Source organism: Alteromonas sp. ABM1_013 (assembly GCF_056160505.1).
The window spans coordinates 1-461,373 of sequence record NZ_JBSWXH010000003.1; the positions used below are offsets into that span (position 1 = coordinate 1).

General features: G+C 44.0%; 373 protein-coding genes, 17 tRNA genes and 2 pseudogenes (1 of these 392 only partly in view). 213 read left to right on the forward strand and 179 right to left on the reverse strand.

Annotated features, from left to right (window positions below; all coding sequences use genetic code 11):
- The first annotated feature begins 1 nt into the window (after position 1).
- The 6 genes from ACXAGK_RS08405 (at position 2) to dusC (ending at position 3,266) form a co-directional block, all read left to right on the forward strand.
- A tRNA-Glu gene (locus ACXAGK_RS08405) sits at positions 2-77 on the forward strand.
- Between the two features lie 151 nt (positions 78-228).
- A tRNA-Glu gene (locus ACXAGK_RS08410) sits at positions 229-304 on the forward strand.
- A 361-nt stretch (positions 305-665) separates the two neighbouring features.
- Complete coding sequence (locus tag ACXAGK_RS08415) at positions 666-1,571, forward strand: M14 family metallopeptidase (RefSeq protein WP_474855614.1); 906 nt, start codon at positions 666-668, stop codon at positions 1,569-1,571.
- 59 nt (positions 1,572-1,630) lie between these two features.
- Positions 1,631-1,852 carry a hypothetical protein gene (locus ACXAGK_RS08420; protein ID WP_025254684.1) on the forward strand — a complete coding sequence of 74 codons (222 nt, stop codon included), beginning with the start codon at positions 1,631-1,633 and terminating at the stop codon, positions 1,850-1,852.
- A complete protein-coding gene (locus ACXAGK_RS08425) occupies positions 1,849-2,022 on the forward strand; it encodes a DUF1289 domain-containing protein (protein WP_474855616.1) in 174 nt (57 codons plus the stop codon). The genes ACXAGK_RS08420 and ACXAGK_RS08425 overlap by 4 nt, the downstream gene beginning before the upstream one ends.
- A 305-nt stretch (positions 2,023-2,327) precedes the next feature.
- Positions 2,328-3,266: a tRNA dihydrouridine(16) synthase DusC gene (dusC, locus tag ACXAGK_RS08430; RefSeq protein ID WP_474855618.1), complete on the forward strand. Its 939-nt coding sequence runs from the start codon at positions 2,328-2,330 to the stop codon at positions 3,264-3,266.
- A 26-nt stretch (positions 3,267-3,292) separates the two neighbouring features.
- On the opposite strand, the gene ACXAGK_RS08435 is transcribed toward dusC, so the two are convergent.
- The 3 genes from ACXAGK_RS08435 to ACXAGK_RS08445 form a co-directional block, all read right to left on the reverse strand.
- Positions 3,293-4,267: a transposase gene (locus tag ACXAGK_RS08435; protein ID WP_474807763.1), complete on the reverse strand. Its 975-nt coding sequence runs from the start codon at positions 4,265-4,267 to the stop codon at positions 3,293-3,295.
- A 257-nt stretch (positions 4,268-4,524) separates the two neighbouring features.
- Positions 4,525-4,707 (reverse strand): hypothetical protein, encoded by a 183-nt coding sequence (locus ACXAGK_RS08440; protein WP_474855620.1) that lies wholly within the window; start codon positions 4,705-4,707, stop codon positions 4,525-4,527.
- Positions 4,708-4,753: 46 nt separating this feature from the next.
- On the reverse strand, positions 4,754-5,410 hold the full coding sequence (locus ACXAGK_RS08445) for an arylesterase (protein ID WP_474855622.1): 657 nt from the start codon (positions 5,408-5,410) through the stop codon (positions 4,754-4,756).
- 16 nt (positions 5,411-5,426) lie between these two features.
- On the opposite strand from ACXAGK_RS08445, the gene ACXAGK_RS08450 reads away from it, so the two are divergent.
- Together ACXAGK_RS08450 and ACXAGK_RS08455 are read left to right on the forward strand one after the other, a co-directional pair.
- Positions 5,427-6,125: an ABC transporter ATP-binding protein gene (locus ACXAGK_RS08450; protein WP_474807758.1), complete on the forward strand. Its 699-nt coding sequence runs from the start codon at positions 5,427-5,429 to the stop codon at positions 6,123-6,125.
- Positions 6,126-8,648, forward strand: coding sequence for an ABC transporter permease (locus ACXAGK_RS08455; RefSeq protein WP_474855624.1), 2,523 nt, complete (start codon positions 6,126-6,128; stop codon positions 8,646-8,648).
- A gap of 318 nt (positions 8,649-8,966) precedes the next feature.
- Here the strand turns inward: ACXAGK_RS08455 and ACXAGK_RS08460 are convergent, their stop codons facing one another.
- Both ACXAGK_RS08460 and folX read right to left on the reverse strand, forming a co-directional pair.
- Entirely contained in the window at positions 8,967-9,863 is an 897-nt protein-coding gene (locus ACXAGK_RS08460) for a TIGR01777 family oxidoreductase (protein ID WP_474855626.1), read from the reverse strand.
- 22 nt (positions 9,864-9,885) lie between these two features.
- Complete coding sequence (gene folX / locus ACXAGK_RS08465) at positions 9,886-10,254, reverse strand: dihydroneopterin triphosphate 2'-epimerase (protein ID WP_118489729.1); 369 nt, start codon at positions 10,252-10,254, stop codon at positions 9,886-9,888.
- Positions 10,255-10,327: 73 nt separating this feature from the next.
- Here folX and ACXAGK_RS08470 point away from each other — a divergent pair, with 73 nt between their 5' ends.
- Positions 10,328-11,368, forward strand: coding sequence for an AI-2E family transporter (locus ACXAGK_RS08470; protein WP_474855628.1), 1,041 nt, complete (start codon positions 10,328-10,330; stop codon positions 11,366-11,368).
- Positions 11,369-11,645: 277 nt separating this feature from the next.
- Here the strand turns inward: ACXAGK_RS08470 and ACXAGK_RS08475 are convergent, their stop codons facing one another.
- The 3 genes from ACXAGK_RS08475 to ACXAGK_RS08485 are packed head-to-tail and all read right to left on the reverse strand — an operon-like array spanning position 11,646 to position 13,919.
- The gene (locus ACXAGK_RS08475) at positions 11,646-12,977 is read right to left on the reverse strand and encodes an ATP-binding protein (RefSeq protein WP_474855630.1); all 1,332 of its coding nucleotides are present in this window, start codon (positions 12,975-12,977) and stop codon (positions 11,646-11,648) included.
- A complete protein-coding gene (locus ACXAGK_RS08480) occupies positions 12,974-13,648 on the reverse strand; it encodes a response regulator transcription factor (RefSeq protein WP_474855632.1) in 675 nt (224 codons plus the stop codon). The genes ACXAGK_RS08475 and ACXAGK_RS08480 overlap by 4 nt, the downstream gene beginning before the upstream one ends.
- 1 nt (position 13,649) lies before the next feature.
- Positions 13,650-13,919: a PepSY domain-containing protein gene (locus tag ACXAGK_RS08485; protein WP_474807744.1), complete on the reverse strand. Its 270-nt coding sequence runs from the start codon at positions 13,917-13,919 to the stop codon at positions 13,650-13,652.
- 726 nt (positions 13,920-14,645) lie between these two features.
- Between ACXAGK_RS08485 and ACXAGK_RS08490 the strand changes: the two genes are divergently transcribed.
- Positions 14,646-15,110 carry a pyridoxamine 5'-phosphate oxidase family protein gene (locus tag ACXAGK_RS08490; RefSeq protein ID WP_474855634.1) on the forward strand — a complete coding sequence of 155 codons (465 nt, stop codon included), beginning with the start codon at positions 14,646-14,648 and terminating at the stop codon, positions 15,108-15,110.
- A gap of 315 nt (positions 15,111-15,425) precedes the next feature.
- On the opposite strand, the gene ACXAGK_RS08495 is transcribed toward ACXAGK_RS08490, so the two are convergent.
- From ACXAGK_RS08495 to ACXAGK_RS08525, 7 genes are read right to left on the reverse strand one after another with little or no spacing between them, the layout of a single operon-like run.
- On the reverse strand, positions 15,426-15,725 hold the full coding sequence (locus ACXAGK_RS08495) for a YciI family protein (RefSeq protein WP_474855636.1): 300 nt from the start codon (positions 15,723-15,725) through the stop codon (positions 15,426-15,428).
- A gap of 4 nt (positions 15,726-15,729) precedes the next feature.
- Positions 15,730-16,539 carry a tryptophan synthase subunit alpha gene (gene trpA / locus ACXAGK_RS08500; protein WP_474855638.1) on the reverse strand — a complete coding sequence of 270 codons (810 nt, stop codon included), beginning with the start codon at positions 16,537-16,539 and terminating at the stop codon, positions 15,730-15,732.
- Positions 16,539-17,720 (reverse strand): tryptophan synthase subunit beta, encoded by a 1,182-nt coding sequence (gene trpB / locus ACXAGK_RS08505; protein WP_014978831.1) that lies wholly within the window; start codon positions 17,718-17,720, stop codon positions 16,539-16,541. The genes trpA and trpB overlap by 1 nt, the downstream gene beginning before the upstream one ends.
- Positions 17,721-17,740: 20 nt before the next feature.
- Complete coding sequence (trpCF, locus tag ACXAGK_RS08510; RefSeq protein WP_474855640.1) at positions 17,741-19,150, reverse strand: bifunctional indole-3-glycerol-phosphate synthase TrpC/phosphoribosylanthranilate isomerase TrpF; 1,410 nt, start codon at positions 19,148-19,150, stop codon at positions 17,741-17,743.
- Entirely contained in the window at positions 19,143-20,174 is a 1,032-nt protein-coding gene (trpD, locus tag ACXAGK_RS08515; RefSeq protein ID WP_474807733.1) for an anthranilate phosphoribosyltransferase, read from the reverse strand. Before trpD ends, trpCF begins: the two co-directional genes overlap by 8 nt.
- The gene (locus tag ACXAGK_RS08520; protein WP_474855642.1) at positions 20,167-20,799 is read right to left on the reverse strand and encodes an aminodeoxychorismate/anthranilate synthase component II; all 633 of its coding nucleotides are present in this window, start codon (positions 20,797-20,799) and stop codon (positions 20,167-20,169) included. Before ACXAGK_RS08520 ends, trpD begins: the two co-directional genes overlap by 8 nt.
- Positions 20,796-22,535 carry an anthranilate synthase component 1 gene (locus ACXAGK_RS08525; protein ID WP_474855644.1) on the reverse strand — a complete coding sequence of 580 codons (1,740 nt, stop codon included), beginning with the start codon at positions 22,533-22,535 and terminating at the stop codon, positions 20,796-20,798. The genes ACXAGK_RS08520 and ACXAGK_RS08525 overlap by 4 nt, the downstream gene beginning before the upstream one ends.
- A 278-nt stretch (positions 22,536-22,813) precedes the next feature.
- On the opposite strand from ACXAGK_RS08525, the gene ACXAGK_RS08530 reads away from it, so the two are divergent.
- The 6 genes from ACXAGK_RS08530 (at position 22,814) to dkgB (ending at position 28,132) form a co-directional block, all read left to right on the forward strand.
- On the forward strand, positions 22,814-23,671 hold the full coding sequence (locus tag ACXAGK_RS08530; protein ID WP_474855646.1) for a PHP domain-containing protein: 858 nt from the start codon (positions 22,814-22,816) through the stop codon (positions 23,669-23,671).
- Positions 23,672-23,887: 216 nt separating this feature from the next.
- Positions 23,888-24,508, forward strand: a complete 621-nt coding sequence (locus tag ACXAGK_RS08535; RefSeq protein ID WP_474855647.1) for an L-threonylcarbamoyladenylate synthase — start codon at positions 23,888-23,890, stop codon at positions 24,506-24,508.
- A gap of 224 nt (positions 24,509-24,732) precedes the next feature.
- Positions 24,733-25,596 (forward strand): segregation and condensation protein A, encoded by an 864-nt coding sequence (locus ACXAGK_RS08540; RefSeq protein WP_474855649.1) that lies wholly within the window; start codon positions 24,733-24,735, stop codon positions 25,594-25,596.
- Positions 25,583-26,176 (forward strand): SMC-Scp complex subunit ScpB, encoded by a 594-nt coding sequence (scpB, locus tag ACXAGK_RS08545; RefSeq protein ID WP_014948948.1) that lies wholly within the window; start codon positions 25,583-25,585, stop codon positions 26,174-26,176. Before ACXAGK_RS08540 ends, scpB begins: the two co-directional genes overlap by 14 nt.
- A gap of 40 nt (positions 26,177-26,216) precedes the next feature.
- Positions 26,217-27,113 (forward strand): 23S rRNA pseudouridine(2605) synthase RluB, encoded by an 897-nt coding sequence (gene rluB, locus ACXAGK_RS08550; RefSeq protein WP_474855651.1) that lies wholly within the window; start codon positions 26,217-26,219, stop codon positions 27,111-27,113.
- A gap of 215 nt (positions 27,114-27,328) precedes the next feature.
- Positions 27,329-28,132, forward strand: a complete 804-nt coding sequence (gene dkgB, locus ACXAGK_RS08555) for a 2,5-didehydrogluconate reductase DkgB (protein ID WP_474855653.1) — start codon at positions 27,329-27,331, stop codon at positions 28,130-28,132.
- A 297-nt stretch (positions 28,133-28,429) separates the two neighbouring features.
- On the opposite strand, the gene ACXAGK_RS08560 is transcribed toward dkgB, so the two are convergent.
- Together ACXAGK_RS08560 and ACXAGK_RS08565 are read right to left on the reverse strand one after the other, a co-directional pair.
- The gene (locus ACXAGK_RS08560; protein ID WP_474855655.1) at positions 28,430-29,002 is read right to left on the reverse strand and encodes a sugar O-acetyltransferase; all 573 of its coding nucleotides are present in this window, start codon (positions 29,000-29,002) and stop codon (positions 28,430-28,432) included.
- A 41-nt stretch (positions 29,003-29,043) separates the two neighbouring features.
- Complete coding sequence (locus ACXAGK_RS08565) at positions 29,044-29,715, reverse strand: DUF4097 family beta strand repeat-containing protein (protein ID WP_474855657.1); 672 nt, start codon at positions 29,713-29,715, stop codon at positions 29,044-29,046.
- 668 nt (positions 29,716-30,383) lie between these two features.
- Between ACXAGK_RS08565 and ACXAGK_RS08570 the strand changes: the two genes are divergently transcribed.
- Positions 30,384-30,878, forward strand: coding sequence for an arsenate reductase family protein (locus ACXAGK_RS08570; protein ID WP_474855659.1), 495 nt, complete (start codon positions 30,384-30,386; stop codon positions 30,876-30,878).
- A gap of 12 nt (positions 30,879-30,890) precedes the next feature.
- Positions 30,891-32,177: a DUF445 domain-containing protein gene (locus ACXAGK_RS08575; RefSeq protein ID WP_474855661.1), complete on the forward strand. Its 1,287-nt coding sequence runs from the start codon at positions 30,891-30,893 to the stop codon at positions 32,175-32,177.
- A gap of 125 nt (positions 32,178-32,302) precedes the next feature.
- Here ACXAGK_RS08575 and tmpT read toward each other — a convergent pair whose 3' ends face one another.
- The 6 genes and pseudogenes from tmpT to ACXAGK_RS08605 all read right to left on the reverse strand — a co-directional run.
- Entirely contained in the window at positions 32,303-32,956 is a 654-nt protein-coding gene (gene tmpT / locus ACXAGK_RS08580; RefSeq protein WP_474855663.1) for a thiopurine S-methyltransferase, read from the reverse strand.
- Between the two features lie 105 nt (positions 32,957-33,061).
- On the reverse strand, positions 33,062-33,418 hold the full coding sequence (locus ACXAGK_RS08585) for an outer membrane protein assembly factor BamE (protein ID WP_474855664.1): 357 nt from the start codon (positions 33,416-33,418) through the stop codon (positions 33,062-33,064).
- A gap of 124 nt (positions 33,419-33,542) precedes the next feature.
- The gene (gene recN, locus ACXAGK_RS08590; RefSeq protein ID WP_474855665.1) at positions 33,543-35,228 is read right to left on the reverse strand and encodes a DNA repair protein RecN; all 1,686 of its coding nucleotides are present in this window, start codon (positions 35,226-35,228) and stop codon (positions 33,543-33,545) included.
- A 416-nt stretch (positions 35,229-35,644) separates the two neighbouring features.
- Entirely contained in the window at positions 35,645-36,154 is a 510-nt protein-coding gene (gene dps, locus ACXAGK_RS08595) for a DNA starvation/stationary phase protection protein Dps (RefSeq protein WP_014976104.1), read from the reverse strand.
- A 259-nt stretch (positions 36,155-36,413) separates the two neighbouring features.
- A complete protein-coding gene (gene nadK / locus ACXAGK_RS08600; protein WP_014948959.1) occupies positions 36,414-37,289 on the reverse strand; it encodes an NAD(+) kinase in 876 nt (291 codons plus the stop codon).
- A 90-nt stretch (positions 37,290-37,379) separates the two neighbouring features.
- Positions 37,380-37,514 (reverse strand): annotated as a pseudogene (locus tag ACXAGK_RS08605) (fatty acid cis/trans isomerase); the annotation flags it as partial.
- A 98-nt stretch (positions 37,515-37,612) separates the two neighbouring features.
- On the opposite strand from ACXAGK_RS08605, the gene ACXAGK_RS08610 reads away from it, so the two are divergent.
- On the forward strand, positions 37,613-38,773 hold the full coding sequence (locus tag ACXAGK_RS08610; RefSeq protein ID WP_474855667.1) for an iron-containing alcohol dehydrogenase: 1,161 nt from the start codon (positions 37,613-37,615) through the stop codon (positions 38,771-38,773).
- 107 nt (positions 38,774-38,880) lie between these two features.
- Here the strand turns inward: ACXAGK_RS08610 and ACXAGK_RS08615 are convergent, their stop codons facing one another.
- The 4 genes from ACXAGK_RS08615 to ACXAGK_RS08630 all read right to left on the reverse strand — a co-directional run bounded on the left by ACXAGK_RS08615 (position 38,881) and on the right by ACXAGK_RS08630 (position 43,532).
- Entirely contained in the window at positions 38,881-39,648 is a 768-nt protein-coding gene (locus ACXAGK_RS08615; protein ID WP_474855668.1) for a 3-hydroxybutyrate dehydrogenase, read from the reverse strand.
- Entirely contained in the window at positions 39,641-40,717 is a 1,077-nt protein-coding gene (locus ACXAGK_RS08620; protein WP_474855670.1) for an extracellular catalytic domain type 2 short-chain-length polyhydroxyalkanoate depolymerase, read from the reverse strand. Before ACXAGK_RS08620 ends, ACXAGK_RS08615 begins: the two co-directional genes overlap by 8 nt.
- Positions 40,717-42,132 carry an E22 family MetX-like putative esterase gene (locus ACXAGK_RS08625; RefSeq protein WP_474855672.1) on the reverse strand — a complete coding sequence of 472 codons (1,416 nt, stop codon included), beginning with the start codon at positions 42,130-42,132 and terminating at the stop codon, positions 40,717-40,719. Before ACXAGK_RS08625 ends, ACXAGK_RS08620 begins: the two co-directional genes overlap by 1 nt.
- Before the next feature lie 104 nt (positions 42,133-42,236).
- Positions 42,237-43,532, reverse strand: coding sequence for a GntP family permease (locus tag ACXAGK_RS08630; RefSeq protein WP_474855674.1), 1,296 nt, complete (start codon positions 43,530-43,532; stop codon positions 42,237-42,239).
- Positions 43,533-43,853: 321 nt separating this feature from the next.
- Between ACXAGK_RS08630 and ACXAGK_RS08635 the strand changes: the two genes are divergently transcribed.
- The 3 genes from ACXAGK_RS08635 (at position 43,854) to ACXAGK_RS08645 (ending at position 48,241) form a co-directional block, all read left to right on the forward strand.
- Positions 43,854-46,232: a TonB-dependent receptor gene (locus ACXAGK_RS08635; protein ID WP_474855676.1), complete on the forward strand. Its 2,379-nt coding sequence runs from the start codon at positions 43,854-43,856 to the stop codon at positions 46,230-46,232.
- A 229-nt stretch (positions 46,233-46,461) separates the two neighbouring features.
- Entirely contained in the window at positions 46,462-47,130 is a 669-nt protein-coding gene (locus ACXAGK_RS08640) for a response regulator (protein WP_474855678.1), read from the forward strand.
- 220 nt (positions 47,131-47,350) lie between these two features.
- The gene (locus ACXAGK_RS08645) at positions 47,351-48,241 is read left to right on the forward strand and encodes an aspartyl protease family protein (RefSeq protein ID WP_474855680.1); all 891 of its coding nucleotides are present in this window, start codon (positions 47,351-47,353) and stop codon (positions 48,239-48,241) included.
- 81 nt (positions 48,242-48,322) lie between these two features.
- Here the strand turns inward: ACXAGK_RS08645 and ACXAGK_RS08650 are convergent, their stop codons facing one another.
- Complete coding sequence (locus ACXAGK_RS08650; RefSeq protein WP_474855682.1) at positions 48,323-51,838, reverse strand: PAS domain-containing hybrid sensor histidine kinase/response regulator; 3,516 nt, start codon at positions 51,836-51,838, stop codon at positions 48,323-48,325.
- A gap of 243 nt (positions 51,839-52,081) precedes the next feature.
- Positions 52,082-53,185 carry an L-dopachrome tautomerase-related protein gene (locus ACXAGK_RS08655; protein ID WP_474855684.1) on the reverse strand — a complete coding sequence of 368 codons (1,104 nt, stop codon included), beginning with the start codon at positions 53,183-53,185 and terminating at the stop codon, positions 52,082-52,084.
- A gap of 372 nt (positions 53,186-53,557) precedes the next feature.
- On the opposite strand from ACXAGK_RS08655, the gene grpE reads away from it, so the two are divergent.
- The 6 genes from grpE to ACXAGK_RS08685 all read left to right on the forward strand — a co-directional run bounded on the left by grpE (position 53,558) and on the right by ACXAGK_RS08685 (position 63,726).
- A complete protein-coding gene (gene grpE, locus ACXAGK_RS08660; RefSeq protein WP_474807685.1) occupies positions 53,558-54,181 on the forward strand; it encodes a nucleotide exchange factor GrpE in 624 nt (207 codons plus the stop codon).
- Between the two features lie 116 nt (positions 54,182-54,297).
- Positions 54,298-56,226, forward strand: a complete 1,929-nt coding sequence (gene dnaK, locus ACXAGK_RS08665) for a molecular chaperone DnaK (protein WP_334059203.1) — start codon at positions 54,298-54,300, stop codon at positions 56,224-56,226.
- Between the two features lie 219 nt (positions 56,227-56,445).
- Positions 56,446-57,579: a molecular chaperone DnaJ gene (gene dnaJ / locus ACXAGK_RS08670; protein ID WP_015066791.1), complete on the forward strand. Its 1,134-nt coding sequence runs from the start codon at positions 56,446-56,448 to the stop codon at positions 57,577-57,579.
- A gap of 503 nt (positions 57,580-58,082) precedes the next feature.
- Positions 58,083-58,565, forward strand: coding sequence for a c-type cytochrome (locus ACXAGK_RS08675; protein WP_474855686.1), 483 nt, complete (start codon positions 58,083-58,085; stop codon positions 58,563-58,565).
- A gap of 478 nt (positions 58,566-59,043) precedes the next feature.
- Positions 59,044-61,620 carry an EAL domain-containing protein gene (locus tag ACXAGK_RS08680; protein WP_474807679.1) on the forward strand — a complete coding sequence of 859 codons (2,577 nt, stop codon included), beginning with the start codon at positions 59,044-59,046 and terminating at the stop codon, positions 61,618-61,620.
- 201 nt (positions 61,621-61,821) lie between these two features.
- Positions 61,822-63,726 (forward strand): propionyl-CoA synthetase, encoded by a 1,905-nt coding sequence (locus ACXAGK_RS08685; protein WP_474855688.1) that lies wholly within the window; start codon positions 61,822-61,824, stop codon positions 63,724-63,726.
- 204 nt (positions 63,727-63,930) lie between these two features.
- On the opposite strand, the gene ACXAGK_RS08690 is transcribed toward ACXAGK_RS08685, so the two are convergent.
- Positions 63,931-64,626 carry a cytochrome b/b6 domain-containing protein gene (locus ACXAGK_RS08690; protein ID WP_474856393.1) on the reverse strand — a complete coding sequence of 232 codons (696 nt, stop codon included), beginning with the start codon at positions 64,624-64,626 and terminating at the stop codon, positions 63,931-63,933.
- Between the two features lie 392 nt (positions 64,627-65,018).
- Between ACXAGK_RS08690 and dapB the strand changes: the two genes are divergently transcribed.
- From dapB to ACXAGK_RS08725, 7 genes are all read left to right on the forward strand, one after another.
- A complete protein-coding gene (gene dapB, locus ACXAGK_RS08695; protein WP_474807675.1) occupies positions 65,019-65,822 on the forward strand; it encodes a 4-hydroxy-tetrahydrodipicolinate reductase in 804 nt (267 codons plus the stop codon).
- Positions 65,823-66,194: 372 nt separating this feature from the next.
- Entirely contained in the window at positions 66,195-67,325 is a 1,131-nt protein-coding gene (carA, locus tag ACXAGK_RS08700; protein WP_474855690.1) for a glutamine-hydrolyzing carbamoyl-phosphate synthase small subunit, read from the forward strand.
- Positions 67,326-67,338: 13 nt separating this feature from the next.
- The gene (gene carB / locus ACXAGK_RS08705; RefSeq protein WP_474855692.1) at positions 67,339-70,560 is read left to right on the forward strand and encodes a carbamoyl-phosphate synthase large subunit; all 3,222 of its coding nucleotides are present in this window, start codon (positions 67,339-67,341) and stop codon (positions 70,558-70,560) included.
- A 117-nt stretch (positions 70,561-70,677) separates the two neighbouring features.
- Positions 70,678-71,154 carry a transcription elongation factor GreA gene (gene greA / locus ACXAGK_RS08710; protein ID WP_025254739.1) on the forward strand — a complete coding sequence of 159 codons (477 nt, stop codon included), beginning with the start codon at positions 70,678-70,680 and terminating at the stop codon, positions 71,152-71,154.
- A gap of 163 nt (positions 71,155-71,317) precedes the next feature.
- Positions 71,318-73,168, forward strand: a complete 1,851-nt coding sequence (locus ACXAGK_RS08715) for a hypothetical protein (RefSeq protein WP_474855694.1) — start codon at positions 71,318-71,320, stop codon at positions 73,166-73,168.
- Positions 73,169-73,178: 10 nt separating this feature from the next.
- On the forward strand, positions 73,179-73,718 hold the full coding sequence (locus ACXAGK_RS08720) for an NUDIX domain-containing protein (protein WP_474855696.1): 540 nt from the start codon (positions 73,179-73,181) through the stop codon (positions 73,716-73,718).
- A 91-nt stretch (positions 73,719-73,809) separates the two neighbouring features.
- The gene (locus ACXAGK_RS08725; protein WP_474855697.1) at positions 73,810-74,217 is read left to right on the forward strand and encodes a DUF3224 domain-containing protein; all 408 of its coding nucleotides are present in this window, start codon (positions 73,810-73,812) and stop codon (positions 74,215-74,217) included.
- Positions 74,218-74,328: 111 nt separating this feature from the next.
- Here the strand turns inward: ACXAGK_RS08725 and ACXAGK_RS08730 are convergent, their stop codons facing one another.
- Positions 74,329-74,778 carry an Hsp20 family protein gene (locus tag ACXAGK_RS08730; protein WP_474855699.1) on the reverse strand — a complete coding sequence of 150 codons (450 nt, stop codon included), beginning with the start codon at positions 74,776-74,778 and terminating at the stop codon, positions 74,329-74,331.
- A 389-nt stretch (positions 74,779-75,167) separates the two neighbouring features.
- On the opposite strand from ACXAGK_RS08730, the gene ACXAGK_RS08735 reads away from it, so the two are divergent.
- On the forward strand, positions 75,168-76,349 hold the full coding sequence (locus ACXAGK_RS08735) for an acetate kinase (protein ID WP_474855701.1): 1,182 nt from the start codon (positions 75,168-75,170) through the stop codon (positions 76,347-76,349).
- A gap of 51 nt (positions 76,350-76,400) precedes the next feature.
- A complete protein-coding gene (gene pta / locus ACXAGK_RS08740) occupies positions 76,401-78,542 on the forward strand; it encodes a phosphate acetyltransferase (protein ID WP_474855702.1) in 2,142 nt (713 codons plus the stop codon).
- 61 nt (positions 78,543-78,603) lie between these two features.
- Here the strand turns inward: pta and ACXAGK_RS08745 are convergent, their stop codons facing one another.
- From ACXAGK_RS08745 to miaB, 6 genes are all read right to left on the reverse strand, one after another.
- Positions 78,604-79,329, reverse strand: coding sequence for an NYN domain-containing protein (locus tag ACXAGK_RS08745; RefSeq protein WP_474855704.1), 726 nt, complete (start codon positions 79,327-79,329; stop codon positions 78,604-78,606).
- 140 nt (positions 79,330-79,469) lie between these two features.
- The gene (gene lnt, locus ACXAGK_RS08750; RefSeq protein WP_474855706.1) at positions 79,470-80,975 is read right to left on the reverse strand and encodes an apolipoprotein N-acyltransferase; all 1,506 of its coding nucleotides are present in this window, start codon (positions 80,973-80,975) and stop codon (positions 79,470-79,472) included.
- Between the two features lie 103 nt (positions 80,976-81,078).
- Positions 81,079-81,936, reverse strand: coding sequence for a CNNM family magnesium/cobalt transport protein CorC (gene corC, locus ACXAGK_RS08755; protein ID WP_269916243.1), 858 nt, complete (start codon positions 81,934-81,936; stop codon positions 81,079-81,081).
- A gap of 116 nt (positions 81,937-82,052) precedes the next feature.
- On the reverse strand, positions 82,053-82,529 hold the full coding sequence (gene ybeY, locus ACXAGK_RS08760) for an rRNA maturation RNase YbeY (RefSeq protein WP_474855708.1): 477 nt from the start codon (positions 82,527-82,529) through the stop codon (positions 82,053-82,055).
- On the reverse strand, positions 82,526-83,737 hold the full coding sequence (locus tag ACXAGK_RS08765) for a PhoH family protein (protein ID WP_474855709.1): 1,212 nt from the start codon (positions 83,735-83,737) through the stop codon (positions 82,526-82,528). The genes ybeY and ACXAGK_RS08765 overlap by 4 nt, the downstream gene beginning before the upstream one ends.
- Positions 83,738-83,767: 30 nt before the next feature.
- Complete coding sequence (gene miaB / locus ACXAGK_RS08770; RefSeq protein WP_474807655.1) at positions 83,768-85,201, reverse strand: tRNA (N6-isopentenyl adenosine(37)-C2)-methylthiotransferase MiaB; 1,434 nt, start codon at positions 85,199-85,201, stop codon at positions 83,768-83,770.
- A 306-nt stretch (positions 85,202-85,507) separates the two neighbouring features.
- Here miaB and ACXAGK_RS08775 point away from each other — a divergent pair, with 306 nt between their 5' ends.
- The 3 genes from ACXAGK_RS08775 to ACXAGK_RS08785 all read left to right on the forward strand — a co-directional run bounded on the left by ACXAGK_RS08775 (position 85,508) and on the right by ACXAGK_RS08785 (position 87,450).
- Positions 85,508-86,707, forward strand: a complete 1,200-nt coding sequence (locus tag ACXAGK_RS08775; protein WP_474855712.1) for an FAD-dependent monooxygenase — start codon at positions 85,508-85,510, stop codon at positions 86,705-86,707.
- Positions 86,707-86,883, forward strand: a complete 177-nt coding sequence (locus ACXAGK_RS08780) for a hypothetical protein (protein WP_162889809.1) — start codon at positions 86,707-86,709, stop codon at positions 86,881-86,883. The genes ACXAGK_RS08775 and ACXAGK_RS08780 overlap by 1 nt, the downstream gene beginning before the upstream one ends.
- An 84-nt stretch (positions 86,884-86,967) precedes the next feature.
- Positions 86,968-87,450 (forward strand): hypothetical protein, encoded by a 483-nt coding sequence (locus tag ACXAGK_RS08785; RefSeq protein WP_474855713.1) that lies wholly within the window; start codon positions 86,968-86,970, stop codon positions 87,448-87,450.
- An 88-nt stretch (positions 87,451-87,538) separates the two neighbouring features.
- On the opposite strand, the gene ACXAGK_RS08790 is transcribed toward ACXAGK_RS08785, so the two are convergent.
- Positions 87,539-88,129 carry a TetR/AcrR family transcriptional regulator gene (locus ACXAGK_RS08790; RefSeq protein ID WP_474855715.1) on the reverse strand — a complete coding sequence of 197 codons (591 nt, stop codon included), beginning with the start codon at positions 88,127-88,129 and terminating at the stop codon, positions 87,539-87,541.
- A gap of 152 nt (positions 88,130-88,281) precedes the next feature.
- Between ACXAGK_RS08790 and ACXAGK_RS08795 the strand changes: the two genes are divergently transcribed.
- Positions 88,282-88,833 carry a carboxymuconolactone decarboxylase family protein gene (locus tag ACXAGK_RS08795; protein WP_474855717.1) on the forward strand — a complete coding sequence of 184 codons (552 nt, stop codon included), beginning with the start codon at positions 88,282-88,284 and terminating at the stop codon, positions 88,831-88,833.
- A gap of 109 nt (positions 88,834-88,942) precedes the next feature.
- Here the strand turns inward: ACXAGK_RS08795 and ACXAGK_RS08800 are convergent, their stop codons facing one another.
- Entirely contained in the window at positions 88,943-89,416 is a 474-nt protein-coding gene (locus ACXAGK_RS08800; protein WP_474855719.1) for a hypothetical protein, read from the reverse strand.
- A 14-nt stretch (positions 89,417-89,430) separates the two neighbouring features.
- Positions 89,431-89,613, reverse strand: coding sequence for a hypothetical protein (locus ACXAGK_RS08805; RefSeq protein WP_474835261.1), 183 nt, complete (start codon positions 89,611-89,613; stop codon positions 89,431-89,433).
- Between the two features lie 184 nt (positions 89,614-89,797).
- Here ACXAGK_RS08805 and ACXAGK_RS08810 point away from each other — a divergent pair, with 184 nt between their 5' ends.
- Together ACXAGK_RS08810 and ACXAGK_RS08815 are read left to right on the forward strand one after the other, a co-directional pair.
- The gene (locus ACXAGK_RS08810) at positions 89,798-89,968 is read left to right on the forward strand and encodes a hypothetical protein (protein ID WP_474835263.1); all 171 of its coding nucleotides are present in this window, start codon (positions 89,798-89,800) and stop codon (positions 89,966-89,968) included.
- Positions 89,969-90,470: 502 nt separating this feature from the next.
- Positions 90,471-93,032, forward strand: coding sequence for a TonB-dependent receptor plug domain-containing protein (locus ACXAGK_RS08815; protein ID WP_474855721.1), 2,562 nt, complete (start codon positions 90,471-90,473; stop codon positions 93,030-93,032).
- Between the two features lie 200 nt (positions 93,033-93,232).
- On the opposite strand, the gene ACXAGK_RS08820 is transcribed toward ACXAGK_RS08815, so the two are convergent.
- Positions 93,233-93,817, reverse strand: coding sequence for an acyl-CoA thioesterase (locus ACXAGK_RS08820; protein WP_474855723.1), 585 nt, complete (start codon positions 93,815-93,817; stop codon positions 93,233-93,235).
- 92 nt (positions 93,818-93,909) lie between these two features.
- Between ACXAGK_RS08820 and ACXAGK_RS08825 the strand changes: the two genes are divergently transcribed.
- A complete protein-coding gene (locus tag ACXAGK_RS08825) occupies positions 93,910-94,530 on the forward strand; it encodes a flavin reductase family protein (RefSeq protein ID WP_474855725.1) in 621 nt (206 codons plus the stop codon).
- Positions 94,531-94,580: 50 nt separating this feature from the next.
- Positions 94,581-95,237 carry a cupin domain-containing protein gene (locus ACXAGK_RS08830; protein WP_474855727.1) on the forward strand — a complete coding sequence of 219 codons (657 nt, stop codon included), beginning with the start codon at positions 94,581-94,583 and terminating at the stop codon, positions 95,235-95,237.
- Between the two features lie 182 nt (positions 95,238-95,419).
- Here the strand turns inward: ACXAGK_RS08830 and ACXAGK_RS08835 are convergent, their stop codons facing one another.
- The 12 genes from ACXAGK_RS08835 to ACXAGK_RS08890 form a co-directional block, all read right to left on the reverse strand.
- Positions 95,420-96,826 carry an alanine/glycine:cation symporter family protein gene (locus ACXAGK_RS08835; RefSeq protein ID WP_474855729.1) on the reverse strand — a complete coding sequence of 469 codons (1,407 nt, stop codon included), beginning with the start codon at positions 96,824-96,826 and terminating at the stop codon, positions 95,420-95,422.
- A gap of 342 nt (positions 96,827-97,168) precedes the next feature.
- Positions 97,169-97,244, reverse strand: a tRNA-Gln gene (locus ACXAGK_RS08840).
- A 4-nt stretch (positions 97,245-97,248) separates the two neighbouring features.
- Positions 97,249-97,333: transfer RNA gene (locus tag ACXAGK_RS08845), tRNA-Leu, on the reverse strand.
- Between the two features lie 33 nt (positions 97,334-97,366).
- A tRNA-Met gene (locus ACXAGK_RS08850) sits at positions 97,367-97,443 on the reverse strand.
- A gap of 52 nt (positions 97,444-97,495) precedes the next feature.
- Positions 97,496-97,571, reverse strand: a tRNA-Gln gene (locus ACXAGK_RS08855).
- Positions 97,572-97,575: 4 nt separating this feature from the next.
- Positions 97,576-97,660: transfer RNA gene (locus ACXAGK_RS08860), tRNA-Leu, on the reverse strand.
- 35 nt (positions 97,661-97,695) lie between these two features.
- Positions 97,696-97,772: transfer RNA gene (locus ACXAGK_RS08865), tRNA-Met, on the reverse strand.
- Between the two features lie 171 nt (positions 97,773-97,943).
- Positions 97,944-98,915, reverse strand: a complete 972-nt coding sequence (locus ACXAGK_RS08870; protein ID WP_474855731.1) for a peptidylprolyl isomerase — start codon at positions 98,913-98,915, stop codon at positions 97,944-97,946.
- Positions 98,916-99,081: 166 nt separating this feature from the next.
- On the reverse strand, positions 99,082-100,173 hold the full coding sequence (gene ychF, locus ACXAGK_RS08875; RefSeq protein ID WP_474855733.1) for a redox-regulated ATPase YchF: 1,092 nt from the start codon (positions 100,171-100,173) through the stop codon (positions 99,082-99,084).
- A 41-nt stretch (positions 100,174-100,214) separates the two neighbouring features.
- Positions 100,215-100,796 carry an aminoacyl-tRNA hydrolase gene (gene pth, locus ACXAGK_RS08880; protein WP_025254772.1) on the reverse strand — a complete coding sequence of 194 codons (582 nt, stop codon included), beginning with the start codon at positions 100,794-100,796 and terminating at the stop codon, positions 100,215-100,217.
- A 5-nt stretch (positions 100,797-100,801) separates the two neighbouring features.
- Positions 100,802-101,434, reverse strand: coding sequence for a 50S ribosomal protein L25/general stress protein Ctc (locus tag ACXAGK_RS08885; protein WP_474807632.1), 633 nt, complete (start codon positions 101,432-101,434; stop codon positions 100,802-100,804).
- Positions 101,435-101,756: 322 nt separating this feature from the next.
- Positions 101,757-102,212 carry a ribose-phosphate pyrophosphokinase gene (locus ACXAGK_RS08890; protein ID WP_474855735.1) on the reverse strand — a complete coding sequence of 152 codons (456 nt, stop codon included), beginning with the start codon at positions 102,210-102,212 and terminating at the stop codon, positions 101,757-101,759.
- Positions 102,213-102,831: 619 nt separating this feature from the next.
- Here ACXAGK_RS08890 and ACXAGK_RS08895 point away from each other — a divergent pair.
- Positions 102,832-103,140 (forward strand): hypothetical protein, encoded by a 309-nt coding sequence (locus ACXAGK_RS08895; protein ID WP_474855737.1) that lies wholly within the window; start codon positions 102,832-102,834, stop codon positions 103,138-103,140.
- Positions 103,141-103,215: 75 nt separating this feature from the next.
- Here the strand turns inward: ACXAGK_RS08895 and ACXAGK_RS08900 are convergent, their stop codons facing one another.
- The 4 genes from ACXAGK_RS08900 to lolB form a co-directional block, all read right to left on the reverse strand.
- Entirely contained in the window at positions 103,216-104,163 is a 948-nt protein-coding gene (locus ACXAGK_RS08900) for a ribose-phosphate pyrophosphokinase (protein WP_012517998.1), read from the reverse strand.
- 33 nt (positions 104,164-104,196) lie between these two features.
- Positions 104,197-104,272, reverse strand: a tRNA-Gln gene (locus tag ACXAGK_RS08905).
- Between the two features lie 33 nt (positions 104,273-104,305).
- Entirely contained in the window at positions 104,306-105,172 is an 867-nt protein-coding gene (gene ispE, locus ACXAGK_RS08910) for a 4-(cytidine 5'-diphospho)-2-C-methyl-D-erythritol kinase (protein ID WP_474855739.1), read from the reverse strand.
- Positions 105,172-105,798, reverse strand: a complete 627-nt coding sequence (gene lolB, locus ACXAGK_RS08915; RefSeq protein ID WP_474855741.1) for a lipoprotein insertase outer membrane protein LolB — start codon at positions 105,796-105,798, stop codon at positions 105,172-105,174. The genes ispE and lolB overlap by 1 nt, the downstream gene beginning before the upstream one ends.
- 131 nt (positions 105,799-105,929) lie before the next feature.
- On the opposite strand from lolB, the gene hemA reads away from it, so the two are divergent.
- From hemA to kdsA, 6 genes are all read left to right on the forward strand, one after another.
- Positions 105,930-107,204 carry a glutamyl-tRNA reductase gene (hemA, locus tag ACXAGK_RS08920; RefSeq protein WP_474855742.1) on the forward strand — a complete coding sequence of 425 codons (1,275 nt, stop codon included), beginning with the start codon at positions 105,930-105,932 and terminating at the stop codon, positions 107,202-107,204.
- Positions 107,205-107,219: 15 nt separating this feature from the next.
- The gene (gene prfA / locus ACXAGK_RS08925; RefSeq protein WP_474830967.1) at positions 107,220-108,305 is read left to right on the forward strand and encodes a peptide chain release factor 1; all 1,086 of its coding nucleotides are present in this window, start codon (positions 107,220-107,222) and stop codon (positions 108,303-108,305) included.
- 36 nt (positions 108,306-108,341) lie between these two features.
- Complete coding sequence (prmC, locus tag ACXAGK_RS08930) at positions 108,342-109,181, forward strand: peptide chain release factor N(5)-glutamine methyltransferase (protein ID WP_474855744.1); 840 nt, start codon at positions 108,342-108,344, stop codon at positions 109,179-109,181.
- Between the two features lie 157 nt (positions 109,182-109,338).
- Positions 109,339-110,904, forward strand: coding sequence for a DUF3369 domain-containing protein (locus ACXAGK_RS08935; RefSeq protein WP_474855746.1), 1,566 nt, complete (start codon positions 109,339-109,341; stop codon positions 110,902-110,904).
- 326 nt (positions 110,905-111,230) lie between these two features.
- The gene (locus tag ACXAGK_RS08940; protein ID WP_474855748.1) at positions 111,231-111,602 is read left to right on the forward strand and encodes a SirB2 family protein; all 372 of its coding nucleotides are present in this window, start codon (positions 111,231-111,233) and stop codon (positions 111,600-111,602) included.
- Positions 111,603-111,622: 20 nt separating this feature from the next.
- Positions 111,623-112,477, forward strand: coding sequence for a 3-deoxy-8-phosphooctulonate synthase (kdsA, locus tag ACXAGK_RS08945; protein ID WP_474855750.1), 855 nt, complete (start codon positions 111,623-111,625; stop codon positions 112,475-112,477).
- Positions 112,478-112,538: 61 nt separating this feature from the next.
- Here the strand turns inward: kdsA and ACXAGK_RS08950 are convergent, their stop codons facing one another.
- Complete coding sequence (locus ACXAGK_RS08950; protein WP_474855752.1) at positions 112,539-112,817, reverse strand: hypothetical protein; 279 nt, start codon at positions 112,815-112,817, stop codon at positions 112,539-112,541.
- 216 nt (positions 112,818-113,033) lie between these two features.
- Between ACXAGK_RS08950 and ACXAGK_RS08955 the strand changes: the two genes are divergently transcribed.
- From ACXAGK_RS08955 to fusA, 5 genes are all read left to right on the forward strand, one after another.
- Positions 113,034-113,936: a transcriptional regulator GcvA gene (locus ACXAGK_RS08955; protein ID WP_474807609.1), complete on the forward strand. Its 903-nt coding sequence runs from the start codon at positions 113,034-113,036 to the stop codon at positions 113,934-113,936.
- A gap of 1 nt (position 113,937) precedes the next feature.
- Complete coding sequence (locus ACXAGK_RS08960) at positions 113,938-114,657, forward strand: alpha/beta family hydrolase (RefSeq protein WP_474855754.1); 720 nt, start codon at positions 113,938-113,940, stop codon at positions 114,655-114,657.
- 42 nt (positions 114,658-114,699) lie between these two features.
- The gene (locus ACXAGK_RS08965; RefSeq protein WP_474855756.1) at positions 114,700-115,212 is read left to right on the forward strand and encodes a DUF423 domain-containing protein; all 513 of its coding nucleotides are present in this window, start codon (positions 114,700-114,702) and stop codon (positions 115,210-115,212) included.
- Positions 115,205-116,302, forward strand: coding sequence for a 23S rRNA (cytidine(2498)-2'-O)-methyltransferase RlmM (gene rlmM, locus ACXAGK_RS08970; RefSeq protein ID WP_474855757.1), 1,098 nt, complete (start codon positions 115,205-115,207; stop codon positions 116,300-116,302). Before ACXAGK_RS08965 ends, rlmM begins: the two co-directional genes overlap by 8 nt.
- Before the next feature lie 183 nt (positions 116,303-116,485).
- Positions 116,486-118,573, forward strand: coding sequence for an elongation factor G (gene fusA, locus ACXAGK_RS08975; RefSeq protein ID WP_474807604.1), 2,088 nt, complete (start codon positions 116,486-116,488; stop codon positions 118,571-118,573).
- A 103-nt stretch (positions 118,574-118,676) separates the two neighbouring features.
- Here the strand turns inward: fusA and cynS are convergent, their stop codons facing one another.
- From cynS to ACXAGK_RS09005, 6 genes are all read right to left on the reverse strand, one after another.
- Positions 118,677-119,126, reverse strand: coding sequence for a cyanase (gene cynS, locus ACXAGK_RS08980; RefSeq protein ID WP_474807602.1), 450 nt, complete (start codon positions 119,124-119,126; stop codon positions 118,677-118,679).
- A gap of 17 nt (positions 119,127-119,143) precedes the next feature.
- The gene (locus tag ACXAGK_RS08985; protein ID WP_474855760.1) at positions 119,144-121,021 is read right to left on the reverse strand and encodes a bifunctional protein-serine/threonine kinase/phosphatase; all 1,878 of its coding nucleotides are present in this window, start codon (positions 121,019-121,021) and stop codon (positions 119,144-119,146) included.
- A 129-nt stretch (positions 121,022-121,150) separates the two neighbouring features.
- Entirely contained in the window at positions 121,151-121,999 is an 849-nt protein-coding gene (locus tag ACXAGK_RS08990) for a formate/nitrite transporter family protein (RefSeq protein ID WP_179982984.1), read from the reverse strand.
- 494 nt (positions 122,000-122,493) lie between these two features.
- Positions 122,494-124,560, reverse strand: coding sequence for a transglutaminase TgpA family protein (locus ACXAGK_RS08995; RefSeq protein WP_474855762.1), 2,067 nt, complete (start codon positions 124,558-124,560; stop codon positions 122,494-122,496).
- A complete protein-coding gene (locus ACXAGK_RS09000) occupies positions 124,557-125,741 on the reverse strand; it encodes a DUF58 domain-containing protein (protein WP_474855764.1) in 1,185 nt (394 codons plus the stop codon). The genes ACXAGK_RS08995 and ACXAGK_RS09000 overlap by 4 nt, the downstream gene beginning before the upstream one ends.
- Before the next feature lie 27 nt (positions 125,742-125,768).
- Positions 125,769-126,716: an AAA family ATPase gene (locus ACXAGK_RS09005; RefSeq protein ID WP_474855766.1), complete on the reverse strand. Its 948-nt coding sequence runs from the start codon at positions 126,714-126,716 to the stop codon at positions 125,769-125,771.
- Positions 126,717-126,949: 233 nt separating this feature from the next.
- On the opposite strand from ACXAGK_RS09005, the gene seqA reads away from it, so the two are divergent.
- The 8 genes from seqA to ACXAGK_RS09045 all read left to right on the forward strand — a co-directional run bounded on the left by seqA (position 126,950) and on the right by ACXAGK_RS09045 (position 138,424).
- Positions 126,950-127,759, forward strand: coding sequence for a replication initiation negative regulator SeqA (gene seqA / locus ACXAGK_RS09010; RefSeq protein ID WP_474855768.1), 810 nt, complete (start codon positions 126,950-126,952; stop codon positions 127,757-127,759).
- Positions 127,760-127,805: 46 nt separating this feature from the next.
- Positions 127,806-129,458 (forward strand): phosphoglucomutase (alpha-D-glucose-1,6-bisphosphate-dependent), encoded by a 1,653-nt coding sequence (gene pgm / locus ACXAGK_RS09015; protein WP_474855770.1) that lies wholly within the window; start codon positions 127,806-127,808, stop codon positions 129,456-129,458.
- A gap of 218 nt (positions 129,459-129,676) precedes the next feature.
- Positions 129,677-132,154 carry a glycogen/starch/alpha-glucan phosphorylase gene (locus ACXAGK_RS09020; RefSeq protein ID WP_474807587.1) on the forward strand — a complete coding sequence of 826 codons (2,478 nt, stop codon included), beginning with the start codon at positions 129,677-129,679 and terminating at the stop codon, positions 132,152-132,154.
- 316 nt (positions 132,155-132,470) lie between these two features.
- Positions 132,471-133,775 carry a putative bifunctional diguanylate cyclase/phosphodiesterase gene (locus tag ACXAGK_RS09025; protein WP_474807585.1) on the forward strand — a complete coding sequence of 435 codons (1,305 nt, stop codon included), beginning with the start codon at positions 132,471-132,473 and terminating at the stop codon, positions 133,773-133,775.
- Positions 133,776-134,061: 286 nt separating this feature from the next.
- Complete coding sequence (gene astE, locus ACXAGK_RS09030; protein ID WP_474855772.1) at positions 134,062-135,093, forward strand: succinylglutamate desuccinylase; 1,032 nt, start codon at positions 134,062-134,064, stop codon at positions 135,091-135,093.
- On the forward strand, positions 135,086-135,496 hold the full coding sequence (locus tag ACXAGK_RS09035) for an HIT domain-containing protein (RefSeq protein WP_474807581.1): 411 nt from the start codon (positions 135,086-135,088) through the stop codon (positions 135,494-135,496). The genes astE and ACXAGK_RS09035 overlap by 8 nt, the downstream gene beginning before the upstream one ends.
- Before the next feature lie 54 nt (positions 135,497-135,550).
- A complete protein-coding gene (locus ACXAGK_RS09040) occupies positions 135,551-135,877 on the forward strand; it encodes a heavy metal-binding domain-containing protein (protein ID WP_025254804.1) in 327 nt (108 codons plus the stop codon).
- Between the two features lie 138 nt (positions 135,878-136,015).
- Complete coding sequence (locus tag ACXAGK_RS09045; RefSeq protein WP_474855775.1) at positions 136,016-138,424, forward strand: alpha/beta hydrolase family protein; 2,409 nt, start codon at positions 136,016-136,018, stop codon at positions 138,422-138,424.
- Between the two features lie 133 nt (positions 138,425-138,557).
- Here the strand turns inward: ACXAGK_RS09045 and ACXAGK_RS09050 are convergent, their stop codons facing one another.
- The 5 genes from ACXAGK_RS09050 to ACXAGK_RS09070 form a co-directional block, all read right to left on the reverse strand.
- Positions 138,558-139,871, reverse strand: coding sequence for a dicarboxylate/amino acid:cation symporter (locus ACXAGK_RS09050; protein ID WP_474855777.1), 1,314 nt, complete (start codon positions 139,869-139,871; stop codon positions 138,558-138,560).
- A gap of 176 nt (positions 139,872-140,047) precedes the next feature.
- The gene (locus ACXAGK_RS09055; RefSeq protein ID WP_474855779.1) at positions 140,048-140,317 is read right to left on the reverse strand and encodes a DUF2897 family protein; all 270 of its coding nucleotides are present in this window, start codon (positions 140,315-140,317) and stop codon (positions 140,048-140,050) included.
- 14 nt (positions 140,318-140,331) lie between these two features.
- A complete protein-coding gene (locus tag ACXAGK_RS09060) occupies positions 140,332-141,012 on the reverse strand; it encodes a M15 family metallopeptidase (RefSeq protein WP_474855781.1) in 681 nt (226 codons plus the stop codon).
- Positions 141,013-141,026: 14 nt separating this feature from the next.
- Complete coding sequence (gene dapE / locus ACXAGK_RS09065; protein WP_474855783.1) at positions 141,027-142,163, reverse strand: succinyl-diaminopimelate desuccinylase; 1,137 nt, start codon at positions 142,161-142,163, stop codon at positions 141,027-141,029.
- Complete coding sequence (locus tag ACXAGK_RS09070) at positions 142,157-142,504, reverse strand: ArsC family reductase (RefSeq protein ID WP_474855785.1); 348 nt, start codon at positions 142,502-142,504, stop codon at positions 142,157-142,159. Before ACXAGK_RS09070 ends, dapE begins: the two co-directional genes overlap by 7 nt.
- Between ACXAGK_RS09070 and ACXAGK_RS09075 the strand changes: the two genes are divergently transcribed.
- Positions 142,503-142,679 carry a hypothetical protein gene (locus ACXAGK_RS09075; protein WP_474855787.1) on the forward strand — a complete coding sequence of 59 codons (177 nt, stop codon included), beginning with the start codon at positions 142,503-142,505 and terminating at the stop codon, positions 142,677-142,679. The genes ACXAGK_RS09070 and ACXAGK_RS09075 overlap by 2 nt on opposite strands.
- 66 nt (positions 142,680-142,745) lie before the next feature.
- Here the strand turns inward: ACXAGK_RS09075 and ACXAGK_RS09080 are convergent, their stop codons facing one another.
- A complete protein-coding gene (locus tag ACXAGK_RS09080) occupies positions 142,746-143,246 on the reverse strand; it encodes a PTS sugar transporter subunit IIA (protein ID WP_474855789.1) in 501 nt (166 codons plus the stop codon).
- Positions 143,247-143,250: 4 nt separating this feature from the next.
- Positions 143,251-143,640, reverse strand: coding sequence for an ACT domain-containing protein (locus ACXAGK_RS09085; RefSeq protein WP_474807565.1), 390 nt, complete (start codon positions 143,638-143,640; stop codon positions 143,251-143,253).
- A gap of 622 nt (positions 143,641-144,262) precedes the next feature.
- Here ACXAGK_RS09085 and ACXAGK_RS09090 point away from each other — a divergent pair.
- Positions 144,263-144,628 (forward strand): VOC family protein, encoded by a 366-nt coding sequence (locus tag ACXAGK_RS09090; RefSeq protein ID WP_474807563.1) that lies wholly within the window; start codon positions 144,263-144,265, stop codon positions 144,626-144,628.
- A gap of 195 nt (positions 144,629-144,823) precedes the next feature.
- On the opposite strand, the gene hppD is transcribed toward ACXAGK_RS09090, so the two are convergent.
- Positions 144,824-145,897 (reverse strand): 4-hydroxyphenylpyruvate dioxygenase, encoded by a 1,074-nt coding sequence (hppD, locus tag ACXAGK_RS09095; RefSeq protein WP_474807561.1) that lies wholly within the window; start codon positions 145,895-145,897, stop codon positions 144,824-144,826.
- A gap of 299 nt (positions 145,898-146,196) precedes the next feature.
- The gene (gene hmgA, locus ACXAGK_RS09100; protein ID WP_474855792.1) at positions 146,197-147,492 is read right to left on the reverse strand and encodes a homogentisate 1,2-dioxygenase; all 1,296 of its coding nucleotides are present in this window, start codon (positions 147,490-147,492) and stop codon (positions 146,197-146,199) included.
- A 220-nt stretch (positions 147,493-147,712) separates the two neighbouring features.
- Between hmgA and ACXAGK_RS09105 the strand changes: the two genes are divergently transcribed.
- The 4 genes from ACXAGK_RS09105 to ACXAGK_RS09120 all read left to right on the forward strand — a co-directional run bounded on the left by ACXAGK_RS09105 (position 147,713) and on the right by ACXAGK_RS09120 (position 151,620).
- On the forward strand, positions 147,713-148,141 hold the full coding sequence (locus ACXAGK_RS09105; RefSeq protein ID WP_474855794.1) for a MarR family winged helix-turn-helix transcriptional regulator: 429 nt from the start codon (positions 147,713-147,715) through the stop codon (positions 148,139-148,141).
- Positions 148,142-148,374: 233 nt separating this feature from the next.
- A complete protein-coding gene (locus ACXAGK_RS09110; protein ID WP_474855797.1) occupies positions 148,375-149,448 on the forward strand; it encodes a patatin-like phospholipase family protein in 1,074 nt (357 codons plus the stop codon).
- A gap of 158 nt (positions 149,449-149,606) precedes the next feature.
- Positions 149,607-149,683, forward strand: a tRNA-Val gene (locus tag ACXAGK_RS09115).
- 209 nt (positions 149,684-149,892) lie between these two features.
- Positions 149,893-151,620, forward strand: a complete 1,728-nt coding sequence (locus ACXAGK_RS09120; RefSeq protein WP_474855799.1) for a sensor domain-containing protein — start codon at positions 149,893-149,895, stop codon at positions 151,618-151,620.
- A gap of 124 nt (positions 151,621-151,744) precedes the next feature.
- On the opposite strand, the gene ACXAGK_RS09125 is transcribed toward ACXAGK_RS09120, so the two are convergent.
- The 4 genes from ACXAGK_RS09125 to ACXAGK_RS09140 form a co-directional block, all read right to left on the reverse strand.
- Positions 151,745-153,679, reverse strand: coding sequence for an EAL domain-containing protein (locus ACXAGK_RS09125; RefSeq protein WP_474855801.1), 1,935 nt, complete (start codon positions 153,677-153,679; stop codon positions 151,745-151,747).
- Between the two features lie 300 nt (positions 153,680-153,979).
- Positions 153,980-155,002 (reverse strand): MBL fold metallo-hydrolase, encoded by a 1,023-nt coding sequence (locus ACXAGK_RS09130; RefSeq protein ID WP_474855803.1) that lies wholly within the window; start codon positions 155,000-155,002, stop codon positions 153,980-153,982.
- Between the two features lie 209 nt (positions 155,003-155,211).
- A complete protein-coding gene (locus ACXAGK_RS09135; RefSeq protein WP_474855805.1) occupies positions 155,212-156,735 on the reverse strand; it encodes an FAD-dependent oxidoreductase in 1,524 nt (507 codons plus the stop codon).
- 66 nt (positions 156,736-156,801) lie between these two features.
- On the reverse strand, positions 156,802-157,956 hold the full coding sequence (locus ACXAGK_RS09140; RefSeq protein ID WP_474855807.1) for an aromatic ring-hydroxylating oxygenase subunit alpha: 1,155 nt from the start codon (positions 157,954-157,956) through the stop codon (positions 156,802-156,804).
- A gap of 153 nt (positions 157,957-158,109) precedes the next feature.
- On the opposite strand from ACXAGK_RS09140, the gene ACXAGK_RS09145 reads away from it, so the two are divergent.
- Together ACXAGK_RS09145 and ACXAGK_RS09150 are read left to right on the forward strand one after the other, a co-directional pair.
- Entirely contained in the window at positions 158,110-158,691 is a 582-nt protein-coding gene (locus ACXAGK_RS09145) for a TetR/AcrR family transcriptional regulator (protein ID WP_474808687.1), read from the forward strand.
- Between the two features lie 335 nt (positions 158,692-159,026).
- A complete protein-coding gene (locus tag ACXAGK_RS09150) occupies positions 159,027-160,676 on the forward strand; it encodes an AMP-binding protein (protein ID WP_474855809.1) in 1,650 nt (549 codons plus the stop codon).
- 167 nt (positions 160,677-160,843) lie between these two features.
- Here ACXAGK_RS09150 and ACXAGK_RS09155 read toward each other — a convergent pair whose 3' ends face one another.
- The 4 genes from ACXAGK_RS09155 to ACXAGK_RS09170 all read right to left on the reverse strand — a co-directional run bounded on the left by ACXAGK_RS09155 (position 160,844) and on the right by ACXAGK_RS09170 (position 167,885).
- Positions 160,844-163,891, reverse strand: a complete 3,048-nt coding sequence (locus ACXAGK_RS09155; RefSeq protein WP_474855811.1) for an efflux RND transporter permease subunit — start codon at positions 163,889-163,891, stop codon at positions 160,844-160,846.
- Positions 163,892-163,894: 3 nt separating this feature from the next.
- The gene (locus ACXAGK_RS09160) at positions 163,895-165,028 is read right to left on the reverse strand and encodes an efflux RND transporter periplasmic adaptor subunit (RefSeq protein WP_474807538.1); all 1,134 of its coding nucleotides are present in this window, start codon (positions 165,026-165,028) and stop codon (positions 163,895-163,897) included.
- A 267-nt stretch (positions 165,029-165,295) separates the two neighbouring features.
- A complete protein-coding gene (locus ACXAGK_RS09165) occupies positions 165,296-167,233 on the reverse strand; it encodes a monovalent cation:proton antiporter-2 (CPA2) family protein (RefSeq protein WP_474855813.1) in 1,938 nt (645 codons plus the stop codon).
- 1 nt (position 167,234) lies between these two features.
- Positions 167,235-167,885 (reverse strand): NAD(P)H-dependent oxidoreductase, encoded by a 651-nt coding sequence (locus ACXAGK_RS09170; RefSeq protein WP_474855815.1) that lies wholly within the window; start codon positions 167,883-167,885, stop codon positions 167,235-167,237.
- Between the two features lie 304 nt (positions 167,886-168,189).
- Between ACXAGK_RS09170 and ACXAGK_RS09175 the strand changes: the two genes are divergently transcribed.
- Positions 168,190-168,684, forward strand: coding sequence for an acyloxyacyl hydrolase (locus ACXAGK_RS09175; protein WP_474855817.1), 495 nt, complete (start codon positions 168,190-168,192; stop codon positions 168,682-168,684).
- A 143-nt stretch (positions 168,685-168,827) separates the two neighbouring features.
- On the opposite strand, the gene ACXAGK_RS09180 is transcribed toward ACXAGK_RS09175, so the two are convergent.
- Positions 168,828-171,125 (reverse strand): xanthine dehydrogenase family protein molybdopterin-binding subunit, encoded by a 2,298-nt coding sequence (locus ACXAGK_RS09180; protein WP_474855819.1) that lies wholly within the window; start codon positions 171,123-171,125, stop codon positions 168,828-168,830.
- Complete coding sequence (locus ACXAGK_RS09185; RefSeq protein WP_474855821.1) at positions 171,122-171,613, reverse strand: (2Fe-2S)-binding protein; 492 nt, start codon at positions 171,611-171,613, stop codon at positions 171,122-171,124. Before ACXAGK_RS09185 ends, ACXAGK_RS09180 begins: the two co-directional genes overlap by 4 nt.
- A 285-nt stretch (positions 171,614-171,898) precedes the next feature.
- On the opposite strand from ACXAGK_RS09185, the gene ACXAGK_RS09190 reads away from it, so the two are divergent.
- Entirely contained in the window at positions 171,899-172,258 is a 360-nt protein-coding gene (locus ACXAGK_RS09190; RefSeq protein WP_474855823.1) for a winged helix-turn-helix transcriptional regulator, read from the forward strand.
- Between the two features lie 83 nt (positions 172,259-172,341).
- Here ACXAGK_RS09190 and ACXAGK_RS09195 read toward each other — a convergent pair whose 3' ends face one another.
- On the reverse strand, positions 172,342-172,617 hold the full coding sequence (locus tag ACXAGK_RS09195; protein WP_474855825.1) for a putative quinol monooxygenase: 276 nt from the start codon (positions 172,615-172,617) through the stop codon (positions 172,342-172,344).
- 360 nt (positions 172,618-172,977) lie between these two features.
- Between ACXAGK_RS09195 and ACXAGK_RS09200 the strand changes: the two genes are divergently transcribed.
- Positions 172,978-174,267, forward strand: coding sequence for a diguanylate cyclase (locus tag ACXAGK_RS09200; RefSeq protein ID WP_474855827.1), 1,290 nt, complete (start codon positions 172,978-172,980; stop codon positions 174,265-174,267).
- A gap of 28 nt (positions 174,268-174,295) precedes the next feature.
- On the opposite strand, the gene ACXAGK_RS09205 is transcribed toward ACXAGK_RS09200, so the two are convergent.
- From ACXAGK_RS09205 to xdhA, 7 genes are all read right to left on the reverse strand, one after another.
- Complete coding sequence (locus ACXAGK_RS09205; protein ID WP_474855829.1) at positions 174,296-175,576, reverse strand: urate hydroxylase PuuD; 1,281 nt, start codon at positions 175,574-175,576, stop codon at positions 174,296-174,298.
- Positions 175,577-175,620: 44 nt separating this feature from the next.
- Entirely contained in the window at positions 175,621-176,916 is a 1,296-nt protein-coding gene (gene guaD, locus ACXAGK_RS09210; RefSeq protein ID WP_474855831.1) for a guanine deaminase, read from the reverse strand.
- 5 nt (positions 176,917-176,921) lie between these two features.
- Positions 176,922-177,248, reverse strand: a complete 327-nt coding sequence (gene uraH / locus ACXAGK_RS09215) for a hydroxyisourate hydrolase (RefSeq protein ID WP_474855833.1) — start codon at positions 177,246-177,248, stop codon at positions 176,922-176,924.
- 79 nt (positions 177,249-177,327) lie between these two features.
- On the reverse strand, positions 177,328-177,831 hold the full coding sequence (gene uraD, locus ACXAGK_RS09220) for a 2-oxo-4-hydroxy-4-carboxy-5-ureidoimidazoline decarboxylase (protein WP_474855834.1): 504 nt from the start codon (positions 177,829-177,831) through the stop codon (positions 177,328-177,330).
- 30 nt (positions 177,832-177,861) lie between these two features.
- Entirely contained in the window at positions 177,862-178,761 is a 900-nt protein-coding gene (gene xdhC, locus ACXAGK_RS09225; RefSeq protein WP_474855836.1) for a xanthine dehydrogenase accessory protein XdhC, read from the reverse strand.
- Complete coding sequence (xdhB, locus tag ACXAGK_RS09230) at positions 178,758-181,136, reverse strand: xanthine dehydrogenase molybdopterin binding subunit (RefSeq protein ID WP_474855838.1); 2,379 nt, start codon at positions 181,134-181,136, stop codon at positions 178,758-178,760. The genes xdhC and xdhB overlap by 4 nt, the downstream gene beginning before the upstream one ends.
- Positions 181,129-182,574 carry a xanthine dehydrogenase small subunit gene (gene xdhA, locus ACXAGK_RS09235; protein WP_474855840.1) on the reverse strand — a complete coding sequence of 482 codons (1,446 nt, stop codon included), beginning with the start codon at positions 182,572-182,574 and terminating at the stop codon, positions 181,129-181,131. The genes xdhB and xdhA overlap by 8 nt, the downstream gene beginning before the upstream one ends.
- Positions 182,575-182,991: 417 nt before the next feature.
- Between xdhA and ACXAGK_RS09240 the strand changes: the two genes are divergently transcribed.
- The 3 genes from ACXAGK_RS09240 to ACXAGK_RS09250 all read left to right on the forward strand — a co-directional run bounded on the left by ACXAGK_RS09240 (position 182,992) and on the right by ACXAGK_RS09250 (position 184,925).
- The gene (locus ACXAGK_RS09240; RefSeq protein ID WP_474855842.1) at positions 182,992-183,636 is read left to right on the forward strand and encodes a TetR family transcriptional regulator C-terminal domain-containing protein; all 645 of its coding nucleotides are present in this window, start codon (positions 182,992-182,994) and stop codon (positions 183,634-183,636) included.
- Position 183,637: 1 nt separating this feature from the next.
- Complete coding sequence (gene puuE / locus ACXAGK_RS09245) at positions 183,638-184,567, forward strand: allantoinase PuuE (RefSeq protein WP_474855843.1); 930 nt, start codon at positions 183,638-183,640, stop codon at positions 184,565-184,567.
- 100 nt (positions 184,568-184,667) lie between these two features.
- Complete coding sequence (locus ACXAGK_RS09250) at positions 184,668-184,925, forward strand: DUF3862 domain-containing protein (protein WP_118489607.1); 258 nt, start codon at positions 184,668-184,670, stop codon at positions 184,923-184,925.
- Positions 184,926-185,026: 101 nt separating this feature from the next.
- Here ACXAGK_RS09250 and ACXAGK_RS09255 read toward each other — a convergent pair whose 3' ends face one another.
- Complete coding sequence (locus ACXAGK_RS09255; RefSeq protein WP_474855845.1) at positions 185,027-186,358, reverse strand: NCS2 family permease; 1,332 nt, start codon at positions 186,356-186,358, stop codon at positions 185,027-185,029.
- A gap of 324 nt (positions 186,359-186,682) precedes the next feature.
- On the opposite strand from ACXAGK_RS09255, the gene ACXAGK_RS09260 reads away from it, so the two are divergent.
- On the forward strand, positions 186,683-187,684 hold the full coding sequence (locus ACXAGK_RS09260) for an adenosine deaminase (RefSeq protein WP_474855847.1): 1,002 nt from the start codon (positions 186,683-186,685) through the stop codon (positions 187,682-187,684).
- A gap of 59 nt (positions 187,685-187,743) precedes the next feature.
- Here the strand turns inward: ACXAGK_RS09260 and ACXAGK_RS09265 are convergent, their stop codons facing one another.
- Entirely contained in the window at positions 187,744-188,106 is a 363-nt protein-coding gene (locus ACXAGK_RS09265; RefSeq protein WP_474855849.1) for an Hpt domain-containing protein, read from the reverse strand.
- 187 nt (positions 188,107-188,293) lie between these two features.
- Between ACXAGK_RS09265 and ACXAGK_RS09270 the strand changes: the two genes are divergently transcribed.
- From ACXAGK_RS09270 to ACXAGK_RS09280, 3 genes are all read left to right on the forward strand, one after another.
- Positions 188,294-190,399: a two-component system response regulator gene (locus ACXAGK_RS09270; protein ID WP_474855850.1), complete on the forward strand. Its 2,106-nt coding sequence runs from the start codon at positions 188,294-188,296 to the stop codon at positions 190,397-190,399.
- A 203-nt stretch (positions 190,400-190,602) separates the two neighbouring features.
- Positions 190,603-191,523, forward strand: coding sequence for a diguanylate cyclase (locus tag ACXAGK_RS09275; RefSeq protein WP_474855852.1), 921 nt, complete (start codon positions 190,603-190,605; stop codon positions 191,521-191,523).
- A 154-nt stretch (positions 191,524-191,677) separates the two neighbouring features.
- Complete coding sequence (locus ACXAGK_RS09280; RefSeq protein WP_474855854.1) at positions 191,678-193,681, forward strand: hybrid sensor histidine kinase/response regulator; 2,004 nt, start codon at positions 191,678-191,680, stop codon at positions 193,679-193,681.
- 134 nt (positions 193,682-193,815) lie between these two features.
- Here ACXAGK_RS09280 and ACXAGK_RS09285 read toward each other — a convergent pair whose 3' ends face one another.
- The 11 genes from ACXAGK_RS09285 to ACXAGK_RS09335 all read right to left on the reverse strand — a co-directional run bounded on the left by ACXAGK_RS09285 (position 193,816) and on the right by ACXAGK_RS09335 (position 208,442).
- Positions 193,816-194,982 carry a purine nucleoside permease gene (locus ACXAGK_RS09285; protein ID WP_474855856.1) on the reverse strand — a complete coding sequence of 389 codons (1,167 nt, stop codon included), beginning with the start codon at positions 194,980-194,982 and terminating at the stop codon, positions 193,816-193,818.
- A 128-nt stretch (positions 194,983-195,110) separates the two neighbouring features.
- A complete protein-coding gene (locus ACXAGK_RS09290; protein WP_474855858.1) occupies positions 195,111-197,528 on the reverse strand; it encodes a TonB-dependent siderophore receptor in 2,418 nt (805 codons plus the stop codon).
- A gap of 243 nt (positions 197,529-197,771) precedes the next feature.
- Positions 197,772-199,325: a uracil-xanthine permease family protein gene (locus ACXAGK_RS09295; RefSeq protein ID WP_474855860.1), complete on the reverse strand. Its 1,554-nt coding sequence runs from the start codon at positions 199,323-199,325 to the stop codon at positions 197,772-197,774.
- Between the two features lie 218 nt (positions 199,326-199,543).
- Positions 199,544-199,909 carry an AraC family ligand binding domain-containing protein gene (locus ACXAGK_RS09300; RefSeq protein ID WP_179983035.1) on the reverse strand — a complete coding sequence of 122 codons (366 nt, stop codon included), beginning with the start codon at positions 199,907-199,909 and terminating at the stop codon, positions 199,544-199,546.
- Between the two features lie 36 nt (positions 199,910-199,945).
- Complete coding sequence (locus ACXAGK_RS09305) at positions 199,946-201,190, reverse strand: allantoate amidohydrolase (protein WP_474855862.1); 1,245 nt, start codon at positions 201,188-201,190, stop codon at positions 199,946-199,948.
- Entirely contained in the window at positions 201,183-202,463 is a 1,281-nt protein-coding gene (locus ACXAGK_RS09310; RefSeq protein WP_474855864.1) for a pyridoxal-phosphate-dependent aminotransferase family protein, read from the reverse strand. The genes ACXAGK_RS09305 and ACXAGK_RS09310 overlap by 8 nt, the downstream gene beginning before the upstream one ends.
- A gap of 10 nt (positions 202,464-202,473) precedes the next feature.
- The gene (locus ACXAGK_RS09315) at positions 202,474-203,292 is read right to left on the reverse strand and encodes a sulfite exporter TauE/SafE family protein (RefSeq protein ID WP_474855866.1); all 819 of its coding nucleotides are present in this window, start codon (positions 203,290-203,292) and stop codon (positions 202,474-202,476) included.
- A 195-nt stretch (positions 203,293-203,487) separates the two neighbouring features.
- Positions 203,488-205,065, reverse strand: coding sequence for a gamma-glutamyltransferase family protein (locus ACXAGK_RS09320; RefSeq protein WP_474855868.1), 1,578 nt, complete (start codon positions 205,063-205,065; stop codon positions 203,488-203,490).
- Positions 205,066-205,269: 204 nt separating this feature from the next.
- Complete coding sequence (locus ACXAGK_RS09325; RefSeq protein WP_474855869.1) at positions 205,270-206,553, reverse strand: amidase; 1,284 nt, start codon at positions 206,551-206,553, stop codon at positions 205,270-205,272.
- A gap of 336 nt (positions 206,554-206,889) precedes the next feature.
- The gene (locus ACXAGK_RS09330) at positions 206,890-207,453 is read right to left on the reverse strand and encodes a DUF924 family protein (RefSeq protein WP_474855871.1); all 564 of its coding nucleotides are present in this window, start codon (positions 207,451-207,453) and stop codon (positions 206,890-206,892) included.
- Positions 207,454-207,608: 155 nt separating this feature from the next.
- Entirely contained in the window at positions 207,609-208,442 is an 834-nt protein-coding gene (locus tag ACXAGK_RS09335) for a MurR/RpiR family transcriptional regulator (RefSeq protein ID WP_474855873.1), read from the reverse strand.
- A gap of 427 nt (positions 208,443-208,869) precedes the next feature.
- Here ACXAGK_RS09335 and ACXAGK_RS09340 point away from each other — a divergent pair, with 427 nt between their 5' ends.
- Positions 208,870-209,496, forward strand: coding sequence for a CPBP family intramembrane glutamic endopeptidase (locus tag ACXAGK_RS09340; protein WP_474855875.1), 627 nt, complete (start codon positions 208,870-208,872; stop codon positions 209,494-209,496).
- 47 nt (positions 209,497-209,543) lie between these two features.
- Positions 209,544-210,438 (forward strand): annotated as a pseudogene (locus ACXAGK_RS09345) (mechanosensitive ion channel family protein); the annotation flags it as partial.
- 549 nt (positions 210,439-210,987) lie between these two features.
- Here ACXAGK_RS09345 and ACXAGK_RS09350 read toward each other — a convergent pair.
- From ACXAGK_RS09350 to ACXAGK_RS09360, 3 genes are all read right to left on the reverse strand, one after another.
- Positions 210,988-212,349 carry a DUF3080 family protein gene (locus ACXAGK_RS09350; RefSeq protein ID WP_474855877.1) on the reverse strand — a complete coding sequence of 454 codons (1,362 nt, stop codon included), beginning with the start codon at positions 212,347-212,349 and terminating at the stop codon, positions 210,988-210,990.
- Positions 212,346-213,107, reverse strand: coding sequence for a pteridine reductase (locus ACXAGK_RS09355; RefSeq protein WP_474855879.1), 762 nt, complete (start codon positions 213,105-213,107; stop codon positions 212,346-212,348). Before ACXAGK_RS09355 ends, ACXAGK_RS09350 begins: the two co-directional genes overlap by 4 nt.
- 62 nt (positions 213,108-213,169) lie before the next feature.
- Complete coding sequence (locus ACXAGK_RS09360) at positions 213,170-214,054, reverse strand: fructosamine kinase family protein (RefSeq protein ID WP_474855881.1); 885 nt, start codon at positions 214,052-214,054, stop codon at positions 213,170-213,172.
- Between the two features lie 473 nt (positions 214,055-214,527).
- Between ACXAGK_RS09360 and thrS the strand changes: the two genes are divergently transcribed.
- The 10 genes from thrS to ACXAGK_RS09410 all read left to right on the forward strand — a co-directional run bounded on the left by thrS (position 214,528) and on the right by ACXAGK_RS09410 (position 225,169).
- Positions 214,528-216,444 (forward strand): threonine--tRNA ligase, encoded by a 1,917-nt coding sequence (gene thrS, locus ACXAGK_RS09365; protein ID WP_474807456.1) that lies wholly within the window; start codon positions 214,528-214,530, stop codon positions 216,442-216,444.
- Between the two features lie 112 nt (positions 216,445-216,556).
- On the forward strand, positions 216,557-217,096 hold the full coding sequence (gene infC / locus ACXAGK_RS09370) for a translation initiation factor IF-3 (protein ID WP_179985174.1): 540 nt from the start codon (positions 216,557-216,559) through the stop codon (positions 217,094-217,096).
- Between the two features lie 118 nt (positions 217,097-217,214).
- Positions 217,215-217,412, forward strand: a complete 198-nt coding sequence (rpmI, locus tag ACXAGK_RS09375; RefSeq protein WP_012518091.1) for a 50S ribosomal protein L35 — start codon at positions 217,215-217,217, stop codon at positions 217,410-217,412.
- A gap of 18 nt (positions 217,413-217,430) precedes the next feature.
- A complete protein-coding gene (rplT, locus tag ACXAGK_RS09380; protein ID WP_012518092.1) occupies positions 217,431-217,787 on the forward strand; it encodes a 50S ribosomal protein L20 in 357 nt (118 codons plus the stop codon).
- Positions 217,788-218,120: 333 nt separating this feature from the next.
- Positions 218,121-219,575, forward strand: coding sequence for an undecaprenyl-phosphate glucose phosphotransferase (locus tag ACXAGK_RS09385; protein WP_474855883.1), 1,455 nt, complete (start codon positions 218,121-218,123; stop codon positions 219,573-219,575).
- A 190-nt stretch (positions 219,576-219,765) separates the two neighbouring features.
- Positions 219,766-220,974, forward strand: a complete 1,209-nt coding sequence (locus ACXAGK_RS09390) for an outer membrane beta-barrel protein (protein ID WP_474855885.1) — start codon at positions 219,766-219,768, stop codon at positions 220,972-220,974.
- A 5-nt stretch (positions 220,975-220,979) separates the two neighbouring features.
- On the forward strand, positions 220,980-221,516 hold the full coding sequence (locus tag ACXAGK_RS09395) for a polysaccharide biosynthesis/export family protein (RefSeq protein ID WP_474856394.1): 537 nt from the start codon (positions 220,980-220,982) through the stop codon (positions 221,514-221,516).
- Between the two features lie 16 nt (positions 221,517-221,532).
- On the forward strand, positions 221,533-223,749 hold the full coding sequence (locus tag ACXAGK_RS09400; protein ID WP_474855887.1) for a GumC family protein: 2,217 nt from the start codon (positions 221,533-221,535) through the stop codon (positions 223,747-223,749).
- Positions 223,750-223,760: 11 nt separating this feature from the next.
- The gene (locus ACXAGK_RS09405) at positions 223,761-224,486 is read left to right on the forward strand and encodes a tyrosine-protein phosphatase (protein WP_474855889.1); all 726 of its coding nucleotides are present in this window, start codon (positions 223,761-223,763) and stop codon (positions 224,484-224,486) included.
- A 2-nt stretch (positions 224,487-224,488) separates the two neighbouring features.
- On the forward strand, positions 224,489-225,169 hold the full coding sequence (locus tag ACXAGK_RS09410) for a VpsP family polysaccharide biosynthesis protein (protein WP_474855891.1): 681 nt from the start codon (positions 224,489-224,491) through the stop codon (positions 225,167-225,169).
- A gap of 7 nt (positions 225,170-225,176) precedes the next feature.
- Here ACXAGK_RS09410 and ACXAGK_RS09415 read toward each other — a convergent pair whose 3' ends face one another.
- The 4 genes from ACXAGK_RS09415 to ACXAGK_RS09430 form a co-directional block, all read right to left on the reverse strand.
- Positions 225,177-226,253, reverse strand: a complete 1,077-nt coding sequence (locus ACXAGK_RS09415; RefSeq protein WP_474855892.1) for an O-antigen ligase family protein — start codon at positions 226,251-226,253, stop codon at positions 225,177-225,179.
- A 333-nt stretch (positions 226,254-226,586) separates the two neighbouring features.
- A complete protein-coding gene (locus ACXAGK_RS09420) occupies positions 226,587-227,153 on the reverse strand; it encodes a hypothetical protein (protein ID WP_474855894.1) in 567 nt (188 codons plus the stop codon).
- 136 nt (positions 227,154-227,289) lie between these two features.
- Positions 227,290-229,227 carry a bifunctional diguanylate cyclase/phosphodiesterase gene (locus ACXAGK_RS09425; RefSeq protein WP_474855896.1) on the reverse strand — a complete coding sequence of 646 codons (1,938 nt, stop codon included), beginning with the start codon at positions 229,225-229,227 and terminating at the stop codon, positions 227,290-227,292.
- 2 nt (positions 229,228-229,229) lie between these two features.
- On the reverse strand, positions 229,230-229,970 hold the full coding sequence (locus tag ACXAGK_RS09430; protein ID WP_474855898.1) for a transglutaminase-like cysteine peptidase: 741 nt from the start codon (positions 229,968-229,970) through the stop codon (positions 229,230-229,232).
- A 300-nt stretch (positions 229,971-230,270) separates the two neighbouring features.
- Between ACXAGK_RS09430 and ACXAGK_RS09435 the strand changes: the two genes are divergently transcribed.
- The 8 genes from ACXAGK_RS09435 to ACXAGK_RS09470 all read left to right on the forward strand — a co-directional run bounded on the left by ACXAGK_RS09435 (position 230,271) and on the right by ACXAGK_RS09470 (position 240,294).
- A complete protein-coding gene (locus ACXAGK_RS09435) occupies positions 230,271-231,338 on the forward strand; it encodes a glycosyltransferase (protein ID WP_474855900.1) in 1,068 nt (355 codons plus the stop codon).
- Entirely contained in the window at positions 231,331-232,299 is a 969-nt protein-coding gene (locus ACXAGK_RS09440; protein ID WP_474855902.1) for a glycosyltransferase family 2 protein, read from the forward strand. The genes ACXAGK_RS09435 and ACXAGK_RS09440 overlap by 8 nt, the downstream gene beginning before the upstream one ends.
- Positions 232,296-233,525: a hypothetical protein gene (locus tag ACXAGK_RS09445; RefSeq protein ID WP_474855903.1), complete on the forward strand. Its 1,230-nt coding sequence runs from the start codon at positions 232,296-232,298 to the stop codon at positions 233,523-233,525. Before ACXAGK_RS09440 ends, ACXAGK_RS09445 begins: the two co-directional genes overlap by 4 nt.
- A 463-nt stretch (positions 233,526-233,988) precedes the next feature.
- The gene (locus tag ACXAGK_RS09450; RefSeq protein ID WP_474855905.1) at positions 233,989-235,068 is read left to right on the forward strand and encodes a glycosyltransferase family 4 protein; all 1,080 of its coding nucleotides are present in this window, start codon (positions 233,989-233,991) and stop codon (positions 235,066-235,068) included.
- 69 nt (positions 235,069-235,137) lie between these two features.
- Positions 235,138-236,958 carry a hypothetical protein gene (locus ACXAGK_RS09455; protein WP_474855907.1) on the forward strand — a complete coding sequence of 607 codons (1,821 nt, stop codon included), beginning with the start codon at positions 235,138-235,140 and terminating at the stop codon, positions 236,956-236,958.
- Between the two features lie 139 nt (positions 236,959-237,097).
- Positions 237,098-238,066 (forward strand): polysaccharide pyruvyl transferase family protein, encoded by a 969-nt coding sequence (locus ACXAGK_RS09460; protein WP_474855908.1) that lies wholly within the window; start codon positions 237,098-237,100, stop codon positions 238,064-238,066.
- Positions 238,053-239,345, forward strand: a complete 1,293-nt coding sequence (locus ACXAGK_RS09465; protein ID WP_474855910.1) for a hypothetical protein — start codon at positions 238,053-238,055, stop codon at positions 239,343-239,345. Before ACXAGK_RS09460 ends, ACXAGK_RS09465 begins: the two co-directional genes overlap by 14 nt.
- Positions 239,338-240,294 carry a glycosyltransferase family 2 protein gene (locus tag ACXAGK_RS09470; RefSeq protein WP_474855912.1) on the forward strand — a complete coding sequence of 319 codons (957 nt, stop codon included), beginning with the start codon at positions 239,338-239,340 and terminating at the stop codon, positions 240,292-240,294. The genes ACXAGK_RS09465 and ACXAGK_RS09470 overlap by 8 nt, the downstream gene beginning before the upstream one ends.
- A 227-nt stretch (positions 240,295-240,521) precedes the next feature.
- On the opposite strand, the gene ACXAGK_RS09475 is transcribed toward ACXAGK_RS09470, so the two are convergent.
- Entirely contained in the window at positions 240,522-240,932 is a 411-nt protein-coding gene (locus ACXAGK_RS09475) for a 3-phosphoshikimate 1-carboxyvinyltransferase (protein ID WP_474855914.1), read from the reverse strand.
- Between the two features lie 370 nt (positions 240,933-241,302).
- Here ACXAGK_RS09475 and ACXAGK_RS09480 point away from each other — a divergent pair, with 370 nt between their 5' ends.
- From ACXAGK_RS09480 to ACXAGK_RS09505, 6 genes are all read left to right on the forward strand, one after another.
- Entirely contained in the window at positions 241,303-241,890 is a 588-nt protein-coding gene (locus ACXAGK_RS09480) for a PEP-CTERM sorting domain-containing protein (protein ID WP_474855916.1), read from the forward strand.
- Between the two features lie 297 nt (positions 241,891-242,187).
- Entirely contained in the window at positions 242,188-243,168 is a 981-nt protein-coding gene (gene pheS, locus ACXAGK_RS09485; RefSeq protein ID WP_015066912.1) for a phenylalanine--tRNA ligase subunit alpha, read from the forward strand.
- A gap of 14 nt (positions 243,169-243,182) precedes the next feature.
- Positions 243,183-245,570: a phenylalanine--tRNA ligase subunit beta gene (gene pheT / locus ACXAGK_RS09490; RefSeq protein ID WP_474855918.1), complete on the forward strand. Its 2,388-nt coding sequence runs from the start codon at positions 243,183-243,185 to the stop codon at positions 245,568-245,570.
- A gap of 3 nt (positions 245,571-245,573) precedes the next feature.
- The gene (ihfA, locus tag ACXAGK_RS09495) at positions 245,574-245,873 is read left to right on the forward strand and encodes an integration host factor subunit alpha (protein ID WP_012518129.1); all 300 of its coding nucleotides are present in this window, start codon (positions 245,574-245,576) and stop codon (positions 245,871-245,873) included.
- Positions 245,874-245,987: 114 nt separating this feature from the next.
- Positions 245,988-246,533, forward strand: a complete 546-nt coding sequence (locus ACXAGK_RS09500; RefSeq protein ID WP_474855919.1) for a hypothetical protein — start codon at positions 245,988-245,990, stop codon at positions 246,531-246,533.
- 462 nt (positions 246,534-246,995) lie between these two features.
- Positions 246,996-247,589, forward strand: a complete 594-nt coding sequence (locus ACXAGK_RS09505) for a hypothetical protein (protein WP_474855921.1) — start codon at positions 246,996-246,998, stop codon at positions 247,587-247,589.
- Between the two features lie 60 nt (positions 247,590-247,649).
- Here ACXAGK_RS09505 and ybaK read toward each other — a convergent pair whose 3' ends face one another.
- Both ybaK and ACXAGK_RS09515 read right to left on the reverse strand, forming a co-directional pair.
- The gene (gene ybaK / locus ACXAGK_RS09510; RefSeq protein ID WP_474855923.1) at positions 247,650-248,120 is read right to left on the reverse strand and encodes a Cys-tRNA(Pro) deacylase; all 471 of its coding nucleotides are present in this window, start codon (positions 248,118-248,120) and stop codon (positions 247,650-247,652) included.
- Positions 248,117-250,594: a penicillin acylase family protein gene (locus tag ACXAGK_RS09515; RefSeq protein ID WP_474855925.1), complete on the reverse strand. Its 2,478-nt coding sequence runs from the start codon at positions 250,592-250,594 to the stop codon at positions 248,117-248,119. The genes ybaK and ACXAGK_RS09515 overlap by 4 nt, the downstream gene beginning before the upstream one ends.
- 98 nt (positions 250,595-250,692) lie before the next feature.
- Between ACXAGK_RS09515 and nagZ the strand changes: the two genes are divergently transcribed.
- Entirely contained in the window at positions 250,693-251,703 is a 1,011-nt protein-coding gene (gene nagZ, locus ACXAGK_RS09520; protein WP_474856395.1) for a beta-N-acetylhexosaminidase, read from the forward strand.
- Between the two features lie 134 nt (positions 251,704-251,837).
- On the opposite strand, the gene ACXAGK_RS09525 is transcribed toward nagZ, so the two are convergent.
- The 4 genes from ACXAGK_RS09525 to ACXAGK_RS09540 all read right to left on the reverse strand — a co-directional run bounded on the left by ACXAGK_RS09525 (position 251,838) and on the right by ACXAGK_RS09540 (position 258,425).
- Positions 251,838-252,353 (reverse strand): cob(I)yrinic acid a,c-diamide adenosyltransferase, encoded by a 516-nt coding sequence (locus ACXAGK_RS09525; RefSeq protein WP_474855927.1) that lies wholly within the window; start codon positions 252,351-252,353, stop codon positions 251,838-251,840.
- Between the two features lie 202 nt (positions 252,354-252,555).
- Entirely contained in the window at positions 252,556-254,265 is a 1,710-nt protein-coding gene (locus tag ACXAGK_RS09530; protein WP_474855929.1) for a CsiV family protein, read from the reverse strand.
- A 1-nt stretch (position 254,266) separates the two neighbouring features.
- Positions 254,267-257,764 carry a transcription-repair coupling factor gene (gene mfd / locus ACXAGK_RS09535; RefSeq protein ID WP_474855931.1) on the reverse strand — a complete coding sequence of 1,166 codons (3,498 nt, stop codon included), beginning with the start codon at positions 257,762-257,764 and terminating at the stop codon, positions 254,267-254,269.
- Positions 257,765-257,822: 58 nt separating this feature from the next.
- Positions 257,823-258,425: a PilZ domain-containing protein gene (locus ACXAGK_RS09540; protein WP_474855933.1), complete on the reverse strand. Its 603-nt coding sequence runs from the start codon at positions 258,423-258,425 to the stop codon at positions 257,823-257,825.
- Between the two features lie 190 nt (positions 258,426-258,615).
- Here ACXAGK_RS09540 and ACXAGK_RS09545 point away from each other — a divergent pair, with 190 nt between their 5' ends.
- Both ACXAGK_RS09545 and ACXAGK_RS09550 read left to right on the forward strand, forming a co-directional pair.
- Positions 258,616-260,007 carry an FtsX-like permease family protein gene (locus ACXAGK_RS09545; RefSeq protein ID WP_474855935.1) on the forward strand — a complete coding sequence of 464 codons (1,392 nt, stop codon included), beginning with the start codon at positions 258,616-258,618 and terminating at the stop codon, positions 260,005-260,007.
- Positions 260,008-260,084: 77 nt separating this feature from the next.
- Entirely contained in the window at positions 260,085-260,648 is a 564-nt protein-coding gene (locus ACXAGK_RS09550; protein ID WP_118489551.1) for a phosphoribosyltransferase, read from the forward strand.
- Positions 260,649-260,671: 23 nt separating this feature from the next.
- On the opposite strand, the gene ACXAGK_RS09555 is transcribed toward ACXAGK_RS09550, so the two are convergent.
- The 5 genes from ACXAGK_RS09555 to ACXAGK_RS09575 all read right to left on the reverse strand — a co-directional run bounded on the left by ACXAGK_RS09555 (position 260,672) and on the right by ACXAGK_RS09575 (position 265,826).
- Positions 260,672-262,114: a sensor histidine kinase gene (locus ACXAGK_RS09555; RefSeq protein WP_474855937.1), complete on the reverse strand. Its 1,443-nt coding sequence runs from the start codon at positions 262,112-262,114 to the stop codon at positions 260,672-260,674.
- A complete protein-coding gene (locus tag ACXAGK_RS09560) occupies positions 262,111-263,286 on the reverse strand; it encodes an FIST signal transduction protein (RefSeq protein WP_474855939.1) in 1,176 nt (391 codons plus the stop codon). The genes ACXAGK_RS09555 and ACXAGK_RS09560 overlap by 4 nt, the downstream gene beginning before the upstream one ends.
- Before the next feature lie 103 nt (positions 263,287-263,389).
- Positions 263,390-264,031, reverse strand: coding sequence for an energy-coupling factor ABC transporter permease (locus ACXAGK_RS09565; RefSeq protein WP_474855941.1), 642 nt, complete (start codon positions 264,029-264,031; stop codon positions 263,390-263,392).
- A 31-nt stretch (positions 264,032-264,062) separates the two neighbouring features.
- Positions 264,063-264,872, reverse strand: coding sequence for an exodeoxyribonuclease III (gene xthA / locus ACXAGK_RS09570; RefSeq protein ID WP_474855943.1), 810 nt, complete (start codon positions 264,870-264,872; stop codon positions 264,063-264,065).
- Positions 264,873-265,103: 231 nt separating this feature from the next.
- The gene (locus tag ACXAGK_RS09575) at positions 265,104-265,826 is read right to left on the reverse strand and encodes a biliverdin-producing heme oxygenase (protein WP_474855945.1); all 723 of its coding nucleotides are present in this window, start codon (positions 265,824-265,826) and stop codon (positions 265,104-265,106) included.
- A 309-nt stretch (positions 265,827-266,135) separates the two neighbouring features.
- On the opposite strand from ACXAGK_RS09575, the gene ACXAGK_RS09580 reads away from it, so the two are divergent.
- Both ACXAGK_RS09580 and ACXAGK_RS09585 read left to right on the forward strand, forming a co-directional pair.
- A complete protein-coding gene (locus ACXAGK_RS09580; protein ID WP_474855947.1) occupies positions 266,136-266,531 on the forward strand; it encodes a DUF2750 domain-containing protein in 396 nt (131 codons plus the stop codon).
- Positions 266,532-266,547: 16 nt separating this feature from the next.
- Positions 266,548-266,940: a SufE family protein gene (locus tag ACXAGK_RS09585; protein ID WP_474855948.1), complete on the forward strand. Its 393-nt coding sequence runs from the start codon at positions 266,548-266,550 to the stop codon at positions 266,938-266,940.
- A 19-nt stretch (positions 266,941-266,959) separates the two neighbouring features.
- On the opposite strand, the gene ACXAGK_RS09590 is transcribed toward ACXAGK_RS09585, so the two are convergent.
- Positions 266,960-268,258, reverse strand: coding sequence for a glycosyltransferase (locus ACXAGK_RS09590; protein WP_474855950.1), 1,299 nt, complete (start codon positions 268,256-268,258; stop codon positions 266,960-266,962).
- 492 nt (positions 268,259-268,750) lie between these two features.
- On the opposite strand from ACXAGK_RS09590, the gene ACXAGK_RS09595 reads away from it, so the two are divergent.
- Complete coding sequence (locus tag ACXAGK_RS09595; RefSeq protein WP_474855952.1) at positions 268,751-269,596, forward strand: HDOD domain-containing protein; 846 nt, start codon at positions 268,751-268,753, stop codon at positions 269,594-269,596.
- 37 nt (positions 269,597-269,633) lie between these two features.
- Here the strand turns inward: ACXAGK_RS09595 and ACXAGK_RS09600 are convergent, their stop codons facing one another.
- Positions 269,634-270,449, reverse strand: a complete 816-nt coding sequence (locus ACXAGK_RS09600) for an acyl-CoA thioesterase (protein ID WP_474855954.1) — start codon at positions 270,447-270,449, stop codon at positions 269,634-269,636.
- A gap of 169 nt (positions 270,450-270,618) precedes the next feature.
- Here ACXAGK_RS09600 and ACXAGK_RS09605 point away from each other — a divergent pair, with 169 nt between their 5' ends.
- Positions 270,619-271,941, forward strand: a complete 1,323-nt coding sequence (locus tag ACXAGK_RS09605) for a spinster family MFS transporter (RefSeq protein ID WP_474855956.1) — start codon at positions 270,619-270,621, stop codon at positions 271,939-271,941.
- A 71-nt stretch (positions 271,942-272,012) separates the two neighbouring features.
- Entirely contained in the window at positions 272,013-272,825 is an 813-nt protein-coding gene (locus ACXAGK_RS09610; protein WP_474855958.1) for an alpha/beta fold hydrolase, read from the forward strand.
- A 123-nt stretch (positions 272,826-272,948) separates the two neighbouring features.
- Here the strand turns inward: ACXAGK_RS09610 and glgC are convergent, their stop codons facing one another.
- Entirely contained in the window at positions 272,949-274,235 is a 1,287-nt protein-coding gene (glgC, locus tag ACXAGK_RS09615; protein WP_474855960.1) for a glucose-1-phosphate adenylyltransferase, read from the reverse strand.
- 712 nt (positions 274,236-274,947) lie between these two features.
- Here glgC and ACXAGK_RS09620 point away from each other — a divergent pair.
- Entirely contained in the window at positions 274,948-275,481 is a 534-nt protein-coding gene (locus ACXAGK_RS09620; protein WP_474807357.1) for an SRPBCC family protein, read from the forward strand.
- Between the two features lie 75 nt (positions 275,482-275,556).
- Positions 275,557-276,711, forward strand: a complete 1,155-nt coding sequence (locus ACXAGK_RS09625; RefSeq protein ID WP_474855962.1) for an MFS transporter — start codon at positions 275,557-275,559, stop codon at positions 276,709-276,711.
- Here the strand turns inward: ACXAGK_RS09625 and ACXAGK_RS09630 are convergent.
- The 7 genes from ACXAGK_RS09630 to ACXAGK_RS09660 all read right to left on the reverse strand — a co-directional run bounded on the left by ACXAGK_RS09630 (position 276,680) and on the right by ACXAGK_RS09660 (position 285,116).
- Positions 276,680-277,693, reverse strand: coding sequence for a transposase (locus tag ACXAGK_RS09630; RefSeq protein WP_474855964.1), 1,014 nt, complete (start codon positions 277,691-277,693; stop codon positions 276,680-276,682). The genes ACXAGK_RS09625 and ACXAGK_RS09630 overlap by 32 nt on opposite strands.
- 279 nt (positions 277,694-277,972) lie before the next feature.
- Positions 277,973-278,926 carry a hydroxymethylglutaryl-CoA lyase gene (locus tag ACXAGK_RS09635; RefSeq protein ID WP_474855966.1) on the reverse strand — a complete coding sequence of 318 codons (954 nt, stop codon included), beginning with the start codon at positions 278,924-278,926 and terminating at the stop codon, positions 277,973-277,975.
- The gene (locus ACXAGK_RS09640; RefSeq protein WP_474855968.1) at positions 278,874-280,880 is read right to left on the reverse strand and encodes an acetyl/propionyl/methylcrotonyl-CoA carboxylase subunit alpha; all 2,007 of its coding nucleotides are present in this window, start codon (positions 280,878-280,880) and stop codon (positions 278,874-278,876) included. Before ACXAGK_RS09640 ends, ACXAGK_RS09635 begins: the two co-directional genes overlap by 53 nt.
- Positions 280,870-281,670, reverse strand: a complete 801-nt coding sequence (locus ACXAGK_RS09645; RefSeq protein WP_474855970.1) for an enoyl-CoA hydratase/isomerase family protein — start codon at positions 281,668-281,670, stop codon at positions 280,870-280,872. Before ACXAGK_RS09645 ends, ACXAGK_RS09640 begins: the two co-directional genes overlap by 11 nt.
- Before the next feature lie 11 nt (positions 281,671-281,681).
- A complete protein-coding gene (locus ACXAGK_RS09650; protein ID WP_474855972.1) occupies positions 281,682-283,289 on the reverse strand; it encodes a carboxyl transferase domain-containing protein in 1,608 nt (535 codons plus the stop codon).
- 253 nt (positions 283,290-283,542) lie between these two features.
- Positions 283,543-284,712, reverse strand: coding sequence for an isovaleryl-CoA dehydrogenase (locus ACXAGK_RS09655; protein ID WP_474855974.1), 1,170 nt, complete (start codon positions 284,710-284,712; stop codon positions 283,543-283,545).
- Positions 284,709-285,116, reverse strand: coding sequence for a MerR family transcriptional regulator (locus ACXAGK_RS09660; protein ID WP_474855976.1), 408 nt, complete (start codon positions 285,114-285,116; stop codon positions 284,709-284,711). Before ACXAGK_RS09660 ends, ACXAGK_RS09655 begins: the two co-directional genes overlap by 4 nt.
- A gap of 352 nt (positions 285,117-285,468) precedes the next feature.
- Between ACXAGK_RS09660 and ACXAGK_RS09665 the strand changes: the two genes are divergently transcribed.
- The 4 genes from ACXAGK_RS09665 to ACXAGK_RS09680 all read left to right on the forward strand — a co-directional run bounded on the left by ACXAGK_RS09665 (position 285,469) and on the right by ACXAGK_RS09680 (position 290,660).
- Positions 285,469-286,644, forward strand: a complete 1,176-nt coding sequence (locus tag ACXAGK_RS09665; RefSeq protein WP_474855978.1) for a thiolase family protein — start codon at positions 285,469-285,471, stop codon at positions 286,642-286,644.
- 93 nt (positions 286,645-286,737) lie between these two features.
- Positions 286,738-287,898, forward strand: a complete 1,161-nt coding sequence (locus ACXAGK_RS09670; RefSeq protein WP_474855980.1) for an alpha/beta hydrolase family protein — start codon at positions 286,738-286,740, stop codon at positions 287,896-287,898.
- Positions 287,888-289,123 carry a kynureninase gene (gene kynU / locus ACXAGK_RS09675; RefSeq protein WP_474855982.1) on the forward strand — a complete coding sequence of 412 codons (1,236 nt, stop codon included), beginning with the start codon at positions 287,888-287,890 and terminating at the stop codon, positions 289,121-289,123. Before ACXAGK_RS09670 ends, kynU begins: the two co-directional genes overlap by 11 nt.
- 103 nt (positions 289,124-289,226) lie before the next feature.
- Positions 289,227-290,660 (forward strand): diguanylate cyclase, encoded by a 1,434-nt coding sequence (locus ACXAGK_RS09680; RefSeq protein ID WP_474855984.1) that lies wholly within the window; start codon positions 289,227-289,229, stop codon positions 290,658-290,660.
- A 78-nt stretch (positions 290,661-290,738) separates the two neighbouring features.
- Here ACXAGK_RS09680 and ACXAGK_RS09685 read toward each other — a convergent pair whose 3' ends face one another.
- Positions 290,739-292,394 (reverse strand): FapA family protein, encoded by a 1,656-nt coding sequence (locus ACXAGK_RS09685; protein WP_474855986.1) that lies wholly within the window; start codon positions 292,392-292,394, stop codon positions 290,739-290,741.
- Between the two features lie 125 nt (positions 292,395-292,519).
- The gene (gene sbcB / locus ACXAGK_RS09690; RefSeq protein WP_474855988.1) at positions 292,520-293,950 is read right to left on the reverse strand and encodes an exodeoxyribonuclease I; all 1,431 of its coding nucleotides are present in this window, start codon (positions 293,948-293,950) and stop codon (positions 292,520-292,522) included.
- Positions 293,951-294,182: 232 nt separating this feature from the next.
- Between sbcB and ACXAGK_RS09695 the strand changes: the two genes are divergently transcribed.
- From ACXAGK_RS09695 to ACXAGK_RS09705, 3 genes are all read left to right on the forward strand, one after another.
- Positions 294,183-297,950, forward strand: a complete 3,768-nt coding sequence (locus ACXAGK_RS09695) for an ATP-binding protein (protein ID WP_474855990.1) — start codon at positions 294,183-294,185, stop codon at positions 297,948-297,950.
- A 124-nt stretch (positions 297,951-298,074) separates the two neighbouring features.
- A complete protein-coding gene (locus ACXAGK_RS09700) occupies positions 298,075-299,139 on the forward strand; it encodes an isoaspartyl peptidase/L-asparaginase family protein (protein ID WP_474855992.1) in 1,065 nt (354 codons plus the stop codon).
- 180 nt (positions 299,140-299,319) lie between these two features.
- The gene (locus ACXAGK_RS09705) at positions 299,320-299,739 is read left to right on the forward strand and encodes a CBS domain-containing protein (protein ID WP_474807327.1); all 420 of its coding nucleotides are present in this window, start codon (positions 299,320-299,322) and stop codon (positions 299,737-299,739) included.
- Between the two features lie 265 nt (positions 299,740-300,004).
- On the opposite strand, the gene ACXAGK_RS09710 is transcribed toward ACXAGK_RS09705, so the two are convergent.
- From ACXAGK_RS09710 to ACXAGK_RS09720, 3 genes are all read right to left on the reverse strand, one after another.
- Complete coding sequence (locus tag ACXAGK_RS09710) at positions 300,005-302,260, reverse strand: phytase (protein WP_474855994.1); 2,256 nt, start codon at positions 302,258-302,260, stop codon at positions 300,005-300,007.
- Positions 302,260-303,378 (reverse strand): metallophosphoesterase, encoded by a 1,119-nt coding sequence (locus tag ACXAGK_RS09715; RefSeq protein WP_474855996.1) that lies wholly within the window; start codon positions 303,376-303,378, stop codon positions 302,260-302,262. The genes ACXAGK_RS09710 and ACXAGK_RS09715 overlap by 1 nt, the downstream gene beginning before the upstream one ends.
- Before the next feature lie 81 nt (positions 303,379-303,459).
- Positions 303,460-306,165 carry a TonB-dependent receptor gene (locus tag ACXAGK_RS09720; RefSeq protein ID WP_474855998.1) on the reverse strand — a complete coding sequence of 902 codons (2,706 nt, stop codon included), beginning with the start codon at positions 306,163-306,165 and terminating at the stop codon, positions 303,460-303,462.
- 374 nt (positions 306,166-306,539) lie between these two features.
- On the opposite strand from ACXAGK_RS09720, the gene ACXAGK_RS09725 reads away from it, so the two are divergent.
- The 6 genes from ACXAGK_RS09725 (at position 306,540) to ACXAGK_RS09750 (ending at position 315,861) form a co-directional block, all read left to right on the forward strand.
- Positions 306,540-307,451: a diguanylate cyclase domain-containing protein gene (locus tag ACXAGK_RS09725; RefSeq protein WP_474807319.1), complete on the forward strand. Its 912-nt coding sequence runs from the start codon at positions 306,540-306,542 to the stop codon at positions 307,449-307,451.
- A gap of 62 nt (positions 307,452-307,513) precedes the next feature.
- Positions 307,514-308,908, forward strand: coding sequence for a helix-turn-helix domain-containing protein (locus ACXAGK_RS09730; protein ID WP_474856000.1), 1,395 nt, complete (start codon positions 307,514-307,516; stop codon positions 308,906-308,908).
- 461 nt (positions 308,909-309,369) lie between these two features.
- Complete coding sequence (locus tag ACXAGK_RS09735) at positions 309,370-310,716, forward strand: Na+/H+ antiporter NhaC family protein (RefSeq protein ID WP_474856002.1); 1,347 nt, start codon at positions 309,370-309,372, stop codon at positions 310,714-310,716.
- A 100-nt stretch (positions 310,717-310,816) separates the two neighbouring features.
- Complete coding sequence (hrpA, locus tag ACXAGK_RS09740) at positions 310,817-314,788, forward strand: ATP-dependent RNA helicase HrpA (protein WP_474856004.1); 3,972 nt, start codon at positions 310,817-310,819, stop codon at positions 314,786-314,788.
- A 314-nt stretch (positions 314,789-315,102) separates the two neighbouring features.
- On the forward strand, positions 315,103-315,405 hold the full coding sequence (locus ACXAGK_RS09745; protein ID WP_474856005.1) for a PilZ domain-containing protein: 303 nt from the start codon (positions 315,103-315,105) through the stop codon (positions 315,403-315,405).
- Between the two features lie 201 nt (positions 315,406-315,606).
- Positions 315,607-315,861 (forward strand): DUF2061 domain-containing protein, encoded by a 255-nt coding sequence (locus tag ACXAGK_RS09750; protein WP_474856007.1) that lies wholly within the window; start codon positions 315,607-315,609, stop codon positions 315,859-315,861.
- Positions 315,862-315,970: 109 nt separating this feature from the next.
- Here the strand turns inward: ACXAGK_RS09750 and ACXAGK_RS09755 are convergent, their stop codons facing one another.
- On the reverse strand, positions 315,971-317,164 hold the full coding sequence (locus ACXAGK_RS09755) for a class I SAM-dependent rRNA methyltransferase (RefSeq protein WP_474856009.1): 1,194 nt from the start codon (positions 317,162-317,164) through the stop codon (positions 315,971-315,973).
- A 214-nt stretch (positions 317,165-317,378) separates the two neighbouring features.
- Between ACXAGK_RS09755 and ACXAGK_RS09760 the strand changes: the two genes are divergently transcribed.
- Entirely contained in the window at positions 317,379-318,359 is a 981-nt protein-coding gene (locus ACXAGK_RS09760) for an NAD(P)H-quinone oxidoreductase (RefSeq protein WP_474856396.1), read from the forward strand.
- Between the two features lie 162 nt (positions 318,360-318,521).
- Here ACXAGK_RS09760 and rnhA read toward each other — a convergent pair whose 3' ends face one another.
- A complete protein-coding gene (gene rnhA / locus ACXAGK_RS09765; RefSeq protein WP_474835520.1) occupies positions 318,522-318,992 on the reverse strand; it encodes a ribonuclease HI in 471 nt (156 codons plus the stop codon).
- A 111-nt stretch (positions 318,993-319,103) separates the two neighbouring features.
- On the opposite strand from rnhA, the gene dnaQ reads away from it, so the two are divergent.
- From dnaQ to ACXAGK_RS09810, 9 genes are all read left to right on the forward strand, one after another.
- Complete coding sequence (gene dnaQ, locus ACXAGK_RS09770; protein WP_474856011.1) at positions 319,104-319,823, forward strand: DNA polymerase III subunit epsilon; 720 nt, start codon at positions 319,104-319,106, stop codon at positions 319,821-319,823.
- A gap of 54 nt (positions 319,824-319,877) precedes the next feature.
- Positions 319,878-321,374 carry a TIGR03503 family protein gene (locus ACXAGK_RS09775; protein WP_474856013.1) on the forward strand — a complete coding sequence of 499 codons (1,497 nt, stop codon included), beginning with the start codon at positions 319,878-319,880 and terminating at the stop codon, positions 321,372-321,374.
- 216 nt (positions 321,375-321,590) lie between these two features.
- Positions 321,591-321,667: transfer RNA gene (locus tag ACXAGK_RS09780), tRNA-Asp, on the forward strand.
- 30 nt (positions 321,668-321,697) lie between these two features.
- Positions 321,698-321,774: transfer RNA gene (locus tag ACXAGK_RS09785), tRNA-Asp, on the forward strand.
- Between the two features lie 30 nt (positions 321,775-321,804).
- A tRNA-Asp gene (locus tag ACXAGK_RS09790) sits at positions 321,805-321,881 on the forward strand.
- Positions 321,882-321,913: 32 nt separating this feature from the next.
- Positions 321,914-321,990 (forward strand) — tRNA-Asp (locus tag ACXAGK_RS09795).
- A 336-nt stretch (positions 321,991-322,326) separates the two neighbouring features.
- The gene (locus ACXAGK_RS09800; protein WP_474856015.1) at positions 322,327-323,880 is read left to right on the forward strand and encodes an EAL domain-containing protein; all 1,554 of its coding nucleotides are present in this window, start codon (positions 322,327-322,329) and stop codon (positions 323,878-323,880) included.
- A gap of 87 nt (positions 323,881-323,967) precedes the next feature.
- On the forward strand, positions 323,968-324,678 hold the full coding sequence (gene lolD / locus ACXAGK_RS09805) for a lipoprotein-releasing ABC transporter ATP-binding protein LolD (RefSeq protein WP_474856017.1): 711 nt from the start codon (positions 323,968-323,970) through the stop codon (positions 324,676-324,678).
- Positions 324,665-325,891: a lipoprotein-releasing ABC transporter permease subunit gene (locus ACXAGK_RS09810; RefSeq protein WP_474856019.1), complete on the forward strand. Its 1,227-nt coding sequence runs from the start codon at positions 324,665-324,667 to the stop codon at positions 325,889-325,891. The genes lolD and ACXAGK_RS09810 overlap by 14 nt, the downstream gene beginning before the upstream one ends.
- A 317-nt stretch (positions 325,892-326,208) precedes the next feature.
- On the opposite strand, the gene ACXAGK_RS09815 is transcribed toward ACXAGK_RS09810, so the two are convergent.
- The gene (locus ACXAGK_RS09815) at positions 326,209-327,555 is read right to left on the reverse strand and encodes a dicarboxylate/amino acid:cation symporter (RefSeq protein WP_474856021.1); all 1,347 of its coding nucleotides are present in this window, start codon (positions 327,553-327,555) and stop codon (positions 326,209-326,211) included.
- Positions 327,556-327,669: 114 nt separating this feature from the next.
- Between ACXAGK_RS09815 and ACXAGK_RS09820 the strand changes: the two genes are divergently transcribed.
- Entirely contained in the window at positions 327,670-330,219 is a 2,550-nt protein-coding gene (locus tag ACXAGK_RS09820; RefSeq protein WP_474856022.1) for a beta strand repeat-containing protein, read from the forward strand.
- A 93-nt stretch (positions 330,220-330,312) separates the two neighbouring features.
- Here the strand turns inward: ACXAGK_RS09820 and astB are convergent, their stop codons facing one another.
- Positions 330,313-331,653, reverse strand: coding sequence for an N-succinylarginine dihydrolase (astB, locus tag ACXAGK_RS09825; protein WP_474856024.1), 1,341 nt, complete (start codon positions 331,651-331,653; stop codon positions 330,313-330,315).
- Positions 331,654-332,048: 395 nt separating this feature from the next.
- Between astB and topA the strand changes: the two genes are divergently transcribed.
- The 4 genes from topA to fdhD all read left to right on the forward strand — a co-directional run bounded on the left by topA (position 332,049) and on the right by fdhD (position 336,833).
- Positions 332,049-334,709 (forward strand): type I DNA topoisomerase, encoded by a 2,661-nt coding sequence (gene topA / locus ACXAGK_RS09830; RefSeq protein WP_474856026.1) that lies wholly within the window; start codon positions 332,049-332,051, stop codon positions 334,707-334,709.
- A gap of 137 nt (positions 334,710-334,846) precedes the next feature.
- On the forward strand, positions 334,847-335,398 hold the full coding sequence (locus ACXAGK_RS09835; protein ID WP_025254953.1) for a DUF2058 domain-containing protein: 552 nt from the start codon (positions 334,847-334,849) through the stop codon (positions 335,396-335,398).
- 39 nt (positions 335,399-335,437) lie between these two features.
- Positions 335,438-336,064 carry a molybdenum cofactor guanylyltransferase gene (gene mobA / locus ACXAGK_RS09840; RefSeq protein ID WP_474856028.1) on the forward strand — a complete coding sequence of 209 codons (627 nt, stop codon included), beginning with the start codon at positions 335,438-335,440 and terminating at the stop codon, positions 336,062-336,064.
- Positions 336,054-336,833 (forward strand): formate dehydrogenase accessory sulfurtransferase FdhD, encoded by a 780-nt coding sequence (gene fdhD, locus ACXAGK_RS09845; RefSeq protein WP_474856030.1) that lies wholly within the window; start codon positions 336,054-336,056, stop codon positions 336,831-336,833. Before mobA ends, fdhD begins: the two co-directional genes overlap by 11 nt.
- 67 nt (positions 336,834-336,900) lie before the next feature.
- Here the strand turns inward: fdhD and ACXAGK_RS09850 are convergent, their stop codons facing one another.
- The 4 genes from ACXAGK_RS09850 to ACXAGK_RS09865 all read right to left on the reverse strand — a co-directional run bounded on the left by ACXAGK_RS09850 (position 336,901) and on the right by ACXAGK_RS09865 (position 341,580).
- Entirely contained in the window at positions 336,901-339,225 is a 2,325-nt protein-coding gene (locus ACXAGK_RS09850) for an FdhF/YdeP family oxidoreductase (RefSeq protein ID WP_474856032.1), read from the reverse strand.
- A gap of 130 nt (positions 339,226-339,355) precedes the next feature.
- A complete protein-coding gene (locus ACXAGK_RS09855; protein WP_474856034.1) occupies positions 339,356-340,393 on the reverse strand; it encodes a pyridoxamine 5'-phosphate oxidase family protein in 1,038 nt (345 codons plus the stop codon).
- A gap of 9 nt (positions 340,394-340,402) precedes the next feature.
- Positions 340,403-341,065 carry a glutathione binding-like protein gene (locus ACXAGK_RS09860; protein ID WP_474856036.1) on the reverse strand — a complete coding sequence of 221 codons (663 nt, stop codon included), beginning with the start codon at positions 341,063-341,065 and terminating at the stop codon, positions 340,403-340,405.
- Positions 341,066-341,118: 53 nt separating this feature from the next.
- Positions 341,119-341,580, reverse strand: coding sequence for a nuclear transport factor 2 family protein (locus ACXAGK_RS09865; protein WP_474856038.1), 462 nt, complete (start codon positions 341,578-341,580; stop codon positions 341,119-341,121).
- 144 nt (positions 341,581-341,724) lie between these two features.
- Between ACXAGK_RS09865 and ACXAGK_RS09870 the strand changes: the two genes are divergently transcribed.
- Positions 341,725-342,627 carry a LysR family transcriptional regulator gene (locus ACXAGK_RS09870; RefSeq protein ID WP_474856040.1) on the forward strand — a complete coding sequence of 301 codons (903 nt, stop codon included), beginning with the start codon at positions 341,725-341,727 and terminating at the stop codon, positions 342,625-342,627.
- 238 nt (positions 342,628-342,865) lie between these two features.
- The gene (locus ACXAGK_RS09875; protein ID WP_474856042.1) at positions 342,866-343,339 is read left to right on the forward strand and encodes a GNAT family N-acetyltransferase; all 474 of its coding nucleotides are present in this window, start codon (positions 342,866-342,868) and stop codon (positions 343,337-343,339) included.
- 143 nt (positions 343,340-343,482) lie between these two features.
- Here the strand turns inward: ACXAGK_RS09875 and ACXAGK_RS09880 are convergent, their stop codons facing one another.
- The 5 genes from ACXAGK_RS09880 to rne all read right to left on the reverse strand — a co-directional run bounded on the left by ACXAGK_RS09880 (position 343,483) and on the right by rne (position 351,445).
- Positions 343,483-344,292 carry a haloacid dehalogenase type II gene (locus ACXAGK_RS09880; RefSeq protein WP_474856044.1) on the reverse strand — a complete coding sequence of 270 codons (810 nt, stop codon included), beginning with the start codon at positions 344,290-344,292 and terminating at the stop codon, positions 343,483-343,485.
- An 82-nt stretch (positions 344,293-344,374) separates the two neighbouring features.
- The gene (locus ACXAGK_RS09885) at positions 344,375-345,052 is read right to left on the reverse strand and encodes a response regulator transcription factor (protein ID WP_474856046.1); all 678 of its coding nucleotides are present in this window, start codon (positions 345,050-345,052) and stop codon (positions 344,375-344,377) included.
- A 27-nt stretch (positions 345,053-345,079) separates the two neighbouring features.
- Complete coding sequence (locus ACXAGK_RS09890) at positions 345,080-346,666, reverse strand: sensor histidine kinase (protein WP_474856397.1); 1,587 nt, start codon at positions 346,664-346,666, stop codon at positions 345,080-345,082.
- A gap of 79 nt (positions 346,667-346,745) precedes the next feature.
- On the reverse strand, positions 346,746-347,894 hold the full coding sequence (locus ACXAGK_RS09895) for a phosphotransferase (protein WP_474856048.1): 1,149 nt from the start codon (positions 347,892-347,894) through the stop codon (positions 346,746-346,748).
- 104 nt (positions 347,895-347,998) lie between these two features.
- Entirely contained in the window at positions 347,999-351,445 is a 3,447-nt protein-coding gene (gene rne, locus ACXAGK_RS09900; protein ID WP_474856049.1) for a ribonuclease E, read from the reverse strand.
- Positions 351,446-352,258: 813 nt separating this feature from the next.
- Here rne and rluC point away from each other — a divergent pair.
- Both rluC and ACXAGK_RS09910 read left to right on the forward strand, forming a co-directional pair.
- On the forward strand, positions 352,259-353,200 hold the full coding sequence (gene rluC, locus ACXAGK_RS09905; RefSeq protein WP_474807273.1) for a 23S rRNA pseudouridine(955/2504/2580) synthase RluC: 942 nt from the start codon (positions 352,259-352,261) through the stop codon (positions 353,198-353,200).
- A gap of 3 nt (positions 353,201-353,203) precedes the next feature.
- Entirely contained in the window at positions 353,204-353,911 is a 708-nt protein-coding gene (locus ACXAGK_RS09910) for an HAD-IA family hydrolase (RefSeq protein WP_474856051.1), read from the forward strand.
- 51 nt (positions 353,912-353,962) lie between these two features.
- Here ACXAGK_RS09910 and ACXAGK_RS09915 read toward each other — a convergent pair whose 3' ends face one another.
- Positions 353,963-354,583, reverse strand: a complete 621-nt coding sequence (locus ACXAGK_RS09915) for a Maf family protein (RefSeq protein ID WP_474807269.1) — start codon at positions 354,581-354,583, stop codon at positions 353,963-353,965.
- 153 nt (positions 354,584-354,736) lie between these two features.
- Between ACXAGK_RS09915 and yceD the strand changes: the two genes are divergently transcribed.
- From yceD to ACXAGK_RS09985, 14 genes are all read left to right on the forward strand, one after another.
- Positions 354,737-355,270: a 23S rRNA accumulation protein YceD gene (yceD, locus tag ACXAGK_RS09920; protein WP_474856053.1), complete on the forward strand. Its 534-nt coding sequence runs from the start codon at positions 354,737-354,739 to the stop codon at positions 355,268-355,270.
- Positions 355,271-355,273: 3 nt separating this feature from the next.
- Positions 355,274-355,444: a 50S ribosomal protein L32 gene (gene rpmF, locus ACXAGK_RS09925; RefSeq protein ID WP_012518206.1), complete on the forward strand. Its 171-nt coding sequence runs from the start codon at positions 355,274-355,276 to the stop codon at positions 355,442-355,444.
- 15 nt (positions 355,445-355,459) lie between these two features.
- On the forward strand, positions 355,460-356,485 hold the full coding sequence (plsX, locus tag ACXAGK_RS09930; protein WP_474807267.1) for a phosphate acyltransferase PlsX: 1,026 nt from the start codon (positions 355,460-355,462) through the stop codon (positions 356,483-356,485).
- A complete protein-coding gene (locus ACXAGK_RS09935) occupies positions 356,482-357,447 on the forward strand; it encodes a beta-ketoacyl-ACP synthase III (RefSeq protein WP_071814538.1) in 966 nt (321 codons plus the stop codon). Before plsX ends, ACXAGK_RS09935 begins: the two co-directional genes overlap by 4 nt.
- 85 nt (positions 357,448-357,532) lie before the next feature.
- Complete coding sequence (fabD, locus tag ACXAGK_RS09940; protein ID WP_474807266.1) at positions 357,533-358,462, forward strand: ACP S-malonyltransferase; 930 nt, start codon at positions 357,533-357,535, stop codon at positions 358,460-358,462.
- 9 nt (positions 358,463-358,471) lie between these two features.
- Positions 358,472-359,212, forward strand: coding sequence for a 3-oxoacyl-ACP reductase FabG (gene fabG, locus ACXAGK_RS09945; protein WP_179983189.1), 741 nt, complete (start codon positions 358,472-358,474; stop codon positions 359,210-359,212).
- 199 nt (positions 359,213-359,411) lie between these two features.
- Positions 359,412-359,651, forward strand: a complete 240-nt coding sequence (gene acpP / locus ACXAGK_RS09950; RefSeq protein ID WP_012518211.1) for an acyl carrier protein — start codon at positions 359,412-359,414, stop codon at positions 359,649-359,651.
- An 80-nt stretch (positions 359,652-359,731) separates the two neighbouring features.
- On the forward strand, positions 359,732-360,970 hold the full coding sequence (fabF, locus tag ACXAGK_RS09955; RefSeq protein ID WP_269916419.1) for a beta-ketoacyl-ACP synthase II: 1,239 nt from the start codon (positions 359,732-359,734) through the stop codon (positions 360,968-360,970).
- A 219-nt stretch (positions 360,971-361,189) separates the two neighbouring features.
- On the forward strand, positions 361,190-362,047 hold the full coding sequence (gene pabC / locus ACXAGK_RS09960; protein ID WP_474856056.1) for an aminodeoxychorismate lyase: 858 nt from the start codon (positions 361,190-361,192) through the stop codon (positions 362,045-362,047).
- 225 nt (positions 362,048-362,272) lie between these two features.
- Complete coding sequence (mltG, locus tag ACXAGK_RS09965; protein WP_474856058.1) at positions 362,273-363,292, forward strand: endolytic transglycosylase MltG; 1,020 nt, start codon at positions 362,273-362,275, stop codon at positions 363,290-363,292.
- Between the two features lie 81 nt (positions 363,293-363,373).
- Positions 363,374-364,063: a dTMP kinase gene (tmk, locus tag ACXAGK_RS09970; protein ID WP_474856060.1), complete on the forward strand. Its 690-nt coding sequence runs from the start codon at positions 363,374-363,376 to the stop codon at positions 364,061-364,063.
- Positions 364,063-364,950, forward strand: a complete 888-nt coding sequence (gene holB, locus ACXAGK_RS09975) for a DNA polymerase III subunit delta' (protein ID WP_474856062.1) — start codon at positions 364,063-364,065, stop codon at positions 364,948-364,950. The genes tmk and holB overlap by 1 nt, the downstream gene beginning before the upstream one ends.
- Before the next feature lie 60 nt (positions 364,951-365,010).
- The gene (locus ACXAGK_RS09980) at positions 365,011-365,790 is read left to right on the forward strand and encodes a TatD family hydrolase (protein WP_474856064.1); all 780 of its coding nucleotides are present in this window, start codon (positions 365,011-365,013) and stop codon (positions 365,788-365,790) included.
- A 34-nt stretch (positions 365,791-365,824) separates the two neighbouring features.
- Positions 365,825-366,382: a pyridoxamine 5'-phosphate oxidase family protein gene (locus ACXAGK_RS09985; protein ID WP_474856066.1), complete on the forward strand. Its 558-nt coding sequence runs from the start codon at positions 365,825-365,827 to the stop codon at positions 366,380-366,382.
- A gap of 70 nt (positions 366,383-366,452) precedes the next feature.
- On the opposite strand, the gene ACXAGK_RS09990 is transcribed toward ACXAGK_RS09985, so the two are convergent.
- The 3 genes from ACXAGK_RS09990 to ACXAGK_RS10000 form a co-directional block, all read right to left on the reverse strand.
- A complete protein-coding gene (locus ACXAGK_RS09990; protein ID WP_474856068.1) occupies positions 366,453-367,085 on the reverse strand; it encodes an SDR family oxidoreductase in 633 nt (210 codons plus the stop codon).
- Between the two features lie 192 nt (positions 367,086-367,277).
- Positions 367,278-370,232, reverse strand: a complete 2,955-nt coding sequence (locus tag ACXAGK_RS09995) for a ligand-binding sensor domain-containing diguanylate cyclase (protein ID WP_474856070.1) — start codon at positions 370,230-370,232, stop codon at positions 367,278-367,280.
- Between the two features lie 162 nt (positions 370,233-370,394).
- Positions 370,395-372,215: a M2 family metallopeptidase gene (locus ACXAGK_RS10000; protein ID WP_474856072.1), complete on the reverse strand. Its 1,821-nt coding sequence runs from the start codon at positions 372,213-372,215 to the stop codon at positions 370,395-370,397.
- A 183-nt stretch (positions 372,216-372,398) separates the two neighbouring features.
- On the opposite strand from ACXAGK_RS10000, the gene ACXAGK_RS10005 reads away from it, so the two are divergent.
- Positions 372,399-372,764: a DUF4870 domain-containing protein gene (locus tag ACXAGK_RS10005; RefSeq protein WP_474856073.1), complete on the forward strand. Its 366-nt coding sequence runs from the start codon at positions 372,399-372,401 to the stop codon at positions 372,762-372,764.
- A 77-nt stretch (positions 372,765-372,841) separates the two neighbouring features.
- Positions 372,842-373,183, forward strand: a complete 342-nt coding sequence (locus ACXAGK_RS10010) for a CCC motif membrane protein (RefSeq protein WP_474856075.1) — start codon at positions 372,842-372,844, stop codon at positions 373,181-373,183.
- 17 nt (positions 373,184-373,200) lie between these two features.
- On the opposite strand, the gene ACXAGK_RS10015 is transcribed toward ACXAGK_RS10010, so the two are convergent.
- The 3 genes from ACXAGK_RS10015 to ACXAGK_RS10025 all read right to left on the reverse strand — a co-directional run bounded on the left by ACXAGK_RS10015 (position 373,201) and on the right by ACXAGK_RS10025 (position 375,400).
- Complete coding sequence (locus ACXAGK_RS10015; RefSeq protein ID WP_474856077.1) at positions 373,201-373,479, reverse strand: hypothetical protein; 279 nt, start codon at positions 373,477-373,479, stop codon at positions 373,201-373,203.
- 180 nt (positions 373,480-373,659) lie between these two features.
- A complete protein-coding gene (locus tag ACXAGK_RS10020; RefSeq protein WP_474856079.1) occupies positions 373,660-374,424 on the reverse strand; it encodes an SDR family NAD(P)-dependent oxidoreductase in 765 nt (254 codons plus the stop codon).
- Between the two features lie 61 nt (positions 374,425-374,485).
- The gene (locus ACXAGK_RS10025) at positions 374,486-375,400 is read right to left on the reverse strand and encodes a haloalkane dehalogenase (RefSeq protein ID WP_474856081.1); all 915 of its coding nucleotides are present in this window, start codon (positions 375,398-375,400) and stop codon (positions 374,486-374,488) included.
- A 243-nt stretch (positions 375,401-375,643) separates the two neighbouring features.
- Here ACXAGK_RS10025 and ACXAGK_RS10030 point away from each other — a divergent pair, with 243 nt between their 5' ends.
- The 3 genes from ACXAGK_RS10030 to ACXAGK_RS10040 all read left to right on the forward strand — a co-directional run bounded on the left by ACXAGK_RS10030 (position 375,644) and on the right by ACXAGK_RS10040 (position 380,954).
- Positions 375,644-377,767, forward strand: a complete 2,124-nt coding sequence (locus ACXAGK_RS10030; RefSeq protein ID WP_474856083.1) for a 3-hydroxyacyl-CoA dehydrogenase NAD-binding domain-containing protein — start codon at positions 375,644-375,646, stop codon at positions 377,765-377,767.
- Between the two features lie 196 nt (positions 377,768-377,963).
- On the forward strand, positions 377,964-379,145 hold the full coding sequence (locus ACXAGK_RS10035; RefSeq protein ID WP_474856084.1) for an acetyl-CoA C-acyltransferase: 1,182 nt from the start codon (positions 377,964-377,966) through the stop codon (positions 379,143-379,145).
- Positions 379,146-379,154: 9 nt separating this feature from the next.
- On the forward strand, positions 379,155-380,954 hold the full coding sequence (locus ACXAGK_RS10040; RefSeq protein ID WP_179983206.1) for an acyl-CoA dehydrogenase C-terminal domain-containing protein: 1,800 nt from the start codon (positions 379,155-379,157) through the stop codon (positions 380,952-380,954).
- A gap of 457 nt (positions 380,955-381,411) precedes the next feature.
- Here ACXAGK_RS10040 and ACXAGK_RS10045 read toward each other — a convergent pair whose 3' ends face one another.
- The 4 genes from ACXAGK_RS10045 to ACXAGK_RS10060 all read right to left on the reverse strand — a co-directional run bounded on the left by ACXAGK_RS10045 (position 381,412) and on the right by ACXAGK_RS10060 (position 384,520).
- Positions 381,412-381,810 carry a DUF3718 domain-containing protein gene (locus ACXAGK_RS10045; RefSeq protein ID WP_118495189.1) on the reverse strand — a complete coding sequence of 133 codons (399 nt, stop codon included), beginning with the start codon at positions 381,808-381,810 and terminating at the stop codon, positions 381,412-381,414.
- Positions 381,811-382,120: 310 nt separating this feature from the next.
- The gene (locus tag ACXAGK_RS10050; protein ID WP_474807234.1) at positions 382,121-382,519 is read right to left on the reverse strand and encodes a DUF3718 domain-containing protein; all 399 of its coding nucleotides are present in this window, start codon (positions 382,517-382,519) and stop codon (positions 382,121-382,123) included.
- 356 nt (positions 382,520-382,875) lie between these two features.
- A complete protein-coding gene (locus ACXAGK_RS10055) occupies positions 382,876-383,832 on the reverse strand; it encodes a sugar-binding transcriptional regulator (RefSeq protein ID WP_474856087.1) in 957 nt (318 codons plus the stop codon).
- Positions 383,825-384,520: an HAD family hydrolase gene (locus ACXAGK_RS10060; protein ID WP_474856089.1), complete on the reverse strand. Its 696-nt coding sequence runs from the start codon at positions 384,518-384,520 to the stop codon at positions 383,825-383,827. The genes ACXAGK_RS10055 and ACXAGK_RS10060 overlap by 8 nt, the downstream gene beginning before the upstream one ends.
- Before the next feature lie 457 nt (positions 384,521-384,977).
- On the opposite strand from ACXAGK_RS10060, the gene ACXAGK_RS10065 reads away from it, so the two are divergent.
- Both ACXAGK_RS10065 and ACXAGK_RS10070 read left to right on the forward strand, forming a co-directional pair.
- Positions 384,978-386,693 carry a purine-cytosine permease family protein gene (locus tag ACXAGK_RS10065; RefSeq protein ID WP_474856090.1) on the forward strand — a complete coding sequence of 572 codons (1,716 nt, stop codon included), beginning with the start codon at positions 384,978-384,980 and terminating at the stop codon, positions 386,691-386,693.
- 10 nt (positions 386,694-386,703) lie between these two features.
- Complete coding sequence (locus ACXAGK_RS10070) at positions 386,704-388,221, forward strand: mannitol dehydrogenase family protein (protein WP_474856092.1); 1,518 nt, start codon at positions 386,704-386,706, stop codon at positions 388,219-388,221.
- 151 nt (positions 388,222-388,372) lie between these two features.
- Here the strand turns inward: ACXAGK_RS10070 and ACXAGK_RS10075 are convergent, their stop codons facing one another.
- From ACXAGK_RS10075 to ACXAGK_RS10085, 3 genes are all read right to left on the reverse strand, one after another.
- The gene (locus ACXAGK_RS10075; RefSeq protein ID WP_474856094.1) at positions 388,373-388,765 is read right to left on the reverse strand and encodes a DUF3718 domain-containing protein; all 393 of its coding nucleotides are present in this window, start codon (positions 388,763-388,765) and stop codon (positions 388,373-388,375) included.
- A gap of 277 nt (positions 388,766-389,042) precedes the next feature.
- Complete coding sequence (locus tag ACXAGK_RS10080; RefSeq protein WP_474856095.1) at positions 389,043-390,062, reverse strand: CobW family GTP-binding protein; 1,020 nt, start codon at positions 390,060-390,062, stop codon at positions 389,043-389,045.
- A gap of 189 nt (positions 390,063-390,251) precedes the next feature.
- Positions 390,252-391,154 (reverse strand): LysR family transcriptional regulator, encoded by a 903-nt coding sequence (locus ACXAGK_RS10085; RefSeq protein WP_474807214.1) that lies wholly within the window; start codon positions 391,152-391,154, stop codon positions 390,252-390,254.
- A 229-nt stretch (positions 391,155-391,383) separates the two neighbouring features.
- On the opposite strand from ACXAGK_RS10085, the gene ACXAGK_RS10090 reads away from it, so the two are divergent.
- Entirely contained in the window at positions 391,384-391,839 is a 456-nt protein-coding gene (locus tag ACXAGK_RS10090) for a MaoC family dehydratase (protein ID WP_474856098.1), read from the forward strand.
- Positions 391,840-391,994: 155 nt separating this feature from the next.
- Here the strand turns inward: ACXAGK_RS10090 and ACXAGK_RS10095 are convergent, their stop codons facing one another.
- Positions 391,995-392,159, reverse strand: a complete 165-nt coding sequence (locus ACXAGK_RS10095) for an entericidin A/B family lipoprotein (protein WP_081765829.1) — start codon at positions 392,157-392,159, stop codon at positions 391,995-391,997.
- 18 nt (positions 392,160-392,177) lie between these two features.
- Positions 392,178-393,161, reverse strand: coding sequence for a mechanosensitive ion channel family protein (locus tag ACXAGK_RS10100; RefSeq protein ID WP_474856398.1), 984 nt, complete (start codon positions 393,159-393,161; stop codon positions 392,178-392,180).
- Between the two features lie 420 nt (positions 393,162-393,581).
- Here ACXAGK_RS10100 and ACXAGK_RS10105 point away from each other — a divergent pair, with 420 nt between their 5' ends.
- The 13 genes from ACXAGK_RS10105 to rpsO all read left to right on the forward strand — a co-directional run bounded on the left by ACXAGK_RS10105 (position 393,582) and on the right by rpsO (position 408,668).
- Entirely contained in the window at positions 393,582-396,287 is a 2,706-nt protein-coding gene (locus ACXAGK_RS10105; protein WP_474807209.1) for a TonB-dependent receptor, read from the forward strand.
- Between the two features lie 193 nt (positions 396,288-396,480).
- On the forward strand, positions 396,481-396,783 hold the full coding sequence (locus ACXAGK_RS10110; protein WP_474856100.1) for a 4a-hydroxytetrahydrobiopterin dehydratase: 303 nt from the start codon (positions 396,481-396,483) through the stop codon (positions 396,781-396,783).
- 203 nt (positions 396,784-396,986) lie between these two features.
- Positions 396,987-397,063, forward strand: a tRNA-Met gene (locus ACXAGK_RS10115).
- 53 nt (positions 397,064-397,116) lie between these two features.
- A tRNA-Met gene (locus ACXAGK_RS10120) sits at positions 397,117-397,193 on the forward strand.
- A gap of 53 nt (positions 397,194-397,246) precedes the next feature.
- A tRNA-Met gene (locus ACXAGK_RS10125) sits at positions 397,247-397,323 on the forward strand.
- A gap of 189 nt (positions 397,324-397,512) precedes the next feature.
- Complete coding sequence (locus ACXAGK_RS10130; RefSeq protein ID WP_474856102.1) at positions 397,513-400,839, forward strand: MHYT domain-containing protein; 3,327 nt, start codon at positions 397,513-397,515, stop codon at positions 400,837-400,839.
- Positions 400,840-400,853: 14 nt separating this feature from the next.
- Positions 400,854-401,855, forward strand: a complete 1,002-nt coding sequence (locus ACXAGK_RS10135; protein ID WP_474856104.1) for a response regulator — start codon at positions 400,854-400,856, stop codon at positions 401,853-401,855.
- A gap of 301 nt (positions 401,856-402,156) precedes the next feature.
- Positions 402,157-402,615 carry a ribosome maturation factor RimP gene (gene rimP, locus ACXAGK_RS10140; protein WP_474856106.1) on the forward strand — a complete coding sequence of 153 codons (459 nt, stop codon included), beginning with the start codon at positions 402,157-402,159 and terminating at the stop codon, positions 402,613-402,615.
- A gap of 45 nt (positions 402,616-402,660) precedes the next feature.
- Positions 402,661-404,157, forward strand: a complete 1,497-nt coding sequence (gene nusA, locus ACXAGK_RS10145) for a transcription termination factor NusA (protein ID WP_474807202.1) — start codon at positions 402,661-402,663, stop codon at positions 404,155-404,157.
- A 24-nt stretch (positions 404,158-404,181) separates the two neighbouring features.
- Positions 404,182-406,788, forward strand: a complete 2,607-nt coding sequence (gene infB / locus ACXAGK_RS10150) for a translation initiation factor IF-2 (protein WP_474856108.1) — start codon at positions 404,182-404,184, stop codon at positions 406,786-406,788.
- A gap of 113 nt (positions 406,789-406,901) precedes the next feature.
- Entirely contained in the window at positions 406,902-407,303 is a 402-nt protein-coding gene (rbfA, locus tag ACXAGK_RS10155; RefSeq protein ID WP_118495169.1) for a 30S ribosome-binding factor RbfA, read from the forward strand.
- Positions 407,304-408,275 carry a tRNA pseudouridine(55) synthase TruB gene (truB, locus tag ACXAGK_RS10160; RefSeq protein WP_474856110.1) on the forward strand — a complete coding sequence of 324 codons (972 nt, stop codon included), beginning with the start codon at positions 407,304-407,306 and terminating at the stop codon, positions 408,273-408,275.
- Positions 408,276-408,398: 123 nt separating this feature from the next.
- Positions 408,399-408,668 carry a 30S ribosomal protein S15 gene (rpsO, locus tag ACXAGK_RS10165; protein ID WP_012518257.1) on the forward strand — a complete coding sequence of 90 codons (270 nt, stop codon included), beginning with the start codon at positions 408,399-408,401 and terminating at the stop codon, positions 408,666-408,668.
- A 95-nt stretch (positions 408,669-408,763) separates the two neighbouring features.
- Here rpsO and ACXAGK_RS10170 read toward each other — a convergent pair whose 3' ends face one another.
- The 4 genes from ACXAGK_RS10170 to ACXAGK_RS10185 all read right to left on the reverse strand — a co-directional run bounded on the left by ACXAGK_RS10170 (position 408,764) and on the right by ACXAGK_RS10185 (position 414,662).
- The gene (locus tag ACXAGK_RS10170) at positions 408,764-411,127 is read right to left on the reverse strand and encodes a diguanylate cyclase domain-containing protein (protein ID WP_474856112.1); all 2,364 of its coding nucleotides are present in this window, start codon (positions 411,125-411,127) and stop codon (positions 408,764-408,766) included.
- A 49-nt stretch (positions 411,128-411,176) separates the two neighbouring features.
- The gene (gene rluF, locus ACXAGK_RS10175; protein ID WP_474856114.1) at positions 411,177-411,935 is read right to left on the reverse strand and encodes a 23S rRNA pseudouridine(2604) synthase RluF; all 759 of its coding nucleotides are present in this window, start codon (positions 411,933-411,935) and stop codon (positions 411,177-411,179) included.
- A 157-nt stretch (positions 411,936-412,092) separates the two neighbouring features.
- Positions 412,093-412,899 (reverse strand): hypothetical protein, encoded by an 807-nt coding sequence (locus tag ACXAGK_RS10180; RefSeq protein WP_474856116.1) that lies wholly within the window; start codon positions 412,897-412,899, stop codon positions 412,093-412,095.
- 206 nt (positions 412,900-413,105) lie between these two features.
- Positions 413,106-414,662 carry a carbon-nitrogen hydrolase family protein gene (locus ACXAGK_RS10185; RefSeq protein ID WP_118495164.1) on the reverse strand — a complete coding sequence of 519 codons (1,557 nt, stop codon included), beginning with the start codon at positions 414,660-414,662 and terminating at the stop codon, positions 413,106-413,108.
- Between the two features lie 407 nt (positions 414,663-415,069).
- On the opposite strand from ACXAGK_RS10185, the gene ACXAGK_RS10190 reads away from it, so the two are divergent.
- Together ACXAGK_RS10190 and ACXAGK_RS10195 are read left to right on the forward strand one after the other, a co-directional pair.
- Entirely contained in the window at positions 415,070-415,741 is a 672-nt protein-coding gene (locus ACXAGK_RS10190) for a 2OG-Fe(II) oxygenase (RefSeq protein ID WP_474856118.1), read from the forward strand.
- 225 nt (positions 415,742-415,966) lie between these two features.
- On the forward strand, positions 415,967-417,652 hold the full coding sequence (locus ACXAGK_RS10195; RefSeq protein ID WP_474856120.1) for a response regulator: 1,686 nt from the start codon (positions 415,967-415,969) through the stop codon (positions 417,650-417,652).
- Between the two features lie 169 nt (positions 417,653-417,821).
- Here the strand turns inward: ACXAGK_RS10195 and ACXAGK_RS10200 are convergent, their stop codons facing one another.
- Positions 417,822-420,404 carry an ExeM/NucH family extracellular endonuclease gene (locus ACXAGK_RS10200; protein WP_474856122.1) on the reverse strand — a complete coding sequence of 861 codons (2,583 nt, stop codon included), beginning with the start codon at positions 420,402-420,404 and terminating at the stop codon, positions 417,822-417,824.
- Between the two features lie 319 nt (positions 420,405-420,723).
- Complete coding sequence (locus ACXAGK_RS10205; RefSeq protein WP_474856124.1) at positions 420,724-422,052, reverse strand: DUF2252 family protein; 1,329 nt, start codon at positions 422,050-422,052, stop codon at positions 420,724-420,726.
- A 300-nt stretch (positions 422,053-422,352) separates the two neighbouring features.
- On the opposite strand from ACXAGK_RS10205, the gene ahpC reads away from it, so the two are divergent.
- From ahpC to ACXAGK_RS10225, 4 genes are all read left to right on the forward strand, one after another.
- A complete protein-coding gene (gene ahpC / locus ACXAGK_RS10210; RefSeq protein ID WP_461851522.1) occupies positions 422,353-422,910 on the forward strand; it encodes an alkyl hydroperoxide reductase subunit C in 558 nt (185 codons plus the stop codon).
- A gap of 175 nt (positions 422,911-423,085) precedes the next feature.
- On the forward strand, positions 423,086-424,675 hold the full coding sequence (ahpF, locus tag ACXAGK_RS10215; RefSeq protein ID WP_474856126.1) for an alkyl hydroperoxide reductase subunit F: 1,590 nt from the start codon (positions 423,086-423,088) through the stop codon (positions 424,673-424,675).
- Between the two features lie 315 nt (positions 424,676-424,990).
- The gene (locus ACXAGK_RS10220; RefSeq protein ID WP_474856128.1) at positions 424,991-425,527 is read left to right on the forward strand and encodes a hypothetical protein; all 537 of its coding nucleotides are present in this window, start codon (positions 424,991-424,993) and stop codon (positions 425,525-425,527) included.
- Positions 425,528-425,537: 10 nt separating this feature from the next.
- Positions 425,538-427,028, forward strand: coding sequence for a PepSY-associated TM helix domain-containing protein (locus ACXAGK_RS10225; RefSeq protein WP_474856130.1), 1,491 nt, complete (start codon positions 425,538-425,540; stop codon positions 427,026-427,028).
- A 60-nt stretch (positions 427,029-427,088) separates the two neighbouring features.
- On the opposite strand, the gene ACXAGK_RS10230 is transcribed toward ACXAGK_RS10225, so the two are convergent.
- Positions 427,089-427,667, reverse strand: a complete 579-nt coding sequence (locus ACXAGK_RS10230; RefSeq protein ID WP_474856132.1) for a demethoxyubiquinone hydroxylase family protein — start codon at positions 427,665-427,667, stop codon at positions 427,089-427,091.
- A gap of 226 nt (positions 427,668-427,893) precedes the next feature.
- On the opposite strand from ACXAGK_RS10230, the gene ACXAGK_RS10235 reads away from it, so the two are divergent.
- Positions 427,894-428,970 carry an SMP-30/gluconolactonase/LRE family protein gene (locus ACXAGK_RS10235; protein ID WP_474856134.1) on the forward strand — a complete coding sequence of 359 codons (1,077 nt, stop codon included), beginning with the start codon at positions 427,894-427,896 and terminating at the stop codon, positions 428,968-428,970.
- Positions 428,971-429,014: 44 nt separating this feature from the next.
- On the opposite strand, the gene ACXAGK_RS10240 is transcribed toward ACXAGK_RS10235, so the two are convergent.
- Positions 429,015-429,965: a LysR family transcriptional regulator gene (locus ACXAGK_RS10240; protein ID WP_474856136.1), complete on the reverse strand. Its 951-nt coding sequence runs from the start codon at positions 429,963-429,965 to the stop codon at positions 429,015-429,017.
- Positions 429,966-430,138: 173 nt separating this feature from the next.
- Between ACXAGK_RS10240 and ACXAGK_RS10245 the strand changes: the two genes are divergently transcribed.
- The 4 genes from ACXAGK_RS10245 to ACXAGK_RS10260 all read left to right on the forward strand — a co-directional run bounded on the left by ACXAGK_RS10245 (position 430,139) and on the right by ACXAGK_RS10260 (position 436,702).
- Positions 430,139-431,317 carry an efflux RND transporter periplasmic adaptor subunit gene (locus ACXAGK_RS10245; protein ID WP_474856138.1) on the forward strand — a complete coding sequence of 393 codons (1,179 nt, stop codon included), beginning with the start codon at positions 430,139-430,141 and terminating at the stop codon, positions 431,315-431,317.
- Between the two features lie 8 nt (positions 431,318-431,325).
- Positions 431,326-434,451, forward strand: a complete 3,126-nt coding sequence (locus ACXAGK_RS10250; RefSeq protein WP_474856140.1) for an efflux RND transporter permease subunit — start codon at positions 431,326-431,328, stop codon at positions 434,449-434,451.
- Between the two features lie 188 nt (positions 434,452-434,639).
- Entirely contained in the window at positions 434,640-436,295 is a 1,656-nt protein-coding gene (locus tag ACXAGK_RS10255) for a S41 family peptidase (protein WP_474856142.1), read from the forward strand.
- The gene (locus tag ACXAGK_RS10260; protein WP_474856144.1) at positions 436,292-436,702 is read left to right on the forward strand and encodes a hypothetical protein; all 411 of its coding nucleotides are present in this window, start codon (positions 436,292-436,294) and stop codon (positions 436,700-436,702) included. Before ACXAGK_RS10255 ends, ACXAGK_RS10260 begins: the two co-directional genes overlap by 4 nt.
- 140 nt (positions 436,703-436,842) lie before the next feature.
- On the opposite strand, the gene ACXAGK_RS10265 is transcribed toward ACXAGK_RS10260, so the two are convergent.
- A complete protein-coding gene (locus ACXAGK_RS10265) occupies positions 436,843-439,197 on the reverse strand; it encodes a YgiQ family radical SAM protein (RefSeq protein WP_474856145.1) in 2,355 nt (784 codons plus the stop codon).
- A 228-nt stretch (positions 439,198-439,425) separates the two neighbouring features.
- On the opposite strand from ACXAGK_RS10265, the gene ACXAGK_RS10270 reads away from it, so the two are divergent.
- Positions 439,426-439,890 carry an EVE domain-containing protein gene (locus ACXAGK_RS10270; RefSeq protein ID WP_474856147.1) on the forward strand — a complete coding sequence of 155 codons (465 nt, stop codon included), beginning with the start codon at positions 439,426-439,428 and terminating at the stop codon, positions 439,888-439,890.
- Positions 439,891-440,044: 154 nt separating this feature from the next.
- Here ACXAGK_RS10270 and ACXAGK_RS10275 read toward each other — a convergent pair whose 3' ends face one another.
- On the reverse strand, positions 440,045-440,455 hold the full coding sequence (locus ACXAGK_RS10275; protein ID WP_474856149.1) for a hypothetical protein: 411 nt from the start codon (positions 440,453-440,455) through the stop codon (positions 440,045-440,047).
- Positions 440,456-440,621: 166 nt separating this feature from the next.
- On the opposite strand from ACXAGK_RS10275, the gene ACXAGK_RS10280 reads away from it, so the two are divergent.
- From ACXAGK_RS10280 to ACXAGK_RS10315, 8 genes are all read left to right on the forward strand, one after another.
- Complete coding sequence (locus tag ACXAGK_RS10280) at positions 440,622-442,961, forward strand: TonB-dependent receptor (protein ID WP_474856152.1); 2,340 nt, start codon at positions 440,622-440,624, stop codon at positions 442,959-442,961.
- A 15-nt stretch (positions 442,962-442,976) separates the two neighbouring features.
- Positions 442,977-445,130 (forward strand): FAD-dependent oxidoreductase, encoded by a 2,154-nt coding sequence (locus tag ACXAGK_RS10285; protein ID WP_474856154.1) that lies wholly within the window; start codon positions 442,977-442,979, stop codon positions 445,128-445,130.
- A 29-nt stretch (positions 445,131-445,159) separates the two neighbouring features.
- Entirely contained in the window at positions 445,160-446,023 is an 864-nt protein-coding gene (locus ACXAGK_RS10290) for a DUF547 domain-containing protein (protein ID WP_474856399.1), read from the forward strand.
- The gene (locus ACXAGK_RS10295; RefSeq protein WP_474856156.1) at positions 446,010-447,344 is read left to right on the forward strand and encodes an ABC transporter substrate-binding protein; all 1,335 of its coding nucleotides are present in this window, start codon (positions 446,010-446,012) and stop codon (positions 447,342-447,344) included. The genes ACXAGK_RS10290 and ACXAGK_RS10295 overlap by 14 nt, the downstream gene beginning before the upstream one ends.
- A complete protein-coding gene (locus tag ACXAGK_RS10300) occupies positions 447,344-449,107 on the forward strand; it encodes an ABC transporter permease (RefSeq protein ID WP_474856158.1) in 1,764 nt (587 codons plus the stop codon). The genes ACXAGK_RS10295 and ACXAGK_RS10300 overlap by 1 nt, the downstream gene beginning before the upstream one ends.
- Positions 449,097-449,735: an ATP-binding cassette domain-containing protein gene (locus ACXAGK_RS10305; RefSeq protein WP_474856160.1), complete on the forward strand. Its 639-nt coding sequence runs from the start codon at positions 449,097-449,099 to the stop codon at positions 449,733-449,735. The genes ACXAGK_RS10300 and ACXAGK_RS10305 overlap by 11 nt, the downstream gene beginning before the upstream one ends.
- Positions 449,729-450,382: a CDP-alcohol phosphatidyltransferase family protein gene (locus ACXAGK_RS10310; protein WP_474856162.1), complete on the forward strand. Its 654-nt coding sequence runs from the start codon at positions 449,729-449,731 to the stop codon at positions 450,380-450,382. Before ACXAGK_RS10305 ends, ACXAGK_RS10310 begins: the two co-directional genes overlap by 7 nt.
- A gap of 109 nt (positions 450,383-450,491) precedes the next feature.
- Positions 450,492-451,343 carry a sterol desaturase family protein gene (locus ACXAGK_RS10315; protein WP_474856164.1) on the forward strand — a complete coding sequence of 284 codons (852 nt, stop codon included), beginning with the start codon at positions 450,492-450,494 and terminating at the stop codon, positions 451,341-451,343.
- 57 nt (positions 451,344-451,400) lie between these two features.
- Here ACXAGK_RS10315 and ACXAGK_RS10320 read toward each other — a convergent pair whose 3' ends face one another.
- Positions 451,401-452,162 carry a DNA/RNA non-specific endonuclease gene (locus tag ACXAGK_RS10320; protein WP_474856166.1) on the reverse strand — a complete coding sequence of 254 codons (762 nt, stop codon included), beginning with the start codon at positions 452,160-452,162 and terminating at the stop codon, positions 451,401-451,403.
- A 259-nt stretch (positions 452,163-452,421) separates the two neighbouring features.
- Entirely contained in the window at positions 452,422-452,997 is a 576-nt protein-coding gene (locus tag ACXAGK_RS10325) for an exopolysaccharide biosynthesis protein (RefSeq protein ID WP_474856168.1), read from the reverse strand.
- Positions 452,998-453,168: 171 nt separating this feature from the next.
- Between ACXAGK_RS10325 and ACXAGK_RS10330 the strand changes: the two genes are divergently transcribed.
- From ACXAGK_RS10330 to ACXAGK_RS10360, 7 genes are all read left to right on the forward strand, one after another.
- Positions 453,169-454,659 (forward strand): sensor domain-containing diguanylate cyclase, encoded by a 1,491-nt coding sequence (locus ACXAGK_RS10330; protein ID WP_474856170.1) that lies wholly within the window; start codon positions 453,169-453,171, stop codon positions 454,657-454,659.
- A 230-nt stretch (positions 454,660-454,889) separates the two neighbouring features.
- Positions 454,890-455,552: a hypothetical protein gene (locus ACXAGK_RS10335; RefSeq protein WP_474856172.1), complete on the forward strand. Its 663-nt coding sequence runs from the start codon at positions 454,890-454,892 to the stop codon at positions 455,550-455,552.
- Between the two features lie 172 nt (positions 455,553-455,724).
- Positions 455,725-456,576: a DUF3307 domain-containing protein gene (locus ACXAGK_RS10340; RefSeq protein ID WP_474856174.1), complete on the forward strand. Its 852-nt coding sequence runs from the start codon at positions 455,725-455,727 to the stop codon at positions 456,574-456,576.
- A 269-nt stretch (positions 456,577-456,845) separates the two neighbouring features.
- Positions 456,846-459,293: a TonB-dependent receptor gene (locus tag ACXAGK_RS10345; RefSeq protein WP_474856176.1), complete on the forward strand. Its 2,448-nt coding sequence runs from the start codon at positions 456,846-456,848 to the stop codon at positions 459,291-459,293.
- 15 nt (positions 459,294-459,308) lie between these two features.
- Entirely contained in the window at positions 459,309-459,602 is a 294-nt protein-coding gene (locus tag ACXAGK_RS10350) for a hypothetical protein (RefSeq protein ID WP_474856177.1), read from the forward strand.
- Positions 459,599-461,194 (forward strand): PepSY-associated TM helix domain-containing protein, encoded by a 1,596-nt coding sequence (locus ACXAGK_RS10355; protein WP_474856179.1) that lies wholly within the window; start codon positions 459,599-459,601, stop codon positions 461,192-461,194. The genes ACXAGK_RS10350 and ACXAGK_RS10355 overlap by 4 nt, the downstream gene beginning before the upstream one ends.
- A protein-coding gene (locus tag ACXAGK_RS10360; RefSeq protein ID WP_474856181.1) for a DUF3325 family protein crosses the window boundary here: on the forward strand, positions 461,194-461,373 show its 5' portion. The gene runs 111 nt beyond the window's last position; 180 of the gene's 291 nt are visible here — the first part of the coding sequence; the start codon lies at positions 461,194-461,196; the stop codon falls past the right edge of the window. The genes ACXAGK_RS10355 and ACXAGK_RS10360 overlap by 1 nt, the downstream gene beginning before the upstream one ends.

Sequence of the window (461,373 nt, forward strand, 5' to 3'; positions counted from 1 at the left end):
AGTCCCCTTCGTCTAGAGGCCTAGGACACCGCCCTTTCACGGCGGTAACAGGGGTTCGAATCCCCTAGGGGACGCCATTTTATCGCGTCACGGTTGATTAAAACTGTGAAATAGGCTGGAGTTGATAATTCAACTTCTGACTGAAAGTTTCGGTAAGAGTAAGATTGTTTATTGCATTCTTGAGCTTACAGAAATTTAGTGAAGTGTGTCTTCACTAGCAAAGTTTCAGTCCCCTTCGTCTAGAGGCCTAGGACACCGCCCTTTCACGGCGGTAACAGGGGTTCGAATCCCCTAGGGGACGCCATATCGAAAAAACCAGCCATCCGGCTGGTTTTTTTGTTTTTGTCTCCAGAAACTTTGTGGACAGACACTTCTATACTCCCTAAACCACCAGCCGTTTTTAACTGCCAGTGCTGCCAGCGGACAGTCACTTACATTTTCGTCCTTAACAAATAACTATCCAAGTATTACTAACTCAACCTTTCATGCTTACTCTAGGGTGAACTAATCCTTTGCAAAGCAAAGCCAACATATCCTTGAGCAACTAGTTTTTTAGGATACGAAGCGTAAAGATCTTATGTCACAGTTGTCGATTAATCTCTTGTAGAGTAGATACGTAAGCTTGCTGAGCTGTTATGATCTCTTAAATACAAAAGAGGTGTTATATGCAGAATTATCCAATTGGGACTCCGGGTGAGCCATGGAGCGAGAAAGAGAAATCGCAGTGGAAATCTCAACAGACTGTGAAAAGAAGTTACCAAGAAGAAGTACTCGATAAACTTTTCAATATTATTCCTGAAGGCTTTGAACTAAAGCAGTATGGTTCTCTCCCATACGATTCTGAACGCTATCCGTTATATGCAGTAGTGCCAAATAACTTTGATACTAAAAAGCCTACAGCGCTTGTTACGGGTGGAGTTCACGGTTATGAAACGAGTGGCGTGCAGGGCGCACTTCAGTTTATTAACACAAAGCTGTCTCAGTACGCAGAGCAAATAAACATTGTAGTTGTTCCATGTGTAAGCCCTTGGGGTTACGAGACGATAAATCGATGGAATCCAATGGCGCTAGATCCAAATCGCTCGTTTTACAGCGACTCTCCGGCACCAGAATCCGCTCAGCTTATGCAGTTAGTGTCTGATCTAGCGTTGTCGCTAACGCTTCATATCGATTTACACGAAACTACCGATACAGATAACACTGAATTCAGACCGGCGCTGGCCGCACGGGATGGCGTAACCCACGATAATTGGAATATACCTGACGGTTTCTATACGGTCGCAAACACGCCAAATCCACAAATAGAGTTTCAAAAAGCTGTAATCGATGCGGTGAAGAGAGTGACGCATATCGCTCCTGCAGACGATAGCGGCAAGATTATTGGAGCAGATGTAGTGAGTGAAGGTGTTATCTGCTATGACAAAAAGGCTTTGTTTCTATGTGGCGGTATGACAGATGCCAAATACGTTACAACAACGGAAGTATATCCCGATAGTGATAACGCGACACCTGAAAACTGTAACGACGCTCAGGTAGCTGCCATCTGCGCAGCACTCGATTACTCGAAATAGACGCTTGAACGTTTAGACGTCTAGATGTATATTTAAGCCTCTTTCAAAGGAGGCTTTTTGTGTTTACTTATTCTGCGGTTATTTACGACGGTAAAAAACAAAATTTAGTGCGATATGAATGTGGGACAGACACTGAGTTTGCTTCATATCTTGAATCGCGTTTTGGTTGCCATGTTTGTTTATGGTCAAATAAAGAGTTGTCGGAAAACACAATGGCGGCTATAGCTGCTTCGCATGCTCAGAGTAAAAATGAAGGTTTAGATAAAACAGAAGCTTTATGAACTCAACATCTCCGTGTATCGCCTTGTGTAAATTGAATGAAGATGAAATTTGCGTTGGATGCAAACGTACTATTGATGAAATCGTAGAATGGAGGACATACACCGATAACCAAAAGCTGGCCGTTATAGCTCGTCTAGAGAGCATAAGGAAGGATACTACTTCCCAATAGTATGATAATGAAAAACTATAAGTTGACGTTGTAATCAAACAAGAAACCGCTCTATAACAGCCCCTTTTTAGTGGACAGACACTCAAGCTTTAACTCAGCACTTTAGCCGAAAATCCCCACGACTTAGATAGTTTCGTAGATAGACACTTACTCATCAATAGCACAATCCATTCAACAGTGCTCTTAGTCCAATAAAACGGACAGTCACAAAGTTGATAAACTGAGCCCCAAATCCTGGCTGAAATTAACGCTTTTTGCTACACTCCCGCGCCAATTTTATGTTCTAGTAACACGAGACGTTTATAATGAAAGTAATGCTTGCCCCTATGGAGGGCGTTGTCGATCACTTAATGAGAGATATGCTCACTCGTGTTGGTGGCTTCGACCAGTGTGTTACTGAGTTCGTAAGGGTTGTTGATCAAAAACTGCCGAAGAAAACGTTTTATAGACTTTGCCCGGAGCTACACAACGGTGGCAAAACGCCCTCAGGCGTACCAGTAAGAGTGCAATTGCTAGGGCAACATCCACAATGGCTCGCAGAGAATGCACAAACTGCAATTGAACTGGGCTCTCCAGGTGTTGATCTGAATTTTGGTTGCCCTGCTAAGACGGTCAACAAAAGTAAGGGCGGGGCTGTGTTGTTGAAAGAGACGCAAACCCTTTACGATATTGTGAAAGCAGTTAGGGAGGCCGTTCCTGTTGATATCCCGGTTTCAGCCAAAATCAGGCTGGGCTTTGAGGACAAGTCTTTAGCTATCGAAAACGCTATCGCGATTACTGACGCAGGAGCCTCTGAGCTCGTTGTTCATGCAAGAACAAAAACAGAAGGCTATAAGCCACCGGCTTACTGGGAGTGGATAGCGAAGATTAAGCAGCACACTGATATCCCCATTGTAGCAAATGGCGAAATTTGGAACGCTGACGACGCTAAGCGCTGTCAGAATCAGTCGGAATGCACTAATTTGATGATTGGGAGAGGGGCCTTAGCAATGCCCAATTTGGCGTTGAGTATCAAAGAAGGCAAAGCGCCTATGCCCTGGTCTGAACTTGCAGCGTTACTAATACAATATTCTGGCTACGAAATATTCGGTGATAAGGGAAAATATTACCCTAATCGCATAAAACAGTGGTGCGGCTATCTGAAAAGACAATACCCTGAAGCTGAAGCTCTATTTAATGACATAAGACGTCTCACGAACTCTCAAGACATCGTCGACGTCCTTGCTCGTCAAGCGGATATTTAGTCAAATAATGTCGTTACTTTACCGACTCAAGATAAATATTTCTGAGCATTAGAAACATTGGGGCGACATGCTCTTTGACAACACTTAGCAAAATTCTCCATCATTTCTGGGCAGCCAACAGGGCCGGTAAAGAGGGCTTCGAAGTTACTGGTCACTAATTGCCAGTTTTCTTTTGTCATCCCAAGTTTATTGAGCAATTTATTTGGAAGCTTAGGAACTCTGCAGGCGTTGCTATTCCGCTCTACGTTCAACGTATCAGTAATAAGCTGCAAGTAATCTGTAAAAGCAAAAGGCAAACTCTCAGCTAGCTTTTTCTCACTGTCATTAAAGGGCATCAAAAACTTAGGTATTTTGTTCGAGCGCTTAGCATTTAAGCGGTATTGAATACTGGTGTAATGGGAGTTGCTGAGTGTCTTCGCTATTTTCGCCCTAATGGGGTTCAAATCAACATACGCCATTACACTTGCTAGCGCTTTTTCATCTAATATTGCTTGAGATCTAAACCTTCTTTCCCAGAAATAGCCTTTACATTCATCTTCTTTATTAGCTTTGCGCGCTATGTATTCATTTAACATGCGCATAAACCAGCTTATGCTTTGAAGTCGCTCTCGATATATGACAGATAGCGACTTCAATTCTTCTCGCTCTTCTGTTGTAACTGAATCAAAATTTTCTAGGTATCGCTGTACTAGGGGAGGGCATTTGTAAAACATTCTCCACCTAAGCAATACTTCATCCATAGTCCAGCCATCAGCTCTACCCTTAGCGATATGGAGTACAACATGAATATGGTTGTGCATTACAGCGTAAGCGCATAAATCAATGGCAAAAGCTTGTGATAGCTTGTGAAGCCTATCTTGAATCCATTTTCTTCTATGTTCGTAGTTTATGCCCGTACGTGAATCACGACCACACAAATAAGACTGCCTTACGCAGCGAGAAATACAATGGTAGTAAGGCGTGACATCGGTGTTAATTTGTTTGTAACGAGGTAAAGGCATATCCGTATCCCATAGTTATTTGTAAGTATTATGAGATTTATAGCGTTAAATTTAAGTGGTCTTTGGAACAGTTTTGTTGGTGTTAGCGATTAGCTGACTCCAAAAAGGACTTCCTGGATTATTTTTTCGAACGGAAGTTATGCATTAGTTGAGGAGGGTGGTCATGGACAGACACTTAAATTTAATAGTGTGTGAGAAAAAGGACAGTCACTGTTTGGCTAGCAAGTGTCTGTCCTTTTTAAACCTTTTCAGGAGAGCTATACAAATACATCTACTCTAGAACCCACTCGCCCATCATTAATGCTAGATGTCTGTTGTGTACTCTGGGGTTGAGTCTCGCGACTTTCTTGCACACTACGTGACTCCGCTTGCTGAGCAGGTCGCTGAGGCGATTCTAAGATAGTAGAAACGGGCGTCGAATTAACAGATGAAACATCCATAAACAAACCTCATGTTGGAGCAAATTATCGTTTAAAGATAGCACATTTATTGAGCATTAAGAATTAAACTTCTTAAGTGTCTGTCCATAAAATTAGCGATCAACGGTTGTGCCTCGGCATTTGGGTGAATGCCATCGGTTTGCATTAAGTTTTTATTTAGCGCTATGTCTGCAAGAAAAAAGGGAATCTTTTGAACATCCTGGGCTTCCGCTACTTTATTGAAGTTCTGAGTAAACATTTGCGTGTAGCGTTTGCCGTAATTAGAAGGAATTTGCATTTCTTGTAGAAATACTACGGCATTACTATCCTTTGCAACACTTACCAGCGAATCTAAATTATCTCTAATTTTACCGATATTGTGGCCCTGAAGGCCGTCGTTGCCTCCCAGTTCAATCAATACATGTGTCGGGTTGTGTTGCTCTAATAAACGGGGAAATCGCGCTAAACCGCCATCAGTGGTTTCTCCGCTTACCGCAGCATTTACAATATCAATCGGAATATTGTCGTTTTGCCACATCTTTTGTAACAAACTGACCCATCCCTGATGTTGCTGTAATCCATAAGCCGCGGATAGACTATCTCCTAAGATTAGTAAAACCGCATTTTCGCTAGTGTCGCTCTGCTCAGCTTGATCTGATAGCGCTTGAAACGGTATTAAAAGAATAAGTAAAAAAGCGAACAAATAACGAAATTTAACAAACACGAATTGATGACCTCTTATGATAAAAGCTAATGCTGTAACCAAAGTAGTGGATACGAGTGAAGGTTCACTGCAGATCCTTCGTCCTATTTCTTTTGAAGTCAAGTCTGGTGAGTCCGTTGCCATTATTGGCGCGTCCGGTTCAGGTAAGTCAACCCTTTTGGGGTTATTGGCTGGGCTTGACCAAGTTACAGAAGGAGAAATTCTTCTAGATAACGAAGCACTTCATAGCATGAACGAAGAAGAGCGCGCTATTTTAAGAGGAAATAAAGTGGGCTTTATCTTTCAAAGCTTTATGTTAGTTCAAAGCTTAACAGCGCTTGAAAACGTTATGTTGCCCGCAGAAATTGCAGGCCTTGATAACCCAAAAACGCTTGCTCTTGATATTCTTGAACAGGTTGGTTTAAAGCATCGAGCGCATCACTTCCCTAACCAGTTATCGGGAGGCGAGCAGCAGCGTGTTGCCATAGCGCGTGCCTTTATCACTTCACCTAAAATACTTTTCGCCGATGAGCCTACCGGTAACCTAGACGCTAAAAATAGTGAAAAAATAGAAGCACTTCTTTTTAAAATGAACAGAGAAAAAGGCACGACTCTCGTCCTTGTTACCCACGATAATGAGCTTGCAGAACATTGTGATAGGCAACTCACCATGAATGCGGGAGAGCTTGTTGAAACAACCGGCGCGAACACAGTAGACAATAGAGAGGCAGTGTAGATGTCGACGTCTCTCAATTTAGGTTGGCGGCTTTTCAAGCATGAGGCTAGGCGCGGCGAACTTACCATTATATTGCTGGCTATTGTGTTATCTGTAGCAGCCGTGTTGTCGTTGTCGCTTTTTAGTGAGCGCTTGCAAGGTGCACTTAAGTCTCGCTCTGCTGCGTTTATTGCAGCAGATGCACAGCTTCGCTCAGACGATCCTATAAACGAAGATTGGTTAACTCGAGCACGAGAAGAAGGGCTCGCGACTGCAAAGCAAGTGGCAACACGCTCTATGGTATTTAAAGGCGATGCGATGTCGCTTGTCGATTTGCGAGCAGTGAACAACGCTTATCCCCTTAAAGGGACAGTCAATATCACCAATCAGCCTTTCGGAGAAAAACGCGCAACCGCAGAATTACCAGAGCCGGGTGAAGCCTGGGTACAGTCTCGGCTTTTTCAGAGTTTAGGGCTTTCCATTGGCGATAATATCGACATTGGCGATGGCACTTTTACCGTAACGCATGTGTTGGTAGACATTCCAGATGCAGGTTTCAGTGTGTTTAATACCGACCCTATCGCTCTGATTAACTTAAGCGATTTAGAAAAAACTGCGATAACCGGGCCAGGGAGCCGCGCTCGTTATGTGGGCTTTTTTGCCGGTGATTCTGGTGATATAGAAAGTTTCAACACCTGGTTATTGCCCCAATTAAATGACGACTTACACTCGTGGCGGACAGTCGAAGATGATGAGTCTGCGATAGGGCGCTCTGTCGCAAGTGCTGAGCGTTATTTTTTACTGGCAAGCTTATTAGCAATAGTATTGGCGGCGGTTTCCATTGCCGTTGCTGCTCAGCGTTATGCTCAGCGCCATTTTGACCCCGTGGCAATAATGAAGACCTTGGGGGCAACAAGCAGCACCATTCGAAAAGTGTACTTGTTTCAAATTTTATTTATTACCGCACTTGGTATTTTAATTGGTCTCATTATTGGTTTTATCGGTCAGCAAATAGTGGTTTCTCTGGTAGCTGATAGAGTGGATGTGTCTCTTAACGTTTGGCACTGGCACCCGCTTTTAATTGCCGTTGCTACGGGTGCTACCTGCGCTTTGCTCTTTTCTTTGTATCCTCTATTACAGTTGTTTTCAGTGCCCCCGCTTCGCGTATTGAGAAAAGATATCTCGGCGAATCTACGTTCCAGAAGCATTCAGTTTGTCGCTTCTGGCGGCGCGATATTCTTATTGATGTGGATGTACAGTCGCGACCTCAAAATTAGCGCAATTTTATTCGTGTCTGGTGCCGCGCTTGTTCTTGGGCTACTTGGAGCAACGTATATCTTGATAGCTATTGGCCGCAAGCTGGGCAGTGGCAGAATGGGGGCGTGGCAGTTGGCATGGGCTCGTATCAAGCGCCGTGCGATGGACAACAGTGTGCAGCTTATTAGCTTCTCAGTCACTATAATGCTGCTTCTAGTAGTGCTAGTAATGCGAAATGACATGGTTTCGCAATGGCGTTCGCAACTACCCGAAGGTACACCAAACTACTTCTTAATAAATATTACACCGGACATACAGCCAGAGTTGGACAGACACTTCGCCGACAATGACGTAAACATCGAAGAGTTTTACCCTGTTATCCGAGGGCGATTCGTTTCGGTGAATGGGGAAGGGGTAAATACTGAAGTTTCTAAAGAAGACGAGCCAAATCGAGAAGGCCGTAGAGGCCTAGGTAGAGAGGCGAACCTGACGTGGAGTAATTCGCTACAAAAAGAAAACGAGATTATTGAAGGGAATTGGCATGGAAATGTGGAGACACAATACAGCGAAGGATGGTTCCCCGTTTCTGTTGAAGAAGGTGTTGCTGAAAGATTAAATATTGAAATGGGCGATAGGCTTACTTTTAATGTGGGAAGCGAAATTGTTGAAACGAAAGTAACAAGTATTCGTACGGTTAACTGGCAGACCATGCAGCCTAATTTCTTTTTCGTTATTCATCCAGATGCGATGGCTGCGTTTAGCCCAACGTATATCACTAGTTTTTATCTGCCCACTGATAGGAAGGCTGAATTAACGAAGCTCTTAAAGCCGTTTGCTTCAATCACAATGTTTGATGTAGACGCTCGAATAAACCAGCTTCGAGAGATTGTGGACCAGGTTTCTGTCGCCGTTGAATTTATTTTGGTACTGGTTTTAATGGCGGGAAGTCTAGTATTGATTGCTCAGGTACAGGCGAGTATGGATGAACGTAAACAGGAAATAGCCATACTTCGCACACTTGGTGCTAAGGGTGGTTTAATAAGGAAAAGCGTGATTTTCGAGTTTGTTATTATTGGTGTAGTCGCAGGCTTCATGGCTGCTATGGCAAACGAATTAAGTCTGTACTTACTGCAAACCACAGTTTTTCAAATGGAAGCGAGTTTGCATCCTGGGTACTGGGCTATAGCACCAAGCGTCGGGGCTATTGTCGTGGGCATATTAGGTGCGTTTGGTTGCTATCGACTGCTTACACTTAATACTGGTCAGATGCTAAGGAATATGGTTTGAGTCTACATTTATAGTTTGGACAGGCACTTTATTAAATAAAGTGAAAAGTAAGGCGAGTGGACAAAAGCGGTTGGACAGACACTCAAGAAGGTAGTGCGAAAGTAGTGGACAGTCACTCAACTACATAGAGTGACTGTCCACATTTTCACCTTTGCTAACGCAAGCACCAAAATTCTTAATACAGTCACACGGTTGTGGAATTGTAGGGCATGTGGAAGCTGGATGAGGGAGTCAGCTTAGCCTTGAAATAATCAACTGTGGACAGACACTCTACTTTTTAAAGTGGGTGTCTGTCCACAATCCTTGAGAACTATAAAATCAGTCGCTGTAGATCTCGTTCAACGCCTCGTCAATAGAAGGGAATTCAAAACTGAATCCGGCGGTAGTAAGCTTTTTAGGAATGACCCGTTGTCCTTCTAATATCATCTTTGATGACTCGCCCATTGCTATTTTCATAACGAAGCTAGGTACGTTAAAGAGACAAGGGCGAGCCAGAATTTTCGCAAGAGTTTTAGAAAACACCTTGTTCGTAACAGGCTCTGGAGCGGTTAAATTAAACGCACCGGTACAAGCACTATCTTCTAACAAAAAAGAGATAGCACGAACCATGTCCTGTAAGTGGATCCAAGCCAAGTACTGAGTTCCGCTACCTAGTGTTCCTCCGGCCCCTAATTTAAACGGTAGTGCCATTTTTCCAAGCGCTCCGCCTTTCGCAGTAAGCACCACGCCAGTACGAAGCGTAACCACACGAGTTTTCGTTTGATCTACGCCTTGAGCAATAGCTTCCCATCTTGCGCATAAATCATGGGTGAACTCATGGTGAGGAGAGGTATCTTCAGTAACAAGCCTGTCACCTTGGCTGCCGTAGTAACCAATTGCAGAACCAGATAGGAAAACTGATGGTGGTGTTTCACAGCTGTTTATTCTAGATACTAATTCAGCAGTAATATCCCAACGGCTGTCGCAAATCCTTTTCTTTTGAGTGTCTGTCCAGCGTTTGTCGGCGATAGGTTCACCGGCTAAATTAATAACAGCATCGAAGTTCTCGAAGTTTTTTATCGAAGCGATGCTTTCTACAATATCAACTCGATTACCTAATTTATCCTTTGCCTTTGTAATATCGCGAGAAATCACAGTGAATGAGTGCTTATCTGAATATTGGCGAATAAATTCACCGCCAATCAGCCCCGTACCACCAGTCAAAAGAATATTCACAGTTGGCTCCTTGAAGTATTACCTATCCTGACTTATTACAAGACAGCGTCAACGACACGGAATCAGAAAATCTAAGAGCGTGTGGTTTATCAACTTCAACCTCGGCGTAACGTACCGAAGAATGTTCCGACGCAATACTTAGCACATCTGCGGTAAGCTTTTCTAAAAGCGAGAAACGGTTGTCCTCGACGAGCTTGATAATTGCCTTTGTAATCGTTTTATAGTTTAGCGCGTCACTCATATCGTCAGTGTTTGTCGCCTTTTCAGCGTCATAATCAATTTTCACGTTAACAACAACGTCCTGCTTGTTTTTTATCTCATCTTCATTGATGCCAATGTATGTGCGTAGTCTTAAGTTTTTAATTTTAATAGTGGCAAGATTAAAGTTCATTGAAGTCTCTTGTTTGTAGTTGTCTATAAGTCGTTGTAAAGTATTGTCGTTTCAGTTAGGAATGTAGCACACAATGTCAATGGAACTACGCTCGCCAACAGCAAAGATTCTTATCGTTTTAGCGTGTTTAGTGGTAGTGATGGCCGGAGTTAAAGCCGCCAGCACAATCATGGTACCGTTTTTTCTCTCTATTTTTATAGCAATCGCGTGTAGTCCAATAATACGCTGGACCTCGAAATTCGGTGTGCCTAAATGGCTCTCTATAACATTTGTTATACTGCTTATCGTTGTTTTTGGTTTTCTTTTAGCTGGCTTAGTAGGCCAGTCTATGACCGAGTTTAGAGAAAACTTGCCAGAATACAGAAGTAAGCTTGATACAGAATTTGCCTGGGTTGTATCTAAATTAGCTGAGTTCAACATTCACATTAATAGAGAACTGATCGCTTCTCACCTTGACCCAGCAACGGCTATGTCTGTGGCTACAAATTTTATAAGCGGAATGGGCGGAGTGCTTTCTAACTTATTCCTAATACTTTTGACCGTCATTTTTATGCTTTTCGAAGCAGATAGTATCCCTCGCCGTTTCCATATTGCACTTGCAGATCCTGGCATGAAGCTTAAGCACATCGATAAATTTATACGTTCTGTAAATAGCTATTTAGCGATAAAAACTGTGGTTAGTTTGGGTACAGGCTTGATAATCGGCGTTTGGCTTTACGTGCTCGGGGTAGACCATTTCATGTTATGGGCCGTCTTGGCCTTCATGCTCAATTTTATACCAAACATAGGTTCTATTATTGCGGCAGTGCCAGCAGTATTAATCGCATTTGTTCAACTTGGCCCCGCCTCAGCAGGCTTCGCTGCCCTCGGTTTTGTGCTTGTAAATACCATCATGGGTAATATGGTCGAGCCTAGATTGATGGGTAAGGGCATGGGACTCTCTACTCTTGTGGTATTCCTATCATTGATATTTTGGGGTTGGTTACTGGGAACTGTTGGAATGCTTCTATCGGTACCGTTAACCATGGTAGTAAAAATAGCGCTTGAATCTCGCGAAGAAAGTAAGTGGCTTGCGGTGTTGTTATCAAGTGAAGGTGAAAAATCTACTTCGTAAAACAGGGGTGATATAGCGCATCAATAGATAGTGGACAGACACTTTTTGAAAGAAAGTGACTGTCCGTTACAAGCTACTGGTCCATAAAGCTATAAAAGGGACAGACGCTCAAATGTTTTTAGCAACCTTAATGCGGAATAGCTAAACGATAAATTTAAAAAGTGTCTGCCCGATATCAGGCTCTTTGAGAAAAATAAAGTGTGTGTCCACTTTTAGGCTCGCTTTTAATCATTAAAGGCTCACTGATTTATGGGTTAGCCTGGGGGCTTTTACACCACTAATCGTGATTTGGAAATTGAATAACGATACGAGCGCCGCCAAGCGCGCTGTCCTTGATAAGCATTCTACCTTCGTAGATTGAAACTAGGTCTGTGGCTAAGGCCATTCCAATTCCGTGGCCTTCAGTGTAAGTATCAAGACGAGTTCCGCGCTCTAGTAAAAGTACTTTTTTGTCGTCAGGAATACCTGGCCCGTCGTCTTCAACATTGATTGTGAGCCAACCTTCACTTGTTTCTGCAGATATAACTATTCTATCTTGAGCCGCTTTGCATGCGTTATCTAACAGATTACCGCAAAGCTCCATAAAATCTGTTTCGTCTCCTTTGAACTGGATATTGTCATCCATATCGAATTCAATGGTTAGGGCCTTGTCCTGATAAACTTTGTCCATAGCATCGGCAAGTTTGTGCAATACTGGCAAAACATCAATAGCTTGTTGCCAACCAGACTTTCCTGCACTCGCTCTTTTCAGCTGGCGTTTAATAATTCTGTCAATTTGCTGAAGCGACTCCTTTACTTCGGTTGGCAAATTACTGTTCCCCGAAGCTACTGCAAGTGGTGTTTTCAAGCTATGTGCTAGGTCGCCTAAGCTGTTTTTGTATCTTGCTCTTTGCGCTGCTTCATTTTGAAGTAATCCGTTAATAGACCCTTTTAAAGAATCGAATTCGACGGGGTATCGGGATTCTAACTCGCGCTTGTTACCGCTAGACGTTTGTGAAATTTCGTCAATTAGCTTTCTAACAGGTAGAAGAACTAAGCTTATACCTATGATAATAAAAACTAAAAGAGCAATACAGAGGGTGACTATCCATTGCCACGTTGTGCTTAAGAAAGTATTCCGCTCAGCTTCGAACAGTGCTTTGTTATTGAATATATAAAACCTTACCGGCTCGAAATCTCTGCTTGATGCAAACTCAGCAGTAAAGGCATATACAAAAAATTGGGACTCTTCCTCAAATGCGGGTGTATAGGACTCCAAGAACAATTCGTTGCCTACGGCAACGTCTATTGCGGGAGGAGAAAAGGTATACTCAAGGGCAGAAGCTGATTGCCAAATCACTTCATCTCGAAATACGATAACGCCAAGATAGCCAGAGCGGGGCAGGTTAAGCTGTTCTTCGTATAAAATTTCAGGCATATAAGGCATGTCGCCGTCTAACTCAAAAGCAGATAACAGCCCTAAGTTCATCAACCTAAGTTCGCTCATCTTAGCTTGTGTAAGGCTATCAGTATAAGCCTCGTCCAAAATGACAACAGTGAAAGGTGCAAAAAGTGCAAGTAGAACTATCGCTAGAAAAATACTTCGCAAACGAAGCGACAACTGCCTCATAGACTTCTATTTATCCTGTAACCTCTACCCCGAAGTGTTTCGATTGGCTTCAATTCACCTGATGGGTCTAATTTTTTGCGCAGTCTTCCTACAAAAACTTCAATGACATTGCTGTCTAAATCGAAATCTTGATCGTAAATATGTTCGGTTAACTCCGTTTTAGAGATGACCTTTTGCGGATTAAGCATAAGGTATTCCATCACTTTGTATTCATACGCGGTTAAATCTAGGGCCTCACCGTTTAGCGATAGCTCTTCGCTTACAGTATCTAGCGAAATAGGACCGAACTGAATGGTAGGGTTTGCTTGACCTGAAGCTCGTCGAATGAGGGCTTTTGTCCGAGCAAGTAGTTCTTCGTTGTGAAAGGGCTTAGTGAGATAGTCATCAGCACCTGCATCAAGCCCTTCTACCTTTTCTTGCCAACGATCTCTCGCTGTTAGAATGAGTATGGGACATGCAATGTCAGCTTGGCGAGCTTTTCTTATAACCTCAAAGCCGTCAAGCTTTGGCATACCAATGTCGATGATAGCCAAGTCATAGCTATATTCTTTAATAAGAAAAAGCGCGTGCTCGCCGTTATCAGCTAAATCTACGCTGTAACCATTTTGTTGAAGCAGTGCATCAAGTTGAGTTAATAATCTGCTGTCGTCTTCCGCTACCAAAATGCGCATGCTAGTCCTTATCTTTGCTGGTTTTTACCTTGCCGGAACGTTTATCTACATCTACCGACACTACTCGTCCCGACTTCTTGAGGACTTTAACACGGTAGTTTTTTGAGGTTTTTTCAACTTTTAAAACGCGTCCATTTGCGGCAGTGCGAGCTCGCTCTGCAGCTTCACTTTTTGATATATCGCTTCCAGAGCCTTGCAGCGCCAAAGCAGGCGCTATGCTAGACGTGGCTAACACTAAACAAACAACTGCTACACGAAGCGATAATGTCATACAACCTCTCAATTATTATCCCACTAAGGCCAAACTAAAGATAAGTATAAACTTGGTTAACTGAATCCATTCTGAACTAAGTTTAGTCTACATCGCGGATTGAAAACTGTATATAAGCTTTAAGTAAATTGCATTTACAAAACAGGCTGAAGAGTAGGGCATGATGTGGACAGACACAAAGAAAGTTAATTAGCAGAGTGAACAGCAGTCCAAAATAAGGAAGGTAAGTACAGGTATGGACAGACACTTTAATTACGAATGTGCATAAGTGGCAGGTTTGTAATTAGAGTTACTGTCCATAGTTGGTTAAAAAACTTCTTGTAGGGAATACCATTGCCAAAGGTTAGGAGGTTATTTGCGTTTAAGGGTGTTGAGTAATCTTTACTTTGGCTTTGAAAAAGTGTCTGTCCACTGTATTTGTTTTTTTGATAGAGCAGAGGCGGTCATTGGACTTTTGGGGTGACTGTCCATCATTTTCATTCAAACATTTTAGAAATGAAGTTGATAAGTGAGTGTCTGTCCGAACCCGTACTTGCTTGGCGTCAGATATAAGCGACAAAATCTCGTAGTAATTTTTAGTAAAAAATAGGTTAGTTTCTATTTCGTTGGCATGCCATGTGCGTGATATGGACTTCAGGTAAACCAAAAGCTTGAAATAATGTGTTAGTTCACCTGCTCAAATAGTAGGGCACTGGACATACACTTTATGTTCAACAAGGAGGAACAATGTCTAGCGATATTAAGAAAACGATGTGGAAAGCGATGTCAGATAGCCCAAAGGTAATGGTAAGTCTGGTCGGTGAGGATATGCATGCTGAGCCAATGTATGCTCAACTTGATAAAGAAGCTGATGGAGAGTTTTGGTTCTACACGAGTCGCGACAACCGCATCGCGAAAGGTGGTAAAGCAATGGTTCACTTTGCATCGAAGGGGCACGATGTGTTTGCGTGCATTCGAGGCAATCTCACCGTTGAATCACGTAAAGAGGTGATTGATAAATATTGGTCTAAACCTGTAGAAGCATGGTTTGAAAAAGGTAAAGAGGATCCTTCACTATTAATGCTTCGCTTTGAGCTTATAGATGCGGAAGTGTGGGATGCAGACCCTTCACTCAAAGGCATGTTCAAAATGATGACGGGAAAAACGGTGAAGCCAGAAGAGATGGGAGAACATGAAAAAGTCGAGCTTTAACACAGCATTATGGACCAATTGTATGACTAAGCTTTGAGGCGTGGGACACTTACTGAGAGGAGCGAGTGTCTGTCCACAAGGGATTGTTTATTGCGATTGTTGGCTGATAATTAAGTGACTGTCCATTATCAACAATGTAAAGCTTGTTAAGCAATTACGAGTGTGTGTCCACTTTCGTTTAGAAAATAAGTGTCTGTCCAAAGTTAGCTTCATTACTATTAAATCAAACAAAAAAAACCCTTAAAACCGGAGCTATTCGGTCTTAAGGGGCTTTCGTTATTTATCGCAGTTTGCTGCTTAGCGTTTAGCTAAAAGTTAAGGCAAAACCTTTTTGTAAGGTTTAACTACAACACTTTTGTAAACACCAGCTTCGATGTACGGATCAGCGTCTGCCCATGCTTGAGCAGCTTCAAGTGAATCAAACTCTGCTACTACTAGCGAACCAGTGAATCCGGCTGGGCCAGGATCTGGGCTATCTACCGCAGGGAAAGGGCCAGCCATTATTAAACGGCCCGCATCTTTCAATGCATTCAGACGTTCAAGGTGAGCAGGTCGCGCCGCTAGGCGTTTTTCTAGACTGTCCACTACATCGGTTGCGCAAATCATATATAGCATACGTTTATCCTTTTGCCGTAGCGGCTTTCATGCTTTCAACAAAGCTACCAAGTTCGCTTAGCATTTTGTGACTGTCCGATAAATTAGCAGCAATAATATTTACTGTTGCCGAACCAGAGATTGCGCCAGCAGCTCCAGCGTCAATAGCAGATTTAACCTGTTCCGGTGTAGAAATACCAAAGCCTAACAATGCTGGTGCTGCATTATGTTTATTCAAGCGCTCAATAAGCTCTGAAGCAGGAACATTTGCCGCAGTTTCTGCGCCAGTAACGCCCGCACGGCCTAACAGGTATGTATAGCCTTTTGAGTATTCCCCGATTTTTTCCATGGTTTCATCGGTAGCATTCGGCGGTGCAATCAGAATTTGTGAAATGCCCGTTGCTTCCGCTGCCTTCTGGAAAGGTGCCGCCTCGCGAATTGGCACGTCGGCAACCAAAATTGAGTCAACGCCTGCATCCTGCGCCTTGTTGTAAAAGTTCTCGATACCCTGGGCCATTACCAAGTTGCTATAAAGTAGCAAGCCGATAGGCACCTCTGGGTATTTTGCGCGAACTCGTGAAATTACGCCCAAGCAATCCGCTACCGTTACTTTACTCTCTAAAGCGCGAATTGCCGACGCTTGGATAGTCGGGCCATCAGCGATGGGATCTGAGTAAGGTATACCTAACTCAAGTGCGTCAGCACCGCTTTCTACTAGCTGGCAAATAATGGCTTCAGATTGCGCTAAATCGGGGTCACCTACCATTACGAAAGGTACGAAAGCGCCTTGTTTCTTTTCATCAAGGCCGGCAAACATTTGTGCATATCTATCCATTATAAATCGTCCCCTAAAATGTTGATAACGTGCGCTAAATCTTTGTCGCCACGACCTGATAAGTTAACTACGATGATGGTTTCTTCTTCCGCTTCATCTGCCATATTAAGTGCGTGCGCTAGAGCATGGGACGATTCAAGGGCAGGAATAATACCTTCTTTTCTTGCAAGCAATTGGAATGCATTCAGCGCTTCTTCGTCGGTTGCGGCCACGTATTCCGCTCGGCCAATGTCGTGAAGATAAGCATGCTGAGGGCCAACAGCAGGGTAGTCCAGACCAGCAGATACTGAGTAGCTCTCTTCAATCTGGCCTTCTTTGTCTTGCATGATGAAGGTGTAAGCGCCGTGAAGAATACCTTTTGTACCCGTCACTATAGTTGCGCCATGCTCTTTGGTGTGCACACCTTTACCCGCAGGCTCAACGCCCACTAAGCGTACAGATGGCTCATCAATAAAGTCTGCAAACATACCGATAGCATTTGAGCCTCCGCCCACACATGCCACTACGGCATCAGGCAAGCGGCCTTCTTTTTCCATAATTTGTGCACGAGTTTCTTCGCCAATCATGCGGTGATATTCACGAACAATAGTCGGGAACGGGTGTGGGCCCGCGGCTGTACCTAACAAATAGTGCGCTTTATCATAGTTTGCTGACCAGTCGCGCATAGCTTCGTTTACGGCATCTTTAAGGGTACCAGAGCCCGCGTTTACAGGAATTACCTCTGCGCCCATAAGCTTCATACGGAACACGTTTGGTGCTTGACGTTCAACGTCTTTTGCACCCATATAAATACGTGCTTTTAGGCCAAGCAACGCACATGCTAACGCAGTTGCTACACCGTGCTGACCTGCACCAGTTTCGGCGATAACTTCTTTTTTACCCATGCGCTTAGTCAGCAGCGCTTGACCTAATACCTGGTTAGTTTTGTGAGCGCCACCGTGAAGTAGGTCTTCACGCTTTAGGTATAATTTTACCTTTGGGTTACTCACAAGGTTGCGAGTCAACGTCATTGACGTTGGGCGACCAGCATAGTCTTTTAATAAAGATAAAAACTCTTCGTTGAAAGCTGGGTCGTCTTTAGCATCCAAAAATGCTTTTTCCAATTGGTCTAGCGCTGGAATAAGTAGCTCGGGCACGTACATGCCACCAAATTCGCCAAATTTTGTATCTAACTGGTTCATTACGTTGTCCTGTATTTAAATTAGTAACGGCGGCAAATGGCAAAAAGCGCGTCGAGTTTTTCTTCGCTTTTCACGCCGGGTGCGGTTTCTACACCTGAATTAACATCAATAGCACCACTGCCGGTTGCAATAGCATCTGCAACGTTCTGGGCGTTAATACCGCCAGCAAGCACTAACTTATGCTTCGCTTCGATATCGTTTAATAACTGCCAGTTGAAGGCTTCGCCTGTACCGCCTTTTGCATCGCCTACTTGGCAATCCAGAAGAACGCGGCTGATAAGGCTGTTATTTAAGTGTCTGTCCACTGTTTCTGGTAGGACGCCAGAAGAAGTTGCTTTAACGCCTTCGACTTTCCAAATCTCACAACCTTCTGGTAGTTTGTCTGCAAGCGTGGAAATATAGCTTTCGTCTTCACTACCGTGTAGCTGAACGGCAAACAAATTGAGTGAAGCAGCAAGAGACGCAACGTCATCAATGTCGTGATTAACGAACACGCCAACAAAAGCGCCATTAACGCTTTGAGCTATATTCAAAGCCTGTGCTTCACTCGCGCAGCGTGGCGATTTTTCAGCAAAGATAAGCCCGCCAAAGCTAGCGCCTTTATCAAACGCCATTTGCGCTTGTTCGGGGGTGGTAAGTCCGCACACTTTAACTGCACCATTCACTAACGTTTTCACTGCGCGCGGTAGGTCAGCTTCGGCCATTAACGCACTGCCCACCAAAAAGCCTTGGGATACAGGCGCTAAACGAAGCACGTCTTGGTGTGTGTATATGCCCGACTCTGAAATAACCACGTAGTCGTGCGTGGCTGTTTCAAGCATGGGCACAAGGCGTTCTGTGGTGGCTAAATCGGTAGAAAGGTCGCGTAAGTTGCGATTATTGATACCAATGATGTTGGCTTCAAGGGCAATTGCGCGCTCCATTTCTTCTTCATTACTTACTTCGGTAAGAATGTCTAATGACAGAGCATTGGCAACGCTTGCCAACTCGCGATATTCGTCATCATTTAGCACACTAAGCATTAATAGCACTGCGTCGGCATTATAGTGACGGGCTAGATACACTTGATAGGTATCAACAAAAAAGTCTTTGTTAAGCACGGGCTGAGCAACGCGCTCTGTAACATAAGCTAAGTACTCAAATTTACCTTGGAAGTACTTCTCGTCTGTTAACACAGAAATACCTGCCGCATAGGGTGTGTATGCCGCTAAGATCTCGTCTAAATCAAAATGCTCTCGAATAAGGCCTTTTGACGGTGATGCTTTTTTGCATTCGAAAATAAAGCCTGCGTTTGGCTCACTTAGCGCTGCAAATAAACTCTTTTGGGAAGGAACTAGATTCGCTTTAAAGCTTTCTAGCGGCAGCGCCTCTTTGCGTGCAGCCACCTCTTCGCGTTTGTCTGCAACAATTTTCTCAAGCACATTAGCCATTCGTGCTTACCTCCTGAGTAATTTTGGCAACTTTCGTTAACAACTGCATCGGCAACCCTTCGGCCATCGCATTCATCGCCATTTCAGCCCCTTCTTTAAAGGTTGAGGCTTTACCGGTTACTTTCAACAGTGCTCCGCAGTTCATTGCGATAGCAGCGCGATGTGCCTCTTTACCTTCACCGTTTAGCGCTGCCTCAACAAACTGTCTGTTTTCTTCAGGCTCGCCACCTTCAATCGCAGAAAGTGGGTAATGCGGTAAACCGAAGTCTTCAGCGGTAACGGTAAGCTTGCGAATATCGCCATGCTCAAGATCGTAAATTATTGATTCGCCGTGAAGTGCTAGTTCATCTAAGCCGTCGCCGTGCACAATCATTGCGCGATGTTGGCCAAGCAGCATAAGGGTTTTTGCATAAGGTTCAAGCAGTTCGGGAGAGTATACGCCGAAAACGCCATGAGTTGGACCCGCCGGGTTTGCCAGTGGCCCAAGTATATTGAATAGGGTTCTGGTCTTCATCGCAGCGCGGACGGGGGCTGCGTGGCGCATGCCGGCGTGATAAACCGGCGCAAAAAGAAATGTGAAATTTGCTTCATCTAAGCATTTTCGCGATGTTTCTGGGCTTATTTCTAAATTAAGTCCAAACTGGCGAAACAAATCAGCTGATCCAGATTTGCTCGATACGCTTCGGTTACCATGTTTTGCCACTTTTACGCCACACGAAGCGGCAACGACGCCGGCAGCGCTGGAAATATTAATGGTGTTGTGGCCGTCTCCTCCTGTACCCACAATGTCGGCAAACTCATAAGAGGGTGAGGGAAAGGGCAGTGCATTTGCAACCATGGCACTCGCTGCACCCGCAATTTCGCTGGGTGATTCTTTTTTCATTTTCAGCGCAGTCAGCACTGAAGCAATCATCACCTCGCTTTGCTCACCGTGCATGATGCTGTTAAACAAGCTGTATGCCTCGGTTTGCGACAGTGATTCTCGCAACATAATTTGTTCTAGTAGAGGGCCTGCGTTAAGCATGGTTCGCTCCCTGTAACGTTAAATAGTCAATACTTTGCTTTAACAGCAAACTGCCGTGGGCTGTTAAAATAGATTCTGGGTGGAATTGGAAACCCAACATGCGATCTGCGCTATTGTAAACTGCCATTACGGCTTCGCTTCCGTCGTCGTTTATCGTAGATGCGCACACAGTAAGGTTTTCAGGCAATGAATGTGCCACTAAAGAGTGGTATCGTGCTACGTGTAAAGGCTGCTGTAAGTCTTTAAACATAGCGTCTTCAGAATGGGTGATTGCTGATGACTTACCGTGCATAACCTGAGTTGCACGGCCTACATTACCGCCGTAATGCTCAACAATGGCTTGATGACCTAAGCAAATACCAATTACGGGGAACACGCCGTGTACTTTTTTAAGAAGCTCAGGCATACAGCCCGCTTCACTGGGTGCCCCTGGACCTGGCGACAACATAAGAAGCACAGGGCCTTTCGTTGCTTGTTCCTGCATTCTTTCAAACAACGCATCTGCTGAAACCGTGTTGCGATAGACCTTAATGTCTAGGTTTAAGGTACGCAGTTCGTCCACAAGGTTGTAGGTAAATGAGTCTACATTGTCGAGCAAAAATAGGGTGGTCACTTGCTGATTCATGCGTTGCCTCCTTCATTTAATGCAACGTTGATACTTTCAGCTTCTTCTTGTAGCGCTGCTTTTACTGCACCAATTACCGCTTGTGCCTTAGCGCGGGTTTCATCAGCTTCAGCTTGTGGAACCGAGTCATATACTACGCCTGCACCCGCTTGAATATAAGCCGTGCCGTTTTTCACAAACGCTGAGCGAATGACTATACAGGTGTCCATATCGCCTTGACCATTTAAGTAGCCAACCGCGCCGCCATAACTGCCGCGGCGTTTTTTCTCAACTTCGCGAATTAACGTCGCTGCGCTTACTTTTGGTGCGCCAACTAGAGTGCCCATGTTCATGCAGGCTTGATAAGCGTGCAGTGGGTCTAAGTCGTCACGTAGCTGGCCAACCACGCGCGACACCAAGTGCATCACGTGAGAGTAACGGTCAACTTTTAGCAAGTCTTTCACATAGCGCGTGCCTGGACGACTCACCTTTGCAACATCATTACGAGCAAGGTCAACCAGCATGATGTGCTCAGACTTCTCTTTGTTATCTTCGCGAAGGTTTAGTTCAATGCGACTGTCCAAGTCCATATCAATACTACCATCAGGGCGCTTGCCACGTGGACGGGTACCGGCAATAGGGTAGATCTCTACCTGATTGCTTTCTCTTTCGTATTTAAGCGCTGATTCAGGAGAGGCACCAAATATGCTGAAAGCGGCATCTTGCATGTAAAACATGTAAGGACTTGGGTTTGATTCTTTAAGTTTAGCGTAAGCAAGTAGCGGCGACGGGCAGGGGAGAGAGAATGTACGCGATGGCACAACCTGAAAAATGTCACCAGCTAAAATATGCTGTTTTAAGTCCAGCACATGGCTGCAAAACTGTTCATCACTTAAATCAACACTCACTTCGACGCTTGGGTCAAAAGAAGAAAGTGACTGTCCGTTTTCGGTTTTGTTTGGGTTTTCTGAGTTGGAAACGAGTGACTGTCCACTTTCTACTTCTTCATCTTCTACTTCACTGGGCTTCGCCGCATTTGAATTTACAAGCACTGGCTTTGCAGGCATATCGTGTAGCTGCTGATGAATTGCTTCTAATCGTTGGGCTATAGAAAAGTATTGCTGAGCAACGTCTTGTCCGCTAAAAACACTGCCAATTAAATGCGTCTCGCGGGTTTGGTGGTCAACGGTGATTAAGGTTTCCGCCAGGTAAAACACAAAGTCAGGACAGTCATTTTCACCTTCTGCAACATCAGGCAATTTTTCAAAGCCTGCTAGCATGTCGTAGGCAAACACGCCGCCTAAGAATATAGCGTGTGGATGTTGGCGAATAGGCGTTATTTTATTGATAACAATGCGAAGTGCGTCCATTACGCTTGCGGCCTTTAAGCGACTGTCTTCGTCAAGCTCGCCGTCGGCTTCATCACATACCAGCGTAATTGAAGTGTCTGTCCTTTCTTTGATGTGTAGGCCGTCAGGGGCGTGGTCAACAAATAAAGGTAACACTGAAGCACCGTTGCCTGTCAGTGCTTTCACTTCAACGCGGTTGCCCCGGCATTCCATGCGCAATGCTGCGTCAACCATTAACAAGCTTTGTAAATCGTCTTTAGAATCAATTTCTGCCGACTCTAAAAGCAGTGCGTTATTTTTATTGCCACACAAATGGGCAAACGCGGCAAGTGGATCATCGACATAGTGTCCCACCTGCTCAATTGTCTCAACCTTACCTGGGGACATCCCCAGTTCCGCTAAACTCATTTTTGCTACTCTCCAATTGCAAAAAGATAAAAAAAAGGCCCGTATAAACGGGCCTTTATGTGTTTTCATTCACGCACTACTGTGCACACCGCCCGTTAAGTTAGGGAGTGCCACCACCAAGCTGCAACTGTCGTTGCTGTCGAAATGTCGTATGAATGCATGAATTACTCGTTGTTTTTTCAAACTTCAATAGGATTTGAAGCTGTTAGTACGTATACTTTATGTGTATAGAAGAAAACAAATTGCCCTTTGTGTCAACCTAAAATTTGCATAAGACATTGAAAATAGATCTACATAGCCACACAAAATTCTCTGATGGCCACTTAACGCCAGAAGAGCTAATCCTTCGCGCGCACACTATGCAGGTGGATGCGCTTGCCGTTACCGACCACGATACTGTTGCCGGTTTGGAAGAAGCACACGCTACTCAAGCCAAGCAAAAACGTGCATTAACCATCATTGATGGTGTTGAAATTTCCACCACTTGGCATAGTTTCGATATCCATATTGTTGGATTGAATGTGGACAGACACTGCGCAACATTTCTTGAAAGGCTACAAGGTCAAGCACAAACTCGTGAAGCTCGGGCTGAAAAAATTGCCAGTAAGCTGGAAAAGTGTGGGTTTGAAGGTGTTCTAACGCGAGCAAAAGCGCTAGCGGGCGTTGGCCAGGTGACACGGGCACACTTTGCGCGCGTATTAGTAAACAACTACGGCGTGCCAAGTATGGACGCCGCGTTCAAAAAGTATTTGGGCAAAGGCAAACGAGCTGCAGTTAAAGCAGAGTGGCCAAGCATCGAAACGGCTATTGAGTGGATCCACGATGCAGGCGGCCAAGCTGTATTGGCCCATCCCGCCCATTACGACATGACAGCAAAATGGCTGAGGCGCTTAGTTGCCCTTTTTGAACAAGCGGGTGGTGATGCTATTGAAACCGCGTTTCCTGGCATTAATAAAACAAAGCAAGAGCTTATTAATGAGCTTGCACAAACCCATCAATTGTTAGCATCAGCGGGCTCTGATTTTCATTTCCCTTCTCGCTGGACTGAATTAGGTAAAAACTTGGGCATTAGCAGTAAGCTCACGCCGGTGTGGCATAATTGGCAGCAGTTTGAAGGGCAGATGGTTGAAAGCTAGGAAAATCTAATTTGCTACGCTCACGGTATAAATGGATGACGTAAGGCAAATGGTTTACGTGCAGTTGATGCGCGCTATTGCTAATTAAAATGCTGAGAGTCGGTTAGTAAAAAGCCCAAAAGCGAATTTAACCAACAAGCTTAATAAGTGGACAGTCACTTACCCCGTTGGCAAAGTGGTAGTATCAATCTGCGCGTTTAAGAAAAGGAAGTAATTATGAGTCAATTTTTCTATGTGCACCCCGACAACCCGCAAAAACGCCTAATCAGTCAGGCTTGTGAGTTAATTCGAGAGGGGGCAGTGGTGGTGTATCCGACAGACTCAGGCTACGCCATAGGTTGCCAAATGGAAGACAAAAAGGCGCTTGAGCAATTGTGTCGTATTCGTCAAATCGATAAAGACCACAACTTTACGTTAATGTGTCGAGACATGTCTGAGCTATCAATTTACGCAAAAGTTGACAACGCGGCGTTCAGACAAATTAAGAACAACACACCTGGGCGTTACACCTTTGTGTTGAAAGCGACCCGCGAGGTCCCAAAGCGTTTGCAAAACCCTAAACGTAAAACCATAGGTATTCGCGTGCCCGATAACGCCATTGCACTAGCATTATTGGAAGAGCTGGGAGAGCCGTTGATGTCTACGTCTTTGATTTTGCCAGGTAACACCATGGCCGAATCAGACCCGGATGTCATTCGCGACAACTTGGAAAAGCAAGTTGGGCTTATCATTCACGGTGGTTACATCGGAGAGCAGCCCACTACCGTGGTTGATTTGTCGGAAGACACGCCAGTAATTGTGCGACATGGCACGGGCGAACCGTCTCCCTTTGAGTAACTTTCGTTTTACTGTTTTTTCGAACAGATTGCTGTAAATAGCTTATTTTAACTAGTTTCTTTTGCTTGTTGCAGGTGAAAGTTATAGTAGGGAACCGTAAGCTAAGTTTCTAAGGCCTGTCGTGCGTTGATGTATAACAATGTTCGATGGGTCCTAGCATGAACGCGTAAATAATAATATCAATAATCGCCGCTTTGTTAGCGCGTAAAAACGGTTGTGGAACTGTGTCAGAGCTTGTTGAAGAAAATAATAACGATAACGAGGCCTCCGGTAAAAAGGGGCTTGCAACACCTGTTCAGCAACCGTTGCCACTTGCGTTTATTAATGGCGAAGCGCTAATTGAAAAACCTGAAGATCTTTTCATTCCCCCTGATGCCCTAGAAGTCATATTAGAAACCTTCGAAGGGCCACTCGACTTACTGCTTTATCTAATTAGAAAACAAAAGTTTGATATCACCACATTGCCCATCGCTGATGTTACCAAGCAGTATATGGAATATGTGGATGCCATGATGTCGCTAAAATTAGAGCTAGCGGCAGAGTACTTGCTGATGGCAGCCATATTGGCAGAAATTAAGTCCAGGCTTCTATTGCCTAAACGCAGTGATGATTCTGACGAAGAAGAAGACCCTCGCGCAGAGCTTATTCGCCGATTAAAAGAATACGAGCTAGTAAAGCAAGTGGCAGAAGATTTAGATATTCAGCCTAGGCTTGAGAGGGATATTTTCACCACTCACGTTGAACTAAGTGAGAATGTGGCGCCAATTCGCATTGAGCCCGACGTGTCTTTAGCCGAAATTGTATTGGCGTTCAGTGCGGCCATGAAACGCGCCGAAGCGTTTGAACACCATACCATTGCAAGGGAAGCACTGAGTACGCGAGAGCGTATGTCGCTCATCTTATCGTTACTCACAACAACAGAATATACGCCGCTTGAACGCCTATTTACGGTTGAAGAAGGTAAAGCTGGCGTGGTGGTTTGCTTCTTAGCAATTTTAGAATTAGTAAAAGAACAGCTAATTTTATGCATTCAGGCAGGTCCTTATGCAAAAATTCATGTAAAATTAGGTGCCCATGAAGAAAATTAACACGGCGCAGCTTAAACAATTGGTAGAGGCAGCAATATTTGTTGCTGATAAACCTATTTCAAAGCAGCATTTAAAAGAAACGGTACTCAATGAGTTTACCGTCGCTGATAGAACCTTGAGTAAGGTGATTAACGAGCTAAAGTTAGACTATCAGCCAAGAGGCATTCAATTGGTGGAAGTAGCAAGTGGCTATCGCTTTCAATCGTTAGATGCGTTAAGCCCGTGGTTAAGCAAATTGTGGCAGGAAAATGCGCCAAAGTATTCTAGAGCAATGCTCGAAACCTTGGCACTCATTGCCTATCGTCAACCTATAACCCGCGGAGAAATAGAGCAGGTAAGGGGCGTGGCGGTAAGCAGTAATATTATAAAGACACTCACAGAACGAGACTGGGTAAAGGTAGTGGGCCACAAAGAAGTGCCTGGGCGACCAGCACTTTATGCAACTACCAAAGGCTTCTTAGACTATTTTTCGATGACGTCGTTGAGCGATTTGCCCAATGCTGATGCTTTCGAAAACATGGCTGAAAGCGTTGCGTCAGACTCGCCGCTTAAGGTGTTAAATGAGGCACCGTCTGAATAGACCGTGCGACCGTAAACAAGCAATTAAAGAGTGAAAACCCATGACTGAAAAGTTGCAAAAAGTACTGGCAAACCAAGGGCTAGGCTCGCGACGAGAAATGGAACGTTGGATTGAAGAAGGCCGAGTATCGGTTAATGGCACTAAAGCGACATTAGGAGATAGAGTCGATCATACTGCGCAAATTCGCGTGGATGGTCATTTGTTATCTCGCCAGACAGAACAGCCTGTCTGCCGTGTGTTGATGTACAATAAGCCTGAAGGTGAATTGTGCAGCCGTCACGACCCAGAAGGGCGCGATACGGTATTTGACCGTCTTCCCGCTATTCGGTTAGGGCGCTGGATCACCGTTGGTCGTCTAGACATGAATACCAGTGGCCTACTGTTATTCACCAACGATGGTGAACTGGCCAACCGCTTAATGCACCCTAAGTGCGAAGTAGAACGCGAATACGCTGTACGTGTATTTGGTGAAGTAACAGGCAAAACGCTACATACCCTTCAAAAAGGTGTAGAGCTGGAAGACGGTGAAGCTAAGTTTTTGACAATTTCAGGTGCGCCTACGCCGCAGCATGCTGAAGATGAAAGCATGAACCGTTGGTATAACGTGACGTTGAAAGAAGGGCGTAACCGCGAAGTGCGTCGTCTTTGGGAGTCGCAAGGCGTGCAGGTTAGCCGCCTGATCCGTGTTAAGTATGGCCCAATTGAACTGCAAAAGCGTCTACCGCAAGGGGCGTGGGTAGAACTAGGATTAGAAGACGTGAACGCGCTTCGTAGCCATGTTCAACTGCCGGATGAAACGCAGACGATGGTCAATGTGCGCCAAGGTAAACTGGATCACGCCCGCTTAAGCCGTATGCGTCGCTCGGTTAAAAAGCATAAGGTGCGTAAGCAACAAGGCTTGAATAAGCGAGCTGGGCGTCCAGGCAAACGTAAATAGTATCCAACGATATCTATGTCAATACTTAAGGCCGCGAGCAAATGCAAGCGGCTTTTTTTATACCAGTGTTAAACGCAAGTCCAATAACAACCAGAGTTGTTGAAATAACCCTATTAATCATTAAGCGCGTTTCGATCTTCTTTTCAAACCGTGGCGTAGGAAATTACGAATCAGCTACGTCAAGTAGTTAAAGGCACACGGAATAGGAGATTGTTATGAAAGACATGCCTCAACTAGGAATGGGAACGTTTCGTTTAAAAGTTGACGAGGCCCGTGAATCAGTAAGTAAAGCCCTAAAAGTAGGGTTTAGGCATATTGATACCGCACAGATCTATGATAACGAAGCTGAAGTTGGCGATGCTATAAAAACCAGCGGGCTAGATAGGAGCGAGCTATTTGTTACCACCAAAGTGTGGCATGAATCCTTGGGCGACGATCACTTTATCCCAAGTGTTCACGAAAGCTTAGAAAAGCTGAAGCTAGAGTATGTAGATTTACTTCTCATTCATTGGCCGTATCCAGGAAATGATATTTCACTAGAGAGTTACTTAGGCAATCTTGCCAAGGCGAAAGAGCTAGGACTTACGCGTCATATAGGGGTATCTAATTTCACTATCGATTTGCTAAACAAGGCTGAAGAAATTTTAGGTGAAGGCGAAATTTACACCAATCAAATTGAAATACATCCTTTCATGCAAAACAAAAAAGTTGTGGAAGCTGGCAAGGAAAAAGGCATTAGAGCTACCGCGTATATGCCGTTTGCTGTGGGAAAAGTAATGAAAGACGAAACGCTGTTACACATTGCTCAAAACCATAATGCTACGCCGGCGCAAGTGGTATTGGCGTGGATGGAAAAACGTCACATTTACGCGATTCCTTCATCAACCAGTGAATTACACCTAGCGGAAAATTTAGCTTATGGTGGTGTTAAACTTAGTGAAGAAGAGCTTATTCTTATTGACGACCTGGATAATGGCGAACGTATTGTTAACCCCGATTTTGCCCCCAGCTGGGATTAGGGCTTAGCAGAGTTGATATTTTGTTAGGGTGTATATAATAAGGTGAATAAGGCTAGCGTTAATTTTACTAGCCTTGTCTTGTTTCGTTGTATTCGACATCAATTTAAGGCCGCTTTATTGGTTACATCCGCGGCCTTTTAATACTTCTTATTTCAGCAGATACAATCGATTCAGTGATTAGAGGGAATGATGAGTTCGTTGAAAAAGGCCTTTTTCAGAAAAGCTTTGTTCAAAAAAATGCCGTCTACATAAGCTTAATTTATAAAGCTTCCATTCATAAAGCCATCGGCTAAATCGTTAAACACTTTGAGCGACGGGTTCAATCTCTTTGATTACTTTGGCTGGGTTACCGCCTATGACTAGGTTATCTCCAAAAGATTTGGTTACCACGGCGCCAGAAGCCACAACCACATTATCACCCAATGTCACACCAGGGTTTATTACCGCCATCCCGCCAACCCAACAGTTATTGCCGAGAGTAATAGGCTTGGCGAACTCTATACCTGTTGCTCTTTGCGCGGGGTCTATAGGGTGGGTAGCTGTATAAAGGCCTACTTGAGGCGCAATCATACAGTTGTCACCAATGGTCACCTTTGCCGCATCCAAGATGACACAATTAAAATTGGCATAAAAGTTTTCACCAACGTGGATATTTTCGCCGTAATCGCATTTAAACGAAGACTCGATGTATAGTCTTTTTCCTGTGCTGCCAAACAATTGTTTTAGCAATCTAGTACGCTTTTTGTGGTCACTTTGACAAGTTGCATTAAGCTCGTCTAATTGAATACGGCATTGCTTACGCAACGCCGTTAAAGTTTTGTCTGACGGGTAATATAAATCGCCAGCGAGCATTTTTTCATGTTCAGTCATGTATTTCCGAAACATTAAGCTTTGTTGTTAAAGCAGCTACGTTACTTTGCACCGCCGTAGCTTACAACGACTTTTTGCTTTAGTTCATCGCTCTCAATATCTAAATTTACAGGGCGATGTAAAATGATGTTGCCATCTACAGTAACAGAGGCACTAATTGATAGCGTGGGTTTGTTATCCGACTTTTTACCCCAAGAGCTTTCACTTTCTCTATACACAATGTCACCCGCAACATGGGATGAACCCGTCAATGTGATATCACCATTTAATGTTTTGATGTGTTTCTCAATGGTTGTATCAACAGCGGTGATATCACCGTTTACAGTTTCAACGCTAGCGCCAATCATGCTTTGTGTAGGAAGCGTAACATTTCCATTTACCGTTTCTATCCCCTTAACCACACTCAGATTCGTATCTGCGCTTACATCACCATTTACAATATCAATATTTCGGACAGTCACATGGCTACCCATTTCAAGATTACCGTTAACAATGCTGACTTCATCTGCGCCGCCGTGATCACTAATTTCTACGTTGCCATTAACCGAAGATATATCCCCAGCATGCTTTCCTTCGGCAATGTCGATATTACCCAGAATTGAACTGAAATCACTGCCTTCCAAAGCGTTTGCATTGCCGACATGGATGACGCAGCCACTTAGTAGAGAAACGGAGAGCAACGTAGCAGCACTGGCAATTATCGACTTTTTCATATTCTTATATCCTTAATGGTTTTTATATACTTTAGATAGCACGTTTTAATGATGTTGGTACTAAAAACAAATTTTGATATGACGTGTTATGTGTTTATCACCTTTATTTTCTAAATCAGCTTTATCACGTATCGTGCCATTCTTTAAAAGTTAATTAAATCATAAGGTTAATGCGTTTTTGTGAAAAGGGAGAGCGAGCGTAGTGGCGTAATGCCAAGTTTTATAACTTTTACCGCCAATAGATAGCGAATTTGACCATCCGAATTAACATGCACTTAAGCATAGAAGTGGACAGACACTTATTTAGCGTTAATAAACGAACTGCACGCTTCAATTTAGTGGTAAAGCTCCGACAAGGCTGTTTATCTAAATATTCTTCAACAAAGTATCAAGTTAAAAACATTGTGAGTGTGTGTCCACGAAGTACAGGCGTGAAGTGTTTAGTTTGCAGAAGAGCGAGTGTGTGTCCGCGCAGTACAGGTGCGACATGATTAGTTTGCAGAAGAGCAAGTGTGTGTCCACCAAGTACGGGTGCGATGTGAATAGTTTGCAGGAAAGCGAGTGTGTGTCCACGAAGTACAGGTGTTTAGCCTCATTAGGTGACTGTCTTCGAACTTAAATAGTATGTTGGTATTTATAGTTTTTATTTTTTGTTGAGGTGAGAAACGATGGTGAGGATTTATCATAATCCAGAATGTGGAACGTCTAGAAATGTACTTGCGGTGATTAGAGCGGCGGGATATGACGTGGAGGTTATTGAGTATTTGAGTGTAGGGTGGGAACGCGAGCAGCTGAGCTATTTATTGCATGCAGCAGGCTTGACCCCTCGACAAGCGCTTCGGACAACAAAGTCGCCAGCAGCTGAATTAGGGTTGCTTGATGAGTCGGTCAGTAACGAAGCTATCTTCGAACTTATGTTGAAGCATCCTATCCTGGTAAATAGGCCTATTGTTTGCATTCCTAAACATGAATATGAAAAAACAGCTTCATTATCTTCCGACCCAAATGAAGATAATGCTGTTGCTGATAACGCGAAAGAAACAGTAAAACTATGTCGGCCTAGTGAAGCTGTATTGGATATTTTACCGGTATGGCCACAAGGCCCTCTTGCTAAAGAAGACGGTACACCACTAATTGACCAAGACGGTAAACAAGTAATTTAAACGGAGTAGTTTATGACGGACAAATATGCACAGCTGAACAAAGCCAAAAGGCTCGCATTGGCCTGTTTGGTTTTTGCCGCAGGCGTATTTGTCTTTACAGTATTACTACCCAAGTTTTACCCAAGTTTACAGGGTGCATGGTGGTTAGGGCTTATAAAAATGGCGAGTGAGGCGGCGCTTATCGGTGGTCTTGCTGACTGGTTTGCTGTAACCGCGTTGTTTAAACCAATACCAGCCCAGTATCCCATTCCCCATACCAATATCGTGGCAAGTAATAAGTCAGTTATTGCTAATAATTTGTCGGTATTCGTTAAAGAGAAATTCTTTCACCCCGAGGCGATAGAAAAACTGATTCGAGACAGCGACCCTGCGAAGGGCGCTGGAAGATGGTTGTCACAAGACAGAAACGCTACTCGTTTAAGTCGCTTTCTATGCGATGCTTTTGCAGGCGTTCTGCGCGTGCTTGATGATAAACCCGTAAAAGCGTTTATTGCTAAAACAGCGCAGAAGGGCATTAAACAACTTGATCTTAGGCAATTGATGGCAACCTCGTTGAGCGCTGTTACGAAGGAGCGCCAGCACCAAGTTGTGCTTGATAGGGTGTTAGGGAAGTTAGCCACGCTGCTTGCAGAGCCAGAAACCCAAATATATATAGCAGACACGTTAGTGGTATGGCTAAAAACCGAATACAGTCGTATTGAAAAGCTATTGCCGTCTAGCTGGCTAAGCGAGCAGGGGGCTCTCATCGCTGTTAAAGCGGTTTCGAGTATCTTAGAAGATATATACGAAGATGAGCACCATCCTATTCGCCATGCGTTTGACGAGCAAGTAAATGAATTCCTCTACGAATTGCAACACAGCCCGTTAATGGAGAAAAAGGTAAACAGCTATCGCGAAAAAATCATCAATGACCCAGCATTAAATACCTATGTTCAGCAATCATGGGCCAAATTCCATCAATGGCTTTTAACGTCGCTTGAAGAACAAAATGGCAAAGCAGAAACTAAAGTTTCGGGTCTTCTAAAAGATTTGGGCTCAACGTTAACGCAAGACAGTGAGTTGGCAAAAGCGTTTAATAAGCATATTGGTGAAGCTGCTAAATATATGGCGCCAGAGTTGGCTGAGTTTCTGACGCGCCACATTCGCGACACCATCAATAGTTGGAATGAACGTGAGATGGCGGAGCAGGTAGAACTAAATATTGGTCGCGACCTACAAAAAGTGCGTATTAACGGCACTATTGTCGGTGGTCTAATAGGTGCAGTATTGTTTGGAGTCGAGGCGTTGTTAGGGCTATGAACGCAGCCCTTTGTAACACTACTGGCACTGTATGGAGGAGGGCGCTACTGTAATAGCCATTCAAATTCGAGGTAATGGTATTGGCTTAAACACTATATGCATGCATGAAAAGACTGCGATAAAACCTACTTAGCTGTTAGGTGAAATACCAAATTATCAGCGTCTACTTTGCCTTTCAAACCACCTTCAAGCACAGAGCGCTCTAACCTTTGGATGTTGTATTCCGCTGAATAAAGAGCGTCAACGGTTTTTTCGTTTACGCTAAATGGAGGGCCGGCCATTTCATTCTGGTCATACTCGAATGAAATAATTAGCTGAGGGGCGCTTTGAGTAATAGCAATTAGGTGTGCAGCGTATTGCTCGCGAAGGGGGCTAGGCAGTGCAACCAAGGCTGCTCTATCGTAAACGCCCGAAACATTACCTATGTCACTTGATGTGAGTTTAAAAATATCGCCCACGTATACGGTTAAGCCGCCTTTGGTGTAAACCTTGCCCTTTGAAGTGGTAGTAACGTTAGGCTCGGCACCAAGCTCTTCAAATAGCTGTATAATAGCCACTTCACTCAGTTCAGCACCTACCACCTCACAACCTTGGGAAAGTAGCCAGCCGATGTCACGGGTCTTTCCGCATAGTGGAACAAATATGCGTTTGAAAGCAATGTTCGAGTTTTCGTCGCCAAGCAGACAAGACGCATACTTAACGAGAAGTGCATTCCCTTCAGGTTCGTGAAATCCGATTTCGTTTTTTTGCCATTTACTGTGCCAAAAACTGTGTTCCATGAAGACCTCAATTAACTAAGTGATGTAACTCGAAAAACAGGCGTTGTTACTTAGGGTACTAGAAACTAAAAAGGTAGCGTGAAAACGCTACCTTTTTAAATATAATTAGTTATCAAGTGGTGTGTTGAAGTCTTCAGATAACTCGAAGTCGCCTTCAACCGTGGTGACTTTGTCATCTACAAAATTTATTATCATTTGCTTCTGAAAATCTTTTCCGCGCTTTTCCATACCGCGTTTCATATCGTAAACGTAGTACCAAGTGTCATCATCGAACGAGTCTTGAACAACAGGGTTGCCTAATACATAAATAACTTGTTCTTTTGTCATTCCAACGCGCAGCTTTTCAACGTCTCTTTGATCAAGGAAGTTTCCCTGAGGAACGTCGATACGATATATCCAGTTCGAACAAGCGGTTGATGTAAATGTGATACCAAGAATTACTAATAGGTGTTGCAACTTCATGCGTTAATTTGTCCAGTATTGCCTTTGTTAGTGCCAACGAATTTCGCAGAAGCAAATTCCGAGGCTGTTTTATTGCAAGCGCGAAGGCATGCTACATTGACAACTATGACCAATCAACTGCATTTTAGTTCGATGCTGCGCTTTTTAGCAGTTCTTTTGCGTTTGCTAAGGCCGATTTGGTTACTTTGTCACCGGCTAGCAATCTCGCTAACTCATCAATACGGTCTTGCTTAGTAAGCGGTAGCATTTGAGTTTCTGTGCTTTCCCCATCAGTGAGCTTAGTTACGAACAGCTGGTTATGCGCCTGCGCAGCCACTTGTGGTAAATGCGTTACACACATTACTTGAGACTGCTTGCCCAGTTTGCGCAACAGACCGCCAACGATAGATGCAGTTGGCCCGCTAATACCTGTATCGACCTCATCGAAAATCATGGTAGGCGTTGCGTGATTGTCACTTGCAATTACCTGAATAGCCAGCCCTATACGTGATAACTCACCACCTGACACCACTTTTTCTAACTTGTCTGCATCCTGGCCCGGGTTGGTAGACACTTTGAAATCGACAGTATCAAGACCTGTGCTAACAGGTTTCTTAAGTTCATCGTACTGAATTTGAATATCGACTTTTGCATGAGGCATATTCATTTGTCGAATTTGAGCCTCAATGTCTTTACTTAACTTACCGGCAGCACGTTGTCTGCTTTCAGACAACCCTTTGGTCGCAGTTAGGTATGTTGCTCGCGCTTCTTCTACTTCGCCTTCAAGTGTTCCCAGTAGCGTTTCTTGTTCAGATAGTGAATTGAATTCGGCAGCCAATTCTTGATGGAATTGAAAAAGCCCCTCTGGCATAACACTGTGTTTGCGCGCAAGCTCCATCGCTTTTGCATAGCGCGCTTCAACTTGCTGTAGACGAAGCGGGTCAATTTCTAACTGATCACAGTAGCTACGCAGCTCTCCCGCAGCTTCTTCTACTTGAATTGCCGCGTCGTTTAGTAATGCTATCATAGGCGTTAGGCTTGCATCATGGGCTTCTAATTCGCCTAAGCGCTCAATGCTGCTTTGAATCACTGATAAAGCGTTACCTTCATCATTTTCATATAAGTTGTACACGCTAGTCTGCGCTTGTTCTAAAAGGCTTTGACCATTGCTTAAGCGTTTGTGCTCTATTTCCAACTCTTCGAACTCGCCCTCTTCAATAGCAAATTCATCGAGCTCCTGCACCTGATAGGTTAACAGCTGAATTCTATCTTCTCGTTGCTTTGCCTGCTCTTGAAGTGCTTTTAGTGTTCGTTGCTTATCACGCCAGATTGAGTGAGTTTCTGTAACTTGCGCTAACAATTCACCATGCTTAGCGTAACCGTCAACTAGGTCTCTTTGATGATCTTCTTTCAACAGCTGCAGATGTGTGTTTTGACCGTGAATGGCTAACAAATACTGGCCTAAGCCTTTTAACTGCTGAAGCGAAGCGGGAATACCATTGATAAACGCTTTAGAACGACCTTCTTTAGAAATAACTCTGCGAATAAAGCAGCTGTTTTCATCCTCGTCTGAGGTAAGCTCATGTTCATCGAGAAAAGCTTTAGCTAACGCGTTATTGCTCAAAGAAAAGTGTGCGATGATTTCAGCTTTCGTACTTCCTTTACGCACAGCGTTTGCGTCGGCACGTTCGCCTAAGCACAAGCTTAACGCATCAATAGCAATTGATTTACCTGCGCCGGTTTCACCGGTTATTGCAGTAAGCCCGTTTTCCAGTTGAACCGATAATTGTTTTACAACAGCAAAATTAGAAATAGAAAGATGCGCTAACATAACCACACTCGAATAAGTTGAACATGATGATATATACAGTAACTGATAATATATACAGTATTTTGGCTGTGTAAAGTTAAGTCGTGAAAAAATTACGCTAAAATTAAGAAGGAAGCTAATAAAGGTAGAGAAATCAATGTTATAAGTTCTGATGGTTATGTGAGGTTATGAGTAACCTGCAGAAACGAAATTAATGAGAGTGCGTTTTTTTACAGAAATCTATACAGTACTAATCTAAGTGAAATTCGACAGCAAAAAGCCTATCTATGAAGAAAGCTAGCGAGCCAATACGTTGACTGCTGTAACGGTTTTTTAAAACTAAACAACAAAAAGGAGAGCCTAAGCTCTCCTTTAGAATTCCAACTTTAATTGAACTATAAATAGCCAGATAACTATATAATATTCAATAAAAAAGCTTACTGCTGCAACTCACCGCTTCCAGATTCAATGTGTGCGCGTACGAACCACTGAAACTGTTCTAGGTCTGCCAGCTGACCAGTGATCATATCTTCTGATACTGGGTCAATTTCACCAAGAAGCTCTAGCGCCTTTCTATGGTCGCCATTTACACCATCATATACAGCATCTAGTGCTTTAAGGTGGTCAAGTACTAGACCTTTTCCTAGTTCGTAATCGTTCCAGCTGCGACCTTCAACAATGGCTTTTGGTGTGCCTTTTGGTACGCCGCCTAACGTTGCAATACGTTCGGCAATGGTGTCTGTCATTTCGCGTACTGCATCTACCTGAGGGTCTAGCATTTCATGTACGCCAATAAAATTTGGTCCTACCACATTCCAGTGAATGTGCTTTAAGGTTAACTGTAAATCTAATAGTGCAACCAATCGCTGATCCAATACCTTAATTGTTTTGGCAGCAGCATCGTTATCCATTCCAGGGGCTGTAAATTTGATATTGGTGTTACTCATGATATCTCCTATTGAATGTAAATAAATCAGCACGATGTAAAACATCATAAGGGGCAAAATCTCACTTGCCCTGTGCCAACAACTTACCTAGACAGTTGCAACGGGTATGCCGAAATCTGAGAGTTTTATAAGTACACGTTTTTAATAGAGAAATAGGGGAAGATTAAAAAATCTTTATTTTTCAAGCCTGTAGCAATTAAGAAAATGCTACAGGCTAATGTAATAAATGCACATTAGAAAAGATAAATAGGGAATGAGGCTAGTAAAGCTTGCTGCCCCAACCTAACTTCTTGCGAAGTACGTTGAAATAGCTGTAACCCTTGGGGTGAACAAGATGAAGCTTGTCTACGCTCTTGTTAATGCGAATTTCATCGCCGGGCAGTACGGGTAGAACAATGTGGCTATCGCAACTTACTTGCAACGAGTCACTGTTTACCTTTGATACTTTCATTGATACCTGACTGTCTGCATCAACAACAATAGGGCGACTGCTCAGAGTGTGAGGAAACATAGGCACCAGCGTTAGTGCATCAAGCTTTGGCATAATGATAGGACCGCCGGCGGATAGGGAGTATGCAGTCGAGCCTGTAGGTGTGGCGACAATCAAACCGTCGCTACGCTGACTGAATACGAATTGCTCATCGATATAAATTTCAAATTCCATCATATGAGCAACTTTACCGTGATGCAGCACCACTTCGTTTACGGCAGAATTGTTACTTTTAAGCTTTTCGTGCCGATAAACTTCGACTTCAAGTAAGAAACGCTCTTCAACCACGCACTCACCATTAAAGATAAGGTCAAGCTGTTGAACGATATCATCAGGGTGAATATCTGTTAAAAAGCCAAGATTGCCGCGGTTTACGCCTACAACATGGATGTCAAAACGCGCCAGTACACGGGCGGCACCAAGCATGCTGCCGTCACCACCTACTACAACGGCAAGGTCAGCCTCTTTACCAATAGTAACAAGGTTACAGCTTTTGAAGTTTTCAGTTTCAAGCTCTTCAGCAATACTTTCCTCAACTAATAGTTTGCAGCCTTTGGCTAATAAATATTCGGCAAGAATATTTAAGCTGTCATGGGTTGCAGCGTGCTGAGGTTTTCCAATTAAAGCAACGGTTTGATAGGGCATGGAATGCTAATGTCCTTTCATTTCCAATGGTCGGACATTAGCACAGGTATTTTGCAAAAGAAAAGCGTAAAACGTTGCAGAGTGCAAGGTTTAGCGATCTTCTAATCGATTATAGTCGAGCAGGCCGCCTTCAATAGGGTAGTGCTCGCTAGACCACTGAATCAATTTGTCGCTAAAGGCCCAAAAATTAGGGTTTGTTCGGCGCATAGCGACATTGTCGAGCAGGCAGTCGGATTAAAGTGGTGATAACATTATTTTTACATTGTCATTGCTTTAAGCATGTCGGCAGGTATGCTTGAGAAAAGCAACCATAGGAGGGAAGCATGTCTCATCAAATTATTTTGCCAAGAGTGATGCATATAGGGAAGGGCGCGAGTCAGCGGGTGGCTGAAACCCTCAAAGGCCTTAACTGTCGCAAACCATTATTGGTTACCGATAAGGTGATGGTCGAATTGGGATATAGTGCTGCCATCGTGCAAGTGCTAAATGAGGCTGGAATCAGCGCAGATGTGTTTTCAAATACGGTGCCAGAGCCAACGGTAAAATCGATCAACCAGGGTGTGGATGCATTTAAAGGCAACGATTATGACTGCATTATCGCCTTAGGTGGGGGAAGCCCCATCGATAGCGCTAAAGCCATCGCTATTTTGGGCAAATACGGCGGCGAAATGCGAGACTACAAATTTCCAAGGGTTGTCGATGACGCGGGGTTACCGATTATCGCTATTCCCACAACGGCGGGCACAGGCTCTGAAGCAACGCGATTCACTATTATTACTGACGAAAACACAACAGAGAAAATGTTGTGTGTTGGTCTAGGGTTTATGCCAACGGCAGCTCTGGTCGATTATTCGTTAACCCAAAGCTTGCCAGCACGCGTTACCGCCGATACTGGCATTGATGCGCTCACTCACGCTATTGAGGCGTTCGTAAGCCGCAAAGCTAATCTTTATAGCGATGCACAGGCGTTATCAGCCATGGCATTAATTGCGCCTAATTTACGTACTGTATTTGCAGACCCAACAAATGAAACGGCAAGAGAATCAATGATGTTGGGCTCAACGCTCGCGGGTATTGCTTTTTCAAATGCGTCAGTGGCCCTTGTTCACGGAATGAGCCGGCCCATCGGTGCAGCCTTTCATGTGCCTCACGGCTTGTCTAACGCCATGTTGTTGCCCGCGGTTACCGCCTTTTCTATTCCAAGTTCACCAGTGCGCTATGCCCAATGTGCCCGCGCGATGGGTGTCGCTACACAAAGTGACTCAGATGAAATGGCGAACGAAAAGCTTATCAATGAACTCAAAGCACTTAATGCCGATTTACAAGTGCCCACGCCAGCAGAGTTTGGAATTGATAAAGAGACGTTTTTTGCTTCGACCTCAACAATGGCTGAGCAAGCTTTGGCATCGGGGTCACCGGGCAATAACCCCCGCGTACCCACCATTGAAGAGATGGTCGCCATCTATGTTTCGCTATGGGAATAATCTTTTTGCGAGATGCTAAAACGAAAAAAGACTGCGCCTTGCAGTCTTTTCAACAAGGAGGGAAACACCTACAACCACCAATCATAAAGCGTAAAATTCACTAACAGCTATCGCGCCGTCCAACCCCCGTCGAGCACCATGGTTTGTCCGGTAATATTGCGGGCACTAGCCGACATTAAGAAGCTCGCGGTATCTGCAAGTTCTTCAACGCTAACAAATTGCTTTTTAGGCATGGGTTCTAACATGATTTTTGTTATTACCTCTTCCTCGGTAAGGTTATTTTCTTTTGCCTGTGCTGTAATTTGTTGTTCTACCAAGGGGGTTTTAACATACGCAGGGCAGAGAGTGTTAATGGTTACATTACAGTCACCTGTTTCAAGAGCGATGGTTTTTGCAAAACCTAACAGCCCATGCTTCGCCGCTACATAAGCAGACTTATAGGGCGAGGCTACCAACGAGTGAATAGAGCCTACATTAATAATGCGCCCGTAGTTTTGCTGTCGCATTGTGGGCAAAAAAGCTTGGGTTAACAGAGCAGGGCCAACCAGCATTATGTTTATAAGCTGTTGCCACTTATCAGAAGGGAAGTCTTCTATACGAGAAACGTGCTGTATTCCTGCGTTGTTTATAAGCACATCTACGGTATGTTTTCCCAGTACCTCAGGTAGCGCTGCAACTTGCTCTGCATTGCACACGTCTACCGCCACTGCGCTGGCCGAACCGTCCAAGTACGCAAGCTTGGTCACGGCGTCTTTCGCCGCCTGTTCGTTGATGTCGGCGATGATCACATGATGACCTTGTTTCATCATTGACTCAGCGATACCAAAGCCAATGCCGCTTGCGCCGCCTGTAATAAATATTGTGCGCTTAGTCATTGTTACTTCCGTTTGATTTATTTAATGAAGGGGCACTATTTAATGAAAACAGCAGTTGTTTTACTGCCCTTATTTGCGCACCGTCTCTGTTCGCATAATCGCTAGATGCATAGCCCCACCAATCCCAACAGCCTTGTGGATTTAACGGCATAAATAACGACTTCTTAGTTTGCGGATAAAGCACAACAATATTGTTGTCGTCAGCCCATTCATTCAGACCGGTCTGGGTGGTGTAGGCATCGCCAACGGCATCGGCATACTGGTTACAGCCGTGGAAACTAATATGGGCTCTGCAGGGCTCGCCTTGTGCACAGCTTTCAGGTACATACACAAAACCTTCACTTGCTAATGTTTTAGCATCGCTACCGGCTACATTTTGCTGGTCTATCGAATGCACTTTTCCCGACAAATTATCATCAGGAGCTGAAATATCTTCAATAAGATGGGAAAGCAAAGCGCCTGCGGCATCATAGTCGCAGTTCCCAATGAAGGGGCTCTCTGATTTCATGCAGTTGACGCCATTGTTTTTGGTAGGAAACAAATGTGCCATGGGTTTATCGTTGATATAGGCAATATTTTGAGTGTCTGTCCACAATTTGTATTGCTCAAACAATAAGTCGCTGACTTGTGCAATCACTCTGGTGTCTTGTGTGCCGTGGAAGAGCCAGACTTTTGCGTCTTTCATATTAGAAAGCGACGCAATTTTTCCCTCAGTTTCATACTGTTTGGCTTTTTCGTTTAGCGTATCAAGGTTAATTTCTCCCTCTACCTTATTCACGCATTGTGCGAGGGCGGTGGTTATATCACCTTTTGCACAAAAGTAGGGGCCGCCAGCAATGACACCAACGCCTTTCACCCAGTCGCTATGTGCTAGTTGAAATTGTGTTGCCATGTAACCGCCTGAGGACAAGCCAGACACGGTGACATTCTTTAAATCGAGGGTAAGCAAAGGAACATCACCTTGTGCTGATGACTCTGCGCTGAAACTTGGCGAACTAAAGCTAAGCGCGCCAACGCTTAATAAAGAAAGCCACATTGCGCGGCGTAAAAAGGGTTTAGGTTTCATCATTACATTGCTGCCTTATCATTTTCTAAAAATTGGCGAATGGCCTGTGCTTGAGCGGATATGTTAGTCACTCCTTCTAAATGCCCTAATTTGCCATCTAGCGTAACTAATGTGCTGTCGATATCAGTTGAAATAAGCTCTTGGTGTGCACTTTGAGATAAGTAGGGCATAAGAAGCAAATCAGTTTGGGCTGGAATAAACAGTGTTTTTGCTTCGATAGACGCCAACCCTTGCTTTAGGCTGCCTTTATGCCCGGCAACAAAAAGCTGGCAAGCGCGTACTAAGTATAAAAGGTGGTTGGCATCCATTTGTTGAGCGCGAGCTTTTGCTCGTTCGCGAAGCCAGCTTACAATACTGTGTGACTGGCGTATGTCATTAAGCGGCGCCGACTCAACATTTTTAAAATCCAATGTGTTGCCTTGTTCATTGAAAAACGAAGGGGTAAGAGCATTTTGCGTAATTAACATAAGCGAGGCCGCTAAACCATCAAGGGGAGCTTCTTCTTTGTTGTAATCACCGTTGTTCCAGTTTTTATCAAGCGTTATTGGCGTAGCCCAGTGCTCTAATGCCGCAGTAGTCCAAGCATCGCTTTGACCTGCGCCGATAACAGAAATCATACGTTCAACCCAGTCTGGGTAAGCGCTCGCCCAATCGATAGCCTGCATAGAGCCCATAGAAGGCCCAATAACCGCGTACAATTTGCCAATACCTAAGCTTTCAAGCAGTGCTTTTTGAACGTTTACAAAGTCACGTATGGTGACAACGGGAAAGTCCAGGCCATAAGGTTTTCCTGTATCTGGATTAATTGATGCTGGGCCTGTGGTGATTACGTTCGGGTCGTAAGCGTTTAAGTTGACTAGTGTGTTTACGCTTATTACATAAAAGCGGTCTGTATCAATGGCCTTGCCGGGGCCGATAATACTATCCCAGTAGCCTGGCGCTGAATCGTTTTCGTCATACTTTCCCGCTGCATGAGAAGAGCCTGAAAAATAGTGGGTAATAAGTATAACATTACTCTTTGCGTCGTTTAGAGTTCCGTATGCCTCCCAACCTACTTTCACATTTTTGATTTCTTTACCGCCAAAGGTTGTAAAGTGAGGCATTTCAAAAACGCGTTTTTTTACGATCAGCGAAGCGCTTGGCAAGGAAGAAACGGGCTCAGAAGTAGGTGCTTTTGAAGAACTGAGCAATGGCGATTTATCTTCGGATTCGCCAGCAATACCCTGACAATGTACCGTCAACATGAGCGTGGCAAATAATCCCACTAATGCGCGTTGCTTTTTAACAAAATACATCTCAACCAAATTTGCTAGTGCTAACTGTTTAACTTGTCTTGAGTCGGGCTTTTTCAATAGCGTGTTGATGCCTTTGCTCTTATTCCACACTAACGTGGAAGTAAGTGTCTTTTTCCAATTCATACTCTCTTATCCTTTTCTCAGGCCGCATTTTTACATGGCAATGTTTTGTAAGAGTGACCTTTAAATCGTGGGGCCTTCGGCCATATCGTTGGCTTTGACTAATGCTACATAAAGCTAAACAAGCCAATTGCCATTGCCAAACCAATAACAGGCACCACTACAGTGAGCGCACCCACCGCCCAGTAGGCAGCCTGATGGGTTTCGTTACAAATAGCGCGTATGGTAGTGACCACGTAACCATTGTGAGGTAATGAATCTAGTGCGCCTGAAGATATAGATACAATTCTATGCAGCTGCTCTGGTTCTACGCCTTGGTCAAGATAATGCGGAGCTACCAAGGGTAAGGCAATGGCTTGTCCGCCGGATGCGCTGCCGGTTAACCCTGCAATAACGCTTACTGCAATGGCGGCACCAATGAGCTCGTTACCAGGAATTTGGGTCATAAGCGCTACCGTTGTTTGAAACGCTTCAGTGTTTTTTGCAATGGACCCAAACCCTACAACAGCGGCGGTGTTACCTATGGCAATCAATGCCCCGGTCGTACCCGCATTTATGGCAACCGGTAAACTGTGAAAATGTTTGTAGTTAATAGCCAGCAAACACAATACGCCGCCGCCTAACGCCAGAATAAGCGCAAGCTGAGCGAGTTCTTCATGGAATAGAAACGAAATGACTAACACCACGACTAACGGCACAATTCCGGTAAGCGGGTGGGGGAGCGCTCTGTCTCGCACTTCAGGGTCGCTTGCTCTGGCCTCGAACTCCTCGCCGTTATTTACCGCTTTTCTAATCATTTTAGCCAGCCACCAGTAGCCGAAGCATGCCATGAAAATGGCGACGACAAGGCTAACTTCCCACGCGGCAAAAGGGGAGGTGCCCAAATACTTTATAGGTATCCAGTTTTGGATTTCCGGCGAGCCCGCCGAGGTCATGGTAAAGGTTACCGACCCAAATGCCATAGCTGCAGGTATGAAGCGACGGGGTAGGTTGGCATCTTTAAACAAACTCACCGCCATTGGGTAGACGGAAAACGCCACAACGAACACGCTGACACCGCCGTAGGTCAAAATAGCGCAAGCTAGCACAACCGCTAATACTGCGCGTTTGTAACCAATTTTGGTGATGATCCAGCGAGAAACAGCATCTGCCGCCCCTGTGTCTTCCATGAATTTACCGAATAACGCACCAAGTAAAAACATAAAAAACCAAGAGGCGATAAAGCCAGAGAAGCCACTCATATAGGTTTGAACGAAATTCACGTCGCCAGTGAACACGCCAATATTGTTGGTGATGGCAACCACAAGCGCACACAAAGGTGCAGCAATAAAGAGGTTCATTCCGCGTATTGTCAAAACAATAAGCAACAACAGACCGCCTACTAAGCCAATCATACTTAACATAGTTATCATTCCTTAAAAAATCTGTGACCGCAGATGATCCGAAACAGTTAAGTCGATTAAAGATTTGCCTACACCCAAAACCACAAAGTGTATGCGAATCAAGTAAAAAGCATTCATAACAGACATAAAGTTTGACGTTACTTTAATCAAAATCCCATAGTACGATGGTACTACATACTATTAACATTTAATTAACTAAAGTGGTTTTGACCGTAGGCAGTACATCCGACAGTGACGTGAGCCTGCTGACCTTTGAGGTACAGCATTTGCGATACAGCAAAGATCAATAGGCCCTAGAACTTAGAACAACAAGGACTCACTATGTCTAAATCAACACACACAAATGGCTTGGTTTCACCTTACCAATTATATCCAGCTGCTGTTAGCACAGCAGAACGCAAAAGAACTTCAGTTAAACACCCTATGCGCAGCCTATGTGCCCTAGCGGTGGCTAGCGTTTTAAGTACAGCGCCCGTATTTGCTCAGGATAGTCAAGCTAATGCCGATGCCGAAGAGCAAAAAGGAAAATTAGAACGCATTGAGGTGACAGCGCGAAAAACCGTAGAATCGCTACAGGAAACGCCGGTTGCAATCACATCTATTGGTGCGGTTGAACTTGGCGAAAAAGGGATTAGCGTGCTGACTGAAGTGCAGCAGTTTTCGCCTAACACTACGCTACAAACCAGTCGTGGTACTAACTCAACTCTAACAGCATTTATTCGCGGATTGGGTCAGCAAGACCCTCTATGGGGCTATGAACCAGGCGTAGGTATTTATGTTGATGATGTTTATATTGCTCGCCCTCAAGGGGCCGTGCTTGATTTACTAGACGTGCAGCGTATTGAGGTGTTACGCGGTCCACAGGGGACACTTTACGGAAAGAATACGATTGGTGGCGCGGTTAAATACGTTACGAAGGAAATGACCGGCGATACGCAGATGAACGTTGAAGCTACGGTAGGCAGCTACAGCCAGCGGGATATCAAAGTGACAGGTCAAATACCATTGATTGAAGACACGGTGTATCTAGGCGTGGGTTATGCGAACTTAAACCGCGACGGCTTCGGCGAGTATCTGGTAAGCGCGTTGCCCAATCAAGATAAAGAGAACTATAACAAAGATCTCTGGGCAGCCCGTGTAACGTTAGAAGTTCATCCGAGTGAAGATTTGTTTTTCCGTATTGGCTGGGATAAGACCGAAGATACGTCAAATGCGAAAGGTGGCTACCGTCTAATTCCAAGTATTTTAACCGATGCACCCGTGCCTGATTCGGTTTTCGATTCTTATACCAGCTTACCTACATGGAACAAAGTCGAGTTAGAAGGCTATAACTGGCTGGCACGATACAGAGTGAATGATGATTTAGAGCTAAAATATATTGGTTCACACAGAGAAAGTTATTCACCTACCAACATTGATTTCGACAACACGCCTCTGCCTATTTTTGATGTGCCGGCAGAATATGATGACAGTAATGATACTCACGAGATTCAAGCGAACTATACCGGGAACGCGTTCAGCTTAGTGTCAGGGCTTTATTTTTACGATGGTGAGAGCTGCGGTAATTTTGATGCAATTTTAGGTGTGTTAGGGCAGGCGCTCGGTGCACCGGGTTTGACGCGAGAAGTGACAGGCTGCAATAACTCAGAAAGCTGGGCTGCTTACGCACAAATGAATTACGACGTTACCGACAAGCTATCGCTTTCACTTGGTGCCCGATACACCGATGAAGAGAAGACGGCTTTTGTAAATAACGGTTTGGTATTCGCCAACGTTTATCCTTATACCGACTGGATTGATGGGTACGTGCGTCCCGACGGTCAATTAGTGCCTCAAGTACTTGGGACAGACACTGATGGCGATGATGTGTTTGATGCGCCTGCGGTAGAGAGTTGGTCGCGCTTTACCCCGCGAGTGGGCGTTGAGTATCAAATGGACCGTAACACCATGTTCTTCGCAAGCTATTCACAAGGCTTTAAATCGGGCACGTTTAACCCTCGTGCTCAGACTAACGAGCCTGGTGTTGAACCAGAAGTCGTTGACAGCTTCGAGGTGGGTGTGAAGAGCGACTTAACCGACGCACTTCGTATGAATATCACATTGTTCTCATACGACCACAAAGATCGTCAGTATATTGGTGTAGAAGGGGATTTATCTGATCCAACAGCCCTAGATCAGCGACTGCGCAATGCTGCAGAAACGGCCGCAAAAGGTGCCGAGTTGGAGATGACGTGGGTGGCCACCGATAACCTTCAGTTTGACGCTGCTTACGGCTATATTGATTTTGAAATTAAGAAAAACAATGCCATTCCTCCGTTGATTGGCCTAGCGAGTACGCCTGAGAATACCTTTAATTTTAATGCCAACTACTTGCTAGAGACGAGTTTTGGGGATATTACCTTCAACGCCAACTACTATTATCGTGATGATTACCTTATCTTTGAAACCAGCGATCTTATCCAACAAGATGCCTATGGTATGGTGAACTTAAGCGCGCGTTGGGAAAGTGTGGAAGGCGACTGGTATGCTGGACTACACGTCAAAAACCTGACCGATGAAGAATATCTGGTTGGCGGTTATGACTTTGTCACACAAGACGGTGAGGGTAACTTCGGGCCAGGTCTTGGTGGCGATACCACACTTATCGGTTATTACGGTGACCCGCGTACAGTTCACCTTACGGTAGGTTATCGATTCTAAATGGTATGTTCTGAAGAAAAGTGGCAACACGTTTCACGCCTAGGCCATTACGCTTAGGCGTGCTCACTTTTGCTCGACCTCTGTCGTTTGTGTTGGCCGGCGGATATATCGAGCAGTGAAGGGCGTGGTGCGGAGCCTTACTCAATAACAGATGCGCCAATAAGATTAACCTTTTTTTACCGGCGTGGTAGTATGTTGATTAACAAGGTAGTTACAAGTTGATAGCATTATGTCTGTGAAAATCTTGATTGCTGACGATCATCCTCTGTTCAGAGCTGCGATGTGCCATGCGTTAGCTAGTGTGGAGCATATCGAACTTGTAGAAACCTCCACGTTCCCCGATACGCTCACTAGTCTTGAAGAAAATGACGACATCGATCTGCTTTTCTTAGATCTCACTATGCCAGGCAATGAAGGGTTAAATGGCCTTGCTGAGGTACATGCGCTCTATCCTGATGTACTTGTTGTTGTTATTACCGCACAAGAAGAGCCTGATGTTATGGCAAAATCGTTTGCGTTAGGCGCAAGTGGTTTCATACCCAAATCAGCTTCGGTCGATTGCATTATCGACGCGGTTAGTACAGTGTTAGACGGTGAAACTTGGATACCGCCCACTGTTCCCATAGCATCGGCGACGATGCCAAACGCCTCTGCATCGAACGTGAATGGCCACTCTGGCCAAGATGATTTCACAAACCGATTAAAGCAACTTACCCCTCACCAACTTAAAGTTTTGCGAATGGTATCAGACGGCTTGCTCAACAAGCAGATTGCTTACGAACTGGCCATTTCTGAGTCTACCGTTAAACAGCATGTATCTGCAGTATTGAGAAAGCTTGGCGTTATTAACAGGACCAAGGCTGGCATCGCATTTAAAAATGCTATGCACTTAAATTAAGCACACTAGAACATGAGAAGTTAACAAAGACGCCTGAGAACTTTTTTCAATAAAAAGCGCCTCGTTTGCAATTAAAAGCCTGGCGTTTTTCTTCGGTAATCGTAAATTTCTTGCTTTAAATAGCTACTTTATAATGCAATTCATCGTGTTAAATCGACCTGAATTCATTCTTGTGATAGCGTAAAAAAAAGGATTAAATTACTAACATAAAAGGATATTTATGATTCGCTTAATTTTACTTTCCCTCCTTTTTAGTTCTTACAGCGCATTAAGTGCAGTAACGGCATGGACAGATTTCACGCTAGATAATGGTCACGTGTTTCTGCCTGTCACCATTGAAGGTATCGAGTCTCGGGTTATGCTGGACTCTGGCGCTCAGATAAACAGTATTAATCGCGCGTTCATCGGCAAGCACGAGTTGGACCTTGATAAAGGGCGCCCAGTGAATGTTAAAGGTGTCTATGATGTAGAGAGGCGTAACGCTTATAACAATGTAAGCGTTGAGATGTTTGGCACTGGTTTCGAGTTAGATTCACTCGTCGAGACCAGCCTGGGTCATCATTCCAATGGCATGTTGCTGGGTGCAGGCTTCTTTAACAATTTTATCGTCCAGCTAGATTATCCGCACAGAAAAATTCGTTTGGTCACCCGTGATTCACTGGATATGAGAGAGGTTGAAAACGTTAATGCCGACTCCCAACAGGGAAGCGGTATGCCTATCGCACAAGTAGAGATAAACGGTGTAGCTTTGTGGTTGCTTGTCGATACTGGAAACTCAGGCACAATTCTAATTGACCGACGCGCAGCATCAAAGGCTGGGTTGCTAGACAAAGTGGAAGGCGCAAGCACTTCGTTTGGAGCAAACAGCTCTGGCGTAAATGAGTTTGCTACGTCTGATGTGGTGAAGTTTGGTCCCTATGAGATTGGTGACGTAAAGATCAGTTTTCCTGCTAAAGGGCAAAAAACAAACTTAGAGAGTCAATACGAAAGAACGGGTAGCCGGATAGGTGGAAAGCGGGTAGTAGGCTTAATTGGCTATGATTTGTTGAAGGATTTTGTTGTAACGCTAGATTATCGATACGGTAGACTTCATATCGCGTTGCCGCAGTAGCATTGACGTACCTTGTTCTACTAACTAGTAAGAAATTTTATTTATCTGTGATTTGAAATGAACAGATAGAATCGTCCTCGGTTAAACGAGGGATTGTTTGAGCAGCCGCTTAAATGCTGCTGGCTTTAAAGGTTTTGGCAGATAGCTAAATTGCTGCTCTGCCGCTTCTTCTCTTATGTCATTACTTCTGTTGGCTGTGACCAAAATCTTCAAGGTAAAACTCACTTTGTTTTCAGAAAGTATTGCTGAAACGTCAAAACCGGTTTCACCATAATTTAGGTGATAATCGGCAATGAGCACATCAAAGTGTTGGTGCGAAAAGCTCGATGCCTCTGTTCCGCTCGCTATCAATGTCGTACTTCCTCCCCAGTCTTGCAGCAGAGTACACATTGCATTTGCTACTTGCTCGTCATTTTCTACAAGCAGAAAACGCGTGTTCTTCAAAAATGCGTTATTATTTTTACTCGTTGAATTTAGCGGTGATGTTTGCTGGGAGCGCGAGTTGATAGGAGGCGATTTGCTACCTAAGGCACGTTCTACAACGTTTGCCGGATTATTTGGTCCATTTGCTGAGTTAACTGGTAACACCGAGTTTTTTGATAAAGTATCAGCATAAATAGTGCTGCTTGGACGCACAGTGGATAACAAGCATTCGCTTTGATTTACTCTGGAAATAGCCACACTAAAACAGCTTCCTTGATTCGGCGATGAAGCCAGTCCGACTTTATGACCTAGTAGTCGGCATATCTTATCCACAATAGTCAGGCCTAAACCAATCCCTTCGCCTTTACTATTGCTTTCAAGTTGGTGAAATTCGCTAAAAATCTCATGTTGTTGATTAGGTGCAATACCAGAACCTGTATCATATACGCAAAGCTTTATGGTTGGTTCTGCGTCTGAACAGTGAGCGCGTCTAACGCCAACTAGTACGCTGCCCTTTGATGTGTAGCGCACTGCGTTGGACAGCAAGTTTTGAATCACCCGGCGCAATAGAACTTTGTCTGAATAGATGATGACTGCGCTCGGTATATACCTCAGCTCAATACCTTTCTGCTTGGCAATGACACCGAACTCTTGTACCAGCGATGACAGCATTTCATCGATGGGAAACGCGGTCTTTTGAGGTGTAAGCACGCCAGCGTCTAATTTTGTCATATCAAGCAGCATAGAAAGTAAGCTTTGTGCGTTATCTAGTGAATTCACGACGCCTTCAGATAAGGTGGCCAATTCACTGCCTTGCGTCTTTTTACTGAGCATGCTGGCAAATAATGTAGCGGCGTTAAAGGGCTGCATGAGGTCGTGTCCCGCTGCGGCAAGAAATTTAGTTTTACTCTCATTGGCCTTATCAGCTTGAAGCTTTGCTTCTTCTAATTCAGCGGTGCGAAGGGCAACTCTTGCCTCCAAATCCTCTTTTGCGCTTTCTAGTTCCCTTTGTATTGCCATGTATTCGGTAATATCGCTGTAAGTGGTTACGTAACCCCCGCCAGGAAGGGGGGCACCATTCAGCTCTATGACTTTACCATCAGGCTGCCTTCTAATATGTTTATGGCGGGTGCCCTCTAGCATGTAGCTCACTCGCTTATCAATTGATGAGGGGCTAAATAAGCCTCGTTTGGCGTTGTAACTCAGTATGTCGGTAATTGGCATGCCTGCTTTTAAAAAGCCTTTGGGGTAGGCGAAAAGTTCCACATAGCGCTCGTTCCATGCCAATAGCTGCAGTTTGTCATCAAGTACACTAATACCCTGTTCGATATTTTGTACCGATGACTGAAGTACTTCGTGGTTGAATTGAAATGATTGGGACGCTTCTTCTACCCAATCAACCAATTCGGGCAAGCTATCACTGCCGGTATCTGCAATGGCGCCGAGTAATATTCGCGCGCTGGGCGCACCCACTTGGGCGGCAAGCAGCTTGTTCACTCTGTCAATAAGAGCCTGACTGGCGTATCCGTTGCTCGAGGCGCGGTTAACATCCACAGAAAGCTGCTGCACAAGTTGACTGTGAGTACTGGTATCAAGGACACGTTCGGTAAGCGCTATTAAATCACGAACTTTTACGAGTAGATGAGGAGCACCGTCATGCGTTGTCTCAACATTATTCTGTTTAGCGCCTCGGTTTGATGTGATCAGCGCTACTGCAATAAAGGTTATGCAGTTTGCCATTAATGCATAAGCAAAACCCAGACCTAAAGCTTGGTCAGTAGGTACTGGGTCAAAATAGTAGCTAGACATTAAACTGGGGTAGAGCAGAAACACAGCCCAACACATAAAGCCTACTAGCAATGCGCAAATAGCTGCAGTTTTAGTACTCCTTTGCCAGTAAATACCAAACATAAGTGCAGGCATGCATTGCCCCAATAAAGCAATAGCGATAACACCACTTTTCACCAAAGGCGCAGCTTGGCTAATATTTAAGTGATACCACAGTGCTATGCTAAGTACGATTAAAACGGTAAGCCGCCGAATAGAAAGAATTTTGCTTGGCTCCATTGAGCGACTTGGAGAGGTTTTCAGTCGCGCCTTCAGCCAGAGAGGCGTGACCACATTGTTTGAAATCATTATTCCTAGGGCTAGGGTAGCTACAATTACCATACTAGTGGTAGCCGATAACCCCCCAATAAAAGCAAAACCTGATAGGGCGATGTTTTCGGTAAATAAGGGCAGGGCGAGTACGTAGGCATCTGAACTTGTTGTTGCCGGAAGCAGCATTTTGCCTGCAAGGGCGATGGGGATAATGAACAACGTCATACCGAACAAGTAAAGTGGAAACAGCCACCTTGCAGTACGAAGCTCGCTCTCACCGTTTTGTTCAACAAAGTTCATGTGAAATTGTCGTGGCAGTACAAACATAGAGCAGACGCCAAGAACTACGTGTGATGCATAAACCCAAGGAGCACTATCTGCGTAGATGACGTCCCTGGCACTGTCATTTAACGAGGCGTTAGATATTAAATCTAATGCGCCATCGAATAAAAAGAAGCAAACAAAAACGCCTACTGCCAAAAGCGCCACAAGCTTTACCACCGACTCGAAAGCAATGGTTAGAAGTAATCCAGGATGCTTTTCCGTCAAGTTTAGCGTACGCGTACCAAAAGTTATGGCAAATATGGCGAGCAAACCGGCCACGTAAATGCTTAACCAAGGCGTTGTGGTTTGGGGTTCGCCTGTAAGTAGGTTAATAGACTTTGTTATAGCGTCTAATTGAAGGGCTATATAGGGCACAACACCAAAAAAACACAGTAAAGTAATAAGTGCAGCAATTAAATGAGAGTGCTGGTATTTGAGCGAGATGAGGTCGGCTAAAGAGCTGATATTATGCTGCTGGCATAGCCTGCTTATACGAAGCACCACAGGAAAGGCAAATGCCATGGTGAGCATAATGCCTAAATAAGTGGGGATAACCGCCCAGCCATATTGGGTGGCTTGCGATGTGGTGCCGAAAAAAGCCCAAGATGTGCAGTGCACACCTAAACCAAGGCTATAAAGTACGGGGTGCTGTCGATTATCACGTAAATATCTGTCACCCCAAAATGCTAAAGCAAAAAGCGCGAGAAGGTAGAAACCGACGATAGCGCCAACCGTCCATATACTTAGCATAGGTAGTCCGTGTAGTAGATAGTTTATGCAGTTGGACGCACAAATTAGTGCTCTCAAAAACTTATTTTCTTCTTACATTTACATTAACACGGTTTTCACATCTGGCACATCTTCCAGTTTTCTCACATAAATTCAGTTATTAGTAAAAGTGAGGGGCTGATTGCCCCCCCCCCGAGATAATTAGGTGTGATTAGGTGTAATTAGGTGTGGTTAGGGATAATAAGCTTTATTCTCTCACTGTATTTATTGCTCAAAGCGGAAGCGATAAAGCACATAGGGTGGCTTAGCGTTACCTAGCCCTTGGCTGAAAGCTGGGTGCTGATGCAGCTGGTCTTGAGTGACGTAAACATAACCGTTACTTGTTGCAAGGCTATCGGGCCAAGACAGGCGCTTATCTTGAATAAGGGTTTGATACTTTCCTTTAGTCGTTAACCCAACCGCGTTATTTTCTAAATCGGTGGCTAACACGCCGCCTCCTGGCGCTAGTGCAATACCGTCGCTCGGGTTTTTTGGGCCAAATACCTGAATAGATTTCTCTAGTTCATTGTCTGATAGCGACGTGTCGCCGATAGCGGATGTTGATATTTGATAAATTTTGGTGCCAGTGAACGCGCCAAAGTAAAGCGTGTCAGAGGCTGGGTCTAACGCTATTGGATTTAAACCAAATTTAAGCGGACTTGGCTTACCATCATCGGTTTTAGAGGCAAGTAGCGATGCTTCAATAACAAGTTCTCTATCTTCAGGCATAAGATAAGAAGCGCTTTCTAATACGCGCTTAGATTCGCCCGTCTCGGTGTCTACGACAATAATTGCCGGCTTTGTTGCACCAGCAAAGTTGCCAAATGTCATATCTGCGATATAAATTTTGTTGTGCTTTTCATCAATAACAAAGTCTTGAACAAACGAATTTGCTTTAAGTGCTTTGCTATCAAGTTCAATGGTTTTCACCAAAGCATTTTCATTGCTATCCCACGCAACGAGTTTGGCTGGTGAGGTTTCACTTCCCATGTCTAGCATCCAGACAATGCCTTGACTATCGCTGTGTATACCAATAACGGCACTAAAGCCCACATCACCACTTTCTGGGCCATCTGCCCAATCTAAATTAGGGAAGGGTTGTTTAGTACCATTGGCCATTACCTCAACAACCTTTAGCTTTGGGTTATCAAGCGGGTGCATACTAATGAGTAATCGGCCAGATGGAGTAATGGTAATACCTGCGCCTCTTGCGTCTTCAAATGTGGTGACAGGCTCTAATGGGCCTACTTCAGTAGCAGCGGAGGCCACGCCGTTTAACATGCTTAGCCCAACAGTGGTAGCGATAACAAGTTGCTTTAATTTGATCATCTCTCTTCTCCAATTTTTGGTACGGGGTAAAAAAGTCGGTACAGCTCAATTGCGACTGGCAGGAGAAGTGTAGAGATATAATTTGCAAACAGTAACAGGCTTGTTTTTGAATCTTTATCAAAAACTATTTGATAATGAAAGTGGGAAGCGAGAATTCAGGACGCTTCGTTTTAAACACATCACTCAGAGTCCTGAGTAGTTTTTATATTAAAACTAAAATTTCTCAGTATTTTTTAAAATCGTCCACAAAATTATTGTGGATACCCTTGATCACCTTAAAACTAGCCCCATAACTAAGCGCAACGAAGTTATTCCCAGTAATTTTAATGTTATTGGGCATCGCCTAATTAAGAAAAACGTTTGGAGGTAGGCATGAGCGATAATCGCGACGTGCAGGCAGAACAAGAAAATACAGTAGATGAGACTGTAATTAATGCTGATGAAGCGCAGGTAGAAGCATCAGAAGCAGAAGGTGTAGAGCTAGACGAAAATGCGCAGCGCATTTACGAACTAGAAACCGCACTTTCTGAGGCGCAAGCAACCATTAAAGAACAGCAGGATGGTGTACTTCGCGCGCGCGCAGATGCTGATAACGCACGTCGTCGCGCTGAAGGCGAAGTAGAAAAAGCGCGTAAATTCGCGCTTGAACGTTTTGCTGGCGAATTGCTTCCGGTTATCGACAACCTAGAGCGCGCTATCGAAATGACCGATGGTGACAATGAAGCTGTGAAGCCGCTTTTAGAAGGTGTGGAAATGACCCACAAAACTTTCTTAAGCACTATTGAGAAATTTGGATTAAGCCTTATTGATCCGCAGGGTGAAACCTTTAACCCTGATTTGCATCAAGCTATGTCGATGCAAGAAAGTGCAGACCACGAGCCAAATACAGTAATGGCTGTGATGCAGAAAGGTTATCAAATTAATGGTCGCTTGCTTCGTCCTGCCATGGTTATGGTATCGCGTGCACCAAGCGACGGTGTGGATACGCAGGCCTAAGACGCTTTTTGCGACGAACACACAAAAATGTCAGTTTTTTTACTGGCATCTATTGAAAAGACGGGGAATAACCCCACTAAAAGTACAGTATTAAGAAAATCATTCGGAGACACGAAATGGGTAGAATCATTGGTATCGACTTAGGTACAACGAATTCATGTGTCGCAGTTCTAGACGGCGACAAACCTCGCGTAATTGAAAACGCGGAAGGCGATCGTACAACACCTTCAATCATCGCATACACAAACGATGGTGAAACACTTGTAGGTCAATCAGCGAAGCGTCAGGCGGTAACTAACCCTGAAAACACCCTATTCGCTATCAAGCGTCTTATTGGTCGCCGTTTTCAAGATAAAGAAGTACAGCGCGACATCGACATCATGCCTTTCAAAATCGTAGGTGCTGATAACGGTGATGCGTGGGTAGAAGCTAAAGGCGAAAAAATGGCGCCTCCTCAGGTTTCTGCTGAAGTACTTAAAAAAATGAAGAAGACCGCTGAAGACTACCTTGGCGAAGAAGTAACTGGCGCAGTAATTACTGTTCCTGCTTACTTTAACGATTCTCAGCGTCAAGCAACTAAAGATGCGGGCCGCATCGCAGGTCTTGAAGTTAAGCGTATCATTAACGAGCCGACAGCTGCTGCTCTTGCTTACGGCATGGATAAGAAGCAAGGCGATAATGTTGTTGCGGTATACGACTTAGGTGGTGGTACCTTCGATATCTCTATCATTGAAATTGACGAAGTAGATGGCGAGCACACGTTTGAAGTACTAGCGACTAACGGTGACACGCACCTTGGTGGTGAAGACTTCGATAACCGTGTTATCAACTACCTAGTTGAAGAGTTTAAGAAAGATCAAGGCATCGACCTACGTAAAGACCCGCTTGCAATGCAGCGTCTTAAAGAAGCCGGTGAAAAAGCGAAAATCGAACTTTCTTCTTCACAACAGACAGAAGTTAACCTGCCTTACATCACGGCTGATGCAACAGGTCCTAAGCACTTAGCGATTAAGCTTACTCGTGCGAAACTTGAGTCTTTGGTTGAAGACCTAGTGAAAAACTCGCTTAACCCACTTAAGCAAGCACTAGCTGATTCAGACCTATCTGTAGGCGATATCAACGACATCATCCTTGTTGGTGGTCAAACGCGTATGCCGCTAGTACAGAAGTATGTAACTGAGTTCTTCGGTAAAGAGCCACGTAAAGACGTTAACCCTGATGAAGCAGTAGCGGTAGGTGCGGCAATTCAAGGTGGTGTACTTTCTGGTGACGTTAAAGACGTACTACTTCTAGACGTTACTCCTTTGTCTCTAGGTATCGAGACAATGGGTGGCGTAATGACTGCGCTTATCGAGAAGAACACGACGATTCCAACGAAGAAGTCACAAACGTTCTCGACAGCTGAAGACAACCAGTCTGCGGTAACAGTACACGTACTACAAGGTGAGCGTAAGCAATCAAGCGGCAACAAGTCTCTTGGTCAGTTCAACCTTGAAGGCATTCGTCCAGCAGCGCGCGGTGTGCCGCAAATCGAAGTTACTTTCGACCTAGATGCTGACGGTATCCTACACGTGTCTGCGAAAGATAAAGACACAGGTAAAGAGCAGAAGATCACCATTAAAGCTTCTTCAGGCCTAAGCGATGAAGAAGTGGAAAAAATGGTAGCTGACGCGGAAGCGAACAAAGAAGCGGATGCGAAGTTTGAAGAGCTAATTCAAGCGCGCAACCAAGCTGATGGCATGGTCCACGCTACACGTAAGCAGCTTGAAGAAGTTGGCGATGCACTAAGTGCAGAAGACAAAGCGCCAATTGAAGAAGCCCTTACTGCGCTAGAAACAGCGTCTAAAGGCGAAGACAAAGCGGAAATCGAAGCGAAAACGCAAGAACTTATTCAGGCGTCTAGCAAGCTGATGGAAGCGGCGCAAGCTCAACAAGCAGCAGCTGGTGGCGCGGAAGGCGCTGAGCAGCAAGCTTCTTCTGGTCAAGCAAACGATGACGTTGTTGACGCAGAATTTGAAGAAGTGAAAGACGACGACAAAAAGTAAACTGTTGTGATTAGCCCGGCGCGCCGGGCTGTGTAAGCAGTTCAGGCGCAACAGGATATTCTTGTTGCGCCTTTGTTGTGTAAATAACTTGGTGTAAAAAGCTTAGTTTAAATGACCTTGCGTTATTAAAAACCTAATCAGGTTATTTTCACAACAGTCAGATGTAGATTCGACAAGCATTACAAGCTTGTCGACAAAAAAGTAGGATATGTAAACGATATGTCGAAACGAGACTACTACGAAGTACTCGGGGTAGATAAAAGCGCGGGCGAACGTGAAATTAAAAAAGCGTATAAAAAGCTTGCGATGAAATATCACCCTGACCGTACGCAAGGCGATAAAGGCCTGGAAGATAAGTTTAAAGAAATCCAGGAAGCCTACGAAATTCTGTCAGATTCGCAGAAGCGTGCAGCATACGACCAATACGGCCACGCAGGTGTTGATCCAAACCGCGGTGGCGGCGGCTTCGGTGGTGGTGCCGACTTCGGCGATATCTTTGGCGATGTTTTTGGTGATATCTTTGGCGGCGGTGGTCGCGGTGGACGTCAGTCGCGTGCTCGTCAAGGTTCAGACTTACGTTACAACCTAGAGCTAAGTTTAGAAGAAGCAGTTCGCGGTAAGAGCGTTGATATTCGCGTACCTACGCTGGTCGAATGTGACGTGTGCGACGGTTCAGGCGCGAAAAAAGGTTCTTCACCTAAAACCTGTCCTACTTGCCACGGCAACGGTCAGGTTCAAATGCGCCAGGGTTTCTTTGCTGTACAGCAAACTTGTCCGACATGTTCAGGTAAAGGCAAGATTATTGAAGATCCTTGTAACAGCTGCCATGGCCATGGTCGTAAAGAAAAGACCAAGACCCTTAACGTTAAGATTCCGGCAGGCGTAGACACAGGGGATCGTATCCGTCTTTCTGGTGAAGGCGAAGCGGGTGAGAACGGTGCACCAGCAGGTGACCTGTACGTTCAAGTGCATGTTCGTGAACACGACATCTTCCAACGCGACGGCAACAACCTGTATTGCGAAGTACCGTTAAGCTTTACTACAGCAGCCCTTGGTGGCGAGTTAGAAGTTCCTACTTTGGACGGTAAAGTTAAGCTGAAAATTAGCGCTGAAACGCAGACTGGTCGTATGTTCCGATTACGCGGCAAAGGCGTTAAGTCTGTTCGAAGCGGCGCTATGGGCGACTTGATGTGTAAGGTTGTGGTTGAAACACCAGTTAACTTATCATCGCGTCAAAAAGAGCTACTTCAAGAGCTAGAAGAGTCTATGGGTAAAGCTTCGAGCAAGCACAGCCCCAAAGCGCAAGGCTTCTTCGATGGCGTGAAGAAATTCTTTGACGACTTAACTAACTAGTTTTTTGTACCTATTAAGTTTCAAAAGCCCTCGTTTAGAGGGCTTTTTTGTATCCGAGTATATGTTTTCTACCTCTGCAACTTGTTAGGACGATTTCGCCTTATAAACGAAATAATTTCGAGTGTCTGTCCGAAACTATACTTTGTGAGAGTAGGGCGAGTGTCTGTCCGAAACTGTACTTTGTGAGAGTAGGGCGAGTGTCTGTCCGAAACTGTACTTTGTGAGAGTAGGGCGAGTGTCTGTCCGAAACTGTACTTTATGAGGGTAGGGTGAGTGTCTGTCCAAACCTGTACTTTGTGAAGACGAAGTAAGTGGGTGTCCCTTTGTCATTCGAATATTTATTAAAACCAAGGTTACCCGCGGCTAATCCCTTGAAAGCGTTTGTTCACCGTTAAATTTCTTGCGCTAAAACCAACTATTCGTCACGATAGGTGTATAAGTAAAAGGTAAAATATCTGCAAACGAAAAAGTAGATAACCAGTAATTAAAAAAAGGGAACAGGCATGAGACTTTTCAATAAAACGATGATCGTAGCAGCTACCGTTGGCGCAGTGATGTCAGGTTCAGCGTTAGCTGAAGTAACTGAAGCTTCTTCTGAAAAACACGCTAAAGCAGCAACTCAGTACCGCCAGGCGGTTTTTCAATTAGTTCGTAGTAACATGGGCCCGTTGGGCGGTATGGCAAAAGGCGCGCTTCCATTCGATGAAAGCGTAATGCAAACCAACGCTGTACGCCTTGAACAACTTGCTGACATGATGGGCGACTATTTAGCTGTCGATACACGTAAATTTGACGTAGAGACGGGTGCGAAAGATGAGATTTGGGAAAACTTCTCAGATGTAGAAAAGAAAGTGATGGCACTTAAAACGGCCGCACAAGGTCTACAGGCTGCAGTGGATGCAGGCGACGAGAGCGCGTATCGCGGTGCTATAGGTCAAATCGGTGCAAGCTGTAAGTCTTGCCACGATGACTACAAAAAAGACTAAATTTTAGGTGCTGTTGACGTCAGTGTTCTATCACTGCTCAACAGCACTTGTTCTCTTAGCATCTATTCTGTTAACACCTACTTTTTGAACATCTCACCTTTCGATAAGCGTGCTGAGGCTTGATAATATTCTAATAATTGTTTTATAAATCTTCGACAAGTAGCAGACGTTAACTTTCTCACTCTTTATTTCGCCTCTTCGGCTTAATCTTTTTTACCTCCCCACGGCTACAAAATGCTGGAAATTTGTACAATTTTTGTCTATGTTGGTGAATGAAAAGCCAACATATTAATAACTCATATTCACGATAAATGTCTTACCTACAAATGTATTAAAACAGCATTTACTAATAAGGTAACGTGTCACTGTTGGAAAATAACGAAGCGCAAAAGCGCAAACAACACTCTACCCATCTGGTTAAATAAATGGGGGAGGTGCTTTTGTATGCGAGTAATATTGTTTTCGAGGACCTAATTAGATGGATTTACGCAGTGAGCGCATGCTTTCCACAATGCGCACAACGCAGAATAGTATTTCTGCGTTATTAACTGAAAATAGGGATAAAATAGAGTCACCGTGTATATTATTGGTTTCGATAAACCCAAACAGTGGCCGCGCCACCGTTATTGCAAGCGATAGTGAGCACTCAGAAATTGAGTCACATCACATCGTTTTCCCGCCCCATACATTACTCATGCTGCCTTTAACACCGATGAGCGCACCATTACCGGCAAGAGAATTCACCTTGCCCCAATCACTTGAGCATTTTCGTGAACAATATGTCGTTGTGGCGTCGGTAAGAGATATGCAAAATGACGTGTTGGGGGTTGTGCTTACATTTGTGAGAAACAGCAACCTAATTGGACATCAACATACCTACATAGATATTCTGCGCCAGAAGGTCGAATTAAACTACCTCTATGAACTTGCTAGGCATCCTTATTCAGATAAGTTGTCAGAGCAGTTGTCACTCCTTGAAGAGGTAAGCGCTATTTCAAAAGTAGGGGCGTGGCAAATAGACAGGTTCACTGGCGCGTTTTCTTCAACTCAAATAATGAAAAGCCTGCTGGGACTGCTGCATTCAAAAAGCGTTAACCTACAAGATGTGCTCGAAGTTATTTCATTTGAAGACAGAGATAACCTTAAACAACGAATTCTCAAAGCGATTAAGAAACAAAGGCACTTTGCAAAGCATCTCACTATTTCCGATAAACAAGGGCGAACTAGAAATATAAAGCTAACCGTATTTTTACAGATTGAGCGTCAGACTAATTTTGGCTTAAAACTTACTCGCTTATATGGTGTCGTGCAGGATGAAACAGAAACGCAGAGACTTTCTGATTCACAACATAATTATACAGACTATCTAACAAGTATCTTAAATGGTGTTGATAGCGTGGTTCTCAGCATTGATAAGAATGGCACCATACTGTCGGCAAACGAACAGGTTATCTATGTATTGGGGTTTCAGCCGGAAGAGTTAATAGGGCAAGATATCAAGCTTCTAGCGACGAAGGTTCAAAATAGTGACGGGCCTTCCTCCTTGTTAAATTTAGACGAAGGCGTTGCACGTTGCTGTAAGGTTGAGACCATAAACGAGTGCATACGTCACAAAAACGGTAAGAGAATAGCGTGCGATGTAAGCTTAAAAGCATGCACGGTACATAACCAAGACTTAGTCATAATAAGCATACGAAGCGTTTCAAACTTGCATTTTGAAGTAGACCGCTTTAAACAGTTAGCGTTAACAGACCCTTTGACTGGACTGGCTAACCTTTATCATTTAGAGCAATACCTTTTAGATAAAGCTGCATTAGCATCGTCTGAGAAGGCGCTATCTGTGTTTATTCGGGTTAGCATTGTCAATGTTAAAGAGTATGAAGACGCATTTGGAGAACCCACAGTTGACTACATCTTGCGTATATTAGCTAGCCGCTTTGTGCGTGCTTTTGACGTCAATAGGCAGCTTGAAGTGAGAGTATTTAAATACGATCGCGGCAACTTTGTTCTTCACTTAGAAAATTATTTTAAGGACGACCATACGGCGAAAAATGCGGCTCAGCAGTGCGCTCATTATCTCAGAGATAACGTGTTGGCCCCTATCACTCTACACAACAGTTCACTGGCTATCGAGACCAAAACAGTGAGTTGTGCTATCCCCCCAAAGTACTTTTCCTTCAAAAAAGTAAAAGAGCTATTGTCTAGAAAGGCCTGCAATGAAGATATTGTTTATTTAGACGATGAGAGAGAGCACACTTATTTACATATCGATGGTAGCGACATAGACCGCTACAACTATATAAAGCATTCCTTAAATAGAGCTATTGCCAACAATGAGTTATTCGTTGAGCTTCAGCCTCAATATTGTAGTAGTGGAAACTTAGTAAGCTCTGAAGTGTTGCTTAGATGGAACCATCCTCACCTTGGCTTTGTTACGCCGGCGGAGTTTATCCCTATTGCTGAACAGAACGATTTTATTGCCGACATTGGATTATGGGTTTGTAATGAAGCTTGTAAATTATTAAGCGAATGCCACGAGAAGAGTGTAAACACTAAGCTATCAATCAATATAAGTGCGAAGCATTTAGCGCGGGCTGACTTTGTCAGCAAATTTGTAGCAATAGTAAATAGGTGGAGGGTGCCACACAAGTGTCTAAAACTTGAATTGACAGAAGGCGCTCTGATAAAAGGCGTTAACATAATACAGCGCCGAGTAAGAGATTTAGCCCAACAGGGGTTTAGTTTATCTATTGATGATTTTGGTATTGGTGATTCAAACCTTAACTCACTGCAAGCGCTTCCAATTAATGAGCTCAAAGTTGACAAAGTTTTTATTGAAGCAATAGAAGATTCGAAAGAAAAAAACGTGTTTGTTACAAATATTTGCAACATGGCAAGGGCGTTGAAGCTTGATACCGTGGCAGAAGGTATAGAAACCACAGGGCAATTAAACGAAGCAAAGGCTTGTGGATGTAGCGCTTTTCAGGGTTATTACTTAGATAAGCCGATGAGCATAGGTGATTGGCGCGATAAATTCGTCGATGCTCAGAACTAGTTGCCCGTGGGGAAAACGTCTAACACGTTTAGATCGATACTTGCTTGATTACTCAATCAAAGTTTTATACGACATTATAAATGTTTCTTTAAGTTTAAATTAATGTAAATCAAATTGTTAGCTGGCCTACGCCATAAGTCTTATAAGTAGGTTTGATTGAACTGAAGTAGGGTAAGCATAAACCCTAATCAGGACATGGATATGACTTATAAGAATGAATACATTGCCTCTACTCAACATCCAGATAATTTTTGGTTGAAACAAGCTCGCAAAATAGCGTGGTTTCAACCGCCAGAGAAGGGATGCCAAAAAACAGATAGTGGTTACTATGACTGGTTTAGAGGAGGGCAGCTCAACACCAGTTACCTAGCGCTGGACCATCACGTTAACAATGGCCGTGGTGATAAAACCGCACTTATCTACGACTCACCTGTTACTCAAACTACCCAGCACTTTACCTACAACGAACTACTTGCTGACGTTGCACAGTTTGCTGGGGGCTTGTCTCGCCTAGGTGTTAAGAAAGGCGATCGCGTTATTATCTATATGCCAATGATCCCTCAGGCGGCAGTCGCAATGCTTGCATGTGCTCGATTAGGGGCGGTGCATTCTGTGGTATTTGGCGGTTTTGCAGCGAATGAGCTTGCTGTACGAATAGATGATGCGAAGCCAGTGGCTATTGTTACAGCGTCCTGCGGCATAGAAGGCAGTAAAGTTCTACCCTATAAGCCTCTTGTAGATGAAGCGATAAATATATCAGAGCACAAGCCTACGGCATGCATATTGTTTCAGCGAGAACAGTTAACTGCAGAGCTTAACAAAGAAACTGATTACGACTGGCATACTCTGGTTGAAAATAGCGAGCCTGCCTCTCCCGTCGCCGTTGACGCAACTGACCCTCTTTACATTCTTTATACTTCAGGCACAACTGGTAAGCCTAAAGGTGTGGTTCGAGATAACGGTGGTCATGCGGTCGCATTACACTACTCAATGGGCGCCGTATACGATACCAGTGAAGACGACGTATTCTGGGCTGCATCGGATGTCGGTTGGGTCGTCGGCCACTCTTATATCGTCTATGCACCGCTTATAAAGGGTGCAACCACTGTATTGTACGAAGGTAAGCCCGTTGGTACGCCAGATGCCGGTGCGTTTTGGCGCATGATAGAAACTCATAAGGTGAATGTACTTTTTGCTGCACCCACTGCGTTTCGAGCAATTAGAAAAGCCGACCCAGAAGGCACGTTTTTATCCAAATACGACACATCGAGTTTACGTACCTTATTTATGGCGGGTGAACGGCTCGACCCGCCCACGTACTATTGGACAAGTGAAAAGGTGGGTGTACCCGTTATCGATCATTGGTGGCAAACCGAGACTGGCTGGCCTATTTGCTCGAATCCTATGGGGCTTGAACCAATGAAAACAAAACCGGGTTCGTCCAGTGTGCCAACACCAGGCTTCAACGTTAAGGTGTTAAAAGGGCCTGATGCACCTCAAGCAACAGGCGATAAGGGCGCTATTGCCATTCAATTACCACTTCCCCCAGGCTGCTTAACTACGATATGGCAAGACCACCAACGGTTTGTAGATGGCTACTTACGCGAATTTGAGGGGTACTATAGTACTGGAGACAACGGATATGTGGATGAAGAAGGGTACGTATTTATTATGGGGCGTACCGATGATGTTATTAATGTCGCCGGTCACCGCTTGTCTACCGGTGAAATGGAAGAAGTGCTTGCGGCACACCCAGATATTGCTGAGTGCAGTGTGATAGGGATTAATGATGCACTGAAAGGACAGCTACCGGTAGGGCTTGTTCTTCTAAAAGATGGTGTGAATGTGGATGAGAAAACGCTAGAGCAGGACTTGATTCAGCGAGTTCGCGATAAAATTGGCCCAGTAGCCTGTTTTAAACGAGCGATAGTCGTGAATCGTTTACCGAAAACCCGGTCTGGTAAAATACTTCGAAAACTACTGCGTCAGATTGCCGCCAACGAAACTGTCGCCGTCCCCTCAACTATTGATGATCCGTCAAGCGTAGAAGAAATAGAGTCGATAATGCGAGATAAAGGATTAGTCCGTGAACCGGCTGCCATATGATGTCACAGCAAGCGTCAAAAAGGCGTGAGGGCTATAAGCGAGAATGCTAAAGAAGACAAAGCGGAGAACGTTAAACGCAGTTTCCAATGGTATTTTCTTTCATAAATAAAGGGGCTTTTGCCCCTTTATGGTTTTAAATGGCGCGCTCGTTTTAGACTACCATTCGTTAAGCTATTAATGCGTGACCTAAGGTTGTCGTGCAGCTCAATAGTAATATTCGTTTACTTGTGGCTCTGGTGGATAGACTTCAATTGCCACATAAACGAAGGCCGCAGCAATAATCGCCACAACAAGTGCGCGTAACAGACGAGAGTCCGCGATACCTGCAGTTTTTGATTCATTTATCGAGTCTTTACTACCGTGCACCATGGCGGGAACCAATTTTTGCTTTTTATATAGGCTGTAAAAAATAACTGCGCCTATATGCAATGCAATGACATAAAGTAATGCATCAAACGCAAGGTGGTGCAGAGTGTTCATCAAACTCAATGTTTCTTCACTGGCGAGCTGCCGATAGGGGCCATCTAAAAAAATATCATCTGTCATAAATAGCCCAGATACGGCTTGTATAGCCAACAGCACCAGCATAACAATAACAAACCAGCCGCCTAGCGGGTTGTGCCCAATAGCAGGCTCTGACTGTCTGTTAAAAAGCGTTTTTACATAGCTAAAAACCTTTTTAGGGCCAGTAACGAAGTTACTGAACCTAGCGTGTCTGGTACCAACTACTCCCCATACTAGGCGGAAAACGATAAGAAATAAGGTGAAGTACCCTATATAAAAGTGCCACTGAACTTTGTTTTCTAGCCATTCAACCGTGGCATATTGGGCCAATAGGCTCGCGACAATCAGCCAATGAAAAAGGCGGGTGGGTAGGTCCCAAACAAGGGTTTTCTGCATCGTCATTTTATTTCACGCTTTGTGGAGGTCTGTTTAGCTTAAGTACACATCAAAAAGTGTTTAGAAAGTTGAATAGACCTAGGTCATTAAATCTAAGCCATAGCGTCGCCCAATTTGCCGGTTAACACAAGAAAGCCCAACTACATAATATTAGGTTTTATCTTAAAAGCTATCGAGCAATGTCTTGCAGATAATTAGCCTATTGCTGACCAGATGAAGTTTGAACCAATATTTTCGTACATTGTATTTCGAGTAAATTAGTTAAGCGAAAGGGGAGTGGGCGCGATTGGTTTCTAATTATGCGTATTTAATATGAATCTCACATTGCAATAGTACCTGCATTTGGCAAAATGCCTGATAGTTGAAGGTTAATAAAAGTGTAAAGCTATAAAATGAAAGTAGGATTATTTGGCGCCAACGGGCGTATGGGGCGCGTATTAGTCGAAGCGTTGGATTTAAGTGAAAATGCTGAGCTTAGCGTTGCTACAGTACGCGATGATTCGCCTTGGGTTGGCCTAAACGTAGGTGAGCTGGCTGGTATTGGTAAAAAAGACGTCGATTGCACTGCGCTTTCGAATTTGAGCGGCAACGACGCCGATGTGATGATTGACTTTACTTTGCCATCAGTGATTGAAAGTAATTTGGCGTGGTGCGTAAAAAACAAAATGCCTGTTGTAATCGGTACTACCGGTTTGAACGATGCACAATTAGCAGCTTTAGATGAAGCGGCAAAGCACATTCCTATTGTTTTCGCTGCTAATTATAGTGTGGGCGTAAACTTAATGCTTTCGTTAGTTCGTCAAGCGGCCAGCGTATTAGGTGAAACGGCAGATATCGAAATTACCGAAGCTCACCACAGATTTAAACAAGATGCGCCTTCAGGCACAGCTATGGCTATTGGTGAAGCTATTGCCGATGAACTAGGTCGTGACCTCAAAACGTGTGCTGTATACGGCAGAGAAGGAAAAGAGCCTGAACGCGATCAAGGTACAATAGGCTTTGCAACAGTGCGGGCCGGAGATATCGTTGGCGAGCATACGGCATTATTCGCGGATATTGGTGAACGTTTAGAAATTACGCATAAAGCATCAAGCCGACTTACTTTTGCAAAAGGTGCTGTGCATGCTGCAAAGTGGTTGTATGGAAAACAACCTGGTCTATACTCCATGGTTGACGTTCTGGATTTAAAGCTATAAGCGTTAATTAAGGCTGTTGTGAAACCCTTTGGGTTTACGCAAACTTTAAGACGTGATTAAAGTGTTAAACTAAGGTTGCACTTTTAATGAGCAATAAGCCGCACTTTCGGTGGTTCTGCGCAAAAAAGGTGGTAAAAGCGTTATTTTAATAAATTATTACAAATAAATTTGCCATTTTCGGTCAGTGATGTATACTCGCCGGAATTTGCCAGAATTTCGTATTCTGAAGCCGCCAAAACGGCTGAAGAGTGCGGTTTTATTAGCTGCAAAGATCGTAAAACGGGATGTATTGTTATCAATAACTCCCGTTTTTTGTGGGGTTTGTGCAAAAAACTGCACAAACACATAGTTATCCTTAATCTGGAGGTTGACTTGGCTAATTCTGCCCTTTTGGTGTTAGAGGATGGTTCTGTTTTTAAAGGTACGGCGATAGGCGCTACAGGCTCCGCCGTTGGGGAAGTTGTTTTTAATACTTCCATGACCGGCTATCAAGAAATTCTCACCGACCCATCCTACGCTGAACAACTCATCACCCTTACTTATCCACACATTGGCAACACCGGCACTAACGAAGAAGACGTCGAAGCAGATACAATCTGGTCGAAAGGTCTAATCATCCGTGACCTACCTCTTGTTGCTAGTAACTTTCGTCAACAGCAAACTTTGTCTGAATACCTTAAAGCGAAAGGCGTTGTGGGTATTGCCGACATTGATACACGTCGCTTAACGCGTATCTTGCGAGACAAAGGTGCACAAAATGGCTGCATTATTTGCTCTGATGAATTAGACGAGTCTAGCGCACTAGCGCAAGCAAAAGATTTCCCTGGCCTTAAAGGCATGGATTTGGCAAAAGTAGTGAGCATCACTGAGCCAAAAACATGGACGGAAGGCAGCTGGGTACTTGGCAAAGGCTACGTAACACCAAATGAGTTCAAATATCATGTTGTAGCTTACGACTACGGTGTTAAAAACAACATTCTTCGCATGCTAGCTGACCGTGGTTGTAAAGTAACCCTGGTTCCGGCGCAAACGCCTGCAGAAGATGTGCTTGCTATGAATCCTGACGGTGTATTTTTGTCAAATGGCCCGGGCGACCCAGAGCCATGCGATTATGCAGTAACTGCAATTAAAACTATCGTCGATACCGGTACGCCAGTATTTGGTATTTGTCTTGGTCATCAGCTGCTTGCTATCGCAAGTGGTGCAAAGACAGTGAAGATGAAATTCGGTCACCACGGGGCAAACCACCCGGTTAAAGACCTTAAGCGCAATGTAGTTATGATCACTAGCCAAAACCACGGTTTTGCTGTTGATGAGTCTAGCTTGCCAGATAACCTAGAAGTAACTCACATTTCGTTGTTCGACAAGTCGTTGCAGGGCATTCATCGCACCGACAAGCCTGCGTTTAGCTTCCAGGGGCACCCTGAAGCCAGTCCAGGTCCTCATGAAGCGGCGCCGTTATTCGACCACTTCATCGAACTTATTGAACAACACAAGCAGTAGGAATTAGCCAACTATGCCAAAACGTACCGACATAAAAAGTATTCTTATCATTGGTGCTGGCCCTATTGTTATTGGCCAGGCTTGTGAATTCGACTATTCAGGCGCGCAAGCGTGTAAAGCCCTTCGCGAAGAAGGCTACCGTGTTATTTTGGTTAACTCTAACCCAGCAACCATCATGACCGACCCAGAAATGGCAGATGCAACTTACATCGAGCCTATCCACTGGGAAGTGGTTCGCAAGATCATCGAAAAAGAGCGTCCAGATGCTGTACTGCCAACTATGGGTGGTCAAACCGCACTTAACTGTGCGCTAGAGCTTGATAAGCACGGCGTGCTTGAAGAGTTCGGCTGCGAGCTTATTGGTGCCACGGCAGACGCTATTGATAAAGCAGAAAACCGCGAGCGCTTTGACAAAGCAATGAAAAACATCGGCCTTGAATGTCCACGTGCGGAAATCGCGCACAGCATGGATGAAGCGCACGATGTACTAAGCCGAATCGGCTTTCCTTGTATTATTCGTCCGTCTTTCACCATGGGCGGAACAGGTGGTGGTATCGCGTACAACATTGACGAGTTCAATGAAATTTGTCATCGCGGCTTAGACCTTTCTCCTACTAACGAGCTTCTTATCGATGAATCCTTGTTAGGCTGGAAAGAGTACGAAATGGAAGTAGTACGCGACAAAGCGGACAACTGCATCATCGTATGTACTATCGAAAACTTCGACCCTATGGGCGTGCACACCGGCGACTCAATCACAGTTGCTCCAGCGCAAACCCTAACCGATAAAGAATTCCAGCTAATGCGTAATGCCGCTATGGCTGTACTGCGTGAGATTGGCGTTGAAACTGGTGGTTCAAACGTACAGTTCGGTGTAGACCCGAAAACAGGTCGTGTAGTTATCATCGAAATGAATCCTCGCGTATCGCGTTCATCTGCGCTTGCTTCTAAAGCAACGGGCTTCCCGATTGCGAAAGTAGCGGCAAAACTTGCGGTAGGTTATACGTTAGACGAACTGGCTAACGACATCACCGGCGGCCTAACGCCAGCGTCGTTCGAGCCATCTATTGACTACGTAGTAACTAAGATCCCACGCTTCAATTTTGAAAAGTTTGCCGGTGCTAACGACCGTCTAACTACCCAGATGAAGTCGGTAGGTGAGGTAATGGCTATTGGTCGTAACCAGCAGGAATCGCTTCAAAAAGCCCTTCGTGGTCTTGAGGTAGGCGCTTCAGGTTTGAACCCTATGGTTGACCTTGAAGACCCTGAATCACGAAATAAAGTGGTTTACGAACTTCGTCAACCTGGCGCAGAGCGTATTTGGTACATCGGTGATGCATTCCGCATGGGCATGACGGTTGAAGAGGTGTTTAACCTTACTAATATCGACCGCTGGTACCTTGTGCAGCTTGAAGATCTGATTCTTCTTGAAGCAAAAGTAGCCGAGCTTGGTTTGCCAGGTATTGACGCTGACTTTATGCGTGCACTTAAGCGTAAAGGTTTCTCAGATGCGCGTCTTGCTGAACTAACCAAGGTGGCCGAAAGCGACATTCGTGAAACCCGTCGCGGTTTTGGTATTTCTCCTGTCTACAAGCGTGTAGATACTTGTGCAGCAGAATTCTCTACCAGCACGGCTTACATGTACTCAACGTATGACGAAGAGTGTGAAGCAGCGCCAACGGACAAAGAAAAGATCATGGTATTGGGCGGCGGTCCAAACCGTATTGGTCAAGGTATCGAGTTCGATTACTGCTGTGTTCACGCGGCGCTTTCAATGCGCGAAGACGGTTACGAGACCATTATGGTTAACTGTAACCCTGAAACGGTTTCAACCGACTACGACACGTCTGATCGCTTGTATTTCGAGCCAGTAACTTTGGAAGATGTACTTGAAATCGTTGCTAAAGAGCAGCCAAAAGGCGTTATCGTGCAGTATGGCGGTCAAACGCCACTTAAACTTGCTCGTGCTTTAGAGGCGGCTGGCGTACCGGTAATCGGCACCTCACCAGAAGCCATTGACCGTGCTGAAGACCGTGAGCGTTTCCAGCAAATGGTGAACAAGCTTAATCTTAAGCAGCCGGCGAATGCTACAGTAACTAACGTCGAGCAAGCGCTAACTATGGCCGAAGAGATTGGCTTCCCGCTGGTTGTTCGTCCAAGCTACGTGCTGGGTGGTCGAGCGATGGAAATCGTTTACGACATCAAAGACCTTAAGCGTTACCTAAACGAAGCGGTTAAAGTGTCTAACGACGCACCAGTATTGTTAGACCGTTTCCTAGACGACGCTATTGAAGTTGATATCGACGCTATCTGCGATGGCAAAGAGGTTGTAATTGGCGGCATCATGGAACACATCGAGCAGGCCGGGGTCCACTCAGGTGACTCAGCATGTTCACTGCCTCCGCACTCGCTACCAAAAGACATTCAGGACGTTATGCGCGAGCAAGTAAAAGCGATGGCGCTTGAGCTTGGCGTAGTCGGTCTAATGAATACACAGTTTGCGATTAAAGACGGTGAAGTGTACCTAATCGAGGTTAACCCTCGTGCAGCACGTACCGTGCCGTTTGTATCGAAAGCGACGGGTGTACCTCTTGCAAAAGTTGCAGCACGTGCCATGGCTGGCGTTAGCCTAGCCGAGCAGGGCGTAACAGAAGAAGTGATTCCACCTTTCTACTCTGTGAAAGAAGTGGTGCTTCCTTTTGCTAAGTTCCAAGGCGTTGACCCACTGTTAGGCCCAGAAATGCGTTCTACAGGTGAAGTAATGGGTGTTGGTGATACCTTCGAAGAGGCATATGCAAAAGCTAACTTGGGTGCAGGTGCACCATTGCCTAAGCAAGGTAAAGCGCTTATTTCAGTACGTGATACCGACAAGCCTCGTATGATTGCACTGGCAAAAGCGTTGGTAGAAGCTGGCTTTAGCATTGAAGCTACCCGCGGTACCGCTACTGAGCTTTATGATGCAGGCATCATGAGTACTGTAGTGAACAAAATGTCCGAAGGTCGTCCTAACATTGTTGATGCTATCAAGAACGGCGAATACGCTTACTTGATTAACACAACAGAAGGTCGTCAAGCCATCACAGATTCAGTATACATTCGTCGTGAAGCCTTGGTGAATAAGGTGACTTACACCACGACAATGAACGCTGCGTTTGCAACTATCCGTGCTAAGTCTGCAGATGACCGCAATAAAGTGGCATCAGTTCAAGAACTACACGCTAGACTCAAACACTAATGACATACGCTAGGATACGAGGTATCCTAGCAATATTACATTTGTGTGAACCAATTAAAAGTGCGCCTTTGCGGCGCACTTTTCTGTTTAAATTACTAGCTAAGTGAGACGGTATTCATGAGTCAGTATCCAATGACAGCGCGCGGCGCTCAAATGCTGCGTGACGAATTAAATGAGCTTAAAACAAAAACACGCCCACGTATTATCGAGTCTATTGCCGAAGCACGTGAGCACGGTGATTTGAAAGAAAACGCTGAATATCACGCTGCCCGTGAACAGCAAAGCTTCTGTGAAGGTCGTATTCAAGATATCGAAGGCAAGCTTTCAAATGCTCAGATTATTGACGTAACTAAAATGGAAAATACCGGTAAAGTTATTTTCGGCACTACGGTTACCATTTTAAACGTTGATACCGATGAAGAAACAACGTACCGCATTGTTGGCGATGATGAAGCTGATATTAAGAACAACTTAATTTCAGTTAATTCGCCTATCGCTCGCGGTCTTATCGGTAAAGAGCTTGATGATACGGTAACTATTCAAACGCCAGCTGGTGCTGTTGAAGTTGAAATCATCGAAGTTGAGTATATTTAATTGCTATCGGTCAGTGGCGCAATGCCACTGACCTCCCGTTACAATTTCGTTTTAAACATTCAACATCCTTTCCTTTCTCTTTTTGTTTGTAAATTTTTAACAGAATCATTGCTCTACGTACTTTCTCTCAAGTATTATTTTTCCTTTTTCGAAAGGATGCATCATGGCTTATGATTTTGGTTCTCAAACGCTAGGGATAAAGAACCCGTTTAAGACAGAAGGAACGCTTAGAACACTTGGTGGTGTGTTGACGCTATTGCTAGCGGTTTACGTTGTGTTCTCAGTGCCTGCAATATTTGAAGCTAATAAGGTAAAAGGATATACCCTGTTAGCGGTAGGCTTCATTTTAGTGGTATCGGGAATACGACACACGGCAGTTGGTATCCTTCAACTGATGCGTTTTTTCGTGGGAAGAACGGTTCCCACATCTTTGGCGTATAACTTTTCAAAATCTGAACAAGATGCTGCCCAAGCAGAAAAAAAATCACTACTTTACTCAAAAGAGTCACTGCACTCTATGCTTATGGGTAGAAGGAATACGACATTTGAAGAGCCAAAAGGCTGGCTCGCTCGGTTAGTTCACAGTATTTTCCCTAAGCTAGTTTTCTTACCTTACCCATTACGCCATCTTGCCCAAGAAATTCTCGCTATGGGAGCAACGCTTATCGTGGGCTTGGTCACCTACGCTATCGTTTATTTTCTTGTAAGTAATGGATTTGCTGGCGAAGTAGCAAAAATTGTCGTTATGCCCATTCTTTCTTTGATACTGCTTATCTATTTTGTTGCCAATTGGACATCCACTGCAAAAGGGATCCATAACGAAGGAAACTCTCAACTTGTTAAAGCCGGTGGGCTTTCCATTGGTGTTATCATCGGCTTGGCGTTAGTTGTTCCCCTTGGAGCAGGTGTGTTTCTTGACGGTATTGTTGGCAACAATATTAACGAGCTTCAACGCTGGTCAGAAGAACACTCCTTTTTTAGCGCATGGCTAAATTTTGTTTATCTATTTATTAGTATTGGTGTGGTAATAGGTTTGGTTTTTCCATTACTTAAAAAGCGCATGGATTTAGTCACCCCTCAAACCGAAGTCAGTGAATTCAGAGCAAATATGCAGGAATCTGTTCACCCCAACGAGATCTTCATTAATATTGAAAATATTGTTCTGGCTAATCGCCGATACAAAGAAGTGCCAAACAGAATATATGCCGACTTTGTGCCTAAACTTAAAGAGCAAGCAGAAGGAAAAGGCAGTTTCGAAGGAGAGTTGTTGATTGAAACTCAGCCAACCCTAAGTGAAGGTTTGGCCTTACCTAAAAGTGCGAAAGTCGCGTTAAGTGCTATGGCGCAAGTCGCAGTTGTTGTTGCCGCGGTGTTGTTTTACGCATCGGGTGTGCAACTTGCCGAGTTGCTCCATCTGATTATCAATATTGGTGTAGACGACAGCGCATTACTTAATAATGCATTTTCGATGGTAAACAATTTGCTCATGCTTGTTTTTGCATGGCTTACTTTTAGAGCAGCAGGTAGTATTTTAAATAACGCCTCTCACATGTTTTGGGGTGAGTTAAATTTTAATTCTTTGCTCATGTACATGAAAACGGAAGGGACTTATACCGAATCGAGAGTATCGACAGGCATGGCCATTCACGATTCTACGCGTTCTGAAAATGTAGTAGTAAGAAGCAGTATTACCCCTTGGATCATTACTAGCCGAATTAACACATCGATATTTGCCACTAGTGGTATGAATAACTTGGAAGCACCGCGTTTTGTCATGGGAATGAATAAAAATGATGGCGAATTAACCGAAATCGTTGACGAAATAAAAGCGTTCTTGCGCGGCAGAGAAACCATTGCTTCTATTACGAACGAATCGGATTTAGCCAATGCGAGTACCATTCACCAAGTTAATCAGCAGACTCGGGCATTCAATCAAAACTCAGATGAACGTTTAACACTTAAGGAAAACGAAGAAAGCGCTGGTTTCCTTAGGAACGAGAAAGACAGTGAATAAGGGGGGGAGCATGTCAGAGATTAAAACGCTAGATACAAAAGTTGTCTACGAAAACAAATGGCTTCGCGTAAGAGAGGATAAGATACGTCGAAGTAGCGGAAATGAAGGTATATATGGTGTGGTGGAAAAGCCGGACTTTGCCATTATTTTACCGATTGAAGGCGATACGGTTTATATGGTTGAGCAATACCGCTATACCATTAAAGAACGGCAGCTTGAACTTCCCCAAGGCGCTTGGGAGAGCAACCCTGACGCCGACCCTGTCGAGCTTGCAAAAGGTGAGCTTAGGGAAGAGACAGGCTTAAGTGCTGAGTCAATGGAGTATGTTGGCTTCCAATATCTTGCATACGGCTTTTGCAATCAGGGGTACCATATTTACGTGGCTAAAGGGTTGACCCAAGGCGAACAAAAACTAGATATTGAAGAAGAAGATTTACAGGTTGTTCCGCTTTCCTTAACTGCCTTAAAGGAAAAAATCATCAATGGAGAGATAAAGGACGCAAGTACCTGTAACGCTGTGGGCTTAGCCATGCTCAAAGGGTTTATTTAAACGCGCTGTTACAATTCTTAGGTTGTCTTTTTTCTGCATAAGAGGTTAGGGTAGGTGAATCTACTATAACGTTAATATAAAAGAGATATTCATGACAATTGAAGGAAGCTTCTCCATTACGCGATGGGACGAAGACACGCTGAGTGAAAGAGCAGAGGGAATTAAGGTATCTCAGGCCAGCATCAAACAGGTCTATTCAGGTGATATGAGTGGCGAGTCTAACGTTGAGTTTTTGATGTCTTATCAATCGCAGATGTCCGCCAAATTTACTGGGTTCGAAACCTTTGTCGGTGTTATCAACGGGTTGCGTGGCACCGTTACTTTTCAGCACAACGGTAAGTTTGAACACGGTGTTGCTAGTAGCGATTTCGAATCTATTAAAGATTCTGCAACCGGAGAACTCACGGGCAAGGCCTTACAAGGCAGCTTTAAGTCTGGCGAGTCAGGTAAAGCTGATTACACGCTTGAAGTAAACGATGCCGAAACTGTTAATGGTTGAAGCTAAAACAAAATAAGCTAGCAATAGTCTTATCTGCAGCTTATAAAAGCAAAAAAAAACGGCGCCGTAAGGCGCCGCTAAAAGTTGGGAAACAAACCAAGAAACTATTTATTAACTTTCAAGTAAACGAGAACCAATTTCTATTTGGCGAGGCTTCTTGGCTTCAGGTATGACTCGCTCCATATCGATGTGTAATAGACCATTTTCCATATCTGCAGCCAACACTTTCACATGATCGCCGAGCTGGAATTTACGCTCAAAGTTACGCTCTGAGATGCCTTTATGTAAGAACTTACGTTCGTTACTTTCTTTATTTTCCGCTTCCGTTTTCTTGGTTCCAGTAATGGTCAATGTATTCTCTTCAACCTGAATTGATACATCGTCTTTGCTAAAACCAGCAATCGCCATGGTTACTCTATACTTGTCATCACCAAGCAGTTCGATGTTGTACGGCGGATAGGTGCTTTGCTTCTCTGCACGAGATGCCGCATCAATAAGAGATGCTAGGTGATCAGAACCAATGAATGAACGGTAAAGTGGAGATAGATCGATAGTACGCATAGTCATATCCTCAATATTAAGCAATATGTTTAAAATTTAAATGCCCCGACTCTGCGGCGGCGGTTTCGTCGACCTGACTCTTCAGCGCCGACAAATCATATATAGGAATCGCCCAAACACTTTTCAAGAAAAAAAGTTGATTTTTTTAGAAAATAATCGAAATTAATTTATAAGTCGCTGAAATTTGATGACTTTTATAAGGGTGAAATTATTCTGAATAAGAGTGGGACGCCGTAAGTTAGCAAAAGTTTGCCTTAAAACCCTATATAAAATAGGTGTATGCGATAATTTTTATAAAACATTTAGCATTTGTTTAACCCCTCTAATTGTTTAGAAATGCTACAATTGGTTAAACAGAATGTCTTACCACTTTAATTGAAATTACGAAAATGAAAAAAGAAGTTATTGTTTTGAACTGTGGCAGCTCTTCAGTAAAGTTTGCCATTATCGACGCTGATACTGGCGAAGCGGGTCTCTCTGGTATTGCTGAAGCGTTGGGCAATAGTGATGCAAGTTTATCTTTTAAGCTAAAGGGTAAAAAAGAGAAGCAGGCATTGTCAGCAAAAGCAGGGCATACCGAGGCGCTTAACGCTATCTCTGAAATTATTGCAAGCACAGGCGTGCAGCCTATTGCCATTGGTCACCGTGTCGTACACGGGGGCGAAAAGTTTAAAGGTGCAGCCCTTGTAGATGATAGCGTGCTCGAAGCAATCGAAGATTATGCGAGCATGGCACCGCTTCACAATATGGCTAATCTAAAAGGCATTGTGACCGCTCAAGCTGCGTATCCAGATTTGCCTCACGTCGTGGTATTCGATACTTCATTTTTTCAAACACTTCCTAAAAAAGCCTTTATCTATGCTTTACCGATGTCGCTTTATCGTGATCATGGTATTAGACGTTATGGCTTTCACGGAACCAGCCATAAATTCATTCTTGATAGCATGGCGAAAATTCTTGAAAAACCAGTTTCAGACACAAGCATAATCAGTGCGCATTTAGGCAACGGCTGTAGCGTGTCAGCTATCGAAAAAGGGCAGGCGGTAGACACCAGCCTTGGTTTCATTCCTTTAGAAGGCTTAGTTATGGGCACGCGCTGTGGTGATTTAGATCCTAGCTTGCCGGGTACGCTACAGAAAAAGCTTGGTAAAACCGCAGACGAAATTAGCGACCTGTTAAACAAACAGTCAGGACTGCTAGGTATTTCAGAGCTGAGCAACGACTGCAGAACCCTTGAGGATGCAGCGCTAGAAGGTCATGAAGGTGCACTGTTGGCAATTGAAATTTTCTGCTATCGCTTGGCTAAATACATTGCGGGCTACATGGTAGCTGTGCCAACGTTAGATGCCATTGTCTTTACGGGCGGTATTGGAGAAAACTCATCGCTAATTCGAGAGACCACAATGGGATATTTCACTCACTTTGGTATTAGCCTTGATGAGCAGAGAAATACTGATGCGCGATTTGGGCAAGGTGGAAAAATATCTACTGATACAGCATCAACCTCTGTTTATGTCGTACCTACTAATGAAGAATGGGTAATTGCAGCTGAAGCTGCGACCTTCGCGTAAATTCAAACTAGCAAAGCCAGCGCTCGGACGTTGGCAATAGCAGGAGTAACTATGTCTCGCAGAATTATGTTGATCCCCGTGGGCACGAGTGTGGGCCTAACTACGGTCAGCATGGGTCTTGTTCGCGCAATAGAAGAACAAGGTATAAAGCTTAATTTTTTCAAGCCGGTGGCACAGCCTAGAAAGGGCGACAATGGAGAAGAGCGCTCTACGGCAATTATTGCCCATCATGCTAGCGTATCACCAATCGAACCGTTCGAACTTGAGTACGTTGAGCGCATGATCAGCACAGACAATACTGATGAGCTGTTAGAAGAAATTATTGAACGATTTGAAGAAAAGAGCGTTCAAGAAGCGGTAACCGTGATAGAAGGGCTAGTGACCACGCGTCATCACCCCTACGCGGAGCGTTTAAACCTTGAAATCAGCCGTGCTCTTGATGCCGATATTGTTTTTGTGGCCGTGCCTGGCAACGAGTCGACAACAGACATTAATCATCGCCTTGAAATCGTTGTTGATACCTATGGCGGTCATAAAAGTCAAAAAGTGGTTGGCTGTATCTTTAACAAGGTTAATGCGCCTTTTGATGAACATGGTCGCCTTCGCGCTGATATTGGTGCAATAGAAGCGCCAGAGCACGACGAAGAGCGTACGCAGGCATTACGTGACTTGCCTATTTTCAAAAAGGGTTTAAGCCTTCTTGGTACGGTTGATTGGAGCGCAGACTTAGTGTCTCCTCGCGCTACCGATGTGGCAAAGCACCTAAATGCAACCTTGCTCAACGAAGGCGAGTTGGCAGAACGCAGATTAAGCAGCGTTACTTTCTGCGCGCGCGAGATTCACAATATGACGCATACCTTAAAGCCGGGTGCGTTACTTGTGATGTCAGGCGATCGCGGTGATGTATTTGTGTCTTGCTGTTTGGCTGCGCTAAACGGCACTAAGCTGGGCGCGCTATTACTTACAGGTGGCTATCAGCCCGATGAAAATATCATGGCGTTGTGCAGCCAAGCCATGGAAACAGGCCTGCCGGTCATGCTTGTAAATTCGAATACATGGCAAACAGCCCAAGCACTTCACGCATTCAACCAAGAAGTACCGGTTGATGATAGCCAGCGTATTGAGAAAGTGATGGTGCATACAGCGGAAAGCTTAGATGCCAGCTGGGTTAACTCACTAACGCAAAAAGTTTCTCGCCAGAAGAAGCTATCTCCATCGGCGTTCCGTTTCTACCTTACTAACCGTGCAAGACAGGTTAACAAGCGTGTTGTGCTGCCAGAAGGGAATGAGCCAAGAACCGTTGTTGCTGCATCAATCTGTGCAAAACGTGGTTTAGCACGACCTGTGCTTATTGGTGATGAAACAGAAATTCGCCGAGTAGCAGAGCAACAGGGTGTAGTATTGAGCGATGGCGTAGAAATTGTTTCTCCAAGTGAGATAAAAGATAACTATGTTGAAGGTCTAGTGGCTCTTCGCGGACACAAAGGCGTTACTGAAGTAGTTGCAAAAGAGTTATTAGAAGATAACGTGACCTTAGGCACAATGATGCTTCAGCAGGATGACGTAGACGGATTAGTATCTGGTGCAGTAAATACCACTGCGAACACTATTCGCCCAGCGCTTCAGTTAATTAAAACTGCGGAAAATGCCTCGTTAGTATCGTCAGTATTTTTCATGCTTCTGCCTGACCAAGTTTTAGTTTACGGCGACTGTGCCATTAACCCTGACCCCAATGCTCAGCAACTAGCCGACATAGCTATTCAGTCTGCGGAATCGGCGCAAATGTTTGGCATTGAACCACGGGTAGCTATGATAAGTTACAGTACTGGCTCGTCAGGTGCAGGTAGCGATGTAGAGAAAGTGCGTGAGGCAACTAAAATTGCGCAAGAACTACGCCCTGATTTACTTATCGACGGTCCGCTTCAATACGACGCTGCAGCCATTGAAAGTGTAGGTAGAAGCAAAGCTCCAAACAGCCCGGTTGCCGGTAAAGCAAACGTGTTTGTTTTCCCAGACCTAAATACGGGTAATACCACTTATAAAGCGGTACAGCGTAGCTTCGACTTAGTGTGTATTGGCCCTATGCTGCAAGGCATGAGAAAGCCAGTTAACGATTTAAGCCGCGGTGCGTTGGTGGACGATATTGTATTTACCATTGCACTTACCGCTATTCAGGCTGCGGGTAACAATTAATATATAGTTGGAGTTCGATCGAAGGTATTGGTTTACGCAGCGTCTTGTATCCAGACGCTGCTCATTTCAACTTACCAATTTGCTTTGCTTTTTTCTTGTCTCTAACCCACAACACAGAACCATTCGTTTTCTTCATTTCAAAAAGATCTATGGCTTGAAATAAATCACTCAGCTTTTTAAATCCATAATTGCGTTGATCGAAGGATGCATGGTTTGAAATGTGTGTTCCAATTGGGCCTAACATAGCCCAACCTTCATCATCTTCCACAGCTTCAACTGCTTGTCTCAACAGGTTCATTAACCTAGTGTCGCTTTTGATATTCTTCGTATCTTTTTGAATAGGAAATTCTTTCTCACTTTCTTTGTCCAAATAAAGGAAGCGAGAGCAACTATTAACAAAAGCCAAAGGTGCTTTTCTCTCGCCAAATCCTATTACAAACTTTCCATCGGCTAATGTACGGGTTACAAGTGGAGTGAAGTCACAATCTGACGATACAAGGCAAATAACGTCTATATCTTTTGTATATAATACATCCATGACATCAATGACTAGTGCCATGTCTGTCGCATTTTTGCCTTTCGTGAGATCAAATTGTTGGATGGGTTGAATTGCAAACTCGTGAAGAACATCTTCCCACGGCTTTAAATTCTGATTTTTCCAGTTTCCATATGCCTTTCTAATATTGACTACACCATAGCGTGCCAACTCAGAAAGAACTTTATCTATTTTCTGAGCAGGTGCATTATCAGCATCAATAAAAACTGCAATTTTCTCTTTGTCTCTCAAGTGTGCCTCCTTGCTACTAAACTTATTCGTATAACCCTGTATTTATAATATTACTGCGATTTATCAATCCTAACGTAGCCAACAGAAATTTTAGCCTTTCACCTTTCCTTCAGAGTAAAAGTTGTCACAGGAAAGCTACATTAGTGTTTCGATCTTTTAAGTACTATGGCAATAGCAATTAGTGCAATGACGAACAGCCAAACACCTAACTCTTGAAGATGGTAATACGGTGTAAAACCGCGCGTTGCGACAACAGGAGCTGAAATATTACCGGCCATGAATTGAGGTAGGCGGGCTGTCACTTCACCTTTGTGGTCTATAAAAGCAGTAATACCGTTATTTGTTGCCCTAACTACAGGGCGCCCCAACTCAAGGGCACGCATTTGCGCAATCTGCAAATGCTGCGCAGGACCGTGAGAATGTCCAAACCACGCATCGTTACTTACTGTAATGATCATGTCTGTATCTTCATATACGTTTGCCATAACTTGATGAGGAAACGCAATTTCAAAACAGATAGCAGGTGCTAGGTGAATGCCATTGGCTTCAAGATTAGCTTGCTGATAATCACCACGAGAGAATGACGACATAGGCAAGTCGAAAAGAGGGGCCAGGGGGCGAAGCCAGTCTTCAAAAGGCACAAACTCACCAACAGGTAATAGATGGTGTTTGGAAAAGCGGTTATTGTGGAAATATTGGTAATCAGGGTACGTAGCATCTGGCGTACGTTTACCTAGCACAATGAGATTATTCCACGCCTCGTCGGTTTCCCAGTTATAGTTAACAATGCCAGTGATAAGCGCGGTGTTTTCTTTAAAAGCTCTTTCATTAACTTTGGCAAGATAAGGTTGGGCTAAAGGCTCAAGCTTAGGAACGGCCGCTTCTGGCCAAATAATTAGGTCGTTACCCCATAGGCTTTCGGTTAGCTTCCAGTAGGTGTCCATAGTAGGGCCATCTTGCTCTGGCACCCATCGCAAGCTTTGCGCAATATTGCCCTGCGCCATGCCTACAGAATAGGTTTTTTTTGGGGTAACCCAAGTATGCTGTTTAAGCAGATAGCCACTGGTAAACAAGCATAGTGCAACCAGCACTGCGTTGGCGAAAGTTCGCTTATTGTGAATCAGTGCAAATAGGGTAGCGCTAATAACGATAAGCGCGCTTATACCTGTTTCCCCAATAATAGGCGCAAAACCAGACAGTGGACTTTCTAGCTGGCTATAGCCTAAAGATAACCACGGAAAGCCACTTAGCATCCAGCTTCGCAACCACTCGGCCACAACCCAGAAAAAAGGCAGTGCCATGGGCCACAATTGGGGAGAGAAATACTTGGCGGTGAATTTGGTGGCAAGCGCTGGGTATAGCGCCAAATATCCACAAAGTAATGCCATTAAGGCAATGGAGCCGATAAGAGGTAGCCCACCAAAGTCGGCGATACTTACGTGTACCCAGCTTATACCAGCGCCAAACCAGCCTGCACCAAATAACCACCCAGCTATAAACGGTCGATGTTTCAGCTTGATAACTTGACGTATAGCAAGTGCGAGGGCAGGTATAGTTAAAAGCCACATATTAAATGGGGCAAAAGCCAGCGTTAAACTTGCGCCGCTTAACACAAGAAGAAAATGGGGGATAAACCGTTTCAGCATAGAAGTCATCTGATGGTGGTTGATAGGTTTTGTTTTACACGGGGCAAGCGCCTAAAAATTCGCGCTACCCTGTGCTGAAATAAACGTTATTGTGACGACGTCTCTATTCCAATGAAGGCACTGAAACCTTAAGTTGAATAAGTCGGCGCTTATCAGAGTTAGTCACTTTAAACTGAACATCTCCAATGGTGATTTCATCATTGGTTTCAGGCATATGACCAAACGCTTTAAGCACAATACCACCAATGGTATCGGCTTCTTCTTCGCTAAATTTGGTTTCAAAAAACTCGTTAAAGTCATCCACTGGGGTTAACGCTTTAACCGAGTATGTCGATTTATTTAATGGGCGAATATCATCGGTACCGTCTTCTTCGGTATCGTACTCATCTTCAATTTCACCCACGATAATCTCTAGAATATCTTCGATAGTCACCAAGCCAGATACACCGCCGTATTCGTCTACAACAATGGCCATGTGATAGCGCTGCTGACGGAACTCTTTAAGTAGAACGTCTACTCGTTTGCTCTCTGGAACGATAACCGCTGGGCGAAGAATATCGCGAAGGTTAAATTCTTTTTCTGCATTGAAGGCAAAGGAAAGCAGGTCTTTTGCAAGCAAAATACCTTCGATATGGTCTTTATCTTCACTTATAACAGGAAAACGTGAGTGGGCAGATTCAAGCATCACCGGTAGAAATTCTTCTACTTTTTGCTCTACATCTATGGTGGTCATTTGAGCGCGAGGGATCATGATATCCCTCACTCGCATTTCATTTACCCCAATTACCCCTTCAATCATTTCGCGGGTTTGTGGGTCTATGATGTCGTTTTGTTCAGCATCAGTAATAACCGATACTAACTCTTCTTTACTTTTCGGCTCGCCAGAAATCGAATTTTTTAGTTTATCTAACCAACTCTTGCCTGATGAGCCGTTGGTAGAGTGAGGATTATCGTCGCTCATAATGTCCGTTTAATTGTTAGGTCAACGCCAACGTTAAAATGGTTCGTGCTGGTCGTCAATGTTTTATTGTTATTAAGTGTTAATTTACTTATATAACAAATGGTTATGGTTATTTGTTAATCGTTGACTTCATAAGGGTTATCTATGCCAAGGCTAGCAAGAATATCAATTTCTTTGCTTTCCATTTCCTCGGCATCTACATCGTCAATATGGTCATAACCCATCAAATGCAATAGCCCATGAACCGTCATGTGCGTGTAGTGATCGCTCACTTTCTTTTGCTGTTCTTCAGCTTCACGGCTAATGACCGGGGCACAAATAACTAAGTCGCCTAATAAGTTTAATTCAATGCCCGGAGGCGCTTCGAAGGGAAACGATAGCACGTTTGTCGGTTTGTCTTTGCCTCGGTACTCATGGTTGAGGCTTTGGCTTTCTGCTTCGTCGGTAAAGCGAATGGTGACTTCTTGCCCGTTCAACCCTTCATACTTGAGCACAGCATTAGCCCAAAGCTCAAGTTCTGAAGGTGACGGAATGGCAGATAAGATAGTCTCGTCACCTTCAAACGCTTGTTGCACATCAATAATGGCTGTCACGATGCACTGTCATCTTTGGTTTGAGCGTCGTTTGATTGCTCAGGGCTGTTACCATCAGTTAGCTCAGGGCTGTTACCATCAGTTAGCTCAGGGCTGTTACCGTTAGTTAGCTCAGGGCTATTATTACTAGTTGGCTCAAGGCTATTGTCAGTACTAGGCTCAAGGCTGCGCGCTGATTGTTCACGCTGAACACGCAACGCTTCTTCTTTTTTCGCTTTTCGAATACGCTCTTGCTCAGCGTCATGCACTTCGTAAGCTCTTACAATGCGCGCAACCACAGGGTGGCGAACCACATCTTCAGCATGGAAGAAGTTGAAAGAAATGTCATTTACTTCGCTTAATACCTCGATGGCGTGGCGAAGGCCTGATTTGGCACCGCGAGGTAAGTCTACCTGCGTGATATCACCAGTAATCACCGCTTTCGAATTAAAGCCAATACGGGTTAAGAACATTTTCATTTGCTCTACCGTGGTATTCTGGCTTTCATCCAAAATGATAAAGGCGTCGTTTAGCGTACGACCACGCATATAGGCTAACGGCGCAACTTCAATAACATTACGCTCCATCAGCTTTTCAACTTTCTCGAAGCCAAGCATTTCAAATAGGGCGTCGTAAAGCGGTCGCAAGTAAGGGTCTACTTTTTGCGAAAGATCGCCAGGCAAGAAACCAAGCTTTTCACCTGCTTCAACCGCGGGACGGGTAAGCAAGATTCGGCGAATTTCTTGGCGCTCAAGCGCATCGACAGCAGCGGCAACAGCAAGGTAAGTTTTACCTGTTCCGGCAGGTCCAATACCAAAGGCAATATCGTGGTTAACAATGTTTGCCACATACTGCGCTTGATTAGGGTTACGCGGCTTTATAACACCGCGCTTAGTTTTAATATTGATCTCTTTGCCATAACCACCCGTTGCGTCTTTTTCAATAACGCGGGCTTCTTGAATGGCAAGATGAACTTGCTCTGCTTCTAGCTCAGGAATACGACCCTTAATAGGTTGTGTTTCTATATAAAGAAGCTTAAGTAATTCGCTAGCACTTTTTATTTGCTGCGGTTCACCCAACACCTTGAACGCGTTATTTCGGTAAGTAATTTCTACTCCCAGCCTGCGCTCAATTTGTTTAATGTTGTCATCAAAGGGGCCACATAAACTCGACAAACGTTTGCTATCTGCCGGTTCTAAATCAAATTCGTTACTAACCAATGTACTCAAGCTACTCTTTTCCTCGCTATAAAATTGTTTTTAGGCTGGGTTAAATTGACCCACGCCAAGTTCATTAGGCAAATCTGCCTGATGCTTTGCCATGATAGATTGGGGCGAAACTGCAACACGCAAGCCCATTTCACTTTCTCTGCGCACAACTTCACCACGTAGTGAGTTGGTAAATACGTCTGTGATGTTTACATCAACGAATTCGCCAATCATGTCAGGTGTGCCTTCAAAGTTTACTACACGGTTGTTTTCAGTACGTCCAGAAAGCTCCATTGGGTTTTTCTTAGACGGGCCTTCAACCAAAATTCGCTGCTCAGTGCCAACCATGTGACGCGCAATACGAAGTGCTTGCTGCGTAATACGCTGCTGTAGTAAGTGAAGACGTTGCTTCTTAGTTTCTTCACTTACATCATCCACTGCATCGGCAGCAGGTGTACCTGGGCGAGCACTGTAAATAAAGCTGAAGCTAAGGTCGTAATCCACGGCCTGAATTAAATCCATAGTAGCTTCAAAGTCGGCATCGGTCTCACCAGGGAAGCCAATGATGAAGTCGCTCGACAAGCTAATGTTCGGGCGAATTTTTTTCAGCTTACGCATTTTCGACTTATATTCAATTGCCGTATGGCCACGCTTCATCAGGTTCAAAATACGGTCAGAACCGCTTTGAACAGGCAAGTGCAGGTGGTCTACTAACTCAGGGATAGACGCGTATGCTTCAATGATATCGTCAGTAAACTCAACCGGGTGAGATGTGGTGTAACGAATACGGTCGATGCCATCGATAGCAGCTACTAGCTCTAGTAATTCAGAGAAACGACAAATTGTGCCGTCGTAATTGTCACCGCGATACGCGTTAACGTTTTGACCAAGAAGGTTTACTTCACGTACGCCTTGACCTGCAAGCTGTGCAATTTCAAGTAGCACGTCATCAACAGGGCGGCTTACTTCTTCACCACGGGTGTACGGTACTACGCAGAACGTACAGTATTTTGAACAGCCTTCCATAATTGAAACGAATGCCGTGGGGCCTTCAGCACGTGGCTCAGGCAGGCGATCAAACTTTTCAATTTCAGGGAAGCTCACGTCAATCACTGACTTTGCGCCGCCTTGAAGTTCGTTGATCATTTCAGGCAAACGGTGCAGCGTTTGAGGGCCAAAAACCAAGTCTACGAACGGCGCACGTTGGCGTATAGTGTCACCTTCTTGTGAAGCCACACAGCCGCCTACACCAATAATAAGTTCAGGCTTGTCTTGCTTTAACGTCTTCCAGCGACCAAGTTGATGGAAAACCTTCTCTTGCGCCTTTTCACGAATAGAGCAGGTGTTAAGCAAGATAACATCGGCTTCTTCAGCACTTTGTGCAGCGCTAAAGCCGTGCGTTGAGTCTAGTAAGTCTGCCATTTTTTCCGAGTCGTACTCGTTCATTTGGCAGCCCCAGGTTTTGATATACAGCTTTTTAGTCATAACAACTATTCGATAACCTGTTAGTGTTCCTGTAAGTGAATGCAGTATCACCTTGGTTTAGCTAAGGTGTCTGCCAGAATGTTATTCTGCATAGGGCGTTTAGAGCGCCCATGCAAAAAGCATCGGAAATGTCAGTTACAGGAAGATGTTCAAAATAGCCGCATATTTTACCTGTTATGCAGGCATATTCCCAGTGTCTTACGACGATTCGTGAAGAATTGATCTAAGCCAAGCCTGTTGTACGTTTTACTTCACAGCGCTTTGTGTTTTAAGACATAATGCAAGTGCGTGTTTTAAGGAGAGTAAATGGTCGATTTTTGTATAAATGGCGGTGGTATGGTGGGTGCAGCACTCGCCCTAGGTCTGGCCCAACAGCAGTTTAAAGTAGCGGTAATCGAGCCTTATTTACCTGCAACATATAATGCAGAAGATGGCCCAGACTTGCGGGTCTCAGCTATAAGCGAGGCATCGGTTACCCTATTAAAGGCATTGGGAGCTTGGGAGCATATTGCTGCCATGCGCGTTAAACCCTACACTGGTTTAAGTGTATGGGACCATCCGTCTCATCGAACAGATTTTACCGCACAAAGTATCGACATGCCTCAGCTGGGTTTCTTTGTAGAAAACCGATTGTTGCAATTAGGTTGCCACGAAGCACTAAAACAGTATGACAATGTTGAGCTTATTAGTGGCCACACAGTGCAAGACATTCAGTTAGCCAATACTGCTACCGTTAAACTATCTAATGGCAAAACGATAGAGGCTAAGTGGCTTATTGGTGCCGATGGTGCAAACTCTCAGGTAAGAAAGGCGGCCGGTATTGGCACCACAGGTTGGCAGTATGCACAACAGGCAATGGGTATAACAATCAAAATGGAAAAGCCTGTAGAGCCTGTGACCTGGCAGCAATTTACCTCAAGCGGCCCAAAAGCGTTTTTGCCTATGTTCGACAATTATGCCTCGCTTGTGTGGTACGACTCGCCCGACGAACTAAAACGTATAAAAAGTTTAAAAGCGAGCCAACTTGAAAGTGAAATCCTTAAAACGTTTCCTGATGAACTCACTAAAAATGACAACAGCTTTTCTGTTGTAGATAAAGCGGTTTTTCCGCTGACCCGTTCTCATGCTAATCACTATGTTAAAGGCTGCTGTGTGCTAATTGGCGATGCAGCGCACACCATTAATCCATTGGCGGGGCAGGGTGTGAACTTAGGCTTTAAAGATATAGAGGCGTTTTTATCTGTTACCGCTAAGGTTAATTCCAACCACAGCACTGGTGAACTTTCGCTTACGGATAAACGATTTTTGCAAATGCTCACCAACAACTATGAAAGGCCACGAAAGCGAGATAACTTGGTAATGATGAGCGCAATGGATGGTTTCTATACCTTGTTTAGTAACGATATTGCCCCCATTAAATGGGTAAGAAACCAGCTGCTTTCTGTGGCGCAGCGCATCGAGCCTGCTAAACAACAAGTGCTTAAATATGCGATAGGGTTACGATAATGGAAGTATTAATTTTACTGGCTGTATTGTTCGGTGCATTGGCATTAATTATACCGCTAATTGAGCGCTCTAAGATGCGTATCAGTAATGAAGACGCGGCCAAATGGGCAAAGTGGATTTGGCCTTTAATGGGGATTTTGCTTGTTGCGCAATTATTGCGTTTGCTCTTCTCCTAAAAACTTTTGCTTAGGTTTGTAAAGTTACAAAATCTTGCCATTTGATTAAGCTAACTCTATTCATAATTAAAAAGGTTCAAAGGAATGACCGTACAATTCTCGCAAGGGTTCTCTAATCAATGTCCGTTAGTGAGTTTAAAAGGCTATAGCCTCTACTATATTTGGCAAGGGCACCCATCAGAAGAAGGCGAAAAACACTTTTATCAGTTGAAGAGTAAACCTGACCCCGAAAAGGTTGAGGTGATGTCAGCTTGTTGGGATGGCTATACAGGCAGTTACCAGCTGAGTGTTGAAGGAAGGCTTGTTCTTACTCATTTTTATTATTATCTTCCCGACGGTTTGGGGGAGTCTGATGCCTTACTTGAGGAGCTGCAAGGCGACTTTTACTTAGAGTTTAGAACCCACTTTGAAGGTGACCAGTTATACGTCCCCTTTGTCGATGGTAAAGTAATTGATGACCAAGAACAGTGGGTTGAAATAAAGCGGACCCAATTTGATTCAAAAGCAAGCGAAAACAGTTTTTTCGCTTGGATAAAGAGAGTCATTCCGGGTCGTTTGTTTAATTAAGCCATATTCTATGCAACTGCTTTTAAAGCACTTATTATGAAAATGCGCAGTTTCAGCCTTTTTCAGCCCCTTTCAGCCGGCATTCACTTCAATGTGTTTGTTGAGGCCATTGCCCTTTTAAATCGATCATTACTTTGTCGATCATCTGAATAGTTGCTGCGTTTTCATCTTGCATAAGCGCAAAAGCACGTAAACCTACGAATTGATTTTGAAGCCACTCTGCGGCCAGTTTCGTTGGTGTATGTTCGGGCAGCTCACCTTTCTCGATACAGGCTTCTATAATATCTCTGAAACCAGCCTTAAGAGTTTGCATGCTTTTTAGCACTGCTTTTTTGGCAACGTCACCAATGATATCTAGTTCTGCAATAGACTTAACTAGCAAGCACTGACGCATATAGCGCTGTTCATCAGGGCCAGTTAATGCCGTTTCAAAAAAGCTGTAAAGCGCATTTAAAGGCGATTCGGCCTTTGCTACTTGCTCTAAACGGTCTGCGCTATTTTGTGCATACTGTTCAATAACAAGCTTGAATAAACCTTCTTTACTTTGAAAGCGAGCGTAGATACTGCCGGGGCGCATATCTAACGCTTGTTGAATATCGCGCATACCCGCAGCATGAAAGCCTCTTTGCCAAAAAAGTGTGGTGGCTTTTTCAATAATGTCATCGTGATCATATTTCATAGCTGCATACCTTATACGTGAATATTTTGAACATGTGTTCAATTATCACTTGAACGATCGTTCAAGTAAACCTATTATTGATCCCACTTCAAAGAGGTAAGGGTAACCAAAAGGGTTACTTTAATTTCTAGTCACATCAATAGGAGAGTGATATGAGCGATTTTAAATTACATACAAAAGAGACAGCGCCAGAAGCGGCAAAGCCATTAATTGATAATTCGGTAAGCGCATTCGGCATGCTGCCTAACCTACATGCAGTAATGGCAGAAGCGCCAACGTTGCTTGAAGGTTATCAAGTACTACACAAGCTAGCGCAAGAAACGTCGTTTAACGCAGAAGAACTAACAGTAGTTTGGCAGGCAGTAAACGTAGAACACGCATGTCATTACTGTGTACCAGCGCATACCGGCATTGCTAAAAGCATGAAAGTAAGTGATGACTTAATTGAAGAGCTACGCAACGATGAAACACTGTCTGATAGCAAATTGAATACGCTAAAAGAGACTGTACTTGCCGTAACTCGCGGACGAGGCAATGTTGATAGTGCGCAGCTAGATGCGTTTTACAGTGCTGGCTACAAGCACCAGCAACTACTTGAAATTATTCTTATTTTGGCGCAAAAAGTGATGAGTAACTATACAAACCACTTAGCCGAAACACCGGTTGATGAGCCGTTCAAGCAATTCGAATGGTCACCTAAATAAGAAGTCCATTTCAGAGAAACAAAGGCTCCGCTTTTGTTTCTCCACTGATTATTGTGCTGGTCGTTACTTGTACAAGCGCAAGCATCTTAAAACGGCCAGCAACCCCGCACTAAAAAATACATAAATTAGAATCGCAGAAAGCATGACATTTTTCTTCACTGGATTTTTCCAAGTTTGACTGCGCTAGCTGAATGGTCTTAATTAGCCAACGTTTAGCTGCATCTGTGTCGTTAAACACTTCAACGTTATCTCCAGCTCGCTCGTAAATACTGCTGAAATGTTGCGTGGCGAAACTGGGCGAGTTTGACTTTTCAACAATAAGCGCCGTGCCTACTCTACCGTTTTCTATATCTTTTTTTACAAGCTCAATAAGGTGTGCCTCTGCATCAGGCACATGTATGGGTTCACCATAAATGCTTGCCATGGCTCCCCATGGGGCGCCGCTTAGTTCTTGTAATACCGACTCCGCTTTGTCGGTTGAGTGTTGAAGCGCTTCAATATTCCACGGGCCATGTCCTTCGAGAATGAGTATGCGATCTTCCCGGTGAACATACACTTCACCGTGGGGCATGAAACGGGTCATTTTAACCAGCTGATTTATGAAGCGATTGGTAGCTGCGGCTCAAGCTCTTCAGCAGTATTAAGAGCAACTATTTCTTCATAACCTTTTTGTTGAAGCAGGGCTTTTAAGTCATCTCGTGATGCACATTTTGTGTGCTTGGCAAGTGCAATAGCTTCAATGAAACAAGATAGGTGAGTTGTTGATTGTGCCTGTGTCATATACTTCTCAATTTGTTGCGTTGACGGGACAACTTTGTCTAATACTCAAGTCACTCATGTGACGTTTATGTGACTTTTTTATGAAAAAAATTTAGAAAAGTTCATTGTTAACCTTGAAATGTATATACATTGAATATACATTTATGATTCGAATTGGTGCTTCTTACCTATGAAAGCGGTCGAGATGTCTGAAAAAAACAATAAAAAGAAGAAAAAGAATAGTCAGATGATTATTCGAATTAATGACGAAGAAAGAGCGCAATTTATTGCGCTTTGCGATTCTTTGGATACGTCTGCGGCTCGTGAAGTAAGGCGCTTTATTCGTGAATTCATTGAAGAACACAATGAAGAATAAATGCTGATAATCAGCAATACACTACAGAAGAAACTAAGGATATAAAAATGGCTAAGAAAAAAGAAATCAAAAAAGAGATGAAAGTAGCTAAAGCAAAAATTGCTAAGCAAGAAAGCAAACTAAAAAAGCTAAAGAAAAAGCTAAAAAAAGCGTAACGTGTAGCGTACTGCTTTGAAAAGGTGGCCAAGGCCACCTTTTTTCGTATTTACATTAGACAAATCAGTAGCTTCACGTTTTAGTCCCGTAAACTCTGCCTGTTATCGATATTTCTAAATTAATACAACTTTAGTATTGTGTGGGAGAATATTTTTGTGATTTACTCACTGCTAGGCATTTTTGCTTATCACTTCTAATAATTATAAGTCTTTTCAGACAACTCGACGTTTAGCAGTACCCCAACAACAGAAAAAGAAAATGTATCTGTAGGTCTTTTTTCTATTCGATAGAGTAAAAAGCATACTTTTCAAAGCAGTAAACACATATAAAATTCAGGAACATCACAATGCAACAGGCTAAATTTAACGCTTCTGTTTTTAAGCTTTCCTTAATTGCTTCTGCAATAGCAGGAATGCACTTTTCCACTTCAACACTGGCACAAGAGCAAACTACAGTTGATGAGCAGGATGTTGAACAAATTCAAATCGTAGGTTCTCGCCGTGTAGGCCGTACTATCAATGACTCTCCCGTTCCTATCGATATCATCGATGCTTCTTCGATAGAAGCGACGGGCTTAACTGAAACCAATATGATTTTGAATCAGTTGCTGCCAAGCTTTAACTTTCCTCAACCCTCTGTTACCGATGGTACAGATCACGTGCGACCAGCCCAGCTGCGAGGCTTAGCACCTGACCATACCCTGGTATTGGTAAATGGGAAACGCCGTCATACTTCAGCGCTGCTTAATCTTAATGGATCGGTAGGGCGAGGCTCGTCGGCAGTAGATTTAAACGCTATTCCTGCTAACGCTATCAAACGAATTGAAGTATTGCGTGACGGTGCTGCAGCGCAATATGGTTCAGACGCTATCGCTGGCGTAATCAATATTGTATTGAAAGACGCCGCTGAAGGTGGCGAAGTATCGGCGACTTACGGTGCTAACGTGACGACTATGGACGGCGTACCTAACCTTGAAGGGGTAAGTATTGGCGCTGACGGTAATTTAGCATTTGAAGAAGGCAGTGACCGAGAGGTAACCGACGGTCAAACCTTTACCCTTCGCGGTAACATGGGTTTTGAGTGGGGGGACGATGGCTTTGTAAACGTTTCTGCAGAATATCGCGACCGCGGCCAAGCAAATCGCGCAGACTACGATCAGCGAGAAAACTATGCCCGCGATGCAGAGGGTAATTTAGATCCTCGTGAGCTTACGGTTAATCGCTACAACCACGTTTATGGAAACGGCGAGGTAGAAGACTACGCACTGTTTATCAATGCGGGTAAAGCACTCACCGATAGCATTGAGTTTTACACTACAGCCGGTTATAGCACTCGTGACTCTCTTGGCAGTGGCTTTTATCGCCGAGCTCAAGATTCGCGTAACATTGTTGAAATATACCCAGATGGTTTCTTACCTTCTATCCAAACCGATATTACTGATATGTCGCTTATCGCTGGAATTAAAGGTTATGGGGATGTCTGGAATTACGACCTATCGTTAACTCACGGTGGTAACGAGCTAGAGTACGGTGTAGTAAACACATTAAATACGTCACTGGGTCCAACAAGCCAAACTGAGTTTGATGCTGGTACGCTTGAGTACGATACCACTATCATTAATGCAGACGCGTCTCGATTGGTGGATACTGGCTGGTTTTATAGCGAGATGAACTTCGCAATGGGAGCAGAATACCGTCACGAAGGTTACGATATCACAGCGGGTGAAGAAAACTCTTACATTCAAGGTACCTTTGGTCCTGGTGGAGTGGTAACCGACCCAATAGACGGGCCATTTGGCGCAGCTGGCGCACAAGTGTTCCCTGGCTTTACTCCAGAATCAGCAGGTGATAACAGTCGCCATAACTACAGCTTTTACGTTGATGTAGAAGCTGATGTTGTAGAAAACTGGAACGTAGCAGTGGCAGGGCGCTATGAAGATTATTCTGATTTTGGCAGCACGTTTAACTGGAAAATGTCACACCGTGTAACGCTTAGCGATGCATTTGCCCTTCGTGCGTCGGTATCAACAGGCTTCAGAGCGCCGTCTCTTCAGCAGCAGTATTTTACCTCTATTGCCACCGTATTTGTTGATGGCGAGCCAACTGAAACTGGCACCTTTGCACCATCAAGTGAGGTTGCACAAGCGCTTGGTAGCCCGGGCTTAGATGCAGAAGAGTCGAATAACTACAGTGCAGGTTTTACCTACTCGCCCACAGCGGACTTCAACTTAACCGTAGACTTCTACCGCATTGATATTGATGATCGTATTGTGCTGTCTAACAACCTTTCGGGTGAAGCAATTGAAGCCTTGCTAGAAGGCACTGGGGCAAATCGTGCACGCTTCTTCTTAAACGCTATCAATTCGCGTACAGAAGGTGTCGACATTGTATCTACTTACACCTTGAATACATCTGACTATGGAGCGTTTAACTTTAATGCCGGAATGAACTTTAACGACAACGAAGTGACCGACATTTTAGATGCTCCTGACGTATTGCAAAGCGCTGGCTTCGATCAAGACAATCTGTTCAGTGATGTTGAGCTTCGTCGCTTTGAAACAGCGTCACCAGACAGCAAGCTGAACTTAGGTGTTACATGGAATTACGACCGTTACACAACCACGTTACGCACTACCCGTTATGGTGAAGTTGAAGACCCTTCTTCAATTGAAGCGCGCAATGAAATTCTACCTTCGGAATGGATCACAGACTTGGATGTTCGCGTTGCATTAACCGATGGGCTAACGGTTTCTGTAGGTGCTAATAATGTCTTTGATGTATACCCAGAGCCAACGCGAGACCTGGTTGATGAAGTAACGACTTTCTCTCGTCTGTTTTCTTACTCAGGCTTCTCGCCGTACGGTTTCACCGGCCGCTTTGTTTACGGAAAAGTTGCGTATCGTTTTTAATTAAGTGCTTTTAATTGAGCGCTTAGGATAAACGTAGAAATACTAGAGTAGTTAATGTGAAAGCCCCCTAAGGTTAGTTATACAACCTTAAGGGGCTTTTTATTTGCGGGTTAAGACGCGATTGACTGTCAGTGCAACATAGTGAAAATTAATTGCGAGTTGCGGTACTGCTATAAGCCCTTAACTTTCAAATTTACTCTCTAATCTTCAACGTTTTGTTTTGCCGGCACGTCATCCCGGTCAAAAGTAACGGTGCATCTATGCGCATCGAGAAGCGCAAAGTCTTCTTTAGGGATAAAAGCGTCGTAATCACGTTGAAGTTTAATTTGCGCTTCTTTACGGATTTTACTGCGGCGGATAGCAGTGACAAAGTTGCGCATTTCATAATGTGTGGACAGCTCAAGTTCAGGAACGGCCACAGGTTTACCGCTTTCATCTTTGGCTACCATGGTGAAGAAGCTATTGTTAGTATGCTTAACCTCGTTCGTTTTTATGTTTTCAGTGGTTACCTTTATCCCCACAACTAACGAGGTGTTCCCGACATAATGCACAGTAGCATCTAGGTGAAGAAGGTCACCAACCTCAACGGGCTGTAAAAACTCAACGCCGTCGACAGTTACCGTAACGCAGTAGGCGCCTGCATGCTTACTTGCACACGCGTAAGCGACTTTATCCATTAAAGATAAGATAACACCACCATGTACTTTTCCGCCAAAATTAGCGAATGACGGTACCATTAATTCAGTAAGTCTTGTTCTCGAAAATGCGACACTTCGTGCAGTCATAAACAACCTTTAATCTAAAGCCCTTGAAAAACGCCGTGTAAGCGTTCATATCAGTAGTAGTTTTACCCTACCACACATTTTAAGGAATGGTTTTGTCACAAACGCATTTTTATCAACCAAAAGAAGGCCATGGCTTAGCTCACGACCCCTTTAACGCGATTATTGCCCCGCGCCCCATAGGGTGGATTTCTACAAAATCAAAAGCGGGCGTGCTAAACCTTGCCCCTTACAGTTTTTTCAATGCCCTTAATTATACACCGCCAATTATCGGCTTTTCTGTAGTAGGTAGTAAGAAGGACTCTTTGATAAACGTGCAGGATACAGGCGAGTTTTGCTGGAATCTCGTATCGCAAGATTTAGTTAATGCGATGAATACAACAAGCAAGCCTTTAGCACCAGAAGAAAGCGAGTTCGACCACGCTGGACTTCAAACTGTAGAAAGCGAAATAGTGCAGGTTCCTCGGGTGAAAGCCAGTAAGGTGAGCATGGAGTGTAAGCTTACCGATGTGGTACAGCTTAAGTCAGCCACCGGCGATGAAGTAAATAGTTGGTTCATTATGGGCGAAGTAGTGGGTGTACATATTGATAAGTCGCTAATTGAAAACGGTGTTTACAGTACGCTAAAAAGCGCGCCAGTGAGTCGTGGCGGCGGACGAGGTGATTACTACACTATATCCCAAGATAATTTTTTCGAAATGCTAAGACCTGAGTAACGGTCTTTAAGAAAATAGCGACAACGCGCCAATACCAATCGGTGACCTAAATGTTAAATATGAACTTTGATGAACGCTTAGCTATCAATACACAAAAACAAGAGTGGCAGCCGTCGCCGTCTTCCACGGTTTGGCGTAAGCCGTTAGAGCGGGAAGCAAAAGAGTCAGGCCATACAACTAGCGTGGTGAAATATGAGCCTGGCGCTAACTTTAAACAGCATAGCCACCCGTACGGAGAAGAAATTCTAGTGCTTGAAGGTGTGTTTTCTGATGAGCATGGAGATTATCCTGCAGGCACTTACCTGCGCAATCCACCAGGCAGTAAACACAGCCCGTTTAGTAAAGAAGGCTGTGTGATATTGGTTAAACTGAATCAATTCGATAAGCGCGATTTAGCTGAGGTTAGAGTGAACACTAATACAGCAGAGTGGCTGCAAGGGCAGGGCGCTTTAGAAGTGATGCCGCTTCACAACTTTGAGCATGAACATGTTGCGCTGGTTAAGTGGCCTGTTGGCGAGGTATTTAAGCCCCACAAGCATTTCGGTGGTGAAGAAATATTTGTACTGTCGGGGACGTTTAAAGACGAACACGGTGAATACCCAAAAGGCACGTGGATTAGAAGCCCGCATATGAGCCAGCATCATCCGTACGTTGATGAAGAAACAATAATTTGGGTTAAGACAGGGCATTTGCCGGTAGCTTTGTAAATTGTTATCGCTTCGTTTCTAAACTTAAGTGTCTGGTTTTTTAAGTGTATACCGTACAGGTAACCTGTTTGAGGTAATTAAACGCTAGATACGAGAAAGGCTAACGCGAGGTTAGCCTTTCGTGCCAAAACCGACTTTTTAATCGTTATTTAGTGATTGCCGCCTCTCAATAAACGAAAGGCTTAATCCCAAATACCATCTTCTGACTTACCCTGTATTTCACAGTCACCCACCTTGTATTCCATGTTGGCGCCAGTGTCTTTTTTCTTAAAGTAGTCTTTGCTGATAGAAACAATAGTAGGGGTCATCCATACAATAGCGATGATGTTGATTACCGTCATTAAACCTAACGCCATATCGGCCATTGCCCATACCTGAGGTAGCGCTGCCTGTGCGCCCCAGTAGATCATGCCCAAGTAGCCGATGGTGTAGACTGCGCGGCCTACTTTGTTATCTAGCTTGAACATGTGCAGGTTACTTTCGCCATAGGCGTAGTTTGCTACTACAGATGTAAATGCAAATAAGCTGATGGCGGCTGCCACGAAGTCGGTACCGCCTTCGCCTAGATGACTGCTCATGGCGTCTTGGGTTAGGCGTATGCCTTCCATTTGATCAGAGCTTGAACCGCCAGCAAGTAGAATGATAAAGGCAGTAGACGTACACAGTATTAGTGTATCTAAGAAAACACCCAGCATCTGAATGTAACCTTGAGAAACCGGGTGATTAGGGTTTGGAACAGCACTTGCTGCTGCGTGTGGTACCGAGCCGCTACCCGCTTCATTTGAATAAAGACCACGCTGAATTCCATTTTTAATGGCAGCACCTAGTGCGCCAGCGCCAGCTTCTTGTAAACCAAACGCAGACTTTACGATATCAAGCAGCATAGCCGGCAGTTCGGAAATATTAATGAAGGTAATGGCAAGCGCCACTAGCACGTAGCCAATCCCCATGAAGGGAACCACAAACTCGGCAAAGCGGGCGATGCTTTTAAGCCCTCCCACTACAATTAACGCTGCCAGTGCAATAATGGCCAGGCCAACATATTCAGTAGGGAAAGAGTACGCATTGTTTAATGCATCGGTAATGGTGTTAGCTTGAACGGCACTGAAAACAAAACCGTAGCCAAAGAACAAACATAGCGAGAAAGCAACGGCTAGCCAGGTTTTGTTCAAACCTTGCTTTATATAGTACGCAGGGCCGCCACGGAACTCGCCGTTTTCGTCACGTACTTTATAAAGCTGACCTAATACACTTTCAGCAAAGCCAGTGGCCATACCAAGAAGGGCAATCATCCACATCCAAAAGATAGCGCCAGCGCCACCTAGTGATATAGCAACCGCAACGCCAGCTAAGTTACCCGTACCCACACGGGCAGATAAACTGGTACATAAAGCTTGAAATGAACTGATCCCATCTTTAGAAGAGGTGTTACTGCCTTTAAGCAGGCTGAACATATGACCGAAATGTCTAAGCTGTACACCGCCTAGTTTTACGGTAAACCAAATACCACATGCCAGAAGCATGATAATGAGTACTTGGCCGTCACCCCAAAGAATATTGTTAACTAATGAAACGAATTCGTTTATCACGCACTTTCCTTCGTTATTGTTTTAATAGCTGCTCGGCGTGTAAAGATGAACTGAACATGACAGGTGCGTTGTCAGAACAAACGCTTCAGTTTAAGCAAACATATATTTGCTAAACCTTAGGATAAGCCGAGCTATATCGATAAAGGACTAATACTAGCACGACAGTTAAATGATTGGACAATGAAAACGTACTGAAACTATGACGTTTTATGCTCGCATATAGCAAATTTATTCATTTAGAAGGGAAAGGGCGTAGAGTTTTTAACTAAAATCTATAAGCACTTTTTAGAAGGGGTAAGCACAAAAAAAAAGCCGCTCAATAGAGCGGCTTCTTCAAGAATATGGCTGGGGTAACAGGACTCGAACCTATGAATGGCGGGATCAAAACCCGCTGCCTTACCAACTTGGCTATACCCCAAATTTGGTGCGGAAGGAGAGACTTGAACTCTCACGCCGTGAAGCACTGGAACCTAAATCCAGCGTGTCTACCAATTCCACCACTTCCGCAATGTAGACTTCCAATTAAGGAATGTAAAAAGTTGGTGGCTACGGCGAGATTCGAACTTGCGACCCCATCATTATGAGTGATGTGCTCTAACCAACTGAGCTACGTAGCCTTAACTTTTATCTTCAATAAAAAGCCGCTCGATGAGCGGCTTCTCAAGAATTTGGCTGGGGTAACAGGACTCGAACCTATGAATGGCGGGATCAAAACCCGCTGCCTTACCAACTTGGCTATACCCCAGTCGTGGTGCGGAAGGAGAGACTTGAACTCTCACGCCGTGAAGCACTGGAACCTAAATCCAGCGTGTCTACCAATTCCACCACTTCCGCGCAGCTAGACTTTCCTAAAAGAGATAACAGAGAATTGGTGGCTACGGCGAGATTCGAACTTGCGACCCCATCATTATGAGTGATGTGCTCTAACCAACTGAGCTACGTAGCCTTGCTATTCTCTTCCCTCTCAGGAAGTGGCGCGTATTATGCGTATATGACTGGCAACCGTCAACCCCTTTTTTACTAACTTTTTTTAAATGCTCATTAAGTGTGCGCATTAGGGCGAAATACGCACAAAAAGCCGTGAATTTGAACAACTTGTAAGGGTTTAAGTACCGATTTACAAAGTTTTGTCACTGGCTTTTGTCTGGTAATAACACACGTCAATAGGGCGCGGGCCATAGGTATTGTCATGAAAAAACGGGTTATCTAGGTTTTTTCCTGTATTCACCCGTTTTTTATATTCTTCATGATGAGGAGTTTGCAGGAAATAAGGTGTTGCATTGCTAGTATGCACAAAAGCCTGCTTTATTTTACTCTCTTGGGTAATGTCATCTAGTACACCACCTGTGTCCATATTGCCTCTAGGTAATTTTTGAAGCACATCCATACCTTTCACTACACGACCTACCACCGACATATTTCTATCTAAATGTCGCGGAGCTTGCCCAATTACAATATAAAACTCTGTACTGGCGGTATCTTTCTCGCTATTACGAGCAAACGCCACAACGCCAGGGCAGTGAAGCCCCCACATTTCTTTACGGCTTTTATCAATGCCCACAGGGAAGCCGTCTAAAAAGCCAGTATTAGGTGCAAACATATCTTTAGATTCAACGACGTTTACATTGCTGTTAAGTGGCTGAGTAAATTCAGCGCTTATTGGCTTAAGCAGATTTGCTGCAAATTGAGATGTGTCGTGGGTATCATTGCTGCCAGCCTGTGCCACAAAGCCGTCTACTACACGATAAAACGCTTGCTCGTTGTAAAAGCCTGCCTCTATAAGGGCTTTGAACCTAGCCACATGCTTTGGCGCAAGGGTAGGGTGAAGTGCAATAACCACGTCGCCATGTGCGGTTTTGAAGGTTACCGTATTAGCTTGGGGTACCTGATACCAACTGTCGGCATTGCTTACCAACGTTGGCGCTATTTCGCCGCTGCTGATGCTAGATTGTGTGTTTTCCGCTTTAATCGAAGTTTCACTGGCAATGGAAAAAGTAGCAAAGCTTAGTAAACATAACGTTCTAACCGAGGCTTTAAAAAGGGGAGGGCGGTTTTTTAGCTGTGTGTCTCGCTGCGATTTATTTTGCATTAACGCGAACTGTTGTAAATTGCTAAGCTGTTTTAGAATCATTATAAGGGCCGTTAGTTTTTTGTCAGTTATATCAGCCCTATGAAAGCTTCACAATTTTTTACGGCAAACAAAAAAGCCACCTTGCGGTGGCTTTAGTAAACAGCACTAATTTCTACATTAGAAATTATACGTTAAAGCGGAAGTGGATAACGTCACCATCTTTAACAATGTAGTCTTTACCTTCAAGACGCCATTTACCTGCATCTTTAGCACCTTGTTCGCCGTTAAACTCCACAAAGTGGTCGTAGCTCACGATTTCGGCGCGAATAAAGCCTTTTTCGAAGTCGGTGTGAATTTTACCCGCGGCTTGTGGTGCAGTTGAACCTTCAGGGAAGGTCCAAGCGCGCACTTCTTTAACACCTGCAGTAAAGTAAGTTTGAAGCGTCAGCAAGTTATAACCGGCACGAATTACGCGGTTAAGTCCAGGCTCTTCTAAGCCCATGTCCTGCATAAATTCTTCGCGCTCTTCATCTTCAAGCTCCGCAATATCAGACTCAATAGATGCACAAACTGCTACTACTGTAGCATTCTCGCCTGCTGCTATCTCTTTTACTTGGTCAAGGTACGGGTTGTTTTCAAAGCCGTCTTCATTCACGTTAGCAATGTACATGGTTGGCTTAAGGGTAAGCATGTTCATGTAGCTGATTGCCGCCAGTTCTTCTTTACTAAGCTCAAGTGAACGAAGTAATAAGCCTTCATCTAGGTGCGGCTTAATCTTTTCAAGCACTTTCATTTCGTACTTAGCATCAGCGTCGCCGCCTTTAGCGCGTTTTGCTACACGGTGAAGTGCTTTTTCTGTGGTTTCTAAATCAGATAGCGCAAGCTCGGTGTTAATAACGTCGATGTCATCTTTAGGGCTAACGCGACCTGCAACGTGAACAATGTTTTCATCGTCGAAGCAGCGTACTACGTGACCAATAGCGTCGGTTTCACGAATGTTCGCTAGGAATTTATTACCTAAGCCTTCACCTTTAGATGCGCCTTCTACCAAACCCGCAATATCAACGAATTCCATGGTAGTGGGAATAACGCGCTGTGGGTTTACGATTTCAGCCAACTTGTCCAAACGAAGATCTGGCACAGGTACTACGCCTGTGTTTGGCTCGATGGTACAGAAAGGGAAGTTGGCCGCTTCGATACCTGCTTTTGTTAATGCATTGAAAAGTGTTGATTTACCTACGTTTGGTAGGCCAACAATACCGCATTTAAAACCCATGGTATGGATCCTTAGTTTGGAAAAGTGAAAACTGGCTAGGTTTACCCTTTGTGAGAGTGCAACCTGTTTTGTGCTTGCTTAAGGTCTTCTTTCAGCAAAATTTCTGTACAGCGTACCGCTTCATCAACGGCGCTTTCAATAGCTGCCTTTTCATCTGCTGGTGGCTTACCAAGAACATGGCCGGTTACTCGGCTTTTATGACCTGGATGACCAATACCTATGCGCAAACGCAAAAAATTCTTGTTGTTACCCATTTTAGCCACAATGTCACGTACGCCGTTTTGACTAGAACTTCCACCCACTTTGTATTTTGCTACTCCGGGGGGCAAATCTAATTCGTCAAATGCTACTAATATTTGTTCTGGTTCTATACGGTAAAAATTAGCCAGTGCTGCTACGGCTTGTCCACTTTTATTCATAAACGTAGTGGGGTAGAGCAAGCGGACATCTTTGCCAGCAATAGTAATGCGAGCAGTCTTACCGAAGAATTTGGTTTCTGGTTTTAGCGGGGCGTTATAGGTGTCGGCAAGTTGGTTGAGAAACCATTCACCGGCATTGTGTCGGGTATTTTCATATTCGGGGCCTGGATTACCCAGGCCCACGATTAGGCGGATATCAGCCAAGAGGATTATTCCTCTGAAGCTGCTTCTTCGCCGTCTTCTTCTGTATCAGCCGCTTTAGGAGCAGGCTTAACAGTCACAACTGCTAGGTCGTGAGCTTCGTCGTTCTTAGCAAGTTCTACTGAAGAAACGCCAGCTGGAAGTGTTAAGTCAGAAAGGTGTAGCGTTTGACCCATTTCAACAGCAGCCATATCTACTTCGATGAACTCTGGAAGGTTCTTAGGCTGACAAGTAACTTCAATTTCAGTTACGTGGTGCTCAGCAATACCGCCAGCTTTAACAGCAGCAGAAGCTTCTTCGTTTACGAAGTGAATTGGAACGTTAGTGTGAACGTCTTGACCAGCGATAACACGTTGGAAGTCAATGTGCATGATCTTTGGCTTGTACGGGTGACGCTGCATGTCTTTAACTAGAACTTCAACAACTTTACCGTCTAGGTTTAGTTCAAGAACGTGAGAGTAAAACGCTTCAAAGTCAGCAGAGTTGTTAACTTTGTTGTGATCTAGAGTGATAGAAACTGGTGCTTCTTCACCACCGTAGATGATACCAGGAAGCTTATCTTCGCGACGTAGGCGGCGGCTCGCACCTTTCCCTAGGTCTGTACGAACAGAAGCATCTAGTTTGAAATTTGCTTCAGACATTGTCTGTCTCCAAAAAATATAAGTCTAATGATGTGGATTTTTGCGACCAAAACCCACTGTAATTCGATGTTTATCACGTTTGAAAATACATTCTTACGCACAATAAACCATCAGCCCAAAATTCAAGGGCGGCGAATTCTAACACCACCCACTACAACATACAATTACCAACGCAGATAAAAATAGAAGCGAAAAGTATAAAACGACGTTGCCAATATTAAAAACGCGCCGAAGCGCGCTTTTATTCTATCAAGAACAGCAAAGTCAGGTTTCTATCTGGCGTTATTCCAATAACAGGCTACTTGCCTAGCACGAAACACGTCTATTTCGTTTGCAGGTTATCAATGACTTTGCTGGTATCAAGCACCTTAACGCTTGATACTTGAAGTACAGTACCAAATTGGGTGAAGGTCATCAGATCGGGCTTAGGTGTACCTTTAACTTCCACAACAAGGCCATTTTTTTGATAAGTTTCATCTAATCCATGTAGGGTGTAACGATCGCCATTCTCTGCAATAAACGCATAAAAACCGCCTTCTAGATCTTTATAAATAATGCTGCCTTTCATAGAAACTTCACCTTTTACGTTCTCTTCAACGGCTTCAGCCTGTGTAACAGGCTCAGCAACCAGTTCTTTAGGCATAGATTCAGCCTTTGTGTCCATTTGTTTTTCTTTATCTACCAAGGTGACGTCCTTATTAGCTTCTTCTTCAGAGCAAGCTACAAGTGTAAGTGCAGAAGTAAAAATAAGTGCGAGTTTAAGGCGGTGTGTTTTCATTCTTATATTCCTCTATTTAATAAAAGTAGGGTTTTATCGTTAGCTTTCAATTAGCGCCCAGTTAGAATCGAATCTACAGCAGTGCATAACTTTGGCTTTTTACCGATTCAAGCTTTTCTTTATTTAACAGTCTTCCATGGTGTTTAAGTAATTTCTACAAAAAACGCAGATACCTATATATCTTTTTCACGTTTCAAAAAGTAGAACGCATTTCTTTGAATAAAAAATGTTTTGATTTTTACAAAGGCAAAGAACTTTTACGAAGCCGTTAAGAATGTTTTTATTTCACAGGAAGTGACTAAGAGAAAAGTTTATAAATATTTGCTTAAACCGCTGTTTATAGGGAGTGGCAATAACATTTTATACTAGGCGATGTAGCAAAATCATAGAACTTTATTTACCGGTAAAGGCAAAATAGGCTGAAGTGAAGTTTCATCCTCCGCGCTCCCCCCTATATTATAAAGTGATTGGCACAGAGCCTGCTTTATTAACATCGACTTATGTAATAACAGCGCCCGGGGCTTACTTATTTAGTCCAAAGGTAATGTATTACGCAGCTAGCATAATCTCCATAACCTTATTTGGGGATTATCAAAAGCAACGTTTTTAAGGAGAGAAAATGAAGCACTTAACTAAAATTTTTGCAGTATCAAGCTTGGCACTAGCGGCAACTGCATGCGATGTTAACAAAACTGAAGATGGTGAAATGCCTGATGTTGACGTTGAGTCTGGTGAACTACCGGAATATGAGGTAGAGAAAACCGATGATGGACAAATGCCAGACGTTGATGTTGAAGGTGGCGAAATGCCTGAATATGACGTTGATACGATGGACGTTGACGTAAAAACGAAGACTAAAGAAGTTGAAGTACCTGTTGTTGACGTGGATATGCCAGAAGACGACGAAGAAGACGAAACGGGTAACTAAACAAAACTTCCCGTAAAAGAAGCGAGTGAAACAGTGCTTATTTATATCACTGTTTCACTCGTTTTTTAGTTTGAATTAGTATTCAAACATCGCTGAAATAGATTCTTCGTTGCTAATGCGACGAATGGTTTCAGCAAGCATCTCAGAAAGAGTAAGCTGTTTTACCTTTCCGATTTGCTTCATATCCGCACTTAATGGAATTGAGTCGGTAACGATAATCTCGTCAATAACAGACTCTTTAAGGTTGTTTGCAGCGTTACCCGAAAAAATAGCGTGAGTAGCGTAAGCATAAACACGGCGTGCACCATGTGCTTTAAGTGCTTCTGCTGCTTTTGCAAGCGTACCGCCTGTATCAATCATGTCATCAACGATGATGCAGTCTCTATCTTTAACGTCACCAATAATGTTCATTACCTGAGCCACGTTCGCTTTAGGGCGACGTTTATCGATAATAGCAAGGTCGGTGTCGTTAAGTAGTTTCGCAGTAGCACGTGCACGAACAACACCGCCAATGTCAGGAGAAACGACAACAGGGTCGGCAAAGTCACGTCTTACCATGTCAGCAAGAAGGATAGGAGTACCGAAAGCGTTGTCCACCGGAACATCAAAGAAACCTTGAATCTGTTCGGCGTGTAGGTCGATAGTAAGAACGCGGTCAACACCAACGTTAGACAGGAAGTCAGCCACTACTTTCGCAGTAATTGGCACCCTAGCTGAACGAACACGACGGTCTTGGCGTGCATAACCAAAGTAAGGAATAACTGCTGTAATACGACCAGCGGATGCTCGACGTAGTGCGTCGATCATCACAATAAGTTCCATAAGGTTATCGTTAGTAGGTGCACACGTAGACTGGATAATAAAAACGTCCGAGCCACGGACGTTTTCATGAATTTCTACGCTAATTTCACCGTCACTGAAACGGCCAACTTTGGCATTTCCAAGTTTGGTATAGAGGCGATCGGCGACTTTCTGGGCAAGTTCTGGTACGGCATTACCTGCAAAGAGCTTCATATCTGGCACAAGTGGTTCCTCAGTGCGTTGATAAAAGAGGTTTGGCTGGGGTAGCAGGACTCGAACCTACGAATGGCGGGATCAAAACCCGCTGCCTTACCAACTTGGCTATACCCCAATTTTTAAGTTCTTGTCCGATGTGGCGTACACGCTATCTTTGTTGTTCTAATTTGTCTAATAGTGGTGAGCGATTCACACCTTTTGCGACAAAACTCTGCCAAGCTTCAGGCATTTGAGCCCTAACTTGTTCGGCTAAAGTGTAGTCAGAAAAAGTGGCAAACACGCATGCACCTGTGCCCGTCATTCGCGACGGTGCGTAGTGTACCAACCACTGTAATAATTTTGCAACTTCAGGATAGCGATTCGCGACTAATTGCTGACAATCATTCCAAGTTTTTTCAAATTTATAGTCTTCCCAACGCATCGCTGGTGTATTTCTGGGCAAATCGGGCGAAGTAAACACCTCAGCGGTACTTACGTGAACATTTGGGTTTGCGACAAGAAAGTACTGTTCTTTTTGAGGAGCTGGCGTTATCTCTTCTCCAACGCCTCCTGCAAATGCGGTTAGACCTCGCACAAAAATAGGTACGTCAGCGCCTAAACTTAACCCTAACTCGGCTAGTTCGTTTTCGCTCAGCCCTGTATTCCATAAATGATTAAGCGCGACAAGGGTTGTTGCTGCATTCGATGAGCCGCCTCCAATGCCGCCACCCATGGGTAGCCGTTTATCAATCGAAATAACAGCACCTTTATTGCACTTAGTTTTTGTTGCCAGCAATCGCGCTGCTTTTACAATTAAATTGTCATCGTCTGGCACACCATCAAGAGGTGTCTCCATGCGAATCGCCGTATCACTTGTGCTTACGTCAAAGGCGAGAGCATCCCCGTAATCCAGCATTTGGAATAAACTTTGAAGCTGATGGTAGCCGTTGTCGTATCGACCTAAAATGTGTAAGAACAGGTTAAGTTTAGCGGGGGAAGGCCACCAATCCTTTTGTTGAGAAACAGATGAGTTCACTACAGAGTCCACTGATAAATTTTAATTTTAAGCTGAGTTTTAGGCTGGTTCGGGGTTTTATCTTGGGTAAGCGTTATGCTGTGAGGCAACCATACAGATGCTCCATCTTCTAGCTCAACACTACCATAGTTGCCGTAAGCAACTTGCCAATTGCGGCAACCTTGGCAATAGCTTTCCAAGGTATTAACCAAACCTTTTTCAGTTAGGGTGAATTTGTCACCGTCCAGGGGTAAGCCTTTTACCCAAGACAATAGCGATTCTACCGGAATTATCATTCCCGTAATCTGATAAATAAGAGGCTCTGGCAGGGCATCTACATAGGTTTCGCCTTCAGCCTCCAATACTGACTGGTTTTTGTTCACGTTTAGATTAACTAGACTTACTCCTAAGAAATTAGTTAATCGAAAATCGAAATCGCCGGAATCGTTTTTCCAGACTACATTAAGACTCGCCGCTTCTTTTCCTTGGCGAAAAGCAATTTTCCCACGCATTTGCCACTGGTGAACTTCAGCTACCTTTTCGAGTTGAGCCGTGAGGTTTACCGCGTTTTGTGGGCCTTTCGGAGCAGTCGTACATGCACTTAATAAAAAGCAAATGGCAAATAATAAGGAAAATAAGCGAATCATTAAGGCAACATACCCGTATAAAAATAAAACACATTTAGTTGTGACATTATGGGAACACAGTTTCACCAACACTTTCAATCATTTTGCGTTTTTCGTACAATGCCGCTCCGACGTTGCCAGCACAGATTTTAATGACTTTACTCGCCCTCGGTATTAACCACAAAACAGCACCAGTAGCACTTCGCGAAAAAGTGGCTTTTACACCAGATTCTCTGGTGGAAGCGCTTGCGAGTTTAAAAAAGCTGGATGGCATAGATGAGTCTGTCATTGTATCCACCTGTAACCGCACTGAACTTTACGTCAATACCCAGGATGATACGGGCCAAAAGCTTCTACAATGGTTAAGTGACTTTCATCATTTAGACGTAGAAGAGATTGCCAGCAATAGCTATGTGCTCGCGCAAGATGAAGCAGTAAAGCACATTATGCGAGTAGCCAGCGGCCTTGATTCACTCATCTTAGGCGAGCCTCAGATATTAGGGCAGGTGAAGCAGGCGTTTGTTGATGCAAAACATTCAGGTATGGTGAGCAGCGAATTTGACAAGCTGTTTCAACATACCTTTTCAGTGGCGAAGCGCGTTCGCAGTGAAACTGATATAGGGGCGAACGCAGTTAGCGTAGCCTATGCAGCAGTGCAACTTGCCAAGCATATTTTCGCTGAATTACCAAAGCGCTCAGTGCTACTAGTAGGCGCTGGTGAAACTATTGAATTAGTTGCACAGCACTTGAAAGAGCAGGGGGTAAGCTGCTTAGCCGTTGCAAACAGAACAGTGGCTAGAGCAGAAGCCTTAGCCGAAACGCTGGATGCCAGCGTGTTTACCTTGTCGCAAGTACCAGAGCACTTAAAAGATTTTGATATCGTGATAAGCTCTACTGCTAGCCAACTGCCCTTAATTGGCAAAGGCATGGTGGAAAAAGCGCTTAAACAGCGCAGAAACATGCCTATGTTTTTGGTCGATTTGGCAGTACCGCGAGATATAGAGTCAGAAGTAAACGAGCTAGGTGATGCCTATCTTTATACTGTCGATGACTTACAACACATTGTTCAAAAGAATTTAGAAAACCGCGAGCAAGCTGCAAAAGAAGCGGAAAAGCTTATCGACAAGCAAGCTGGCGACTATATGACATGGAAACAGTCGCAGCAATCCATAGATTTAGTAAGACAGTATCGCCAGAAAGGCATGGCGCAGCGTGACGATATTGTGGAAAAAGCCAAAGCGCAATTAGCGGAAGGTAAGAATGCCGAAGCGGTATTAGAAGAAATGGCGTATAAACTAACCAATACGCTGTTGCATTCAACAACCCTAGCGTTACGCGAAGCTGCCATGCACGATGACCCGGCGTTAAGCCGTTGGATGGGACAGGCATTAGATTTATCTGACTTTTCGTCAGACAATAATAAATAAGGTAATAAGAAGCATATGAAAGAGTCGGTAGTTAGGAAACTCGAACACTTAGTCGAGCGTTTCGAAGAAGTTCAGGCGTTACTCGGCGACCCTGAAGTTATCGGCGATCAGGATAAGTTTCGCAACTTGTCAAAAGAGTTTAGTCAGCTAGAAGATGTAGTGGCAGGCTTTAATGCCTATCAGCAAGCGCAAGAAAACTTAAGCTCAGCACAGGAAATGCTGAACGAAGACGATGCTGAAATGCGTGAAATGGCACAAGAAGAGATGAAAGAAGCTAAGGCAGAAATTGAGCGCCTTGAAACTGAGCTTCAGGTATTACTTCTGCCAAAAGATCCTAACGATGACAACAACTGCTTCTTAGAAATTCGCGCAGGTGCGGGTGGTGACGAAGCGGCAATTTTTGCAGGCGATTTATTCCGTATGTATAGCCGTTACGCAGAAAGCCGCGGTTGGCGTGTTGAGTTGGTGAATGCCAACGAAAGTGAACATGGCGGCTATAAAGAGGTGGTTGCTAACGTGAGTGGCGATGGTGTTTACGGCGTGCTCAAGTTCGAGTCGGGTGGTCACCGCGTACAACGTGTACCAGAAACCGAATCACAAGGTCGTATTCACACGTCAGCGTGTACTGTTGCAGTATTGCCTGAAATCCCTGAGTCTGAAGCTATCGAAATCAACCCGGCTGAGCTTCGTATTGATACCTTCCGCGCATCGGGTGCAGGTGGTCAGCACGTTAACAAAACTGACTCTGCTATTCGTATTACTCACTTGCCAACAGGCTTGGTTGTAGAGTGTCAGGACGAACGTTCACAGCACAAAAACCGTGCTAAGGCTATGTCAGTACTTCAAGCGCGTTTAAATCAAATTGAAGAAGAAAAGCGCGCGGCTGAAGAAGCTTCTACCCGTAAGAGCTTAGTAGGTAGTGGTGACCGCTCAGAGCGTATTCGTACTTACAACTTTCCGCAAGGTCGCGTTACCGATCATCGTATCAACCTGACTATCTATCGCTTAGATGAAGTAATAGAAGGGGATCTAAAACAGCTCGTCGATCCGATTTTGCAAGAACATCAGGCTGACTTGTTAGCCTCGCTTTCTGACGAGTAAATTCGTCTTGCAGCAAAAATAGCGTTAAAAAAGATAATGCGCATAGATAGCGCCCTAGCATGGGCTGTTAAACAACTAGAGGGTGGTGAGTCACCCTCTGTTGATGCCAAAGTGATATTGGCAAATATTCTAGGCAAGTCTCAAACTTACCTTTTCACATGGCCAGATAAAACCTTGGATGACACTGAGCAGGCGCAATTTATAGCTGCAGTGGAAAAAAGAAAACGGGGTGAGCCTGTTGCTTATATTATCGGCAAGCGCGATTTCTGGACTCTATCACTATTTACCTCGCCGGATACGTTAATACCGCGTCCTGATACTGAAGTGCTGGTTGAGCAGGTGCTCAACTGGGCCAATGAATATCTATCTCATCCTCTATCAATCTGCGACTTAGGAACAGGCACGGGCGCTATTGCTCTGGCGTTAGCAAGCGAATTATCTGAATCATCAGTAACTGGTGTGGACTTCCAGCAGGGAGCGGTAAAACTTGCTACTCGCAATGCACAAGCTAACAACTTAACTAATGCCCGCTTCGTGCAAAGTGACTGGTTTAGTGCACTCAATGGCCAAACCTTCGACATTATTGTCTCAAACCCGCCTTATATCGAAGAAGCCAGCCCATACCTTGATGAAGGCGACGTGCGTTTTGAACCGAAAACCGCCTTAACCTCGGGCCATGATGGCTTAAACGATATAAAACACATCATTAAGAATGCGCCTGAATACCTCAACAAAGGGGCTTTATTAGCCTTTGAACACGGTTTCGATCAAGGAAATGCGGTAAATAAACTGCTCACCAATGCAGGCTTTGTTAAGGTTAAAACAGTCAAAGATTTCGGTAACAACGACCGCGTGACGCTAGGTCAGTGGTGTTAGCTTTTCAATTACTTTGACCTCGCTTAAAATTGGCCGTAACTATTGCTGATTAATTGCTAACTTGCTTATATCTGGTTTTGCATTAGTATTTGTGTAGCATCAAAGAAAACTAAAAAGCGCTAAGCTAAACAACCTCTTACACTACAGGACGTACCAGATGAATGATGACTTTCTTTTCGCAGAAGACGACGATGAAAATGAAGTGGATGATCTGGGTAGCTGGAAAGTACTTATCGTTGATGATGAACCTGAAGTGCACGCCGTTACCAAGCTGGCGCTAAATGACTTTAGCTTAAATGGTAAAACATTAGAGTTCGTCAGTGCCTATAGCGGTGAAGAAGCCAAATCTATTTTTAAAACCCATGACGATATAGCAGTTGTGTTATTAGATGTAGTCATGGAAACCGATGATGCCGGCCTTCAAGTGGCAGACTACATTCGCAACGAACTCGATAATCACTTCACTCGCATTATTTTACGCACCGGTCAACCCGGCCAAGCTCCAGAAAAAGATGTCATCATTAACTACGACATCAATGACTATAAATCTAAAACCGAACTAACTGCACAAAAACTATTCACTGTTATTATTGCTGCACTGCGCTCTTATCGCGATATTATTGTTATAGAAGAAAACAGGTGCGGGCTAGAAAAGATCATTGATGCATCTGTTGATTTGTTTTCTTCACGTTCTCTCGAAAAATTCATGCAGGGCATCATCCAACAGCTGGCCTCGATTTTAGGCTGCTCGAAAGATGCCGCCTATATCACTACTGCGGTTGCCACTACATCGCGAACAATCAATACAAACAATAGTCAGTTGGGCAAAGACGAACTGTATGTATTTGCAGGGAATGGTGAATACGCCAGCAAAGAAGGCGTGCCGCTAAAAGAGGCGATTAGTGCAGAAGAATATGCACTATGTGCACAGGCAATGCGCGATAAACAGATTGTATATGCAGAAGATCACGTGGTGGCTTACTGTAACAGTAAAACTCACGACGGTGCATTGTTGTATTTGTCGGGCTTGCCCAGAAGAATTGGTGATAATGATCGACATTTGGTAAAACGCTTTTCAGATAGTGTGCAGCTGGCGTTCGATAACGTACTAAAAACCGTTGATGTTGAAGCAACGCAGAAAGAAATTATTGAACGTTTAGGCCGCGCTTTAGAGCATGAATCAAATGCGTCAAAACATCTAACGAGAATGGTTGAGATGGCGCAACTACTGGCAGAAAAAGCAGGGCTTAGTGAACAGGAAGTTGATACTCTGCGCCTTGCTATACCGTTGCATGATATTGGTACCTCTATTGTGCCTAAAGCTATTTTGCAAAAAACAACGTCTTTAACCGAAGAAGAGGTTTTTAAAATACGCCAGCATGCAGAGTTTGGGTATCAAATTTTGCAAGACTCAAGCCGCCCAACGGTTCAGCTTGCCGCCATGTTAGCAAAACAGCATCACGAGCGTTGGGATGGGACAGGTTATCCCGATGGGCTTAAGGGCGAAGAAATAGATATTAAAAGCCGTATTGCCACATTGGTAGATGTGTTTGATGCGCTAATAAACTCGCGACCCTACAAGCCAGCATGGGCAGTTGATAAGGTCGAAGCTGTATTGAAAGAGGAAAGTGGTAAGCACTTCGACCCTGGCCTGGTTCAAATTATGCTGACTGAGCTCCCAGCATTTATAGCGATACAAGCTCAATATCCTGACGCGAAGTGATGCATTTCCCCGTTATTTACGTATTGTAATACGTTACAATAGACGCCTTTAAACAGGCGCCATAAAAATAAGGCAGGAGTAAGCAAATGCATCTGCCTTAAAGATGACAGCTCGTACTTTAAGACGTGAGGCTAAGGCAATTGCATATTGCCTTAGCTCTTGTAGTGAAATACTTATAGCAAAATACCTTAAAGAGAATGACCTCAACTTAGTTGTCTTTCACAGGGTTATTGATTTTGATATTAAAGATCAAGCAATGCCCAATTAGCACATGTGGTAGAGTAACGAGCAGCAGGCTCATCATCTAATAAAAACAGGAACACACTATGTATATGATGGCAAAACACCTTCATTTAACCGCCGTTGGCTTAAGCATTTTATTTTTTGTCTTTCGGTTTATTTGGAGCCAATTCGACGCAACAGCATTAAGCAAGAAGTGGGTTAAAATCCTCCCTCATATGATTGATACCGTGCTGTTAGCCAGTGCTATTTGGCTATGCTTCATCTTATCTCAATATCCCATTGTCAATGCATGGCTTACATTCAAAGTTATCGGCGTAGTGTTGTACATTGTGTTTGGATTATTTGCCTTGAAAAAAGCCAAAACAACCCTGGGCAAATGGAGCTTTTTCGTAGCAGCGCTTGTTGTGCTTATGGCAACAGCAATGGTTGCTGTAACCAAACAACCTCTTTTTTAAGATTTAATTGGAAATAAATAATGTCTGAATCTAAACAGATAATTAATGTAGGTAACGTCGAGGCTGCCAATCATTTACCTTTTGTACTGTTCGGCGGGATGAACGTACTTGAGTCTCGCGACCTTGCGATGCGCATTGCCGAGCACTACCTTGAAGTAACACAAAAGCTCAATATCCCTTACGTTTTTAAAGCCTCGTTTGATAAAGCTAACCGTTCATCTGTAACCTCGTACCGCGGCCCTGGTATGGAAGAAGGCTTACGTATTTTTGAAGAGATTAAGTCGACTTTTAACGTTCCTCTTATCACTGATGTACACGAACCGCACCAAGCGGCACCTGTAGCAGAAGTGGTTGATGTTATTCAGTTACCTGCTTTTCTGGCGCGTCAGACTGACCTTGTGGTTGCAATGGCAAAAACAGGTGCCGTAATAAATGTTAAGAAGCCTCAGTTCTTAGCGCCTCACGAAATGCGCCATATTATTGGAAAGCTAGGTGAAGCGGGCAACGATAAGGTTATTCTTTGTGAACGCGGCAGTTGTTTTGGCTACAACAACCTTGTTGTAGATATGCTTGGTATGGACGCAATGAAAGAATATGCGCCAGTGATATTTGATGCGACTCACGCGCTACAGATGCCTGGCGGTCGTGCAACGTCTGCCGATGGTCGACGAGCGCAAGCTGCTCAACTAGCAAGAAGCGGTATGGCGTTGGGCTTAGCGGGCTTGTTCATTGAAGCACACCCTAATCCTGATGAAGCACTTTGTGATGGGCCTTGTGCACTGCCGTTGGCAAAATTAGAGCCTTATTTACAGCAGATGAAAGCATTAGACGAACTAGTGAAAGGTTTTGACGCGTTAGATACCAGTAATACCTAAGCAGATGTTGATGGCGTATGCCGGTGCAAGCACCGGCATGCGTATCAGGTGTGTGAGTAGCTTATTCCGCTTCAGAAACGTTTATGCGCTCTTCACCTTTTGCCATTGCTAATAAGTTTTTGTGAAGCTGAACTTGCGTCTCTTCAGCTAAAATTGCCTTTGATTGCTTCTTAACAACAATGTGAGCATCGTTTTCTGGCAAGACTTCAGCCATTTTTACACTGGTCATTGCCGTGTTGATTAACGATTGTAGATTGATCTTTTCTGGTTGTGCGTTAGCATTTGCAGCAGCGCTTACGAAAGCCATAACAGAAACGCTAGCTAAGAGTAATTTTTTCATTTTCACACCTAATAAAAATAATTAAAAAATTGTTGATTAATGTTAAAATGTTTAACATTTAATCATCATAATGTACTGAAATTTAATGGTCTTTCTTAATTTCGGGTAAATTATAATCAGCGTGTGGTGAAAAATAAAACGAGTAAAAGTATGGGTTATCATTAGAAAAACTAATGAATTTGTCATGCTTCGGTCACACTGGATTCAAAACAAACTATGCACCGACGGTTACCCCCTCTTAATGCCCTCAAATCGTTTGAAGCGGCTGCGCGCCATTTGAGCTTTACTAAGGCTGCCGATGAGCTGTTTGTTACTCAAGCAGCAGTAAGTCATCAAATAAAAGCGCTTGAAGATTTCTTATCTATGAAGCTGTTTTTAAGAAGAAATAGAACTTTGCTTCTCACCGAGGAGGGGCAGGCCTATTTCCTAGAGTTGAAAGATATCTTTAAAAACTTACAGGACGCGACAGAAAGATTGCTTGCGAAGGGAAGTAAAGGTGCCATTACAGTCGCAATGCCGCCGAGCTTTGCAAGCCAATGGTTGGTACCCCGTATTCATAAATTTAGTTTGGCACACCCAGATATTGACGTACGCATAAAAGCAGTAGATTTCGACGAAGGTTTCTTAGAAGACGATGTGGACGTTGCCATATATTACGGTAAAGGCCGCTGGGCAGGGCTACAGGCTGATCAGCTGCACCGAGAGTTTTTAACGCCGCTATGTTCACCTATGCTTTTTCAAGGACCTAAGCCTTTATCTAGCTTGTCTGACTTACGACACCACGTGTTGCTTCACGACTTAAGCCGTACTGCGTGGAAAAACTGGCTAAAGCATGTAGGTGTTGTTGGCGTGAATGTGAATCATGGTCCGGTTTTTAGCCATTCTATGTTGGTATTGCAAGCGGCTGCGTTAGGACAAGGTATCGCGTTGGGCAATACCATACTCGCTAGGCCTGAAATTGAAGCCGGTCGTCTTGTGATGCCGTTCGAAGAACGGGTAGAGAGTCGCGACGCATTTTATTTGGTTTGTGAGGAATCACAGGCTGAATTAGGAAAAATTGCAGCGTTTAGAGACTGGATCTTAGCGCTGGTTGAAGCCGAACAAGAGGATTTGTTGTAGTATGGCTAAATTAAAAGAAGGCAATTCACAAACCAATATAGAAGCTAAAGCAAAGGATGTTGCTTTTGATATAGAAGCGCACGCTGCCAAATCACCTGTTGCATGCTTAATACTTGGGCACGGCGCTGGTGCCGGTAAGGAGCATGAGTTCATGCAAGACATGGCAAACGAACTTGTTGCTCAAAACATATCTACGGTGCTCTTCAATTTCCCTTATATGCAAACCATTAAGGCTACTGGTAAGCGCAGACCTCCTGATAAGGCCGACAAACTCATGTCACACTTTACTGCGGTAATTGAAACCTGCAGCAAGGATAACAATGCCTTACATAACTTGCCTGTGTTCATCGGCGGGAAGTCCATGGGCGGGCGTATGGCCACCATGGTGTACGAAGGTATAAGTAATGTAAAAGGCGCGATAGCGCTGGGTTACCCATTTCACCCACCGGGCAAGCCGGAGAAAACCCGTACAGAACACTTGCTAACAGCAGCGAAACCTTTGCTTATCATCCAAGGGGAAAGAGATACCTTTGGTACTAAAAATGAGATTGAAAGTGGTGAAAAGAACTACACGCTACCATCAACTATTGAGTGCGTATTTTTAGAAGACGGTGACCACAGCTTCAAACCAAGAAAGGCCAGTGGTAAAACCCAACAAGAGCATATTGTTAAAGCTGCTGAATTAACTGCGGCGTTCATAACCCGCAATCTGTCCAGTTGATAAATAAAACAACATTTGAAATGAAAGCGAACGATTAAAATAATGAGTAACGAAAAACTTAAGCTTACTAGCCTTGCTAAACCTTATCTTGTCATTGGAGTGGCGCTTGCAGGCTTAGCGGTTGTGCTAGGCGCGTTTGGCGCACATGGTTTAAAAAGTGTATTAAGTGCACAGCAACTCAATACATTTGAAATAGGTGTGCGCTACCAAATGTATCACGCGTTAGCTTTGATACTGTTGCCTGCTCTGTCTGCTTATGTTTCATCGAAGTGGGTTAATCGCGCGGCGTTTTGTTTTGTTACCGGTACGGTATTGTTTAGCGGAAGTTTATACGCGCTCGCCATCAGCGGTATTAAATGGTTTGGTCCAGTTACCCCATTAGGCGGTCTATTCTTTATCGCTGGGTGGACTTTATTAATGATTGGTTTGCTTGTGGGGCGGTCTAAAGAGAACGAAAGCGCACAGCAAAACTTATCTGATTTAGACCGGACAAATGCTAAACACATGGCGCAAGCCGAAACAAACGATAAAAACAGAGGAGCAGGTAATGTCTAATGCTAGTATTTTAGGCTATTGCCGACCGGGGTATGAAAATGACACGGCGAATGAACTCACGTCGAAATATGGTGAAGCGCAGTGCTACGGTTACCCTGTGTCTAAGAAGAATAGTGGCTTTGTGCACTACCATTTATACGATGCTTCGCAATTAGAGCAAACCATTACGCAGTTTACTGTTCACGACAGCATCTTTCCTCGCCAGCTAGTGGCCGTTTTTACCACGTTAACTGAAGTGGAAAAAGAAGATAGAGTGGGGCAGGTACTTGAAGCACTAAAAGAAGTAGAAAAGCCGTTCTCTATATTTGGTGCTATCGACGTGGAGTACTCAGATACCGAGGATGGGAAAACCCTCGCTAAGTTTTGCCGTAAATTTACCGTACCCCTTCGCCAAGCGCTAAGAAAGGCGGGGTGGCTCACTGCAAAAGAAAATTTAGGTAAACCTAAGCTGCATATTTTCTTTGAGTCATTTGAAATTTGTCATATTGGCTATACATTACCTAGCCACGCAAGTCGTGATCATCTCGGTATCTGCCGATTGAAATTTCCAAGTGATGCACCTAGCCGGTCTACCCTTAAACTCGAAGATGCTCTTGTAAACATGCTGAGCGACACTCAGCAAACGAAAGTACTTCGAAGCGGTGGTCGTGCGGTTGACTTAGGGGCGTGCCCTGGCGGCTGGACCTATCAATTGGTGAAGCGCGGCATGTATGTGGAAGCTATCGATAATGGACTTGTAGCCGATAGTTTAATGAGTACCGGGTTGGTTGAACATCACGCAGCAGACGGGTTTACTTATCGACCACAATTTGGTCGCGTCGATCTGCTTGTCTGTGATATGATAGAACAACCCGATAGAGTAGCGAAATTGATGGGGGATTGGCTGGTCAAGCACTGGGCGACCCACGCCATTTTTAACTTAAAGCTACCTATGAAACAACGCTATGAAACTGTAGTCGAAGCCATGGCGTTGCTAAATAGCCGTTTAAATGCCTTAGATGATGCATTCGCGGTTAAGGTTAGGCATCTCTACCACGACAGAGATGAAGTTACAGTAACAATTGTTCGCACTTCAGCTGATGAGGTGTGATTTTGTTATTTTTCAAAAAAGTGTCATAACATATTAAGTTGTTGATACTTATAGAAAAGAATTGATGCTGGCGCGGATTTTGACAAGCGAATTTGAGGTTTATGCTAAAAAAGGTGTAAATCTGGTATAGAAATCCTTTATAATCCAGCCGTTTTTTTACTCTGAACCAATGAAAGTGAACTAATGTCAGACTTATCTTTATACAGAAACATTGGTATTTTCGCCCACGTAGACGCGGGTAAAACTACCACAACAGAACGTATCTTGAAGCTTACTGGTAAAATCCATAAAACTGGTGAGGTTCACGATGGTGAATCAACAACTGACTTCATGGAGCAGGAAGCTGAGCGTGGTATTACCATCCAGTCAGCGGCAACAACCTGTTTCTGGAAAGATCATCGCATGAACATCATCGATACTCCGGGACACGTTGACTTTACAGTTGAAGTATATCGTTCACTTAAAGTACTAGACGGCGGTATCGGTGTATTCTGTGGTTCTGGCGGTGTTGAACCTCAGTCAGAAACTAACTGGCGTTATGCTAACGAATCTGGCGTTGCACGCTGTATTTTCGTTAACAAGCTAGACCGTATGGGTGCAGACTTCTACCGTGTTGTTGGCCAAGTTAAGAAAGTACTTGCTGCTAACCCACTAGTAATGACACTTCCAATCGGTATCGAAGACGAGTTTACAGGTGTTGTAAACCTTCTAGACATGAAAGCGTACATCTGGGACGACTCAGGCCTACCTGAGAACTACGAAGTAGTAGATATCCCAGAAGATATGGTTGAGAAAGCTAACGAATACCGTGAGCAACTAATCGAGACTGCAGTTGAGCAAGACGACGACCTAATGATGGCTTACATGGATGGCGAAGAGCCGTCTCTAGAAGACATCAAGCGTTGTATCCGTAAAGGTACTCGTGACCTAGCGTTCTTCCCAACTTACTGTGGTTCTGCATTTAAGAACAAAGGTATTCAGCTAGTTCTTGACGCGGTTATCGACTTCCTACCTTCTCCAACAGAAGTAGACCCTCAGCCTCTTACAGATGAAGAGACTGGTGAACCTACTGGTGAAGTAGCAACAGTATCTGTTGACGAGCCGTTCCGTGCGCTTGCGTTCAAAATTATGGACGACCGCTTCGGTGCGCTTACGTTTATCCGTATTTACTCTGGTGTACTTAACAAGGGTGACACTGTCCTAAACAGTGCTACAGGTAAAACTGAGCGTATCGGCCGTATGGTTGAGATGCACGCTGATGAGCGTACTGAACTTACTTCTGCACAAGCGGGTGACATCCTAGCTGTTGTTGGTATGAAGAACGTTCAAACTGGCCACACACTTTGTGATCCTAAGAATGCTTGTACACTAGAGCCAATGATCTTCCCTGAGCCAGTAATCTCGATTGCTGTTAAGCCAAAAGACAAAGGCGCTAACGAAAAGATGTCTATCGCTATCGGTAAGCTAGTAGCAGAAGATCCATCTTTCCAAGTTGAAACTGACGAAGATTCAGGCGAAACCATCCTTAAAGGTATGGGTGAGCTTCACCTAGACATCAAAGTAGACATCTTGAAGCGTACTTACGGCGTTGAGCTAGAAGTTGGTCAGCCACAGGTTGCATACCGTGAAACTATCACGCTACCTGTTGAAGACAGCTACACGCACAAGAAGCAGTCTGGTGGTTCTGGTCAGTTCGGTAAGATTGATTACCGCATCAAGCCAGGCGAAACTAACTCTGGCTTCAAGTTCACTTCTACTGTTGTGGGCGGTAACGTACCTAAAGAATTCTTCCCTGCAATCGAAAAAGGTTTCGCAGGTATGATGGAAGTAGGTCCTCTAGCTGGGTACCCAGTACTAGACGTTGAAGTTGAGCTATACGACGGTGGTTTCCACGCAGTTGACTCATCAGCAATCGCGTTCGAAATTGCAGCGAAAGGTGCATTCCGTCAGTCAATGCCAAAAGCAGGTCCTCAGATTCTTGAGCCTGTGATGAAAGTTGACGTATTCAGCCCAGAAGACAACGTTGGTGACGTAATCGGTGACCTTAACCGTCGTCGTGGTATGATCAAAGACCAAGAAGCTGGCGCTACTGGTGTTCGCATCAAGGCTGACGTACCTCTATCTGAGATGTTTGGTTACATCGGTCACCTACGTACTATTACATCTGGTCGTGGTCAGTTCTCTATGGAATTCAGCCACTACTCAGCATGTCCTCAGAACGTAGCTGACAAAGTAATTGAAGAAGCGAAAGCACGTAAAGACGCTAAGTAATTAGCCTTTGCGAACGTTAGCTAACTTGTGTTAGCTAACGCTTCAAGAAATACTAAAAAGCCGGTCGTATGACCGGCTTTTTTTATATCTATAGCACTGCGATTTAATACATTTTATATGGCAGAAACTTCCCTGACATCACTACGCTAACGCGGTCGCCTTTAGGGTCGCTCTCACGCTGTAAATCCATTGAGAAATCAATGGCGCTCATAATACCGTCGCCAAACTCTTCATGAATAAGTTCTTTTAAGGTAGTGCCATATACATTTACGAGTTCATACCAGCGATAAATAAGCGGGTCGGTAGGCACTTCTGTGGGTAATGACCCTTTATAAGGTACGATTTGAAGCCAAGCAATGGCTTCGTCGGTAAGTTCAAGTAATTCGCCTACCGCTTCTGCTTGTTGCTTTGTCATGGCCATCTGGCCTAAGCATGCAGCTGTACTCCACTCTTTAGACTGACCTACAACCTCAGCAATTTGGCTCCATTTTATGCCTTTTAAAATCTTAGCTGATTGAATCATGTCGGTAACTTGTGTTCTTGATGTAATCATTAGTATTTCCTCTACGGTTAATTAAACAAAATGAGCGTTACTAGGTTGCAAACAATAAGGGCCAGTATTAATGCTTTGTAGACAAAAAGCGGGTGGCGCTTTACTAAGGGCTGATAAGTTGTGTGCTCAGAAGGATTTGGGTAGCGCAGCGAGTGAATAAACTCTGAAAGCGAAGAGTAGCGTTTGTCAGGGTTTATGTGTAAAGCACGTTTGAGCGCACTATCAACCCAAGAAGGTATTGGACGTTTAGGATCTAGCGCGGTCTCATACTTCAGCTTTTTTTGTTCAGCAAAAGTGCGACAGTGGGCAAGCTTGGCATGGTAGGGATAACGACCACATAAAAGGTAGTAAGTGAGTACGGCTAAGGAAAATAAATCGGAGCGCTCGCTGCCTACATTTCCTAAAAAGTATTCTGGTGCTGCAAAGAGCGCTGCACCAGGAATAGGTGAATCGCTATAAAGACTTGGTGCATCTTTTAATGCTGCTGAACCAAGGTCAATAAGGATACAGTGGCCCTGTTCGCTGATAATTATATTATCAGGGCGTATATCCCTATGAAGAATGCCCTGGCGATGCATTGCCTGTAACCCTTTACCGACCTGCTCAATGATGTTTCTAATTTGCTCTAACGTAGGCGTAGGGTTATCAATAGACCATTGTGCCAAGGTCTGCCCTTGCACATAGCTACTCACGCTATAAAAGGCTGTGGGCGTGTTTTGATAACCCAAGTTCATAAAAGTGGGGCTTTTTACAATATGGGGTGAATCAACCCGCCTTAAAAACCAATTCTCTATTAGAAAACCGTTTAGCATTTCAGGTGATTGAGAAAAATCAGTGGCTGGTGTTTTGATGACAACGGTATTATTTGGGTTTGAAACCGGTGAAGTGTGTCGCGTGGCGATAAACACATGGCTTCGCGCAGAGGTATAAAGCTGTCGCTCTAGTTTAAAGCCATCTATTTCATCACCAGTTTTAAGTTCGGCAAACGCTAACTCGCCGGTAGCCTCTAATGCTAAATTACCCCTGCTATAACCGGCAGCATTAGATACGTCGTGACAGTTGCTATCTATATCTGCAACGGCCGAGATCAGGCTTTGTTCACCATCAATATCACCACTACCATTAACATCACCGAACTCGACTTTTATAAGCAGAAGGGTGAGGTTATCATCGCTTCCATTGTTAAACGCCTCGTGTACAACTAAAGCAGCTTGGTTTTCAGATAGCGTAAAGGTGTTATTTATTTTATTGAGTATGCCCGGCAGCGCGACGAATTCATAAACGCCGTCGGTACTTATCGCAATGGTACTTGGTGAGGTTAACGTTAATGAAGTATGGTCAATATCGATGTTTGCTTTCACGCCCAACGCATTAGCAAGGTAAGTTTGTGAAGGTTCACTATCTGATGCTTGTCGATGAGGACGAGTTAGCAATATAGGGTCTTTAGCGTCGCTTGTAACGACCTGAATTTGGCTATCTCCAACGTGAAATACGTCTAGGTGATTGCCTGTTACGATTGCTACCGAAAGTGTGCACACATAGCCTTTTTCGGGAGTGTAGCAAAAAGCGCTTTTCTGCGTTCGGGTATAAAGCAGCGCATTAATTTCTTTGATAATAGTTTCGGCGCGGGTTTTAACCGACCATTGTTCAGGCGCTATGCTAAACAGCTTAATAAACTGACGGGTAGCAAAATCGCTAGCAACCTGGCTTACCGTGCTACTGCTGACACCGTCAGCAACCACAAAAATACTACTTTGATTTAACTCATCAGAAGATACATGGTAGGTGTAAGCATCCTGGTTTATCTCTTTCACGCCAGGTGTTGAAAAAGCACTTACTGAAAGTGTGCAAGGTAGCGAGTAGTTCGATGTTTGTAGCGCTGCTTGCTGATTCATATTCAATGGCTTGTTACCCAACTTTCGAGTTATTGGTCTATCGACTTACTTTTAAATAGGAAAGAATGTTGCCATCACGACTTAATACAAAGGTTCATGTCGTGATGGCGGTTTGGCTAAATAGCCTGATTAGATAGGTAGCGTTTGAGATGCCGCTGCTTTATCAACAGGGATTGTACGCTTTGGCAATGTCTTAACGTGGGTGGTATAAAGCGTTAGGCCAGTAAAAGCTAAACCGCCTACCAAGTTGCCTAGTGCTGTTGGAATTTCATTCCAAATGAAGTAATCCATTACAGAGAAATCACCGCCCATGATAAGACCAAATGGGAAAAGGAACATATTTACCACAGAGTGTTCAAAACCCATGAAGAAGAACAGCATGATGGGCATCCACATAGCCAACACCTTACCGCTTACGTGGGTTGAGATCATCGCTCCTACAACACCTAGTGACACCATCCAGTTACATAGCATGCCGCGGATGAAAATGGTGAACCAGCCGGCTGCGCCATGCTCTGCATAGCCTAACGTACGGGCTTCGCCAATACTGGCAACCTTGGTCGCAATCGCGCCGCCATCTACGTTGTATCCCATGGTAAAAATAAACGACATCATAAAGGCAACGGTCAGAGCACCGCCGAAGTTACCTAAAAAGACTAAGCCCCAGTTTCGTAATATCTGTTTTGGCGTAACTCCTGGACGCTGAGCAAGCCATGCTAGCGGCGTTAATACAAACACGCCGGTTAAAAGGTCGAAACCCATCAGGTAAAGCATACAAAAACCAACTGGGAACAGCACGGCCCCTAGCAGGAAAATGCCAGTTTGAACGGCTATGGTAATTGCAAAAACGGCAGCGAGTGCCAAGATTGCACCTGCCATATAAGCGCGTATTAGAGTATCTCGTGTAGACATATAAATCTTTGCTTCGCCTGCATCTACCATTTTGGTCGCAAACTCAGCGGGGAGAAGATAAGCCATGGTTTCACCTCACGTTGTCGTTATTAATAAGTTGCCAGTTGCCATCCGAAAGTTAGCCATCTACATGCGCTCTTGCAGATCAAAAAAAGGCGTCCGCAGCACTCTCGTTAAAGAGAACTGGGGACGCCTTTGTCCAAAAAATGTGCATTGTAGTAGCTATCAGATGAAATTTTTTAAAACGCTTTATATGTGCACGCCTTTGTACACTAAAGTTCTTAAGCAATAATACATTGCAGCCATCGCTTCGAACTTTTTACTATCTATGGTTTTAAAACAACAAAAGAGTAGCCAAAAAAGTGCCAATAGATGAAAAATTAGCAATGGTTTTGAAAAAATAATATAAAACAAGATGTTAATGTTGTTTTTCAGGCAGGGTGAAAAGTGACCTCGGTGAAAATATCAGCCATTTGCACTAAAAAGGTGGGTTCGTGAATGTTTAAGGTGCAATGTCGCTATCTATTTCACAAGCACACTAACGCTTTTAGCTAAGTTCTTTATTTGAGTGACTGTTTGAGTGTTTTTAATTGAAGCTTCATGGCTACATGTCTATCAGAACCTTGATCCCTCTTTGCATAATGCTCATGTTCAAATTGCTCACACAGTTGTTTAAAGGCCTTAGCTGCATGCGGGGATAAAAAAGCGCTGGTTTCATTGATATAGGCTGATAAGGTTTTATTATCTCTATGTACCCCTGTTTTTGTTTCAACAAGCGTTATCGCTTTTAGCAATATGCGATACGAAGGCGACAAATGTTCCTTTTGTTTTTTAGGTAAAAAGTATAGCGCTAATATGAGCCCAATTAGCACAAGCGCCGATAAAAATACTGCACGCATTTTTTGCGGAGTCAGCGCGCCTAATAGCTCCTCGAGCATATTGGTCTGGGCTGCATTATCAAAGCCCAGCACCCACTTGCTCCACGAATAGTCAAGTTGCTGAAACCAGCTTTGCAAGGTTGTAAAAAATGCAGAATTGCCAAATTCACTTAGTATGGTTGTTTCCCGTGACTCTCCTAATTCTTCTAATGCGTGTTCAAGCCCGAAAGATAATCGAGACGGCGCGACCATGCTGGTGGGGTCGAAACGTATCCACTTTCCGTCAATTAAGGCTTCTACCCAGGCGTGGGCATCGTATTGCCTTACTTGAAGGACGTTATCACTCAGTGCGCTGCCACCTTGGTAGCCGGTTACCATTCTAGCAGGCACGCCAGCTGCGCGAAGCACGTACACCATAGCGCCAGCATAGTGAGCACAAAAGCCGGCCCGTTGTTCAAATAAAAAGCTGTCTACAGGGTCCACGGGCATAGCGTTTGGGGAAAGAGTATAGCGGAAGCCCCCTTGATTGAATTCACGCATTACTGCATTAACGAGCTCTTGCGCATTGCTGTATTGATTAGCTAGCGTTTGTCCCCAAGCCCTAGCTTCGGGGTTGCCATTTGTTGAAACTTGCAAATTTAGTTGCGCTTCAAAGTTTCCTATTCCGTTTATGAACGGTGCGTTTGGAAAGTAGCGTAAATAAAAGGCTTTTTTACTGGATATGGGCGTGCCGGCGCGCAAGGTGTAATCAAATAGCGTGCTGACAGCAATACTGTTCTTAAGGTTATTAGGCAATGAAGGTTCTAGTGCGAATAGCCACCTTTGTTGAGTAGGCTCTACAATCAATTCATAGTCAGTTACAAGGGGCAACTCTTTTTCTGCTAGATTCGATAGAGGCGTTGACCTTCCCATGGAAGCTAACTGTTGCTCGGCCCGTTTGCGTTTATCACTAATAGACCAGGTTTTTCCATCAAAATGCTCGAGTGTCATTGCACGCCAGTATCTAAAAGGCGCATCGGGGACCTCCTCTTCACTATTGAAGGTTGCACTAAAAGCGAGTTCAGATGAGCTAGCAAGTGATGCTATATCCCCAGGTGTTACTGTATCAGAAAGCCCGGTTTCTGTAGATTTTGATGTGGGCATTTGCCAAAGGGGTGGAAGCTGAGGCAACAGCAAAAATAAAAGTAGCGCAATGGGAAAAGCTTGAACAACAAGTACACTGACGAATTTAAAGCTTTTCGCTATAGAAACACCAGCACCGTGATAAATGGCCGTTGCGACGAGCAATAATGTTAATATAGCTGTATAGCCTATCCATGCAAATACACTCAGTGACGAAATAAACCCGCAGCCGATTAAGAATAAGCAGGTACATATTAGTAGATGAAAGTCTCGCTTATTCTTAACGAGCATGATTTTTAGGGCGCACGCAATAGTCAACAAATTGATCATGCTATCAAGAAGACCTACTGAGAACCCGAACCAAGACAAAGCAAATACGGCAAGTAAAGCAAGCAAATTCACCGTACGTGAAGTAGGTAAGCTATGCAATGTGCTAAGGCCTGCGATTCTCACCACCACAGCACACCCGCTAAGCATCAATACCCAAATCATTAAAGGTGAGGTAAGCGTAGAGAGTATTAGGGAAAAGGCTGCGCAAAGTAGAAGAACAGCCACAGGCTGGGGTTGGCTAAATACGTTTTTTAAAACTGCTAATTGTGAAAACTGGCTAGAAGTAAGGATGTTCATCTTAAAGGCCTTATCTTCTTCTTTTGCTTGGAAGCTAAAGAAACGGGCCTGTTTATGGTTGAGCTGAACGACGAAGTATTATGGTTTGTGTTACTTACAGGTGCTAAACAAGCAAGTGCGCTAAGGCATTCATGTATGTGCTCAGCTCCATGGTCAGGCGCAATATTTAGCCCTTTGAACTGTACACCGAACCCGCGTTCCGCACTCGCCCAAGAGCCCGCATTTGTCCAAGAAAGAATGGCATGAGTAAGTGCTGAAACAGCAGTTTCTAAATCTGTATTCGACGGTATCGAAAATATATAGCTGTCGCTTTGCAGAGAAGTAAAAGATTTAGAAACCCAATTTCCATTTTTAGCTACATGCTTCCACGATACCCGGTTAAGTGGCTGTCCAACTTCATAATCCTTCAAAGCGTAAAAGTCTTCACTACTGCTTGGGGCGCTCAATTCACTGACACTTTCTGATTCATTTGTATTTGCAATCTTATCGATAGTGATAGGGCCTTCTGCAGGCTTAGCATACACAACAACTTGCTGGTCAAAATCAAGGTGAGTCCAGCATTTATAAAGCCCAAGAGGAAAGTCGCAGGCGATGGTCATTCGCCCCAAAATAAACTGCCCCCGCTTTGGTATTTGCAAAGGTACCCTGAGGCTTTGTCGTTGATCTTTGTTTGAGCCTGGATGTTTATTTAACGCAAAGCTAAAGCTTCGCTCTAAAAATGCTGATGTGTCGCCATCAGCTGTCTTTTGAGTGTGCGTATCTGCTGTGCGTACTACATTCAGCCATTTTACCGACAGTACGCCATTGCAGGCTCTCGTTGGTGTGTTCTTATGAGGGATGATCTGAAGGTGCATTTCACCGTCTACGTTGCAGTGAAATGAGTCGGGCGGAAGCGCTTTAAGTGCTAAACGGGCAAAGTTTTGATGAGTGTAAAATAACGTGAGCAGCATAATGCTTAAGCACAAATAGCTAAGCAGTAACATCAAGTTGTTTTGATAGTTGGTCCCAAGTAAAAACAAGCACAGTAACAAAATAATAAACGACCAGCCAAACCCACTTGGTAGTATAAAAATACTGTTCAAGTTTAGGTGATGTTCGGGGGAAGCCGGAACACGCTTATCCAGCCACTTCAGTAGTCGATGTTTGAAGTAATTTGATAAGGAGGCTGGCACTTTACGCACGTGTAATACTCCAACAATCCATAAATACTACGCTGCTAATGGGTCGATACTATTAAGTAATTTTTGGCTCAATTTCTCTCCGTCAAAAGTTTGGTTATGTTGCCCCTGCACACCATGGTGGGAAGATAAACTTAATCGGTGTGCGGTAATTGCCACAAATACAGCCTGAACATCGTCGGGCGTCACATAATCTCTACCACACACATATGCCCATGCCTTAGCACCTTGAAGTATTGCTCGGCTGGCTCTCGGGGAAAGCGGGTTAGGGTAGTCGCCGCTCTCTCTGCTTTCACTTACCAGTCGCAAAATATAGTTAAGAATGGCATCGCTCGTATGAATAGTAGACACTTCACTTTGCATCTGGTGTAAGTTTGCTTCACTTAGAATTTGCCTGAGAGGCGCTGAAGCGTCTTGCTGCATAAGCATAGCTTTTTCGGCTTTCCAAGCAGGATAGCCCAGTGAAATACGCATAAAGAAGCGGTCTAGCTGCGACTCTGGTAAAGGGTAAGTGCCAGATTGATAGCTAGGGTTTTGTGTTGCAATTACAAAAAAAGGCGACGGAAGTGCATGAGTTACACCATCAATACTCACTTGGCGCTCTTCCATTGCCTCTAATAGGGCACTTTGAGTTTTAGGGCTTGCTCTGTTTAATTCGTCGGCTAGAACCACTTGGCTGAAAATAGGGCCATGTTTAAAAGAGAAGCGTTTTTGCTCATCGCTTTCGTGACTGTGAAAAATGTTTACGCCCAACATGTCGGAAGGGAGTAAGTCTGACGTAAACTGAATACGCGCATATTGAAGACCAAAAACTTGAGAGAGGGCATGTGAAAGGGTGGTTTTCCCCATTCCAGGTAAGTCTTCAATTAACAAGTGACCATTGGCCAGTAAACACGTAATGGCGAGTTTCAGCTGATGCTCTTTGCCAATAATCTTTTGACTAAGAGCTTGCTGAATACGAATAATATCTTGGCGCATAGTTTTGTCACTTTTATTTAAAAATACTCTGTCATTCTATAAATGATAGTTTTAATCATAGTAGCAACGATAGGGTATCGCTTTCTATTCTAATACCTTTGTAAATTTATACGTTGGTATGCAATAGGTCTGTTCAACGTTTAATATTCACGATTCCTCAAAACATCTGCTATTAAGTGCTGCGTAGTTTAACTGTGTTGTCTATAATGGTGCCTCTTAAAAAGGAAGTAGTTATGAAAAGCATTGAAATAGATGACGATTTATATGCCTTCATCGCCAGCCAGACTAAGCATATTGGTGAGAGTGCATCGCAAATTTTAAGACGTTTACTTTTACCTGAAGACGGAGCTGTATCGCAGGGCACAGAGCCTAGTGCAGCATCATCGACGCCTGCAAAAACAAGCGAAACAAAAAGTGCAGACGTTACAGAGTCGACAAGTAAGCCAAGCACGGCGGCAGAAGTAGAAGTGGAGCCTAAAGCGCCATTAGCTAAAACTGCTACAAAAGCGTCTAACGCTTCGGTAAAGTCAACGGCGAATAAAGCCTCGGTAGGTAGAACTGCGGCAAAGAAAGCGCCAGCAAAGGCCACGCCGGCAAAAACTGCTGCAGCGAAAACATCCGCAGGCACCAGAGCGGCGAAAAAGCCATCGGCACCTACTGAAACACCGCTTTCAAACGAAGCCCACACCAAACGAGATATTTTGGATGCCGTTTCAAAAGATGCATTAAGCACCTTTACTAAACGGGTTGATCAGTTCTTGTTTGTTTTGAGTGCAGCGCACAAGCTTAATGCAGAAAATTTTGCGAGTGTTGAAAGTATCAAGGGGAAAAACCGTACTTACTTTGCGACAAGTAAGGAAGCGTTACTTGAAAACGGCAGCAGCACTAATCCGAAAGCTATACCAGATAGCCCGTTCTGGGTGGTGACAAATAACAACACTGCCAAGAAAACAAACATGCTGGAACAAGTTTTGCGTAACCTAGGTTATCAACCAGATGTAATTGAAACCGTTGTTGCGCGTTTCTCTTCAGAAGGTAAATAGCAAGCCAAGTAACAAACAACGAAACTTCTAAATAAGGACTTTTTTCATGGCATTACATCCGCAGGCTGGAGAGCATGCAGCAAAGGAGCAACTCATTAACGTACCCCAGTTAGTGAGCCAGTATTACAGCTACAAACCGGATATGAATGACCCGGGACAGGCAGTGTCTTTTGGTACTTCTGGCCACCGGGGCACGGCGTCGAACGCTACCTTTACTGACACTCACATCAGTGCAATTTGCCAAGCTTTGGTAGAATACCGCAAGCAGGAAGGTATCGACGGCCCGCTATACGTTGGTAAAGATACCCACGCGTTATCTGAACCGGCCATGATCACCGCCATAGAAGTTTTATGTGCCAACGGCGTAGATGTTATAGTGCAACGTGCAGATAACGAGAGCATGGGCTATACGCCAACGCCTGTTATTTCTCGCACTATTATTCGTTATAATCGCGCTGGTAATACAGACAAGGCGGACGGAATTGTTATTACGCCTTCTCATAATCCTCCTTCAGACGGCGGCTTTAAATACAATCCCCCACACGGTGGCCCAGCCGATAGTGATGTAACCAAGCAAATTCAAGATCGCGCAAATACGTTAATTGCTGATGGCAACAAAGGTGTTCAGCGTATTGATATTCGCCAAGCTACCGATCGCAAACTGGTTCGTGAAGAAGACTTTATGGAGCCTTACATCGAGGACTTAGCCAAAGTCATCGACATGGAAGCGATTGCAAAAGCGAACTTAAAACTAGGCACAGACCCATTGGGTGGTGCCGGAGTAGGGTATTGGTCGCGTATTTCTGAAAAATACGGGTTAGACATCACAGTGGTCAATGATGCTGTCGACCCTCAGTTTGGTTTTATGCGTCGTGACAAAGACGGCAAGCTTCGCATGGATTGTTCATCTGCTTACGCCATGGCAGGGTTGATTGAGCTAAAAGACAACTTTGATTTAGCATGGGGTAACGACCCAGATTTTGACCGTCATGGTATTGTGTGCAAAAGCGCAGGGCTGATGAACCCTAACCATTATTTGGCTGTGGCGATTAATTACCTTTATACCCACCGTCCGGACTGGCCTAGTGATTTGAATATCGGTAAGACACTCGTATCTAGCAGCATGATTGACCGCGTAGCGAATAGTCTAGGTAAGCCGCTGGCTGAAATGCCTGTTGGCTTCAAATGGTTTGTAGACGGTCTATCTAACAGCACTATTGGTTTTGCGGGTGAAGAAAGTGCGGGTGGTATCTTTCTAGAGCGCAACGGGAGCACCTGGGCGACAGATAAAGATGGTTTCATCCTTTGTTTACTAGCAGCAGAAATTTTAGCCGTTACAGGTAAAGATCCGGGCGAGCATTACAAAGCGCTAACGGAAAAATTTGCAGCACCGGTGTACAGCCGTGTAGACGTAGCAGCAACACTTGAGCAAAAGCAGAAACTTTCAGCAATGGATGCATCGGTAGTTACTAGCGATACGTTAGCAGGAGAGTCTATAACTTCTGTGCAAACTCACGCTCCGGGTAATAACGCGGCTATTGGTGGTGTTAAAGTATCGACGGAAAATGGCTGGTTTGCAGCACGTCCTTCTGGTACTGAACAGATCTACAAAATCTATGCAGAGAGCTTTAACGGTGAAAGTCACTTACAGGAGCTAATTGCCGAAGCCGAAGCTTTAGTTGGCAAAATTATAAAGTAAGTACAAAAATAAACCGTTTTTAATCTTATTTTGTAAGTAAAATGTTAAAAATCGCATGAATGCATACGAATTCATGCGATTTTTTGTTATTTTAACAAAATAATTACAACATAATCGTTTAAGCGCTGCTATATTGCTGTCATATTCTGAAGTTATTCTGTAATTAAATTACGTTTTTGGTGTGTAAACACCGCTTCTACTTAAGAGTGAGACGCAAAATGAACGCAAAAGCGACCAAGACGCAACCCTCTCCAGTGATCGATAAGGCTGCATTCAAAGCAGCGGTTATCAAACACTTGCACTGCACGCTAGGCACCGACGAAAACAAAGCAAACAACCACGCTTGGTGGAAAGCAACCTGTGCGGCAATCCAAGAGCAAGTGCTTGAAGGATTGCGCAAGACGCAGAAGAGTCACTATTTGAACGACACCCGCGCCGTTCATTACTTCTCGGCCGAATTCCTTATGGGTCGTTTACTTTCAAACAACCTGCAAAACTTTGGCTTGTTTGACGTTGCTGGCGGCGCACTGAAAGAGCTAGGCGTTGAGATTTCAGATATTCTTGAAGAAGAGCCTGACATGGCGCTTGGTAACGGCGGCCTTGGCCGACTAGCAGCATGTTTTATTGACTCCCTTGCAACCATGGAATTACCTGCTATTGGGTATGGTATTCACTACGAACACGGTCTGTTCCGTCAGGAAATTAAGAGCGGTGCACAAATCGAGCGTCCAGATAGCTGGCGTGATTACGGTAACCCTTGGGAAATCTGCCGTCCAGAATCTATACAAGAAGTCTCGCTTTATGGTTACGTAGAAACAAAGTACGGCGAAAATGGTCGCGTGCTTAAAGAATGGCACCCAGGCTCCATTGTAAAAGGTGTTCCATGGGATATTCCCGTTGTAGGCTATGAAGGTAAAACCGTAAACGTACTGCGTTTGTGGCAGTCAGAAGCGTCTGACTACTTCAACTGGGACGTATTCAATGCGGGTGGCTACGTTGATGCACAGCGTGAAAATGTGCAGGCAGAAACCATTTCAAAAGTACTTTATCCAAACGATGAAACCGAAGCGGGTAAAGAGCTACGCCTTATTCAGCAATATTTCTTCTGCTCGTGCTCGCTTAAAGACATTATCCGTCGTTACAAGCGCGCGCACGGTGACGATTGGAGCCGTTTCGCAGATCAAGTTGTTATTCAGCTAAACGACACTCACCCAGCTATTTCAATACCAGAGCTAATGCGTATTCTTGTGGACCGCGCAGAGTTAGGTTGGGACGAAGCTTGGGGTATCTGCACGAAAGTATTCGCCTACACTAACCATACGTTGCTGCCAGAGGCGCTAGAAAAGTGGCCTGCGCGCATGATTGAGAAAATTCTTCCTCGTCACTTGGAAATCATTTACGAAATCAACCACCGCTTTATGGCAGAGGTTGATAAGAAGTGGCCTGGCGACAATGCAATGAAAAGCAAGCTTTCAATCATTGAGGAAGGTAACGAGAAGATGGTGCGAATGGGTCATCTTTCAGTAATCGGCTCGTTTGCGGTCAACGGCGTAGCAGAAATGCACTCTCGTCTTGTTAAGTCATCGCTTTTCCCAGAGTTCGATGAACTGTATCCGGGTAAGCTTACTAACGTGACTAACGGTATTACGCCGCGTCGCTGGTTGAAAGCGTGTAACCCAGGACTGTCTAAACTTATTGATAAGAAAATTGGTGATGACTGGCCGCGCGACTTAGATAAGCTGCAGGGCTTAGCAAAATTCGCAAGCAACAAAACGTTCCAGAAGCAATTCATGAAAGTGAAGCTTGAGAACAAAGAGTTGTTAGCAGAAGAGATCCGCAAGTCACTGGATATAGAAGTAGACGTTAATGCTATTTTTGACGTGCAAATTAAGCGTTTGCACGAATATAAGCGTCAACATTTAGCACTATTAAATATTATGGCCTTGTACCGTCGTATTCTTGAGAATCCTGATTACGATATGCACCCACGTGTCTTTGTATTCGGTGCAAAAGCGGCACCGGGCTACAAGCTAGCAAAAGACATTATTTACGCGATTAATAAAGTTGCTGACAAGATCAATAACGACCCGCGCGTTAATAACAAGATTAAAGTGGCATTCTTACCAAACTATCGCGTGTCGCTAGCAGAGAAAATGATCCCTGCAGCAGACGTGTCTGAACAAATCAGTACAGCAGGTAAAGAGGCTTCGGGTACGGGTAATATGAAGCTTGCGCTAAACGGCGCGGTGACTATCGGTACCCTTGACGGAGCAAACGTTGAAATTGCTGAAGAAGTAGGCGACGACAACATCTTTATCTTTGGTCTTACGGTAGAAGAAGTTAACGAGCTTAAAGCTAGCGGCTACAACCCGCACGACTACTACTATAAAGATCCTGAAATTAAAGCTGTGCTGGATTGGTTAGAAACCGATTACTTCACTCCGGGTAAACCAGGTGCCCTGGTATCTATCAAGCAAAGCTTGCTAGATAACGGCGACCCCTACATGGTACTAGCGGATTTCCGCGCCTATTCTGACGCGCAAATTGCCGTTGATGCAGCGTATCGCGACAAAGAGCGCTGGGCGGAAATGGCGATTATCAACACAGCGAAGATGGGTAAGTTTACTTCAGATCGTTCAATTCGTGATTACGTTGAGCGCGTTTGGAAACTTTCACCGTGTAAGATTGAAAGCTAATCGCAGAAGCGTATAGAAATAACCCGGCAGTGGTAAACTTGCCGGGTTTTTTTATACCTCTTAAAAAACGTCTATATTGTTATAGCAGTGTTTCGTTTTACGGCACTGCCTTGTTTTAAAGGTTCGCGTGTTATTTTAATAACGATAGCTAATTAGCTATAGGTTAGACGAGGACCAGAATTATACTTTTGTTGTACAAAAGTATAAGAAGGTATGCAAAATCATACTCACGTGCCGTTGCGCCATTTGTATCGGCATGGTCTTATATAAGTAGTTGTTTTTAGTACCTAGAAGCGTAAAGCTCAAGGAAAACATCATGAGCCAACATACATCACTGGCAACCATTCCCAATCGCTATGCATTTATCGATAGCGTTTTAAAACAAGCTTCTCAAAGCACGTCTGTATCTTTGATGCTAGTTGATGTTGTGCGTTTCTCCGATGTAACAACGAGTCTAGGCATTCACGTCGGCGACCGCTTCTTGCTAGAAATTGCCAACCGTATTCAACGCCTTTTTGGTCAGCAAGTGCTTATTGGCCGAATTAGCGGCGATGTATTTGGAATCGTTTTTCCCAACGAAAATAGGGAAGCGGTGATGCGACAAATGTTCGAACGTCTTGTCGAGCATTTTAAAACGCCCATGCATTATGAAGGTACGGCATTTATCGCTGACTTTAATGTAGGCGTGGTATGTGGCGAAAACGACAAGTTTGATATTACCGCGTTTGTATCTCGGGCAGAATCAGCATTAAAGCAGGCCAAAGAGAATAAGTACGAAAACTACTTCGCACTGACCAAGTCAGATAAATCTGATACGGGCAGAAGTTTAGCGCTAAAAGCTGACCTAAAACGCGCACTGTCCCAGAATGAACTTGAGCTTTACTATCAACCCAAGGTAGACCTAAATACCCTTGAGGTAGTGGGGGCAGAGTGTCTATTGCGTTGGAATCATCCTCTTGATGGCGTTTTGTTTCCGGGACCCTTGATTGAGGCTGCAGAGTCATACAATATGATGAATGAGCTGGGTTACTGGACATTGGAGCAAGCATTTAGAGCACTCGCTGAACTGGATGGATTTAGGATGCCTATTTCACTGTCAGTAAACATTTCACCTACTCAGCTTTATGACAATCAGTTAATACCTACACTGAAAATGTTAAGCGACACCTATGGTTTACCGCTGTCTCTTATTGAATTAGAACTCACCGAAGACGTTGCGCTATCTAATTCACTGATGGTGAAAAAACAGTTAGATGAATTAAGAAACCTTGGTGTGGCTATATCAGTAGACGACTTCGGCAAGGGATATTCCAACCTTGCTTATATTCGCGACCTAGATATCGATGCCCTGAAAATAGATAAATCTTTCGTGATGGAATTAGAAGCACATCCGGTTAATAGGGCGATAATTGAGGCGGCGAAAGTAATAGGCCAAGCTAAGAATTGTTGTGTGGTTGCTGAGGGCATTGAAACCGTAGAGCAGCTTCACATTCTTCGAGAGGTCGGGGTCTCTCAAGGTCAGGGGTATTTATTCTCGCGTGCTATACCTTTTACTGAATTCGTGCAACTTATTCAGCAAGAAATCATTGTCGGTAGTTCGCCAAGAAGGGCCCAAGCCTAGCCACTACCACCGCTAGCCAATCGTAATTAACCTCAGTAGCTTTGTACTTTATTGCGTCTTTGTTTCTAGTTTTTTATTTTGGGGCGCCTAATTAGGTTAAGTATTGCTACCCCCTTAGTACTAAAGAAACTGCGTAGTCTTGTAGAATATCGCGACTAGTGCAGAAAAGCGTTATTTATTAGTTACAGCCTAGCGCAATAAAACCTTGAGATAAGGTGATTTTGATAGACTGTCTCGGTACACTTAAGTTATTCGAGATTAGACAAAGTCAACAAAGCTCACACTTATGAAAGAACTTATCGAAAACGGCCAATTTTTAACACTTTCTCGCCGTCAACCCGAGTTATTCGAACGCGCTCATCAATTTACGCTAGCCAACGGCACTGACGTTAGTATCACTGCGCCTGGCATCATTAGTTTTTCCGTACAGCCTACCTCTACGCCAAGTAAACGCATTGTTTTGTCCTGTGGTGTTCACGGTAATGAAACTGCACCTATCGAAATTTGTGATGAATTAGTTAAAGACATCCTTACAGGGGCAATGACGTTAGCGCACGATGTACTATTCTTATTCGGTAATTTACCGGCCATGGATATTGCAGAGCGCTTTGTTGAAGAGAACATGAACCGATTGTTTAGCGGGGCGCACTCAACTGGCGAGGGTTTAGTGAACGCTGAACGTGTACGTGCTAAGCAGCTAGAAGAGGCGGTGGCGTCTTTCTTTGAAGCAGCTGAAGGCACCCGTTATCACTACGACCTGCACACGGCAATTCGCGCCTCTAAAAATGAAAAGTTTGCGGTATATCCTTATCTTCACGACAGAGTTCATAGCAAAGGGCAACTAGCGTTCCTTGCGGCGTGTGGGGTAAAAACCATTCTACTTTCTGAAAGTTCAACCACCACGTTTAGCTATTTCTCTTCTTATCAATATAACGCTCATGCGTTTACCGTTGAACTTGGAAAAGTACGCCCGTTTGGGCAGAACGATATGAGCCGATTTGCGGATGCTAAAACCGCACTTACGCAGCTTATAACTGAACAAGACTTTGCTCCTTCGGTAAATATGGACGACCTTGATATCTACCGCGTGAACCAAGTAATAAACCGCCAGGAAGAAGCGTTTACACTTCATTTCGATGACGATACCCCAAATTTCACTGACTACCCTAAAGGCACCGTATTGGCGTCTGAACCAAACAAAGAATACGTAGCTGAGCAAGACGGTGAAGCCATTGTATTTCCTAATGCAAAGGTTGCCATTGGGCAACGTGCCTTATTAACCGTAGTGCCTACCACGCTGGATAAACTAGATGTTTAAACTCGATAGCCGTTTACACAATGATACATTTTTTGTCTGTGATCTTTCGCTGTGTCGTGTACTGTTAATGAACGACAGTCAATTTCCGTGGCTGATACTGGTGCCGATGAAAAATGATATCGCGGAAATTATCGACTTATCAGAAGATGAGCAGGTGGTCTTGCTAAGAGAATCTGCGCTGGCTTCAAAAGCGATGCAGGCCATATTTTCACCGTTAAAACTAAATGTAGCCGCATTAGGTAACGTGGTAAGACAGCTTCATGTACACCACGTCGCGCGTTTTGAAAACGACTGTGCTTGGCCAAAACCTGTATGGGGTAATCAGCCTACAGTGGCCTATGACACCAGTGAAGCGCAAGCACTTGTTGAGACCATCAAGCAATGGTTTAAAGACAACGGTTAGGCGGGTATGCCTAAATAGCGGTAAATTAACAGTTCACATTAAAAGGAGTTACGCATGATTGTTTCAACTACCCCAACCTTGGAAGGTCACAAAATTGAAGCCTATTACGGTATTGTCGTGGGCGAGGCCGTAATGGGCGCAAATGTGTTCAAAGATCTCTTCGCGTCTATTCGCGATATCGTGGGCGGTCGTTCGGGGTCTTATGAAGAAGAGCTTACCACTGCGCGAAAACTCGCGTTTACCGAACTAGAACACGAAGCAAGAAGTATGGGCGCAAACGCTGTGGTTGGTATAGACCTAGACTATCAAGTCATTGGTGATAAAGGCAGCATGCTAATGGTGAGCATTAGCGGTACTGCAGTTAAAACGACGCCAGTATAACTACAAAAAGTGTATAGTTTTTAAAGTATGCGCTTATTAATCAATTGAAGCGAGGCTTAAGTCAGTTGTTTATCAACGGTGGCAATGTCTCGCTTTTTTTGTTTTTTACCCTCAAGAAAACCTAATTAAGGAAATAGAATGCTAAGAAAATGGATGTTTGTCCTATTTGCCGCATGCTCCTGCCATCTATTTGCACAGGATGGCCTTCAGTATCAAAAACCGTCTAAAGAAATTCTAGATTTAGTGGATGTTACGCTTGCACCAGCGACTCTCGTAGACGATGCACAGAAGAATATGGTGCTGTTGTTTCGCGATAACTATAAGTCGATAGAAGACTTATCTAAAGAAGAGCTTCGCTTAGCAGGCCTTAGAATTGACCCTGCCACCAACATTGGAAGTCGCGTCACTTACTATAATAAATTAGAGGTTCAGCGAGTCGGCAGCAAGGACAGCGTTACGGTCGAAGGCATGCCTGAAACTCCGCGTCTAACTAACTTTTCTTGGTCACCGAATCAGCGCTATATGGCGTTCACTCACACCACAAGTAAAGGTGTTGAGCTATGGGTGCTTGATATCAAAGCGGCTGCAGCGAGAAAGCTGTTTGATAAACCTATAAATGCGAACATGGGGGATACCTTAAATTGGAATGCAGATAGCCTTTCACTTTTGGTAAAAGTAGTACCCACAGATAGAAAAGATTTAATCGACACCAGCGTAGCAGTGCCGATTGGCCCAACGATCTCAGTGAGCGACGGTAAAAAAGCACAAAACCGCACATATCAAGACTTGCTGAAAAACAAGAACGACGAGTTCAATTTTGAGCAATTAGCCCGTTCTGAAGTTTATAAAGTGCCATTAAAAGGGAAGCCTTCGCCGTGGTTAGCGTCAGGAATGTATGGCGATATTAGCGTTTCTCCGGCCGGCGACTACGTGATGGTGCAGGAGTACAACACGCCGTTTTCTTATTTAGTGACCTACCGCCGTTTTCCCCACACTATCAGCTTGTATAATAAAAATGGAACGCTGGCTAAAACACTTGTCGACGTTCCGCTCATTGAAGACTTACCACAAGGTTTCATGGCTGTTCGGACCGGGCCTCGCGACGTACAGTGGCGCAACGATAAACCGAATACAATCGTATATGCTGAAGCGCTAGACGGAGGAGACCCTGACACAGAAGTTACGCACCGTGACAAGCTAATGCAGCTTGAAGCGCCATTTAGTGGCGATGCCGAGAAAATCCTTAAAACAGAGGACAGGTTTTATCGCTTTATTTGGAGCGACGACAGCACTGCGGTAGCCATGGATTATTGGTGGAATACCCGCAATCTTAAAACTTATCTGTTTAGCCCTGATCAAAGTAAACCTGCGAAGATTATTTCAAACCGAAGCTATCAAGATAAATACAGCGACCCAGGCAGCTTTGTTACCCGCAAAAATGAGTACTTCAAAGATGTGCTTGCGCTAGAAGGAGAGAATGCGTTTTTGCTTGGAGATGGTTTTACGCCTGAAGGGCAATTCCCGTTCTTAGATAAATTAAATCTTAACACCCTTGAAACATCGCGGGTGTATTCAAGTGAGTACACTGATAAATTTGAAGACTTGCGCGATTTCAATATGAAAAATGACCGCTTGTTGGTAAGAATTGAGTCTAAGCGAGATTACCCGAACTACTATTTCCGTAGCTTAAAAGATAACACGCTGACTCAGTTAACCCACTTTGAAAACCCTTTCGAAAGCATTCAAAACGTTAAGAAAGAGGTGATTACGTACAAGCGTAACGACGGTTTAGATTTAACAGGTACCTTATATTTGCCAACAGATTACGAAGAAGGCAAACGCTACCCCATGATCCTATGGGCCTACCCAGAGGAATTTAAGGATAAATCTAGCGCAGGTCAAAATACACAAAACCCTAATCGTTTTATTTATCCATGGTACGGCTCGCCTATCTATTGGGTAACCAAAGGCTATGTGGTGCTAGACGATGCTTCTTTCCCAATTGTAGGGGAGGGAGACGAAGAGCCTAACGACACCTTTAGACCCCAGCTGGTTGCCAACGCAAAGGCAGCGATTGATGCGCTAGACGAAAAAGGGCTTATTGACCCTGAGCGTGTCGCGGTTGGCGGGCATAGCTATGGTGCCTTCATGGTAGCAAACCTGTTGTCCCATTCGGACTTATTTGCTGCCGGTATTGCCCGTTCTGGTGCCTACAATCGTACACTGACCCCATTTGGTTTTCAGTCGGAAGAGCGCCACTACTGGGATGCGCCAGACGTGTATTACACTATGTCGCCATTTATGCACGCTGAGAAAATGAAGACGCCACTTTTACTAATACATGGTGAAGCAGACAATAATTCGGGTACGTATCCTATGCAAAGTGAGCGTTATTTTAACGCTTTGAAAGGCTTAGGCGCAGTGACGCGATTAGTTATGCTGCCAAAAGAAAGTCATGGATACCGAGTGAAAGAAAGTGTGTTACACACCCTTTGGGAACAAGACCAGTGGCTTGAAAAGTATGTGAAAAACAAAGGCGCTAAATAGTCACGGTAACATTATCTATTAATTCATAGCGTAACTAAAAAAAGGTGGTCACCTATTAAGTGACCACCTTTTTTTTTGCTATAAAACTCATTTCCAACTTGGTAGTTTCACTACCAATTGAGTGCACATGTATCTAGCTTTTATCTGTGCCCATCTTCTCTTTGAAAGTTGCATCGCCAGCATTATCATTAATGTCAGCTTTATCAATAGCACTATCGTCAACGTTAGTTTTATCAATAGCAATTTCATCAATAATTACGGCACAAGCCGCGTCACCGGTAATGTTTAGCGCGGTACGGATCATGTCGAAAATTCTGTCGAGGGCAAACAACAAGGGTAAGCCCTCAATAGGAATGCCTGCAGCAAGTAACACGGCAACGACCAAGAATGACGGGCCAGGTACCCCTGCTTGACCAACGGCGCCAAGAGTAGAAGTCAGGATAATGGCAACATAGGCGCCCATGGATAAATCGATATTGAAAAGCTGTGCAAAAAACACTGCCACTAAGCCGTAATAAATAGCGTTTCCGCTCATATTAATGGTGGCACCTAAAGGCAGTACAAACGACGCCGTTGCATTTCTTACACCTAGCTCGTTTTCAACAGTATTCATAGTAACTGGTAGCGTTGCCATAGATGAAGCAGTTGATAGCGCCACTGCTTGCGGCTTTTTCATCGCAACAAGAAAAGACTTAGCCGATATTTTTGTAAATAGTTGAACCAGTAGGGGGTAGACCACAAAACCAAACACTAAAATAGCAGCAGTAAACACTAAGAAAAGTTTGAACACCACCATAAGCGCGGCAAAACCGAATGTGCCTACAGCCTCTGCCATTAAGCCGAAAACGCCGATAGGGGCAATTTTCATTACGCAGTTAATCATCCACACCATGGCATCAACAATGGTGTTTACTCCATTTAAAATAGGCTCACGGTTCTTTTTCGGCTGTTTGGAAAGGGCAAGACCGAAGAATAAGCAAAACACCAAAATTTGAAGAATGTTTGCGTTAGTTAATGATGCAAACACATTGGTCGGGATCATGCCTGTCACGGTTGCCCAAAAAGAGGGGAGTTCACCTTTAGATGCGTATTCGCCAGAGAACATGCCTTGTACAGATGATACATCAATACCGATACCTGGCTTAAACACTTCGCCCATTATTAGCGCAAGCCCTACAGCTAGAGCAGAGGTTAAACCAAAATAGGCTAGGGTAGATAGCCCCACTTTTCCCGCGTTGGTGCTGTTGCCAAGCCCGGCTGCACCTGAGATAAGCGCCACAGCAACCAGTGGAATAACCAACATTTTTATCAGGTTAATAAAAATAGCTCCCAAAGGCGCGAACATTTCGGCGCTTTCACCCATAAAGGCACCAACGGCAGTACCAATGATCATAGCAATGACAACTTGTACGCCGATATTGCTTAGTAAGGATTGTTTATTAGACACGTCTAGAACCTCGTAGAGTGTATTTATGTGATGGAAAGATAGTGAGCGGTCTGTGCTAGTAGCTAGCCTAAACGGCATACTTAGATGCACATGATGACTAAAAGCACTTAACTAAAAAAATTGAATTAGGTGCTCAATGCAAGCGCTACTATCGTTAATAGAGTTAAATGAAAAAGCTATTTCACGGGTTTCTTGTCGTTATTGCCACTTTCATTATTTGTTTGTGTCAACGAAGCATGGTCGCCCGCCGCTTCATTCTCGGCATGTGGGCGGTTAGCGTCTTTATTTGGATTGTCGTACTCGTCATCATATTCATCACCTTCATCATCAAAAGGCTTAGAGGGGGTAGGGAATTTAAACTTAGCGCTGTATTTAAGTAACGTAATATTTCCAATAACTACGCCTAATACCAAAACAATAACGATAATGACCCAGGTAGTACTCATAAAAATTCCGTAGGCTAGCGCCCTTTGTTCAAAACGTAGCGATTATACAAGTTAGGCAGCTGCGGCAAAATACACGATTTACCTTCTATACCGCTTTGTTCGATAGCTTGTGTGAAACCGTCTAGGTTCCTAGCACTTTCAAAGGTACTTGCAGTACTTTTAAAGCTTAAATGCCAAGGCTCAACGGCCACACCACCACTATTAACAGAGAAAGGACGGTAGAAACCGAACTGTTCCATATTATCAGCAAGCCAACAAGAAAGGTTGTGACAGGGGCCGCCACTAAGGTATTCGCTTTCTACAAGGTTAAAGTTGCCATCCCACTTGTGCACAGCAGATCTGTCATAGACGTCAATATCGGTACCCCAATGATGACGACTGCCGCCAGGTAGCGCAGACCAGGTCAAAATAGCATGGAGTTTTTCATCGTCACTTAGCGTTTCGAAAGGAAGTGCTGTGCCGTTAACATCAAGAAGCTGCGCCTGCCCCGTCCACTTGCGGTTAAAAATGGCAGCTTGCCTATCAAAATCGCGAAAGCTACTGACTAACTGTAAGTCTATACCGTCATTGTGCGCAGCATCTTGCATAGCAAGAAAGGGCGAAATAACGTCTTGATGAAGCCTATGGCCATTGCCAGCATCAACAAGGTAGTCGTTGTGCTGGCCTAGCCATGCTTGTTGCGGAATCTGATTCATGTAAGACAAAAAAGCTATTTAGCCAGCAAGCGTTCTAAGATACCGAAGTACATATCTGCAAGTTGCTCTAGGTCAGCCATTTTTACGCACTCGTCAACTTTGTGAATAGTGGCGTTAACCGGGCCTAGCTCAATAACTTGTGCCCCCGTAGGTGCAATAAAGCGTCCGTCAGATGTGCCGCCAGCAGTAGAGAGTACCGTAGGTGTACCTTTAACTGCAGCAATCGCACCTTGGGTTGCCTCTAATAGCGCGCCTGTATCGGTCAAAAATGGTTGTCCATTAAAGGTCCAGTTTATCTCGTACTCAAAATCGTGGGCGTCTAAAATAGCGGTGACACGTTCAATAAGAAGTTGGTCGGTTACTTCTGTCGAAAAACGGAAGTTGAAGCAAACGTGAAGTTCGCCTGGTATTACATTACCTGCACCTGTACCTGCGTGAATATTCGAAATCTGAAAGCTGGTGGGTGGGAAGAAGTCGTTACCGTTATCCCAGTGTGATTTTGCTAATTCATCAAGCGCTGCCATAGCGCTGTGTACAGGGTTGTTAGCTAGATGAGGGTAGGCAACATGACCTTGTACGCCCTTTACAACTAAATCACCCGTTAATGAGCCTCTACGACCATTTTTGACAATATCACCAACTTCGTCTGTTGAAGAAGGTTCACCTACAATACACCAGTCAATCTTTTCGTTTCGCGCTTCTAGGGTGTCGATAACGCGTGTAGTGCCGTTAATAAACGGGCCTTCTTCGTCGCTCGTTATAAGGTAAGCAATGCTACCCTTGTGATCTGGATACTTGTTCACAAATTCCCGGGTGGCGACAAGCATAGCGGCAAGGCTGCCTTTCATGTCGGCAGCGCCGCGGCCGTGCAAATAGCCATCAACTTCTGTCGCTGTAAATGGTGGTGTTTTCCATGCTGACTCCGGGCCGCTTGGTACCACATCGGTATGGCCTGCAAAACAAAATACAGGGCCTTCTTTTCCTCGGCGAGACCAAAGGTTAGTGGTGTCTTCAAACACCATAGTTTCATTGTCAAACCCCAAAGCGCCTAAAAACTCGCCCATGGCTTCTTGGCAGCCTGCATCATCGGGCGTTACAGAGCGGCGGTTTATGAGTTGCTTGGCAATTTCAATAACAGAGTCGTTTAACAAAATATTTCCTCATACTGTGCAGGCTTAAAACCAGTGTGAAAAGCATTGTTGTGATACAGAATAGGGCGTTTAACCATAGCGGGATGAAGCTCTAGCAAAGCGAGCGCTTTGTCTTTGTCTAAGTTTGCTTTTTCTTGCTCTTCTAGCTGGCGATAGGTTGTTCCACGTTTGTTTAACATGGTTTCCCAGCCAAGCTCAGACTCAGCGCGTACAAGGAAATCGTTGTCGATACCGTCTTTACGGTAGTCGTGAAAGGTGAACGGGATATCGTTATCTGCTAACCATTTCTTCGCTTTTTTGATGGTGTCACAGTTTGGGATCCCATAAAGGATTGTGCTCATGGTGATTTATTCCGTACTACTTTGTTGTTTATTTGAAGAAGACACAGTTGCCAGCGTGCCATTAAATCCAGTATTCATGCCGGTGCATAAGAAGAAAAATGCTAAGCGCGTTTTGGGCACCAACAGTATTTCAGCTGTCGACTTTTCTTGTTTGCTACATCATACAAGCAGTTGATACGTTGTTAAACTCACTCGCGATAGTTTTTGAAGGTGAAAACCTATGTTCTGGCAAAGGGTAAAGCTATAAGTAGAGAGTTAAAAGTGTATCTTCACCGGCTTCTACAAATTTTTGGTGAGTGGACAGCACACCGGTAAGCGCTTGGGCATTAAGCAAGGTCAGCGCACACGTGTTGCTTACACCACGCTGTTTCAGCCATGCGGCATTTACAGTAAAAAGTACCTGGTTGGGTTTAATTTGGTCGCCGCGCTTCAACGCGCAGACAAATTGTGCGCCATGCAGATGAGTTGTATCACCGCCGTATTTAATTTTGCATTTAAGACCAGCGGTAGACTGTATATCGATAGCATAGTCTAGCGGCGAAACGCTTAAAACTTTGCCAGCGAAAGGCGAAATCACGGAATTTGAATTAGAACTTATGGCGGCGCCTGGCCCCATAAGCCCATTTTTATAAAAAGGGTCGTCAATATCGCAAAGTGATACTACCTGCCCCGAAAATGGACTTAAGATGACGAATTGCTTGGTATAACTGTCTGGCGGGCACTGCAATTGCTTAGCGTTCACGGTTTTAAATGTCCTGACTTACTGTATAACCCGCGCCTTTGAGGGCGCTAATAGCATCTTTTAGTTTGTTATCTTTTACTAAAAAGAAATCAGTATCAAAGGTTGAGACAACGAAAATTGCCACCTTAGCCGATGCTAATACTTCGCCTATTTGTGCCATGATCCCTACCATAGACAAATGCAAAGGCCCTAGCAACTCGAGTGCACGCCAACCTTCGTCGCTATCAAGGGAGGGAACATTGATAGAGTCTGGCACAACGATAGACAATTCATCTTCTGTTTTACCCAGAAAAAAGAGCGGGCTATTGAGTACAGAGGCTGGGATATCACTTTCTGGATCCAGGCTATGAATTGTAAACAAAGATTCTCTAACTAGCAGTGTTTGTTTTGGCATGAAAAAATCGGAAAAAAGATAACTTCGAAGATATTCACATTAAACCACTAACTGTGATTAAGTGCTACGTGTTATCCACTTAATCTGTGGATAAGTTTGTTGAGTAGTTTGGGGTCTTATTGTAAGTTACTGATATTAAATAATTAAATAAACTGTGCAAACAATGCTCAGTGGATAACATTCTCTATTTTACAAGCATTTTCCACAGGTCATGTCTACAACTAAAATAAAAAATGTTTGGTCATTTTGCAATTTCTTAGCTTGACAAGCGTCACTTTTTTAAAAAATTTAAAACAGTAATAAGCGGCGACTTACCAGGGATCTACCGCTTAAAAACTTTTGTTTAAAACCGTGAGTAAGTTAAATCGATCTTTTATTTAACAAATAATTCGGAAAGTACTAAAGTCAGAAACAAGGTGGAGGGTTTTCTCCAAAGTACAAGAGCAAGATTTGGGTTAAGGCTTGAGGCAAAAGTAGGAACAAACGTCGGGTCAAAGCACAGCAAAAGCATAATTCAGTTATAACAAAACAGCTATAGCAAAACAGTTTTATTGCACGTTTAGCCTAAGCTTTTACGAAAGCGATTGACCTTATTCCTAACTCTAACAAAAGAGAAAAAACAATGTCAGATTCTTCATGGTGCGATATTACTGTAGAAAATGCAGATGAACTCGTCAGCTTTTATGAAGCAGTGATGGGGTGGAAGAAAGAACCCATTGATATGGGAGGCTACAACGATTACGTCATGTTGAAGCCTGACGGTACGCCAGTAGGCGGTATTTGTCATAAGCAAGGTGTTAATGCGCAGTACCCAGGCGGGTGGATTAACTATTTCACGGTGGAAAACCTCGAGTCAGCTTTAAATGCGGTTATTGAAAAGGGCGGAAAGCAGGTGGGTGACATACGCCACCATGGCAAAGACAGCTTTTGTGTAATTACTGACCCAAGTGGTGCAGCATGTGCGCTTTATGAAAAAGGACAAAGCTAAGCAGGGATTAAATAATCACTACGATTAGAAATAGCGCTCTAAAATCGAAAAATTAAAAAGCAGCGTGTAGAGCTACTCGCTGCTTTTTTCGACAGCCTACTAAGCGATTTAGCTCGCCTAGCGCGACGGGATTACTTGCTCAGCGTTACGCGCTCGCTTGCTAAATACGCCCGGGGTTACTTTTTTGTGTCGGGGCTACTTGTTCAGCACACCGCGGTTAACTTGATCCCGTTCAATAGATTCAAACAGAGCTTTGAAGTTACCCTCTCCAAAACCTTCATCCTGCTTGCGCTGAATAAATTCAAAGAATACCGGGCCAAATACGGTTTCAGAGAAAATCTGAAGTAACAAGCGAGGTTCTCCATTCTCGGTAGTACCATCAAGCAAAATACCGCGTTTTTGAAGCTCGTCAACGTTCTCACCATGACCAGGCAAGCGCTCTTCCAGCATTTCATAATAGGTATTGGGCGGAGGGGTCATAAACTTCATGCCTCTTGCTTTCAGCTTATCTAAGCACGCCACTAGGTCGTCACAAGCGAAAGCAATATGCTGAATACCTTCACCGTTATACTTCATTAAGAATTCTTCAATTTGGCCGCCACCGCCAACTGCTTCTTCGTTTAGCGGAATTCGAATTTTACCGTCTGGCGCTGTCATAGCTTTCGACAGTAGGCCGGTATATTCCCCTTTAATGTCGAAGTAGCGAATTTCTCTGAAATTAAATAGCTTTTCGTAAAATCCTGCCCAGAAATCCATGCGACCGCGATACACATTGTGGGTAAGGTGGTCGAGGGTATGGAATCCGCATCCTTCAGGGTGGCGATCTACCCCTTCAATCCAGTTGAAGTCGATATCATAGATAGTGTTCTCGCCTTCATAACGGTCAATAAGGTACAGCATGGCACCACCAATGCCTTTTATTGCAGGGAGTTTCAATTCCATTGGGCCCGTGTGTGTGTCCATAGGCTGTGCACCGCGAGTAAGTACTTCTTTATAAGCGTGCTGGGAATCTTTAACGCGAAAAGCCATGCCACACGCTGAAGGACCGTGCTCTTCAGCATAGTAGCCTGCATGACAGTCTTTTTCGTAGTTACTCAGTAGGTTGATGTCGCCCTGACGCCATAGCTCGACGTCTTTTGATTTGTGGCGTGCGACAAGGGTAAAGCCCATCGCTTCAAAGATAGGCTCTAGTATGCCTTTTTCTGGCGCAGTGAACTCTAGAAATTCAAACCCATCCAAACCAATTGGGTTTTCAAACAAATCAGCCATAGCAATACATCCTCAACGTAAATCATACTTTATAATTGTTGCTCGATTGTAAAGCTGCAGTGAAAAAGCAAGCAATAGGTAGCGTGTATGACCTTTTTGCGAATGGAAAGCGAGGCTGTAACGTTTAGTTTTCACCTGTGGCTGTAACCTTAGGTTAGAGTAAATAGACACGCTCTAACCTATTGAAATTATTATTTATATAACAAGTTTTACGGCCGATTCCTGTGTTCATAAATTGATACAGGTAGCAAAACAAGTAAACCTTTTAATACTTGTAAGCATCAGTGGGAGTCGCGCGTCTACTTCTGCCCATCATAATATTTCTTAAGACCTCTCCAACACGCCAAATAGTCCCGTTGGCGAATGTCATTATTTAAAGCAAATTCCGTCGGTGCAATGGCATAGCGAGACTCAAACATAAATGCCAATGTGTTTTCGTAGCGCTGGGGGGCTAAATCAGCGTTAGATGCTTTTTCAAAAACTTCCGCTTCAGGTCCATGAGGGGTCATGCAGTTGTGGAGACTCATACCCCCCGGCACGAAGCCGTGTTCTTTTGCATCGTACGTACCTTCAATAAGCCCCATAAATTCACTCATGATGTTTCTGTGGTAATACGGTGGGCGAAAGGTATTTTCTGCTACCATCCACCTTGGTGGAAAAATAACGAAGTCTACGTTCGCTGTACCCTCTAGCTCAGACGGTGAGGTAAGTACGGTGAAAATAGACGGATCAGGATGATCGAAACTCACGGTATTCATAACGTTGAAACGAGAAAGGTCGTATTTGTAAGGTGCAGAGTTACCTACCCAAGCCACCACATCAAAGGGCGAATGATCAAGTTTGGCTTCAAACAGATTACCGCAGAACTTGTTGACCATGGTATGAGGCGTATCGTTATCTTCAAACCAAGCCGTGGGGTAACAAAAGTCTCGTTGGTTAGCATAGCCATTTGCGCCAACCGGGCCGCGTTCAGGCAGTACAAAAGGGTGGCCGTAGTTTTCGCAAACATACCCGCGAATCGGGCCATTAGTAGGGTTAACAGCGAAACGAACACCACGAGGTATAACCGCAATTTCACCCACCGACAAATTGAGCTTGCCAAATTCGGTGGTAATTAACATGTTGCCAAGTTGAGGAACAATAAGCATTTCACCATCAGATGAATAGAAAACACGGTTTTGCATATTTGCGTTGGCGCTGTAGCAATGAATCCCCATACCTACCTGCGCGTTAGCGTCTCCGTTAATGGCAATGGTGATTAGCGAATCTACAAAATCAATGGCTTGTTCAGGGAGCGGTATTGGACTCCATCTCAATACATTAGGTGGGCAATGCACGTCAGTCTCTGGCGCAGTTCTTACCAGGCCATTATCAATTCTTACAAAGTCCCCCATTGCGATAGATGGGCGCAGACGATACGTCCAGCTGCGGCGATTCTCAGCCCTAGGAGCAGTAAATGCAGTACTGCTAAACTGTTCAGCATAAAGCTTATAGTTCACTTTCTGTGGGCTGAACTGGCCTTTAGGAAGTGCGCCTGGCAGCGCTTCAGTCTCGTGCTCATTGTTAAAGCCCGTTAAATAAGACAAGTTTTCCATATACCCTCCAATAGGCGGACTCAGTGTTGGATCCTGTTCCCGAATCAATAATAAAGTAGTTACAAATGAAACTATATGTTTTAGGCTAGAGGTAAATGAAATGTAAATCAATAATAGGCAGACAGTTGGCGGGTTAAGGGTAAAGCAGGTGTTGGTACGCTAGCTTTACACCTTTAGTAATAGGCGTTAACTGGCTTTCTTTTATAAAAGGAAATAGCACATGAAGCTAGAAGACATGCTGGCCTACAAGGTAGCCATGTTAGCCAGTGGTTTAAGTGAGTCGCTCGCAAAAGAATATGCTGACTTTAATCTCACTGTCCCAGAGTGGCGTATTCTAGCCACGTTAGGTGCTACCATCGATAGTGCGCAAGAGTCTTCGCTGACAGCAAAGGAACTCGCTATGGCAACGCGTCTTGACAAGGTTCAAGTTTCACGAGCGCTAGAGCGACTGGCGAAACGAGACGCTATCCATAAACGCTCCTGTGAAGATGACAAACGCGCCACCTTTATTTCACTGTCTATAATAGGTGTGCAAATTTACCAAACCTTGTTGCCGAGAATCATCCGCTGGCAAAATAGGCGATTAAAAAATATCACTGACGCTGAGTACCAAATATTTCTAAAAGTGATAGATGCGCTCAAGCCTTAAAATTCGGGTGAAATCCTTGATGGGTCTGGTCTGAGCAGACGTGTGTTACACGCCATAAAGATTACTTTTACCCCTTTAACTGTTAAATTCCTCCGAACTAATCAAATGGCGCAGCAGTGGCGTCTATTATTCATAGCTTTTTGCCCTATAAATATTCAGCAATCGCTATTAGTCAGCGCTTGTAGCAAAGCATTTATAAGAGCTTCATTAAGAAAACATAGCAAGGAAATTGAGTGGCCCCCCTAGATATATACGCAGGTAAAAAAGCACGTGAAACCATAATGAAAAACGGGTTTACGCCAGAGTTGTTCAGCTATTTTTTAGGGGCTTCTGGCGGCCCTAAATGGTTTTCACTTGCTGGCCTAGACCGCGTGCTATTTCCTGAATGGTTGGCCAATATTGATCATCAAATACATGTTATTGGCTCATCAGCAGGTGCGTTTCGTGCAATTTGTGCTGTCCAAGACGACCCGTTGGCTGCCATAAACCGTTTAGCGACTTCTTACTCGACGACAACGTACAGCGAAAAACCAACACCGAGAGAAATCACCGCTAAAGCCGAAGACTTGTTGAAAGAAATGGTAAACGACGCGGGCAAGCAAGAGGTGCTGTCTAATTCTCGCTTCAAAGCCCACCTTATTGTTGCTAAGTGTTTAGGGGCTACCCGTTTTGAAAGTAAATTCAGGCAGCTTTCGGGCTTAGCTATGAGCGCAGCGGCTAACACAGTTAATCGCAAAAATTTGTCGCGCTTATACACACGTTATGTCTTTTCTACCCCGAATACGGACTTTGCCATTAACGACCCTTACCAGCTTCCTACTAAGTACCATGATCTAACACAGGGGAATATACACTCTGCGTTACTTGCATCGGGTTCTATTCCCATTGTGATTGAAGGTGTACCGGAAATAGAAGGTGCACCTGTAGGTATGTATCGCGATGGCGGTATTATCGACTACCATTTCGATTTGTCATTTGGACCTGACGACGGATTAGTGCTGTACCCGCATTTTTACGATAAGCCTATCCCAGGATGGTTTGATAAGGGCTTAAAGGGCAGGGTGCCCCATAGTTCAAGCTACGATAATGTAGTGATGTTAGTTCCTTCAGCGTCTTTTGTAGCAAATTTGCCTTACAGCAAAATTCCAGACAGGAAAGACTTTGAAGTGCTCGATGCTGACACGCGCATTAAATACTGGCAAACGGTGCTCAAGGAAACCGACAGGTTGGGTGAATACTTTATGCGTGCTGTAAACGACGGGACCTTAGTTGACGCTATCAAGCCACTTCCTTTTAAAATGATATAAAGGAACTGCAATGCTTTAACTAAATGGCTAATTGCTGTCAAATTAGTCACTTGAACCTTCTTTTGATAAGTTTTTCTTGCAGGTGGCGCCTATGCTCAGTATTATACGCGCCGTTGTCTGGCAATCGCCCACCTCACAGGTGCAACAAATTTCTAAATGCGTCTATAGCTCAGTTGGTTAGAGCGCTACCTTGACATGGTAGAGGTCCCCTGTTCGAATCAGGGTAGACGCACCATCTATTTTTCATCAAAAAATTTTCTACCTTTGTCGAATCCTATTTGTGCTATTCGCGCGCTATGGTGTATAAGCAGTCACTGTATTTACTCATCCGTGTTGGGTATTGGATCTTATAAGACCATCTAATTATTGGTTTTATACTACACTGAAATAGTGGTGATAATTTTTTCGAACGCTGAGTACTTAAACAGTAGTTACGGGAGTACGATGAGCTTGCAGAGATACGAAGGGCCTTTGTTGTTTGGACAACATGGTGCTGCCGAGAGGCGGTTCCTAGAGCTTATTAGTGCCTTACCAAAGGTATCTGTGCAAGGGTACGACAAGCACAGAAATGTCATTTACTGGAATAAATCAAGTGAAGATATTTATGGCTACAGCGAAACCGAAGCGCTGGGTAAAAAGCTTGAAGACCTCATTATTCCAAACTTTATGCGAGATGACGTTATCAGACTTCATCAGCGCTGGATAGAGTTCGATGAGCCTATCCCTTCCGATGAATTGGTGTTAAAGAAAAAGGGCGGTCAACCCGTCCACGTTTTTTCTTCTCACGTAATGTTAAAGCAAGGCACTGATTCGCCAGAGATGTATTGTGTTGATATTGACTTAACCGAACAGCATGAGATACGTCAAGAGTTGGAGCTAATGGCGTCAACTGACTTACTCACTAACTTGCCCAACAGGCGCGCGCTAGAGCTGTGTTTAACCTCTGTTATTGAAGATGCAAAGTCGTCTAAGACAGGTTTTGCGTTGTTCTTTATCGACTTAGATATGTTTAAAGAGGTTAACGATACCCTAGGGCATACTTGGGGTGATGAACTTCTAAAATCAGTTGCCAAGCGCTTGTCAGGCTGCATTGACAGCACTAGCGGAGTACTAGCCCGATTTGGTGGCGATGAGTTTGTTTACTTGGCTAACGATGTAAGCTGCGAAATTAAGTGTGAGGAAATCGCTAAAACCCTGTCCGACTGTTTTCGTGAGAGCTTTGCGCTAAGTACTGAAAATGTCCATATTACCTCTAGCATTGGCATCAGTTTGTATCCTCGTGATGGCGATGTGATTGACGACCTTCTTAAGCATGCTGATGCAGCTATGTACCAGGCGAAGGCTGAGGGCCGCAACAGATATCACTTTTTCACCAACGCTTTAAGTCTGCGGCTTCGCGAGCAGAGAAACATAGCCGCTAATTTAAGAAAATCGCTGAGCAATGATGAATTCGAACTTGTATTTCAACCCCAAGTCGATGTTAAAACCGGTAAGTTTTCTTCATGTGAAGCGCTTCTTAGATGGTGTCCCGTAGATAAAACTAAAGCCGTACCTCCTGATGTCTTTATACCTATCGCTGAGCGCGGTGAGCTTATAGGCGATATAGGAAACTGGGTGCTTAGAAAAGCGTGCCAACAGGCGCAAGAATGGAAGCAAAAAGGTATTGAAATTCGTATCGATATTAACGTTTCAGGTAAAGAGCTAGAGAAAAGCTCTTACTTTAAATGCCTTACTGCTTATCGCGACGAATACAGCTTGCTGCCTAAAGATATTGGGTTAGAGCTTACTGAAAACGTGCTAATAAAATCAGACAGTACTATTTTAGAAAACCTTCGAGCACAGAGGGCATTAGGCGTGGAAATCTCAATTGACGATTTTGGCACTGGCTATTCTTCGCTAAGTTATTTGAAGCACTTTCCGGTAACGCATCTAAAAATCGACCGCTCTTTTCTAGGGGGCGCACCGGAAAATGAGTACGATAGTGCATTAATGGAAGCCATAGTTAACGTGGGCCATAAGCTAAACTTGAAGATTGTGGTGGAAGGGGTGGAAACAGAAAGCCAATCTGACTATTGTAAATCCCTAAATGTAGAATTTGTACAAGGCTATCTGTATTCAAGGCCAATAAGCGCTGACGCCATAGAGAGCTTATATAAGGAGCAAAGTCGTTAGGTTTAAAAAGTCGTTTAAGGCGCTAACTATTTTTCACACATCCGTGCCGTCTTCACACATCCGTGCCGTCTTCACACATTCGTTCACGGTAAACGCCTATTAAGTATCATCAAAAAGCGCTGTATTAATACACATTCCACAGTGATGGCTTTGCAAAATAGTAGCCCTGCTGGTGATCAACCCCTAGCTTATTCAACGCCACCGATTCCGCTTCGTTTTCTACCATTTCGGATATTACCTTTATGTTCAAGCCTTTGGCTATACTAACAAGGCTTGAAACAAATAGCTGGTTGTCTTTATTTGTGTGAATGCCTTGCGTTAGCCTGCCAGAGAGTTTTACAAACTGCGGTTGTATCGCCCGAAGGCCAGATAGTGAAGCAAAATTATCACCAAAACGCTCAATGGTAATTCCACAGCCTATGCTAATTAACTGGCGGCAAAGCGACTCTGTAACCTCTCTATACTGAATTAAAGCGGCATCTTCTACTTCAAAAAACAGTCGATGGCTTAGGGCCTTGCGCTTAGCGATTTCTTTCACTAACCAGTCTCTAAACTCAGTATTTGCAATGGAAGCTATGCTCAAGTTCACAGCAACATGTTGTGAGGTTACCTCTAACTTTTTCAGAACGATAGTAGTGACAAGCTTGTCTACCTGTGGGATAAGATCTAATCGCTCCGAGGCCGGAATCAGCTGCGCCATAGGAATTACGTCATTCGTGTCCTTATCTTTGAAGCGTCCTGATGCTTCGTAATAGGCGGGAACGTTTTGGTCGGTGTTCATTACAGGCTGTATCATAATATCTGCGTACTGTTGAGACACAATGTAATTCAGTCGCTCACGCCACTGGGTATTGCTATGCACTTTTGATATTTCAGATGCCAGCTGCCAGCCACTTTGGGTTTTCATTGCAGTAATAAGAGCGCTATCTACACTTTCCATGATTTGCGGCATTGTCATAGTACCGACAAACCGCGTGATCCCCATGAAGGTTGCTTTTGTTCCATCTCGAAGCGGTGACGCGCTTAAACATTGCTTCGCGAGATTGTTAAGCATAACTTCTCGGGCTGCGCTTTCCATTGCTTCGCTAATGAGTGCGAAATCACCGCCCGACAATCGAAATACAAAGCGGATATTGTGGTTGTTTTTGGTTTCTTCTACCAAAATGTTTGCCACCGCTTTAATGTAATTATCGCCCGGTACCATACCCAATTTTGTATTTATACTGCCTAGGTGAGCTAGTCTGACAATAATAAGCTCTTTTTCTTGCGCAGAAGCATTTTCATTTAATAGAGCGCGCATATGACGCTCAAAAGCGCTTCTATTTGCTAGCATCGTGAGCGAGTCTTTACTGGCTTCTTTTTTGAATAGTTCTGATTGACGCTTTAGTTCATCGAATTTAGTGGATAATGTGCCTGCAAGTGAGTTAGCCGCTTCAGTTAATGGCTTAAAATCTTCACTCGACGCCGATATTTCAGGCGACGTGAAATTATGGCTGCCAATTTCATTAAGTTTTTTTACGGTGTCGTCAACGGGGCGCTTTATGCGCCGGTTGACGAGTAGAACGAAAAGTGAAAGAAGCACTGCGAGGACGAGAAAAGCAGCGATATTTTTAACGAGTACAGTGATGAAACTAGCCGAAAGCGTACCTTTACTCGCCGTAAGTACGAGGTTGTTCTCACTATTGTATAAAGCGACGCGCTTCACATATGCAGTGCTTGGGTCAACGAGTGAATACCACGATGGCACCGTGTTTTCACTTACGGCGTTTGCGCTCAACGCTTCTTTACCGTCTGCGCCAATAATCGATGCGGCAGAAATGTTGGGGTGTGACACGGCACTTTCTAGCAAAGTTTCAAGCAATAGACGCTCGGCTTGAGAGGAAAGAGAAACTTGTTGAGCAACAGCCTTCTTATAAACTAACGCACTTTTTTCAGCCTGCAGCGTTACCGCCTCGGACGCGTTTAATTGCAACTTACGTAATTCGGCGACAGACAATGCAGTAAATGCTAAAAGCAAAAGGGTTACAATACCCAAATTAGTTTGGCTAGATAGCTTCATTACTAGCAGTTATCTCCTTCGACTGAAAAATTGATTTTCACTTTAGTGGTCACTTAGCTTTACTATGCAATATTATGCAAAACCACGCTGAGCAATTTACACTCAAAGCGCACTGCGCCTATATTTAAAAACGCACTGAGCCTACACTCGAAGCACGGTACCAATGCTTAAAAACGCGGCGCTTAACATAATTGTAGCTTATACGATGGATGAGTGCGAATTATACAATGTAACCACAAATGTACAGTAAAACAAAATGTTAAGCGAGTAGTAATAAAGCGTTTTCCTTGCCTATACGTTTTACCTGTTATCCAGCCACCATGTCTTATTAGGCGCTTCACCAGCATGTTTTATAGGCACTATTTCGCCAAAAACCGGAATGCTGGTAAGGACACCTTTGGCACTGGCAAGTTTAGTGATTTTTATTAAGGGCTCGTTCCAATTATGCAGTGCTAAATCAAAGGTGCTGTTGTGCACTGGCATCATAACGCTGGCTTGAATATCAATATGTGCTTGCAAGCTCTCTTCAGGCATCATATGAATCTCAGACCATAGCTCGTTGTACGCGCCGGTTTCAATCATCGACAAATCAAACGGGCCATACTTATCTCCAATCGCTTTAAAGCCTTCAAAATAGCCCGAGTCACCGCTGTAGAAAATATTCGTAGTTGAAGATTTGATCACCCAGCTAGCCCAAAGGGTTTCATCTTTATCAAATAAACCTCGGCCCGAAAAATGCTGAGACGGGGTGGCGACAATTTCAATATCGCCAATCTCAGTGTTTTGCCACCAATCCAATTCAACAATTCTGTTTGCATCTACACCCCAGTCACGTAAATGATTACCTACTTTTAGCGGTGTGATGAACATGTCCACTTTGTTTTTTAATATTTCAATACTGCCCTTATCTAAATGGTCGTAATGATCGTGACTTATGATAACGGCATCTAATTTAGGCAAGTCTTCCAGTGAAATTGGCGTTTGGTGGAAACGCTTGGGTCCCATCCATTGAACGGGAGACGCCCGTTCACTAAAGACTGGGTCGATCAATATATAACGCTCGGTAAGTTTCAATAGGGTAGTAGAGTGGCCCAGCTTTATCACGCTATCTTCTGTAACTTCATCAAGCATTTGTGGTGTAAGTGCCGACACGGGGATGTCAAACGTTGGCGTTGCAGCATCTCTATTGTCTCGAAAATACGCTTTGGTGACTTTCCACATGTCTCGCCACGTCGTTTTATATTCAATATGCGTATTAGTGAATTTTTCTGGTTGCGACGCGCTTGCAGCAAGGGTGTTTGAAGAACCACAGAAAGATGTCATAAATAAAACTCCAACAAGAAAGCGTGTGCGATTAAAAACGGGCATGCTCTCACCTAAAATTAAAAGTATACTACACAGTGTAGTTTACTCATAATAAACTAACTTTGTTAAAAGTAAACTGTCGGGTGTAGTTTTTGTTGCTTTGTCTGAAGTTTGGGCTGTACTGACAGATTTAACTATGGAGCACAATTAAACTGTAATACGGGATGCTAATCTGGGATGAGTCGAGCGAATGCTTTTGCAGAGCTAGGTGTATTAAAGCAACCTGTTAACACATAGCCAATGGTATTGAACTTATTGTCGAGCAGCCTTGCACTAACCCCATTATTACTTTGTTCTTCAATTATCCAACGACTGCGGCCACTAGAAGTATGAATGGGTAGCACCATGTTTATAGGATGGCAGCTGGTTTTTACGACAATGGGCATAATGGGGTAGGACAAATGCTCGGGTTGCTTCCCGTTCATTTTCTCGTTGGCCAAGTTTGACGCCAGTAACTTAACTTGATTCAGTAATGGCGCGACGTAGGGCAGTACTGCGCCAACCCGCTCAGGCTTATTATCAGCAATTATTTGAGCGCCTGCATCGTCATGCTGTGTTGAGACTTGCGCACAGTCTCCCACGGCAAACACATCTGGCGCCGATGTTTCTAGGTTACTATTGGTTAAAATGCCACGCTGACAAGAGATGTCAGCGCGTAACGCCAACTCGATATTGGGCTTTACACCAATTGCTGATAGCACAAGGTCGCTTTTAAGTCGCTTGCCGTTAGCAAGCAACACTTCTGCGCCCTGCCCATCATTTTCAACACGCGATACTGTAGTGCCAAAGTGAAATGCTGCACCTGCCTCTGCTAATGCATGAGTGAGTGAAGTAGAAGCTTCTTTGGGCAGCAGCGCGTTGAGCGCACTGGGTTGAGGGTCGACAATACTCACATGAACACCCGCCCGCAGAAGGTTATCAGCAAATTCACAGCCAATTAAGCCAGCCCCCATGATCGTAATGTGGCGGGCATGCGCGGCGTCGGTAATGAACTGTCCATAATCAGTAAGGTTATTTACAACGCGAATTTTGTGACTTGCGTTACCCTCAATAGCTGGCGTCACTGCCGATGAACCTGTCGCTAGAACTAACTTGTCGTAAGGCTGCTCTCCACCGCCTTGGAGTAACACGCATTTAGCGTGCGTGTCGATATGCTCTACCAACGTATGAGTAAATAGTCTAACGCGATATTGGCGTGAAAAATCCGAGGCCGAACTTTGCGTAAGCGTAGCTACACTTTTTTGTTGCGCATAAGCATTAGATAGCTGAGGCTTGCTGTAAACCGTGCCGTCATCTTCACAAATAACAATAATAGGCGTATGTTTGTCGTGTTGACGGTACGATTTTACAAAGTTAACGCCCGCCATGCCCGAACCCACAACCACGATGGGTGCATCGCTTGCATCGTCGTGCTGAGTTCCTTGGCTGGCTAGCGGCTTTGGGCTTGCAGGGCCTTCACTGTGAAAGGGTTGGAGCGATGCCTTTTGCGTGTTTATATGCTCAACATCGCTTACCTCAGGCACTTGTTTCATTTGAAAATCAGACTTACTAATGCCGCATTCAGGACAACACCAATCGTCGGGAATGTCTTCCCATTTAGTACCTGGGCGTAAGCCTTCTTCAGGGCAGCCTTGTTCCTCATCATATAGCCAACCACAAGCCTGACATTCCCATATTCTATATTGCGACATAGCTTCTACCTCACCGAGCCTTTTGTTTTATAGCCACTAAAGACAATTTTTTATGCAAAACAGTCGTTACACTGAAAGAAGTGCATCAAGCTCTTCATTAAAGGCGTGTAAAGCCCACTCATTCTTACCGTATTGAATGTAGGGCAGGGCGCCGCTTTCTAACGATGATTGGATAGACTCACCCAAAGCCCAATCCTCGTTGAGCGTGGTATTGGTGATGTCGTGGTTTTTCTGCCAATGACGAAGCTGATTAATATCGTTAAGATCGGCGCTATTTGGGATTAAAGTGGTAATAGTAATTTCGGTTTCTCCCGCGCTCAGCGGGCGAAAGTTAATAAATTCCACGTGTTCTTTTTGTATAAGCAGCGCCGTATTCGGCAGCAACATGAACAGCGTGTGGCTATAGTCGTGCAGCGATAAATCATCTGTTGCCTGTGCTTCCTCAGACGACAAGTTCTTTGTGGGCATAACTACCCGGTAATGCATATCAACCTTGTCAATTACCGCAACATTGTTGTAAAAAAACGGCGCAATGGTCTCTTTGTGTGCAAATGCAAAGTGATAAGTCTCAAGCCCACCCTCAGAAAAGAGTTTCCAATTACCCTTCCATACCTTAGTAAAGCGCTTGAAGTGGGTTAGTTCATCTGCTTTAAGCCACTCAAGGTGCGCATTCATACCTGCCAAGTGACCCGTTAAATGGGCTTTGATATCTTCATTTTCAGCAGCGCTTGGGCATACCCATATAAAGCCATACATTTCAATGCTAGGCAGTGCGATTAAGCCATTGTCTGACTTATTGGTATTTGGAAAGCAGTGCTGGTGACCTGGAATGTTGTTAAGAGCGCCATCAGTGGTATACGACCATGCGTGGTAAGGGCATACAAACTGCTTACTGCACCCCGAGCCTTCAACTAATTTCGCACCTCTATGTCGGCAGGCGTTTCTAAATACATGCACGAGGTTGTTCGAATCACGGCTGACAATCAACGAGCCCATAGTTGTCTTAACTTCTTTATAGCTGTCGAGCTCATCTACCTCAGAGGCATGAGCCACAATGGTCGGTAAAGAATTGAACACCTTTTTTAGTTCATCGTTAAATCGAGATTGGCTAGTGTATCTGTTAGTGTCTGAACGCACCTCAATATCACCCAGGGAGGTGGTTTTGTTAGCGACGTTTTGTTTCGCATTTTTAATCAACAACTTTTCGATATCGGTGTTCATGATGTCACTCCTAAACGGGAAGCGTATGTTTTGATAAATCAAACGCGGTATACGTATTTTAATTTACTTACCGGTTGGTAGGTTTTTACAAAATACCTACCAAGTGGTAAGCTGTCAATATGCTATTTACACTTTTTGCTTTGGAATGATGAAGTGAAATTAAAAACGAAAGATAAGTTATTAAGTACCGCCACAATTCTTTTTTCGAAAAATGGTTTTTATGGCACAAGTATTAACGATGTTGCCGCGGAGGTTAGCGTTAGCAAACAAGGCCTGCTGCATCATTTCCCTTCAAAAGAAAAACTTTACGCAGCCGTAATAGCACAGGCCGCTCATCATCTCGTCGATTTGATAGAGGAAATAAAAACTGAATCAGATAATGCCCCAAATCAACTCTTCGCACTATTTAAAAGAATGGTATGTGCTGATGAAGAACGATTGAGAGTAATTATATTGCTTATGCGTGAGCTGCTTGATAATCGCGAACGAGCTGAACAGGCACATAAGTGGTTTTTACGCCCGTTTCTCGATGATGTTGTAGGTATTGTAACGAGCGGGCAACAACACGGGTACTTTAAAGAGCAGTCACCGTTTGCTTTCGTGTATCACTTGTTGGGCGCAACGCAGTACTATGTGGTTTCCCGTCCCACGCTCGACAAGCTTTATACGCGTGAAGAGCGGGAGCTACACGAAAAGCAGCACATGGAGATGTTAAAGGGCATTATTTTTGATTAATAAGCGCACCTTGCATGGGATTGCGATAGGTGCTTCTCTTTCTCGAAGTGAATATTGACCCTTGATAGGGCCAATATTCAACCTGTTTCTACAAATGAAAGCTAATGGAAAGCCATTAAAACACTCTTTCTCTTCCGCTAACGGTTTGTTTGTCTCACAACCCTCAATTCCTAGTCCTACCAAAAAATTTTGCCACCTCTAAGCGATCAAAATTTTTTACAAATAATTTTATTATTGTTGACAACCTACCAGTTGGTAAGTTATTTCTATTTGGCCTACCAGTTGGTAGGTTTTAGTTCCCTTGTGCCTAACTAACTGCCTAAGGATGCGAAATAATGAATGATGTACTCCCTTTAAGTGCGCTGAGCCACAACTTTAAACATCTTGCTGTGAAACCGGCATTTTACCAACCTGATGGTGTAAGGCAGCGCGTATGGACTTGGAAAGAAGTAGAAAAAGCGGTGCGATCGTTAATAGGTGGTTTGCATGATTTAGGGCTGGGTAAAGGCGATGCTGTGGCAATTTATGGCAAAAATAGCGCCGAATGGATCATAGCTGACTGGGCGATAATGCTGGCTGGTATGGTTTCGATCCCCATTTACCCAACTGCAAATGAAAAAACGCTGGCTTTTATTATTGAGCGCACAAAATGCAAGGCTATATTCATCGGAAGGCTTGACGATAATCAAATAGGTATGCGGGTGTTTCCTTCTTCACTTGCACAGGTAGCACTTCCTTATGGTTCGATTGACGGCACAATTACATGGAAAGATTGGATGGCACAGAAGTCGTTTACCGGTGAGTTTTTTAAAGGGGCGGCTGATAGTGTTATCAGTATCATGTACACATCGGGCTCGACGGGCACGCCCAAAGGCGTGGAACTTACACAGCTTGCATATGCATCATCATGTGCTGATACTGCAAGATTGTTTAACGTAAATCAAAGCGATAGGCTCTTTTCCTATCTACCTCTTGCTCATATTGCCGAACGTGTTGTTACCGAAGGTATGATGATTTATGCCCCAGGAGCAGTGACTTATTTTTCCGAGTCACTTGAAACCTTCATTGATGACCTGAAAGCGGCAAAACCAACTGTTTTTTTCTCAGTGCCTCGCCTATGGGCCAAGTTTCTTGCTTCAATTTATCACACTGTTCCCAAGAAAAAACTGTCAGCGCTGTTAAAGGAGCCTTCTATAAATCAAAGTATTAAACGAAAAATAAAGTGTAGTTTAGGTTTCGAAGAAACAAGAATTTGGGTATCGGCTGCCGCACCAATCTCGAGAGAAATAATTGAAGAATTTGAAGCCCTTGATATCTATATTTCTGAAGCCTGGGGCATGACCGAGGTAACGGGGGCAGGGTGTATTAACTATCCGTTTAAATCTTCGATGATAGGTACAATAGGCAAGCCCTTTACTGATGCTCAGGTTCGTCTTTCACAAGATAATGAGATTCAGGTGAAAGGCCGCAATGTATTTAACCGTTACCATTTAAACCCAGAGACAACCGGTGAAAGTTTCACCGACGACGGCTGGTTTAAAACCAAAGATAGAGGCGAGTGGGACGAACAGGGCGCTCTTAAAATTGTAGGCCGATTAAAGGACGAATTTAAAACTACAACGGGAAAGTACATTATTCCTTCCCCTATCGAGGCAATAATGTGTAATCACGATATTATAGAATTAGCGTGTGTGATGGGGAGCAACAGGCCTCAACCTTTCGCGGCAGTTGTACTTAGCGATACTGCATTATTATTAGATAAAGACGCTATTAGACGAGAGCTTGAGCGGTTTCTTCAAAATACTAATGAAAGCCTAGAAAACCATCAAAAGTTAAGCCATATTCTTGTGGCAAGTGAGTCATGGACAGTTGAAAATAATATGCTTACGCCGACGATGAAAATTAGACGCTTTGAAATTGAGACGAGATTTAGAGAAGCTGCATTAGCACTTAATGACCAAGCAAAAATTTTGTGGTGTGAATAACTAATAGTAAAACTGGCAAATGTTCAGGTGGCTTGTTTAAACGGCAAAAACTTAGGCCAAAATGGCATCTGTTCAGTAACCTTTTGTAGGCATTAGCGCCAACATAAAAAAGCTGGCAACCTAAAAAAGGAGCCAGCTTTTTTTTGTACAATTTGCTTGTAGGCTTTTTACTCAGACTTTATACCGTGGAACGTACAGTGCAGCACAGGCAATATAAGCAGTGTAAGTACGGTGGCAACAGTCAAACCAAATACAATGACTACCGCCATTGACGCGAAGAACGCGTCAGAAAACAACGGGATCATGCCTAGTATGGTAGTAATGGCTGCCATAGAGACTGGTCGTACACGAGACACCGATGCTTTAACTACGGCATTAAACGCATCGTTATTACCCTTAGCCTGCACGTTTATCTCCTCCATCAACACAATACCGTTTTTAAGCACCATACCGATAAGGCTTAAACTTCCAAGCAACGCCATAAAGGTAAATGGAGCACCAACGAGCACTAAGCCGCCGATAATACCGATAGTAGTAAGTGGTATAACGCCCCAAATCGCTAACGCTTGGCGCAATCTACCGAACAGCAATACGGTAATGATAAACATACCCAAAATTCCAATCGGCATGCTCGAAAATAGTGCGCTTTGTGCATCAGTCGAGGTCTCGTACTCTCCGCCCCATTCGATGCGGTAACCATCAGGCAACTCAAGATCATCTACAAGAGGTCTAACTTTCGCCTGCACGCTGGCTGCCGTTTCGCCCGATAGGGGCAAAGGCTCTGCATAAACGGCGAGCATGCGCACTCGATTACGGCGCTTAATGATAGGGTTATCAAGGGTCACATCCACGTTGCTGATCACGTCAGCCATGCTGATGTACTTACTTTGTTCCTGGCTCCATACGTTAAGCGAAGCGAGGTTATCAATGTCATAGCGCTGATTAGGATCGTTGCGCATGATGATAGGTATTAAATCGCTGCCCTCGCGGTAAAGGCCAACAGTTTCACCCTCGTTATTCAGAAGAAACGCAGTGTGTACAGCATCTCGCGTTACACCAATACGCCTGGCTTGTTCTTCCAAGAATACTGGCTCAACAAATGGCACTTTATTACTCCACGACAAACGCACGCTGTCCATGGTTTGTTCTGCTTGGAATATAGCTTCTACGTCACTACTTATCTCACGTAAAACCTCAGGCTCGGGCCCGTATATTCTGGCCTCAATAGCCGCTTTCGCAGAAGGACCTACCTGAAGTGCTTGCACTTTGTACTGCACATTAGGAAAGGTTTCGCGAAGTAACTCAATGATTTCTCGCATTCTAGCATCGCGAGCTTCCACCGTATTGGTTTCTACGATAAGTTGCCCGTAACTTGCGTAGCGGTCTTCAGGTGAGTAAGTCAGGGTAAGACGCTGTGCGCCGCCGCCTATTACGCTGGTGATATTAGCGATGTCAGGCATATCCATCACTTTTTCTTCTAAACGGCGTATCGATTGTTCAGTCGTTAGAATATCGCTACCTTCTGGCAGACGTAAGTCAACAAAAAAGAGCGGAGTAGATGAGTTAGGAAAAAACGCGTTTTTTACGAATTTACCCGATGCAACGCTACCGACTAAGGCAATTACGACAAGTACAATAGTGATATACCTATGATTAATCGCAGCGGTAAGTATTCGTTTATAAACGGTGAAGATAATACCTTTATAAGGGTCATCATCTTCATCATTTGATTGGCGCTCTTTATTTGTATTAAACAGTAAGTCGAAAAAGAAAGGCGTAATAGTAAGAGCAGTGATCCAACTTAAAAATAGCGAGAAGCACAGTACCCAAAACAGTGAGCCAACGAACTCACCAGTAGCATCCGGAGAGAGCCCAATAGGTGCGAAAGCGGTAATGGCAATTACGGTGGCGCCTAGAAGAGGTAAACCGTTTTGAGACACTACGTCTTTCGCCGCCTGAAGCTTAGTTTGTCCTTTTTTAACGCCAATTAACATGCCTTCGGTAACTACGATAGCGTTGTCGACAAGCATGCCGAGGGCGATGATAAGCGCCCCTAAAGAGATTTTTTGTAGCTCAATACCTTTGATTGACATCATGATAAAGGTACCAAGAATAGTCAGTACGAGAATAAGCCCCATCAAAACGCCACTGCGCCAGCCCATGAAAAGCAATAGTACAAAAATAACAATGGCCACGGCTTCAACAAGGTTAATCAAAAAGCCGGTTACGGAGTCGTCAACCACCGCTGGCTGGTTGTAAACCGTATTAAGGCTCATGCCGAGGGGCATGCGTTGTTCTAATTCGGCAATTTTAGTATCAAGACGCTTGCCCACATCAACTACATTTACTGCAGACGCAAACGACACGCCAATAGACAGGGCAGGGGTGCCAGAACTATGGTAAAGAAGCGAGGGGGTGTCGTTAAGTTTGCGCTCAATAGTTGCGATATCGGTGAGGCGAATCAGCCCGCTTGCCGGTGAGCCAATAACAACTTGACCTAATGCTTCTAAGTCATCAAATTCGCCGGTGGGCTGTATGGATAAGCGTTTGCCCTGAACTTTAATTGAGCCTGCATTACCCACCACATTTTGCGCAGTTAACAAACCAGCGATTGATTCTGCAGAAATATTGAGGGCTTTCATTTTATCGTGATCTAAAGATACGATAATTTGCTCGCTAACAGTGCCGGCAATGGAGACTTTTTTAACGCCCTCTACAAGTTGGATTTCTCGCTGCATTAGGTCAGCAAAATCTTCTAACTGTTTTAATGAGTAGTCTTCGCTCTGCAAGGTCATTAAAAGTCCATACACATCACCAAAATCGTCATTTACGATAGAGGTGCCAGTGCCGGGAGGCAGGGATGCCTGCGCGTCATTTACTTTACGGCGCAAATTATCCCAGTATTGTTCAAGGTCCTTAGCCTGAACGCTACTTTTAAGCTCTACCGTAATTTGCGATAGCCCTACCATGTTTACAGAACTAATGCGCTTTACGTTGGGTATACGCTGAATAGCCTTTTCAAGCTGTAGCGTGACTTCTTCTTCAACTTGTTCGGGCGTCGCACCTGGATATTGGGTAATAACAAGTGCATTTCTGATTGTAAATTCTGGAAACTCTAGTTGACCCAAGCCAAGAAACGTCACAATACCGCCAACACCTAAAATGATGGCGACCATCCAGCTTATTACTTTTTGACGAAAAAAATACTCGACCATGATTTACAGGCCTCCTTCTTTCGTCCACTCAGTTACAGATTGGCCTTCTTTTACTAAATGAGCACCTGCAGCAACGATTTTATCATCGTCGTTCAACGGACCTTCTACGAGTAAGCCGTTAGAAATTCCCCGTGTGATCATAACTTCTACCGCTTCGACTGTACCTTTTTTTGCATCATTGCTATCTGGTTTGAAGCGCCACACAATGGCTTTGTCTGGCTCTGCATTGTCTGTAACTACAGCGCCAAAAGGGACTAACCACAGTTTCGCATCAGATTCAATGAGCTTGGTCATATCAAGTAATACGGTAGCGCTCATGCCTGCCAATACATTAATATCGTCTGGTTCTGGCAGGGTAATGGTCACTTCATAGCTAAGTTCACCTTGACGCGTGGTGCTTTCGTGATCCTTGTACATAGCCGAGTAACGCTTCTCTGGCATGCCGGAAAAGGTGACCCACGCCATTTCCGAGGTACGGTTTTCACGGGCTCGAGAGCGATCAATCATGCGCATTTTTTGCTCTGGCAGCTGAAACGTTACATCAATCGCGCCTGGCATATGAAGCTCGGCGATGGTTTGCTGAGGCACAATGACTTGGTAGTTTTCAACGGGTACAGATGCAATAAGCCCAGCAAAAGGAGCGCGAAGCTCAGTGTAACTGAGTTGGTCTTGTGCATTGGTAAGGCTGGCTTTAGCCGCTAAAAAATTGGCCTTTGCTTCATCAAAAGTAGAGCGGCTTACCGCGCCTTTTTCAACTGACGCTTCCATACGTTCAAACATAGCTGAAGTCACATCAAACTGAGACTGGGCGGTGGCGAGTTGTGCTTTTGCATCTCGGTCGTCAAGCCGTGCGATAAGCTGGTTCTCTTTCACTTCCTCGCCTGCTTTTACGTTAAGTTCTTGAAGCTTACCGCCTATACGAAAAGAAAGGTTTGAATACTCAGCCGCTTCCACTTGCCCTGGGAATTTAGCAATGGTTTCGTCTGAATGCTGAACTTCATAAAGCGTTACCGGTGTTGAAGATACAGTTTTAGGTGGAGTAGGGGCGTCTTCACACGCACTTAAGCCAGCAAGTGCGGTAAATGCAACCACAGCGCGCACGGCTACACTGTTAAAGAGACTCTTTTTAGACAACATGGTAACTCTCCATTTAAATAAACCACTTTTCGTTCCCATTTTGGCAATGGGTTATCTTGTATTACGCGCCTATTAACCATCATTAAAGCGGATGGTATAGAAATCTAATATACGCTTACTTCAACGTACTTAAAGGTTATAGCGTTATTTTTCGTTTTCGATCAGAATTTTTGCTCACCAGTTCAAGGTTTAACCAGCGAGTTCAAATCAACATCTTCGACCCGTAACGCGAATACGCAACAGAAATACCGCTAAGTTACACGTCCATTACTTCTTTGCGTTATTTGGTTTCTCATCGGGCGCTAGTTTTTCAGCATAACCTTTAGGCGGTGGAGTCCAACCACGCATTTTCGAATGTTTGTCGTGTAAATCTGCTTTAAGCGCACCTTCGATTAGTGACTCCAGTTCAATAAAGAGCTTAAGGTAATTATTATCAACCCGTTCGCCACTGGCTTCATCCACCCACGCGTGATAAAGCACATCGTTTTGTTGCGTCTCAATATTTTTATAGGCCATCTTTTGTCGTTCAACCTGGAAGGGGTGAATATTGAGTGAGCGTAATGCTTCTGCGCCCATCTCTAGCGCACTGTGATAGGTTTCAGATACAACATAATCTGCGCCCAGCTGGCGCAAGCGGTATCCATGACCGCGGTCAAAGGCACGTGCAAGCACTTTAGTGTTAGGGAATGAATGCTTTGCGTACTTTACCATTTCTGCGGCTGTTTCTCTGTCGTCAATGGCGATAACCAACAAAGAGGCTTCGTGTGCCCCAGCGGTATGCAAAATGTCAGGTTTGGATGCATCACCGAAATAAGCTTTGGTGCCGATACTTCTTATTAGATCTATTTGCTCAGAACGAATATCGAGGACAACGGTATTTACATCGTTGGCTACTAAAAGACGGTTAATAATTTGCCCAAAGCGCCCAATTCCTGCAATAACCACGGTACCTTTTTCGTCGATAACATCTTCGTCACGTTGTGATTTAGCGTTTTTATAGTGAGGAATTATGGCTTTGTCGAATAGGATGAAAAGCCCTGGCGTTAAAAACATAGAAATTGCCACGACTAACGAAAGTACTGAAATGATGTCGCTAGGCAACACGTAGTTTTGCGAGGCGAAACTTAACAGTACGAAGCCAAACTCCCCCGCCTGGGCAAGGCTTAGTGTGAACAGCCATTTGTTTGTGCCTTTTATTTTGAAAATTAAGGCGATGATAAACAGCACAATGGCTTTCACAAGCATAACAGCTACGGTTAGCCCTGCTATTAGCATTGGGCTCTCACTAAGTACAGAGAAGTTAATGCCTGCGCCTACCGTTATAAAAAAGAGGCCTAACAATAAGCCTTTAAACGGCTCGATATTGGCTTCAAGTTCATGCCTGAATTCACTGTTTGCTAAAACTACACCAGCCAAGAATGCACCAAGGGCGGGAGAGAGACCTACAAGTCCCATTAGTGCTGCAATTCCTATAATGAGCATGAGCGCTGTGGCGGTAAAAATTTCTCGTAAACCCGATGCGGCGACAAACTTAAATAAAGGGCGGCTTAAGTAGTGTCCGCCAATAGTGAGAAAGGCAATAGAGCTAATAATCACCAAGCCAGAAGCCCAAGGTGCAAGCCCTTCTACTAAATTGAAACTATCGTGTGACCCTGTATCGCCGCCATGTGCATTTCCTGCTTCTACCAGTTCGGGTATGGCAAGGAGGGGGATAAGCGCAAGCATGGGAATAACCGCGATATCCTGAAACAACAAAACGGAAAAGGCGCTTTTACCACCTTCTGTTTTTTGCAGCCCTTTTTCTTGCAACGTTTGTAAAACTATGGCGGTTGAAGAAAGGGCGAAAATAAGACCAATGGTAAGAGCAATGCTGAAAGGCTGTTCAAGCAACAGAGCGACACCAGTGATAAGCGCGGTAGTAAATGCTAATTGCAAACCGCCTAATCCCATAAGCTTTGACTTCATTGCCCATAAAGAGCGGGGCTCAAGCTCTAGCCCAACTAAAAACAGCATCATGACTACGCCGAATTCAGCAAAATGTTGAATGGCAACGGTCTCATCGCCAACAAGGCCGAATACCGGTCCTATGACAAGCCCAGCAATTAAATAGCCTAATACAGACCCCAATCCAAGGCGCTTTGCAATGGGCACGGCGATGACAGCGGCAACCAAGTAGATAAATGCATATAAGAAATAGCCAGTCACGTTAATCTCCTTGGGAAGTACAAAGGTCTGCGAGATTTTCGATACGCTTTGCTTTTTCTAAATCGAGGGTATTGGTTGTTAGCTTTTTCAGCAAAGTTACCCACTTGTCTTTGTGCTGAGCCACCCGGTGTTCTTCCTGCGCAGTACGAGAGCCAAAGAGAGCAAAAGGGGCGATGTAAGTCATATGCGTGATTTGGGCCATTTGCTCTAATGGCTGAAGTAGTTGCCTAATAGTGTAATGATTGAAACCGTCAGTTTGATAGGCCTCTTCTTTGCCGCCTGCACTTAAAGCACAAAGGAACAATTTATTTTTCAGCGCAGTACCTTCATGACCGTAGGCGAACCCATATTCCAACACTAGATCTTGCCACTCTTTTAAAATGGAAGGCGTTGAATACCAGTAAAGCGGGAACAAAAAAACGATAACATCGTGATCGATCAAACGCTGCTGCTCCCGTTCTATATCAATATTGAAATCTGGGTATTCTGCGTACAGGTCAACGGCGGTAACGTGTTTATTTAACCTGGCTTCATGAAAAAGCGGCACGTTCACTTCGGAGTGCGTTTGTGCAGGGTGAGCAAACAAAACCAGTACTTTTTTACTGCTCTTAGTGCTTTCAATAGCATGTGCAGTGGAGTTTTCGTCGGTCATACATCTCTACTCAGTGTTACAGCCAATGTTTTTTAGCCAGTGTTTTTAGCCAATTGGGTTTTACCAATATTGACGATATTCCCAATCGTCAGCGAGTACCAGTCTAATTCTTAATGCAATATCTACGTTTAGAGCAAATAAGAATGTGTGTTTCCTCAAAGTTATAAGGTTACCAATCTTTAGTAGGTTGAAAAAAGTAACCTAATTACCATTATGAACTAACGAATGGAAATAGTCCCGCCAATAGCTAAAAAAAAGCTTCGACGGTACGCAATCATTAACTTTTACGTAAATCAGTATAACCATGAAAACACCAGTAAAAACACTCGCACTTGCATTATCTTTACTTTCACCTTTTGCATCGCTTTCCACTTATGCTCTACCTCAAGGCACAGAACTCAAAGCTGGGGCTGCGGTTTGGAATCTGTTTGATGACGCAGACCGTTACGCTTTACATGTGGCCTATGTTAACAAACCGCTTGAATCATTCTATGGCGTGCGACCTACAGTACTTCTGGTAAACGCAGATCAAGGTCAACACTATTTCGCGGTGGGTTTGGCAAAAGACGTCTACCAATACAACGATTTTTCTGTACGCGTTGCTTTTCATGCCGGTATTGTTGATGAGTCTGAAAATTTAGGCGACACCATTGAGTTTTACTCATCGCTTTCTGGTTTATACAAGATTTCTGACACCTTTTCGCTAGAGGCTGAAGTTGGTCATATTTCTAACGGTGGGCTAGGGGACACCAACCCAGGTTCGGAGTCGTTTGTATTAAGTGCTCACTATCTCTTTTAGTAAGAAGTTTATATATCCTAAGCGTTCAAAACGCACTTCCATTGAATAAAAAACAACCCGCAAAAGTGCGGGTTGTTTTTACTTTTCTCATCTATTCCATACTTAGTATCAACTTTTTAGTATTAATACTAAATAGCTAGACCCTAAGCGTTCAGCGCCTTTTTAACGTCGCTTGATAACATGGGGAGATGTCGCAACCTTACGCCCACTGCATCATAAACAGCATTACCTACAGCTGGTGCTACGCCAATAACCCCAGGCTCACCTAGTCCCACTGGGAATTCGTCACTTTCAATGAACTCGATGTCCATATCGGGTACGTCATTCATTCTAAGCGGCTGGTAAGTGGTTAGGTTTTTCTTTGCTACGTAGCCGTCTTTTATCTCATTGTGTTCAAATAGCGCAAGACTAGTTCCCCATAGTAAAGACCCTTCCATTTGCGCCATAGCGCCATCTGGATGAACGACGATTCCCGCGTCAGCCACTACCCACAATTTCTTAAGCGTGATCTTACCGCTACTTTTATCTACGTGAACATGTGCGGCAGTAGCAAGCCATGCAGGCATGGTGCGTTCTTGGCCCGCAGTAACGCTATAGCCAATGCCTTCGTTTTCACCAAGCGCAACATTAGCCGTCTTGTCTTTAAGCTTTTTCAAAGCGTGAGCTAGACGAGTTGCTCCGCCTACGCTTTCAGGCGCCTTACCCGCTTGCTTGCCTTTGCCGTCTAGCATAGACAGTCTAAAGTCTACGGGGTTTTGGTTAGCTTTATGTGCTACTTCGTCGATAAAGCTTTCAAGCCCCCACACTATCCACCCTTGACCTACAGAGCGAAGCCATCCTGGTGTAAAGGTTTCTTGCGCGACTTTGTTGTTTATCACGCGGGCGCGGTGGTGTTGCATGGTATACCAGTGGTCAGCCCCTGAAGCAGAAAATGGATCAACCTTGCCTTTACCATCAACACCGTCAGGCATAAAACCAGGTGCCATCGCCAGCGTTGGCCAGCCCGCAGCAAGTGCGTGCTCCATACCAGTGAAATTCCCAGCGTCGTCGAAATAGGCGTTGAACAACGACGTTGACGCCGAGCGAGGTTGGTCGAACATGGTATCGTCAGGGCGCATAAACAGCATCTTAACCGGCTGTCCGGCCGCTTTCGCGGTAAGCACTGCTGGAATAATCCAGTCACCAAACAAACGGCGGCCAAAGCCTCCGCCAAGGTAATATTGGTGAAGAACAACGTCAGAATCAGGAACTTCTGCGGCTTTTGCTACTGCAGGCAGCGTAAGTCCTTGCCATTGATTGCCTGTATGGACATGCCATTTTTCATCTTTAAACTCAGCAATCGCGTTTACTGGTTCAAGTTGAAAATGACTAGCTGTTGCCGTGGTATACAATGCTTCAATTGACTCAGCCGCCTGCTTTTCGGCATTCTGGATACTTCCTTCATCGACAAATAATGTGCCTTCACTTCGGTCGCGGCAGATTCGCTCGCCTTCTTTTTGAATATCAGCTTCATTAACGTTAACAGTCTTACCTGCGTTATAGCTGACTTTCACCTTATCGATAGCTTTAATTGCCGTGGGATAATCAGAGGCGAGAACCGCAACCCATCCTTCAATGGTACCCGACGGGTCGCTGAGAACTTTGTAGCCTTTATAGCCTGGCAGTGTTTTCGCTTGGCTGTCATCTACCTTGGTGACTTTACTGCCATAACGAGTAGGTGGAAGGATGGGGCGAGCGTACAGCATGTTGTCTACTTCAACATCAATACCGTAAACGGCAGTACCATCTGTTTTAGGAGGTATATCGAGTGCTTTATATTGGTTACCCAGCCCAATAAGATGTTTCTTATTTCCGGGTTTAATCGGTAAGCTCTCTAATTCGTCGGCCGAATAAACCTTATCAATATTGCCGTTCGCAACAATGTCGCCGTAGCTGATTTTCTTGTTGCCGGATACCACAAAGCCCGCGTTAGCTTCACAATCTGATACCGGTATACCTAATAATTTAGCACCAGCACTAAGTAGCACTTGGCGACCAGCAGCCCCAGCTTGCGACATAGGTTTGTAGGTTTGGAAAACAGACCATGAACCGCCCGTCACCATGTAACCCCATTTGGGGTCAGTATCAACGTGCACAATGGAAACTTTGTCCCATTCGCACTCTAATTCGTCTGCTAAAATACGCGCTAAAGCCGTGCCTACATGCTGCCCCATTTCAGCTTTAGCAATATTCACCGTCACATGACCCTGAGTGTCCATCTCAAACCAGACGTTAGGTGAAAATGTTTTGTTTTTTATGGCTTCTTTAGCTGATAACACGGATGGAATTGCCGAAGCGCCAAACGCCATAAAAAGTGATGTCTTCAAAGAACCCGCCATAAATGAGCGACGAGACAAGTTGATTGTGTCTTTTTTCTCTTTAGATAGGTCTTTAATGCTCATGCGTTTTCACCTTCTGATGAAGCTTTTGGGTCGTAATGCTGTACCGTAGAGTTTGCGGCGCGCTTGATCGCTTTTTTTATTCTTGTGTAAGCCATACAGCGGCAATAATTGCCATTCATGTGGTTCACGATGTCTTGATCGCTAGGATTCGGGTTGCTATCCAGTAGTGTCGCTGCTTGCATAATTTGACCAGACTGACAGTAACCACACTGTGGCACTTGTTCTTCAACCCAAGCCGATTGCAAAGGATGCTCACCGTTTAAACTTTCGATTGTATTGACCTTCTTTCCATTAACGAGAGAGACAGGGTAAGAGCATGAACGAATAGCATTGCCATCGATATGAACGGTGCATACGCCGCACATGGCCACACCGCATCCGAATTTAGTACCTTTTAAGCCAAATTCATCGCGAATCACCCAAACAAGGGGCGTATCTGAGGCAGCATCCGTCTGCACTGTTTTTCCATTTAACGTAAATTCAATCATGGTAATCATCACCGTGAAGTTAGAGTCTAAATGCTCTCACCAAGGTAAGACTTGGTTTGAACGGTCTGTTTTGCCTGTGTTTTTTGCCCAACATTATTGTTTACTCGTAACAGTCTATTGCTTTGGGCTTTAGTACTTTGTGAACCTTTTATTTATAAAGTAGACTAATTGGCGAGAGTTATACGACTGTCAGCCAAAATGGTTTATGTGGTATAGTTTAGTTACCTTGTTCAACTAAGCAATTAGTTTACTTTTAGTTACTAGGTGCTTTTTTAAAGGACATTAATGAAAACTGAAATAAAAACAGACGCTAAGGGCAGAAAAACCGTTTTAAATACCTGTACAGAGCCTTGCGCGATTGAGCGCGGCATGCGCTTGATTGGTGGTAAATGGACAGGCTCTATTATTTATCATTTAAAAGATGAGCCAGTTAGGTTTAACGACTTATGTAGAATGCTAGGTGGCGCCAGCCGCAAGATGGTAGATCAGCGTTTAAAAGAGCTTGAAAACAACGGTATGGTGATCCGCAACGTTATCGACTCTCGCCCAATTGCGGTTGCTTATAGTCTCACCGAGTTTGGGCGCTCAGCGCTAGATATTCTTGAACAGTTAAGAGTCTGGTCTGAAAGTCACACTAACGATTAAGCCGTAACGTGCAGATTATAAAATAGTGGAAACGGTGAGCGTTGCTGTTCACCGTTTTAAAACTATCGCTTAAGATAGTTATACTACATTGATACTAGCGGCAGTCTGAGCACCTTCTCAACAAGCTCTCCCGCTTTATCCTGAAAGCTTTTAAAATGCGCTGTCGCTTCATGAGCATCAAGTGCAGCTTGAGACTCCCATTTCTCGGTTATAACAAATATACCGTCGCCAGATGAATGTAGGTCATACATTATTGCGCCGGCCTCTTCACGGCTAGCTTTTACTAGCGGTGTTAAAGTTTCTAACAGCCTGCTTGGCTGATCAGGTTTAGAATAAATAATGACGGAGAATTCGATCATAACACTGTCCCTTCAAAAAGAGTTAAACATAAGCACCTCAAGAATTTTAGGTTAGCGTTTAAAGTCAAGTCACCGCTTTTTTAAGATAAAATGCACCTTATTGAATTTGGTGCTCTAGATAATGCTGACGCGCACGTAACTTCTTCTATCTAAGCCTTTTTCTTAGTCATATTCATTAGCTAATACAAAAAACTAATCTATACTCACTTATACTTAAGTATAAGTAATGGATTTGGTTGTAACGTCCTGATTTTCAGAGGCGCGAAATTAAAGAAAAATAAACACGCTATAAACTAACCTAGTGAATTAAACATTATTTTTAAGGCGACGGAATGCACCTATTTAGCGGGGCGATGCCCTATGTTTGAAAAAACCTTTCACTTGTGCCCGGTAGGGCTTGCTCATGTTAGTGTAGATGGGAGCTTCATTCGTGTGAATAAATGCCTATGTGACTTTTTAGGCTACACAAACGAACAACTTACCAAACTAACGTTTCAGGAATTAACAGCACCCGAGTATCTCGCTGAAGATCTGGATCATTTAGAAAGCCTTTTAAAAGGCGAGGTTGATAATTACACGCTTGAAAAGCGCTACCTAAGGCGCGACGGAGAGCAGGTATGGGCCCAACTGACGGTTTCCCTCGTCAGAGACCAGCAAGGTAACCCAGACTACTTTATTTCTGTGGTCGAGGATATCGACGAGAAAAAGCGTATTCAGTCTGAGCTTTTCCAGATCGACGCTTTGTTCAGTAAGATCGTAAGCGCATTTTCGGACAGAACTTTCATTTGGGTTGCAACACCAGATTTTAAAAAACTGCACTACGTTAATGATGGATATGCAAATATTCTCGGTCGCAACGAATACGAACTCTACTGTAATCCTATGAGCTTTATCGACCATGTCCATGAAGATGATAAGGCCCGGGTGTTAAAACAGTTTAGTCAGCGTCCTTTACAAAATTGGGATATTCAATATCGTATTTATGATACGAAAGGTGAGGTGAAATACCTTCATGACCGAGGCAGTTTAATCTATGACGATAGAGAGATGCAGTCGCTTATTTTAGGCACCGCAGACGATGTAACAAAAGAGAAAACACAGCAGCAGGCTTTGATGAGTGCTGTGACTAAATTAGAACATCTTTCTAAAACCGATTCGCTCACCGGGCTTGCCAATAGAAGAGAGATCTTCAGTCAGTTAAACGATGAGATTGCTCGCATGGGAAGAGGTCAAAAAGCGTCTACCCTTGTTTATGTCGACCTCAATAAATTTAAAGAAATAAACGACAAATATGGGCATAAAATAGGCGACAAAGCCTTAGTTGAGTTCTCTAATAAAATGGGGGCACTTTTGCGCGATAGCGACAGGTTTGGTCGTATCGGCGGTGATGAGTTTGTAGTTTTACTCTACGGTACTAATGAGGACGAAACAGCTGTATTTTTTGACAGAATAAAAAATAGCAAATTTGAAATTGATATCGATGGTAAAGATGTCGTTCCTATCAGCTTTAGCGTAGGCTGGGTGCAGTGGAACGAAGGTATCGACTCTGTACAAGAGTGGCTAGACCGAGCTGATGAGGTAATGTACGAAAAAAAGCAACGTGGGCAAGTTATAGCAGCGACAAGTCGCGAGTGGAATAAAGCGATGTAGCGCAAACTGCTACATCGCTCATCGTATTTTATTGCTGTCGCTGTGCAAACCAGCGAGCTATAACTTGCCTTTCTTCTTCGGTCATTTTTGTCTTGTTCAAAAATGGCATGTCTTTAGTCACAGTGGTTCTTCGTACCACTTGTGGCGCGAACCTCTCAATATCTTCCCATGAATCTAAGACTACGCCTAAAGGTGCCACTTTGAATATCTCGTCGGTTGGTGTGCGCGAGTGGCAGCTTACACAATGAGTTGTGATTAAACTTGCCACACGTTCGTCACTAACTACCGATGAAGTTTCGTTTGCTATCCCGCTTGCCGGCGCGCTTAATTCAGATTGGTTCGCCAACTGCGAGTTCATAGTTGAAGAAGATAGTGCGTCATCATGACTTGACGGTTGAATTGAAGATGCTTGTGGCCAAGATACCCATAGCGCGATTGCAAGCATGGCCACAGCGCCAGAGACTAAAATACTTGGTTTAGTGGTACCCACGTGACGCAGGTTAAAGAAATGACGTATCCACGCGGCAGCGGCCATAATGGCAATAAGTACCAGCCAATTTTGCGGATGCTGATAGGTCATAGGGTAGTGATTTGAAATCATAATAAACAGCAAGGGCAGCGTGAAGTAGTTATTGTGCACCGAGCGAAGTTTTGCGCTGGCGCCCCACGCGGGGTCTATATCTTTCTTGTCAGCTACCGCAGCAACCATTTTGCGCTGGTTAGGCATAATATTGAAAAATACGTTACCTGCCATAATAGTGCCAATAAGGGCTCCTACGTGAATATAGGCGCCACGACCGCTAAACCACTGGGTAGATAAATAGCTAACAACACACACTAAAGCAACTAACCCAATACCAAAGGCGAGAGGGTATTTAGCCAACGGGCTACGACATGCAAATTCGTATATGGCTAGTCCACCGAAGATTAACCCCAAACCTAACGATATTGCCGTAGCTGGCGACATTGCGTTGACCGAAGGGTCGATAAGGTAAGCGCTGGCGCCGAAATAATAAACAATGATCAAAAGGGCAAAGCCTGATAACCAGGTCGTGTAAGCTTCCCATTTGAACCAGTGTAATGTTTCAGGCATTTTTTCAGGACCATAGGCGTATTTTGCAACCTCATAGAAGCCCCCCCCATGAATGGCCCATAAATCGCCTTTGATACCTTTGTCTTGTTTCCACTTAGGTGGCGTTCGCAAGTTGTTGTCTAGCCATATGAAGTAAAACGACGCACCAATCCAAGCTACACCGGCCACAACGTGAAACCAACGTACAAATAAACTTATCCAATCTAGCCACGGCATTATTATTCTCCTTATTTAGAGCCGGCTGGCCCTACAGTAGCTTGTTACTCTTTATCTTCTTTGACGTAGCGGCAGTTACCGCTTATCCACGTCTGCTCAATAGCGCGGTCATCACCTAAAATGCTCAATGCGAAAAACACATCGTCGAACTGTGCATCTTCTTTTATTCGCAAACGTGTTAATTCATCGAACCTTGGCTCTACAACGATAAAGTCTGCGGTAGAACCTGGGTTTAAGTTACCAATTTCATGGTCAAGCGCATGGGCCACTGCTGCGCCTTGGGTCATAAGATAAAACCCTTCCAACGGGCTAATGGGCTCGTTGCGCAACTGACTGACCTTGTATGCATCGCCATAGGTCTTAAACATGTTAAACGTGGTTCCTGCGCCCACATCGGTAGCCATGGCAACATGTACTTTATTAGCACGCGCTGCGGTCATATCAAAAAGCCCGCTGCCTAAAAACAAGTTAGACGTAGGGCAAAACGCAACCGTAGCGCCGCTCTCGCCAAGGCGCGCCCATTCGTTAGGCGTAAGGTGAATACCGTGGCCAAACACTGCGCGCTCCCGCACCAAATTGTAGCTGTCGTAAACATCTAGATAGCCGTCAGCGTTAGGGAATAAGCTTTTTACCCAAGCAATCTCGTCTAAATTTTCAGACAGATGGGTTTGAATGAATACGTCGGGGTATTGCTGGGCAAGGTCCCCTAGTGCGGCAAGCTGGGCTTCTGTGCTGGTAGGGGCAAAACGAGGCGTAAGCGCATAGCGATTACGCCCCTTGTTGTGCCAAGTCTCAATCAACTCTGCACTATCAGCTTGCGCTGTGTCAGGGCAATCGTTCAGAGCACTTGGGCAGTTTCTGTCCATACACACTTTACCAGCCACTATCGCCATATCAATCTCGCTGGCGGCACTAAATAGTGCTTGGCTACTGCTTTTATGAACGGTTGTAAAAACAAACCCCGTTGTGGTGCCGTTTTTTAGCAGCTGGTTTAAAAATACTTTAGCGATGGTGTCGGCGTGTTCGCTATCGGCAAACTGCATTTCAGTGGGAAACGTGTAGTTTTCTAGCCAACTCAAAAGCTGCTCACCATAGTGGGCAATACTTTGGGTTTGCGGATAATGCAGGTGGCTGTCTATTAAGCCTGGTAAAATCCACTTGCCCGAAAAATCAGTGACAGTGGCGGCAGGGTAACGTTCAGCTAGGTCACTAAACGGGCCAATGTCTTTTATTTCTTTGTTATCTACCAGCAAACCACCGTCTTTAAAAACGGCAATATCATTATCAAATTGTGTGGTTTGTTTAGGAAAGTGCGCAATGCTTGCACGAAAAAGCTGCATGTTTATTAGCTGCCCCTGTAGCTGCTGAAACCGAATGGAGAAATAAGAAGTGGTACGTGATAGTGACCGCCATTCTCAACAAGTTCAAACGTAATATCAATGTGTGGATAGAAACTGCTGCCATGAGTTTGTGTTAGGTATGGCTTGCAGTGAAAGCGCAAGGTATAAACTCCTGCAGCAAAACCATCCTCAACGCCCCAATTTTTAAAGCGGCCATCACTGTCTGTTTCACCAGAAAGGGTGCTGCCGTCAGGTAATGTTAGGGTAAGTTCAATGCCTTGTGCAGGCTTACCCAAAGTGGTGTCTAGTATGTGACTTGAAAGCGTATTCATACTCTAGTCCTTAAAATTCTTTCAATTCGCATTACTTTTTATGCGGTATAGCGTTTTGGCTGACCAACAACGCCCCGCCTTAATCTAATGCTTTGTTAATACGTAAAAGTGTTATCTTAATTTGCTGTGTGGCTGCATTGGCTATTTCTTGCTGCGTGGTATTCGGCAGCCTTGCTTGCAAAGCTTCCAGCATGGTTTGCGCAGAAAGCCCGGTAGCGCAGATAATAAAAATAAACCCATGTTTGTCTAAATAGGCGTGATTAGCTTCTTTTAGTTGATGTAAAACGGCCTCAGACGCACTCGCTGTGCCTGATTGTTCACCTGCAGCAATAGCTTTAGTGTTGGCAAACTTTTTACGTAAAGAGTCTACGTCACCAATCATAGGGTGCGCCGTAAAGGCTTCTAGATAGTCATCATCACTACATTTTGCCCAGGCATCTTTCGCTTGATTAACTATGGCGTCTTGATCGCTGTAAGGGCGGGCTTCTACCATTTGGTAGATCCATGCTTTTGCCGCGCAGCATTGCTCAAACCAAAAAAATGCTTCGTCAGCGCTTAGTGTATTTAGTTCAGTCAGTGTCACTGCTGGTATCCTTTTCTTTTAACTGCACTTTTACTGAGCATTTGCGGGGATCTTCGCGTGCTCGCCCGTATATTTGTCAGTATATGACTCAGTGTTTTTCTCTAAAGTCGCTGCTGCGTCAGTTGCATGAAGACGCTCAATGATTTGCGCTGATATAGAAACAGCAACTTCAATAGGCCGCTTTCCAGGAATATCTCGATTGCCAATAGGCGTGAACAGCCTTGCTAGCGCACTGTCGTCAAAACCGCGCTGGGTAAGCTTAGTAATAAAACGCTTTGCTTTAGTGTCTGAACCTATTAAGCCAACAAAAGGCAGGGAAGGCTGCTTTAATGCCTGCTCGGTAATACGGTAGTCCAATTGATGATCGTGGGTGAGAATAATCAACCAGCTATTTTCAGTAAGATGCCTTACCTCGCTCTCGGGCGCTTCTTCCACTACTTTTTGAACGTTGGCTGGTAGCGATGATGGGAAAAAATCTTCTCGATTATCTATCCACGAAATTCGCACTGGCAATTGAGCCAAAATTGGAACCAGCGCTTTTGCAACATGGCCAGCGCCAAAAATGGCGATATGCTGCTGATGAACATTGCATACGTCAAACAGGACCTTTACCGCGCCGCCGCAGCACTGTCCTAAAGAACTGCTCAATGGGTAGCTGTGTAGCTCAGTGCATGTTTTGCCTTTAGCAAGAAATTCACGGGCGCGGGCAATAGCATCAAATTCAAGGTGTCCGCCACCAATAGTATCAATACTATGTGAAGCGGTGACCACCATTTTACTGCCCGGCTCACGGGGTGTGGAGCCCGCAGTACCCACAACGGTAACTAAAACATAGCCCTCATTACGCTCTTGGCACTCGGCTATCGCCTCGTGCCAGTGCGTCGCGCGAAATGAATGCGTTGCACTAAATGAATGGGGGGCGCGAGTCATACAGCAGTACCCCGTGCATCGGCTTGTTGTTCTGCCTGTTGGATTGCGGCGACAGCATTTAACACGCGTTCGGGTGTGGCTGGCGTATCTAGCTGCGGGTCAACGGTATAGCCAGATAGACTAGATATCGCGTCTTTTAGGGCACACCACACTGAAATTGCTAGCATAAACGGTGGCTCACCCACAGCTTTTGAGTGGTAAATGCTGTCTTCAGCGTTTTCTTTACCAAAAAGCTTCACATTAAATTCCTTGGGCGTGTCACCTATTGCAGGAATTTTATAGGTTGCCATGTTTTCACTTATCAGCTTGCCTGCCTCATTCCATTTTAGGTCTTCCGTGGTAAGCCAGCCCATACCTTGAATAAAGGCGCCTTCAATTTGGCCAATATCAATTGCTGGGTTAAGGCTGTTGCCCACATCGTGAATAACGTTAACTTTATCTACCGTGTATTCGCCGGTCAGTGTATCTACAGACACCTCACTCATCGAAACGCCGTAAGCAAAATAGAAAAACGGGCGGCCTTCGCCTGTGTCACGGTTGTACTGCAATTTAGGGGTTTTATAAAAACCGCTTGAAGACAGCGACACGCGATCAAAATAGGCTTGTTGAACCAGCTCTGTAAAAGCAATGCCGTTTTCGTCTAGAACAACATGTTGATTGATAAACTTCACATCACCAGCGCGGCCTTCTAGACCTAAGCTTTTGGCGTAGCATTCAGCCAAGCGAGTTTTTAATGTAATACACGCATTTTGTACGGCTTTTCCGTTCATGTCAGTACCACTTGATGCCGCTGTTGGCGAAGTGTTCGGTACTTTATCCGTGCGCGTAGCGGTAACTTCAATCATATCTAAATCTAGACCAAACTCATTGGCAGCGATCTGGCCTATTTTAGTGTGCAGGCCTTGGCCCATCTCTGTGCCACCGTGGTTTACCTGAATACTGCCATCGGTATAAATGTGGACTAAAGCGCCAGCTTGATTTAAGTGCTTTGCGGTAAATGAAATACCAAACTTAACCGGCGTTAGCGCTAGGCCCTTCTTGATAACTGGGCTTTCGCGATTAAACGCTGCAATCGCATCTCGGCGCTGCCAATACTGTGCGCTTTCTTCTAACTCGGCAATCATATCGGGTAAAAGGTTGTGCTCTACTTTCATGCCATAGGGAGTAAAACACCCGGTTGTCGGGCCGTATAAGTTACGTTTCCTGACCGATAACGGGTCGCTACCGATAGCTCGTGCAATTTTATCAATCATGGCTTCAGCCATGATCATGCCTTGCGGGCCTCCAAACCCTCGATAAGCGGTGTGCGATACCATATTGGTTTGCAATCTGTGACCAACAATATCACTATCGCCTAGGAAGTAGCCGTTATCAGCGTGGAACATGGCCCTATCTACGATAGCGTCTGACAAGTCAGGGGAGTGCCCACAAATGCCATTAATGGTCATGCGAGTAGCTTCAATTTTACCTGTTTCGTCAAATGCCACATCAAATTCATTCTCAAACGGGTGGCGTTTACCCGTAACGTGCATATCGGTGAAGCGCGGCAAACGAAGTTTAACTGCGCACTGATTGCGCGAGGCCAGTAAAGCAGCGATACAGGCCCACTGCGCTGCTTGGGTTTCTTTACCGCCAAAGCCGCCGCCCATACGCCTCATGTCTACCATAACGCGGTGTAATTTAACGTCTAGCACTTCTGCAACTAGCTTCTGCACCTCACTGGGATGCTGACTAGAGGTGTAGATTTTCATGCGATCTTCTTCATCGGGGATCGCAAGGCTCACTTGACCTTCTAAGTACATGTGTTCCTGACCGCCAATGCTTAGCGAACCGTGTGCTTGGTATTTAGCTTTTTCAATAGTGCTGTCTACGCGGGCCGCATTTTGGCCAAATCGATGTAAAGGGCGAACAAATGTTTGCTGCTGGTGGGCGGCTTCAGCACCAAGTACAGGTGTAACTTCGTCTACTTCTATTTTGCCTTTTAGTGCAGCTTGTCGGGCAAGATTTACTGAAGTGGCAAGTACTGCAAACACCGGTTGACCGAAGAACTTGATTTCGCCGTTCGCAAGCAGTGGGTCGCCTTCAAACACAGGGCCAATGTCTTTATGGCCAGGTACGTCATCAATGGTGATGACATCAATAACGCCTTCGCTTTGGCGCACGGCGTCAAGGTCTACCGAGTTGATAGTACCTTTGGCGCACTGGCTTACACCGACTGCCGCATAAAGCGTACCCTGAGGTTCAACTACGTCATCAACGTAGTTAGCGCTACCTTGTACCTGACGAGCCGCGCTTTCGTGCTTTTTAGAAACATGAACAACACCTTGTTTGCCAATTGTTTCTAAAGGATTTGGGGCATCAATTAACTTACGCATGCTGCACCACCCGAGTTTCAATATGGTTAACTGTTTGGTTTTCTAACCAGAAGCGGTGCCACAAGTTAGCTAACACGGTTTTGCGGTATTGTGCTGTTGCGCGCACATCATCAATAGGCGCAAACGCATCAAATAAGATTTGCTTGCCTAAGGTTAAGCATTCTTTGCTAGCGAACTGTTTACCTTTCAGTGCATTTTCCAATGCTTCACAGGTTGACGGCACAGCAGCGACACCACCAAAGCCACTGGTAATTGCCTCGACCTTGCCTTCTTCTAAAGTAACGTTAAATACCGCACATACTGCCGATATATCATCTTCAAAACGTTTTGATATTTTATAGGCGGCCAGCGTTTGATTAGACTGTTTAAGCGGTATTTCTATTGCGCTTATCCATTCATCGTTAGCTAGCGTTGTTTCCCTATAACCCGTGAAAAAAGTGTTAATTGGAATTGTGCGAATACGCTCTCCATTATCTAAATGAAGTATAGCGTTAAGCGCAAGTAGTAAGGGAGGCATATCACCAATAGGTGATGCGTTGGCCACATTTCCACCAATTGTTGCTTGGTTGCGAATAGGCAAAGACGCAAAGCGCGTTACCAGTTCAGCTACTTGTGGGAATGCGCTTAATAGAAGAGGTGCCGCATCATTGAGTGGGACTGCTGCACCAATAACAAGAGAATGCTTGTTTTTGGTGCATTGCTTTAGTGCATCGATATGTGTGACGCTGATAAGCGTTTCTACATTTTTTAACTGTTGAGTGAACTGCAAACTTAAATCAGTGCTGCCCGCCACTAGCTGTGCGTTAGGATTCGCCTTAATGAGGGCTTTCAATTCTTCGCGCGAGGTCGGCGTATGTATATTGCCTGTACCAGAAGGCTTTTCACCTGACAAAGTGTGTAATGTCGCAAGGGTCTGTTCTTGGCGCTTGGAAAACTGATCATCTGGTGCTTGCTCACATACCGCAAGCGTGGCATCGATAATAGGGCGGTATCCAGTACAGCGGCACAGGTTGCCAGATAAAGCATTCAACACATGGTCGCGATTAGGTTTTGAATTGCTATGGTACAAAGCGAACATCGACATGATAAACCCCGGTGTACAAAAGCCGCACTGTGAACCATGGTGGTCGACTAGCGCCTGTTGCACGGGGTGTAACTGTTTACCATCGCTTAAATGTTCAACGAACAATAGCTGCTTACCGTGAACTGCGCTCATTAGCGTAATACAGCTATTCACTGTTCGATAGTTTAGTTTTGTAGCGTTATCAGATGATGCTGGTTCTACAAGTACTACCGTGCATGCGCCACAGTCGCCTGCTGCACAGCCTTCTTTAGTGCCTGTTTTCTTACGATGTTCCCGTATAAACTGTAGAAGGGTGAGGTCGGCTCGCGCTTCATTTAACTCAACAACATCGTTATTTATTAGAAAGCGAATCATACTCACACCTTCTTGTTATATTCATTCTTGTATTCATTAATATAGCTGTATTTTTCTAAGAAAAGTAGACCATTTGGTCAATTTATTGCTTATAAAAAATGGCCGCGTTATAAAAGGCCATGATTTTGTGCAGATTTATTGGAAAGTTATGTAACGCCTTTCCATGTTTTCTTTAACAAGCAATGCATCAGTTAGTAAAAAGAATAAGGCAAGATTCGTGCTAGGTTTTAAGTTGAATGTAGAATAAATGCTTTCTGGATGGATCATTTCATTAGTGAGGGCCGCAGGTGATGGGTAACTCTGAACTTTAAGAGCATAGCAACACCTTGGTAATAAATGCTAACCTATCGGAAAGGCATGCAGCATTTATCCTGCCTGTGCGCTTGCAAAGTAGATTGCAAAGGAATTTAGATAATAATGATGAAGGTAAAAAGTGCTGACGCAGGTGTTGGCGCTATGAATAGAAGAAAAATACTCCAAGCCGCAGAAAAATGTTTTGCGCAGTTTGGTTTTAAAGGTACGGCGGTACAGAAGATTGCTGACGAAGCAGGGCTTCCAAAAACCAACGTTCTGTATTACTTCAAAACGAAACAAGAACTCTACGTAGCGGTATTAGAAGAAACGCTTTCATTATGGAATTCGCGTTTTGACAAAGCAACTGTAGAAGATGATCCCGCCGAAGTGCTTGCCAATTACATAGCAGAAAAAATGGAAGTGTCACGCACTCACCCGATGGCTTCAAAGATTTTCGCCATGGAAATTATCAACGGGGCGCAGAACTTAAGCGGATACTTCGATGAAGAGCATGCTTTATGGATGAAAGGTCGCCTTACGGTTATTGAAGCGTGGGTAAATGCGGGTAAGCTGCCTCCTGTTGAGGGCGAATACTTGCTCTATACCATTTGGGCCAGCACCCAACACTATGCTGATTTCTCAGCGCAAATTACCCGACTACGGGGTAAGAAAATGACAAAAGCAGATTTTGAAGACGCCACAAAACAAGTGGTTAAGCTTGTGCTAGGCGGCTGTGGTCTTGCGGTACCCGAAAATTTCGAGGTGTAGTATGACAGAATCTGTTTATCCTCGTGATCTTATTGGCTACGGTGAACATGTCCCCCATGCTAATTGGCCGAATAACGCCAAAATAGCCATTCAGTTCGTCCTGAACTACGAAGAGGGTGGCGAGAACTGCGTGCTTCATGGTGATGAAGCATCCGAAATATTCTTATCTGAAATTATCGGCGCGCAGGCATATAAAGATCGCCACCTGAGTATGGAGTCGATTTACGAATACGGCAGTCGGGCAGGGTTTTGGCGTTTACATCGCTTACTCAATAAGTACGACATCCCTGTGACTGTATTTGGCGTTACCATGGCCATGCAGCGCCATCCTGACGCTGTTAAAGCTATGATGGAGTCAGGTTGGGAAATAGCCAGTCACGCCATGCGCTGGGTACACTATCAGGATATGAGTGAAGATGATGAGCGCAGACAAATCGACGAAGCGATTATTCTTCATGAGCAGTTAACGGGTAAGAAACCCGTAGGGTGGTACACGGGAAGAACAAGTCCTAATACACTTAAATTAATAGCAGAGCGTGACGATATTTTATATTGCGCTGATTCTTACGCTGACGATTTGCCATATTACGACTGCCATTACAGCAAGCCGCTACTTATGGTGCCTTACACGTTAGACACAAACGATATGCGCTTTGCCACACCTCAAGGTTTTAACAGTGGCGAACAGTTCTTTACCTATTTAAAAGACGCATTCGACGTACTGTATGAGGAAGGGGAAGCGGCGCCTAAGATGCTTTCTATTGGCCTTCACAATCGTATTATAGGAAGGCCAGCTAGGCTTGCTGCGCTGAAGCGTTTTATCGAGTACGTGAGATCACACGACAAAGTGTGGTTAGCCACGCGAGAGCAGATTGCTCGCCACTGGTTAGCCACTCATCCTAAAGATGGTAGTGACAAGGCGCGTACGTAGCATTTACAGTACGCCTACCATATTAAAAGTACAGTAAAGTGAAGAAACGAAAGTGAAACAAATGGGGCACTACCGCCTTCACTTAATAAAGGATAACACCATGAAATCAAAATTAGCCATTATTGCTCTAGGGGCGCTAGCGCTGACCGCATGTTCAAAACTAACCAAAGAAAACTATGACAAATTAGAAATGGGCATGTCTCAGGACGAAGTTGAAGCTATTCTAGGTTCAGCCGACAACTGTGGTAAAACAATGGGCACTATGGCGTGTACATGGGGCGCGGAAGACAGTAAACATGTGAAAATCGTATTTATGGGTGATAAAGCAGTTACCTTCACATACGATGGATTAAAGTAAACCAATAGCGCGTTTATAAAAAAGAAAGGTGGCATTTAAGCCACCTTTCTTTTATCCAAATTAAGGGCTTGCGCGCAATATCATCCACACGCAACGACAAATTATTTCAAATCTAGTAAGTATCTAAGTAAGAAAACGATAGCTAGTGCATAAGTAAGTGGCGTTACTTCTTTAAATTTACCCGTACCCACCTTTATACCCACAAAAGTAATGAAGCCAAGGGCAATGCCTTCGCTAATACTGAAGGTAAGCGGCATAGCGATAAGCGCAACAGACGCGGTGGCTAAAGCCCCTAAGTCATCGAAATCAACATGTCGAATAGAATCCATCATTAAAATGCCTACCATTAGCAGTGCTGGGGTAGTGGCCATCAGCGGAATGACTTTCATCAGTGGCGTAAGGAAAAGCGACAACAGGAAGCATACAGACACTACCACAGCGGTGAGGCCGGTTCTTCCTCCAGACGATACGCCCGTGGCTGATTCAACATAGCTTGTCACTGGCGATGTGCCAACCATTGCACCCGCAATACTTGCAGACGCGTCGGCTGTCATAGCTGAGCCAATTTTAGGTAATTTACCTTCTGGCGTTAGTAAATTAGCCTTACGAGATACGCCTATTAACGTGCCTATAGTGTCAAACATGTTCACGAACATAAGCGCGAAGATAAGGTCCCATGTCTCGGCGATATGGTCGATAGCGTACCAGAAGTCCATTGCCATAAAGGTGTTCGACATAGATTCAGGCATACCTACAACAGCAGATGGTGTGGCAGTTAACGTTCCGTTTTCGGTGGGGATAAAGGCACCGATTAAAGTAAGGGTAACGATAGAAATTAATATAGCGCCGGTAACGCGCTTAACCATAAGAACTATGGTAAAAATGATACCAACAAGAGCAAGCATCACTGCAGGTTCAGAGAGGTCTCCAAGTTGAACAAAGGTCGCAGGGTTATCAACAATAAGGCCTGCATTCTTAAGGCCGATAAAGGCAATAAATAAGCCTATACCGCACTGAACGCCTATCTTAAGAGCGGGCGGGATAGATTCAGCTATTTTGGTTCGCACGCCGGTGAGAGAGAGTATTAAGAAGAGAATACCGTTCCAAAACACAATGCCGAGGGCAGCTTCCCATGGAATTTCGCGGCCAAGGCAGATAGTGAAAGCGAAAAAAGCATTCAACCCCATGCCTGGTGCCAGTGCAATAGGGTAGTTAGTCATCAACGCCATCATCAATGTGCCGATGCAGGCTGCGACTGCTGTCACTGTAATTAGACCTTCTACCGGCATGCCGCTAAGGCCCAAAATACCTGGGTTAACCACAAGGATATAAGACATAGCCGCAAACGTAGTAAGACCTGCAATAATCTCAGTTCTTACCGTTGTACCGTGCTCCTGCAGCTTAAATAGCCGTTCAATAACGTTGTTGGACATCTAGAGTTCTCTGTTTGTGTATTATGTTGTGTTTTGTGCGTTTGAAAGCAATAAACTGACCAATTAGTCAACTTGTTGGTGTGTTTTGTGCTAACTTACTTTTTAGTACAATGATTAAATAACAATCATTGCGTGACTCAAGGTCACTAGCTAGGCAGCACAAAGCCAGCCAAACGGTTAGTAAACAACATAGATGATGTTATAAAAACCGCAAACAAAAACCTAAATGAGCAATAGAACTCGTTTACAGATAGCATTAAAGATAAACTATTACGCACCAATCAAATGCTATTGCATTATTATGGTGCAAATAAGTGAGGGGCCATGTCGCTGTCATCAATAATTAAAAACATACCAAAGGCCGAACTGCATCTGCATATAGAAGGTAGCTTAACGCCTGAACTCATGTGGCGCCTAGCTGAAAAGCACAGTGTATCACTTCCTTACGCAAGCGTGGAAGAGATTGAAGCCGCTTATAACTTCAAAGATTTACAAAGCTTTCTTGACCTCTATTACGCAGGGGCAGGAGTATTAAGAGATGAAGAAGATTTTTTCACGTTGATGTGGGAATACTTATCTCGGTGCGCTGAAGAAAATATCGTCCATTCAGAAATCATGTTTGACCCTCAAACCCATACTGAGCGGGGTATAGGTTTTGATGTGTTTATGCCTGGTTTTTTACGTGCTATACAAAAAGCAGAAAGTGAATTCGGTATCAGTAGCTACCTTATCATGTCTTTCCTAAGACATTTGCCAGAAAGCGAAGCTTTCGAAACACTAGAAGCGGCGAAGCCTTACTATCAGCATATCACGGCGGTGGGCCTTGATAGTTCGGAGCTAGGCCACCCCCCGTCCAAATTCGAGCGGGTTTTCAAAAAAGCGAAGTCTCTTGGCTTTAAGATTGTAGCTCATGCAGGGGAAGAAGGGCCGGCATCTTATATTTGGGAAGCGATTGAACTGCTTGACGTGGACCGCATTGATCATGGCGTTCGCTGCCAAGAAGACCAGGCGCTCATGGCGCTGTTAAAAGAAAAGCAAATACCGCTTACCGTATGTCCCCTGAGTAACTTAAAGCTATGCGTGATTGACGATATGAAAGAGCACAATATCGTGCAACTGCTAGATGCTGGCTTATTAGTGACGGTTAATTCTGATGACCCCACCTACTTTGGTGGTTTTTTGAATGAAAACTTTGAAGCGCTTCACACGTCGCTAAACATAGATGAGGATACGATTCGCGTGCTGGCCGCAAACAGTTTTAAGGCGAGTTTCTTACCAGAAGAAAAGAAAAACGCATTTATTAAGCAAGTAACTGAGGCTATGTAAGCGACTTGCAAAAGCAATAGCGAGTTTATCAAAGGAAATCTCAATAAGCTCGCTTCGCCTTATGATTGCATAATAATAAGCGTTTGCTCGATTAAGCTGTTTAGTTCTTCAATATCTTGAGCTATATCAGTTAAATTGCCTTGCTTGGCTTTATTTTCAATAGACGACGCTTTTTCTCGAATAGCATCAGCACCTACATCCCCAGATACGCCTTTCATTGCATGACTTGTGAACTTTACGGCATCGACGTCTAAATCAGTGGCGGCCTTTTGTAAGGCTTCTTCTTTCTGCGTTATTTGACCTAAAAACATTTCAACGATGCGGTTTAACAATCCTTCGTTGCCGCCGAGTCTGCTCAGCGCAGCGTCTCTATTCCATAATTGTTCTTTGGGAAGCGCTTTATGCGTATGTAACGTATCCATTCTTATCACCAAGCAGTTAATACAGGGTTTAGTAGTATATTAATTGTGCGTTACCAAAAGCATTGCAGTCAATGAGTTACCCTAAAATTTGTACTTAAAATAACTAATGTAGACTAAAGGTTAATGTTTTTTTGCGTATGTAGGACGATACTACATAAGAAGTTTATAATGTAGTGTGGTAATTCTCATGGAAAATGAGACGCAAAAAGTAGTCATCATTGACGATGAACCAACAACACTCTTGCTACTGGAAAATGCGGTAGAATCTTTAGCAGAAGTCGTTACGGTTTCACAAAGTGCAACAGCATTCTCTGTAATACAGTCACATCAGCCTGATTTGGTCGTCTTAGACATCAGCATGCCAGAGCTTTCAGGCTTTGATGTATGTAAGCAACTTAAAGCATGTCCAAGTACAGCTTCAATTCCTGTTATCTTTGTCACTTCTCATAGCGATACTGAAAACGAGCATCGTGCGCTGTCGCTTGGGGCGATTGACTTTATCTCAAAGCCTATCGATATAGAAATGTGTCGAATGAGGGTGAGAAACCATCTCACGATTCAATCTCAAAAAGCCTTATTGAAAAAAGTTAACCAAGAGCTTGAGGCGGAAAAAAAACAGCTTGCCATAACATTAAAATCTATAGCTGACGGCGTAATCTCGATTAACGCTGCCGGAGATATCACATTCATAAATCCCGTGGCACAAAGGCTTACCGGATATAACATGCAGGATGCCTTAGGTAAGCCTATTGATGAAATAATGAATCTGCGCGATGCATCAAGTCATGAGCCGCTGTTAAACCCGGCGCTTTATGCACTTGAAGTGAAACGCCCCGTGGCGATGTCGTACAACGCAACCCTCGTCAGTAGGCACAAGCAAATTTTTAGGGTTGAAGATACCGCATCGCCGATTGTCGACGATGAGGGCCATATTAACGGTGCTGTTATGGTTTTTCAGGACGTTTCTGAAGCCGTTGAAATGGCGGTGAAGATGACACACCTAACCAATCATGACCAGCTTACAGGCTTGCCTAACCGAGTGTTGCTTCATGACCGTGTTGTCCAAGCTTTAGCTAGAAGCTTTACAAGTAAGCAGAGTATCGCGTTACTGTTAATTGATATTGATAATTTTAAATACCTTAACGATAGCCTGGGGCATCAGGTCGGCGATTTCGTCATAGCAACCGTAGCCAAGCGCCTCGCAAATACCTTAGGGCAAAGCGCCACACTCGCTCGAGTAGGCGGAGACGAGTTTGCTTGTCTGTTATCAGATATTGGCTCTGGATATAGTGCAGATAGTATTGCTATGGCCTGTCTTCAGGCGGGTAGAGAACCTATAGAAATAGATGGGAAGTCTCATAGGTTGAGTTTAAGCATAGGAATAAGCTTGTACCCACAGGATGCAGTGAATGCAGAAGAAATGATGCGTCATGCTGACTCCGCTATGTATCGGTCCAAGTCAAAAGGGAAAGACACTTTTAGTTTTTTCTCAAAAGACTTACAGCACGCCATGCATCATAGGGTCGAAATGGAGATCAAGCTAAGACAAGCAATTGAAAATAACAGTTTTGCTATTTATCTTCAGCCAAAATACGACTTTAATAGCGATGAAGTATTCAGTGCTGAAAGTTTAGTTAGAATGTTCGATGAAAACGGTAATGTAATCGGGCCAGACGAATTTATCCCCCTCGCAGAAGAAACTGGTCTAATACATCAGCTTGGTAAACAGGTGCTTCAGAAAAGCTGTGAATTCATTGCCCGCTGTAATCAACAAGGTAAGCATTTTAAAGTGGCGGTTAATGTGGCTGCCAAACAACTAGCGAACCCAGGGTTTGCGGATGAAGTTGCAGAAATCATTCAATTAACGGGTATCGAAGCCAGTTCAATAGAACTTGAGGTCACGGAGTCGGCGCTAATGCACGACTTTAAGCAAACACGTGATATTCTAAACAAGCTGACCTCGCTAGGCGTTACCATAGCCCTTGATGACTTCGGTACGGGATATTCAAGTTTATCTTACCTACGTCAGTTTCCACTGAACGTGTTAAAAATAGACAGGTCCTTTGTTATTGATATGGATAAGGAGCAGCAGGCTCACGATATTGTCACCGCTATCGTACACCTAGCTTTAAGCTTGGAGCTGACTATCGTAGCAGAGGGCATTGAAACCCAATCACATTTCAACGGGTTAAAAGCACTAGGCTGCCATCAAGGTCAAGGCTATTTTATGTGTCGTCCCATAGCCATGAACGATTTTTTCGCACAGTTTATCGGTAGTGAAGAAGTCGCCTGATTGAGGGCGGCTTACTCATCTTGATATATCCTCAAGGCGTAAGGTGTTTTTCCTAATACCTATAGCGTATCTAAATTCAACCTTTTCAATATACATCCTTCTTTTAGGTGTTAGACTGTATAGCAACGCTATAGTTATTAAAAAAGCCTTATATTACAATGCTAGAACGCTTGTAACGTTTGCGGCTCGCATTGAAAAAAACAATGGACAGAAAAGAAATCAAACCCTACTCACAGTGCAATGTACTTATTGTCGACGACGAGCCAATGAGCCGATTGCTATTACAATCTATACTTGAAGCTGAGTTTCATTGCACGACGGTCGAATCTGGCAGCGATGCCATTTTCCACTGTGCCAAAGCGCTGCCCGATCTAGTTTTACTCGACATGAATATGCCTGATATCAGTGGGTTGGAAGTGTGTGCAACATTAAAAGCTTCTCCTGATACCAAAGATATTCCAGTTATATTCGTCACGTCTACCATGGATATTGAAAGCGAAAACGCATGCTGGGAAGTAGGTGCATCTGATTTTGTGATGAAACCAGTGAATGCGTCAACGCTAACTCACCGAGTAAAAACACACCTTCAAAACAAGCTGCGTACCGAGTTTCTTGAAATGATGACGTTTCACGACCAGCTAACTGGCCTTTACAATAGAATGTACCTGACCAAGGAAATTCCTTTATTGATAAAGCAGGTAGCCAGAGACAAGGGATCGGTAGGAGCAATAATGATCGACATCGATTATTTCAAACTCTTTAACGATACCTATGGGCACCTTGAAGGTGACTTGTGTCTTCAAAAAGTGGCGCAGATAGTCTCTGATACAGTGAAACGACCCAAAGATGCTGTGATACGTTTCGGCGGTGAAGAGTTTTTAATTATCCTGCCTTATATCGACCGTCAAGGGGCAAAGCTCGTGGCAAACCAGTTAGTAGATGCTGTGGCCAAAGCGAAAATACCCCACGGCAAAGGCATCGAAAATCGTGTTTCTATCAGCGCAGGCTTTGCGGTTTGGAAGGCAACGGAAGTTGTGCAAGACAACCTTGCAGCCTTAATTGAAGACGCTGACGTATCCTTGTTTGAAGCTAAGGAATTAGGCCGAAATCAAGCAAAAGGTTAAACATTGCTAGAGGCCGTATAAACTAGCCTATTGTTTAATGTCGAAAGTGTTGCTTGCACGCTATCATCTAGTGTAATGACGTACTATTCGCTAAATTTGTGATGGCAATGGATGGTACCCCTCTAGTACACGTTTGAGGCTTAGGTAACGAGCAATGGTTTATTTCGACGAGCAATCGAGTTTGAATGTGAAGCTGGAAGAGCAGCTAAAAGCATCGCTTACTCAGTTATTAAATCGTGGTTGTGACTCACTTGGGATATTCCAAGCGCTGCTTTTGCACCTCGAAGAAGATACCGTCAACATTCTTGTTAAAGCCTCATCTGCTTATCCTCCCAGTTTTAAATCTATTCCCTCGTTTGCAAGCTGCACGCCGGTAGACAATTGTTTTCCCGTAAGCAGTGCTAAGTGTTCTCTAGCATTTAAGCAGTGGTTTACGACCTACTTCAGTGCGGAAAAATACATTAGGGGCCAGGTCCACAAGCTTGATGGCGGATACGTCTGTTTAGTGTTCATCAATGCATGCCCAGACCAACCAAGTAACCTGGATAAAGTGGCGTTGCTCGATGAATGGTTGTCCGTTACTTTGGACAAGTTTCATATAGAAAAAGCTGAATCAACACAAAACACGCTGTATGAAAAGCTACAAAACGTAGCGAATGTTGGTACGTGGGAAGTCGACCTTATTACCAACGAATTAATCTGGTCGTCTCAAACTCGCCGTATTCACGAGGTGGATGATAGCTACATGCCTACGCTAGATACGGCAATCAGCTTCTACAAAGAAGGGTTTGATAGAAATGAAATAAGCCGTATCGTTTCTCACACTATCGAGACCGGTGAGCCATGGAGCGCAACACTTGAACTTATTACTGCAGAAGGTAATTCGGTGTGGATAGAAACCCACGGCATGGCGGAGATGAAGCATGGGAAGTGCGTTCGCTTGTTTGGGACGTGTCAAAACGTGAATAAATCGGTTCAGCTCAGGTTAGAGTTGGATGCGCGACGCAAAGAAGCAGAAGCCGCGTCGAAAGAGCGTGGCATGTTGCTGTCTAGAATTAGCCACGAGCTAAAAACGCCTCTGAACGGCATTACCGGCATGCTTCAGGCTATAAAGTTTGAAACAAAAGACAATGTAAGAATTAGAAAAGCTGACATAGCGTTACACAGCGCCGATCGTTTGTTATCGCTTATAAACGATGTGCTTGATTATACATCAATTATCAATGGGGAATTTAGCCTTAAGCACAGCGATTTTTGCGTTCGCTCTTTGTGCGAAGACATCGTCGATGTGTTTAAAACTAAATGTGCTGAAAAAGGCGTACGGCTTTACGCTGTGCTTTCTTTTGATGAAAAGACCTACGTGCATGGCGACGCAGCAAGAATCAGTCAGGTAATAACCAACCTGTTGTCAAATGCCGTAAAGTTCACTGTGAAAGGCTATATTTCAGTGCAGGTTACGCTAAAACATCAAGGCGAGGTTCCCATTCTACTTGCTTCAGTTGAAGACACTGGTGTAGGCATGAACGACGATATTTTGTCACGGATTTTCAGACCGTTTCAGAATGATACCGACAGCGCGTCAGAAGAGCTAAACGGCAATGGGTTAGGTCTTTCTATTGTAAACCAACTCGTTGACAAGATGGGTGGTGAGCTTGAAGTGCGCTCAAATGTGGGTAAAGGAACCTGTTTTGACGTGGCTATTCCCATTGAAATGGCGTTGTTAGATGAAAAAGCCAGTGGCGATGTGGAATTGTCCTCTGAGCTTTTGAGTGTGCCTTTAAATATATTGGTAGTAGACGATAACGATATAAACCGCCTGGTATTGGGGTCTATGCTAGAGAAGTTTAATTACCTACCCGATGAAGCGGAAAACGGAGAAGTCGCGGTACAAATGGCAAGAGCCAAAAAGTACGATATCATTTTTATGGACTGTGCTATGCCAGTATTAGATGGCGTAAGTGCAACGAAAATAATACTGCAAGAAAACCTAATGCCAAAGCATGGCCGAATTATTGCGGTCACCGCCAATACGACCGCTGAAGATAAAGCTAGCTGCAGCGAAGCAGGCATGCAGGATTTTCTGGCCAAGCCCGTCGTGCAAAATGATGTAACTTTACAGCTTAAGTTTGCGCTAGATGCAAAATCTGTAGCGGCTTAGGGGCTTTTAATTACATTAAAATCCAAAGCCCCTCGTTTTTTAAAGTTGCATCTGCCGCTGCAAATATTTGTAGTAACAGTAACAAGTTAATTTGGCTGTTAACCAAAGTACTAGTGATAATTAGTGTTTTGCGTTTATTTAGCGCAAGGTATGTTGTCTTCTACGGAATCCCAGTTTTCAGTGATATAGTCGACAACACGTGAACCTACGTTATACGCCGCTTCAATTGCTGCTCCCATTGCAGCATAACCGTCACCCGAGCTTTCAAGTTTCAAATTTTCTGATGCGCTTAGCGAAGGTGGCTGCATAGTAAAATTACTCGCAGTTCTTAAAATCATTACGCGGTTTTTATCTACCAAACCGGCATTGTCTAAATAGGACAAACTTTGAAGTGTAGCCGAGTCTTCCATGCCCGATGTCACGAAGTTGCCCTTGTCTTTAGTCCAGTATGCAACCCAATCGTTTGCCCACGTGTTTAGTTTCCCTCCATGCCAGAAAGTAGACGCAGATAAATGGGCACCCATAGACACATTAGGAAGTGCCCTCGCATTAGGTGAGTGAGTGTATTTTGCTCGTAGTGCATCCATTGCCTCGTTGTTTAAAAGTTTGGTGTCTTTGGTCATTGAATAAGCCCATTTCGCCAAAGGAAGGTTAAGCGCGTAAACCTCGCCGTTTGGGCTATTATTCACATTCACTGATTCGGCATTGTCATAAGGCGCGTGAGTAAACAGAGGAAAATATCCTGTACTCCACGTTGAAGGGATTTCTCTTGCATCAATCTGATGTGCCAAGTCACCATCTACAACATAATCGGTCCAAATAGCGCTGCCAATAGTGTTATCGGCAGGGTCGACACCAGCAATGCCAGCTACAAGCCAATAGGCTTTTGACAAGTCGAAACGAGGGTCGAGCCCTAGCGCCATTATTGCCGCTGAAGCACGCGCAATGCCCATACCCGTTACTATGCCAATTACGCCCGTTTCAGTGTTTGCATACACATCGTGAAAGCCGTGGGGCAGTGGGTATTTTGTTGTGAGGTTTTGACGGGCTTTCCACAACTGAAATTCGCCAGGTGCGTCACCATGGTCATCACCAATTTCGAACATACTCACCACTACCACTTTAACTTCCATCGGCTTTTCTTCGCCATTAGCGTAAGCATGGGTAGATAAAACACTTATTACTACTCCTATGAAAATAGCCCACACAGTTGGTTTACGAAAAGCTGAATTGCGGTTGTTTTTAACAATACTCAATAGCGGCTGCTGTAATACGTGGCGAATGAAATGGGGTAGAGGCATAAAATACTCCTAAAAAAAGAGCCCAGATATAAAAGCTGAGCTCTTTATTAAACGTAATTTGAATGAACGATGATATCGCGCTTCCAAGAATTATAGGAAGCGTAATGTCATTCACACGCTAAGCATACTTAGAATGAGTAAGTAACTTTAGCATTAAAGTGACGCGGTAGTTCAGGAAGAACGATTTGGCTACCGAATAGATCAGGGAAGTTAGAACGGAAATAACGTTCATCAGTTAGGTTTTTAACGGTTAAGTTAAATGACCAGTCTTCAGCCTGATAAGATAAGCCAGCATTCACTAGCGTGTAAGCTGGTAGTGTCACTGCAGCAGAGAAACCTGATGCTACTTCTTCAACATCTACCACACTTACGTTAGCCGCATAACCATTTTGGAAATCGTAAGTCGCAGTTAGCGTATAGATGTTTTCAGGGATACCTGCTTTACGTCCATCTGTATTATTAAAGCCTTCACCGATAAGGTTAAGACCAATCACGTTACCACCGAAGATCAATGAAGGATCTTCAAGGTTCACTAAGTCTTCAGCACCCAAGAAACCAAACTGGTTACCATTTTCAAGTGCTGTAAGGTTAATTACCTTAATGTTGGTGTAACCTGCAGATACAACAAGGTTGTCGTTTACTACCCAACGAAGTTCAAACTCAGTACCTTTGTTGTTGGTGGTATTATTAGTTACCGTGTTTTGCGCGTTAAAATCGGTACGCTCTTGCTCGAACGATGAAAGTGCAAAATACAGTGTATCTTCTAACAAAGAACCTTTAATACCAAACTCAAGAAGTTCAGAGGTATCAAATGCGCTGCCGTCGCCTAGTTGGCTAACACCAATCTCAGCACCTTGACCTGCTACAAGCGTTGCTTGTTCGGCCGCAGTTACATAAGGAATAAGGCCAAATTCGAATTCGTATGAAAGGCTGGCGTTCCAAGACCACCCGTCTACCGTTTCTTCAGCGTATTCTGGTGTTTCATCGCCTGTTGCACCTAACAGAAGGTCGGTACGTGAAGTACTTTCAATATCGATAGTGTCGTAACGCAAGCCTAACACTAGGTTTAAGCCCCAATCCCAAGTTAAGTCTGTCATTGCAGCAATACCTAGGTCTAGGTAGTTACCCACGTCATAGTTATCGTAGTTTTTACCTGAGCGGGTAGACAATAAACGACGATCCAGTGCTGAAGATGGCATGGTTAGGTCGCGACGGTTGAAATATTCAAACGTGAAATCATCGCCGTGTTCGAAGTCGGTATATCGAACAGATGGCGAGAATTGAAACTGTGCAAGCAGGCCATCGTTTTCATATTCGGTAGCGAAAATTAGCTTGTCTTCAACAACCCAGCTATCGTGGAACTGTGAGAAACCGTACGCATTTTCATTGATATTGTCGTATGCATCATAGAAAAGCTGGTTGCGGATTTCCCAGTTGTCTGTGTAGTAAATCGTGTCGAAATACAGAGTAATAGCTTCGTTGCCAAGCTGATCATCAGGCGCTACCAGTACTTGGTTTCCACTAAGCGTTGTGGTTCCAACGTTTTCTAATTGCATTAACGCTGTGGCTTCGTCATCCGTAAAGCTAGACGCTGGAACATAGAAGAAGCTCTCGCCGGCAATGTTTACAGCAGCGTATTCTTCGTGGCTAATTTGGCCGTCGCCATCAGTGTCTAGAGGCTGTGCTGTACCTGTAATATAAGTACCGTCGTCAACTAGCTCTTGGGTTAGACGGTTCCAACCAGCAACTTGGTTGCCGTCATAGTCGTGGTACATACCACCGAATTCGAAGCGAAGGTTGTCGGTAACATCAATGTTAAATGATGCTTGTAATACCGTTTGGTCAGTTTGCGTATTGTCGTAATAGCTGTCTGAATTTTCTAGCTCGCCGTATATGTAGTAACCCATTTCTTTGCCAGCGACGCTAGTCGGGCCGCCAACTTCTGCGGTTAAGATGCTTTTATCCCAAGAACCAGTGGTGTATGACAAGGCGCCAGTAGGTGCATCTAGATACTGACCGCCCGAAGCACGGGCAGATTTAGGGTTAAAGTTTAGGTAACCACCAATTTTAGACGGGCCATAAATGGGAGATGCAGGGCCACGGACGATATCGATACGGCTAGATGCGCCGATAGGGGTAGGGTAGTTACCCGGGTTATCTAGGCGCTTAACGCCACGAAAATATGTCTCACCCGGTGTACCTCGTACGTCAAGTGAACCCGCAACACCAAAGAAAGACTGGGTGAACGTACCCGGTGCAAATGCTACTAATTCATCAATATCAGAGACGTTAAAACGTTCCATCTGCTCCTGAGAAATAGTAGATGCTGAACGGGGTGTTTCAAGAATAGATTTACCAAAGCCAAATACCGATTCAACGTCTTGGCCAGGTAAGCTGCCTAGTGACCCAGTTACCTGAATCTTCTCGACATCTTTTTCTTTTACCTCTGTCTCTTCTTGTGCAAATGCTTGAGATGACAAGGCTACCGCCGTTGTCATCGCTAAGGCTTTTGCTAGAGGAGATAATGCGAATGTAGTGTTTTTCATGGTTTCCTCGTTATTTTTAGTTGCCCTTTTTTAGGGCTTTATCAACGCACTATTTCTATTGCGCCTTGCTGTATGCAAGAGGTTTAGCAGGATGAGTGCCAACTTCCTAACCAGTTGGTCAACTTTTAGCCTGCTCTTAAGTTGCTGAATTATATGGATTTAAAAATATAATGTTGTTCTTATATTGTTATCATTATGTTAACGAATAAGGTTTTTCTTATTTTTGCACCTTCGCAGTGATTTCTATCGTGGTTTTGCACTATAAAGAGCAGGGCGCAGTACTTGGCGCTGTTTTATACCTAATATTGCTTTATGGGGTGAAGTTGCTGAGTTACTGCGATTCTCTTTAGTACGTTTTTTTATCTCAGGGGTAGCGGTTTTGACCGAGTTATCCGAAGCTTCGCTGGCGTTACTTTCTGAAAGTTGATTGCCGGTTGCCGCTGAAATTTCTGACTTATCATTAGCGGCTTTTTTCTCGGGTAGCGTCAAATCTAAAATAACCGCCGTAAGTCCTGCTGACGTAACAGGGGAAAGAAGAATATTTTCAAGCCAATTAGGGAGTTCGGCCAAGGCTTCGGGTACCATCATTACCCCAATTGCCATACCAAGGGCGCAAGCCGTAACCAAACTGCTGCGTCTATCCAACGCATAGCTGGCAAGAAGTTTGAGGCCGCCTACTGCAACCATGGCAAACATCACTAATGTTGCGCCGCCTAAAACAGGCTTAGGGATAGCCTGAAGAACACCACCAACAATTGGAAAGCAGCCAATAAGTACAAACAGCGCCGCAACAAAAAAGCCTACTTTGCGACTTGCAATGCCAGTTAGCTGAATAACTCCATTGTTTTGACCAAAGGTAGTGTTCGGAAACGTATTAAACATACCGGCCAGTAGCGAATTCACGCCGTCGCCTAAAATGCCGCCTTTTACGCGGGCTAAGTAAATTGGACCGCTAACGGGCTGCTTGCAGAAAAGGCTGTTGGCCGTAAGATCGCCCGCTGTTTCTATAGCGCTGAATAAGTAAATTAACGCAATAGGCAAAAACAGATTGATATCAAATGAGATGCCAAACGCAAACGGCGTAGGAATAGCGACAATAGATAAAGAGGCAAGGCCGCTAAAATCAAGACCTTTAGTAAACCCAACATAAGTTGCACCAATGGCCATGCCAATAAAAATAGCACTTAAGCGTAGCCAATGATTGTGAGATGCGTTTAAAAATACAATAACAAGCAACACGCCAAGACCTACCGCTAGGTTGTCAGTACTCGCAAAGTCCGCAGCGTGAAAACCTCCTGCAAGGTCTGTCATACCCACGTTGATTAAGCTAAGCCCTATGGCTGTGATCACAATGCCCGTAGTTAAAGGGGTAATGATACGCTTAAGCTTATCCACAAATAGACTGAACACTACCTCAACAAGCGCACCCGCCATAGTGAGTCCAAACAGCAGCGCTAAGATATCTTCGGGCGTACCGCCATTCGCTTTAACTTGGTTTCCCGCCAAAATCAGCGCGCTAATAAACGCAAAGCTGGTGCCTTGAATAGCGACCAACCCGCTACCTACCGGCCCAATACGCTTTGTTTGTATTGCAGTACCTAAGCCACTAACAAACAGTGCCATGCTGATAAGGTAGGGCGTATATTCGGTAAGACCTAGTGTTGATGTGACGATAAGTGTTGGTGTAATAACGCCAACAAAGCTGGCTAATAAGTGCTGGAACGCCGCGGTAAGAGAAGGAAGAAATGCCGGGCTATCATGAAGATCGTAAAGTAATTCGCTGTGATTTGAAGACATGAGCAATATTTCTTAATAACAGTTGGTCAATAACTGCAAGATATTGACCAATTGGTCTGCTCGTAACTGCCGCTGTATCACACTGTTTTTAATAGTGAATTTTTAATTCCTATATCTTGATGGATAAGAAGGATGAATGGGTAAGCCCCAATTTGGTGCTTAAACAAAAAAATGCGCTAAATTAGCGCATTTTTTCAAGAGAGATTCGAAGGTTTAATTTAAAGCGTAACGCCTTCATCTAGCGTGACAAAAATTGAGTGACGTACTTCATTGTACATCGCACGAGAGCAGTGACCTTCACCCTCGGTATCTTCTAACAGCAGTACATCGCCTGCTCCAAATACATGGCGCTCTCCGTTTGATACTGTAAATTCTGCACGACCTTTTATAATGAAAAGAAGTTGCCGTGCAGGTGCAGGGTGCCATTTGAAGTCATAGTCGGCAGGTGTCTCGCGAAAGATAATTTTATCTGCACCAAATTTTTCTGAAAGCATACCGATAGGACCGCCGTCTTTTAGCGCTATTTCAACCTCGCCAAAGTGGCTCTTGCCCGCTTCATCGTTGTAAATCCTTGTTATTTTCATTATCGACCCTTGTTTAAGACTGTACTGATTTGAACATTACACGTGCTTGAGTTTGCTTATAGTTTTATAAAGCACCGACAAACTGGCAGCCACATCCTCATGGGTAATAGACTCAGCTGGGTGATGGCTTATGCCACCCTTACAGCGCGTGAATAGCATGGCTACAGGGCAGATATCTGCTATAGCCATGGCATCATGACCCGCACCTGAAGCAAGAATTCGTGGTGCTATACCGCTTTCTTGAACACCGCGTACGAGCGCTTGCTTTAACTGACTATCGCAATGTACCGCAGGCGCACTATGGGTTTGCTCGCGGGTAAGTGTTAACTGCCTCGCTTGCGCAATGTCATCAAATTTTTGCAATATTTCTGCCAATACTGAATCGCGTAAATCATCATCTTCGCTTCTAATATCAAGAGAAAATCGCGTGCGACCAGATATCACGTTTACGCCGTTTGGTGCATTCTCAATCTTACCTACGGTGGCCACTACGCCGGGGCGTTGCAAGCTAATGCTCTCTACCGCTAGTAACATTTCTGCACTTGCGCATAGGGCGTCACGACGCATAGACATGGGCACAGTGCCGGCGTGTCCAGCCATACCTTCTACCGTAAAGTTAAAGCGCTTAGCACCTGCAATAGCACTTACTACACCCACAGGCAGGTTTTCTTGCTCTAAAACAGGGCCTTGTTCAATGTGAAGCTCTAAGTAGCCCAGAACATCAGTGGGGGAAATAGCCGCGCTGTTAACCGCATCGAAACTAAGCCCAAAGTTAGCCATGGCTTGTTCTAGGCTTACACCGTTTTCATCTTTTAAGTGACGCCACTGCTCTTGCCATTTGCCGGTTAGCGCACGGCTACCTAATAGCGTGGTGCCAAAACGCGTGCCTTCTTCATCACAAAAGCCCACAATGTCGATGTGGAAAGGGAACTTGGTTTGTGTGCCGTCAAACATAGCAACCATTGATATAGCAGCAACTACGCCCAGCATTCCGTCGTACTTTCCGCCGTTAGGCACGGTGTCCAGGTGACTTCCTAGAATTAATCGCGGTGCATTGGGCACACTTGAGGTATATCGCCCCCAAATATTGCCAACGGCGTCCTGCCATGTGGTCATGCCCGCCTCAATCATCCAGCCAGACGCCAGTTGATTGGCAAGCTTGTGCTGCTCGGTTAAATAGCGCCTGTCTAGGCAAGCGGGATCTTGGCTTAAGGTGCCTAACGTCTCACACCTTGCCATAACCTGGGTCGCTAGTTCAGTAAATTCTACGAATTCACCCATTCGCAACTCCCGTTGCTTTAGCCTCAGCATAAACGCTAAGCGCAGCGTCTACTCCTTTGCCCGCAGGTAGCGCAAACCCTTGCATGCGAAGTACGGTTTCAAGCGATTGGAGTGTATGCAGTACGGCATCTTCTCTGGCGTTGTAGCCCATAGTCCCTATGCGCCAAATCTTACCTTTTAATGGCCCAAAGCTGGTGCCAATTTCAATATTAAAGCGTAGCAGAAGGGTTTCGCGTACTTCTTCGCCGTGAACACCATCTGGAATATGAACACCTACCACGTTGTACATTTTGTGCTTAAGATCGCCGAATGGTTCAAGCCCCATAGCCTGAATACCGGCAAGCATGGCGTCACCAGCCACTTTGTGACGAGCAATAACGTTTTGCTGACCTTCTTCTAAATGCACGCGCGCACATTCACGCGCACAGTAAAGCATACTTGCCGCCTCGGTATGGTGGTTTAAGCGCTCTTCGCCCCAGTAATCCATGATCATGGGTAAATCAAAGTAGTTAGAGCGAATCTTAGGGCCGCGCGCCGCCTCGTGATGAGCATCGCGAATACCGGCTTCAACGTGATGACGGGTACGTACGGTTTTAACAAAATTGTCGCTAAGGGTAATAGGCGCACTACCTGACGGACCACCCAAACACTTTTGAAGGCCAACCGATACCGCATCTAATTTCCATGCATCAACATCCAGTGGATTTCCACCTACTGACGCGGTTGCATCGCAATAAAACAAGACGTCGTTCGCCTCACAAATGGCGCCAATATGCTCAAGCGGCTGAAGCATAGTGGTAGAGGTATCGCCCTGTACTATGGCAAGCAACTTAGGCTTTACTTCTTTTACCGCCGCTTCTATTTGCTCAGGCGTAAATACTTCACCCCAAGGTACTTCAATGGTGTGTACTTCTGCGTCGGCACGCTCTGCAATTTCAGCAAGTAAATGACCGAAGCGCCCGAAAATAGGCACAAGGACTTTGTCGCCTGGCTCTATCGCCGATACCAAAACCGCCTCGATACCTGCACGCGACGTACCGTCGACCAAAAAGGTTTGTTGGTTTTTGGTATTAAACACATCGCGATAAAGCTGCATTGTCTCATTCATGTAGCCTGTCATTACTGGGTCGTACTGGCCTACTAATTGAGTAGCCATCGCGCTTAACACACGTGGGTAGCAGTTAATAGGGCCTGGGCCCATTAACAAGCGAGGTGGAGGATTAGGTGGCGCGAAAGTTCCTGTAGGCGCTTCTTTAGACGCTTCTTTAAACATGTGGGCACTCCTAGATAAGTACTTGCGCTAGCATGCGCAAGCCAGTGATGATAAGAACAACAGCGAAGATTTTCTTAAGTAAACCTGCGTCTAGCTTGTTGGCAATGGTCGCGCCGACTGGTGCAAACAACACGGTAAGCGGAACAATGCAGGCAAAACCTAGTAAATTGACGTAGCCGTAAGTTGCAAAGGGGGCGTCAGCAGGTGTGGTTCCCACGAATAACAACGTAAGTGCAGCCGGAAGCGAAATAATGAGGCCAACCGCTGCAGCAGTTCCCACAGCTCTGTGCGCTGGGTAATTACAAAAAGTAAGTGTAGGCACGGTTAGCGTACCGCCACCAATACCCACCATAGAGCTAAATAAACCAATACACGTTGCCATTACTGACTGACCTGCACGGCCTGGTAGCCCTTTAAATAGCGCATCTTTTTTGCCAATAAGCATATTAATGGCCGATAAGGTTGCGATAACGCCAAATAACAAAGTAAGGAACGTTGGGTTAACCACGGTTACTGCATAGCTTCCCGCAAGTACCCCAATTAAAATGAATACGGCCCATGCTTTTAGCAGCGCAAAGTCAACGTTGCCTTTACTGTGGTGAGCGCGAATAGAGCTAACTGATGTAGGGACGATAGTGGCAAGCGATGTGGCCGTAGCAATAACCATGGCACTTTCAGGCGACACGCCAAGTGCTTGGAATAAGAAAAACAGTACCGGCACAATAACAATGCCGCCACCTACGCCGAGCATACCTGCTAGTATGCCGGCAAATACGCCCGTTCCTGCGAGCGATAATATAACCGTGAGGTTATCCATTAAAAACTGCATGTGATTTCTATCTCTTTAACAATTGCTATTTAAATATTTTGAATGCGTCGAGCTGTTGCAGATGCGCCTATGTAGGCACATCCTAGTTAACGCGGTTTAGACAACGCCCCAGTTTGAGGGACGTTAGTTGACGCAGATTAGCCTGTGCATGCTAATGAACGCGTCTTAACGTTATATTTAGCTGTAAGCAAGAATCTAGCGATGACCCAAGTAAGCTTTACCGTCACTTCGAGGGTCGCTCGCGCCGCTAACCGTGCCTTCTGTGTCGCGAATAATGGCACCCGCATGACCCATAAGTTCGTTGCAAGGGTCTACCGTTACCATATCGTGCCCTCTGGCCAGTAAGCTCTCGCCCACGTATTCAACTAGGTCACGCTCTGCTTTTAAGTTGTGGCTTTGATCGCCCCACGTTCTGCCAAGTAACCATCGTCCAAGGGAAATGGCTTTAGCAATAGGCTGTCCATGGTAAATATGGCGGGCAAATAGCGCGGCTTGGGTTTGAGGTTGACCCTCACCACCCATGGTGCCGTAACTCATACGGCGTCCGTCGATAAGCTCGGCAAACGCTGGGTTTAACGTATGAAATGGCTTTAAGCCAGGCGCTAAATATTGATTACTGTTTGGATCTAGCGAGAACGAGGTACCACGGTTATTCCATACAATGCCAGTTTGAGGGCTAACTATGCCTGAACCGAACTCCCAATAAAGAGATTGAATGTAGCTCACCATACGACCTTCTGAGTCGCAGCATCCCATCCATATGGTGTCGCCATGTTTAGCTTCGTGTGGCCACGGCAATGCTTTATCCAGTGAAATGTTCTTCACCATTTCATCAAGCGCGTCGTCACTTAACAGGCTTTGTAAATTTACCGGTGTACGCGACGGGTCGGTTACATTTGCATTGCGAGCAATGAAAGCTTGCTTGGTGCACTCAATCAGTAAATGCACCATGTCTGCATCGGTATTGCCTAAATGCTGAACTTTGTCATAAAGCGCTAAGATAATAAGCGAGGCTACACCTTGCGTTGGTGCAGGCAGGTTATAAAGCTTGCCTTTGCTGGTCGATACTGACAATGGCTCAACAATCGTTGCTTTATAATTGTTGAAATCTTCAAGGCGAATAGGGGAGCCAGCCGCTTCTAAATCTTCAGCCAGTTTTGCAGCTAGTTCACCATGGTAAAAATCATCAAGCCCTTTGTCTGCTAAGTGTTTTAAGGTTTCTGAAAGCTTTGTTAGCTTTAATATTTTGCCTTTTTTAAGGGCTTTACCTTTAATTAGAAACTGTGCGAAGTTCTCATCAGCGCTCAGTTCGTCGAAGGTTTTGTTACTGGCATCTACTAAACTTTGAGTAACTTCAATACCCCAGTTAGCTTGGCTTATCGCCGTATCGAATAATGTGTTTAGCGGTAAACCGCTTTGCCATTCATGGCTTATCTCAAGGGCAGCTTTCCAACCGGCTACGGCGCCGGCCATGGTCAATGCAGACTTTCCGCCTCGGCTTGGTATAGCATCGCTACCTTCGTAAAACGCAGGCGTAGCGCCTTTTGCTGCTACGCCAGATGCATCAATACCAATAGGCTTTTTGCCCGGCTCACTGATAAGCCAAAACCCGTCACCACCCATGCCGTTCATATGCGGGTATTCAACGGCTATAGAGGCAGCAGCGGCTACCATAGCTTCAATAGCGGTACCGCCTTTTTCTAGTATGTTTAAGCCCACTTGTGATGCTGCGAAGTGAGGGGCTGTAAACGCAATATTAGGTTTTTCACTCATAATTATTTCCTTCAAAAACTTAGCAACCACGCCATCGTGTTTAGCCCTTGTTGGTCTAGAGCTAGGTAAATAGACGCGCGTTCTAGTCTTACTTTCTCTTCTTACTTTCAACTTGAATGCGATAGTGCGCTCTGTGCTTTACTTTAGTGCGGCATAACCGTCACTTAAATAAAGTTAAACAGATACTTTGCGCGCTTTACACCTTTAGCGAGTGGTTAGCGTTTTAGCTAACGCGAGAAGTGCAAGATCGTTGCCTTTTTTGCCCACAAGCGATAAACCGCACGGGGCATTGTGTAGGGTAAACAACGGTAAATGAAGCTGGGGTAAACCCGCAAGCCCGGCTACCGCAGTAAATGCGAGCAGAGCGTTTCTATCATTTGCCAGAGTTGTATCATCGGCGTCACATCGAGGTGCAACACCAGGTGTTGTGGGAATAACCAAAACATCTATTTCTTCAAATAGCCTAGTTAAATGGTTTATTACCACGGTTTGCTGCGCTTTAGCTTGTTCTACATCTTGTGTTGTTATGGTTTTACACCAATCTAAGCGCAACATAATATCGTTAGCGATGTCGGGTTGAGTGTTTTCAATCCATTCGCCATGCTGCTGCCAAATTTCACTGCCTTGTAAAGTGCGAAATGTAGCGGCGGTTTGTAAGGTATTTAAATTAAGCTGTGTTTCTGACAGCCTAATGCAATTATTACTGTCTTCAAGGGCGTTAAGCCAAGTTTGGCAAAGCGATTTGTGAGTGGTTTGCTCAAATAAGTGTGTCGCTATACCTAAGCGAGGTTCGTTAGGTATGTCACTTTGCGTAGCACTATCAAGACAAATATTGGCTACCTTTGACAGCGTATCTAAATCTCTTGTCATCCATCCCACGGTATCGAACGATGGCGCAAGAGCTACCATGTTGTCGCAAGCGACGGCGCCATGGGTGGTGCGAAGCCCCCATAACCCCTGATAGCTAGACGGTACGCGTATAGAGCCACCTGTATCAGTGCCAAGGCCAATATCGGCAAGGTGTGCACTAACGGCAACCGCAGAGCCCGACGAAGAACCGCCAGGTATATGAGCTGGCGCTACCGGGTTCACAAGCGTTTCATAATGCTTATTTTGCCCGTGTAAGCTGTAAGCAAGTTCGTCGGTAATGGTTTTACCTTTAAACGCGGCGCCTGCTTTAAGCATATTCGACACACAGCTATTCGTACTTTTTGGTACGGGGTGCGTAGCCAACCAATCCGGGTTGCCCGCTGCTGTTGGTAAACCTTCAATATCAAATAAGTCTTTTACCGCAAGCCCTAAACCGCTAAGCGGTTTGGATACATTACGCGCTTTTGTTGAATCTTCGGTTAACCCTTGGCTTGCCCCGTTATTTAAAGAAGACGTTTCGCCCTCACGGTTATTAATGCCATTAAAGGTTGCTTCTAAGTTTTCAATTGCCTGCGTGAACTTTGCATCACAGGGCTTTACTACAAAAGGAGAGCTCACAGCGCGTTACTTATTAGTTATTGTTTCTTTATTAGTCTTTCTGTCATGAAACAACTGTTTCACTTTAAAGTCAAGAGAAACGATCGTTGCTTTTCGCTTCAACAGAAATAAATTCCTGACAGGAAATAGAAAAAGGCGTAAGCAAAAACGCAAAGCAAGGCTCGGTTATGGCCTATTTTGACTGATCACCGCTAAGCAAGTTTACAGAGTTATATGATTTTCTGAGTCTTACACTTCACCTGTCTGTCTGCGTTTTTGCTGGATTAACTGAAGATAGGTGAATAGGAGTAGGTTAAAGGTATACGTACCCCCATTAGATCGTGGGTAAGGTTATCGCTAAAAGCCTTGAGGGTTTTCTTTTAGAAAGGCTGCTTCTTCTGCTGTAGATTCTCGGCCTAACACTGAGTTTCGATGAGGGTAGCGCCCAAACCTTTCAATAGTCGCCTGATGGCGTTTCTCAAACGTATATTCTCTCTCAAGCCCTTCCTGAGAGAAGAGTTCCATCGCTACATCGTGAATAGCTAACGATTCGCTGTGCATAAAAGGCATGTAAAGAAACGCTCGCTGTTGCGGGGTGAGCATTTTGTCAGCCTCTACGCTTACCGCTTCTTGAGCCAATATAAGCGCTATACTGTCAGCACTAAACGCGTCTGGCTGATTGCGATAAATATTTCGGGAAAATTGATCTAGAAGAATAATTTCGGCAAGCCTACCTGTGGCCGTAGCGCGCCAAGGCCAAAGTTCACCGCGCGCAGCCGCTGCGCGCAACGTAGAAAACCGTGAAGCAATGGTTTTATCTAGTGCAGAATCTTCCTTAAACCATTGCTCGGGTGACAGTTCACCAAACCAGAAGTCTAGTACACCGTTAGCCTCTTCCATGACTACTCGCGTTTTATCCATATTCACCTCAACTACACGCTTACTGCAGTAAAATTAAAGTCATTAAGACTTATACCTTCTTTTTATCGAAAAAGTTCCATTTTCGCTTGCGAAATCGTAATTGTGTGCTACGACCGCTTTTACAGTATTGCTTAAAATGTGTGCTATGGGAAGAGTTAACGTTTAGGGCTTTCTAATTCATCCATTTGAATGTAGATATCTGTAATAGCATCAACACGGTCTGCGGCCTTGCTGCCTAAGGCATCATAGGTAAGGTTACATAGGGATGCGACTAAGCTCATTGGCGCGGCGTAGCTATCGAAAGGAGAGTCGCTGCCAATGTGGGTTACAAGCAGGTGGTCTACATCATTGCGATAACCTTGGCCTGTAGGGTCGGTGATTAGTACAGTTTTGCAGTGTTTAATACTGTTTAGCACAAACTTAAACTGGCGGGACCTGCGGCGAAAGCCGAAAAGCACCACAAGGTCGTTCTCAGTGAGATCAATTAGATCTTCACTAAGGGTCTGGCCTGGTTGGGGCAGTACGCGAACCGACGCCCTAATTTGTTTAAGCTGCTGCCTAAAATGAAGAGCAATAGGGTAAGCGTTGCGAAACCCAATTAACGTGACCTGACCTGCTGAGGCAAGCAATGTCGCTATATCTCTTAATGCCTCAGACGATGTACCTTCGAACGTATTAGCTAAATTTTTACTATCACTTTCATGCTGTAAAACGCTGCTTGAGGGGTTTACTACAGGCACGCCTTGCTCTCGCAGTTGCACTAATGCGTCTTTGGCTTGCTGGTGCGACTCGAAGCCCAGCTGGCGAAAGAAACGACTTACGGTAGCTTTCGAAGTTCCTGTTTTTTCTGCAATAAATGAGGTGGACTGGCTTAGTACGGCGATTGGATTTTGCTGAATATAATGCGCGATAGATTTGCCCGAAGGCGACAACGCGGCATAGTGTTTTTCAATCTGTTGTAAAACGTCGCTAGGGCTATTTTTTGTCATTGGTATCGCCTTATACTTCTTGTGCAATTATTTCACGACTTTTGTTCGATATACAAACACAACGTGAAATCTACCAAGCAATTCCACTGAAAATTACCAGGAGTTACGAAGAACGGAGCGATAAGAACGGATAAATACATTATTGAATGCCGCTTTTCACACTTTATTTATCGAAACCAAATTTAAAAACTTTAAAGCCAATAATGGCTTATCTAAGCAAAGCGCTGTATTGGGCTAAAGTTGCAGCTAATTAGTTCTTCAAGCCATACATTTTGGCACTACACTTTCATACATACTAACGGTAAAAATTCACGAAAGTGTCATCAGTTGGTAATTATTTTGTTGGCTTAGCTGTTTTCTCAGGTACACCAGGTTCATTGGAAAGGCCTACAGCAAGTTCAGCGTAATCTAAAGAAAGAGGTGGGTTGTGGCAAAGCTGTGGTCTGAATTGATCTTGCTATTTGTAGCAGTTCCTTTTGCCGTTCTTTATTGGATTAAGCATTTTGCAGATTATCTCATGCCTATTTTAGGGGGAATGGGGCTTTGCTGTTTGGCTGTCTTGTTAGCAGATAAACAATTTAAACGTTTTAAATTGTGGCATTGGGAAGATTATCGAATACATTTTAAAAGTACGCTCAGGCTATTTTTGCCGTGGGCGAGCTTATTGGCGCTGGTAGTTTATTTTTTAAAACCAGAGCTGTTTTTACACTGGCCTATGAATCAACCGTGGATGTGGGTAGCGACTTTGCTGATTTACCCCATAGTGTCGGTTATCCCGCAAGAGATTATTTTTCGTACCTATTTCTTTCACCGCTACAAGCGTATTTTGCCTTCCAAATACGCAAGGTGGGCGCTAAGTACTTTTCTATTCGGGCTAGCCCATTTGGTATATGGAAACTGGATTGCAGTAGTAGTTTCTTGGATTGGCGGTGCTATTTTTGGCTACAGGTATATGCAAACAAACTCAACGCCCGTTGTGGTTATTGAACATGCCATCTGGGGAAGCTTCTTGTTCACCATTGGGTTGGGATCTTATTTAGTTATTGCTTCGTAACAACTTTTGTAAATAACAATCACACATGAACACCAAGGAGTCGGGTTATGTTCAGTGCTTTGCAAACTCTGGTTCAACAAGATAATGAGACAGGCGCGATAGGCAGTTTATCCAGCGCTCAGTCGTTGCTCTCGCAGCTGTGGGATAGCTTTATTTATCGTTTGCCAGGTATGGCGCTAGGCATAGTTATTATGGTGGCGTTCATCTTATTGGCGCCACATGTTGCAAAGGTTTTAGTTAAGCCGCTAACCCGAACTACCACATCTCCGCTTTTGCGCTCGGTAATTCAGCGAAGCGTTAGCCTACTTTTAATACTACTGGGTATTTATCTTTTTCTGTTCTTAGCTGGGCTTACCGGGTTTGCCATTGCGGTAGTAAGCGGTACCGGTGTCGTTGGGCTTATTCTTGGTTTCGCATTTCGCGATATCGCAGAGAACTTTATTTCAAGCCTTTTGCTTACCATTCAACGCCCATTCCGAATAGGCGATATCGTACAAATTAATGACTTCACCGGTATTATTCAGAAAGTGACGGCACGTGCAACAACGCTGGTGGATTTTGACGGTAACCATATACAAATACCCAACGCGACTATTTACAAAGGCGTGATTAAGAACTTAACCGCTAACCCACTTATGCGAGGGCACTTTGTTATTGGGGTAGGTTACGACGCTGACATACAAGATGCACAGCGAATTGCCCGAGAAGTTACCGCAGAGCAAGGCAATGTTCTAAGCGACCCTGAACCGCAAATTCTTATTGATGAGTTAGGCGCTTCTACCTACAACGTAAAGGTTTACTTTTGGGTGGATGTAGAGAAAACCAGCGTGTTGAAAATGTCATCTGTGCTAATGCGTAATATTACGCAAGCGTTCTTAGACGCAAATATTAGTATGCCTGATGATGCTCGAGAGCGAATATTCCCACAAGGTATGCACCTTAGTGTTGAGAGAAGCAAACCGGTAGGCTCGCAACGTCACGAAGAAAACTCAGAATACTGCCTAGAGCAAAGCCCAGAACTAAAACCAAAGCTAAGCCCAGAACCAAAGCCTGAACCAAGCACAGAAGGCAGGGAAAGCGTGTCTACAGGCTTTTCTGGTGGAAAAGAATCGGCCCAAGAAGATGCGGTTGAGCATGCAAGTGATAGAGCTAAAAGCAGTAAAAGCGCTGACAACTTGAAGAACCAGAGTCGAAATACAAGCCAGAGCAAGAACCCGTTAGGTCACAGCGCCGCTGGCGATTATACCGTTGAGCCTAACGGTAGTACCGAGCAAAGTAACGAACACAAACAAAAAAATAGTCATACTGATGACCACTCAAGAAATGAGTACAAAGAAAATGGCCCACAGCATACATCAGCTCAAGATGACGTATCATCAGAAGCGCACGAAATAAGAGAGCAGGCTCGCAAGTCGAGAGACCCAGAAGCTGGGGAAAACATTTTGTAGCAATGCAATTATGTTGGTTTAAGGGACAAGTGGATACTGCCCGTTAAACCGGTGGTACGGGCGAAAGGTTACACCTGCCAAGAAACCCTTGCCATAGGTTAACATGGGCTTTCATAGCGCGACTGTACTCATCAAAACCGTCTTGAGATTGCTGTTTGATATAGAGTTTGAACTCTTCATGCAACGAAGGCTGTTTAAGCCAGTCTTCCCACAAGGGAGCTAGCTTGTAATGGTATTGGTTTACCAAGCTTCCTACAGGCTGTATTTCTTCAATAAAAAATAAGTAAAACACGTTGCGCAGTATCTTGGCTTTATCACTAGCGCGTCCATCCGGGCAACTTACGGCATCCAGCTCAGTGGTTAGCAAGTCAGTGAGTAATGAAAGGTTTTGCGTTAACGTTTGCTGTGTATGCCACAGCGTAGCGGGTAAACGAGCTGAACGTATAATTTGCAGCTGTTGTTCTAACTCGCTGCTGTCGATAGGGCTTTCGTCGCTGTTTATTGAGTTCTCATTAATAACCTTGTCACTGGCGATACCCGTATCAGCTTCAGAAGTATTGCCAACGATGTTCTTTTCAGCTGTTAACGTTTCAGCGCTTTGCTTTGTTACCGTTTCGCCATAAGTAAATGACATATTATTTAAGCTGCTTAAGTAAAACAGCGCATTTACGCTTGAAAGGGCGTCTTTATTATTTTCAACGGAAAACAGACGTTCAGGGGTGTTTAGCGCCAACCTTAATTCTTGGCTTCCCTGAATCAGGTTCGCCCACGTTTTACTGTAATCTTGTGACTTTTGTTCACGCCACGAAGCAATAGTTTCGGCCAGTGCCTGATTGTGTTTAGCCACGTTTTTATTTACGCTTTCATTTGGGCTTTTACTTGCACTGCCACCTACCGATAGCGCTGCTTCACAGCTTTTCAATACGCTAAGCAGCTTGCTTTCATAAGCTAGTCTTTGGGACGGCAACTGGCTTTTTCCTAACGATGTATTGCGCTCGGCAACTACTGTACCTAACTCACAATCTTGCAACGCATAAAACTCGCGCAAGTTAATGCTAACACCCTCTATAGTGTGTTTTAGCGTGGCTGAGTCGGCAAGTTTAGGAAGTGGGGTAGTGATCTTGTCGTTGAATGTATCGGGTAAGGAAGTGTCTAGTACTCTAGAAAGTCGTTCTGCATAATCTTCAATACTCTGCTTTACCGTATCGCCTCCAAAGCATCCGAACAAGGTTGCTAAACCAGCACCGACTATGCTGATGCGGCAGAGTTTTATAAATCTACTGTGAGCGTATACATTTGTGTCACGGACGCCGCAAGAGCTTTTATTTTTATAGCCACGGGCGCTGTTATTCTTGTCGCTGCAGGCGCTTTTTAATTGAAAAGGCAGGTTGCGTAAAGCCTTCATGCTGATGCACCAGTATGAAGGCCGCGACCACCGTCTACATAGATAATTTGCCCGGTAATATAGGGCGCCGAAACTAAAAACGACAGTGTATTAGCAATGTCTTCTGGTGTACCTAGTTCGCCCAATGGAATGCTTGAAAGCAGTTTGTCTTTTTCTGCATCATCCATTTCCCGCTCTGGCCATAAAATAGCGCCAGGGGCGATACCATTTACTCGCACGTTAGGGGCTAAATCTATAGCTAACGATTGGGTAAGCGAAGCAAGCCCCGACTTAGCAATCAAATAAACGCTATGGCTAGGCAGGGGGCGGTCGATATGCATATCGACCATGTTGATAATGCAGCCTTTGTTAGCTTTTAAAGCGGGAGCTAGCGCTTGTGATAAAAACAGGGGGCCTTTTACGTTGCTTCCTACCAGAGAATCCCAATCATCTTCTGAAATATCACCCACGGGCGTTGGGTAAAAGCTTGAAGCATTGTTTACTAACACATCTAGCTGACCCCATACATCTAGCGCCTTTTGGCCTAGTGCGTTTACCTCGTCTGAATCACAGAGATTAGCTTGTAGGCAGGTCGCAGAATCCGCTCGCTGACTATTTAGTTTCTCAGCCAGTGCAAAAGCATCGTCTTCAGAATGTCCATAATGAATAATAATACGATAGCCTTCACTGTGTAGCTTACACGCCATGGCGGCGCCTATTCGTTTAGCTGCCCCAGTAATCATTGCTACAGGAAATGCAACAGGGCCTGAATTTGTCATAATAAAAGCTACTCTCTATTTTAAATCGTTTGGCGGTTGTAAGGCTTATGTACTGCGCTTTTTTAATGCCTATAGATGTCTTCTAATATTTGTTCGGCCTGCGCAATATAATGTGCGCCGAATAATAACCCGTGATTTAAAATATGGTAAAGCTGGTAAATTGGTTTTCTTAACGCGTAATTTTTTTCAATTGGCGTGTGCTGGTGGTAGCCATCAAAGAAGGTGTCAGGGAAACCACCAAACAGTTCAGCCATAGCAAGGTCAGTTTCACCGTCGCCAACATACACGGCAGGGTCGAACAAAACAGGCCCCTTTTTGTTGAAGCCTGCGTTACCCGCCCATAAATCGCCGTGAAGCAGCGAAGGGTGGGGTTGATGTAAGCTTAAAAGGTGTCTTACTTTCGTAACGATTTTATCAATATCGCCGTTTTGTTTTGTCCATAAGCCATTCAATGCCAAGCGTTCTAACATACTGCCTATGCGTTTTTCGGCAAAAAAGTCGGCCCACGATGCCATGCGCCCGTTGGTTTGCACGCTGGCCCCAATATAGTTGTCGTGGGGCCAACCATAGCTGGTGTAAGCGTTAACGCTATGTAGCGCAGCAAGCTGCTGCCCTAGCGTAAAATAATCGCTTACGGCAGGCTCAACAAATCGAATGTGTGAAAGTACTAAATATTCCATATTGGGCGATTCGTTAGCCGTAATACCATGGCAAATAACTTGGGGCGTAGAAATGGTTTGTGTGTTGGCAATAGCAGTGAGCCCTTCCGCTTCATGGGAAAGTTGCTGGGTGTCGTCGTAGCGCCTGGTTTTTACAAAATACCTGTGAGTCTCATCTTTTATGATGTAGCTTTCGTGAGTGTCGCCACCGCTTACGCGCTCAGCCTTCTGGCAGCTAAAAAATTGCTGGGTTTCATCTGAAATATGCTCGCTTATAAAATGCCACATATTACATACTCTGCTTGGTTTAATGCTTAAGCCCAAAAAGGCGGAAAGGGTGATGTGCAACAATTGGTCTAATGCAAATTAAAGCTTATGCAAGGGGCTTGCTTATTCACCGTTATCGCCTTCAACTAAAGTATGGGTTAAAAATGGTGAAATGCATAAATTACGACATCAAATCTAACTAAAAACCTATTCAACATATACAAAGGCGCACTAATTAGTGAATTAAGGCTTTTCAATATTGAAGTTGACCATACACTGGTTATAATCCACCACTTGCTTTAACACGGCTTAATTTATAAAAGCTTATTAAACAAGTGCAGCGTGTGTGTCCTATTGTTACGCCAACGTAGATTGCCAAAGCAGACCGCTAACTTGTATTAGCTAAGCAAGTTTCGAGTGCTAAGAAGCACGATTAATTTATTAAATAAATGCATGTGGCGCAGAGTAGGCGTCACCACTGTAAAGGAATTAAAATGCCTGTAATTACCCTTCCTGATGGAAGCCAACGCGCTTTCGATAACGCTGTTTCTGTACTAGACGTTGCAAACGACATTGGCCCTGGTTTAGCCAAAGCAACCATTGCAGGGAAAGTAAACGGTGAGTTAGTTGACGCCGTTGATATGATTGACGCGGACGCACAACTTCAAATTATTACTGCAAAAGACGATGAAGGATTAGAGATTCTTCGTCACAGTTGCGCGCACTTGTTAGGTCACGCTATTAAACAACTTTGGCCTAACACCAAAATGGCTATCGGCCCAGTTATCGACAACGGTTTTTATTACGATGTTGATATGGAAGAAAGCCTAACCCAGGAAGACTTAGCCAAACTAGAAAAGCGTATGCTTGAACTGGCTAAAACCAATTACAACGTGGTTAAAAACAAAGTGAGCTGGCAAGAAGCACGCGATGCATTTGAAGCACGCGGCGAAAGCTACAAAATGGAAATTCTTGATGAGAATATCAGCAAGGACGACCGCCCAGCACTTTATCACCACGAAGAATACACAGATATGTGTCGTGGTCCTCACGTTCCAAACATGAAGTTCTGTCACCACTTCAAACTAATGAAAGTGGCAGGCGCTTACTGGCGTGGCGACAGCGACAACAAAATGCTTCAGCGTATTTACGGTACTGCATGGGCTGACAAGAAGCAGCTTAAGTCATACCTACAGCGCCTAGAAGAAGCGGAAAAGCGCGACCACCGTAAAATTGGTAAAGCACTTAACTTATTCCATTGGCAAGAAGAAGCGCCAGGTATGGTGTTCTGGCACAACGATGGTTGGTCAATTTATACCGAACTAGAAAGCTTCGTACGTAAGAAGCTTCGCGAATACGGCTACGATGAAGTAAAAGGCCCATTGATGATGGACCGTACGCTTTGGGAAAAATCAGGTCACTGGGACAAGTACGCTGAAAACATGTTCACCACAGAATCTGAAAAGCGTGAATATGCGGTTAAGCCGATGAACTGCCCAGGCCACGTACAAATTTTCAACCAAGGCTTGAAATCGTACCGCGACCTTCCGCTAAAAATGGCGGAATTTGGCTGCTGTCACCGTAATGAACCATCAGGTGCGCTACACGGTCTAATGCGTGTTCGTGGCTTTACGCAAGACGATGCTCATATTTTTTGTACAGAAGAACAGATCCTACAAGAGGTAAGTGACTGTATTAAGATGGTGTATGAGACATACGCAGCGTTTGGTTTTGAAGATATCAAAGTTAAGCTGTCTACTCGCCCTGAAAAGCGTGTAGGTGCTGACGAGATTTGGGATAAATCTGAAGCTGCGCTTGCGGAAGCACTTAAAGCCAACGATATCGAATTCGATTATCAGCCAGGCGAAGGTGCGTTCTACGGGCCGAAAATTGAGTTTACGCTGCACGACTGTTTAGACCGTGCATGGCAGTGCGGAACCGTACAGCTAGATTTTTCAATGCCAGGCCGTTTAGGCTCTACTTATGTTGCTGAAGATGGCGAGCGCAAGGTACCGGTAATGATTCACCGCGCTATTTTGGGTTCACTAGAACGCTTCATTGGTATTTTGACCGAAGAATTTGCAGGTTTCTTCCCACTTTGGTTAGCACCTCAGCAGGTTGTAGTAATGAACATTACTGACAAACAAGCTGATTACGCATCAAATTGTGTAAAAAAACTGCAAGATTTAGGGTTTAGAGCAAAGTCTGACTTGCGTAATGAGAAGATCGGCTTTAAAATCCGCGAGCATACACTTAAGCGTATTCCATATATGCTAGTTGTGGGTGATAAAGAAATGGAAGCGGGCGAAGTAGCAGTGCGCTCTCGTCGCGGCGACGACCTAGGCAAAATGCGCCTGGAAGACTTTATTGCCATGGCTCAACAAGAAGTTGTAGAAAAGACAATTAAATAGTTGAGCAATTTGTGTATAATGCACAGGTAAGGTGTCTGCTTTTGGTTTTACTTTAGGTCAATCGACCATCCCAAAAGCAGACAAAAGAATTAAATGTTTGGAGGAATAGCACATTAAAGGCGCTAACAACAAGGCTCAGGGCGACAAAGCCCGCATTAACGATGAGATTAAAGCCAGAGAAGTAAGATTAATTGGCAAAGACGGTGAACAGGTTGGTGTGGTTTCGCTAGCAGATGCTACGCGTGCCGCTGAAGAAGCGAGCCTAGATCTAGTAGAAATCAGTCCAAATGCCGAGCCGCCAGTCTGTAAAGTTATGGACTATGGCAAATTCCTCTTCGAAAAAAGTAAAGCTCAGAAAGAGCAGAAGAAAAAACAGAAGCAAATTCAGGTCAAGGAGATTAAATTTCGCCCTGGCACTGATGAAGGCGATTACCAGGTAAAACTGCGCAACCTGCGTCGCTTTCTTGAAGGTGGTGATAAAGCCAAAGTTACGATCCGCTTCCGCGGTCGTGAAATGGCGCACCAAGACATCGGTATCGATCTACTAAATCGCGTTAAAGGTGATTTGGAAGATATCGCTACCTGCGAGTCTTTCCCACGTCGTGTGGAAGGCCGTCAGATGATCATGGTGCTAGCCCCAAATAAGAAGTAGTAACGGTCTAAAGTTTTAAGGAATCTGCACCCTTAAACACCTTGCTGCTAAACATTAGCCGGTATGAAGTGACTGCAACACGAAAAATACCGATATTAAACAATGCGGAGTTTTAGCAATGCCTAAAATGAAAACTGTAAGCGGTGCCGCCAAGCGTTTCAAGAAAACGGGTTCTGGCCGCTTTAAAAGCAAACAGTCTCACTTACGTCACATTCTGACTAAGAAGAGCTCTAAGCGTAAACGTCACCTTCGTGGCAAAAAACTGGTTCATGATTCTGATACCAAATTGGTTCAGCGCATGTTGCCTTACGTATAAGACTTAGGAGACTGATTAATGGCTAGAGTAAAACGCGGCACTATCGCACGTGCTCGTCACAAAAAAGTCCTCAAGCAGGCAAAAGGTTATTACGGCGCACGTTCACGTGTATATCGCGTAGCGGTACAAGCTGTAACTAAAGCTGGTCAATATGCTTACCGTGACCGTCGTCAGCGCAAGCGTCAATTCCGTCAACTATGGATTGCACGTATTAATGCTGCTGCTCGTCAAAATGGTATGTCATACAGCCGTTTCATTAACGGTTTGAAGAAAGCGTCTGTTGAAATCGATCGTAAGATCCTTGCCGACATCGCAGTACATGACAAAGCAGCTTTCAGCGCACTAGTCGAAGCGGCTAAAGGCGCATTAGCTTAATTATTAACTAATTAAGTTTAAGTTCTTTCGGAAAAAGGCGAGCAGGATGCTCGCCTTTTTTTCGTTTCTGGGGATCTAGAGTGGATTACCTAAAGCGAAAGTTTACAACGGGCTTTATAAGAAAGTCTTTTGTAATAAAATTACAACAAAGGTATACTAAGATTCAGTAGCGATATCGGACGTTAAATAGTTATGTGCGAATATAGTTGATAAACGTATTTGGCTTATACCTTGCTTGAATAATATTGTAACTCTTGCTACGAAACATTCTAACCAATATCAACAGTTCTTAATGTTAGCTGTCTTCCGTTTAATTCCTTAGAGATACTCAAAATGGACAATCAAGTAGAATCTAATAAAGTACTAAAATCTCATCCAGTTGATTCAAATACTAGTGGTGGATTAGTAGTACGAAACAGAAGTGGTTTCTCAACACTTTACAGGTTAATCGATTTATCGCTTGTTACATTATTTTATTACGCATGTGCTGCTTATTTCGGTTCAGTTATTGATGCTACAAGCCTCATACTTTTACTTGTAAACGTAATAAGTTTTCAAATATCCGCTGAAGGTGTTGAACTGTATCGCTCTTGGCGAGGTCACAGAACGCCAGAAATGCTCAGAGCTGCCGCTATCACTTGGGTGTTGAGTATTTTAGGTACGCTCACGATAGGGTATTTTTTCGTTCAAAATATTAACACGCCACCTGCTGTGATACTTGCTTGGTTTGCGACATCATTTGTGGGCCTTATTGTTTGGCGTTTCGTAATGCGTAAGTTCTTGTTCCGGATTCGAAAGAGTGGCTTGAACTCTCGCCGCTCTATAGTAATTGGAGCGACTCAGTTGGGCGCGAATGTAGCTCTTCAGATTCAAGAAAATGAACATCTTGGTATCCGCTTCAACGGAATGTTCGATGACAGAGACACCGAACGTCTGCCCCATGAGCTGCAAAATACTGTTCTAGGTAATATCGAACAGGCCATTGAAATGGCCAAAAGAAATGAGGTTGATTATATATATATTGCACTTCCAATGAGCGCTGAGAACAGGATTCGCTCTATTTTGGAGCAATGTAGTGATACCACTGCGAACGTATACGTTGTTCCAAATTTCTTTATGTATAATTTGTTAAATGCCCGCTGGCAAACAGTCGGAAACGTGCAGGCTCTGAGCGTTTACGATACGCCCTTTCAAGGGGCTAGTGATGTCCTAAAGCGTTTTGAAGATATCGTTTTAAGCTGTTTAATCTTACTTTTGATTTCCATTCCAATGCTTTGTATAGCAGCTGCGGTTAAGCTTACATCCAAGGGGCCAGTAATATTTAAACAAAAGCGATACGGTTTAGATGGTAAACAAATTACTGTTTATAAATTTCGAAGTATGACCACTCAAGACAATGGTGCAGTTGTAAAGCAGGCAACTAAAAATGATGCAAGGTTAACTAAGATAGGCGGTTTTCTTCGACGTACTTCACTAGACGAATTGCCCCAGTTTATCAATGTTTTGCAAGGTAGGATGTCTATTGTCGGTCCTCGTCCCCACGCGGTCGCACACAACGAGCAATATAGAAAAATAATCACAGGGTATATGCTACGGCATAAAGTTAAACCTGGTATTACCGGCTGGGCACAAGTGAATGGTTTACGTGGGGAGACTGAAACCGTTAATAAAATGGTTCAACGTGTCGAATATGATCTTGATTATATTCATAGATGGTCAGTATGGTTCGATATCAAGATCGTTTTTATGACAGTATTCAATGGTTTTATAAACAAAAATGCTTATTAATAGCTGTTTTTAGTTCCTTTAAAGAGCAACCTGTCAATAAAAACTATAAAGCAAGTGTGAAATTTCCAATTGCTAAGTTGAAGAGATATTAAAATTTGTCAAATGACAAAATAAATCTGTGATAGTGAGTCTGTTGAAGCAAATACTAACTTATGACTCTACCACCTGTAACAGAATTCTAGGAGTAAGCATGATTAAAAGGATTAGCATTTCGAGTGCTTTGATAACAAGTTTGGCTGTATCTACTGCAGGCGCTCAGGAAGCAGGGCGGATTCAAGCGGGAAAATTCGATATAATCCCAACGTTAGATAGCTCTTTAAGCTATATCACTAATTTAACCCGTACGACGGATAACGAACAAGAAATTAATAGCTGGAAAGCAAGGTTGTCTCCTAGCTTGTTGTTTAGCACTCAAGTTAGTAATAATCCAGTTAATTTTGGTTACAGAATAGAACGTGGTGAGTACTTTACAAGTACAGATGACGATTATACAGATCACTTTTTTACTTCGAGTGGTGACTTCGAGTTAAATAGCCGCCATAGCGTGAAGTTCGACGCAATTTATGAAGATGGACATGAAGAGAGAGGAACGGGGCTATCAATTGGAACAGGTGAAAACTTAACATCTCCTGATACATTTAAAAGAACAAACACCGGCATTGATTATACGTATGGAAGTATCACATCTCCTGGTCAGCTAGTATTTTCCGTAGCAAGAAGTACGCTAGACTACGATAGAGATGAAGAAGTTTATTTAATTCGTGACCGCTTCACTAATTCATTCAGTTCAGAGTTTAGTTATAGTATTTCTTCTCTGACATACTTAGTATTCGACGTGACAAGATCATTTGTTCGCTACGACTACAAGCCATTAGATGAAAGCATTAGAGACAGCGATGTAACCCGAATTTTAGTCGGTTTTACTTGGGAAAGTACTGCGGCTACTACAGGTTTTGCCAAAGTGGGTTACCAAGAAAAAGAGTTTGTTGCAGAGGATAGAGAAAACTTCTACGGGACCGACTGGGAAGTTGGCGTGGACTGGCAACCGATTGAGTACTCAAATTTTAGGCTTTCAACTAGTGCTGATACGAGAGAAACGAATGGTGAAGGTAATCTAATCAGAAGTCGTGATTATGCTTTATCGTGGAACCATGCTTGGTACAATTACTTTTCAACAAATGTAGGTGTAACATATATTGATAACACTTATACATTAAGTGATGAGACAATAGCAGAACGCCAAGACGACTTCTCCATATATAGTTTATCAGCAATCTATCAAGCTAGAAGGTGGTTAAAAGTATCGTTGTTTTATGAGTATTCAGAGCTATCGAGTAATCGCGACACTTTGGGTTACAATAGGGATAATGTAGGTATTTCGTTTGAGGTTACATTGTGAGATTAATCATTAAGGCTATAACTTTGGGATTACTAATTTTGGCTTCTTGTGACTGCTTTTCACAGGAAGGCAATTTGAATATGAGTCAATACCAACTTGGGTCTGGTGATAAGATTAGTATTACGGTGTTCGGCCAAGAAGAGTTATCCATGGAACTTACATTGCCTGACGTTGGGACTATTAATTACCCGTTTCTGGGAGAAATAAAAATAGTAGGTAAAACAACGGCGCAAGTTGAAGCAATGATTTATGATGGACTTAAAGGCGATTATTTGGTGGAACCTTCCGTCTCAGTAACGTTTCTTGAATACCGGCCATTTTTTATTGATGGGGAGGTAAAGCGTCCGGGAGGTTACCCGTATCAACCTGGGTTATCTATTAATAAAGCTGTTGCTCTGGCGGGTGGATATACGGACAGAGCTTCAAAAAGGGCAGTTTTAGTGGTGAGGGAGTTTGATGGCGAACCTGAGGAGTTGAGTTTAAAAGTCTCTGATATGATTCAGCCAGGTGACATTATTACTATTGAGCAGAGATTTTTCTAAATTTAAGAGAACGGTAATGGCAGTAAACAGTATGGAAGAACAAAGGCAACAATTTACGGATTCGGATACAATAGACGTTGCACATTACTTCGCTATAGTTAAAAAACACACCCTAAGAATTATTTTTCTGGCGATTGCCTTCAGTGTTTTAGTAGCTCTGTTCGTTTTCAAAATGACACCTATTTATACCTCCTCTGCGACAATATTAGTAGATGCAGAAAACACTAATGTTGTATCTATTGAAGAGGTTTATGGCTTTGATAGTAATCGAAAAGATTACATGCAAACGCAATTTGAAATATTGCGCTCTCGACAAATAGCAGAAAGAACGGTTCTCAAATTAGGTTTGCACAAGAATGTGAATTTTATGCCTAGTGAGGAAGATAAAGGGTTTAGTGAAATTCTAAAAGGTTTTTTCAGAGAACATTTACCATTTTTACCAAAAAAAACACAAAAGCAAAGAACTGATGAAGAGCAAGAAGCAATAGATATAAGAATTGCTACTAGCAAGCTAATGAGTTCAGTGAATCTATCCCTTATTAGCAAAACGCAGGTAATGAGGGTTACGGCGTCTTCAGATATACCCTATCTCTCAGCTCAAATAGCTAATGCTCTCGCTGATGAATATATCGATAACTATTTACTTGCAAAAGTCGAAATGACTTCAAAGGCTACTACGTTCCTAACTGACAGTTTAGATGGGCTGAGAAAGAAATTAATTTTGTCAGAGCGCCGCCTTTCAGATTTTTATGAAGAAAACCAAGTAGTGAATTTGGATGGTGTAGTTGGATTGGCATCTGACGAGTTGGAAGGGTTAAGCCAACAGCTGTTAGAGGCTCAGAGTGCCTTAAAGCTTAACGAAACGATTTATAATCAAGCTAAGTCCAGTGATTCTTTTGATAGCATTGCTAGCCTGCCTGAAGTATTGAATCATCCAACCATTCAGGGTGTTAGGCGTGATGAAGCAAAGGCAATGACTCGCGTATCCGAACTTAGTAAAGTGTATGGGCCTAAACACCCTCAGATGATTGCGGCTAACGCAGAACTGACATCCATTAGAGAAACACTTGCCATACAAACGAGGGATTTAGTTTCTAGTATAAGTAAGCAATATCTGCTATCTAAAGAACGAGCAGAGTCATTGGAAAAGCAGGTTGAAGCAGCAAAAGCAAACTTTAGAAAGTTGTCCGCGCTAGAAAGTCAGCGCTTAGCTTTACAGCGCGAGGTTGATATAAATCAGCAGCTATATGATTCTTTTTTTACTCGTCTAAAGGAGACTGATGAGTTGGGAGGTTTCGAGACTGCTAATGCACGGATTCTAGATAAGGCAATAACCCCTAGTGTGCCCACCAAACCCCACAAGAAACTGCTTATAGCAGTGGCATTTGTATTTAGTATTGGATTTGGAGTTTTTGTTGCCATTGTAATGGAAACGCTAAATAGTGGCATTAATTCAGTAGGTGATGTTGAAAAAAAATTAGGTCAACGAATGTTAGGGTTAATTCCTTGGCTACCACATAAGAAAAAGACGAGGTTACCTTTACGTACTTATTTCGACAATGACAAACATCAATTTTCGGAAGCTTTAAGAACACTCAGAACAAGCTTATCGCTACTTAATATAGAGAAAGATACTCAAGCTGTGGTAGTGACTTCAAGTGTTCCTAAAGAGGGCAAAACAACCGTATCCATTAACCTTGCATTTGCCTTTGGACAATTGAAGAAAACGGTTTTAATTGATGCTGATCTAAGACGTCCTAGCGTTGGTAAATATTTTAATATCCCTACGTATCAGCCGGGCGTTGCAAACCTTATTATGGGGACGCATTCACTAGAAGAGTGTTTGGTGCATGACGACGAATCAGGCGTAGACATTCTAACGGCGGGTACTGTACCCTCAAACCCGCAGGAACTTTTGGCCAGCGAAGAGTTCACTAAGCTTTTACAAAATTTAAAGAATATTTATGAATTCGTGACAATTGATACCGCTCCTACTCAAGCCGTAAGCGATTCCATTATCGTAGCGGAGCGAGCAGATTCAATAGTGTATGTTGTAAAAGCGAATGCAACTAGTGATAAACTCATAAATAATGGTCTATCTAGATTACTACAAGTTGGACACCGAGTTGACGGTGTCGTCCTAAATCAAGTGGATTTAAGAAAGTCAGATGTTTCTGAAAAGTATGCTGGTTTTTACGATCAATATGGATATACAAGCGAAAGTGTGCAGTAGGTTTCAAAGCATTGATTGATATTCACAGCCATATATTACCAGGAATAGATGACGGTTCGCGCTCTATGTCTATGTCTTTGGAAATGGCACACCAAGCTGTATCCAATGAGATATCTCATATGGTGTGTACCCCTCATATTCACTCGGGATATTTCGATAATACTATCGAAACCATAACGCCGATCTTTGAGGAGTTTAAGGCAGAGCTTCTTAAGGAAGAAATACCGTTATCTATCTCTCTTGGCGCCGAGATACGCGTATCAGAACAAATCCCTCAATGGTTGGCAGCCAATAAATTACCGTTCATCGGCCAATATAATGCAAAGAAAGTCATCTTATTAGAAATGCCGCATAGCCATGTACCTGTAGGTATCGATGCTTTAGTTAGATGGCTGGACTCTCACGGTGTCTTGCCTCTAATAGCTCACCCGGAACGTAACCGCGAATTATTAGCAAATTCGAAAAAGTTTGAGATTTTGTCAACATTGCCCACTATCTTTCAGATCACAGCTGGTTCGCTAGTGGGGCGTTTTGGGAAAGCTGTTGAAGATTTCTCTCTGCAGCTGGTTGCTAATCAGAAAGTTCAAGTTGTAGCATCGGACACACACAACACCATGAAGCGGCCGAACGATATGAAAGATGCTTATAGAATCGTTGCAGAGAAAGATCCTTGCTACGCAGATAGGATTTTTAATATAACGCCAGGGATGATTGCTAAGCAAGTCTCACCACCATAATTATGAGAATAATTATAAGAGGCTTTGTTGTATTATTACTGCTGTATGCAATGAGTGAAAGCTTTACGTTTTTTAAAGCTCATATTCACTACTACAGTGTGAAGAACGAGTTGACGTTTCTTCGAGTTAATCCTGATGCGGTAACCTCCGAAATAATAGATGTAAATTTTGAACGTATAAACAAAGCGATAGAATTTGCTCCTTACAACCCTCTTTATTTAGAAGCAAGAGCACAGCTTTTTGAATGGAAAGCTTTATATGACGATAGAAACGCTGCTAGTTGGTTTATGTCTGCGAAAAAGGATTACCTTGAAAGCTTGCTCTATCGTCCACTCTGGGCACCAACTTGGATAAATTTAGCTGCAGTGAAATGGAAGCTTGGTGAGATAGATGAAGAGTTTGAGAACTATATTAATCTCGCTCTAGCGTCTGGACCTCAGCAAGCAGCCGTTCATAGTTTCATAGTTGAATTTGCTTTAGCCCAGTATAAAGCAAAGTCCCCGTATTACAGTTTAGTCTATAGAGACCTACGGAAGCATTTAAAACTCGGCCTTCAACATCCTCTTAGTGAGGCCAAGGTTAAAAGCGCAATAGAAAAATACAATGCTAGCCGCTTAGCGTGCCAAATCCTTTCAGACAGTTCTAAGCGCATTAGGTCTAAAGTCAAAGGTTGTATCAAATAATACAACCTTAGTAATTGAATTTTTTACTTTTTACACCTAATGATAGTAGTATCAAAAACGTAGCTGCATTAGCAGGGGCCTGAAGAGGAAAATCAACGCTAGAATGCATCAACATCCCTATAGTGCCCATAACGCAACAAAAAGCAGCTCCAAGATACGCAGGCCGTTCTCTTTTATGCAACGAAATTACAGCTGTAGTTGCGCAAATCAAGACAAATATAGAAATGAAGGTTGTGGCTAACCAGCCAAACTCAACTGAGAATTGTATATATTCATTGTGCGCATGGTCATAAAAATGTTGAATTTTTTCACTTTGAACCATGGGATATATTGTATAAAAGGTACCTCCACCGCTACCCAGTGTTTTAAACTTCGGTATGATTGAAGCAGTATCCTCTAAGACTTCATCGCGTGTTTCTTTTTGGAGACTTGTTTGTTCTATTCTTTCAGTTACCTCTGATAACCCGAAAACACTACTCACTAAAATTATATCTACGGCAATTAGGCTTATAAATAGATATATATAGGATTTGCTTTTTCTTTTAAATAACATCAACCCCAAAAACAAGGTTATTGTCATAGAAACAAAAAATGCTGTATTTCCCATTCTAGAACGCGACATTATTAGCGCTATCACCATTATCACTATACCTATTCGCACAAGCGCTTTTTTACTTAACAAGAAATTGGTCCAGTACTTTAGTAATTCACGCTTAGAGGTAGACTCTGTTTTTGCAAAGCTACTACTCGCAATTAAATAGCCAAGAGCGGCGCTTAGTGTAAGCATTAAATAGTTAGCAAAATGATTTTTATAGACAAAACTTCCAGTTGCAATATGGGTTATTTTGTACTCAAAAATCAAACTCTTTTCAGAATTGAGCAATACCTCAAAAGCACCATATGACGCTTGTAATACTCCTGAAAGACTCAAAGTAAGTAAAACCAGCTTTATACGTTTTGCAGACTTTAATAGACATAGGCTAGTGAGAAATAAACAAAAATAGGCGATGGACTTTATGATGATGATTTTACTTTGAAAAGCGTCATAACTAAGAGGAAGGCTCTTGGTAGGATAGTCGTCCAAGCCAAATAATCTTTCTGGCCTAATTGTTCGAATCAATTCACTTGGAAATGGTACGACTAACAGAATTTGGAAAATAATAAAAAGAAGAAAGAGTGTAAGAGCGAAAGAATGCCGCTCTATCTGTTTAAAAAACAGTTTAGGTCTGTAAAGGATTATCAATAATAACATCGAGAATGAAGCTATTTCGACTATAACCCATGCCCATGGCCTATTTGAGCCTAATGGAATTGGCAGCCAAACTATCAGCGAAATAAAAAGGCCGAAAACTATCGTTTCGACCTTTTGGTGTAAAGCTCTTCTCAATGTATTAATGACCAAAAATTTTCAGTCTACTCAGTTTGCTGATATGGTTACGCCGCCGCCAGCGGGCGCTGTATCATCAGTTGGGGTCGGTAGCAACGGAGCATCGCTAGCACCAGCCGCAGTTGCTGTAAGGGTGGTTGGATCAATCCCAGCATTAATTGCTGCTAAAAGCGCATCATCCTCGTTTATAACACCCATTTGCAACGCGATACCGTAAATTTCGTCTGCACTTTCCGGAAAAAATATCATGGCAATGGTAACTACTTGCGTTGGTGCTTCTGACATCGAATCTAAGCCCGCGACAGTTATTTCAAAGCCCGATGTGTTATCATTCAATAATGCAACCATATTCTGGTATGGTTCACGGTTCTGCTGTAAATATGCTAAACCTGCTGGGCCGAAGTACAACTCATCTTCAAGCACAGTTTCGCTGACTTCCCTAGAGGCAGTGCTTATACCTTTCCCTGCTTCAACCTCGGTTAGAAGTAAACTTCTTACTTTTATACCAGGGGCAACTGTATCTCCCTGCGCTAAGGTAGCGGGCGATAACAGTAATAAAATGCTTACTAATATTGATAAAAAAATACTGTTTCGCATAATAAGTCCTCAAACATAATTTTATACTTATCTCAATTCTACAACATTTGTTCACACTCCGCTTCTAATTTCTTACTGCGGAAATTACAACTTATAAACAAAAAAGGTCATAGAGAAGCACATTGAGGATTTCAACTCAAATCTGCCACATTGTGGGCTTTGCAAAGTAATACCCTTGTTGAAATCCAACGTTGGCGTTGTACAGCGCAACCGACTCTGCCTCACTTTCAACTAATTCTGCTATGACGGCTATGTCCAAGCTGCGAGCCACACTTAAGAGACTGTTTACAAACAAAAGGTTGTCTTTATCTAAGTGAATGTCTTTTGTCAGTTTGCCAGATATTTTTACAAAATGTGGATGTATAGCGCGTAATCCACTTAGCGAGGCAAGGTTGTCACCGAAGTGCTCGACGGTAACTCGACATCCTTTCTCAATAAGTGCTTTTGCTAACGATATCGACTGGTCTCTGTTGTGAATTAGCGCAGAGTCTTCAATTTCAAATACTAGCTGTTCGCATAGTGCAGAGTGCTTGCTAATAGTGTCTAATAGCCATTTTGTGAACACTGAGTTTGCGATAGACGCATTAGCAATGTTTATAGCAATATTTTGTGAAGTATTCGACAACTTCTTTAGCACTAAGCTTACGACAAGTTTATCCACTTCTGGTATCAAATTCAGTCTTTCTGATGCAGGAATAAGTTGCGACATAGGAATAATACTTCCAGTTTCTTCATCTTTAAAGCGAGCAAATGCCTCATAATACGAAGGACTATTTTTCTCCATATCCATCACAGGCTGGATAAGAATATCTGCATATTGGCGCATTAGTACGCTATTTAAGCGCTCCCGCCATGCGGTATTGCTGTATATGAAAGTTAGTTCAGAAGCGAATTGCCAGCCTCGCTTATGCTTAGTTGCAGCTATTAATGCACTGTCGGCATTTTCCATGATCTCAGAAAACGACTGATCATCGCTAAATTTAGCTATACCCATCCAAACCGGTTTAGAGCGATCTTTCAACGGGGTCGTGCTACTCAGCTTTTCACTTAACCTTTGTAGGCGTTGTTCGCATTCACTTTTAGATATAGCCTCTGTGATTAACACAAAGTCCGCCCCTGACACACGGAACAAAAAGTATTGTTCTGGAAACTCAAAGGTAGCCTGCTTTAATTTCTCCGCGACGTTTACCACATATTCATCACCTTTATGTGCTCCTATGCTGGTATTTATCATACTAAGATGAGCTAGTCGCACTAAAATGATATAACCCTCGTTGCGGTTAACCGTGCCACTTAATAATGCGTTCATGTGCCTTGTAAAAGCATTTCTGTTAGATAAACCAGTAAGGTCGTCTTCATAGGCTTGTGCTTTAAAGTGTTCAACTTTTTGTGTAAGTTCTTTAAACATGGCTTCTACGGATAACGAGAGTTTGTTGACCGCACCGGTAATAAATGCAAGCTCTTTAGTGAAAGGTCTATAGGATATTTGAGAGAACTTTTGCTCTTGAATGTCTGATATTTTTCTAACAACGACGCTTAAAGGTTTTGTAATTGCGTTAATGATAAGCAAAAGCACAATGAAGGCAAAAAAGAAAGCTACAAAAAACATTATTGCACTATGTTTCACGCTTACCCATAAGGTTTCATTCGCAAGGCCGGGGTGGCTCTGTACAGTCAGTTCGCCTGCTAATGTCCAGCCGTCGTTGAGTTCAGTCTTTTCTCTAGGCGGTGATACGTTCACAATAGATGTAAACCAATCAGGTACGCTATCAACTTTGTTTGGGTTTCTGCGTTCAATCAACATATTACCTTCCATGTCAGTAACAGTTATATATTGGTAAAAACCTCTGTCAAATATAGCATTAACCATAGTTTCAGCGGTAGCCAAACCGTTAGGCTCTGATAAATAAGGAGTAATTGAAAGCCCTAGTGATGTGGCAGTATCTTGCGCATGAGTCGCTAGCTGTTGGTTGACGTACTCTCTAGTAAGCTTTACATTGATGATAAAAGATCCGGAAAACACCAGAATTAAAAAAACAAGCAAGCTTGTATTTAACTGTGTAGATAGTTTCATTGTTATTGTTGGTCTCCGTTCATTACAGTATCAAGTCGTTCTACCATATCGTCCCACATTTTCATGGGGCCACTGCCTCTTAGTTTTTTTCCTGTCCCCATTGCTTTGGCTGCCCATAGCCCATTGCCGTTGAAACTATAAATCGGGGCTAAATCTCGACGTTTATTTGCGGGCAATATACGCCTATTAATATTGTCTAACACCAACGGGATTGACCTAGGAGTTTTATAATAGGCCAGTACCATATGCGGTTGTTCAAGTTCTAATGCGGTAACATACATCAGGCGTAGTTGTGATTCGGGAACCCCAAGTTCAATAAGCGAAAAGTACTTTGCGATGACATAATCTTCGCAATCACCAGCGCCTGTTGCAATGAACTCTATAGGGCTTGCCCAATAATCTTTTTTATTCCAGTGCACTGAATCATCTACAAAATCAAACTGATTAAAAAAGCGATTTACACTGTAAAGTTTTTCATCGATATCATAGTTCTGTAATCGAGAAAGCATAGAGTTCCACTCTGAAATAGTTTCTGCAGCTTCTTTTCCATAATGTAGAGAAATGCGACTGTAAACTTCGGACGTAAATCGCTCTGATAAAGATGCAACTGCGACAGGTAAAAAAAGTAACAAAGCTATAAGAATCGAAAGCAATTTCCGATACAATATCGTTGAGTTATTGAGAATGTTGTCAAAAGTATATAGATGAAAAACTGGGCGCTTCAAATCTTTAGTCTTCTTCATTACACAGTACGTTATAGAATGTATCACAAAAGTCGGCTGATAAGCGTTTTTAAAGGAAGGCTTTTAACTAAAGTTTTGTCAAATTCAAAGTGCTTTTTTATCGCAACCTAGTGGAAATCATTACGATGCTTGGTTCAATTTCTAAGGTAATTGAAGTATATATCAGATAAAAGCCTCAAAGCTTTATTCTATTTAGTACACATCTTGGCGCGATTCTTGTGTAGCTTATACATTGTCAATTAAACTCAATGAAAACATGTCGTGAAATTTGGGAACGCTTCATCTTAAGGAAATCTTTGCATGGCGCTAATAACAGTCAATCCAATGAAGTCTACAACGATAGGTGGGGTAGAAACTCTTATAAGAGATATTCAATCTAGCTATTGCGGTGATAAGGTATTCGAACTTTTTCAAAATATGCCAGAACAAGAAAGTTTTAGAGAAAATCCGGCAGTTCGTTATTTAAGTTACGGTAGTGCCGAGGGGCAGGGCGTCTTTAGAAAACTATTAACTAAGCTAAACCAATATAGAAATGTGAACACGTTAAGTGAATGTGACGAAAAAAATACAATAGTCTTGTTTCATCCCAATGATTTGCTTTATATGCCACATAGAGTTAGAAACTCTTGCAAAATTGTTTTAGTTCAAACTAATCGATTAGATATATTTTTCGCACGATTAGAAACGATAGTTATGAAGTTATTGTCGAGATATGTAGATGTTTTTACCGTTTACACCGAAATCGACAAAAAAGCTGTGGAGTCTAAATATAGCGATTGGTTTAAAGATGTGAGAGTGATTCCACGCGGCTGCAAATTATCGACAGCACTAACCCCCCAACAAGCACAGAAGAAGATAGTGACTCTAGCTCGGATTCACGAGCACCAGAAAAATTTTAAGGGTTTGATGGATGTTATGGATAAACTTCCAGATGACTATTTACTCTCAATTTACGGGAGCGGCCCGCCTGAAGAAGAAGCAAAACTAGACCGCCTCATTGCTAATCGTCCCAATGTTAAACGTTATGCCGCATGCTCAAACGTAGCGGAAGTTTTGCGCGAAAATGCTATTTTCGTAATGACTTCTCATTATGAGGGTTTTGGGCAGACTTTGATTGAAGCCAGGAGCCAAGGGTTGCCTCTTGTTGTTTATAATAACTTTGATGCACTCTCTTGGATTATAAAAAGTAACCAAAATGGTGCAATTATCGAACCTAATGATACTAGCGCATTTGCTAACGCTGTTAGAAAAATTGCTGAAGATGAGAAACTCTTTGAGCAAATGTCACTGAAAGCACTTACGTTTGCAAAAGAAACTGAAAAAGAAAAGATCAATAAGTTATGGGCTGACACGCTTGATTATGAATAAAGTAAAATACTCAATTATCGTCCCTGTTTACAATAATCAAGATGGACTTACCAAAATTGTCGAGTCTTTTTCATTAATGGGGTACTTAGGAAATCTAGTAGAGCTAATCATAGTTGATGATGGTTCAAAGAAACCAATGATTGTTGATAGGAAGCCGGGTGTTAAACTGATAAGACAGCCTAATAGTGGAGTGTCGGGAGCCAGAAACAATGGTATTAGAAACGCTAAAGGAGACTACGTTGCCTTTCTCGATTCGGATGATTTTTATCATAACGAGGTGGTAGAGATTTGGGAGTCATTGACAAAAGAAGAGTTTGTTGACGCTTTTATATTTCCTTACGTAATAAAAGACGAAATAGAAAATAAAGCTACTTTTCATCGGCATAAGTGTGTTGAGGCTAGCTATCCCGGGATAGAAGCTCTTAAATTGTATTACAATAAGAAAGTATTCACGCACATTTGTAGTATATTATGTAAGCGGATGTATCTACTTGAAAATGAACTGTTCTTCAACCAAAAATTGGCTTTGTCAGAAGATGTTCTTTTCACCGCAGAGGTTTTAAGAAAAGCGGAATATGTGAGAATTGATCATAGCCAGTATTACAATTACATCATTCAACTGGGCTCAGCAACTAATGTTGTAGCTACTGAAAAAGTTTTAAATCATTTTGAAGCGTTTGATATTATTAGTCACAGTGCTGTTCCACATGATGTGGTGCAGTTTAGAAATTACTTCGTAGCAACTATGTATCTAAATTACCTGATAAAGTTAATACGCAATAAATGTAGTAGCGAACTCGTTATCAGTGAGACTGTAAGCAAGAAGCACTTCTTGCAGAAAAGTTTTAGTAGTAGTTTGTCAGTTCGTTACCTAGTAACTTTGGCGTTTAAACTGGTGAGTTTTTTGCCATCTTCATTTCTTCGTTTTATGTTAAACAAACTGTGTAAAATTAAAAAATGAACATTAAACGAATTGTCTTTTATCTATTGTGCATATTAGTTCCGTTTGAGAATACAGCACTCGCATCATTAGGCGGTGTTTTCACCGCACCTTTAGGAATCGTCCTAGTACCCGTTATGCTACTTTTAATTGCTACCGACATTCGAAAGTTGCCTAAGTTAGACTTGAAAGTAATCAAATTCTTTTTTCTAGTTTTGGGTTTGTCTTTCGTAAGTCTAGTCTTTTTTTTAGAGTTTGATACTGTATTCCTCATTGATAGAGGCGCTAGGTTTATATTAATTGTGTTACCTACTTTCACAGTGTTCTTGTTCACCTTGAGGCAAAATGAAGCTACTTTAGAAAAGGGGGGGCTTTGGGTATTTTATATTGTGGCAACAATTTACATAGTAAACCTAGTAGTTCCAAGTATCGTAAATAATGCTTCGTTCTTGCAGCATCACGCTGCACTTTCACCTCATCGTATGCGTGGTTTTACGTTGGAAGCAAGTACTTTTGCTTTTCAGTTTGTCTTAGCTTGCTTGCTTTTTGCCCACATAAAAAAAATTAAACCTTTTATCTGCTTTTTGGCAATAGCTTTCCTCACTTTGCTCACCACATCAAAAGGTGGAGCGCTTAGCTTTATCTTATCGTTTTTTCTTGCTTACATTGTTTGTCTGTTCAAAGTTTCGACCAAGATAAAGTACGCTTGTTCTGCACTTTTACTGCCATTGGTATTTCTTGCATCGCAAGATTCCATTGCGGCGATGTTTTCAAGTGACATCGAAAAGTATACAAGTGTCGCAACTCGCTCCACTATTTTTCTTACGGCGCTGGTGTCGCTTTTCCACTACCCCATAGGGGCGGGTTTTTTTGGTTTTTTACCGAGTATTTATAATTGTGGCCCGATCGCTATGGACATTTTGGACTATCTTTTTCCAAACACCTTTAATTATAGTGAAGTAGTTAAATACTTCGTTGTAGGCCAGGTTAAGGGGGTGGGAACTAAAACATTTTTAATGGATTGGCTAATTTTCGGTGGAATGGTTTTCTTATTTTTCTATGTTAAAGTCGTGCGCTTCATAGTTAAAAAGCTCAACGAAAGAAAAGATTTCTACCTCTATGTTATGTTCCTTTTTTTACTAATTTCAACTTCATTTTATATACCAGCAGATGGCCACTATATAGCGCCATTAGTGCTTGCGTATTTGATTAAAAAGTTGAACCTTGTATCGAAGCGAACAGGTTGAGATTTTGACTTATGTGTACGTTTAACGAACATATAAATTATGTCACAAAGACCAAGTAAAATGCGCATTAGACCAAAATAGTTTATGAGCGCCGAAAGCCACTGGGCCGGATTGAGCACTTTTTAGCAAAGTTTGTTTACTATGCGCCAAGTTAAAAGGCAGCCCTGCACAACCTTGGTTCACTAAAGACGCTAAAACTATTTTTAAAAAAGCTCTTCTGTCGATATTTTTTATACTCATACTTGTTACATCCTTACAATCAACTCGAAAAAATATAGCTTAGTTCATCAATCAGTTTTATGAAATATGCAGCAACCAATTTCGATCGCTTTATGTGATTGTCAACCGTGCGTAAGAATAAGTTGCTAGTTTCATACGCTCGTGTAATGGCTCAGACAATACTGTTGGAAAGAGTTTAATAGTTGTTCAATTTAAATCTTAAAATCGTAAAGGAAATTTATAAATGAAAGTTCTTCATGTCTGTGAGTCTGTTACAGGAGGTATTGCAACATATCTCAATGAACTGATACCTCATCAGATTAAAATTTATGGTATAGAAAATGTAATGGTTATTGTTGCTAAAGAGCAAACGGGCGAGTTAACTATTCCAGCTACCATTTTACGAACATTCGATGTTTTAAATAGAAAGAGCGTTAAGGCGCAATGGAGGATGGCGAGAACATATTTTAGGCATTTAGAAGAGTTTAAACCAACTACAGTTCATCTTCATAGCACATTCGCTGGCTTTTGGTTTAGGTTACCTCTTCTATTACGACCTAAAAGATCATTTAAAGTAATTTATTGTAGCCACGGGTGGGCGTTTGATATGCAAAGACCTTTGTGGGTAAAGAAAATATTTGCTTTTATTGAGAACTTTTTGTCGTTGTACACGGACCGAATAGTTTGTATCAGTGAGCATGATAAAAATTCGGCAATAAAATTTGGACTTTCAGCGAAGAAACTCACCACTGTCCGCAATACGGTAGAGATAGCAGACAAAAACATCATCCCTGCGAAAATGAACGAAAAAACAGTTAATTACTTGTATGTTGGGCGCTTTGATCAACAAAAGGGGTTCGATATCTTATCTCAGGCGGTTAAGCAAAGTACTAATGGGGATTTCCGGATCTATTGTATTGGTGGAGCAGTAGTGTCAGATACAACGATAACGGATGTTTTTAAGGACCCAAGGCTAATTTTACTTGGGTGGAAGCCTAAACAGGAAGTGTTGCAGTACATGAAAGGATGCGATGCGCTACTTGTACCATCAAGGTGGGAAGGTTTTGGTTTAGTGGCTTTAGAAGCATTGGTTTGTGGTTGCCCAGTGTTCCATAGTGGAGCTGGTGGTTTAGCAGAAATACTACCTGATAGTGAATTCTCAACACAATTAGATAAACCGATACATACATCACTTATAAAGCTGCTAAATATAATGCGCAAAGACTCCTTGCAAAACCTAAAGCAACGTTTAAATGACAGTTTTGAACTGGATTATACGGTCAAAGATTTAGCTGAGTCGCTAAATCATATCTATACGTCATAGACTCATTCAGGTTTTTTATAGTATTAAGACTCAGTTATCGAGAGAAATGAACAGAGGAGCATCACACTTATGATAGATCTCAAATCGCTTGTTCAGCATAAAATATCGAGTATCGACAAGCTTGCAGAAACGTTTCTAAAAGCATTCAACGTTGTAAATTTTGAAACGGTTACTGATGTTCTTAATTTTTCAAATCATCAAGTTGGTGACTTGCTTTCTACAAAGCAGACTAGATGGTGCGTAACCGATGAAGAAACACCTATAAGTCTTAGTAATGGTCTTTACTTAAGAGCGATTGGTGATGTTTTCGTTGAGGATTTTAACGATGGAAGCTTAAGTCAGTCTGAATACGTTACTAAAGCAAACACCTATTGTATGTCACCATTAACTAGAAACCGATTAGTTTTTGATAGTTCTATCATTTATAACTTTTCTGGTAATACGTCTTTTGATATTTATGTTGAGTCTGGTGGTTGGTATTCCAGTGGCATTTGCAGATTAATTTGGCAAAGTTCACCAGTGTCCGGTTACGCGGTTAAAGTAAAGGGGCGCTACAAATATGGCCATAATTATTCGTCATTAGTAAATAATTCAAATTTTAGTCCGCTCGAAGGTTTTAATATAGGCACTTATAACAACATGCTAGCGGGTATAGGCCTTTGTATTGGACACTCATCATCGTTCAGTTCAATGGATGAATCAGTGGTGACAAGTAAATTTACGATAAAGCGAGTATCGATATTTGATTTCGATGACGTGATAGCATTTTACCCAGGTGTGTGGGCGTGCGAACTCAAACAAGTTAATACGATGGGCGGTTCTTGGCGAACGCCATTTTATTTTAGGGGGATAGATTTTGGTGAGAGCATAAAACTAACGAATTGCTTTATTGCCGATAACCATAGGCGTGTTGAAGATAACCAATTAGGCACAGTGAATTTCAATACAGGTGAATTCGTGACATATGGATGTTCATTCAATAATATGCGTGTTGTCGTAAATGGCGATTCTGTAGTCAAAATGAACTCTCCTCACTTTGAAAATCCAAAGTCTACTGCGAAGAATAAACGATTTTTAGAAGTTATAGGTGCGCATGCATATTGCGTATTAGATAAACCTCAAATTGTCATAAGAGATACTCCAATCTACAGTACATTATTTTACTGCAAGGCTGGAACAGACACTAACAGGCACCCTTATGCCGGAGGCTTGGTCTTTATTTCTCCAAGTTTTAACGCTTCATCAAATTACCGCCCGGATTTGGCCCCGTATCAAAATGACGGAGTGGATTATGAAAGTGATGGTTATTTAGAGTTAGTAGGTGGGGGAGGAAGAGTGTACTTAGAGGGAGGCGTTCATATAAATTCACTATTCTATACATATAGCCCCATACCTTTGGCTCGAAATTTAGTAGGGAAAAGTTTGACGCAAACGGAGATTGATGAAACTGCCGGTAATTCACTCGGTAGTTGGCAGTACTCAGAAGGGAACCGCTCGCATGAGAATAAACTTGATATCAGCAGTTTAAAGAATGGTATCACGGTCAAAAATAGCGAAGGGGAAAATCAAAGTGTAAGCCAAAAATGTAGGTGTATCGGAGGAACGTTAGTATTGGGTAATGTACATTATTCCATTGAACATACAGGTCTTGTCGTTCCTACTAGTGGCGTACGCATGGAAATAAGGTTCTACGATATTGACAATAATGAATTAGAAACATTTTATTCTCAACAATTCACTATAAATGATGAAAGCGACACAGTTAAGGGAGATTTCAAAGTTTTGACTACTGTGCCAGACAGCGCTGAAACCGTTGAGCTAGCACTTAACACATTTGGAAATGGAAATTTCACAACTACATGGAGTAAATTGGTGGTAAATATTGTTTAAATAGTTTTAAAAAATTGAATATTTAAATAGAGTTTGTGCTTCTTCAAAAAAATACGTTGAAAGCTAATTTTAAAATGATTTAATATCAAGCGAAACTGCTACGAAGTACTTTCGTTTAAAATTTAAGGATTGCTAATAAATGTCGGATTATAAAAGTCAATGGTTTTCTCATTTAAGTGAACTTAAAGGGATGCACCAAAATATTGCCGATCTTTGTAAAGGGAAGAAAGTAGCTTATCTTGACCTACCTTTTCACTATAACGTTGGTGACCTCTTAATTTATTTAGGAACTGAGCAGTTTATTCAAAATCATGCGATTGATGTCAGATATAGGGCGTTTTCAAAAACTATAAATCATAAACGCTTGAGTGACTGTGACGTGATATTTTTCCATGGTGGTGGAAATTTTGGTGATATCTACATAGAACATCAAAAATTCCGAGAAAAGATTATAGAGCGTTATAGAGAAAAACGGATAATAATATTACCTTCTACTATTCACTACAAGTCTGACAGTGTTTTGAAAAAAAGCCTGAAGGTGCACTCTTCTCACCCTGATCTTCACTTATTTTTACGTGACCAGAGAAGCGAAAAAATTGCAGAGGGCTTTTCTGAAAATATAACCCTAATGCCTGATATGGCTCATAGCCTACACCCGTTAGTTGAACCGTGTGAGGTAGAAGAACTAGATGCTAAACCAATTAAAATGTTGAATATGCGTAGAGTTGATGTCGAAGCCAAAACAGGTGCAGAGATGAAAACTGGAGTTGTCAAGAAACCGTTTGACTGGGACAATATTTTATCATCATGGGATCAAATTCTTTATCAAATCGCACACGCAGCAGAAAAGTGTACTCGCTTTTCGTCAAACGATAAACTGATAAAGCTTTGGTTAAGGCAATCAAACTCTTTAGTTTTTAAGTCAATTAACTACTTTAATTCTTTTAATTTGGTATATACGGATAGAATGCACGGCATGATTTTGTCTTATTTGTTAGGCAAAAATATCAAAATGATCGACAATTCGTATGGTAAAAATTCATCTTATTATAAGCTTTGGTTGAATGAATCACCGCTAATAGAACTAGCCGAAAATGAAGCTGAATAAAACAGAGGTAGTAGCATTATATTCTGTAGCAGTTGCTATTACCCGTATACTAAGTGGTCCTCTAACAATCTTAATTGTAAGTGCCTTCTTGAGTGTTGAGGAGATGGGGTTTTATTACACTTTTTACTCATTCGTGACAATGGCAATGCTTTTTGAAGTAGGAGTTGGTTACGTTTTAAAACAGTTTTATAGTTATGAAGTTAAGCCCGACACAAAAGGAGACATTAGCTTTGAGGATAAACGCAGTATAAACCATATCTTTAGGTTTTCTCTGCAATGGTATGCTTTAGTTTCAGTGTTATATACCCTTTGCATAGGAATTGGTGGAGCAATTTATTTTTCCGACTACCAAGGCACTTTGCATTGGCAAGAACCATTTTTTTTACTGGTTATAGTCAGTGGATTTAGAGTATTTCTTAATGTATTTGACTCTTTTTTTGACGGAATTCAGCACCAAGAGTTAATAAATTCGATCCGTTTATTCTCAACACTTCTTTCGGCTTTAGTGCTTTGGCTAGCAATTTATTTCGGTGCTAGCCTTTATTCTGTTGCTATCTCTCAGTTATGCTCTGGTTTATTGATAATGATGTTTGTATTTAAAAATAAATTCATCATTTTAAAGATGATAAACAGAAGCTTTTTAATAGACTACTCATTTAGAAAGCAGTTTGAAAAAATATTTCCACTTTTCGGGCGTACTAGTATAGTTTGGTTCTTCGGATATTTTTTTTGGAACGGTTTCACGCTTATTTCTTTCAAAGTTTACGGGGCCGAATTTGCTGGTCGTGTTGGGCTATCTGTTTCGATAGCCAGAGGAGGGTTTGACGTTGCTAACTCGTTTTTAGTTAATCAAAGAACAATTCTTGCAAATCGAATAGCGAATGGACGTACAAAAGAAGCTTTAACGATATTTTCGAAGTATTTTTTGTTTTCTAGCTTAGTGTTAATTATCGGCTATTGTTTATTTGTATTAGTTTGGTTGTTTTTTCCGAGTTTTTACATCTTCGACAAAATTTTGCCGATGGAATCAACTGTCACATTATTATTTTTCTTTGCCATAACTCTTGTGTTCACAGCTGTATGTAACTTCGTGAGGGCTTATAAGGTAGAGCCTTTTGTCTTTGTATCTATTTATAATGCCTTATGCATTCCGTTTCTTTTTTGGTATTCCTATTTACACCAACTTGAAAATATATTTGCCCTCTCACTTTTCGCGCTAATTGTGCCATTTATTTTCGCGATTAGAGAGTTTCGATCCAGAGTATTTAAAAATGTCTAAGTTATCAGTTTCTATTATATTACCGGTCTATAACGTAGAAGACTACCTCGAACAATGTTTGGACTCTGTACTAGGACAAACATTTTTAGACTTCGAACTACTATGCATAAACGACGGCTCTACGGATAACTCATTAAGCATACTTGAAAGCTACTCTTGCAGATTTCAGGGTAAAATGAAGATTGTAAGTATACAAAATGGTGGTCTAGCGAACGCGCGTAATGTAGGACTAGAAATGTCCCAAGGCGAGTTTATTTACTTTCTTGATAGTGACGATTTCATATCGGAAGACACTTTAGCGTTGTGTTGTGAGAATATTGTTAAACATAACGCTGATTTAGTTGTTTTTAATGCAGAAGCATTCTGCTCCGAAGATTTCGATGGACTTACTGAGCTGAATTATGAAAGGGATTTACCCAAATCTTTATACGTAAATAAAAGTATATTTGAAGACACTTATAAAATAAGATACATAGCACAGTCTTGCTGTTATTTTTTTAGAAAAAACTCTTTTTCCGACTTGAAGTTTATAAAAGGGATTTTGCACGAAGACCATTATTTTTCTACTAATCTGTATATTAGAAGTTCAAAAACAGTAGTGTTAAATAATTCATTTTTTAAAAGAAGAGTACGCCCCAACTCGATTACAACGAGCAAACCGACATACCGCCATGCTGAAGGCTACTACGTAACAGTAGAAAAATTATATAGCGACTTTATAAGAGAACCTAAACTCTTTAAAGATATATTGAGTTTTAGAGATTATCTAAATTCACTATTGAGGCATGGGATCAAGGCTGAGTTCAAGCTTAATGAGTATGAAGGCGACAAAATGAGCTTCAGTAGAAAAATGACTATCGCAAAAAGATTTTCAAAAATAATAGATGTTAAGACAAGTTTATTACTATTCGCTTTGCCTCTTTTTAATCTTTTAAAAAGACTCAAATGAAGGAGATTATTTTGCGTGAAATTTTTAATAAAGTTGATGGCTGTTCACTAAACATTGACGGTCGGGAAAAATAAGTTTTTCTACAATTAGATTGTTAGCTGCAAGCATCCATATTTCATCAGTAATACTTCGGAAGCACTACAGTCTACATACGGTAAAAAAGTTTTTTATAGTGGGCTTAAGTAAAAGAGATGGTGAAAATTTAACCCAAGTAACTTGCTTTTAAATTATAATTTTTGGAGCCATGTCCATAATCCTAAACTCCACCCCTCAATCAAATCTATGCCAAGGGCAGATTTAGTTAAATATAATATACCCGCAGCTAAAACGATAGATAAGATAATTAAAACAGTGATGATCATACCACTAATTAACGTAGTGAGCTTTTTTTCTTCAGTTGAGAGTGACCTCCTGTTTCGTCCAAGCAACAGAACATAGTAAAATCGCCATTTAAAAAATTTAACAGTTCCTCTTATATCAACTTTATGGTTGCCCCAGTCTCTTGCTCCTATTGCAGTTTTTATAGAAGTAAGTTGTTCTTCACTAAATGAATTCGCAACCCGCTTAGGCATCTTTTCAAGAAAACGAACTATTGCTGGGTCCTGTTTTACATCATTTTCTACGATATTTTTTTTCATCACTGTCCTAATATACTAAGATATAAGCCACATAATAAGGGAGCTTTTAAATAACGCTATATAAATATGCTCATATGAAGTGAAAGCAAACTTAACAGAGCTTCTGCTTGTGTCAAAAAACTTTACAAAGCAATTTTTGCCATTTTTAAGATGACTTTAACTATCTGATAGTTCTAGCTAATATTTTGTTGGCATGTCATGTGCATGAGTGAGGGTAGTTAAAATAAAACGTAACTCTTTTTAGTAGTGCTAGTAGAACAGTTTTGGAGTACATATGTTTAGCAATAATAGTTGTAAAAGAAGTTTAAAATTGGTGTCAAGCTTTCTAGGGCTTTGCTGCCTATCATTAAGCCTTAATGCAAAGGCTGCTATGATAGAAATCGGTTTTACCATTGATGGTAATACATGGAATAACCCGTTTACTGTCGAGAATAACTCTACATCAGGTTTAGACATCCTGCAATTTGCGCTTGATCTTAGACCTAATGCAAATAGTTTTTTGTGTTTTGACGAGGTTGTTAACTCATGCCACAACTCTGGCGGACTAAACTTCAAAAGTGTTGGTTCAGATGATGTTGGATTTCTTTCGTATTCGGTAGTTGATGCTTCTGGCGGTATTGATGAAGCTGATTTTCTATCGGTTGCCTTCAACGGTTTTAACCCTGGCGAGAGTTTCAGCTGGTTAATTGACGTTGACGATGATCCAGATGGGTCTGTTTTTGGTAACGACCTAATCGGAAGTTTGTTTTATGTTGAAATGTCTGACGGTATTACCTATCAAGGTGTAATCGAAGGCATTGCAGGCAATGACGATGCTGGCGAATTGGTTATCAAAGGCGTAAGCTCTACTACTATAGGCAACGCTATCAACAGTGTTCCAGAGCCTTCTTCTATCTTTTTGTTTGGCGGGATGCTTCTTGCGCTAACAAGATTCAAGCGCGTCTTCACCAGAAGTTAAACAGAACAAGTGGAATACCAAAAGTTTTTCTTGGTATTTTAGGTAAAAAGCCCGCAATTGCTTGCGGGTTTTTTTATGCCATAAACTCGTAGAAAGCAAATAGCACTTAATTGGTCGTTTCAGGAAAACACTATTTTAATTTATAACCCACAAAATTTCGCCATTATCAGCTATATAGGGTAGCGGTAATGTCTGTCACTCGTGTAAACTACCGCTTTTATTTCAGGCAAGCCTTAGCGCACAGAATAATTCTTCCTATGCTTTGGCCATGCAGTCATCATGTAAATTGAGGAAAACATGGAGCTTGACGCTATTATCAATCAGGCACAAAGCCAGATTGACGCTGCACAAGATGCAGCCACATTAGACCAAGTTAGGGTCGAATTCATGGGTAAGAAAGGTAAACTTACCGACTTACTTAAAGGGCTTGGAAAGTTATCGAACGAAGAACGTCCTGCCGCAGGCCAAAAGATTAACCAAGCTAAACAGGTTATTCAGCAAGCTATTTCTGCAAAAGGTGAGTTTTTACGCACTGAAGAGCTTAACAAAAAGCTAGCCGAAGAAGCCATTGATGTTACTTTGCCAGGCCGTACTGAAAAGCCAGGTAACTTGCACCCGGTTAGCCGCACTATTGCGCGTATTGAATCTTTCTTTGGCGAGCTTGGTTTCTCGGTAAAGACCGGCCCTGAAATTGAAGATGGTTTTCACAATTTCGACGCACTGAACATTCCTGCGAATCACCCAGCGCGTGCCGATCACGATACCTTCTATTTTAACCCAGACATGATGCTTCGTACGCAAACCTCTGGTGTTCAAATTCGTACTATGGAAGCGGAAAAGCCGCCATTGCGTATTATCTCGCCAGGGCGCGTTTATCGTAACGACTACGATCAAACTCACACGCCAATGTTCCACCAGGTGGAAGGTTTGATGGTTGATAAGAACGTTAGCTTTACCGACCTTAAAGGTATTTTGCACGACTTCTTACATCACTTCTTTGAAGAGTCACTAGAAATTCGCTTCCGTCCGTCTTACTTCCCGTTTACTGAGCCTTCAGCTGAAGTAGACGTTATGGGTAAAAATGGCCAGTGGCTTGAAGTACTAGGCTGCGGCATGGTGCACCCAAATGTACTTAAAGCAGTGGGTATCGACCCAGAAGAGTACACAGGTTTTGCCTTTGGTATGGGCGTAGAGCGCTTAACTATGCTTCGTTACGGTGTTAACGACTTGCGCGCGTTCTTTGAAAACGATCTTCGTTTCCTTAAGCAGTTCAACTAAGGCAGAGAGTACACATGAAATTCAGTGAAAAATGGCTAAGAGAGTGGGTTAACCCGTCGCTGTCGGCACATGAGCTGTCTGAACAGTTGAGCATGGCTGGCCTTGAAGTAGACGGCGTTGAGCCAGTAGCAGGCGATTTTAAAGGCGTGCTAGTAGGTGAAGTAGCGGAGTGCGGTCAGCACCCTAACGCAGATAAACTGCGCGTAACTAAAATTAACGTAGGTGGCGATGAGCTACTTGATATCGTTTGTGGTGCACCTAACTGTCGTCAGGGCATTAAAGTAGCGGTAGCAGTTGTTGGTGCTGTATTGCCAGGCGATTTTAAAATTAAGAAAGCGAAGCTTCGCGGCGAGCCGTCATTCGGCATGCTATGTAGCTTCTCTGAGCTAGGTATTAGCGACGACCACGACGGCATTATCGAGCTTCCAGCCGATGCACCTATTGGCGAAGACATTCGCGATTACCTTGGTCTTGATGACAACGCCATTGAAGTAGACCTAACACCAAACCGTGCAGATTGTTTGGGTATTCGCGGTATTGCCCGTGAAGTAGGCGTGCTTAATAACCTTGACGTGTGCGAGCCTGAAGTAGCATCTGTAGAGGCTACTATTGATGATAAATTATCAATTACGTTAAGCGCTGACGACGCATGCCCACGTTATTTAGGTCGTGTGGTTAAAGGCGTTAACGTAAAAGCAGCATCGCCACTGTGGTTAGTTGAAAAGCTACGTCGTTGCGGTATTCGCAGCATCGACCCCATTGTAGATGTGACTAACTTTGTATTGCTAGAGCTTGGCCAGCCAATGCACGCATTTAACCTTGCCAGCATTGAAGGCAACATTAACGTGCGTATGGCGAACGAAGGCGAAGCCCTTACGCTACTTGATGAAACCGAAGCAAAGCTGCAAAGTAATACTTTGGTTATCGCCGATGACAACAAAGCGCTAGCCATGGCGGGTATTTTCGGTGGCCTATACTCTGGTGTAACTACTGAAACCCAAGACATTTTGCTTGAAAGTGCGTTCTTTAGCCGTGATGTCATTATGGGCCGTGCTCGTCAGTATGGTTTGCATACCGATGCATCGCACCGCTATGAGCGTGGCGTAGACCCTCTACTTCAGCGTAAAGCTATGGAGCGCGCTACTGCACTAGTTCTTGAAATTTGTGGTGGTGAAGCTGGCCCTGTTGTTGAAGCAGTGGCTGAAGATAAGCTACCTGAGCAGGCTACGGTTACGCTTCGTCGCGAACGTTTATCTCGCGTACTAGGCATCAGCATTGACGATGCGAAAGTAACCGAAATGCTAAACCGCCTTGGTTTAGAAGTAACGCAAACCGAAGCTGGCTGGGAAGCGGTTGCGCCAAGCTATCGTTTCGATATTTCAATTGAAGAAGATTTGATTGAAGAAATTGCCCGTGTATACGGCTACAACAACATTCCAAACGTGGCACCAAAAGCGACGTTGGCAATGCTACCTTCGCAAGAAGCTAAGCTGCCGCTAAACACTATGAAGTCGTTGCTTCTTAGCCGTGGCTACAATGAGGCGATTACTTACTCGTTTGTTGACCCTAAAATTCAAAACGCATTATTCCCAGACGTGAAAGGTATGGTGCTACCACACCCAATTTCATCTGATATGTCGGTAATGCGCGTAAGTTTATGGCCGGGTTTGCTAGGTGCTACTGCTTATAATCAGAAGCGTCAGCAGCAACGTGTTCGCATGTTTGAAACCGGATTACGCTTTATTCCTCAACAAGATGCGCCAAATGGTGTATTGCAACAACAAGTAATTGGTGGTGTAGTAGCAGGGCGTCGTAATGAAGAACATTGGGACTTGGGCGATAGCCCGGTTGATTTCTTTGATGCGAAAGCTGACGTTGAGGCGTTATTGGCACTTACGGGTAAAACCGGCGAGTTCCAGTTCGTTACAGGGCAGCATAGTGCGTTGCACCCTGGTATGACGGCAAAAATTTTGCTTAATGATGAAGAAGTTGGCTATATTGGTGCTATACACCCGCAGTTTACTAAATTGCTTGGTGTTAACGGCCGCGTATTTGTGTTCGAACTAGTGGTAGATGCCATTACCGATCGCAAATTACCGTCAGCTGTACCAGTATCGCGCTTCCCATCGAATCGCCGTGATATTGCTATTACGGTTAAAGATGAAGTGCGTGTAGGAAATGTGCTTTCTTACATAGAAAATATTGGCGTAAATCAACTAGTTGCTCTAAACTTGTTCGATGAGTACAAAGGCAAGGGAATTGAGCCTGGCTATAAGAGCCTTGCTTTGTCACTTCATTTACAAGATCCGGAAAAAACCTTGGAAGAAGCTGAGATTCAGCAAGCTGTAGATACTGTGGTTAAAGGTCTGGAATCTGAGTTTGGGGCCGCGTTAAGAGAGTAAACTATGGCATTGACCAAAGCCGAGATGGCTGAACACCTATTCGAGAAACTAGGCATTAACAAGCGTGATGCGAAGGATCTGGTAGAGCTTTTTTTCGAAGAGATTAAAGGCGCTCTGGAATCTGGTGAGCAAGTAAAACTGTCGGGTTTTGGTAACTTTGACTTGCGTGATAAAAACGAACGTCCTGGCCGTAATCCTAAAACCGGCGAAGACATTCCAATTAAAGCGCGCCGCGTGGTTACATTCCGCCCGGGTCAAAAACTGAAAAGCCGAGTTGAAAACTCAGAGCCTGTCGACCAATAATCTTTAGGTCGTTACAATACTGAAAAAGAGCGAGATCTCTCGCTCTTTTTGTATTGCTTCTTTTTTACAGTGCACTCGCACTGATTTCTATATGCAATGTTTTTGGAGGAAAGTGTGAAAAAAGCACTTGTCGTTCTTGCTATTATTATTGCCGCTACCTTTTCATGGTTTGCTTATTTGTCGCTAGATGCAGACAAACGAGATCAAGATGCAGCGCAAGTTCCACTTATAACGGTAATGGAAATTCTGCACGCCAGCGATTTGCAGGCAGGTGTAAAGCAAGCTGTTAAAGAAGGGAATGTTGAAGCTGTAGATTCTTGGATGGCTCAAGCCCGTGAAGTGGGGCAGGCCGCTAATTTATCTTCAGAAGATATGGATTACCTTAATTCGGAAACCGCAAAAGACTACGTTGTTTTTAATGCCAAACGTCAGCTATATAACGAAGCCTTTGAAGCGCGCTATTATGCCTTAGAAGACGTTGAATCGTTAAAGGCGGAATATCCTGAAGCTAAAGATCTCTTCCCTCGCACTGATGCGTTGATTAAAAAGCGCGATGACATTATTCAGCAAATTGCCGTAGCTATTTCGGGCAACGAACAGCCTGATGAAGCAGCGCTTGAAGAAGCGCGTGAGCAATGGTTAGCGCAGGCGGCCAATTAGGCTATTGCTCGCGCTGTACTTAAACACTCACCAGAAACCTATACCACAGACCAGCTTCATACCTCTTCCTACTTTTCATACTATAAATTTATTGAAAAGCTTAATTTGAAAGTGTACGCAATTTGGCGTACACTTGGCGTGAGCGTGGAGTGCTGGGTGGGTTACAAGGAAATAAAGCGACAGGTCATTGACTGTCTAAATAAAGGATACGTTTCCCATGAGCAGAGAAACGAAATTGACGTTAAAAATCTATTGGCAATTGGGCAAGTGTCGCTTGAGGAAGTTGCCGAAATTATAGGTCGAAGTCGTGGAAACGATTATTCTTCCAGCCCTCATCATTTTGATAGCAGCATTACAGTACACGTAATTAAGACAAGACTAGCCGGTCATAATTGGTATGTTAAATGGTATATCGTAGAGCCGAATAGCGTTTTTATTAGCGTCCATCGTTAAGGAAAAGATATGAAAATTTTCAAAGTAGGCGAGTCGCAGAAAGCGGCATGCAGCAATTGCCAATCATTTGAAAATGCGACATTTCAACTTAGAGATGTTCCTTTCAGTGATGGTACGGGTTTAGTTAAAAAGGTTTTGGTGGGGGTATGTGATAAGTGTGAGCACGTGATTGTATTACCTCATCAATCAACACCTGCGGTTAAACGTCAATATGAAGCAAAGCGAAAGCCAGTGGAAGGGCGTTTACCAGCGCATTTAATCGATATTCTAAATTTAGCGACAATGGAAATAGGTGCAACTACAGACTTTGTTCCAAGCATGATGAAGTATTACATTCATACACTGTCTGAAGATGAAAAATCAGCGAAAAAGATAGCGAGTTACCTTCAAAGTGACTTGGCAAAAGGTAGATCAGAAAAGCGCCTATCGCTAAAAGGGCGTAAGATTTTCGAAGACATAGAGCATCTTAAGTCAATATCACACATAGAGAACACTACTGATTTATTGAAAGGTATTATCCTCAAGATAAACGAAGATGTGCTGATTAAAAAAAGGCTTAAATCAATCGAAAACCTTAAGAACATAATGGCGGCAGTCGCATAACCAAAAGCTGCATTGTAAGTTTTTGCTAACGTATCTAACGATATATTGGATTGTGCTAAGTTAATTTACCGAAATATCTGCAAATTTAGCGCTTGTCAGCAAAGCTAAATCGGCAGAGGAAAGCGCCACTTCTAACCCTCGCTTTCCCGCGCTTACGTGAATAGTTTGCAGATTTTCAGCGCTTTTATGAATAACGCTTGCTAAGCGCTTTTTTTGCCCTAAAGGACTTACCCCACCTAACACATAGCCTGTGGCAACCATTACCGCGTTTGCCTGCGCCATTTCTACCTTTTTCACACCTAATGCTTTCGCCATTTTCTTTTCGCTTAGCTTGGTGTTTACCGGTACTACAGCAACAGCCAGTTTGTTGGTGTCTGTACTCACCACTAAGGTTTTAAATACGGTATCGGCGTCTAGGTTTAGCTTTTCGACCGCTTCTAGCCCATAGGATGCTGCATTTGCATCATGGTCATACTTTAATACCTTATGGGCTATACGCTTTTTTGTAAGTAGTGTGATTGCAGGTGTCATTCAGCCTCTTTTTTATAGAATGTCCGACTATGGATAGGTTTGCCGGGAAGCAGGGGCGTTGCCGCGTGAGTAGCATAGTCGTTAAAACCTGCTGTAAAAAAATCTGACAGCGGGTGACCGCTCTGCGCACCAGGTAAGGTTAAAATGGCATCTTCTAAATGGCCAGGGCTCACAAAGAATCGCTCAGAAGCACCAAAGCTAGGCGCTTGAACCGCAGGCATGTAGGTATCGCCAAAGCCTTCCACTTGTTGCATATTTAACATGCTTCCTACTAATGGAATTTGACTAGCGAAAGGGTGCTCTACAGATAAAGCGTTGACCTTACCCCAGGCTAAGGTTTCCATGTTAGCCTCTACCGGCGAATATTTATCTAATAGTTTGTGTTTAGCACGTCTGTACGCATCTACTAATAATTCGTCAAAACTTTCAGTATCGGCAGGCAGCCAAGAATCAGGCTGGCTATGAATAAGCTGCCAAGTGGCTGGTTCAATGCCTCTAAGCAACGTGCGGCTGTTTACCCCTTGTTGGTCTAAGTGTGAAAGCATGCCACCAAAAAGCGTTTGTATTACCTCGCGCCTAAAGTGCTTAACCAAGGTATAGCCCACTGAATCTTCACATGCGCATTCTTTCCAGGTGTTTAGATAAGCAAGGTCTGGTTTGAACTCAATGTCTTGCATATTTAACAAGCCGTACAAAAGATGCTGCCATGGAATTAAGAAGCGAGCGTGATTATCCAGCTGAATAGCGTAAAAGTCGGTTTCACTGAAGGTGTCTTTTTCGAAAAGTCTGTCTCTTATTTGTTGCCCGCGGGCACCTAGGGCATAACCACCGTCGCCCCATACTTTGAAGTCGTCAGCTGATATTACTCTGGCATTGGCTGTCCATATTCTTCCCATTTCAGGGTTTAATAACATTGGAAGTTGTGTAGCGCGCTTTGGTTCTATTGCATCTTGCTGTTTTATAGCGGTGAACGACGCCGTTTGCCTGTTCATAACCGCGCCACCAGGTAGCCACGCGGCATTACCAGTTTCATCTACAACTACTAGGTTCTGTGTTGGAATGGCAATACGCTTGCCTATAGTAATCGCTTTTTGAACGTCCTTTGCTGCGCCGAAATTTATGATACCCAAATTAGCCGCAAATGGATGGTGCGCAACCCAGTTCAGCGCGTAACGTTTGCTGTTAAGTTCTTTTACAGGGCCGTATTTGCTTAGTTCAAATGTGAATTCATGTTCGCCATCGGGTAGGGGGATACGCTCTGTTACGGTATCGGTGGGCGTTGTTTCCTCTAATTCTATCCAGTCCACATTATCTAGATTTGCGTTAGTGAAACCCCACGCAATATGACCGTTGGTACCCACTACAATTCCAGGTATGCCTGGTAAAGAAACGCCAGTTACCTGAACCTTGTTACCCGATTCTTGGTAGTTAAGTTGGGCGCGATACCAGATGATAGGGACGCGCAAGCCTAAGTGCATGTCGTTAGCTAAAAGGCCTGCACCCGTTGCTGTGTGACTTCCTGTAACAGCCCAGTTATTACTGCCAATGTCAGGAAGCTCAGTGCCGTTATATTGGGCACGAGCAATGGCTGTGTCTTTGTTGATAGTTTTATTTGGTGTAGGTTCAGATGTGCCATATTTATTGGGTAAAAATTCGATAGATGCAGAATCTTCACTTTGATTATCGCTTATGGGCTCAACGGTTTTGTTGTCTGAGCCCTGTTCAGCGGGCTCGTCAATACTACTAGCTGGTGCAGTGGTATCTGTACGAAGGGTAGCAGGGTAGTCTGGAATTTCAGCCTCAAGTAACGGGATTTCGCTGGCGTCTAACGCTGCTTGATAGTTACTTGGCTGGGTAATAAAGCTATATATATCATTTCCGAAAGTTGAAAGAAGTGCCTCTCTCGCTAAATCTAGTTCTACTTGGGTACCTTGTAAGTCTAAATACATACTGTAAATAACTAGAATACTGTCGGTGGGTTGCCATTGCTTTATTTCAACGCCTGCGGCCAGGTATTCAAACGGCGGTAAGGTGTATTCATCTAGTGCGTCATTAACACCGTGAGCATAGCGTACTAACAATTCCTGTTGTGTTGAAGGCAGGTTCTTGAATACGGCTTTTGCTCGTTTTTCGAATTGGTGAAAGCGTGCGTTCTTATCAATGTCTAGGGCTACATCGCCCACCCATTGCGACAAACTTCCTGAAGCGGCGCGACGCTGTAAGTCCATTTGAAAGAACCGGTCTTGTGCGTGAGCAAAACCTAAAGCGTAGGCAGCATCGAAAATGTCGTCGGCGTTAACAACGGCATGACCTAAGCTGTCGCGGCTTAACTCTGTGGGGGCGTTTACGTGATAGGTGGCACTATTGCCATCAAGTGCGGGTAAGCTTAGCCGAAGCGATATATAAAGCCCCAAGGCCGCTATTAAAAGCAATGTTAAAACACTTAAAACCAACCACTTGAACCAATTTATCACGTGTAAAACTCCCTATTTTTCTCTATCCTAACCACAGAACTAGCAAAATTGAAGTGATGTTTTATGACACATACAAAGGCGGTGCTGTGGGACCATTAATGTTGGATTGTCAGGCTGAAGAACTTGCGCCTGAAGAAAAGGAAAAGTTAGCCCATCCTGTTGTGGGTGGCGTAATTTTATTTAGTCGTAATTATCATGACAAACGCCAGCTTTCTGCGCTTGTTCAGGATATAAGACGCTATGCCAAACGCCCTGTACTGATAGTGGTTGATCACGAAGGGGGCCGAGTTCAGCGCTTCCGCGAGGGCTTTACCGCTATACCTGCAATGGGCAGTATTTTAAAGCAGTCGGAACATCAGGATGAAAGTGCAGCGTATGCTAAGGCGTGTGGGCTAGTATTGGCACATGAACTTAAAACCTTAGATATTGATTTTAGTTTTGCGCCTGTGCTTGATATTAACGGTGTATCGCAAGTTATTGGCGATAGAGCATTTGCTGATAATGCGAATGAGGTGATACGTCTTGCTACCCACCTTATACAAGGGCTAAAAACCGTCAATATGCCCGCTATTGGAAAGCATTTTCCTGGGCACGGCAGTGTTGCCCCCGACTCACATATCGCATTACCGGTAGATGAGCGTGATTTCGATGAGATAAGAAGCACTGATATGGTGGTGTTTGAACGCTTAGTTGAGCGGGCTATGCTTGATGGCGTTATGCCTGCCCATGTTATTTATAACCAGGTGTGCGACAAGCCAGCTGGGTTTTCACCAAAATGGCTGCAAGATGTGCTTAAGCGTGACTTGGGCTTTAGTGGCGCTGTATTTTCTGATGATTTGTCTATGCATGGAGCAAGTGTTGCCGGTAGCTATGTGGAGCGCGCTGAAGCTGCGCTAGATGCTGGCTGCGATATGGTACTTGCCTGTAACAACCCCGAAGGGGCCGAGAGTATTCTGGATGGAATAGAAGCACGCTTTTCTAACTTAAGTGAGGGCGATTTGCAGAAGCAAGAGCGGGTTATGGCATTATACGGGCGGGTTATGCCGGCAGGGCTTAATGATAAGTACGACAGTGCCGTTAAGCTAGTGAAGCAATTAAGCGAACGGTAGGTTTTTTAACTTCTACCGTTTTGCTCACCAGTTATTCTTGCTGGTTTTCTCAATGTGATTTTGCGTGCTCTTTCAATGGTTTTGTCGACGACTATTCCCTTAGGTTAGTCGTTGGCAAATTAAGACTTGGCTCTTTATACCGCGGTTTCTTCTACCCCGGCTTCTACATTCATAAAGCGCGCAAAGGTGAAAAGGAAATCACTCAAGCGGTTCAAGTACGCGTGCACCACTTCGGGTACGTCGTAGTGTTTGGCAAGGCTGATGACAGCGCGTTCAGCACGGCGACATACGGCTCGGCATACATGAGCTTGTGCAGCAGCTTTACAGCCACCGGGCAGTACGAACGAAGTATTGGGCGGCATTTTATTAGTAATGGTGTCTATCAGGCTTTCTAAGCTTTCAACGTCGGCTTGCTTCAATGTAGAGCTTGCAGAGATGGCAAAGCCAGCTTGGAACAGGTTGCGCTGAATATCGTGCAGCATGGGCTTATGTTCGTTAGCAACATAAGCGGCTAGCAAACCAATGTGGCTATTGAGTTCGTCCATGTCGCCATAGCTTTGTACTACCAAATCATCTTTATCGACACGTACGGCTTTATCAGCATAAATCTGCGTACTGCCTTTATCGCCAGTGCGAGTGTAAATTTTCATAAAAACCTTATTTTCTTAATTCATTTCTTGTACTGCATTTACACGCTAAGTCATTAGATGCTGCAAACTAGCAACTAGCAACTAGCAACTAGCAACTAGCGATCAGAAACCAGCGGTTAGCAACTAGCAACCAGCGATCAGAAACCAGCGGTTAGCAACCGCAAAGCTGGACGCGCTAATGCTGTAGCTGGCGCGAAAAACGCTACTCGCTAACGTTAGGGCGGTTGTAACGGCGAACCTGAACTACAAACCCGAATAAAGGATGATCGAAGTAGTGCAGCTGAGTACTGATCACTCGGCGCTGCTCGGCTAACGGAACCGATACCAACTTGTATTCGGTTGGGGTTGCTTGATCGGCTGATGCGGCGTTACTTTCTTCACTGCTAAAATAGCTTAGCGGCACTGGCTGGCGATAAAACATTTCACCATCTACATGAAGATACGGCACGCGGTTGATGTATTTAAGGAATACTTTTATTGTGCCGTCGATCTCCCAAATTGGGGTTCTTAACGCTGCGTCTGATCCGTTATCTTCGTCTTGCTGCACAATCATAGCGGTATCTAGCGCTTTAAACGCTTCATAATTGATGGCTTCGGGGTTCGATAGTCGACGATTTAAGTCAGCGAAAATATCAGGCACGCCAGCTAAGTCCGCGTCGCTGAGTGCCGAGGTGTAAGTGCTATTCATATCTTCGCTTGTACTTACGGAGCTATATGGGGTGTGCTTGTTTGGTGAATTTGAGGTGTTATTAGCGCTTAAACCTGCGGTTGCACCATATCCAAATTCCGACTTGCCATTTTGCGATTGTGTTATAGATGCGGTGGGTTGTACTTGCTCTCGCATGTCGCCGTTCAAGTCGAACTGCTGTGCATAGTTTTGACCACCGTAAAGGCGCACATCAAAAGCCTTATTTTTGCCAAACATAACGGGTTGACGCCATGTAGCATGAAATAAGCGTTCTAACTGTCGGTTCGAGCGAATTTGGCGAGAGATAGATGCTAGCGCTTGTTGGTTACTGGTAAGTAAGTGAGCTTTTGAGGCCACTGGCCAGTCGTGCCCTTCAACAACAATGGGTAAACTTGCAGGGGCAGGGAGCCTGTTGTCTGGCTTGTTTACCTTCCATACTATGGCCGGTCGCATTGCTGATTTAAGCGCACTGGCTTTCGATGCGTAATCATCTTGCATCGCACTAGCGGTTACTTCGCCCTCGGCGGATGCATTTAGATTCAGTACGGTAGTAACTTCTGCACTAAGCCAAGGTTTAGACTCTTCGCAGTATTTAAAAGTAGGTACGGTAATAGGCGCGGTGTGTTTTACCCCAAAAAACCATGTCCAGTAGCTAGCAATTGTTGCTGCATCTGGTGCGTTACCTGCGGTCTCGGCATTTAAATAATCTGAGTTGCTGGTATACCCAGTTGATGAATAAACTGCGTTATTTTGGCTTTTGTTAAACGCCGTTTCCTCTTGATTATTTACATCTGAAATACGAGACGAGACGTCTGTCGCTAAGCTTGAAGCATCACCATAGGCGCCCTTGTTCTTAACGCTATTTTGTATGCTAGATGGTGTAGATATTGATAAAAAATCCACATCTTTTGAAGGAATATCAAAAAGGGTTTCGTTAGGCCATTTTATTGTAGAGTCTGCACCGCAAACGGCTAAGCCTTGCTTTAAATAGCTAATATCGGGTGCAATTACATCGCTGATGATGTCTGCCTGAGCGCGAGGGGCGTTTAAGTTGTCGGCTAGCGAAAACTGTTCTTCTAACTCAGTCAGTGCCACATTGCGCTTAAACGCAATCACTTCCACATCGAACCACCAGTTATCGTTGGCATAAGCTGTGGTCGAAATTGTAGTTAAAAATACGGCGCTAATTGATGCGACTAACGGGCACCAGCGAGATAACTTCATGTTATCGCGACTCCTTTGCAAAATCGGCAATAATATCGCTAATAAATGCGATGCGTTCTTTAGCTGTTTCGGTCTTTTTCACCAAACGCAGTTTTTGGCTACCTTCAAATTTGAAAGTATTAGGTTTAGTTTGTACCAAGCTGATAATAAAGCCCGGGTCGACCTTAGTGTTTTCTTTAAACTCTATGGTACCGCCTTGCGCCGACAAGTCTACTTTTAGAATGCCTAACTCTTGGGCTTTTAGTTTAATTTCAGCGACTTCTATCAAGTTCTTAGCTGGTTCTGGTAAAAGACCGAAACGGTCAATGCACTCTACCTGGAACTCGTCAATATCGTCTTGGTTAGTACAGCTTGCTAGGCGCTTATATAGCGATAGGCGGGTGTTAACGTCGGCAATATAATCTTCAGGTAATAGAGCAGGAATACGCAGTTCTACCTCAGTGTGCCCTGATGTCGCATCGTCTAGTGATGGCTCACGACCATCTTTAAGGGCATTAACCGCTTTGTCGAGCATATCCATATAAAGGCTAAATCCAATACTGGCGATTTGCCCTGATTGGTCGTCACCTAAAAGCTCACCTGCACCACGAATTTCCAAATCGTGGGTAGCAAGGGCGAAACCAGCACCTAAATCTTCAAGTTGAGATATGGCTTCTAAGCGCTTCACTGCATCCTTGGTCATGCGCTTTGGATGCGGTGTTAACAGGTAAGCGTAGGCTTGGTGGTGTGAACGACCCACGCGGCCACGAAGTTGGTGAAGCTGTGCTAATCCTAAATGGTCGGCCCTGTCCATAATAATGGTGTTTGCGCTTGGTACGTCGATACCGGTTTCAATGATAGTGGTACAGACAAGCACGTTGTAGCGCTGGTGGTAGAAGTCGCTCATTACGCCTTCTAGTTCGCGCTCGCGCATTTGACCGTGCCCCATTGCAATGCGTGCTTCAGGAACAATTTCGGCTATTTCTTCCACGGTTCGAGCAATGCTCTCCACTTCATTGTGAAGGAAATAAACCTGACCACCACGTAAAATTTCACGCATGATGGCTTCACGGATAACGGCTTTATTACGCTGCTGCACAAAGGTTTTAATTGATAAACGACGGGCAGGGGCTGTAGCGATAATAGATAAGTCGCGCATGCCAGATAACGCCATGTTCAGCGTACGAGGAATAGGCGTAGCGGTAAGGGTTAGTATATCTACATCTGCACGTAAAGATTTCAGCTTCTCTTTTTGACGCACACCAAAGCGGTGTTCTTCGTCGATGATCACAAGGCCTAAGTCTTTGTACTTAATATCGCTAGATAGCAACTTATGCGTGCCTACCACGATATCGACTTTACCTTCGCCAATACGCTCCACCACAGACTTTTGCGCTTTACCGCTGACAAAGCGGCTCATTACTTCAATTTCAAACGGCCAGGCGGCGAAGCGGTCTTTGAAGTTCTCGTAATGTTGCTGAGCCAGTAGGGTAGTAGGCACTAATATAGCTACCTGTTTACCTGCATTTGCGGCAAGGAATGCCGCGCGCATGGCAACTTCGGTTTTACCGAAACCTACGTCGCCACATACTAGGCGGTCCATGGCAGACGGGCTTCCCATATCGTGCATAACGGCAGCGATGGCTTGTGCTTGGTCTGGCGTTTCTTCAAAGGGGAAGCTGTCTGAGAAGGCTTGGTAATCGTCCCAGTTTATATTGTAAGCAAAACCGGGTTTAGCAGCGCGGCGGGCGTATACATCTAAAAGCTCAGCGGCTACATCACGTACTTTTTCAGCGGCTTTTTGTTTGGCTTTCGTCCAAGCGTCAGAACCTAAAGCGCTGACTGGTGCGCTGTCTGCGTCCCCGCCCGTGTAGCGAGAAATTAAGTGAAGTGATGCAACAGGCACATAAAGCTTAGACTGCTTGGCGTACTCAATACACAAATATTCGGTGGCAACGCCGCCCGCATCTAGCGTTTGTAAGCCTAGGTAACGGCCTACGCCGTGGTCTAAGTGCACTACAGGTTGGCCAATAGAAAGCTCAGCCAAATTGCGAATAATGGCACTTTCGTCTGTGGCTGTGCGCTTATCACGTAAACGGCGCTGACTTACTTTTTGGCCTAATAGCTCCGTTTCTGTGATAAATAACAGCTCGCCTTCCTGGGTTTGCCAGCGAAAGCTATTATCAACCATACCCACGGTAATACCAATACTGTCGTGGCTTGCGATGAAGTCGCTAAAGCTATCAACAATTGTTGGTTTTATGCCAGCTTTGGCTAGTACGGTTAGCAAGCCCTCTCGGCGACCTTGGGTTTCGGCACAAAACAGTACTTTAGCCCCGTTGTCAGTAGCCTGATTTACGGTTTTAATTAAACGCTCAGCAGGTACTTTTTTCTGCGAGTTAATCGCAATGTCATCCAGTTTTTCGCACTGAAGGTTGGTAGAACCTTGTTTTTCTTCAAGTACCTTGCTGGAAAGCGACGCACGAGGCCATTGCTTAATAGCACCGAATAGCTCGTTAATAGATAAAAATAGTTCATCTGGTGCAAGTAACGGGCGAGCTAAGTTATAGCGATACTGCTCGTAACGTTCTTGCACGTCGGCCCAGAAGAACTCGCTGGCGTCTTGCACATCGCCGTGAAGCAACAGCAGGCTTTTCGGGTGAAGGTAGTCAAAGAGCGTGGCGGTTTTTTCAAAGAAAAGGGGGAGGTAATACTCCACACCGCTTGGCATAGTTCCTTTACTGACTTGCGAAAATACGCTTTCAGAGGCGTTGTTGGCGTCGAATTTTTCTAAAAACTGCTGGCGAAAAAGGGTTATCGCTTCTTTATCTGTTGGGAATTCGCGAGCCGGTAATAAACGAATTTTGTTTACCGCTTCGCCAGAGCGTTGGGTTTCGGTATCGAAATAGCGAATAGAGTCGATTTCATCGTCGAATAAGTCTATTCGAAACGGCTGGTCGCTACCCATTGGGAATAGGTCGATAATGCTGCCGCGTACCGAGAATTCGCTATGGCTCATCACTTGGCTAACGTGAAGATAGCCAGCTTGTTCTAAGTTGCGTCTGAATTGGTCTCTGTCTAAGGTGTCGCCTTTATTTAGCATCAGTAGGTACTTTGCTAGATAGTCGGTAGGCGCAAGGCGCTGCATTAGTGTGTTAACAGGAACAATAAAAACGCCTTCCACTTGCTGTGTAAAGCGGAAAAGGGTTTCTAATCTTTGCGAAACAATGTCTTGGTGAGGCGAAAAGGAATCGTATGGCAGCGTTTCCCAGTCTGGAAACAGGGTAATGGGCGTATTTTTTTGATTATCGCTTAAGAAAAATGCTATTTCTTTTTCAAGCTTCATTGCCGATGGTGTATCGGCGGTAATCAATACAATAGGGCCTTTGTATTGGTTTAGCGTTTGGCTAATGCAAAGCGCGGCGCTGCTGCCTTGAAGCTGGCCCCATTGTTTGTGATCTTGTGATGAGGCTTCTTTTTTAGGCGCAGGTAATGGAAGCGATAATAAAGTGGCTGTCATGACGTCCTGTTTTTTAAATGCAAGATGAGTTTTACGGCTTATATACAGTTGTTAGGGGCTATTCAGATCCCGCTTTTTTTTCTTTCGCCCGTTTTCTTAGTTGCTGTGTTTGAATATGCAAACTGGCGCGAACTAAAAGCTCCTGGTCTTGCTCTCGAATGGTATTAAAAATAAAGGCGATATGGTAACTATCTTCAACTTGCTCGCAAGTAATTACTTCACCAAAACAAAAAATTGCTGCGGCTTCGGCGTCAAGAAAAAGCTTTAGTTCTGCTCTAGTACCTACGTCCAGCGCGTCAGACGATTCGATAATTACACCACCACCACCGAGCTTTACGGTTTTGAAGCGGTATTCGGGCTCATCTTGTTGATGCAATACAAAGGACATCATCAGGTCAATTTTTCGCGACTGATGATTTAAATATTCGGCCAAGGTTTCAGCGTGATCACCTAAGTTTCTTAAAGGGCGAATTGCCTGCGCTTCTAACGCGGCCATTTCGCTGGCAATGCGAAATGCATAGGGCATCGAGTCTTCAAGGTTGTCCTCATCAGGTACTTTTTCATTGTCACCTAACGGGCGCACATTGGCATTTATGCTGTGCGCAATAGAAAAATACTCATCGAATTGGGCTTTTTTTTGTTCTAGGCTAAGTTCGCTCACATCATTCCTCTGCCACTATTTCTTGTGCCGCTAGTAACTTATAAGTAGTATACCGACCACGTAGTATACCCACTTTACTATTTTGGGGTTAACCCGTCATCTCGCCTTTGGGCTACTTATCTGAATTATTTATTCACTAAGCATAGCTAAATGTGAGGCAGATTACCGTATTACTGAAAAGCAAGGCGCTATGTTTTATCCTCTTTCTGCATTCATTGCTTATCGTTATGCCAAGTCTAACAAAGCAAGCCAAACCAGTTTTGTCTCATTTATAAACCGATTTTCAGTGGCCGGCATCGCGCTAGGCTTGATGGCGCTTATTATCGTAGTATCCGTAATGAACGGCCTGGAAGGCCAGCTAAAACAGCGCATACTAGGCATAGTCCCCCACATTGAAATTACAAAGACTGAAATTACAAAGACACCCATCGCAAGCAACAGCCTTAGCAAGACACCCACTCAAAAAGAAGTTACAGAGACATCCATTGCAAGCAACAGTCTTAGCAAGACACCCACGTTAAAGATGCAAAAAAGTCTTAGCGAGACACCCACCCAAAAAGTTACTTCCCCTAATCCTTTAACGTTAGATGAAATTAGCATGACACCCATTGAAGGCGTTGTTGCCAATATGGACTACAGGGAGGCAGAAGCCGTAGTGCAGTCGCGCTCAGACTTGCGCGGCGTGCAGGTTCACGGTGTTCAGCCAGATGTGATGCTTGAGCACACCTTAGTCGCAAACCATATGGAGCAAGGCCGATTCAGTGACCTTACTAAAGGTAGCTTCGCCGCTATCATTGGGCGTTCGCTGGCTATAAAGCTTGAAGCGCGTGTGGGTGACAGATTGCGAGTTATGGTTGCAGGGGCCAGTGTTTATACTCCGTTTGGAAGAATGCCAAGTCAGAGGCTTGTGACTGTAGTGGGTGTCTTCGATATGGGCTCGCAAATGGATGACAAGGTGATGTATATGAACCTTGATGATGTGAATCGCTTAATGAGAGACCCCAAAGGCAGTAAACAATCATTGCGTCTCTTTCTGAATGATGCGTTCAACTACCAAGCGGTGGTTAATGAGTTAACAGATAGGGTGGGTGTCTCTGCAAATAATATTAGAACGTGGCGGGAGCGCCAGGGGCCGCTGTTTGATGCTGTAAAAATGGAAAAGAACATGATGACACTCATGTTGCTACTTATTATCGCTGTAGCTGCATTTAACATAGTGTCTGCATTGGTAATGGTAGTAACCGAAAAGCAGGGCGATATTGCGGTACTTCAAACTCAAGGCATGTTGCCCAGTACGGTAATGTGGATTTTTGTATTGAATGGCTTATTTAATGGTATAAAAGGCGCAGGTATCGGGCTTATCTTGGGTGTCTTTATAACCCTTCAGTTAAATAATATTTTAGATGCGATAGGTTCACCGTTGGCGCTAGCGGCTGACGGAAGAGGGCTGCCTATTGAAATGGACGTAGTGCAGATTATCAGCATTACTTTGCTGTCGTTATTGTTGTGCGTTTTAGCCAGCGTTTATCCTGCACGCAAAGCGATGAAAATTGCACCGTCTCAGGCCCTTCAAAATGAATAAATAGTTGAATTTACCGTGCAAAAGACCGTGAAATTCACTATACTCGCGGTCTTTTAAAATTTGCTCAGTGAGACGTCATGAACAAGAATTTTATCACCTCGCAATCGCTTCTACAGGATTCCTTTCGCTTAGCGGCAAAGGTGTATGAAGACGGCTTCCGCCCTGACTTTATTATCGGTATTTGGCGTGGTGGTGCTCCAATTGGTATCGCAGTTCAAGAATTCTTTGAATTTAAAGATACGTCAACCGACCACATCGCGGTACGTACTTCGTCTTACTATGGAATCAATAAACAGTCGAAAGAAATCCGTGTACACGGGTTACACTACTTGGTTGAAAATGCGAATGCTGATGACAAGTTATTGATTGTTGATGATGTTTTTGACTCAGGCCGAAGTGTTGACGCGCTTATCAAGCAAATTAACAAGCTTATGCGCTTGAACATGCCAAAAGATATTCGCATTGCGTGCCCTTGGTATAAGCCTCAGAATAACACTACTGATATTGTGCCTGATTACTACGTAAACGAAAGTGATGAATGGCTAGTGTTTCCTCACGAAATCGCAGGCTTGTCAGAAGAAGAGATCCGCGAAGGAAAAGGCGAGTTGGCTGACGTTATGGACATCTTATTCCAAAAGTAACAGCCATATAGCTTTAATAGCGATTACGAATCGCTATCGAACGTATCTAAACCGCACGATTGTGCGGTTTTTTTATTGGCTAAATTCGTTGGAAACGAGAGCGTAAACGTAGTGCCCACGTTAACCTCGCTATCTACGGCAATAGTGCCACCCATGGCCTCAACAATAGAAAAAGAAATATAAAGTCCTAAACCAGTTCCTTTACCTGTAGGCTTAGTGGTGTAAAACGGCTCGAAAAGTTTTTGCAGAGCGTGTTTTTCTATACCACAACCCGTGTCTTTTATGGTGATAACGGTATGGTTATCTTCTTCAAAGGAAGAGACGGTTAGCTTGCCTCCATCATCCATCGCTTGCGCAGCATTGACAAAAAGGTTCACCAACACCTGATTTAACTTTCCGGTTTTCCCTTTTATTAGAGGGACTTCCGTTAAGTGCTGTTGAATTTTAATGCGGTGCTTTAATTCGCTATTTACTAACCTCAAGGCATGCGCAATACAGTCATTTACATTAATAGTTTCATCATCAAGCATGTCGGCGTCATGAGAAAATGAACGAAGGCTGGTGATTATGTCAGTGACTCTGTTTAAACCTTCTTCGGATTCTCCACAAATATCAGCAATTTCATCACTTAGTGAATCAATCTTATTGCGCGATTGCCACCGTATTGCTTTTTGCGCTATTTCGAACCTTTCTTTGTCGCTAGTACTTGATGCCAATTGCAACACTATGTCCTGCATCTGAGATAGAGCAGGCAATACGTTTCTTAAAAAGTGAATGTTACTATTGATAAACGCTATCGGATTATTTATTTCGTGGGCTACACCTGCTGCTAATAACCCTAGAGAAGCCATTTTTTCAGAATCGATAAGGCTCTTTTCAACTTTGGCTTTTTCTTCTTTCAGCCTCACCGTTTCCAGCGTCATTAACTTGGCCTGCATCCCCATTGCCATTTGTTCCGTAAAGGTGCGATATCTGTTGGCCATATTTACGTATTCTTGGGTGTAGTACCCCAGAGATTGATGACAAAAAACAATAACGGCCTGCTGCTGATGTACGTTAAACGGACAATAAAGCACCGATGTGACTGAAGTTTCAAATAATGGCAAGTGCTGTTGCCAAGTAGGCTGTTGCTGAACGTTAAACAATGCAACGGGTTCACTTTTGACGGCTCTAGAAAGGGTATCGTCTATCTCCCAAACAGTATCAAGTAAAGTGTCATGTGTACTATTTATACATTTCATTTTGCCCGCGCTTTCATTCTCTAGCACAAAGCATACTTCGTAGTTGTAAAGCCCCTTAAAAACGCTAAACATCTTCTTGTAAAGATCTATTTCATCCTCAGCGGTAAGCAGCACCCGGGTGCCTTCTAGCAATGCATCGCTTTCTTTTTTATGAGCCTCAGCTTGTTGTTTCAAGCGGTAAACAAGGGCCAGATCTTCTAAAACGTTTTCGTAATCTTTATTCATTGGGAAAACACTACCGCTGATATCATGAGGTTACCGTGTCTGTTTTTGCCGTCTAAAAATCGCCCTTGTTCGCCAAACGTAAACGGGCCACAAATAGGTAGCGAAGGAAACGTTTTTTGTAACGAGTTCAACATGGCGTTTATCTCATCGCCAACCATTAGCCGGCATCCGGCGCAATAAATCATCAATACGCCAACGGGCGTTTTGTTTTCCGGAAGCAGCATAATTGCATTATTGATAACACGCTCTGCACGAGAGGTGAGGCTTGTAATATTTCCTTCCATTAAAACCAGCTCTTCGCCTTCTTGTACTTCGGAAAAAACATGAAGGGTCCCATCTTCGTCTACCGAGTCGGGATGGCAGAGAAGATAGTTTACTGCGCCATTGTCCAGCTCAACTGGCTTGCCCAAAGGGGCTGATGAAGTAAGTCCTAATATTTGCCCGCCGTTAAGCTGTTGTGCAATCAAGCCATTAGTCGCATTATTGTAGATAGTGCTGGCTTTACCATTATCGAGTTGGTGAAGTTGTCGCCCTTTGGCAGTAGTGGCTTTAAACACAGTCTCAGTAGGTTTGTAACCAGAGCTATAGCTTAAACCCAAAGGTGTTGAAGGGTATAGAACTGCTACGGCAACGGTTTGAGGCCCTGAGGAAGCCGTTGTTACTGTGCACCAATTGCCTGAAACAGTATTATCTGCCATTGAGCCCCCGAAGATAGGAACCTTTGTTCCTACAACGCTGGCAAAACCTTCGAGTATGCTTTCTTCATTGCCAGGGGGAAGCGAGCACCAGATAAGTGCTGGACTTTCATAGGGTCTTTCTGCATTTGCCAATGCTTTTTGCAGCGATACAGCTCCCGCTTTAAATGGGCTGCATTCAGTAATGTCTGCACTGCCTACACCGTAAGCCCCGTTGTCATCGTTAATACAGAACAAGGCTAAGTCGCAACTAGGCGAAGCCATGTTGTTATCGCAAAGCAATGCGCCTAAGCAAGAACTAGAAATAAAAAATGGTAGCGCTGTATCGGTTATAGTTCTTGTAAGTGTATCTAATGATAAATCGGTATTGCCGTAACCGATGAGTAGTGAAGGCCTTTCATCGGCTAAAATACTCTCTAGTTGCGATGTTACGCATGCAGTACCGTCGCACTGTAATGCAAATGTCTGAATTTTCATTTAGCTCTACCACTCGACTTCACTCTTTAATCATAGGTTGAAATTAGAAAAAGCTTATTAACTTTTAGTTTAATAAGTGAAGTGATTTGATGAGGTAAAGAGTTTAATTATCGAGGTAAAATTTGTCGTGGAAGGTATACACCCAAGTTGGCTGGTAAATAACGAGTAGAGTAATAGCCATTCCGTTTAGAAGAGCTTCTGGAAACACCAATAGCGGAATTAGTAAAATATAGTTATCGAAAACGATGTCCCAAGTATACGTACCTTCAAAATAATAGAAGGCGCCTAGCGATAAAGTTTTAAGTGCGATTGATAGTGCGGCGGGAAAAAAAGCACACACAAAAATATATACAAACAGTTGTCTGGGGATATGGTGGAAAGACAGCATGTAGAAAAGATAGGTTGTTCCAATTGGTAAAATAGTTCCAAGCAGACCATTCACACCGAAGTTTTCCCACGTGCCGTAACCTATGAGGTTTGCCCCCAAAAGCGCGATAAACGAGGCAATAATTGCATTTCTAAAGCCCAACATGAGGGTGAGGACAGAAAGGCCTAGAAAATGAACATCTAAGCCTTCAAAAATCCCTGCCTTAAACAACCAAAGCACAAATAGAGAAGCAGCAGTGCCGAACATAAGGTGTTGCTGCTGTTTGTTGCGAGCAAAGTGAGTAAAGTCGATGTGCTTAGCCGCGCCCAGCAAAAACGCGCCATAGATTAGCAATGCCAACAACTGTAATGAACTCACTGGTACTCCTTATATGGGGCTACTTTATTCGCTATCGGCTATATTCAGCCCAAATTGGGGCGTGGTCGGACGGCTTTTCAATGCCTCTTAATTCATAATCAATGCCAGCATCGTGCAGGCGTGAATGCAAAGTTTTTGTAGCCAGTATTAGGTCAATGCGAAGGCCGCGGTTGTCGTTAAACCCTTTTGAGCGATAGTCGAACCACGAAAACTTGTCATTAGTTTCAGGGTTAAGTGTTCTAAAGCTATCCTCAAAGCCCCAGTCGATGAGTGTATTCAACCATTCGCGCTCTTCCGGTAAAAAGCTACACTTGCCTGTTCTCAACCAGCGCTTTTTGTTTTCTTCACCAATGCCAATGTCTAGATCTGTATGGGAGATGTTCACATCGCCCATCACAATGACGTTTTCGTCCGGCGTGTGGTTCTCATTCAAATACGTCATTAAGTCTTTATAAAACTTGCGCTTAGCTGGGTACTTTGTTTCGTGCTTTTCGTTTTCACCTTGAGGAAAGTAACCGTTAAGGATAGTTACGGGTTCGCCAGATTCATCAGTGGTTTTTAAGATGATCATTCTACGCTGGGCATCTTCCTCGTCGGTAGGAAAACCCATAGACACGGAGAGGGCTTCTTTCTTTGCTAAAAACGCTACGCCGTAGTGACTTTTCTGCCCGTGAAAATAAACGTGGTAGCCCATGGCTTCCACTGCTTCTACTGGAAACTGTTCGTTGTGAACCTTAATTTCTTGCAAACCAATAATGTCTGGTTGGTGAGCGTCAATAACCGCTTGTAGTTGGTGCAAGCGGGCGCGTATGCCGTTTATATTAAATGAGATTACTTTCATGTTTATGTTTTTGTTGTTTCAAGGTTGCGTTAATTCTATCAGAAACTAAGCAAGCGCTTAACGAAGAACTACCGATATATTAATGCATTCAGTCGATTGGATGGATTAAGTTTATTTATAGCTAGGCAGCTTGTGCGTCGCCCGGTGATGCCGGTGGGTGTGATTGAAACGAATTACCGCGCGATTTCTGCCTAAAAAGCGGAAATAGCCTTTGTTTTTAACTGCGCTATGCTAACTAACTTCAACCGCCTGACTAGTGCTGTCGTGTATGTCAGCATCAGCTAATGAAATCAGATATTCAAACCATGCATTCGCATCTTTTACTGCATCTGCAACAAAGCTTTCACTTTCTAAATCGAGTTCAGGGAGTAACTTTTCGACTTCTAGTTTGAATGACACCCATGCTTTCGCACACCCAGCCATTGCTTGGTAATAGTTTGTAGGTATATCGCGCTCCATGGCGTTTAGCCTTCGAACAATGATATTCGCACCCATCGATGAGCCTAACCATACGTATATAGCTGAAATAGCTTGGCTGGTGGGCGAGCTGCTGTCTGGCATAGATGGTCTGTTGCGGTGGGTGTCTTTGTAAGCCTGGTCTGTGTATGTACCTGTAGCGTGGGTGTCTTTGTTAAGTGAATCTTTGGTAAGCGCAACAATGTCTTGATTTAGCGCATCTTGAATTGCATCACTGTTTATCATCGAAGCCACCGATGAGAGGGCTGGAACTTTGAGTTCAGCTCGTTGAACGGCGTTTGCCGCGGCTTGGTGGAACATACTCATGATTTTTAAAATAGCGAGGTATGCCTTTTCATCGAACAAACTGTCTTTGTGATAGATAGAAAATGGGAAAGTATTTTCCAAAATATCGTGGTTTGCATGGGTGTCTTGCTTAAGAGCAGTGAAAAGGTTGCGCATGGTATAAGTATCTTGGTGTCGTTGCTGAGTAGTCATTATCGATTGGGCTTTACTTTAGCATGGGTGTCTCTGTAACCGGTAGTGAATTGAAGAAAAGCTAAATAATTTCAAATGAGCTCGGTTGATTGTTGGTTTGGGTGGGTGTCTTTGTAAGGATGGTTTGTTGTTTTTAGCATGGGTGTCTTTGTAAGGATGGTTTGTTGTTTTTAGCATGGGTGTCTTTGTAAGGATAGTTTGTTGTTTTTAGCGTGGGTGTCTTTGTAAGAAAGGTTTTGGTGACTATTGCATTGCGCCTTTTGCTGGTGCGGGTATACTTGCCCCAAATTTTGAGATAGGTGAATAAGCGTGTTTCCAGAAACAATTGCAGACAAGTTGAACGATGCGGTCATTGAGCAGGCAATGAAGCTAAGTGCTGAAGAACGACAAGAACTTGTTGTTAGCTATATAGCGAAAGCAAAAGAAATATGGATGATACAGGGCAGTGAAGGCTTTGTTATGTTCGAAGGCGGCGAGAGTGTTCAATTACCCGTATTCCCACATCGCGACTTGGCGCAAAAGTTCGTAGACATAAATGAAATAGAAGGCCAATGCGTAAGCGTTGAATTGGCTGAATTTGCAGAAACTTGGCTGCCTGGTCTCACAAAAAATGGTGTAGAACTAGTCATGTTTCCAACAACAAGCGACGTTGAAAACTTAGTTATGACCGCAGAAGATTTAGCTGCCGAACTAAACGGCAACTAAACTGGGCTTATAGCAGATGAATTCGGATGAAACTTTGCTTCCTTTAGCTTCATCGCTTGCCGCTTCGAAAGGGTGGGATGATTTCACTCGCACACTTATGTTAGCGGGTAAATCTTTAACGCCACTCCCTCTAGACGAACGTTCTTCAGACACAGCTGTTGAAGGGTGTGAGAGCCCTGTGTGGATGGCATATTCAACGGAACAAGGCGGTATAATGGCATTTTCACCAAGTAAGGTGATTCGGGGTGTACTTGCAGTATTACTTGAAAAAGCCAATACCTTGTCCGAAGCGCAGCGTGAAAGTTTTGACTTCGAAAGTTACTTGTCTCGCTGCCAGTTAGAGCGATATCTAAGTCAGTCGCGAGGCAACGGAATAAAGTCAGTGATAGCAAAGTTGAAGGGCGTATAGGCGCTTCTTTCTCGCCCCTCTACTTGTTTTTTGCTTCAATCCACTGGCTCATATATTTACTTGCTGCAAGCGTTTGATGCCACAACAAACTTTGCATAAACAAAGCATCTCTATGTTTATCTAGCCCTTGTTTTAACTCACTTATTCTTTCAATAAACGGCACTTCTGGCTGCTGCTGTTTAAATTCGCTTAACAAACTAGCCGTGTATTCATTAGCTAAACGCCATGTATTTTTATCCTCATAAAGCGCTACGGCCTTTTCAACGTAGTCTTGAATAACCGCCGCATTAGAAGTATCGGCATCGCATAGAGTACCAGGCCATAGTGCAGACTGCGAACTTTTAACCTCGTTTTCTACTTTTGCAGTAATGTCGCTGTTTACATCGACGCTATTTTCAGCAATACCTTCTGAGCCAATCCAGGTCGTGATACTAGGCGTACCGCAGCGCATCGCATCCAGCAATTTTCCTTTTATCCCCGCGCCGAATCGTAAGGGTGCAATAAGGGCTTTGGCATTCATCATTACAGACTCAACATCGTTGGCCCAGCCCTTTACTAAGAACCCTTGTTTCTCGTTGTGAAGTTGCGTTGCTTTCTTAGGTGGGTAAGCGCCGTAAATATGTAATTCAGCATGAGGCAATGCTTTTTTGATTGAAGGCCACAGATGCTGCTTTAATTGCAAAACCGCGTCCCAATTTGGCGCATGGCGAAAGTTACCAATATGGATAAAATGTGAGCGTTGCTCAAAAGATGGGGCAGGGCTAATAGAACGGCCAACTACGAGAGGATGGTACTGAAGTTGCGCTGAAGATACACCGTAGTGTTCAGTCAATAACGCCATTTCTTTTTTTGAAATAACCAAGGTTAGATCGCTTCGAATAATCGACGCAATTTCTCTTTGGGCCAGTTCGCTATGTAGATGCGCTAGGCTTGCATCGCCATGCTTTTTTACCGCTTCATGTCGTGCTTGGCGAAGGCTATGTAAATCTTCAGTATTAAGCACTCTTAGCGCATTCGGGCAAACTTCTTTTACTCGCCAAGAAAACTGTTCTTCAGTCATATAGCGATCAAAAATAACGACGTCTGGGGCTATCTCTGCAATAAGAGTGTTAAATGAACTGCAGTTTAGCGCCACAGGCTGAACATTTACCCCCATGGCTAGAAGATCGGCTTTGTGCTCGCTGTCGGTGGCGGCTGTTAAGAAAGTCACGTTGAAGTTAGCGGCTAAGCAACGCTCAATAATAGAGAGCATGTTCTGCCCAGCGGCTGAGGAATTTGGCTCGGGCCACACATAGCCGACTACAACAACATTTAACATGGTATGGGTTACAACTCTTATTCAAAAATGTGCCTGAACTGCACCGTTATTTTGCGGCAAATGCTATCACAAAACTACGCACGTCATTAATAAAAGGGGCTCTGCCTTAGAAATTCTAATTCTTATAGGTAATTACCCTAAGTTTTTCTTTGAAAAAGAATTTTAGGTTTGTAAAAACAAGCTGCTCGTTATAATACGCGACGTTCCGGCATGTTAAAGGAACTCCAAAGGTGTATCGTAGTCTAGGGTATTACCTAAATTGATAATGCTCAGGGTTGGAAAAACAGCCTATAATTACAAAGAAACATTAATTAATAGTTACCCTTTTAAGAGTTTTTTTAACTGCCTGATTAGTAAAGAAATCATACTTTTTTACTAGGCGATATTAATTGACCTCTTTAGTTTTAACGCCTATACCTTAATTAAGCTCATGGCGAATGGAGGTGCCTTGAACACGACAATGACAAAGACTGCATTGAAGAGAGTGCACGAATGAATTTAGATGAATTAGTTTCGAAAGCGGAAGACCTCTTTGTTTTACCAGACTCGGTAACGCGACTTAAAGCTTGTATGGACGATGAAGCTTCAAGCATTGACGATATTGGCGATATCATTGCTTTCGACCCGTCATTGGCTACCCAGCTGCTTAGAGTGGCAAACTCAGCACTCTATCGTTTTCCCAATAAGATTGACACCATAACAAGGGCTATCCAGGTGGTGGGGACCCGTTCGACCTACGACTTGGCGCTTGCCTATGGTGTAAGTCAGGCTTTTAGCGAAGTAAATGGCCAAGCAATAGACTTAGACAAGTTCTGGGAACAAAGCGTTTCTTGCGGGTTATTGGCCAAGTATTTTGCCGATATGCGCAATATTAGAGAGCCCGAAAGACTTTTCGTTTCCGGGCTGCTTCACAATATTGGAGAGCTAGTTACTGTTTCGCTTTTTCCTGAGTCGGCAACCCGTTGTCAGGCGTTTAATGCACGGGTAAGCCCAGCAGAGCTTCAATTTGGCGTATTAGGATTTACTTACGCAGACCTGTCGGCAAGACTGATTGAAAAATGGGAAATCCCTAGTTCAATTTATACGCCTATTGCCAGTATTCACAAAGGCGAAGATGTAGAGACAAATGTAGAAGATAAAATTCTACAGCTTTCTTACGTGCTAGCACTAGATAACGTAAATCCAGAAATTTATCCAAGCTATCACAATTTAAAACCTGAGATGCACGAGGCGTTGTCGCTAAATCGCGAGGATTTGGAAGACGCGCTAGATATAACTAACCTTCAATGTATTTCGGTTATTTCCTTGTTTAATCCTAACGCGTTTATGCTCTATTAAGGCTAAACGCCTTTAGCCACAGCTAATGCCGTAGCGATTAGTCAAAAATCGCTACGGTTTGTCTGCTTATTGCAATGACTTCGTTATCTTTATCCCAAATTGTCGCTTCCGTGTGACCATAACCGTCAGCTGCTTGTCTAGTATGGGCTTTATAGCCGAACCAATCGGTAGGGCTCACCGGCTTATGCGGGTGGATAAATTCTAAATTCCAGCTAACCGTGCTAGCAGGTGCCGGCAATTTCATCATTTGCAATAGCGTAGGCGGCCAGGCATCAATCATGGTAATGATGTGTGCATCAGTTATCGCCGCAGGTGCTTGTTTAAACCGCATGAATCCGTGGTAGTGGCTTGTTTTTCTTCGCGTAAAAGGAATACCGCCATCTTCAATGGCTAAGTCGAAGTAACGTAAAAACTTTGGCGTAACTTTAGGTATTTGTGGGATAAATTTCGCCTTGTTAGGCAAAGGCAAATCATGCCTTTCGTTATTTTCTACCTTAATACCAGATTCTCTAGCGACCCCGAAACACGCTTGGGAAAAGACGCAGCTTTTGCCGTCTTGAATGGCATGCGCGGTATACTGTGAAACATTTTTACCCGTTCTTAATAGGGTAACTTCGATAGAGAAGGGGGCTTCGAGGGACAAAGGGCCAACAAAGTTAGTAGTAAAAGAGCGTAACACCCGATTATCAGTTACTTGTTGTTTCACAGCGGTATACAGCATACCGGCAGAAATGCCGCCAAACGCCGTTCGTCCTTGACCCCAAGTTTTAGGAATGACGAGCCCGTCAACTTTCCAGGTATTTTCCGATGTTTGTGATAGTTGGGGAATATTGAGCAATTCATCTACTGTCATATTGGCTTGTCTGGTCTGATGAGTTAAGTGGGTGTCATCGTACATTAAGCGCTGTGGAACGAAAAGCCTGAGTTAGAAATTTTCGTTATGTTAACAAATAAGTAACAATTAGTTGTGTATTTTTTTACCAGCTGCGTAGACTGGGATATCGTCACTCAAAAGGACTGTTATGGCCCATACGCACGTTGAAGGTATTCCCGCTAATGAAGCTGGAACATCTAGAAGTTACCGCAATTACGTTCTGTTCATATTAACCTTAGTGTATGCCTTTAACTTTATAGATAGGCAAATTATCGGAATATTATCGCCCTTCATTAAAGCCGATCTTGGGTTAGATGACGCTCAGTTGGGGTGGCTTAAAGGCATCTACTTCGCGTTACTTTATACTGTAATGGGTATCCCAATTGCTTGGCTTGCAGACCGTTATAGCCGGGTAAATATCATCGCAATATCATTAACGCTCTGGAGTGGCTTTACTGCAGCATCTGGATTGGCAGCCAACTACATGCAACTCGCTATTGCTCGTATTGGTGTAGGTATTGGAGAGGCTGGGGGCAGCCCACCATCGCACAGTATTATTTCTGACCTTTTCCCTAAAGAAAAACGCGCTGGAGCTCTGGCTATTTATTCTTTAGGCATTCCATTTGGTGTAATGCTGGCGTTTTTTGCCTCAGCGTTCTTTTTACAGGGCGGATCTGCCGACTGGCGTACGGTAATGTACAGCGTGGGTATACCTGGAGTAATACTGGCTATTTTGCTGAAGTTGACGGTAAAAGAGCCTGCTAGAACAGTTTCTGCGCCAAGTGCAGATGACGCGAATAAGCCCAGTGTTAAATCGTCATTGAAAATGCTGCTAAAAATACCTACGTGGTGGGGGATGGCATTGGGTATTTCATTTGGTTCGTTCGGTAACTATGCAATATCGACTTGGGTCATAGATTACTACGTGCGAGCATTTGCAGGGCTAGATATTACACAACTTCTTATTGTATTTGGCATTATCAACGGTACTGCATACGCATTGGGCGTGTGGTTAGGTGGCTATGTAGCTGACAGGTGGGGCAAGCACAATAAGAAAGCTTATGCATTACTACCTGCTATCGCGCTTATTATCGGTGTGCCTGCCTTCTATGCATCTTTACAAGTTCAAGATTTGTGGCTGTCGGTTGGGCTTATGGCGCTGCTGTTATTTACAAGTGGCTCTTACTTAGGACCTAGTTTTGCAATGGCACAAACCCTTGCGCCGATAAACGTAAGGGCGATGTCGACGGCACTCTTCTTCTTTGTTTTAAATATAATTGCGCTAGGTGGTGGCCCTACACTTACCGGTATTATAAGCCAAGCGCTGGTGCCGTCTTTAGGCGAGACTGAGGCATTAAGGCAAGCTTTGATTTACCTAGTAGTTCCTTACGCCATTTCAATTGCTGTGTTCTTATGGACAAGCACGAAGATTGTAAAAGATTGGGAAATGGCAGAATCTAGGGGCTTGTAGTATTATCGATATTTCATGGTAAGGGGCTGATTATAGGCCCCTTTATTGTTTGAATGTGAAGGAGTGTATAGGTGTCCTCGTCAGAGTTGAGTTTTCATTTTGCCCATGCGAACGGGTTTCCTGCAGGAAGCTATAATGCCATGTTTTCGGCGTTACCCAGCCACTTCAACCGTTTGCACGTTGAGCGATTTGGCCACGACCCTCAGCTTCCCGTAAATGGCAACTGGCGAAATCAGGTTCAAGAACTCATCAAACATATTAAGAAAGAAAGCAAAGATCCACGCGGTGTTTACGGTGTAGGGCATTCGTTTGGCGCCGTAATTACCTACATGGCGGCATGTGAGGCGCCTGAGCTATTTCGGGGCGTTATTTTATTCGACCCGCCGCTAGTGGTTGGCCCATTGAGTTACTTTTTTAAATTCGCTAAACATACGCCTTTAATTAATAAGCTAACGCCTGCAAAACTCGCACAAACGCGTAATACACGTTGGCCAAGCAATACCGATATGGTTGCGTACTTTCATGGCAAAGCACTATTTAGAGATATGGATAAACGATGCGTAAGAGACTACGTGAAGTCTGTTACAGAGACTAAGGGAGACAATATCTCACTTACATTTCGGGCTGACGTAGAAGCTGATTTATTCCGCAATGTGCCTCATAACCTCGGGAAATACAAAGGAAAGCTTAAGTGCCCAGCAGTATTGGCGACGGGTAGCAGCAGTAATGTATGTAAGCCTGAAATGTACTCGCGACTAATGAAGCATAATGCAATTGAACATGTGGTATTAGATGGTGGTCACATGTTCCCGTTAGAGCATCCTGAAGCGGTAGCGAGCTTTATTGAGCAAACCTTTACAAGGTGGAGCAGTGAGGCGGATTGAACGGGTGGGTTCGCTTGTTGGTCACATAAATTGGGCTAAGTAATTAAAGGTTCAGCCGGTTTATTTGAGATTGATTTTGACGGTAGGCGCCAAAATCAATCTTATAGGCTTTTGAAAGGTTTATTAACCCTGTTTGCTTGAGGCGCTTAGTCCACCCACTGGTTGGCCTAGCATTTCACGTGTTACAAGTACCACGCCTTTTTCTGAGACACGGAAGCCTCGTGCTTTATCCTGTTCGTGGTCGTAACCAATGGTCGTTCCTTCTGGTATAACGCAGCCGCGATCAATAATCACCTTTTTCAACTTACAATGGCGTTTAATTTCAACGTCTGGAAGGATGACGGCATCTTCTATTAACCCGTATGAGTGTACACGTACGTTAGAAAAACAAATAGAAGAACGAAGGGTAGAACCAGATATGATGCAACCACCGGATACAACAGAGTTAATAGCTTCACCACGTCTGTCATGATCTTCCCATACAAACTTAGCAGGCGGTAGTTGTTCTTGGTACGTCCAAATAGGCCATTTTCTATCGTATAGATTAAGCTGAGGTACTGGCGCTACCATCTCCATATTGGCTTCCCAGAACGAATCAATTGTACCTACGTCACGCCAGTAAGCGTTATCTCCGCCACTTTGCTCAAATGGGTAGGCATATACGGGATGGTCAGCAATTATTGATGGAATAATGTCTTTACCAAAATCACGCTGAGACCCCATATTTTCAGAGTCTACTCGCAGTTGTTCAAATAAAAACTCGGTGTCGAATACATAATTGCCCATAGAGGCTAGGCAGCGCGTGGGGTCGTTCGGAAGCGGGGTAGGGTTGGCAGGTTTTTCTTCAAAACCATTAATACGGTAGTTTTCATCTACGGACATCACACCAAAAGCACCCGCTGCTTCTTCTAAAGGTACTGACATACAAGATACTGTCATCTTGGCACCAGACTCTTTGTGCTTAGCGAGCAAATCACCGTAGTCCATGCGATAGATATGGTCACCTGATAGGATCATTACGTATTTTGGCAGTTCATCACGGATGATGTCGATGTTTTGAAAAACAGCATCGGCGGTGCCTTCATACCAACTGTCGGAAAAGCGTTGAGACGCCGGAAGAATTTCAACTGATTCGCCGAGTTCTTTCTTGAAGTGCCCCCAACCTCTGACCAAGTGGCGAATTAAGGAGTGAGACTTGTACTGAGTGACGACGCCAATTCTTCGAATGCCTGAGTTAACACAATTTGATAGGGGAAAGTCGATGATTCTAAATTTACCGCCGAAATAAAGCGCGGGTTTGGCTCGCCAAGTAGTGAGCTCGTGTAGTCTTGAACCTTTCCCCCCAGCTAAAATAAGCGCATATGTATCGCGGGTGAGGTTACTGATGTAACGAGAACTTTGATCTGCCATTTCCTAAAAACTCCTGTAAAAAAGCGACAACTGTGTATCGATAGAAATATAAAAAGAAAACGAGGTGTTGCGATGATAGCGCTATGCATGAAAGGCCCTACTGAACAGGCTTTACTGATAACCTAAACCCATATTACACAAGATAATTTATAATAACAGTGCGATTTTCTTGCTTTGTGATGAAATGGTTAAATTTTTGAATTTTTTGTTGCTTTACGGTCTTTCTAAACATATCTAAACAAGACACCCATCGCAACATTGACTGTATACTATAAGTGTTCTAAACAAGACACCCATCGCAACATTGACTGTATACTATAAGTGTTCTAAACGAGACATCCATCGCAACATCGACCTTCTTTCCTAAGGGATAAGAAAGAAGGGTTAAGCAAGATACCCATCATACAATTTATACTCATAAAGCATAGTCGAGGTATCCACTATCACAAGGGAAAGGCGAAGTAGCCTGTATTAGAAGGATTTAGAAAGACACTCATCTAGCACTACGAATATCTACATATTTAATGAGATATCCAATTAAAATTACGAACACATGAAAGGTACCTGTACGCCGAAAAACCTTTAACTCCGTTAAAAATAGATGGTTGGGTGTCTATCTAACGGTAATTTCGCGAAAGCGTTAAATGCGACACTAAGTGACATTTGTTAATTAGATGTTATATTTGAATAACTGTTTTTTGTGGAGTCTCAGATGGGTGCATTAAAGAAAGTTCTAGTGATGGTTGGTGTTGTAATTCTATTGTTTGTAATTACAAGCTTTTTTATTCCAAATGAATATAGTGTGGAAAGGAAAGTTAGTATAGACGCCGAGCCTTCTGAGATATATCCGTATGTCGTTGATTTAAAAGAATGGCAGAAGTGGGGAGTGTGGTTTAAACGCGATCCAAACATGAAGCTTGATTATTCTGGTCCAGATAGGGCTATTGGGATGCGTTCGGAATGGATGAGTGAAACGGAAGGGAATGGCGAGATGGAAATCACGCAACTAGAGCACAACAAACGCGTTCTCTATCGTTTATATTTTCCTGATTTTGACATGGGCTCATCCGGTGTGGTCGAAATAGAATCTACAGTCGACGGTTCTATAGTAACTTGGAGAGATGAAGGTTCGGTCGACAATAATCCAGTAAATAAATATTTCGCGCTGATGATGGATAGTATGATTGGCCCAGATTTCGAAATGGGGCTTGAAAACCTTAAGGTGCTGGTTGAAAACAACGGTTGATATGCGCAACATTTTGATCTGAAAATATAAAAGTGCCGTAAGCAGTGAATTGGTTTACGGTACGTGGCATTGTCCATGAAAGAAAAAAATCTCCTTATTGCCGGCCTTTCTCTTAATAAGCTTGCCGACCTATTAATATCAGCTAAGACCACATTGACGGCAGTGCTCCTAAGTGTTGGTGCTCCACTTTGGATGGTGGGATGGTTAGTTCCTATCAGAGAATCAGGTGCGCTTCTACCCCAGGTTCTTATCAGCGTTTATCTTCGAAAACACGCGCAGCGGCATATCGTTTGGCGCATTGGTATGGCAATTCAGGCATTTGCTGTACTCGGAATGCTATTTTCGGTCGTGTTCTTCTCTGGTTTCACAGCAGGCGCTTTGCTCCTAACCTCTCTTATATTTCTAAGTTTAGGTCGTTCAGCGTGTTCGTTAACTGTTAAAGATATGGAAGCAGATGTTGCGGCAAAAGGAGAACGCGGCAATTTGATAGGCTTGGCGTCTACTATTTCTGGGGTAGTTACACTAGTAATTTCAATACCTCTGGTTATATTAGATGGCAGCCTTTCTTCAAACGTACTTTTGCTAATTTTAAGTGGAAGCTTAATCTCCTTTGTTTTGACCTTGGTATGTGTGTGGCCCATCAAGACAAGTGTGGACACCGGTAGTGACGAAGAGAAAACGTTTAGTATTAACTTTGACTCTACTGTTTATAAATTTATTTTTGTTAGGGGGCTTTTCGTGCATTCGGCGCTCGTGGCTCCTTATTTCATGATTGAAAAAAATGGTGATGCGCAAGAGTTGCTTCCAGTTTATATAGGTGCTGAGGCTGCAGCTGCACTTTTATCTTCAATTATTTGGGGGAGGCTTGCTGATAAAAGTGCAAAATTAACACTAAGGTTATCTGGTTTGCTGGCATTGTGTTCATGTGGAGGGCTTCTTTACTCGCAGTCCAGCTCTATTGTCACATCGGCATTTCTATTCTTTTTGCTTTCAATTGCTCATACAGGAGTGCGGACAGGGAGAAAAACATATAGTTTAGATGTTAAAGATGGCCATGAGCGAACTGAATTAGTCGGTTTTTCTAACACTGCGATAGGAGTAATTCTATTAGCATTTGGCGCTCTTTACGCTGCGCTAACCCCTGTTTTACCATTTTCAGTAGTCTATATTATGGCAGGAGTACTTTTGGTGGCAGTTGTTATGACTGTAATTCTACCCTCTGAGAAGTAGATTTAAGGTCGAAGCAGAGCGATGCTGCTTTCTGTTTGGCCATCCGCTTTCTATGAGTGCGTTCTTTGAATTTCTGCATGGATGCTGTGTCTCCTGCAGCAAAAGAAAAAGTGTTTTCAAAATCATTGATGACTTTGAGCCAATGAGATTTGCCGAGACCTATTAGCTTTATGTCGTTATTGCTTTCTTGAGTAACGGTTTCTTTATTGCTATCAAGGAGTAACTTAATAGAATCATTAAGAAGCTCACAATAGTTGTTTAGGGTGAAATTTAAGCAAAGGTGATTTTTACTTATCCTTTGACTTTTAAAAGGAATTAGCCCTTTAATCGGTTTGCTATTCAATGCGTTTGAAGCTAGCCTGGTATGTATACTTGTGTGATACGAGTTCTGTATGTTTGTTGCAGCCTTTGCACGAATTGGGTTTAAATCGACATAAGTCATACAGGAAAGTAGAGCCTTTTCAGTTAATAAAGCCTGTGAACGAAAGCGCCCCTCCCAAAATCTACCTGTACAGTTGTCCTCTTTGTTGGCTTTTCTTGCAATAAACTCATTTAAATTCCTCATGAACCAACTGATATCAAAGAGACGTTTTCTATAAACTTCTGCTGTAGCTTGAACTGCATCTAATTCACTATCGCTAAGTAATTCGCCCTTCATGTATTTTTGAGTGAGCAGGGTGCCTTTGTGCATTTTATGCCACTGCTGTAAAACAGTCTGCGTCGGCCAGGAAAGAGCTGCGCTTTTGTTTACGCATAAAACAACATGAACGTGGTTGCTCATGACAGCATAAGCACAAATGTCTATTGAGAAAACTTTACTTAAAAATAGAAGCCTTTTCTCTACCCAAGATTTTCTATGCTCGTAACTAACATTATTATGTCGGTCGTACCCGCAAAGGTAGCTGCGTCTTACGCACCGAGATATACAGTGATAGTAAGGTGTGTCTTGAAGACTGATGAGGGACTTTCTGCTTTGTGCCACTTTGTTCCATCCAGCAAGGTCATATTACTTGAACAGACCTTACCATCTGAGGTGCTGCTCTGTGACCTGAACAAAGGAGCGGTTTTCATGATTGCGCATCAATCACAGTGGAACAGCTTAGCTTACAAAAGCTTACAGAGACATCCATTCTAAGAAAGTTTGAAGACGCATCCATTTTCTTGAAGTTTACAAAGACACCCATCCCAATAATTCTCTTGACGCTTATAATGGGTGTCTTTGTTAGATGTGGTCGTGTGCGCACGCCACAATTACGAAAGGTTATTTGGCCATCAGCGCGTTGGCTGATTTTGATACGGGCGAGCGACCCAATACGTCAGAAATATACGACGAGGCTACAAGCAGCTTATTCATGTCCACTTCTGTGGAAATGTCCATGCCATTCAACATATACAGGACATCTTCTGTTGCGACGTTACCGCTGGCCCCTTTGGCATAAGGGCAACCCCCTAGTCCTGCAACAGCCGAATCTATGGTAGAAACTCCATATCCTAGCGCCGTATACAAATTGACTAATGCCTGCCCATAAGTATCGTGAAAGTGAGCTGCAACTTTGCTGACATCGATCTCTTTTAGTACATCATCAAGCATTAAACTAGTTGATTTTGGAGTGCCCACCCCAATAGTATCCCCTAGTGAAACCTCGTAACACCCCATGTCAATCAGCGCCTTACTGACCTGTGTAACAGCAGTAGGTAAGACTTTACCTTCATAAGGACAGCCCATTACACACGAGACATAACCTCTGACTTTTATTTTATTGTGGTTGGCTAGTTCAAACAGTGCTTCGAAACGCTTTAAGCTTTCGCTAATTGAGCAATTGATATTCTTTTGTGAAAACGACTCAGATGCTGCTCCAAATACAGCAACCTCTTTTACTCCTGATTCTATGGCCGCTTCTAGCCCCTTAAGGTTGGGTGTCAACGCAGAATAACGGATATTCGCCTTTAAATTGAGCGCTTTAATAACCTCACCTGAATTCGCCATTTGAGGCACCCATTTGGGCGACACAAAGCTACCAGCCTCTATACGGTTGAGACCAGTTTCTGATAGAAGCTTTATAAGCTCTACCTTTTGTTCGACACTTAAAGTCTGTTTTTCATTCTGAAGGCCGTCTCTAGGGCCGACTTCGACAATACTTACTTCTTTAGGAAACGTCACATTAAACCTCGGTTGCTTCTTCAGTCGAAAACGCCAATAGCGTGGCCCCACCATCCACTAATTCACCTGGGTTGAAGAAGAACTCTTCTACTGAGCCGTTGTGTGGCGCAATAATACTGTGCTCCATCTTCATCGCCTCCATGACTAAAATTGGAGCACCTTTCTTAACCTGCTGACCTTTCTCAACTAAATGCGCGACTATTGTTCCATTCATAGGAGCACTTAAATTGGCATCATCACCATCACTGTTATCATCACCTAACGAGGGCGAAACTACACTAAACTTAGCATGGGTGTCTTTGTTAAAAAGAGTAAACCCCCCATCATTGTCTGAAAACGAAAAAGTTGATTTGTATCCATTGATTGTCGCTTTCAGCGTGTTATCTATGATTTTGCCACTTACTTCGAAGCTTTCGTTAGCTACCGTTAGGTCCCAGACAGGCCGATTCCCGTGTAGTTGATGTTTTACCTCAACACCGACCTCTTCTTGGCCGCAAAGCAACGTTAGAGTTTCTTGGTGATTTCCATTAGACCGCCACGCATCTGCAGTGGACCATACTTCAGGTGTGCGATTACTCAAGGTAACTTTTCTACTTACTAGGGAAAGTAATGCCATTGCTGGGATATTAGAATGGGTGTCTTCGCTAGCTACATGGTTAAACAACGAATCGTTATGCTTTTCAACGAATGTAGTTGTCAACTCAGCAGCACCGAATGCAGGATGGGTAGCGACGCGCTTTAGGAAGTCAATATTAGTGCTTACACCGTCAATATAGTAGTCGCCCAGCGCACTAATTAGGCGCTTGAGGGCTATCTCACGGTTCTCTCCCCAAACTACGAGCTTGGCAATCATAGGGTCGTAAAATACGCTTACCTCGTCTCCTTCAACGACACCAGTATCAACGCGAACTACGTCATTTTCTTTTGGTGTGCGCAACAAGCACAGCGTGCCGGTGGAAGGTAGAAACTCGTTGTTCGGATCTTCAGCATAAATACGTGCTTCGAATGCGTGTCCTGTTAGCGTGAGTTCCTTTTGTTGCTTAGGAAGCGGTTTGCCTTCAGCAATAGTTAATTGCCAGTGAACCAAATCCTCACGGGTGATCATTTCTGTCACTGGATGTTCTACTTGCAAGCGTGTGTTCATTTCCATGAAGTAGAATGAATCGTCTTCATCAAGTAAAAACTCAACTGTTCCCGCACCTACGTAGTTAATGGCTTTGGCTGCCAGTAACGCTGCTTCACCCATTTTCTCTCTTACTGACTGAGACATATTGGGAGCAGGAGCTTCTTCAATAATCTTTTGGTGACGGCGTTGAACCGAGCAATCACGCTCGAAAAGATATACACCGTTACCATGGGTGTCACAGAAAACTTGTATTTCAACATGACGAGGGCGCGTAAGGTACTTTTCAACCAGCATGTGGTCGTCGCCAAAGCTGGCCATAGATTCACGTTTAGCGGCGTTTAAAGCCTGAGAAAACTCTTTCTCGCTCCACACTTGGCGCATGCCTTTACCGCCGCCACCAGCTGCGGCTTTTAAAAGCACCGGGTAGCCCATCTCATCGGCAGCGCCTTTCAACACCGCTTCACTTTGTTCGTCGCCATGATAGCCTGGAACCAATGGAACGCCTGCTTTTTCCATGATGTGCTTCGCGGCAGATTTCGAACCCATCGCTTCTATTGCAGATGCGGGTGGACCTACAAAGATAATATTGTTTTCTGCGCACAGATTTGCAAATTCAGCATTTTCAGACAGAAAGCCGTAACCTGGGTGAATAGCATCCACGCCAAGTTCTTTCGATTTCTCAATGATGAGTTCACCACGTAGGTAACTTTCTTTTGACGGAGATGGCCCTAAATAAACTGCTTCGTCAGCCATTTGTACATGAAGTGCATTCTCATCGGCGTCTGAATAAACAGCTACGGTTTTAATACCTTGTGCGTTGGCTGTCTTTATAACGCGGCAGGCTATTTCGCCACGATTTGCAATTAGTAATTTATTTATCATTTTGTACCTCCACCCATGACGCACTGCGCTTTTCTAAAAAAGCTGACAAACCTTCTTGGCCTTCATCAGAAGTCCTAACTTGTGCAATAAGTTTGCTCGTTTTTGCGAGAAGGGCATCATCAATGTCTTGCGTAGACACCCATTGCACCAAGCCTTTTGCTTTCGCCACTGCTTGGGGGCCATTTTTCAATATGTTTGATAAAATATCGTTGATAGTGCTATCTAGCTCATCTTCAGTAACTGATTCGCTCAATAGACCTAGTCTTCGTGCTCTACGCGCAGAAAACACTTCAGCGGTTTGAAAGTAGCGTCGGCATACACGTGCCCCCATTGCCTCAACAACGTAAGGGCTGATCGTCGCTGGAATAAGGCCTATTTTAACTTCGCTTAAGCAAAACTTGCTGAGCTTACTTCCAATAGCAATATCGCAACAGGCAATTAAACCTACTGCGCCTCCGAAAGCTGCGCCTTGTACTCTAGCTATTGTGGGCTTTGGCATTTTATAAAGCGTCTGTAGCATGGTTGCTAATGCAAGAGCGTCACTTTCATTTTGTGCTTCGGTATAACTGGCCATTTTTTTCATCCAGTTAAGATCGGCGCCTGCGCTAAAACTCTTACCTTCAGCTCTTAAAATAAGGGCGCGTACGTTCTCGTCTTCGCCCGCTTTTTTAAACAAACGAGTCAGCTCGATTATCATTTCATCGTTGAAGGCATTGTGTTTATCGGCCCTGTTTAAGGTGACAGTGGCAATGTTTTTATCATCTACGCTGTAAATAACTGATTGTTCCATAACCCGAACTCCTACATTCTAAATATGCCAAAATGAGTGTCTTCGATAGGCTTGTTGAGGGTCGCTGACAGCGATAGCCCAAGCACTAATCGCGTATCCGCCGGGTCAATAACGCCATCGTCCCAAAGCCTTGCAGATGCATAGTATGGATGTCCTTGCTTTTCGTAGGTATCAATAACGGGTTGTTTAAATGCTTTTTCTTCTTCTGCGCTCCAAGATTCGCCAGAACGCTCTTTTTGGTCGCGTTTTACTTGAGCTAAAACGCCAGCCGCTTGCTCACCGCCCATTACAGAGATGCGAGCATTTGGCCACATGAAAAGAAAACGTGGGTCATAGGCTCTGCCGCACATGCCGTAGTTACCTGCACCAAAGCTTCCGCCGATAAGCACAGTGAGTTTTGGTACATTAGCGCACGCTACCGCGGTTACCATTTTGGCACCGTGTTTTGCAATTCCACCGTGCTCGTATTGCTTGCCAACCATAAAGCCGGTGATGTTTTGCAAAAATACGAGGGGGATTTTCCGCATGGCGCAAAGCTCGACAAAATGAGCGCCTTTGAGCGCACTTTCACCGAAAAGTATGCCGTTGTTCGCAACAATGCCGACAGGGAAACCGAATATGCGTGCAAACCCACAAACAAGGGTAGTGCCATAAAGGGGTTTGAATTCATCAAAATCTGAATCATCAACGATTCGAGCAATAATTTCCCTCACGTCGTAAGTCTGGCGACTATCGGCAGGCACGATGCCATATATCTCTTTTGTGTCGTAGCGTGGAGGTTTTATCTCGGCCACGTCTAGGTTTTGAGGTTTCTTCCGGTTTAACCTTGAGATAGCATTTCGGGCTAGAGAAAGTGCATGATGGTCATTGTTGGCTAACTGATCAGCAACCCCTGAAATTCTAGTGTGGACGTCTCCGCCACCAAGTGCTTCTGCAGTTACCACTTCACCTGTCGCTGCTTTAACAAGTGGTGGCCCACCTAAGAAAATAGTCGCCTGTTCTTTAACGATAATACTTTCATCAGCCATAGCAGGAACATAAGCGCCGCCTGCTGTACAGGAGCCCATAACGACCGCAATTTGAGGAATATTCTTTGCAGACATATTCGCCTGGTTGAAGAAAATGCGGCCGAAATGATCTCTGTCTGGGAATACGTCATCTTGGCGAGGTAAGTTAGCACCACCTGAATCCACTAGATAGATACAAGGTAAGTTATTCTGTTCTGCAATTGTTTGTGCTCTAAGGTGCTTTTTAACGGTTAGAGGGTAGTAAGTACCGCCTTTCACAGTAGCATCATTAGCTACAATCATGCACTCGATGCCAGCAACAATTCCTATGCCCGCAACAACTCCTGCACAGGGAACATAATCGTCATACACTTCCCATGCGGCCAACTGGCCTATTTCTAGAAAAGGTGTGTCTGGGTCAATCAGTGCATTGATTCGGTCACGAGGTAGAAGTTTTCCCCGTGACACGTGGCGTTCAGCCGCTTTCTCACCGCCACCTTTGCAAATTTGTTCTATTTTTTCGACAAGATCATTTACCTGAGCCTGCATATTCTCGGTGTTTGCGATAAATGTTTCGGACTTCGTATTTATACTTGAGCGAAGAACGGGCATAACCCCTCCTTGTGTTGGGCATAGGCGATCGTTGTCGCTTAGCCACTAGTTAGCATGACGATTAGCAAGACACCCATGCCAAGCATTTTCGTTGCGATGGGTGTCTTTGTAATTCATTGGCCTGTAAATAAAGTTCAGCTTTCGTAAATGTCCTAATAAATCTTAGGGTGGGTGTCTTGCTAATTTCTATAAAACAAACAGCGTTTAATCTTTCTTTGTTCAGTAGAATTTGCCTTCCACCCGTAATCCCCATTTACTTCGATTCGTTGAATAGCTCGCGGCCTATTAGCATACGGCGGATTTCAGACGTTCCCGCGCCAATTTCGTATAGCTTGGCATCACGTAATAGGCGCCCCGTCGGGTATTCGTTGATATAACCGTTACCGCCAAGCAGCTGAATGGCATCTAATGCCATTTTTGTGGCGAGTTCTGCTGAGTATAGAATCGCGCCAGCCGCATCTTTGCGCGTTGTCTCACCGCGATCGCATGACTGTGCAACGGTGTAAACATACGCGCGCGCAGCATTCATTTGCGTGTACATATCAGCGACTTTGCCCTGTACCAGTTGGAATTGACCAATTGATTGACCAAACTGCTGGCGGTCGTGAATATAAGGAACAACAATATCCATACATGATTGCATAATGCCGAGTGGGCCGCCGGATAAAACAAGACGTTCGTAATCTAAGCCGCTCATTAGTACACGAACGCCTTCGCCTTCTTTGCCAAGAATATTTTCGGCAGGTACTTCGCAATCTTCGAACACTAACTCGCAAGTGTTAGACGAGCGCATACCAAGTTTGTCTAGTTTCTGTGCGCGGCTGAAGCCAGGAAAATCGCGCTCTACGATAAACGCTGTGATCCCTCTCGGCCCCGCGTTAGGGTCAGTCTTAGCGTAGATAACAAAAGTATGTGCATCAGGACCGTTTGTAATCCATATTTTGTTACCGTTGAGAATGTACTTGTCGCCGCGCTTTTCAGCTTTTAATTTCATACTAACGACGTCAGAACCTGCGTTAGGCTCACTCATTGCTAACGCGCCGATGTGTTCACCGTTTACTAGCTTAGGCAAGTACTTTTCACGCTGAGCGTCGTTACCGTTTTTGAAAATTTGATTAACGCATAGGTTTGAGTGTGCGCCGTAGCTCAATCCGATACCACCTGAAGCGCGGCTAACCTCTTCCATAGCAATAGTGTGGGCGAGATAGCCCATGTCAGAACCACCGTACTGCTCTGAAACAGTTACACCCAATAAACCCATATCACCAAGCTTAGTCCACAGTTGATTTGGGAATTGGTTATCTGCGTCTGCTTGTTCAGCAAGAGGAGCAATCTCATTTTGTGCAAATTGGTAGACCTGGTCACGTAACATCTCGATGTCTTCACCAAGTCCAAAATTCAAAGTAGGGTAGGAGGTGTTCATGCGATATTTCCTCGTTTCAATTCTGCGAGTTCTTCACGGCAACGTGCTTCAACATCATCCAGCTCTGTCATTAACATCTGGATATCTTCTAATTGTTGTTTAAGCACTGCTCTTTTTTGCTCAGTCATTTCAAGCATGGCTTCTAGCTGAATGGCCGAGTTGGGGTTAGTGTCGTACATGTCGAACAGTGCTTTGACTTCAGCAAGGGAAAAACCTAAGCGTTTTCCGCGCAAGATAAGCTTTAAGCGCACTCTGTCTTTGTTTAAATAAACACGATTCTGCCCAGTTCTGGACGGGGACATTAGCCCTTGCTCTTCATAAAAACGAATTGAACGAGGAGTAATGTCAAACTCTCGCGCGAGTTCACCTATTGCATATGTTGTTTCGTCTTCGTACTTGCTCATTACATGTACCTTGTTTTTAGCGCTGTTTAACACCCTTTTTCTTAGCGTGGGTGTCTTTGTAATTAATTTCTCTGTAGTAGGTTGGGTGTCTTCGCAATCGCACTATTGTTTTAAAGCAGCATATTTTTCATACCACTATATTAAAACGTAGTGTTTGGTTGACACATACTTAGTACAGGTTTACGTTAACGTTAATTACATTTTACGTTAAGGTAAAGTAACATTTTGCTAACGTCAATTTTTCATGGTGAAGGTAAAGCATAGTCGCTATTAGAGGTGTTTACTTTTGTATACATCTGTGTGGCGTTCTTCACTTAACTATCTAATTTAAAGGAATTTTAAGGGCACAGTTATGAGTAAAGATTCAGTAGTTATTGTCGCGGCTAAACGCACACCAATGGGTGGGTTCAACGGTAATTTGTCTTCGCTTACTGCGACCAAACTGGGAGAAGTTGCGATTAAAGCAGCCTGTGAAGAGATGGATGTCTCTGCAATTGATGAAGTCATTATGGGGTGTGTATTACCTGCTGGTCTAGGTCAATCACCTGCACGACAAGCATCACTGGGAGCGGGGCTTCCCTTAAGCGCCGGAGTAACAACCATTAATAAAGTATGTGGCTCTGGCTTAAAAGCGGTAATGATGGCGCATGACTTAATCAAAGCAGGCAGTGCGACAGCAGTTGTAGCGGGTGGAATGGAGAGCATGAGTAATGCACCATACATGCTTCCTAAAGCAAGAACGGGTTATCGCATGGGTCATGGTCAAGTGCTGGATCACATGATGCTTGATGGGCTAGAAAATGCTTATGATGGCAAAGCAATGGGATGCTTCGCGCAAGATACGGCCGATGAGGAAAATATATCTCGCGGAGAAATGGATGAATTTGCACTAAGCTCGCTTTCAAAAGCACATGAAGCAATAAATAGCGGTACATTCGTTGATGAAATAGTGCCTGTAACAATTTCGTCTAGAAAGGGCGACACCGTGGTCGATACCGATGAAGGCCCAGGTTCAGCACGTCCTGAGAAAATACCAACTTTAAGGCCTGCTTTCAAAAAAGACGGTACGGTCACTGCGGCGAACTCAAGCTCAATCTCCGATGGTGCTGCAGCACTGGTTGTTATGAGTGAGAGTAAAGCGAAAGAGCTTGGTCTAGCGCCACTGGCACGTGTAGTAGCTCACGCTACAAATTCTATTGAACCTGAAAACTTTACTGTGGCACCTGTAGGGGCAATGGAAAAAGTGTTGGATAAAGCAGGCTGGACAAAAGAAGAAGTTGATTTGTTTGAGATTAATGAAGCTTTTGCAATGGTAACTATGCTGGCAGTCAAGAAACTTGGGCTTGATGAAAGTAAAGTGAACGTGAAAGGTGGTGCATGTGCATTGGGCCACCCAATCGGTGCATCAGGCGCACGTATTTTGGTAACTCTGCTGCATGCGCTTAAGCAACGTGGCGGGAAAAAAGGTATTGCTTCCTTATGTATTGGTGGCGGTGAAGGCGTAGCATTGGCTGTTGAAATGATCTAAACAAAGACCGGCGATAAGATGTCAAAAAATTAATCATAGAGTGCCACCATTTACTTGGTACTCTATGATTTAATTGAAATAAAAACTATCAATATGAAATCTTCTATCAAAGCTTCCTATCCAATTACATTAGCTGTGTTAGCGACACTCTTGTCCGCGGTAAATACTCAAGCGTCTTCACTTCCGAATGAGGGTAGTGTTGTAAATAACAACGTAACTTACGATGACACCCATGCGAGTGAACGACATTTAGCATCTAATGCCGCTTCGAGGGTGCCTTCGAATGACACCCATGCTAACTCGAAGTTTCATGCAGACCCGCAAGAGTTATTGTTTACGTTGGGTGTCACCCAAACAACACCGAATTACAAAGACACCCACGATAATGTACAGAATCTTTCCCCGAAAAACGCTTCGGATGACACCCATGCAAATATTGATGTAAACGCCCATACGAATGAAATACCTCGCACACTGACCCAAGTGCCATATTCTGCGTTGGGTGTCTTGCCAACGTCAGAGCATGACAGCCAATTCAGCTATGGGAGTGACCCACTTCAGACTGTGTATGTTTGGCATGGCCGCGGTGGTGATGAAAATGAGTTTGCTGGGGACGCCGTTATCTTCGTTCATGGTGGGTGTTGGCTCAACGCATACGGCTATGACCATGCTAAAGGGTTTTATCATGCCCTGGCAGAGCTAGGGATGGGTGTCTATGCAATGGAGTATCGGCGAGTAGGCGATGAAGGCGGTGGCTGGCCCGGTAGTTTGGAAGATGTAACAAGTGCTGTGAAAGCATCTATCGAGAATATTGAAGCTGCAGGCGATAGTGGCAACATATATTTGGTAGGGCACTCGGCAGGCGGGCACCTTGGCTTACTTGCCGCACAGCAACTATCGAGTAGCGATGTAGGTACAGGCATTAAACAAGTAATAGGCCTTGCCGCTATAACGAATGTGCAAAGTTATGCCCTTGGTGAAAATAGCTGTCAGACAGCCACGCCACAGTTTATGGGTGGCATGCCAGCTGAAAACGAACGTGAATACCAAATGGCTACGCCAGACGCAGCTAAAATCAAGCCCTCGGTAATACTAATGCAAGGCAACGAAGATAGTATTGTACCCGAACACCACGCTACAATGCCCGGCGCAAAAAATAGAATAATAACAAACGGTGGTCATTTCGACTGGCTACATCCAGAATCTACGTCCTTTGATGCTTTACTTGAGGTTATGAGTCAACATGATGAATAAGGTTTTTTCTGCTGAGCAACTTGATAAAAAAGATCCGCTTTTTAGCAAGGCGGGCGAATTCTCGTTGCCAAACAATACTATCTATCTTGACGGTAACTCTCTTGGCCCCTTACCCAAGAAAGCGGAAGAGCGCGCCAGTGAGGTAGTAAAAAATCAGTGGGGTGAGGGCCTTATCACAAGCTGGAATAAGCATCACTGGATTTCATTACCACAGCAGGTGGGCGATAAAATTGGTACCATTATCGGCGCAAAGCAAGGCCAAGTAATATGCTGCGACTCGATATCAATCAATTTGTTTAAGGTGCTTAGTGCTGCCTTAAAAATGCACCCTGAAAGAAAAGTCATCGCCACAACAAGAAACAATTTCCCCACCGATATTTATATGGTTCAAGGTTTGCTCGATTTACTCGGCACTGAATACAGCATTCGGTACGTAGATGAAAACAGTGTTGGTGCTCTACTAGACGAAGATATCGCTGTTCTCATGCTGACGCAGGTAAACTTCAGAAGTGGTTTAAAGCTTGATATTAAGAGTATTACTGAGCAGGCGCATAATAAAGGAATACTTACGCTGTGGGACTTGGCACACAGTGCGGGCGCGTTTCCCGTAGCCCTAGATGAGTGCAATGTAGATTTCGCCGTGGGTTGTACCTATAAATATTTAAATGGCGGCCCAGGTGCTCCTGCATTTATTTATGTTGCCCGACGACATCAAGACGCTTATAAACAGCCTTTATCAGGTTGGATGGGCCATAGCTCGCCATTTTCATTTTCTCCCGACTACACCGCTGATACCTCAATAAAACAAAACTTGTGCGGTACGCCAGGCATTATTGGCATGAGCATTCTAGATGCTGCCCTTGACGTGTTCGAAGGCGTTTCGATTAAAGCCATTGATGAAAAATCTAAAAAACTGCAAGCCTATTTTATCGCTGAAGCTAAAAGGGCTGGGTTATTAGACGAGCTTAAGGTGGTAAGCCCTTCGCTAGATAATCGAGGTAGCCAGATCGCTTTCGCTCACGATGATGCTTATGCTATCTGCCAAGCGTGGATAGCAGAAGGCGTCATCGCCGATTTTCGTGCACCGAATATACTTCGTGTTGGCTTTGCGCCACTGTATTTAAGTTTTGCTGATGTCGAAAAAGCGGTAACGGCGTTGGCTGCTATCATAAGTGAAAAGCGCTATGATCGGGAAGAATTCAAGCAACAGCAGAGTGTCACATAGCTAAATAGTGACTAAATAGTCGAATTTATTGCATTTTTTGTGTTTAACCTTAATACTTCGCGGTTGACTTGTTATTGATGTAACTATTCTTTTGGGTGTGCAGTTGAGAAAAATAAGAAAAGGCCTGCTTTGCACAGTGTTGTTTGTAGGAGCCGCTTTTAGCGCGTTTTTGCAAGCTGCACCGGAGCAACCATTAGCATCTCAAAATTCAATTGAAGTAACCTATTGTATCGACCCTAACTGGGCGCCTTATGAAGCGATAAGAAATGGCATCCACGTAGGTATTTCAGCCCAGTACATGCAGCTTATTGCTGAACTCAGCGATCTTAAGTTTAAGCTTGTTTCTACACAGAGCTGGCAGGAAAGCCTAGAGTTTGTTCAACAAGGCAAATGCCAAGTCATCCCCATGATGAACACCTCTGATTATCGCAAGCAGTTTTTAGACTTTAGTGTGCCGTATTTTGAGGCGCCAAATGTATTGGTGGCCCGGACGGGAACGCCTATGCTTCAGGGCTATTCAGGTATTGGCAATCGTACGGTAGGTATTGTGCAGGGTTACCGCCAAGTCGAATATATTTCACGTCATTACCCTGGATTGCGTCTAAAACTCATCCCGTCCGAGGAAGAGGGCCTTAAGCAACTCGCAAATGGTGAATTTGACGTAATGGTAGGTTCACTAATGAGTGTGAATATGCACATTAATAACCTTGAACTCGAAGATTTACACATTGTTGGTTACGCTGAACCCTTTGACTCTCTCGCATTTGGCGTTAATAAGTCGTTCGGTCATTTAATCGATAAGCTTAATGTCGCAATAGAGCGAATTCCAGAGACAAAGAAAGTAGAAATCTATAAGCAATGGAACAACGTGCAAATACGTTACAGCCGCAACTATACTGCGATGATATTAAGTTCAGCGATTGTATTATTGGGCTTGTTGTGGCTAATTTCGAGAAACCGCCATGTGGGTGGCTACAAGCGCATAATCCAACAAAAAAATGAAGAAATAAGTGCGCTTCAAGCCACGTTGTTAGAGAAAAACAAAACATTAGGTTTTCTTTCGGCTCACGATACGATCACCGGTCTATATAATCGTAATCACATGATACAGCGGGCGGAAGAAGAGATATCGCGCTTTCATCGATTTCATACTACCGCTACATTAATCGCCATCGATTTAACGCCTGTTGATGAAGAGCTATTTTCTCACGACCCTTCTATTCGAGAAGAGGTGTTAAAGACCGCAGCTCAAAACTGCCTTAATACTGTACGAGAGGTTGATGTTGTTTCAAGGTTCACTGGGGAGCAGTTCGTCGTACTTTGTCCACAGACCCAGTTAGACTCAGCAAAAATTCTTGCAGATAGGTTGTTAGAGTGCATGGATACTCATTATCTTCTAAGTGACAAATATAAAACTGCGATTGGTATGGCCGAATTGCGAGACTCAGAAGAGTTCCCAGATTGGCTTGAACGCACTATAAAGGCACTTTATCAGTCTAAGCGGCAAGGCTACGGCAATGTGACCATTGCTCAGTAAAATTGGATTATCCTGCAGCTAAATAAAAAGGCAGATGTGCGAAGCCTGAAATGCCGGCTTCGCTAGCCTAAACATCATCTAAATAATTGGCTCATAATGCCATTGGTGCGAGTCGTAGTGAATTTGAGCGCGATCGTATTCTCTCTCAGAACGCCAGTTTCTATTATTTAATTTAGCAGATACGCCCGGATAGAGCCTTTTATTTGCAATAAGTTTTATATCTGTTTGATAGTTTTCTTTTGCGGCTTTAACGTCGTTAGCTTTATTCTCTAACCACTCTAGAAGGGCGCTTTCGTTGTTAAAAAGCTCAAGCGCTTCCGCTGCCTTGCGCTGCAGCTCTTTAGGAATCTTTTTACCCTGAATAAGGTCGATTTTTTCTTTGTGCTTTAGGTTATTTTCGCGAATCTGCCTTAATAACTCATCAAGAGAATCTTTGCGCTCTAGCAGCTGATTAAAACCAGGGCTGAAATCAACTTTTAACGTACTTCCAGAAACAGCGCCGAGTGTTCCCGCTTCAACCCTATCTTGACTGATTATGTCACACGCAAACAAATTGCCCATTGGTTTATCAATTTGCCCAACGATTACCGCACCACCGCAGCGCAGACGACTGTATGCAAGCTGTCTACCGACAGTTATATTCCCAGCGCACTGGATATCGATGCCTTGGCCATGCTGTACGTGAATACTTCCTGCGGCAACGAGTTTGCATTGGTAGTCACCTTGCTTATCGTTTACCTTGCCCATTGCACCTTCAGTGATAATGATGTCGCCGCCCGACTCAATGTAAGCCGACTCTACGAAACCGTTAATAGTAACGTCTCCGGCCGCCTTAATTTGCATTTTCTCGGTAACATCGCCGTTGACTAATACAGCACCTTCATAATTTACATGCCCTGACCCAACGTTAACGCCATTACAAATAAAGGTATCATCTATATTCATAATTTGGTCACGGTATTTAGGCATCCCTGAAATGGATGACATTAATAGGTTTGCGTCGCTATCAGACACCACCGTTCCTGTACCCATTTTAAAGTCCACCCATTCACCAGGGGCGGCAGAGATTGTGTTTCCTTTCACGTCAAAGCCAGAACGACCTTTTGTAGGTGGAGTACGGCGCAGAACAGGCGTGTTTATTTTCACGCATATCACTTCGCCTAAGTTGCGCATGTCAACGCGTTCACCTTCGTTCGTTTGCGGTCTTAGTATTCGTTCAAGTGCGTTCGGAACAAGGGGAATAAATTTGGAGTTTTTTCCATTTCGGGCAGGAAGCCCTTTAGCTATGGTTTCCTCTAATACAGTGCCAGGCGCCGCATTTCTTGCGGCTTTTAGCATGGCGTCTATTTTTTTAGTGCTAACGCCTCGAATCACTCTATTTTTGACCGCTAATGATTTAACGGTCGCAAGGGATGGGAGTTTACCGCCATAGGGGGTAGTGAGGACCAAATTCGCAATCATGCCGTCTTCAGGTACCCGAAATTCAACTTCGGCGTTTTTGCGTTCGCCAATGCGTTCTTGAACCACAGTACCATCACCTGTTTTAAAGTAATGGTTGGCCGTTTCACAGGCTGATTTTAACGCTTTTTCTGACACATACAGACGCTTGGTTTCGCCACTTTCCAACTGCTGTCTAACATCACGAATATCCACCTCTGATGTAAATTCAGAAGGATTGAGCATAATGTTTATATAGGTTCTTGATTTGTCGAAGCTTATTGTAACGCCATTCATGACTACTTATTCCCTTACGCGCGTGTATTGTTATTATCGGCGGAGGTCATCAATTCCTTGACTACGTTTTATCCTTTACCGCCTTAGTTCAACTATCATTAATTTATGATGTTATAAAACCTCCGTCAAAGGTTTTTAGCATACTGATACAGGGCGCGCAGTATGGCCTGCTTGTCGGGGTTGTCGCTGTGCTCGTGAGCTAACGCTTCAAGCCGCATCATGTAATTTTCTAGTGTAATCGAGCCGCCAAATGCGGAGTCTGTTAGTCGAGCCTGACGGTGATACTGCCATTTCGTCATCTCATCAGCGGTAAGTGTATTAGGGTAGTTGCGCGCACGATAACGAAACAGTTGTTTGCGCAATCTTTCATGCTGTGTTTCATCGGCCAAGGTGGCAAGGTCGTCAGGGGCTGCATCAATAACACGCTCACACCAACGTCTATCTTCGTCATTTAAGAAACCACCGCTATACAAGGCATGGTCTACGTCATGCTCTTTACTTTCACGTTCTTCATCATATACGCCCACAAGTTTAGCCGCGAGTTCGTTAGTGCTTGCGAGTGTTTTGTAATTGTCTAGGCAACGTTCGCGATCAAGACCTAACCTAGCGGCGTTTTCCTCAGTCATTGCTTTGGCTGTGGTAATAAAAGGGGAGCGATTAATGTGGATAAGTTTAAGACCAGGTCTTTCTTTTGTATCTGAATACGTATCCGCTGGCGCGTAAAGCGCCTGTCTTATTTCTTCGGCTGAGTCGTTTACCACGCTGTCTATATCATGGGATAAATCTATCGCTATAAACGCATTCGAATTGGTTGGATGTTTAGCAATTGGCATTACCCATGTGCAACACCCCTGAGAGGCAGGCAATTTAGAAGATATATGCAAAAGTACCGAAGGTTTGCTTAGGTCAATTTGCTGCATAACCGTATGTTTATTGCGAAGCGACAATGCATACTCAAATAAACGAGGCTGCTTTTCTTTAATAAGCTTTGCCAAAGCAATGGTTGCGTAGACATCGCTAAGCGCATCGTGTGCATTTTCGTGACCAATGTTATTAGCTGCAGTGAGCGATTCTAATTTGAAGCTAGGCGTACCATCTTCTCGTTCTGGCCAATTGATTCCTTCCGGTCTAAGCGCATAACACGCTCTTGCTACATCAATAATATCCCAGCGACTATTCCCGTTTCGCCACTCCCGTGAATAGGGGTCGTAAAAATTACGGTAAAACAAATAGCGCGACACTTCATCGTCAAAGCGAATACTATTAAATCCTACACTACAGGTGTTTGGGGTAGACATCTCTTGGTAAATTCGCGCTGCAAAATCTGCCTCGTTTGACCCATCTCTTATGGTTTGCTGTGGCGTAATGCCGGTAACCAAGCATGCCTCTGGGTGAGGCAGATAATCATTAGCAATGGCGCTCATAATGTTGATGGGTTTTCCAACAACATTTAAATCCATATCTGTTCTGACCGCGGCAAATTGGCAGGGGAGATCTTTTTGTGGGCTGGTGCCAAATGTTTCAAAATCGTGCCACAAAAATGTAGGTGCGTGCATAACCACCATTGCTTATTAGTAAAACCTTGCACGCAGTGTACACCGCGATAATTTTAATACCAAATGCTGTTGGTTTTATACCCAATAATTCAGACATTCGAAAGGCTAGAGTGACGTTGTAACTTACGGTTTTATCGTTTGTTTTTATATAAAAATTTTAGACTGTAAACTTGCGAAACAAACCATCTCTGACTAGTTTTAGGTTATTACAAGTTATACGGAAATTATTGGCTTGTCAGTCCTTCCATCTAAACCAGCGTTTAACGAAGCTAAAAGTACCTTTATATTGGCTACTGTGCTTGCTACCTTACTGATTGTGTTGGTTGTTAGTTTGTTTGAAAGCAGTATAAAAGCGACGGCTGAGAGTCAGGCGTTTGAGGCCTTAGAGAAAAGCGCATTAAGCGTGGAAAATGTCGCCGAAACACAGCTAGTCAAACATCTCAACGCCCTTAATTTTTTGCACCAAACGCCGCCGATAAGCGGAATAGTTAGAGCTACGCAGAACAATAAGTTAGACCCTAAAGATGGCACTACGCTTGATCAGTGGAAGCATCGCTTAGAAACTATATTTGTCGCTTTTATCGAAAATAACACAGAAATCGATCAGTTAAGGGTCATTAAGGTAGACGAAGAAGGGAACGAGTTCTTAAGGGTCGAGCGCGAGGGCGGGAGTGTTTTAATCGCCAGCAATACTGATTTACAGACGAAAGCAACACGCAATTATTTCATTGAAAGCGCTAAAAGTAATAAAGGACAATTTTACATTTCCGATATCAACTTGAATCGGGAATATGGAAAATTAGAATACCCCTACAAAAGCGTCATTCGGCTTTCCTTACCAATCTTTAGTCAAAGTGGCGAGCGTTACGGAATGTTAATTATGAACGTTAACGCGCAGTACATGCTTTCTCAAATGACCCAATCCTTAACGAGCAACCAGTCGCTCTATGTCACTGACCGTGATGGCTATTTTGTAGTACATCCCGATAGCCAAAAATCCTTTTCTAAAGACTTAAACCCGTCTGTAACGTGGCAAAGCGAATTCTCAGTATCTCAATTCAACGGGCGCGGAAAGATTACCTCCAAAAATGAAAGCCAGAGCGTACATTACGCTGTTTCAAGGGCGTTCACACTAGGAGCGAAAGGTCAGGGCTCAGGCTTTTACTTGCACATTTTACTACCGCAATCTCAAGTGAGTGCGCTGATAAATGAAAAGCGGCTGAGCGTTTACAGCGTGATTGGTGTCATCTCTATCATCTTTGTAAGCATTCTGCTTTTTGTTTATCGCAGTAATAAAAAGAATATTGAGCTAGCCAAAGTGCGTGGTGAATCAGCTGCTATTGTGGATATTTCAAAAGATGCCATTTTTAGTGTGGATTCTACGGGTATTGTCAAAAGTTGGAACAAAGCTGCGGAGTCCCTTTTTGGGATCCCCTCCCAGATAATCCTCAATCAGCATTATTCATCTTTCGAACCACTATCCTTATCAAGGTTAGAGGACGAACTTGTTAAAGGTGGCAAGCAAGTTACTTTCACCACGCCTTATGTCGATGATGATAAAAATGCGCGTTCACTATTGATAACTACCTCAACGATATGGGGAGAGCATTCACAGTTTTCTGGCGTTGCTGTAGTAATTAGAGACATTACGGATGAACAAAAAGCGAAAGATGCCATTGAGCGAGTCAACTTAAAACTTGAAGAGAAAGTGGTAAGTAGAACAAAAGAGTTGGTTGAGGCAACACAAGAAGCGCGTAAAGCAAGTAAGGTGAAGAGTTCATTCATTTCTAATATCAGTCATGAAATGCGCACTCCCCTCAACGGGGTAGTGGGCTCTTTAGCTTTATTAAAACGCCAACCGCTTAACGAGAAGGCTGAGCAACTGGTCTCCATGATGGAAATCAGCTGTAACAACTTAAACGTGCTTATAAATGATGTACTAGATCTTTCAAAAATAGAGGCGGGTAAACTGGATATTAACCAGCAAAATTTCGAAATACTCTCTCTTATCGAGTCTATTGCTAAAGTGTTCGCTATTAAAGCGGCAAGCAAAGGACTAGAGTTACTGGTGGATACCTCGGAAGTACCCAGGATAGAAATTAACTCAGATCCTCACAGAATTAACCAAGTATTGAGTAACCTACTTAACAATGCGATTAAGTTTACCAAAACAGGGCACGTTGAACTTACTCTGTTTTTAAGCGAATCGGTGTCTGACGTTCTGCAGTTACATTTCAGTGTTGAAGATACAGGTGTTGGTATAGCAAAAGACAATCAGCCCAAGCTTTTTTCAGCGTTCACCCAGGCCGATGCCTCAGTGGCGACACAATACGGCGGTACAGGGCTAGGACTATCTATTTGCAAGCAGTTATGCCAATTATTAGGTGGGGATATTACCTTTGAGTCGGAGTTAGGAACGGGGAGTAAGTTTTCGTTTTACATTTCACTTCCCGATACTACATCGGACAATGAAGCAAGTTCTGACAAAATTGAACAAGACGAAAAGTCACTTCTTAGTAACGTTAAAGTTGGCGTTTCATCTGCTTATTTACCGCTGCAAGCGCACATATGTAAACTTGCTGAGTATGTAGGCGCTACTTCTGAAGTCTTAGATGGGCCCGCTAGTGCTATTCAGTGGCAAGATTACAATGTACTTTTACTTGATGAATCCAGCGCTTTAATTGGTGAAATAGACAGAGAATGGGAGCGAAATGAAAAGGGCGGAAAGGTTAGCAAAATGCCCGTGGTTTATATTCTTCAAAAGCTAGAGGGGGCACCCTATGCGTTTACGCATTTGACGCCTTTGTACTTACCTAAACCCCTTTTCCGCTCTACGTTTATAACGGTAAAGCAAGGGTTAGATGTTGTTAAATATGGTGGTTTGATTAAAAAAGTCACCACTGAAGACAGCCTTAGTCGTGCACCAGAAGCCGAAAATTGGGCTGAAGACCAAATTAAATCACACATTTCAATTGAAAATACTCGCCTACTTATCGTTGATGACAATATGATAAATAGGGAAGTGGCTAAGGGCGTACTAGAGTGTTTACCTTGTAAATTATATACCTGCGCAGACGGTGAAGAAGTCGTTGCTTTTCTGCGTAAATGCGATGAAAAAGGGCGTCGTATTCATAGTATTTTAATGGATTGCCAGATGCCTAAAATGAATGGTTACGAGGCGACTCGTGCTATTCGAGAGGGAAAAGCTGGAGCAATGCATGCCGATGTCCCCATTATAGCGATGACAGCAAACGCTATGCTGGGCGAGAAGGAAAAGTGCTTAGGAGCAGGGATGGACGACTTTGCCACTAAACCGGTTATTGCAGATGTACTTATCCCAAAAGTCAGGCAGTGGCTAGTAAATCAAGTTACCAAGGTGGCTGGCACCGAGCTTGAAAATTCAGATATTGATTCCCAAAACGCTGAGCGCACCAAAACTTCTTATGCAGAACCCGCCAATAGCACAAGTAATAACGCGTCGTTGCCCCCCTTAGTAGACAGCTTGCTTGGCGCTATTGATAGAGATTTAGCGCACAGTACTGAGTCTATGCGCTCAATAGACGATTCACAGAACCACAATGCTAGTGATGATGTTCTTGTTCACTTTGAGGCTACCGACGCATTAGGTAAGCCTGAAGTTATTTCTAACGAGAAAACGAATACTGTAAGTGACGGCTGTTGGGAAAAAGAGGATGCTATAGCACGAATTATGGGTGATAAAGCTTTATTCTCTCGGGTTTGTGAGCTCTATTCTCAAAGCGCACCTGAAAAATTTAAACTTTTAGAAAGGGCTGTAGAGAATCAAGACTTTTCACAAATACAAATTCTGTCGCTTAAACTCAAAGGAATGTCTGCTGATATAGGTGCCGTGCAGCTGAGAAAAGATTTTGAATCACTTTGGGAGTTATCAAAAGTAGCTGATTGGGAGAAAGTAAAGGCGTTACTTCCATCTATCGGCGACGATCTTAATACCTTTTTAGAACTTCTTGAAGTAGCCTAGATTATCATCTTTTAGTGTGTCATCTTAATTCGCTATAAATACGATAATCACATCGCTCGTTTGTGTTGGTTTCATCTGCCACGGAACTAAGCGGTGTTTTATAACTTTTAAAGGAGTTAACCGTTTGAACCTTCCTCGCATTTTTCATCAGTCCAATAAAACTCGAAATACCTTATGTGTAATCAGTGCCTTAGTAGCTTCGCTAACGCTCGTTAGTGCTAACGCATCAGCGGCTGATACTCACCAAGAAAGCTCACGGGTTGCCATCGCCATTCATGGCGGAGCCGGCACTATTTTAAAGTCTTCGATGACGGCTGAAAAAGAAGCGGCGTATAAAAAGGTGTTAACGCAAGCAGTACAGCACGGTTATACCTTGCTGCAAGACGGTGTAAAAGGTGAAGTTGCGGTGGTTGAAACCATTAAAATTCTTGAAAGCTCACCTTTGTTTAACGCGGGCATTGGTGCTGTGTATACCTTTGACGGCGAGCATGAACTTGACGCGTCTATTATGCATGGCGGAAGTAAAAACGCAGGTGCGGTTGCGGGTGTTAAGACAATTCGAAGCCCAATAGAAGCAGCGCTGCTGGTAATGAATGAATCTCCACACGTTATGCTTTCTGGTAAAGGAGCGGAAGACTATGCAAAACAAAACGGCCTTGAGCAGGTGGACAATTCGGTTTTCGATACTGAGTTTCGCAAGCAGGCTCTAGATAAAGCGAAAGCCCGTATGGAGCAGGCTTCAAATGGTTATGGTTTACAGCAGGGCAACGAGCGCTTTGGAACCGTAGGGGCGGTGGTACTAGATGGCGAGGGCAACATTGTGGCCGGAACATCCACCGGCGGAATGACGGCTAAACGATACGGGCGTATTGGTGATTCACCGGTGATTGGTGCTGGCACCTATGCCGACAATGAAAGCTGTGCGGTATCGGCTACTGGGCATGGTGAGTATTTTATACGATACAACGTAGCAGCAGATATCTGCGCGCGGATGAAGTATCAAGGGTTAACACTAAACGACGCTGCAAATACAGTGGTGAACGATGTGTTAGTTGAAGCCGGTGGTGATGGCGGTGTAATTGCTATTGACGCAAAAGGTAACATTGCAATGCCGTTTAATTCAGCGGGTATGTACCGCGCTAGCATCGATGTAAATGGTAATGTGAAAGTGGCAATTTACAAAGATTAACCACTGTAAAATCTAATTGTTATATAATGTTAAATGTGCTGGCTTGTAGGCAACGAAAGGTCTAATCTTAAAGTGTGGGGGAAAATTGCTTTCACATGTGGTTAATAATAATTGAAGTGCCGTAACGCCTAATAAGTCGCAGTATCGGTCACGTTAGGCGCCACGGCTGGAGAATTGAAAATGGAATCGTTGCAAGTCAGTGATTATATGAATACTCACCCAGTGAAGCTTAATGTCGATATGCCCGTTGCGCAGGCTGTCGAAGCGTTGTTAGCCAGTGGGCAAAGTGGTGGGCCAGTGCTTGACGTAAAGGGAAAGGTCGTGGGCTTTTTATCCGAGCAAGACTGTATCGCTCAAATGATAGCCTCAAGCTATTATCGAGAACAAATTTGTAGGGTCGGGGAAATCATGAAAACGCCGGTGGTTTCGGTTAAGCCTTACATGTCAGTGATAGAGCTAGCGCAATTGCTGCTTAAAGAGAAGCCGCGGGTTTACCCGGTAGTAGATGATGATGGTGTGCTTTTAGGCTCAATTAACCGAACGGCCGTGCTTCGTGCCATTGACGTTCAATTAAATGATGGCTATCAGCGAGCAGGCTAGTTGATATTAGATTTTGCGCTGCCTATGTAAGCTTGTCTGCAAAACCTAAGGCTGTCTACGAAACCTAAGGCTGTCTACGAAACCTAAGGCTGTCTGCAATATCTAAGGTGGTATTTGCGATGTTTAAGGTAATGCAACCTTAAGCGCAATTTAGCTACAGCGATAAGTCAGCAAGTTTTGAGAGTAAAGGGAGAGGTTAAGCTTTAAACTTCCCCCTTTCTCTATTATCGGCGTGGGTGTTGATGGTTACTCACACCATGTGCCTTTAACCTTGTCTGTTTACTAAATCTCTTATTGCGTTTTTTAGCGTCGTACCTGCGACAAGTTTAAAGTTTTGCTTTTGGCTTGGCATTACGTTTCGGCCATCTTGTACTACCCACAGTCCTTCAGTAAAAGCACCACCAAGGTTGGCGTTCGTTGCTTCTAGTCCGTCAGTTTCCGAGACCCCATCAATTTGCTTTGCCTTGTCAGCAGCAATTTTAACTAGCCCCATAAGTGTTAACGTTTCAGGGTTTTCTTCATGTATGTGATAGATGGCGTAGCTGTTATTGCCCTGACTTGATGCAATGAGGTATTTTTTGTCATCAACGGTAAATAGTGCCAAGCCCTCTACATCAGCTTCAACCGGTGGTGTTATTGCTGAGATAAATGTAGGTGTATTATCAATAGAGCTGATATTTAGCGCCCAGATGCCTGTGGCCTCTTCACCAAGGTAAGCGGTATTGGTGTGGGTGTCTACCACGCAGCCTTCAGGCTGTGAGGGAAGAGAGAAGTTTTGACTCAATTTTCCTTTAACTGCTTTGCCTTGGTTGATTGATAATTCATATCGCTCGAAGCGACCACTGGTATCGTTCGCAAACACATGAGCTATACCGTTATTGACAAAAAGGCACATACCATAAATGTCGCTAAGCGTTGTTTTAATCTCACCTAAATGGGCGAGGTTACCGTTATGATCTATTTCCAAAACAGACAAGCTGTTATGTGTTCGGTTTGAAGCAACGGCAATATCAGTAAATTCTTTTTTACCGTCGATGTTCACAGTGTTTAGTGTAACCCGGTACCCAACATCAACGTTATTAACTCTTCCTATCGGCAGGCTCTGATGTTGCTTGCCAAAAAGGTCGTAGGTATTCAATGCGCCTTTTTTGTCGGTGCCAACAATGCGACTTTCTGAAGGGGTCTGTGAGTTAACCCAAATAGCAGGGTCGTCAGCTGCATCACCATAGTTTTGCACAGGCTGAGTTTGCGCTAAGGGTAAAACAGTGGCCACCTTATGTTGGGCAGAAGTATCGGAACCGTTTTGAGTGTTATCGTCTTTTTTAGCAAGACACCCATCGTTAAAATATGCGGCGGCCAAACTAGCCGGCAGTTCTACAGAATAAACCCTGCCCGATGCATCATCATCTACTACCACAGAAATTCCTTGCCCTTCTTTATTTGCAAAAGTAGCTAACTGAATAAATTCAGGTTCTATGCTTTCTGCGGTCCCATCTTCATCGCGCATCAAAGTTACGAACTCAGCATGACATTGACTTTGAAGCCATACGCCGCTTTTATCTGGGCTTACCCAACCGACAAGGCGGCTATTTGAATTTAGGGATGTAGAGGGTAAGACGCTCACGCCTTCGACTGGTGTATCTGCGTCATGAAAGATAAGTGTTTTCTCTAACTCACTTTCTATATGGGCGTTAATCTTCCATACCCCGGCGAACTCGTCCGCCAAATAGATGTTTTGTGTATCGAGGTCAACACTGCAACTTTTGATGCCAGGGCCTATGGCGAAACTGCGTAGTGATAAAAACTGAGCATGGTGCAGTTCATATTGATTAAGGGTGCCTGTGGCATCCACATTGATAATGTGAGGGTGTCCTTGCGCACTCATTGCTGCGCAAATGGCTTCTGAGCCTTTTGCGGGTTGGCTAAGCTGCTGTTGCACTGCCAGGGTGTCAACAGATATGCGATACGCTTCTATATGTTGCGTGTTGTTATTAAACACTACCAAAGACACCCATTGCTTGGTCGCAGAGCTAGCTACTTCAGCGTGCGCAAACGCATAGCTGCCTTCAATAAATTGAGTTTTACCTTGGCTGTTAGTAAGTGAAATGCCTTTATGCTCGTTTATTTGAAGGTCAATAGCATGGGTGTCTTCGTAAGAGTGACCTTTCTTTGACGACGCTACCTTAAGCGTATGATTGCCATGGGTGTCATTGTAAGACGCTGCTGGCATGGGTGTCTTTGTAAGTGCTGTGTTTTTTGCGCTGTTTGCATGGGTGTCATTGTAAGCGTTAGCATGGGTGTCTTTATAAGTGTGATGATTGTTTTGGTAATAAAGCGTTTGTTCAAAACCTTTTTTAAGATGTGTAAGCGTAAGTACAGTGCCTGTAGGCGCGCCTTCAGTTTTTGAGGCTGTCGTATCTTGAGCTGCACAACTAAAGAGTGTGGCTAGAGCACCGGTAAATACGACGGTCTTTGCTATTGCGCGGTGTAGCCTTTTTGCTTTTTCGTTATCCATTGTCATTATTGATCCTGAGTCGTGGTCGTCGAAGACGCTTTACTGGCGTTATTCATTGTGTGGGTGTAAATCGTCTTCCCATTGTGATCGATGTAATTAAGGAAGATGTTTTTAGCTGTCATGCTCACACTGACAAAGCCGCCGGTCGATTTTGCGAATTGTGTAAAGTCGTAGTTACTAACAGGGCGCACTTCTGAGCCGCCACCGGACACTACGTGCACTAGGTCATCCCCGGGTAATTGGTTGTGTTGAAGATCGTGCTCGTGCCCGGCAATGTAAAGGTTCACGCCATGTTCGTGAAAAATGGGTTCTAACACGTCTTTGATAGCGTCTGTTTTACCGTAGCGTTTACCACTTGAATAAAGTGGATGATGGCCTATGACAACTTTCCAGGTGTGTTGATCGTTGCCTAACATAGTATTTATCCAATCAAGCTGTTTAGATGCCCCTTGTGAGTAAGCTTCTTGGTATTTAGCTTCGCCTGCATAGTCGGGGTTTAGCGGAGACGTATCGATAAACAACAAGAGAGCTGAGCTTCCATCGTCAAGCTTTAACGTCTTACTGTAATACTGCGCCGGCATTTCCCAACGTCGACTCTTAGTGCTGTAATCTATTTGCGCCTGCCAGTTTCCTCGATAGTCATGGTTTCCCAACACAGGGTTCCAGTCGATGAATAAATGAGGTTGATGATAAATGTTTTCGTAAGAAGACTGCCAGTAAGGGTCGTCAACTGAGGCAACACCATTGTCGTAGAAGTTATCGCCGGTGGTTGCGATAAATTCTGCGTCTAGTTGGTAACTTGCAATATCTAGCCATTTAGCAACGTGTTTTTGATAAAAGTGACCGTTGCGGCCCCAATCACCTAACGTTAAAAAAGAAACCGCGTCATCCGGTACCGATAAACCTTCAACAGTGGTGTGCGCATAATAATTATGTGAATACTGCTCGTTGGTAGCCTTCGTATGATTACTAGCTACGTTAGTCTTTGCCGCGGAATAAGCGGGGCTTGTTTGCTCTGCCTTAACAAACTCTGAGGTAAGGCAGCAAGTGAAACAAAACGCAACCGCAAACAAGGTTGCGAATGTTGGTTTTGTGGTAGGGGCGAGTGTGGGTAAACCGTGCATGAAAAACTCTCAAAATCAGATGACGCAAGCCCCACGTTAGAAGCTTGCGAACATCTGAGCATTAACAACAAATAAAAGTGATTAGTTAAGCTGCCAAGTGAAACCTAGCTCAAAGGTACGGCCATACTCTTCGTACTGCGCGTTTTGACTGCGCGTATCAAAGTAATTATAGAAAGGCTCGTCACCTAGGTTAATGCCGTTGAAATACACCTGCATGCTGTCGTTAATGTAATAACGGGCCATGAAATCAATTTGTACATGGTCATCTTCAAACCTCAGCATGTCACCGTCAATTTCTTCGAAGTTTTCACTTTTATACGTGGTAGCAAGTCGTACACTGAAATCATTCGCTTCGTAACCAATGGTTAAGTTGCCAATGCGATCTGACTGGTTAGGTAACTGAGTTTCGAAAGTTTCACCGTCTAAGAATGTGGTGGCTTCAGAGTCCGTGAACGTTGCGTTCGCAGATACAATAAACCCGTTGTTAAAGGCTTTGACCCAAGACAGTTCTAAGCCCGTCAAATCAGCAGAGTCACCATTTATTGGCTGAATAACTTCTTCAAAACCTTCCCAGCCAGTGGTACCTGCAACATCTGCATACACAACAAAGTTGTCGATATTCTTATAGAACAATCCTGCTGAAATTACACCAATGTCACCAGGGTAGTATTCAACGGACAAATCGACGTTTTGCGCTTCATAAGGTTGAAGCTCTGGATTGCCCACTTCTGCCTCACGTTCCGTAATGAATACGCCATCGTCTTCTTCGGTTTTACTTTCGATAATTTGAAACGCAGCCACATCTTCAAACTTTGGACGTGAAATGGTTTGCGTGTAGGCGGCGCGAAGCTGTAGCTTGTCAGAAATCGTATATCTGGCGTTTACACTCGGTAGCCAGTAGTCATAGTCGCGTTCAGCTTCCCATGGTGTGTTGACCACTTCATCTACATCAGTTTGTTCGTTTTCAACTAGCTCTACGCGCATGCCTGACGTTGAGAAGTCGGTACGCTCGTAGCGAACACCGGCGACCAAGTGAAGCTTTTCAATATCAACGCTGCCCATTACGTAGGCCGCAAAAATATCTTCTTCGTTTACATATGTGGCACCGCGAGATTCAACTTCTGAATTAAGGCTGTCTACTTCAAGGCTTGAGCGGTTATCGTTAAAGTAGCTGCGCATTACACCGCGATTAAGCCCTGGACCGAAGTCACCGAGTGCATACTCTGGGCTAGCAGTACCAAACTGAGAGGCATCTAGCCCGTCAAAGTCACCATCAAAAATCGTGATGCTGCTGTCTCGGTCTTTTTCTCGGCTGCGGTATTTTGAACCGAATTTGAATTCACCAATGTATCCGCCTAGGTTAACAGGGCGTGATGCGTCAAATTTAATACTGGTTTCGGTATCTTTGGTGTAGTTATCTTCAAAACTGATTTCATCTACCTCGTAGGTAGATAAGTCCATGGCATCAGCGTTTTGCGACACTGTTGGGCGCATGGTATTTAAATCAGCGTCAATGCTGTCGTTTTCCGTTTTAAATACATAATACAAAGCGTCTGGTTCGTCTTCATCAGACTTTGCATAACCAAGTTGCCAGTTTGCTCTCCACGTTTCTAACTGGTGCTCACCACCTAGTGCCACAGTAAAGATGCTTTGGCTTTCGTAACGATCTTTACTTTCTCTTTCTATTTCCGAGTCTTCACCGTCGAAAGTGAAAATGTTGCCTTGACGGTATTCGTCATCAGAAAATTCGCTGTAAAGTGTGCGAAGGAAATACTGGTTGTTGAAGTCGGGGCGAAAATCAATGTTCAGCGCACTCCCTAAACGTTCGCGAGTGATCGTGTAGTCACGTTGCTCCAGCTCGTCATCACCGTTACTTTCAACGTTATCTGAACCAAAGTCTCTGTCAAAGTAAGAGATAGCGCCGGCCACACCCCATTCAGATGAAAGCTTTTTAGTAAAGGTTCCGGACAGTTTAGGACTGGTTTTATCCACTAAATCATTCTGACTTGCTTGTACAGTAACGCTTGCGGTATCACGGGCTTTATCAAAGGCACTTACGCTTTTTACCGCCACCGAGCCACCAATGGCGTCGCCATCCATATCTGGGGTTACAGATTTCGATACTTCTAATGTTTGAATAAGTTCAGAAGGAATAACGTCAAGTGCAACAGAGCGTACGCCTGACTCCGGCGAGGGAATATTTAGCCCGTTGATGGTTACGTTATTAAGGTTTGGGTCGATACCGCGAATTCCTACAAAGCGACCTTCGCCTTGGTCACGTTCTATAGAAAGACCGGGCAGACGTTGTAGCGATTCCGCAGCATTCTGATCAGGAAATTGACCAATAGCGTCTGCCGAAACAATAGACGAGATACGGTCAGATACGCGTTGCTGGTTAATGGCGCTTGCCTGTCCGCTTCGTTGGCCGCGCACCAGAATCTCATCGATGGTATCGCCGCTACCAAATTCGACGGCAGCGCGGGCAATACCATTGTCTGTCACGTTAATCGTTTGCGTGACGGTATCTTCACCAAGATAAGAGATTTCTAGTGTGTAGGAACCTTCAGGAATAGAAGGGAAGCGAAACGTGCCGTCTCTGCCAGCTTCGGTCATAAGTCCTAGCTCAACAATTCTAATTTGTGCGCCTGTATAGCTGCGTGCTTTGGCGGCGTCTTTTACTGAACCAATAATGACACCATCCGCCGCTAAAGCAGGCGACGCAACGCTAAGGCCTAGCGCCGCTACGCAGGCAAGTGTAAGAGAAGAGTACGCGGTTTTAATTTTCATTTATTTTCCAATCAATTAAGCAGTCAATAGGAGTGTGAAGTAAGTGCTAAGTTAATGACTAAGTACCCTAAGAATGCTCCATGACAGTTATATGACGATTGAGTGGAACATGGTGCTTACTTTCGGCAAATGTCGCTAATTCTCAAATCGGTGAGCTAAATTGACCCTGGCCTAAGTTTATGATTTTGTATGGTTTTGTCTTGTTTTTTTGCGTTCTTTGAATAGGTTGCCATCAATATGTCACATTGATGAGCCAAACTGACCCTCGACAGTTTCACCAAATTTGGGCAAGACTCTCGTTTTGTTTTAAGCGCTGGAAGCCGCTGGACTGGCGCGTGATGTATTCAATATTAGAGATTTCCAAAGAGAGCATTATGTTTACCTTTACAAATTCAACACAATTTAGACATCACAAGCTTTGGCTGGTATTTACGTTGTGCGTGGTAACTTTGGCGGTTTGCCTAGCTTTTATGTTTGGCAATGCAAAAGAAAGCACCGTGATATCTGGCCTAGATATTGTGGGGGAGGGGAGCATCGCTTTTTTAACGCTTGCGTGGATGCTAGCAGCGCTCGCTAGCCGTCCTCCTGGAAAAGTAACTAGCCTTCTTATTATAGGGCTAGGCTGTTTCTTGTTTTCTGTCAGTTTAGATTTTTTAGACGAATTTTTTCATTACCCCGAATCCGCTTACTGGATAAGTATGATTGAGTCTTACCCTGCTGCGGTGGGGATGGTAGTGATGACCGCGGCACTTTATCAATGGCACCTAGAGCAGCGTGCGTTAAATTTGCAATTACGACGTCGTGAGTGGGACGTTCGGGATCACGATGCTATCGATCCTATTACTCAACTTTACCGTGCAGAATATTGGAAAGCACAAATAAGTAAATTACAGCAATCCGGGAAGTCGGCTGTAATTGCCATCATCGATATCAATAACTTCTCTTTGTTTAACCAAAAGCACGGGTATACAGAAGGCGACAGGTATCTACACGACATTGCGCAATTGGTGATCATGAATTTGCGCCAGCAAGATCTAGCGTGCCGTTACGCTGGTGATAGGTTTGCTATTTTGATGCCAGACGTCTCGCCCATGCAGGCCGATGTTATCTTGAATGATATCAAAGTAAGTATTCAGCATCTGGCTTTTAGACATAGCCTCAATGCCAACGCTATTTACACCACCGCACGCAGTGCTCAAGTGACTTTGTTACCTAATCAGCGCCTTGCGACTGTGCTTAACACCATGCTGTTAGAGCTTGAGCGTTCTCATGACAGTGCAGCGTAGTTTGGACAGTTTGGTGAGACTAGTTGGTGTATGTGCGCGAAGATACCTGCGGTGAATATCTAATGGATTTAACACTACCACGGCTCAACGCACTGCGAGATTCTGCAAACGAAGATACAGCTGCAGGTGCTGAACGGTGTCATTCAACACGTGTATCTAGCATGGGTGTCTCTGCAAAAGATGATGTTGATGATTTAGGCGTGGGTGTCTGTGTAAGAGATGATGTTGATGATTTAGGCAAGGGTGTCTCTCCAAAAGGTCATGCTGATGAGTTAGCGGTGGGTGTCTCTGCAAAAGGTGATGTTGATGAGTTAGCAGTGGGTGTCTCTGCAAAAGGTGATGCTGATGGGCTTAGCATGGATGTCACCGGTAGTGATAGTGCTGGTAGCTATCATGTAGTGATGTCTAGCCAAGATAAAGTGATCGCTGGGTATTGGCTGGTACAGGCAGTGCTCAATGTGGCGCTCTCTCGTGGCGGTAATAAGAATAAGCTCTTGCGCGGTACAGGTATTTTTGAGGAGTCGTTACAACACAATTCGTTAGTAAGTATAAACCAATATTCATCGCTGTTAGCCAATGTTCACAGCCAAACCAAAGGTAACGATGTCAGTTTTTTACTGGGTGGTGCTTTCGCTTCGCAGTGGCTTACTAGTCCGCTACATGTGCTTAATACATGTGAAAATATTGAGCAGCTACTTTTACACCTTACTCAACGCCAAACATTTAGGTGGTGTAGCTTACCGCTATGTCAGTTTCAGCGGTTTGAAAGTGCCGACAAAATAATACTAGTGCCTCAGTTTACAGGCATGAGCAGCAAACAGCTTCAGTTCACTCTTGAAGTGGCATTTGCAACGCTGGTGGCGCTCATTAAAAATATTGCGAATAAGCGAATACCTTTGTCTTTTACCTTCACAGGCAGTCGACCGAAAAATATTGCTGATTATGAAACGCACCTTGGGCTTAAATTATCGTTTAATAGCCGTTTCAACAGTATTTGCATTGAAAAAGGTGCAGCAAGCCAACCCTTAGGGCTGACGGCTCGGCCTACAGACTCTGTTAAATCGCACGTTTCTTTAGAAAGTTTATCGAGTAACAGCGCAACGCAAACGAAGAAACGGACGTCTATTGAACAGCAAAACCGTTTGTCTTTACCTGATTTTGTGAGGCGTTACGTTTGTACATCCTCCAATACGCAGTCGCCAAATATCGGGTTGCCTGAATTGGCGGAAACCCTAGACGTCAGCGTAGCTACGCTAAAACGTAAATTAAAAGAGTACGGCACTAGCTATCGCGCTCTGTCCGAAGAAGTTCAGCGGAATCACGTGCTTTTACTTTTATCGGTGCACAAGGTGAGTAACGAGGCTGCGGCCAATGCAATGGGTATTAACGATTTGCCCAACTTTCGTCGTACGGTAAAACGACTAACAGGGAAAACCCCTAGCGAACTTAGAAGTTGATCAGAAACCGTAAAACGTGTTCGCCCCTTATTTGTCGAGCATAAAACCTCTGTAATTGACATCTCAGTGCACTATTAATCCTACGATATAACTATGTGACGCTGGCCCTTAACAATAAGATGGTTGTAGTCTCACTTTAAACAACGCAATACTCTTTGTCGCGTCAGCTTAACGTAGAACTACTATACCTGCCGTAATACGACGCAATTACAAACTTTGTAAGTCTCATTGAGAGGGGAATAATCTGTTAGGCCTGAAATGACATAGTCACTGGAAAGTAAATGTCTTTTCAATATCCTTAAAACCTTTTATCCTTTGCAGCTTTAGTTTTGCATCGTCAAAGACCAAAAAGATATGGTCTTGTTGAAGCTTGTTTTACGCACTCGCACCCTCAAGGTGGCTGTTCAGCGTAGCCTTTAAACTTTTGCTGTTACGCAATTAAAACCAAAAGAGAGTTTTCTGTGCACGAAAATAACGACATTGCACCAAATTCTATCGCACCCAATCCGTTAGGTTTAACGCCTATTTTGCTTTTTGTAATTCTTGTTGTAGTGACAGGAATTACCACAAACGATATTACTGCGATGCCTATTTTGGTGGCGTTTTTTATCAGCGCTGGGTATGGCCTATGTTTAAATCCGAAAGGTAAAAATGTCAGCTTCTCTGAAAAGGTACAAACCTTTTGTAAAGGTGGTGGTGATAAAAACATTATTCTTTTGGTGCTTATATTCCTGTTAGCCGGTGCATTCTATGCCGTGACTATTGATATTGGTGCTAGGGATGCCACGGTTAACATGGCGCTACAATTTGTGCCTTCCGCACTGATATTGCCGGGCCTGTTTTTGATTTGCTGTTTCATATCATTTTCCATGGGTACCTCCATGGGCACCATTACCGCGCTCTCACCCATAGGTGCAGGCCTTGCCACAAGTTTAGGGCTGCCGGTGGAAATGGCGCTGGGTATTGTAGTGGGGGGCGCTATGTTCGGTGACAACCTTTCGTTTGTTTCAGACACCACCATTGCCGCAACACGAACGCAGGGCGTGCAGCTAAAAGACAAATTCAAAGCAAACTTAATGGTGGCCGTGCCAGCCTGCATCGTAACCATGGCATTACTGCTTATGGTCGATGTTGATACTTCTGGCATTGTTGAAGGCGGCAGTTACGATTTTTGGCGCATAGTGCCGTACTTGTGCATTATTGCTTTCGCGCTAACAGGGTTTAACGTCATCAGCGTACTTGCAGTGGGTATTGCCAGTGCCTGCGCAGTGGGTCTGGTTCAGGGTAGCTTTACGCCACTTTCTATGATGCAAAGCATTCAAAAAGGGATGGGCTGGATGCAGGACTTGGCGATGATTGCCATAACCATAGGCGGCATTGTGGCATTAATGCACGCTAACGGCGGTATAACTTGGTTAATAGAACGCTTAACCCGTAAAGTCACGTCTAAGAAAGGCGCGGAATTTAGTATTGCTGGCTTGGTCAGCTTTTTAGACATTACGACAGCAAACAATACCATTGCGATTGTTACCGCAGGCCCAATTGCTAAAGACCTGAACGAAAAATACGGCGTAGACCCACGCCGTACCGCGTCATTACTGGATATCTTTTCGTGCAGCTTTCAAGGCTTAGTCCCTTACGGTGCGCAGCTTTTGAGTGCAGCGGCCGTAGTGGGCATTTCACCTTTGGCCATTACGCCTTATTGCTGGTACCCCATGCTTATTTTTGTGTTTGGTGTGGCGGCCATTTGGTTCGGTTTTCCCCGTTTTAAAACGGCGCAAGACGATGAATTAACCCAAAGCGCTTAAATTCTCGTAACGCTTAACACACTGGCTTTTTAGGGCGGTATCTTCTAGGATCACCGCCCGAATTTTATTGATGATTAGAAACTCGCTTTAGGATGTCACTTTGTCTTCACCACTTGCTATAAAACCTCTTTACAACAAACTAGACGATTGTTTAAGCGCAGATAAGTTTCGTTTGAAGCGCAGGATCACGCAGCTTGCACAAAAAGCTAATGACGCATCTGGCGGTAAAGAAAATGGGAAAAAAGAAGAGACAAAGCATTCAGTAAGCGAAGAAAGCCTTAGAAAGCAGTTCGAGAAGCTAGAAAGCGACATCAACACATCAATAGAAAAGCGCAATTGGCGTCAAAACAACCTTCCTAAGGTTGAGTACCAACCGCTGCCGGTTAGCGATAAAAAAGAAGACATTAAAGAAGCGATTGCGAATAACCAAGTGGTTATCGTTGCAGGTGAGACTGGGTCGGGTAAAACGACACAGCTTCCTAAGATATGCTTAGAGTTAGGCCGCGGTGTAAACGGTATGATAGCCCACACCCAGCCAAGACGATTAGCGGCGCGAAGTGTAGCCACTCGTATAGCCGAAGAGCTAAATACGCCCCTTGGTGAAAAGGTGGGTTTTAAGATTCGCTTTAGCGATCAGGTAAGCGAGCGAAGCTACGTTAAGCTTATGACCGACGGTATGCTGCTAGCTGAAATGCAGCAAGACCGCTTTTTAAATCAGTACGATACTATCATCATCGATGAAGCTCACGAGCGAAGCCTCAATATCGACTTCTTGTTAGGCTATCTGCGTCAGCTGTTAGATAAGCGCCCTGATTTAAAGCTTATCATTACTTCTGCAACTATCGACCCAGAACGATTCTCTAAGCATTTTAATAATGCGCCGATTATCGAAGTGAGCGGTCGTACTTATCCGGTTGAAATTCGTTATCACGCGCCAGAAGATAATGATGACGATATTGATCAAAGCGACGCCATCGTAAATGCTGTCGACGAGCTAATGCGCGAAGCGCCGGGCGATATCTTAGTGTTCTTAAGCGGCGAGCGCGAGATACGCGACACCCAAGATGCCTTGAGCAAACAGCATTATCGCAACACTGAAATCGTACCGCTTTACGCTAGGTTATCGGCAGCAGAGCAAAACCGCATTTTTCAGTCTCACAGCGGCAGACGCATTGTTCTTGCCACTAACGTGGCCGAGACCTCGCTTACGGTCCCCGGCATTAAATACGTAATTGACCCGGGCTTCGCCCGTATTTCACGCTACAGCGCCAGAAGTAAAGTGCAGCGTTTACCTATTGAGCCCATCTCTCAAGCGTCAGCGAATCAACGGGCAGGGCGATGCGGCCGTGTGTCTGACGGTATTTGTATTCGCCTTTATAGTGAAGATGACTATTTAGGCCGCCCAGAATTTACCGACCCAGAGATCCTGCGAACAAACCTTGCTTCGGTTATTTTGCAAATGCTTGCTTTAGGGCTAGGCGACATCGCTGCTTTTCCATTTGTTCAGCCGCCTGATAACCGCAATATCAACGACGGTTTTCGCTTACTTGAAGAAATCCAAGCTATTGCGAAAGGCAAAGCTAATAGAAAAACGAAGAAAAGCGGCAAGATGCAGCTTACCCCGCTGGGTCGTCAGGTAGCACGATTGCCCATCGACCCACGCTATGCACGCATGGTGATAGAAGCCGAGCGCACAAACGCGCTCAGCGAAGTTATGGTGATTGCGGCGGGGCTTTCAATTCAAGACCCACGAGAGCGCCCACAGGAAAAACGCCAGCAAGCAGACGAGAAGCACAGCGAATACCACGATAAAGATTCAGATTTCATAAGTCTTTACAACTTGTGGATGGCGTTTAGAGAACAGCAAAACGCACTAAGCCAAAATCAGCTCCGCAAATGGTGTAAGCAGAATTTCATCAACTATTTACGTATGCGCGAGTGGCAAGACATTGTAAGCCAGCTCAAAAAGTCTATTGCTGAACTGGGCTTCGGTATTTCTAAGCAAGAAGCCGACTATCAGGCTATTCACCAAGCTATTGCTAGCGGCTTGCTGTCGCACATGGGCTTTAAAGATAAAGACCGTGAGTATATGGGGTCACGCAATTCACGCTTCTTAATTTTTCCAGGCTCAGGGTTATCAAAGTCTCAGCCAAAATGGGTAATGGCAGCTGAGCTTGTAGAAACCTCTAAGCTATTTGCCCGTATGGTGGCAAAAATAGACCCAGCGTGGGTAGAGCCTTTAGCTGAACACGTTGTACAAAGAAGCTATTCAGAGCCCCATTGGTCTAAAAAGCGCGGCGCGGTTATCGCGTTTGAAAAGGTTACTCTGTTTGGGCTGCCCATAGTGATGAAGCGTGCGAAGGTTTATAGCCTTATCGACCCGCCAATCTGCCACGAGCTATTCATCCGCGAAGCCTTGGTAGAGGGCAATACTAAGCTCAATTACAGCTTCCTACAGGAAAATCAGGCACTGCTGGAACAAGCGGATGAATTTGAACAAAAGACTCGACGTCGCGACTTGATTGTAGATGATGAAGAGCTTGTAAGCTTCTACGCTAAACGTATCCCGGTTGAAGCCAATAATGATGCAGCGTTTAAGAAATGGTTTAGACAGCACGGAAGCAACGACAGTTTAACCTTTAAAGAAGAAGACGTGTATCGTCAGCAGCCTGGGCAGTCGGTAGCGAACGCGTTCCCTGATGTATGGCGTCAGGGCAATATTACGCTGCCGCTACGCTATAACTTTGAACCCAACGCTGAAGATGACGGTGTAACGGCAGTGATCCCGCTACCAGTGCTTAACCAAGTGGACAATGTAGGTTTTGATTGGTTAGTACCTGGGCTAAGGCACGACCTCATAGTAGGCTTAATTAAAACCTTACCTAAACGCTTGCGACGCAATTTTGTGCCTGCGCCTAACTTTGCCGATGCCTGCCTTGCTGATATCAGTGAAACGGACAAAAACAATCGCCCTGTGCCTTTGCTTGAAGCGGTTAGCGATAAACTTCGTAAAATGACTGGCGTTGTTATTGAAAGCGAAGAATGGAATTTAACCCAGCTTGATAAGCATTTAAAAATGCATTTTGCGGTAGTGAACGACAACGGTGATGATATCGCCAAAGGTGACGATCTTCACACGCTTAAGCAACAGTGCGCAGGGCAGGTCAAGCAAACCTTCGAGAAAGCCGCAACACCGGAGTTAGAGCGCAACAATATCGAACAGTGGGATTTTGAAAACTTGCCAGAAACCTTCGTGCAGAAAGTAGGCGGGTTTGAAGTTCAGGCGTTCCCAGCCTTAGTGCAAAAAGGCGATAAGGTGGATATTGCGCTCATTGAAGAAGCCGATAAAGCGCAGGCGCTACATAAGCAAGGCGTAAATGTCTTGATTAAAAATGCCATGCCGTCACCGCTTAACTATTTGCAAAGCAAATTACCGAACAAAGCCAAGCTGGGTTTGTATTTCAATCCATTTGGGCAAGTGAAAGCGCTGATCGATGACTGTATTTTTGCGGGTATCGACGCCATTGTTAGTGACTATTGCAAAACTAACGACACTGACATTCGAAATAAAGCTGATTTTGAGGCCTGTTTAGAGATCACACGAGCGAATATTAATGACAGAGTGTTAGAAATCGCCAAGCAGGTAGAGCAGGGGCTTACTCTTGCCCATCAGTGCCAAAAGCAGATGAAAGGCAATGTACCGCTAACGATGATTAACGCGTTAGGTGACTGTAAAGCCCATCTTGCGTCATTGGTGTTCCCTGGCTTTGTTTCTCAAATTGGTGAAAGTAGGCTGGACGATTGGAACCGCTATATTAAAGGCTTGGCCCGTCGCCTTGAGAAGCTACCTATTGACCCCAACAAAGACAGAATGCATCAGGTAACGGTAGAAAAGTCGATTAAGGAATGGGAGAAAGCGTGCAGTAAGTACCCCAAAGGTAAAGTGCCACATGCCCTTATCGATGTGCGCTGGATGATAGAAGAGTTGCGTGTTTCTCTGTTTGCGCAGCAACTTGGTACGGCATACCCCATATCAGCGAAGCGTATAACCCTCTATTTAGCAGACTTTTGATGACGTTCTCGATATAAACAATGTGTAACGCATAGCTTACCAAGCGCAAAGCGCTTCTACATAGGCTGGTTAATTATATTAAAGCCCCGCAATGCAGCGTATTGTGGGGCCTAATTATTTGTACCTAATAAGCATACAGCCGTGCTGTTTTATCGATAATAAAAGATATTCGTCGAATCATTGAGGTAAGACCAATACTACTTTTGCAGCATTGTTGAATAAAAACTAGACAGTTCGATTGACAAGTTATCGCCATCAACCTATAACAACAATTGTAGTCGTCAGCGTAATGCTAAAAATCAGGAGAAGTAGACATGTTGGGATACGACGATAAGCGAAATTTTTTCAGGATGATGGTAAATTCGCCGTGTCAGTTGCAAATTACTGACGATGAGTCGAGCCGCACCATGCAGGCAATGTGCAAAGATATAAGCGCCACAGGAATGTCGTTAGAAGTTGACGAACCCTTAATTGAGGTAGGGACGCAAGTGAGTGTTGCTATAGAATCGTCTAGCTCGCAAATCCCTTCTTTGGCAGCGTTAGCTACGGTCGTACGCTGTGAACCAGAATCTGATTCAAGCTGTATTATAGGCGTTGAAATTTCTCAGATGAAATAGGTTATTCCCAGGTAAAAAGGCGAAATTAACCTCGCCTTTCCATCGCTATTACAAGCGTCACAAGTATTCGCTCGTCGCTTATCATTCAATAAAGCGAATAAGCCGTTCAGTTTTTTCTATTTTAATCTTTTCTCTCAATTGATAATAATTCTCATTAATGCGAAAGCAAACAGAATCTAAACTTTTGAGAGAGCGATAATTATGAAAAAGACAATTACCTTTGCTGTTATGCACTTTTCAGTAGCCTTTACTGTAGCCTACCTACTTACGGGCAGCTTAGTAGTAGGCGGTGCGGTAGCATTAGTTGAGCCAGCAATTAATACTGTGGCCTTCTATTTCCACGAAATGGTATGGAAAAAATTAGAGGACAAAGAGGCGGTTACTGAAGGGCAAACAAGTGAGTCTTCACAGCAACTATCGAATAGCTTTTCAAATAATATAAGCTTTGCTTCTTAAAATGTAAGGTTTATTGCTCGCTTTCTAAGCTATTTGCATAACCTATCGTTAATTCAATAAGTGAAAGCAGCGCCCAAGTTTCTATAACAACGAGGGCGCTTTTTCATTTCTAATCGTCGGTGACTTCACAAACTAGACCTTTCAAATAGTAGCCTTCAGGGTAGCTACCAATAATAGGGTGGTCAGACGCTTGATTTAGCCTTGCAATGATTTTTATAGTACGGCCAGCATCAAGGGCAGCATCGGCCACAACCTTCTGGAATAAATCGGCAGGCATAAGACCTGAACAGCTGAAAGTTAGCAGCAATCCGCCAGATTTAACAGCATGTATGCCGTACATATTAATGTCTTTATAGCCGCGGGCAGCACGGTTTAGTGTAGCTTTACTGTCAACAAACTTTGGTGGGTCGAGTATGACCATATCGAACTGTTTGCCCTTTTCGTGATATTCACGCAACGCTTTAAATACATCCTTGTTTACATAGTGCGCCTTATCTTCATCTAATCCGTTAATTGCTACATGATGTTTAGCTAAATCTAAAGCTGGTTGAGACACATCAACGTTAGTCACCGACTTGGCACCGCCCGAAAGGGCATAGCAAGAAAATGTGCCTGTGTAGCTGAAACAGTTTAGTACGTCAGCATCTTTTGCGTAGTGTGCTGAGGCGGCACGGCTATCACGCTGGTCGAGGTAAAAACCGGTTTTATGACCATGTTCAATATCAACAACGATATTAATGCCGTTTTCTTTTACCGTAACCTGCATGGGTGGCTCGCCGTGAAGCACGCCTGTTATCGCCTCTAATCCCTCTTTTTTGCGTACATCAACGTCACTGCGCTCATAGACGTGAACATCAGGCATTAGCTTGGTGATTGCCCATACTATCTTATCTCGGTGCTTTTCACCGCCAGCGCTTAGAAGCTGCACAACGGCAACATTGTCGTACAGATCTATAGTAATACCAGGAAGACCATCACTTTCAGACGCTATCCAACGAAACGCATTCGTTTTGGTAGGGTCAAACAAGCGCTTACGCAGCGTTAGCGCAGTTTCTAAACGGCGCAAGAAAAAGCCGTTATCAATGCTTTCGTCTTTTTTAAACGTCCACATGCGAACGCGAATTTTAGAGTTTGGAGAATATGCGCCTCGCCCTAACCAATCGCCTTCAGAGTCAAATACGTCTACCGTATCGCCAACCCGCGCACGGCCTTTTAGCTCAGCCACGGCGCTCTCGAAAATCCAAGGGTGTTTACGGCGAAGTGATTTATCTCTGGAGGGTTGTAATATGACCTGTGCTGACATGTAGGCTCTCGTGGTAGTTTAAACAATATATATTTGTTGTAAGCCAATCTGGATGCTTACGGTAATGGCCGCGATTATACGCATTTTCAAAGGTTCTGTGTTGAATATTATCTATGCCCACTGTTATAAACTTAGAAGAAACCCAAACTGATTGATAGAGAAGTACGTAGACAAATTACGAATAAAATTTTCAGACTAGGATTGGATGCAGAATATGCGCTATGTGGATTTTGAAAAGGGATGTAGCCCGAGCGAGTTGGTTGTTAAAGAATGCGACGGGTTATCGCTAACATCAGGAAAAGTAAAAGTAGAGGTAAAAGCATTCGGTGTAAATCGAGCAGATACGTTGCAGCGTCAAGGTAGTTATCCACCACCGCCAGGGGAAAGTGAAATCCTTGGGTTAGAGGTAGCAGGTGTTGTAACAGAAGTTGCCAGCGATGTTAGTACCTTTAAAGAGGGAGATGAAGTATTTGGTTTGGTCGCAGGTGGTGGCTATGCTACTGAAGTCATTGTTAATCCTGCCCACCTAATGATTATCCCTAAGGGCATGCCATTTTTTGAAGCAGCAGGTCTTGCCGAAGTTTTCCTTACCGCATTTCAGTGTTTACGCACCATTGCTCATATTAAGCCCGCTGAACGTGCCTTGATACATGGGGGCGCAAGTGGTGTGGGGTTAGCCGCCACTCAGCTATGTCGATATTGGGGTGTTCATAGTGCAGTAACAGCGTCAAGCCAAGACAAGCTTAACCTTTGTGAGAACAATGGCGCAGAGCATCTAATTAACTACAAACAGCAGCAGTTTGATGACGTTCTAAAAAAAGTATGGCCTGAAGGCGTTGATATGGTGCTTGATATGGTCGGTGGCGATTACCTTAACCGAAACCTCAAAGTGCTAAAGCAAGACGGCAAAGTAGTTTACTTGGCCATGCTAGCAGGACGGTATGCTGATAACCTTGATATGGCTTTGCTTTTAGGAAAGAGAGCCTCCATTATTGGTACAACACTGAGAAATCGAAGCGACGAGTATAAAGCGGACTTGATACGTGATTTCTCTAACGTATGTTTGCCCGCTTTTGAAAATAAAGAGCTAAATGTAAATATCGATACCCATTATAGTATTGATGATATCGATAAGCCTCATGCGCGACTAGAGAACAACGACACGCAGGGCAAGTTGGTCATTTCTTGGAAATAGTTCGTGGTTGAAAGCCTTGGTAAGCGCGCGTGTTAAAAAGCGCTTGATAATAGTTCGTGGTAGAAAGCCCTTAGTAAAAGCGCGTGTTAAACGTCTTCAGTAAAAGCCACGAGCGAGAGCTTCTAGTAAAGGCTCTCACTAAAGACGCTTTGCTAAGTTATTTTACTTCCCAACAAAACCTTCATCTGGCTTTGTTGGGTTCGCTTCTGCAGCACCGCGGGCAAGGTCATCACAACGCTCGTTTTCTGGGTGTCCTGAATGACCTTTCACCCAATGCCAGTTTATCTTGTGCTTTTTCACCGCTTCATCTAGCCGTTGCCACAAATCTGCGTTTTTAACTGGCTTTTTATCAGCAGTGCGCCAGCCGTTTTTTCGCCAGTTATGGATCCACTGATTAATACCATTTTTTACATACTGACTATCGGTAGTCAGTTCAACGTTGCAAGACTCGTTTAAGCTGTTTAGCGCTTCAATCGGGGCAAGCAGTTCCATACGATTATTCGTGGTGTGGGCAAAGCCATCGCTCAACTCTTTTCTATGCTGTTTGTAAATTAGTACAGCACCGTACCCGCCCGGGCCAGGGTTACCTAGACACGAGCCGTCGGTATAAATGTGAATGGTCTTTTGAGCCACAGCGTTTCCTTTAGTTTAACTCGCTTAATTTATCTTGTGTTTTCCCTTAGCGGATTGCAAAGGGGTTGATATACTATCAAAAAATGAAAGTGTAATTATAGTAGAGGTTCCATGCGCCAAATTGTTCTCGATACTGAAACCACAGGTATTGACCCCAAAGAAGGCCACCGCATTATCGAAATAGGGTGTGTTGAAGTTGTTAACCGCCGTTTGACGGGGAATCACTTTCACGTTTACATCAACCCGGGCCGGCATATTGAACAAGAGGCAATTGAAGTTCACGGCATAACCAATGAATTTCTTGCCGACAAGCCTACGTTTTCTCAAGTTGCCCAGGAGTTTGTTAGCTTTATCAAAGGGGCACAGCTCGTTATTCACAACGCACCCTTCGACGTGGGCTTCATGGATCACGAGTTTGGTATGGAAGGTTCAACAAAGGGCGTCATTACCAATCAAATCTGTGATGTACTTGATACGCTGACCCTTGCGCGCCAAATGCACCCTGGCCAGAAAAACAACCTCGATGCATTGTGTAAGCGCTATGGTATAGACAACAGCCACCGTACGCTTCACGGGGCTTTGCTGGATGCTGAAATTCTTGCCGACGTCTATTTATTAATGACCGGTGGGCAGACTAAGCTGAAATTGGCATCAAGTTCGGGTAATGATGCTGACTCAACCGCTATTCGCAGGGTCAAGCGAAGCGCAAATAAATTAAAGGTTATTAAAGCTACCGCCGATGAAATAACACAGCATGAAGCTCGCTTGGACATTGTAGAAAAAGCAGGTGGCAAATGCTTATGGCGTCCTCAGCCAGAAGAGGTGTCTTAGCCAAACACATTTAAATAGAAATAAAATAGCCAAACAGTGCAGGAGCAGCGTAGCGTGAGAGTGTGGTTTTCTTGGGGAATTGTTTTATCGCTTTTTATACACTTAAGCGCTGGCGCTCAGTCGCAAGAAGACGAGCGCGATGCCGCTAGGCAGCTCGCAGATAGCGCAATTCAAAACCCTCAGTCAAACAATCAAGATGTTGATACCTCACCCCTTACTGACTTGGGCGACAGCTATACAAACTCAATAAAGCTTTTACAAAACCGATTTCGGGTTGATTACAACGTTGAAGAAATCACCATGGTCTTTTTCAGAGAGTATGGCTCTGCACCGGTTGTACTTGTGAGACCAGATGGATCTAAGCTGTTTCAGGGGCGAGTGGACGAAGATAAAGTAGAGTGGTTCGATGCCGATACCTTCGACATGATAACCATTAAAAATCCTGTCCCCGGGCCTTGGCAAGCAGTGGGCCAAGTACTGCCAGAAAGCCGTGTGATGGTTATATCGAACATAGAGTTACATGCCGACCCTTTACCTGACGTTCTATTTGCCGGTGAAATTCTAAAATCTACGGCCTACCTTACAAATAATGGCGAGCCAATTGACAACAAGCAGTTTAGAGATGTAGTCGAGCTTGATATCGAATTTAAGAGCACAAACAATCCTAACTTCGGGAACTTTGGCACAGGCGATCAAAATATTGCTACGTTTCAAGACGACGGCCGAGGAATGGACGAGCGCCCCGGAGATGGTGTCTTTACCGGTCAATTTAATTTAAAGATAGCAGCGGGTGAGTGGAAGCCGGTTTTTCGTGTCATTACCCCCATGTATACCCGTGAGCAAGAAAATCAACCTATTGTCTTACACGACAACCCCGTTTCTATTGACGTAGAAATGAATGGCGGCGGTGACGGCTACCATAAGATCATAATTGATGTTGATCGAGAGCTAGTGGACATCGAATCCTTGCTTGTGGACGGAAAGGTAAAGTTCCCTAATGCAGACATGCAGAACTTTTCTTTGACCGAAGGGGGCAATGAGCCTCGCGAGCATTTAATTGTTGCCTATGAAGAAGGCATTTTTAGAGTAAAGATTACAGCATATGGAACAACAACGAATGGCAGAGATTTTATTTTAGATGTGCCTGAATTTAGTTTTGTTGCTGAGGGGCCGCAAGAGCCTGAAGTTGAAGACCCATTAATAGAAGGAAAAGACCCGATTGTTGATGGAAGTGCACCATTAGTTGCGCCACCTGATCTAAACCCTGCCGCTATGACGCAAAATGAAGAGTCCTCGCTAGAAGAAATGGATAGTGGAACGTTGACCATTATCTTGATAGCGGTTAATGGGTCAATTGTACTTATCGGTGTTATTGCTGCGGCGGTTATCATTTTTATGCGTAAAAAGCGTACGTCGCCTAAACCGTCGTCTTCACCGGCAAAGCAACCTCCAGCTACGACTGATGCCGATCTTTCTATGGAAGAAAAGCCGAAAGGTCTGAAAAAGTTATTTGGGATATTTAAAAAAGGGAGCAAACCGGAAAAATCCTAATGCATGTTTTATCACAGTTGTGATTATGCGATGTTAAATTGTTCACTTTGAATTTTATTTCGACATAATGTCTATTTAACAGGCAAAAAAACCGCAGATGACAATTTTATTAATAAAAAGCGTTGACTCCACATGGGGGAATACGTATTATCTGCGCCGCAGTCAGGGGACAGGGCAACAACAGTCAAGTCAACTCACTGATAACATTGAAGATGTGGAGCGGTAGTTCAGTTGGTTAGAATACCGGCCTGTCACGCCGGGGGTCGCGGGTTCGAGTCCCGTCCGCTCCGCCACTCTTTCAATGGTATAACTAAAAGGTCTTCGGAGCGGTAGTTCAGTTGGTTAGAATACCGGCCTGTCACGCCGGGGGTCGCGGGTTCGAGTCCCGTCCGCTCCGCCATTTAGTTATACAGCGCAATCTCGATTATGTGGAGCGGTAGTTCAGTTGGTTAGAATACCGGCCTGTCACGCCGGGGGTCGCGGGTTCGAGTCCCGTCCGCTCCGCCATTAATCGAACAATGCGCGCTTTTCATTATTGCGGAGCGGTAGTTCAGTTGGTTAGAATACCGGCCTGTCACGCCGGGGGTCGCGGGTTCGAGTCCCGTCCGCTCCGCCATTAATGATAAAGAGCCATATCAAGTTTTCATTTAAGTTATTTTCTCTCCCCTTAAGCCAAGAAAACAAAGCTTTAATTCTTATTAGCATCCTCTTTAGTTATTTTTTCCCGCAAAAGCATTTTTCGCATCTCGCATAATAGCCGTTATTAAAACGCGCCAGACAAATTTCATATCTGTATTTCCTTATCTTTTAAACCTTTCATTTTTATTTTCAAGAACCACACGTTAAGCATTAAAACTATCTAACAAACAGTAACATGTGCCCTAAAGTCGTAGTGTGTTTTTTTGAATCTGTACTACAGTTAGGACGTTAGAGTTTTACAACAACGGAAATTATGAATAAAAGCGATCAAAAACGGTATTTTCTGGCTGATAATTTAAAAGCGATTGGCGTTTCTCTGTTAAGCGTGGCCTTAGTTACATTTGTTCTTGCCATAGTTATGTTTGTGTTTGTTAGAGAACAAGAGGAAAGCCGTGCTAAAGAGATTTTAGATAATGTACGCGTTGTCTTTAGAGATGCAGAAATTACTCTCGATTATCTCAACGCACTGCCGTATCAGTCTTGTGAACTCGAAAATTTGGCAGAGATGCGCAAAACTCTTTTTCGCTCCCGTTTTGTCAAAGAAATTGGTTTCTATGAAAACGGCGCGTTGTTGTGTAGTACCTATCTGGGTATTCTTGAAGAGCCCATACAAGAGGCAACCCCCGATTTTTACACTCAGCTAGGGGATGCATTTTGGATAAATACGCCGCTGCAACTTTTCGATAAGCAAGCGACCGGTACAATAGTTAAACGTGGGCGCTATAACGCTGTGCTTGATATGGATAGCGTTATTGGCTACAGCTTTACCCAAGATTGGCAGCTTTTTTACAATGGTGATCATTTTTACCATATGGCAGGTAACCCAGGGCTTGTGGATACCACGCTTAGCCAAGATGACATGGAAGCGCGTACAGGGTATTTCTCATTGCAATTCATCTTGTGCGATGAGCGCTACAATAACACCTGTTTAAAAGTTAAATCTGACCACGGAAGGGTATTAGATTTACACACGGGTAAGATTGTCTTGTTCGTTTTCGCTATGCTGTTGACGGCCGCGCTCACGCACATGCTGGTGTTTAATTATCTACGTCGTCGACGCTCTTTGGAGTCCAGAGTAAGTAAAGGCTTAAAAGAGCATAAATTTTATAGTCTTTATCAGCCATTTGTCGATTTGGAAACGGGCAAAGTGATTGGTTGCGAAGTGCTAAGTCGCTTTGAAGACGAGTTTGGGCCTATTTATCCTGATGAGTTTATTCCGCAAATTAAAGAGCAAGAAATGACCTGGGAATTTACTGTCGATATGATTACCACTGCGATGAAGGAGCTTAATGAGAATCCTGATATCCCAAATGGGTTTAAAGTGTCCTTTAACTTGTTTCCTTTCGACTTTACAAGAGAAGACTGTTTAGACTTAGATTTTGCTCTGGAAATGAATGTTAAAAACTTCAAGTTGGTGCTGGAAATTACCGAAGATGAACAGATAGCAACTCATAGTGCGGTTAAGCATATTAAATCGTTAAAAAGTAAAGGGTTCTTATTTGCTATTGATGACTTTGGCGTGGGGTACTCTAACCTAAGCCAGCTAAAAACCTTGAACTGTGACTATCTTAAAATTGACCGAAGTTTTGTAATGGATATGGAGGACAACAGTATTCGTTCTTCGCTTATTCCACATATTGTTAGCATTGCCGAAGGGCTTAATGTCGACCTGATTGCAGAAGGCGTTGAGAATATTGACCAATCTAATGAATTAAAAGGTTTAACAATCGGCTACGGTCAAGGATGGTTGTTTGGCAAGCCTCAGTCTGCCGACGCACTCGCTAAAAGTGTCCAAGACACACAATAACGCGTTTTAGCGCTGTTATTTTTCAGTTGGTGTTGGTAGTGTTTAGCGCTACCATTCACCGTCTGGAAACTATAGAAGAACAGTCGCATGCAAGATGTGCTAATTTGCAGCAATATTAATAAAACCTATCAAGAAGGCAGTAATGCCACCCCCGTATTACACGATGTTTCTCTTTCGATAAAAGCTGGTGAACACGTAGCCATTTTAGGCAGTTCTGGTTCAGGGAAAAGTACGCTGCTACATATACTAGGCGGGTTAGATAAACCCTCCAGCGGCGATGTCGAATTTAACGGGAAATCTCTTGGCAAACTATCTGGCAATGCGCTAGCTAAACTTCGCAATGACGAAATGGGGTTTATTTACCAGTTTCATCACCTACTTGGTGAGTTCACGGCCTTAGAAAACGTTGCGATGCCGCTTAGAATAAGAGGGCTATCCACAAAAGCGGCCCATACTAAAGCTCAAGCTATGTTAGAAGAAGTAGGGCTTTCCCATCGAATGGATCATTTACCTTCAACCATGTCGGGAGGCGAGCGACAGCGTGTGGCAATAGCCCGTGCGTTGGTTACCGAACCTTCTGTGGTGCTTGCCGATGAACCTACAGGGAATTTGGATGATTCTACAGGGCAACAAATTTATAAGCTTTTGAAAAGCTTAAGCGAGAAAAAGGGGACAGCCTTTGTAGTGGTTACCCACGACACTACCCTTGCTGCGAAAATGGATAGGGTACTGAAGATTAAAGACGGCCGGTTAGCTAGCGAAGCATTGCCTGTGGAGGGTCAAGATGCTCGCCCTTGAATTGGCCAAGAGATTTAGAAAAACACGTTCCGAACAGCGCTTTATTTCGTTTATATCAATGTCGTCGACTATTGGTATTGGGCTTGGGTGCTTTGTTCTTATCGTGCTGCTAAGTGTTATGAACGGTTTTGAAAAAGAGCTAACGAGTCGCATTTTAAGCGTGGTTCCACACGGCGAACTATACAGTAAAAGCGAAAGTGGAATAGAGAATTTAGATGCTCAGCTTTACCGTTTTTCACAAGATAGCCGTATTGCATCGGTAACCCCTTACACAGGGCTAACAGGCATGCTGCAGTCAAAAGGCGAGTTAAAGGCTATTAGCGTTACCGGTATCCCAGTAAATCAGGTTGGTGATAAATACGCTGAAAGAGTAGCTAGTCAAGATTGGCTAAACTTTTCCAAGCAATCTAATGGATTGCTTGTTGGTAAAGGTATTATGTCTTCAATGGCGCTAGATGTGGGTGACACAGTTCAGCTATTGATACCTCAAACCACCCATGATTTAACCTTTAAGGCGCCACGTTCTATTACGCTGACTATTGCAGGGGTGCTATCTGTTGGTGGTGAGCTAGACAATCAGCTTGGGCTGATGCATTTAGCGACTGCGTCGGAAGCTATTGGTATTACCTCTAAAGCCCAGGGTATTCAGTTCACCCTTAACGATCCTTTTTCAGCATACGATACCATGCGAGATATTGGCTATAGCTATCCTCAAGCTGTTTATATGTCTGACTGGACACGTACTCAAGGGCATTTATATAACGACATTCAGCTTGTACGGTCAGTGGTTTATATTGCGCTTACATTAGTGATTGCCGTTGCTTGTTTTAATATAGTGTCATCATTGGTAATGGCGGTTAGAGACAAGCAAGCTGCTATTGCGATATTAAAGACAATGGGAGCCACTGACCGTCTAATTCGCAATACCTTTGTACTTCAGGGGGTTATTAACGGGGTTGTCGGCATTACCGTTGGCGTTGCGCTTGCCTTGTTGGTAGCACCAAACTTGTCAGATATTGTTCGTTTTATTGAAACGTTGTTAAATGTAGAAATTCTGTCTGGCGATATCTATTTTATTGATTTTCTACCTTCAAGCTTACACTGGCAGGACGTGGTAGTAACGGTTGTTGTAGCTATGTTTTTAAGTGTTGGGGCTACGTTGTATCCAGCGCAAAAAGCTGCAAAAGTGTCGCCATCTTCTGCGCTTCACTAGCTAATTACAAAATGAACTATTACAGGTCGATGATAGTTAGCTCATGCATCACCGACCCGTTACGCTCGGCAGAGTTGTGATTTTAGCAACATAGGCGAGGGATCCGAATGATATAGATGTTTATCGGAGCATTGTTCTAAGGACGGTGGTTCAGGGGGTTAACGTCTACAAGACTAGTGTCCATGGGAGAGTGGCTAGAAACAAGACCATCAATAAAAAGGCCAGCAAATTATGCTGGCCTTGTTTGTATTTAACTGCTGCTCTAATGCGCCACTCACACGATATGTACAGCGCACGCAGAGGGTTTGAACTCTATACTATTGGTTCTTTTCGAAGTGCTCGAAATCCACATCTTCTTGTTTCAAACCTGCTTTAGGGTCGTTATAAATACTCTCATCTAACGCGCCCTCGCTCTTAGCAACAACGCACGACACCATACAATCACCGGTAATATTTACCGCAGTACGGGTCATATCAAGTAGTCTGTCTACGCCGATAATAAGTGCTATACCCTCGACGGGTAAGTTTACCTGCTGTAAAACCATCGCCAGCATAATAAGGCCAACGCCAGGTACACCAGCGGTTCCGATAGAAGCAAGCGTGGCGGTCAACACTACCATCATATAGTCGCCAAGGCTCAAGTCGACAGCGTAAACCTGGGCGATAAACACCGTCGCCACACCCTGCATGATGGCGGTACCGTCCATGTTAATTGTTGCGCCTAGAGGCAGAGTGAATGATGAAACTGAATTACCCACGCCAAGTTTATTTTTTGCTGTTTCCATGGTCACAGGCAGGGTGGCGCTGCTACTTGACGTACTAAAAGCAAATAGGGCTGCGTCACGCATTTTTTTCAAAAGAATGACCGGGTTTAAGCCTGCCAAAACTTTAAGTAAAACAGAGTAAGTAACTAGGCCGTGAAGGATCAAAACGCCAAATACTAAAAAGAAGTACTTCGCCAGACTCAATATGGTTTCGCCGCCAATGGTTGAGAAGAGCTTCGCCATTAGTACGTAAACACCGTATGGCGCTAGGTTCATGATGATTGTCACTAAGCGCATGATTACCGTATTGATATCTTCAAAAATAGCGGTAAGACGTTTGCCTGCATCACCTGTCATCGCCATTGCTATACCGAACAGTACAGCAAAAACAATGATTTGAAGCATGTTGCCCTGTGCCATAGAGTTTATGGGGTTGCTAGGGAACATATTCACAATAACGTCTGACAGGCTAGGCGCTTCTTTCGCTTGGAACGAGGTTTCCGTGGTTAAATTCAGTCCGTCACCGGGAGAAACCACCAAAGCTATACTCATGGCTAGTGTTATGGCGATTGCGGTTGTGACAACATATAGCCCTACCGATTTTGCACCCAGTCTTCCCAACTTGCTCGGGTCTGATAAGGTACTAGTTCCACAAATAAGAGAAACAAAAACGAGGGGAACCACCAGCATTTTTAAGCTAGCGATAAATATTTGGCCGAGAGTGGAAAATATACCTTCAACAAGAATGTTATACGTTGAGAGCTCAAAACCGAATACCGAAAAAGTAAAATCTCCGCTATCATCAAACAATAATTGGAGAAAGACACCAGTCAAGATACCGGCAGCCATGCCGATAAATATGCGGGCGGTTAAACTATACTTATGTGCAGATGAAGACATTAATGTTTCCTGTGCATTTTTATATTTTTAATCTTTCGTAGTGTGCCAGATTCAGTTGATTTTTAAACATAAAAAACGACGCAATTGTCAATAAAAGAGGTTCAGGAACGAATTATGTCGACATTAGCGAGAGCGCTAAGCCTAATTAGCGCAATATTTATGCTAACAGCATGTGGTGGAGGCGGTTCTGCAGTCTCTCGGGATAACACGGATAATGGAAGCGGAGACGACGGTACAACCACACCTACCTATTCGATAGCTTTAACATTAGAAAATGAAAGTGGCGCAAGCGACAACAACTTATCAGAAAACAATAGCTTGTTTGCAGTAGCAACGGTGACGGATGACCAAGGCAACCCGTACTCAGATGCACTGTTAACTTTCACGCTTAGTAACGATGAACTTGCAGAGTTCGGCAACGACACAGGTACTGCGCGCACCAACTCAAGCGGTGTTGCTAGAATTCGCTTGAACGCCAGTACGGCTTCGGGTGATGGTGAAATTACCGCAGCGTTAAGTAGTGGTGAAACAGGGAGTACGACGTTCTCTGCCACAGCGGCAAGCGCCATAGAACCTACTTCTATTAGTGTTGCATTATCATTGCAAAATGAAAGTGGAGAGGCCGATAATAACCTTTCATCAAGCAATGGTTTAACGGCAGTGGCAACAGTAACTAATTCATTAGGTGAACCTCAGGCCGATCTTTTGCTTACCTTTTCATTAAGTAATGATGACCTTGCTACCTTCTCAAACGATACGGCGACGGCATTAACAAATGCCGAAGGTGTTGCGACAATAGGCATGTCGGTTGGAAGCGCCTCTGGCGACGGCGAAGTAACGGCGACTCTAGCTACAGGCGAGACAGACTCTACGACCTTTAGTTCTGAAGGTAGTACCACGGTAAGTGAAGAACCTGCGTCTCTTGAGCTTTTCGCTGACAGTATCCAGCTGGCATCTAGCGGTAGTGATGAAGTCGAACTTATAGCGTTAGTTAAAAATGAGCAAAGCGTGCTGATGGAAGGGGTCGAAGTGAGCTTTTCTGCAGCAACAGGTGATGGCGTTGAACTTCAGTTAACACAGCCAGAAACCGCTGCCGATGGCACGGCTCGCGCAGTATTGACATCGCAAAACGACAAATCAAACCGTACTATTACTATCACTGCTGGAGCAGGTAGCCTTACTGAATCTGTTGATATCACCATTACTGGGACAGAAGTAACTATTAATGGAGCGTCGTCGGTCATTTTAAACGATACCGTTGAATACACAATTCGTCTTCAAGACTCCGATGGCGAGACTATCAAAAACGAAGATGTTGTCTTATCTGCAACTAACGGCACACTTGGCAGTACCACGGTCAATACCGGGGCTAATGGTCAAGCAACGGTATCCTATACAGCCTCCGCTTCTGGAGAAAATACCATTACGGCATCAGCACTTAATGCTGAAACAAGTTTTACGGTACAGGTTCAGCAAGACGAATTTAACTTCGTTAACTTGCCTACTGAAGAAGTGCCGTTGGGCCAAGCACAGACAATCACTGTGCAGTGGCGTCAAAACAACACGCCAGTAGTGGGTCAAGAAGTTACTTTTAGCGCCTCACGTGGCGTAATTGACGGCAACTCAACGGTACAAACTGATGCAGAAGGACAGGCAAGTATCGATATCAGCGCCAACAATGCTGGTATTTCTTCAATTACGGCAACGGCGAGTGACGGAAGCGGTAATGTGTTGGTTTCGGCACTTACTCAAATTGAGTTTATAGCTACTACACCGCACACACTTATTGCAGATGCATCGCCTGACATTTTGGGCCCTGATGGACAAACCAGCACTATTAGCGCGGTGGTTCGCGATGTGGATGGTAATTTGGTAAAAAACAGCGTGGTCAATTTTACTGTCTCTGATGTGTCTACCGGATTTGTATCACCTTCTCAAGCAACCACGGATAGCAAGGGGATAGCGACAACAGTCTTTACGTCTGGCTCAGTTTCGACCCTAGAGTCCGTAGTGATTACCGCGTTTGTTGCTGATGATTCAGCGATTGATGATCAAGTCACCTTGACTGTGGGTGCTCGTGCATTCGATATTTCTTTGGGCACGGGTAATGAGCTAGAAGAACCTACCTCTACATCTTACTTGAAGCGATTCAGTGTATTCGTCTCTGACTCTGCAGGTCAGCCAGTTAGCGGTGTAAGCCTGACTGCGTCTGTCGGCCCTGCAAAATATGTCAACGATGGTGAGTATCGTACAGGGTTCTGGGTCTATGATGACGATGAATCACAATGGATAGCAATAATTAATCAGAACTGTCTGACAGAAGATGTTAACGATAATGGCATCTTGGATACAACTCCAACTAATGAAGACACTAATGGCGACGAGATGCTTACGCCTGGATTAGTGGGCACCATAACTTTCGCTAACGGCAACGCTGAAACAGATGAAAATGGTTATGCCGAATTAGAGTACCGTTATCCAAGCAGCTATGCGGTTTGGTACGATGCAGTTATTTCCGTTTTTGGTCAGTCTACAGGAAGCGAGGCTCAGGCTTCGATGAACTACACATTGAGTATTTCTGCTGACGATGTAACCGATGAAGGGGCGTCTCCGCCAGCAAACCCGTTTGGTGTGTCTGACCAGTGTACGCTTGTTACACCGTAAGGGTACGCACTCATCTAAGTATAGAAAAATACCAAGAATAAAAAAGCCGGCTGATAGCCGGCTTTCTTTTTGGTTTTCTGCACGTTAAAGCGCTTACTCCTGCTGGAACGGATAAACTGAGCCAATCTTGAGAATTTGCGTAAGCTCATCAAGCGCAGTGCGCGATTCAATAAGTAGCTGAGGATCGCGCAAGTCATCTTCGCTTAGTTCATCGCGATAATGTTTATCGACCCACGCGTTTAAGCGCGTAAACTGCGTATCGTTGATTAGCGTGTTTTGATTTACTGCTTCAAGCTCTTGGTCGTTCATAGCAACACGCAAACGTAAGCAAGCAGGGCCGCCACCGTTGCGCATACTTTGTTTAACATCGAAATAGTTAACCGACTTAATAGGCGTACCAAGTGTGACTAGCTTATCAAGATAACGCTTAACCGCCTCGTTTTCCTGACATTCAGTTGGCGCAATGATGGTCATGTCGCCGCTTGGAAGCGTTATAATTTGCGTGTTAAACAAGTAGGTTCTAACCGCGTCTTGAACAGATACTTCAGCAGTAGGAACTTCAATAAAATGAAGCGGCTCGCTGCCAAATTTTGCTTGAAGCTCTTTAAATCCAGCGTCTTTTTGATAAAACGCTTGCTCGTGGAAGAACAATACATTCTGGTTACCTACGGCAATCACGTCGTTGTGAAATACACCTTGGTCGATAACATCTGGGTTTTGCTGCATGTAAACCACGCCATCGTCGTCTAGCCCATGCAAACGCGCTACGGCCTGACACGCTTCTAGTGTTTGACGAGCAGGGTATTTTGTCGGCGCAGGTTTGCTGGTATCAAAAGCATGGCGACCATAAACAAATAACTCCACACCAGCTTGCCCGTAATTGCTGCAAAGCCGCGTATGGTTGGCTGCACCTTCGTCACCAAAATGCTCGTTATCTGGCAAGTGCTGGTGATGGGCAAAGTGTTTTTCGTTGGCGAACGTGCCGCGCAGAATGTTGCCCGTTACCTGAGGCTCTAATGAGCGATGAAACTTGTTTGTTAAGTTTGCAGGGGTAAAGTGAATGCGACCATCGGCAGTATCGGCGCTAGGAGACACAGTGGCGGCATTTGCAGTCCACATGCTACTAGCAGAGCAACATGCTAAGAAAATCTCGCGAGACTGCTTTGCAGCGCTTTCTAGCACACGAGCATCGGAACCAGTAAAACCTAGGCGACGAAGCGCTGCGATATCAGGGCGTTCTTGCGGAGCTAACACACCTTGTACCATTCCCATATCGGCCAATGCTTTTGCTTTTGCAAGACCTTGTTTCGCAGCCTGCTTAGGGCTGCTTTTTGCATTCGCATTGTTTAGGGAAGCGACATTGCCAAACGATAAGCCGGCATAGTTATGGGTAGGTCCAACAAGACCATCAAAGTTAACTTCAAACTGCTTCATACTTTCCCTCATTCTTGTAGTTTTTGCTGTTGACCCCATATGCTACATTCTTATAGACACTGCCATTAAATTGGTAGCAGCTGCAGCGCTTTCGCTTTTGTACAGGGGCAAACGCAGTACTTCTTTAAACCTGAGCGCGTCGTTAGGTCAGGTTGGAATGGCTGGCATTATACGGCTTTTAAGGCCGTTGCCAATCGTACTGCTTATTTAATGTACAGTTTTTGTGCGCGTTTAGAGCGGTGGGAAGAATAAGTATGAAGAAGATCTTGTTTTCCATTCACTTTGTAGATATATGTTAAAAAAGAGCGAGTACCCTATATATAGTGTCGGGCTGCTCCAATTTTCAGAATTTGACGTAAATAGTCATTAAAAATCAATAGGTTTAGTTCAATTATATGGCAAAATCACTGGTCATAGTCGAGTCACCAGCCAAAGCAAAAACGATAAATAAATATCTTGGTAAAGATTTTATCGTAAAAAGTTCGGTTGGCCATGTGCGAGATCTTCCAACGAAGGCGTTAGGCAAAGTAGAGCCTAAAAAACCGGCTAAAGAACTCAAAACTTTAGGCGAAGAAGAGCGTCAAGAATATCTTCGTCGTCACGAATACTTGAAGCTTGTAGACAGAATGGGCGTTGATCCAGAAAAAGACTGGAAGGCTCACTATCAGGTGCTGCAGGGCAAAGAAAAGGTAGTCAACGAACTTAAAAAGCTCGCAAAAGACGCCGACACTATCTATCTCGCAACGGATTTGGACCGCGAGGGAGAGGCGATTGCGTGGCACTTACAAGAACTGTTAGGCAAAAAAGATAAGACTTATCAGCGAGTCGTTTTTAACGAAATTACGAAAAATGCGATTCAAGACGCGTTTTCAGACCCGGGTGAGCTAAATATATCTCGTGTTAATGCGCAGCAGGCACGCCGTTTCCTAGACCGAGTTGTGGGCTTTATGGTGTCGCCACTGCTATGGAAAAAGATTGCGCGTGGTCTTTCAGCCGGGCGTGTTCAATCGGTAGCGGTTAGGCTTGTTGTTGAGCGAGAGCGCGAAATTAAAGCCTTCGTACCAGAAGAGTTCTGGGACGTTCACGCTGACTTGACCAGCCAACAAAAAGCAGCGCTTCGCATGTTGGTTGCCAAGCACCAAGGCAATGCGTTTAAGCCTAAAAACAAAGCTGAAACAGACAAAGCTCTCGCTGACTTAGAAGGGGCTAACTACACGGTAGAAAGCCGTGAGTCGAAGCCAACGCAAAGTCGACCTTCAGCGCCATTTATTACCTCTACTCTGCAACAAGCAGCGAGCACGCGGTTGGGCTTTGGTGTTAAGAAAACCATGATGATGGCTCAGCGTCTTTATGAAGCGGGTTACATCACCTATATGCGTACCGACTCGACCAATTTGAGTCAAGAGGCAGTAGACAGCGCGCGAGCATATATCTCAGATAATTTTGGTGGAAAATACCTACCTGATTCGCCAATTCGCTATGGGAGCAAAGAAGGCGCCCAAGAAGCGCACGAAGCGATTCGTCCTTCAAATGTAAGTATCAGTGCGGCGAGTCTGGGGGATATGGAGCGTGATGCACAACGTCTTTATGAGCTTATTTGGCGCCAGTTCTTAGCTTGTCAAATGACACCGGCTAAGTACGATGCCACTACGATTAAAGTGGCGGCAGGAGACTACGAACTTACAGCAAAAGGCCGAGTACTTAAGTTTGACGGTTGGACGCGTGTGCAGCCACAGCTTCGCAAAAAAGGCGACGAAGAGCTTATGTTGCCGGATGTGCAGAAAGGCGATGTGCTTGACTTAAAAGCACTTGATCCTAAGCAACACTTCACTAAGCCTGTGGCGCGATTTAATGAAGCGTCTTTGGTAAAAGAGCTTGAAAAACGCGGCATTGGTCGTCCTTCAACCTATGCTAGCATCATTTCAACCATACAAGACCGCGGCTATGTGCGTTTAGAAAACAAACGTTTCTACGCCGAGAAAATGGGTGAGATAGTTAACGATCGCCTGATGGAAAACTTCGACGATCTCATGAGCTATGATTTCACAGCTAACATGGAGCAACATCTTGATGACATTGCTGAAGGCAATAAAGATTGGAAAGATGTTCTCAATGAGTTCTACAGCGGCTTCTACGGAAAACTGCTAAATGCAGAGAAAGATCCTGAAGAGGGCGGTATGCGCCTAAATCAGGCAATACCTGCTGGTATTGAATGCGACAAGTGCGGTCGTGAGATGAATGTGAGAACCGCCTCAACTGGCGTTTTCTTAGGATGTTCAGGTTATAATTTACCGCCGAAAGAACGCTGCACTAACACCATGAACCTCACGCCTGGTGATGAAGTGGTGAAGGTGGATGACGAAGAAGAGCTTGAAACAGAAGCACTTCGCTCTAAAAAGCGTTGCCCTAAGTGCGGTACAGCTATGGACAGTTACCTGGTAGACGAGACGCGGAAGCTTCACGTTTGTGGTAATACACCTACCTGTGATGGCACCTTAGTTGAGTCGGGCACATTCAAAATCAAAGGCTACGACGGCCCTATTATTGAATGCGATAAGTGCGGCAGTGATATGGAGCTTAAGAACGGTCGTTTTGGTAAATACTTCGGCTGTACCAACGAGGAATGTAAGAATACCCGTAAGTTGTTAAGAAACGGCGAAGCTGCGCCACCAAAAGAAGATCCGGTAGATTTACCAGAACTTCCGTGTGAAAAGTCTGACGCGCACTTCATGCTACGGGATGGAGCGTCGGGCATCTTCTTGGCAGCCCATAATTTCCCTAAATCTCGTGAGACTCGTGCGCCGAAAGTGGAAGAGCTTGCACGCTTTAGGGATAGAATTTCGCCTAAATTCTATTATCTTGCTGATGCGCCAAAAACAGACCCTGACGGTAATCCTGCGATAGTTCGCTACAGCAGAAAGACCAAACAGCAGTATGTGATGTCCGAAAATGAAAACGGCAAAGCGACGGGTTGGTCGGCATGGTACGACAACGGTAAATGGCAGGAGCAAGCAGCGAAAAAGCCTGCGGCCAAGTCAAAAGCCAAGAAAAAGTAATTCAAAGCTAATATAATACTTTGAAGCCTAAACAATAAGCCCGATTTTATTCGGGCTTATTACGTTTTAAGACACACAATGAAGACTTGTAACACGCTTCATGTAAGGTTTATTACTACATTAATAGAGAGTGAATTATGGCCTCTTTACAAGATCAACTTTTAAAAGCCGGATTGGCTGATAAAGCGTCTGCAAAACAAGCGCGCGCTGACAAACGCAAAAAGCAAAAACAAAAAAATAAGCAAAAACAGCCAGTGGTAGACGAGGCGACGTTAGCGGCACAGAAAGCGGCAGAAGAGAAAAAAGCCCGCTCTCGTGAGCTAAACCAATTGCAGCAGGAAGAACGAGAAAAACGTTCAATTGCGGCTCAAGTAAGGCAGCTTATTAACGTTAATAAGCAACCGCGTAAGGGTGAAACTGTACTCAATTTTACTCACGATAACGTGGTAAAGCGCATGTATGTGAGCGAAGAAATGCACAAGCAAGTGACAAAAGGTCGTTTGACTGTGGTATTACTTGACGATGCTTACGAACTGGTTCCAACGCCGGTTGCTGACAAGATTGCTCAGCGTGATGAGTCTTCAATTATATATCGCGCCGATCTAGATAAAAGTGGCAGCGATGGAAAAGACGAGGATGAAGACGACTGGTATGCCGACTACGAAATCCCTGATGATTTAACCTGGTAGTTTTTTCAAACTCCCCACCTTATGGTTGCCACAAGAATAGTGAATAAAACTCTTATCGGACTCGTGTTAGCGGGTGGCCAATCGCGCAGAATGGGACAAGATAAAGCCCTTATGCGTTATCAGGGAAGTACGCTTATTGAGCGAGCGTCATCGCTATTAAAGGCTGCAGGGTGTGATGAGGTGTTAATTAGCCGTAATGCGCCAAATTTTTTAAATGATAAAATTGATGATGCAGGACCACTGGGTGGTGTGCATGCAGCTCTGGATGTTTTATGTAATTCAAACGCGGGCAAAGGTAGCCCTATTGAATTGCTTGTCCTTCCCGTGGATATGCCCCAGATGACGCCTCAGCTTTTGAAAACGCTAGTATCAGCAGGGCGGGAATCCCAGCGGTCGGTTTACGTGAAAAAACGCTTTTTGCCTTTTTATTTGTCGGTTAAGCAGAATACTAAAGCCATGCTAACTTACTACTTGGTTGACCAAAACAAGCGACGTGTGGTGGGGTTCTTGGAAAGCCTAGACGCCATTGCTCTTGAAGAAGCTAATCTTGTGCGCACAAAAAGGGTGGGTGGCGAGCAAGAAGAACAGATCGAAAAGATAACCTGTGTGAATGAGGCAGAATGGCTTAACGTTAATACGCCAGGTGATTGGCCTGATGACAAATAACGCCGAACACCACGCATTAGTTTTAGATGGAACGCCTGAAACTCAACATTTTACGCTTGCTGAAGAGGTCGCATTAAGCATCAGTTACAACGGTATCAACTATGCAGTAATGCTTGTTACGCCTAAAGACATTGAAGACTTTATTATTGGCTTTAGTTTAAGTAACGACATTATTGAGCACCCCCGCCAGCTTTATGGTATTGAGTTGACATACCACAAAGAGCACATTAATGCTGAAGTGGATATTGCTAACCAGGCTTTTTGGAAGTTAAAAGAAAATAAACGGCAATTGGCAGGTGCTTCGGGCTGTGGGCTTTGTGGTGTCGAAGCGCTGGATAACGCTTTGCCTCAACTCCAACCTGTAGAGCCATTGCCTCTACCAGAAGCAAGCTGGTTTAAAGGGTTGCGAGACCTAATTTCACAAGCGCAAGCACTAGCGCAGCAAAGTGGGGCAATGCACGGCGCACTCTATATTGATGCCAAACGCAATGTACTGGCATGTCGTGAAGATATAGGAAGGCATAACGCATTTGATAAGTTAATTGGAGCCATTGCGGCTAATAAGCTTTATCAGAAGGATTGCCTTGTCGTGTTAACCAGTCGCTGTAGCTTAGAACTAGTACAAAAAGCGATAAGAGCAAAATTACCTTTGCTTGTGACACTTTCAGCACCTACGGCATTATCAGTTAAGTGGGCTAACCGCTATGGCGTATCCCTTATCCACGTGCCTAAATATGACTCACCGAGAGCGTACTCACCACAAGTTTAACGGGGCGCGAAGCTAGAGAGTATAGAGCATTTAAGCGGCCCCGCGTTCGGGGCCAAATTCGATAAGCTTAAACTGCAGAGACCGCAATTCGTCCATCCGACTCGGACTTTGAAAGTTTGATCGCAATAAATTTCGACGTTGGCGTGAAGGTTCCATCGCCGTAGCTTTCTAGAGGTACTAGCGGATTGGTTTCGGGGTAATACGCCGCAGCTTGGCCCGGCGGAATGTCGAAAGATACCAACATAAACTGTTTAATTTGGCGGGTTTTGCCATCGTTCCACATTGACGTAATATCCACTTTATCGCCGTCTTTAAATCCCAGTTTTTCGATATCGCGTTCGTTAACAAAAAGGACATCACGGGCGCCAAACACGTTTCTGTAACGGTCATCCATACCATAAATCGTGGTGTTGTATTGGTCGTGGGAACGCAGCGTTTGCAAAATAAGGTCAGGCTTTTCACCTTGAGCAACTAGGTCTTCATTTAACAGCGAATCTGGAAGCGAGTTAACGGCAAATTCAGCTTTGCCTGAAGACGTTAACCAGTTCCGTTCGCTAGCTGCGTTACCTAGGTGAAAGCCGCCTGGCTGTGCAAGTTTGGTATTAAAGTCTTTAAAACCGTCTATCGTATCGGCAATGAGTTCACGAATATTATCGTAGTCGCTAATTAAGGCATCCCAGTCTACCGGTGTGTTGCCCAGCGTCGCTTTGGCGATACCCGCGATTATGGCTGGTTCTGAGCGAAGTTCAGGCGAACTCGGCGGTAGTTGACCATAGGAGATATGAACCATAGAAAACGTATCTTCAACGGTTACACCTTGTTGTCCATTGGCCTGCATGTCCACTTCAGTTCTACCCAAGCAAGGTAAAATAAGTGCATCCTTACCTGTAGTTAGGTGAGAGCGGTTTAGTTTGGTAGCGATATGTACCGTTAAATCGCATTTTGATAACGCAGCGTGAGTACGGGGGGTATCTGGTGTTGCCTGCGCAAAATTACCGCCTAAGCCGATAAATACTTTAGCCTCGCCGCGCTCCATAGCTTGAATCGCTTGAATAGTGTTGTGACCCTGTTCGCGGGGTACTACAAAGTTAAATTTGCTTTCTAACGCATCGAGCAAGGTTTTAGGCGGTGCTTCGTTAATACCCACCGTTCTATCGCCTTGTACATTACTATGCCCTCTGACGGGTGAAAGACCTGCACCTGGCTTGCCAACGTTTCCTCGCAATAGCTGTACATTCACAATTTCTTGAACCGTAGCAACAGAGTGCTTGTGCTGTGTAATTCCCATAGCCCAGCACATGATTACCCGTTCTCCGCGCTTGTACATAGTAGCCGCGTGGCGGATGTCGTCTTTCGATAAACCGCTTTGGGCTTCAATATGATCCCAACTTGTATTGTCGACTACAGCTAAATAGTCGTCCATGCCGTTGGTATGCGTATTGATAAAGTCGTGGTCAAACACAGGAGGAGCGTTATCCGCCTTTGCTTCTTGCTCCCAGGTTAGTAACCATTTCGCAATACCGCGCATTACTGCCATATCGCCGCCAAGGGCAGGCCTGAAGTAAGCGGTATTGGTTGGTGTTGAGCCATTAGTTAGCATTTCTATGGGGTGTTGAGGGTGCTGGAACTTTTCAAGCCCGCGCTCTTTTAGCGGGTTTAAGCAAATTACTTGAGCGCCTCTACGTACAGCGTCGCGCAGTGGCTCTAACATGCGCGGGTGGTTAGTGCCCGGGTTTTGCCCGATAACAAATATAGTATCCGCTTTTTCAAAATCGTTGAACGTGACCGTACCTTTACCTACGCCAATGGTTGGCTTCATACCTTGTCCGGAGGCTTCATGACACATATTCGAGCAATCGGGGAAATTATTGGTGCCAAATGCGCGTACAAAAAGTTGATATAGGTAAGCGGCTTCGTTACTTGCCCGTCCTGAAGTATAGAATTCGGCTTGATGTGGTGAACTCAGAGCATTTAAATGTTTAGCGATAAGTGCAAAGGCATCGTCCCATGATATGGGTTCATAATGATCAGTTTGAGCATTGAAGCGCATTGGGTGTGTAAGTCTACCTTGTGATTCTAACCAATAGTCAGTGTGCTTCTTTAGTGAACTTACTGAATGGTTTGAGAAAAACGCAGGGTCGACATAACGGCCGGTAGACTCCCAATTCACTGCTTTAGCACCGTTTTCACAAAACTTCACTAATCCGCTTTCAGGTGACTCACCCCAAGCACAGCCCGGGCAGTCAAAACCCTTATCCTGATTGGTTTTAAGCATCGCCCGTAAATTTTTAAGCGGCTTCTCACTTTGGATCCAATTTTTAGTCACGCTTTTTAGCGCACCCCATCCGCCAGCAGGTTTGTCGTAAGTTTTGATATTGCGCTTATCACTCATATTCTATCCCTTTGCCCGCGCGGGTGTTTGCTTATGTATACAAGACCTTGTAGCAAAGCACCTTAACTATTTTTAAATGGTGTTCCAATTAATTACGCCGACTAAATTATAGGGTTCATCAATTAAACGCTTATTTCCAGTCGCCAGTCTGAAGAGCATAGGGGGACATGTCCGTTATTTCATGAGAATAGGGGTATATTCCCGCAATGTGCGTAACCGATATTACCGATAAAGACACAAAACGCTCCGCGCCTTTAAAGGCAGCCCCTTTAAACCCAGTCTCTCTAAACACAGAAGCTTTAGATTCAATCGGTTTGACCTTAGCTTTTGCTTTTACGAAAAAAAGGTCACCTGTTTCATTGTCCCAAAAACACAAACCTACGCGTGGGTCTAGTAGGATGTTGCCCAAAGTATTAAAGAACTTATTCCCGCTAAAATCAGGGAAGGTTATTGTATTTCCTTTCACGTTAACAAAGCCTGCTTTGCCCCCTCTGTGAGAAACGTCTAATCCTTCGTTCGCTTCTTGTCCCAGAGAGCTATGCCGTGAAGCAATAAAAAATGTCTCAGCGCTTTCTATTATTGCACGAGCCCTGGTGTCAATTACGTTTGTTGTGGTAGTAGTCATATTGACGTTGTCAGACGTGCTATTGTCTAACTGTCCATCTATGGCAAGCCGTCTCTTTTTTGTCGTGTTTCGTTTATGAATATATTGAGGGCAGTTTCCGAAACTTTGATCTACCAATACTGTAAGGTTTCCATCAGTTGCGTGGCTTATCGTACCGTTTAGTCGATTTCTGCGCCTTGTAGCATATTCAATCCCGACTATGCCGATTTTGCTTCCTGAAATCACGTCGAGATTTAACGCACCTAGCATCATGTTCCATACTTGTACTTGAAGGCTAAAGCGCAATTGGGTGGGCGAGGGACTTTCTATGAAATCTCCTTCTCCCCACACAGGAACGGCTACGGGGTAGCCTTCGTCATCTACCAAGGCTAAGACGGTGAACGGACAGGAAGTAAAGAACCGCCTGTGTTGCTCTGGCATGTAGCTACGGATAAAACCCTTGGTTCGCTCGCCTATTTCCTTATCAATACCCAGCTTCTTTTGCAGAGCGATTTCACCTTGGTGAAACGCAGGGTTTATTGACGATAGCCTAGGTAGTGACATAACGACCTCTTAATTTCGAGCTGGAGCAATATCAGATGATGGCATTGGAATAAAACCGTTTAGGGTCTCGATAGCCCTTAGCCACTCAGTTATGTGAGGGTATTTATTCAGCGATATACCACCTTCTGGGGCGTGAGCCATATAAGAATACATAGCGATATCTGCGGCGGTGACGTGATTACCTACGAGAAAAACACTTTTAGAGCTTGTTAGGTGCGCTTCCATGTTTTCAAGCAATGTCGCGCTGGTGGCAAGTACAGTGGGAACATGGATGGTTGCGCCAAATACGTATTCTAATCGCGCTGCGGCGGGTCCTTTGGCGAGTTCTCCTGCTGAAACCGAGAGCCAACGTTGAATAAGCGCTTTTTCTTTGGCACTTTTTCCTAACCAGTAATCACTGTCTGCATATGCGTGGATCAAATAAACCAAGATGGCATTAGAGTCAGCCAGAGTGATATCGCCGTCAGTTATCACGGGGACTTGTTTAAAAACGTTAAGCACACTGAAGTGCTCACTTTTGTGCTCGCCACTGGCCATATCAGGTTCAACGGTTATAAAAGGAATGGCGTTGAGCGCCATAAATAGCGACACTTTATGGCAGTGGCCAGACTTAGGGTTTTGAATCAAAGTAATAGGGTGTTGGGGCTTAACTTTATTTATTTGGGGCGTCATGGGGGGATTTCTCACAATAGGCATAGTTAGATTAATGTCGTCACTGAACTTGTTTATAGTTCAAGCTCCGACAGTGAAGGAAAATCATCGGGGCGACGGTTACCACTCCAGGTAAATTTTCTATCACCCTCAGCAATAGAATGTTCGTTAATACTGGCTATACGCTTTTCCATCAGCCCTTCCGGGTTAAACTGCCAATTTTCGTTGCCGTAAGCTCTGAACCATTGTCCCGAATCGTTTGTGTACTCATAGGCAAAGCGCACCGCAATGCGGTTTGAGCCAAATGTCCATAGCTCTTTTACCAGTTTATAATTGAGCTCTTTGTTCCACTTTCGCGTTAAAAAACTTACTATTTGAGCTCGCCCTTCAATGAACTCTGCGCGGTTACGCCAGCTACAGTCGAAGGTATAAGCACCCGCAACTTTTACCGGGTCTTTACTGTTCCAAGCGTCTTCAGCAAGGCGCACTTTTTGCGCTGCGGTTTCGCGTGAAAAGGGTGGTGATGGCGGTCTCATAAATGTCTCCTCGTGTTATCGGTCTGTGGTTTATCAATATTGTTTGAATTGAAAGTGCGAATTAGCTTATGGAAATACTAATGCTTTCTTTTCATTTAATAATTGGCTATTTTTAAAATTCATAATTTCAAATAGTGAAATAATATGGATAAGCTTTTGTGCATGAGAGTGTTTGTCGAGGCGGCTAAATCGGGTAGCTTTGTAGGGGCTGCAGACACATTATCAATGTCAGCGCCTGCAGTTACTCGCTGTATTGCACATCTGGAATCTCAGTTAAATACAAGGCTTTTTCATCGCACAACACGGCAAATAAAGCTGAGCGAAGTGGGAGAGCATTACTTAAGTCATGCCTCACGTATTTTGACCGACATTGAACAAAGTGAAGCTGCGGTATCTGGCTTAGATATCGCGCCACAAGGTGAACTCAATATAACTGCGCCTATATTATTCGGAGAGCGTTACATAACGCCGATTATTTCTCAGTTCCTGAAGGATTACCCTAATATTTCAATTAACGGTCATTTTCACGATGACGTCGTGAATTTGATTGACAATAATATTGATGTAGCAATACGAATTGGTAAGCCGAAAGACTCATTGCTTTATGGTGTTACTGTTGGGTATGTAAGGCGCGTAACCTGCGCTGCACCTGCTTATTTAGAAAGCAGCGGGCCCATCAAGAAACCGGAAGATTTAAAACAGCATAGCATTTTGTTTCCTACGAGATTTAACGAACCTGCCATATGGACGTACCATAAAGGCGGCAAAGCTATACCCATTAAGCTTACGCCTCGCTTTCAGTCAAACCAAAATAGAGCGGCAATTAATGCAGCAAAAGATGGCGTAGGTATTGTACGGCTTATGTCTTACCAAGTTGCTGATGCGCTTAAAAGTGGTGAATTGGTTAGCTTGTTAGAAGATGTGGAAGATAACAAGTTGCCTATTCAAGTGGTGAGTGTTGAAGGACGAAAAAACCTCACCAAAATTAAAACCTTTATCGACTATGTAAAGGCCGGATTAGCAAACAATGAATATCTTAACCCTTAGTGAGCATTCAAAAGGTTAGGGGAATGGCGATAGGGAATGCTGTTTATCATTACAAAATAAAACCGTTGTGCTAAGGCAAAGCAATTCTGTTTAATGTGAGCTTGATACGCTTTGTGAGTAAATAGCAATGGGTTACACTACGGCAAGTCATAGCTTTAGTCTTTTACTATCGCGCTTTTAACACCACAAGTTATTGTGCGCTATAAAAACGTTAATAATAGAAATTCATCGGGGTAACATGGTTTCTTGGCAATCACTTACATTTAATGAACTTACGAACCACCAACTCTTTGACCTGCTTAAGCTGCGCGTCGATGTTTTTGTTGTTGAACAAAACTGCCCCTATCCGGAGCTAGATGAAAAAGACCGCCATCCGCAAACCCATCACTTAATGGGTTTTGAAAATAATAAACTTGTGGCGTGTGCACGATTAATTGGTGAAGGCGTCAGTTATCCATCGGTAAGCATAGGCCGTGTGGCTACCAGTAAAGCCTTTCGGGGGAAAGGGGCGGGTAAAGCGCTTATGCGTGAAGCCATTAATCATTGTGAGGCAATATGGCCGGGGTGTGATATTGAAATTGGTGCACAAGAATATTTAAAACGCTTTTATGAGAGCTTTGGTTTTGAAGCCACATCAACCATGTACTTGGAGGATGACATCCCTCATATAGATATGAAGAGACAAGGCACGGCAAAAAGCATAGATCTGTGACTAGCTCAAAAAATCGGTTGGCATAACCTTATAGCTTTGGAACAGGCGTATAGTCAGAGTATTAACTGACCTTGTTCACTCATGCCAACCGATAAGCGGTGCTTTTAAGTGCACCTAGATCCCATCAATTAAGACCCGAATGCTTATTTCGCCTTCGGTAGTTGAGATACCAATTCATCTAGCCCGCTCACTACAGTGTCAGGCGATAGCGCTAGAGGATAGAGTACTTTGCCCGGTCGAGCGATAAACGCAGCTTGCCAGCCGGCTTGTTTAGCCCCAGCAATATCCCAACCGTGAGCCGCAACTAACATAGCGTCTTCTGCTGCTATGCCCATTTTTTCAATAGCCCATTCATAAGTGCGTGTATCTGGCTTGTACAAGTTAATATCTTCAACGCTAAGTCGTTCATCGAAATAAGACAGTAGGTCTGCATTTTTAAACTGGGTATACACGCCTTTATTAGAGGAATTGGTAAGGCTTACCAGTTTATAGCCCTTGTCTTTTAACGCTTGCAAGCCATCACGTACGTCTGGGTGTGGGGGAAGGCTTCGCAAAGGCGTGACAATTGCCGTTTTAGCCTGCTCTTTGGTTAATTCAATACCTTCAATTTCAGCGACCATCAATAGTGAGGCAACGCCAATCTCTCCAAAGGTATGGAAGCGGCCAGTAGTTGAGTCGACCAGCGAGTGATGCAGCATGGTAGAGAACCAAAGCGGTAACAAATCGTCTCGCCCTCCTAATGCTTCACCCACCGAACTGCGCATGGCGGTAAGGTCAAGAAGGGTCTCGTTTACATCAAAAAAGATAACTTTGGGCGCGCGCAATTCTTTCTTTTCGACCTGCATTGCATCGGTATTTCCTGTTTGCGCAAAAACAGGTGATGACAGCAGACCTAGGCCTAAAGCGGTTGCACAGCATATCCGTGATAGTAATGATGAAGGTGAACGAGCCATGATTATCCTTAATTAAGATTTGAACGAGTGTTCAAAATAGGTTGAATAGGGTCTTAATGCAATAGTTGATGAGACGAAATGACTATTTTCTGGTGGTTAATCGATACCCATTCCCGCGCAAGGTTTCAATAAATATGGCATCACTGTTATGAAGCTTTTGACGTAGCCTACTAATATACACGTCAACCACATTGGTAAGCGGGTCGCTGTGACTTCGCCATACTCGACTTAATATGCGCTCTCGAGAAAGGACTTTTTCAGTATTTTCCGCAAAATAATAGAGCATGTCGTACTCTAATTTAGTGAGTGTAATTTCTTCTCCTGACAGTGTCGCAATGCGAGATTCATCATCGATGTTTAACGGTCCGACGGTTAAGCCTGATTGAGTAACAGGCGTGTTGGTCACTCTTCGGCTTAAGGCCGTTATGCGCGCTAGCAGTTCGTCAAAGTCAAAAGGCTTACATAGATAATCGTCTGCGCCTTGTTTTAAACCATTCACGCGCTCCCGTACCTCATCTACAGCTGTAAGTAGCAAAACCATAGGAGCATGAGGGAGAGATTTAATGGCGGGCAACAGCTCTACGCTATCTTCGTCGCCAAACATGCGATCGAGTACGATGATGGCAGGGGACTCGTGTCGAATGCGCGTGACTAAATTGTGCAATGCCGACTCTTCGACACACTCAAAACCTTCCGCGTTTAAGCCTCGCGATAAAAATCGTAGTAAGGGGGCTTCGTCATCAGCAATAAGAATTTTCATTATCGGTATAATCCTAATTCGTCTATGTCATTCAGGGCTAGGTAAATCTGATTGATTTGCTTGGCTTTCTATCATAGGAAGTGTCAAGGTAAACTGAGAGCCTTTACCTAACGTAGAGTGTGCAGTTAGTGCGCCGTGGTGGGCTTCTGCAATGGCTTTTGCGATAGACAAGCCTAACCCCATTCCATTGCCTTTGCTTTTTAACCTAACGAAGCGTTCAAACACGTGCTGCAAATCACTTGAAGAAATGCCTTCACCGCAATCAATGACTGATACATTGATATTCTGGTCTTCGCTTTCAACACGCAGCGAAATGGGCGTATCTGGATAGGAGTATTTGTGTGCGTTTTCAATAAGAATGGTTAGTGCCTGCGAAATTCTGTCACTGTCGATAAGCACTTGCGCTTTTTCTTTAGCAAGCCATTTAATATCTAGATCTCTGTGCTTTGTAAGTTTTTGCCACGATGGCATGTTTTGAGTAAGCAGGCTGTGTAAGTCCGATTTAACCAAATCCACCGTGAATTCATGCATCTCGGCGCGCGCCAGTAGCAGTAAGTCATCCACTAACTTACTCAAGTTAACCGCTTGCTCAAGTATGGTCTCCAGCGTTTCTTTGTAAATCTCATTGCTCGCTGCTGCTTGTCTGAGGGTTACCTGCGCTTCGCCGCGTATAATAGTTAGCGGCGTACGCAATTCGTGGCTAACATCGGCCAAAAACTGACGACGCTTTGCGTCTTGCTTAGTTAGTTTGTCATTTGCTTCTTTTAGCGCGCGAGTGCGGCTCTCCACTTCAAACTCTAAATGCTTGCGATGGGCATCTGCCTGAGCTTCATGCTCCTGTAGTCGCGCAATCATAGAGTTAAGCGCTTTCACCAAGTCAGTAAATTCGCTGTCTAGGGTTTCAGGTAAGCGATAGTGATAATTTCCTGATGCGATAGCATCAGTACCAGTACGAATAACTGTAAGGGGTGAATAAAGGGCATTAAATAGCCAGTAGCAACCTAGCAAAATGAAGGGGCAGGTGATGAGGCCCAAACTAATCGTAAACCATACTATGCTGGTGTTAAGTGTTTCGATGCTAGCGTTAATGCGCGATACCACACCTGTTTGGCGATTTACTGCAGAGTTAATGGCTTCTCTAAACTGATTGTCGATGGTGACTTCTAATAATGTTTGAAGGCGCTGCTGCTGGTTGAGTGGGGTGCTATCGTTAGAAAGCGCAATAGCCCTAAATTCTGCCACAATGCTTTGAATGAGTGCTTCGAGTTCGTCAGTGTCCTCTACGCTGCCAAGCGTTGCTTCAACTCCTAAGGCTTCACGCTGCGCGAGTTCTAGCGATGTTATCCGATTTAATGCGTTTTCTATTTGCTGTTGCTTGTTTCTAACTTTGGCTTGGTTCGCATTTTTTCCAAATATAAGCTCGTCTGTCAGCTGTTTAAAGAGCCTGTAGGAAACACTGGATAGATGTTGATGCTCTGACAGTAGCGACTGGGCAAGCTGTGCCTGGGTGAGATTAGTACGGGTTAAATGTGCCGAAATTGCGGCACTTGCCAAGGCTATTAACAAGATAAAAGTAGATAACAACCCAAAAAGATAAAGTTTGCGTTTGTACATGGCAACGACATTGTATTTGTTTGCCACTATATACGCTTAGTATAATGTAATGGTGCAGTTTTATTGATTTTAAAGGCGGCTAGCAGGCGTGTGAACTCTTTAAGGCGGCTAGGGCGACATTAGTTTGGCCCTTAAGCTCAGCATCTATTTTCCAGTGCTCTGGGCTCCAACCAGATAAGAACCGATAAAAGTCAGCGCAGGCAAAAGGGTACAGCTTTTTCCATTCGGCAATGACGTGCTCAATATCACTGTTTTTGAAATAAAAAGGGGTATCATGGTTTGACGAGCGAGCTTGTAGTGCGTCTTCTAGTGCAAGGAAATACGTATTAAGTAAAGCGTCCCGATGGGCTATATGGGTTTCAGTGGGTAATGCGCTTCCCAAAAAGTAAGCTACATCTTTTATGCCGGCACCAAAACCGACATACTGAAAGTCGACGGCGGCACAGGCGGAAAAATCTTCAGTAAAACAGAAGTTAGCCACTTTAGCATCGCCATGTACTAACGTTTGATAGATAGCACTATCTAAAGTTCTAGAAATGGCCAGGGCGTTTTGTTTTAACAGACCCTCGGGCATGGCTTGAAACTCATCTTCACGTGTAGCTAAGTGCCAATAAGTGCCCTCGCTCCACAGCTGTATATTTCGGTTTTCAAATTCACTTCTTACATTAAGAAAGCGCGCGTGAAAGTGAGCTAACCATTTGAGAACGGTTTCGCATCGCGCTGGGGTAAGTGAAGAGGCTGTACGTGAGTAGCCAGCGTGCGCTAAATCTTCCATAACCAGAAGGGAGGCTTCGCCCTGCTGGCTGTGTGCTATGTATTTGGCTGTTGGAAAGCAGGCATCAGTTTGCGGGTGTACTTGGCTATAAAAACAGTTCTCTACCGCAAAAGATTGGCATTTTCGGTTGTGGCTTGCCTCGCCGTTCCAACCTTTGGGGTGTGAAAGGGTGTTTGGCGGTGTGGCGCATTTTACTACAACCTTAGTAACTGGTTGGTAGTTGGCTTTGTGTAGGGTAGTTGAGCTATCTTGTACTTGCTGGATTTCATTTATACGAGTAGCGCTAACATTGTTACTGGATTTTGCGGTACCGTCACTAGAATAGCTTAGTGTGGCACGAAAGCACGCACCATAGCCACTCCAAAGAGGCTGGATTAGTTGCGTATTCAATACCCTGGCATTACACACTTGGCTTAACCAATCTATATATTGCTGGTCTACCGTATCTGACATTTCATTCTCAATTCGAACTAAATTTCAAGAGTACATTAACAAACAAAAAAGCCGCTCGAAAGCGGCTTTTATTCATGGGCTAGTCAACCACTAGCAACTGAGATTTATTCAGCCACAGCTTCTTCAGCAACGTCACTTACTGCTTGAGGAAGTGTTGTAGTTGCTGATGCCCGCGAGTTGGCGTACGACATGGCCGCAGTTTTACCCGATACTGCTAGTGCAGGTCGTGTATCGTCAGCTTTTGCAGTAAGCGCAACATCAACAAAGGTATCGTTCACTTGCGCTGGCAATGCCATAGGGTGAGATGCGCCACGCTTACCTTTACCGCTAGCAGCTAGACTATTTAAAGCTGGAGCTGCCTTTACAGTACGTTGCTCTTTAGCCGTCGTATCAGCTGCTTTTGCTTCTTGCGCTGGTGCTTCAGATTCTGATGGCGCATCTGCCAAGTTAATTTCAACTTGTTCTGGCGATGCTGATTCATCTTTAGCTTCTGGCGCTGCGCTTGCACTGTCAGTATCAGCAGTCTCAACTGAAGATTCAGCGTCTGCTTCCGACACGGATTCTTCAGATTCACTTGATTGTTCAGTGTTTTGAGTTGCTTTGACCTGCTCAGCTTGAGTGGTAGCGCTATCTTCTGCTGCAGTTTCTACAGTCGTAGAAGGCTTATCTTCTGAAGGCTGCTTCTCTTCTGAAGGTTTATTTTCAGCTGAAGCTTCATTACCCGCTGAAGGCTCTTCACCCGCTGAAGCTTTATTACCTGCTGAAGGCTCTGCATCAAACTGAAGTTCGTCCTGAACGGCTTCAACATCAAGCTTGGCTTTTTCTTGCTTGCCTTGGTTAGAAACAGGCTGTTCGTCAGCTGGTGCTAGTTGACCAGGCTCCTGTGCTTGCGTTTCTTCAACAACAGGGGCGTCAGCTTTAGTAGTCGCTTCAACTTCAGCTTCAGGTGTTTGCGGTGAAAGCTCACCAGGCTGCTTAGCTTGAGTTTCAGCGTCGTCAACTTGCTGTGCTTCTTTCTTACGACGTTGACCTGCGGCACGAACATGGCGAGGTGAACGGCGTGAACGACCGCGACCTTCACGTTTTTGGCCTTGTTCTTCAGTGTTGGCTTCACTGTTCGCATCAGTAGTCGCTTCAACAGCGTCATTAGCTACTGAAGTTTGACTATCAACCTTAGCCGCATCCGATTGAGCCGCTACCGGCTTAGCGTCTACAGATTTTTCAGCTACTTGCTGTTCCGCTTGCGGCGCTGGTTTATTAGCGTCCTGCTTAGACTCAACATTACTTTCAGCTGGCGCCTGTGCTTTCTCTACTTTAGACGACTTAGGTTTTGTATCAGCTTTAGGCTTCTGCTGTACCTGTGCTTCTTTCGACGCAGGTGCTGTTTGAGCGTCATTTTGTTCTGCAGTATTTACGGCATCATCTTTCTTCACACGAACGCTACGGCGCTTGTCACGACGTTTTCTGCGTTCAGCCACTTCACGCTTCTTCTGCGCTTGGTTTTCTTGCTGCTCACCATCTTGCTTTTCGTGCTTAGGCTTTTGCTGTTCATCGCGAGGCTGTTGTGCTTTACGCGGCTTACGGCCTTTGTTATTACGCTTATCGTCTTGGTCTGACCGTTGTTCTTGACGCTGGTCTTTTCGCTGATCGCCGCGCGGTTTGCGATTATCTTTCTGGTCACTATCGCGGTTTTGATCTTTGTCTTGGTCACGGCCTTTAGACTGGCTGCCACGACGGTTGTTTTTATTGCGCGGCTTGCGACGACGGTCGTCGTTATTGCGAGTGCGGTTGTTTCTATTTTGGTTACCAGACTGTGCTTTCTTGTCTTTATTGGTTTCTTCTTCGCTTTCGCTACCAAATAAGTCACTAATCCATTTGCCAAAACGTGCGAACAACGAAGGCACATCGTCAGCTTTCTTTGCCGGCTCTTCTTTCGGCGCCACAACAGGTGCAGCCGTTGGCGCAACAAGCCCTTTAAGTGCTGGCTCTTCGCGTTTGACGGGGGCTGCGGTCGTCGTTTCTGTTTCAGCTTCTACTGCAGGCATTAGCTCTACGTCGTAGCTCGCTTCAGAAACAACGTCGTCTGGACGTCGACGCAACACCTGGTAATGAGGTGTATCCAAGTTTGCATTAGGAATAAGTAGTAAATCTACGCCGTGACGCTTTTCAAGAAGCTGAATTGACTTACGCTTTTCGTTAAGTAGATAGGTCGCAACTGGAACAGGCAACTGTGCTTCAATTTGCCCTGTGTTTTCTTTGATGCTTTCTTCTTCCAAAATACGAAGAATAGACAGTGCTAAAGATTCGGTTCCGCGAATAGTGCCGTGACCAGAGCATCGTGGACATACGTGGTGCGCTGATTCACCTAGAGAAGGGCGTAAACGCTGGCGAGACATTTCCAAAAGACCAAAGCGAGAAATACGACCCAATTGTACACGGGCTCTGTCACTTCTTACCGCGTCTTTCATGCGGTTTTCAACTTCACGTTGGTGACGTACTGGTGTCATGTCGATGAAGTCAATAACTACCAAACCACCTAAATCGCGAAGACGCAACTGACGAGCAATTTCGTCTGCCGCTTCTAAGTTAGTATTAAGCGCAGTCTCTTCAATATCACCGCCCTTGGTTGCGCGGGCAGAGTTGATATCAATAGATGTTAGTGCTTCAGTAGGGTCGATAACAATTGAGCCGCCAGATGGTAAACGCACTTCGCGTTGGAACGCAGACTCAATTTGGCTTTCGATTTGGTAGTGGCTGAATAATGGTACTTCACCACGATAAAGCTTTACACGATTTGCAAAGTCAGGGCGCACTAGCTGAATGTGCTGTAGCGCTTGCTCATAAATGCTGGTTTTATCGATAAGGATTTCGCCGATATCGCGACGTAGATAGTCACGAATAGCGCGCACAATAACGTTACTTTCTTGGTGAATTAAGAAAGGAGCTTCGCGCTCTTCAGCTACCTCTGAAATCGCTTCCCAATGTTTGAGCAGAACTTTTAAATCCCACTCTAATTCTTCGTACGACTTACCTACACCGGCAGTACGTACAATTAGGCCCATACCTTCAGGAAGATCTAATTTGCTTAGTGATTCTTTAAGCTCAGTACGCTCGTCGCCTTCAATACGACGAGAGATGCCGCCAGCGCGTGGATTATTCGGCATAAGCACCAAATAGCTACCCGCAAGCGATAGGAATGTAGTTAAAGCCGCGCCTTTTTGGCCGCGCTCTTCTTTGTCGATTTGAATAATAACTTCTTGGCCTTCCTTAATCACATCTTTGATGTTTGGACGGCCTTCGAATTTGTAACCTTTAGGGAAATAAGTGCGGGCAATTTCTTTTAGAGGGAGGAAACCGTGACGCTCTGCGCCGTAGTCGACAAAAGCAGCTTCTAAGCTTGGTTCAACGCGGGTAATTTTACCTTTGTAGATGTTCGCTTTTTTCTGTTCGTGCCCTGGGCTTTCAATATCTAAATCGTACAACCGTTGCCCATCAACAAGGGCAACGCGCAACTCTTCTTGCTGAGTTGCATTAATTAACATTCTTTTCATTGTATCTAACTCTGTTTTAGTACAGCCGTTAAGACACAAAATTAAAGTGACATGTGCAAACCCTCACCGCGCAACCTCACGGCTGGACGGGGACCTTGTTGTTGCGTCGCATTATCCCTGGTGGTTGGCCATGTTAGCACCGTTTTTAGCGCTTAATTTTAACTGTTTTCACTTGTGTCTTATTTTCAGACAAAATCGCAAGCGAATTGCAATGGCCACACTGCTTTAGGGATGTCGGGAGCGACTAGCCCTTATTACTGTATTCTTTTTTACGAGCATTTTTTATATGCTCGCTAGTCATTTAATTCTGTTAGTTAACGGCAAACTTATTTTATGTTCGCAAGCAATGGCGGTTGCTTTATCACGGCAGTGTAGTCGTTGCCTCTCTAGCTTGGTTGGTCTGAAAAATATTTTTTCATTGCGGATGCTACCAACGCGAACGCCATACTTTTTCGTTTTACAAGTGTGAGTAGCATCGTCGTTCTTTATAGATTGCTATCTCGTTCTCGTTTGTTGTTTTTATAACGCTGAGTTTCACGTTTCTGAAAGGGCGTTTCTTTACCACTTACTATCAAAAACTAAATTGTGAATATTACCGTTCAAAAAACGTCGTTAATTATCGCACCAAAACTGCAAATTTAGCAAGGAAAGCAAGTGAATAAATTGTGTATATCTCAATAAGTAGGCTGTGTACTGAGTACAGACGAATGGCAAAAAAATGTCTTTGGTTAAAATTGCGTCGATAAATGCTTTTTTTAATTATTTATCACTTTCAATTAGCCCAGAGAAATACCAATGAGGTATACTCTGCGCATGAAAGAAGAAGCCCCCAAAAAAGTACGTTTTGTAACGGTTGAAGCCGACTTGGCTGGTCAACGAATCGATAACTTTTTGCGTACGCAGTTAAAAGGCGTGCCTAAAAGTATGATCTATCGCATTTTACGCAAAGGTGAAGTGCGAGTGAACAAAGGCCGTGTTAAACCTGAATACAAACTACAAGCCGACGATTTAGTCAGAATTCCACCTGTTCGTGTGTCGGAAGGCGCACCGGCGCCATCGCCTAAACTCGATAAAATTGCAGCGCTTGAGTCGCACATTCTATTTGAAGACGATCGCATACTTGTTATAAACAAGCCTTCTGGAATGGCAGTTCATGGTGGCAGTGGTTTAAGCTTTGGTTTAATTGAAGGCTTAAGAGCCTTGCGCCCCGATGCCAAGTTTATGGAACTGGTACATAGACTTGACCGCGATACCTCTGGCTGTATTTTAATTGCTAAGAAGCGCTCAGCCCTTCGTCACATGCACGAGCAACTTCGTACGGGTAAAATGGACAAGCGTTATAATGCGCTTGTTGCAGGTGAGTGGCCTAAAACTCGATTTAAAGTAAAAGCCCCACTTCGTAAGAATGTACTCCAATCGGGCGAGCGCATGGTGAGTGTAAGTGATGATGGTAAACCGTCAGAAACGCGCTATCGCATATTAGAAGAATACGCAGGGGCGACCTTAGTTGAGGCATCGCCTATCACAGGTAGAACTCACCAAATTCGTGTTCACTGTTTGCACGCCGGTCATCCTATTGCTTGCGACCCAAAATACGGTGATGCGGATTTTGATGCATCAATGCGCCAGAAAGGGCTTAACAGACTGTTTCTTCACGCTCGCAGTATTTCACTAATACATCCAGCGACAGAAGAGCGTGTGACCTTTACTGCACCCTTAGACAATACACTCACAAATACACTTAAAGCGCTGTAAGTTATGCACTCAAAGAATCAGGCTGTGGCAGCACAGCCTTTCACTTCATTAAATGAAAAGCTGCCTAAGTACAAACTTCTTATCTTTGATTGGGATGGCACGTTGATGGACTCGGCGGCAAAAATTGTTAGCTGCATGCAGCTAGCGGCAAAACAGTGTGATATGCCAATTCCTACCTATGACGAAGTGGGTCACATTATTGGCATAAGTTTAAAGCCCGCCATCAAGCAGCTTTTTAAAATTGAAGATGATGAGTTAGCTGAGCGTTTAGTCGCAGCATATAAAGATGCGTTTGTTACCCGTGATACAACGCCGTGTCCGTTGTTTGATGGCGTTAAGCAGTTACTAAATACTTTAAAAAAAGCAGGATGTACACTGGCCGTGGCGACAGGCAAAGCACGCCGCGGACTTGACCGAGCTTGGTTACAAACAGAAACGGGCGTTTTTTTCAGTACGTCGCGCACTGCTGACGAGGCAGAATCAAAACCATCGCCGGATATGCTGTTGCAGATTCTCGATGAGCTCGGCTTTGAAATTGAAGATGCCGTGATGATAGGTGACACAACCTATGACATGCAAATGGCTAAAACCATTGGAATGGATAGAATAGGGGTGTCTTACGGTGTTCATGCTCAGGTTCATTTAGAAGCGTTGTCACCTGTGGCACTTGTACACTCAATAAGTGAACTAGAAACAGCGCTATTTAAATAGCGCTGTTTCTTGGAACTGCTTTGGCAGCGCTTTTCTGACTGAATTAGTGGCTTACTGGGCTGCCACTGTTAATAAGTCGACATTGAAATGTGCGCCCAAAAGTTCATTTAGCAGCATTATAGGAAGGCCTATTAGACTGTTAGGGTCGCGGCTCTCTATTTTGTCAAACAGCAGTACACCTAACCCTTCGCTTTTAAAACTGCCGGCGCAATCTAGCGGCTTTTCTTTTTCTACGTAGGCGCGAATGGCAGCTTCGCTGTTTTGACGAAAGAAAACTCGGGTTTCATCTACCTGAGTTACCGTTTTATTGGTACTAGGTTGATGAAGGCAAAGTGCGGTATAAAATGCCACTTGTTTACCTTGGCACGCGATTAGTTGCTTTACTGCATTTTCAGACGTACCCGGTTTGCCAAGTAGCTGAGGCCCTGTGTCGGTTTGTACCAAAGCTACTTGATCGCTACCAATAATAATAGTGTCGTTATTTAATTTTTCTAATTCAGCGGCAACCTTTTGTGCCTTTTGCTCAGCCAAACGTAAACTCAACGCAGTAGGGCTTTCGTTCTCAAAGGGCGTTTCGTCAATATCTGGTGCGTGGGTGTTTACTTGAATTCCAATGTTGGCGAGCAACATTTTTCGGTATTGCGATGATGAGGCGAGAACAAGGGAGGCCACAAATACTCCTTTTATAAAATCAATATGTTGCATAGTTTCAGTTAGTAGTACAATGTTACTTTATCACTGCGCACGACATACAGTGTTTTATTATAGGTTAAAACGCAATTTTGCTTTGACAGGAAGGGGTTGACCCTATATCATGCGCGCCCTATGCAGAAAGTGAAACTCCCTCATTCGGTTGAACCGACTAAAAGTGCCATGAAACGTTCCGATTACCGGGGCGTGATTGCGTCTAAAGATATGGAACGATTGAGTGAAGCAGTTGTCCGATGCAATGACTATGTGGACGCAGAAGTACAGTTCGAAAAAGACGCGCAGGGTCTTACTGTTTTTCACGGCCACTTAGCCACGCAGGTAACACTTATCTGTCAAAGGTGTAATGGTGAACTCGATTATCCCGTGGAAGCGGAATTCTGTTTTACTCCAGTGCAGGGAGACGAACAGGAAAACGATGACATCATTCCCGAGGCTTACGAACCGGTAGAGGTCAACGACCACGGAGAAGTTAATCTGCTTCAGATTTTTGAAGACGAGCTACTGTTATCTTTGCCAATTGTGCCCCTTCATGCAGAGTCGGAGTGTACAGTGAAGCAGGACGATATGTCGTTTGGAAAGATTGAACCGGAACAAGAGCGACAAAACCCTTTCGCGGTTTTGAAAGAACTTAAGCGAGACCAGGAGTAAGTTATGGCAGTACAACAAAATCGTAAAACGCGTTCTAAGCGCGGTATGCGTCGCTCACACGATGCATTGACAGGCGCGACTTTGTCTGTCGATTCAACGTCGGGCGAAACTCACCGTCGTCACCACGTGACCGCTGACGGTTATTACAAAGGCAAGAAAGTAATCGGCGCGTAATACGGCGACTACATTTTGTCTAAACTAACCATCGCGTTAGATATCATGGGGGGCGATCACGGTCCCCCTGTTATCCTTTCCGCAGCCGTAAAGGCTATCCAACTTCATCCCGATGTGCATTTCACATTGTGCGGTGACGAAAAAATTATCAATTCGAGCTTGCAACCCCTTACCAATGTTGAACGCAACCGCGTTACCATAAAACATTGTTCACAAGTGGTTGAAATGGGCGAAGCGCCTACATCAGCGTTACGAAATAAAAAAGACTCTTCTATGCGTCGCGTTATCGAACTCGTTGAGAGCGGTGAAGCAGATGCGTGCGTAAGTGCAGGTAATACCGGTGCACTACTTACCTTGTCTTTCTACTTACTCAAAACCTTATCAGGCATCGATAGGCCCGCGCTTATTAATATGATGCCGACAACAGGGCACCACAACGTTTTTCTACTTGATTTAGGCGCTAACGTTAACTGTACGCCTGAAATCCTGTTTCAGTATGGCGTTATGGGTTCAGTGCTTGCGCAAGAGGTAGCGGGAATTGAATCACCACGAGTTGCCTTATTAAACGTAGGTGAAGAAGATATAAAAGGTAACGCGCAGGTAAAATCTGCCGACCAGCTTTTTAAAGATGCGCCAGGTATTAACTACATTGGATATGTAGAAGGCGACGACATTTTCACAGACCATGCGGACGTAGTGGTTACAGACGGTTTTACCGGAAATGTAGCCCTCAAATCCAGCGAAGGGCTGGCTAAGCTGGTGATAAATGAAGTAAAACGCCAGTCACAGAAAAACTTTTACACCCGATTATTGGCAAAAATTGCCTTCCCATTACTGAAATCTATCTATAACAGCGTGAACCCCGACCAGTATAACGGTGCTAGTCTGATAGGATTGCGCGGCATTGTTATCAAGAGTCACGGAAATGCACAAAAAGACGCCTTTTATTACGCCATAGTGCAAGCAATGAAAGAAGCAAAGATGCATTTACCTGAAAAGATAAAGACAAAGATAGAAACGGTATTGTTGGAGCAGCTTTGAGCAAATATTCACGCTTTATAGGAACAGGTAGCTATTATCCCAGCGACGTGCGTACAAACGCAGATTTAGAGCAAATGGTGGACACCAGTGATGAATGGATCACTGATCGTACCGGGATAAAAGAGCGACGTATTATTGGAGCAGATGAAACCGCTGCTACCATGGGGGCAGAAGCCAGTAAAAAAGCCATAGAAATGGCGGGCATCGACCCAAAATCTATCGACATGATTGTGTGCGCTACCACAAGTGGTCGCTATGCGCTTCCAAGCACAGCATGTGAAATTCAACGTATTCTTGATTTAGACGGCATTCCGGCATTTGACGTGGCTGCTGCGTGTGCAGGCTATTGTTATGCATTGAGTGTGGCCGATCAGTACATTAAATCGGGAATGGCTAAACGCATTCTTGTAATCGGAACCGACTGCCTAAGCCGTTTGATAGACCCAGAAGACAGAACCATGGTCATTCTGTTTGGTGATGCCGCAGGCGCGACTATTATAGAAGCCAGTGATGAACCTGGAATTTTATCTACACATATTCATGCAGCAGGTTCATATGGAGACTTACTATACGTAGGCAATCCAACTCGTGGTGATGAGCAGTCAGTTCACGAAAATTGGGGGGTGATGCGCGGCAACGAAGTATTCAAAGTTGCGGTCACCAAGCTTTCAGAAGTGGTTGAACAAACCCTTGCCGCGAACGGTATGCAAAAATCTGATCTTGACTGGTTAGTGCCTCACCAAGCAAACTTTAGAATTATTAAAGCGACAGCTAAAAAGCTAAATATGTCTCTTGACCAAGTTGTGCTTACGTTAGAACAGTATGGCAATACCTCTGCTGCTACCGTGCCAACAGCGCTTGATACCGCTATAAGAGACGGCCGCATTCAACGCGGACAGCATTTATTACTAGAAGCATTCGGAGGCGGATTTGCTTGGGCGTCAGCGCTTGTTCGCTATTAGCCCTACTGAGATTTGCCCTATTATAGGGCATTCCAACTTCGACGTTTTCTCGTTTCTAGTAAATTAAAAATAATAAGGAATCGACATGACAAAGACAGCCTGTGTATTTCCAGGACAAGGTTCTCAAAGCGTTGGTATGCTTAAGGAACTCGCCGAGACTTCTCCTATTATCGAGGCGACGTTTAAAGAAGCCTCTGACGCACTTGGGTATGATCTGTGGGATTTAGTCCAAAACGATGCAGACGGTAAACTTAACGAAACCCATATCACTCAGCCAGCGTTGCTTGCTGCTAGCGTAGCAATTTGGCGTGTTATTCGTGAGCAGGGCATAAATGTAGATTACTTAGCAGGTCACAGCCTTGGTGAGTATTCAGCGTTAGTTTGCGGCGGCGCCATGGACTTTGCTGATGCTATTAAGCTTGTGGAAGCCCGTGGTAAATATATGCAAGAAGCTGTACCAGCCGGTGCGGGCGCTATGTATGCCATTATTGGATTAGACGATGCTGCCATTGCTGATATTTGCCAGCAAACTGCGATTGCTACAGGCGATGTAGTCGCGCCAGTTAACTTCAACTCTCCAGGACAAGTCGTTATTGCTGGCGAAAAGAGCGCAGCCGAGCAAGCCGCTAATGCATGTAAAGAAGCGGGCGCTAAGCGCGCACTTCCTCTTGCGGTAAGTGTACCTTCACACTGTGAGCTAATGCGCCCTGCGGCAGATAAATTAGAAGACGCGCTATCGTCATTGAACGTTAATGAGCCTGCAATCAATATTGTTAATAATGTTGATGTCACCATTGAAACCCAAGGTGATGCAATCAAAAACGCATTAGTTAGACAACTTTATTGTCCTGTTCAATGGACTCGTACTGTTGAATATCTCGCGGCAGCGGGTGTTGAGCGTGTAATTGAAGTAGGCCCTGGTAAAGTACTTACCGGACTGAACAAACGTATCGATAAGAGCCTTACGGCTCTTGCAGTTAATACATCTGATGGTGTTGAAGCATTAAAACAATAAGGAAACGCAATGAGTCAATTAGACGGTAAAATTGCGCTCGTTACCGGCGCAAGCCGAGGTATAGGTAAAGCGATTGCCACACAACTTGCACAGCAAGGTGCTACGGTTATCGGTACGGCAACCAGTGAAAACGGTGCGCAAACAATCAGCGACTATCTTTCTGAGTTTGGCGGCAAGGGCTTTGCGCTAAATGTCACTGACAAAGAAAGCGTTGATACAACATTAAAAGCAATTAACGAAGCTTTTGGTAGCATCGATATCTTGGTCAATAATGCAGGTATCACACGTGATAATCTGCTAATGCGCATGAAAGATGACGAGTGGCAGGATATTATCGACACCAATTTAACTTCTATTTTTACAATGTCAAAAGCGGTACTTCGCGGTATGATGAAGAAACGCTGTGGTCGCATTGTAAATATTGGTTCAGTAGTGGGCAGTGCGGGTAATGCTGGACAGGCAAACTATGCTGCGGCGAAAGCAGGGGTCATTGGTTTTTCTAAATCAATGGCACGTGAAGTGGCTTCTCGTGGTATTACCATTAACGTTGTAGCGCCAGGTTTTATCGATACTGATATGACAAAAGCGCTGACCGATGACCAAAAAGAAGCCATTTTCAAAGATATTCCGGCGAACCGTTTAGGTGCGCCTGATGAAATTGCAGCCACTGTTGCCTTTTTAGTGAGCGATGGTGCAGCCTATATTACGGGCGAAACTATCCACGTAAATGGTGGTATGTATATGGGGTAAATTCGCAAAAATTGCGAATTTTCCTTAGTTTGGGGTGGTATTTACCCGAACTTGGATGTAAAAATAGTATTTTACGAATTTCGAATGTCGCTGGTTTGACCAGAAAATTTGTTTAAACTGGTGCTTGCAAGGATGCACCTTGCAAAATAAACTAGCGGCACTTTTATTATCTAGTGACGTTTAAGGGAAACCTAGAATTATGAGTAACATTGAAGAACGCGTTAAGAAAATCATCGTTGAACAACTTGGCGTGAAAGAAGAAGAAGTAAAAGCAGAAGCTTCATTCGTTGACGATTTAGGCGCTGATTCACTTGACACTGTTGAGCTAGTGATGGCTTTGGAAGAAGAATTCGACACTGAAATTCCTGACGAAGAAGCTGAAAAAATTACTACTGTTCAGTCTGCAATTGACTACATCAACGCTAACAAAGACGCTTAAGTCTTAAGTAGCGACAAAGCGGCTCTTCTTACAGAGCCGTTTTTGTATCTCCTACCTTAGTTCCAAAGCGAGGGCTTTTTGTGACAAAACGTCGCGTAGTGGTTACTGGTCTTGGAATGCTTTCACCATTAGGTCTTAATAGCGAAGACACATGGCGCAAACTGCTCGCGGGCGAAAGCGGCATCGGTGAAATCACCCATTTCGATTGTAGTAACTATTCAACCCGTTTCGCAGGTCAAATTAACGATTTTGATCCGCAGGAATACATTGAAAAGAAAGAAACCAAGAAGATGGACCGCTTTATCCAATTGGGTATTGCAGCAGGCAAACAAGCTTTGGTCGATTCTGGTTTAACTGTTTCACAAGATAATGCGCATCGCGTAGGTGTGGCTATTGGTTCAGGAATCGGTGGTTTAGAGCAAATTGAACAAAACCATTTGAAACTGACAAATAGTGGACCTAAGCGCGTATCGCCGTTCTTTGTACCTTCAACCATAACCAACATGATTTCAGGCTTTTTGTCTATCATGGAAGGGTTGAAAGGACCGAATTTAAACGTTGTGACTGCGTGTACGACAGGCGTTCACAACATCGGTATTGCCGCGAGAACCATTGCTTATGGTGATGCTGACGCCATGTTGGCCGGTGGCGCTGAAGCGTCTATTACGCCGTTAGGCATGGCAGGCTTTGCCGCAGCTCGTGCGTTGTCATCTCGTAATGACGATCCACAGGCCGCAAGCCGCCCATGGGATAAAGACCGCGATGGTTTTGTCATGGGTGAGGGCGCTGGCGTGGTAATGCTAGAAGAATATGAAGCCGCAAAAGCTCGTGGCGCGACCATATATGCTGAGCTTGTTGGTTTTGGCATGAGCGGCGACGCATACCATATGACTTCGCCACCTGAAGATGGTGAAGGTGCAGCTGCATCTATGCAAAACGCGATAAACGACGCGAAAATGGATGCAAGCGACATTGGCTATGTTAACGCCCATGGTACGTCTACGCCTGCAGGTGATATCGCTGAAGTGGCTGCGGTGAAACGTGTATTCAACGATCATGCTCACAAATTACTTGTTAGCTCTACCAAGTCAATGACAGGTCACTTACTGGGTGCCGCTGGTTCGGTTGAGGCAATTTTCACTATTTTGGCACTGCGTGACAAAATGGCGCCGCCAACCATTAACTTGGATGAGCCAGGTGAGGGCTGTGACTTAGACTTTGTTGCACACAAAGCAAAGGCATTCAGTGAAGACTACGCACTGTGTAATTCATTCGGGTTTGGCGGTACGAACGGCTCATTGATTTTCAAGCGTATATAACGCGCTCTAGCTAACACAATACGTTTGAGTTTTACTCACATTCAAAAGGCAGCTTCGGCTGCCTTTTGTTGTTTATATGAACAAATGTAATGTCGAAGATTGTGCGCGTCAGGCTTTCTTCATTGGCGAGTCAAACAATTGGTCACAGCTATAAGTTGTTTGACCAATGCAAGTTGGTATACTTCCCTCAAAGATAGTAACGGCGAACAAGAGTAGGCAGTGATAATTATTCCCAGCGCTACGCCTATTTCATCAAGTGATAGGGCGTTTAATTACGGAGATGGCGTGTTTACCACACTGATGGTGAATGAACACAAAGCAGAATTATTGCCTTACCATTTATCACGTTTAGAGCACGATACCGCTGCCATCAAACTGGATATCGATATAGATACTCTCGAAGCCGCAATCGCTGAACAAATTGAGGCAATAAAGAAAGCCTCGGAAGGAAACGCATCGACAAAGTATGTGTTAAAAGTTCACGTTTCTGGTGGTCAAGCAGGTAGAGGATACGCGCGAAGTGAAGACAGTGAAGCGCTTATAAGATTTAGTCAGCACCCGTACCCGAGCCATTACGATAGTTTGGCTAATAAAGGTGTTAGTGTGATATGTGCTCAAACAAGGTTAGCTATTCAGCCATTGCTTGCTGGTGTGAAGCATATGAATAGGCTAGAGCAAGTACTTGTAAAACATGAAGTAGATGAAGCTGGCGCTCACGACGCTATCGTTTGCGATACCCAGGATAGTATTATTGAGGCGAGCGCAGGTAATCTGTTTTTTTATCTTAACGACGAATGGTATACCCCCTCTCTAAAGGGTAGCGGGGTAAATGGTGTTGTAAGGCAGTGTCTTATCGATTCGCTGTTAAACGATAACAGTGTACTTCACGTTGGGAATTACGACCTTTCTTTTTTACGAAAAGCCAGCGCAGTAGTCATTACCAATGCGTTAATGGGAGTAATGCCGGTGAAACAAGTACGAATGACTGATTTTTCTGTGGTTAATTTTGATGTTAAAAGCGATGCAATTGCTCGCCTAAAGGCACGTCTTACTATTGCAGTGAAAAATGGGCAGTAAAAGAGGTCAGTGAGAAGTCGGCTGTAAAAAGTGCACAGTAGAAAATGGGCAGTAAAAAAGCGATCAAAAATAAAGAGTAAAGGCAGCTAGCGAAACAAGCTGGCGCTTAAATTAACATTATAGATGCATACAAAAGAGCTTATGCACTCTTAAATGAATTGAAGAATTAGTCGTAGAACGAAGTAGAATGGAATATAAAACAATGTACAAAAGGGAAGCCTAAGTATGAAGCGGGCTGTCATTATTTTACTGTCCCTTATTGTGGTTGCAGTGATTGGTGCTGCATGTGGCGTTATGTATGTGTCTGGAAAGGTCACTTCTGAATTAACGCTAGAAAATGAAAGCTTATTTACCATAGAAAGCGGTAGTAATGCTTATCGCACGGTGAAGTTATTGCGTGAAGCAGAAATAACTGATGTGCCACCGTTTGTGGCAAAAGTATGGCTTAAATTTTTTGCAGGCAGCACCTCGGTTAAATCAGGCACATACATGTTACGCCCCGACCAGTCGTTGGTGGATGTATTTACGCTTTTTACTCAAGGTGACGAGCATTTCTTTGCGGTAAGCTTAGTTGAAGGGCTAACCCTCTCACAATGGATTGAAACACTTAAGCAAAACCCCAATCTTGTTTTCGATTTAGACAAGGATAAATTAGGACAGTTAACTCAAGGTAACGGTGTTGATTGGTGTTGCGAACAGGTATCACAGACCGAAGGGATGTATTTGGCTGATACTTACTTTTTTACTAAAGGTACAACAGCCAGTGAACTATTGAAGCGAGCTCACCATGCGCTTATTGAGTTTGTCTCTGTTGAGTGGAAACAACGGAAAACGGATCTTCCATTAGCCACACCCTATGAAGCACTTGTATTGGCGAGTATCATCGAAAAAGAAACGGCAGTACCTGAAGAGCGTGACATGATTTCCGGAGTATTTGTTAATAGACTCAATAAAAACATGCGCCTTCAAACCGACCCGACGGTGATTTATGGTATTGGTCCCAAATTTGATGGAAATATTACGCGTAAACACCTTCGAACGGCAACGCCTTACAACACTTATGTCATCAAAGGGTTACCGCCAACGCCAATAGCCATGGCTGGCAAAGCGGCGATTCATGCGGCGTTACACCCGCTATCCACTGATGCTTTATATTTTGTAGCGAAAGGTGACGGAAGCCATCAATTCTCTACCTCGCTAGCTGAACACAATGCAGCTGTGCGAAAATACCAGTTAAAACGATAACCCTGCTGTTATAGCTACATAGTACGTAGCAGTGATCTAGCCAGTAGGTTATAGCTAAATGAAAACAGAGTTTAAAAAGTAATGCGCGGAAAATTTATTGTAGTTGAAGGCCTTGAAGGGGCAGGAAAAAGCTCTGTAATAGGGCTAATTGTTCAAGCATTAAAGGGTGCTGGAAAGCGCGTTGAGCAGACACGTGAACCAGGTGGTACACCTATGGCGGAAGCCATACGAGAATGTGTAAAGCACGACTGGGATGAAGCTGTTAGTGAAGAAACTGAGCTGCTTCTTATGTATGCGGCTCGTGTGCAATTACTTACCAATAAAATCTTACCTTCACTTGATGCTGGTGCGTGGGTGGTAGGTGACAGACACGACCTGTCATCTCAAGCCTATCAAGGCGGTGGTCGGGGCGTCAGTGGAAAAACAATGTCGGCCATCAGCGATATCGCCCTTAAAGGGTTTAAGCCAGATTTAACTCTATATCTGGATGTCGAGCCTGCGGTTGGACTAGAGCGCGCCCGCGGGCGAGGAGAGCTTGACCGCATTGAGCAAGCCGGGCTCGCCTTTTTCGAGCGTACCCGTGCTAAATACCTGTCGTTGGCCGAGCAAGATGAATCGATAGTAGTAATTAGCGCAATGCAGCCTATGGAAAAGGTTCATCAAGATGTTATTGCCACTATTACCGATTATGTGACCAACCAAGAATACACTGGCACCGTAAGTGAAAGTAGCAATTCAGTGCAAAACGAAAGTCAGCAGGAGAGAGGGTAATGCAAATGCTGCCCTGGTTTGCTGCAACGTTTTCGACTTTGCTAACGCGATATATGGCAAAGAAACTGCACCATGGCCTACTGCTAACTGGCCCAAAGGGCATCGGCAAAAATCAACTCGCAGTGGGCTTAAGCAACGCGTTATTGTGCAAGCAACCTAGTACCGACGGACCATGCGAGCAGTGTCAAAGCTGCCATTTAAGACAGGCGGGAAATCACCCAGACTTTCACGTGTTGGAAAGTGAAAAGCAGCTTGGCGTGGACAAAATTCGCGAAGGTATTGCCAAGCTCTCTGGTACTGCGCAAATGGGGGGGAACAAAGTGTTGCTGATCCCCCGAGCCGACACCATGACAGAGGCGGCGGCTAATGCGCTATTGAAAACCTTAGAAGAGCCCACAGATAATACTTTCTTACTGCTGATTACAGATAGTATCAATAAGATCATGCCAACCATATTGAGTCGGTGTGAACGACAGATACTTGCGCTTCCGTCTGTACCAGACAGTTTGAACTACCTAAAGGCTAAAGGCGTAGAAGATGCTAGCGAAGCATTACTGGCGGCCTATGGTTATGCGCCCCTTCGCGTGGAAGAAGCGCTCTCTGGTGACGAAGATATTAGTTATCGCAATTTCAGTGATGGTATACAGGCGCTTTTAGCAGGTGATGCCAACATGCAGGTGCAAACACTTGCAAATAAGTGGCAGAGCAATGCGCAGCAAATCGCATTGTGGTGCCAACAACTGGCCCATGACGAATACATGAAGCGTCAACAGGCCGTCGACTTTGAACGCTATGTAGCGTGTGTAGAGGCAGTAAAAACGCTCGAACATGCTGGCGTGAATAAATCGATGGTACTTTTTGGGCTGTTAAAACAGTTTCAACGTTAACAGACAAAAAAGGTTTTTAGTTCCTTTTGTCTGAAAGCAATTTATTAATACAGGTGTAGTTTGTTCGTAGATTCTCATTGTCACTTAGACCGACTTAAGCAAGGGCCAGAAGAACTGGCTGAAACGTTAAATTTTGCTAGAACTCGAGGCGTAGAGCACTTTCTTTGCGTATGCGTGTCGGTTGGCGATTACAACAGCATGTTAGACGCAGTTAGCCAGTTTGATGACGTTTCAGTATCTTGTGGTGTGCACCCGCTGCATCAAGACGAAGCGTGTAGTTATGAGGAACTGCTAGAGAAGGCGCAGCGTGAGGAAGTTGTTGCGATAGGTGAAACAGGGCTGGACTATTTTTATAGCCCAGAAAGCAAAGATATTCAGTTAACGTCATTTGTCGACCACATCAAAGTAGCTAACGAAACCAGAAAGCCGCTTATTATCCACACGCGAGATGCAAGAGAAGATACCATCAACTTACTCCGTGAACACAAAGCAGCGCATACCAAAGGCGTTTTACATTGTTTTACTGAGTCATTAGAGATGGCACAGGCCGCTATAGAGATGGACTTTTACATCTCTATTTCCGGCATTGTGACTTTTAATTCTGCTGATGAATTACGTGAAGTGGTGAAAGCTATACCTTTAGAGCGGCTGCTTATTGAGACTGACTCTCCTTGGCTTGCGCCTGTACCTCATCGGGGTAAGCAAAACCAACCTGGTTATGTAGTGGAAGTGGCTGAGTTTATCGCAGAGCTCAAAGGTGTATCGGTAAAAGAGCTAGCTGACATCACTACACGCAACTTTTACACATTGTTTTCTTTGGCTGATAAGAAAGCAGCGTAACTAAAAAGCAGTTGGCTTACATGAGGAGGTGGGTATGCCCCAATGGCGACAGGGATTGACAAAAAGTCTACACCAAACCCGCAGTATGCCCGAAAGTCGATATTTTCAGTTAGCCACGGTTGATGGCAGCGGTACTCCGTTTTGCCGAACCGTAGTATTTAGAGGGATGACCGACGAAAATCAGCTAGTTGTTATCTCTGATACCCGAACAGAAAAGTACAGCCAGCTAGAGCAAAACGCTCAAGCACAAATATGTTGGTATTTTTCTAAAAGCAGAGAGCAATACCGTTTCTCTTGCCTCGCTACAATAATCACTGCGAGTCAGGATGTTGACTTAGTTAAACAACACTGGAATAAGTTGTCGGACGCGGGGAAAAAGCAGTTTCTATGGGGCGAGCCGGGTACGCCTCGTAATGATGGCACAGCGCTTCAAATAGAAGGCGATTTCGATGAAGTGCCGCCTCATTTCTGTGTGATATTATTGGCTATTGAAAGCGTAGATTACCTGAATTTAAGAGGCAACCCACAAAGCCGAGAATGGCATCAAAAAGACGCCAATGGTAACTGGGTGAGCCAGTCTTTAATCCCCTAAGATGCTATTTGCATAGTAATATCCCTCCCGCTGTAGTGATCACACTAAACAGGGGAGGGGGATTTAAGTGTTATAAAATTTGCGAGATAGGCGTGTCGCCTTTAAACAGGTAAGTAATCGTATTTTCACTACCCTCTTTTGCAACACTCTCAACAATAGCTGTAGCTACATCTTCTCTAGGGATTACCGCATCATCTTTATTGCTTGGAATGTCAGTGCGCACTAAATGAGTACCTGGTTCATTCTGTAATGTACCCGGGCGTAAGATAATATGATGCAAACCACTGTTAATTAAGTGCTCGTCGGCCATATGCTTGGCAACTAAGTAAGGCTTAATTGCTGAATCTACGCTATCAGGGTCGCCTGCGCCAATAGAACTCACCATAATGAATTTAGGTGTACCTGCCGCTTTGGCATAGTTTACTGCGTTACGTGCAGCCCATAGATCGATCATAAGTGTTTTATCTGCACCCGTGTTACCACCCGAGCCCGCGGTGAATACCACCACATCAATTCCTTCAAAATGAGAAGAAAAATCTCTCTCTAGATCTTGCTCTACAACACTAAGATTATCATTTTGTATGTCAGATAGTTTGTCAGGACTTCTCACCGGTGCTAAGACCTTGTGCCCTGCATCTAAAAGCTTTACGGTAGCTTGTTTGCCAATTTGTCCCGAAGCGCCAATCACTAATACATTAGCCATAATGCTATACTCCTTGTAATTGAAAAATATCTATCGTTTATCGATACAAGGTTGCATAGGAAGCAATCGTAATATGCGATCATAAACTGCGATGGAATGCCATGCTAAAGAGATTGGCTGCATAAATTGGTTAGTGAGGGCAATTACCGAAACGTGTCAGATGTGAGGCGTTGAGCTGACGCAAGGCTACCCTTATTTAACAACGGCGTTTCGGCCAGACTCTTTACCTGCATACAGTTTTTTATCCACTGCGTGAATACAGGCATCTACGCTGTCATAATCCTTTATATCTGCAACGCCACATGTGATGGTAACGCTGACCGAGTGCGGCGGTGCCTCGACAACTTGTTCCGCTACACTTTTACGTAACTTCTCAGCGACCCAATAGGCCTCTTGTACATTTAGTGAAGGCAATAAAATTAGAAATTCTTCTCCACCCCAACGTGCAATAACATCACTTTCCCGTAGGTTATTTTCCAGAGTGTTAGCTATTTTAACCAAAACGGCATCGCCCACGTGGTGGCCATACTCGTCATTAATTCTTTTGAAAAAGTCGATATCAACGATTAGTAACGAAAAAGCGCGGTTGTGTCGTTTAAATTCGTGCCACTCAGCTTTGGCTCGTTGGGTGAAATAGCGTCTGTTTTTTAGCCCAGTCAATGAGTCTTGAGAAGATAAAAGCGTCAATTTCTCTACCATGGCTTCAAGGTCTCGCGTTTTTTCTTCTACCTTTAGTGAGAGCTCTGCTGAACGAGCTTTTAGTGCCGAAATTCTCAGCCAAACTATCGAAGTAATGAACAATAAGATAGAGAGTAACAGTGCAACACGCCATACAGGCTTATCCCACCATGGTGGAATGACTATAATCTCGAGTTGAGCCTCATCGCTGCTCCAGACGTTTTCTTGGTTTATCGCTTTTACTGTAAAACGGTAGTGTCCGGGCTCTAAATTCGTATAGGTCGCCACCCGCGCTTTGTAATCGGTAAAGCGCCAGCTATTTTCGAAATCTACCAACTTGTAAGCGTAGCGCAGTTCATTGGCATTCATGTAATCAGTTGCTGCAAACTCAATAGAAAGCGCAATATTATTATGGGTAAGTTCTATCTTTTCCCCTAAATTGAGCCGCTGTTGAACGCTAGTGCCATTATTCTGATCTCTATTTACAGTTTCTACTTTTGTGAGGTGTACGTCAGGGGACCACTTTACATTAGTAACGTCGGTGGGATTAAACTGAGTGAGCCCTTGGGAGCCGCCAAAAAGAATAGTGTTATTTTCGGTAGTGGCTACAGAGCCGATGTAGTATCCCGTAGAGAGGGCACCATTCTCTGCGCCATAGTAATAAAGAGTATCGAGATCGGGCGCTAAATAAGAAATGCCTACTATTGTGGAAATCCACAAGCCATATTCATCATCTTCGACAATGGCACCAATTGAGACCTTACTTAATCTGCTCTCTGGCTTGATCTGAGTAACCTTAATGGAAGAAAAATCATCATTATTTTGCGTGACAAAATATAAGCCGGCGGCTTGTGTTCCTACCCAGTAGCCGCCACGTTTTGAGCGAGAAATCCACGTCACTACCGTACTGTCTGTAATTTTGTCCGTGTAGTCGCTAATGTTCGTTAACTCACCAGTAAGTTTATTAGCAAAGTGCAAGCCTGTTACCGTGCTCAGCCATGCACTTTCGCCACTTTCAAAAAGAATTCGAGTAGTGAGGGAGAGGGGCCATTGCCTGACAACACGTCCCTCCGAAGGACGGTAAACAAATACGCCGTCGCTATAGCCACCAAACCAGATATCGCCTTGGGCATCCATATTTATGCTATAACTAGATTTGCCTTGCAGCGCCACAACTTCAAGCTGTCTTGTTTCATTGTTTAATTTCGCCAGCCCACTGAGTGTTGAAACCCAAAGCGTATCGCTATCTTTATCGTAATAAACACTGGTTAGCTTATCGCTTGCACTATCGTCGGTTGTTCGAGAGTTATCTGACGTAAATGGCCCCTGGTAAGTTTTATTGACGGTATCGTAAATCCATAACCCTTTTTCATTGGTTAGCCATACTTTATTACCCTTGTATTCGGTCATCGAGCCTACAATACGGCCATTTCCCACTTCGGAAGTATAAAAGTTGCTAAGTTCCGGGTTGCTTATTGCGAAACCATCATCTTTGGTTCCGACAACCACAAGACCCGAATTTGTTTGGTATAAACTTGATAAACGCTCGTTTCCTGAATCTCTGTCACTGATTGGGAAACGCAATACGGTATAAGGACTGTGAGCTTTCAATAAGTTTAAACCTCTCTCGGTTGCAACCCAGATATCACCATTGCGTTGAAGTAAAATATCTGTAACCGAGTTATCCGACAACCCCTGTACTTCACTGATACACTGCTTTGTAATTTCCTCGAATTGTGAGTTGGGGTTAAACAAGCAAATGCCATAAGTAGATGTCCCCAACCAAAATCTTGAGCGCTCAGCTGCGACGAGTCGAGTAAAGTTCACGCCCTTATAGGCAACTAATTCTAGCGAGCTTTTAAAAGGGTCGAGCTTATAAAGACCTGAAGTGGAGGTCACATAAAGCGTATTGCCAATGAGCTCTACATCGGTAAGTGTACTTGTAGTATCAGCGAGATAACTGACTAATTCTATGCTGTCGGTTTTCTCGTGGTATCGATACAGATTTCGTTCAGATATTATCCACAGCATGCCGTCGTGCGTGGTTTTCAGTCTATTGATAATCTGTTTGTCGAATGACGATGAAACGGGGAGGGCGTAATGAATAAACTTTTCAGTGTCGACATTTAAGCGGCTCAGGCCACTAAACGTACCAACCCAAATAAACTGACCGTCTAAGCTTGCTTCTAATTGTAGAACACTAAGTGTTTGAAGGCCTGAAGATTCATCCTCGCCCCACATTCCAAAATTTCTAAAGGTATAACCATCAAATTTATCTATACCTGACTGGGATGCTAACCACAAAAAACCGTATTTATCTTCTGCGATGTCAGAAATGGTGACATGGGTGATGCCGCTTTCCATGTCGAATGTGTTAAAAGCGGGGGCACCAATTTGTGCGTGTGCAGAAAGGTTCCAGCTAACCAATAAAGTGAGGATAAAGAAGAGGCATGCTGAAGGACAGCGCATATCATTGCAACATTAAGAATTATTAATAAGTGTAAGTTACGCTAATGCCGGGGACTTTCAATAGAACAAAAGTTTAAATCGTACAAAAAAGCCCCATGTTAAAGGGGCTTAATTACTTAGAAATGTTAGCAATAGTGCTGTGATTTGATCTTTATAGAAGCATTACCAACCGCACTGGCGTGTTGCGTTTTGCTCATCCAGCCAGTTTTTAAGTGGCGCAAAGTAATCCGCAATAGTACTTGCATCCATTTGGGGTGAGCCTGTTAGCGTCTCTAGAGCATTCTGCCAAGGTTGGCTCATTCCCATTTCTAACATTTCGTTAAGCGCTTTACCTGCTTCTTCGCTGCCGTAAATAGAGCAGCGGTTTAACGGACCTTCATCACCGGCAATATCACACAGTGCTTTGTGGAATTGGAACTGAAGAATATGCGCAAGGAAGTAGCGTGTATAAGGTACATTAGCTGGAACATGATATTTTGCTCCAGGGTCAAAGGCATCAGCACTGCGTTCAACAGGTGCCATTACACCCTGATACTTTTCTCTTAATTCCCACCAAAGCTGATTGTATTGTTCAGGTGTAACCTCACCAGACATGACCTTCCAACGCCACTGATCAACCATCAAACCAAAAGGAATAAAGGCAATTTTATCAAGCGCTACCTGCATCAGCATACCGATATCATTTGATGCGTCAGGGATTTCATCTATCAAATCAATTTGCTTAAGGTACTTAGGCGTAATTGACAGGGCTATTGTGTCGCCAATGGCTTCGTGGAAACCGTCGTTTGCTGAGCCACGGTAAAGCAGAGGCTGGTCTTTATAAGCACGTTGATAATAGTTATGGCCTAATTCATGGTGAATGACGTTAAATTCTTCGCCAGTCTTTTGAATACACATTTTTATGCGAAGATCGTCTTTGTCATCCAAATCCCATGCAGAAGCGTGACACTGCACGTCACGTCCTTCAGGTTTTTGAAACATTGAACGTTCCCAAAAAGTCTCTGGCAGTTCTTCAAAGCCAAGGGATGAGAAAAATGACTCGGCCTGCTTAACCATGGCTACTTCGTCATACCCTTGTGCGGCGAGTGCACTCGTTACGTCAGGAACTTTCATTTCCTGTTGAGGCTTAACGATGTCATAGATGTTTCCCCATGATTGCGCCCACATGTTTCCTAAAAGATGGGCCGGAATTGGCTGGTCTTGGGGCACTACATCTTCACCGAAATGTTCACCAAGTTTCGCACGAACATGACAATGAAGAGACTCATAGAAAGGCTCAACCTGTGTCCATAAACGGTCCAACTCTTTTGGAAAGTCGTCTGCCGGCATGTCATATTTGCCCCGCCATAGCGCACTTACGTTTTCAAACCCAAGTTCCGCCGCACCTTCGTTAGCAAGGGAAACTTGTTCAGCATAAAGTGGTGCCATGGGTTTAGAGACTTCGCGCCAGCCTGTCCAATACTCTAGCAGTTTATCGGCGTCGCGGAGGGTAGCCATTTCAGAACTCATTTCAACCAAGCTCTTACAACTACCATCATCGCTGCAGTATTCACCCGATCCATACATGGCGCTAAGTTCTGACCCAATTTTGGCTAAACGCTCCGCTTTATCCGTGTCTGCCGGTGGCGGCATAGTTAAGCTATTTTTAAGTAAATCAAGTTGTCTTCGGGTATCTACATCAACCTCTACGTCATTAAACTTAGCCGCTTCTTTAGCTAACTTAGCCACTTTTGTTGATAGCACTTCGTTAAAATAGGCACTAACTGCAGCAGTGTCGAAATTGATATTGGTTGCATAGCTCCATTCTGCATGTGCAGCCGGCACCTGCATTTTCGCAATATCATCCTGCGCTTGCTGTAAGAATTGTTTCGCGTCTTGCGCGGTAAGTTCAGGTTTAGTTTCTGTCTGAGTAGTACTCTCGCCACACCCCATAAGCGATACGCTTACTAATGCTGCTATCAGTGTACGTTTATGATTGAGCATACTTTGTCCTTTAATTATTTTGGTTTTAAAGTGAATCGACGTTCACATAGACATGAGGTAGCATTGTGTAACGCTGCGCAGTTTTTGTAAAACAAATTTGATGTTCGAGTTAAGCTCGCTGCGGCGAAACAATAGACGTTTATATTTATCAAATAAAACCAACTAACTAATAAGGAAGAATTTATGTCAACGGAAGAACCGGTTTATTGGGGGCTTAATGCTCGCAGCTACTGCACACTTATCCACGTGTCGCAATTATCCAGCTTTATTATTCCTGGCTTAGGCATTGTTTTGCCAATTGTGCTTTGGATAGCGCATAAAGATCAAAATGAAGATATTAATCAGCACGGTCGAGTAACAGCTAATTGGCTGCTGAGCCTGCTCGTTTATTCGGTGATTTGTTTTATTCTTACTTTTATCATCATTGGCGCCCTAGGGTTTATCGTACTTGGTTTGATGAACATCATTTTCGCGATAATAGCAGCGGTAAAAGCTAATAAAGGTGAGCTATGGGTCTACCCACTAAGCTTTCAGTTTATAAAACGCTAGCAAAAAAGGTGGGCTGTCTATAATTTAAACAATTCATAGGCTGAACATTTAATTATTCATCAAGGAAGAGAAGCACAATGCAAAATCAAACAGATAATAAGATTCCTGGCGCCAGTACTGTTTACTGGTCTGCGGTACTGAGCTGTACTTTATTTATCTTTGGTGGATTTGCGATTGTGTTCTCTTTGCTGTCACTATTTTTGGCTAGCAACGCTAAGAAAAGCCTATCCCTTCCTTACAAGCAATATTCAAACTCATCGACGCTTACTAAAGGGAAAATTATTGCTTACATAGGTTTAGTATTAAACGTTGCTGTTTTAGGTGTCACAATTTGGACTCTGAATACCATTGGCTGGGACGCATGGTCTGATGAATTCGTTCGCAGGTGGAATGAAGGGCTCGAGCAGCACAGTCGTTAGCGACTAGTTATTGAAGTTTATTTTTTGCCTTTGAAGCTACCGCTAGGTAAAGCGTCGTGGACTAGATATTGACCTTTCTTTTTGGCGAAAGTTGGCGACGGCAAAATATCAATACGTTTAAAGGTGTTTAGCGCTAGCGATTTGCTTAGACGAATTTTTTTATAACTCTGAGAGGCGGTAGTTACCTTAAGGGCTGATATTGAAGGTGTCGTTTCTTGTGCGATGCAGATATTTGAGGCGCTTATAATGGTAAACAGCCCTACAGTGGAAAAAATGTTTTTAATCAGGTTTTTCATCGCATTCTTCTCTTTCTCACTAAGAAAAGATCTCGGAGGCGGTTGCACTCGCCTCCTTAATCGACTTTGTTTGTTCTCCTCCATTACACCCAAAGTAGAGAAAAACCTAAAGGCACTGTGTTATACAAAGGTATAGCTTCTTATACTTAGGGCTAAGATGTTAATTAGCAATTTTGTTCACTACCACGCGGTTACACCGCCGTCTACGGCTATGGTTTGCCCGTTCATATAGCTATTGCCTGGTGACAACATTAGCATCATGGTGTTTACGATTTCTTGCGGCTCGCCCAAACGTTTCATTGGGCTGCCCATGCCAAGCTGTTCCCGTGCCTCAGGGGTATTGTAACCATCCACGTTTAAAATATTAGTTGGGCTATAAAAGGGGCATATGGCATTAACACGAACATTTTTACGGCCATATTCTACAGCTGCGGTACGGGTAATTCCCGACACCGCGTGTTTTGCCGCTGCGTAGGCACCACCTTTAGGCGCTCCGCCTAACCCCGCTAGTGAGCTAACATTGAGAACGTGGCCCTGCTTTTGTGCGAGCATGACTGGAATTTGATATTTCATTCCAAACATCACTCCTTTAACATTTACAGCAAACTGTGAATCTATAATCTCTTCAGTCATCTGATGCACAGGCGCTGGATTATGGGCAATGCCAGCATTATTTACGGCTATGTCTAGTCTACCGAAGGTTTCCATAGCTTTATCAACTAGAGTTTTGTTCAGCGATTCGCTTGCTATATTGCCTGCTAGCACCACCACATCTGTTAGCGCTTTTACATCGTTCTGCGTTTCTTCAAGGGCGGTTTGGTTAATATCAGAAAGCACGAGCTTCGCGCCTCTGTTAGCAAGTCCTAAAGACAATAAACGGCCAAAGCCGCTGCCCGCACCTGTAATCAATACAACTTGCCCGGTAAAATCGAGTAGAGCGTCCATGGTAAACTCCTAGTTTCTAATATTTATGGAAGTTAAGTCTGTTGATAGTTTGTCGTTGAAACTATTTAAGCTGTGTTTGTTTAACAAACTGAATAAGTAGCTTAGCTAGCTCTTCGCCTTTATCTTCTTGAATAAAGTGCCCGCCGTTTTTCACTATGGTATGTGACATACCTTTGCAGCCCGGCACCAGCTTTTGAAATATCTTATCGCCACCTTTAGTGACAGGGTCACTATCACCAAAAGCGGTAACAAAAGGTTTTTGGAAGTGCTTAAGTTTTTCCCAAGCATTTCTGTTCGCCTGCGCCTCTGCATTATCAGGGCTTGTAGGAACAAGTAGGGGGAACATGCGTGCACCAGCCTTGTAACTCTCGTCAGGGAAAGGGGCGTCATAAGCAGCCAGTGTTGCAGCACTTAATTCGGTTGTCGTTGCATTTTGGATAATGGTTGAAGTTGGGAATTGGGGCACGTCCTGAGAGAAACGACGCCATTTGATGAAAGCATCACTTGGTTGGTGGTCACCGGTCGGCAGTCCGGTGTTAGACACCATTACGCCGGAAAAGCGGTCTGGCATATCTGCAACGAGTCGCAGTCCTAACAGACCTCCCCAATCTTGGCAAAACAAGGTCACCGGGTCTTTAGTGACCTGTGTAAACCAGTCTTTTGTCCATATCACGTGGCGTGCATAAGAATAGTCTTCTTTTCTTACAGGCTTGTCAGAACGTCCAAAACCAATTAAATCCGGTGCTATCACATTGAAACCAGCGTCAGCTAGCAGTGGCATTATTTTTCGATACAGATAAGCCCAAGTAGGTTCACCATGCATTAACAGTACTGTATGTCCATCTTGAGGGCCGCACTGATAGTACGCCATCGAAATCACACTACTGATAGTATCAGTGACTTCTACAAACTTAGGGGGGTAGGGAAAATCATCGATATTGTCAAAAGCACTTTCTGGCGTTTTACGGACCTGCATAGATAAACATCCTTTGTAAATGAAATGTAATATTACTCTATTGATGTTAACAAAAGCATTGGTGAGGGAAGCTGTCAATTAAAGCTTAAGTAAGCTATGTCAGGGGCTACACGGGAAGGTGAGCCTATAAAAGGGGTAGCGGTCATTATTAAAAATTATGATAAATGTCTATAACACCAATAAACTTGGATGATTAACAACACTGCAATAACATCCAGTTAACGTGATAAACAGGACATGGTTATGAGCGAGATGGAAAATAAAGCCGTAGAATATGCAGTACAACAAGGCGTTGCTACACTGACAATGCAGAGCGCGCCTGTAAATGCGCTATCCCGTGCTATTAGAGTAGGGCTAATAGAAGGTATAGATAGCGCACTTAATGATGAAAGTGTCAGTGCGATTGTTATTACTTCTTCACTCCCTATTTTTTCGGGGGGCGCTGATATCAGCGAATTCTCTGGCGGCGATCTATCTCCCATGTTGCCTGAAGTATTAGACAAAATAGAGAATGCGTCTAAACCCGTAATCGCAGTGCTTCCAGGGCCAGCGTTTGGTGGTGGTCTAGAGGTGGCGCTAGCGTGTCACCACCGTATTACTTTTGCCGACAACAAGGTCGGTTTGCCCGAAGTTAACCTTGGCATTCTTCCCGGTGCCGGTGGTACACAGCGTTTGCCACGCCTAGCTGACGCACAAACCTCACTGCAAATGATTGTCACAGGTAAACCAACTTCTGTCGTTAAATTACCCGGTGTATTCGACAAAATTTCTGATAAGCCTGAGCATTTACTTGACGATACCAAAGCGTATTTACAATGCTTAACACCTGATAAAGCGATAAAGCGTACCAGTGACATTACACTGACTATGTCAGATGAGACGCAGGCCGTGTTCGATGCGGTTACCGCACAAACTAAGAAAGCGGCTCGAGGTTTCTTTGCGCCATTAAAATGTATTGAAGCTGTGCGCGGTGCATACACGCTAGCGTTTGAAGACGGTCTTAAAAATGAAGGCAAGCTTTTCATGGAATGCATGAACACGCCACAGGCGCGTGCCCAACAGCATTTCTTCTTCGCTGAGCGTGCAGCAGGTCACGTAAGTGATTTTGATAAAAACACACCAGAGCGCAGCATCGAAAAAGTCGCCATTATCGGTGCCGGCACTATGGGCGGCGGCATTGCTATGAACTTTGCCAACGCGGGTATTCCAGTCACCATGCTAGAGCTTAAAGAAGAAGCGCTAGAGAAAGGTCTGGCCCTTATCCGTAAGAATTACGAAAATTCAGCGAAAAAAGGTAAGTTGACTCAAGAGCAAGTAGAAAGTCGAATGGCGCTTCTTTCTGGCACAACGTCATACGACGATCTAGCTGATGTCGACCTGGTAATCGAAGCCGTTTTTGAAAAGATGGAAGTAAAGAAAACGGTATTCTCAACACTTGATAAAGTGTGCAAGCCAGGCGCTATTCTAGCCTCTAACACATCTACTCTAGATATTGACGAAATCGCGACAGCCACCTCTCGCCCTGAAGATGTCATTGGGCTTCATTTCTTCTCGCCAGCCAATGTAATGAAGCTACTTGAAGTGGTTAAAGCTGAGAAGACATCTGCTGAAGTTATTAAAACTTGTATGAAGATGGCTAAGAAAATCAGAAAGGTCGCTGTTTTAGTAGGCGTATGCTTCGGATTTGTGGGCAATCGTATGATTGAACCCTATGGCCGTGAAGCGAACCGATTATTACTTGAAGGGGCAACGCCTGAGCAAGTAGATCGCGTGCTTACCGAGTTTGGCATGCCAATGGGCCCGTTCACCATGGGAGATATGGCAGGTTTAGATATTGGCTATTATGTGCGCCAGTCTCGCCAAGAGCATATCTCTCACGACCCTGCGTATGGTGCTGTAGCAGATCGCCTGGTTGAAATGGGGCGCAACGGTCTAAAAACGGGTCGTGGAGCCTACAACTATGAGCCCGGCAGTCGAGTACCCATTCCAGATCCTGAAGTATTAGAAATTGCTAAGCAGGAAGCCGAACGTTTAGGCGTGGTCCAGCGCTCAGACATCAGCGATGAAGAGATCCTAGTTCGTGTTATGTATTCACTAATAAACGAAGGTGCTGCCATTTTAGAAGAAGGAATTGCGGCAAAATCTAGCGATATTGATGTGATCTATGTCTACGGTTATGGCTTCCCTGTGTATCGCGGCGGCCCTATGCAATATGCGGACGAGGTAGGGCTTGGCACTATTTTAGATAAGCTTACGACTTATCGTGACCAGCTAGGTGAATACGGGGAAATGTGGCTAGAGCCAAGTGACCTACTTGTTAGGTTGGCGCAGGAAGGTGGCACATTTAAAAATTACCAACCCAAGTAGGGATAGGTAAAACGTGAATGGCGTGAACATTGAGTGTTTACGCCGTCGAAGAAAATTTTAAGTAAAGCAAAGCGCCTGTTCTAAAAGCCGATTCTAAGAACTGATTCTAAGAACTGATTCTACGAAATTGGTCTTAGATAAAAAGCGCTAGCGAAATTTAGGCTGAACATTCAGCCCAACTGAAAGGAACAATACAATGCGCGATGCAGTGATTGTAAGTACAGCACGTACGCCAATAGGCCGCGCCTATAAAGGTGCGCTAAACAATTTACCAGCTCCTTCATTAGGTGGTCATGCCATTCAAAATGCCGTAGAACGCGCAGGTGTCGACCCTGCCAGCGTAGACGATGTAGTCATGGGCGCGGCACTTACTCAGGGCAGCGGCGGCATGAATATAGGTCGCTTAGCGGGTCTTGCTGGTGGATTGCCCGTGACGGTAGCTGGCATGACGCTAGACCGTCAATGTAGCTCTGGTATGTATGCAATTGCTACTGCTGCGAACTCAATTCGTACTGGCGACACCAATATTATGGTTGCAGGTGGCCTAGACTCAATTTCACTTGTGCAAAATAAGAACATGAATATGTTCCGCGCCGTAGACCCTGCACTTGTTGCGAAGCACAAAGACATTTATATGCCTATGCTGCAAACCGCTGAAGTAGTGGGTAAGCGCTACAACATCAGCAGAGATGTACAAGATGAGTACGGTTATCAAAGTCAAATGCGCACCGCAGCAGCCCAAGAAGCAGGTAAATTTGACGACGAAATTGTTCCTATCACTGCAGTTCAAGCGGTATTCAATAAAGAAACGGGTGAAACCTCTGAGCGAGAAGTGACCTTGTCAAAAGACGAAGGCAATCGCCCAGAAACAACCTTAGAAGGGCTTAAAGCACTGAACCCTGTTATTGAAGGCGGTTGTATTACTGCAGGTAACGCAAGTCAGCTCTCTGATGGTGCAAGCGCAACAGTAATTATGGATGAACAGTCGGCAGCAAAAGGTAATGCGCAGCCTCTTGGTATTTATCGCGGTATTGCAGTGGCAGGCTGTGAGCCAGATGAAATGGGAATTGGCCCAGTGTTCGCCATTCCTAAGCTATTAAAGCAGCATGGATTAACCATGGACGATATCGGTCTATGGGAGCTTAACGAAGCGTTTGCGGTACAAGTACTGTATTGCCGCGATAAGTTAGGCATTCCAGACGAATTATTAAATGTAAACGGCGGTGCCATTTCTATTGGTCACCCATACGGCATGAGCGGTGCTCGCATGGTGGGTCACGCACTCATCGAAGGTAAACGACGCGGTGCGAAATATGTTGTTTGCACCATGTGTATCGGTGGCGGCATGGGCGCTGCTGGTCTATTTGAAGTAATATAGGTATTGGGTATGGAAGGTTATAAAGCTCCACAACGTGACGCCATGTTTGTAACACATGAGTTGCTAGATTATCAAAATCACTATCAAAAACTGGGTTTCGACGAAGCCTCTGAAGACCTAGTTTCGGCGATTTTTGCTGAAGCGGCTAAGTTTTCTGAAAACACCCTTGCACCCATTAATGCATCGGGCGATGAAGAAGGGTGTAAGTGGGTTGACGGTGAAGTAACAACGCCAAAAGGGTTTAAAGAAGCTTACCAAACCTACGTTGAAGGTGGCTGGCCAAGCATGTCGCATCCAGAAGAGTTCGGTGGTCAAGCGCTACCTTATTCTTTGTCATCCATAATTGCTGAGTGGTTCTCTGGTGCTAACCATTCGTGGGCTATGTATCCAGGGCTCAGTCAGGGCTGTATGGAAACGCTTAAGGCTCACGGCACGGAACTGCAGCAAAAAATGTTTCTTGAAAAATTGGTTAGCGGTGAGTGGACAGGCACCATGTGCTTAACTGAAGCACACTGTGGCTCTGACTTAGGTATGCTTAAATGCCGTGCCGAGCCTCAAGAAGATGGCAGCTACAGCTTAACAGGCACAAAAATCTTTATCTCTGCCGGTGAGCACGATATGTCTGAGAATATCGTACACATCGTGCTGGCGCGCTTACCTGATGCGCCAGAGGGTACAAAAGGTATTTCGCTGTTTGTTGTACCAAAGTTCAACGTATCTGAAGATGGTGAAAAGCAAGACAGAAACGCGGTAGCCTGTGGCAGTATTGAACACAAAATGGGTATTAAAGCCAGTGCTACCTGTGTCATCAACTTTGATGGTGCTAAGGGCTTCTTAATTGGTCCACCTAACCGTGGCCTCAACTGCATGTTCACCTTCATGAATACCGCCCGTATTGGTACTGGGCTAGAAGGTCTTGCTGCATCTGAAGCATCTTTTCAGGGCGCATTGCGCTACGCGAAAGACCGTATTCAGTTTCGCTCACTGACGGGGCGTAAAAACCCTGATGGCCCTGCTGACCCAATAATTGTGCACCCTGATGTGCGCCGTATGCTACTAACACAAAAAGCGTTTGCTGAAGGAAATCGTGCGCTAGCGGCTTACTGCATGCAAATGGTTGATGTCACGCTCTACGGCGATGATGCGGCAGAAAAGCAGGTCGCAGAAGCTAAACTTGCTTTCTTAACGCCTATTGTTAAAGCGTTTTTGACCGAAACGGCACAAGAAGCAACCAGCTACGGCATGCAGGTTTACGGCGGTCATGGCTTTATTAAAGAGTGGGGTATGGAGCAGTTGGCGCGGGATACCCGCATTTGCACCATGTACGAAGGGACTACTGGTATTCAAGCGGTAGACTTGCTGGGTCGTAAAGTAATGGGCTCTAACGGCGAGCTTCTGAACGTATTCGTACAAGAAGTTCGTGACTACTGTAATTCACTTCGCGACAACGCGCAATTTAGCGCTTGGACGAATGCCCTGAACTCTCACCTTGATGAGTGGCAACAAATTACCATGGATATTGGTAAAGCTGCGGCGTCGAACCCTGATGAAATTGGTGCGGCGTCCGTAGATTACTTAATGTATTCAGGTTATGTCACTGTTGCTTACTTCTGGCTTAAAATGGCGGTGAAGGCACAAGAACAACTTGATGCAGGTAGCACTGAAACTGAGTTTTATAAGAGTAAAATTTTAACAACGGGCTTCTACTTTGACCGATTGTTGACACGTACTCGCTCACTGGTTTCTGCAATGCAGTCAGGCGCTGATAACTTAATGTCTATGCCAGAGAGCATGTTTGCCATAGAGTAATTACATAAAATTGAAACAAGTGCGCTAATATATAACGCACTAAAGGCCGAGAAAATTACGTAGCCGAGAAAATGATTGAACCATTGATCATCGGATATGTTGTTTTACTCGGCCTTTTTGTTCTTAAAGTAATTTAGAGGAAGTGAGCACTTTCGTTTTCTCCCGATACACAAAGGTTGATCATTGCCTAACGCTATTATTATGGGGAGAGCAGGTTGATGCGTTTGATATAAGCGTGTGAGATAGAATTGAAAACCATTTCCCACCGATTACAAAGCGGTTTAATTCAAGCGAGTCGCATTGGCTGCACAGGAAAAAGCCTGAATGGGTGCAAAAAGAAATGATAGATTTTATAGAGCCTAGAAAGGGGTGAGGCCCCTAAAAGGGGCCTCCAGTGCGGCGTCCTGCCGCTACCATGTTGAACTGCTGTATCACATGGTGTGATTAATTTGTTGTATTAAATTCTGCCGTCAAGTTCAGCTGAAATAGGTGAGCTTTGTAGGCCTTGTTCAGCAATCCAAGCTTGGAGCGTTTTGCCGTCAGACTCTGGCTGAGCCAAGTCTTTGCTTGGCATTTTCTTAACAAGAAGTGTACCTACTTCAACTGCATTGTTGGTAATAGCTGTACGGATCAAGCTTTGTCCGTTACAAGAGATACCAGAGTAGTAGTCGCGAAGCTTTAATTTGTAGTCTGACTGAACACTACGCATTTTTTTACGAAGTTCGCCTTTATCATCTGCTTGAACAATAGTGCAAATGTTAGCTAGTGCTTCGTTTATGTCATTAGCTTGCGCTGCGTTAGAGAAAGCTAAAGTAGATGCCGCAATTACTAGAGAAGTTTTAACGATTTTCAACATGGTTAAATTCCTTCGTTTGTTGTTATTAAGATTATGTTTGTTCGTTGAGATATATTAAACCTGAATCTAAGTTACTGAAAAACATGTTGTAAAATAACAGGGTATACCAAAGTATACCTATGAAAAATAAACTTACTCCCTCGCTGCTTACCTCACTCGATTTTTTAGTTACCAAAGCAGTCGTATTAAACTTTTAAGGGTAAGCTACATAGTAAAAGGCAATAAAAAAGGCCCCGTAGCAGAGGGGCCTTAGCGCAGCATGTGCTGCTACCATGTTGAATTGGTTCACATGGCTTTGTGAAAACGGTATCTAAATTCTGTCGTTAAGCTCCGCTGAGATTGGCGAGCTTTGTAAGCCTTGTTCTGCAATCCATGCTTGTAAGGTTTTACCGTCAGACTCTGGCTGCGTTAGGTCTTTGCTAGGCATTTTTTTCACCAGTAGTGTGCCTACTTCCACAGCGTTGCTGGTGAGCGCTGTGCGGATAAGACTTTGACCGCCGCAAGAAACACCTGCGTAATAGTCGCGTAGCTTCAATTTAAAGTCAGACTGAACGCGACGCATTTTTTTACGCAGTTCGCTTTTATCGTCAGCTTGTACAATAGTACAGATGTTTGCCAAAGCCTCGTTTACATCGTCAGCATGAGCTGAGTTAGAAAAAGCTAGAGTAGAGGCTGCAATTACTAGAGAGGTTTTAACGATTTTCAACATGGTTAAATTCCTTCGTTTGTTTTATTAATCGGTTTGTTTGTTCGGGATTAATTAAAGGACAACCAAAGCGTTTAAAAAATACTCACTGAAATAACTAAGTATGTCAGCTAATACCTTATACTAAAGGTGTAAGTGGGTGAGGGAGAGCTATAGCCTTTAGTATATAAGGCATTGGTGAGATAGACGGCGGTTTAGAATTTATTGTTAAAGCACCAAATAAAGTGCAAAAAAACAGCGTTTGATGCCGTTTTTTTGCATTTTAACTATGTCGAAAAGCGAATTAGCGCCCAGTTAGTCTTAGTGGGTTGGCACTAAAAGCACATCAAAGTCCTTTGTTTACTCGGGGGAAGATAGTGTTAGACTTCGAGTAATGCTGATGCTGTTCGCTCCGTTGTGATAAGGCCATTTAAAAACTTAGAGCGAAGTGCGCCCCTAATTGCTTTAAATTTACTATCGCCCGCCGCCACGCCAATAACAGGCTTTTCTGGCGTAGCTTTCAATTTAAAGCTCGTTACTCTTTCATTAATATCGCATTTTATGAGTGCACCTTCTTCATTAAAGATCCAACTTATGATTTCGCCACATGCGCCAGAGTCAGACAATACGTCTAATTCGTCATCGCCGATAAAGCCGTCTTTGTAAAGCGGTGACACGCTACCTAAATTGCCGATACCGACAAAACTAATATCCGCCTGCTCAGCAAGCGCGTGAATGCGTGAAATATGCTGTTGTTGCTGCCACACTTCGCGTTCTGACTTACTTGAGGCTATAACTGGTGTCGGCATGGGGTAATGCTGCGCTTTTACCCTATCAGCAACGTGAACGGCAACATCATATCGTGTAGCTTCGCCGTTATCTGCAATATTGCCTACTAGCGACACTATTTTATGCTGGGGACAATGAAGAATAGATAGTTCATCTGCACACGCTCGAAGAACACGCCCTGTGCCAAAAGCAATAGTTTGTGGCGTATCAAATTTAAGGGCTCGCTCTATGGCGGCAGCGCCTGCTTGGCCCAGCCCCTGTGTGGAATTAGGATCGTCGTCAACGTTGGGTACCACTTCGCAAAATGTAAGCCCGAATTTTTCTTTAATCCCTTGCGCCAACTCCATGCATCTGGCTATGGGATGCTCCAAACGCACCTTGACCAAGCCTTCTGACATAGATAATGCCACAAGACGCTGAGCGCTCTGACGTGATGTATTAAGGGTCTTTGCAATTTCGTCTTGTGTTTTGCCCCCAACGTAATACATCCATCCTGCTCTTGCTGCTTCGTCTAGTTTGTTGAGTTCGTTTTGTGCTTTCTTACTCATTTATTTTTCTCGCGTCGAAAATGTCAGGGAGAAGAGAATGAAATTCGTCCCATGAATTGAGTGATTTACTGTTATTTGGAATATCAGCTTTTATATCGTTATGTAAATGTGCACCACCGGTAAAATGGAGGCAGGGCATATTGGCGGCTACTGCTGCGGCTAAACCGGGCTGAGAGTCTTCAATAACTAAGCAGTTTTCAGGTTTTATACCCATGGTTACCGCAGCATGTAAAAACAGGTCGGGTGCTGGTTTACCATTCTTGACCATAGAGCGCGTGAAAATACGTCCGTCAAAATAAGAGAAAAGGCCGGTGCTTTTTAACGCTTTAGTCGTTCTTTCGGGAGAACTGCTTGTGGCAACACAATAGGGAATGTGGCGGGCATCAAGGTTTGTTAATACGTTATTGATGCCTGGTGTCCTTCGCAACGAGTGCTCAAACTTTTCGTAGAGCAAAGCGTGAAAGTCCTCTTTAACCACCTCAGTCAACTCAAAGCTGAAGTCGGTTTTTAGTATCTTTTCTACGTGTTCTACGCTTTTACCAAGAAAGTGAGCGATAAAGAACTGCTTCGATAAAGAAATGTTATAGTCATTTAGAATTTCCTGCCAAGCTTCCATAGACAGCACTTCGCTATCAATGAGTACACCGTCACAATCAAAGATCACTAACTTTACGGTAGTTGTTTGCAAAGGTTACTTTTCCTCATATCAAAAACACCAGTTATACGAAGATTTCACTACCAAAAGGAAAGAACATACCATCAACTTGGTAATGACATAATAAAACAGCGTGTACATTTGCCTAAGTGTAAAGTAATTGGTGCTTTGCTTTCTACCTTTTAAAACACTTTAGTAATACGCAAGTCGCAAGCGCATCTTTAATATTCAATTCATTAACAATTATTGCTTCGCCAATATCCCATAAGTTCAAAGGATTAGCGTTTTAATAGCGCTTTATTGGCGAAAAAATAGCAAATAATATTGTGTTAAATTTGTACTTACATCGCACTTTGTTTTGTTAATAGGTATTTACAATTCCATTTCCATGTGCAAATATCTACCGAAATGAGATATGTCCCATATAGTGAGCGAATGCTCAAAAGTGATTTTTAATAAGGGACGGCCACCTACAACAAGAGATTTGAAGATGAAGTCAACGTCGAGCGATATTGATATTTCACAGGTAAGCGATGAGCAACTCCCTGTCGCTAAACATAAATTAAAGGGATGGAAGCATTTCATGGGCTTGTATGCCGGTGAACATGTTGCCGCAACAGAATTTGTTTTTGGTGCAACGTTTGTCGCCCTAGGCGCCACCATGACCGACATCTTGTTAGGCTTACTTATTGGTAACCTACTGGCGGTTTTAAGCTGGACACTAATCACTACACCTATCGCTGTTGAAACCCGTCTAAGCTTGTACTCCTATCTTCAAAAGATAGCGGGCGATTCGATGACAAAGCTCTATAACTGGGCGAATGTGATCATATTCACCGTAATATCAGCTGCAATGATCACAGTATCGGCAACGGCGGTGCGCTTTGCGTTAAATATTCCTGCACAGTTGAACTGGTACCCAACTAATTTAGCCTTTGTCGCTGTAGTTCTAGCGGTAGGGGTTATCGTTGTGTTTGTTGCCATGTATGGGTTTAACGCCGTATCTGACTTCTCCCGCATTTGTGCACCTTGGCTGTTCACTATGTTCATCTGTGGTCCACTTATTCTTATGCCTGCACTGGCAGAATCTGTAATAGGGCAAACGTTTTTAACGTCGTGGAACGACTTTATGCATATCGGCAGTACGTCGGTATGGACGGGGTTAACGCAAAGCGGTGAACCAGGAATTGGCTTATTAGAAGTTATTGGCTTCTCTTGGGCAGCAAATACCATTACTCATTTTGGTCTTATTGATATGGCGCTACTTCGATTTGCAAAGCGAAAGCGCTACGGCCTTTGTACATCAGCAGGTATGTTGTTCGGTCATTATATCGCATGGATTTCAGCGGGTATTATGGGCGCTGGAACCGCGGTTATCGTTCAAAAATCTATTGTTGAACTCGACCCAGGCGATGTTGCTTTCCACGCGCTAGGTCTATCAGGTCTTGTTATTGTTATCGTGGCAGGTTGGACTACCGCAAATGCTAACCTTTATCGTGCCGGCCTTGCTGCACAAGCCATTTTTAAAGATAAGTCACGTACCAAAACCACTGCCGTTGTTGGTATGGTTACGGTGGCTATTGCTTGCTTCCCATTTGTATTTACCAAGTTACTACCGCTGCTAACTTATGCTGGGTTACTTGTTGTTCCAGTGGGGGCAATAGTATTCGCTGAGCATATGATTTTCCCTCGAATTGGGTATACACGCTACTGGGCACATTATCAAAGTCTTACCCATAGCACGCCAGCGGTTGCAAGCTGGGGCTTAGGGCTTGTGTTCGGCTTTGGTTTAAATGCTTTAGATGTAATTTCATTCTATTACCTGTTTATACCAACCTGGTTCTTTACTATTGCGGTATATACTGCGCTTGCAGCCAAGTATGGCGCAAAACAGTCATATCCAGAGCAGGAAGCGCAGGTAGAGGCTTTCGATGCACGCGTTGAAGCGCATCAACAACAAGAAGCCGCGTTAGAAAACGACCACGTTGAAGATATCAGCGCTGTAACCAAATTATTGCGCCTTACTTCTGTAGCTAGCCTACTTGTGTCCATCGCGCTAGCAGTTAAAACTTTTTCTCTTAGTGACACGCTTGCCGTGTACGAATCGAACCGAGATCTATTTTTCAATATTGGGTTCGCGTGCACCGTTATCTATTTCGTTACTGCGTATTGGGCGATGCGTCGCCAAAAAGCGCTTCAAAGCTAATAAGGTTTTTATGCAATCTCAAACGTCTATTTTATTAAACAAAGCTAATTTACCGTCGTTGCCGGCAGGTATTCAGCGCCCAGCCTACGATGTGGAGAATGTTCAAACAGGTATCGTCCACATTGGGGTAGGCGGCTTTCATCGTGCACATGAAGCTATGTACGTAGACAGGCTGATGGCTAAAACCGGCGATTTGTCTTGGGGCATTTGTGGCGTGGGTCTTCGCGAGAACGACCGCGCAATGAAAAAAGTGTTCGATGAGCAAGATAACCTGTACACCTTAGTTGAAAAACATAACGACGGCTCACGGGTTGCGTCAGTTATAGGAGCAATGACAGGGTTTATGATGGCAACGGATAACCCGCAAGCTGTCATTAATAAAATGTCTGAGCCTGAAGTGCGCATTGTTTCTTTAACTATCACAGAAGGTGGTTATAACTTTGATGCGTCTACAGGGGAGTTTATTACCACTAACCCAGACGTTATTCATGACATTGAAAACCCGAAAAATCCAAAACTTGTGTTTGGTTATTTGGTTGCTGCTATTAAAAAGCGTAAAGAAAACAATGTTAAGCCATTTACTGTTATGTCGTGCGACAACATTCAGCACAATGGTCATGTGCTGAAAAAAATGTTGCTCGCTTACATCGAGTTATTTGACCAAGCGTTAGCCCAATGGGTTAACGAGAATGTTAGCTTCCCTAACTCTATGGTAGACAGAATTACGCCTGCTACGACAAGCGAAGATATTGTTTCGTTAAAAGCGCAGGGTATTGAAGATAGCTGGCCGGTAGTATGTGAGCCTTTCGATCAGTGGGTTATTGAAGATGATTTTTGCAACACTAAGCCACAGTTTGACGAAGTGGGCGCACAATTTGTTAGCGATGTAGCCCCTTATGAAAAGTTGAAACTACGCATGCTAAACGCCGGGCATTCAGTACTAGGGCTAGTGGGTTCAGTTGCCGGTCTTGATACTATCCATGAGAGTGTAGAAGCTGCGCAGTTAAAGCAGCTATTGTCTATCTTTATGGAAAAAGAGGTGATGCCAACCCTAGATCAGGTTGAAGGCATTGATGTATTTGATTATCGCGACACGTTAATCTCTCGTTTTTCAAATCCGTTTATCAAGGATACCCTGGCGCGTATTTGCTTAGAAAGTTCAGCCAAACTGCCAGTATTCTTGCTGCCTACGGTACGCGACAACTTAGTAGCAGGTCGCGATATAAGTATTAGTGCCTTCGTCGTTGCGTGTTGGTCGTATTATTCAGATAAACACGCGTCTCAAGATGGAAAGCCGCTAGAAATCAACGATGTATTGTCTGATACACTTCATCAAGCTGCTCAACAAAACGAAACGGACAGCTTAAGTTTCTTGAAGGTAGAAGAAGTGTTTGGTGAGCTTGCTCAGCAAGAAAAATTTGCTGATGTCTACAAGGTATTCCTTGAGCGTGTCTATCAAAATGAGCCTGTACTTTCGATAAGCGAAGCAATTTCTGAAGAAAAGCTAGCGGTGGCTAAGGCCAGTTAGGTATTAGTTACTCATAAATAAACAAAAGGAGAGTTAATATTAACTCTCCTTTTTTTTAACTTAAAAAGAAAAAAGCGACCCGGAGGTCGCTTCTTAAAGTGCAGATTTCTCTGCAACCATGTTGAACTGGTTCACATGGCGTGAAATTGTCTCACAGTCGTTCTTTGAGTACTGCTGCGATCGGGCTGTCTTGCAAGCCGTTTTCCGCAACCCAAGCTTGTAAGGTTTTGCCGTCTGCTTCAGGGGCTTGCAAGTCGCTTTTTGGCATCTTTTTAACTAGCAACTCACCGGCTTCCACAGCGTTATTTAGCATCGCTGTACGAATTAGGCTATTACCACTGCAGCTTACGCCCGAATAGTAGTCTTTTAGTTTCATTCGATAGTCAGACTGAACTGCGCGCATCTTCTTTCTCAATTCGCCTTTATCGTCCGCCTGCACAATTGTGCATATATTTGCTAATGCCTCGCTAACGTCAGCGTGTGCTACTGATGACACACCGAAAGTACAAGCGATAACAAGAGAAGCTTTAACTATTTTCAACATGGCTAATTCCTCAAGTAAATTTTAATAATTGTTTTCGTTGAGAGAATTAAACGATAAAACTGACTTAAGAAAAATACATAAGCTAATACTTTGGTATATATCTTCATATCAAAAGGGGGCTAAGGTAACTGTAGAGGTTTTACCCCGTAATTAATTGCTTCGAAGTCTCAAAACTTTCCCTTTATCAAGGAAACCTTGTATGGCGAAATAAACTTTACGCTGGTGAACGGCGAGATAAAATATGCAAGGTCTTAAGTCACGCCTGCAGATCGAGTGATTAGCTGTTGTGAACACAGCCGGCTAGTTCGTCATCCCAATCGGTATTGACGCTAACAGCAATAATTTCAATTTTACTTTCAGCACATTCACTTAGCTCACTTTCAACTAAGTTGCCGTCTGCAAGGTTATAGCTAAATATGCCTGTGCTTGTGATCATTACCGCTTTTAAGCGTTCTACTTCTAGCTTATTTATCCAGGCTAATAGCGCATCTCTATCGAATTCTATGGAGGGGGAGTAGCGCCATCCCACAGCTTTAAAACCTTCCCCTTCATTTTCGATTTTTAAAAAGCCTGAATCGGGAAAAGGTCGCTCGTTAATTGAAAGTGCAGGCTCGCTATTGTGGTGATGGTGGGCATGTGCATTTATTTCTACAAGCGCATTCGATTTTCCCAGTAATACAGCAAAAGGTATTTCACCATGTTCGCAAAGTACGATAGGTGTTTTCTGCTTGCCTCTATTAACCGCATAGTCCGTTAAGTTTTCTTCTTCATTTAGCCCGTAAAGATCGCATTTATTTCCTACAATGACATCAGCAATATCAATTTGCTGATTAAACGTAGCATGCGTGGTATAGCGAGGATCGGTTAACTTTCTTGCATCAACTAACGTGATAGTACGCTGAATATCCAGCACGTCTTGATAGTGTTCAGCGCTTAAGGTTTGCATAACTTCTACAGGGTGTCCTAACCCAGTAGGTTCAATCAGTAAACGGTCGGGTTTAGACTGGGCGAGCAATTGATTTAATGCTATTTGCATAGGTAAGCCTGCAGCGCAGCACATACAGCCGCCGGGCACCTCTTTAATAAATACTCTCTGCGCATTTTCTGAGATGGAAGAAGGCTTTCCAGTTTGCATACCTTGTACAAGCGCACCATCAATACCTATCTCGCCGAACTCGTTAATTAGAATGGCCCAACGCTCGTTCGAAGGTTTTTGCTTTAACAGGTGTAGTAGAGCGGATGTTTTTCCCACACCTAGAAAGCCCGTGATGATGTTGGTAGGTACTGCTTTAATCATATTTATATTTGCTCTTACTATGCGACAAATACTTGTGACTGAATTTTCCTGCCGCAGCCAAGTAGCGCGTTTTGAAGGAAGAAAGCCACGACACCCTATCGAAGTGGTAAACGAAATAATCTAACAACAAAACGCCCCGCGGACATTTCAGGCAGCAGGGCGTTTTTTGCGTGTCAGCAATGTATACATTTAGTGTTGCTTGAAGTTACTTGCCACTTCCATAATTTGCTCACGCATCCACATATGTGCATAGTCGTGGTCTGCACTTACGTGCCAATACAAGTAGTATTCTACCGGTGGCAGGTCAAAAGGAAGTTCGTAAATAGCTAAATCATAGTGCTTCGCCAAATGAAACGGTAAGCAGGCGATGAGATCGGTTTTTACTATGGTACTAGGCACGGTTAAGAAGTGCTGCCCACGCATAACCTCTTTTCTTCGTTTGCCCATTTTGTCGAGTGCAATATCTATTGGACCCGCGCCAGATTTGCGCTGAGATACGTTGATATGCCCTAAACGCAAAAATGTATCTAAATCCAAACCGTTTTTAAGAGCTGGATGGTTTTTACGAGCGAGTACCACAAATCGGTCTTGCGCTATCTTCTCTTTACATAGGTGTGGGTCAGTAAACGTAGACGCATCGGCGAAGAAATCTAGCGTACCTGCAGCCATTGCTGATACTACTTGGCTTCGAGGGATCTCATAATTCGTTAAGGCGATATTAGGCGCTAAATTCTGTAAACGAGACACTAGGCGAGGCATGATACTGGCCTCTAATAAATCTCGGCTGGCAAAGTTGAAAGACTTCTCGGCAGTGAGTGGGTCAAACGTGTGGCTTTCCTGGACGCTCTTGCGTAACAATGCAAGCGCCTGCCGGGCTGGCACGATAATGTTCTGTGCTACGGGAGTAGGCGTCATACTGTGACCTGTGCGCACGAAAAGTGGGTCGTTCAACATTTCTCTTAATCTAGCTAACGAGTTACTAACCGCTGGTTGTGTTATACACAAGACATCAGCGGCCTTGGTTAAACTGCCTGCCGTATAAATAGCATCGAATACGGCAAATAGGTTCAAATCAATTCTATTGAGATTCATAACTAGTCCTTTACGGGCGAGTGCCCTAAAAAAAGCCAATAGATGAAGAACTGCTGTTTTTTCACAGCGAGAGTCAAGCAACTATAGAGACTGTTGCTACATAGCATCTACGAATAATTTACGTTAGTGTAACAAGAATATTTATAAATACCTATTATTAAAAGTTAATTGAAACATTCAACTGAATAATAGTAGTTTCATCGTTAATAAATGGAGACTGGACTTAGATATGAAGACGCTTTTAGATTTATCGGTTGGGGATGTGCTTGAACAAGCTGATTTTTTAACTGTAACTCAAGAAATGATTAATCAATTTGCTGATGCTACAGGTGACCACCAATGGATTCACCTAGACACGGCTCGCTGCGAAAAAGAGAGCCCGTTCAAAACAACAATAGCGCACGGGTTTTTGAGCGCCAGTCTTATGCCCAAAGCTTTTGGTGAGGTACTCGCTCCAAGCGACCAAATCACCTCAATGATAAATTATGGCATAGATAAACTTCGATTCCTTGAACCAGTCAAGTGCAATGACGGGTTAAAATACCAATTTAAACTTGTTGATGTGAGCGATAAGCCCCAGGGTAAGCTCTATAAGGTAGAGGCTAGCTGTATATTGAAGTCGAGCGGGAACCCTGCACTCGTCGGAAGCTTTTTAATGTTAGCGGTCATGAAACCGCAAAAGTAACTAAGCCATGCTGAAGAGACCGGAGATTCTAGCGCTTAAATTCGAAGGGATAGGGTGTTATATATCTTACGCTCAGTTAATTAACGGTTAGTAATCAAAAAAGGTCAGATAAGGAACTGCCTTATCTGACCTTATAAAGTAGCACGATAATCGGCTTAATTTGACGCTTCTTGTGCACCTTCTTCAACAGCTTCGCCTGCACTTTGAATATCTTCACCCGCGCCTTCGATAGTCGCGCAACCGCCCAAGCTTCCGATACTCGCTGCAAAAATCAGTGCTAAAAACGTGTGTTTACGTGTAGTTGAATTTAACATTTCCACTTTGTTTCTCCTTAGGTTTTACTCATCATCGGCTTGACTTGAATTGTCAGCCGCGTTTTCGTCACCGTTTGTTTGTGACGATGAATTATCATTAGATGAACTTCGCTCATCGCGCTGCTTAAACATGGTGTTAAGCTTATCACCACCTTTTGCATTAAAATCTAATGTTCTGATAGGGAATGGGATCAGGATATTGTTGTCTTCAAGCACGGTTTTTACCGTATTGATAGCGTCGTGACGCACTACCATAAACCCTGGATCTCCGGGATAACGGATCCAAAACCACAGCAATAAATTTATACTCGAGTCGCCAAATGATTCCGCGTAAACAGCAGTTTCATCTTTTTTGATCACGTAGTCTTTATCGTTCATTGCATCAGTTATAACGTTGGCGGCTGTTTCGATATCGTCGGCATAAGAAATTCCGAATGGGACTTCTATTCTTCGATATCCCAAGCTAGAGTAATTTGTCAGTATATTGCGGAATAAAATCTTGTTAGGGATAACTTCAAGTTGGCCATAGAAGGTCTCAACAAGAGTATTTCGAAGGTTTATTTCTTTAACATTACCAAAAACCCCTTCCGCTTCTATAACATCGCCTATTTCAAAGGGCTTTCTAATACCCATCGCTATGCCAGCTATGAAATTTTCAGTCATATCTTGGAAAGCAAAACCGATAGCGAGGCCAACAATACCTGCACCTGCTAGAAGTGATGTAACTGTGCCTTTAAGGCCGACAAAATCTAGTGCGATAAATATACCAGCGACAAGAACTAAGGCTTTGATAATAGATGTGAGAAGACCGGCTATCTGCCGAGACTCGAAAGTGCGTCGCATCAGTTTGCCTGCAACATTTCCTACCATTTTGGCTATAAGACCAAAAACAATAGCGATGACAAAGGCAACAACAATGTTTGGTAGCAAGGTGATTGCACCTTCCATCCAGCTTTCAAGTTTTTCACTTAAAAGCTTATATACTTCATCTATCTCAGGAAACTCCATTGGCTCCGTTACCGTCTTAAATGATTTCTCAAGACGTTTCAAGAACTGTTCCGAATACAGTAATTAAGTAAATAGTTGATATAATTGAAATTAATTTGGTTTCTGGATTACCTTCAAAAATGCGTTAGTGAATAAATTACGCAGTTAGGGCAAGTTCTTCTCACTCTATTTTCATCCTCGCTGTCACGTGATTTTTGCTTGCTAGTCTTAAGTATATCTGGTCTGACCATGTGTAAAATTAATGTGAACATATTATTCACAATAAATTTACAAAAATGAAATTCGGGCATAGTATCAGTGATGTAGGTCAATATTCTGTTGGCCTCTAACAATAACAAACACGAAATCGAACAGCCTGTTGCTAGCGGAAAGTGTGGGTAGTAGTGCCGGTAGTGATAAGCCCAGATTTGGAATCACACTATGAAATTTAAAACGCGTAAGACAGCAGTAGCCGCAATGGTCGGTACTGCGTTATTTTGCTCTCCTTATATCGCATCAGCCCAAGAATCTGACGTTGAATCCGAGCAAGAAGCTAAGAAAGACGTAGAACTCATCCTTGTTACCGGAAGTTTTGTTCGCAGAAGCGAAAACTTTGAATCTCCATCACCGCTAGCTGTTGTTGACAGTGTTGCAATAGACGCCATTGGCGCCAAAAACATCGCCGATATTACACAGACCCTAACCATCAATACAGGTGCAGAAAATAATCCTGACGCTTTCACGCAAAATGCCACCGCAGGTACCTCTAATATCAACCTTCGCGGTTTAGGTGTAGCATCAACATTAGTGCTCCTTAACAATAAACGCCAAGTCGTTACCGCTCAGCCCACTAATGAGGGGCTAAACTTTGTAGACACAAGCTCACTTGTACCTATGATTGCCATCGACAGAATGGAAGTAGTTAAGGACGGTGCATCTGCTTTGTATGGTTCAGATGCCGTTGCTGGCGTGGTTAACTTTATCACTAAACGCAACTATGACGGCGCAATGGTGACTGTGGACTATCAAGACGGTGCACACGGTGACAACAAAGAATATATTTTGCAAGGTTTATGGGGTGCTACAGGTGATAATGGAAGCGTATTAGCGGCTATTAGTTATACAAACCGTTCGCCACTATTTTTAAGTGATAGACGTTTAAGCCGCCCACAAGATGACACGAGTGCATTGGGTAATCCAGGCTCTTTCTTTTTAAATATTCCTGGTGCAGGCCCTCTACCTATTATTGACCCTTATGGATGTGAAGAATTTGGAGGTGCGCCAAACCTGCTTGCCCCTAGCGGCACTATTCCAGGGTTAGAGGTCGGTTTTTGTGGCTTTGACTTTGGTAAGTTTTATTCTTATGTAGCGGATGAAAGTAGAACCAATGCTTACGTGCGCGCAGACTATGAATTTGGTAACGACATTACGTGGACTGCTGAATTTAGTACCGCGAGAAACCGTGCCGAGCGCGGCGGCGCACCAAGTTTCCCCATTCTGACTTCACCTATTGTCCCAGACTATCACCCGCAAAACCCATTTGGTCAGCCAGTGGCATTTTTTGGTCGTGCTGAAGGTAATGGTTTTCCAGGTGATTCAGCCAATACAGAATCAGATACCTTGCGCTTCAGTACTAGCTTGCAGGGCGTAACAGATACTGGTTTCTGGGAGGTCAGCTACACCCGTGCAGTGAACGATTTTGTATTTAGAGTACCCGACGTGCTTAATACGGAGTTCCAACTCGCGCTATACGGACTTGGTGGCTCAAATTGTGACCCAATCGCTGGCTCGCCGGGCGTGGGTGACTGTGAATTCTTCAATCCGTTTGCGAGCTCGTATACGACTGCACCGAATTCTGATTATGTGGTGAGTTCATTTACGGGAACAGAGGTTATAGATTCAAAAGCAGATCTTGAAGTTTTCGAAGCGTTTACCTCGTTTGATGTGTTTGAAATGGGGGGCGGCTTTGCAGCATTAGCGCTAGGTGTTCAATACCGAGAAAATCAGCTTAGCCAAGACTACGATGACTTGGCTAATCAAGACAGCTTTACCTTTGTAATCGGCAACCCCGATATTGACGGTAGTCAAGATGTATGGGCAGCCTTTGGTGAACTTGCATTGCCCATTAATGATGAATTAGATGTGCAATTAGCAGTGCGTTATGAAGATTACGGCGGCTCTATTGGCAGCACAGTTGACCCTAAACTGGCTATATCATGGCGCGCCACTGATGAGTTTTCATTACGCGGTTCAATATCCACGTCGTTTAGAGCGCCAACAGTTTTCCTAGCGCAGGGGGGAGCTACCTCTTTGCAACAGCTTATTGACCCTGTGCAAGGTGCAACTGCTTTCGTGGCAGTTAGAACATCAGGTAATGAAGATTTAAAACCAGAAGAATCGACTGCTTACAATATCGGTTTCTCTTATGAGCCTTTCAGAGACCTTTCTGTTGAGGTTGATTATTGGAACTTTGAGTTTGAAGACCTGATCATTCAAGAAAATGCGCAAGCCGTGCTAAATGAAGATCCGACCAATACGGATCGAGTTGTTCGCGCGGGTGACCCGCTAACAGGGCCTGTGCTTCAAGTAAACAACACCTACGTTAATGCAAGTTCTCTAGAAACGTCAGGTCTCGATTTTGTTACGAGTTATAAAATTGAAACGGATTTTGGTAACTTTACGCCCACATTGAATGCAACTTACATTACCAAATACGATTTGATGGATCCTCAGGCTGGTAACATTGATGGCGCCGGACGTCGTAATTTTAATAACATTGGTGTGTCATCTCCTGAATTGCGCGCTAATTTAGGTTTAGCGTGGCAGAGCGATATTCATGCTGCCAATATCTTCCTACGTTATATTTCGTCTTATGATGACGATCAAAACTGTGCAGACGGCACAGCAAACGTGGGTGGTTGCTCAAATGGCTTTTATGAAGTTGATAGCCACCTAACGGTTGATGCTCAATACAATATTGATTTGGGTGGTTTGTACGATACCGAGCAAAGTTATGTACTAACCTTAGGTGCCATTAACCTGTTCGATGAAGAGCCGCCTCAATTATTTACCAACAGCGGTTTTGATTCTAAGGTTCATGATCCAAGAGGGCGTCAAATCTATGCTCGCTTAGCAATTGAGTTTTAGTTAATCATACAACAAAGCGAAAAGCCTGCCTTTATCATTACTAGTTAAAGGCAGGCTTTTTTGTAAACCATAGTCTCCACTGCGCACTTCCTTTTTCGTCTACAGCATTTTCCATTTATAAACCGATTGATTACATTATTGCGTACTTACCGCATAGTTTACCTACGAACTACGTGAAGCGAAGGAGAGAAGAATGGCGACTAAGCTGTCAGATAAAGAAATCACCGCAAAGTTAGATGCGTTAAACGAGCTAGTATCAGATGACACACCTTGGGAACAAAGCGGAGATAGCATTAAAAAGACGTTTAAGTTTAAAAGTTTTATCCGTGCATTTGGATGGATGTCGCAGATTGCGATTTGGGCGGAAAAACTAAAACATCATCCTGAATGGTTTAACGTATATAACAAAGTAGAAGTGACATTGACTACTCATGATGCTGATGGGCTAACGGAACTCGATTTTTCACTCGCTGAAAAAATGGAAAAATTTAGATAGTTAGGGTAGTTGGCTGGCTAAAATGGGCGTGTTTCGGCCGCAATTTGTATTAACTTTGCACATCTTGGTTAATTAAACCGCTAACAGTCAGAAAAATGAAATATTTCTCGACTTGGCACTTGTGTTGATTAAGTCTCTATGTATAATACGCCCCACGTTGAAGCGAGGCACAAAACGCAGCGGTTACAACGTTAATTTTCTGGCGCGGGATGGAGCAGTCTGGTAGCTCGTCGGGCTCATAACCCGAAGGTCGTAGGTTCAAATCCTGCTCCCGCAACCACAGAAAATAACCAGAATTTCAAAGTACTGCAAATGCAGGCTTTACCGTACAATCGCGGGATGGAGCAGTCTGGTAGCTCGTCGGGCTCATAACCCGAAGGTCGTAGGTTCAAATCCTGCTCCCGCAACCAATTTGTAAAACCAGAACTAAATAATATTGCGCAAGCAATATGTACCGTACAGTCGCGGGATGGAGCAGTCTGGTAGCTCGTCGGGCTCATAACCCGAAGGTCGTAGGTTCAAATCCTGCTCCCGCAACCACTTTTAGAACCCAGCTTTTGCTGGGTTTTTTCTTTTCTGATTGTGCAGTCCGTAAACATTCTCTCGATTTAACTGGCGGTAATTAAGGTAGTTTCTAAGAAATAATTTCCGCACAACATAGCCTATGTATGCTAAGTTAAAGTCATGCCACCATTGAATAATTAAACTTATAGGTAGTTTGGCCGCGCCATGATTGCTCGCTTTTTTACGTTTGATGAACACGCCGCGTTAATTGAAGGCGCTTATCACTTTCCCCTTGTTGTCCTGTCTTTATTAGTCGCTATTTTTGCTTCATTCATGGCGTTTAACGTTGCAGGGCAAGCAGCCGTCACTGATGACAAGCTAAGACGCAGTATTTTACTTAGTACAGGTAGCATAGCCCTAGGGGGCGGTATTTGGTCAATGCATTTTTTAGGCATGACCGCCTTTGACTTGTGTTTACCTATCGATTACGACCCCTTGATAACTGCACTTTCGGCAATTCCGGGCGTAGCTGCAGCTTGGGTAGCGCTGAATCTTTTGATCAAAACCCGTATAAGCGTTGCTGAAGTAATTTTAGGTGGCGTATTGATGGGAGCTGGGATAGGCACCATGCATTATAGTGGTATGGCTGCAATGGAGATGGCGCCGCTTCTTCGCTATGACCTTGGTGTATTTGCACTTTCTATCGTAGTTGCTGTTTGTTTAGCTATGCTGTCGCTATGGATTAAGTTTGGGATTACTGCCGCAACCAAAAGTAGAAAGTTATTGGGTAAGCACGCTGTGCTCGCAAGCACTGTTATGGGATTGGCTATTGCGGGTATGCACTATACTGGTATGGCTGCGGCAAGATTTGTTTTACCACCGGGTATGGAAACGTCCGGTCAGTCGTCAAATATCGCCGTCTATCTAGCTATTTCTATTGCTATCGTAACACTAGTGCTAATTACCATGGTATTGGGGATTAGCCTTTTATTTAAATATCGCGATGTAATGTTGCGCGCAATAGAAAGTGAACGAATTCAAAGCGCCATCACTGATACTGCTGTCGATGCCATCCTGACCGTAGATGATAAAGGAATTGTTAAAACAGCGAACCCTGCTGTAGAGCAAATTTATGGTTATACCCAGCAAGAAATTGTAGGAATGAAAGCCATTGAGATGGTTCCGCCTGAAAGACGGCATGTATATAACGATGACTTTTTTAGCCAACGCGTTGTGCCAACTGAACAAATTATCGGTACCGGAAGGGAAGTTGAGATAATCCGTAAGGGCGGGGAACGAATTCCGGCTCGTCTAGGCGTTGGCTACACCAAAATAGAAGGTAAGCCCGTATTTGTTTTTTTTGCTTCAGACCTTCGAAAACGCAAAGAGATGGAAGATGCGTTGCGTGAAAGTGAGGCTAAGTTTAGAAGTTTAATCTCGAATATCCCGGGTATGGCCTATCGATGTTTAAATATGCCAGGCTGGCCTATGGTTTTCGTAAGTGATGCTGTGCTAGAAGTTACCGGTTATCCGGCGAGCGACTTTGTTTTACCAGAGCCGAAACGTTCGTTTATAGACCTTTATCATCCTGATGACCTTGAACGACTCTCTAAAATCAATACTGAACAAGATGTATTTTCTTATGAATATCGCATTATAGCTAAATCAGGGGAAGTAAAGTGGGTAACAGAGCATGGTACTCACGTAAAAGACGATAATGGCAATATCCTGTATGTCGACGGTTTTATATCAGATATTACCCAAAGGCGGGTAATGGAAGATGAGTTAAAAGCTGCGAAAGACAAAGCTGAACAAGCGGCTGCAGCACGTACAGCATTCCTTGCAAATATGAGTCACGAGATTCGTACGCCTATGAACGCGATTATTGGTTTTAGCGACTTAATGTTAGGGGAGTCCTTGCGTGAAGAGCAGAAATCTCACCTAACTACGATAAACCGTTCTGCCCGTTCACTGCTGCACCTTCTCAACGACATACTGGATAGCGCAAAGTTAGATAAGGGGAAGCTTGACTTAGATTATCGCGACTTTCTTATTCGAGAAGAATTAGATTTGGTTGTTTCTACGTTTTGGTTAGAAGCGAAGCGTAAAAAGGTTGGGCTAGTCCTAAATGTCGATTCTTCGGTGGCAACTGGTTACAGAGGTGTGCCAGAGCGCATGCGGCAAGTGCTTAATAACCTTATTGGCAATGCCGTTAAGTTCACTCATGAAGGTGAGGTGTCGATTAATGTGAGAGGTGACGAAAAGTTTGTCTATTTTAGCGTGTCAGATACCGGCATTGGTATGACGCAAGAACAAGTGGAGCGCGTTTTCGACCCGTTCTCGCAAGCGGACGCGTCGATGAGTAGAAAATATGGCGGTACTGGCCTGGGAACCACTATTTCTAAACAGCTTGTTGAACTTATGGGCGGAAACATCTGTGTTACCAGTGAAAAAGGCAAAGGAAGTACCTTTACCTTTAGGTTGCCGCTAGAAGCGGTTGAAGTCAGTGACTACACACCTGATACTTTAGAATCGACTTCAACCCAACTTCAATCAACGTTAAATGTATTAGTGGTTGATGATGTACAACAAAATGTAGAGCTTTTGTCATTGCTCCTTACTCGAGCAGGACATCAGGTAGATACTGCTACCGATGGTGTTCAAGCGTTAGAAAAAATGGAGTCAGCTTCATTTGACGTCGTTTTAATGGATTTGCAAATGCCCAATCTAGACGGGTTAGAGGCCGCAAAGCAACGACGTAAGTTTGAGAGAGAACATCAGTTACCCCCAACGCCTATTATTGCGCTGACTGCGAGTGTTTTGGTGCAGGATAAGCATGCGGCGCAACAAGCCGGTATGGAAGGGTTTGCAAACAAGCCGGTGGACTTTGGCTTACTTATGGAAGAAGTGGCGCGGGTTCTTAAACTCGATACCTTTGTTGCCGCCGACACGCCTATAGAAAATGACTCAGAATCAGCGTTTAAAGCCGATAAAGCTACCTTAGATTTAAAGAAAGCGGTTGGTCTGTGGGGAAGTGTAGAGACGGTATTGCAAGAAGTGGATAAATTCACTTCAACAAGTAGAGAAAAGGTCGATGAGTTGATGAACGCAGCTATTAGAGAAGACTTTAAAACGGTAGCGTCGCTTTCTCATGGCTTAAAAGGAACGTCGGGTAACCTATGTCTAACTACTTTCTTCCGTATCACTAAAGAGATAGAGGCGCAGGCGCTGAAATCGATCATCGATATTGAACAAGTTAATCAGCTTCGCGACGCTTTAGAAAAGATAGAGTTGATGCTAAGCGAATCGCCTTTATATGCAGAAAATGCAATTAATGAAAGTATAGACAATGCTTTGCTCCTTAGTCACCTGAAAGCTATGCTCAATAGTGTAGAGCAGAATATGGTAGATGAAGCGGAGCTGTCATTTTTAAAAGAAATAGGGTGCTCTAATCACAACGAGCAAATTGGTCAAATTCTCTTAGATATAGATGACTTTGAGTTTGAATTGGCGCACGAGCACATTTCTTCATTAATACAAGAGTTAGAGTAGCCCAGAGACACGGCATGTTAGAGATTGAAATTGAAAAACCTACTTTATTAGTGGTTGATGATGAGCCCGTAAATTTACGGGTTTTGAAGCAACTTTTAGCATCGGACTACCAGCTTGTTTTCGCAAGAAACGGTGAAGAAGCGTTAAAGCTAACTGAGACTAGACAGCCAAACTTAATATTACTCGATGTCATGATGCCTGGGCTCACGGGGTTTGAAGTCTGTCGTCAACTTAAGCAGCAGTCGAGTACTAAGCACATCCCTGTCATCTTTGTTACGGCGTTAAACGATGAGCATGAAGAAACTGAGGGGTTCGAAGCTGGTGCCGTGGATTACATTACTAAGCCTATATCACCAGCAATCGTGAAAGCACGGGTGAAAACTCATTTGAGTTTAGTGCAGTCTGATGAGCTTTTAGATAGCCGATTACAGGTCGTTCAACGGTTGGGAAGAGCAGCAGAATACAAGGATAATGAAACAGGCATGCATGTAATGCGCATGAGTCATTATGCTAAAGAGTTGGCGTTAGCTTATGGGCTGACTGAAAAACAAGCAGAAACTTTGCTACATGCTGCACCTATGCACGACATTGGCAAAATTGGTATTGCTGATAGCATCATGCTTAAGCCTGGTAAGCTTACCGATGAAGAATTTGCCACTATGAAGCACCATCCAGAAATTGGCGCAGAGATCATCGGTGATTGCGGCGATTCTTTACTGCTCAAAGTGGCAAAGTCAGTTTCATTGACCCATCATGAGAAATGGGATGGAACGGGTTACCCTAACGGACTTTCCGGTGAGGATATTCCTATTGAGGGACGCATTTGTGCCATTGCTGATGTGTTTGATGCTCTTACCAGCAAACGGCCTTATAAAGATGCGTGGAGTATTGAAAAAACGGTAGATTTTCTTCAAAGCCAAAAGGGAAAGCATTTCGAACCAAAACTGGTCGATTTGATGATAGAAATTATGCCTAAAATACTCGACATAAAAGCCAAGTTTAAAGATGAGGACTAACCGCTAAGTCTTTTCGCTGTTGCTTAATGCGCCGCCTATACGTATAATGTGCGCATTAAGTGATGAGAGCGGGCTCCCTCATTAAAGGAAAGTAACGCACTTATCATTAGCAAGCTATCACCTATCGGTGGTTTTACCCATAAGTTTGCAACTGCCTACATTGGCAGGTATGGGTTCAGAATTTTAATAAAAGCCCCGCTAGTCCGGGGCTTTTTGTTGTATTAAAACCTGGAGTCAGCCTCGCTGAGCCGGGTGATGACAGGTGGGCTTTAGGCCCTTTTTTCGTTTTTGGAGGTTTGCATTGGCAAAACTTGAAGAGAAACTAACCGAAATGCTAGAGCCAGGTGTAGAAGCACTGGGCTTTGAATTGGTTGGTATCGAGTTTGTACGAGCGGGGAAGCATTCAATTCTTCGCGTTTTTATTGATCATGAAAACGGTATTACCGTAGATGATTGTGCAGATGTAAGTCATCAGGTTAGCGCAATTTTGGACGTTGAAGATCCGATTAGCACTGAATATAACCTTGAAGTGTCATCACCAGGTATGGACAGACCGCTTTTCAAAGAAAAGCATTACATTGCGGCTGTGGGTGAAGTGGTTCAAGTTCGTTTGTCTATGCCAATGGACGACAGACGTAATTTTAAAGGCAAAGTACTTGCGTGTGAAAACGGCATCGTAAGTATTGAAGTGGATGGCCAGCAGTTCCAGTTAGCTGTGGCGAATATCGAAAAAGGTAACGTTGTTCCCACGTTCGATTAACGGAACAGCTCTGCTTTCATCGACGAAAGCATAAGAGAGGCGAAAATGAATAAAGAAATTTTGTTAGTGGCGGAAGCCGTTTCAAATGAAAAACAAGTGCCTAGAGAGAAAATTTTTGAAGCGCTAGAGTTTGCGATCGCTAGTGCAACAAAAAAGAAAAACGAAGGCGAAATTGAAGTTCGTGTAAGTATCGACAGAACGTCTGGTGACTTTGATACATTCCGTCGCTGGTTGGTTATCCCAGATGATCAAGAGCAAGAAAATCCATTTGCTGAAATTACGTTTTCTGCGGCGCAAATCGACGAGCCAGAAATACAACTTGGCGATTATGTGGAAGAACAGATTGAATCTATCAAATTCGACCGCATAACTACGCAAACCGCTAAGCAAGTTATCGTACAAAAAGTGCGTGAAGCTGAGCGTCAGCAAATGATTGCTGAGTACGAAGACAAAGTGGGTGAACTGGTTACGGGTACGGTTAAGAAAGTAAACCGCGACAATATCATTATTGATTTGGGCAATAACGCAGAAGGCGTTATCTACCGCGATGATATGCTTCCTCGTGAAACTTTCCGTCCAGGTGACCGTGTACGTGGTCTTCTTTACGTTATTCGTCCGGAAGCACGCGGTGCACAGCTATTTATTAGCCGTACTCACCCAGACATGCTAGTTGAACTATTCCGCTTAGAAGTGCCTGAAATTGCAGAAGAGACGCTAGAAATTAAATCTGCGGCTCGCGATCCAGGTTCACGTGCGAAGATTGCCGTTAAAACTAACGATAAGCGTTTAGACCCAGTGGGTGCGTGTGTGGGTATGCGTGGTTCACGCGTACAAGCTGTATCGGGCGAACTTGGCGGTGAACGTGTTGATATCGTGCTTTGGGACGAGAACCCAGCGCAATTCGTTATCAACGCAATGGCTCCCGCTGAGGTTGCGTCAATTGTTGTTGACGAAGACAGCAACAGCATGGACGTAGCGGTTGAAGCGGACAATCTAGCACAGGCAATTGGCCGTAGTGGTCAAAATGTTCGCCTAGCTAGCCAGCTAACAGGCTGGGAACTTAACGTGATGACGGTTGAAGACCTCAACAAGAAGCACGAAGAAGAAAACGCGAAGGTACTTGATCTATTTACTGCTGGTTTGGACATTGACGAAGAGTTTGCGTCTGTGTTGGTAGATGAAGGCTTTACAACGCTAGAAGAAGTGGCGTACGTGCCAGCAAGTGAGCTTCTAGCGGTTGAAGGGTTAGATGAAGAAATGGTTGAAGAGCTGCGCAACAGAGCGCGTGCTTTCTTAACCACGCGTGCACTAGCGAATGAAGAATCGCTTGAAGGTGCAGAGCCTACAGAAGCCTTATTAAATCTTGAAGGTATGAGTAAACACGTGGCCTATGTGTTGGCCAGCCGCGGTGTTACCGACCTGGAAGAATTAGCAGAACAAGGTACCGATGATATCAGTGATATCGATGAACTAGACGAAGAGAAAGCCGGTGCGTTAATCATGGCGGCTCGTAATATCGTATGGTTCAGTGAAGAAGAGTAAGGTCAACAGGGGGAAAATTACGTAATGGCAGATGTATCTATTGAAAAGCTCGCCAGCGACATTGGTACGACCGTTGACCGATTGGTTGGCCAGTTTAAAGACGCGGGTATCTCTAAGAGTGCCGGCGAACAGGTAAACGAAGACGAGAAACAGAAACTATTGGATCATTTAAGTAAGCAACACGGCAGCGCAGCTGAACCAACGCGTATGACACTTAAGCGTAAGACAACAAGCACATTAAGTGTTGGTAAGTCTAAAGAAGTGAAAGTGGAAGTACGCAAGAAGCGCACATACGTTAAGCGCAGCGACGTTGAAGAACAACAACGTCAAGCGGAAGAAGAAGCGAAGCGTCTTGAAGAAGAGGCACGTTTGAAGCGCGAAGCAGAAGAGAAAGCAGCAGCAGAAGCAAAGAAAGCCGCTGAAGAAAAAGCGCGTAAAGCAGAAGAAGCGAAGAAAGCCGCTGATGAAGAGCGTGCACGTCGTGCGGAGCAAGCTAAGAAAGAAGCTGAAGCCCGTAAAGCAGACGAGCCAGAGCTAACTGAAGCTGAAAAAGCGGAAGCAGAAGCAGCGCGTCAGGAAGAAGAGCGCCTGCGTAAAGCACAGGAAGAAGAAGCGCAGAAGAAGCTTGAAGAAGACGCGAAGAAGGCGGCTGACGAAGCGCGTAAACTTGCTGAAGAAAACGAGCGTCGCTGGAAAGAAGAAGAAGAGCGTCGTAAGAAAGCAGAAGCTGAAGAAGTTCACTTGCACTCTAACCGCTATGCTCAAGAAGCAGAAGACGAAGAAGACATGCAGGTTGAGCGTTCTTCACGTCGTCGTCGCAAGTCTAAGAAAAACGCTGGTGAGCATCTTAAGCAAGGCTTTAACAAGCCTGCAGCACCAGTAGAGCGCGTTGTTAAGCTTGGCGCAACCATCACAGTTGGTGAGTTGGCAAGTAAACTTGCTATTAAGTCTAACGAAGTTATCAAAACGATGATGAAGATGGGCGAGATGGCTACCATCAACCAAGTACTAGACCAAGACACTGCGGTACTTGTTATCGAAGAGATGGGTCACAAGTACGAGCTTGTAAATGACAATGCGCTTGAAGATGAGTTGCTAGCAGATGGCACAGATGGCGAGAAATCGACACGTGCTCCTGTTGTTACCATCATGGGTCACGTTGACCACGGTAAAACATCATTGCTTGACTACATTCGCCGTGCAAAAGTAGCAGACGGTGAAGCGGGTGGTATTACTCAGCATATTGGTGCTTACAAAGTACAAACAGATAACGGTGAAATCACCTTCCTCGATACGCCTGGACACGCCGCGTTTACTGCAATGCGTGCTCGTGGTGCTACGGCGACGGATATCGTTATTCTTGTTGTTGCTGCAGATGACGGCGTAATGCCGCAAACGAAAGAAGCGGTACAGCACGCCCGAGCTGCTGGCGTACCTCTTATCGTTGCAGTGAACAAAATGGATAAAGAAACAGCTGATCCAGACCGCGTTAAAACTGAGCTATCTCAACTTGAAGTTATCTCAGAAGAGTGGGGCGGTGAACACCAGTTCTGTAACGTTTCTGCGAAAACGGGTATGGGCGTGGATGAGCTTCTTGATGCTATCGTGCTTCAGGCAGAACTACTTGACCTTAAAGCGGTAGCTGAAGGTTCTGGTCGCGGTATTGTTATCGAATCTCGCCTCGACAAAGGTCGTGGTCCGGTAGCGTCAGTACTCGTTCAGGAAGGTCAACTACTTGCGGGTGACATTCTACTTTGTGGTGAAGAGTACGGCCGTGTTCGTGCAATGCGCGACGAAAACGGTAAAGAAATTAAGGTTGCAGGACCTTCAACGCCGGTAGAAGTACTTGGTCTTTCAGGTGTTCCAGTAGCGGGTGAAGATGCCGCAGTTGTTAAAGACGAACGTAAAGCTCGTGAAGTAGCAGCGAAGCGCCATCAGAAGAAACGCGAACTTAAACTTGCTCGTCAGCAAAAAGCGAAACTTGAAAACATGTTTGCGAACATGGAATCAGGTGATGTTAGCGAACTTAACATCGTACTTAAGGCTGACGTACAGGGCTCTGTAGAAGCGATTTCTGAGTCACTGGTTAAGCTTTCAACTTCTGAAGTTAAAGTTAATATTGTAGGTAGTGGTGTAGGTGGAATCACCGAAACTGACGCGACCCTTGCGGCTGCATCAGGCGCTATCGTACTAGGCTTTAACGTTCGTGCCGATGCAACAGCGCGTCGCGTACTAGAAGCTGAAGAAATTGACCTACGTTACTACAGCGTTATCTACCACCTAATTGACGAAGTGAAAGCGGCCATGAGCGGTATGCTTGCACCAGAGTTTAAGCAGGAAATCATTGGTCTTGCCGAAGTACGTGACGTATTTAAGTCACCGAAACTGGGCGCAATTGCAGGCTGTATGGTTACAGAAGGTAACGTTAAGCGTAGCAACCCAATCCGTGTACTTCGTGAAAACGTAGTAATTTACGAAGGTGAATTAGAATCACTACGTCGCTTTAAAGACGACGTACAAGAAGTACGTAACGGTATGGAATGTGGTATCGGCGTTAAGAACTATAACGATGTGAAAGTAGGCGACCAAATTGAGGTCTTCGAAATCGTTGAGGTTAAACGCGAAATTTAATTGCCTTAGTTAATTCGGCATGTGAAAAACGGGGGCCGAGTGCTCCCGTTTTTGTCTCTATAAAGTAAACAGCCTCAAGCATGCCCTACGTTAAATAAGGAAAGGAGAGTACAATGGCTCGTGAATTTTCACGTACCGACAGAGTCGCTCAGCAAGTTCATAAAGAAGTAGCGAGCATTCTGCAAAACGAATACAAACACCGCGTAGGCGATATGCCTTTAATCACGGTTTCTGATGTAGATGTATCGCGCGACCTAGCTCACGCTAAAATCTTCGTGACTATCTACAACAGCACTGAAGAAGAAGGCAAAGCGCAAATTAAGCAGCTAGCCGAATACAAAAAGTTCATTCGCAGTATTCTTGCAAAACGTATTCGCATGCGCTCAGTACCTGATCTTCACTTCTTTGAAGATAAGTCGATTGTTGAAGGTATGCGTATTTCTAATCTTGTGTCACAGACCATCGCTAAAGATGAGTCGAAGCGCGATGAAGACGATTCACAAGAGCAGGAGTAGATGGCAAGACGTCGTAAGGGCCGTGACATTAACGGCATAGTATTGCTTGATAAACCACTTGGTGGGTCATCAAACCAGCTATTACAGAAAGTACGCTGGCTATATAAGGCGGCCAAAGCGGGCCATACAGGTGCGCTTGACCCGCTAGCTAGCGGTATGCTGCCGCTGTGTTTGGGGGAAGCGACCAAATTTTCACAGTTTCTTTTGGATGCGGAAAAGACCTACGAGGTTACGGCACAACTTGGCGTTCGCACAACCACGTCTGACGCCGACGGTGAAGTGGTAGAAGAGAAGCCCGTTGAAGTCACGGAAGAGCAAGTACGCAATGCTTGCTTAGCTTTTTTAGGTAAAAGTAAGCAGATCCCTTCTATGTTTTCTGCGCTTAAGCATCAAGGTAAGCCGCTTTATCATTATGCGCGTCAAGGCATAGAGATTGAACGTGAACCCCGTGATATTGAAGTGTATGAACTGGACATACTGCGTATCGAACTGCCTTATGTCGATATGCGCATCAAGTGTAGCAAAGGTACTTATATTCGCTCTATCGTAGACGACCTAGGACAGAACCTGGGTTGTGGCGCTTATGTGACCCGCTTACATCGCACCGAAGTTGCTGACTATCCTACGGATAAAATGGTGTCGCTGGATAAGTTAATTGAAATTCAGGAGTCGCTAGAAGACGGTGACTTCAAAGCGCTTGATGACTTGCTTATTCCTATGGATACCGCTGTAAGTCGTCTACCGTTTGTGACAATTAACGACGCCGAAAGAAATCGCTTTGACAATGGGCAATCGGTTAAAGGCATGTGCAGTGAAGCACTTTGTGAAGGGACATCCTACCGGGTTTACCACGGCGTGGATACAAATGGTATTTTCCTTGGCGTTGGAGAAGGGGTGCTTGACCCAAAAGATCAAGGCATACCTAAACAAGAAGTGTTTGTTAACCCTAAGCGTCGGGTTGTTTATCCATAGACGTGGCGTCTGTAAATAAAGATGGTTTATGGCTTGCTAAGTGTGTAAACGTCATTATAATACTGCGCTCATTCCGCTTTGCTGAATTAGTGATCGGCGAAGCATAAATTTTAGGAGAATGATATGTCACTAACTAAAGCAGAAACCGCGAAAATCATTGCTGAGTACGGCGTAAAAGAAGGCGACACTGGTTCACCAGAAGTTCAAGTAGCTTTGCTTACTCACAACATCAACAAGCTTCAAGGTCACTTTGCTGATCATAAGAAAGATCACCACTCTCGTCGTGGTCTTCTACGTATGGTTAGCCAACGTCGTAAGCTTCTAGACTACCTTAAAGGCAAGAACGCTGAGCGTTACCTTGACCTAATCAAGCGTCTAGGTCTACGTCGATAAGACTAGGTTTCAAGAAAAGCGCCCATTGGGCGCTTTTTTTTCATCCGTTTTTTACTTAAGAGATACTCTCCTTCGAACTAGGCTAATCTGCAATTTCAACTTTCCTTTGAACGTTGCTTCTTATCTTCATACATCCTTTCATCGGCAATATGAATAAGTTCTTCTAACATTTTTCCCTCTGATGGATAGCTTGCATGCCCAATACTTACCCCTATGTTGAATGTCCCTTGAGTGGTAGTAATAGGCTGAGTCAGTGTCTTAAATAGCCGCGTCGTTATCCGCCCTATATCGTATTCTTTACTAAGTTCAGTGACGACGACAATAAACTCATCACCACCAACACGCGCAGCAATATCGTATGAGCGACATAAGGCTTTTAGTCTTTGTGCAAGCTCTACAAGTACTTCATCACCTAGGGCATGACCATATTCATCGTTGATTGGTTTGAAACGGTTTAGATCGAGATAAAATAGGGTACAAAATTTTGCGTTTCTTTCTAGCCTGGGAAGTTCATTGCGCATATAAGTAGATAAAGCTCGTCTATTAGCAAGTCCGGTAAGTGTGTCGCTATTAGCAAGCTTTTTAATTTTTTGCTCGGCTTCTATTTGATCAGTAATATCAACGTTAATACCGAACATCTTACTACCTTCAACGCGGCCGTATGCTTTGACGTGACGATACTGCTCATTTAAGGTTTTAATTCTATACGTTGCTTCGAAAGAGGATTTTTCTAATACCGCCTTCTCAATTTTTTTCTTTACGCCATCGATATCACTAGTATGGACGGTGTTTTCCCAATCACTAAAAAGGCCACTAAAACGATTTTGGGATATATTGTAAATTTTGTGCATCCACTCGTCCCAAATAAGAAGGTTAGTTCGGATGTCCCATTCCCATACTCCAATACGAGCAGCGTCCGCAGCCATAGACATTCTGTGATTAAGCGTCTTAAGTTCGTACTGGGTTTCACGCCATTTAGTTACATCTTCAGAAAGGGATAAAATAAACTGTGCGTCACCGTAACTATCACCTATGACTATTTTTTTTGTGTGCAAGTAGCGCACTTTGCCGCCAATATTAAGTCGGTATTCATGGGCGTTTTGCTTCTTGGAACTTAACAGTAATTGCTTATCATCACTAACAAATGCCTTAGCTTCTTTTTCTTCAAATATATCAAAATCAGACAGCCCAATTAACGATGCTTTATCAATACCCAATAGCTCACTTCCTGCATCGTTAACATGCGTAATAGAAAGGGTCTTAGCGTTTTTTACTAGCAACATATTGGGCAGGGCGTCAAACACGGTTTGCGCAAAGACTTCTTGGTTTTTTACATCCGATAGGTCTTTAATCGTACACATATAAGCGACATGGTTTCCCGGCAACTGTTTAACTTTCAGAGAAAGAGGAAACACTTTGCCATTTTTTCTTATGCCGTCTAACGTAAATGGGGCGCTATGCGCAACGCTGTTATTTGCCCCTTTCTTTAAGCTAACAATTAGTGATTCACTAGTATGTTCAGAAGGACTAATAAGTTCTCTTATATGCACCGACTGCGTGGTAAGGGTAAGGTCACTCAAGCCGAACATGTTTAACGCCACAGGATTTGCAAACTCGACCAAGCCCGAATTATCGAAGGTGATAACGCCATCTTGTACGGTGTTTAATACGGCGTTGTATCGCTCAAGCAATAAAGTTCGTGTGCGAAGTTCAATAAATACCAAGATAGCAAATGCAAATAGCATGACCATTAGCATGACTAAATAAACTAGGTTCTTGGTTTCAGGCTCTTGCAGTATTTTAGTCTCTGGAAGGGCATAGACATGCATAGACAGCATTCCGGTATAGTGCATGCCGGAAATAGCGGACCCCATGATGATTGCTGGTACTATTTGCTTTGTAATGCGAAGCTGCGCAGTAGTCACATATTCATGGGTTTTTAATGCAATGCCGGCCAATCCCACAGCAACCACAATCGAAAGGGAGAAATACCAACCATTGTAAGCCATAGCGGCGTCCATCTGCATCGCCAGCATGCCGATGTAGTGCATACTGCCTATGCCGACCCCCATATAAATACTGCGAAGCCATAGCGCATTTGCCTTGTAAGGCAATTTGCCCATAACAACAATGCTTGCGAGGATCGCAGGGAATACAGATAGCAGAGTAATAAAAGGGTCGTAAGAGACCACAAGCGGAAGTTGATAAGCAAGCATGCCAACAAAGTGCATGGACCAGATTCCAAAGCCCAAAAAGCATGCAGATGCCAGCGACCAAAAAGCCCGCTCGTTTTGCATTTCCGTTTGCGCCATCTTAGCCGCAAGCACGAAAGAAATTAGCGATGCTGATATGGCAATAAGAACGGAAACCAGTACGAAAAATACATCGTAGGTAGCTAGGATTTCAGTATTAGGAGGAAAATCTGCTACTGAAAAAAAATGATAATGTCCGTGTTCCAAAACGTAATAATGCTAAATTCAATATTACTACTAAATGTAGTAGTTTCACCTATTTACGCAACTCTACTTTCTCTGCTGTTTTGGATGATGAGCGAACGGCGTTTTGCATCGTTTTTAATTCTTGAGCTGTTAAGTTTCGCCATTGCCCTGGTTTTAGTGACCCGAGCTCTAAATGCATAATGCGTGTGCGTTTAAGTTTAGTCACCTCATAGCCTAAGAATTCACACATTCTGCGTATTTGGCGATTAAGCCCCTGGGTAAGAATAATAGTGAATTTGTTTTTGCCGGTTGGTTTGACTACACAAGGCTTTGTCACTGTGCCTAAAATAGGCACGCCGCGCGACATACGCTTCACAAACCGTTCACTAATAGGCTGGTTAACCGTTACTTCATACTCTTTGTCGTGGGCATTTTCAGCGCGCAAAATTTTATTTACGATATCGCCATCGCTGGTGAGTATGATGAGTCCTTCAGAAGGCTTATCAAGCCTACCTACGGGAAATATACGTGCTTTATGACCGATAGCGTCAATAATATTGCCTTTAACATGGCGTTCGGTAGTACAGGTTATGCCTATAGGTTTGTTGTATACAATATAAACCCTATCTGATTTGTCCTTCGCTACCGCACCTACCACCTTGCCATCAACTTTGACAATATCGCCGGCACCAATTTTAGTGCCAAGCTCTGGTGGTTTGTTATTTACCGTAACGCGCTTTTGCTCAATGAGTTTATCCGCTTCTCGGCGCGAACATAGGCCTGTGTCACTAATATATTTATTTAAACGTTTAGGCGCTTGGTCACTCATTGCGCAGTATGTCCTGTCTTATTTCGTCGAAGGCGGTAATGGTATCACGACAAAAAAGAAAGGGGCGATTAACCCCTTTCTTTTTTCTGTATTTATCTGGTATTGCTATGTCGTACTGTTTGTCTTGAAAACAACACGCCAAACAATGGAGGGTAATTTAACTGCCAGCAGGTGAGGGAGGTGAGCCCGCACCACCACTGGCACTGCCACTTGATACTACTTTTGTGGCGATGTCGCGGATCTCGTTTTCTAGACTGGTAATGCGTCCAGATAACGTTGTGTTGCGCTGCTCCAATACTGACAGTTTATCGGTAAGATTACGCACACGCTGCTGAGCGCTTTGTTTATCGCTTGTTGCTTGTTCTAGTTGAACATTTACAGCAAGTAGCTCATCAGCCAATGATGCCAGCTGATTTTTAACAGAACCGATTGCAGCAGCTTGGCTTTTTACGTCGTCAGAAACGGCGCTGACATTTTTATTCAGTGCAGTTTGAACATTGCTAACACGTTCGCCAAGGTCAGCGATTTCCTTTTGATTGCGACGCCATGCTGAAGCCCAAAGCTTGTCCATTTGCTCCCACAATTCGTTAGTCTTGTTCGACAATTCGGTAACTTTGACTTGTAAGGCAACCGTCGATTCGCCGATTTCCTCGCCTGTCGCAGAAAGCTTATTTTCTAACTGCATAATGCGCTTTTCGGCTTGCTCAGCCACAGCCTTTTGTTGCTCAAGCATAGTGTACAAATAGTAACAACCACCACATGCCGCTAAGGCAATTAAGGCAACTAAAACAACCCAGACTCCGTTACCGCCACTACTATTTGAAGGCTGGCGGTTAGTTGAAGGAGAAGGTGAGGGCGTGGTCGCCTTTGTCGGGGCCGCTTGCCTTTTAGTCTGATAATCTCGACGGTCTTCTTCATCCAATCTAATGGTTGGAAACTCGTCGTTTTTCGAATTATTTGCCATAGTAAATTAATAATCTCTTTATGTAGCGCTCTCTTGATGACGTTAAAACGTTTTATCTTAAAGAGAGCCCATTATTCTTTGCGCGCAGTTTCATGTTATCGCTAAATCGAAGTAAATTCTATGGCTTATGTAGAATGCTAACTTTTCATAAGCCAAAGAAGCTGGAATTTGTCTTACCCCAGCATTTTTCATTGATAGAAACAGGGTTAGTTTTTATCGCCAATCCATTCAACCCGATAAAGATCACGGCGTCGGTCTAGGTAATTTCGCACCGAGCCCTCATTTTGCAGCTTAGTGAGCTTGTCGAGATCTAAGTCCACGATAAGCGTCATCTCTGTATTGGGTGTCGTCTCAGACACTATGGCATCATGGGGGAACGCGAAATCACTGGGTGAAAATACCGCAGTCTGACCATACTGAATATCCACGTTATCTACCTTAGGCAAATTACCGACGCTACCCGCAATAGCTACATAACATTCATTCTCGATAGCCCTTGCCTGTGCACAGCGGCGAACGCGTAAATAACCATTTTTTGTGTCTGTCCAAAATGGCACAAATAAAATCTGCATCTCTTGGTCAGAAAGAATGCGCGCCAGTTCTGGAAATTCCACGTCGTAACAAATTAAAACGCCGATTTTCCCGAAATCGGTATCAAAAGTCTTAAGACTATTTCCACCCTTCATAATCCAGTCTTCTTTTTCATGAGGGGTTGGATGAAGTTTGTATTGGCTTTCAATCGTTCCGTCTCGCTTACATATGTAGCTAACGTTATACAGCTGTTCCTCTTCTACCACCGGCATAGATCCGGCAATAATCGTAATATTGTACGATACGGCTAAATGAGAGACGGCAGTTAAAATTTCATCGGTATAGGTGGCTAAGTGCCAAATGGCGTCAATCGATGAATCGGACGGACTTAGGCCCATAAGCGGCGCGTTGAAAAACTCAGGGAATAAGGCCACATCGCACGAATAGTCAGAAAGTGCGTCAACGAAGTATTCAACCTGCTGAAGCAACTCTTCTACATTGTTGAAATAGCGCATCTGCCACTGAATACATCCTATGCGCGCACTCGATTTTCTGCTGGCGATTAACGAAGGTGTGCCTGGCTCGTAGTAAATGTTATGCCATTGAAGTAATGTGGCATAACCCTTTGATGCTTCATCTTCAGGAAGGTAGGCGGTCATTACTTGCTTTACTTCAAAGCCGTTTGATAGTTGAAACGTTAAAATCGGGTCGTAAATATCCTTTAGTTTTACTTGCTCGATATACTCATAAGGCGACAATTCATTGGCATAGTTTCTATAATTGGGAATGCGACCCCCAGCCATAATTGATTTTAAATTTAAGTTTCTACACAACTCTTTTCGTGCTTCGTATAGCCGTCTACCCAAACGAAGACCGCGGTATTCTGGGCAAACAATAACTTCTACGCCGTAAAGCACATCACCGTTTGGATCGTGAGTTGTGAGATAGGCATCACCGGTTATTTCATCGTAACTATGCTTATCACCAAACTGGTCGTAATCGACAATGACTGAAATGGCGAAGGCAACCACTTTGCCTTTATCTTCAATACATATCTGTCCTTCAGGAAACGTGGTGACTTGTGCTTTGTAGTTAGAGTAAGGCCAAGCGCCGCCAACGTTTGCGTATACCTTGTCCATCAACCCTTTTACATCGTTATAGTCGTCCAGTCTTAAGTTTCTTAAGTCTAGATGGTGTTCCGTTTCTTCTATTTGTGTCTGGTCTTGACTCATGGGTTACTCTTTTTGCTAATGCTTTTGATAAATACTTCTGACAAATATTTTTGATACGTACAGTGTGTATATTTCTACTTAAACGCCTTGTAATGGTTTTTTCAACTGTTAAATGTAGTCCTCGTGTTCTTTCGGTAAAGGCGAAGATAACAATTGAAGGGGGAGCTCTCTTTAGCGGAGCATACTCGTACACTGATATAAAAGATTAGCAAGAAACGTGCGAATTCTTTAGCCACCCAAACGATAAATAATTTTTCTTTTATCGACAAAAAAATAGCGCGAAGAATGTGCGATCTTTCAATTGCCACAAGGCTCAACGCCGCGTATAAGTTCGCTACTTTTTTTTACGTCCACACCTTCCTAATAATTTAACGATTAGTTAATTGCCCATAGGTAAAAAGAGTTTGATGAATAGAGAACAACTTGCGTCGTATCAGCCTCTACACGTTTTTGATGAAGCCATATTTGAAAACATCGTTGACGACTTAGTCACTACAGGCTTTTCTATTCAAAAGAATGGTTTACCTGATTTTATTACACAAGCACTTTTGACTTGCCAGCGTAAAATCTCCGAAGCTGAATATAGAAAAGCGGGCATTGGTCGCGCAGAGAATTATCACAAGGCTGAAAAAGTGAGAGGGGACGAAATTTGCTGGATTACCGGTTCTTCTGAGGAAGGAGCACTGTGGCTGTCATGGTGTGAAGCTATGCAGCAATATATAAACCGTTCGCTTTTTATGGGGCTTTTTTCGTTTGAAAGTCATTTTGCTTGTTATGAACCGGGTAAATTTTACAAGCGCCATGTAGATGCGTTTAAAGGTCAGGGCAATAGGGTGCTATCACTTGTTGCTTATCTAAACGAAAGCTGGCAGGAGACTGATGGCGGTGAATTAGTGCTGTATTCGGATGACAATGACCAAATAGGAACAAAAGTCCTACCAGCAAAAGGAACATTCGTTGTGTTTCTTAGTGAAGCATTCCCTCATGAAGTTTTGCCAGCAGTAAGAAAGCGCCATTCTGTTGCGGGATGGTACAGAGTAAACGGTAGTGTTAATGACAGCATCGACCCACCGCGCTAGTATCCAAAAACTCATACTTATGTATAATATGAATTTGCTATATATCTGTTGTGATAAAACCGTACTTGAAATTCGAGTAGTTCGAGTAGTCCGTAAAGCTTAGTGATTAGTAAACAGGCTTTGTATTTGATGGCAACTTCACAACGATAGCATAGTGTTGTCCACAATAGGCCGTCTTGACGCTATTGTGTTGCTTAGGGAAAAGATGTAAGAAGTGATTGGCTAATGCTGGAAAAAATACCTGCCCCCACCCCAAGAGAAGAGCTACATGTGCTGGTTATCGATAACCAGGGGCTAGTTCACGATGTTGTTGCTTCAGCATTACACGAAATAGGGATCAAAAACGTTAGTAGTGCATTCAACGCGTTCCATGCCAAGAGATTATGTGAGGCAAGGCAGTATGACTTTGTATTACTAGCGTTTAACGTAAGTCACGATAAAGATGGCTTTCATCTTTTTGAAGAACTTAAGCACCTCAACCACATTAACGATACCACAACGGTCATTTTTCTTAGTGCCGAGACATCGCCTGAACTTGTTAACTGTATTGTAGAACTGCAGCCGGATGATTTTTGGGTTAAACCATTACAGCGCAATAAGATTGAAGCGCGCTTAGAGTACCTAATACAAGTTCGCTTGAAACTGCATAAAATGCTGCACTGCATGCATGCTGGCGACTATTCAACGGCGATGTATTATGCTGAGCGACAACTAAAAGATCCCTCGCTTTCCGAGTACCACACCAGAATAAAACGCCTTATTGGTGACTGTCTATTGCAGTTACGGGACTATGAAACTGCAGAAGACTACTTTAGAACGCTACTTCAGAGTATGGACCACGCCTGGGTTCATATTGGTCTCACCCGTTCGTTATTGCGCCAAGATGAACTAGAAGAAGCACAGTTATTGGTTGATGATTTACTCCAGCGGCCTGATACACGCTTCTTGACCTTCGATTTGCTTGCACAATACTTCATTGAAAAAGAGCAGTTTGATATTGCTTACGAGCAAATGAAAGAGGCAAGTCGGCTTGCGCCCCGTAATATCGAGCGAAACAAACGCTTGTGGGACCTAGCCAGGCTCAACCATGATAAAGCTGGCCAGCTTTCTGCCGTGCAGAATATGGCAAAGTTTGCTAAAAATTCTATTCATGATTCGCCTCAGCTCACACTTAATGTTATTCGCTCTACCATTGATTTGGCTACAAGCTTAGGAAACGCTGAAGGTGACAAGTACCTTAAACGCGCCGAAAGTGAGCTCGATGAGCTTAGGCAGCAGAAAGGCATGCAGAATCAGCTTGCTGAGCAAATGGATGTGGTTAAGTCCCGAGTACTTTGTCTTAGAGACGAGAAACGCGAGGCTGAAAAGTTGATGAAGGATCGCTCTGTGTCTACCGATGGACTGTCAATGGAAGATAGTTTAGATAAGATGAAAGCTTTCCATGAGCTGGGCATGCGTGAACACTGTGTTAGTATTTTAGATAAACTGAGAAAGCAGATAGAAGGTGATACTTTTACCTCACAAGTGGTTAATGAGTATCTGAATCAAGAGTCTATTGAGCGTACCGAGATTCAGTTTACTACTAAAGAGCTTAAGCAGATGGCGGCTGTAAATTACAAAGAAAATCGCCTTATTCCCGCTTATAACAATTTAAGACAGGCGTTGACCTTGTCACCCAAAGACAAACAGATCGCGTTAAGCTTGCTTAAAGTCATTACTCAAATGCATTTAGACAGTGGTCTTAGTGAAGAACAAATGAACTCTGCGCAGCGTGCCGCCAAATTACTCTGTTCTGAAGAGTTATCGGCGACCCAAGCGGAAAAACGGGATCAGTATATCGCTCGAATTGGCATTGAAGTGGATGATACCAATGCGGCCGATTTAGTCGGCGTGGTTGTCGCTAAAGCGTAGTTTGGAATGTTGTCCGTTTTAAAGCTTGCGAAGCTACTATAAAGGGCTAGATAAAAGTTTAAACGCCGCTAATCATGTACACACAACGGCAAAATGAAAACCTAAAAAAAGCTGCCTTGAATTTCAAGGCAGCTTTTTTATTTTAAGAAGGGTTTAATCCTTTCTTCTGTTATTTTTTAGCAACAGTAGCACGACGGCGAAAGCCAATTGCTGCGGCTAACAGAGCAAGAATTCCTCCCATTGAGCCACCTGAGCTGTCGTTATCGTCTTCTTCATCGTCAACTACATCCGCTTGTAGATCGAAAGTTGCAACAAACGGGTCATGGTCTGAACTTCTGAATGGACCCACATTAGTGAACGCGTAGCCGTCTTCATCAGCATAATAACGAAGCGCTTGGTCGTACTGTAGCTGGTAGGCTTCAACTGAGTTGATATTCCAGTGAGCACCATCAATAGCGTCTTCAAGCATGGCTTCACTTGCTAGTACGTGGTCTAAACTACCTACTTGCTCTGTACCGTAGAACCAATATGAGAAGCCTTCTGCATCGAACTCTTCAGCTAAATTGTGATAGCCAAAGCTAGATTCAACTTCCACAGATGCACCGTCATCCATACCTGTATTTACTGCAGTGGTAATAGTGTAACCGCGATCTTCAGGTGTATAATCGGTAAGCACAGCCACAGGATCTTCAGCACTGTACGCGTTCAAGTCGCCTAAGATTATCTTACGCTCTGGCAGATTTTCATCGCTTAAAGCATTACCTAATGTGACGGCTGCCGATACGCGAAACGCGTTACAGCTACCCTGAATTGTAGTAATTTCAGACGGCTCTTCGGCAATGTCTTCAGCGCACTGCGAACCCTTAGACTTAAAATGGTTCACTGATACTAGGAACGACTTTTCACTTTCAGTGTGTACAAAAGATTGAAGAAGGCTAGGGCGCATTTGTGCAAGACTATCTTCGTCAATTTGTTGTACTGGCATATCAACAATAATAGCGTCGCCTTCTGGTGTTACTACAGATGCCTTGTATAGCAGGCCTACAGTGATAGCGTCTGTGCCAACTTCGCTACCATCGCTAGTGGCAATAAATGAGTACTGTTCAGTTTCACCTAGCTCTGTATTAATAGCATTAACTAGTGCCTGAATAGCGCTATCTTCACCGAAACCATCGTTTTCAATTTCCATTAGGCCAACAACGTCAGCATTAAGGTTAACAATAGCTTCTACGATACGACCTTGTTGCAATTCAAACGCTACTGCGTCATCTGCACCACGGTTTTCGTCATAATCGAAGGTTACATCGCCGTTAGCGTCCACTTCACCGTTGAAGTAGTTAAGCACGTTGAAAGTTGCAATTGATAAGTTGCCTTCTGTTACAACAGGGTTCGCTTCACGGGTTGAAGTGACTTCAATAATGTCGCTAGGGTTAATTCTGTAAGTACCAAAGCTGTAGTTTAGTGGACCTGCAGCAGAAACCGAATCACCAATGCGAATAGCATTAGCGTAGCTGAAAGTAGGGAAGAAACTAAGTGCATCTGGGTACTGAGAACTGCTGTTATCTTCAATTGTAAGCAGGCTTGTTTCGCTTGCTTCAACAGCGGCTGTGTAAGCATCTGACAATGGCGCTGCCACATCGCTTGGTTGGCGTTTAATTGTGTCACTAACAACGATTTCGCCATAGCGCCAAAGGTTGTTCGTGCTTGTTACTGTCGCGTCTGTCACGCTAACAACCATACCTTCAACCGATTCAAGGTCAAGTTCGTACGGCATAGCAATCTCTACCGCCGCAACAGCATCAGTTGCACCACAATCAAGTGCAGCAACATCGCTATCCATGGCAAGGGTCGTCATGCCGTAGTTTTCTTCGACTTCACCGTAAAGGCGTACTAGGTTGCCAGTTTCAACTTCAACACTGCCGTCTACGAACAAACCTTCAGATGTGTTTTCATCACCGTCGTGATCCGCTGCTTCTTCTTGTATAAAGAAACCATCAGCACGGGTGCCAGTAACGATAGCTTCGACAATATGGCTATTGCCAACTTCAGCAGAGCTACTTTCGCTGCCTTGAATGGCACTTATTAGTGTTGCATCACCGCCGCACATTCCTAGCTCAATGGCAGGCTCTTCTGGTTCTTCAATAACTTCACCACCGCCTTCAGTGGTGAAGGTGCCGGTAGGGAAGGGGCTGGCTGCATCTGCATTTGTGGTTGAACCGTCAAGCGCGTCAACACCACTGTAAGTCCAGTTAGACGCTTCAAAACTGCCGCCATTAGCCGTTTGGCCTGACGTACGGTATGCCCAACCATCTAAGTATTCCCATGCGGTGCCGCTGCCGTCGGTGTTGATATCACCAAACGTATCAATAACGCTGCCATCTTTGAAAAGCTCAATAGCATCGTCACCATTAATTCCTAATTCAGATGTATCGTAGTCTGGTGCTGAACCGAAAAACGCGGTAAACCCATCAATTTCTGATGCTACGTAGATGTAAGAGCCAGCGCTTGCAGACGTGCCAGCTGGGAAGGTGAACTCTTCTCCATCTGTTCCACCACCGTTGTTCGCTGCACCAATACCATAGGTAGATAAGTCTGCAATATCGTTAACAACGAAAAGTTCTACAGCTTTTGGAACACCGCCACTTAATGGCCCGTCAATAACGCCACTAATAACTAAATCGTTGGCTTGAATAGCGGTAGAAGAAAGTGCAGAGATTATTCCTGCAGATAGTAAAGTTAATGATGTTCTCACGTCATTTTCCCTTTGTAGTTTCATTATTTTTTAAATCACAGGTACTAGTATTTTTGTTGTAAAGTCTGCTTGAGCAGCGCACCCTGTGACGAGCAATTTTCGTATTGCTTGTTCTACCGTAGGGAAGTTTATGATTAATAGAAATAACTTAATCTTATTCAAGCTGTTTTTAAAATAGCTTAAGAAAATCAACAGTATAGGAAGTATAAGTAAACTTACTTATACTGTTAAATCACTTTTGTAGCCTTACCTAACCTTTAAATAACGCTATAGCCATTTTATGAGCGCGAATTACGTTTTTATTACATCAAGCTTCGTTTTAGTTTGATTCGAGATGACGGGAAAATAAAGCGTGATCATCAACGACTTGATCTGCATAAAGATTTGCTATTTTCACAAGCAAGTCTCTTGATTGAGAAAAGGCATTTGAGGCTGATTGGGCAAACCGCGTGCTTCTTCTATCTCCACGGCAATGCGCCAGTGCCAAGCTATAACCGCATAGTTGTGCAAAATATTCAAAGCCCCCGTTAAGGGCCTTATTGCCCATTGCAATATCTTGAGGGTCAATACCCACTTTAGCGTGATGTCTTGAGCGAATTAAATAATGAGCGTCCCTAAATTTTACCTCATCAAGAACAAGGTCCGGCTTTCTTTGCATTCGTCGTTGGCAACGTGCGGTAAGGTGGGCAGCGTTCAGACGATTGACAGGGTTAATGGTAGGGAAATAATGAATAGGTGCAGCAACGCGCTGCTGTTTAACTTCTACAATATGACAATGCGCAAAGCTCGTTTCGTTATGCGGTTTAGACGGCCCGACTAAAAAGTAATAGCGCGCCATATTTACGGAACCAGTTCCTGCGTTCAATCGTTTAACGATATCAACGATAGAATCGTCCATGTAAGGAGCAAACGCGTCGTGTGATGTTTTATACTCGTCTTCGCTCAGTGGGGCGAACTTTTCACTGTTGGATTTAAAGCCCAGCGTCGTGCCATTAAAACTCACCGCTTTAGCAAGCGCACTTTTAACCGTAAAGTCTTCACCGCCAGCACTACGGGCTTTTGCTTTTTTGTAAAGCTTTGTTAGCTTACTCGGCACATTAGCGGGACTGTAGTCTATCGCCTCGTTTAGCACTTTGGCATTCTTTACTGCTCGGTCGCAGGTGTGCACATATTCCTTTAGAAATGCATTTTGTGCACTAATAACTTGCTGATGAGTAACTACGGGTTTAGTAATTTCGATATCTTCCCCAGAATACTTACCTTCCACTATACCGCTACAGTGCAGCTGAGCAAGGCGCAATGAGGTAAGGTAGCGAAGTACGTCCCACTGCGCTTTTCCAACGCAAGCATCATCGAAGTCGTTGGGTGAAAAAATGACTGTGTCTCCGTGAGAACCTTCTTCGGTAAGAAAACCAAAATTAGAAGTATGACAGTCGCCCATCACGCTGGTAAGTGGTATAGAGTCGCATTCTTTGGGAAAATTAATCAGGCCCGCTTTGATATCTGAGTAGAATAACTGAGCGCTGCCTCGATAAAATACAAAGGGGCTGGTAGCCATCTTTATATGTTTTGGCAAGCTTCGCGATGGTTTGTGATTATCAATACGCTCAATTTCTTCTGAAATGAGGTGAATTCGGGTATTTGTCATATGTTCCTCACACTGCTTGTATTAAAGCTATAAACAGGGTTGTGTCGCGTGCCGATTAGCTAATTGATTCTATTTTCATCGTTCAATTCAATAACCTGATTAAGCGATTCATATTTACTAATTAGTTTTTTTAAGTGATGCGCGCTATTCTTATCACCAGTTTCGAGAGACATAGATTTCGCAACAAGTGAATATCTTCACAAAACTGCAAAACCATGTCGACAAAATAAACGTAAAGTTTGTATCCGCATGCATTAAGCATCTGGAAAATTTAAACCAAATGGAGAATTAAACATGGCATTGATTAATACTGCTATCAAACCTTTTAAAGCGACTGCATTTAAAGACGGCGAATTCGTAGACGTAAGCAGCGAAGACATCAAAGGTAAATGGGCAGTTTTCGTATTTTACCCAGCTGACTTCACATTTGTTTGCCCAACTGAGCTTGGCGACATCGCTGATAAGTACGAAGAACTTCAGTCTCGTGGCGTAGAAGTATTCTCAGTATCTACTGACACACACTTCACTCACAAAGCATGGCACGATTCTTCAGACACGATCAACAAGATCAAGTTTGCAATGATCGGCGACCCTACTGGCGAAATCACGCGTAACTTCGATTGCATGCGCGAAACTATGGGTCTTGCTGACCGTGCAACATTCGTTGTTGACCCAGAAGGTATCGTACAAGCAATGGAAATCACCTCTGAAGGTATTGGCCGTGACGCAGACGACCTAGTACGTAAAGTTAAAGCTGCTCAATATGTAGCAAACAACCCAGGTGAAGTTTGCCCAGCAAAATGGAAAGAAGGTGAAGAAACACTTGCACCTTCTCTTGACCTTGTAGGCAAAATCTAAGCAGCACCGCTTAGTGCCTAGCACAACAGGATAAACTGTTAGTAGAAGTGTTAGGCAGATAGTTTATAGGGAGTGGGACTCCACTCCCTGATATTAATTTCCAATTTCCGCTTATGTTGTTGACCTATTAAATGGTTGGCGGGGATCGGCGTGTCGAAAATAAGGCAGAATAACCGTGTTAACTAAAGAAATTTTACAAGCATTGAAATCATATGCTGAGTCAATGCAAAAAAACGTAACCTTTGTCGTACAGACCGGTGAACATAGCAAGCGCGAAGAGCTTGTTAAGTTTCTGTCCGACATTGCTTCAGTAAGCGAAAAACTAAACGTAGAAGAGCGTGAAACTAATGGTGAACTACGCAGTGCTATCAGCTTTTTATTAGAGGCTGACGGTGAAGATACTGGAATTCGTTTCTCAGGAATCCCGGGTGGCCATGAGTTTAATTCTCTTGTACTTGCTATGCTGCACGCAGCAGGCACTGAACTTAAGCTAGATGATAGTGTTCAAACCTTGGTTAAAGCCGTTAAAGAACCGCTTAACTTTGAAGTGTTTATTAGCTTAAGCTGTCACAACTGCCCAGAGGTCGTACAGGCACTTAATCAATTCGCTTTGATAAACCCTAACATCAAGACCGAAATGATCGACGGTGGGCTATATCAAAATCTAATTCAAGAGCGCGACATTCAAGGTGTACCTAGCGTTTACCTTAATGGCGAGCTATTCGCGAACGGTAAAGTTGATGGTTCAGTACTTATCAACAAACTTATCGAGCGCGACCCTAGCCTTAAAGAGGCAAATAAAGGCGACGCACTGCCGCTTCAAGACGTTACTGTTATTGGCGGCGGCCCAGCGGGTGTTGCGTCAGCAATTTACAGTGCACGTAAAGGCCTTAAAGTAGCCATTGTTGCTGAAACTTTCGGTGGTCAGGTAAAAGACACTATGGGCATAGAAAATTTGATCTCTGTACCCAAAACAACAGGGCCTGAACTTGTAGGTAATCTAATGGAGCACGTTCGCGATTACGACATCACGCTTAAAGAGCACGTTCGTGTCGATAGCATTGAAAAAGGTAATATCAAAACTATTACGCTTTCTTCAGGCGAGCAAATTCACACCCGTACGGTTATTGTAGCAACCGGCGCACGCTGGAGAGAACTCGGTGTTCCAGGTGAACGTGAGAACGTAGGTAATGGTGTAGCATATTGCCCGCACTGTGATGGTCCTTTCTTTAAAGGTAAAGATGTTGCAGTTATTGGTGGTGGTAACTCGGGTATTGAAGCAGCACTAGATTTGGCTGGTATCGTAAAATCAGTAACGGTATTTGAATTTATGCCAGAGCTTAAAGCGGACCAGGTACTTATCGACCAAGCTGAAAAGCGCGATAACATTACCATTATTAAAAATGCGGCTACACGCCAAATCACGGCCGAGAATGGCAAAGTGAACGCGATTGAATACCAAGACCGTTCAACCAATGAAGTCCATACACGCGAACTTTCCGGTGTATTTGTTCAAATTGGCCTTGTACCGAACAGTCAGTTCATGAAGGACACGGTAGAGATGACGCAGTATGGTGAAATCATTATTGATACTAAATGTCATACTTCTGAACCTGGTATTTTTGCTGCGGGTGACGTGACAACAGTACCTTATAAGCAAATCGTTATTTCGATGGGCGAGGGGGCTAAAGCATCACTAGCCGCCTTTGAATACCTGCTTAGCCATGAAGTGGTTGAGACTGAAGACGAGAGCGAAGCTGCATAATACATTTAGTATGTAGCATCTAACTCAAATATGTAAAAAAGCCGAACTAACTTAGTTAGTTCGGCTTTTTTGTGTGCGCTAACTTTAATTTATATCTTGGGGCTATTTTTTAATTGAAGTTGCTTCTGGTGCGCGATTTCATTCCAATTTTCACCATTAATAAGAAAACGGCATTTAAATTAAAGGTAATAATAATGATACTAGTTATCATTTGTGTGATAATTTGTTAAGTTATACATAAAGTGGTGACTATCCTTATTCTATTCAAAAAAAGGAGAGAAGCGCATCGCTTGTTTATTCATTTAAGGAATCATCATGCTTTCAGTTGCAGCAGGTGGGTTAACGTTCGCAGCCTTAGGGGTTGTTTATAAAAGCTGGCGTGAGCAAGCGTCAACTTACCTATATTTAGGTTTAGCCGTATGGCTAGTTTCGGCAGTATGCTGGTCGTTCGCCCAAGGGTGGGAGTTTGGCGTACTATATGCGTTATGTATTCCTGCAATTCTTGTCTGGCCGTTCATCGCATTAAATCAAACGTTTTTGCCACAGCCTAAAAACGTACCTCAACCGCGAAGCTTTGACTTTGCAAGAGGTACTGTATTGGCAAATGTTGCAAACTATTTCGTGGTACTGGTTGTTCTATTGATCGTTAGCGTTCTAATAACGCTCGGTGTATGCGCGCTGCTTCCATTTTCTATCGCAGGGCAGTTAGCTACTGGTACGGTTCTACTGCCAATTTTGTGGGGGCTTTTCGTTTATCACTACCTTGCCACCGCCCACAAATTAAAAGTAATTAGTGCTTACGCAGGCTTGGCCGCGCTATGCGTACCAATACTTATTTTCTTACCCATGTAGGTGAATATCAATGGATAAAATTACAAAACAAAATGCATTAAATGCACATACTTGGGTTGGTGTTTTTTTAAGTGTACTGCTTTTTTTAGTATGCCTTTCAGGAACGGTTGCCGTATTTCACCTAGAGTTCGAAAGGTGGGAGCAGCCACATATTGAAGAGATGGAGAATGTTTCTCCGCAGGCGATTGAAAAAGCTATGGATAGCTTCCTAGCTAAACATACCGAAGAGTCTCACCATCTCTTTGTTGTATTTCCTACATCCGATATTCCACGGTTGGTGGTTGAAAACGATCATGTAGCGTATTTTGCGGATAGTGAAGGTAATTTACTTGAAGAAGAAAGCGTGTCTTTCACGCAAATGCTGGTGGACTTGCATTTGTATTTAAACTTGCCGCATAGCTGGGGGATGATTTTAGTCAGTGCCCTTGGTGCCATTATATGTACCTTAGTTATTACGGGGATTATTGCCCATAAACGGATTGGCAAAGATGCATTCAAGCTGAGAAGAGGCGGTAATGGCCAGCAAGCCCAGATTGATTTGCACAACCGCTTTGGTCTGTGGGCTGCGCCCTTTCATTTAGTGATTGGCATAACAGGAACTTATTTTGGTTTGGCCGGTATTATTTTAGTGTTAGTTGCCACTGTGAACTATGGCGGCGATAGAGATGCGGTAATAAACCAAATTTTCACGCCAGACCCAGTCATCGCCCCACAAGAAGGTAAACCTGCTATTGGAAAAGCCTTCGCGCAAATGGAAACGCTCGCGCCTGAAAAGTCACCAATTTTTTTAACGGTACACGAGGTCGGCGAGCCAGAGCAGTTTATTGAGATATATGCGAAAGCGCCTAACAGGATGATTTACGCTGAAGGCTACCGTTTCGATACAGCGGGCAATTTCATTGGTGACGCTGGTTACGAAGATGGAGAATGGGGTAAGCAAATATTCTGGGCCATGTATCGTTTACATTTCGGCGACTTTGCCGGCATGACCAGCAAATGGTTGTTTTTTATTCTTGGCGTAATGCTAACTATGCTTTGCGTTTCTGGAATGGAAATTTGGCTGTCTAAAAAAGCACACCCACCTTTGGCAAGTCGGCTTTGGTATAGCATAGTCTGGGGAAGTGTCAGTGCGTTAGCCTTAACCGCGGTGGTTGATATGTTCTTTGCAGGTTCACTCATTGCAGTATTTTGGGGGTTGGTGGTGCTTAATACTGCAATGACGGTAGCAATAAAACCCTTAACTAAGCCAATCTGGTTACTAATTTCGGGGCTAAGCGTACTAGTTTTACTTATTGCTTACGTGGCTGTTCACGGCAGTGCTGCATTCACTATTTCTTCGCTACAACTAAATATTCCTATGGCGGGCTATGTCATTTGGAGCTTATATCGTTCACGCACGTTAATAAAACGCGTTAGCGCTAATCGAGCAGAAGCAAAGAATGATGGGAATGATAGTGATGCGCGGGTGAGCCAAGTTAACAGTGAAGAGGCGCGTGTTTAGAAGTTTTAAATGCGCCATGTGAGGTCTCAGTATTACATATGTAATAAGTCGGTAACTGGCTTAAATGGTCTTCGCAATGGAAACCGCCGTTGATGAGCCTGCTTTTACCAAGCGCCCCCACATTTTCATAGGTAGCGATGCTTTTGCGGACATTAAGGATTCTGCCTCGTCTTTGTGGTGCTGCTCGTCCATCTGGCATCGCTTAAACCTGTCGATGACGTTCGAAGGCGGGTTAGGTTGCATCACCAGTAGGCTACACTGTTTTTCATAATGGGTATCGACAAATTGTTCGACACAGTAAATGGTATAAAAAAACCAATTTTTGCCCAACAAGCGAGGAATAAAGCCTGTCATAAATCCAGCCCCAATCCAAAGAGGGAGAATAAAGCTCCCTCTGAAACGTGGCATTTCAGTTTCGAAAATCTCAAGGTGTTGCTTTTCAGTTTTTAAGTGCTGGTAAATAAAGCCCGTAGTTTCGCTTGCTGGACGCACTATTTTAAACAAACTTAGACTAAATTCAGCACATAGTGCGCCTCTATATATCCATACCGCGCCAGTTTCTCCAGCGTGACTTGCTCTTAGTTCTCTGTCTATCTGCTTAGCGTACGAAGCTTCGAGTGTTCTTGAATAAAATGACATGATGTACCTCTACTGCATTTTATTATGAAACGCGCGAACGTTATTTATAGATGCTACTTTACGAATTTGTAATGCTTAAAAAGCGATTTCGAGTAAAAGGTTCGGAATAGGGCATGAGTAATAGTTGACTATTCAAAAACGAAAGGGGAGTGTTGAAACTTTGCTTGGTATGGTGAAAAAACTGAACGCCTGTAAATGGGAAGCGTTTTAAAAAGGCAAAATTCTAATGAAAGTAATGTGGTTCATAGCTATATCCATCGTCCTTTACCTACTATTGTGGCCTTTACCAATAGCGCCAGTTGCTTGGCAAGCACCTGTCGATAAGGGGTTTGAAGGCAAATTTGCAAAAAACACACGACTATCTCAGTTAACGCTCGTTAACATGGGCAATGACTATGGGCCAGAAGATTTTGCCTTGAACCAAAATGGCACGTTAGCAACATCGAGTCATTCTGGCACTATTCTTTTGAAGAAGAGAGGCGAGGATACTTTTTCCCCTTGGGTAAATACGGGCGGTCGCCCTTTAGGCATTGCATATGACAATAAAGGCAACCTTGTTGTCGCTGACGCCCACCTTGGGTTACTTAAAATAAATTCAGCGGGCAAAGTCTCTGTGCTGGTTGATAAGGTAAACAATACACCTGTCGTTTATGCAGATGATGTAGATATAGCTCAAAACGGCAACATCTATTTTACCGACGCGACCACTAAATTTCCGGCACAAGGCTTTGGGGGTGCCCTTAATGCTAGCTTGCTTGAGATATTCGAACACCAAGGTAATGGCAGGTTAATCGAGTACAACCCCGACACTGGCAATAGTGTAATACTCATGGATAAGTTGGTATTCGCGAACGGTGTGGCAGTCAGTCACGATGAGCAATCGATATTGGTTAACGAAACCGGAAAATACCGTGTGCTGCGTTATTGGCTTATGGGACCAAATAAAGGTCAAGTCGACGTGCTTATTGATAACTTGCCAGGCTTTCCAGATAACATCAGCCGTGCAGATAATGGCAACTACTACATTGGCCTTGCGTCGCCGCGCTCAGCCCCTGTCGATATGCTGTCTGATAAACCATTTATTCGAAAAATGATACAGCGCCTTCCCGGTTTTATGCGTCCTCAAGGGCAGTCTTATGGGCACCTTATAGAATTAAGCGAAAAAGGTGAAATAGCACAAAGTTGGCAAGACCCTACCGGCGCTTTCCCCTTTGTGACAGGCGCGATAAAAACTGATGAGGGGCTTTTTATTAGCAGTCTCACGGCTAAAAGCGTTGGGCTATTGCCGGTGCAGCATCAGTAAATATAAAGTATGCAAGCGAGTTAGATAGAGGGAAGCGCATTGCTTTAAGTACGTGCGCGATACATATTTTCAAAGCCTTTTATATTACTTTCCCAAATAGGGACTTTTTCGCCAATATATTCACGCACTGCGTTGAAAAAAAGCAGTGTCCTTTTTGGCAGGTCACGGTGGGGATAAACGGCGTACATGCCGCTGTATTCCGCCAAGTGTGTATCCGTGACTAATGGGATCAACTCTCCTTTTGCAATTTCATCACCCAGAATAAAGCACGGACCTGCAAAGTAAGCGTCACCGGTTAGTGTTTTCATTATTAATACTTCACCATCGTTGGCGCTAAACACACTTTTCATTGGCTGAGTGCACGGATGACCTTGCTTGTTAAAATAGTGAATTTCCTTAATACGTGCGTTCGCGCTAACAAAGGTAGCTGCTGGCAGGTGCTTAAGGTCTCCAATTTTTGAGGGCATGCCGTAGGTTTTTATAAATGCGGGTGCCGCGGCAATGATCATCCTATTTTGGGCTATACGCCTGGCAATGAATGAGCCGTCTTTAGGCTCTCCCACACGAAAAGCAAGGTCGATGCCTTCAGAGACTACGTCTGCCACTTTTGAGTCTAAACGCAATTCTATGTCGACTTGGGGGTAGTCTTTTTGAAATTGATTGATAACCGGTTGCAAATAACGCCGGCCTATTAGCGGAGCCGCCGCTATTTTCAGTAGACCCGTAGGTTCACTGTGAAAGTTTTCTGCTACGGTAAAGGTATCTTGCATTAGCATTCTAAGCTCAGACGCCTTTTTTATCATTTCGCCACCGGCAGCGGTAAGAGAAATCGAACGTGTGGTTCTATTAAGTAAACGAACACCTAAATCATCTTCTAGCTTGCTAATTTGTTTTGACACTACAGAGCGATCAATCTTCCTTGATTCTGCGGCTCCCATTAGTGAGCCATGTTCAACAACGTCTAAAAATAAAAGTAATCGGCTTGCTGTGTCCATGATCGTTCTCAGTTTAATTTGTCTTTTACGGCTATCTCATCAAAGGCTTACGCCAAACTTTAATTCTTTGTTGCAAAATGGGCAACAAATTGATGTCTGAATGCGTGTTTTTAGGCATTAATTGACGCTTTATACTTGCCGCAATTTGGTACACAAAGATTGGGAGAGTGAATATGAAAGCAGCCATAACCTCAGGGGTAATAATAGCCACATTTCTGTTTTTACAGGGCTGTGGGGCGGGAAATAATGCTACAGCGGTCGAGGAAAAAATGCCTGCTGTGGATGTAGCGCCCGTTGCCGTTCTCGCTGCTCAGTCTTGGAAAACCTATACCTCTCGCCTTGAAGCGCCAGAAGTCGTTCAATTAATGCCGAGAATATCAGGCATTGTTGAGGAGGTGCGCTTTAAAGAAGGAAGTAAGGTAAGTAAAGGGGATGTGCTGTTTACTATCGATGATGAACAGTTTAAAAGTCGAGTGGAAACTATAGAGTCACAGATTGCCGGTGCTGAAGCAGCACTGGCTCAGGCTAAAAGTGAGTTTGAACGAGGAGAGCAGCTGGCCGCTACGCGGGTGCTTTCGCAAGAACAGGCCCTCGCTCGTCAATCCACTTATCATCAGCGCCAAGCTGAATTGTCTGCGTTAAAAGCGCAGCTTCACAGTGCTAAGCTCGACTTATCCTATACAAAGGTCACTGCGCCTATTTCAGGAATAGTATCTCGCGCCTTTATAACTCAGGGCAACAATGTGGTTAGCGCGCAATCCGTTCTCACTTCGATTGTTTCAGACGCAAAACGCTACGCCTATTTCGACATTGACGAGCGAACGTGGAATGCATTTTTTGCTTCTGATTCACAACCTCATTCACAGGTAGCAATGCAGTTACTTGGTGAAAGCGAATTTACACATATTGGCGACATCGACTTTGTCGATAACCAAATTGATAGTCAAACAGGTACGCTTCGCGTTCGTGCGGTGTTCGAGCAGAGCAATAACAACCTGAAAGCTGGCGCATTTGTCAGAGTGAGGCTTCCTCTAGGCGCCCCTGAAGAAAGCGTGTTTGTACCTGAGACGTCATTGGGTACTGATCTTGAAAACAAGTTTGTACTGACCCTTGATGAAAACAATGTACTGCAATATCGCAAGGTAGATATTGGTGAACGATTCGGCCAGTTCAGACAAATCAAAAATGGTTTATCAAAGGGTGAAGTCATCGCTATTCATGGCGCCGGAAGTGTTTCAAGTGGTGCTAAAGTAGCACCGAGGAAATCGCAAATCGATGTAGGGAAAAGCAGTTTGTTGGCTGCTGATTTCCCCGCTGCCAGTTTATCTGTAGCGACTACGGCTAAGCGTTAGGAAGTGCTATGAAGTTTTCACATTTTTTTATAACACGTCCAATCTTTGCTTCAATGATCTCTTTGGTGTTTGTCATTACCGGGCTTATTGCAATGAAGCAATTACCTGTTAGCGAATACCCAGCGGTTGTGCCACCAACGGTGGTCATCAATGCAAGTTACCCAGGCGCGAATCCAACGGTTATCGGGCAAACCGTAGCTACACCTATTGAGCAAGAGCTTAATGGTTTAGAAAATATGTTGTATCACTCTTCACTAGCAACTAGTGATGGAGGCTTAACAATAACTGTAACCTTTGCCTTAGGGACAGATTTAGATGTCGCGCAAGTACAGGTCCAGAATCGTGTAAGCAATGCGTTATCCCGCTTACCTGAAGAAGTGCAGCGCTTGGGGGTTACCGCTGAAAAAGCGTCTCCTAATCTCGCTATGGGCATACAGTTGTATTCGCCAGATGGCTCTCTGGATGTAAGCTACATTGCAAATTATGCCGACATGTACATTATCGACGAGCTTAAAAAGCTACCTGGCGTTGGCGACACCATGCTAAATGGCGGTGCCAAATACGCTATGCGCGTGTGGCTAGACCCTGATGCGCTTGCAAGTCGAAACATTACCGCAGGTGAAGTTTTTCAGGCTATAAGTACGCAAAATAAGCAGATTTCTGCGGGTGCATTGGGGGCACAACCTGCCCATGAATCTATTGAGTTTCAAACTTTACTTAATGTAAAAGGCCGCTTGGAAAGCATAAAAGAGTTTGAAAATATTGTACTTAAGGTTGGCGATAACGGCCAGTTAACCCGATTGGGAGACGTGGCCAGAATAGAGCTTGGCTCAGAAAACTATGCATTAAGAGCTATGTTAGACGCTGAGCCCGCAGTTGGTTTACCTGTTTTTCAGCGCCCGGGTTCAAATGCAATCGCTTTATCAGACGATGTAAGAGCAACCATGGCACGGTTAGCGCAAAATTTTCCTCCTGGAATGGAATACAATATTGCGTACGACCCCACGCTGTTTGTGCGCGGCTCGATTGATGCCGTTATTGATACCTTATTTGAAGCTATTGTCTTAGTGGTCATTGTCGTCATTTTGTTTTTACAAACATGGCGTGCATCTATCATTCCGCTGATTGCTGTTCCCGTGTCTTTAATAGGCACCTTTGCGGTAATGCACCTGCTCGGGTTATCGATTAATACTTTGTCTTTGTTTGGCCTAGTGCTCGCTATTGGTATTGTGGTTGATGATGCGATTGTTGTGGTTGAAAACGTCGAGCGAAACATTGAAGCTGGCTACGATCCGCTAACCGCAACTAAGCGTGCTATGTCTGAGGTCAGTGGACCCATTATCGCTATTGCCTTTGTGCTTTGTGCGGTATTTATCCCCACGGCTTTTATTACCGGTGTAACCGGTCAATTCTACAAACAGTTTGCCGTAACCATAACCATATCAACCATTATATCTACCATTAATTCACTTACGTTGTCCCCTGCGTTATCGGCGCTGTTGTTAAAAGGTCACGATGCACCGGACGATAAAATTACCCTGTTCCTTAATCGTTTACTTGGGAAAAGGTTGTTTACGCCATTCAATAGAGTATTTGACAAAAGTGCGAAGTATTATGAGGCTTTTGTCGGCAAATTATTGGGTAAACGCGGTGCGGTAATGGTGGTGTACGTTGCATTGTTAAGTGCAACTGGGGCTTTATTTTCTTCTATTCCCGGGGGCTTTATTCCCCAGCAAGACAAACAGTATTTAATCGCAATTGCACAGCTGCCTGATGCGTCTAGCCTCGACAGAACTGAAGACGTCGCCGTAGAAATGCAAAAAATTGCGTTAGACGTACCTGGGGTGCTGAATACTGTAGCGTTTCCGGGGCGCTCCATAAACGGACCAAGTAACAGCCCAAATAGTGCAATGGTGTTTGTTCCTCTTGAAGACTTTAATAAGCGTCAGAGCGAGGATATGACGGCGTCGGCAATTGCGGCGAAACTTAACAAGGCGTATGCCGATATTGACGAAGCATTTGTCGCAGTGTTTACACCGCCGCCGATACTTGGGTTAGGCTCTACCGGAGGATTTAAACTGCAGTTAGAGGATAGGGGAAACGTGGGTTTTGAGAAAATGTTTGCCACGCTTCAAGAGGTTATAAAAGTGGGTAACGAAAACCCGGCGCTAAGCGGCTTATTTTCCAGTTTCCGTATTCAAGTGCCCCAAATGAATTTAACAATCGACCGGGAGCAAGCGCTTATACAGGGTATAGATTTAGAGGCACTTTTTACAACGCTGCAGGTTTATTTGGGCTCTGCTTACATAAATGACTTCAACATGTTTGGGCGCACTTATCAGGTAACTGCACAGGCAGACAGTCAATTTAGAGAGCGTGAGGAACAAATACTTAGGCTTGAAGTTAAAAATGCCCAAGGAAATATGGTGCCTTTAGGCTCAGTTGTCTCGGTGGAACCCATTACCGCGCCAGATCGCGTTCAACATTACAACGGATACATTAGCGCCGAATTAAACGGTAGCCCAGCACCAGGGTATAGCTCTGACCAAGGAAAGGCGGCAATAGAGGCAGTGTTAACTGAGGTCTTGCCAGCGGGTATTGATTATGAGTGGACGGATATGACCTACCAGCAAATACTAGCCGGTAATACTATGGTCTTTGTGTTTCCTCTTATTATTATTTTCGTATTCATGGTGCTGGCCTCTCAGTATGAGAGCTTACGCTTACCGTTAGCCATCATCATGATAGTGCCAATGACAATATTATCCGCATTGTTTGGTGTATTTATTTTGGGTGGTGATAATAATATATTTACCCAAATAGCGTTGGTCGTCTTAGTGGCGCTTGCCTCTAAGAACGCCATACTTATGGTGGAATTTGCAAGGGAGAAGCAAATGGACGGTATGCATTATATGGACGCAATTATCGCCGCCTGCCGTCAGCGATTACGCCCAATTTTAATGACGTCGTTCGCGTTTACCGCAGGCGTAGTTCCGCTTGTGTTAGCCAGTGGTGCAGGCGCGGAAATGCGTCATGCGATGGGTAACGCAGTGTTTTTCGGCATGATTGGCGTTACGGTGTTTGGATTAATATTTACGCCTGTGTTTTACGCGCTTTTAGCTAAAAAACACTGACCTAGCGCTTGGCTTAAGGGCAGTGCCACGCCCTTAAGCTAACGTTCGTTGATTTTACAATTAGAAACATTTTAAACTTTTGTTATGTAGTTAGGTTTATAAGGATATGTCATTATCGGCTATGCTATTGTTTGAGTATTGAGCTGTAGGCCTTAGTTAGCCATTTACAATAAGGACATGTTAGAACTATGAAAGCGTATGTGTATTCTTCAGTTGCATTAGCGGTGACGATTTCTCTATTAGCAGGGTGTGGGGGAGGTGGTGGATCATCTAATTCCTCGCCAGTAGCTACAACACCAACGACTCCCATTACCTCTGAGCCTGAGTGGGAAGCCGGTGTCTATGAGCCACAATCTGACTTCATCGCCAAATGTGAAACGCCAAGAACTGGTATCGACCCTTTTACGGGAAGTGCTTATCCAGATACCCAAGGTACCGCAATGGATGAAAAGCTTTGGCTGCGTTCTTGGACTAACGACACCTACTTATGGTATGACGAAGTAGACGACAACGACCCAGAAAACTTTTCAGTATTGGCATACTTCGACCAGTTAAAAACCAATGAATTAACGCCAAGCGGCACGCCTAAAGACAATTTTCATTTTTCACAAGACACTGCTGAATATAACGAGCTATCTCAATCTGGCATATCGTCAGGTTTTGGTTTTGATTGGGAATTTGGCTCAAACACGGTACCAAGAGAGCTAACGGTGCGGTTCACAGAGCCTGGTTCACCCGCTGCTGCAGCGAATGTGCCGCGAGGCGCTAAGGTTGTGAGTATTAACGGCGTTGATTTTGTTAACGATAATACTCAGCAAGGTGTAAACGCGCTAAACGATGGATTGTTTCCTGATGACGCGGGAACGACTACGAGCTTTGAGTTTGAGCTGATTGACGGTACGACTATGTCTGTAGATATAACTTCTGCTGATGTGAGCGTAACACCGGTTCAAAACGTTAAGGTGTTCGATACCGAAAACGGTAAAACAGGTTACTTCCAATTTAATACCTTCATTGTTACTGCGCAAGAAGGGCTGATAGACGCGTTCGATACATTTGTTGAGCAGAATGTAACCGAGTTAGTCATGGATCTGCGTTACAACGGTGGGGGACGTTTGGCGTTAGCTTCTCAGCTTTCTTATATGGTAGCGGGTCCAAATCAAACGAACAACGCTACGTTTGAAACTTTGCAATTTAACGACAAGAACCCAACGACCGACCCGATTACTGGTGAGACCATTCGTCCTACGCCGTTTTACAGCAATGTTATCGATTACAACGCCGGACGACTTACCGATACTTTACTGCCGAGCCTTTCGCTGACTCGTGTTTACGTAATTTCAACAGATGCTACCTGTTCAGCCAGTGAAGCGGTAATGAATGCTCTTCGCGGTATAGACGTTGAGGTAGTACAAATAGGCTCTACAACATGTGGTAAGCCTTATGGTTTCTATCCTACGGACAACTGTGGTGAAACTTACTTCAGTATTCAGTTCCAAGGCGTGAACAATAAAGGCTTCGGTGATTATGCCGACGGCTTTATGCCAACCAGCACTCCAAACTTTGATTTTGAACTGCCAGGATGTGAAGTTGAAGATGACTTTACCGCAAGCTTGGGCGACCCAAATGAAGGTATGTTGTCTGCAGCACTAGAATTTGCAGCCACAGGCGCGTGCCCTGAAGTGGTATCGGGCAACGGCACGGCTGATGTAAACGCACTGCGCAGTAATCAAAGCGCGCTAGTGGGTGAAAAGCTTATTCCTATCGATACGCCTGAAAAGCGCAGAGAAAACTTTATTTTACACAACAAGATTAATCAGCCCGTTATCGAGGAACAAGAATGATGGCTCTATTCGGTAAAGGCAAAAGCAAAGGGCTGCCAGCTGCGGCCCTTGCTATAGCGCTATCATCGGCTATTGGTTGCGCTGCGACTAAGGAGGCTGAGTTGCATAAAGCAATCACTAACAGCACGAGTGCAAGCCAAAAGCAAACTATTGAAGACACCATCAGCAAATGGTTTGGTGGTATACCCATCACTGTTGCTGATAATGTGTTTAGCAAAGCTTCAAACATTACAATTGAACGTAAAGCGAAGGTAGAGAGCAGGGGGTTACCCGTTGAAGGAAGGCATGACAACCCTGTGTACAGCTTTACGTTACTGAGTGATGGCAAGCACTGCTTGCTGCGAAATGATCAAACTGGTGAACTTGCTAAACTTGAAAATGTGGAGTGCTACCCAAATCACGACTGAATGTAAACGTATAGCTTGGGTACATATAGGTTGGATACACAAATAGTTAACTGAAATAGCGATGTGCTATTGCTAAAAGTCACAAAAAAAAGCCCGATGTTGAAAAGCATCGGGCTTTTTTATTTTTAGCGTTTGTTATCTTAACGTTTATGCACGCTTGGCTGTTTTTGAGAGCGGCCACGATTGTTTCCGCCGCCATTATTCGCCTTAGAAGCTTTACCGGAATTTCGATTGGCGGTATTACCGTTGGCTTGATCTTGCCTATTACCGCTACCTTGCTTATTGCCGTTTGTATTACGACGGCTTTTATTTACCGCGCTACCGTCTCGGCTTTTGCCTTTCCCGTTTTTACCCTGAAACGTGGGTGGAAGCCCGGTATGCTTAGTAAGCGCACGTTCACCGCGACGGCCTTTTTGTGCTTTCTGGCGTTTTTCGTCAGCGGTCTCTGGTGGCACAAGGTGCTGAGGACCACGGCCAATTAAGTCTTCACGTCCCATACGCGTAAGGGCTTCTCGAATTTGCGCAAAGTTTTTCGGGTCGTGATAACGCAACATAGCCTTATGTAGTCTACGGTGAATTTCACCTTTCGCTGACGGTACTTCTTCACTTTCTTTAGTCACCTTGCGAAGGGAATTCACTTCGGTGTGGTACATGGTTGTTGCCGTTGCCATTGGCGACGGATAAAAGTTTTGTACCTGATCGAGCTTAAACTTATTTTCCTTAAGCCAAATCGCAAGGCTTAGCATGTCTTCGTCTGTGGTACCCGGGTGCGACGCAATAAAGTAAGGAATCAGGTACTGCTTTTTACCTGCTTCTTGTGAGTACTTATCAAATAGTTCTTTAAAGCGGTAATAGCTGCCCATACCCGGCTTCATCATTTTCAAAAGCGGGCCGTCTTCGGTGTGCTCTGGTGCTATCTTCAAATAACCGCCTACGTGGTGAAGGGCTAGCTCTTTCACGTATTCTGGGTCTTCTACCGCTAAGTCATAACGCACGCCAGACGCAATCAAAATCTTTTTAATTCCAGGCAATTCGCGAGCACGGCGGTATAAGTCGATAGTTGGCTTATGGTCGGTATCCATATGTGCACATATGCTTGGGTACACGCAGGAAGGGCGACGACAAGTTGCTTCAGCCTTCGGGCTTTTACAACGAAGGCGATACATGTTCGCTGTCGGACCGCCTAAGTCTGAAATCACGCCAGTAAAGCCAGGTACCGTATCGCGTATTTGTTCAATTTCACGAATAATCGAATCTTCAGAACGACTTTGAATAATACGGCCTTCGTGTTCAGTAATAGAACAGAAGGTACAGCCGCCGTAGCACCCACGCATAATATTGATACTAAAGCGGATCATATCGTATGCAGGTATTTTGGCATCGCCATACACAGGGTGAGGCACACGCTGATATGGAAGATCAAACACTGCATCCATCTCTTCTGTCTCAAGCGGCATGGCGGGTGGGTTAATCCAAATGTGTCTGTCGCCGTGGCGCTGCATAAGTGCACGGGCGCAACCTGGATTCGTCTCTTGGTGCAAAATACGCGATGTATGGGCGTATAAGACCTTGTTATCTTTTACCGTTTCGTACGCTGGCAGCTTAACGTACACCTTCTCCCAAGGCTTACGCTTTTCTTTCTCTTTTTGCGCAGGCTGAATAACAATGGGCGATGCTTCTGGTGCTTCACTGCTTTTCGTATCTTTATCCTGCGAGTCGCACTCGGGCTCCATTTGATAGGGGCTTGGAATGGCGTCAATTTTACCGGGTCTATCTAGAGAGGTAGAGTCAACACCTTGCCATTCTGGTAAGGCTTCTTTAACGATGATTGCGGTACCGCGAATGTCGCGTAAATCGGCAATATCTTCACCTGCCGCCAAGCGATGGGTGACTTCAACAAGCGGGCGCTCGGCGTTACCGAAAAACAGCATGTCGGCTTTAGAGTCGAACAGTACTGAGCGGCGTACTTTTTCGCTCCAGTAATCGTAGTGCGCAATACGACGCAAGCTGGCTTCAATACCGCCCGCAATTACAGGTACGCCTTTAAATGCCTCGCGACAGCGCTGTGCATAAACAGTTACAGCACGGTCAGGACGCTTACCGCCTACATTGCCTGGCGTGTAGGCATCGTCGTGACGAAGCTTTTTGTCAGACGTATAGCGGTTGATCATAGAGTCCATGTTTCCGGCTGTTACGCCGAAATACAGGTTAGGCTTCCCCAACTTCATGAAGTCGTCTTTGCTCTTCCAATCTGGCTGAGAAATAATGCCAACGCGAAAACCATGGGCTTCGAGTACACGACCAATAACCGCCATACCGAAACTAGGATGATCGACATACGCATCGCCGGTTACCAAAATAACGTCACAGCTGTCCCAGCCAAGGGCATCCATTTCCTCTTTTGACATGGGAAGAAAAGGCGCAGTACCCAGGCAGTGTGGCCAATATTTAGGGTAAGAAAACAGACCGCGGTCGGCCTTAATGGTGGCTTGCATAGTAATCACATCTAAATAAATCAGGGAATTGCTGAACTCAAAATAGGCGTAAGCTCAGATTAAGTGCGTAATTATAGCAGTCTTAGCCAAGCTAAGGTATAGCACTGTCATTAAATAAAAGCGCTTTGTATACTGTCGTTAGTTAAAAAGATAATAGAGCACGTACGGCGTATTTTTATTTATAAACGCTTTAGTAAGTGCTCAAATATTAAGAGAATGAATAAAAACATGGCGTATTGGCTATTTAAAACAGAACCTGATGCATTTTCTATCGATGACTTGGCAAACCGTCCTGACCAAACTGAACCGTGGGATGGTGTAAGAAATTACCAGGCGCGTAACTTTTTACGTGACGGCGTAAAGCTAGGCGATAAGGTGTTTATTTACCATTCAAGCTGCAAGCTAGTGGGTATTGCCGGTGTTGCAGAAGTGGTGAAAGATGGGTACCCAGACACCACACAGTTTAACCCTGAGTCAAAATACTACGACCCTAAATCCAGCGAAGAGAACCCCCGATGGTATCGTGTCGATGTGAAGTTTGTAGAAAAGTTTTCCAATGTACTACCACTTTCTGTGATTAAAAGTATGGAAGGTATTGATGAGCTGCCTTTAGTTAAGAAAGGCGGAAGGTTATCAATAATGCCGGTACAAGAGGGCGAATGGCAGCACCTGTATGCTGCTGCCAAAAAATAAACCTAATGCTAAAACGGCGTGGCCCTCGCGCCCTATAAATTCGATAACGAGAAACATTCGAGCGCTAATTTTTTAGCAGTCAGCCTATTTAGCGAGTATACCTAGTTCGTGCCTCTTTCGAGTCGATCTAGCGTACTTATTCAACGAATAGTCACTACTTACCAAAGGCAAACTTAGTGTCAGCATCGCGCAGTAGGAACAGTGCAAAGCACGCACCCCACATAGGCCATGCGGCAAAAAACAGCAGGTGATTGAAGGCGTCTAGATATTGCGGGAAAGACGAAAGCGTAGAGCCGCCGTGAAGAATGAAAATAAGGCCGTAGGTATATTTTTTCGCAAGGCCTGCTAGAAATGCTAAAACCAGTGCTAGCTGTAATGCGCCCATGATGTAGACGGCCATTTCAGGTACTCCGCCTATACCGTAAAATTTTTCGAAAATAGCCATGCCGTGAGCTGGATTGACAAACTTATCTAAGGTCCAAACGAACATAACGATAAAAATAGTTACGCGAAGAGAAAGTAGTGACCACTCGAGTCGGTTTTGAATATCTGTGTTGTTTTGCATACATGCTCCAAAAGTATAATAGTGCAAGCATACTAGAACGACCGTTCAAAATAAAAATTTCAACTAATTTTATGTTTTCTAAAATTTTTTAAAAATTAAATGTACTGAAATTTTTTGTGACACGTATCGGTCTAGTCGAATAATAAATAAAAATACGGAATCGTTAATGAAAAGAATAATCGGCCTAGCCGTTAGCACACTCGCGCTTGCCATCAGTCAGTCGTTAGCTGCCCAGCAAGTATCAGATATTGAAGTCGTAGAAGTAACAGGCAATCAACAAAGCGTAAACACGCAAAACCCGGGCGACAATACGTTAAGAGGGTTATTTGGTAGCGGTTTAAGTGCAGCAGAAACCCCTCGTGCAGTAACGTCATTGTCGGCAGAAGCGATAGAAGCGCTTAACATTAATGATTTACACGATATCGTAAAGGCAGCCCCTAATGCCTACGCTGCAAGCGGCTTCGGTACACCCAGCTTGCCAAGTATTCGCGGTCAGTTAGGCGAACTTTTTCAAGACGGCGTGCGTCGTCAGGCTGGTAATAATGGTTTTGGGTTGCCGTTATCTTTTAACAGCATAGAGCAAATTGACGTAGTGAAAGGGCCTTCTCCCGTATTGTTTGGTAGTACGCAGCGCAATGGTGGCTTTGTTAACCTTCAAACTAAGGTTGCGCCAACCACAGAAAGCAAGGGTAAAGTTACCCTTCGCGCCGGGCGTTGGGATCAGTATTCAGCCCAAGTAGATTACGGCACAGCAATAGAAGAAGGGAAAAGCGGCATTCGCTTCAGTGCTGAGTATCTAGATCACGGCAGCTTCTATGATTTTGCTGAGCGCGATAGTACAAACCTATTTGTTGCATATCGCTATATACCGAGCGACGCACTCACTTGGGATATCAGCGCTGAATATTACAACACAGACTATCCAGACAACGCAGGTATAAACCGCCCAACGCAAGACCTTATCGACAACGGTATTTATATTACTGGGCAAGGCACTCAGCCTAATGGTAGTTCAGTTCCGGGCGCTGGATCCATTATTTCACCAACCGGTGAAGTGGTTATTCCCCGCAATCGCGTATTTACTAACCCTGACGACATCAATGGTGCTGAAACCACAGTTATTCGCAGCAATGTAGAATACAAAGTGGCTGATAACGTGGCGCTTCGCAACATGACTTATTATCAGTATCTTGAACGTGAGGAAATTGCGCAAAATAGCTTTGTAGAGATTATTGACGGCGCAGATACGTTTGAAAATCGCACTGAAGTGGATTACCAGTGGAACGATAACCAACTTACTACCGTAGGCTTAGCGCTTCGCTATAACGACGTGCTGGGCTATAGCCAGTTTACCACAGAGGCCGACAATCCGATTGACTTAACCGGGCCTATTTCAAACCGCGTTATTCCGCTTACCGACGCGCAAAAAGCGCGTTTAGTCGAGTTACGTCCTGGTGTATTCGTATCTCCGGGGGCTCAGTATGATTTGGACGGGGATGGAAGCGGCGATTTCAACCTGTCAGACACCACTGATTCCACAACATGGCAAACAGGGTTGGCACTGCAGCAACGTTCTACATGGACAGACAAATTCTCAACCATTGCCGGCGTTAGAATAGATTATTACGATGTTGAAGCCCGTGACCCTCTAGCGCCTGAGGGAGTAACGGCCGCGTCTGATACCTATAGCGATACGTTAACTAGCTATCAGTTAAGCGCGGTTTACAAACTAACCAGTGACATCAACTTATATGCTGCGTTTTCCGAAAACGATGCTACATCAAACAGTATGGCGGGTGGCACAGTATTGGGCGGTAATAATGAAATTAACCCGCTTAATTTTGCTACCGAAAATACTCTGTACGAAGCAGGGGTAAAATACGCGCCAAACAGCAAATGGTACGCTGAAGCGGCAGTGTTCGAACAAACCCGTAGCTTACGCAACCGCGATGGCAGCAATAGCGGCGTGAAAACCAAAGGGTTTGAATTGCAAATGTTTTACCAAGGCGACGACGTATGGGTTAATGCGGCCTACAGTTATTTAGACGCGCGTTTTGATGACTCTGCAGCGTTCCAAGGTACGGCGCAGGTCATAGATGCGTTTGATAACAGTCGTCCAGATATTATTGAGGGCACGGGAGTGGGATCGCCATCGTTTGCTGCGTTCCCTGCATCGAACAGCCGAGTGCAAGGTATTCCACCGCAAATAGCATCTATTAATGCTGGCTGGCAGGTTACTGATGATGTTCAGCTTGGTGCGAGTGCTTTATACACCAAGTCTTTCCCGTTAGACTTTTTACAGACCGTGCATATTCGCGATCAGTACACTATAGACTTAAATGCTGATTACCGAGTTAGCGATGATCTTCGTTTACGCTTAGATGTTATTAACGTGACTGATGAAGAAAACTGGCAGCCGCTTTTTGAAGGCGGATATTTTGGTGCGACTTTAATTATGCCAAACGTGCCTCGTCACGCTCAAGTTACCATGCAATACGCGTTTTAAGCGCTAAGGATTTTTATGTTTAAGAAAATAGCGCTTTTAGGGGTTATCGTCGCCGCTATATTTAGCTTTTTCTATTTTGATTTGAATAGCTATCTAACCCTTCAAGGCATGAAGGACTCACTGGGAACGTTTCAAGCGCAAATAGAAGAAAACCCCGTATTAAGCATTGGCGTGTTCTTCGCAATCTACGTGGCCGTTACCGCACTGTCGCTGCCAGGTGCAGCAATTTTAACCTTAGCTGCAGGCGCACTGTTTGGGCTTGCTCAGGGCTTAGTTATAGTGTCGTTCGCATCAAGTGTTGGTGCTACGTTAGCTTTTTTAGTCGCGCGCTTCATTTTAAGAGATACCGTACGCAACAAGTTTAAAGAAAAGCTTAAAAAGATAGATGAGGGCGTAGAGAAACAAGGTGCGTTTTACTTGTTCACGCTGCGTTTAGTACCGGTATTTCCGTTCTTTTTAATCAACCTGTTAATGGGGCTGACGTCACTTAAAACCTGGACATTTTACTGGGTAAGCCAGATAGGCATGCTTGCTGGCACCGCTGTTTATGTAAACGCAGGGACGCAGCTTGCGCAAATTGACAGCCTGTCAGGCATCGTATCGCCTGGACTTATCTTTTCATTTGTTCTGCTGGGTATATTCCCTTGGATAGCTAAAGGCATTGTGGCAATAGTGAATCGCCGCCGCGTCTATAAAGGCTACAAGAAACCAAAGAAATTTGACCGTAACCTAGTTGTGATCGGCGCCGGTGCAGGTGGGTTAGTTACCAGCTATATCGCCGCAGCGGTGAAAGCAAAAGTCACGCTAGTAGAAGCAGGGGAAATGGGCGGCGATTGTCTTAATTACGGCTGCGTACCGAGCAAAGCTATTATAAAAACGGCGAAAGTAGCACACCAAATGCGCCATGCCGATAACTATGGTTTAGAGCCTGTAACACCTGCTATGTCGTTTAAAAAAGTGATGGCCCGTGTGCATGAAGTCATTGCGGCTATTGCGCCCAACGACAGTGTAGAGCGTTACACCAGTTTGGGCGTTGATGTAGTGAAAGGCTATGCGAAGATCATTGACCCCTGGACAGTAGAGATTAAAAAGAATGATGGCGGCACCCAAACGCTAACTACTAAAAACATTGTTGTTGCCACAGGGGCAGCGCCTTTTGTTCCGGACCTGCCTGGTATTGAACAAAGCGTTTATGTCACTTCTGATACCTTATGGACTAAGTTTGCTGACCTTGAAGAAGCGCCAAAGCGCTTAATAGTGTTGGGTGGTGGGCCTATTGGCTGTGAGCTAGCGCAGGCCTTTGCTCGCTTGGGTAGTGAGGTTACGCAAGTTGAACGTGCACCCCGTTTAATGGGCCGCGAGGATGCGGATGTAGCCGAATATTCTGAATCTGTACTGCGAGAGAGCGGAGTGAATGTTTTGACATCTCATGACGCACTGCGCTTTGAAACGAAAGATGGTGAAAAAGTATTAGTGGTAGCTAAAGAAGGTGTTGAGTCTACTATCGCTTATGACGAAGTGATTGTGGCGGTTGGTCGAAAAGCGCGCCTTAATGGGTTTGGTCTTGAAGATTTGGGAATTCAGTTCGATAGAACCATAGAAACCGATGAATACTTGCAAACCCTTATGCCAAACATCTTTGCAGCAGGTGATGTGGTAGGGCCTTATCAGTTTACCCACGTAGCCTCGCATCAGGCGTGGTATGCAGCGGTTAACGCACTGTTCGGCACATTTAAGAAGTTTAAAGTAGATTATCGCGTTATTCCTTGGACAACCTTTATCGACCCTGAAGTGGCGAGGGTAGGTCTTAGTGAGCGAGATGCCGCAGAACAAGAGATTGATGTAGAAGTAACGCGCTACGAATTTGCAGAGCTCGATCGTGCGGTAGCCGAGAGTGCACGTAAGGGTTTCATTAAGGTGCTTACACCGCCGGGTAAAGACAAAATATTGGGCGTTACTATTGTTTCTGAGCACGCTGGTGATTTACTTGCTGAGTTTGTTATTGCCATGAAACACGATCTAGGGTTAAACAAAATTCTTGGCACTATCCACGCCTACCCAACATGGGCAGAAGGTGCGAAATACGCAGCGGGGAACTGGAAGCGCGCTAATGCTCCTGAAAAACTTTTAAGCTACGTTGAGAAATTCCACACATGGCGCAGAGGGTAATAGAAGTGAAAACTACTCAATCGTCTTTCATGTGTAAAGTCGCCCGTTTATCACGTAGTAGTAAAGTGTTACGTGGTGTAGCAGTAGGCAGCGTAGCGCTGTTTGCTGCAAGCGTAAGTTTCTATGCTAGCGCTGAAGCGGGTCTACATAGCACGTTCGATAATTTATTAAGTAAGTATGTAACGCCGATTTCAAATGGCGCAAGTACACAGGTTAATTACGATGGCTTTAAAAAAGAGCAAACTAGGCTTAACGAGTATTTAGCGCGATTGGCTAAGGTTGAGCAAAGTACATTCGATTCATGGAATAAGGACAAACAGCTCGCTTTTCTTATTAACGCATACAACGCCTACACCATCGAACTTATTTTAACTGAGTACCCAAGTATCGACTCGATTCGTGATTTAGGCGGTTTCTTTTCCTCGCCTTGGAAAAAAGAAATAGCGCCACTGCTAGGCGAAACCCGTACGTTAGATGAAATTGAACACGAACTTATTCGCGGTACAAACCAAACTACAAAAACCTATAACGAGCCTCGCATTCATTTCGCGGTGAATTGCGCTAGCATAGGTTGCCCTGCGCTTCGTGAAGAGGCTTACACAGGGGATAAACTTAATTCACAGTTAGAGGCGCAAACAAGGCGATTTTTGGCTGACACCTCTCGCAACAAAATGAGCGATGACACACTGTATTTATCAAAAATATTTGATTGGTACAGAGAGGATTTTGAAGGTAAAAACGGCGAGTGGCGCGGCACGTCAACGCTTGATGAGTTTATCTTGCTGTATAAAGACGCAATGCAGTTAACTGAAGCGCAAGTTTCAGCGTTAAAAAATAACACTGCTGATATTGAATACCTTAACTATGACTGGGCGCTTAATGCGGCACAGTAGCGCTAACGCTAACGCTAACGCTAGAGCTCTGAATGCTTCCCAAATGAATTCAGGGTGGCAAGCTGCGGCACAGTTAAGTACAAATAGACCCTTGTTTACCCCCATGCAGGTATTCTTTTTTACCTGCATGGTTATATTTTCCGTATTTGTTGTAGCCCAGGCCGCGGTGGGCAGCGCCAGCGATGAAGCAGCCAGCGAAAAACCGCCTCTTGTGCGATTTCATGCCTGGGGTGGTAGCGCCCAGGTCAATGGCTACCTTCAGTGGGTAGCCGAGCAAGTTAAATCACGTTTTAACATAGAACTACAACATGTGAAGCTGGCCGACACCAGTGATGCAGTTTCTCGAGTGCTTGCAGAAAAGGCGGCAGGAAACCACAAAAACGGGAGTGTAGACCTTATATGGATAAACGGCGAAAATTTCGCTGCGATGAAAAAGCACGACCTGCTAAGTACTTCGTGGGTCGGAGAACTTGACAATTTTAGCCTAACCAACCCAGATCAAAACCCCGCTGTAACAACAGACTTCGGTGAGCCAACATTAGGAATGGAGGCGCCTTGGGGCAAAGCGTCTATGGTTTTTTACTACCGTAGCGCACACTTAAATACGCTAGGGCTTATGGCGCCGAAAACCATTGAAGAGCTTCTACGATTTAGCCAAAAATCCCCAGGTAGGTTTACTTATCCAGTACCGAGCGATTATTTAGGTATTAGTTTTATTAAGTATGCAGCGCTTGCACTTAATAAAGATAAGTTAAGCCTTTTTTATCAGCCAGCGAATGATGAATCGCTCAATGCGGTTTTACCTAGTTTGTGGACGTATCTTGATGCGCTGCATCCTACTATGTGGCAACAGGGTAAGCACATGTTACGTCAAGCCTCCCAATTACAACGTTTGGTGGGTACAGGTGAGCTTTCAATGGCTTTCTCTTTTACCGCTTCAGAAATTCCTTCGGCGGTAACGCGTTTCGATTTACCTGGCGATGTTCGTACTTATGTTATGCAAGACGGTAGCCTGGCAAACGTTCACTTTGTAGGCCTTACTTATAACTCAAAAAACAAAGCGGCGGCCAAAACGGTGGTTAACTTTCTGCTCTCTCCACAGGCACAAGCTAAAAAACAGAAGGTAGAAGTGTGGGGCGACGACACCGTGCTTGATATTGAAAGCCTTTCAGAGTTAGACCAAGCGCTTTTCGTAGAAGATAATATTCACCCATCAGCGTTAGATAAATCGCAAGCAACGATCCTGCTGGCTGAACCTCATGCAAGCTGGACCGATGCGCTGCGTGAGGCATGGTACGAACGCTATGGAGCGCGTTATTGATGTTCGCTCAATTTACGCGTGTTGCACGCTGGTGCTTATTACTTTTACTGTGCATTCCTGTTTTGGCAGGGTTGGTTGGCGTGGCATTTCCTGCGTTAGGCTATTTTCCTGCCATAGGCGCCAACAGCTTTTCACTAGACGTTTTTAGAGCGCTATTTGCTCTTGATGATATTTGGCAGATGGTGTGGCTTTCACTTTTTACTGGGATGGGGTCAACATTGCTGGCGGTAGCTGGCGCGTTTTTATTACTAGCTTCATTTTATCAATCGAATTGGCTAAACAAAATTCAAGGTTTATTAAGTCCGTTTCTTGTTTTTCCACACGCCGCAGCAGCCATTGCCTTGCTATTTGTATTCAGCCCGTCAGGCATATTTGCGCGAATAACAGCGCTAGGAACCAATACGGTTATTCCTGGTAGTAGCGACGCTTTTTTCCCATACGACACTTTTTTTCCCTATGATCCTGCGGGGCTAAGCGTACTGCTGGCGTTAAGTTTAAAAGAGCTACCGTTCATTCTCTTAATGGCGTTAAGCGTAATGTCGCAGCCATTAGTGAAAAGTAAGCTTTCTGGCTATATCAAAGTGGGCACAGCGCTTGGCTATTCGCCCGTGGCAACCTTTTTTAAGCTTGTGATGCCCACTGTCTTCGTACAAATCAGATTACCTATATTAGCAGTGTTGGTCTTTGCCACCTCTAACGTGGAAATTCCGCTCATATTAGGAGGGAATAACCCCAGCACTTTGGCCGTAGCCATTATGCATTGGTTTAATCATATCGATTTATCTATGCGCCTATTGGCAAGCAGTGCTGCCGTGCTTCAGGTTGCCGTTAGTGGTTTGGCGTTACTTCTGCTGTTAGGTGTCGAGCGTGTAGTGATATATGTGGGAAGGAAAAGGCTTGCAAAAGGGAACCGGCGATTTTTTGATAGGCTTGTGCAAGGCGCCGCTTATAGCACTGTAGCGCTATACATTGCTTTGATTGGCGCAGTGGTTTATTCGGTACTTATGTACTCAATCGCTAAGCAGTGGTATTACCCTGATTTATTGCCAGAAGGTGCCACACTATTGCATTGGCGAACAGCACTTGAAACCCTTGCGACGCCACTTTCCAATAGTTTATTGCTAGGAATATTGGTAAGCACCTCAGCATTGGGGTTAGTACTATTTACACTGGAAAGTGAGCTGCTTAAACCCGCAGGTATCAATGCTAACAGGGCGTTTTCTATCTCGTTATTTTTGCCGCTATTGGTCCCTGGTGTGGCTTTTTTATATGGCCTAGTTTGGTTCCAGCAGCTAGTGCTGCAAGACGCTGTTTGGTTTCATACTTATATTGCTCATATGGTTTATGTGGTGCCCTACGTGTTTTTGTCTATGGCGGTAGCCTATCGCAAATTCGATATTCGCTACGCAATGGTTGCACAAAGCCTAGGCAAAACGCCTAGGCAAGTGTTCTTCCATATTAAATTACCATCCCTGTTTTCAGCTATTATGGTGGCGTGGGCGCTGGGGCTTGCTATAAGTTTCAGCCAGTACTTGCCCACGTTATTGGCCTCCGGGGGCACTATTGCCACTATTACTACAGAAGCCGTGGCTTCAGTGTCGGGAAGCAGTACGCGCTTAACGGCGGTATTCGTTATTATCCAAGCGATTATGCCTTTAGTTGGCTTTGTGATGGCGTGGTATTTACCCGCCATGTTAGTTAAGCCAGGCAGTAAAGTACGTACTTCAGAGAAAAAGAGTAGAGCAGTATTACATGGCGCTTAGTTTAGAAAACCTAGTGGTTTCTCATGCACAAAACACACTATTAAAAGTGAATGTATGTGTGAAAGACGGAGAAATTTTAACGGTAATGGGGCCAAGTGGCGCCGGAAAGTCTACTTTGCTGCAGGCAATTACCGGCCAACTTCATGGGCCGTTTAGTTTTAGCGGTATCATTAAAATTAACGGTGTTGTAGTAAACGATAAAGCCGCTCATTTACGTAAAGTAGGCATTATGTTTCAAGATGCCTTGTTATTTGAGCACATGACGGTTGTAGAAAATATTGCCTTTGCCATGCCTAAAGACAGTCACACAAATCGAAAAGCAAAAATAGAGGCTATCGAAGAAATGCTTAGCGCTGTCGACTTAGCAGGCATAGGGGAGCGTGCAGTCACTTCATTATCAGGCGGGCAGCAATCCCGTGTTTCTCTACTAAGAACGCTCGCTTCGCAACCTGACGTCGTATTGTTAGATGAGCCATTTAGTAAGCTAGATTTCGCCCTTCGTGAGCAAATTCGAAGCTGGACATTTAAGCAGCTTAAAGCGCGAAATATTCCTGCGGTACTTGTAACACACGACAAAGAGGACGCCCTTGCTGCCGGCGGTCAAATAATAGAGTTATTACCATGCTAGATGCGAAAATTACCCCCTTTATTAAACCGCTATTAAAGCCTTTGATCACATCACTGAATGCAAGAGGCATCAGCCCGAATCAAGTTACCGTGGCAGGCTTTGTTTTGGGTATTCTTGCCGTCCCCTTTATTATTCTTAACTGGTGGGGAATGGCACTTAGCTGCATTATACTTAACAGGGTATTTGATGGTATTGACGGTGAGTTAGCACGCTATCAACAAAGTAGCAGCAGTGCAGGTGGGTTTCTTGATATATGCCTAGACTTTTTGTTTTATGCATCTATTCCGTTAGCATTTGGTATTGCTGACCCTAACAGCTGGGGCATACCAGCAATGGTGCTACTTGCCACATTTATCGGTACGGGCAGTAGCTTTTTGGCTTTTGCCATTGCAGCTGAAAAATTTCATATCGACAGACCCCAGTTCGCTAACAAGAGCTTTTACTATATGCAGGGGTTAACCGAGGGCACAGAAACGATTCTTGTGTTTCTTGCTTTTTGCATCTGGCCTGAACATTTTGCTGTACTAGCATATATTTTTGCCGCTGCTTGTGCCGTAACGGTGGTCACTCGAATTGCGGGTGGGTTTAGCACCTTAAATAAAGTAGAAGTAGAACAAAGACAGTGTTCGACACATGATAAGATTTAGGGCGTTAAAACTGATAAGGGGTAGGCAGCACAACTGCGCCTTTTCTATGTGCAAAGCGTAATTAGTCGTTAGGAAGTAAACATGAAATTGAATCGAAAAGAGAGCTGTAGTGGATAATGCGTCTGTTATTCGCCTAAGTGTATTTCTTGGTATCTTTGCCTTTATGGCAGTACTGGAAGCCATGTTTCCAGCGCGTAGTGCTGTACTAGATAGAAAAACACGCTGGATAGGAAACCTTTCCATGGTGGTAATGGGCGCACTTGTATCGAGAGTTTTACTTCCTGCAACCTTAGTAGGCGTGTCGATATGGACTCAGCAAGAGGGCGTTGGACTGTTTAACCTAGCGTCAGGTCAAGCCGACAGTACTTTGTCGTCCCCAGAACCAACGAATAATACTCAAAACGGCAACGCTCTATTTGTTGGTATAGTGGTAGTAAGTGTACTGCTGCTGGATATGCTTATTTACTGGCAGCACCGATTGTTTCATACGGTGCCACTTTTATGGCGTTTTCACAAAATGCATCACGCCGACAGCCATGTCGATACCACTACAGGTCTTAGATTTCACCCCGTGGAAATTGGTATTAGCCTAGGCGTAAAAGCTTTGGCAGTAGCGATACTAGGCATACCAGCCATTGCTATTGTTGTTTTTGAAGTGGCGCTTAACGGGTTTGCGCTATTTAACCACGCGAACATTCGATTGCCGCAAAAGTGGGATGACAGAGTGGGCTGGGTGCTCATTACCCAGCGTTTGCATCGTATACATCATAGCCAAGCAAAGGTAGAGTCAAATTCTAACTATGGCTTTAGTGTATCTTGGTGGGACAGGCTTTTTAAAAGCTTTACCCCTAGAGCGAAGCAAAGCGACGAAACACTTTCCATAGGTCAACAGGATGTACCTGCGATAAAAGAAAATGCTTCAATTCGCGCCTTGCTACTGCAACCTTTTAAAAGCAATTAGTTAGCAAAAAAAGTTGTCGATTGATGATAGCTATACGCTTTTATGCCCAAGAAAGGCTTAGCTACAGCCAAGTCGCATAGCTAGCTTGCCGAGCCTTCCTTCAATGGTTTCCTCACTTTCATCGGGTAATACTGGCATAATATCTAACCCGGTTCTCGATTCTACTTCATCAATGGTAACTTGCGTTGCGCAGTAATCATCGCGGCGAGAGGCGTTTTGCTGCATGATAAACGCAGAGGCTTCCACCAAACCGTCAACTTCACTTACGACAACTTTAAAGTAACCGCTAGGGATACTATGCAGCTCATCGGCACCGGGCAACGCAGCGAAAAACGTTTCGTAAAGTGGGCCTGAAACCACATAAACATCTTGCCCTGTTCTCACAAGGCTGCGCACAGCATTTTCTAATCTAACCCATGGACCTTGATTTAAGTCGGAGTCTTGTGGGGTAATGTTTGAAAGATAGTTGAGCTCACGCCAGTCTGGTGAGTTGCTAAAAGAGGCTAGGGGGACTTGATGCCCTCTATCTGTGCCTATATTTCGCCATGCACCTTTGTAATCGTTAGGTTCCAGCGTACTCTCATCGTCAAGTTCAGGGTCAGCTTTCCAGTTTCTGCTTCGCGAAGGACCGTCGATGGTGTCAGGCGTTACGTGATAAGCCACCCAGTTGGCAAACTTTGTTTGCGGATTGTTGTTTAACGTATAAATAGAGCGAGTGATAGTTTGCCCGCCTAAGCCAATAGGGCAGCTAAATACACAGTTTTCAGCAAATGTAGCAAACGAAAATAACGCAAGAGATACCGCTAACATTCTCTTCATAGATTTTTACAGCCCATATTTTCTTATGTAGTTATGTCTCACTAAGTACTTGTTTCAAATACATGGAGCAAAGTGCCTGTACTAAAGTACAGGCTTTATAAGAAAAGAATAGTACGTAAATAACGGTTTTAAAAAAAGAAGAATGGCGAAAAAAAGTGGGTAATAAATACAAGGTCAGTATTTGTGAGTTCCCTCTTTGATAGGAGAAATTTTCCGTTAGGAAGTTTAATTGAAAAGCGAGTAGAAGAAGTAGGGCTAATTACATCACGCTGAGCGCTTGCATAACTAAATACCCAGTACCTAGCTGCAGCAAAATGCCAATAGACAAAAACACACCATCGCGGTTAGTCATTCCTAAAGCAGTAATACAAAGGGCGAAAGCAGGAAGGGCAACGGCAAAAGGAAGTGCTTCTAACGGGATCATGCAAAGTGCTGCAAGCGCACAATATCCAGCGATAATATTCTTTACCGGCGTATCTGATAAAAATGTGATACGGGGTTTAAGTAGCTTTTCGAACTTTTTAGCGTAAGGTTTAGCAGTATCTATGGCGCTTTCCAATTTATCCGAGCTTACCTCTTTTTTGGTAAGCGCCTCTGGTAGCCATGGGCTTTTCTTGCCCACAGCAGCTTGTATACAAATAAAAAATAGCGTTAAACCACATAATGTGGGTACGCCTGGAATGGCGCCAGTAGGGAGCAAAGCAATGAGTGCAGGCACTAAGAGGAGGGGCCCAAAACCACGACCTTCAAAGCGTTCGACAATTTTACCTAGTGACGTCTTTTCGCTTTCCTCATCATACATTTCATCTAACAGCTCAACTATCGAGTCGGTCATTATTTACGCTTAGTCCTTTTTGCAGTGCCTATCTTCCTATTTAGTTACGCGCACACCTTAAATAAGTTTAATAAACTATTTGTTAAGTTTTTCACACTTTCTGGCTATGCAACGTTTTACAGTTGCTGAAGTGCTGCTATTTTTAAAGTGCATTTACTATCGGGAAAGACCTTGAATAAAGACGAAGTCATATCTTTTTTTCGCCAAATACCATCAAGCATATTGTTTAAATGTGCGGGTAGTTCTGATATTTATGCTAGCCAGTATTTTGAAAAATGTTTTGGAATAATCGACTTACAGAAATCGGAAAGTCGTTTATTTACGTTCTTTGACCAAAATTCGAAAGAAGAAGTGTCAGTAGGAGATGACCCTTTCTCTCTTATCGAATCTGGCGTGGAGGTCAACGATTTCTTTCGACTTCAAACAAGCTCTAGAACCATGAATTGTTTTGTTGATGGCAATATTGTTTCTACCACTACGGACAATTGGGTTGTTCTTAATATCAAAACCGATATGACAGCGCTTCTAGATCTTGGACAAAAAGACTCAAAAATTAATCAGCATATTACTTTTAACCAGCTTCTTACTAATTTCTCTTCCAAGTTAATCAATGCCAACGTTAGCGAGCTTGATAGTATTATCGATCAAGCACTCGCCGCATTCGGCGAGTTTTGCGACGTAGATCGATGTTACTTGTTTGAATTCAGCGACGATGGCGAATTAATGTCAAATACCCATGAGTGGGTTGCGGCGGGAGTTATTCCCTACATCAGTGAGCTGCAAAATATTCCAACTGATTCCATGCCGTTTTTTATGAGCCATATTTCTAATGGGTTGTTTAAGGTCGATGATGTTTCAGCGCTTCCAGAGTCCGCGTCTTTGGAAAAAGCTAGTTTTGAAGAGCAGCGAATCTACTCTCTTCTTTGCTCACGTATTATGGTTGACGGAAAAATGTATGGTTTTATCGGGTGCGATATTATCGGCGCCCCTTATTCATGGAAAGCGTTCGATATTGAGTATTTGCGTCGTATAGGTGAAATGCTTGGTAATACACTTCAAAATTTGCACAACCGAAAAGCGTTACAAAAAATGCAAATTGAGCTTCTTGAAGCGAATAAGCAGTTAGAACGCTTAGCAAATATCGACGGATTAACGGGGCTTGCGAATAGGCGCTTATTTGATGCAACGATAAAATCCGATATCGTGCGCTGTAAAGAAGCTGATATTCCCATTAGTTTATTGTTGATAGACGTGGATTATTTTAAACAATATAACGACTACTACGGGCACGTTGCTGGCGACAACGTACTGAAAAGAGTAGCAGAGACGCTTTCTAACAGTTGTTTGGGTAACGACGATTTAGTAGCGCGCTACGGTGGGGAAGAGTTTGCTATTATCCTGCCGAGCACAGATAGTGACGCCTTAGAATGTATTGCCGCTAGAATTCTTCGCAATGTGTCGCAGCTATCAATAGCCCATGAAAAATCAAAAATTAAAGGCACCCTTACGGTCAGTATTGGTATGGCTTGTTTTAATAGCGGTCAATCAACAAAAAAGAAGAGTGTAGAAAAAGAATACTATAATGCTACCTCATTCATCGAAGACGTTGATTCTGCGCTTTATCGCGCCAAAAATTCAGGTAGAAATTGCGCAACGTTTTAATTGCGCCGTCGCGCATAAATGTAAGCGTGAAGCACCTGCACCCATAGTTTAGCTACCCAGCAAGCTTATTTTCTTACACAAAAGTTGTATAAATTAGTCACATTTCCATTTGTGATTATTTTTAATCACATTTTAAAGTGTGATTGTTTTTGAATTTGATGATTAGGCGTGTCATAGTGATAACAAGTTGAAGCGTTTCTTGTAATAAAGAAAGATCACGGCGGCGCAAAGTGAACACGAACAAAAACAACGCAATAAATAATAAACAAAAGAGTTATGCTGGCGTGCTGACCGGCGATATTACAAACTCTCAGTCTTATTCTGACGAAGACTTCAGAGATATCCTCACTGCGCTAAAACAGCACCTGTCGAGTTACGCTAAGCAGTATGACGGCCATTTTGACATTTATCGCGGCGACGCATTTCAGCTGGCGGTAAACCAACCCCAGTATAGTATGCACATTGCATTAGGTTTGCGTTTAGCGCTAAAAGCTCGCACGCCAAGCGTAGATGTAAGAATAAGCGTAGCAGTGGGTGAAGCACATTTTCGCTCTAAAGAAGTGAAAACAGGCACAGGGGAAGCCTTTGTTTTATCAGGGCGAGGGCTTGATTCGATTAAACCCAATTATCTTGCTTTTTCCAGCAGCAATACTGAGCTAGAAAGCAAAACTCAGTTACTTACACGCTTTGCAGATACTCAGGTAAGCGGCTTAACACAAACCCAATCAGAAACTTTACTGGCCTATCTTGAAGCCTCGGATAAAAGTCATGAGAATATAGCGGCATTACTCGATAAAAATAGAAGCAATGTGAGTCGAATTCTTAACGCGAGTAATTACAAGCTTGTTGCTGAATACCTTGAATATATGAAGCACGCTATTGCCGCCCAATAACGAAGACTCTAGAAACGAAGAGTTCAGTAACAAAGAACACGTAATAAAAAATCGAGTAATAAAAAACGAATAGCAAAAAATTACAGAGCAATTGAAAGTAAAATAAAACAACAAGGAAGCAAAACGTGCAGTGGAAAACCTTAAATGATTACCGCCATAACTGGAGCGTTGAATGATAGCTGAAACATCAAAAGGCGCTATCGTTAACGCCGTTCCCGATTTTGCACAGCCTGAACTATTGGTGGGGTTACTACTTGCACACTTGCTTGCCGACTTTTATTTTCAACCCTATTCATGGGTAAAGCAAAGAAACGAGCGACACGCGTTGGCGTTACCTTTGTATTTACATGTACTATTACATGGTGCTCTTGCCTTTATCGCACTCGTGTTTTTATCCGGCATCGATAGCATGGCTACAATAGGCATTGCTACGCTTATAATAGCGGTTTCCCATTTCAAAATTGACGTGATTAAGTCTTATTGCTCTCAAAATACGACCGCGTTTGTCATCGATCAACTTGCTCACGTGGCTGTGATCTTGAGCGTGTTTTTATATGCCACAAACCAATGGCACAGCGCATTAGCGCTACTAAAGATACTAGGTGCACAACATTTAGCGGTGCTTCTTGCCTATTTAGCCGTGCTTAAACCCAGCTCAATTATTATAAAGCAACTGCTGTCCCCTTGGAGCAGTGAAGTTTTAACTAACAAACCCCCATCAGCCCATCCTAATGATCCGCCTACGATAACCACTGAAGCACAACAAACCTTGTCGCTGGCAGGGCAGCGTATTGGCTACTTAGAACGTGTACTCATGTTAACTTTTGTATTGTTAAATCAGTTTTCCGCTATAGGGTTTCTTATTGCAGCTAAATCTATTTTCCGTTTCGGTGATCTCACTAAACACCAAGATAGAAAACTTACCGAATATGTGCTGCTCGGCACCTTTACTAGCGTGGCGATAACATTAGCTATTGGTATGGCCTGCTCGGCGGTGTTGGGGCACCTACCTATTAAATCTTAGTAATTCCTGATTATCCTCGCAAAATAAATTAAAAGCGCTTAGCTATAACGGTCTCCGACTGCGGTGCAAAAGGCCGTTCAACTTAAATCAACTTTGTTTGATTATTAAAAAGTAATTGTGTGTAAAACGTTAAAATGTGCAGAATTTAAGTATTTTTTAAGAAAAATTGAACTAAAGTCTATTTTTATATTGATTTACTAAACCTCCCCACTTAAGATTCGCGCCCTCATTAAAAGCGATAACTATTATCATTTAGATTTGGGCGGAAAATGAACCACACTTCACACAAAAAAAGTAAAGTTGCTAATGCAATTCTTCTCTCTCTTTTATCAGTAACGTCTACAGTTACTGCCACGTCGGCACTGGCGCAAGAAAACGATGCTGAAACACCTGTAGACTCTCAAGCACAGAGTGCAGAAGAAAACTTAGACGTCATTACCGTTTACGGTCGCCACAATCGACTTATTTTAGAGTCGGGTACGGCCACTAAATCGAATATGAGCCTAATGGAAACGCCAGCGGCTATTGTTGTTGTTGACGGTACTTTATTAAGAGAGCAGGGTGTTGATACGCTGCAAGAAAGTATTCGCAACATTAGTGGTTTGAGCCAAGACGGTAACAACTACGGTGTAGGTGATAATTTAGCGATTCGCGGCCTTGGTGTTAACTACACTTTTGACGGCATTTACGCTGGTGCTGACTTGGGCAACAGCTATAACCCAACCCGCTCAATGACTAATATTGAAAGTATCGAAGTGCTTAAGGGCCCAGCTACTGGCCTATACGGCATGGGCGAAGCGGGTGGTATTATCAACCTTATTGAGAAGAAGCCGCAGTTCCAAGAAGCCTATGAGGTTAAAGCCTCTGTAGGTAGTTGGGATAGCTATTCAATAATGGCTGACGCAACAGGTGCAATTAATAAGGACCTTGCTTATCGCGTTGTAGCAAACCGTGAACAGTCTGACGGCTATCGTGGGCTTAGCGATGAGCGAAGTGAGCTTTACACATCTCTTAAATACGTCGCATCAAGTGATAACCAGTTCCTATTGTCTGCGGCATATATTGACGACGCAGTTCAAATTGATTCGGTAGGTCATCCGGTTCGTCTAATCGACTTAACCATGTTTGATACCGATGCAGGTAGCTTAACTGGCGCTGACTTAGTTAACGATACTGCAGAGTCAGGTGGTCTACAACTAACCGATGCACAGCGCGACCAATTAGCCGCAACACTAGTTTCTACCGATGGCGTTCAGCCTTTTGATTTAGGCGATACTAGCCTTATCTCACCAATTTCACGTCCTAATGAAGGTGAAGAGTTCCGCGTGAAGCTTCGCCAAGACCTAGTAATTAACGACGATTGGTCTTTAACTCAGCAACTGCAATACCGTACCTATGAGACCTCGTACATTCGCCAGACCAGTGCTTACAACTATGTCTATGTTGACCGTAATGGCACCACAAATCTTGAGCCTCGCGCTCCACTCGTAATTGATGACGTATTATATCCTTATGCAGCGCGCCGACAGGAATACCGCAAAATTGAAGCAGAAGAAAGTGTTTGGCAATACTTTATTGACCTGACCAATACTTGGTCGTTAGGGGATATTCGTGGTGAGCATCTATTTAGTGCTAACTACGAGAATATGGATGTGGAATATACCCAATGGTCTATTTGGGATGCTGATGATACACGAAGCGATGCCGTACCTTACATCTTAGATATTCGTAACCCGAATTGGCCCACAGGTACATTCGAAGACTATAATCCAGCGCTTCGTAGCAAGTACGACAAAGAGGTATCTAGCTGGGGCGTGAGCTTCCAAGAAGTACTGTATCTGAATGATAACTTTACCGCGCGAATTGGCGGTGCATATGGTGGCGTGAAACAGACCTATCAAAATCAATTCAGCGACGGTAACCCAGAGTACGATGCAAACGATGATGGTTTCACCTACAACCTAGGCTTAACCTACATGTATAGCGACAGTCTAAGTACTTTCATAAACCACTCAAAAGGTCGCACTGCATACAGCACACTAGGTTCTCTATCAGAAGAAAACAACCGACCTGACTCTGAATCAGAGTCGTGGGATTTAGGCGTGCGTTTTACCGCCCTAAACGAACAGGTCATTGGCTCGGTAGTTGTGTTTGATACAGCGCGTACAAACCTTCAATACACCAACCCACTGTATGAAGATAATATTGAAGATCCGTCTTACAACATTGATGTTCCAGAGTTTTACTATGACGAGCAAGACCGTACTACGGGTGTTGAAATAGACATTAACTTCGATATCAATGAGCAGTGGTCGCTTAATGCAAACGGTACTTACCAAGAGCCGCGTACTGAACCAGGTGCATTTGCATCGAGCACTGATGAAGAACAAACCAAAGGTATTGCTGAGAAATTTGCAAGCACATGGCTAACTTATAGCCATAGCTTTAAAGCGCTACCTGCTCCAGTTAAGTTCAGCGTTGGTGTAACCTATGAAGACGAGCGTACCATCTCAGCTTCTGCATTTGGCATTGACTACGCGTTCGTAGATTCATACACAGTTTGGGATGCGGCAGTTAGCTATTTGTCGGACGACTGGGACGTACAGTTGAATATTCGTAACCTTGATAATACTGACTATTACAGCAATGCTATGTACCTAGGTGGTTTGCCTGGCGAAGAGCGTAATGCGAAACTTTCAGTTGCATATCGCTTCTAAAAAAGAGTAAGCACATTGAATAACAACGTAGACGTTGCGCTGCGTAGCATAGCCGCTATCTTGGGCGGCTATGCCGTTTCTGCGCTAATAAGCTTTTACTTCGCTTTTATATTTTTCAATACATTAAACCAGCAAGAGGGCGTGGCAATACTAAGTGGCAGTATGGCTAGCTACTTTGTATTTTTTGCTGTATTTATCGCAAGCTTTGCTATTAAGAATACGAAGAAGTGGTGCGCGTCTTTAATTGCTTTTTCTGCCATTCTCTTCTTAGCGCTACCGTTAGTTTCACCTTTAAGCAGCCCATTATGAAAGCTACATTCAGAAAGAGTATGATTTGGCTGCATACCTATTTAGGTGTGATACTCGGCTGGTTGCTTTTTGCCATATTTTTTACTGGCACGTTAAGCTATTTTACACCGGAAATAACGCGCTACTTGATGCCTGAACGAGGAAGCATTTCTCAAAGTCAGCAATCGATGCTCGCCCACTCTTTTACTTATTTAAATGAACATGCAGGTGAAGCTGAACAGTGGCGGATAGCCTTGCCTTCAGAGCGTTCTGCACTTTGGAGTGTGCAATGGCGTGAGGGTAAGCAAAGACAAACCGTGACCTTCAATAATCAACTCGCTGTAAGAGAAAATGAAACAGAAACAAAAGGCGGCTTGTTTTTTAGAAATTTTCACTACACATTGCAACTTCGTGGCTATGGCGGGCGGTACATTGCAGGAATCGCCGCAATGGCAATGTTGCTTGCTATTTTTACTGGAATTTATACACACCGCAGGTTTTTTAAGGACTTTTTCACGCTTCGCTCTCAAAAGCTACAAAAGTGGACCACCGACTTTCATGCCCTTGCCGGAATTCTCACTATTCCCTTTTGTATTATGATTTGCCTAAGCGGCATTTTCATTTACGCGATTATGTATTTGCCCTATACCGCTAACGTTAACTTCGAGCGGGGAGAACGAGGCGTAAACAACCAGATTATTCCTTCACTGCCAAGCCTGCAGCTAGATAAAAAAGTTATTGGTAGCGATCACTTGTCAAACGTGCGGCCCTCCACGCCAACCCCTATGCCGAACTATACGCTTATACAAGAAAAAATTGCTAACCAGTGGCGCGAGCCCAACCCAATAGCAAGAATTACCGTTGAAGGCGTTGGTTATAAAAATAGCCGTATTATCGTAGAGCGCAGCAAGGCCACAACAGTATCAAACCGTGCAGACCGTTTAGTTTTTGAGACCTATACAGGTAAACCACTTAAAGGTTACGATGACGAAACGGTTCCAGCCCAAATACGACGTATTTTGTATGGACTTCATCAGGCAAATTTTGCTCCTATTGGCATGCGATGGTTGCTATTTGGTTTAGGCATTTTAGGCAGCGCCCTTATTGCCACTGGCAATATTATTTGGGTCACTCAGCGGAAAAAAAGTGCTAAGCAAAATCCGTTTACGTTGGCGCTTGTGGAAAAAGGCAATGTGACAGCTGTTGCTGGCTTAATATTAGCCAGCCTATCGTTTTTTGTTGCTAACAAGTTGATAGGGCACGATGTTGCAGGTCGCGCCCAATTAGAAATAAACACATTTTTCACGGTGTGGGCATTAAGTGCGGTGCACGCATTTTGGCGAGCAAAAGCTTCAGTTGCTTGGAAGGAGCAGTTCGCGCTAGCAAGCGGGCTTTGTTTTGTCGCCGTTGCTATAGAACTCGTGTTATTTAGAGACCGAATAGCAAACAGTATCGAATATTTGGATAGCGTTTATTTAAGCTTCATTCCTGCATTTTTCGTTTCAGGTATCATCTTGCTTTGGGCAGCAAAGAGGATAGGCCAACGTTTTACGAATAGGGAAATGACCACAAAAAGCTCTGCGCCTAGCCCTTACATAAATAAGGAGCAGTAATGATAACGCTGGTTTTTACACTACAACTGTTAGGCTTCTTGTGTTTGATGTTAGCAATGAATAAACACGCTAAGCAGGCAGGCAAGAGTATGATATTAGCGCGGGTGTTACGAATATTACCCTCTTCATCCTTTACCAAGTTTTTAGGCTGGACGCTACATATTGCATCCTTATGCCTG

Coding starts and splice junctions, on each gene's coding strand:
- greA (WP_025254739.1), top strand. CDS start 70,678: ATGAGTCAGTATCCAATGACAGCGCGCGGCGCTCAAATGCTGCGTGAC.
- ACXAGK_RS09260 (WP_474855847.1), top strand. CDS start 186,683: ATGTCGCTGTCATCAATAATTAAAAACATACCAAAGGCCGAACTGCAT.
- ACXAGK_RS08685 (WP_474855688.1), top strand. CDS start 61,822: ATGACTTATAAGAATGAATACATTGCCTCTACTCAACATCCAGATAAT.
- topA (WP_474856026.1), top strand. CDS start 332,049: ATGGCAAAATCACTGGTCATAGTCGAGTCACCAGCCAAAGCAAAAACG.
- corC (WP_269916243.1), bottom strand. CDS start 81,936: ATGAGCGACGATAATCCTCACTCTACCAACGGCTCATCAGGCAAGAGT.
- ACXAGK_RS10300 (WP_474856158.1), top strand. CDS start 447,344: ATGTTCGCTCAATTTACGCGTGTTGCACGCTGGTGCTTATTACTTTTA.
- ACXAGK_RS10050 (WP_474807234.1), bottom strand. CDS start 382,519: ATGTTGAAAATCGTTAAAACCTCTCTAGTAATTGCAGCCTCTACTCTA.
- dnaJ (WP_015066791.1), top strand. CDS start 56,446: ATGTCGAAACGAGACTACTACGAAGTACTCGGGGTAGATAAAAGCGCG.
- ihfA (WP_012518129.1), top strand. CDS start 245,574: ATGGCATTGACCAAAGCCGAGATGGCTGAACACCTATTCGAGAAACTA.
- ACXAGK_RS09505 (WP_474855921.1), top strand. CDS start 246,996: ATGAAAATTTTCAAAGTAGGCGAGTCGCAGAAAGCGGCATGCAGCAAT.
- ACXAGK_RS09085 (WP_474807565.1), bottom strand. CDS start 143,640: ATGCCAAAACAAACACTGCTAGTTAGAGAATCTTTGTTTACAATTCAT.
- rne (WP_474856049.1), bottom strand. CDS start 351,445: ATGAAAAGAATGTTAATTAATGCAACTCAGCAAGAAGAGTTGCGCGTT.
- ACXAGK_RS09895 (WP_474856048.1), bottom strand. CDS start 347,894: ATGTCAGATACGGTAGACCAGCAATATATAGATTGGTTAAGCCAAGTG.
- ACXAGK_RS09410 (WP_474855891.1), top strand. CDS start 224,489: ATGAGAATAATTATAAGAGGCTTTGTTGTATTATTACTGCTGTATGCA.
- ACXAGK_RS08425 (WP_474855616.1), top strand. CDS start 1,849: ATGAACTCAACATCTCCGTGTATCGCCTTGTGTAAATTGAATGAAGAT.
- ACXAGK_RS09310 (WP_474855864.1), bottom strand. CDS start 202,463: ATGTTTAAAGAAGCGTCTAAAGAAGCGCCTACAGGAACTTTCGCGCCA.
- ACXAGK_RS10105 (WP_474807209.1), top strand. CDS start 393,582: ATGAAATTTAAAACGCGTAAGACAGCAGTAGCCGCAATGGTCGGTACT.
- pgm (WP_474855770.1), top strand. CDS start 127,806: ATGGCATTACATCCGCAGGCTGGAGAGCATGCAGCAAAGGAGCAACTC.
- ACXAGK_RS08955 (WP_474807609.1), top strand. CDS start 113,034: ATGCACCGACGGTTACCCCCTCTTAATGCCCTCAAATCGTTTGAAGCG.
- ACXAGK_RS10280 (WP_474856152.1), top strand. CDS start 440,622: ATGAAAAGAATAATCGGCCTAGCCGTTAGCACACTCGCGCTTGCCATC.
- ACXAGK_RS09865 (WP_474856038.1), bottom strand. CDS start 341,580: ATGAGACCGCCATCACCACCCTTTTCACGCGAAACCGCAGCGCAAAAA.
- ACXAGK_RS09190 (WP_474855823.1), top strand. CDS start 171,899: ATGAAAACTGAAATAAAAACAGACGCTAAGGGCAGAAAAACCGTTTTA.
- ACXAGK_RS10065 (WP_474856090.1), top strand. CDS start 384,978: ATGAAGTCAACGTCGAGCGATATTGATATTTCACAGGTAAGCGATGAG.
- ACXAGK_RS08620 (WP_474855670.1), bottom strand. CDS start 40,717: ATGATGAAACCTAAACCCTTTTTACGCCGCGCAATGTGGCTTTCTTTA.
- ACXAGK_RS10110 (WP_474856100.1), top strand. CDS start 396,481: ATGGCGACTAAGCTGTCAGATAAAGAAATCACCGCAAAGTTAGATGCG.
- tmk (WP_474856060.1), top strand. CDS start 363,374: ATGCGCGGAAAATTTATTGTAGTTGAAGGCCTTGAAGGGGCAGGAAAA.
- nusA (WP_474807202.1), top strand. CDS start 402,661: ATGAATAAAGAAATTTTGTTAGTGGCGGAAGCCGTTTCAAATGAAAAA.
- ACXAGK_RS10225 (WP_474856130.1), top strand. CDS start 425,538: ATGGATAAAATTACAAAACAAAATGCATTAAATGCACATACTTGGGTT.
- ACXAGK_RS09835 (WP_025254953.1), top strand. CDS start 334,847: ATGGCCTCTTTACAAGATCAACTTTTAAAAGCCGGATTGGCTGATAAA.
- ACXAGK_RS09320 (WP_474855868.1), bottom strand. CDS start 205,065: ATGAGTGAAAAACCTAATATTGCGTTTACAGCCCCTCACTTCGCAGCA.
- thrS (WP_474807456.1), top strand. CDS start 214,528: ATGCCTGTAATTACCCTTCCTGATGGAAGCCAACGCGCTTTCGATAAC.
- ACXAGK_RS08890 (WP_474855735.1), bottom strand. CDS start 102,212: ATGAAAACACACCGCCTTAAACTCGCACTTATTTTTACTTCTGCACTT.
- ACXAGK_RS09265 (WP_474855849.1), bottom strand. CDS start 188,106: ATGGATACGTTACATACGCATAAAGCGCTTCCCAAAGAACAATTATGG.
- ACXAGK_RS09710 (WP_474855994.1), bottom strand. CDS start 302,260: ATGACAATGGATAACGAAAAAGCAAAAAGGCTACACCGCGCAATAGCA.
- trpB (WP_014978831.1), bottom strand. CDS start 17,720: ATGAACCAGTTAGATACAAAATTTGGCGAATTTGGTGGCATGTACGTG.
- ACXAGK_RS08575 (WP_474855661.1), top strand. CDS start 30,891: ATGACGGACAAATATGCACAGCTGAACAAAGCCAAAAGGCTCGCATTG.
- rluF (WP_474856114.1), bottom strand. CDS start 411,935: ATGAGTGACCAAGCGCCTAAACGTTTAAATAAATATATTAGTGACACA.
- ACXAGK_RS09070 (WP_474855785.1), bottom strand. CDS start 142,504: ATGAGCACAATCCTTTATGGGATCCCAAACTGTGACACCATCAAAAAA.
- ACXAGK_RS10245 (WP_474856138.1), top strand. CDS start 430,139: ATGAAAGCAGCCATAACCTCAGGGGTAATAATAGCCACATTTCTGTTT.
- ACXAGK_RS10100 (WP_474856398.1), bottom strand. CDS start 393,161: ATGGAGTTTCCTGAGATAGATGAAGTATATAAGCTTTTAAGTGAAAAA.
- ACXAGK_RS10230 (WP_474856132.1), bottom strand. CDS start 427,667: ATGTCATTTTATTCAAGAACACTCGAAGCTTCGTACGCTAAGCAGATA.
- ACXAGK_RS08795 (WP_474855717.1), top strand. CDS start 88,282: ATGAGCGATTTTAAATTACATACAAAAGAGACAGCGCCAGAAGCGGCA.
- ACXAGK_RS08650 (WP_474855682.1), bottom strand. CDS start 51,838: ATGCTAAGTATATGGACGGTTGGCGCTATCGTCGGTTTCTACCTTCTC.
- ACXAGK_RS10075 (WP_474856094.1), bottom strand. CDS start 388,765: ATGTTGAAAATAGTTAAAGCTTCTCTTGTTATCGCTTGTACTTTCGGT.
- ACXAGK_RS08735 (WP_474855701.1), top strand. CDS start 75,168: ATGAAAAAAGAAGTTATTGTTTTGAACTGTGGCAGCTCTTCAGTAAAG.
- ACXAGK_RS08950 (WP_474855752.1), bottom strand. CDS start 112,817: ATGAAAAAATTACTCTTAGCTAGCGTTTCTGTTATGGCTTTCGTAAGC.
- cynS (WP_474807602.1), bottom strand. CDS start 119,126: ATGATTACATCAAGAACACAAGTTACCGACATGATTCAATCAGCTAAG.
- ACXAGK_RS08635 (WP_474855676.1), top strand. CDS start 43,854: ATGTCTAAATCAACACACACAAATGGCTTGGTTTCACCTTACCAATTA.
- ACXAGK_RS09575 (WP_474855945.1), bottom strand. CDS start 265,826: ATGACTACTCAGCAACGACACCAAGATACTTATACCATGCGCAACCTT.
- ACXAGK_RS10255 (WP_474856142.1), top strand. CDS start 434,640: ATGAAAGCGTATGTGTATTCTTCAGTTGCATTAGCGGTGACGATTTCT.
- ACXAGK_RS10185 (WP_118495164.1), bottom strand. CDS start 414,662: ATGAGTCAAGACCAGACACAAATAGAAGAAACGGAACACCATCTAGAC.
- ACXAGK_RS09665 (WP_474855978.1), top strand. CDS start 285,469: ATGAGTAAAGATTCAGTAGTTATTGTCGCGGCTAAACGCACACCAATG.
- ACXAGK_RS09880 (WP_474856044.1), bottom strand. CDS start 344,292: ATGGCTCGTTCACCTTCATCATTACTATCACGGATATGCTGTGCAACC.
- ACXAGK_RS08645 (WP_474855680.1), top strand. CDS start 47,351: ATGATTCGCTTAATTTTACTTTCCCTCCTTTTTAGTTCTTACAGCGCA.
- ACXAGK_RS08495 (WP_474855636.1), bottom strand. CDS start 15,725: ATGCTATATATGATTTGCGCAACCGATGTAGTGGACAGTCTAGAAAAA.
- ACXAGK_RS10045 (WP_118495189.1), bottom strand. CDS start 381,810: ATGTTGAAAATCGTTAAAACTTCTCTAGTAATTGCGGCATCTACTTTA.
- ACXAGK_RS10055 (WP_474856087.1), bottom strand. CDS start 383,832: ATGAGTAAGAAAGCACAAAACGAACTCAACAAACTAGACGAAGCAGCA.
- ACXAGK_RS09040 (WP_025254804.1), top strand. CDS start 135,551: ATGATTGTTTCAACTACCCCAACCTTGGAAGGTCACAAAATTGAAGCC.
- ACXAGK_RS09530 (WP_474855929.1), bottom strand. CDS start 254,265: ATGAAGTTATCTCGCTGGTGCCCGTTAGTCGCATCAATTAGCGCCGTA.
- ACXAGK_RS09250 (WP_118489607.1), top strand. CDS start 184,668: ATGAAATCAAAATTAGCCATTATTGCTCTAGGGGCGCTAGCGCTGACC.
- ACXAGK_RS09425 (WP_474855896.1), bottom strand. CDS start 229,227: ATGAAACTATCTACACAGTTAAATACAAGCTTGCTTGTTTTTTTAATT.
- rlmM (WP_474855757.1), top strand. CDS start 115,205: ATGTCTAATGCTAGTATTTTAGGCTATTGCCGACCGGGGTATGAAAAT.
- ACXAGK_RS09025 (WP_474807585.1), top strand. CDS start 132,471: ATGAGCCAACATACATCACTGGCAACCATTCCCAATCGCTATGCATTT.
- xthA (WP_474855943.1), bottom strand. CDS start 264,872: ATGAAAGTAATCTCATTTAATATAAACGGCATACGCGCCCGCTTGCAC.
- ACXAGK_RS09450 (WP_474855905.1), top strand. CDS start 233,989: ATGAAAGTTCTTCATGTCTGTGAGTCTGTTACAGGAGGTATTGCAACA.
- ACXAGK_RS08940 (WP_474855748.1), top strand. CDS start 111,231: ATGTATATGATGGCAAAACACCTTCATTTAACCGCCGTTGGCTTAAGC.
- ACXAGK_RS10195 (WP_474856120.1), top strand. CDS start 415,967: ATGCTGGAAAAAATACCTGCCCCCACCCCAAGAGAAGAGCTACATGTG.
- rluC (WP_474807273.1), top strand. CDS start 352,259: ATGAAAGAAGAAGCCCCCAAAAAAGTACGTTTTGTAACGGTTGAAGCC.
- ACXAGK_RS09755 (WP_474856009.1), bottom strand. CDS start 317,164: ATGTCAGCACAGGTCATATTACAACCCTCCAGAGATAAATCACTTCGC.
- ACXAGK_RS08640 (WP_474855678.1), top strand. CDS start 46,462: ATGTCTGTGAAAATCTTGATTGCTGACGATCATCCTCTGTTCAGAGCT.
- holB (WP_474856062.1), top strand. CDS start 364,063: ATGCAAATGCTGCCCTGGTTTGCTGCAACGTTTTCGACTTTGCTAACG.
- ACXAGK_RS09045 (WP_474855775.1), top strand. CDS start 136,016: ATGCTAAGAAAATGGATGTTTGTCCTATTTGCCGCATGCTCCTGCCAT.
- ACXAGK_RS10290 (WP_474856399.1), top strand. CDS start 445,160: ATGTGTAAAGTCGCCCGTTTATCACGTAGTAGTAAAGTGTTACGTGGT.
- ACXAGK_RS09440 (WP_474855902.1), top strand. CDS start 231,331: ATGAATAAAGTAAAATACTCAATTATCGTCCCTGTTTACAATAATCAA.
- ACXAGK_RS09685 (WP_474855986.1), bottom strand. CDS start 292,394: ATGAATGGCGTTACAATAAGCTTCGACAAATCAAGAACCTATATAAAC.
- ACXAGK_RS10265 (WP_474856145.1), bottom strand. CDS start 439,197: ATGCAAGCCACCATTAAGGCCGACCGCGGTCTGTTTTCTTACCCTAAA.
- ACXAGK_RS09985 (WP_474856066.1), top strand. CDS start 365,825: ATGCCCCAATGGCGACAGGGATTGACAAAAAGTCTACACCAAACCCGC.
- ACXAGK_RS08960 (WP_474855754.1), top strand. CDS start 113,938: ATGGCTAAATTAAAAGAAGGCAATTCACAAACCAATATAGAAGCTAAA.
- ACXAGK_RS09445 (WP_474855903.1), top strand. CDS start 232,296: ATGAACATTAAACGAATTGTCTTTTATCTATTGTGCATATTAGTTCCG.
- ACXAGK_RS10275 (WP_474856149.1), bottom strand. CDS start 440,455: ATGCAAAACAACACAGATATTCAAAACCGACTCGAGTGGTCACTACTT.
- ACXAGK_RS08675 (WP_474855686.1), top strand. CDS start 58,083: ATGAGACTTTTCAATAAAACGATGATCGTAGCAGCTACCGTTGGCGCA.
- ACXAGK_RS09640 (WP_474855968.1), bottom strand. CDS start 280,880: ATGATAAATAAATTACTAATTGCAAATCGTGGCGAAATAGCCTGCCGC.
- ACXAGK_RS09180 (WP_474855819.1), bottom strand. CDS start 171,125: ATGAGCATTAAAGACCTATCTAAAGAGAAAAAAGACACAATCAACTTG.
- ACXAGK_RS10285 (WP_474856154.1), top strand. CDS start 442,977: ATGTTTAAGAAAATAGCGCTTTTAGGGGTTATCGTCGCCGCTATATTT.
- pheT (WP_474855918.1), top strand. CDS start 243,183: ATGAAATTCAGTGAAAAATGGCTAAGAGAGTGGGTTAACCCGTCGCTG.
- ACXAGK_RS09435 (WP_474855900.1), top strand. CDS start 230,271: ATGGCGCTAATAACAGTCAATCCAATGAAGTCTACAACGATAGGTGGG.
- ACXAGK_RS08435 (WP_474807763.1), bottom strand. CDS start 4,267: ATGCCTTTACCTCGTTACAAACAAATTAACACCGATGTCACGCCTTAC.
- ACXAGK_RS09750 (WP_474856007.1), top strand. CDS start 315,607: ATGAAAAAGACAATTACCTTTGCTGTTATGCACTTTTCAGTAGCCTTT.
- ACXAGK_RS09130 (WP_474855803.1), bottom strand. CDS start 155,002: ATGACATCTTTCTGTGGTTCTTCAAACACCCTTGCTGCAAGCGCGTCG.
- ACXAGK_RS09155 (WP_474855811.1), bottom strand. CDS start 163,891: ATGGTCGAGTATTTTTTTCGTCAAAAAGTAATAAGCTGGATGGTCGCC.
- ACXAGK_RS09195 (WP_474855825.1), bottom strand. CDS start 172,617: ATGATCGAATTCTCCGTCATTATTTATTCTAAACCTGATCAGCCAAGC.
- ACXAGK_RS09315 (WP_474855866.1), bottom strand. CDS start 203,292: ATGCAGTTTTTAATGGATAACCTCACGGTTATATTATCGCTCGCAGGA.
- yceD (WP_474856053.1), top strand. CDS start 354,737: ATGCAGAAAGTGAAACTCCCTCATTCGGTTGAACCGACTAAAAGTGCC.
- ACXAGK_RS08475 (WP_474855630.1), bottom strand. CDS start 12,977: ATGAGGCAGTTGTCGCTTCGTTTGCGAAGTATTTTTCTAGCGATAGTT.
- ACXAGK_RS09815 (WP_474856021.1), bottom strand. CDS start 327,555: ATGTCTTCATCTGCACATAAGTATAGTTTAACCGCCCGCATATTTATC.
- infB (WP_474856108.1), top strand. CDS start 404,182: ATGGCAGATGTATCTATTGAAAAGCTCGCCAGCGACATTGGTACGACC.
- astE (WP_474855772.1), top strand. CDS start 134,062: ATGAAAGAACTTATCGAAAACGGCCAATTTTTAACACTTTCTCGCCGT.
- lolB (WP_474855741.1), bottom strand. CDS start 105,798: ATGATTCGCTTATTTTCCTTATTATTTGCCATTTGCTTTTTATTAAGT.
- ACXAGK_RS08690 (WP_474856393.1), bottom strand. CDS start 64,626: ATGCAGAAAACCCTTGTTTGGGACCTACCCACCCGCCTTTTTCATTGG.
- rplT (WP_012518092.1), top strand. CDS start 217,431: ATGGCTAGAGTAAAACGCGGCACTATCGCACGTGCTCGTCACAAAAAA.
- ACXAGK_RS08610 (WP_474855667.1), top strand. CDS start 37,613: ATGTCTCATCAAATTATTTTGCCAAGAGTGATGCATATAGGGAAGGGC.
- ACXAGK_RS08805 (WP_474835261.1), bottom strand. CDS start 89,613: ATGACACAGGCACAATCAACAACTCACCTATCTTGTTTCATTGAAGCT.
- ACXAGK_RS08585 (WP_474855664.1), bottom strand. CDS start 33,418: ATGAAGTTGCAACACCTATTAGTAATTCTTGGTATCACATTTACATCA.
- ACXAGK_RS08565 (WP_474855657.1), bottom strand. CDS start 29,715: ATGAAAAAGTCGATAATTGCCAGTGCTGCTACGTTGCTCTCCGTTTCT.
- kynU (WP_474855982.1), top strand. CDS start 287,888: ATGATGAATAAGGTTTTTTCTGCTGAGCAACTTGATAAAAAAGATCCG.
- ACXAGK_RS09125 (WP_474855801.1), bottom strand. CDS start 153,679: ATGAAGCTATCTAGCCAAACTAATTTGGGTATTGTAACCCTTTTGCTT.
- pta (WP_474855702.1), top strand. CDS start 76,401: ATGTCTCGCAGAATTATGTTGATCCCCGTGGGCACGAGTGTGGGCCTA.
- ACXAGK_RS09420 (WP_474855894.1), bottom strand. CDS start 227,153: ATGCGAAACAGTATTTTTTTATCAATATTAGTAAGCATTTTATTACTG.
- ACXAGK_RS09300 (WP_179983035.1), bottom strand. CDS start 199,909: ATGAAAATAACAAGGATTTACAACGATGAAGCGGGCAAGAGCCACTTT.
- truB (WP_474856110.1), top strand. CDS start 407,304: ATGGCAAGACGTCGTAAGGGCCGTGACATTAACGGCATAGTATTGCTT.
- ACXAGK_RS09330 (WP_474855871.1), bottom strand. CDS start 207,453: ATGGATAAAACGCGAGTAGTCATGGAAGAGGCTAACGGTGTACTAGAC.
- ACXAGK_RS09855 (WP_474856034.1), bottom strand. CDS start 340,393: ATGTCACTACCTAGGCTATCGTCAATAAACCCTGCGTTTCACCAAGGT.
- rpmI (WP_012518091.1), top strand. CDS start 217,215: ATGCCTAAAATGAAAACTGTAAGCGGTGCCGCCAAGCGTTTCAAGAAA.
- ACXAGK_RS09590 (WP_474855950.1), bottom strand. CDS start 268,258: ATGTTAAATGTTGTTGTAGTCGGCTATGTGTGGCCCGAGCCAAATTCC.
- ACXAGK_RS08720 (WP_474855696.1), top strand. CDS start 73,179: ATGTCAGAGATTAAAACGCTAGATACAAAAGTTGTCTACGAAAACAAA.
- ACXAGK_RS10070 (WP_474856092.1), top strand. CDS start 386,704: ATGCAATCTCAAACGTCTATTTTATTAAACAAAGCTAATTTACCGTCG.
- ACXAGK_RS09335 (WP_474855873.1), bottom strand. CDS start 208,442: ATGACAAAAAATAGCCCTAGCGACGTTTTACAACAGATTGAAAAACAC.
- ACXAGK_RS09475 (WP_474855914.1), bottom strand. CDS start 240,932: ATGAAAAAAAATATCGTAGAAAATGATGTAAAACAGGACCCAGCAATA.
- ACXAGK_RS08680 (WP_474807679.1), top strand. CDS start 59,044: ATGGATTTACGCAGTGAGCGCATGCTTTCCACAATGCGCACAACGCAG.
- ACXAGK_RS08995 (WP_474855762.1), bottom strand. CDS start 124,560: ATGAACATCCTTACTTCTAGCCAGTTTTCACAATTAGCAGTTTTAAAA.
- dapB (WP_474807675.1), top strand. CDS start 65,019: ATGAAAGTAGGATTATTTGGCGCCAACGGGCGTATGGGGCGCGTATTA.
- ACXAGK_RS09625 (WP_474855962.1), top strand. CDS start 275,557: ATGAAAGAAAAAAATCTCCTTATTGCCGGCCTTTCTCTTAATAAGCTT.
- fusA (WP_474807604.1), top strand. CDS start 116,486: ATGTCAGACTTATCTTTATACAGAAACATTGGTATTTTCGCCCACGTA.
- astB (WP_474856024.1), bottom strand. CDS start 331,653: ATGAAGCAGTTTGAAGTTAACTTTGATGGTCTTGTTGGACCTACCCAT.
- ACXAGK_RS09135 (WP_474855805.1), bottom strand. CDS start 156,735: ATGTCGCAATATAGAATATGGGAATGTCAGGCTTGTGGTTGGCTATAT.
- sbcB (WP_474855988.1), bottom strand. CDS start 293,950: ATGCACGCACCTACATTTTTGTGGCACGATTTTGAAACATTTGGCACC.
- ACXAGK_RS10355 (WP_474856179.1), top strand. CDS start 459,599: ATGAAAGCTACATTCAGAAAGAGTATGATTTGGCTGCATACCTATTTA.
- ACXAGK_RS09465 (WP_474855910.1), top strand. CDS start 238,053: ATGAAGCTGAATAAAACAGAGGTAGTAGCATTATATTCTGTAGCAGTT.
- fdhD (WP_474856030.1), top strand. CDS start 336,054: ATGACAAATAACGCCGAACACCACGCATTAGTTTTAGATGGAACGCCT.
- ACXAGK_RS09715 (WP_474855996.1), bottom strand. CDS start 303,378: ATGCACGGTTTACCCACACTCGCCCCTACCACAAAACCAACATTCGCA.
- ACXAGK_RS10010 (WP_474856075.1), top strand. CDS start 372,842: ATGCAAAATCAAACAGATAATAAGATTCCTGGCGCCAGTACTGTTTAC.
- rpsO (WP_012518257.1), top strand. CDS start 408,399: ATGTCACTAACTAAAGCAGAAACCGCGAAAATCATTGCTGAGTACGGC.
- ACXAGK_RS10190 (WP_474856118.1), top strand. CDS start 415,070: ATGAATAGAGAACAACTTGCGTCGTATCAGCCTCTACACGTTTTTGAT.
- ACXAGK_RS08725 (WP_474855697.1), top strand. CDS start 73,810: ATGACAATTGAAGGAAGCTTCTCCATTACGCGATGGGACGAAGACACG.
- ACXAGK_RS09645 (WP_474855970.1), bottom strand. CDS start 281,670: ATGGAACAATCAGTTATTTACAGCGTAGATGATAAAAACATTGCCACT.
- ACXAGK_RS09655 (WP_474855974.1), bottom strand. CDS start 284,712: ATGAACACCTCCTACCCTACTTTGAATTTTGGACTTGGTGAAGACATC.
- ACXAGK_RS09140 (WP_474855807.1), bottom strand. CDS start 157,956: ATGAACACCGATATCGAAAAGTTGTTGATTAAAAATGCGAAACAAAAC.
- ACXAGK_RS09275 (WP_474855852.1), top strand. CDS start 190,603: ATGGACAGAAAAGAAATCAAACCCTACTCACAGTGCAATGTACTTATT.
- ACXAGK_RS09745 (WP_474856005.1), top strand. CDS start 315,103: ATGTTGGGATACGACGATAAGCGAAATTTTTTCAGGATGATGGTAAAT.
- ACXAGK_RS08810 (WP_474835263.1), top strand. CDS start 89,798: ATGTCTGAAAAAAACAATAAAAAGAAGAAAAAGAATAGTCAGATGATT.
- ACXAGK_RS09200 (WP_474855827.1), top strand. CDS start 172,978: ATGTTTGAAAAAACCTTTCACTTGTGCCCGGTAGGGCTTGCTCATGTT.
- hemA (WP_474855742.1), top strand. CDS start 105,930: ATGACTTTACTCGCCCTCGGTATTAACCACAAAACAGCACCAGTAGCA.
- ACXAGK_RS09055 (WP_474855779.1), bottom strand. CDS start 140,317: ATGAGTACTACCTGGGTCATTATCGTTATTGTTTTGGTATTAGGCGTA.
- ACXAGK_RS08630 (WP_474855674.1), bottom strand. CDS start 43,532: ATGTTAAGTATGATTGGCTTAGTAGGCGGTCTGTTGTTGCTTATTGTT.
- ACXAGK_RS08785 (WP_474855713.1), top strand. CDS start 86,968: ATGACCGTACAATTCTCGCAAGGGTTCTCTAATCAATGTCCGTTAGTG.
- mfd (WP_474855931.1), bottom strand. CDS start 257,764: ATGACAGCCACTTTATTATCGCTTCCATTACCTGCGCCTAAAAAAGAA.
- hppD (WP_474807561.1), bottom strand. CDS start 145,897: ATGGCTGATTTGTTTGAAAACCCAATTGGTTTGGATGGGTTTGAATTT.
- ACXAGK_RS10000 (WP_474856072.1), bottom strand. CDS start 372,215: ATGCTCAATCATAAACGTACACTGATAGCAGCATTAGTAAGCGTATCG.
- xdhB (WP_474855838.1), bottom strand. CDS start 181,136: ATGCGTAAGTTAATTGATGCCCCAAATCCTTTAGAAACAATTGGCAAA.
- ACXAGK_RS09285 (WP_474855856.1), bottom strand. CDS start 194,982: ATGCCTCTACCCCATTTCATTCGCCACGTATTACAGCAGCCGCTATTG.
- ACXAGK_RS10015 (WP_474856077.1), bottom strand. CDS start 373,479: ATGAAAAACCTGATTAAAAACATTTTTTCCACTGTAGGGCTGTTTACC.
- lolD (WP_474856017.1), top strand. CDS start 323,968: ATGCAAGATGTGCTAATTTGCAGCAATATTAATAAAACCTATCAAGAA.
- rpmF (WP_012518206.1), top strand. CDS start 355,274: ATGGCAGTACAACAAAATCGTAAAACGCGTTCTAAGCGCGGTATGCGT.
- trpA (WP_474855638.1), bottom strand. CDS start 16,539: ATGGATAGATATGCACAAATGTTTGCCGGCCTTGATGAAAAGAAACAA.
- ACXAGK_RS08800 (WP_474855719.1), bottom strand. CDS start 89,416: ATGACCCGTTTCATGCCCCACGGTGAAGTGTATGTTCACCGGGAAGAT.
- ACXAGK_RS09120 (WP_474855799.1), top strand. CDS start 149,893: ATGAGCTTGCAGAGATACGAAGGGCCTTTGTTGTTTGGACAACATGGT.
- ACXAGK_RS10235 (WP_474856134.1), top strand. CDS start 427,894: ATGAAAGTAATGTGGTTCATAGCTATATCCATCGTCCTTTACCTACTA.
- ACXAGK_RS09600 (WP_474855954.1), bottom strand. CDS start 270,449: ATGACAGTAGATGAATTGCTCAATATTCCCCAACTATCACAAACATCG.
- folX (WP_118489729.1), bottom strand. CDS start 10,254: ATGAACTTTAATCTTGCCACTATTAAAATTAAAAACTTAAGACTACGC.
- carB (WP_474855692.1), top strand. CDS start 67,339: ATGCCAAAACGTACCGACATAAAAAGTATTCTTATCATTGGTGCTGGC.
- recN (WP_474855665.1), bottom strand. CDS start 35,228: ATGTTAGCGCATCTTTCTATTTCTAATTTTGCTGTTGTAAAACAATTA.
- ACXAGK_RS09240 (WP_474855842.1), top strand. CDS start 182,992: ATGATGAAGGTAAAAAGTGCTGACGCAGGTGTTGGCGCTATGAATAGA.
- fabG (WP_179983189.1), top strand. CDS start 358,472: ATGAGTCAATTAGACGGTAAAATTGCGCTCGTTACCGGCGCAAGCCGA.
- ACXAGK_RS10025 (WP_474856081.1), bottom strand. CDS start 375,400: ATGCAGGTCCGTAAAACGCCAGAAAGTGCTTTTGACAATATCGATGAT.
- ACXAGK_RS09470 (WP_474855912.1), top strand. CDS start 239,338: ATGTCTAAGTTATCAGTTTCTATTATATTACCGGTCTATAACGTAGAA.
- ACXAGK_RS09185 (WP_474855821.1), bottom strand. CDS start 171,613: ATGATTGAATTTACGTTAAATGGAAAAACAGTGCAGACGGATGCTGCC.
- ACXAGK_RS08470 (WP_474855628.1), top strand. CDS start 10,328: ATGTCAATGGAACTACGCTCGCCAACAGCAAAGATTCTTATCGTTTTA.
- ACXAGK_RS10240 (WP_474856136.1), bottom strand. CDS start 429,965: ATGGACACAGCAAGCCGATTACTTTTATTTTTAGACGTTGTTGAACAT.
- ACXAGK_RS09525 (WP_474855927.1), bottom strand. CDS start 252,353: ATGAAAATTTACACTCGCACTGGCGATAAAGGCAGTACGCAGATTTAT.
- ACXAGK_RS09035 (WP_474807581.1), top strand. CDS start 135,086: ATGTTTAAACTCGATAGCCGTTTACACAATGATACATTTTTTGTCTGT.
- pheS (WP_015066912.1), top strand. CDS start 242,188: ATGGAGCTTGACGCTATTATCAATCAGGCACAAAGCCAGATTGACGCT.
- ACXAGK_RS08455 (WP_474855624.1), top strand. CDS start 6,126: ATGTCGACGTCTCTCAATTTAGGTTGGCGGCTTTTCAAGCATGAGGCT.
- ACXAGK_RS08655 (WP_474855684.1), bottom strand. CDS start 53,185: ATGATCAAATTAAAGCAACTTGTTATCGCTACCACTGTTGGGCTAAGC.
- ACXAGK_RS08525 (WP_474855644.1), bottom strand. CDS start 22,535: ATGAGTTTAGCGGAACTGGGGATGTCCCCAGGTAAGGTTGAGACAATT.
- nadK (WP_014948959.1), bottom strand. CDS start 37,289: ATGCCCTATCAAACCGTTGCTTTAATTGGAAAACCTCAGCACGCTGCA.
- ACXAGK_RS09170 (WP_474855815.1), bottom strand. CDS start 167,885: ATGACCGACGAAAACTCCACTGCACATGCTATTGAAAGCACTAAGAGC.
- ACXAGK_RS09670 (WP_474855980.1), top strand. CDS start 286,738: ATGAAATCTTCTATCAAAGCTTCCTATCCAATTACATTAGCTGTGTTA.
- ACXAGK_RS08570 (WP_474855659.1), top strand. CDS start 30,384: ATGGTGAGGATTTATCATAATCCAGAATGTGGAACGTCTAGAAATGTA.
- ACXAGK_RS09385 (WP_474855883.1), top strand. CDS start 218,121: ATGGACAATCAAGTAGAATCTAATAAAGTACTAAAATCTCATCCAGTT.
- prmC (WP_474855744.1), top strand. CDS start 108,342: ATGCGCATAGATAGCGCCCTAGCATGGGCTGTTAAACAACTAGAGGGT.
- ACXAGK_RS10040 (WP_179983206.1), top strand. CDS start 379,155: ATGGAAGGTTATAAAGCTCCACAACGTGACGCCATGTTTGTAACACAT.
- ACXAGK_RS08990 (WP_179982984.1), bottom strand. CDS start 121,999: ATGGCTTATCTTCTCCCCGCTGAGTTTGCGACCAAAATGGTAGATGCA.
- ACXAGK_RS09090 (WP_474807563.1), top strand. CDS start 144,263: ATGTCAGATTCTTCATGGTGCGATATTACTGTAGAAAATGCAGATGAA.
- ACXAGK_RS10260 (WP_474856144.1), top strand. CDS start 436,292: ATGATGGCTCTATTCGGTAAAGGCAAAAGCAAAGGGCTGCCAGCTGCG.
- ACXAGK_RS09350 (WP_474855877.1), bottom strand. CDS start 212,349: ATGAAGGCTTTACGCAACCTGCCTTTTCAATTAAAAAGCGCCTGCAGC.
- ACXAGK_RS09270 (WP_474855850.1), top strand. CDS start 188,294: ATGGAAAATGAGACGCAAAAAGTAGTCATCATTGACGATGAACCAACA.
- ACXAGK_RS09885 (WP_474856046.1), bottom strand. CDS start 345,052: ATGAAAATTCTTATTGCTGATGACGAAGCCCCCTTACTACGATTTTTA.
- dps (WP_014976104.1), bottom strand. CDS start 36,154: ATGAGTAACACCAATATCAAATTTACAGCCCCTGGAATGGATAACGAT.
- ACXAGK_RS09545 (WP_474855935.1), top strand. CDS start 258,616: ATGTTTTATCCTCTTTCTGCATTCATTGCTTATCGTTATGCCAAGTCT.
- ACXAGK_RS09150 (WP_474855809.1), top strand. CDS start 159,027: ATGAATGATGTACTCCCTTTAAGTGCGCTGAGCCACAACTTTAAACAT.
- ACXAGK_RS09555 (WP_474855937.1), bottom strand. CDS start 262,114: ATGAATAAAGATTACGAAAACGTTTTAGAAGATCTGGCCCTTGTTTAC.
- ACXAGK_RS08715 (WP_474855694.1), top strand. CDS start 71,318: ATGGCTTATGATTTTGGTTCTCAAACGCTAGGGATAAAGAACCCGTTT.
- ACXAGK_RS09850 (WP_474856032.1), bottom strand. CDS start 339,225: ATGAGTGATAAGCGCAATATCAAAACTTACGACAAACCTGCTGGCGGA.
- ACXAGK_RS09360 (WP_474855881.1), bottom strand. CDS start 214,054: ATGTGGCATTTTATAAGCGAGCATATTTCAGATGAAACCCAGCAATTT.
- ACXAGK_RS09305 (WP_474855862.1), bottom strand. CDS start 201,190: ATGGGTGAATTCGTAGAATTTACTGAACTAGCGACCCAGGTTATGGCA.
- tmpT (WP_474855663.1), bottom strand. CDS start 32,956: ATGGAACACAGTTTTTGGCACAGTAAATGGCAAAAAAACGAAATCGGA.
- xdhC (WP_474855836.1), bottom strand. CDS start 178,761: ATGACTCGCGCCCCCCATTCATTTAGTGCAACGCATTCATTTCGCGCG.
- ACXAGK_RS08985 (WP_474855760.1), bottom strand. CDS start 121,021: ATGAATCAGCAAGCAGCGCTACAAACATCGAACTACTCGCTACCTTGC.
- ACXAGK_RS08830 (WP_474855727.1), top strand. CDS start 94,581: ATGTTAAATATGAACTTTGATGAACGCTTAGCTATCAATACACAAAAA.
- ACXAGK_RS09660 (WP_474855976.1), bottom strand. CDS start 285,116: ATGAGCAAGTACGAAGACGAAACAACATATGCAATAGGTGAACTCGCG.
- ACXAGK_RS08560 (WP_474855655.1), bottom strand. CDS start 29,002: ATGACTGAACATGAAAAAATGCTCGCTGGCGATTTATATTACCCGTCA.
- ACXAGK_RS09075 (WP_474855787.1), top strand. CDS start 142,503: ATGGTGATTTATTCCGTACTACTTTGTTGTTTATTTGAAGAAGACACA.
- ACXAGK_RS08820 (WP_474855723.1), bottom strand. CDS start 93,817: ATGACTGCACGAAGTGTCGCATTTTCGAGAACAAGACTTACTGAATTA.
- ACXAGK_RS08965 (WP_474855756.1), top strand. CDS start 114,700: ATGAGTAACGAAAAACTTAAGCTTACTAGCCTTGCTAAACCTTATCTT.
- ACXAGK_RS09060 (WP_474855781.1), bottom strand. CDS start 141,012: ATGAATCAGATTCCGCAACAAGCATGGCTAGGCCAGCACAACGACTAC.
- ACXAGK_RS09820 (WP_474856022.1), top strand. CDS start 327,670: ATGTCGACATTAGCGAGAGCGCTAAGCCTAATTAGCGCAATATTTATG.
- rluB (WP_474855651.1), top strand. CDS start 26,217: ATGACTGAAAAGTTGCAAAAAGTACTGGCAAACCAAGGGCTAGGCTCG.
- ACXAGK_RS09390 (WP_474855885.1), top strand. CDS start 219,766: ATGATTAAAAGGATTAGCATTTCGAGTGCTTTGATAACAAGTTTGGCT.
- ACXAGK_RS09550 (WP_118489551.1), top strand. CDS start 260,085: ATGAACAAGAATTTTATCACCTCGCAATCGCTTCTACAGGATTCCTTT.
- ACXAGK_RS09400 (WP_474855887.1), top strand. CDS start 221,533: ATGGCAGTAAACAGTATGGAAGAACAAAGGCAACAATTTACGGATTCG.
- dusC (WP_474855618.1), top strand. CDS start 2,328: ATGAAAGTAATGCTTGCCCCTATGGAGGGCGTTGTCGATCACTTAATG.
- ACXAGK_RS10250 (WP_474856140.1), top strand. CDS start 431,326: ATGAAGTTTTCACATTTTTTTATAACACGTCCAATCTTTGCTTCAATG.
- ACXAGK_RS10325 (WP_474856168.1), bottom strand. CDS start 452,997: ATGACCGACTCGATAGTTGAGCTGTTAGATGAAATGTATGATGAGGAA.
- ACXAGK_RS09725 (WP_474807319.1), top strand. CDS start 306,540: ATGTTTACCTTTACAAATTCAACACAATTTAGACATCACAAGCTTTGG.
- ychF (WP_474855733.1), bottom strand. CDS start 100,173: ATGGGTTTTAAATGCGGTATTGTTGGCCTACCAAACGTAGGTAAATCA.
- scpB (WP_014948948.1), top strand. CDS start 25,583: ATGAAGAAAATTAACACGGCGCAGCTTAAACAATTGGTAGAGGCAGCA.
- ACXAGK_RS09705 (WP_474807327.1), top strand. CDS start 299,320: ATGGAATCGTTGCAAGTCAGTGATTATATGAATACTCACCCAGTGAAG.
- ACXAGK_RS09455 (WP_474855907.1), top strand. CDS start 235,138: ATGATAGATCTCAAATCGCTTGTTCAGCATAAAATATCGAGTATCGAC.
- dkgB (WP_474855653.1), top strand. CDS start 27,329: ATGAAAGACATGCCTCAACTAGGAATGGGAACGTTTCGTTTAAAAGTT.
- ACXAGK_RS10305 (WP_474856160.1), top strand. CDS start 449,097: ATGGCGCTTAGTTTAGAAAACCTAGTGGTTTCTCATGCACAAAACACA.
- ACXAGK_RS09290 (WP_474855858.1), bottom strand. CDS start 197,528: ATGAAAAACACTACATTCGCATTATCTCCTCTAGCAAAAGCCTTAGCG.
- trpCF (WP_474855640.1), bottom strand. CDS start 19,150: ATGGCTAATGTGCTTGAGAAAATTGTTGCAGACAAACGCGAAGAGGTG.
- rbfA (WP_118495169.1), top strand. CDS start 406,902: ATGGCTCGTGAATTTTCACGTACCGACAGAGTCGCTCAGCAAGTTCAT.
- puuE (WP_474855843.1), top strand. CDS start 183,638: ATGACAGAATCTGTTTATCCTCGTGATCTTATTGGCTACGGTGAACAT.
- ACXAGK_RS09910 (WP_474856051.1), top strand. CDS start 353,204: ATGCACTCAAAGAATCAGGCTGTGGCAGCACAGCCTTTCACTTCATTA.
- mltG (WP_474856058.1), top strand. CDS start 362,273: ATGAAGCGGGCTGTCATTATTTTACTGTCCCTTATTGTGGTTGCAGTG.
- ACXAGK_RS09160 (WP_474807538.1), bottom strand. CDS start 165,028: ATGTTGTCTAAAAAGAGTCTCTTTAACAGTGTAGCCGTGCGCGCTGTG.
- ACXAGK_RS08535 (WP_474855647.1), top strand. CDS start 23,888: ATGAGTCAATTTTTCTATGTGCACCCCGACAACCCGCAAAAACGCCTA.
- acpP (WP_012518211.1), top strand. CDS start 359,412: ATGAGTAACATTGAAGAACGCGTTAAGAAAATCATCGTTGAACAACTT.
- ACXAGK_RS08415 (WP_474855614.1), top strand. CDS start 666: ATGCAGAATTATCCAATTGGGACTCCGGGTGAGCCATGGAGCGAGAAA.
- ACXAGK_RS09605 (WP_474855956.1), top strand. CDS start 270,619: ATGGCCCATACGCACGTTGAAGGTATTCCCGCTAATGAAGCTGGAACA.
- ACXAGK_RS09890 (WP_474856397.1), bottom strand. CDS start 346,666: ATGTACAAACGCAAACTTTATCTTTTTGGGTTGTTATCTACTTTTATC.
- ACXAGK_RS08730 (WP_474855699.1), bottom strand. CDS start 74,778: ATGCGTACTATCGATCTATCTCCACTTTACCGTTCATTCATTGGTTCT.
- prfA (WP_474830967.1), top strand. CDS start 107,220: ATGAAAGAGTCGGTAGTTAGGAAACTCGAACACTTAGTCGAGCGTTTC.
- ACXAGK_RS10345 (WP_474856176.1), top strand. CDS start 456,846: ATGAACCACACTTCACACAAAAAAAGTAAAGTTGCTAATGCAATTCTT.
- ACXAGK_RS08775 (WP_474855712.1), top strand. CDS start 85,508: ATGGTCGATTTTTGTATAAATGGCGGTGGTATGGTGGGTGCAGCACTC.
- ACXAGK_RS08885 (WP_474807632.1), bottom strand. CDS start 101,434: ATGTCTGAAGCAAATTTCAAACTAGATGCTTCTGTTCGTACAGACCTA.
- ACXAGK_RS08935 (WP_474855746.1), top strand. CDS start 109,339: ATGAATGATGACTTTCTTTTCGCAGAAGACGACGATGAAAATGAAGTG.
- ACXAGK_RS10020 (WP_474856079.1), bottom strand. CDS start 374,424: ATGGACGCTCTACTCGATTTTACCGGGCAAGTTGTATTGATTACAGGT.
- ACXAGK_RS10035 (WP_474856084.1), top strand. CDS start 377,964: ATGCGCGATGCAGTGATTGTAAGTACAGCACGTACGCCAATAGGCCGC.
- xdhA (WP_474855840.1), bottom strand. CDS start 182,574: ATGATTCGCTTTCTAATAAATAACGATGTTGTTGAGTTAAATGAAGCG.
- ACXAGK_RS09480 (WP_474855916.1), top strand. CDS start 241,303: ATGATAGAAATCGGTTTTACCATTGATGGTAATACATGGAATAACCCG.
- ACXAGK_RS10135 (WP_474856104.1), top strand. CDS start 400,854: ATGTTAGAGATTGAAATTGAAAAACCTACTTTATTAGTGGTTGATGAT.
- miaB (WP_474807655.1), bottom strand. CDS start 85,201: ATGACTAAAAAGCTGTATATCAAAACCTGGGGCTGCCAAATGAACGAG.
- ACXAGK_RS08490 (WP_474855634.1), top strand. CDS start 14,646: ATGTCTAGCGATATTAAGAAAACGATGTGGAAAGCGATGTCAGATAGC.
- dnaK (WP_334059203.1), top strand. CDS start 54,298: ATGGGTAGAATCATTGGTATCGACTTAGGTACAACGAATTCATGTGTC.
- ACXAGK_RS10310 (WP_474856162.1), top strand. CDS start 449,729: ATGCTAGATGCGAAAATTACCCCCTTTATTAAACCGCTATTAAAGCCT.
- ACXAGK_RS10340 (WP_474856174.1), top strand. CDS start 455,725: ATGATAGCTGAAACATCAAAAGGCGCTATCGTTAACGCCGTTCCCGAT.
- dnaQ (WP_474856011.1), top strand. CDS start 319,104: ATGCGCCAAATTGTTCTCGATACTGAAACCACAGGTATTGACCCCAAA.
- ACXAGK_RS08485 (WP_474807744.1), bottom strand. CDS start 13,919: ATGACATTATCGCTTCGTGTAGCAGTTGTTTGTTTAGTGTTAGCCACG.
- ACXAGK_RS10005 (WP_474856073.1), top strand. CDS start 372,399: ATGTCAACGGAAGAACCGGTTTATTGGGGGCTTAATGCTCGCAGCTAC.
- hmgA (WP_474855792.1), bottom strand. CDS start 147,492: ATGGAAAACTTGTCTTATTTAACGGGCTTTAACAATGAGCACGAGACT.
- ACXAGK_RS09990 (WP_474856068.1), bottom strand. CDS start 367,085: ATGGCTAATGTATTAGTGATTGGCGCTTCGGGACAAATTGGCAAACAA.
- ACXAGK_RS08895 (WP_474855737.1), top strand. CDS start 102,832: ATGAAGCACTTAACTAAAATTTTTGCAGTATCAAGCTTGGCACTAGCG.
- ACXAGK_RS10205 (WP_474856124.1), bottom strand. CDS start 422,052: ATGACAAATACCCGAATTCACCTCATTTCAGAAGAAATTGAGCGTATT.
- ACXAGK_RS10030 (WP_474856083.1), top strand. CDS start 375,644: ATGAGCGAGATGGAAAATAAAGCCGTAGAATATGCAGTACAACAAGGC.
- ACXAGK_RS09760 (WP_474856396.1), top strand. CDS start 317,379: ATGCGCTATGTGGATTTTGAAAAGGGATGTAGCCCGAGCGAGTTGGTT.
- ACXAGK_RS09620 (WP_474807357.1), top strand. CDS start 274,948: ATGGGTGCATTAAAGAAAGTTCTAGTGATGGTTGGTGTTGTAATTCTA.
- ACXAGK_RS09020 (WP_474807587.1), top strand. CDS start 129,677: ATGAACGCAAAAGCGACCAAGACGCAACCCTCTCCAGTGATCGATAAG.
- ACXAGK_RS09720 (WP_474855998.1), bottom strand. CDS start 306,165: ATGAAAATTAAAACCGCGTACTCTTCTCTTACACTTGCCTGCGTAGCG.
- ACXAGK_RS09355 (WP_474855879.1), bottom strand. CDS start 213,107: ATGACAAATTCAGGCCCTGTTGCATTTCCTGTAGCAATGATTACTGGG.
- ACXAGK_RS09800 (WP_474856015.1), top strand. CDS start 322,327: ATGAATAAAAGCGATCAAAAACGGTATTTTCTGGCTGATAATTTAAAA.
- ACXAGK_RS09005 (WP_474855766.1), bottom strand. CDS start 126,716: ATGCGCCAAGATATTATTCGTATTCAGCAAGCTCTTAGTCAAAAGATT.
- ACXAGK_RS09860 (WP_474856036.1), bottom strand. CDS start 341,065: ATGACGCCCCAAATAAATAAAGTTAAGCCCCAACACCCTATTACTTTG.
- ACXAGK_RS09635 (WP_474855966.1), bottom strand. CDS start 278,926: ATGGTGGGGCCACGCTATTGGCGTTTTCGACTGAAGAAGCAACCGAGG.
- ACXAGK_RS09595 (WP_474855952.1), top strand. CDS start 268,751: ATGAATTTAGATGAATTAGTTTCGAAAGCGGAAGACCTCTTTGTTTTA.
- ybaK (WP_474855923.1), bottom strand. CDS start 248,120: ATGACACCTGCAATCACACTACTTACAAAAAAGCGTATAGCCCATAAG.
- kdsA (WP_474855750.1), top strand. CDS start 111,623: ATGTCTGAATCTAAACAGATAATTAATGTAGGTAACGTCGAGGCTGCC.
- fabD (WP_474807266.1), top strand. CDS start 357,533: ATGACAAAGACAGCCTGTGTATTTCCAGGACAAGGTTCTCAAAGCGTT.
- ACXAGK_RS10295 (WP_474856156.1), top strand. CDS start 446,010: ATGCGGCACAGTAGCGCTAACGCTAACGCTAACGCTAGAGCTCTGAAT.
- ACXAGK_RS09175 (WP_474855817.1), top strand. CDS start 168,190: ATGAAAACACCAGTAAAAACACTCGCACTTGCATTATCTTTACTTTCA.
- ACXAGK_RS10085 (WP_474807214.1), bottom strand. CDS start 391,154: ATGAATCTCAATAGAATTGATTTGAACCTATTTGCCGTATTCGATGCT.
- ACXAGK_RS10270 (WP_474856147.1), top strand. CDS start 439,426: ATGGCGTATTGGCTATTTAAAACAGAACCTGATGCATTTTCTATCGAT.
- ACXAGK_RS08790 (WP_474855715.1), bottom strand. CDS start 88,129: ATGAAATATGATCACGATGACATTATTGAAAAAGCCACCACACTTTTT.
- ACXAGK_RS10180 (WP_474856116.1), bottom strand. CDS start 412,899: ATGGCAAATAATTCGAAAAACGACGAGTTTCCAACCATTAGATTGGAT.
- ACXAGK_RS09280 (WP_474855854.1), top strand. CDS start 191,678: ATGGTTTATTTCGACGAGCAATCGAGTTTGAATGTGAAGCTGGAAGAG.
- ACXAGK_RS09810 (WP_474856019.1), top strand. CDS start 324,665: ATGCTCGCCCTTGAATTGGCCAAGAGATTTAGAAAAACACGTTCCGAA.
- ACXAGK_RS08480 (WP_474855632.1), bottom strand. CDS start 13,648: ATGCGCATTTTGGTAGCGGAAGACGACAGCAGATTATTAACTCAACTT.
- ACXAGK_RS09730 (WP_474856000.1), top strand. CDS start 307,514: ATGGATTTAACACTACCACGGCTCAACGCACTGCGAGATTCTGCAAAC.
- ACXAGK_RS08870 (WP_474855731.1), bottom strand. CDS start 98,915: ATGCAAAATAAATCGCAGCGAGACACACAGCTAAAAAACCGCCCTCCC.
- nagZ (WP_474856395.1), top strand. CDS start 250,693: ATGTTGGATTGTCAGGCTGAAGAACTTGCGCCTGAAGAAAAGGAAAAG.
- lnt (WP_474855706.1), bottom strand. CDS start 80,975: ATGCTGAAACGGTTTATCCCCCATTTTCTTCTTGTGTTAAGCGGCGCA.
- ACXAGK_RS09295 (WP_474855860.1), bottom strand. CDS start 199,325: ATGTCTTCAAATCACAGCGAATTACTTTACGATCTTCATGATAGCCCG.
- trpD (WP_474807733.1), bottom strand. CDS start 20,174: ATGCTTAACGCAGGCCCTCTACTAGAACAAATTATGTTGCGAGAATCA.
- ACXAGK_RS09460 (WP_474855908.1), top strand. CDS start 237,098: ATGTCGGATTATAAAAGTCAATGGTTTTCTCATTTAAGTGAACTTAAA.
- ACXAGK_RS08780 (WP_162889809.1), top strand. CDS start 86,707: ATGGAAGTATTAATTTTACTGGCTGTATTGTTCGGTGCATTGGCATTA.
- ACXAGK_RS09560 (WP_474855939.1), bottom strand. CDS start 263,286: ATGAAAATTCAGACATTTGCATTACAGTGCGACGGTACTGCATGCGTA.
- ACXAGK_RS09105 (WP_474855794.1), top strand. CDS start 147,713: ATGAAGCTAGAAGACATGCTGGCCTACAAGGTAGCCATGTTAGCCAGT.
- ACXAGK_RS08815 (WP_474855721.1), top strand. CDS start 90,471: ATGCAACAGGCTAAATTTAACGCTTCTGTTTTTAAGCTTTCCTTAATT.
- grpE (WP_474807685.1), top strand. CDS start 53,558: ATGAGCGATAATCGCGACGTGCAGGCAGAACAAGAAAATACAGTAGAT.
- ACXAGK_RS10220 (WP_474856128.1), top strand. CDS start 424,991: ATGCTTTCAGTTGCAGCAGGTGGGTTAACGTTCGCAGCCTTAGGGGTT.
- ACXAGK_RS09585 (WP_474855948.1), top strand. CDS start 266,548: ATGAATTCGGATGAAACTTTGCTTCCTTTAGCTTCATCGCTTGCCGCT.
- ACXAGK_RS10130 (WP_474856102.1), top strand. CDS start 397,513: ATGATTGCTCGCTTTTTTACGTTTGATGAACACGCCGCGTTAATTGAA.
- ACXAGK_RS09650 (WP_474855972.1), bottom strand. CDS start 283,289: ATGCCCGTTCTTCGCTCAAGTATAAATACGAAGTCCGAAACATTTATC.
- ACXAGK_RS10090 (WP_474856098.1), top strand. CDS start 391,384: ATGAAGACGCTTTTAGATTTATCGGTTGGGGATGTGCTTGAACAAGCT.
- ACXAGK_RS09205 (WP_474855829.1), bottom strand. CDS start 175,576: ATGCCGTGGCTAGATTGGATAAGTTTATTTGTACGTTGGTTTCACGTT.
- ACXAGK_RS10080 (WP_474856095.1), bottom strand. CDS start 390,062: ATGATTAAAGCAGTACCTACCAACATCATCACGGGCTTTCTAGGTGTG.
- ACXAGK_RS09870 (WP_474856040.1), top strand. CDS start 341,725: ATGGATAAGCTTTTGTGCATGAGAGTGTTTGTCGAGGCGGCTAAATCG.
- glgC (WP_474855960.1), bottom strand. CDS start 274,235: ATGGCAGATCAAAGTTCTCGTTACATCAGTAACCTCACCCGCGATACA.
- ACXAGK_RS08520 (WP_474855642.1), bottom strand. CDS start 20,799: ATGAATCAGCAAGTGACCACCCTATTTTTGCTCGACAATGTAGACTCA.
- ACXAGK_RS10320 (WP_474856166.1), bottom strand. CDS start 452,162: ATGAAGAGAATGTTAGCGGTATCTCTTGCGTTATTTTCGTTTGCTACA.
- guaD (WP_474855831.1), bottom strand. CDS start 176,916: ATGCAGCTTTTTCGTGCAAGCATTGCGCACTTTCCTAAACAAACCACA.
- ACXAGK_RS09995 (WP_474856070.1), bottom strand. CDS start 370,232: ATGCGCTGTCCTTCAGCATGCCTCTTCTTTATCCTCACTTTATTGGTT.
- ACXAGK_RS08450 (WP_474807758.1), top strand. CDS start 5,427: ATGATAAAAGCTAATGCTGTAACCAAAGTAGTGGATACGAGTGAAGGT.
- ACXAGK_RS08625 (WP_474855672.1), bottom strand. CDS start 42,132: ATGAATTGGAAAAAGACACTTACTTCCACGTTAGTGTGGAATAAGAGC.
- ACXAGK_RS09430 (WP_474855898.1), bottom strand. CDS start 229,970: ATGAAGAAGACTAAAGATTTGAAGCGCCCAGTTTTTCATCTATATACT.
- ACXAGK_RS09255 (WP_474855845.1), bottom strand. CDS start 186,358: ATGTCCAACAACGTTATTGAACGGCTATTTAAGCTGCAGGAGCACGGT.
- ACXAGK_RS08440 (WP_474855620.1), bottom strand. CDS start 4,707: ATGGATGTTTCATCTGTTAATTCGACGCCCGTTTCTACTATCTTAGAA.
- uraH (WP_474855833.1), bottom strand. CDS start 177,248: ATGAATACGCTTTCAAGTCACATACTAGACACCACTTTGGGTAAGCCT.
- ACXAGK_RS09875 (WP_474856042.1), top strand. CDS start 342,866: ATGGTTTCTTGGCAATCACTTACATTTAATGAACTTACGAACCACCAA.
- ACXAGK_RS08615 (WP_474855668.1), bottom strand. CDS start 39,648: ATGACTAAGCGCACAATATTTATTACAGGCGGCGCAAGCGGCATTGGC.
- seqA (WP_474855768.1), top strand. CDS start 126,950: ATGAAAAGCATTGAAATAGATGACGATTTATATGCCTTCATCGCCAGC.